This window comes from Bradyrhizobium sp. Arg816, from assembly GCF_029989365.1.
GTDB lineage: Bacteria > Pseudomonadota > Alphaproteobacteria > Rhizobiales > Xanthobacteraceae > Bradyrhizobium.
Window position 1 is genome coordinate 112,252 of record NZ_JAPRAQ010000005.1, and the last position, 357,487, is coordinate 469,738.

The following is a 357,487-nucleotide window of genomic DNA, read 5'->3' on the forward strand; positions in this document are numbered from 1 at the left end:
TTTGGCCTCGCTTACCTGCGCTGGGCGATGCGCAACCCCGCTCATTTCGAGATCATCTCGACTGGACGCTATTTTGCTCATGGCAGCTCCGCGGAGCTGACGCGCGACAATGCCGAGCTGATCGCTCTGACCGAACGGATGCTGGCTGACGCGGCGGAGCAGGGCCTGTTGCGGTCGGCCGACCTCAAGCGCATCCAGATCGCCGGCCGCGCCCTGGTCTACGGCTTTGCCCGGATGAATCTCGACGGCCACTTTCCGCGCTGGGGGGTGGAGGAGGGCGAAACCGAGCGGATGGCGGAAGGGGTGATCGACCTGTTCATCGCGGGGATTGCCAAGCCGACGCGCGGCGCCTGATCTGCCGGACCCTCGTGGTGAGGAGGCGCGTAGCGCCGTCTGCGGACGATGCTTCGCTTCGCCGCGAGAACCATGCAGGCGCACTCGGGCCTCGCCCTTCGAGACGCCTGCTTCGCAGGCTCCTCAGGGTGAGGGGATCGAGTTGGCCGTGCGGCTGTTCGCCGCCTGCTAACATTAAGCGAAGGTCGGACCGCGACATGCGTTGCTTGTCCGTGACCATTCAATTACAGTTTTATGACACGGTGCAGGCTTCCGGCTGCGCCGAACGCCGCAGGCTGGCCGACAGCTGGGTATTCATTGCGCCGGACCAGCTGTTGCGTGCCGTAATGGCGTCCGTGCCCAATCCAGGTCCTTCTGCCACCACCGCCGTGCTGGCGAGCGTTGCTGCGCTCGGCATCTGGCGCCTGCTTGCGGTTGCCGCGCCGCATCTTGCCGCCCTCGCGCTGATGTACGAGACCGAGACGGATTTCGGGTCGCGGCTGTCCTTCGCTCTCGCCTGGGGCATCCTCAATTTCTTCTGGATCACGCTCTTGCGGCGGCCGGCACTGTCGGGCGCGCTGTCGCTGACCATGGTCGTCGTGCTGGTGCTGCTGTCGCGGCTCAAGCACGACGTCGTGCAGATGACGGTCAACTTCATCGACCTGATGATGATCGACCGCGACACCGTGGCGTTCCTGTTCACGATCTTCCCGAATTTGCGCTGGTCGGTGATCGGGACTGGCCTCGTCACGCTGCCGCTGATGTATGCGCTGTGGTGGCTCGATCCGTTTCGCATCCGCCGCCTGCCGGCGCTCGCCTTTATGCTTGCCTGCCTCTCTGTGCTGGTCGGCTATTCGCTCTATCATCCTGATGAAGCCTGGCGCGGCTATTACGACGACGGCTATCTCTCGAAATTCTTCCGCTCCGGCGTCAGCGCGGTTTCCGACTTCGCGCAATACGGTTTCATGGAGTCGGCGGCATCGACCAACGAGCGGCTCAACATGCCGCTGGTGGATGCCTGCCACCCCGCCGGCCGGCGGCCGAACATCATCATGGTCCATGATGAATCGAGCTTCGACATTCGCGCCGCCCAGGGCATCAAGGTGCCACCGCGCTATGGCGATCATTTCAAATCCTGGGACGGCAAGCAGCGCACGTTCCTGGCCGAGAGCAATGGCGGGCCGAGCTGGTTCACCGAATACAACGTGCTCGCTGGCCTCTCCTCGCGCTCGTTCGGCCGCTTCGCCTATTTCGTGACGCGCATCGCCTCAAACCGCGTCGAGCGCGGCCTGCCGCTGGCGCTGCGCCGCTGCGGCTATGACACGCTATCGCTCTATCCCGCCTATGGCGGCTTCATGGGCGCGCGCAGCTTTCAGGTGACGACCGGCGTCGAACGCTTCCTCGACTCGAAGGATCTCGGCGCCAAGGACGTCGAGCCGGACTCTTTTTTCTACGACAAGGCGCTCCAGCTGATAGGCCAGCAGCCGCCGAACAAGCCGCTGTTCACCTTCATCTATCTCGGCGCCAATCATTTCCCCTGGGAGACGCGCTTCCGCCCCGATCTGCTGCCGAACTGGCGCGCGCCGGGCAATGATGTGGCATCCATCGACGAATATCTGCGCCGGCAGGCGATGAGCGCCGAGCAGTACAGAGCGTTTGTCGCGGGCCTGAAGAAGAATTTTCCCGGTGAGCCCTTCCTGATCGTGCGCTACGGCGATCACCAGCCCGAGTTTGCGCCGAACCTCCTCGAGCCCGGGCTTGACGAGGGCGCGCTCGGCAAGAAGCTCGACGCTTACGATCCGCGTCTCTATGCGACCTATTACGCGATCGACGTCATCAATTTCGAGCCGGTGAAGAGCGAGGCCGTGATGGACACGGTCGACGGCCCCTATCTCCCGCTGGTGATTCAGGAGGCCGCCGGCATTCCGCTCGATCCCTCCTTTGCAGCGCAGAAGGAGATCATGCTCCGCTGCAAAGGCATCTTCTACGGTTGCAAGGACGGCGCCGAGGCGCGGCGGCTCAACCGGCTGCTGATCAATGCCGGGATCATCCGGGGGCTGTAGCGCTGATCGCAACGCAGACCCAGATCGTAGGGTGGGCAAAGCGAAGCGTGCCCACCATCCCGTTGCGCGTGTTGAGAGACGGTGGGCACGGCGCTTACGCGCCTTTGCCCACCCTACGAAATCCGGGCCTACCGCTTGCCCACCTTCTCCCACAGCCACTTCGCAACCGCATCCGGCGACGAATTCGCATCATTGCCGGCAGCACGTAAATTCGCTTCCCGCATCGTGGCGATATCGACCTTGCCGAGCAGCGGTAGCAGCGCCGTCTTGAGCCGCTCATCGCCGGCCCGCTTCGGCGCCAGCAGCAGGATCGCGTCGTAGGGCGGGATCGCGTGCCTGGGATCGTCGAGCACGAGGAGATCGTATTTTGCAATCAGCCCGTCGCTGGTGTAGCCGGCGATCACGTCGACCTCGCCGCTGGCGACGGCCGCGTACATGAAATCCGGCTGCATCTGGCGCTGGGCGCGGAACGAGAGGCCATAGGATTTTTGCAGCGCCGCCCATTCGGGGCGCGAGAAGAACTCGTAGTCGCCGGCGATGGACAGCGTCGGTGCATGCGCGGCGAGATCGGCGATGGAGCGGATGCCGAGCGCTTCGGCGCGCTTCTTCGGCATCACCAGCGCATAGGCGTTCTCGAAGCCGAGCTCGCCAAGCAGGGTGATATGGTCCTTCGCGAGCGCTGTCTTGAGCTCCGCCAACAACTCCGCGCGCGGCTTGATGTCGGTGCGATGCAGCTGGTTGGCCCACAGCGTACCGGAATAATCGACATAGAGATCGATGTCGCCGGCCTTGAGCGCCTCGAAGATCACGCTGGAGCCGAGACCCGACCGCGCGGTCGCGGAGAGGCCGGCGGCCTGGAGGCGGTCCCTCAGCAGGGCGGACAGCACATATTGCTCGGCGAATGTCTTGGCCCCGACGACATAGCTCTGCGACGAGCGCCCCATCGTCGGCACCAGCGTTGCGAGGACCAGCGCCGCGATCCCGATGCCGCCGAGCGCGGCAGGCAGGCGGCTCCGCTGGCGCAAGCCGCTCTCGATCAGGCCGAGCAGCTGATCGACGGCGAGCGCGAGCAGGGCCGAGGCAAAGCAGCCGAACAGCACGAACACCCAGTTCTGGGTCTGAAGCCCGGCAAAAATGTAATTGCCGAGGCTGGTCTGCCCGATCGGCGTTGACAGGGTCGCGGTGCCGATCACCCACACCGCCGCGGTCCGGATGCCGGCCATCATCACCGGAAGCGCCAGCGGCAGCTCGACCATGATGAGCGACTGCCGCGCGGTCATGCCGACGCCTTTGGCGGCTTCGATCAGCGCGGGATCGATGCCGTTGAGGCCCGTGATGCCGTTGCGCAGTACCGGCAGCATCGAGTAGAGCGCGAGCGCCAGCATCGCCGGCAGGAAGCCGAAAGCGGAGAAGGAGATTCCGAACCAGGCCAGCGTGACCGAGGCAGCTAGCAGCAGCAGTGGATAGAACAGCGCGAGCAGCGCCAAGCCGGGCACCGTCTGCACGATGCTTGCGAGCGCGAGCAGGACAGCGCGCGGCGCCGGGCGGTTGCGCGTCAGGATCGCCAGCGGCAGGCTGATGGCGAGGCCAAGCGCGAGCGCGGCGAGGCTGACCCGCACATGGTTGCCGAGATAGTCGGGCAGATGCGACAGCGCCTCGCCCCAGCGTGGATCGGCGAACAGGCTCATGCCGCACCGCTCTGTGGCAGCAGCGCGTTCAGCCGCTCGACCTGGCGCCGCGGCGTGCGCAGCAGCTCCAGCACATAGGCGTCGCCGCTCGTGGAGAGTTCCGCGGGCGTGCCTTGCGCCAGCAGCTGTCCGCCGCGCATCACCGCGATGCGGTCGGCGAGCAGGATCGCCTCCGTCATGTCATGGGTGATCATGACCGTGGTCAGGCCGAGCTTGCGATGCAGCTCGCGAAAATCCTCGCCGAGCGCATCGCGGGTGAGGGGATCGAGCGCGCCGAACGGCTCGTCCATCAGCACGATGCGGGGCCGTGCCGCGAGCGCCCGCGCCACCCCGACGCGCTGGCGCTGGCCGCCGGAGAGCGCCTCGGGCAGGCGGTCGCGATGCGCGCGACGGTCGAGTTGCACGAGCTCGAGCAGCTCGTCGACCCGCGCGGTGATGTCCGCTGCCGGTGCGCCCAGCAGCCTTGGCGTGATTCCGATATTGTCGGCGACGCTCAGATGCGGAAACAGTCCGCCGCTCTGGAAGACGTAGCCGATCCGACGCCGCAGCGCGACCGGATCGACGGTTTGCACGTCCTCGCCCTCGACCGTGATCGTGCCGCCATCGGCCTCGATCAGCCGGTTGGCGAGCCGCAGCAGCGTGGTCTTGCCCGAGCCGGAGCCGCCGACGATGGCCAGAAATTCGCCCTCGGCGATGTCGAGCGACACGTCGTCGACGGCCTTGAGGGCGCCGAAGTTCTTGCTGACGTGGGAATAGCCAATCATCGGCCTGGAAGGCATCGGGCGGGCTCACTCTTCCTTACCCTCCCCTGGAGGGGGAGGGTCGCTCGCGCGAAGCGCGGGCGGGGTGGGGTGATCTCTCAACACGGGCGGTGTTGGACGTGGAGGGACCGTCACCCCACCCCGGTCCGCATTCCGCTTCGCTTCATGCGCACCGACCCTCCCCCTCCAGGGGAGGGTGAAGGAGGCGACGGAGCCCATGCGTAGCACGCTTGGCGGCTCGATTGAACTTGGTCGCGTGAGCGGCTAAGGCATCGGGCCAAGTTCGGAGGGAACACATGACGACGCCCACGGCAGTGGCGCTGGAAGACGCCAAGGTCGCGTTCCGGCTGGGGGACGACCGGGTCTATACGGCGGTGGAGAAGGCGCACCTTTCGGTCGCGCAGGGCGAGTTCGTCGCCATCGTCGGGCCGACCGGCTGCGGGAAATCGACGCTGCTCAATGTCGCGGCCGGCCTGCTCAAGCCCGCCGCCGGCAGCATCAAGATATTCGGCCGGCCGCTCGCGGGGCTGAACCGGGACGCCGGCTACCTGTTCCAGGCCGATGCGCTGTTCCCCTGGAAGACCGCGCTCGACAATGTCGCGATCGGGCTCGAGATCGCGGGCACGCCCCGCGCCGAAGCGCTGCAACGCGCGCAAAAATGGCTGACCTCCGTCGGCCTCGGGGCTTTCGCCAACCGCTATCCGCATATGCTCTCCGGCGGCCAGCGCAAGCGCGTGGCGTTGGCGCAGGTGCTGATCCGCGACCCAAAGATACTCCTGATGGACGAGCCGTTCGGGCCGCTCGATGCGCAGACCCGCCAGGTCATGGGCAATCTGCTGCTCGACCTCTGGAATGCCGACCGCAAGGCCGTGCTGTTCGTGACCCATGATCTCGAAGAGGCGATCGCGCTCGCCGATCGCGTCGTGATCATGTCGGCGGGGCCGTCCTCGCGCATCATCGGCGACTGGCGCGTGAGCTTGCCGCGCCCGCGCGATATTTTCGAGGTGCGGCTGGACAAGGAGTTCCATGCGCTCCACCGCGAGATCTGGAGCGTGCTCAAGGACGAGGTGATGAAGGGCTACGCGCAATCGACCCAAGCGGCGGAGGCGATCTGATGTCGCGCGTGACGCTGCTGGCGCTGCAGGTCCTGGTCGCCGTCGTCTGCCTCGCACTGTGGCAGCTCTTTGCGACCGTGCCGGTGTTCGGAAAAATCCTGTTGCCGCCGTTCTTCTTCTCCAACCCGGTCGATGTGTTCAGCCAGATCGTCAAATGGTTCTCGTCCGGCGTGATCTGGAAGCATCTCGGAATCACGTTGACGGAATCTATCCTGGCGTTCGTGATCGGATCGCTCGGCGGCGTGCTGGTCGGCTTCTGGTTCGCGCGCCAGCCATTGGTTGCCGCGGTGTTCGATCCTTACGTCAAGATGGTCAACGCGCTGCCCCGCGTCGTGCTCGCGCCGATCTTCGCGCTGTGGCTGGGCCTCGGCATCTGGTCCAAGGTCGCGCTCGGCGTGACGCTGGTGTTCTTCATCGTGTTCTTCAACGTCTATCAGGGCGTCAAGGAAGTCAGCCGCACCGTGCTCGACAATGGCCGCATGCTCGGCATGAGCGAGGGGCAATTGATGCGGCACGTCTATTGGCCGTCGGCGCTGTCGTGGATGTTCTCGTCGCTGCACACCTCGGTCGGCTTCGCCGTGGTCGGCGCGGTCGTCGGCGAATATCTGGGCTCGGCGGCGGGGCTCGGCTATCTGATCCAGCAGGCCGAAGGCATCTTCGACGTCGCCGGCGTGTTCGCCGGCATGTTCGTGTTGTCGGCCTTCGTCATCCTGATCGACTTCGGGGTGACGCTGGTTGAGCGCAGGCTGCTGGTCTGGCGGCCGACCGTGGACGGGCGCGGGTAGGCCGCCTCGTTTGCCTGCTGACGTTTATGTGATTGACCGCGCGGAATAGAACGTGCGGCCACGCGTCATACCCCCATGCAACCACCTGCATGGGAGTTCAGGATGCCCCCCTCACGGTTTCGCCGCGCCGTAGCGGCGCTTGCAAGCAGATGCCGATGGCCCAGACCCGGCCTCGGCACGGCGTTCCTTGCCGCGCGCATTCTGGTCGCGTTCGCACTCCCGCCGCTCGTGTTCGCGCATGAAGCCCATCCGGCCGCCCCGCCGGCCACGGTGAGCACGGAGGAGCGTGCGTTTCTGGAAGAAAACGAAGCGGCGATGACCAAGATGATGAACGACATGGCGGCCAAGCCGACCGGCGACATCGATCGCGACTTCGTCGCGATGATGAGCCCGCATCATCAGGGCGCGATCGACATGGCGGTGATCGAGTTGCGTTACGGCAAGAACGAGCAGCTGCGGCGCATCGCCCAGGAAATCATCGTCGACCAGATGCAGGAGATCGCGGCCATGAAGCTCGCGATCGGCGAACCGGCGACAGACACCACGCCCGCCCCGACCCAACCGCCCACTGCTCCCAACACAACCGTTCATCATCACCCGGGCATGCAGATGGATATGTCCACGGGAATGAAGAAGTAGGAGTCGCAGATGACCACGTCACAAAGCACCATGATGAAGAGCATTTTCCTGGCGGCCACCATGCTTGCGACGGGTTCGGTCGCGTGGGCAGGGCAGGCGCCGGGCGCGCTGTCCGCCCGCGATATTCCGGTGAGCCATCACGACCGCGTCTACGCCGCAGAGCAGTTCTCGAATACGGTCTCGGTCACCGATCCCGTCGACAACAAGCTGCTTGGCGTGATCCGGCTGGGCGACCCGCAGCCCGGCAATTTCAGCCCGCTCTACAAGGGGCAGGTGCTCGTGCACGGCATGGGCTTCTCGCCCGATCACAAGACGCTCGCCGTGGTATCGATCGGCTCGAATTCGGTGAGCTTCATCGACACCGCGACCAACGCGGTCAAGCATATCACTTACGTCGGACGATCGCCGCACGAGGCGTTCTTTACGCCGGACGGCAAGGAAGTGTGGGTCACCGTTCGCGGCGAGAACTACATCTCCGTCATCGATCCGATCAGCTTCAAGGAGAAGACCCGCATCACGACCCCGAACGGGCCGGGCATGCAGATTTTCTCACCCGACGGCAAATACGGCTACATCTGCTCGTCGTTCAATCCCGAGACCGACGTCGTCGCGGTGGCCGAGCACAAGATCATCGCCACGGTGAAGCAGGAGAGCCCATTCTGCCCAAACATCGCGGCATCGCCGGATGGGGACCAGGTATGGTTCACCCTGAAGGACACTGGCCGGACACAGGTGTTCAACGCCAGGCCTCCGTTCAACGCGATCAAGACGATCGATACCGGGCCGATCACCAACCACGTCAACTTCGCGCACACCGCCAGGGGCACGTTCGCCTACGTCACCATCGGTGGCCTGAACGAGGTAAAAGTGTTCCGCACCGACGATTTCTCGCAGGTCGCGACGATCCCGGTCGGCAATCTGCCGCACGGCGTCTGGCCGTCCGGCGACGGCACGCGCATCTATGTGGGGCTGGAGAACGGCGACGCGCTCGCGGCCATCGACACGGCGACCAATAAAGTGGTCGGGAACGTTCCGATCGGCCAGGCACCGCAGGCGATCGCGTATGTTCCAAATGCCGCGCCTGACCCCGATGACCGCCGGAATTTGCAGGCACTCGGCGTCGCCGGGCAGGTCGCTCATCTCACGCTTGCGTCGAAGGACCGCGCAAAGGACGGCACGGCGCCGACCAGCGTGTCGCTGTTCGATCAGGGTCTGATTCAGATCTTGCAGGCTTCGGTGACGGGACTTCAGCCCACACAGAAATATGTGCTGGCTCTGGCGGAGCATGGCGACGGAAGTGGCCCGTTGCAACCGCTGGCGGCGTTCATGACCAACCCGGCTGGATCTGCCATAGTCAATGTGGTCGGTCCGATCCGGCAGATCGTCGACAAGTCTGCAGCCGAAGCAAGGCGGTACCTGGTGATTGCGGCCGGTGACGCGGCGATGCCCGGTGAGGCGGTCCAGATCGAGGCGCAATGACGCGCCGTCCGACGTCGGCAAAGGGCAGGTGGAGCGCCTCGTGAAGGACATGCTGGTTCAGGTCGAGCCGCTTATCCCCGCGCTCCGCCGCTACGCGCGCGCGCTTTTGCGCGATCGCGCGGCTGCCGATGATCTGGTTCAGGATTGCCTGGAACGTGCGGTCAGCCATTGGCATCAGCGGCGCGACGGCAGTGTACGCGCCTGGCTGTTCAGCATCCTCCACAATCTGGCGGTCACGCAATTCCGCCAGGCAACGGCGCGAGGCAGGCACATGCCGATCGACGATGCGGGCGAGCGTGAGCTTGTCAGTGCCGCCGCGCAGGAGCACAGGCTGATCTATCAGGACGTCCTGAAAAAGATTACGAGATTGCCGGAAGAGCAGCGTGCCGTGTTGTTGCTTGTTGCAGTTGAGGATCTATCCTACGCGGACGCCGCGGGAGTGCTGAAGATCCCGGTCGGGACCGTGATGTCGCGGCTGTCGCGCGCGCGGGAGAGGCTATTGCAGGAGATGGAGGGCGTGGCTCCAGGGAACGTCGTGGCATTGCGGGGCGTGAAATGAACCGGCGGCCGATCACCGAGGATGATCTCCACGCCTATGTCGACCAGGCGCTCGAGCCTGAGCGGCGCGCGGAGGTCGCATCCTATCTGGACGATCATCAGGATGTCGCCGCGCGCGTTGCGGCCTTCGCCACCCAGCGCGAGCAGCTGCGCGGGACGTTTGCGTCGATCGCCGACGAGCCGTTGCCGGCCGAGTTGAATCTGTCGCACATCATCGAGAGCCGGAGGCGGTCTCCCATGCGGGCGTGGTGGGCGATCGCTGCGATGTTGCTTCTCGGCATCGGCGGTCTCGGCGGATGGACCATGCGTAGCGTCTTGCAGGAGGGCTCGAGCGGACTGTCTGCACTGGCACAGGAGGCGGCCTATTCGTATGGCGTTTACGCACCGGACCGCGTGCGGCCGGTCGAGATACGCGCGTCCGAAAGTGCAGAGCTTACGCGATGGGTCTCTAATCGGCTGAAACAGCCGGTCAAGGTGCCGGACCTCTCTGTCTCAGGCTATCGGCTGATGGGCGGTCGCCTGGTTGCGACGTCGCACGGCCCGGCCGCGATGTTCATGTACGATGACGATCACGGCGACCGGCTTGTCGTGCTGACGCGTCCGATGAGCAACCGCAATCTGGATACGCCGATGATGCCGCAATCGACCGGCGATGTCGCGGGCTTCGTGTGGGCGGATGGCGGCATGGGTTACACGCTCGTCGGCCAGCTTCCGGGAGACACCCTCAAGCCGATCGCGAACGAGATCCGGAAGCAGACGCGCCCGATCTAACGCCGGGATTAACGAAAACGGGCCCGCGCATCGGCGCGAGCCCGAATAGTCAATCGCAGCCCGGTCGAGCGATCTCAGTCCAGCAGCTTGGTGTCGTCGGGTGCCTGCGGCGGCGTCTTGATCGCGATCGCCTTGACCTGTCCGCTGATCGGCTTGGTGCCGCCATGCGGGGTGCCCTTCGGGATGATGACGAGGTCGCCGGCTTTCACCGTCACCTCCTTGTCGCCGAGCCAGATCGTCCCGGTCCCGTCCAGGATGTACTGGATCTCGTTGGTGTTGGGATGCAAGTGCTTGGGCACATTGCCGACCTGGATCGAGATGGTGGCGCCGTCGGCGCTGGCGAACATCTTGGAACGGTAGCCGACATTGTTGGCGGGGCCGAGTGCGTCGCCTTCCATCTCGCCGGTGTGGATGATCTGTGCGGTGACGTTCTCGGCTGCCAGCGCCGGCCGGAGCAGCTGGTTCGCGCCGCATCCGGCGGCAAAGGCGGCGGCGATCGACAGGCCGATTGCAAGGCGATTCATGGATGATCCTCCCCATCAAGAATTGTTCTTGTCTGAGCATGTTATTGCGCCGAAAGGCCAATGGCCAGTGCCACTTAAGCGGTGCTTCTCAAGCCAGTCCCGCTGCTCTATGGTGCCGCCAGCCGAACGGAGGAAACCAATGAAGAACACGATTGCCAGGCTCGCCGGCGCGCTGCTCGCGCTGACGCTCACCACCGGTCTTGCCGCTGCGCAAAGCAAGGTGACCATCGCGGTCGGCGGCGGCGCCTGCCTGTGCTATCTGCCGACGGTGCTGGCCAAGCAGCTCGGCGAATACGAGAAGGCGGGCCTCAATGTCGAGCTGGTGGACCTCAAGGGCGGCTCGGACGCGCTCAAGGCCGTGCTCGGAGGCAGCGCCGACGTGGTCTCCGGCTATTTCGACCATTGCGTCAACCTCGCCGCCAAGAAGCAGGAGCTTCAGGCCTTCGTGGTCTATGACCGCTATCCCGGCCTCGTGCTGGTGGTCGCGCCCTCGCGCACCAATGACATCAAGTCGGTCAAGGATCTCGCCGGCAAGAAGGTCGGCGTCAGCGCGCCCGGCTCCTCCACCGACTTCTTCCTCAAATATCTCCTGAAAAAGAACGGGCTCGATCCCGCCGGCACCGCCGTGATCGGCGTCGGCCTCGGCGCCACCGCCGTGGCCGCGATGGAGCAGGGGCAGATTGACGCCGCCGTGATGCTCGATCCCTCGGTCACCGTGCTCCAGGGCAGCCACAAGGATCTGCGCATCCTCAGCGACACCCGCACCCAGAAGGACACGCTCGAGACGTTCGGCGGCGAATATCCGGGCGGCGCGCTGTACTCGACCGTGGCCTGGATCAACGGCCACGAGAAGGAAACGCAGGCGCTCACCAACGCAATGCTGGCCACGATCGGCTGGATCCATTCGCATTCGCCCGAGGAGATCATGGCGAAGATGCCGGACGAGATGGTCGGCAAGAACAAGGAGCTCTATCTCGCCGCGCTGAAGAACACGATCCCGATGTTCTCCGAAACCGGCAAGATGGACCCGAAGGGCGCGGACGCAGTGCTCGCGGTGTTCAGCGTCGGCTCGCCGGAGGTGGCCGCCGCCAAGATAGACGTCAGCAAGACCTTTACCAACAAATACGTCGATCAGGCCAAGAAGACCACGGGGAACGCCAAATAACTGACGCGAAGGCATTGTAATCAGGTGTCATGACGTCACTGGTCATTCATCGCGTCACGACGCTTGATCTTGCCGTGCGGCCGATCGCCTGGCCGTTTGCGGAGGAACGCCGCGCCGAAATTGCGGCGCATTTCGCCGAGAAGCAGCGCGAGCGGCCGAAGATGTGGAACGGCCGCGTCCTGCTCGGGCGCGATGCCGTGTTCACGGACGGCCATCTCGCCGCGACCTATTTCGAGACGGATTTCGCGAGCTTCCTCGCCTGGCGCGACTGGGGCTTTCCCGACAAGGCCGTGTTCAACGGTTTTGGCATGGGCGCGCTGCGCGCCTCGGATGGTGCCTTCATCATGGGCGAGATGGCGCAGCACACCGCCAATGCGGGGCGCATCTATTTCCCCTCGGGCACGCCCGATCTGGACGACGTCAGTGACGGCGCGCTCGACATTCCTGGCAGTGTCATCCGCGAACTCGGGGAAGAGACCGGCTTGACAGCGGCCGACTACCGGACCCAGCCGGACTGGCACTGCGTCGTCACCGGTCCGTCGATTGCAATGATTCAGATCATCAACCTGGACATGCCGGGCGACGTGGCCCAGGCCCGGATCGAGGCCAATCTCGCCCGCGAAGCCGATCCGGAGTTGTCGGCCATTCATCTCGTGCGCGGGATGAGCGATCTCACGCCGTCCATGCCGCGATTTGTCACGGCCTTCGTCGAGCAGCAGTTCGCGTCGCGCTGAAGCGCGAGGCTTGACATCGCTGCGCCCAGCCCATGTGATGGGCCAAAAAGCAAAAGCAACAAGAATGCGATGCACAATCGTCCAGGGAGGTTTTGATGCGCCTGCGCATGGCTGCCCGCTTGGTACGTGGGCTGTTGGTCGCGATATCAGCGACGGGCTTGATGGCTTCGGCTCAGGCTCAAGAGAAGAAGATCAAGATCGGCGTTGTTTTCGACCTGACCGGGCCTCTCGCGGGCGGTGGATCTGAGCTCGGCTATATCGGCGCAAAAATTATTCTCGACCATTTCGCCAAGACCGGCGTCGAGGGCTACAAGATCGAGGCGGTCTATGCCGACGCGCAGAGCAAACCCGACATCGCCATCAACGAATCCGTCCGCCTGCTCGAGCAGGAGAAGGTGGACATGGTGCTCGGCTTCTTCTCCTCGGCGCAATGCGTGCCGGTCGCCGCCCGTGTCGAGCAGCTCAAGAAGTTCATGTGGATGACGACCTGCATCTCGTCGGCCGTGTTCAACGACAAGGGCTACAAATACGTTTTCCGCCCGCAGGCGAGCGGCGACCAGTTCGGCATGATGACGATGGATTTCATCGCGCAGAATGCCAAGGCGAAGTTCGACAAGGAGCCGAAGGACCTGCGCGTCGCCATCATCCACGAGGATGGCGCCTATGGCGTCGACGTCTCCAGGGGCAACGAGGCCGGCGCGAAGAAGGCGGGCTTCAACGTCGTGATGAAGGAGGGCTATTCGGCGACGGCGCCCGATCTCTCCGCGCTGGTGACCAAGCTGAAGCGTGCCAAGCCCGATGTCATTTTCCACACCGGCTACAACCCTGATATCACGCTGCTGCTGCGCCAGGCCCGCGAGCAGGGGTTGAAGTTCGGAGCGCTCATGGGCCATGGCGCCGGCTACGGCGTCTACGAGAAGCTGAAAGAGGGGATGGGGGCTGACGCCACCTACATCTTCAACACCGACCCGATCTCGATCTGGCTCGCCAACCAGAAGACCATGGATCCGAAGCTCCCGCCCGTCATCAAGATGGTCGGCGAGGAGTTCGACAAGATCAGGCCCGGCGTTGCCATCCGCTCGGCGCATGTCGGCATCGGCGCGTCCAACACTTACGTGTTCATGAGTGATGTGCTGCCGCGCGCGATCAAGAAGTATGGCGGCGTCGATCCCGACGCGCTGCGCAAGGCCGCGCTCGACACCGACATCCCCGAAGGCGGCACGATGCTCGGCTTCGGCGTCAAGTTCTACGGCGAGGGCACGCCGATGGCCGGGCAGAACGAGCGCTCGTTCCCAGTCGTGATCCAGTACATCGACGACAAATCCTCTGTGGTGTGGCCCAAGAGTCAGGCGCAGCGCGAGGCTGTGCTGCCGCTGCCGAAGGGCACCACCTACAGCAACCAGTAGCGGCGGAGCAGGGCGGTGCTGGAAGTCAGCGGGCTGGTGAAGCGGTTTGGTGGCTTCACCGCCGTCAACAACGTGTCGTTTCGGGTCGATCAGGGCGAGATCCTCGGTCTGATCGGCCCCAACGGCTCGGGCAAGAGCACGATCTTCAACATGCTCTCCGGCACGCTGGCGCCGACATCCGGCTCGATCCTGTTCGGCGGCGCCGAGATCGCAGGGCTTGCGCCGCACCGGATCATCAACAGCGGCATCGGCCGCACCTTCCAGATTCCGCGGCCGTTCCGACGCCTGACAATCTTCGAGAATGTCGCCCTGGCCGGCTTCTACGGCCAGGGCCGCCACAGTCGTGCCAGGGCGGAGGAGGCGGCCGAGCGGTCACTTGCGATGGTGGGCTTGCCGACCGATCGCCATGCCAGCGTCGATGGCCTGGGCGCAGCCGGCCTGAAGAAGCTCGAATTGGCGAAGGCGCTCGCCACCGCGCCAAAACTGCTGCTTGCCGACGAGAGCCTCGGTGGTCTCGACGAGACCGAGATGGACCAGGCGGCCGACATGCTGCGCAACATCCGCGACGAGCTCGGCATCACCATCATCTGGGTCGAGCACATCATGGGTGTGCTGATGCGCGTCGTCGACCGCGTGATGGTGCTCGATCACGGCGAGAAGATCTCGGAAGGGTTGCCCAGCGCGGTTGCCGGCGACCCGCGCGTCATCGAGGTCTATCTCGGCACTGATGCCGAGACCACGCAGGCCGCGGCGGCGGAAGCGCGCCGCCGCTCGGGAGGCTAGACGATGCTGGAGCTTCGTTCGGTCAGCGCGGGTTACGGCACGTTCCAGGCGCTGTTCGACGTCGATCTCGACGTGAGGGCGGGCGAGGCCGTCGGCGTCATCGGTCCGAACGGCGCCGGCAAGACCACCCTGATGCGCGTCATCTCCGGCCTGATCCGTCCCACGCGCGGGTCGATCAGGATGGAGGGCGTCGACGTCGTGGCGACGCCGCCGCACAAGATCGTCAGCCTCGGCATCGCGCATGTGCCGGAGAACCGGCGGCTGTTTCCGCAGCTCACGGTCGACGACAATCTCAAGATGGGCGCCTTCATGAAGGAGGCGCGCGGCCACTATGCCGAGCGGCTGGATGTCGTGTTCGACCTGTTTCCGCGCCTGAAGGAGCGCCGCCACCAGATGGCCGGCACCATGTCCGGCGGCGAGCAGCAGATGTGCGCGATCGGCCGCGCGCTGATGTCGAATCCAAAACTTCTGCTGCTCGACGAGCCGTCGGCGGGGCTGGCGCCGGTCGTGGTGCAGCAAGTGTTCGAGCTGGTGAAGCGGATCCGCGCCCGCGGCCTGACGGTGCTGATCGTCGAGCAGAACGTGCAGCAGGTGCTGAAAGTGGTTGATCGCGCCTATCTGATCGAGGCGGGCACGATCCGGGCATCCGGCACCTCGGCCGAGATGCTGGCGAGTGACACGGTCAAGGAAGCTTATCTCGGGGTGTGATGGGCATGCAGGCGTTCCTGGACATATTCGACATCTACCTGCTGGAGGCCGTGATCAACGGCATCCTGCTCGGCGGCGTGCTGGCACTGCTCGCGCTCGGGCTCAATTTGATCTTTGGCGTCATCGACGTGACCTGGATCTGCTACGCGGAGCTGGTGATGATCGGCATGTACGCCATGTATTTCATCGTGCAGTATTACGGCCTCAGCTACTTCATCGCAGCGCCGTTCACCATTTTGCTCGTCGCGATCCTCGGCGCCGCGCTGCACTACCTCGTGATCGCGCCGCTGCTCACCGCGCCGCCGATCAACCAGCTGCTTGCGACAGGCGGGGTGCTGTTCGTGCTCCAGAGCTTTGCCACCGTCGCCTTCGGCATCGACTTCCGCAATCTCGGCATCCGCCTGCCGGTGCTCGCCTTCGGCGACATGAATTTCAGCTACGCGCGGCTGCTGTCTTTTCTGGCCGCGCTGGTCGGCATGGTCGCAGTGTACCTGTTCATGACCCGCACCTTCACCGGCACCGCGATCCGCGCCATCTCCCAGGATCGGCAGATCATGGCGCTGATGGGCGTCGACACGAAGAGAATGTATCTCATCACCTCCGCGCTCGGCGGCGCGCTGGCTGGGCTCGCCGCTTGCCTGCTGGTGCTGCAATACGACGTGCATCCCTTCGTCGGCCTCTCCTTCGGACCGATCACCTTCCTGATCTGCGTGCTCGGGGGGCTCGGCAATTTCATCGGCGGCTTCATCGCCGCCTTCGTGTTCGCCGAGATCATCTCGCTCGGCGGCCTGTTCTCCGATCTCGAATGGGGTTACGTGCTCGCCTTCGCCTTCTTCATCGTCATGATGTTCATCCGGCCCGCGGGCCTGCTTGCGAGGCGCCGATGATCGGGCAGGGCCGGCTTGCGGCGTGGGCGGTGGGGCTGGCGGCGCTGGTCGCGCTGCCCTTCCTCTATCGCGACCCCTATCATCTGCACATTCTGGTGCTGATCCTGATCTGGTCGTTCGCCTACACGTCCTGGTCGATGATGGGACGGTTCGGCCTCGTCTCGCTCGGCCATGGCGGCTTCATGGGGATCGGCGCCTACGTCACCGCGCTGCTGTGGAATCATCTGGGCTGGTCGCCCTGGATCGGTATTCCCATCAGCATGGTTGCGGCGGGTGCGCTGGCGCTGATCGTCGGCTATCCCTGCTTCCGCTTCCGCATCACCGGACATTATTTCGTGCTGGTGACGCTGGCGCTATCAGGCATCGTGCTCCAGGTCATCACGGCGACGCGCGACTACACCGGCGGCTCGCTCGGCTATACGCCAAATCGGGCCTCGGGCAACAAGCTGCTGGCGCTGCAATTCGACGACAAGACGACCTGGTATCTGATCGCGCTCGGGGTCTGGCTTTTCGGCATCGTGGTCTGGCACTGGGTCGACCGCAGCATGGCTCGCTATGCGCTGGAGGCGATCTCGGAGGACGAGGATGCCGCGGCCGCCGCCGGTGTCGATGTCACCGCGGAGAAGCTGAAAATCACGCTGCTCAGTGCGGTGATGACGGCGCTGGCCGGCGCAATCTACTGCCAGTACCAGATGTTCATCACCCCAGACACCGTCAGCGGCATCGCGGTGTCGCTCCAGATGGTGTTCGCGGCCATCGTCGGCGGCCTGTTCGTCTCGCTCGGCCCGACCTTTGGCGCTGTCATCACCATTCTGCTGGCGGAAACCCTGCGTATCGGCTTCGGCACCAAGGCGGTCGGCTGGGACAACCTCGTCTATGGCGTGCTGCTGGTCCTTTTCATCATATTCCTTCCCAAGGGCATCCTTGGTAGCCTGCTCGACCGATTGAAGCCGCAACGCAAGGTGCCCCGCGCTCATGAGCAAGAAGCCGTCCAAATCGCTCGCCCAGGAACTTGACCGCTACATCACGCCGTTCCGTTACGACGGATCGGGCAAGTTTCACCTCAAGGATTACAAGACCAACGAGAAGGGCGATCTCGACAAGGAGAAGGCGCAGGAGATTCTCGACGCCAACAAGAAGCGGATGATCGAGTTTCAAGAGAAGCTCTACGCTCAGGACCGCTGGTCGGTGCTGATCGTGCTCCAGGCCATGGACGCCGCCGGCAAGGATTCTGCGATCAAGGCGATCTTCGAGGGCATCAACCCGCAGGGTTGCGAGGTCCATGCTTTCAAGGCGCCGAGCACCAAGGAGCTCGATCACGATTTCCTCTGGCGCCACGCGATCGCGCTGCCCGAGCGCGGCCATATCGGCATCTTCAACCGCTCCCATTACGAGGAGTGCCTGGTCACGCGGGTGCACCCGGAGATTCTCGCCAGGCAGAAGCTGCCGCAAAGACTCGTCACCAAGAACATCTGGAAGGAGCGGTTCGAGGACATCTCCGCCTTCGAGCGCCATCTCAGCCGCAACGGCACGGTGGTTCTGAAATTCTTCCTCAATCTATCCAAGGAGGAGCAGCGCGAGCGCTTCCTTGAGCGGCTCGAGGAACCGGCCAAGCAGTGGAAATTCTCGATGGACGACATCAAGGAGCGCGCGCTGTGGCCGCGCTACCAGGCGGTCTATCAGGACATCGTCCGGCATACGGCGACGTCGCATGCGCCCTGGTATGTCGTGCCGGCCGACCACAAATGGTTTGCCCGCGTCGTGATCGGCTCGGCGATCGTCGCGGCGCTCGAAAAGCTCGACCTGCGCTTTCCCCGCGCCGACAAGGCCTCGCTTGGCGAATTCGACGAGGTGCGCAAGGCGCTGGAGCGGGAGGGGAAGGGGAGCGGGAAGCGGTGAATTTTCTTCGCCTCTCCCCGCTTGCGGAGAGAAGCCGGAATGCGCGCGCAGCGCGGATTCCGGGTGAGGGGGAGTCTCCGCGAGTTCGACCGTCACTATTTTTGCGGAAGCAGCCCCTCACCCTGACCCTCTCCCCGTAAGAACGGGGAGAGGGGAAGAATCGGTCTCAATACCCGCGGCCCCACCAGTAGCAGAAGCGCTCGACATTGGCGGGAAGGGCGGTCTCGTAATTCGCCCATTTCTCGTATTTCGGCAGCTTCACTTCCTTCATCGCGGTGTCGAAGCATTTGCCGGCATCGGCGGCCTTCTTTACCTCTGCGGACAGATCTTCCATGTAGGCGATGTCGTCCTCGACGTCCTTCTTGGTGCCGAGGCGCCCGCCGGCATAGGGATGGCCGGGGATCATCCGGTCCCAGTCGAGCGACGCCAGCTTCTTCAGCGAGGCGATATATTCCAACGGCGACGCATTGTCGGGGATGTTGCGGAACTGCACCGACTCGATCGGCGCGAAGTCGACGACGAAGACGATCTTCTCCTTCGGCAGCCGCATCACCAGCGAATTGTCGGAATGGTTGCGGCCGACATAGTTCAGCTCCAGCGTGGTGCCGCCGAGGGTGATGCTCTTTTTGTCGTCGATCACCTGGTCCGGCATCACGACATCGGCGAGCAGCGCATTCTGCTTCTTCAGCTCGAGCAGGCGCTCCTTGGTCCGCCGATGCGCGATGAAGGTCGCGCCGAGATCCTTGAAAGGCTGGCCGCCGGCGATGTGGTCGTAATGGTGGTGGCTGTAAATGACGTATTTGATCGGCTTGTCGGTGACGGCCTTGATGGCGTCGATATAGGGCTTTGCCGGACGCAAATACGAGATCGGGTCGGTCGCGATCACGCCCTGCGGCGTCACGATGAACATCGACTGATGACCGCCATAGCGGAAGACGTAGACGTTCTCGGTGCCGTCGACCTTCTTGGTCGAGGTCTGCGGCGGGGTCTGCGCGAAGGCTGATCCAGTCAGGAGGGCCGCGACAGCGGCGATGCAAAGTAATGCTTTCATGTCTGGCTTTCTGGAAAAGGATGGAATGCGAAAGGCGAATGGACTCTCTGACACAAACGCGGCAGGAGGGAATTTATTCCCTGATCCATTGCGACCAATCTGTCTCGGTGGGAGGGAACACGTCCGCAAATGTGATACCGGCACCATTGATCCTGCTTGACAGTCTTATGTCACGGGAGGAGCATGGTGTTGGTCGCAAACAAGCGACGCGTCCACCTCAGAGCAAGGGGAGGTCTATGAGTCCACCTCCGCAGATCCAGCCGCGTTAAGTGCGATGGAGCTCGTTCGGATTATCGCATAGCGGCAGAAACCGCGAACGGCACGCCGGGTCAAGGTTTAGCGGGCTGCATCAGTGAGGCAAAGCCCCTACCTTCCCGGCGCCTGTATTTTGCATCACACCGATCGTGTCGGATGGCCGTGATGCGGCCGCCATGACAGGCGCTTTGACATCCTGCTTTCTCCTCCTCCTCGCCGTCATTCCGGGCCGACTCCCGGAATGACGGGAGGGTTTTGTTGTGCGCATCGCACATCGGCTGATGTTCGGACGCGCGGAGCCGACGGTTCCCGTTCCTGCACTGCGGCAAATGCCAAGAGAATGTCGCCTCGTTGGCCAACTTCCGACACAGCGCCGGGGCGAATAGCGTCGATCCGACATGATGCAGTGCTTCGGCGGCGACAGTCCCGACTCCGCCGGCGCATGCACTTTTCCAGGGAATCCTCGTGTCGCACAAGCTTGCCCCGGCGCTCCTCGCCGCTCTCTTCATCGCGATCTCGTCTCTTTCCACCGTCCGCGCCGAGCCGCCGGCCGCCAACAGTGCTGCCGCCCTGTCGCCGGAGCAAGCCAAGCGTGCGCTGGAGACGCTCCAGGACGACAAAAAACGCGCGCAGATGATCGATACGCTGCGCGTGATCGCGAATGCGCCCGGTCAGCAGCAGCCCGTGCCCGCCGCGCCCGAGCAGAAATCGCCGATCCCGCTCTCGGCCGACGGCCTTGGCGCACAGCTCCTGCTCACGGTGTCGGAAGAGATCGGCGAGATCTCGCGCCAGATCGCCGACGTGGCGCGGACGCTGACGCATTTCCCCGCCTTCTATTACTGGATCGTACGGACCGCCAACGATCCCGCCGCCTACAACCTCCTGATCGAGATCGCGTGGAAGCTCGCGCTGGTGCTCGGCTGCGCCATTGCGGCAGAGTGGGTGATCTTCCGCGCGATCCGGCGTCCGGTCGCCTTCCTGGAAGGACGCGTACCCCAAACCGCGCGCCTGCCGGCGCAGGTGCTGCCCATCGCCGATCCGCCGTCATCGGTCGCCGATGTCACGCCCGCGCCCGAACTGCACAAGCGCCGCCACAGTCTCGCACGTGTCTGGCAATTGCTGTTGCGGCTGCCCTTCGTGCTCGGGCGTCTCCTGCTCGAGCTGCTCCCCGTGTTCGTTTTCATCGGTGTCGCAACCGCACTGCTCGGCACGGAGATCGGCGATCCCGCAACCGTCCGCCTCGTGATCCTCGCCGTCGTCAATGCCTACGCCTTCTCGCGCGGGCTCATCTGCGTCGTCCGGGCGCTGGCGGGGCCGTTTGGCCTCGTTCCGGTTCGGGCAGAAACCGCGGCCTATATCGAGATCTGGGCGCGGCGCATCGTGGGCGTCGGCGTCTCCGGCATCGCCTTCGCCAATGTTGCGCTGCTGCTCGGCCTGCATCGTGCCGGCTATGCGGCGCTGCTGCGCATGGTGTTGCTGGTCGTGCATCTCTTCGTCGTCGTCATCATCCTGCAATGCCGCCGCCAGGTCGCCGAGGCCATCCGCGCGCCGGCGGAGCGGCAGGGGATCGCGGCGCGCCTGCGCAACCGCATTGCCGGCGGCTGGCACTATCTCGCCATCGCGCTCGACCTCGCGCTGTGGGCGGTGTGGGCGCTCAACATTCGCAATGGCTATTCGCTGCTGCTGCAATATTTCGTCGGCACCGTCGTGGTGGCGCTGATCACGCGCGTCGCCATCATGGTGACGCTGAGCCTGATCGACCGCGGCTTCCGCATCAAGCCGGAGATCCTCCAGCGCTTTCCGGGCCTCGAGATCCGCGCCAACCGCTATCTACCGCTGCTGCGCAAGATCGTATCCAGCGTGATCGCGTTCATCGGCTTCGTGGCCGTGCTCGAAGTCTGGGGCGTCGACGCCATCGTCTGGTTCTATGGCGGTCAGATCGGCAGCCGGCTGATTTCGGCGGTGGCGACCATCGGCATCGCTGTGTTCATTGCTGCCGCCATCTGGGAAGCCAGCAACGCGCTGCTGGACCGCCAGATCAATACGCTGTCACGCGACGGGCACTACGCCCGCGCGGCGCGCCTGCGCACCTTCCAGCCGATGCTGCGAACGGCGCTGCTCTGCCTGATCGCCACCGTCGTCGGCCTCACCGCGTTGAGCGAGATCGGCGTCAACGTCGCGCCGCTGCTGGCCGGCGCCGGCATCGTCGGCATTGCCATCGGTTTCGGCTCACAGAAACTGGTGCAGGATCTCATCACCGGCCTGTTCCTGCTGCTGGAAAATACGGTCCAGGTCGGCGATAACGTCAGCGTCTCGGGGCTCTCCGGCGTGGTCGAGAACGTCTCGATCCGCACCATCCGTCTGCGCGCAGGCGACGGCGCGGTGCACATCGTGCCCTTCAGCGCGGTGACGACCATCACCAATGCCAGCCGCGGCGCCGGCAATGCGTCCGTCAGCGTCAATGTCTCCTATAAGGAAGACACCGACCGCGCCGGTCAGATCCTCAAGGACATCGTCGAGGAGATGCGCCGCGAGCCGGAGTTTCGCGCTGCCATTCGCGGCGACCTCGAACTGTGGGGCATCGACAAGGTCGATGGTGCCATGGTGTCGATCGTCGGCCAGATCCGCTGCACGGAGGCGGGCCGCTGGCCGGTGCAGCGCGAATTCAACCGCCGCATGAAGCTGCGCTTCCAGCAGAACGGCATCGAGGTCGCATCCCCGGTCCAGACCATCCTGATGCAGATCGCGCCGCCGGCTGATGGCGCCGCCAATCTGGCCCCGCGGCGGGCGGCTGGTTAGCGCTCGGCATCATTTCCAGCTTGCCTCTGCCCGCACGGCAGCGTTCACTCCGGCCCCAGCCCGCTGACAACATGCGGGCGATGAAAAAGGTGGATGGAATGCAGGGGCTGTGGGCCGGACTACGCGGTCATGTGATCATCATTTGCGCGTTGATCGGATGCGCGGCGTGGACCGCGCCGGGCGGCGCCCAGCCGTTCCCGTCGCGCCCCATCACCCTCGTGGTGCCGTTCGCGGCCGGCGGCCCGACCGACACGCTGGCGCGGATCCTGTCCGAGCGGATCGCCGGTCAGCTACACGCGACCGTCGTGGTCGAGAACGTGGCCGGTGCCTCCGGCAGCATTGCGGGCGCCCGCGTCGCGCGCGCGACGCCTGACGGCACGACGATCACGATCGGCCATTGGGGCACGCATGTGCTGAACGGCGCGATCTTGAAGCTGCCCTATGATGTGATCGCCGATTTCGAGCCGGTCGCGACGATCGCGATGGGAACGCAGCTCATCGTCGGCCGGAAGTCGCTCGAGGCCAACAATCTGAAAGAGATGATTGCGTGGCTGAAGGCCAGCCCCGGCAAGGCGACTGCCGGCACGGCTGGTGCCGGCACGGGCGCGCATGTTGCAGGAGTCTTCTTTAAGGAGAAGACGGGCACCGATTTCCAGTTCGTGCCATATCGCGGCGCCGGACCCGCCATGATCGATCTCGTCGCAGGCCAGATCGACATCATGTTCGACCAGGCCTCGAACTCGCTGCCGCAATACAAGAACGGCGCGATCAAGGCGTTTGCGGTGACTTCGCCGACGCGGCTCGCCTCCGCGCCCGACATCCCGACCGTCGACGAGGCGGGCCTGCCCGGCCTCTACATCTCCTACTGGCACGGCATCTGGGCACCGAAGAACACGCCGCAGGAGATCGTCACACGGCTTAACGCGGCCATCGTCGCCGTGCTTGCCGATCCCTTTGTCAAGCAGCGTTTCGCCGAATTGGGGCAGGAGATTCCACCTGCCGACCAGCAATCGCCTACGGCGCTCGGCGCATTCCAGAAGGCGGAGACCGAGAAATGGTGGCCGATCGTGAAGGCCGCCGACATCAAGCCCGAATAGTCCTGCTGCGTTACCCTCGTCTCGCGCGCAAATGCGGGCTTTTCGCGAAATCTCGCTGCGGTGCGAGATCACAATCGTGCCTTGAGTCTCTACGTCCTTGATCTCGGGTGAGCGCTGGCCGACAATGCTTGCCCTTCAATAAGAAACTCCCTGGGGGAATTCGTGAATAGACCTGCTCGGGTCAGCGCCCATTCGACATCATCCGACCCCGCGCACGGCATGACGCTGCTGCGCGATCCCTTGCTCAACAAGGGCACCGCCTTCACGGAAGCGGAGCGCGATTCGCTCGGCCTGCGCGGCCTGCTGCCGCCCTGCGTGCTGACGATGGAGACCCAGGTCGAGCGCGTGCTGACCAATCTGCGCACGCTGCCGACGGATCTTGAAAAATACGTCGCGCTGAATGCGCTGCATGACCGCAACGAGGCGCTGTTCTTCCGTGTCGTCGTCGACAATATCGACGAGATCCAGCCGATCATCTACACGCCGACGGTCGGGCTCGCCTGCCAGAAATACGGCCTGATCTTCCAGCGGCCGCGCGGCATGTTCATCTCATCGCGCGATCGCGGCCAGATCGCCGAGATCCTGGAGAACTGGCCCTATCCGGCCAAGCTGATCGTCGTGACCGATGGCGAACGCATCCTCGGGCTGGGCGATCTCGGCGCCAACGGCATGGGCATCCCGGTCGGAAAGCTCTCACTCTATTCCGCCTGCGCCGGCGTGCATCCCGAGCATTGCCTGCCGATCGTGCTCGACGTCGGCACCAACAACGAAGAGCTCTTGAACGATCCCTATTATATCGGCTTGCGCGAGCGGCGGCTCACCGGCGAGGTCTATGACAGCTTCGTCGACGAGTTCATGCAGGCTGCGCGAACGACGTTTCCGGGCGTGCTGATCCAGTTCGAGGATTTCGCCAATCACTCGGCGTTCAAGCTGCTGCACAAATATCGGGACGAGGCCTGCGTCTTCAACGACGACATCCAGGGCACCGCGGCCGTGGCGCTCGCTGGCCTGTTCTCGGCGTTGCGCGTCAATGGCGGCAAGCTCAGGGATCAGCGCATCCTGTTCCTCGGTGCGGGCGAGGCGGCAACCGGCATCGCCGATCTCGTCGTCTCCGCCATGATGGCGGAGGGGATTTCCGAGGCGGAAGCTCTGCGGCGCAACTGGCTGGTGGATTCGCGCGGCCTCGTCGTCGGCGGCCGTGACGGCCTTTCTGGCCATAAGCTGCGCTATGCCCATGCCGGCCAGGCGCCGATCGCCGATTTCCTCACCGCGATCAAGACGCTGAAGCCGACGGCGATCATCGGTGTCGCCGCGGTCGGCGGCGCCTTCACGCCCGAGGTGCTCAAGGCGATGGCCGCGCTCAACGAGCAGCCGATCGTGTTCGCGCTCTCCAACCCGACTTCGAAGGCCGAATGCTCGGCCGAGGATGCCTACCGCTATACCGAGGGCCGCGCACTGTTCGCCTGCGGCAGTCCCTATGATCCGGTGACGCTCAACGGCCGCAGCTTCGTGCCGCGCCAGGGTAACAACTCCTACATCTTCCCCGGCGTCGGCCTCGGCGTCATCGCCAGCGGCTCGCGCCTGGTGACGGACGAGATGTTCATGGCGGCCGCCCATACGCTCGCCGATTGCGTTGGCAAGGAGGACCTCGCGCAGGGCAGCCTTTATCCGGCACTCCCTCGCATTCGCGAGGTTTCGGCCCGCATCGCCGTTGCGGTGGCAGACGTCGCCTACCAGCGCGGTCTCGCCGAGGGACCCGCTCCCAACGACGTGAAGGGCCTGGTCCAGTCCCAGATGTACGAGCCGCAGTACTGAGCCACGGGCTCCGCCTCGGCTGCACCTAGGTCAGCACGGCGGCGCCATTTCAAGTGGAATCGCCGTTGCGCGGCGCGGTCGCTTATGCGACGATCTGTAGCGTTACAAGAAAACTCAATCCGCAAGGTCAGATGCCATGGACGATCGTTTGCCCGAACTGGGCGACCTCGAGCACGAGGTCATGCAATTGGTTTGGGCCCATGGTCCCGTTACGGCCGAGGTCGTGCGCGAGCGGCTGTCGCGGCGTCTGAAGGAATCCACCGTCCGCACGGTGCTGCGCCGGCTGGAAGAAAAGGGTTATGCTCGGCACACCGTGGACGGACGCACCTATGTCTACCACGCTGCGGAAGAGCGCGCGCGGGTCGCGGCCAAGGCGGTGCAGCGTATCGTCGACTGGTTCTGCAACGGCTCGATGGAGGAAGTCCTCGTCGGCATGGTGGACAATGCGATGCTCGACCAGCAGCAGCTGCGTACACTGGCCGACCAGGTGGCCAAGGCGAAGAAGGCGAGGGGAGTGAAGAAAGAATGATCGCAACTCTGGCTGAGGCGGCGCTACGCTCCTTCGTGCTGGGAGGCGTCGTCTGGTTCGGTCTCAACCTGTTTCGCGTGCGCAATCCGCACGTCCACATGACGGCGTGGGTCGTCGTGCTGCTGGCATCGCTGGCGATGCCCTTCGTTATGCATTGGCCGACGCTGACGATCACCCGGATGCCTTTGCCGGTATCCGTGCCGGATGATGTCCTGCCGGCCGACGTCTCGATGCTGGAGGCCGCGCAACCCGCGCTGCCGATTCCGCCGGGCGCTGCTGTCGTGGCGCCGGCAGAAGCTGCTGTATCGATCAATTGGTGGCTGGTCGCCTCCATCGTCTATGCCGGCGTCGCCGGCGCGTTGCTGCTGCGGCTGGCCATCGGTCTCTGCCTGACCTGGCGTCTGGCACGCGCGGCAAGGCCGATGAGCGGCCCGCAGCTGATCGACGCCGACGTGCGCGTCAGCCGCGAGGTCGGCGGTCCCGTCACGTTCGGCTCGACCATTCTGGTGCCGCCGCAGTTCTCCGGCTGGGATGCGAAGAAGCGCCTCGCGGTGCTCGCGCATGAGGGCGCGCACGTCGCCAATCGCGATTTCTACGTCCTGCTGCTCGCCTCGCTCAACCGTGCAGTGTTCTGGTTCAGTCCGTTCTCGTGGTGGCAGCTCGCGCGTCTCGCCGAGCTCGCCGAGATCATCAGCGACGCCGAGGCGATCGAAGTCATCGACGACCGGTGGTCCTATGCCGAAATCCTGCTCGATGTCGCAACCAGCGTAAATCCGCGGCCGGTGGAGCTCGCGATGGCGCGGGTATCGACCGTGCGCGCACGCGTCGAGCGCATCATCGCGGCCGCCGCCATGCCCGTCGCGGTCGGCTGGCGGAAGCGGCTGTGGATCGCGGCCGCGATCATTCCGGCTGTGATCGTGTCCGCCGGCATGATTGCCTATCGCACCCCGGATCCCGCACCCGTCGCTGCGGATACCGGCGAGGTGCCGGCCCAGCATTACCGCCCCTTCGTCAATTTCTACGCCATGGGTCCCGCCTCGGTGTTCGCCATCTTCCGCGAGGGCGACGACCTCTACGGCCAGCTCACCGGACAGCGCAGGCTGCGCCTGACGGTCGGCAGCGACGGCACCGCGGCCTACGCAGCCTCGTCCGGCGAGATCACGTTCCCGCTCGATGCCGAGCGCCGGTCCTCCGAGCTGATGCTGCGCATGAACGGCCGCGATATCCGCGCGGTCCGCATCGCCGAGATGCCGACGGCGGCCGCCGATCCGGCATCGCTCGACCAGTATGTCGGCTGGTACAGGATTGCGCCGAACCGCGTGCTGATGGTGCGGCGTGAGGGCGATCGTCTCCACGTACAGGAAACCGTGCAGGGCCGGGCCACGCTCCTCGCCGAAGGTGCTGACGTCTTCTCGATCCGTGGCGAGAATCTCCTGATCTTCCTGCGTGACGAGCAATCAAAGGTCTCGCGGGTTCTGGTGCAGAATTCGGTCTTTGGCGCTCGCCTGGCGCCGCGGATCGATGCATCGGTGGCTCAGGCGATCGAGGCGGATTTCGCGCGCCGCCTTGCGGAGGTTCCTGACAGGTTCAGGGAGCAGGTCCCGGTTGCCGGCGGCAAGGAGATGATTCTGCGCGGGATCGAAGATCTGCGTCGCGGCACGCCGAACTACGATCGGATGAGTGCGCCGCTGGCCGCCAAGGTTCACCGGCAGCTCGGTGAATCGCAGGCGACGTTCGTGGCGCTCGGCGCGGTTGAGTCGATCTTCTTCCGCGGCGTCGGCCCCGGCGGCTATGACATCTATGGCGCGAAATTCGAGAACGGCACGGCCGAATTCCGCCTGATGATCGAGCCCGACGGCAAGGCCGGCGACGTCATCTTCCGACCCGACGGCAATGACGAGCTCGGCGGCATCGTCTCCTGCGCCGAGGAGGCGAATGTGCGCGGCCGCGCCGGCACTTCGCCGATCAGGATCATGATCTATAACGAGATGGGCGACGACATCCAGGTCTTCAATCTCGACGCCGATGGCAATCGCAGGATGCAGAGCACCGTCAGGCCCAACGTGTCCTGGGCGTCCACGACCACCGTGAACAATCCCTGGGTGATTGCCGACAAGTCCGGGCGGTGCCTCGAGGTCCTGGTGCCGGGGCGGCAGACCCGATTCCACAATGTCGAAGCGTCGAACATCGGCGCGCGGCCGGGGCGCGCGGCGCGCCGCGCCGTTCCGATCGCCAATGGCGAGGAGATGCTGCGCCGCTATATCGAAGGCGTCGGCAAGGGGCAGCCGGACTACGAGCGCATGACGTCGGAGGTGGCCGACATCACGCGTCAGCAGCTTCCGTTCGACCAGGCCATCCTGGCGCGGCTCGGCGCATTGCGCGCGGTTTCGTTCCGTGGCGTCACCGCGCTCGACAGCGATATCTATGTCGCCCAGTTCGCCAACGGCTCGGCGGAATGGCGCATCGGCGTCAGGAACGGCACGATCACGAAGATCGCGCTCGGACCCAATTTCTAGCGGTTCACATCTGCCGCAGGAGTGCCTGCTCGGATTTGTGGTGCTCCTGCGGAGACTGCGGAATGAGACTCGTCGCATCGATGTGGGCGATTCCAGTTGGGCTTTGCCTATTGGGGACCGCGTTCGCCGATGACCTCGCGACGCCGGGCGATGCAAGAAGCCTGGGATTCTCGGCCGCGCGTCTGGCGCGTATCGCGCCGTGGTATCAGGCGCGCTTCGATTCCTTCTCGCCGTCGGACGGCCTTCTCCCCGGCGCCGTCGTCGCCATCGCGAAAGGCGGCAAGCTCGCCTATTTGCAGGCCATCGGATTTCAGGACCGCGCCAAGACCGTCCCGATGAAGACGAATTCCATCTTCTGGATCGCCTCGATGTCCAAGCCGGTGGCCAGCGTCGCCGCCATGATTCTGGTGGGCGAGGGCAAGCTCGACCTCGACGCATCAGTCTCGCAATATCTGCCGGAGCTTGCGAACATGCGGGTCGCTTTCCAGAAGATGGATCCGGCGACAGGAGAAATGGATTACGGGCTCGGTCTGCCAAAACCGCCAAAACGTCCGATGATCGTTCTCGATCTGTTGCGCCATACGTCCGGCCTGATCTATCCGGAGCTCGATTTTGCCTATCCGGAACGGGGCCTTGCCGACGCAAGCGCCGACTTCGGGATCCGGATGATCCATGGGCTCTATGGCTTGAGGGCCGTGCGGAGACGCGACACGACGTTGGCGGATTTCGTGTCGAGCCTCGCCCGCCTGCCGCTCGCGCACGAGCCCGGCGAGGTCCATGAATATGGCTGGAGCGTCGAGGTGCTGAGCCGGGTCGTTGAAGTGGCGTCCGGTCAGCCCTTCGATCAGTTCCTGGAGAGCCGCATCTTTGGGCCGCTGCATATGGTCGACACCGGTTTCTTTGTGCCGAAGGAGAAGCTCGATCGGCTCGTCGATTCTCCCATGCCGGAACGGCCGCCGATCTGGGATGTCACGATGCCGTCAAAGCTGTTTTCCGGCGACGGCGGACTCGTATCGACCGCGCCCGACTATCTCCGCTTTTGCCAGATGCTGCTCAATGGTGGTGAGCTCGATGGCGTGCGCGTGCTCAGCCCGCGTGCGGTGAAGCAGATGACGACGAACGCACTGCCATCGGGTGTCAGCATCTTCGGAGGTGACGAGGTTGGCGCCCGCGCCGGAACAACCTTCGGGCTTGGCTTCGCCATCCGCGCCGATCCGGTCCAAAGCTGGATACCGGGAGCGGTTGGAAGTTTTTCCTGGGCTGGACATTGGAGCACGTATTTCTGGATCGATCCGGCGGAGCAATTGATCGGCCTGCAGATGGTCCAGGCGACTCCCGGCAGCAACGGGCGCCAAGCGGTGCTGTACTCGGGGATCAATCATCTCGTCTATGGCGCATTGACGATTCCCGAGTCGTCCGCCGTCCCGCCGGCTGTGCGGGTGCCCCTGAGCACGGAAGCGCTTGCCGATTATGCCGGGAGCTATGACTTCGGCGCCACGGTGAGCTCGCGTGACCGGCAGGGCCTCGCCGATGGCAAGACCGGATGGCTTGGAATCGGGAATTTCGTCGCCATGGAGCAGGAGGGGCTGAGGATCAACAAGCCGAACCTCGGCAGCAGCCCCGCAGCCAAGGCCGGTGTGACGGCGGGCGACCTCATTACCGAAATTGACGGCGTGCCGCTCAGAGGCCTCGCGCTCGCCGATGTCCTGGCCAAGCTCCGAGGGCCAGCCAACTCGACGATCAAGATGAAAATCGTCCGCAAGGGGCAAGACAGCGTGAGCGACCTCAGCGTCGAGAGAGCCGACCGCCGTCTCAATTCCGTCCGGCTTCAGGTTCGCGTCGCGGAAGGCAAGCTCGTCGCCGAAGCGACGGGGGTCTGGCCGATCCTTGAATTCGAGAAGGGCAAGGCGACGCCGCTTGTGGCGACATCAAGCAACGAATTCACCGCAGCCGACGAAGATCGTACCCGGATCGCTTTCGTCAGGGACGCGGCAGGCAAAGTCTCGGGGCTCATCCTGAATCCTGGGCCTTGGGAGCAGCATGCGGCGAAGAGCGCGCTTGGGCCCAATTTCTAGGACTGCCGCGGCTGCCCGTCTGTCGCGGCTCCCGATTTCTTGACCCTGGCGTTTCAATCTCCGCTTGCGGGCGCATTTCCGTAATGCTACGGTTTGTAGCATTACGGTTAGTAGCCTAGCGCGACACCGGTCGGCAGGCTCGAAAGAGTTGGGCGTTCGCCATGAGCAATTCCGCAAAGGCCGAGGCCGTGCTGGCGCTTCATCGCTTCGGGATGGGGCCGCGACCGGGATCAATTGCGGCCGTCGGGACCGACCCGCGCGGCGCGTTGATCGCAGAGCTCGATCGGCCGCTCTCATTGAGCGCCGCCGCCAGCCTTCCCAGCAGTGCGAAGGCCTATCGCACAGTGGCCGATGCCAATGCACGGCGAGCCGCGCGCGCCAAGCAGGCGCAGCAACAGGCCAAGAAGCAGCAGATGGCTGCGGTGCCAACTGCTCCGGGGGACCAGGGTCAGGCTCAGGCTCAGGCTCAGGCTCAGGCTCAGGCGCAGACCGAGGGGCAAGCGCCAGCACAGGGCCAGGAGAAGGATGCTGCCGAGATGGCGGCCAAGCAGGCGGCTGACGCCGTTCCCGATCCCGGCCGTCCGATCTACTTGCAGGAAGCCAAGCTGCGCATGGAGGCCGCGCTCGACGCCGACATCGGCTTCGCCGAGCGGCTGGTGTGGTTCTGGTCCAATCATTTCTGCATCTCGGCCTACAAGATCCAGAGCATGTCGGGTGCTTACGAGCGCGAGGCCATTCGCGCAAATGCGCTCGGCCACTTCGTCGATCTTCTGCTGGCGGTCGAAGGCCACCCGGCGATGCTGTTCTATCTCGACAATCTGGGGTCGATGGGCGCGAACTCGATCGCCGGCATCAACCGCAGCCGCGGCCTCAACGAGAACATCGCCCGCGAGATCATGGAACTGCACACGCTAGGTGTGCGCACCGGCTACACCCAGGACGACGTGATCAGCTTTGCCAATGTCATGACGGGATGGACGCTTGTTCCTCCTGGAGACAATCCGGAGCATGGCGGCGAATTCACCTTCAATCCGCGGCTGCACGAGCCCGGCGGGCAGACCGTGCTTGGCAAACGTTACGAGCAGGAGGATGCCGAGCAGGGCCGCGCCGTGCTGCGCGACCTCGCTGCACATCCGGCGACCGCGACCCATGTCGCAACCAAGCTCGCACGGCATTTCGTGGCCGACGAGCCGCCTCCGCCACTCGTCGAACAAATGGCGAAGACGTTCCGCGACACCGAGGGCGATCTCAAGCAGGTCGCGATTACGATGGTTTCGTCGGACGAGGCGTGGCGCGGGCCGCCGTCAAAACTGAAGCGTCCGAGCGAATGGGGCGTTGGCATGGTGCGCGCGACCGGGATTAAGGTCGTCGACCCCACGCGTTTCACGGCGGGCCAGGAGCTGCTCGGCGAAGGGCTGTGGCGGCCGTCGGCGCCCAAGGGCTATCCGGATGACGAGGCAAGCTGGATCGACGGCATTGGCCGACGGCTCGACATCGCCAACAATTTTGCCGAGCGCGTGGCGGCCACTGCTGATCCGCAGGGGATCATCGAGGACGTCTTCGCATCGCAGATCGCGCCCGAGGTGAAGCAGGCGGTCGGACGCGCCGAGAGCCGGCAGCAGGCGCTGGCATTGTTGTTCATGTCGGCGGATTTTCAGAGGAGGTGAGCATGGGCTTCGTCAATCATTTGCCCACGCGGCGCGAGCTTCTGGTCGGCTCCGGTGCGCTGTTCGCGTGGAGCCAGATGCCGCGGATCGCACGCGCCGAAGGACGCGATCCGCGCCTGCTCGTGATCGTCCTGCGTGGCGCGCTCGATGGTCTCGGCGCGGTCGCACCGGTCGGCGATCCCGATTGGGTCGGCTTGCGCGGCGATCGCGCGCTGGTGCTGGACGGCAAGCCGCCAGCGCTGCCGCTCGGTTCCTTCTTCGCGCTCAACCCGGCGATGCCGAACCTGCACCGGCTCTACAAGACCGGCAAGGCCGCAATCGTCCATGCCGCCGCGACGCCCTACCGCGAGCGCTCGCATTTCGACGGCCAGGACGTGCTGGAGAGCGGGTTCACCAAGCCCGGTGCCACCGCATCGGGATGGCTCAACCGCGCGCTGCTCGCGATGGAGTCGGGTGGGCGCGTCGATCCGCGCGGCAGCCGTGCGCTCGGTATCGGCTCGGTGACGCCGCTGGTGGTGCGCGGCTCGGCGCCCGTCATGACATGGGTGCCGCAAAAACTGTTGCCGGCGAGCGAGGACACGCAGAACCGCCTGCTCGATCTCTACCAGCACACCGATCCGAAGCTTGCGACCGTGCTCCAGGCGCGCATGAAGCTCGCCTCGCTCGGCGGCGCGCCCGGCACGGGCGATCCGATGTCGGACGATCCGACATTGATGCCGCCCGGCATCGCGCGCGTGCGCGCCTACTTCGCCGAAGCAGCCGGCACCGCCGCGCGCTATCTCGCCAAGGCCGATGGCCCGCGCGTCGGCGCGATGGGCTTCGTCGGCTGGGACACGCATATCGCCGAAGGCGCGGCCTCGGGCCAGCTCTACAATCTGCTCGGTGCGCTCGATGGCGCCTTTGCGGCGATCGAGAGCAACATGGGCGAAGCCTGGCGGGAGACGGTCGTCGCCGTCGTCACCGAGTTCGGGCGCACCGCGCGCATCAATGGCACGCAGGGCACGGATCACGGCACGGGCACGGTCGCCTTCCTCATTGGCGGCGCGCTCGCCGGCGGCCGCGTGATCGCGGACTGGCCGGGACTGAAGTCCGCGCAACTGTTCGAGGATCGCGACCTCAAGCCGACCACCGATCTCCGCGCCGTGCTGAAGGGCCTGCTCAGGGATCATCTGCGCGTCGAGGAGAAGGTGCTGGCGGATGCGGTCTTCCCCGCCAGCGCGGACGTCAAGCCGATGGGAGGCCTCGTCGGCTGACGGCGCGGCCTTCGCAACCGGATCGGGTCCATGATGTGCACACTGACGCAACGGGAACTCGACTTTCTCGCCAGCCTGAAAACCGGCTGGCGGCGGCTCTATCGGCGCGAGCTGATGCGGCTGCTGAAGGGTGACACCGAGGCGAACGAAGCGCAGCTGGAGACGCACCCGATCGTCTGGCGCGTTGCGTCGGGCTAGTTTTCCGCGAGTCTGTGTCGATTCACGACACGCCACTGTGGTGGAATCGCCACAGCCGGCGCGAAACGGTCGTGGCCCTAAGCCTGCTTTCCTTCAGCCAAGGTTCTGCCCTCATTGCCCACCGAAACTCCGGGCAGTTCGGAGGGGCGTATCATGTCTCGATTTGCACGTGCCGAAACTGCCCGAATTTCCCTCGCAACCTCTTGCCGGTTGCTACTCGCCATCGTCGGCGCCGCATCGCTCGCCGCCTGCGCGCAATCGCCGGTCGGCCGCCAGAAGGCCGATCTTGGCACCAATCGGCAGGCTGCGGTCCAGCGGCCCCATAGGGTAGCGGCCCTGCATCCGCGGCCGATCAGCCGGGTACGCGTCCCCGACCGTGACGCAAAGCAAACCGCTTCGCACGGCGTTGCCAGCTTCTATTCGGACACGGAGACCGCGAGCGGCGAGAGGTTCGACAAGAACGAATTGACCGCGGCGCATCCCAGCCTGCCGTTCGGCACGAAGCTGCGAGTCACCGACGTCTCCTCAGGACGCTTCGTGACCGTCAGGGTCAATGATCGCGGGCCCTATGTTCGCGGACGCGTGGTCGACATCTCGCCGTCCGCAGCCGAGGCGCTGGGCATGGTCGACAAGGGCATCACCAATGTCCGGCTCGACGTGGTCCGATAATTCGTCTTTCATGGACATTGAGACGCTACGCTTAACCGGCTGTTAGTCGCCCTGGCGCATCATCAGTGCCCAAGCAAGTCGGGGCTCCAATTTGGGGTCCTCGGGGGAGGCGGCGTTTGAACACGATCCAGTATCTCGAAGATCAGGCCGCGCGCGCCGAGCGGCTCGCCAAACGGATCACGGATACGCTGACGATCGAAAGGCTCCTGACCTTCGCCGGCGAACGCCGCCGCGAAATCGAGGTCATCGCCGGCAAATATCGGCGCGCGTAACTCCGTCAACCATGCACCGGACGCGCCGCGGAAGCGGCGCTTTTTTCTTGTCCGCGATTTGAAGCGTATCAATGAGAACGACGCGCGGTCAGCTATGGCCCTCGACGAAGTCGCTGAGATAGTCGGGAAGCCGGACGCCATCGATGTCGCAGCGCGCCTTGATCTCGCCGGCGATTTCGGTCGAGATGTCCTTCATCCAGTGCTCGAGCGTGTTGAACGAGATCACCTTGATCGGATCGTTGAAGCAGCCGGCGACGAGCTCGCCGATCGTGGCTTCAAGATCGCTTCGTTCGATGCGAATTTCAGTCGCCTTGTCGCGGCGATCAATCACCACGAACAGGGTCTGGTCTGCGCCATAGGGCACGACCGCGGATGGTACGCCGGCTTCAAGCATCTTGGGGCTCTCGTCTCGACTTCCGATCCCGGTTAACGGGAAAATCCGGTAGAAGGTTCCTGCCTCATGAAAAGCTTGTCGCGCGCGTGCAGCTTCCGCGTCTGCACGCAATCAGAGAAATTCTCTCAACCGCGATAGCTCGATGACGTGCTCGGGCGAGAGGATATCGGTGACCAGCGGCGGCTGCGCAATCGTGTGAATCTCATAGAGATGCCTGGTCGTGGCCGGCTTCTCCATGAAGGCCGAGATGCACTGGTCGAGCGTACCTTCGCTTATCGGATAGGAATCCCTGTCCGGTCGGCGCTGGTTCGCAAGCGACGGCCATTTATGCAGCGTTGCAGGCGCTCCGAAATCGACCTTTGAATCCGCAACCACGTCTCCCATCGTCCGCCTCACGCAACAAAAATTGCCCCGACACGCGGATCTGCGTGCCGGGGCCCACACCTATCGCTGCATCTCAATGCCGAGCGCTTAACGCAGCAACCGGGAAAAGGTTCCCGGCCGCCTTGCAAATCAGCTCGCGGCCGCCGCGATTCTGTGGCCGGGGCTGGCATGATCGTGGCTATCCTCATCGCGGCGGCTGACTTCCGGGGGAAGCCCTGCGAAGCGCCGCAGCGCTTCGGCCATCTGCACCCGACCTGCTACACCGGTGATCACCACGTCGACCATCGCAAAGGACGAGTGGAAATGGCCGCGCGCCCTGAGCTGCTCGACCGGAACGCCGGCGGCCGCCATTGCCTCGGCATAGGCGATGCCCTCGTCGCGCAACGGGTCGAATTCACAGGTGACGACCAAGGCCGGCGGCAGGCCGGCGACGTTGCCGCGCAGCGGCGAGACGCGCGGATCGGTGCGGTCGGCCGGTGAGCAGTAGAGGTCCCAGAACCAGTACATCAGCGAGCGCGTCAGGAAATAGCCGGTCGCATTGTCGTTGTAGGAGGGCCGGTCGAAGGTGCAGTCGGTGACCGGGCAGACCAGAACCTGGCCGGCGATCTCAGGCCCACCGCGATCGCGCGCAAGCTGGCAGGTGACGGCGGCGATGTTGCCGCCGGCGCTCCAGCCCGCGACCAGCACCGGGCCCGGCCTGCCGCCAAGCTCGGCCGCGTGCTCGGCGATCCAGCGCGTTGCCGCATAGCCGTCCTCGGCCGCGGTCGGGAAACGATGCTCGGGCGCGTGGCGATAGCCGACGCTGACGAACATCATGCCGGTTCGCCGCACCAGATCGCGGCAGAGCGGCTCGTCCGATTGCTCGTCGCCGAGCACCCAGCCGCCACCATGGAAATACACCACGACCGGATGCGGCCCTGGCGTTGCAGGCTTGTAGATCCGGTAAGGCAGCGGGCCGTCCGTGCCGGGCAGCGTGCCGTCGACGATCTCCCCGATCGGCCGTCCCGCGGGCCGGCCCTTGTTGAACTCGTTGACGAAGGCGCGTGCGCCGAGCGCACCCATCGACTCGATCGGCGGCAGGTTCAGCGATGCGAGCAGGTTCAGCACCAGCCGCACATCCGGCTGCAGGCATACCACCTCGCCGTCGTTGCATTGCGCGGCGCCGTTGGGGCCGGTCAGCTTGAAGCCGAGCATGCCGCGGGCCGTGACCTCGTCGCAAATGCTGCGATAGGGGCCGACGCCGCCGGTGTAAGGCATCAGGCCCTGCACCTTGCCGGGCACGTTGGCGCCCGTGTACCAGGTGTTGGCGAGCCGGTGCAGGGTCACCATCGAACAGTCCGTCATATGCCGGCCCCAGCCGGCCTGCGCCGTCTCGGTCGGCTCGATCGTGGTGAAGCCGGCGTCGCGCAAAGCAGCGATGCGGTCGACGACCCAGTCGACATGCTGCTCGATCGACACCGCCATGTTCGACAGCACCGACGGGCTGCCGGGCCCGGTGATCATGAAGAAGTTGGGGAAGCCCTCGACCGTCAGCCCGAGATAGGTCTGCGGCCCCTGCGCCCAGACGTCGGTCAGCGACTTGCCGCCGCGTCCGGTGATCGGATGCACGGCGCGGATCGCGCCGGTCATGGCGTCGAAGCCGGTCGCGAACACGATGACGTCGACGTCGAAGTTACGTTTGCCGGTGGTGATGCCGCTCGCGGTGATCGCCTTGATCGGTTCCTGGCGCAGATTGACCAGCGTGACGTTCGGCCGGTTGTAGGTCGCGTAGTAGTTGGTATCGAGGCAAGGGCGCTTTGCGCCGAAAGGATGATCGTGCGGCATCAGCGCCGCCGCCGTCTCCGGATCCTTCACGGCAGCGCCGATCTTCTCGCGGATCAGCTCGCCGATCAGCGCATTGCCCTCGACGTCGACGCCCTGGTCGGCCCAGAGCTGGGTCAGGATGTGGACGAGGTCGCCGGCCGCCCAGGCACGTTCGAAGCGCTCGCGGCGCTCGGCATCGCTCAATTGCCAGCTTACCACCGTCTGCTGCGGATACGGTACGCCCGTCATGGACCAGCGCGCTTGATCGCGGTATGCGGCGCGGTCACCCTCGAAGAAGGTCTTGCGATCCTCCGGCGCCGGACCGTTGCCCGCCGGCAGCGCGAAGTTTGGCGTGCGCTGGAATACGGTCAGATGCGCGGCCTGCTCAGCGATCAGCGGGATCGACTGGATGGCTGACGAGCCCGTGCCGATCACGGCGACGCGCTTGCCGGCGAGATCGACGCCGTCATGCGGCCAGCGCCCGGTGAAATAGACTTTGCCCTCGAAATCCTTGACGCCGTCGATCTCCGGCGGCTTCGGCGCGGAGAGGCAGCCTGTGGCCATGATATAGTGGCGGCAGGAGACCGGCGTGCCGCTGCTCGTGGTGAGCTGCCAGCGCTCAGTCGCTTCATCCCATTTTGCTTCGGTGACCTTGGTCTTGAAGCGGATGTCGCGGCGCAGATCGTAGCGGTCGGCGACGAAGCCGAGATAGCGCAGGATCTCGGGCTGGGTCGCGTATTTCTCCGACCAGGTCCACGCGTTATCGAGCTCGGGATCGAAAGTGTAGCTGTAGTCGATGGTCTGGATATCGCAACGGGCGCCGGGATAGCGGTTCCAGTACCAGGTGCCGCCGACATCGCCGGCTTCGTCGAGGGCGACCGCCGTGAGACCGGACTTGCGCAGGCGATGGAGAAGATAAAGGCCGGCAAATCCGGCGCCGACCACGGCAACGTCGACCTGTTGGGCTGTTCCATTCGCCGCCTTGGACTCACGTGCGGCGACCATTGCGTCTGGCATGGTATTCCTCCCGTGTTTTTTGGTTTGCCGGCAGGCTATCGCCGCAGGCTTGGCTTGTCATCAGGACAGGTACAATCTTCGGTAGTCGTTTGCGGCACCATCATGGCCGCGCGAAGGTTGCGGCGATACACGCATCGCGATGCACAACCGCCGGGATTGTCCGGGCTAATCAGACCACATCCTTCTGTGTATGCTTGCGGTTACAAGCCACGCGTACCCAGGACGTCATGACAGAGTTGAGCGAGCGGACGAAAGCCAACATGGACGTCGTCCTGGAGCAGACGTGCCGCCAATTGCCGCACGGCGGCGATCACGACAGCCGCAGGTTCATCGCCGAGCGCCTGATCGAGGCGGCGCAATCAGGCCATTCCACGCTTGGTGAGCTCGGCATCGTCGCGCGCCGCGCGCTGGCGGAGATCGTCGCCAAGGGCGGCTAGCCGGCGCCGCCGAGCTTGCCTCGTCGCGGGCCGCAGACGTAACCTGTCGGGGAACCTATTGGCGCGTCGAGATCCCCCAGGATGCGACTCCAGTTTGCGCTCGTTGTGGCGTCTTCACTCCTTTGCTGGGACGGTGCGGCCGTCGCTCAGGCGGTCGGGCAGTTTCCGTTCGCGCTGACGCGTGAAGGACAGATGCTCGGCGCCGTCGAGGGCGAGGTGGCGTCGTTCAAGGGGCTGGCTTATGCGGCGGCTCCGGTCGGCGCGCTGCGCTGGCGCCCACCGCAGACAACGGCCGAGAACCCCGAGATGCGCACCGCCTATGAGTACGGCGCGCCGTGTCTTCAGCCCTCGCTGCCTGATACGAGCGAGGACTGCCTCACGCTCAACGTATTCCGTCCCTTCGGCGTCGACGGCCCGCTGCCGGTGATGGTCTTCATCCATGACGGCGGCTTCGTCAGCGGCACCGCGAACGATCCGCTGTTCGACGGTGCAAAGCTCGCGCAAGCCGGCCTCATCGTGGTCACCGTGAATTATCGTCTCGGCGCGCTCGGCTGGCTCACTCATCCCGCGCTGTCGGAAGGTGACTCCGGCAATTACGGCCTGATGGACCAGATCGCGGCGCTGCATTGGGTGCACGACAACATCGCGGCCTTCGGCGGCGATCCGAACAACGTCACCTTGTTCGGCGGCGGTGCAGGCGCGACGTCGATCGCGCTGCTGATGCTATGTGCGCAATCGCGCGATCTCTTCCAGAAAGCGATTCTGCAATCGCCGCCCGGCCGCGCGCGCCTGCGCCCGGTGCAGGAGGCGGAGGCCATGGGCCGGCAATTCGTGGCGGCGCTTGGGCAGCAGGCGGATTTGCGCGTCGCCGCGCCGGCGCGGCTGCTTGCTGCCGAACAAAAACTGCTCGCCAAATCCGAACGCAGCTTCGCGCCCGCGATGGATGGAATCCTGGTGCGCGAGGACGTGGCCACTGGATTTGCGGCGGGACATGAAAGCCGCATCCCACTCATCATCGGCTCGAATGACGACGAGACGCGTTTCGATGGCGAGCGGGAGATCAAGGAGACGCTGGCGGCCTCGGGCGAGAGCAGCGATGAGCTGCGCCAGCTCTACCCTGACATCGCCAGGCCATCGGAGCGCGCAGCCAAATTCTACACCGACAAGGTCTTCTCCGAGCCGGCCAGGCTGCTTGCCCGCCTCCATGCGGCAACCGGTGCGCCTACGTTTCGCTATCGCTTCGCTTACGTGACCGAGGCCCGGCGCACAAATCCCGACGAAGGGCACGGGCGCGAGTTGCAGTTCATCTTCGGCGCGGAAGGCGTGCCCGGTGCGGGACCGCTCACATGGGGAGATCGCGAGGTCGCGAACCGCATGCGCGCTTACTGGATCAACTTTGCAAGGAGTGGCGATCCCAACGGCCCGGATCTGCCGCATTGGGACGCGGCCGCAGACCGCGATCGCCTGCTGCTGATCACGAACGATCGCATCGCGAGCGGCGACGACCCCTCGACGGAGCGTCTCGACCGGCTTGCAAGTGAGAGCAGAAAATGAGTTGGGCTTAGGCCGCGAGCTCGACGCGCGGCGCCGGGCTCAGCCGGTGTTCTTCCAGATGGTCCATCGCGCCGTCCTTCTCGACGGCGTAGAACTGCTGGCCGTCCTTGGACCTGTAGGCGGCGCGCACGACGCCGCGGCGGCCCTTGTCACTGTTGACGACGTCCCCCAGCGCAAACTTCTTCATCTCACGTCTCGCTTGTCTTCAGGCCGACTCCTTCGGCCACGGCCGGATTGTGGGCGGCAAATCGTTAACGACTTGCTAACCATACCGGTTTGCCTATGCTCGCCGCCGTTCGCGCGGGCAGCTCGCACGCGCATGTTGTCAACGAGACGAGCCGGCATCCATGACGCGATTTCCAACCCTCTTCCTGTCGCATGGCGGCGGCCCCTGGCCCTTCATGGAGGACCGGCGGGTGCAATATGCCAAGACGGCCGCGGAGTTCGGCCGGCTGCCGCAGCTTCTCCCCGAGAAGCCCAAGGCCGTGCTCGTCATCACCGGTCATTGGGAAGCCGAAGCCTTCACCGTGTCGACCTCGGCGCATCCGCCGATGGTGTACGACTATTACGGTTTCCCCGAGCATACCTATCACCTCAAATATCCGGCGCCGGGCAAGCCCGAGCTCGCCGCGGACGTGAGGGCGCTGCTCGAGCACGCGGGCCTCGATTGCCGGGAGGATCCCAACCAGGGTTTCGATCACGGCACCTTCGTGCCGCTCGGCCTGATGTATCCGAACGCGGACATGCCGATCGTGCTGCTGTCGCTGAAGTCGAGCTACGATGCGGCCGAGCACATCAAGGTCGGGCAGGCGATCGCATCGCTCCGCGACGAGGGCATTCTGATCGTCGGCAGCGGGCTGACCTATCACAACATGCGCGGCTTCAACCGGCCGGAGTCGAAGCCGGTCTCATATGATTTCGAGGCCTATCTGAACGAGGCGATCAGCAACCCGGATGCGGCGCGCCGCAACGCGATGCTGGTCGACTGGGAGAACGCGCCGAGCGCGCGTCTCGCGCATCCCCGCGAGGACCATCTGCTGCCGCTGATGGTGGCGGCAGGTGCCGCCGGCCGCGACGTCGGCAAACGCGTCTTCGTCGACGAGGTCGCGAGCGTCGCGATGGCGTCGTATGTGTTTGGCGGCTGATTTTTTTGCCTCATGCGCCCGGCCAATCGCAAAATCTCGAAAAACAACCCCATGCACAGTAGAACGGCCCAGCAAATAGAATGGCTTAGCCGAGTGCCTTTGCGGGGCAGGATCATCGAGCGGTGTGTCTGCGACGTTTGACACGTCGGGCAAAACAGGAGCAGAATTCGATCATGGCGGTGGTGACCGCGCTGCGGGTGGTGGGTTACGCCTTCTCCGCCCTACACAGCTTCAGACTCACCCATACCTCAGCTTCATGAACAGGATGCCGCCGGCGAGCACCATGGTGATGGCGTTGGCGGCGACCAGCGGGGCGTCGCCAGAGAGCAGGCCGTAGATGAGCCAGAGCGCCAGGCCCAGCACCATGACCAGGAACATACCGAGCGAGATGTCGCGCGCCGAGCGGGTCTTCCAGACCTTGATGAACTGCGGCGCGTAGGCGACGGTGGTGCAGGTGGCGGCAGCAAAGCCGATCAGCTTGATCGCGAAGGGGTCCATGCCGGCTCTATAGCATGGATTCGGTGGTGATTATGAGGTGCGGCGCGCCGCCATGAGATCGCGATAGAGCTCGGCATAGTCGCCGGCGCGGTTGCGCCAGGAGACGTCGGTCGCAAGGCCGCTCAATTGCAGCCGGCGCCAGGTCGCCTTGTTGCGGAAGGCGGTGCTGGCCTTGCGCAGCGTTCCGGCGAGGGCCTCTGCCGTGACGGGCGCGAACTTGAAGCCGGTCGCGTCGCGGTCCGATGTGTTGGCCTCGCCGATATCGACGATGGTGTCTTCGAGGCCGCCGACGCGCGACACGATCGGGACTGCGCCATAGCGTAGCGCGTAGAGCTGGGTCAGGCCGCACGGCTCGAACCGCGACGGCACGATGAGCGCGTCCGATCCGGCCTGGATCAGGTGCGCCAGAATCTCGTCATAGCCGATCACGACGCCGATCCGCCCGGGGTTCGCGCGGGCGACCGCCTGATAGCGCTCCTGGAGATCGCGATCGCCGCTGCCGAGCAGCGCGAGCTGCATGCCGTCGCCCAAAATGGTCGGAATGGCCTCGAGCAGGAGATCGAGCCCCTTCTGCCAGGACAGGCGGCTGATGACGCCGAGCAACGGCGCCTCGTCCGAGGAATCGAGATTGAACTGTTGCTGAAGCACCGCCTTGTTCGCGGCGCGGAACGTAAGATCCTCCGCGCCGAAGCGGTAGGCGATGTGCGGATCGGTTTGCGGATTCCACACGTCGATGTCGATGCCGTTGAGGATGCCGCTCAGCACATCAGCGCGTTCGCGCAGCAGGCCGCCGAGCCCCATGCCGCCTTCGTCGCTCTGGATCTCCTGCGCATAGGTCGGGGACACCGTGGTGATGCGATCGGCGAGTTGAAGCCCGGCCTTGAGGAAGCTGATGCCGCCGAAATATTCGAGGCCGCGAACGTCGAAGGAGTCCCAGGGCAGGCCGATCGAACCGATCAGCTCAGGAGCGAACTTGCCCTGATAGGCCATGTTGTGGATGGTCATCACGGTGCCGGGCCGCGGACGGTTGTCATAGTGCAGATAAGCGGGCGCAAGCCCCGCCTGCCAGTCATGGGCGTGCACGACATCGGGCACGAACGCAGGGACGAGGCCGTGGCCGATGTCGGCGGCGATGCGTGACAGCGCGGCGAAGCGCAGGCCATTGTCGGGCCAGTCGACGCCCTCGGGTGTGACGTAGGGATTGCCCGGCCGCGCATAGAGATGCGGCACGTCGAGCACGAACAGATCGAGCCCGTCATGCGAGCCGGCGAGCAGGCGTCCGGGGCCGCCGAAATAATCCGGCCAGCGCCGGATTTCGCCGGTTCCCGCCAGCATCCGCATCACGTCGGGATAGCCCGGCATCAGCGTGCGCATCTCGACGCCGTGCGCCTTCAGCGCAAGCGGCAGTGCGCCGGCGACATCCGCGAGGCCGCCGGTCTTGACGATCGGGTAGACTTCAGAGGCGACCGCGAGGACGCGAACAGGCGTCATGTATTGAGCCTGTCGAGCATTGTCTGGGTGATGAGCGAAATGCCCTGCTCGGTGGTGCGGAAGCGCTTGGCGTCGAGTTCGGGGTCCTCGCCGACGACGAGCCCTTCGGGGATTTCGACGCCGCGGTCGATCACGACGTTCTTCAAGCGAGCGCCGCGGCCGACGTTCACGTAGGGCATGATCACGGCGTTCTCGACAGTGGCGTAGGAGTTGACGCGCACGCCGGTGAACAGCAGCGAGCGGCGCAGCGAGGCGCCGGAGATGATGCAGCCGCCCGAGACCAGCGAGCTCACGGCCTGGCCGCGCCGGCTCTCCTCGTCATGGACGAACTTGGCGGGTGGCGTGATCTCCGCATAGGACCAGATCGGCCAGGCGCGGTCGAACAGGTCGAGCTCCGGCACGACGTCGGTGAGGTCGATGTTCGCGGCCCAATAGGCGTCGACCGTGCCGGCATCGCGCCAGTAGGCGCGGGGATCGCTGCCCGAGCGTACGCAGGAGGTCGAGAATTGATGCGCGATGGCGCGGCCGTTCTTGACGATATAGGGGATGATGTCCTTGCCGAAATCGTGACTGGAGTTCGTATCCTCGGCGTCGCGCTTGAGCTGGTCGAACAGGAATTTCGTATCGAACACGTAGATGCCCATGCTGGCGAGCGAGACGTCCGGCTTGCCCGGCATCGGCGGCGGATCCTTGGGCTTCTCGAGGAACTGCTGGATCCAGCCGTTCTCGTCGACATGCATGATGCCGAAGCCGGAGGATTCCGCGCGCGGCATTTCGAGGCAGCCGACCGTGACGTCGGCGCCGCTGTCGACGTGCTGGCGCAGCATCACCTCGTAGTCCATCTTGTAGATGTGGTCGCCGGCGAGTACGACGATGAAGCGGGCGTTGTGCGACTCGATGATGTCGATGTTCTGATAGATCGCATCCGCCGTGCCGACATACCACATGTTCTCCGAGACGCGCTGACTGGCCGGGAGGATGTCAAAACTCTCGTTGCGTTCGGGGCGGAAGAAGTTCCAGCCCATCTGAAGGTGCCGGATCAGGCTGTGCGCCTTGTACTGGGTCGCGACCGCGATCCGGCGGATGCCGGAATTCACCGCGTTCGACAGCGCGAAATCGATGATGCGGGACTTGCCGCCGAAATAGACCGCGGGCTTGGCGCGCCGGTCGGTCAGTTCCAGGAGCCGGCTGCCGCGTCCGCCGGCCAGGACGAACGCCAGCGCCTGACGGGCAAGCGGCTCGGGTCTCGCGGCACTCATGTCATCCTCCCACAACCTTGGCGCTTCGCGAGACGCCTCCCGGCCGCGCACATTGGAACCGATAGTAACGGCACGAATAGTAAATCGGGAAGGTGCTTGTTGGTTGCGAACGCCCGGGAAGCTTAATGCTTTGCTGTGGCCTCCGGCTCTGTCGCACCAGTGTCATTTCCGTGCGGGCACTGGCGTTGGCCGGACCACAATCGAGGCATGCGCGGGTATTCTTGTGCGGTGCACGCAATGCAGGCTGTGACTTTCGGAGGCTTTGACTTGGCGCAAGGATGCCCGATCATGGCCTTGCGATCCTTTTCCAAACGAAACGTCAGACAGGGAGCAAGACGATGAGTATCTGGAAAACCGCAATTGCCTGTTCGCTGGCGGGCGCGGTGATGGCCGGCCAAATCGAGCAAGCGGCAGCGGCTCCGCTGCCGACCAACGTCGCGACCATGAAGGCCGCCGTCGGTGACGATGTCACCCCGGTGTATTGGCGCGGCCGAGGCTGGGGTGGAGGAGGATGGGGATGGGGCGCAGGAGGCCTCCTCGCCGGAGCCATCATCGGCGGCGCCATCGCGAGCAGCGCGCCCTATGGTTACTATGGCGGCGGCCCGTATTACGGCGGTTATGGTTATGGAGCGGGCTACGGCTATGGCTACGCACCGTCCTATGGCTATGCGCCGGCCTATTACGGCGGCTACGGGCCGAGCTATGGGTATGGCGGCTACTACGCGCGTCCCCGCTACTACGGCTATCGTCCATATTACGGCCCTCGCTACGGCTACGACCGGCCGTACCGGGCCTATGGATATTGGTAAGGACCCTGCGCGGCTAGAGCGAGAGCCACACGATCAGGCTCATGCAGGCGAGATGCGCCAGCACGATCGCGGCGAGATGCAGCGGGCCGGCCTTGAGGCTGGACTTGCGCATCCCGCCGCGCCCCGCGCTAGTTTGACCCCGCGGCCGCGGCTGTAAAGCTGCGGTCCACGGCTTTGCTCACGTCGAGCGTCTTCGGCAGGATGCCGTAGCGCGTCGAGCGGTCGGAGGCTTCCTGCACCTCCTTCACCACGTTCTGGTCGATCACGATCGGGCTGGTGCGCTGCGCGGTGTAGGCCGACAGCAGCACGTCCTCCGGCAGTTTGGTCAGTTCGGCCGTGCTCTTGGCGTATTCGCCAAGATGATCCAGCGACCATAGCCGCGCCTTGTTCAGCCGCTGCACGAGGTCCTGCACCGCCGCGCGCTTGGTGGCGATGGCGTTGTCGGAGGCCACGATGAAGGTGATGGTCGGCGTCAGGCCTTCGCCGTCGGCGATCACGCGGGCCTTGTCCTTCAGCGTCGCGAACGAGACGTAGGGCTCCCACACCGCCCATGCATCGATCGAGCCGGCGACGAGTGCGATTTTGGCGTCGACCGGGCCGAGCGGCGCGAAGGTCGCGTCCTCCAGCTTGATCTGCGCCTTCTCCAGCGTCGCGTCGATCAGGAACTGGCCCCAGCCGCCGCGCGTGCCGGCGAGGCGTTTGCCCTTGAGATCGGCGGCCGACTTGATCGGCGAATCCTGGCGCACGAGGATCGCTTGCGTCTTCGCATCCGACCTGGTGCCGCCGATCGCCTTGATCGGCGCGCCGGCCGCATAGACCGAGAGGAAGGAGAGATCGCCGGTGTAGCCGACGTCGAGCGCGCCGGCGTTCAGTGCTTCCAGGATCGGAGCGGCGGCAGGGAATTCCGACCATTCGATTCTGTAGGGCAGGTCCTTCGCATAGCCGGAGATTTCGAGCAGCGAGCGGTTGCCGCCCTTCTGGTCGCCGACGCGCAGCACGACGGTGTCGGCCGCGAACGAGGCGGCCGCGGTCGACAAGGTGATGGCTGCGGCGAACAGCGATGCTGCGAGCCGGCGTGTGATGGAATGGTCGTCGAAGTTGATGCTCATGTGGCCTGTCTTGTTGCTTTGCCCACGACGCGTGAGCGAGCGATGCAGCGAGACGACCAAGTCTATGACGGCGCGATGCGCAGTCAATGAAAAGGCTATCCGTATTGCGGATGCGTCGGGCAATGACGTTTCAGCGTAGCGCCGCTTTCGAGAACGCACCGCGTGCGCGGCAGGCGATGCGCAAGAATGATGCAGGCTGCGGAGTCGCGACGCATCGTTGCAAGATGATGCAGCAACGAAAATCGTTGCATCGCTGTCCCGTGCGCTGATGGAGAGAATGACCTCGCTTCGCGCCACATTCGAAATTCCATTTCATTGACGATGCGGCGGGCGCGCCGCATGATTTGCGCATCGCATCAAAGCGGCGCGGGAAGCGCCGGCGAAAATTATTCTCTCAACGCAGCTCCGTACGGAACATGCGCAACGCGAGACGTTGCGAATGGCGGAGCTGTGCCAGCGCAGGAGTGGGGACTGATGGGCAACGACAACAAGCGCAGCGGATCGGGCCTCGACCGGCGTCATTTGCTGCAGGCGGGGCTTGCGGCGGCATTTGCCGCGCCGCTTGGTGCCTTTGGTGCAGCACAGGCCTTTGCGCCCCAGGCGATCGCGCCCGGTGTCGACTTGTCGGAGTTTCCGCTGTGCCGGACGGCCGCGGATGGCCCCGTCCTCACCGGCGCGCCGCGCAAGCTGAAATTGTCGTGGAACGCGGGCGCGGTCTGTCTCGCCCCGGTGCCCGTCGCCATCGAGCACGGCTTCTTCCAGAAGCACAATCTCGACATCGAGCTCATCAACTATTCCGGCTCGACCGATCAGCTGCTCGAGGCGATCGCGACGGGAAAGAGCGATGCCGGGCTCGGCATGGCGCTGCGTTGGCTCAAGCCGCTGGAGCAGGGCTTTGACGTCAAGATCGCCGCCGGCACCCATGGCGGCTGCATGCGCGTCCTGACCCGCGCCGACTCCAGCGTGAGCAAGCTCGCCGACCTCAAGGGCAAGATCGTCGCGGTCGGCGACCTCGGTGGCCCCGACAAGAACTTCTTCTCCGTCCAGCTCGCCAAGCTCGGTATCGATCCCAACAAGGATGTCGACTGGCGCGCCTATCCCGGCAATCTTCTCAACGTCGCCGTGGAGAAGGGCGAGGTGCAGGCCTTCCTGTCGTCCGATCCGCTGGGCTATCTCTGGCTCAAGGACAGCCAGTACAAGGAAGTCGCTTCCAACCTCGACGGCGAATATCGCGACAAGAGCTGCTGCATCCTCGGCCTGCGCGGCAGCCTGGTGCGCGAGGAGCCGCAAGTCGCGCGCGCCCTCACACAGGCGCTGCTCGATGCCGCGATGTTCACCGCGCGGAACCCGACCGTGACGGCGAAGTCGTTCCAGCCTTATGCGCCGAAGACAGCGTCGCTCGCCGACATCGAGGGCATGGTGCGCTACCACACCCACCATCATCATCCCGTCGGTGAAGCGCTCAAGCGCGAGCTGAAGTCCTATGCCGACGATTTGAAGAGCGTCCAGGTCTTCAAGCAGAGCACCGATACGGCCAAATTCGCGGAGCGCATCTATGTCGACGTATTCGCTGTCTGACGGCCTCGCCTCCGGCGCGCCGCGCCTCTCGCGCACGCCGGTCCTTGCGAGCTGGGTCCGGGAATCCGGCGTCGGCATTCTCGCCAGCGTCGCGTGGATCGCGTTCGGCCTGTCCTGCCTGTGGTGGGAGGATGTCGGCGACTGGTCGCGGACGCACTCGCTCGGCATCGCCGCCTTCATCGTTGCCGCAATCGCCTTGTTCGGCACCGTCGGCGCCGACTATCTGGGGACCGCGGGTAAGGCCTTGCGCCAGCGCGCGCCCTGGCTCGTGGCGCTCGGGGCATTCCTGACATTATGGGAGGTTGCCACCGCAAAGTTTGCGTGGCTGCCGCTGCCGTTCTTCCCGCCGCCGCAGTCGATCATCGAGGTCTATACCGACGATTTGCCAAAGCTGCTCGACAGCGTGTTCGCCTCGGTCAAGCTGCAGCTTGGCGGCTATCTGATCGGCGCCACGGTCGGCTTCCTGACCGGCGTCTCGATCGGCTGGTCGCGCGCGGTCGGCTATTGGGTGCATCCGGTGCTGCGCTTCATCGGCCCGCTGCCGGCAACCGCCTGGCTGCCGATTGCCTTCTTCACGTTTCCGTCGAGCTGGAGCGCCTCGACCTTCCTGATCGCGCTCGCGACCGGCTTCCCGGTCACCGTCTTGACCTGGTCCGGCGTCGCGAGCGTCAGCAACGCCTATTACGACGTCGCGCGCACGCTCGGTGCAAAGCCGTCCTTCCTGGTGCTGAAGGTCGCGATCCCCGCGGCACTCCCGCACGTCTTCGTCGGCCTGTTCATGGGCCTCGGCTCGTCCTTCGCCGTGCTGGTCGTGGCCGAAATGATCGGCGTGAAGGCTGGGCTCGGCTGGTACCTGCAATGGGCGCAGGGCTGGGCCGCCTACGCCAACATGTATGCGGCGCTGATCGTGATGTCGCTGCTCTGCTCCGGCGCCATCACGCTGCTGCTCGCGATCCGCGATCGCCTGCTGGTCTGGCAGAAGGGGACCGTGAAATGGTAGCGGCAACCGCACTGGCCGAAATCGCGCCCCCGCCGGCCGCCGGCGCCGCGCTCGACATCGAGCAGGTCAGCCACGCCTTCAACATCGATGGCACTGAGCTGCCTGTTCTCAGCGACGTCAGCATCTCCGTGGAGCCGGGCGAATTCGTTGCGTTGCTCGGCCCCTCCGGCTGCGGCAAGTCCACGTTTTTGAGGCTCGTCGCCGGCCTCGACAAGCCCAAGGCTGGAACGTTGCGCGAGGACGAGGCGCGCATCACCCGGCCGCATCCGTCGCGCGTCGTCGTGTTCCAGGATCCGACCCTTTTTCCCTGGCGGTCGGTCTGGGACAATGTCGCCCTGGGCCTCGAGGCCCAGGGCATTTTAAAAAGCCAGCGTCACCGCGTCGATGCTGCGCTCGATCTCGTCGGCCTTGCGTCCTTCCGCAATGCTTATCCGCATCAGCTCTCCGGCGGCATGGCGCAGCGCGTCGCGCTTGCGCGGGCGCTCGTGAATGATCCAAAAATCCTGATCCTCGACGAGCCGCTCGGCAAGCTCGACTCGCTGACCCGCATCACCATGCAGGCCGAGCTCGTCTCGCTCTGGCAGCGCAAGGGCTTTACCACGCTGCTGGTGACGCACGACGCCGAGGAGGCGCTGGTGCTCGCCAACCGCGTCATCGTGTTCAGCGACCGTCCGGCGCGGGTGAAGGCCGACATCCGTGTCGACCGACCCTATCCGCGCCATCGCGGCGATCCATATCTGGCCGATCTTCGCCGCCAGATCCTTGGTCTCCTGGGGTTAGACGCCACATGGTGACGTCCGTAGCCAAGGGCCGGGCGGCCCATAGCGAACCCGATTACATCGCGCGCGCCGAAGCGCTGGCCGAAGGTTTTGCTGCGCGCGCCGCCGAGCATGATCGCGCCGGCAGCTTTCCCTTCGCGAATTTTCGCGAGCTGTCCGAGGCGGGTCTGCTGTCGCTGACGGTGCCGGCCGTTCATGGCGGGGCCGGTACGGGCGCACGATACGCCGCGCGGGTCATCGGCATCATCGGCAAGGCCGATTCCTCGACCGCGTTGGTGCTGTCGATGCACTACATCAACCATCTGGTGATGGGGCGCAGCCCGACCTGGCCGGCGAAGCTCTCGCGCAAGCTTGCGCGTGAGAGCGTCGAGGGCCTCGCGCTCGTCAACGCGCTCCGCGTCGAGCCCGAGCTCGGCTCGCCCGCGCGCGGCGGCCTGCCGGCGACGATCGCGCGCCGCACCGAGACCGGCTGGCGCCTCACCGGCCACAAGATCTATTCGACGGGATCGCCGATTCTGAAATGGTATCTGGTCTGGGCCCGGACCGACGAAGCCGAGCCGCGCGTCGGCCAGTTCCTGGTACCGGCGGGACTGCCGGGCACCCGCATCGTCGAGACCTGGGATCATCACGGCTTGCGCGCCAGCGGCAGCCACGACGTCATCTTCGACGACGTCGTGATCCCGCTGGATGCCGAGGTCGATGTCCGCAATCCCCAGGAGTGGCGTGCGCCCGACATCGCGCAGGCGACCGTCCACACGGTGTTTGTCGCGGCGATCTATGACGGCATTGCCCGTGCCGCGCGCGACTGGTTGGTCTCGTTCCTGAAGCAGCGCGTTCCCGCCAGCCTCGGCGCGCCGCTTGCGACCTTGCCGCGGGCGCAGGAGATCCTCGGTGCCATCGAGGCCAGGCTCGCGGTCAATGCGCGGCTGATCGAGACGTTCGCCCGCGACTTCGACGACGGCGTCGATCTCTCCACCGGCGAATCCAACGTGATCAAGCTGACGGTGACCAACAACGCCGTCGCCGTGGTCGAGGATGCCTTGTCGCTGACCGGCAATCACGGCCTGTCCCGCACGAATCCGCTGGAGCGGCACTATCGCGATGTCCTGTGCGGCCGCGTGCACACGCCGCAGGACGACGCCACCCGCACCGGCCTCGGCCGCGCCGCATTGGGCCTTTAGATTTCCGCCAAACAATCAGGGAGACGATCATGTCGGTCGAGTTCATCGGCTTTATCGCTAACAGCAATGCTTCCGAGACCATCGTGCGCCAGGGTCCGGTGCTCGATCCACCCTATATCGAGACCGTCGCGAAGGCGCACGAGCTTGCCGGTTTCGACCGTGCGCTGCTGGCGTTCCATTCGACCACGCCGGACGCGCTCCAGGTCGCGCAGCACGTGCTGACCATCACCAAGAAGCTCAAGGTGATGATTGCGCAGCGGCCGGGCTTTACCGCGCCGACGCTCTTGGCGCGCCAACTCGCGACGCTTGACCAATTCTATGGCGGCCGCGTCTCACTGCACGTCATCACCGGTGGCAATGCGACCGAGCTCAGGCAGGACGGCAACACGCTCGACGACAAGGACGAGCGTTACGCCCGCACCAGCGAATTCCTCGATGTGGTACGGCTGGAATGGACCAGCGAGAAGCCGTTCAACTACAGCGGCAAGTACTACAAGGTCGAGAACGGCTTTTCGCAGGTCAAGCCGCTGCAGAAGGGTGGCATCTACACCTTCGTCGGCGGCGGCTCCGACGCAGCGATCGAGGTCGCCGGCAAGCATGCCGACACCTTTGCGCTGTGGGGGGAATCCTATGTGCAGGTGCGCGACGTCACCTCCCGCGTCCACAACGCGGCGGTTCGTCAGGGACGGCCGACGCCGCGTTTCAGCCTCTCGGTGCGGCCGATCATCGCGCCGACCGAGAAGCAGGCCTGGGAGAAGGCGGAAGAGATTTTGGCGCGCGCCACCGCGCTCCAGGACAAGACCGGCTATCGCAAGCCTGCCGATGGCCATGCCACGGCCGGCGCGCGGCGCCTGCTCGCGCTCGCCGACCAGGGCAGCCGCATCGACAAGCGGCTCTGGACCGAGATCGCAAAGCTCACCGGCGCCAACAGCAACACCACCGCGCTGGTCGGCACGCCCGAGCAAGTCGCCGAAGTGTTCGGCGACTATTACGATCTCGGTATCAGCCACTTCCTGATCCGCGGCTTCGATCCGCTGATCGACGCCATCGAATATGGCCGTGAGCTGATCCCGTTGACGCGCGAGCTGGTCGCCAAGCGACAGGCCGTTCGCGGTGAGGCCGCGGAATGATCCGCCTCATGCTGGCCGGCGCGCTGCTGTTCGGCTCGTTCGAGCTCGCGGCAGCGCAAACCACCTTGCGTGTCGGCGATCAGAAGGGCAATTCGCAGGCCGTGATGGAAGCGGCAGGCGTGCTCAAGGACGTCCCGTACAAGATCGAGTGGAAGGAGTTTCCGGCAGCGGCACCGCTGCTGGAAGCGCTCAGCGCCGGCGCGATCGAGACCGGGCTCGTGGGCGATGCGCCCTTCACCTTTGCCGCCGCCTCGGGTGCGCCGGTGAAGGCGATCGCCGCGATCCGGCAGACGCGCGAAGGGCTCGCGATCCTCGTGCCGGAGAATTCGCCGATCAAGACGTTCGCCGATCTGCGCGGCAAGAAGATCGCAACCGGCCGCGGCTCGATTGGTCATCAGTTGATCCTGGCTGCGCTGGAGAAGAACGGTTGGAGTGCGTCCGACGTGCAGATCGCGTTCCTGGCGCCGTCCGATGCCAAGATCGCCTACACGCAAGGCTCGGTCGATGCCTGGTCGACCTGGGAGCCGTATGTGAGCCAGGAGGAGGTGCTGTTCAAATCGCGCCGCGTCATCACCTCGGAGGGCCTGACCCCGGGGCTGAGCTTTCAGGTCGCACGGCCCGACGCGATCCGCAACAAGCGTGCGGAGCTGACCGACTTCATCCGGCGCCTTACGGCGGCGCGGGCGTGGTCGCTGAGCAACGTCGACAGCTATGCCGCGACCTGGGGCAGGCTGATGAACATCCCGACCGCCGTGCCGCAGAACTGGCTGTCGCGCGCAAAGATCCGCATTGCGCCGATCGACGACGGCGTTGTCGCGGACGAGCAGAGCACGATCGACCTCTATTTCCGCTGGGGCCTGATCAAGCAGAAGCTCGATGCGGCCGAGATCGTGGATCGGTCTTTTGCGGACGCGATCGCCAAGGCGGGGCTATAGCGAACACTCTCATGTCCCGGACGCGGCGCTTTCCCTCTCCCCTTGTGGGAGAGGGTGGCTCGCCGCGTAGCGGAGAGACGGGTGAGGGGTCTCTCTCCGCGTACTCCATCTCTCCCTGTTGAGTTCGCGGATAGAGGCCCCTCATCCGGCGCCATAGCCGAAGCTATGCTTCGGCGTTCTTAAGAACGGCGGCCGAAGGCCGCCTATGCCACCTTCTCCCACAAGGGGAGAAGGAAGAAACGCTCTCACGGGCGCCTCAAGGGCTCGTGAGGAAAGGAGGAGGTTTCCAGCTCGATCGGCTTCCTCGAAACGTTCTTTCTGCATTCGTGGCTCCCGACAACACCCTCATTGCTATTTGCATCACCTCCCTTGCAGTCCTGCGCATCTCCTCAAAAATCATTCAGACGACCACATCGGGAGACCGGCCATGGGCCTGCAAGAAACAAAAATCGAATCGCTTCCCTTCGTCACTGCTGAACTCAACTACCTCGCGCCGGTTTCCGGCAAGCCGCGCACATATGCTTTCGATCCGCCGCCGGGCGAGCCCAAGAGCACGTCGTTGCCGGAGCCGCATCAGGTCCCGATCTTCGATGCGCGGCTGATCGCGAACAACATCTCGCTCGATCGCGAGGGTTTTACGCTGGTGCGTCGCCCGACGCAGGTGAAGGACTTTTACAACGACGAGGAAATCCGCACCGTCTATTATCCCGCCGTCGAGGCCTTTTTGCGCGCGACGTTGAAGGCCGACCGGGTCGTCATCTTCGATCATACCGTGCGCAGGCGTGTCGAGGGGGCGGCGGATATTCGCGACGGCGGCCCGCGCCAGCCTGCGACGCGCGTCCATGTAGACCAGACCGCGATCTCCGGCGCCAACCGCGTGCGCGAGCATCTGCCCGACGAAGCCGACGCGCTGTTGAAGGGGCGTGTGCAGGTGATCAATCTCTGGCGGCCGATCCGTGGTCCCTTGCGCGATTCACCGCTGGCGATGGCCGACGGCACGACGGTGGCGCCCGACGATCTCGTCGCCTCCGATCTGATCTATCCCAATCGCCGCGGCGAGACCTATTCGGTGAAGTACAATCCGAACCACCGCTGGTTCTATTTTCCGGAGATGACGCCGGACGAGGCGCTGCTGCTCAAATGCTATGATTCCGCAACCGACGGCCGGACGCGGTTCGGGCCGCATACGGCCTTCGTCGATCCGACCACGCCGGCCGATGCGGCTCCGCGTGAAAGCATCGAGGTCCGCACGCTGGTGTTCCATAAATAGTAACAATGTGTGATGGCACTGCCGGGCGCGCCCGGCAGTGTTCCAGGAACTTACCGGAACAAATCGACGTTTGCAGCGCCAGGCAGGTTAACCGGGAGCGGTGCCGTGCGAACGCAGACGACGTTATTCTTCAGTCTGGCCATTTTTTCGCTTTCTGCATTTTCCGCCGCACAAGCCGAAAACGGGCTTGCCTCATACTACGGTTACGGAAAAGCCGGTAAGGGCGGCGAGCTGACCTGCGCCCATCGCACGCGTCCGTTCGGCACCGTGCTGAGGGTGTCCTACGGCAGCCGGTCGATCCAGTGCCGCGTCAATGACCGCGGCCCCTTCATCCGCGGCCGGATCGTCGATCTCTCGGTGCCGGCGGCCAAAGCGCTCGGCATGATGAGCGCCGGCGTGGTGCGGGTCTCGGTGGAATAGGCTGGCCGTCACGCTATAGTGCCGCCCAACGCAAGGGTAAGGGGGGCGTAATGGCCAGGATTCGGGTGGGACTTGTCGGCTGCGGCTTCGTGTCGGAGCTGCATATGTATGCGTTCCGCCGCGTCTACGGCATAGATGTCGAGGTCGCGGCGGTCGCGGCGCGCGGCGATCATGTCGTCGAATTCGCCGGCCGCCACGGGATTCCACGGGTCTATCGCAGCTTTGCCGAACTGATCGCGGACCGCGAGCTCGATGTCATCGACATCTGCACCCCGCCCAATCTCCATGCCGACATGATCGTCGCCAGCATGCAGGCCGGCAAGCACGTGATCTGCGAAAAGCCGTTCGCCGGCTATTTCGGCCGTGCAGGCGACGCGCAGCCGATCGGCAAGCATGTGCCGAAGGCGCTGATGTATGAGCGGGTACTGGAGGAGATGGACGCGACCCGCGCCGCGATCGAGCGCACCGGAAAACTCTTCATGTATGCGGAGGATTGGGTCTACGCGCCCGCGGTGACCAAGACCGCGGAGATCATCAGGGCGACCAAAGACAAGATCCTGTTCATGAAGGGCGAGGAGAGTCATTCCGGCTCGCATGCGGCGCATGCCGCACAATGGGCGATGACCGGCGGCGGCTCGCTGATCCGCATGGGCTGCCATCCGCTCTCGGCCGTGCTTTATCTCAAGCAGGTGGAGGCCAAAGCGCGCGGCGAAACCATCCGCGTCGCCAGTGTCACCGGCGACGTCGGCAACGTCACGGCCGTCCTGAAGCCCGAGGAGCGCACCTACATCAAGGCCAATCCGGTCGATGTCGAAGATTGGGGCACGCTGACGGCGACCTTCTCCGACGGCACCAAGGCGACCGTGTTTTCCGGCGACATGATCATGGGCGGCGTGCGCAATCTGATCGAAACCTACACCTCCGGCGGTTCGCTGTTCGCCAACATCACCCCGAACACTCATCTGATGAGCTACCAGACCAGCGAGGAGAAGCTCGCCAGCGTCTACATCACCGAGAAGGTCGACCGCAAAACCGGCTGGCAATATGTCTGCCTCGAGGAGGAGTGGACACGCGGCTATCTCCAGGAGATCCAGGACTTCATGGAATGCGCGGCGAGCGGACGGCAGCCGCTGTCGGACCTCGCGCTGGCGTATGAGACGATCAAGGTGAACTACGCGGGCTACTGGGCCGCGGAGGAGGGACGGCGGGTGGTGTTGTAGGGTACGGCTCCGTTACCCTCCCCTGGAGGGGGAGGGTCGATCGCGCGAAGCGCGAGCGGGGTGGGGTGATCTCTCAAATCGGGCAGTGTCCGTGAGGAGAGATCACCCCACCCCGCAACGCATTCCGCTCCGCTGCATGCGTTGCGACCCTCCCCCTCCAGGGGAGGGTGGCACCGTCCGCATCACCTCACGCCCCGTAGGTCGAACCCTTCGGCAGCGGAAACACCGGGTCCTGCGTGCGGATATTCGTCGGCCACACCACCGAGATGTGCTCGCCGGCGTTCTGCATCACCACCGGGGTCGAGCGCTCGTTCTGGCCCGACATCGGCGTGCCCGGCGGGAAGAATTTTACGCCGTAGCCCTGGATGGTGCCGCCGGCGGGAATGTCGACGTCGAGCGCGGCCTTGCGGATGGCCTCGGGATCGAAGCTGCCGTATTTCTCCTTGGCGACCGGCAGCACGTTGTTGAGCAGCAACCAGGTCTGGTTGAAGCCCATCGAGCAGTGCGGCGGCACTTCGGTCGCGCCGGTCTTGGCCTTGTAGCGCGTGACCATGGCGTTGGTCAGATCGCCGATACCCGGCGCGAGCTTCGCCGGATCGAGCAATTGCGCCGGTACCGGATCGATGTTGCAGAAATTGTCGATGTCGGCGCCGAAGGTCGCACGCAGCTTGTCGAGCTGGCTGTAGCCGGCGCCGGCGCCGAACAGCATCTTGAAGCGCAATCCGCTCTCGCGCGCCTGGCGCAGGAACAGGGTGATGTCGGGGTTGTAACCGGCATGCGAGATCACGTCGGCCTTGGCGCGCTTGATTTTCGTGACGAGCACCGAGAGGTCGGGCGCCGAAGCGGAGTAGCCTTCGCGCAGGACCACCTGGATGCCGGCCTGCTTGGCGTAGGCCTCGTCGGCCGCCGCGACGCCGACGCCATAGGGGCCGTCCTCGTGGATCAGCGCGACCTTGACGTCCTTCGGATCCATGCCGAGCTTGCCTTGCGCGTGCTCGGCGAGGAAGCTCGCGAAGGCCTGGCCATACTGGTCGGAATGGATCTGCGCGCGAAACACGTATTGCAGGTTCTTGTCCTTGAACACGGCGGTCGAGACCGCTGTCGTGATCCAGAGGATCTTCTTCTGCTGCTCGACCTTGGCGGCGAGCGGCACCGCATGCGAGCTCGCATAGACGCCGTTGAGGATGTCGATCTTCTCCTGGCTGATCAGGCGTTCGGCCTCGTTGATCGCAACGTCGGGTTTGCTCTGGGAATCCGCGGCGACCGGAACAATCTTGGTCTTGCCGCCGACACCGCCTTTCTCGTTGACGAGATCGATCGCGATCTGCGCGCCGATTGACGAGGCGACCGAGCCGCCCGCCGCGAACGGGCCGGTGAGGTCGTAGATCAGGCCGATGCGCAAATTCTCGGCTTGCGCCTGGGCCCGGGTCCAATCGAGGCTGAGTGCAGCGGCGGCAGCCGCAGTGCTCTTCAGCAGCTGCCTGCGTGAAGTCGGCATCCTATCCTCCCTCAAAACCCGTCTGTTGATTGGTCTTGTTATTCTTTTGCGAATTATGGGGAGCGGGACGATGGAAAGTCAACATGGCGAAAGTCGGGGTCTGTTCTCCCGACGCCGAACGCAAATGCGAAATGGGCGGCGAGACCGCGCTACTGCTTCAAGCGGCGTGCAAGATAGCCTGCGGTCTTGCCGCCGGCCTTGGCGACCTGATGCGGTGTCCCCGCTGCGACGATATTGCCGCCCTCGTCACCGGCGCCGGGGCCGAGATCGATGATCCAGTCGCTGCAAGAGACGACATCCATGTCATGTTCGACCACGACCACGCTGTTGCCGGCATCCACGATCCGCTCAAGCTGCGCGATCAGCCGCTCGACATCGCGCGGGTGAAGGCCGGTGGTCGGCTCGTCCAGGACATAGAGCGTGTGCCCACGTTGCGGGCGCATCAGCTCGGTCGCCAGCTTGATGCGCTGGGCTTCACCACCGGACAGTTCGGTGGCAGACTGACCGAGCCGGATATAGCCGAGGCCGACCTCGCGGACGACCGATAGCGACCGGTTCAGTGTGGAATCGTCGCGGAAGAAGTCGAAGGCCTCGTCGACGCGCATCGCCAGAACATCCGCGATCGATTTGCCGCGAATCTTCACCTCGAGCGTCTTGTCGTTGTAGCGCGCGCCGTTACAGGTCGGGCAGGGCGCATAGACGCTCGGCAGGAACAGAAGCTCGACGCAGACGAAACCTTCGCCCTCGCAGGTCGCGCAGCGGCCCTTCGCGACATTGAACGAGAAGCGTCCGGCATCGTAGCGGCGAGACTTTGCCTGCGGCGTCGCCGCGAACAGCTTTCGCACATGGTCGAACAGGCCGGTATAGGTCGCAAGGTTGGATCGCGGCGTGCGGCCGATCGGCTTCTGATCCACCACGACGAGGCGATCGACCTGGTCGAGGCCGGCGACGATCTTGCCGCCCGATGTCTCGACCGTGGGCGCCAGGCTGTCGTCGTCCCCTTCGGCGGCAAGCGTGTGGCCGAGATGGCCGGCCACGGCATCGACGAGGAATTGGCTGATCAGGCTCGACTTGCCGGAGCCCGACACGCCCGTGATGCTTGCGAAGACGCCCAGCGGGACGTCGACGTCGAGGCCGCGGAGATTGTTGCGGACCACCCCCCTGATCTTCAGATGCCCCTTCGGCTCGCGACGAACCGTCGGCAGCTTCTTTCGTGGATGGGCGAGATAATGAGCGGTCCGCGATTGCTCGATTTGGCCAAGCCCAGCGGGCGGTCCGCTATAGAGGATGTTCCCGCCACCCTCGCCGGCGTCGGGCCCGACGTCCACCAGCCAGTCGGCATGCCTGATCACCTCGATCTCGTGTTCGACGACGAAGATCGAATTGCCCGCGTGCTTGAGCCGGTCCAGCGCCCGCAGCAACGCTTCGGTGTCGGCGGGATGCAGGCCGGCGGAGGGCTCGTCGAGCACGTAGACGACGCCGAACAGGTTCGAGCGAACCTGCGTCGCGAGCCGCAGCCGTTGCAATTCACCCGGTGACAGCGTCGGCGTGCTACGCTCGCAGGCGAGATAGCCCAGGCCGAGGTCGAGCAGGACGGCGAGGCGCGCCGACAGATCCTCGCAGATGCGTTTGGCGACGATGGTCTTCTCAGACCTGTCCGCTGAGGCTTTTGCGAACGGCTTGATCAGTTCCTGCAGCTGCTTGAGCGGCAGGTGCGACATCTCGGCGATAGTGAGACCGGCGAACTTCACCTTGAGCGCCTCGGGCTTCAGCCGCGTGCCATGGCAGGTCGGGCAGTCCCGGGTGATCATGAATTGCGCGACGCGGCGCTTCATCATCGCGCTCTCGGACTTGGTGTAGGTCTGCATAACATAGCGCTTCGCGCCCGTGAACGTGCCCTGATAGCTCGGCTCCTCCTTGCGGCGCAGGGCCCGTTTGACCTCAGTGGCGTCGTAACCGGCATAGACCGGAACGGTCGGCTGCTCCTCGGTGAACAGGATCCAGTCGCGGTCCTTTTTGGGGAGCTCGCGCCATGGCTTGTCCACGTCATAGCCCAGCGTCGTCAGGATGTCCCGGAGGTTCTGGCCCTGCCAGGCGCTCGGCCATGCCGCGATCGCGCGCTCGCGGATCGTTTTGGTGTCATCAGGCACCATGGACTTCTCGTTGACGTCGAGCATCCTGCCGATACCATGACAGGTCGGGCAGGCGCCCTCCGGCGTGTTGGGGGAGAACGCCTCCGCGTAGAGCATCGGCTGTCCCCGCGGGTAATCGCCGGCGCGGGAATAGAGCATTCTGAGCAAATTCGAGATGGTCGTCACGCTGCCGACGGACGACCGCGTCGTCGGCGCGCCGCGCTGCTGCTGGAGCGCAACGGCGGGCGGCAGCCCTTCGATGTCGTCGACGTCAGGAATCTGCATCTGATGAAACAGCCGCCGCGCGTAGGGCGACACCGATTCCAGATAACGCCGTTGCGCCTCGGCGTAGATCGTTCCAAAGGCGAGTGAGGATTTCCCGGAGCCCGACACGCCTGTGAACACGACGAGGGCGTTGCGGGGAATTCTGACGTCGACGTTCCTGAGGTTGTGCTCGCGCGCGCCCCGAACCCGGACGAAGCCATCGTCCTGCATCAGGCTATCGGGTTGTCTCGGTCGGTCGTCCATCTCGCTCCTCCGGCCCTGCGGACAAGGACCCGCATGGCACATGCTAACCGCAAGATCGCAGGATGGGTCCTCCAATGCCAGTGCGCCAGTTCCGTTCTGCACAAAGCGAAGGCCCGTCGCGGTGATCGCGACGGGCCTTGCACGAGGTGAAGCACTTGGGTGCCGGCTGGTCCAGCGCTAGGCGCCGGATGTTACTGCGACAGCTTCACGAAGGCGGGAAACTTCAGCATGCCTTCCGCGATCTTCTCGGGCCAGACCACGACCTGCTTGCTGTCCTGCCACTGGAAGACGAGGCCGGACACGGTCGTGGGACCGGACTTGATGCCGTGGGTGAACTCGTCGTCCTTGCCGTAGAACTGGATGCGGCCGATCGTGCCCTCGTAGTCGGTCTTCTCCAGTTCTGCGACCATCTTGTCGGGATCGGTCGAGCCTGCGCGCTTGATCGCTTCGGTGATGAAGTAGACCTCGTCATAGGCGGTATAGCCGGTATAGGCCGGCGGCGTGCCGAACTTGGCCTTGAAGGCGGCCGCGAACGGTTTTGTCTTGGCGGTCACGGCAACATCGGGTGTTGCCACGGCCAGCGACGGCACGCCGTCGGCGGCGCCATTGGTGTCCTTCCAGAAGGTCGGGCTCAGCGCCTGCGCGCTGATGCCGAACATCGGAATCGGCACCTGCTGGTTCTTCCACTGCACCGTCGGCTGCACGCCGACATGCGAGATGCCGGTGACGATCACGTCAGGCTTCTTGCCCTCGATGTTGTTGAAGATCGGCGTGAAGTCGGTGGTATCGGGCGAGAAGCGTACATGCTCCACGACCTTCAGGCCCGCCTTGGGCAGGCAGGCCTCGTAGCCGACGTCGAGCGGCTTGGTCCAGGCCGCGTCCTCGCTCATGATCGCGACCGTCTTGAACTTGAGCTTGTCGACCAGCAGATCCTTGGCGGCGTCGCAGACGAGCTGGGCCTGGGCGGCCGAGGTCAGATAGCCGTGGAAAGTGTACTTGTTCTTCTCGTAGTCGTTGTGGATCGCCTTGGTGATCTCGTTCGAGGCGGCGCCCGGCGTGATCAGCGGAATTTTCAGCCGTGCCGCCCAGGGTTCGAGCGCCAGCACGACCTCGCTGATATAGCTCGCGATCACGGCCGACACCTTGTCCTCGCTCACCGCGCGCTGGAACGCGCGCACCGAGTCGGCCGACGAGCTCTTGTTGTCATAGGTGACGATCTCGACCTTGCGGCCGAGAATGCCGCCCTTGGCATTGATCTCGTCGGCCGCGATCTGCGCGCCGCCGGGCGTCGCGGCACCCGCGATCGACTGCACTTCGGCGATGACGCCGATCTTGATCGGGTCGTTCGACTGCGCGTAGGCGGGCGCGGCGAGGCACAGGGCCAGCGCGGAGGCGAGAAGGAAGTGGCTGCTTAGATTCGTCGATGGTCGCATGGTCGTTTCCCTTTGCTTGTTTTGTTATTGATACGCGCGAATTAGAGAAAATCGGCGCCGGCTTCGCTCGCGAAGCGGCCGGGATCGCCCTCCCAAACGATCCGCGCATGCTCCAGCACATAGACGCGGTCGGCATGCGGCAGCGCGAAGGTGACGTTCTGCTCGCCGAGCAGCACCGTGATCGCGGTGGTCTGCCGCAGCTTCGTCAGCGCCTTGGACAATTGCTCGAGGATGACGGGAGCGAGGCCCAGCGTCGGCTCGTCCAGGATCAGAATCTGCGGCTGCATCATCAACGCGCGGCCGATCGCGAGCATCTGCTGCTCGCCGCCGGAGAGCGTTTGTGCCATCTGGCCCTGGCGCTCCTTCAGGATCGGGAACAGCTCGAACAGCCAGGCAAGCTGCGCCGCGCGCTTGTCGTCGGAGAGATGCTGGCCGCCGAGGTCGAGATTTTCGCGCACGCTCATCTCGCCGAACAGCTCGCGCGATTCCGGGCATTGCACGATGCCACTGCGCGCGATTTTCGCCGGGCTCGTGCCACGCAGTCTGTCGCCGCCGCGCACGATCTCGCCGCTATAGGGCAGGAAGCCGGAGATGGTGTTGAACAGCGTGGTCTTGCCGGCGCCGTTGAGGCCGACGATTGAGACGAACTCGCCCTCGTGGACGTGGATCGAGACGTTCTCCAGCGCCTGCGCCTTGCCGTAGAACACGCTGACATTCTCGACCTGGAGCAGCGGCACCTTGTCCTTGAAGCTGGTCTCGGGCCGCGCATGGGTCTCGATGGCGCCGCCGAGATAGACCCGGCGCACCGTCTCGTTCTTCATGACATCGTCGGCCTTGCCGGTGACGATTTCCTCGCCGAGATACATCGCGAGCACGCGGTCGACCAGCGCGGCGACGCTCTTGACGTTGTGGTCGACCAGCATCACGGCGCGGCCCTCATCGCGAAAGCTGCGGATCAGGTCGGAGAAGACGTCGACCTCCGCCCGCGTCAGACCCGCGAAGGGCTCGTCCACCAGCACCACTTTCGGGTCACGCGCGATCGCTTTGGCAAGCTCGAGTCGACGCAAATCGGCAAACGGCAGCGTCGGCGGACGGCGGTTCATGACGTTGCCGAGCCCAACGCGGTCGGCGATCCATTTGGCGCGCTCGACCAGCGCCTTGTCCGGGAACAGCATGAACAGGCTGTCCGGCAGCAGCGCGACCATGATGTTCTCCAGCACCGTCTGCCGGTTCAGCGGCCGCGAGTGCTGGAACACCATGCCAAAGCCTTTGCGCGCGATCTTGTGCGCGGGCAGGCCGGCAACGTTCTCGCCCTCGAAGATGACTTCGCCCGATGTCGGGCGTTCGATGCCCATCACGCTCTTCATCGCGGTCGATTTGCCGGAGCCGTTCGGCCCGATCAGGCCGAAGATCTCGCCGGCGTTCACCTCGAAGCCGAGGTTCTTCACCGCCGTCAATCCACCAAAGCGTTTCGTCAGGCCGCGGACGTCGAGCACGGGCCGGTTTGCGATCATATCCATCACGAGCGCGCCTCACGCGAGAGGGCTGCTCCGAGGAAGCCGCCGGGGAAGAACAGCACGACGAGGAGCGCGACCGCCGAGACGATGAAGGTCGCGAGCTCGCCGGTGGGGCGCAGGAATTCGCCGGCGACGATCAGGAAGATCGCGCCGAGCGCGGCGCCAAGCACGGTGCGCCGGCCGCCGAGCACGGCCGAGACGATCACGTTCACACCGACCGCGACGTCGACGACGGTGCCGACCGAGGCGGTGCCGAAATAGAACACCAGCAGCGCGCCGGATAAACCAGAGAAGAATGCGCTGACGATGAAGGCGGCGAGCTTGTGCTTGACGATGTTGAAGCCGAGCGCGCCGGCCTGCACCGGATCCTGGCCGCTGGCCTGGAGCACGAGGCCTATCGGCGATTGCGACAGGCCGTAGAGGATCGCCGCCGAGATCGTCATGAAGCCGAGCGCGATCCAGTAATTGGCGCCGGCGCTGATGGTGATGACGTCGGGGATGGTCAGGCCGATCTCGCCGCCGGTGAGATCGGCGAACACCACGATGAAATTCTGCAACATCAACACCGCGACCAGCGTGGTCAGGCCGAAATACGGCCCGCGCACGCGCAAAGCCGGCAGCGCCAGAACGAGGCCCGCGATGACGGAGGCCAGCGCCCCCAGCACGATGCAGAGATAGACCGACCAGCCGAACTGGGAATTCAAAATGCCGGCGGTGTAGGCACCGACGCCGATCAGGAAGGTGGGCCCGAAATTGACCTCGCCCGCGAAGCCGAACAGCAGGTCCCAGGCCATCGCGAACACGCCGAAATAGAACGCGACGGTGAGCAGGCCGAGCACATAGCCGGAGACGTAGAGCGGCAGCGTCGCTGCGATGATGACGAGCGCGACCGAGATGAAGAACAGGCGGGAGGTGAAGAAGGTGGACATCTCAGCGCCTCCCCAGAAGGCCCTGGGGCCGGATATACATCACGAACACGAGCAGCAGCAGCGCCGGAATGGTGCGGTAGGCCGGCGAGACCAAATAGGCCGTCAGCGTCTCGAGATAGCCGACCACGAAGGCCGCGATCAGCGAGCCGGAGACGCTGCCGAGACCGCCGAGCACGACGATCGAGAACGCGCTCGCCGTCAGCGGTCCGACGCTGTAGGAGCTGACCCCTAGGAACATGCCGAGCAGCACGCCGGCGATGCCGGCGAGGATGCCGTAGATCGCCCACACCACGACGTAGATGTTGGTGAGCTCGAGCCCGAGCAGGGTGACGCCGCGCGGGTTCATCGACGCCGCCAGCACCGCCTTGCCGGTGCGGGTGCGGTTCACGAGCAGCCACAACAGCGCGATGACGAAGCAGCACACGATCGCTGTGAAGATCTCGTTCCGCGGCGTGCGGACGCCGAGGATCTCGACCACGCCCTCGACGATCGGCAGCACGGTCTTGGCGTTGTTGGTGAAGAAATAGGCGATCAGCTCCTGGATCATGATGCCCCAGAGCAGCGTTCCCGTCAGGACGAAGATCTCCTTCTCCTCATTGGGGATGCGCCGGGAGTCCTGAATGGGCTTCACCACCGCGAAATAGGTCGCAAAGGCGGTGAGGAGAGCGACGGCGACCCCGATCAGCGCACCGGCATAGGTGCCGACGTTGAGGATGCTCGCAGCGGCCCAGGCCGCCACCGCTGCGGCCACCATGATGGCACCGTGGGAGAGGTTGAGCACGCCGGAGACGCCGAAGATCAGGGTGAAGCCGGTGGCACCGAGAGCGTAGAGAGCGCTGATGGCAAAGCCATCGATCAGAATTTGGAAAGCTCGCATCTATGATTGGCCAGGTGGCAGTGCGACTGCCGCTTTGAGGGAAGGTGCTGCGGAGAGCCGCATGTGGAAGCTCCCGGGAGGTGGTCCCGGGAGCATGTCCTGCTAGTTGCTGAGCTTGATGAAGCTCGGGAACTTGACGTCGACCTTGGCGACGTCCTTGGGCCAGACCGCGCTCTGCTTGCCGTCCTGCCATTGCAGCATCAGCCCGGTGATCAGGCCCTTGCCATATTTGATCGAGTGGGTGAACGGATCGTCCTTGCCGTAGAACTGGACGCGGCCGATCGTGCCTTCCCAGTCGGTCTTCTCGAGCGCGGCGACGAGCTTGTCGGCGTCGGTCGAGCCGGCGCGCTTGACCGCGTCGGCGATGTAGTAGACCTCGTCATAGGCGGTGTAGCCGGCATAGGACGGATAATTGCCGAACTTCTTCTTGAAGTTCTCCGCGAACGGCACCGATTTCGGCGTCACCGCGACGCCCGGCCCGGAGACGCCCTGATAGAGCACGCCTTCGGCCGCCTGGTTGGTGTCCTTGCCGAAGGTCTCGTTGGTTGCCTGCGAGGAGATGCCGAACATCGGGATCGGCACCTGCTGGTTCTTCCACTGCACCGTCGGCTGCACGCCCACATGGGAGATGCCGGTGATGATCACATCGGGCTTGGAGCCCTCGATCTTGTTGAAGATCGGCGTGAAGTCGGTCGTATCGGGCGAGAAGCGGATGTGGTCGAGCACCTTCAGCCCGATCTTGGGCAGGCACTCCTCGTAGCCGATGTCGAGCGGCTTGGTCCAGGCGGCGTCCTCGCTCATGATGACCGCGGTCTTCATGTGCATCCTGTCGACCAGCAGGTCCTTGGCGCCGTCGCAGACCGAGAGCGCCAGCGCGGCCGAGGTCAGATAGCCGTGGAAGGTGTACTTGTTCTTCTCGTAATCGGCGTGGACGCTCTTGCTGATCTCGTTGGAGGCGGCGCCCGGCGTGACGAACGGCGTCTTCAGCCGCGAGGCCCAGGGCTCCAGCGCCAGCACGACCTCGCTGATATAGCTGGCAATGACCGCGTTGACCTTGTCCTCGTTCACCGCGCGCTGGAACGCACGCACTGAATCCGCCGACGAGGAGTGATTGTCGTAGGAGATGATCTCGATCTTGCGTCCGTCGACGCCGCCATTGGCGTTGATCTCGTCGGCGGCAAGCTGCGCCGCCTGTGGAATGGAGGCGCCGGCGATCGCCTGCGCTTCCGCGATCACGCCGATCTTGAGGGGATCGGCTGCAAGTGCCGCGCCTGACGCTGCCATCACCGCGCCCGTCGCGGCCGCACCGAGCGCTATTCGCAATGCAACAGAGAGTCGTTTTTTCATGTTGTTCTCTCCCTTTGAACAGGCCTCTTGTGAGCCATTATGTCGCAACTATAACGGCGGGGGAGGTCTCGGCAAGTGAAACCACGTTCAGGATTGGGGAGACGGACTAAAGTCTAGCGCGGCGCAAATTGCGGGCAGGATAGCTGCGAGACACTCATGACGCGCGCAGGCATGCAGATTCTGTCGGCGGGCATGCGTGAGCGTCGAAGCGGGCGGTAGCCTACAAGACGAGCAGCGATGCCGGTTCAGCGCGCTTGCAGCAACGACGGATCGAGCGGCCTCAATCGGGCCGCATCGAATGGCGACAAGTCTACAGGCGTCGCATCTTTGGCAATGAGCTGCGCCAGCGCTTCGCCGGTGGCGGGCGCGTTGAGGATGCCCCAGACATTGTGCCCGGTCGCAACATAGAGGCCTTCGCTCTGCGGCACCTTGCCGATCAACGGCAGGCCATCCTCGGTCACCGGTCGGAAGCAGGCCTGCTGCGCGATGATCTTTTCGGGACGAAACAGTGGCGACAGCCGTTCGCACATGATTTGCAGGCGCGCGATCGCATCGACGTCCGGCGTCACGGCCGCCGGATCGAGCGGCAGCGGCGCGATGTCCGAGAGTGCGGTGATATGCGTGCTGCCGTCGGCGCGTGGAAACACCTCGATCGACACGGCGCTGCCGTCCTCGTCATACTCCAGGAACAACGCATCGGCCGGCACGTTGGGGCCGAGATCGTACACGATGCTCGGGCTGCGCTGGCCGTAGACAGCGGGCAGGGGCATCCATTGCGCGGCGAGCAGCGACCATGGTCCCATCGCGATCACGACAGCGTCCGCCTCAACGACGCTGCCTTCGACCTCGACACCCTTTGCGGTCGTGCCATTCGCATCGCGCACGATGCCCGTGATGCGGCCAACGCGAAGCTCGGCGCCTTGCGCGACTGCCGCGTTCATCACGGCCGACGTGAATTTGCGGGGATGAACGATCGCAGTCGTCTGCGTCGTACCGATGCGCTGCGCGATGACGACGCCGTTGGCGAGCCAGCCGAGCGCAGATGGTGCATTCCGGCGCGGATCACCGTCGGAAGCAACAAAGCCGCTATGCGCGGTCATCGGGCGATAGCCCCAATCACCGGCGATCTCCTGCGCCAGCTGCGCATGAAGCACAAAGCTCCGCCGGGCGAGTGCGTCGAGCGGCGAGCCGGCGCACCAGTCACGCGCCAGAAAGCCGCCGGCCTTGCCGGAGGCGGCGGCCGCGACCTCGGTCCGTTCGACCACGATGACCTCGATGCCGTGGCGCCGGAGAAACAAGGCGGTGCAGGCCCCGATCACGCCGCCGCCGCAGATCACAACGCGCATGGCTTGTTTCCTGACGATCCTCTTTGCATCGAAAGAACTATCCAAACAATTCGGCGCCGGCGAGGCACGCCGGCGCCGCGTCGTGATCCTGCTCGCCCCGCGTCAGCCTGGTCCTGCGCCCTGCGTCGCGGTATACACCGCATAGAGCGACTGGCTCGCGGCCATGAACAGGCGGTTGCGCTTGGGGCCACCGAAGCAGACGTTGCCGCACACTTCCGGCAGGCGGATGCGGCCGAGCAGCTTGCCTTCCGGCGACCACACCGTCACGCCGTTATAGCCGACGGCGCGCCCCGCGTTGCTGGAGGCCCAGACATTGCCGTTGACGTCGCAGCGCACGCCGTCGGGCCCGCACTTCACGCCGTCGATCACGCAGTCGCTGAACTTCTTCACGTTGGAGAGCTTGTTGTCTGCGCCGACGTCGAACACGAAGATCTCGCCCTTGCCGCCGGGCCCGGTGTCGCCCGGTCCCTTGCCGGTCGAGGCGACGTATAGCTTCTTGTAGTCGGGTGAGAAGCACAGGCCGTTGGGATCGGGCACCTGGTCCTCGGTGACGACGAGGTCGATGCGGCCCGAGGGATCGATGCGATAACAGTTGGTCGGCAGCTCGCGCTTGCCCGGCACGAAGCCGGCCGGCTGTCCGATCCGCGGATTGAGCTTGCCGCCCGCATTGCTCGGGCCGCCCGCCACGTCGGGCTCGCCTTCATAGAGCTGGCCGCCATAGGGCGGGTCGGTGAACCAGTAGCTGCCGTCGGGATGCGCGGCGACGTCGTTCGGCGAGTTCAGGCGTTTGCCCTGATAGGAGTCCGCGAGCACCGTGGCCGTGCCGTCGTGCTCGTAGCGCGTCACCCGCCGGGTCAGGTGTTCGCAGGAGAGCTGGCGGCCCTGGAAGTCGAACGAATTGCCGTTGGAATTGTTGGAGGGCGCGCGGAACACGCTGACGCGGCCGTCGTCCTCGGTCCAGCGCATCTGCCGGTTGTTGGGAATGTCGCTCCACAACAGATACCGGCCCTGCGCGCTCCAGGCCGGGCCTTCGGCCCACAACAGGCCGGTGTAGAGGCGCTTGATCGCGGTGTTGGGCTGCGCCAGGTCGTTGAAGGAGGGATCGACGGCGATGATGTCGGGGTCCCAGAAATAAGTCGTCGGCGCGCCGTTGGGGCCGAAATCGCGCGGCGGGGTGGTGATCGTCGTTGGCGGTGCGGCAGGTCCGGTCTGGGCCAGCGCGGGGCCGGCCACGGTCGCCGCAGCGCCGATCGCAAGTCCCCGCACAAGTGTTCGTCGTGAAAGCGCAGCATCCTGGTCACGCTGCTCTGGGCGTTTCATCGCGTCCTCCCGGTTATGTTCGGCTGGCCGGTTGATCCGGCCGAGCGGGCGAAGGTTAGTCCTGTCCGCGGCCGGTTGCGAGGGGCTGGTTCGCATCCTCCGCGCGATGCCGCGAGAACGCCGCAACATCGCCGCATTGCGGCTGTGCAAGGCGACAATTCGTCCCGCGCAGTTAACCGGGCGCGGTTTTAGGACCTGTCAAGCCTTGACCTCGCCCGCGATGCTGGCAGAACGTCGTGCAGGGGAAAAAGGTCGGAGCTTTATGGTGCTAGGTGTCGTCGTCCTGATCATACTGCTCGCGATCGCGTTTGCGGCCGGCTATTTCACGCGCGGCCACGTCTCCCGCAAACGACGCGCGGAGGCGCGCCGCTGGCGCGAATATAGCGAGCCGGACTGGCTCCGCGCCGCCGCGCCGGCCAATACCAACGAGGCCGCAAACACCAACGCGGCTGCCACCGGCGAGCTCGGCCAGATGCTGGACCGTTGGGAAAGCCGGGCGCGCGCGCGCCGCGCGGGATAGCCTGACCGCGACGCGGGTGAGGGGAGCCACATCCGGGCGACCTTTCCCCCTATCGCTCCGATCTCGTGGGTCCCTCGCGCTGTCCGACGACCCCGTCATATTCCCATCCCGTGAATTCGGATTTGCCATATGGTTCGTGCGATGACCACCGGTCGCCGCGTCGCACATTGCAGATCTGGCGGCAGGTCAGTCCTTCTGACCATCTTTTGGCGTTGCGGTTGCAGCCATTTCTCGTCTAGAAACGGCGCATCGGGCTTCCCGGCAACCAACCGTCAACGGTTTTGACCGAGGATTTGAGGGCTCAAAAGGGTCTGGCAATGCTGATTCGCGGCCAAATCGATGGGATTTCGGGGGAGGTGGCTGTGGCCGCCGCCACGATCCCGGCCGCGCTGCTGCCCACCCTCCTGATTGGCGGCCTTCTTCTTACTTGCCCCTGAGGGCCGGCTGGGCGCCACGCGCCTGGGCGCTCAGGGGTTGGTCGAGATCACCGGACACCTCTAGCGCCCAGACCACTGACGGCGCACAAGCTCAAAAGGAATTCTGCAATGGCCCCCGTGAACAAGTCCGACAAGGACCGCGTCATCATTTTCGACACCACGCTGCGCGACGGCGAGCAGTGCCCCGGCGCCACCATGACCTTCGAGGAGAAGCTCGAGGTCGCCGAGATGCTGGATGATATGGGCGTCGACGTCATCGAGGCCGGCTTCCCGATCACCTCCGAAGGCGACTTCCAGGCGGTCAGCGAGATCGCCCGCCGTTCCAAGAACGCCGTCATCGCCGGCCTGTCGCGCGCACACCCGGCCGATATCGACCGCTGCGCCGAGGCGGTGAAATTTGCAAAGCGCGGCCGTGTCCACACCGTGATCGCGACCTCGCCGCTGCATATGCGGGTGAAGCTGAACAAGACCCCGGAGCAGGTGCTTGAGACCTCGGTCGCCATGGTCGCGCGCGCCCGCAACCAGATCGACGACGTCGAATGGTCGGCCGAAGACGGCACCCGCAGCGAGATGGATTATCTGTGCCGCATCGTGGAAGCCGTCATCAAGGCCGGCGCCACCACGGTGAACATCCCCGACACCGTCGGCTACACCACGCCCGACGAGTACACCCACTTCATGAAGACGCTGATCGAGCGCGTGCCGAATTCGGACAAGGCCGTGTTCTCCGTGCACTGCCATAACGACCTCGGCATGGCCGTGGCGAACTCGCTGGCCGGCGTCATCGGCGGCGCGCGCCAGATCGAGTGCACCATCAACGGCATCGGCGAGCGCGCCGGCAACGCCGCGCTGGAAGAGATCGTGATGGCGATCAACGTGCGCAATGACAAATTCCCGTACTGGAACAAGATCGACACCACGCAGCTCACCCGAGCCTCGAAGGTGGTGTCGGCGGCGACTTCGTTCCCGGTGCAGTACAACAAGGCCATCGTCGGCCGGAACGCCTTCGCGCATGAGAGCGGCATTCATCAGGACGGCGTGCTGAAGGACGCCTCCACCTACGAGATCATGCGGCCCGAGATGGTCGGCCTGAAGCAGTCCTCGCTGGTGCTGGGCAAGCATTCCGGCCGCCACGCCTTCGTGCACAAGCTGGAGGAGATGGGCTACAAGCTCGGCCCGAACCAGCTGGAAGATGCGTTCACGCGGATGAAGGCGCTCGCCGACCGCAAGAAGGACATCTACGACGAGGACATCGAGGCGCTGGTCGACGAGGAGATGGCGGCGTCGCACGACCGCATCAAGCTGACCTCGCTGACCGTGATCGCCGGCACCCACGGCCCACAGCGCGCGACCATGAAGCTGGACGTCGACGGCCAGATCAAGATCGAGGAAGCCGAGGGCAACGGTCCGGTGGACGCGGTGTTCAACTGCATCAAGCGCCTGGTGCCGCACGAGGCCAAGCTCGAGCTGTACCAGGTCCACGCGGTCACCGAGGGCACCGACGCGCAGGCGGAAGTCTCGGTGCGGCTCTCGCATGACGGCCGTTCCATGACGGCGCGCGCGGCGGATCCTGATACGCTGGTGGCCTCGGCCAAGGCCTATCTCGGCGCACTCAACAAGATCGTCATGAAGCGCCAGCGCGACACGGTGACCACGGCCGCGGCGAGCTGACGCTCCAACCTCTCCAGTTCATCGGCAAACGCGGCGTCTTTGGCGCCGCGTTTTTTGTTTGGGGTCTTTAAGATGTGGAACGAGGGCGCATCACCGCAAGATTGTTATTATCATGTCATGTTAACATATCATTAACCGACAGTGTCCCGGGCCTTGGCCGATCGTGCCGGTCTGTCCCCCGTCGTATCCTGACGCAGCAGAGCATGCCCGTCTGCCGGGCCCGCTGCTGGAGAATTGAAATGCCGCTGTCCGCGCATGTTGCGACGTTGCACTTGCTCGGCCAATACACCGCCGCCGATTTTGCCATCGCGTCGGACGAACATGGCGGCACCCTGCTCACCGATCCGGCGCTTGCACCGCAGGTTGAGCTTGCACCGGCGCTGCATGGCTAAGGCCGGGAAGGCCAAGGTGCTGTAGTTGCGGGAATGCGGCGCCCTCGGCGTCGCGTTTTTCGTTTGACACACGATCACGTTATGCGGGGGTGCATCGCAATAAATATGTTATTAACATGTCATGTTAACGTCCCATTAACCGGTAGCGTCGCGCGCCCTCGCTGCTGGAGAATTTGGAATGCCCCTTTCCGCTGGTTCGATCGCCTTCACCGGATTCAACGGCGACGGCAACGAAAATTTGTCCTTTGTCGCCCTGACCGACATCCCGCAGGGCACTGTCATCAATTTCACCGACAGCAACTGGAACGGCTCCGCCTTCGCAACCGGCAGCAACGCCGAGAGCACGATCGCCTGGACCGCGACCGGCGCGATTCCCGCCGGCACCGTCATCGACATCAACAATATCGGCAAGGGCACGTTCGGCACCAGTGCCGGCTCGGCGACCTTCACCAACGCCAACAACACCGGCCTGTCCAACGACAGCGAGGTCGTCTACGCCTATGTCGGCACCTCGACGGCGCCGACCTTCCTCGCCGCGATCTCCAATGTCGGCTATGCGACCAGCGACGGCACGCTGACCGGCACGGGCCTCGTTGCCGGCCAGACCGCGGTCGGCTTCACCGGCGGCCTCGATATCGTCGGCTATAACGGTCCGCGCTCGGGCTTCGCCAGCTTCGCCGACTACCTCGCCGCGATCGGCAACACCGCCAATTGGGCCACCCAGAACGGCAGCGGCGACCAGAGCACCGACGGCACCACGCCCGACGCGCCGTTCCCGACCACCGCCTTCACCGTGGCCGCGCCCGCCACGCAGACGATCTCGTTCTCGTCGCCGAGCGTGTCGGTTGCCGAGGGGCAGAGCGGCACCAAGACCATGACTTTCACGGTTCTGCGGACCGGCGGCACCACCGGCGTGCTCAGCTTCTCCGGCAGCTTCGCCGCCGGCACCACCGATGCGGCCGATTTCGGCGGCACGCTGCCGGCCTCGACCTTCAGCGGCAGCTTCGCCGACGGTGCGTCCTCGGCGACCATCACCATCACGATCTCCGGCGACACCACCGCAGAGCCCGACGAGAGTTTTACGCTCACGCTCACCAGCGCCAGCAATCCGGGCGCGGCGGTCACGATCGGCACCGCGACGGCGACCGGCACCATTGCCAATGACGACGGCACTCTCGTCTCCGGCAACTCGTCGAACCCGATCACGCTGGCGAACAACGATCATCTGACCGTCCTCGCCGGCGCGACCCTGTCGGGCTCGACCCCGGTCACCTGGATCGGCGGCAGCACCTCGCCCGGCGCGCTGGTCGACAATTCCGGCACCATCACCGGCACCAGCCGCGCGATCGCCACCAGCGGCTCGGCGAGCGGCAGCCTCACCATCAACAACAAGGCCGGCGCCACCATCACCGCGACCAAGGATGCGGTGAAGATCTCGAACCTGGTCTCGGGCAAGAGCGGCACCTTCACCGTCAACAACGAGGGCACGATCTCATCGACGGGGACCGGCAGCAATGCCGGCCAGGCGCTCGATCTCGACGACATCAATTCGAGCGGCGCCAATACCGTCATCAACAACGCGGCCACCGGCGTGATCTCGGCGGCCGATGCCGACGCGATCCGGCCCGGCGCCCACGCCACCATCAACAATTACGGCCAGATCGTCAGCCACAATGCCTCGGCGGCCTCGTCCGGCAACGACGCGATCGACTTCCAGTCGGTCAACACCGGCGGCGTGGTCAACAACTACGCCGGCGGAATCATCGACGGCGCCCGCCACGGCATCACCGGCGACCAGCCGATCACCGTCAACAACGACGGCACGATCACCGGCCGCAGCGGCTCCGGCATCAACATGGACAGCGCGCCGAACTCGACGACGACAGTGACCAATCGCGGCACCATCACCGGCACGGCCGTCGGCGGTGCCGACGCCGACGGCGTCGATGTCGACGGTCTGGTCTCGATCGACAATTTCGGGACGATCGCGGCGGTCGGCCTGACCAGCGGCGCCAACGGCCTCAACGAGGCGCTCGCGATCGGCGGCGGCTTCGTCCACAACGAGGTGGGTGGCCTCATCATCAGCGATCAGCGCGCGATCACCGTGGACGACAGCAATGACGGTAGCGCCTTCGGCGTCATGACCATCATCAACGACGGCACGATCCGCGGCAACAACGGCGAGGCGATCTCGATCGTCGGCACCTTCGGCGACACCGTCACCAACACGGGCAGCATTTTCGGCAGCGTCGCCACCGACGGCGGCAACGATACGCTCACCAACAGCGGCTCCATCGTCGGTGACGTCTCGATGGGCGCAGGCGACGACAGCATCAATCTCGCCACCGCTTCGATCGTCACCGGCACGATCGACGGCGGCGACGGCGTGGACACGCTGGTGCTGTCGGGCAGTGGCTCCGGTTCGCTCCTTGGCACGGTCGTCAATGTCGAGAAGCTCGACGTCCAGAGCGGCGTCTGGCGGATCAAGGACGCGGCCGGCTATTCTGACATCCGGGTCGAAAGCGGCGCGGCGGTCGTGCTGGAGGGCTCGGCCAATGGAATGGTGGTTGCTGCGGGCGCCGCGCAGCTGGTGTTCGGTCTGGCCTCGAACTCCGTGATCTCGGGCAATCAGTACATCCAGATCGGCGGCTCGGCCAACGGCACGACGGTCGAGGCCGGCGGCGAGCAGGATATCCTCGGCGGTGGTATCGCGACCAACACCACCGTGGACGGCGGCACCCAGAACGTCTTCGGCGTTGCGATCCAGACCACGGTCGCGAATGGCGGCATCCAGCACGTTCACAACAATGCTTTCAACACCATCGTCAATGCCGGGGGTGAGCAGAACGTCTACATCGACGGGAGTGCGACCGGGTCCACCATCAATGCCGGCGGCATCCAGATCGATTGGGGCTTCACGATCATCACGACGATCAGCGGCGGCGGTCAGTACGTGTTCGGCTCGGCGAGCCTCACGACGATCAATTCGGGCCTGCAGGCCGTCGAGAGCGGCGGCACGGCCTCGGACACGACGATCCATGGCGGCAGGCAGGATGTCTATTTGGGTGGAACCGCGATCAACACCACGATGGATGGTGGTGTCCAGTCGGTCTATGGCGGCACGGTGGTCCAGACCACGATCAGCAATGGTGCCCTCCAGTGTCTCCACGGCAACGCGTCGATGACGACGGTCAACGCCGGCAGCCTGCAGAACGTCTACGCCGACGGTGCTGCGACCGGCACCACGATCAATGCCGGCGGAGTCCAGGTCGATTGGGGCGCCGCCAACGCCACCATCATCAACGGCGGCGTGCAATATGTGTATGGCAGCGCGACCGGCACGACGGTCCTGGCCGGCACGCAGCACGTGCAGGCCGGCGGCAGCGCGGATGACACCACGATCGGCTCGGGCGCGCTCGCCTTTGTCCATGCGGGTGGCACGATCGACGATGTGATCTTCGCCGGTCCCAATGCTTCGCTGGTGTTGGCCCAGGCGTCGGCCTTCACGGGAACGATCTCCGGCTGGCAGGACCATGACAGCCTCGATCTCGGCGACATCCTGTTCAACGACAGCCTGACCTCGCTGGCCTATGCGCAGAATGGCGACAACACCGGCGGCACGCTGACGGTTTCCGACGGTACCCACGTCGCGACGCTGCACTTGCTCGGTCAGTACAGCGCGGCCGATTTCGCGCTGTCCTCGGACGGGCACGGCGGTACCCTGATCACCGATCCGGCGATCGCGCAGCAGGCCCAACTCGCGCCGGCGCTGCACGGCTGATGTTGCGAGCGGCGGCAACGGCGATGGCGGGGTTTCCCTGCCATCGCCCTGCGTGAGCCAGTCCGGCAGGTTTCGCCTCCGGATACCGCATTTTTGCAAGCCGCCCCCTGCTAAGGGGCAATGGCGCCTGTGTCCGCTTCCCTATAATCCTGCCTTCAAGTCTTGAATCTAAGGCTTGGGGGCGACGGTTTGTGCCCCACCAAAAAACGTGTGGGAGGAAGCATGCGGAAACTCATTTGGGCTGCGACATCGGTTGCGGTCTTGACCGGGGCGTTGGCCCTGACCGGGCCGGCATCGGCCCAATCGCCGATCATCATCAAGTTCAGTCACGTCGTCGCCACCGACACGCCGAAGGGCAAGGCGTCGGAGAAATTCAAGGAGCTCGCCGAGAAGTACACCGGCGGGAAGGTCAAGATCGAAGTCTACCCGAACTCGACGCTCTACAAGGACAAGGAAGAGCTCGAGGCGCTCCAGCTCGGCAGCGTGCAGATGCTGGCGCCGTCCAATTCCAAATTCGGTCCGCTCGGCATCCGCGAGTTCGAGGTGTTCGATCTGCCTTACATCCTTCCGGACCTAAAGACGCTGCGGAAGGTGACGGAAGGCCCGCTCGGCCTCCGGCTGCTCAAGCTGCTGGACGCCAAGGGCATCACCGGCCTTGCCTATTGGGACAACGGCTTCAAGCAGATGAGCGCCAACAAGAAGCTGGTCGCGCCCGCCGATTATCAGGGCGTCAAGTTCCGCATCCAGTCCTCGCGCGTGCTCCAGGCCCAGTTCAAGACGCTCGGTTCGCTGCCGCAAGTAATGGCCTTCGGCGAGGTCTACCAGGCGCTGCAGACCGGCGTGGTCGACGGCCAGGAGAACACCTGGTCGAACATCTATACCCAGAAGTTGCACGAGGTGCAGAAGTACATCACCGAGACCAACCACGGCTACATCGGCTACGTCGTGATCGTGAACAAGAAGTTCTGGGACGATCTGCCGGCCGACATCCGCGACCAGCTGTCGAAGGCGATGAAGGAAGCGACCGACTTCAACAACGCGCAGTCGCAGAAGGAGAACGACGACGCGCTGGCCGAGATCAAGAAGAGCGGCAAGAGCGAGATCATCAAGCTCACGCCGGCCCAGGACGAGGCGATGCGCAAGGCGATGGAGCCGGTCTACAAGGACGCCGCAGGCCGCGTCGGCCAGCCGCTGATCGACGAGTTCCAGAAGGAAGCCAAGAGCGCGACGAACTGATCCGGATCGACCATCAATGAAGGGGCTTCCGTGCAGCCTGCGCGGAGGCCCTTTTTGTTGCAAATCGTTTCAGTCTGCATCTGAATGGACATTCAGGGGAGTTACATCTTCGTAAGAACGCTCTCTCTGTCCAAGTTGTAAGTTGCGCGTCAGCCGTCCGGCGCTCATCCTCACCAGCATCCTTCCAGAGGAGGTCCGTATGAGGAAGTTCACCATCGCCGCCATCGCCGTGCTCAGCATCGCCGGCTCGGGCGCGGTCTATGCCCAATTTCATCGCCCGTGGATGGAGCACTTCCGCCACGTCCGCATGAACCCGGAGGACCGCGCCGCCTTCGTCGACGCGCGCATCGCCGCCGTCCATGCCGGGCTGAAGCTCAACGCCGACCAGGAGAAGCTGTGGCCGCCGGTCGAGGCTGCCGTGCGCGACTTCGCCAAGCTGCGCATTGACCGCGCCAACGCGCGGATGAATGCCGGCCCGGGTGACGCCGGCAAGGACGCCGACAAGCCCGAGGATCCGGTCGCCCGCCTGCGCCAGCGCGCCGAGGACATGGGCGCGACCTCCGCCGCCCTGAAGAAGATCGCCGATGCCGCCGATCCGCTCTACAAGACGCTCGACGAGGGCCAGAAGCGGCGCCTTGCCGTGCTGACCCGCCACCGTGGCCCGTTCGGCGGCGGTGGGGACGGCCCGTCCCGACACTTCATGGAACGCGGCATGGACCGCATGATGGAGCGCGGCATGGACCGCTTCCACGGCGACCGTGACGGCGGCCCGGACCGGGATCGCGAGGGCCGGCTCTGAGCCACCCCGTATTTCCCGAGGAATTAACCCTGGGATCAGCCTTGGCGAAGCCGCTGGAATCCAGCGGCTTTTCGCATTTTCGGGCCTGTGGAAGAACCTTGGAAAACATGCGCCACATCGCTTGCCATATCCGGATCGCTTTGCTAAACGACCGGCCTCGCAAGGCATTGACCGCCTTTCGGGCGCATAGCTCAGTTGGTAGAGCAGCTGACTCTTAATCAGCGGGTCCCAGGTTCGAGCCCTGGTGCGCCCACCATATAAATCAAACACTTAGCGCTGATCGCAATACGGTAAGTGGCTTCATTTTACAGGTCATTTTACAGCTTTGTTCGCGCTTCGAGCTTCAGCACCGCGGCTTCGGCGAGCTGAATATCTCGGCCAAGATAGTGTGCATCGAGAATGGCCTCGACGTCCTTTAGCGAGTGACCAGTCACGGCCGCGATCTGCGGCACGCTCGCGCCGGCAATTGCCAACCGAACCACGGCGGTACCTCTCAGGTCGTGAAACGTGAGGCCGCTGATGCCAGCTCGTTCGCATGCCTTTGCCCACGATGTCCGAAAGCCATCTGACGTCCAGGGCCGCCCGAGCGTGTTCGTCAGGATGAGCGGTCCTCGGCGCTCGGTGGTGTCGAGTAGAGCTCGCAGAGGGCCTCCGGCGGGCATTGCGACACGCCGGCCGCCTTTCGACTGCCGAAGGCGAATATAAGGGCTCTCGTAGGCTGACCAAGGCAGTCGCAGCATGTCTCCCTGCCGTTGCCCGCTCCATAACGCCAAGATCAGCGCGAGCTGGATCTCGCTGGATGCGACCGCGAGGACAGCGGCAATGTCTTGCTCGGTCCAGACCTTTTCCTTGCGGTCCGCTACGTAGAGGCGGCCGCCGCGCTCGCATGGATTGGTGCTGACAATGCCGCGGTCCTTCGCGAAAGACAGGATGCGGGCCAACACCGTCCATGCCAGATCAGCCTTACGCGGCGTGTTTGCGTACTTGTCTCGCCAGCTCTTGAAGTCGCCGCGAATCCTACGGTCGGCGAGGGCAGCAATTGGCAAGTCGCCGAATTCTTCTTCAATCAGCTTTATGTATCTCAGGTAGTCACGGCGGGTAGACGCCGCGATCCTATTGAACTCTGGCGCCGCCTTGTATTGAGTGATGATCGACATGAACGACCTTGCGTTGGGCTTGCGCAAGTTCGCGTGTGCGTCTTGGTACTGCCGGACAAAGTCAGGGGTGCCCGGTATGGCCATGATCTGCGGACCGCCGCGATAGGCATAATAGTAGGTTTTCATCTCGCCGTTCGCGAGCGGCACCTTGACCTTATGAACTCCTTTCAGAACGACGCGCACGATTTTCTCTCCATTCGTCTAAAGCAGATGATTCTTGTTTCGGTTGGAGGCCGCTCATTGCGTCTAACGCGATGTCGATAGCTTTGAGATCCCAGCGCGTTGTACCGGCGAGCGGTGGAGGTAGCCTGCCGGCTCGCACCCAAGCGGAAAAAGCGCTCGGCGATAGGTTGCAGTAGGCAGATGCTTGCTGCCTGCTCAGCAACCGAGGCGTGAGCGGTCGGCAGAGCGTCGAGCCGACGTCCTGGGTTGTGGTTGAGTTTGAGAAGTGGATAGCCGCACCGGTGCTTCCACGAGATGTGCGACGATCAGAAGCGGGCGAATGTTCGTCCGTTAGGCGCGCTTTGCGCGCGCTGTCAGCAAAGTCCGACTCCATTTTGACGTGCCAGTCGCCGGTACCAACGGCGATTGTTTCACGTGACTCGTCTTAAGACTGAGTGGGAGAGAAGGATCGAAACACCGGATGACCGTGTGTTAGCATAAGGTTACATCAGATCGGCGGTGAAGTCAAAGGCGGGATCGGCAAACATGCTGCTTGCCGATCTGCCGATGTTGCATCCTACGCACTGCTCGTCCGACGCCCCCAGTTGATTTCTAGGGACCGCCTGCGGATGCCGTCTGGCCAGATGAATTGACCCTGATTGTCATGCGACCTCGAGAGAGTGATCCAGCCGCGCCGCTCCAACTCGTCCATGACCATCCTGCGCTGCAAAGGATTGCTGAAAGTCCGATTGAATTTGTCGTTCTTGATAACGCAGCGGTACCGACCTGGCCTCGGCTCAACGTATCCATCGATCGAAGAGTACTCGCTACGCTTAATTTTGCGACTTCGTGGCAAGCTCTCTAATCGAGCCTTGAGCAATTGCCATCCGGCTCGACGAGTTCGCTCCTCTGAAGCAAGGCTTTCAAGAGCCGCGTTGCAGGTTTTTGACAATGCATCCAGCAGCGCGTGCTGCGTCCACGGCAGACCAGCGCCTTCAATTGCTAGTGCGCCGCCGGCGTAGATGAGACCAAACTTCCGAATTATGTCCGCCTCCAAAAGGCTCGTTTGCGTCGCATGCTTGGCCGTAAACCGCTTTACGTGATGGTCAATCTTGTTACGTAGGTCGTTTCTCCCTCGGATAAGAAACCTGACGTATTTCGTGAATATGTGGCCATGATTCCGAGAGCACGCGACGTGTATGGAGGAAAACATGGCGTCAAGCTCTGTTTGCGTCAGTTTTTCGGCATTCTTTGCTCGATCGAAAATGTGACCAAGGCCGTCGAAGTAGACAGGTACATCGATCAACCGGCGGCTTTCACCGCCTGTTCGTTTCTCGCCGCAGCTTGCGGCAAGGTCTGCAATGGTGGTTTCAGCGGAAGTAAGTGAAATGAGCCGGTACTGGCCACCATTTTGTGGGCCGTCGTCAAATACTCGACTGCGCCGCTTCGTCGAACCGGTGCTCAGGTTATATGCAAAGTCTCTAGCACTACGGTACTTCTCCTTCTCTGTTGCAGATGGCATCTTGTTGAGATCGTCCACGACCAGCAGGCAGTCATTGTGGGCCCGAAGAGCAGGTTCAAGGCCGGCCAAGGTTGCATTCCAGCTAAGCAGGTGGTCCAGCTCGCCAACCGAAAAGACAGACGCGCCCGCGAGCGTAGCTGTCGTCTTGCCGCCACCCGTTTTGCCAGACAGGCAGATCCCAAATGACTGCTGATTTGCCATCCGCAGGAGAGGGGCTGCGAACGCGCAGGAGATGGTCAGCATCATGCCAGAGGACTTGGCCGCAACGGTGCCAATTAACTTGATCCAGTCGACCGATTTACCGGTTGGTCGCAGGTACGCAGGAAGCAGGACTGTGTGGGAAAGGCCGCGAATATGAGACGCGGCCTTCCCAATCGACCGCGACGGCAAGACAAAGCCATTCCGTCGGGGCAGCCAACCGGCTGCAGCGGCGTATGAACACCTAGTTTGCGGCTGACCGGCGGCGGCAGATTCAATGTCAGACCTATTCAAGATTGATGGGTGAGCGTTCTTGTTCTTGAGTCGACCTCGGAAGTCTTCCCACCTATCTGCTTCGGCGGGCTTCAGCTCAATAATGCCTTCGGCCCCGTCCTCGCGTGTGAAAGCATATTGTTGAATGAATTCTTTGTCGGTGAGATCCTCGATCAGCGCGACCTTCTTCAGAAACGGCATATTCACCTCCTTATTCGCGCGCACGGAATGCACGGCGCCGGAAGCGTCTTAGTTATAGAGTTCTGAGGAGCGAAGTAATACGGCGGGAGTTTGCTGGACTAGGCCAACAACCTTCTAGCCTACTTCACCAATTAATTTCGGAGCCTGATAAGTTTTCAAAATGGCAATTTGGCCCTCGTCAAATTCTGGGAGCTCCATTTCAACAGAGGCTACCTTGGGTGGGAATTTGACGAACTTGAAGCGCGAGCGACTTCGTGGGTCCAGCCGCGAAATGAGACGGTCTTGGCAAAATTTCGCCACGCCAAAAAAGTCGGCGACTCGATCTGGCGTGTCCAGAAACCTACCGACTTCATTGATAGTCTTAGTTTCGTCAGGGGAGCGTCGGATCAGCTTTTCGAATCCCAATGATTCCGCAGACCAAATAAATGGGCCAGCCACAACATGGCTTACCCAGCTCTTCTTGAGTGTAGCAGCGGATCTCTTGTATTCCTTTTTTTCTCTTTCTTGCACCTCTTTGGCGACGAAGCCTCCCTCTTCGATGAAGTGCAGAGCTTTCAGCAATGAAGGCCGCCGCTCAAAAGGGCACATCATGAAGAAATCAATGATCTCGAATATGTTAACCATCTCGTTGTAGAGGCTTTCGAATTCCAAGCGGAAAGTGTCACCTAGCGGGAAGCCGACCAGGGCTCTAGCAAAAACCTCCTGCGAGAACAGAGGGTTCTCTCTGACTAAATGTGCTCGCTTTGCTTGGCTCAGGCTTAAAAAGAAATTGGCTGCCCCAACGACTTGTCCCATGGAGACAAGGTCTGGCCTTGTCGGAAAATGCATCCAAGTGATTAAGCCAATGAGAGCCAATTCGCGTTCCAGGGAAAATCGCTGCTTGCGTTCGCCAGATATGATCGCGACAGCGTCAGTAGTGTCGAACTTTGGTGGCCGACGAGTATTTGCCATAGGTGCTAAAGACCGTGCATTTTGTGCAGTGATTCGGATCACTCGCACTGTTGCACAGATTGCACATGGATTCTGGACGGATAATTTCCCTTATTAGAGAGCTCGGATTGCACGATGCTAACCGAGGCATCTGTGGAAGGTCGAACCTTCTAGGTCCAGAATTTGGCACGGACCGCACGGTCTCTACCGTCGGCACATTGGTGCTGTTGCTGCTGCTTGAACACACCAACCTACCAACAGACGCTCTACAGCCCCCAATTGGACGCTTTGAGCCACCTTTGGTCAGAATCGCGTGACGCGACGACTTGTAAAGCATCTCCAGCACATCATTGGAGATGGTCATGAGCTTTTTTTCCAACACCAGGATCGAATATTGGCAGGCGCGACAGCATTCGGCCCAGCGCCGTGCCTTTGAGAAATCTAATCACCGCCACACGTTGTCCCGCGGTGACCGAGAGTTACCTAAACCAAAGTTCAGATATGACCTGTTGGCCGTAAATTCGTTCTCACGGCGAAGATGGGGGGAAGTCGTGAGTGGCGAGCTGTCGCGTTTTTTCTGCGACGGCGGAGATGGCACCACGCACGCCGGGGATGTCTATTTCGTGTCCCTCATGGACATAACTTGCGCGCGGTCGCCGGAAGAGAAATTGACGGATAATGAGTTGCAGATGATGAAAAACCGGCTCAGGTTCGGTCTACGAGATTTCGCTTATTTGGGTATGGTCGAGCCTGCCTACTACGTCAATCTGCAGCAGGGCGTGCGGTACAACGGGAGGCGGTGCATGTACTGGCACCTGCATGCCCTCGTATGGGGTGTTTCACGTAAGGAGCTGAAGAAGCGGCTGCGGAAGCTTGTGCGCTCGGGCCACTACAGCGCAATCGCCGATGGTCTACGCGCTACTCACATCCGCAAAATCAAACAAGGTCGCCTGCCAAGGTATGTAGCTTACCTGCTGAAATCGCCATGCAGAGGTTATCGACTCTCCGTGCGAGATCGGGAAGATGAGTCGGGGCGGCCGATCATCGATGCCGACGGCGTAGTCTTGCGGCAATTCAAACAAGGGAAGGCCAATCTCCGGTATTGCGAAAGGATTGCGATTTTCCACGCGATGAAGCACCTTCACCTTGACAAGCTCGCTGTGGCTGGAGGAGACGGTGCAAGTCTTCTCAAGACCGCCAAACGCATCGCTTTGAGGGACGACACTACGACGCTCAGAAGCTGCATCCCCGGTCCAATTCGCCGAAAGAGGAAGCGGACAATTATGGTTCGGCGCTGAATCCGCTTCTAGCTCTCAGCATGAAAGCCGCCGTCATGCCCTCGCCGGGTTTCGGGTGCCCAAATTCCAAATTTTGACTGAGTGGCGGGGCGGTTAGAGCGCGAGGACAGGGGCATTAATGTGAACTTGTAAACGATCCTTGTCCAGCTGCGACGTCGCGGCCGACAAGGAGAAATTCAATGGACGTTAAGCTCGACGCTATTATTGCTGAGATCGCCCGAACTCTCGATCTCAGTCTACGAATGCAGGATCCTGAGTTCGCGACGATACCGAAACCCCAAAGGATGCACTTCATCACGAGGAGCCTTGCAGGTCACGACATCGCAAGGGGCGAAAAGTACGGTGGGAGGAAAGTGCGGCGCTGGCGACCCTCGCGCCATCTCGAAAAATTCGCTGGTGTGAAGAACCATGGCATACCGGACGAGATCGAGAGGATCGAGGCGCCAGTAGCAATCTCGACGCTTGTCGATGAATTTTACGAACTTCTGGATATCAACGATGAACCGATCAACGAGGTGGCCGACTACGTTCTTCGTCTTTTCGGGATGCGCTCGCTGGGCCTGCTTGAGTACCGCGGGAAAGAAAGATGGCTTCTGTCAGTTCGATAGTTCAGAAAAGCGCATCGACGTGGTCGATGATGCTGGGAACAAGACCGACTTTGTGGACAAGTATTTGGTGTAGTGTTCCATCCGAAGCGACAGCGCCGCTATAATCTCGGCGTTGATGACCGGTGCGGAGCGTTTGGACTCCGCACCGGTTCTTGCTTCTTCGGGGATGCATCACAGTCGTCCCAATCGCCATGGGACAATCGCGAAGTGGCCGCCTCCGCTTCCACTTGATCTTGACCGCTAACCCCGCGCATCCCGCCAACCCGTCGTACCGCCGCGCGAATTGCTGGAGCTTTGTGGTCGGGGCCATCGTAAGAGTTGATTTATTTTTGGGGCCCGTAACCCAGCGGCTCGTTTGCTTGTGGCACGCGTGAGGTAGAACGCCGAAAATCACCGCGTGGACCCCGCTACTAATATCTGTCTCAACATTAGCAGCTGGTTGTAACCATTGGGGCGCTCCCAAGTCGTGTTTTCTTGCGTGTTGGCGGTCAAAAAAACTCAATGCGCGGTCGTCGAAATTGCACCGGCCATTCTGGTTTCTTCATCAATTCTGGCCGCGCGCGACGCTTCTAAGATCTGTCTGTAAAGACTCGATCCAATTCTCGGGATCAACAGGCTGACCGTTTTCCCGGCGCCGAGTACGTAGCCCAGCGGCAGTTTTCTAGCCAGCGCGCACACCCCGGCGGGCTGTCGGATCAGGATACGGCAGTTCAGGTCCATAGCCGCGGAGACGATGCCGTCCCTCAGGACTGTGAACCGAGCGCCGCGGGGATTCCCGTCGTCATCTAGTCTGAGGACATAGACTTGGTCTGCCCCCGACGGTTCTTCTCTCTGGCCCATGCAAAGCTCGTCCTATCGAAACTCAATGCCTTTGGCGAAGTGCTTTGTTCTGATCGCGGAGATGATCGTCTGCATCATGTCTTTTTCCGCAGCCGGATTGTAGCTCAGGTGCCAGCCCATAAAGTCGTGCGCTGGCGCATTCACCGGAAAACCGTGATTGGCACCTTGATACCCGATCATCTGCACTGGAACAGACCGTTTCGTCCTCGTCAGTTCTTCGCACCATTTGGGATTATTGGCGTCGTCATGGTCCCCCATAAAGACGACAATCGGACCCGTATATATTGCGGAATGCTGCAAAGACGGGCTGCAACCTGGAGCGACCGCGAATGCTGCCACAAAATGGTGTGGGTGATCTGATTCCTGCGTCGTCATTGACACCAACGTCGTTGTGCCACCGTTGCTGTAACCCATGAGGTAGACTTCATTGGCCTTTGCCAGCTTCTTCTCGATGAGGTAGTCGAGCGCGGAATAGGCATCGTCGGCTCGGCGACGACCCCAGTGGAGGTCAGCAGGCCCGCAGGTCCGATCCACATAACGGGTCGTGAGGCTGTCGAGCACCAGTATGCCGACGCCTTGTGGGTTGAGTACGTTGGCAACGTGTGCCGCCCATTCCTTGGAAAGTGTCCCGAGGCCGTCGCAGCCATGCAACAAAATGACAAATGGTGTCGGACCCCTCACGTCTTTTGGAGAGTAGATGAAGGCGTTCAGTTCGCCGTCCTTCTGCACTTCGTCGAACTCTTCCGGCGTGCCGTTCTTGAAGTTTTTCGAGAAGCCAGAATCATAGGGGTTGTCCTTGGACCAGTGCTTGTTCGAATTGTGCGGGTAGTCACCCTTCCACGGTATCTTGACTTCTTCAGCGGATGTAGCGGCGGAGAGAAAAAGCAACATCAACAGGAATATGGATTTCATATGCTTTGATCCATAGGTTGTCGGCCCGCCGACGAGATGTCGGCGACGCGTACGCAGATTGTTTGGGGCTAGATCGAATAGTTGGTGCGAAAATGCCGGGCTCTGTTTTGGGTCCGGCATTTTCTATGGCCTTAACTTTCGACCGACGCGTAGATTAAGAAGCCGATGATCAGGCAGACGACCCACGCGACCGCATAATAAGGGCGCTGCTTCAGGCGCTTCGCCCTCATGAACAGGTAAACTGGCGTAAGCAGAACGGATGTGACGCGGGTTGCCCGGGAGCCATAGCCTGCTTGCTGCAACCTGCGATCATCGAGCCAACCGAGCAGGCCGTTAATGACGACGGGTACCTGGAACGGCAGCCCCCGGCTGGCATGGTACGGAATACCGAAAGCTACGGCGCGGGCCGCAGCGTCCTGGTTGCTGGCGCTCACCATAGCCTCGATCACCCCCAGGACGATTGGTAAGAAGGCCAGCGTCCAGACGTAGCCGTTGCCGATGTGCTTCGACGAAATGGCGGGTGGCTCGGAGGCTACAAGTTCCCCGAGGTCGCTCTCTCGGAGGGGTTTCCATTCAGGCATATCCTTTCGCCAAACCTGAGTGTCGGTCTCGATCTCCTTCTTGTTCAGGAGATTCTTGATGGTCGTCGCGGTCACCGGGCCTCGCCGAGCGCCGTTTACGACGTAGTGCCACTCGTTTGGCCCTGGCTGGCTGGCGGCTCCAAGATCCGGCAGCGGCGGTGGTGCAGAGAGTTCTTCAGTCACTTTGGTGTTCCTCTTTCCAGTGAAGGTGTTGGAAGTTGCCCTCGCTTCGATGCCAGATTCTCGCTCAATAGGGAATATAATCCCTAGAGACTATATGCCCGATGATGCTCCATCCAGCAATGCAGGATTGGCGCGTCATTGTTGGCAAGAATGTCCGGTGTATTCGCCAGCAGCGTCGGCTAACCCAAGAAAAGTTAGCGTTCGAAGCTGACCTTGACTTGACCTACATCGGCGGGATCGAGCGAGGGCGGCGTAACCCCAGCCTCTTAGCGATGGCTCGAATTGCTGAGGCCTTGTCGGTGCCGCTCGTCAAACTCTTGAGCGAACAGTGAGGGTAGGCTTGGTCGATCGAGAAGGCGGCTAGTATTCGTCCGCCCTCATGATCGTGATAATTCGCTCGGTGACAGCAGGGTCCGCCGGATTGGGTGAGCGGAAGTTGAGCGACTTGTCAAAGTAATCGATCTTGAACATCACGGCGGTGCCGTCGAAGTCAAAGACGCCAAAATCATGCTCCTCGTAGGGATCGTTGGCGTGGCAAAAGTCGTCGAAGACGGCGATGGTCTTGACCAAGCGTTCTACGGCCTCGGGACCGAGCTCGGCGATGCCTGCTGTGATGACGGCGCCGCCGCCGAGAAGGTGCTTCCGAAGCTCGTCGTTGAGCATGCGTATCCGGTCCGTGTCCGTGTGCAGGGACATGGTTGTTCTCCATAAAGTCTGTTGGTTGGTGGGCCTGGCTCGCGTCTGCTGAGCGTCAGGCAGGGGCAGGTGGTCGAGGCCCGGGCCGTGGTCCGGGCTTGGCGCTAAGAGAGCTGGTTATTTTGGACCGGGGTTTACAAGCCCCACCTGGGCGATATGCCGGACGTAGGTGCCCTTGTCCGGGTAGTCGCGAAGCTGGAGGGTCAGCACCTGGTCCTCCCGCTTGGTTACGAGGCAAGGCCACCAACCAAACCCGGGGTCATCGTCCTCGACGAGCACCAGTTGGCCGACTGCGATGCTCTCCCACGTTCGCGGTAGGCCAGCCGCAACAACTCCGCCTGCCTTTGCCTTTTCAGGGGATGGCGCTGGGGCGGGCTGTTGAACCTTGCTTCCGTCGCCAGGCATATCGAGTGCGGCTTTGAGCTTGCCCAAGAGGTCCCGCCGGATCGGTGGCACGAATGCCTTGCCGCTTGCATATAGCCTCCCCACGGGCAGCTTCATGCCGATCTCAGTGACTGCTGGCGAGGCCGGGTGCACGGTCGCTAGCTTCATCTGCGCCGCCGCACTAGCGACTTTCTCGTTGAACTCCGGAAACCGCGCGCCCCGTGGCTTTCCCTCTTCATCAAGACCGAAGACAAAGAGCTTGTCTGATGTGCTGGCCGTTTTCTTTTCTGGCTGCTTTCCCATGTTTCTCCTCCTCAAAAGCAGACGGGGCCCAATAGGGCCCCGTGGTCTGCGGTTCTAGCGATGTCATGGCTTGGCCATGGTGGCGGGCCAAGCGCCCGCCGAGGCAAATCAATCACGGAAGTTTCTCCACTATAAATTGCAAAGTCGTTGTTAGACCTTGCAGAACGAGTATAGGTGAATCGCCTTGATGCCTCAAGCGAAATCTGCGCCAAAATAAACTATAAGTAACTGTTTTTACGTATATTTTTGCGATTTTAACGGTATTCGGCCGCATCTTTGGTGCAGGTGGCAGTAGCCGATTTGGCAGGCTCGACGGTCGTCAATTCGGTTGCCATTACAGAGGTTGAGTCCGCTCTCAGAACACAATCTCCAGATGCTATTTTGGACGAACCGCGCGAACCTCTGCGGGAACGCCGGGTTCAGAGTGCGCGTATCGATACGGCCAGCCACGGTCCTGATGATCTCCGCGCAGCCACCCGGGCCATAACAAGCGGCGCCATAAGCGTGAGAGCCACCGCAGTCCTGTAAAATGCCCGTGCGGTGCAGAAAGTTATGAACGAGCGTGTCTACCGCGATCATTGCGGTACCGGTTTCAAGCCAGAGCGGCCGATGTTCACGCGCGCCGATCAGCAGCGTCGAGAGCGTCATCATCAATATCTTGTCGGAGACGCCGTAAACGTTGCGCAGGGGGCCGATCAAGGCTTCCTGACGCGCCGCCTCCAGCTTCGCCATTGTCGCGCCTTTCGCGCCATTCAGCTGGCTGTCGATCCAACCCACCAAGTCGCCGTCGGCGAGGTCGCGGACGAACAAGAAGAGCGAGTACGCGGTTTGATTCAGTCGGCCGTTGCGAAGGTGCGGCCGGGGCAGGGCGCATTCATCGATGTGGTCGGGCTCAGCGCAGGTGAAGCTAGTCTTGTCGTATCGGCAGCCTTCAAAATGCCAGTAACTGCGCAGTTTGGGGCAAGATGGCGCATTCTTCTCGCTCGCCGTAATCGCCGCCCAAGACGCCGTGCCATGCTTGTTGATGTAGCCGCGCGCGACGCGGTCGGAGATGCCTTGGAAACTAAACGTTGTGACCAGCCAGTCGAAAATCGGCGGCGTGTCGGAGAGGGCGACAGCACAAACCAAGCCTGCGTGCCGAGCCTCGTGGTCGATCTCCTCAAGGAACGACATCGACCCCGCGACCGCGCAGACAGTCCGTATCAAGTTTTCAGCCCGGCCGAGCGGATCGGAGGATTTCGTGGCGGCCGACTTCTTGCCGACAGCTAGTTTTGCCGAGCGCCTGCTCGGAACGCTGGTGGCTAGATGAGGGATACCAGCCTCCGTTGAGCGTCGCTATCGCCGTCGATATAGCGCTGTGTCGTCTGGATGGATCGGTGGCCGGCGAGCAGTTGGACGTCTCGCAACGAACCGCCGGCCTTGTGAACCGAGCGGGCCGCTCGCGTGATAAAGGTTCGACGCCCGGAGTGCGATGAGCATCCTTCGAACCCGAGCTCCTCATAAGCGCGGCTGAACCAGACGACGATGCTCATCGGTGTCATCGCGCCGCCGCGCTCAGATCGAATGAGGGGACCATGCGCCCGAGACAGCCGCCGCACCTCGACGAGTGCCTGTCGAAGCTCAGGATGAATTGGTATCGAGCGGCCGCTGCGCTTCTTGGCGATCTCGTCGCGAACTTCAAGCGTGCTGCCGACTTCGCCGCTTGGGTCGAGCAGCATGGCCCATGTCAATTTGGCAATCTCGGCGGCGCGAAGACCTGCCTTGACCGAGAGCAAGACGATGAGGCGGTTGCGTAGTGGGTGGCGAGAGCGCGCGGCGAAAAATAAGAGATCGTCGATATGATCAGTCGAAAGTGTCTTGGCTTGCTTGCCGGCCATCGTACTTAAACCAGTTACAGCGAGATTCTAAACAATCAGGCTCTGCGTGCAAGGGAAAATCTAGCATGTCTCTGACTGATAGAGTTTCAAGTTTTCCTTATCAGTCCGCAGCTGCAGTGCGCTCCGCCTGCCTAAGATCATGTGCAAAGTGTGCGGCACGGCGTGCACAGACTGCTCGCCGCAACGTAGTTGCCTATGGCGAATGCAAATTGCAGTTCAGTCACTTCTCATCAGAGGTCGTCTACCGCAAAGGCGGAAAGTGAACTTGTAAAGGATCGGACCGGGATCGTCGTCTCGGGCAGAGCGATGCTCTGAACCAGTGGAGATTAGTGATGGGTGAAAACTCAAAAATAGAATGGTGCGATCATACGTTCAATCCATGGATTGGCTGCCAAAAAGTTTCGTGGGGATGCGACCATTGTTATGCCGAAACAATGATGGATCGCCGGTACGGAAAAGTGCAGTGGGGTCCACATGGCGAGCGCCACCGAACGTCAGAGCAAAATTGGAGGAAGCCCGTCCGGTGGAACGCGCAAGCTGATGCTTTTAGAAAGGAAAACGGTCATCGACCGCGCGTATTCTGCGCATCGCTCGCGGACGTTTTCGACAATCAGGTTGATTCATCGTGGCGCGACGATTTGTTCGCTCTGATGCGCAGGTGCAAAAAGTTGGATTGGCTGGTGCTAACGAAGAGACCCGAAAATATAGAAAGAATGTTGCCGTCTGATTGGCGCGATGGGGATTCCAACGTTTGGCTCGGAACGACGGCCGAAGATCAGAAACGATATGATCTCCGGTGGAAACGTCTAAAGAAGGTGCCAGCGGTTGTCCGGTTCATCTCTTACGAGCCTGCTCTTGGGCCGCTGCGATTGCCTTCCAATGGGTCGCTGCCGGATTGGCTCATATGCGGTGGGGAAAGTGGGGCGGATGCCCGTTCTATGGACCCGCAATGGGTTCGTGATGTCATCGCCGATTGCCGCCGTTCTGGTGTTGCGCCGTTTCATAAGCAGTGGGGTTCGTATCAAAACAACCCGCTTGTCGTGGAGAAGGGCATGTTGGCTCGTGAAGCACGAGAAGTCGATGCAGAAGGGAAGGGTGGCGGATTGGTAGACGGGAAGCTCGTTCGCAATTTTCCAAGCCCGGACTAAACTCGAACGGTCCAGATGCGATCTGCGGCGGGTATCTCCGATCTCGTCTGCACAACAATGCCGTCGGCATCACCCGCCGTGCCGACGGTCGATTTGATCATGGCGCTGCGCTCACCTCAGCGGCGCTGACGAAGATCACGAGACGCGAAACCTAGTCATCCCTGGCTGGGGAGGACCTGCCGTGTACCCGTATTCGCAGCAACGAGGGCGACGCTTTAGGCCAAGATCGGGACTGATAAGGAAATCAGAATTTTCTTATCAGTGTCGACTGACTCCTTTTTGGTAGAAAGCTTGTCAGTCATTTTGGGACCCGGACGCATTTGGCGGCTCAAAAAATCAAACTTGTAAATGATGCCGTGATGGCAATTTGCGCATCACCGCAATGTATCAGGAGAGAGATCAATGTCGAGAAAAGCGAGACTGACGGATCGAAGGATTATAGCGAGAGTCCCGACCAAAGGAGACGAGATGACAACAGACGACGACGTCGACAATTGGCTGAAAAACGCCGTCGCCGCCGACAGTGTCGGAAAGAGCGAAGTCGAATTGCGCGCCCAGCGCGCCTACGCCTTAGAGGGGCTCGTGACGGCCCTCGCCGTCGATGTTGCCAAAGAACTGACGGTGCTGAGCGCGATGGATATCGAAACTATCGACCCCGACCAGCATGTCGAGACGATGACCGCGCTGCTCGAGGCGGATGAATTCGTCACTCTCTTGTTGCTCTCGATTGACGAGATCAGCCGGCAAGTCGCTAAAATTCGGAACACTCGGCGGCAGTCCGGGATAGGACGTCGCAAGCGAACGAAAAAAGACAAGAAAACGTCGCTCCATTAGAGACTGACAAAGAAAAAATTGTCTCGGCGCAGAACTCGGCGTCGAGACTTTTTTAGCTCAATAAGGATCTAACATGCTCTTCAGGGCAGTCCAATGATCAGTCTAAAACCTGATCTCATCCGATGCTTCGCTGGAATTCGGGGGCGATTGCCTGAAGGTAGCAGTATTAAAATGAGAGAAAGCTTATCAGTTTCCGGATGGACACTACGCGGCTAACGTCTTCCGATCCTGAAGATGGTAAGTGCTGGCCGAGAGTTTCTCAGCGGAGATCTTCCTCGAGCTTATTCCAAGGCAACAGAGCTCCTGAACATAATAGCGATAAGTTATCGAGTCGTCTGTCGAGGCTAATGGATCGACGGAAGCCACGGCTGGCTATTCGCGGAAGCGAACATCTCATTTGGCAGCGCCGGGTCTTTTGGGGATGTTGGTCCGGATCAACGTGTTAATTGCAAGACTTATGTTTGTTGCGGTCTCTGCATCGCACGCTGTGATCGGAAGGAAACCCCATTCATCGCCGTCGGCATCCTTCCAAAAGCAAGTAAGTTGATCATCCTGATACCTATCCCTGCAGTGGACGGCGACGATTGCTGGCCGACTTCCATCCTCCAATTTGAACGCGGCGTCTACGCTTGCCGGCTCAGATTTGACCAACTTCGAAAACGGAGTGGAAAAGGTCCTCTCTAGCACCTCGCCACTTCCGAATCGCCTCACTCGTTTGATTCGCAGCGTCTTCTTATCTCCAAGGAAAGAATTTACGTCATGATAGAACCAGCTCCCGTAAGTGCCGTTTTCTCCACCAATCTTGACTTCGATTGGCTTGTTTGGACATCGCAGCGACAGCGCAAGCACTTCGACCGCGTCCTCGCTCTCACCCGCGCAAAGACTCACGGAAGGCAGGTAGGCAACTAAGGCAAAAAGCAATGCTAGATGATACTTGTGCGAGCATTTCATACCTACACCCAGAAACTTCTTTTGGCACTCACCAAGGCAATCGAACTAGCCTAGTATCCTGTAATCCGCACTCCGGACCGTTCACATCTGGATTATCCCATCTGAATTCGGGGCTGAGAATAACTACAATCACGCCGTCAATATTGCGGCACCTGTAATTGTAGGTCTCAAGCCGATTATCTCGGCAGATGCGACCACCAGCCACATTCGTGCATTTTGGATCTGCCAGAATTCGCTCCTCCCTCAGGCGCTTTCGTTCTTCCGCAGCCTCCCATTGGGCACGGGCTTCATTATTTTTCCTCTCGCGTTCTTCGAGATAGGGCCGCTCCAATTCTTTCGTGCGCTCAAAAGCTGCGGCATTTTTCTCGTCGACCCCGACGATCTTCGCGCGTGCGGTCTCCTTCGCATAGACCAGCTCTGACGCTTGTATCTTGTGGTTCCCGGAGGATTGTCGATTTGTCGATGGCGCTGCAGTTGCGCTTGGTATTGTTGACTGAGCTAGTTGGACCCAAACGCGATGGCTCCCCGGTGGTACACCGAAGGGTCTGGCGCCGCATCTAGGCTTGCCTGTCACGCAGTCTCCGCTCGATGGTTGCTCTCGCGCATCCACATTGTTCGGCAGCGCGATAAGCGCAATAAGTATGGAGAGAGCCATCTGAGCTCCGTAAAGCGCGAGTCGGTGTGCCACGATAGACCTCGTCACGGTTCGGGCCTGCACTTTGTCATTATACCATACCATAGACAGCAAGAGCTTTACCCGGCGAGAGACGCTCAGATGTGTCAGGATTGCTTCCCGATTGCGGTCTGCTTGGATCCTACTGTTGCCCGTCCGAAGTCTGAGGCCGCTTTAGCGGTACCTAGAGACGACCCCGCTCTAAGCAACGGCGCATTGATTGCGCATTGCTTGTAGGTTGTTTTTTGAGTCTCTAATGCTGGCTTTCCTGTGAAGAGATTTTCTTTGCTCCACAACTACTGGGTGATAGGCTCGCCCATCTGCTTTGCGAGAATATAAGGCAGGTCATGCAGATCCGTTTTGTTATTTCGCTTGTTGCAGCTATTTTGAACTCCGCGCCTGCACTCGCGGTCGTAGGAACCTTGGACTCTAAGGACGAATTTCCTTTCGTGGTCCCGTTGAGTGTTCAATTTGCAGACAATGCCATAGCCTCATGCTCTGGCGCGGTTAGCCGGGCCGGTTTGGTCAGCACAGCAGCACACTGCATTTGGAAGAAGGGAGTTGGTCTCGCGAAGCTAGTTCAGATCAATTACAGGGATGCGGATGGAAAGTATCACTCAACAAAGCAGCGAAGGATCTTTATGCCTCGCGCGTTTGTCGATGCTTACACAAAGTGGGATGACGAAAGAGAGAAGGTCTCCGTCGAAAAGAACAGATTGAATTTCATGGAGATGACCCTCCAAGACCTTGCGTTTATCGTGCCCGACGAGGGTATTGAGATTGAGGGATTTCCGCATTGGGCGAGCGAGCTTCTACAAACAAAGACCTGCTTTGTTTCAGCCGATGACGTAGGGAGAGATAGCCCTCCGCCGTCCTGCGCGGCGCGCTACGACGCGGGTTATCTGAAGCAACAGTTGGGCGATCTGAACAATGTCCGAGCTCTAGTGATCGGTTACGGGGACTTTTGCACCGATCTAACTAAACGCGAAAAATGCTCTGGGGACGGTAGACGCAGATTTGCAGAATTGAAACTTATTCCGACGGTGATGATCGGCTCAAAGACGTTCGACTTGCCTAAAGTGTGGTGTACCGGGCTTAACGCCCAGCAGATCAATCCGGTCCAACCTGGTGATAGTGGCGGCCCCAGGTTTGTTCGGACCCAGGATGGCCGATGGATCTTCGTAGGATATACATCCGGAGGCGACGACGTTGGCGAATGCGCGTCCTCATTAATCTATCATCTTGAACTGTGGCGTTCGGCGGCCGAGTATTTTCAAAAAGTCTCTAGGCAAATAAAGCACTACCCCGCCGAGCGGTGGTACAGTAATCAAGCAACGCGCCTCGTTCGCGAAGCGCTTGGAAGTTGGTCTGGGCCGCCAGAAGATGCATTGGCCCAACTTAAAACGTACTACAGAGCCTCGACCGACTTCGATGAGAGAGATGAGAACTTCGAGCGATTTTACAGAGCTAAGAAGCAGCTTGTGCAAGAGTGGCCAATCCGGCACTTCCGAGTTGTCTCGTCCAAGTTGGCCGAAGGGGACGGGGACAGTGATCTGGTGAACATTCTCTACACCGAAGTCGAATGGGCCCTTGCCGATCCTCGGACTGGGACGAAGAAGAAGGGGACCTCGAAAGTCGATTTCACGATCTACTTTTATCGAGAAAATGAATTGCACATTGCGTACGGGACCAGCCAAGCTTGGCCGCGAATTACCGCCGAACGATGGCAGAACATTTCAGGTGACAAGTCAGTCACGTTCCCCGTGCCCAAATAGCTCCGGGGACCGAGGTCTACCTGGTTAGTCCCTGCTGCTCGCCGCACGTACAACTCGTTCCCGGAGGCACGGGGCTAGTAAATTTCACAGAGCATGTGCCTGCCTGGGTGACGCATGTTGCGTACCAGGGTGGTGGGGATGCTTTGGGGGGATTTGATTGATGCGTGGTAGGATTGGCCGCGAGGACCATAGCGACAACGCTCAGTTCGATGCTGGAATACATATTTTCCTCCGGCTCTCTATTTTGGCTGTGTGCCATTGATGCCAGAGCGCGGGGGCTCCGACGATATTTGATGGGGAGGTTCAGAGACCTGAGGAGTGCTCCGACTGCTGGACGGTTCGTCCAGAGTGTAAACCCATAAGACGAAGATGGAGAAGAATGCCAACGAGATACCCAGAACGACCACGCCCACTACGGACGATTGGATTGCTATCTTATCCTTCGAAAGATCAATTGTGCTTCCGTCGGAAAGGCCGCCTCCCCTTTTAAGTGCGAGAATGAACGATGCCCAAAGCTGAGCTGCAGCAAGTAACACACCAGCTAAAGTGATCGCCACTACCATATACATAAGAACTGTATTCTCGGTTCTTTGGAAGAGGTAATTATCTGCACGGATTCGTTCGAGTCGATTAGTGTGCTCGGCGGCGACCAACGTTTGGCAAAGGCTAGCAGCATCCCACGTCGCTTCCCGCGGAGTTTGATTAGCGGGCTTCTGCGAAACCATCCGGTTTACACAGCTCATTATCGAGTTCGGCTCCTCAACTGCGTCGCTCGCTTCGAGAGGAGCAGCATCTACGGCGAGCAGTGCCAGGGCGACAGAAAGAAGAAGAATGCGAAGAGGTATTGTCATAGTATCACGATCCTCGGGTACCTGAGACTGACAGCGTAGCTTGTTTCTGTCTGGATCTCTGCGGCTAAGACTTCATCGGCCAGACCATCTTAATGGCCAATGCCATGACCAAGAAGCAAATCACCCAGAACATCAGTGGACCGGCCGCACCCTCAAGCTTGAGACCCCATAGCTCCACTTTTATATCGCCAGACACTTGCCGGAAGAGCGTAATCAGAACGAACGCTCCGGCGGCTGCGGCGGGAAGACCGATGATTGCCGCATAGTGGTTCCTTAATATCTCGATTTGCCAGGTCGCTCGAAAGTTCGAGATCCAGACTGCGGCAGCGGCCAGGAAACCTAGTGAGCAAACGGCGACAGCAGCCCAAAATGCAGCAAGTTGGTACCAGTCCATAGTGCGCCCCAATAAGCGTGTTCCGAGCACATTCTACACGTTCTATCTAGAAGCGTAGCCCGCGCCGAGGCATGGTCCTTCGAAATGCACCATTCAGCGGCAATAATTGTGCGGCCCCTCGATCCGAGGAGCGGGAGAAAGGCGCAGCGTTGCCCGGTCCTCCCGAAATAGGGCCAGCCAGCTCGACCTTGCGGCTTCACCGAACGTAAGTCTTTGAGGGTGGATAAGAAAAGTATGAAAAGCTTATCGGTTGCAGCCGATTCATCTACCTGAAAGTTGGCAGAAGCGCGCCGTTGATCACGTGGTGAAAAGGTATCGAGCTAGCCTGCTATTAGTCAGCGCCTGGATGACCGCATTGCCGAAAGTCAAACATGATCAGGGCCGGTTGGCTGCCGTATTTCAAGAGCAAAGCAACTCTTCGCTATCACGACCCTATTTGGCCGCCATCTCACCTAAGAAGTTGGCGTCGATGAAATGAATGATTTCCGACGTCGCGCCTCCGCGAATAATGATTCCTGCAAATCCGACAAAGAACGTTCCTGAAGATCGACCAAGATAGAAAACAGGACCGCCACTCATTCCATCTGCATGGAAGGTAACTTTACGGTCCATTTTTACCCTATGCACGTGCGGCGAGTTGCTCGGGCCGTCATAGGTTGCTCCAACCTCCACAACATGTGCCCCAATACGAGGCTCTTCGTAATCGACTTCTTGACGTTCAGTCGGATATCCAAACAGCAAAAATCGTCCGGTACTGTTTAATGGCCACAGGCCATCACGTTCCACCGCAAAGAATTCCCTGCTCAGATCCGGCGTCTTGTAATTCTCGATGACATATTCGAGAGCACGAACGTCTATCCAATCTGTGTCGCTATTTTCGGTGGTGACCTTCGGGCGCAAGAGCGACGACGCAGTAACAGTAGAATTTTGCGTTTTGACGTAAATGGCCACCCTATCAGGTTCTGTTGAATCGATTTGGTGTCCACAGCAAAGGACCAGATGGCGATCACCAAATTTTACCGCGGTACTGCTCCCAAAGAACTGATAAGGAAACTGCTCGCTCCCTGTAAGTATAAAAAGCTGTTTGCAATACCGATGGAGCACGTGCTCAACGTTCGCTGGGTCATGCCAAAGGCGTCCTATGCGGACTTGCCTGGCTTGTTGCGATCCCAATATCCCTAACAGGCTTTGCAGCATTTTGATGGATAGCTCTTTCACGTTGCTGTCGCGAACCAGATCGCAGGGTGCAGTGAGGTATTCCGGACCCGGTCGGTGGACGTGTGGGCTCATACCGGCTACGCACAATATTAGTCTGAGCTCCATTCCTTTGGCATGTACGCATCCAAGTCCATCGCATGCACCACGAAGTTCTGTTGGGCTTTGAGTATGTGGCTGTATAGGTTCAGCAACCCGTTCCCCTCTCGCCCGAAGAGCTCGGCGGGTACCTTGAAGGCGCGCCGCCCGGCAAACCAGTTCTCCTTCAGAATGCAGACGCCGTGCACATGGGAGTTACCATCGTCCAAACATTTCCGAAGCTTGTCACAGAAGTGCGGATAGGTCGGGCCAAGACCCTGTTGCGAGAACGCGACGATGTAATTACGTGGTGGCGTCGTCTCCGTCTGTTTCGTCATCACAGTTCGTGCAGGCTTACCGGGCTCAAAAACGGTTGCAGGCACAATGTATTTCTTCTGAGAGCCAACCTTACGCATTTGCATAATGGCGTCCATCGAACTTTGCAGCTCATCCTTCGTCAGCACTGACTTCACTTCGATGGTGGCGAAAACAATCTCTGCTGGAAAAAGTCCAGAACCGAACTCGGATAGCAAAGGGGAGTTGTAGAAATTATCGTAGATGACAATGTCTGTTTGCCGACTTGCTTCACCATGTGCGGAAATAACCACACCCGTGCCTATGGAGAACCTTTTGGGAAGAGTCCGTCCGAGGACGTTCTTGATGATTTCCTCGGCGATGCGCCCGCGTTCGCCGAGGTGCGGCATCAACTGCGCCATGGCGAGTTGCGATTGGTCAGCTATGACCTGAAGGGCCGACATATAGGTTAGGTGTGGCGTCGTGGCTGGCTGAAAGTGCCCTGTTTTTCGTGCCATTGCAGTCCATCACAATTCGAGGAATGGAGCAGACTGTTAAACAACTTAACGACTGCGACAAGTAGCGAGCTAATTATCTTGAGGGACTTCTTCACCAGCCACCAAAAGCCCGCCCGGAGGCGGCTAGCCCATCCTCGCTGCACGCTGTACGTGAGAGGCCATGGGAAAGAAAAGGTCACGCGACGAAGAATATCACTTATGCGCTCAGATAAAGCCACGCGTCTCTTCGAGCTATTACATTTCGACACGGGATAACGAGGCGAGCGGCGATGAAGCTATAATTGATTTCCAAGCTGATATCGTCACCACTACACCCGAAATGTCCCTTCATGTCGGACAGAAAATATCTTGCTCCTTGATGTGCTCGCGCACCTATCGAGCCAGCGACAAGAGCTGCACTCTGGGGCAGCCATTACTGCTCTACGTGAGGCTCAGCCGAGACACACGACTTTTCTCCGCCTATCTCCCATCTTATGTGTTTTGGGCCTCCAGACTGATCTGAAGAGTGGTCGCTTGAAGAACGTAGAGGTCTGGTTTGATAAACCTCGCTACGGTTCTGGCAAGCTCAAGGGTCTGTATTTTTCGGGGTCTCCTTTTTGAAATGAGTAGCTGGTATCTATGCAGAAGACCCGTAGGGCGTGTCGATGCCCGGGGCTGGCTCGTGACTTTTCGCCTGAAATGATCGAACATGGCGAACTTTCCCACGGTCCAAGATGGTCTGTTCGTGGGTGCTTGGGGGGATCGACCATTGGACCCGCTTCAATTGGACATCGCGCGCTTTCTTGTTGAGAAAGCGAAGAGGCACACAAGAACAACCTATCAAGAGGTAGGCGAGGCAATTGGATGGTCTCATCCAACAGGACGAGGGCTAGGCAAAAATCTTGATGTGATTGTCCGTTACACGCTGGACAACGGATTTCCCCCTCTAACGGCAATCTTGGTCGAGAGGGGAGAGAAGTACCCGCCGTCAAACGTTATTGAACAAGTCGCAAAAGATTACGCGTACCGCGATATCGATGAAGCCCAAGAAAGCGTGTTCGCGTTCGACTGGTCGAGCGTGCCTGAACTGTTCGCGGTCGTTGAGCGGGTCCCCGCCGGTCGGGAGGTCTGGCTGACATCTTTTTGGGGATTTGATCCCGGCGACTGGGGTTGCATTGGCTTCGCTGACGAACCAAGGCGCTCTCGCTATCTGAGGCTTTCAAGGCCGGGAGCGCTGGTTGCAATCTATGTGACCAAGGGACGGGGGCCTGAAGAAATGCGAGGGAAGGTCGTCGGCGTCCTCGAGGTGTCACATCAGGCGGGCCACGCACGCGAATTCATATCAGGCGACAGATGGGCGGAGAAAGAGAGTGACCCGGAATATAGGGGCAAATGGTTGTTTGCCGTTCGGGCGACGCGGGCGTGGAGAATCATTCCGGAAGACTGGAAGCCAGTCGAAGAGTTGTTCCCGACTACATACCGCGACTCAAATCCGGAGTTTATAGGTTCATATGGCGTGAAAGTGTTAGAGGCCGAAGCGCACAGACTTTCTCAGCTTCAGGTTTACGAAACGCCTGTCTACGGACAAGCAGGCCAAATCGACGGTACGCTTCACGAACTTGCAACGGCTCTGTCGCCCAGTCGCGCAGTGCCGCCAGCGACGGGACCGTATTGGGTTGGCGAAACCGATGGGCCAAAGTATCTTTATATTTTGGAATTGAAGGGGGACACCGCCGCGTATCTAGGACGGCCAGCCGGCCAAGTTGAAGGATTGACAATCATCAAAGTAGGTTTTTCAAGAAGCCCGCTGTCACGCCGTGATCAGATTCAAAGTGCTTACCCGCTCGGTCAATTTGAATGGGCGGTTCGGTATCCGGAAAGCACCATCGATCCTCCGCCTTATCGCAACGCCGCAGTCGCCATAGCGGGAGAGGATGCGATGAAAAAGCGATTAGTGGAGGAAGGCGCTGAGGTCCTTGGAGGTGAATTTTTTCTTGCGGATGACGGCTTGGTCATTCGAACGTGGTATGCAGGAAAATTCGCGGCGGACAGCGCGAACGCGGCGGCGGGGTCAACGTAGTTCACCTGCGCCTATCTAATTCGCATTCTTAAGTTGAGAGCTCCATTGACAAAAGCTAGAATGGTGTCAAATAATTCCATTATCAGCTATGCCATTTTCAGACTATCCATTTAGCCCCGAGCAGATGTGCCTGCTTAACCTGGCGCGGACCAGTTGGGTTCGACGCGCCTCGGCGAAGCGCAATAACCTTTCATTTGGAGAGGAATCGATCACCGAAACGATCCTCATGGACTTGGCTGACCGTTTTCCGGGAAATGTTTTCATTTTGCCATTTAACAAGCGAAGAGAAGCTCAGCACGGGGCTGATTGGGCCTGGGCTTTTGAGAGTGCGGACGGCTCCAACGTGCTCCCAATGCTTGTTCAGGCGAAAGCCCTCGATCTCTTCGACTCCGAATATCCTGAAATCCGGCGCAGAATCGGCCGTACAAAAACTCGTCAGATAGATCAATTAATCGATACAGCCACCGGGTGGGGATGGCCTGCGATCTACGCCTTCTACAATCACCTCAACGATGAGACACGCATTCCACAAAATTGCGGAACGCTACAATTGGCTGACCTTGGCACAATGCCCGCCGCCTGGGGCATCTCCATAGCAGATGCTCATTCTGTTCGCGAAAGGCTCGATGATCAAACGTTTGATACGCACAAGCAGATCTCCATCCCGCTGCATTGTCTGCTGTGCTCAAACGGTAAGGGAGTTCGACTCGCAGGCGGGTCACCCGCGATGGCGTTGGCTGCGCTCAGACGTTTGCGGCCTGCTGATCGAAGCGCGGCCGCTCCCCTCCCACCTTTTTTTGATCAACCATTACATGAGCTCCCGCCGATTTTTCATTTGGCCAAAGCCGCCGCTGAACAACGTCCAACCAAGCGAGGCAGCGATCCGCTCAGAAATCTACAAAGGCAGTTTCCAAGTATAGCGGGCGTGGTGATCGTTCGCGATGCTAAGTCAAAAGAAGGCTAGGGCTGTACCTCATCACCGTCAGCCGCAAGTTGCACTTGCCGCTCGGAAGGTGCCTCTTTGAGCCGCTGCCCCTGCCGCCCTAGACTGCGCGCCGTGGCAGGCAATTTCGGGCTGCCGGTAGCTGGAGTGCCGATATGAGCGTAAGAACTATCGCATTAGCTCGTCAATAATGCCGGTGACAAATCATGGATGATATTGATCCCAAGGAAGGAGACTTCTTCGAGGGCGTGCTCCTTGAGACTTTCAGAGACGGCTATGTAAGCCGACCCCGGGTACGACCAGTAGATGTGTTGCCAGGTTGGCTGAAAGTAGAATTTCCGCGGCATCTCCGCGAAGAAAACCCGATTGGGACACGCTTTAGAGCGGACGTACACGTTCGGCAAAAGCACCATGGCGACGGCACCCCAAATGGACCGCTATATCTCCGGGCCGAGAACCACACCATTTTTCGGGTGAAGCAACCTGATTTTGAGAAGCTTGTCTTCGCCCGACAGCAGCCCGGCACGATTAGTGGCCGTGCATACGAATATTTCTCAATCAAGACTGCACCGAAATCGGCTGCTGAGAGATTGGATGAAGGGGCGGCAAGTCGATCGATTTATAGAATTTTGGTCGCAACCGGAGTCAGTTCTTCAACTGATAAGGTTTCTAACAAAACCTTATCAGTACTGCGCCGGTCCAAGCGGAAAGTGAACGAATACGCGTCCCGACTGACTTGGCGGATCACCGCTCCGCGGAACCTCATTGCAACGGCTCACATTTTCGTGCGCCTCGACGAAAGCTACGGTTGGAAACCACGGTCGTCACGCTTCTTTCGCGCGCAAGCATCTAAGACTTGGCCTGAGGGCAGCGACCCGCGAGGCATACAGTCATGAAGTCTATTCGGCAGGTTTTTGGCCGGGCGGCGGCGGCACGGATTTGCGGCCTTTTCCTCCTACGCCTATCCCGCTCCTGCAGATTTTGCGGACGCTAAGGTGATGCCGGATGGGGCGCACTTCGACCCGAAGCTCGGGGAATTTCTTCTGCCATACGATGTCGTGAGACAATCGGTTGACCCGGAAGTAGCGCTGACGGCCTTCCCGGAGAGCACGTATCTCGTTGCAGCGGACGTCGGTCATTGGGATCCTATGGCAATCGATTGTCCCACCGGCGTACCCCGCCGACCGCGACCATTTTTGAGCCAAGTGGGGGCAACGGCGCGCCGACGAGGTGCTTGAACAAATTGGTCGCCATGTCGTTCCGCCCCAGCGGCAAGTGTCCGCAAGGCTCGTCGAGGTCTGTTTGAGGGGATATAGCGGACTAGATTTGCTCGCGTCGAGTTCTTCGCATTTTGCCCCGTAGCAGCTGAGGATTTTAGAACGTCCTCCGTGGCGTGCGGTTTTGCTTGTGCGCTGCTCAATTGCGAGGACACGAAGCAGGCCAGCCGCGTCGGCCTATCGTGCGCCGGGACGTACTCCGATCTCGCTAATGAGCAGAATTATGGCCAAAAACTGTCCCCACAGGTGGCATCGTATGAGATAGGATTGCTCACCCACGGAGCCAGGTTCGTCCGCTTCAGTAGCTAGTTGGCAAACTCTAAGACGCCCTGGGTGCACTGAGGACAGGACAATGAGCCATGACGTAAGAGCTTGGCTTGAGCATCTCGGACTCGGGCGATATGCCGAAACGTTCGCCGAGAGCGGCGTCGATTTTGATCTGCTGCCCGATCTCAGTAACAGCGATCTGAAAGATCTCGGGATTGCAAGACTAGGAGACCGCAAGCGTCTGCTCAGGGCGATCGCCGCGCTCATGCGGACCAAGCACTTAGCGGCAATTTCTGCTCCGAGCACATCCGAGGCGGAACGTCGTCAGCTGACGGTGATGTTCTGCGATCTCGTCGATTCTACCGCTCTCTCCAGCACTGTCGATCCCGAACGGCTGAGACAATTACTGCTTGCCTATCAAGCAGCTTGCGTTGCCGCCATTGACCGCTACGACGGCCATCTCGCGAAATACCTTGGAGACGGTCTGCTGGTCTATTTCGGTCTTCCGCGTGCGCATGAGGATGACGCCCAACGTGCGGTGAGTGCTGGGCTGGATATTGTCGAGGCGATCGTGTTGCTGAATCGAGACTTGTCCAAGAAATTCGGTATCGAGCTCAGTGTCCGCCTTGCCGTGCACACCGGGCTTGTGGTGGCAGGCGAGATGGGTGCGGGTGGCACACGCGAGGAAATGGCGATTGTCGGTGAAACACCGAATGTTGCTGCGCGGCTACAGTCGCTGGCCGCCCCCAATGCCTTAGTGATCAGCTCCAGCACACAGCGGCTGGTCGCTGGCTTTTTCACCTTCGAAGACATTGGTGTCCACCAGCTGAAAGGCGTCGCCCGTCCTGTGCAGGCGTGGCGAGTGACCGGCGAGCGTCTGACGGAGAGTCGTTTTGAGGCGCTGCATCCTGGCGGGCCATTCCCGCTGATCGGTCGCGAGGAAGAGGTCAATTTATTGCTGCGCCGCTGGGAGCAGGCGAAGCAAGGCGACGGCCAGGTCGTATTGCTCTGTGGGGAGCCTGGCATCGGCAAGTCGCGGATTGCCGAGGCACTCATCGAGCGAATAGCGGACCTGCCGCATGCACGGTTGCGGTGCCAATGCTCGGCATATTTCGCGACCAGCGCGCTATATCCCTTCGCGCGCCAGTTGATACAGGCGGCCGGGTTCCTGCCAACTGATCCGCCCGCGATCAAATTGAACAAGCTCGAGCAGATGTTGACCGAATCTGGACAGGCAGTGCCCGAGAACGCTTCGCTGTTTGCCGGTTTGCTGTCGATCCCTGTCGCTTCGCACTATCCGAGGCTGGAGCTGACGGCAGAGAGCCTTAAGCAGCGAACCGCGACAGCACTGGTCGATCGAATGCTTGGGTTGGCGACCCGGAAGCCGGTGCTGATCGTGGTGGAAGACGCGCATTGGATCGACGCTTCGAGCGCAGACTTAATAGTGGCCGCGATGGATCGTGTGCAGGATTCTCGGGTCCTGATCCTGATTACGTACCGACCCGACTACATACCGCCATGGAGCGGCCGCCCCCATCTAACCATGCTTACGCTCAATCGGCTAAGCCGAGCGCAGGCAGCTGACATGGTTGGTGCGTTTGCTGCAACCGAAGCACTGCCGGCGGAAATAATTCAACAGATCGTTGCAAAAGCGGATGGCGTGCCGCTTTTCATCGAGGAGCTGACCAAAGCGGTACTCGAGGCCGGCTTGGCCGACGACGAAACTACTTGCGGGCGTGCCGGGCGACTCCAGCTCTCGGTTCCGGTGACGCTGCAGGACGCCCTCGTTGCGCGTCTGGACCGGACAGCCGGGACGAAGGAAGTCGCGCAAGTGGCGGCGGTGCTGGGCCGCGAATTCAGCGAGGCCCTCCTGACGGCTGTCTTGCCACCGAACCGAGACGCACTGACCGCGGCCTTGGATGCGTTGGTTCACGCGGGACTACTGTTCCGCCGCGGCTTGCCTCCTCAACACAGATACGTCTTCAAGCACGCGCTGGTGCAGGACGCCGCCTATGGGACCCTGCTCTTGACCTCCAGACAGCAACTGCATGCGCGGACCGCCCACGTAATTGAGCAGCAATTCCCGGAGGTTGCAGAAGCGGAGCCCGAACTGCTGGCACACCACTACGCGGCCGCCGGCATATACGATCGCGCGATCGCCTATTGGCAGCGGTCCGGCACGCGTGCGCGCGAGCGCTCCAATTACGTCGAGGCTGAGCACGCCTTGATGGCGGCGGTCGCACTTGTGCCGCAACTGCCCGACCAGGCGCGGAAGCGCACTGAGCTTGACCTGCAGATGTCGCTCGGCGCGGTGTATCGCGCCCTCCGTGGCTCGGGCTCACTGCAGACTGAGATCAGCTATAGGCGTGCCCGCGCACTATGTGAGGAGGTTGGCGACGCCGATCGGCTGTTGGAAGTCATGTATGGTCAGTTTGTCGGTGCGTTCAATCGGCCGAAGCTTCATGATGCCGAGCTCTATGCGAGCGAGTTCATGGAGGTTGCGCAGATTGACCAGAATGCATCAGCGCTGAAGGTGGCAGAGTATTTGATTGGCAGCACAGCATTTTTGTTGGGTGATCTTGTTCGCGGTCGCCAACATTTGGAAGAGTCGCTGCGCGTCGATAACGTAGACCATGGGCGCGTCAATCGTTACTCGCACGGCCAGTATCCCACATGGCCACTGACATACTTGGCATGGACCATGTTCGTGCTTGGATTTCCGAATCAGGGGCACGCTTTAGCCGCAGAAGCCATTGCGGCTTCAAGGAAGGGCTCAGACTTCTACTATGCAATGGCACTTAGCAACGGTTGCTATCTGCATCATATGTGCGGAGATTGTGCGGCTGTGGAGGCGAACGTTGCTAGGCTGCTCGATCTTGCGGCGAAGAAAGGGGTCGTGTACCGCGCGCAGATGCGCCTGTTCGAAGGCTGGACGCGGGCATGTCGCGGCGCACCCGAAGGTGGGATAGAGCTGATGCGTGACGCGCTGGCTAAGCTCGTCGCGACGGAGCAGAAGGTCGAGCATCCCTATAAGAGATCAATCCTGGCCGAGATTTGTCTGCAAGCCGGTCGGTGGTCGGAAGCGGAGGAGCAGCTCGGCGAGGGACTACGCCTAGTGCGGGCCACGGACGAACGCTGGTATGAGGCGGAGTTACACCGGCTTGCCGCCGAACTTGCGCTTGCAGAAGGGGACAAGGTGAATGCCGAGGTAAAATTCCGGCGAGCGCTCACGCTTGCGACGGCGCAGTCGGCGCGGATGTGGGAGCTACGCGCGGCGAAGGGACTTGCCCGGCTATGGCGCGAAGCTGGCAAGATCGACGAGGCGCGTGCCCTACTGGCGCCGGTGCTCGGCGGCTTCACCGAAGGTTTCGACACGCGCGATCTCATCGAGGGCAGAGCACTCCTCGATGAGCTGGCCTGATGCAGGGGAGCCAGTTTGGGCGACCGGCGCCAGCTTCTCATGGTCTAGGTCCGTAGTTGGCCCAAATGCGAAGTGCACGATCTCCGCTAGTTAGGTCGCTATCGGGGTAAAAGCGAACGTCGCACACATTCCGCGGGCGATCTTACTGTGCTAGAAATCCGAATGCGACAACCAGTGCCACCATGCTCGCGAAAATCAGCAGTGCCGGGAGGGATTTTCGGGTCATTGGCCTCGTCGAATGGCGCGCAGCCGATTGACCGGGTTGAGGTCCAGGCGGTCTCTGGGACCGCACGAGTTTGCCCTCTGTTGTAGGCGTCCGAGCCTTTGGTCCCGGCGCGGCGCCTACGCCTCCCATCTCGCTGTAATAAACGCTGTAGACCTCGCGAACGGCTAGAGCCGTGGACTCGGCCTCGCTCATTGTCCCGAGCCGAGTTTGATAATTTGTCAGAAACCTTTGGGCGCTGGACGGCAGGTCATCGAAACCACCCAGCTTGGCCATCATGAGCCAGGTGGCAAAATCCGCCTCAGCCTTCGTGCGCGCTCTCTTGGCGATACTGGCGTTGGAGCTAGAGGACATGGTGGTCCGATTGGTTTGAACCCCGCCGCGAAGCTGTCCATCGACACCATCCGCCCGGCGGGGGCAGGCAATTGGCAATCCAGCCACAGTACCGGGAGAGTTCAAACGCGAACCTTACCAACTAGTCGGCTCCTGGCCAGGTTGAATGGGCGGTAGCTATCATAACTCGTGGTCCGCGGATATCCACTCCTCCAAAACGGGAACGGCGAAGGCATTGCTTACTCTGCAATGTTTCGGCAGGCGGCCTAAGATTCGCGTGAGTAGCCACGGTGAGAAGCTACAGATTTTGCGGCCGCGACCACCGCGTTCAAAGAGCAGGGCACTTCGCAATGCGTCAAATGGCAACGATTGGCTGAACGCCTTCGATGTCCGGCCATCGTAAGCTCTCCGCTAGGACCGGTCTGCCATCCGCTTCGTCGACCTTGAACGGATAGATCGCGTCGTCAGTCTGATCAGCACCAAGGCCGACGAGCGCTACAATGGCGTGCTTCGGATGGAAGTTTCCATATCGTTCATGGCGCTCCCCTCTAGGAACACCATATCGTCCGTTTTAGGACATTCGCAAAACGCACGCCTCCCGGGACCGCGCTCATAAGGACCTTCGACGGCGTTCACCGTTTGGCAGGTTCTCAAGCAAAAGTCGCGGAGCGTTGCCCATTTGCAACCCGCGCAGCCGTTCGGAGCTGTAAGCTGATCGATCAGAATGACTGAAACATATTTCGTATTTACTTTGACAATCTCAGCGGGGGCAAAAAGTGTTTGATGTCTATCGCAATGGGAAGCGCGATTTGCTCGTTCTAAGCACAGGGTCCGCGATACCCGGGGCTTACTCTGCAAGCAAGTGGCGCAAGAGCAGAAAAAGAATTTTCAAAGTAAGCGACGAGATTAGGTCAACCGTTCAGCGACAGGGGTATTACGTTCGTCGCTTGCACGTCACGAAGAACGGTTCGATTTAGTCCGAACGCTTCGGGCCGAATCTGCTGATTTATTGAGCTGTACTGGGTCCGCTACGAACGCGAACGGTCAGCCCTGGGCCGCTTTGGGTCAATTGCGTCCTCCCGCGGCTTTGACTTCCGGTCGGCCGCGCCCAGCGGACACTCTTAGCGTGCAGGGGAGGGTCTCAGATGGGCCATTCGGCGACTTCGAGCCGCTCGATGGTTTCTGCTCTTAAAGCCGGTGCTTTAGCCTGATGTGCTTAGTTGTTGTTGGAGCGGATCTTCCACTGATAAGCGTTGGTCGCAAAGCTTATCAGTTACTGTTGCGTCCTTCTAAGGATCAAGATCTCCGCACTGGTGGAGATCAACACTCCGTTGCGTCTTGGTCTAACTGGCTCGCGATCATTCGCAAGCGTCGCGCAATTGTGGCAGCTATTGCACTTCCTTCGGTTTCGACAGATCGATGATAGGACATCGTTACCAGCGCTGTGATGCCTCCTTGAATGCGAACGAAATAGTCCGTGTAATAATTGTGAAGTTCCGATTGGTAGTGATGCGCCCACTGCCAAAGCTTGCCGTCATAGCACTTCGTTCCTGACCGAACTTCGCTCGACACTGTAATTCCACCGCTCAAGTCCTTCCATTCTTTCGGCTGGGCAAGTTGGGACGCATAGACCTCGAGAGTATCCCGTTGTGGATCCACCACTTTGGCCGCGAGGAGCGCCATCATATCTACGGATTTGCGGTTTGCTTCCTGACACGCAAACGCAACGCCATCCTGCTCACAATCCCACGCAGCGGGCATCTCAAACTCGATATAGCTGTTGCGAAATATTTTGACGCCCGACTGCCCGGAAACTGATGAAGTCTGCAGCGTAGCCACCAGTATCATCGCTGTTGCGAAGAAAGGCCGAACGTTCATTTTCGCCTCCAGGTGTTGGCTAGTGGGCCGTCGTCTGGGAAGCCTTGGCGCACCCGGGTCAGCAGATCGAGCGCAGTAAAGATAACGACGTTTGGTCGGGTAATCTCGGAGCGGGCAAGTTCTATCGCTTGCGAGGACCGATCGGACGGAGGTAGGTCCGCCTCGGCATTGATCAGCAGCAAAGTCGGCTCGCTATCGATCGGCAAGGCGTCCAGGTTCGCCTTTGTCGCATGGATCAAGCTCAAGGTAAGCGAAGTAGGGGTAGCAATAGTCAACAAGCCGAAGCTGCTCCAATCCGAATGGTATATCAAGGTTCGTTGCCCAGCGATCAGCTCGCCGCGCGAAAAACCAGCTTCCTGCAGTAGCGCGACAGCCGCTTCCAGTAGTGCGTCGGAAAGAGCTGAAGACAATACACGCGTGCCGGATCGTCCCGCGTCAAGACGCGCGACAGCCCGCGCCGTCTCATCCAAGAGTCCAGCCCGCAATGTCTCGTTGCGGGAGATGGTGACGTTCTCGGCCGCAACGTCCGGTCGGTCATATTGTGGCAACCAATCTGGATCCTTGCTTTCCAAGAAGCGCCTTGCGCGCATTCCCTCTAGATATCGATCGGAGAGGCGGTGATCGCTCCGATCGAGGGCGCTCTCCAGGAGAAATTCACGCAATGCGATCGCCTCGTTCGCAGGCAACTCGACAGTCAGCAGATCATAGACCCCGGAAAACTTGTCATCATCGGCGTGCGTCACACGCAACGTCGGGTCCACGACGAAGGCCTTGTAAGTGTAAAAGTCGCGGATCTTGTCGTGGCGAAAGATGTATCCGTCAGACTTGAACGACGAATCGTTAGAGACGTATCGTTGAATCTGCTTCTCTTCCAACAGTATCTCGGCGATTCGTGGAAAGCGGACTTCATCAACCTCGGTTCTTGCGTCTCGGCGTGCCTCGTAGACGCTACGTGAGAACGCATTTAACGGAAACCGTTCGCCGTTCGTACGATCCTGATACCTTTTTTCGACCAGCCGGTGGCGCTGCTTCTGCAGCCCCCATATGTCCGGCCGTTGGCCGAGAGCCAGCAGCTCAGCGACGGTTTGGAGGTCCATCGGATTTGAGAGCCGGTCGATAAGTGCTCGGGCACGCTCGACGCCTGTACTGTCTTCCGGTGTCGCCGCCTGAGCATCCGCTTCGGCAAGCCGTTCGGCAACGAACGCCTTGGCTTGCGCTACGAACGAATCCCCGCGTATCTTTGCGCCTTCAGGCAAGTTCGACCCGCGGGTAAGCAGAAACTCAACAACCTGTGTCCGCGTTAAGGGCAACAGAAAGAAGAGTGCGGCGTCTCCAGGATAACGCTCAAGTGGCTGCGTCGTGAGGAAAATATTGGCACCGGGGCGTGCGGTGACATAGTCCGTAATTGCCGAGCGAGCTTCAGCGTCGACCTCGTTCAGCCCGTCGATGTAGACGTCGAGCTTGCCAGATGCGACGAGCGAGTCCAAAAAACCCTCATCGGTTATAGCGCCGCTTAACCGGCCTAGCATGGCCTTTCGCAGATCACCTCGCAGCGATGACGCCGTTGCAAAAATGGCCGGTTCGCGAATGCCCCCGGCCCAAAGGATGTGATGTCGCAAGAACATCGTCTTGCCACGCCCGGAAGGGCCAACAAGCACTACCCTTCCTTTCCAGGCTCTCAGAGCCACAACAACGGAGGCAGAGGGCGATGAGTCCTGCGATACCGTCTGGCGATCTAGTTCGCGGATCTGCGCTGCGATCCCGCCTCTTTGGATGGGGGTGGCGCCAGACCCCACGAAATAGGCCTTTTCGTCATAGTCGCTGACGTCTTGTTGGCCGAGCACACCAAGCATCGTGCTGCGGTACGGCCGAAAGAACAGCCGTCGCAAATATGGCGCTGCGAAGATGAACGTGTTGACTTGTCCGAAAAGACCGAGCTGTCGTCCAAACGGGTGGAACAACAGGAACGCGCGTATATTGGCGGAACGTGACATTAAGACGAGAGCCACGAGGGCGGCCAGCCAGACGACGAGTGCTGAAGCTATGCCGGGGATGCGGGTTATTGCCCAGCGCGTCCAATAATGTCTAGAGAACTGGGCCGACAAACCGAGGGGCTCCGCCCGGGCTGCCCAGGCGGAAATTGCGTCTACGCCCGCGAAACTGAACAGCGGTACGGCGTCCAAGAGGTTGGCCGCGGATGAAACGAGCGATTTCCGCAAGTTGGCCACGGTGTTTGGAAATGCACTCGCGTCGAGGTCCGAACTTCGTGACCAGAGCGCATCGAGATATACGAAATGTGCGTAACGGTCGTCCCGGCTCTCCGATTGTCTGCCGACCAGCAAGTCGCGCAGATGCTTGCTAGCTGGCGTATTCGGGTCGAGCAGAAGGACGCAGGCGGCGGTATTCGCAGGATCGGGACGAGTTTTTTCCGTACCTCCGAACAGCGCAAGTCCCACCGGAATTCCGGGCGATCGCGGAAGCGAAACAGCGTATGCACACGCGGAGCCGACAAGGCCAAGGCCCAACTCGATTCGTTTTGTCAGAGCGTGCGAGGTTTGCTTTGCAATCTCATCTCCAGAGAGACGGCTTAAGACCGCGCTCGCATTGGTGAAGTGCTCAAAGTCAGTGAGAAATGGCAGCAACAGCTGCGCGCGGTCAGATATGGCCTTTCGGGCCGCGATAGGATCGACAAAGGCAAGCTCTGTCAGGGTTTCGAGTGCATATGTGCCGGCCTCACTTGTCACGTTCGGCCGCAACAGTTGCTCATCAACAAACGACAGTGCCGCCGACGCGCGGTTATTGCGGATCAAAGCAAGGACAAGCAAACGGCGTAGGTCGATGTCTGCAGAGGTGTCTCTTGCAAGGGGTTCAAGTGCGTCGGCTTGAGCGGCGGTGAGTTGAACGGTCGCGACCGTGTTTGCTGAGTCAAGACGCGAATCTCGGTCATTCGGCGATCGCGATGCTAAAGTTGCAATCAAAGCTTCCGTCTCTTTGGCGGATGCTGACCTGAGCAGGGGCGGACGGGACGCCTGCCGGACGCGAGCGGAAGCTTGCTTGATTTGATCCAAGTCGCTCGCCGGAACGGACTGGTCCAGCCGAGCTGAAGTCACGAGTAAAGCCGCAATCTCGGGGACCCCCAGCGCGGCATTGCGAAGTGCCTCGAATTCAGAGCTCGCGGCCCGGGCTTCGTCTGGCGAAAGATTCTTGTCGCGAAGCCTCGAAAGCAAGCCGTCCGCGCGATGTGCAAGAGGTTTGCCATCTTCTCGGACGACGCGCTTGAAGGTCTCCGTGTGCAATGGGTTGGGATTTGACAAGGTTCCCAGCCACCCCAGAAAACTCCATCCTTGTGCGCGAACTAGGGGGTTTTCGTCGTCGAGGACCGCCATAAGAGATCGGCCGAAAGGTGTGGTCCCGGGCTCGGCACAAAATGCTGGGGCAGTCCCGCCTATGAACCAAACGAAAAGCGGGGCTGCAATCAAGGCACTGAGCCAAGCCTCGTAACGGATAGAGCTCATCTTGGTTTGACCCCCGCCGAGCATATCCTCTGATGCCACCCTGCAGGCCAAGGTACCACGGATCGTCAACCCAAACGAGAGTGGTTAGGCCGCCAGAGGAAGCCGTGCTGGCGCATACCGGTGCTGGTAGCCCTTTCATGGCGGTGTCCCAGGCGGCTCCGTCGTTTGCCGAAGAAAACCGGTTTTATGCTGACCCGGGAGCGACACTATGTGTCTCCGGACGGGGCGAAATTGTTGATGGTCTTCCCTCCATTCTCGTAGAATTGCCGAGGTCGCCCTTAAATGCTGCCCGGTCATTGTCCGGTGCTGCTCCGAAGCCGAATCTTGCTTGAGGCTGCTCGCACAACTGACCAACCGAGCCTCTATTATCGTACAAACGGAGTCAGCTTGCTGAACGACAAGCAACCATACGAAACGGAGTCAGTTAGCCGACTGATAAGGAAATTACACAAACCTTATCAGTTTGCCGAAAAGTCTATGGGGCGATCCTGGCACCCGAGTGGTGGCTGGCACCTGAACCAGCCACGAAAATTATTGAGCAGCACCAGCTTCTAGCCCTTTGGCGAATCTCGGCGATGCGGCCCGAATTTCTGCCTCAAGCCTGGCTTCGCGGGATAAAACTAAGGAAGCGCGCGTAAGGGAAGCGAGCTCGAAGCTAAAACCTGAAAAGTAACGACGCACATCGCACTTCAACCATTGCCAGCGCCTTTGGTGAAGATGCCGAGCAGGGCTTTCACCGGCGCATCAAAGCGCGAATATTCCGCTTCCGTCGTTTCTTGGAACGAGCCATCCTTGTTCCATTTGGTTGTCGTCTTCTCCTTGATGGGCTTGTCGGGTCCCATCATGTAAATCGCGTACAGGGCGATCAGCGTGATCGCGCCGATCTCCAGCATAGGCATCTCGCGGTCCGCGCCGTCGATCGCGCCCTCAACCGCATCCTTATATTCTGGGTCGCTGGCCGCAAAGGAGATCCACATCATCGCGATGTCCCGCACGAGCTCTGGCTTCGCCTCGAGCTCCTTGAGGGCCTGGTCCACCTTCTCAGGATCGCTTGCTGCTCGCTTCAAAACCGCCTTCATTTCATCCGGCGAGCGATCGTCGGACGCCTCGAACACCGACGTCTTGAGGATCTGTAGGATCGTTTCCGGCGTCGCACCCTTGGCGTTCAACTGGTCTGCAATAGTCATATCCATGCTCCTTCAATCGTAAATGCGTGGGCTTGCCATTCCGGAACGCCACGCTTTATTGCGGCTTCCGCCGCAGCCAAGACCGCCTTTGCGAGCGGTTCGCCATCGACGAAACGGGCGATGACATCGTCCAGGACCGGCAGCGCGAGTTCGGCGTCGATCTTCCAGCGCGGAGCCAGCACCGATTTCGTCCCGGCTCGTGCCAACATCGATGCAAAACTGGTACGCTCGTCCAGCCCGGCGACCGACACAAACCCGCCTGAGCACGCGCCGAGAAACAGCGTACGCGGGGCGACCGTCTGTTCACCCAACTGCTTGCGCCCGAAGCGATGTCCTTGAGCTGTCTCGAGCATGACACCGAAGCTGTAGCCCGGGGGCGGGCGGCCGTCGTGATCTATGAGCAGGACGACTTCATGGTCCTCCTTTGTAACTTGCCCATGACAGAGGACTTTTAGGGCATCGCTGGTATCGAGCAGGCGACGGAAAGCAGCTGCGTCTGCCGAACCGGGTTCCGCGTGGTCGCAGTCAAGTCCCTTGCGCTTTGCGATATCGCGCATCGCCATGTCGGAAGCCAGCAGAGCCGCGCGAACCGCAACAGTCTCGTTTGAACGTGGCGCATGCAAAACGCCAAGCCGCGGCCGCGACGGTGCGTCGCCATTCGCCTTCACCGCAGCCTCAATGGCCAGCCAGTCTGATGAATAGGAAACAGTCCATTCCGGCGCGAGCGCGATATGGAATGGAAAGCCAGACAGGGTCGCTTCGTCGATAACGACGACGTGGCCCCCTTCAGGCAGATAGGTCGCGGCGATGATGCGAAGGCCCTGTTTGATCAACTCCCAATCAAGCGCGTCATAGGGCTGACCCTTGCGCCCGCTTCGCCAATTCTCGAGCCGCGTGCCAATTTTCTCCGCCGTGCCGATAAGATCGAGTTCCTCCGACTTGCTGATATATTGAGCCTGTCCGTCACCACCGGCGACGAAAGTGACGAGGCCGAGCAAGCCGTCCGGAACCTCGCACCATTCCAGCACGATGAAGGGCGTGTCGTCACTCCGCATTGTTGCTGCAATCTGCAGACCGCAACTGAAACCGGGACCGTCTCCGCTCGCGCTCTCAATCGCTCTGGAATGGGCATTTCGTCGAAGCTCGGCGACGAGCTGGATGGCTCCCGGGCCAAGCTCCTTTTCGTAGACTGCCATGGCCAAACGTTCGAACGGACCGTCCAGTGGCGAGAGCACGTCCATCGACTCGGCGTTGAGCGATATGCCGGTCGCTCGCTGCGCGATCGCACCCGGGATCATCAAGATCCTCTCGCGAAACGTCTCCGGATTCTCACGAAGCCTATAGATTGCGAGCTCGATGGCGGTGCGCGGATCGGGCAGCCGGCCGGCCTTGAGACTGATCGCGGCGTCACGATACCAGAGCTCTTCGGCCTCCGGCAGCGCGAAAGCTTCCGCGACCTCGGCCGCGCCGTGACTGGCGCCCTGCGCCTGAACATGGTTTCCAACGGCCTCGAACTTGTCGATGATACCCATCAGGCGCGGTAGCAGTGCAAGCGCCACAGGCCGATATTTCTCAAAACCGTCAGGACGATCGACCAGCGTCTTGAGAATGTTGGTGTAGCTGACAAGCGCTTGGTCCGGCATCGTTTCCGGGGAAGGGGCCTTGGCCAGCAGCGTCTCGGCGCGCTCGCGCTGGCCGAGCTGCATCCGTATGGCGACCTCCGTCAGCAGAAGCGACAGGCGGACATCCGCCAGATCAGGGCCGCCCGCGGTCTTTCGCGCCTCGGCAAGTACGTCAGCGGCTTCAGCCGGCCGGCCCGTCTGAACAAAGATCGATGACAGAGAATGAAGCGGCGACCACCGCTGGCTCTCGGAGGTGAGGCTGATGGCCTGCAGCAGACATTGCTCCGCTTTGGCAAATTGGCCATTCTCTCGCAGCAGGATGCCATAGTTCATCCAGGCCGTGGCCTTGTGTCCCTGCGGCGCGTCCGAATCCGCCTCCGTAATTCTCAAAGTAGCCTCAGCCACCTTGAGTGCGGCAGCGGTATTGCCTGCAAGACGTAGCGCGTTACTACGCTCCGTCCAGAGCCGGCGTTGCGCAACATTGCTAAGTCTAGCCTCCCATGGCGCTGGCTCTGCGCCCATTCGCGCAAGCACGGGTTTTGGCGCGCCCAGCAACTTCATTCGCTCGCCAAACCAGGTCAGAAGCGCCGCCTGTTCTTCTGGATTGGCTTTCGTTGCAGGTTCCAGCAGGTCGAAAAACCGCGCGACGGTCTCTGGATCCGAGTACCAAGGAGGCCGCAACAGCCTCAATGTCTCGCCTAGATTGCTCAGGCTTCCATCCTTGTAGCCCGTCACAATGCGTGCCGCGAACCATTCTGGCGTTCGCTTGTCGACGGGATCAGGATCAGGATCGGGGGCAGGTTCGGGTTCGGGCACGGCTGTCTCGGTCGGCTTTCTCCGCTGTCCCGCACTATGGATCACGGCTTCCAGGAGCCCCGGGTATCCGAGATCGTCGGCGGCCTCCTCGAGATATTGCAATTCCTTTTTCTTCTGCGCTGGATCTGGCAGCTTGAGGATCGAATTGGCCGACGCGGCGACGGCGTTCCACGCATGCTCGTATGGAATCGTGGTGGCGAGCCGCCGCGCGCCCAAAAGGAAACGATCTTCCTCGCCAAGCTCGCCTTCGCGACAGGTGCGACGGACCATAAGGTAGGCAGCAGCCCATTCGTCAGCATGCGGATTATCCTTCCCCAGCATGCCATAGACAGTGGCTTCAATGGCGCAATAATGAAACCTTATCCAGAAGTCTAAATCCTTCTCGTCGATGACACGCCGACTGGCGGCGAGCCTATCAATTGCTCGATCGCGAAGCAGCGCGATGACGCCGCAGCTGTCGATCAAGCGAATGAGCACTTCTTCGAGGCTGACTTGCCGCGTTATTGTCGGCAAGCCTAGCGACCAACTCGTCAGAAGACGCAGGGTCAGGTTTTCAATTTGCTTGACGGTCGCTTCAACGCTTGCTTTCTCGCCGTCTGGCGTCGCGGCATGGACGCCAAAATGCGGGACAATGTCCAATGCGCCGACAACAAAGGCCGTCAAAATCTCGCCTTGGAGACTTCGCCAATTGGCCAGATCCTGCGGGACCTTGTTGCCGGTGAAGTCGCCATAGGGGAACGTTCGCGCCGTCGCCTTCACCTTTGCGGCGAACACATCTTTGAACTGGTCAAGAGTTCTGACTTGCTCGGCGACCAGGGGAGACTTGGTCGCAGCCACGAGCGGCGCCAACGTGGTGCGGACGACCGGCTCTGCGTCGAAGCCTCGATCGACCAACAACAGCTTGGCCTCGACTGTGAAGACCCCGGCGAGGCTGGGATGGATTGATGACTGCGCCCCGCAATGGGGACAGTCGAATGCATCGAACTTGTCGGTAAAAAGATCGACAATGTCGGAGATACTGAATGCGAGAACCGGGCGCCATTGCAGGTCGGCTGGCGCAGCTCGTCCGCAATCTCTTGATTGACAGCAAACAGCCATGGAACCACTCAAATGACACGAAGGAATAGGTCGTATTGAATGAATAAATCTCAGGTAGTATACCCTTCGCGCGCTCCCGGGGAAGCCCGGCAAAATCGGCCTCGATCCGGCGAGAAAAAAATCGATGAGCTGGGCGCGACCAGTCGCGTTTTTGAGATCGGCGGCCGCCGCAGAGCGATGCTCTTGATAGGTAATTTGTCTAAAAATAAGCGCGGGCTCGGGACTTCCTCCAGCCGGTCCGAAGGTTACGGCAGAAGCTACCGATAAGCTTCAGCTGAAAAAGTGACTGGGAACGATTGTGCGATTTTCCGCTATTGGCGACTAATTTGGGGCGGCGCGGGCTCCATGATCCCGAGCACCGCAGACTAGGGCCTCTCCTTCATTCTCTGCGGATTAGCCCGGTGACGCCGACAACAAACAAGGTCGTGAAAAACCATCCGACCAATATGTGAATTGGAAGGTAGTACCGGGCGAATTTTCCCGGGTTCGTCTTGCTGTTTGGCGTCCAATAATCTTTCTGTTGCAAATTGACAATCGGCAGGAGGACGTCGGCGGAATAGAGTATCTTGTCAAACGGCGGATAGGTTTTCTGACTGTCTTGAAATGCTGTAGAATCCTTCGACCTTATGAGGTCGTCGGCCGTCAAATCGAACATCCACGCACCAAACCCGACGAAAACAGCAATCCATAACGCCGCGAGCCAGGGCCGGTAGCCGTGTCCGCATGCGACTTCCATCAGAATATTGCCAAGCCAAGAGGGAGAGCCCAATCCCAAAAATTTGCGCGCCTCGCGATGTCGATGGATCGCAATCATTCTTGCGTCTCTGTCGTAGCCGGCGCGCCGCAACACCGCTACCAAGGTCATGAAGGGCTGCGGATTGAACTCGTCTTCGGCCTTTGTCTCAGCATTGCGGAATCGGAATAGCCATCTTAGGCGTCGTTGCCACGTTGGTGCTTTCGGCTCTGAGCACCTCAGCCACGCAAGGCGCTTGCGCCACTTGGTCGGGGCGTTGCCGCTCAGCAGGCTGTATTCAAAGCCGTTCAGCGACAAGGCTCCGGGTCGGCCAGGCCAGTCAGTACCCCCGTCGTTAAAGGCGAGCACTTTAGCGTTGGAGAGTGAAAACTTGCCTTCACCACACTGGAAGTTTTCAAGAACAAAGGCGCCAGACACAGCCAGCCGGTTGAATGAAAGGGCTTGGTTTCCACTTTGTAGTGCTTCATTGATGTGGACGCTGCCAGCAACGGCTGTTGCCGTCATGATAACTCCGCCGTTGACCTGTGCGCAGCGCACGTCTGACGATGCTCCGGTGGAGCGATCTGGCCGGATGAATAGGTCGCCGCCGATCTTCGAGCGCTCCAAGTCAAGGGCAATCGCGGTGGGGTTGTCGATTGTGCTGCCGGAAAGGTTCACGCTGCGGCGAATTTGCGCATCTTTCAGCAGAACCGGTCCTGTCACCTGCGAGCGTACCAAGAGCAAGAAGTCGCCGACCTGCACACCGTCCGCGGCAATGGCCGCTGGCGCGGCCGATGGAAAATTGGCGCCCTTGACCGACGCATCACGGATCTGGAGCGCGCCACCGACCGACGCATTCCACAAGACAATTGTGCCCGTGATCGCGTTACGCGTTCCTTCAGATGGAATCATGAAAAAGTCACCACCAACTTTTGCGCGTTCCAGGTTGAGCGCTGGCAGATTAACTGTCGTGAGCACTGCACCACTTAGGTTAAGATTTGCGCCGATAGTGGCGTTTCGCAGCATCAGCGTGCCTTCCACCCTCGCTCGTTCGAAAGACAACGCGCCTGCTACCCTCAGGCCGTCGGCAGCGATAGCAACTGGCCCGGGCATAGGGAAGTTGGCGCCCTTGACCGACGCATCACGGATCTGGAGCGCGCCACCAATCGACGCATTCCACAGAACGATTGTGCCCGTGATCGCGTTACGCGTCCCCTCTGAGGGGGTCATAAAAAAGTCGCCCCCAATTTTTGCTCGCGCTAAGTTAATCGCCGGCCCGTTAGAGTTCGATAGCGATGCACCACCCAAATTGAAATTAGCGCCTATAATCACATTTCGCAGAAGCGATGCGCCTTCAATGGTCGTGCGTTCGAAAGATACAAAGCCCCCAACCTGCATGCCGTCAGCGACAATCGCTGCGGGCTCGGCTGCGGGAAAATTGGCGGCGTTGATCGATGCTTCACGTATTTGGAATGCGCCGCCGATCGATGCGTTCCATAAGACGATCGAGCCCTGCACCGTGTTACGTGTTTGGTCGGTTGGGAGCATTAAAAGATCGCCACCAATCTTTACTCGTTCCAAATTGATAACAGGTCCATTCGAGTTCGAAAGGCTCGAGCCGCTCAGGTTGAGGTTGGCGCCGATCATCGCACTTCGCAGTAGCAGCGTGCCATCGACCGTCGCGCGGTCGAAGGATAGGAAGCCCTCGATTTGTGCGCCTTCAGCCGTGCAGGCCAACCCCATCTTTGCCTCGAACTTGGCGCGCGCGAATGTGCAAAAACCCCCAATCTTCGCAGCGTTCAGACGAAGCGCCGGGCCATCATCGTTGCGGAATATACCCTCGATGCCGTCGATGGCCGACGCGATTTGCGCCCCTTCGAGTGAAATTTGTGCGTTGCTTGTAAAACCATCACGTAGATAAATCGAACCACCGACGTTTACGCGGTCGGCGAGGATGCGGCTGTTGGCGCTCAATTTTGATCGGCGTAGGTCAATATCGCGACTGACGGATGCGCTGCTAAGGTCCAACGGCCCGTCGAGCTGACACTCGCGCATAAGAAGACTTCCGTCGAACTCTGCATAACGAGCATTTATCCCGACAACGTTGCATTCCCGGAATGAAGTCGACGACATCCTTGCATCGGTGCAATCAAGGGCATGAGAGAAGACGCATTTCACGAAGGAAATGGGTCTGGTGACGCTCGCAGCGCGTAGGTCGACCCTGCCAGAAATGCGCGCGCCAAGTATCTCTAGAGGTTGATTGGCGAGATCGGCACCCTCAAGGAGGATATCGCGGAGCAGGCGAGCATCGACGGTACGCTGCGAATCCCATTCCGAGCTCTTTTCGATGGTGTCGGCATTGATGTCAGGAGAGAAATTGCAAGCCGTTCGGTGCTTAAGTGCCTCCAGAAGCTTCTGTTTGACCCTTTCTTGCGAGTCTTGCTCGTCGGAGGATGACATCTTGAGCTCCTCAGCAAACCAGGGGGGCGTACCATCAAGAGTTGTGTCAAAAGTACATCTGAGTCTTGAGTTGTCAACGCCAACTAAGCGGTAAAACGCCAAGTGAGCGAATTGATAGCGATCCGGCCAATGTTGGAAGAGCACGCAACGCGCGCCGTCCGCTGATTGAACCTGGAGAGGCCGCGTTGTCTCAGGTACCGCTTCTGCGAGCTTACGACGCGCACCAACTCCGTCCCGTGGTGCGAGAGCGAGTCTTAGACTGACAGGGTTTCATTCGAGACGGAGATAGTTGGCGAAATAATAAGGGAATTGCCGAAATGGAGTCAGTCCGGGACTGATAAGGAAAACAGCGAGACGGAGTCAGTTGGCAAACTGATAAGGAAATAGCTGAAAGCTTATCAGTCTGTGCGAAAAGACTCGCTGCCAGACAGGATTGAACTGAGTCAACAACCCCGATGGACGCTGATTTTATTGAGCTTTTCGGTCCGGCGAATAGTTTTTGTGTGGCACTCTTGAGGGGCGCGGCGCGACCATGATTACCACATTCGGCGTGAGTTAGCCACGTCGGCGATGCCTTTGTTAATCCTCCTTTGGCCGACCGACGAGCCGTTCCTCGGCGCGTGGGAAAACCAGTCTTGTCCTATCAGAAGAGACGCTCGGGCGCTCTAGAGTGCGTTCCGGAGCAACCAGACGAGACAGTATGGCAAATCGTTTTCATCACCGGCAGCGGGGACGGTCTCGGCCTGGCAGCGGCCCAGCCGCTCCTTCGACAGGGACACGCGGTGCACGCTCGTTCGGACGACGCGCCACAGCGTCGGGTGCGGACAAGCGGCGGTCAAACGTCACGAAGGTGAAGTCCGGACTGCCCTCATAACCGGACCACCCGCAGACGCCTAAGTTGGTCGGCTTGGGGCCGACAGCCGACTTGAATATGAAACGCGGGGGTCGCCCCCGACGCATCGCAGATCTAATTTCTTCAGCCTTGCCTCACGTTTTTCGCGCTCGCGGGCTGCGCTTCCCCTTCTAATTGACGGAGTCGTTCGATTTGCGCTCTGAAGTTCTCAGGTAGCTCTCGATCTTCTTCAAATGACTTTCGCAGTCTTTCGCCAATCTTTTTAGCGATTGCGCGGCTGTGCGACGAGTCAATGGCAATGGAGTTTCGCATAACGGCGTTCTCCGGTCCTTGGCAAAGCCAATGAACCCCGGCCAACATCGATGGGGCGCTTAGTTCTATCCGGCTCGCCAGATCAAACGGAGACCCCAAAACCAGCGAGCGACTGTCGGTGAAAACCGAAAGTCGCGGCGGGCCACTTCCGCTTTGGGTCATTCGCGTCGATTTGACCGGCCGCCAATCACTTCCGGTCTTCCCCGATCAACGGACATTGTCAGAGTCCTACGTCATGTCTCAAAAGGGCCGATTGTGTTGCAAAAGTCGTTTTACAGGAGATGTCAAAAATTCTAAGGGCCGCTGGCGCGTTCTTCGTATAATGATCCGAGGGACCTCATCGCCTTGCGTAAAATTCATGGGCGACTTCGGTAGCGCGACTGAGGCTATGCGAATCATCGACCTCTTTGCGCTTCGGCCATAAGCCGACGTGACGTGCGCCAATGCACGGCCTGCCGTGCAAGTCGCGTCCATTGCCATCATTCATACTGCCGCCTTGAGCGCATTTGGTACGGTGAAGCGATTGGCGGTGAATGCCTTTAGCAGATCACGAGGTCGGCTTTTGTACCAAGGCTCTTGACCCGCAAATCGATGATCCTCCTCATACGCGACTGGAGCCCCTTCAAAGCGCGGCTGAGCCCAACCTGAGCGCCAGAAGTTGTTTGACCTTGACGTAGATCAACGGTGGCAGAACTGGAGCGTTCTCTTGATGCACTTCGATCTTAGCTTATCAGCCAAGGCGCTGCCGTCCATGTCCGCTAGGATCACAAGCCGACCTAGGAAGTGCCCACTATCACCGAAAACGAAAGAAGAAACCCCTTCACCCCGGAGAAGTCAGGACAACCGAGAGCAGCTATGAAGGCGACCGCGCAAATGCTGTTTGTACTTGGGATGTTTCTTGCTCCTGTCGAGGTGAACGCTTCCTCGTGCTCGTCCTATTACATTTCGGAAATCACTCTTGTATCGCCGGGTGACAACGAGGCGGGGCGCGTACAGACTTTTGTTGGATTTGGAGCGTCGAAGGAAGAAGCCGAAAAGAACGCCCTGGGGTCTTGCTCGCACATCCAGCTTGACCTCGAAACATGCCTAGCCTCAGACCGTGTGCTGGATCGTAACGCCCCTTCGGATGACGCTAAAACCTCGCTTCATAAGAAGTACTCGAAGGCGGTCAAGCGCATCACTGGCTGCGATTAGCGCGACCCTCAGCTTCGGGTTGGGTCAGAAGCGGAAGTCGCGCAATTGGGGTTAGTGGTCGGCAAGTCGCCAAGGGCCGTAATTTTCACGGCTTCCCTTGTTCTCCTGCAATGGCCGCGATCATCTGCATGACATCATCGACATTCTCTCGCACGCCTTGAACTTTCCCACTCGCAAAGCCGAGTTCAGCGTTTGCACCCGGAATTTGTGTGTCGAACCTAACGGAGGTTACTTGTGATACGTTAATGTGGATCAGCTCGCCGTTAAGTTCAGTCAATTTGATCCAAGACATTTCGCCACGGTGCGATGCTTTGACCAACTGCATGACCTCATCGACATTCTCCTTCACCCCCTGAGCTTTGCCACTCGCCAAACCGAGTTCAGTGTTGGCACCGGAAATGTGTGTGTCAGATCTGATGAAGGTTACTTGCGCCACGTTGATATGAACCGACTTCCCGTTGGGTTCGGTCAATTTGAGAGAGCCGAGCCGAAAAGTTCTTGGCTCCTGCGCGCGGGCCGAGCGCGACCACGCCGCAGCGCCGCCGATTAACCCGAGAAAATCCCGTCGTCGCATCTCACGCCTCGCGATTAGGATGCGATAGTGTAGCTGTCCAGACCCGCCGCTTGGAATAAAATATATTTGGAGATACCGACTTCATGTCCGCTTTGGGTCTTGGCTGTGTAAAAACGCCAAAACGCTTGATGGCGTAGAAGCCGCGTTTCGATCTCTCGCGTTTTTACACAGCCAGGGTCACAAGTGGCTGTCCGGCCGTACCCGACCTTGGTCCGCTGACGGCCAAGAAGCCGACAACACGGCGATTGAGACAGAGGTCAGCGATGGGCCATAACCGGACTCGTGCAGCGCAGTGTAAGAGCACGTCCTACTCGATAACCTTCGTCGGCGATGGCGAGGTAGCGAAGGCGGCACGTCGAGCCCAAACGCGCACGCAGAGATCAACTCACATCAACCTACGGCGCCTCAGCCATAGTGCTGTGCCCACCACGGTCAGGGTCGGGATCACAAGCCCCAACCCAATAAATGCTGTCTTACTTCCTTCCAATGCGGTTAGCCATCCAAAGTTCATTCCAAAAAACCCAGTTATAAAGGTAATAGGCAAGAAAATTATAGAGACAGCGGTGAGGCGGTTGATCTGCTCGGCCTGTCGCTGGGCGATCGCGGTCGCATAACCATTTACAATATCAGCGCCCCAGTGCGTACGTTCCTGAAGCCGCTGTTCAAGATGTTCGACCTGCTCAGCATAATCGTTCAGCTCGGTCGCCGCGCGCTGGTCAATACCTTGCAGTGCCTCGATGCCGATAATACCCGTACGGACCGCGCTGCTGTAGCGATCAACGTCCAACCAGACGGCCTGAAGGCGCTGCAATTTTTCTGCAAGACTTGAAAACTCGATCGACTGGGGTTCGCGCTGAATTTGCGTCCGCAGCTCCCAGATTCGGCCGTCGATCTCGCTGATCGCACTATGAAGCGTGCTTAATAAGAATTGGAGCAGAATTGCCGCCGCAGCTAGAGGACTTTCTTCCAGTTTCGCTGCGCGCTCGGCGAAATGCTTGTGAATTTCGTCGAGCACTGAAGGATCGCCGTTCCATAGGGTCAAAATGCACTTTTTCGAACCCAAGATGTGGACCTCTATGAAGCTTCTCCCGGAGCGCTCGGCCAGCCATGACACTGCGAGCAGCCGTTGCGGACTGATCACCAAGCTTCCAACTTGTCCGAAGCGCTGCCCCCAAACGATATCTGCAGGATCGAATCCAAGTTCGCCAAGAAACTTCGCGCGGCCGACTTCGCTGCCTCCGACCATGTCTAACCAGAAGAAATTTGCCGCCAGCGATTAACGCACGCAGATCAAACTCGGTCGCCACGCTTCGGACGCCATCCGAGGCGATAGCGGTAATGGTCGGGTTCGTCGCCGCCGGAACCGTCGTTTCAAGGTTCATCTTCGGCACCACACACTAAGAGTTTAGGCCCTGAGAAGGGCTGGTCATGGAGAGCATTTTGCATCCGGCGATCAGGTGGAATCTTTCGCAGCGCGGATTCGGGAGAGGGCCGGGGTTGAGCGAGACGCGTGCACAGGCGCACCACTCCCGCGCCGCATGAGCCCTCTATCCGGAGCACAGACTACCATATCGTCAAAAAGGGGTGTGTCGTGCATCGCAGCAAAAATAGGTCGCCCATGTCTCAGATGGGTCAAAGGCTGCCCTCGTTAGGCAGCGTTACCTTGGTCGGCTCACCTCTCGGAAGCGGACATCGCCGGGCTCTGGGTCGAGGTCAGCCACGGGCCGATATTGTTGCAAAAGTCTTTTTGAGGTGGCGAACGAAAATTCTTGGAGCCGCTGAAGCGTTTTACGCTTGGCGACGTGAGGGACCATATCGCTTTATCCAAATCGACCACGGGCCTTCGTAGTGGCGTTGAAAAGCGACGCAGGGGCAGAGAAGTCCAAAGATCAACTTTCGCGAGATTTTCCACGACCCTCGATTTTCGACTTTTGCAACACAATCGGCCAAAAGCAGGCGTCGGCGAACGAATGTCTGCAGCGGCAGGAGGTCGCGACGGGAGCCTCCAGACGCAAGGCAGTTATGGTTTCCCTTCGTATGTACCCCGACAAGTGGCCCATTGCACGAAGCGGCCTGGACGGGCTTCAGGGAATGATCACCCCAACGAAATGGGTTTCGCAGACCCACTTTTTCTCCGGCTCCATGTACAACTCTGCTGGGCTGGAGCACCTGGGCTCGGCGCGCATGATCATCGTCATATTCGCCCCATCGCGCCGTGCATAGGTCAAGCAGCTTTTGCAGGCATAGACGTTCGGATGTCGATGCCGTTCAAGCTCTTCCCACACATGCTCCAACTCCGAGCACCTCTCGCTGAAATCATCTTTGGTCATAGCATCCTCCCCAATGCTCAAATGGCCTGAAACCGCTCCACGGCTACACAATTCGCTTGCCAGCTCGCCCCAAACGCACGCCGATCGACAGACTCGCCATGCGATTCGAGCAATTCGTGGCTCTGGCGGGATGGCTGCGCGTTACCGCAGCGGCTATCTCGTTTCCCGGCGGCGTGGAGCGCTTTCTCACGCAGAATACCTTGGCGACGGGGCAACGCCTTCATCTGGAATTGGCCCCAATAGTCCTACGCGCGACTGCGCGGTGAGCCGTATCAAACGACAGATCGTCTCTCTCTTGACAACCCTTGGCGCCAGACGTTCGCTAGGTCTTATTAAAGGTCGATTGACGCGTGCGCGATGAGTAACATGAGAAGTTCGCAGACAGAAGTTGTTGCGGCTGACAATACATGCGGAGCGCCCGTGGCGAAGCGCCTAGTTTTCCATATTGGCGGCTATGATCCAACCACGCCACCTGCCGGCGCGGAACGACGCTTTCTGCGCGAAATTGAAAGGTTCCAGCGCACCTGGACTGTGGAAGCGATCATTAACGATTTGTGCGACAGCGCCGATCAGACCAAGTGGAAAGTTACGACCACCGGCCCCAATTGGCAGGTCGAAACCAACTACCATTTGGTTCGATGGGACGATGTCATTGAAGGCTTTAGCCGTCGGAGCATCGGTTCACGAATTCCGCTCGGCCTCCTTGCCTTTCTGGATTTCGTTTTGGCCGGCACTCTTTGGCGTTACTTGCTGACCAACTGGCGTTACGCACTTTTCTTTCTCTATCCATTCGTCATGTTCGGACTACTCATGGCGACCGCCGTCTTGATTGGCGTGCTTGCATTCAAAGTCACCGGATCAACTCCCGTTGCTGCTGGTGGCGGCCTCTTCGGGGTCGCAGCCGTCTTGGCGGGTCCGTGGCGCTGGCTGCACCTGGGCGACTTGTTCGACGACTGGATTTTTTCTCGCAAGTATATTCGATTCGGCCATTCGGAAATCGAGCAAAGGCTGGACAGGCTGGCCACCGAGCTCGTGGCTGCGGCGAGCAGTTCCGCCGCAGACGAAATTTTGGTCATTGGACACAGTCTTGGCGCCGTACTTGCGGTCGATCTCCTCGATCGCGCCTTGAAGCTGGACCCTGCGCTCGGTCGGACCAAAACTCCCGTCACATTCTTGAGCGTTGGATCATCCATCCTCAAGGTTGGCCTGCACCCGGAGGCAGTACGCTTTCGCGCGACGGTGGAACGTGTGGCAAATTCTCGCGCGATCTTCTGGGGCGACTATCAGGCCCTCGTCGACCCGTTGAATTTTTACAAAAGCCGGCCAATGGCCGAAATGGGCTTGTCGACGGATAACGAAGCGACCGTCAGGGTCGTGAGATTTAGCCGAATGCTCGACGACGACATCTATCGACGCATCCGTCTCAATTTCTTCCGCTTGCACAGCCAGTTCGTCAGTGGAAATGATAAGCGAACATCGTACGACTACTTCATGCTCATATGCGGACCTATTTCAGCCAAATCCCAGACGCTCGCCCCGGATGGCGCCATATCGATGATCGCTGACGACGGAGGACTGATTGCGAGCGCGCCGGTGTCGGAAAGCGAACTGCTGGGAAATCCGGGCGCGGCAACCTGATTCAAATGACGCCCACCACTTCAAAAGTCATCTTCGTTGCGTTGGCGATCGGCTGGTACCTCATACGCTATAAGTACGCGCGGCGTTCCCGCCGTGCGAGGGTTGTGCGGAGCGCTCGCGGCCCCCTGGAAACTACGCTCCTGCTCATATCTCTTTCGGGACTTGGACTTGTTCCGCTCGTCTACGTAGCGATAGGAATACCTCATTTCGCAGATCGGAGCTTTTATCCCTCGCTGGCTTGGCTGGGGTCTCTCATTGCGATTGCGGCTTTGGGCATGTTTCACCTGACTCACCGTGCACTCGGGCGGAACTGGTCGATAAGTCTCGACGTGCGAGAGAACCATGAACTCGTGACGGAAGGGGTTTACCGGAGAGTTCGACACCCGATGTATTCGGCATTTTGGCTGTGGGCTATCGCCCAGGCATTGCTGCTGCCCAACTGGGTTGCCGGTTTCGCGGGATTGATCGGGTTTGGCATCTTGTATTTTGGTCGCGTCGCCAAGGAAGAGCGAATGATGTTGGAAACTTTTCGCGACAGCTACCGCGTCTACATGGAGCGAACCGGTAGGATTTTCCCATCAATACGCTGAAAGAAAACGTGCCCCTTCTGCAACATTCGCCAAAAAAGAGATCGGGCGACTGCCCGCACGGGCGTCTATTTGTTGCGTGGGTTGAGCGTCCGGCTAGGTTCAGAATCGGTAAGGGGTAGTGGGCAACTCAGGGGAGACTTGATGCTGAAATTCGTAATTGCGGGTGCTGCGTCTTTGGCTTTGGTGGGAGCGGCAGTTGCCGCGGATCTGCCTCGTCCGCAGCCCGTCGTCCAGACCGCGCCGGTTGGTAAATATCCCATCGGCAAAACTCCAGTCGGCAAATACCCGATCGGCAAGGCTCCGGCGCCGGCTCCGTTAGTCACCAAGGGATAATCCCGCCGATTCGAGCGCCTTCGGCCGTCGGGGCCGGAGGCGTTCACCTCCGATAATGCGGACTAGTTATAGCTTGGGCTGTGTTGGGTCCAAGAGGGGTCGAACGTGGCAAAAGCGATCTGGGAATACCGCAATCTGCAATTTATTGTCGGAGTCGCAATTTTTCTGGCTTCCGTGGGAAGCGCTAGTGCACAGCAACTCGCGGCGCGCGCTAATCTTCAGCAGAAACCGGACACTGCCCCCAAGACTTCAATCAACTCCGCTACGAAAACGGCCGCGGCTGCGCCAAGCAGCCCGCCAGCCACGTCGGATGCAAAGCCGGCCCGGGTATCTTCAGTTAAAGGACCCTACTATGTTGATTTTCGTGCCCGCACTGCTGCATCCTACGGACACGCATTTGTCTGGTACGGCAAGACGAGCCAAAGGGCGGTCGAAGTTGCGGGCCTGCATCCAGCAGGTGACACGCTGCCGTACATGTTGGGACATCTCATGTTTGTGCCTTCTGAAACGGGCGCAAGCTACGGTGACCTTGATGAGCAATATTTAACGGCCAGCTATCGAGTCTACTTGAATGAGGCTGACGCCAAAAAGGTATTTGCTTACATCAAGCATCTTCAGGCGACCTCGCCGGTGTGGAACGCGGGAACAACCAACTGCACCAATTTCATCGGTCGCATAGCGAGTTTTATGGGCCTGAAGGCTCCATTCCATTTGTTGAAGCCTGAAGAATACATAAACCAACTCAGAGCGCTAAACGGTGGACGTCAAACGGTGCAACTGGTTGCCGACCGGTAGACCCCGGGGGTATTCATGCAGGCTCTGATAATCGACGTCGGACTGCGAGGTGCGCATTTCCCAACACCTGGATTCGCGGATCCAGCCCTCGATCAAGTGGTAACCGCCTGCATCGTTTCCTGAATGTCGATTTGGGCGGCAGCGTCGTGGACCGGCTTCACTTGTTGACAGTTCGGCACAAAAGCGGTGTTCGGGCAGGCGGATGATGCGTACGCCGTGAATCGGGTGCTCGATCTGCCGCAGCAGGCGTGGCTAAAGTGGTTAATCGACACTCCGCGATGTCGCTTATGGGTCAATGGCGACGGTTTGCCCGACCCCTGATGAGGTCCGGTCTTCTACTCACAGCCGGCATATTGATGAAGGGCCAGGTTGGTCGCGAAGGGCCAGAAACGGAAGTCGCCTTCGGCTCGGTTCCTCAACGGAAGGCACGGTCTGCATGCTCTGGCACGAGGGAACGTTGACGCAGATCAAGTATTCGCGGGGTTAGTCAGGGACAGTCGTTTCCCTAACAGGGAAAGGAGATTGTTATGAGACAAACCGGCCTGAAACGAGCTTTGTTAGTTGCCGCCGTTGTCGCATGTGGGGTTTCCGGTTCAGTTGGGTGGTCAAAAAATGACGGCCTCTCACTGTCCGTTGATAGCGCCCAAGCACGCGTGGGGCGACCATTGACCCCCGTGAGTGTCGCTGGCGTTGCACGTCGAACCACACGGCGAGCGGTAGTGGGCGGAGCGGTAGTAGGGGGAGCGGTGGTTGCTAGGCCGCGCTGCGGGTATTACCCCTACGGACCATGCTACTAGCCTTAGCTGGCCAAGGCTCGCGCCTTCCATGCCCGTGAATAACAAAAGTCCCGTGACGGGAAGTCCCCACGGGGCTTTGCTGCGACCTGCAACCGCGACAGAGGAACAGCCTCCAAACGGTCACGCGAGACCCGAACGACTGCTGTCGGTCAAAAGGCGAAGAACTCAACGTCAGCAAGTCTAGTCCGCTAAGGATGCAGCGTGCCACGTCTCGATCAATTCTTCCCTTCATGCACGCGAGCTACTGCAGGCGCTGCACCAGGACGATGAGCGGAGATGATGACCTATCGACCCACTACGCTCTAGCCAGCTACTTAGCTGTCCCCGTCGTAACTCCTGTCCCCGGCGTAACTCCGCGCCGCACTTGGCGCGCTTCACGGCGACCCTCGCGGCGCACTTGGCGCGCGTCACGGCGATCCTCGCGGCGCTCGCGTCGCCCCTCACGTCGATCTTGACGCCTTTCCATGCCAGCGGTCTGCGCCTCCGCGTCAGGGACCATCAGCACGGTCGGGAACGCGGCTATTGCGGTCGCCAAGCCCAAAGAAGAAAGAAGCTTCCGTCGAGAGATCATGACTGCCTCCCTTGCTGGATTGCCCCAAGGTCAAAAGTTTATTCGCTCTGCCCGTCCTCGGCTTGATCTATGTCATTGGACGGTTGCACAAATGTGCAGCGATAGGTCAAAAGTGCTGCTCTAGTGGCGACGTCGTTGTGTTGCAAAGGAAGAGCGAGCCGCCGACGACATCCCAAGGAACTGCTTTGGGATTGCCGAATTGATGGGTCGGCCAAAAACGCAGGAGGTCGCCATGCGCCTTCACCTGCCCCACCACAACTACTCTGTCGACTGGGTCACGCTAACCGCCGGCAGCCTGCTGTTGGTGGGTTTCGCCGCCGCCATCGCGGTCATGCTGGTCCGTTAGGAACGGAGGCAGCCTCCGGAAAAAATCCGGAGGGGCGTGGCCAGGTCGGCGTCACTTTGATCCATGTCAAAGTGAGACGATAGGTCTTCTGTGCAGGTATCCTGCTCTGAGTACATGGGGAGGCGATAGGTGTCCCCTTTCGCAGCACTTTTTTGCGGGTGTCTGGCTGGGATGGTCAGCGACCGTAGCCTTAGGGGCGCAGCGCACCACCTCACAAATGATGGTGGGCAGAGATCAACTCTTCTCCTCGTCGTGCTGATGATGCTTGCCGGAGTTGGCGCTGCCTCGCCAGCAAAAGCTGATCCTGCCGCCGACAATTCTCAGTGGCACGCGTTCAATGGAACGTGGACTGCGGTTGGCAAACGACAGGACATTGGTCTAGGTGGCGATCGCCGGGCCTCGGTTGCGGACTACAGCGGATCACTGATGCTGTATGGGACCTCACGTCCTGCGCTGGGCTTCCGCGCCGAGGCTGTCGTGCTCAACGACAGCGCTACGGGTCTGATAGGAAGGGCTGTCTGGACCGACGACACAGACAACCACGTCTATAGCGAGCTTCGCGGCGAAACAACCCCGGCAGGTAACAGCATCGTTGGGACGTTTGTCGGTGGCAGCGGTCGGTACAAAGGCGCGACGGGCACCTACGAGTTCTCCTGGCGCTTCCTCCTGGAGACCGAAGATGGGATCGTGCAGGGCCAGTCGATGGGGCTCAGCGGCAAAGTCCGATTTCCGCAAACACGGAGCGAGCCCGCCCCAGGCACGTCTAAGCCATGACACGCCCCCTCACGACGCTGAAACAGGCGTTGCCGTTCGTGCTGGCGGTCGGCATATGGCTGACACCCGTTCCCGCCGGATTGACCCCGCCTGCCTGGCACCTGTTTGCCGTGTTTGCATCGGCGATCGCGTCGGTGCTCATCGGCTCTTTTCCGCTGCTCCCATCCGCACTGCTCGCTGTTGCGGCGGTGGTCCTGACCGGCACCATCACTCCGGCGAAGGCTTTCGCAGGCTTTGCCAATGCCAGTGTGCTGCTAGTCGTGATTGCCTTCCTGGTCGCGATCGCTGTGGTGAAATCGGGCTTGGGGCGGCGCATCAGTCTGTTCATGGTCAGTCTGTTCGGTCGATCGTCTTTAGGGCTTGCCTACAGTATCGTCATAACGGACGCGCTCATTGCTCCGGGGTTCCCCAGCAACACGGCGCGAGGTGGAGTTCTGTTTCCGATTGTACTGTCGGTCGCCAGCGGGTCTGGTTCGCGGCCGGAGGACCCCGAGGGTCGTAAACTGGGCGGCTACCTCATGTTCTGCGGGATGGCGAGCCTATCGATTTCGTCGGCGCTTTGGATGACCGCCACTTCCGCCAACCCACTCGGGGTCCAGGTGGTCAGGGACTTCGGGGTGGCAATTGGCTTCGGCAAGTGGTTGGTCGTGGCCGCAGTGCCTACACTGACTGCGCTCTTGCTGCTTCCCTTGCTCGTAGCGCGCATTTTCCCGCCGGGGATCGGCCGAACACCGGAGGCACCTGTTGCGGCGCGTAAGGAACTGGCGGCGCTCGGTCCGCTCAAGCGCGATGAATGGATCACGGCTGCAATTTTTGCGTTCATGGTCCTCGGTTGGGTGTTTGCCGATGTGTTGCAGTTGAACGCGACCAGCGTCGCTTTCGCTGGCCTCGGAATGTTGATCATGTCAAATGTCCTAGGATTGAAAGACATCGCAGAACACGGAGAGGCCCTCGAAACGTTTCTGTGGCTTGCAGTACTGTTTGCCTTGAGCGGCCAGCTCAATGAACTCGGGTTCATGGGTTACGTCGGCCAGCGCCTGGCGTCCTACATAGTCGGCCTTTCATGGCACATGACCTACGTCGTACTGATCGTACTGTACGTGCTAATTCACTACATGTTTGTCAGCCAAACTTCACAGGTGCTGGCTTTGCTCGGCGTTTTCCTTGACGTCGGCGTCCGAGGAGGCGTGCCCGCACCGCTAATGGCGTTTGCTCTGCTATTTGCGAGCAGTTACTTCTCAGTCATTACGCCCCAGGGTGGCAGCCAGAACGTCATCTTTGTAAGTAGCGGCTACCTCACACAGCCGGAACTCTATCGGCTCGGCCTGCTCGTGACACTCTGCTTCCTTGCGGTGTTCCTGATAATCGGCACTCCATGGATCCTATTGGTCACCTGAACAGCTTACGCGGTAGCTGCTTGCAAAAAAATTTGTCGTTGTTGGGGGCCACATCTCGCAGGCATGGCCTCCCGGGCGCTAAAAAAGTGATCGTGTCCCCCGGCGTGGTGTAATTGGCGGCGGGTCACCGCGTTCGCCGGCAAGAGCCGGGCAGGTCAGCTGGCGATTTGCCGGGGCGCTGACGGTTGGATCATCGCTCAACGGCGCGATGGTTTCCAGTGTCATGTAGCGGGCACGCTGGACGGCCCATTCATCGTTCTGCTCGAGCAGGATCGCACCGATGAGGCGGATGATGGCATCTTCATTGGGGAAGATGCCGACCACCTCGGTGCGCCGCTTGATCTCGCCGTTGAGGCGCTCAATCGGGTTGGTCGAGTGCAGCTTGGTTCGATGCTGGGGCGGGAAGGCCATATAGGCGAGCACATCGGTCTCCGCTTCGTCGAGGAAGCCAGAGAGCTTGGGCAGCTTGGGACGGAGCTGGTCGGCGACCTTCCGCCACTGTGCTCGTGCGGCCTCGGCATCGTCCTGGGCAAACGCGGTGGCGATGAAGGCGGAGACCACGCGCCGCCCGCTCTTGGCGGCATGCGCCAGCGCATTGCGCATGAAGTGCACGCGGCAGCGCTGCCAGCTGGCGTTGAGCACCTTGGAGACGGTGGCCTTGATGCCCTCATGGGCGTCGGAGACGACCAGCTTGATGCCGCGCAGGCCACGGCGAGCGAGCTTGCGCAGGAAGGCCGTCCAGAACGTCTCAGCCTCCGAGGGGCCGATATTCATGCCGAGAACTTCGCGCCGGCCATCGCTGTTGAGCAGGCCGCCTCCAGCGAATTCATCGGTCCTCGTCCGGGTGGACCCATCTGTAAGGCGTGATGGTGTGTCCCACTGGTGACTGGTAGCGCGTCGTCACACAGCGGTGGCATAGCGCTTGCTAGGTTGACGGCCGAGGTCTCCAAGATGTCGGCGTTGAGGCCTTCCGGGGGGACCGCGACAATCCTCCGACCGCGCCGCCGAGGCCTCGCACCGAAAAAAATCTCAGCCCGTGCATGCCCGCGAAAATCCGGAGGGGCGTGTGTGTGTGTGTTCGGAGCGTTTCCGCGCTATCGTGTAGTGCTAATTTTCGAAATGAGATTCCACGGCAACAACGTGATTTGACGGCTGCTCAAATCGAAATAGAGAACACCGCGCTCCCCACTCCGAAGCACGTGAGCCTCAATTCTCTGCCCGTCCGTTGTGTTGAGAGTGGTTGCTGTTCGCAAATGCACCAAGGAGCAGGAGACCGTCGATTACGCCGATCGCAGTGCGAACTTCCAGTGGAGCTTCGTCGGGCTTGGCGAATGTCCGCTACGGGACTTGGCTGTGTGAAAACGCCAAGACGCTTGAGCGCGATAGAAGAAGTTATTCGTCCAAGGTCGTTTTGGGGCTCAAGCTCGCAAGCGCCTTCAACTTTGACGACGAACTGAAGAATGTAATTCTAGTTGTGTTTCGATCCTTCGCGTTTTTACACAGCCAGGGTCAAAAGCGCCGGTCGAGGATACCGCGAACGAGGTCCGGTCTACCCCCATCAGCAGACTTGAGGGTGGCGGACCTTCCCTTCGGCTGATTTGGTTCGGTACTTGATTTCGGCAAGCAGCTTCGGCGATGTCTGTTGGCGGTCGCCCTTAGGCCGCTTGCGCAGGGTCTTCCTTCTCGCCGGTCGCGACGATCTTGAGCGCCCCGTCCGGCAGCGGACGCTGCAGCACCTTGGCCTCATCCCAAGGAGCGCGCATCCAGATGTCGCACTCCTCGGCCGTGGTGAGGATCACCGGCATCGCTTTCGGGTGCACGCGCTTCACCTCGACGTTCGGCTCGCAAGTCAGGAAGCCGAAGATGTCCGTGGTGACCTCGCCTTCCTTCGCCTTTCGCACGCTGGTCCAGTTTGTCCAGATGCCGGCGAAAGCGGCGAGGGGCCGAGACTCATCGAGTGCGAACCACACCGGCACCTTCTTGCCGTCGATCGTGTCGTACTCCGAGAACGACGTAAGTGGCACAAGGCAGCGATTGTCCGGCCCGAGCCACCGCTTCCAATGGCTGCTGCTGGTATTCCGGATGTTGGTCGTCCCGCTGTCCGGCTCCATCCGAAGTAATTCATTGAAGTCTACCGGTTTGCCCTTCGCTTCCAGTTTCTCGGCCCGCTTCTTCGTTGCATCCATCAGCGCCCTGGATGAGGACGGCATGCCCCACCGCGCCATGACGATCTCACGGTCGTCGGCCGCGTTCCGGACGATCGGTGCCGGATAGTCCGGGAAGATGCCGGGCATCGACGCCAGATTGCCGACGTGGCTGTTCAGCGCGCCGAACAGCTTGCGGATCGCGTCGACGTTCTTGGTCATGCTGTAGAGGTTACACATCTCAGGTTTCCGGAGCCTGGTGGGGGCGAGCCGTGAGTTGCAGGAGGGTAGCGGCCGGGCGGCGCCCTGCCTTAGCACACTTGCTGCAGCGAAGCCGCCCAGCTAGGTCGTGTACGGCAGTGGTTGGCGGATGGCGCAGCGCCGCCAAGTCGACGTCCCGCCGAGTCTTGCAGCGCGAGCATTCGATCTCGATCCATGAGTAGCCACCGTTCACGGCTTGGTCGATGGACGGCGACGGGTCGATCGGGCCGCCGTCGGCCCACATGCGCTCGTTCCAGGACTCGCAGAGTAGCTTGTCGGCCTCGCGGATCAGTGCCTCGCCTTCTGCCCTGGCGCTCTTCGGAGCGTCGCGCCAAGACCGTCGTCATCGCTCGCGACTTCGACAGCTCTTTCGCAAGAGCCTTGCGGTCTCCTCCGGAGAGAGGCGTTGGATGATAGCGAGGAGCCATCTGTATAACCTGGCGTCAGACGGCACCGGCACAGCTACTCGAACGAAGGCCAGCAACCGTCTTCCTCATGGAGGCCGGTGCGCTCCGTGCAGGTGTTGTTCAGCAGACGCTGGCCTACCTCTCGCCAGATTGCGCCAGCCCCGTAGAAGCGAGTGGCGTCTGCCTTCTGAATTTCCACGATCCGCTCGCAGCGGCTGCAGGTGACGCGCAGCACGTGACGGCTGATCTCAGACAGTTTGTGTGCCTGGATCGGCTTTTCGGCGCGAACGGCATCGGCGCGGGCTTCCCCGAGAAGCGACGCCCAGTACGCAGCTGGCAAGTCGTCGGCTGGACCGACGGCCGGCGTGGAAGGGGTGTTCTTGCCGACGGCAAGGGTATTGGCCAGCTTCTGGATCTGTTTCATGGTCGGAAAGCGCCAACTAGCGGGTCGGTCGGTCATGGTCAGAGTAGAACATAACAAGAACAAATGGTCGAATCTGGTTCTCAGAAAAATGCTTCGGACCGCCTGGCCGTTTGTCGGAACTGGTCGCGGTCGTTCGTCTTGAATCCGAGACGCCCTAGACCGGAGTTCTGCGTACCATGGCCCCGCGCGCCAACTGGAAAGGCTTTTTGAGGCTCTCCCTGGTCACCTGTCCGGTGGCTCTGTATCCGGCGACCTCGGAGAGTGAGAAGGTCTCGTTCAACCAGCTCAACCGGGCGACGGGCCATCGGATCAAATACCTGAAGGTCGATGCGGATACCGGCGACGAGGTACCCAACGAGGACATCGTCAAGGGCTACCAGCTTGAAAAGGACCAATTCATCGAGGTGACGAAGGAGGAGCTCGAAGAGATCGCATTGGAGTCGACGCGAACCATTGAGATCGACGAGTTCGTCAATAGATCCGAAATCGACCCGAGGTATCTGATCCGTCCCTACTACCTGCGTCCCGACGGCAAGGTTGGTCACGACGCCTTTGCCGTGATCCGCGAGACCATACGCGAGATGGACAAGGTTGCGATCGGGCGGGTCGTGCTGACCAATCGCGAACACATCATCGCTCTCGAACCGCGCGAAAAGGGCTTGATCGGTACCCTGCTGCGCTATCCCTACGAGGTCCGCGATCCGGCGGAGTATTTCGACGAAATCCAGGACGTCAAAGTCACAAAGGACATGCTGGATCTCGCGAAGCACATCGTGAACCAGAAGGCGGGGACGTTCGACCCTGGGAAGTTCGAAGACCACTATGAAACCGCACTGATAGACCTGATCAACCAGAAGCGCTCGGGCAAGACCATCCGCCCGAAGGAGCGGCCCAAAGGCGAAAACGTCGTCGATCTGATGGAGGCGCTGCGGCAGAGCGTCGGTCGGGAGGGCGCGCCGGCGAAGGCGAGCAAGCCCGCCAAGAAGCCGCGCAAGGCGGCGGCGGGTCAGAAAGAGATGTTGATGTCGATCAAGGCAAGAAGCCGGCGAAGGAAGCAGCGGCGAAGAAGCCCGCGACGGGCCAGCGGCGGAAGTCGGCTTAGGCGACTGATGTCAGGCACTGGTGGCGCTTCAGGAAAGCGCGAATTTCCTCGATCGTCCGCTGCGGCCCAACGCGCGATAGGGTGCTTCGACTGGACGCTGCGATGACCTTCACGATCGGCATCATCTCGGATACGCACGGCCTGCTTAGGCCGGAGGCTCTTCGCTTGCTGGCCCACGTCGACCACATCATTCACGGCGGCGACATCGGCGATCCCGAGATCATCACCGCGCTACGGAGAGTTGCCCCCGTCACGGCGATCAGGGGGAACGTAGACACGGGCGAGTGGGCCACCGAATTTGCCGAAACCGAGCTCGTGCGGCTCGCCGGACGGTTGTTCTACGTTCTGCACGACCGCAATGTCCTGCAGGTCGATCCCGTAGCTGAGGGCATCGATGTCATTGTTTCCGGCCACTCCCATATGCCGAATATCGCTACCGTCGATGGCGTACTCTACGTGAATCCCGGCAGCGCGGGGCGCAGACGTTTCAAGCTACCGATCACGCTTGCGAGCCTCGAAGTCGCGCCCGACGGACTGAACCCGATCATCCACGATCTTGAAGTCGGATAGGCCGCGCCGCGCACGTCCAGCCAGGCGAAACCTTCGGCGCCGTTTCGGTCGCCGCGCTGTAAGCCGCGTCTATGGGCGGCGTCAGATAGGCAGATCGAGCTGAGGTCCAATATCGTCGTTCGCCGGCGTTTGCAGCGACGACAGCGGCACGCCCAGAAGGCGAACCGACTTCGGGAAGGGCATCTCGGCCTGCAGCAGGGCGACCGCCAAGCTCTCCAAGTTGTCCCGGCTCGATACGAAATTCGGGATCGACCGGCTCCGCGTGATGATCTCGAAATCGAAGAACTTGACCTTGAGCGTCACAGTCCTTCCCCGGTTGCCGGTGATCTCACAGTGGCGCCAGACCTTGTCGATCAGTGGCTGGAGTTCGGCCGCCATCGCGTCGAATGTCGTGAGGTCCACCAAGAACGTGTTCTCGGCGCCGATGGACTTGCGGATGCGGTTGGCGCGGACGGGACGATCGTCGACGCCGCGCGAGATCCAGTAGTAATAGGCGCCGGACTTGCCGAAGTTGGCGTTCATGAATTCGAGCGTCTGGTTGCGGATGTCCATTCCGGTGAAGATGCCGAGGCCGTTCATCTTCGCGCTCGTCGCCGGACCGATGCCGTGGAATTTGCCGACCGGCAGCGACTCCACGAACGCGGCGCCCATCTCGGGAGAGATGACGTACTGGCCGTTCGGCTTCCTGTGATCCGAAGCGAGCTTCGCGAGAAACTTGTTGTAGCTGATGCCGGCTGAAGCGTTGAGGCCCGTCTCGGCCTTGATCTTCTCGCGGATCCGCAGCGCGACGTCGCGGGCAAGGGGTATGCCCTGCAGGTTGTCGGTGACGTCGAGATAAGCCTCGTCCAGCGACAACGGTTCGATGAACGGCGTGTGCTCCGCGAAGATGTCGCGGATTTGCCGGCTGATTGCTTTGTAGACCTCGAAGCGCGGTCTAACGAAGATCAGGTCCGGACACTGCCTCTTGGCGGTGACGCACGCCATCGCAGAGCGGACCCCGAACTTGCGCGCCTCGTAGCTTGCCGCAGCTACGACGCCACGTTCCGCCGAGCCGCCGACCGCGGCCGGCTTGCCTTGAAGATCCGGATTGTTCCTCTGCTCGACCGACGCATAGAAGGCATCCATGTCGATGTGGATGATCTTGCGGTGGGAAAGGCCGGTGTCGAGTCGGCTTTCGGCCGGTGCTTTCTACGGTCCGTCCTTCGCTCCCGCCTTGACAAATAGAGCTTTCGGAACAAAAAAGGAACGATAAAACTGTGTTTGGCGGATCGTTGAGAGCAGATTCGTCGACCAGAAACGATGGGAACCCGGCGCGCGTCAAATGAAGCCTACCACGTTGCCGGTCTACTACTATCTCGACCACTTCGTCGAAATGCTCGACTTTGTCGAGAGGACGTATGGCGAGATCCTAACCGACGAGCAACGTTCGTTCACCGCGCGCTTTCGCATCCTCTCGAAGGACGCGCAGTGTCTGCTCATCCGGATGGTCAACCGGCGAGGGGCGATCTTCAATCGCGCACTCTTTAAGTACCGCGAGATAACCGACCTCGAAATCGCGGCTCGTGACTTGATCGAGTGTGGCCATGCGCGCGGCCTGCGTGCCGAGGACTATTCCGCCTTCGTACTTTGCCTGCCGAAGACCGCACTTCTCGACGGCGCCCGTGCAGCGGGGTTCGGCCGCGACGTCCTCACCTCATGGTCGAAACCGGTGCTGGCCGACTTCTTCGTTGCCGCAATTCCGTTCGATCTTGCGGCAAAACATTGCGGGGCCGGCGGCTTCATAGCGCTCGACAACACGCGGCCGATCGAATTCCTGCTGTACCTCTATTTCGGAAAGACGGTCGACGACCTCAAGAACTTCGCTCTGCGCGATCTCGGCGTCCTGCGCACGAACAGGGAGACGTCGTTCAGCGCTCGCTTTGCCGACGCCGACGAAGCTCATGCATGCTTTCACTACAGCCAAGTGCTGGACCGCATCGAGGTCCGTTCTGCCGGCATCTATGCACGGGAGGCTGCAGCGATCCTGGACGGACCCCCGCGGACGACCGAATATGCCGCCGACCTTGCGGCCCGCGCCGCGTGCCGGGTCGGGCAGTTCTTCGAGAAGCAAGGCGACAAGGATCTGGCCGAACGGCTTTATCGTTTCGGCGGCTCGGCCGATTGCCGCGAGCGCCTCGTCCGGTTGCTGTACGCGGAGGGCGACAAGGAAGCGTCTGAGAATTTGCTGCGGGACATGATCGATGATCCCGAAAGCGACGACGAGCATCTCTTCGCGACGGATTTCTACGCGCGCAAGTTCGGCGGACGGCGGACAGGTCTGTGCACTGAGTTGCTACGATCGGGGCGGACGATCGTCGTCGACGACACGCATCGCGGTAATCCCGAGGCTGGGGTGGCTGGCGTGCTGCGGCGCCTGGGCGGGCAGGTCTACTTCGCGGAGAATACGCTTTGGCACATGCTGTTCGGGCTGCTGTTCTGGGATGAGCTTTTCGAGTCCGGCCAGCTTCACAGCGGTTTCGACTGGGTTCCGCATTGCCTTCGCGACCGGACGTTCCATCGGCGGTTCGCCTCGCAGATCGACGTCAAGCTCGCGGAGATCAGATCCGGTAATGCGCTTCCGATCGTCTTGCGCACCGTCACCGCTAGATGGGGCCGACCCAATGGAGTCTTCGCTTGGGACCACGTGCAGATGGGCGCACTGCGTGCCTTGCTCGAAGGCGCCCGCGCGGACGGTTTGGCCGAGATTGTTCAGGCGATGTGCGAAGACTTTCCCCGCACGCGGGACGGTTTCCCTGATCTGATGCAAGTGCGCGACGGCAAGGTGTCTTTCGTCGAGGTCAAGGCGGAAGGCGACGCCATACGCCGCAACCAACTGACTCGCCTGCGCCAGCTGGAGAACGCCGGCATCCCGGCCAAGATCGGCCGCGTGGACTACCGGTTCGACCCGGAGCAGGACTACGTGGTCGTCGACATTGAGACCACGGGAACCTGGTCGTCTGGTGATCGCATCACCGAAATCGGTGCGGTCAAGGTCCGTAACCATCAAGTCGTCGACGAGTGGCACTCGCTTGTTAATCCGCAGCGGCCGATCCCCGCGAAGATCGTCGAACTGACCGGCATCACCAACCAGATCGTTCGGGATGCGCCCGTGTTCCACGAAGTCGCCGACAGTTTTATGGCGTTCATGGGGGACGGCATCTTCGTCGCCCACAACGTGAACTTCGACTACGGCTTCCTGTCGTACGAGTACGAACGGCTCGAACGACGCTTCCGCTTTCCGAAGCTGTGTACTTGCGTGGGAATGCGACGTCGATATCCCGGGCACAAATCGTACGGACTCGGAAAGTTGTGCGCGATCTACGACATCGAGCTCGAAGAACACCATCGCGCGCTATGCGACGCTCGGGCGGCGGCCCGGCTGTTGAACCTCATAAACAAGAAGCGCGACGACGGCATTTCGGCAGAAGCGGTGCAGGCTGCTTAGTCGCATTCCGGACAAGATCGCCTCTGCCGTCCCATACTACGGCGACGAAAGACCGAGGCCGCTAGATCAAAATGCTAGTCTGTTGGACACTCTGGGCACGTGTCGCCGATTGAGTCCAACACCTCGGCAATTGCGGCTGCGGCGGCCGCCGGCGAGACGCCGGGCGGCGTGCCTCACAGGCGAGCTGGAACGCGCGGTCGCGGGCATGAGGATCGGCCCGATCGAGCATCCAACCGTGCTCCTCGCATTCGCGGATGGTGCCGGCATCGCTCAGCGCCAAAATGGCCCAGCCACGCAGGGTCCGTATTGCCGGCCGTCTCTCCTTCGTCATCAGCATAGAGATCACTCCTGCCGGGACGAATCCTTCCGCCCCCTCGCTCGTTCCGGGCGGTTAGCACGCAGGGATTCGCAATCGGCAGGGCTCCGGCTTGTCCACCTGTTCCGTTGTCCTGTGCAGAACGCTAGGCGACCGGGGCGGTCGTTCTTCTCCCAGTCGCCACGATCCGCAGAGTGCTGCCCTTAGCGGCAGCGCTTGCAGCTCAGTGCGCTCCTCGTCGCGTCCATCAAAGCCTCTGCGATAACGGCATGCACTCTGCGAAGGCCCTGCAAACAAAGTGGAAAGCTAACGCTGCCGAACAGGCTTGAACTGTCTCCCCGATCTGCCGCGGTATTGATTTTATGAAAGTTCTAGATCCGTAACACCGTTCTTGTGTGGCACATTCAATGAAGCAGACGGAGTTAGTTTGCTCACTCATGAGGTTTCTAACAAAACGGAGTCAGTTGGCTCACTGATAAGGTTTCTGCCAAAAGCTTATCAGTGGCTGAGGCCAAGGTTCCGCAAAATCCCTCCGTGAACAGACAGTCCCCGCGTCGGCCAAAGTGCCGAATGAACGCCCACGCCACCAGCATTCCCGGAGCGCCGAGAGGTCTCGGCGAGGGACTGTGGGCTCCTGGGGATATGACGTGACTATCTGAAGAATTCCGTAGCGCAGCTCACAGTTGATAAGGGAATATTCGCAATCAATACCCTCTACCAATACCTGCGGAGCACAACTTGGACCGACAACATAGCGCGCCAATTCTTCTCACCTCAGAAGGGCGCTCCATTGCTCTTGAGCTTATCCCGCAGCGTGGCCCGGCGGCTGCAATGCTTGAGGCCCATGAGTTGGTCCACGCTCACGCTGCAGCTCCGCCAATTGCCGAAAGATGGGTTGAGCCCTTGCGAAACCCATCACCAATCCGACTCTCTCTCGCCATATCGAAGACCGATTTCGGACTGGTGGGCCGCCCAGCGGATCGGGTCGTGACCGAGTTCGACGTGAGAGTGAAACGAAGACGACGCCCAATCGCGCACGCGTTTCATCCGAGCATGCATCGGATCGGCTCGCACCCGCGAGCAGACGTCAAGGCGAAGCAACAGAGAGGCAGCTGAGGTCCAACAGCAGACTGATGCGCGGAAGGAAAGAGCGTATCATTCATCCTTGTCGACACGCTATGACCAAAGCGCCGGCTTATTCACGGCGCGATGACAGCGCCTCGCGGGTCGATAGCGCGATTTATAGCGACGTAGTCGATCTCACCACGCGTGATGCCGATGTCCATCAACTCGCCGTCCGTCAGCCGGCATAGCTGGGCTCGCAGTATCTCGCGTTTTCGCCACTCGCAAAACGCATCCCAATATGCTTCGAGGGGGCTGTAACTGCCGCCTTGCGGTTGCCGGTTCGAACTCAGTGGTCTCGTGGATCGTGCTCATCGCGGTGTGTCCAAGGTGAGCTGTTTCACCATACTAAAGCTGCCAGCACATCCGCTGGCGCGCTTAACAGGTGGCTTACATTCTCCTTACCGGCAGCTTATTCTTTGCGCTCTTGGGGCTTCAGAGGTGACATCGAAGAGGAATGGCAGCTTGCGTTATCTCTTTGAGGACTACGCATTGGATACCGACCGGCGCGAACTGTATCGCGCAACGGACGTGATTATTGTCACACCTCAGGTGTTCGATCTGCTTGACTATCTGGTCCGAAACCGGGAGCGCGTTGTCAGTAAAGACTACCTCATCAACGCCGTTTGGAGCGAACGTATCGTTTCCGATGCCGCGCTGACGGCTCGCGTGAACGCCGCTCGGAGCGCAATCGGCGACACGGGCGAGAAGCAGCGCCTCATAAAATATTGCGGCGCAAAGGTTTCCGCTTCGTAGGCAAAGTGCAGGAAGCACAGACGCTCGCGGTTGAGCCGGTTAACGCTGCGGCGCAGAGCGGCGACATGAAGCCGACCCCAAATTCAGCGCAGCGTCTGTCCATTGTCGTGCTGCCGTTCACCAACCTGAGCGGTAACCCCGAGCAGGACTATTTCGTTGACGGCGTGACCGAGAGCCTGACCACGGATCTATCGCGCATCGGTGGCTCGTTCGTCATAGGTCGACACACCGCATTTACCTACAAGGGCAAAGCGGTTGATCTCAAGCAAATCGGCCGCGAGCTGGATGTTCGTTCCGCGCTAGAAGGTTCTTTGCAGCGTGGCGGTGATCGGCTTCGCGTAAACGTCCAGCTCGTGGACCCCGAAACCGGCGCGCACCTGTGGGCTGATCGCTTTGACAAACGGATGGCTGATTTGTTTGACGGCAGGACGAGATTGTATCAAGGCTCGCTACACACTGAATGCTCAACTGATCGAGGCAGAGGCGCGGCGCGCCGAGCGATCGCCTCTTCCTGATGCGATAGATTTGTGTTTCCAGGGCCGTCATTCGTTGAACAAGGGACGCTCGCCCGAAAACCTGACACAAGCTGGTGGCTTTTTTGAGCGAGCCTTGGCGCTTGATCCCGAGAACGTCGAAGCGCTGGTCGGGAAGGCCAGCGTCGATCTAATAACTGCCGCCGCTTTCATGGTTGATGACCGCGATGCGCGCTTGTGGCGGCGGAGGTGATGTTGAACAAGGTATGTCCATGGCTCCGCGTCATGCGCAGGCTCATATGTTGTTTGGCATGACGCAGCTGTTCACAAGGCGCGCAGTGCTGGCAATCGGAGAATTTGAGCAGGCGCTTGCACTTGATCGCAATCTGGCCACCGCCCACGTGATGATCGTATTTACGAAGTCTTTATTGGTCGAGGAACGGAAAGCGAAGCCCACATCCGGCGGGCGTTCCGACTCTCTCCGCGCGATAGCAACGCCTATAGGTGGATGCACTGGCTTGGCGTCGCCAAATTGATCCTCGGCGCCGACGCGGAGGCGGTCGATTGGCTGCGCCGCAGCCTTGAAGCCAACCGGACTATGCCGTGGTACATTTTCAGCTTGCTGCCGCTCTTGCACTCGTGGGCTCGCTGGAAGAGGCGCGGGCCGCCGTGCGCGCGGGGCTTGCGCTAGATCCTGCCTTCACCATACGCCGGACGCGAGGGCTCATACTCAGCACCGATCGAGCATTCCGCGCCGGCAGCAACCGTCTGCGCGATGGTATGCTGATGGCTGGAGTGCCGGAGGCGTGATGTCGGCTTTGGGTCTTGGCTGTGTGAAAACGCCCTGGTCGAGCGCGATAGAAGAAGTTGTTCGTCCAAGGTCGATCTAGCGCTCATGCGCGCAAGCGATTTCAAGCCAGACGGCAAACTGAAGAACGTAATTCTAGCTGTCTTTCGTCTCCTCGCGTTTTTACACAGCCAGGTCAAAATGCGAAGAACTCAACGTGAGCAAATCTAGACCGCTCTACCCCACTGACCGGACCTCGACGAGGCGCGCCGACACTTCGGGAAGGGCAGAGCCGCACACCGCCTTTGTGTGCGAAATGGCACGAAAAGAAAGCGCGAAATCAAAAACTGCAAATATCCTCGATGGGCGGCGTCGCGCGTACCCCGCGTTTTGGGCGGGCCCCAAAGGACCCGAGAAACCGATGGGGCAAAAAGAAAGGCCGCCTGCGTTGCCACAAGCGGCCCAAGTCTAGGGAGGAAACGCCCAGGGAGGGCTGCGATAGCGGGAGCACTATCGCACGCCCTATACAATACGATTGCGATCGGCGGCTCAATTGAACGTAGGTAAACGTCGGGCACCTAAAGGGGGCACGGACCTATACGAAGGTGTATGGCAAAGCCGACAACTTCCGCACTAGGCGTAGGCCGTCACTGCCTGCGCATTACGTCGAGCATCGAGCACGGCATCGCCCTCAACCTCGACGCGTCAGCACGAGCGCCATCGTTGTGCCCGGTGCGTTATCCACGCAAGCTGTAGCGGCTTGCCTTGGCCCTCTTGGCCGGGCGATGCTCCTCGCCATGGGTAGCAAATCACGCGAGACCTCTACGGGTCGTCGGTCCGGGCGGTTGCTGAGCAGGCAGCAGAAGCGCGCAGGCAGGCCGACAAGCTGGCCTGCGAGGCATGGAATAAGCGCATGCTTGCCTTCAAGGGTCCGGCGCAGCCATCGCCCACCCTGGGCGATGCGCTCAATGCGGGGCTTGGCTATCTCGAAGTGAAGTGCCTGGGCTGCGACACGCACCAGACCTTCGCGCTGGACATCGTGCGGCGGCCGAAGACGACGCCGGTTCATGAGCTGGAGCGACACATGCGCTGCAAGGATTGCTCGGCGGTGCGGGTCTATCCGTACAAGCGAAGCCGCCTTGTCGCGCTCCGGCGCATCAAGATTTCGGCGAGCGATCCACCATCAACGCGGTGGCCTGGAGAGCGGTAGGCCCCTAGGAGTTTTCGGAGGTGCAACTCATTGAGCGGTCATTCAAGTAGAGGACCGCTCTTTGAACCACATCGCCGTTATTTTGATCTTACTCGTTGGCGGCTCTTCGCTCGCCTTGGGCCAGAGTGCGGGTGGATCGAGCAGTGGCGGCTCGGCGGCGAGCGGAACTGCGGCCACCGGCTCCGCAGGTTATGCGGGCGGCACCCTATCGACCGGGCATACCGTAAGCGGCACTGCGGGCTACTCCGGTCCCAACGTGGGCAACGCGCTCAGCCACGCCGCGACCGGCGGCGACGTGGATGCTTCCTCGGTTACTCAGCCTCTGCCCCCGCATGACAACGCGGTGGATACGCCCGCCGCTGAGCGCGCCATGAAGAACTTGGGCAACACCGATATTGGCATTCTCAAGAAGTAAGACATGCTGCAAGTCGGCCTCGGCCTTGGCGTTTGCGGCCATTCTCGGTAGTCGCCGCGCGTAATGTGCAACCTCTTCAGCATCACCACGAGCCAAGAGGCCATCATCCGTCTCTTCCGCGTGGTCAACCGCTACGTCGGCAACCTCGCGCCTATGCCGGGCGTGCTTCTCGACTATCCCGCGCCGGTGATCCGCAACACCGAGGCGGGCACTGAGATGCTGACGATGCGCTGGGGCATGCCGCCGCCACCGCGCACAGGCGGCCCGCCCGTGACCAACATTCGCAACATGTCATCACCGCACTGGCGCGGCTGGCTGAAGCCCGAGAACCGCTGCTTGGTTCCCGCCAACAGCTTCGCCGAGTATGCACCGGAGCCGAACCCGGAGACCAAGAAGAAAGACGTGGTCTGGTTGGCGCTGAATGAGGACCGCCCGCTGTTCGCCTTCGCAGGCATCTGGACCGAGTTCAAGGGCGACCGAGGCACCAAGTCCAAGCCGGTGCCGGGACCGCATCAGGTCTACGGCTTCCTGACGACCGCGCCGAACGCTGTCGTCGCGCCAATCCATCCGAAGGCGATGCCGGTGATCCTGGCCACGGACGAGGAGCGCGATGTTTGGATGCGCGCACCGTGGGACGAGGCGAAGGCTTTGCAGCGGCCGTTGCCGGATGACGCGCTCAAGATCGTCATGCGGGGAGCCGACAAGGAGGACAAGGCTGTCGCATAGGATGCTACCAGCCAATGTTGATCTAAACGTTAGATCCCCAAAAGCGGCGCGTATTTTTGCCCACTCAGCATCCGCGCGTTCTGAGCCGGATTCGAAAATGCGCGACGAAAGTGAGAGCGTTGCGGTTGCCTTCGCGATCTCGTATCGGCCCAATGCCTCGATAGAGAAGGGATCATCTGACCTTTTGATTGGAACTGGCGGTAAACATCATCATAAGTACGCTCGCACTCACGACGGAGCCATTCAAGCCCAAGCCAGCGCGACACGATTTGTTCGCTAAAAACAATCTGCGCAGCGACGGCGATCGTTGCCAAGTCTGTGCTCCTATTCAAGATAACGAGTGCGTAGAGTATTGCATACACTGCGATCTTAATGCGCTCGACCCTCGCCATTTGCGATAGAGTATCGTGACAATAGAAACTATTCTCGAGCACTTGAGCTGCGATCCTCGCTGACGCGCTGGATCACCGATTTGACGAATCCGTTGAACCGGCCAAACAGATGCTGCGGCGAGAGACATGCCCCGCAACAAGCGTACCGAAGAAGACCTGACAGGACATGCGGCGCCCGTCGCTGCATGTGGCTGGCCAATTCCCCTTCTTCAGAGCGCGCGTGCGCGCAAGAATCAGGTTACACTAGGAAAAGCGGACATCCATTGGCAGGCAGGACGGCCTGGCTATCGAGAATGACCCGACGTGCGCATAATCGAGGAATGCTAAAGTCCCCAAATAGATGCATGTCTTCCTCAAATCGGAAGCATGTTGATCACTGTACCAACAACAAAGCACAGCGATCCAACAAGGTAAAGCCAGTTTGCTAGATTGCCCATGCGACATCCCGAGGAGTGACCGGCTGGGGCTCTGCAAGCTTGTTCATTTCAGCATGCATCCTTGATTGCAACATGACCACTTCCATCACGCAAGAAGCGGCTCGAGGAAGCCGCTCGCTCCCGAGCTTTTGGCGTTACCATCAGTTGTGGTCACCATCAGCCGTAAGAGAAGCCAGGATAGGAATATGTCGGATTGCTCCAATTTGACCGTCAATCCATTCGATGTCGTCGAGGGTGGTGATCTGATCACGGATCGCCCGGAGGTCGGCGCGGACTCATTACACGCACGCGCCAGCCTTCGGGAGCGCAGAGGGTTTTATCAATACGGCGGACACGTCGGCGTGTCGGTCCAGGGCGCTGTCGCAAAGGCGCCGACACGCGGTCCGGGCACGCAAGCTGAGCTGTATTGTCCGTAGCCGTAGGCTCCATAATAAGAACTATAGGTCGGATCGCCCCAATACGATCTATGGGCGGGATAGCCCCAGTACGAATTGTAGCCCCAGTACGAAGGGTAGGGATCACTCCGCCGGACCCGATAGCGCACGTCCGGGGTCACAGCTGGCGCTGCCGCCTTGATCGACGTGCCATTGATCGGTGCGGCAGATGAATTTGCCGTGGCGGCCACTGCGATAGGAACAACAATTGCGAGCGCAATCGCGAGGCCGCGGACTTGAAACTTCATGGTAGCTCCTGTTTGTCTTAAACCGCGCGACAAGCATGACCTTGCAACGCAGGCGAGGGAAATCACCTCTCGCCATGGAGTCGATAGACGATCATTATTATTGCGCGCGCCGCGCGAAGCCACAGCCAGGATACCCTACAGCCGCATCCGTAGAGACTTCTAAACCTGTTATCGCCCTTGGACTAATCGAGGTTGCGCGTGCCAACGTGCCGCGGTCCTTGACCCTGATGCGGCTCCTACGGTGGTTTTGTCGCGCGCCACATCACCGACCAGATGCCGGACCGAGGTTAGAGAAGGGCAGGACATCGCCAATTTTGCGGATGGACAGGATGCCTACAGAAAAAGTTTTGGAAAGTTGGAATTGGGTTACGTGGGTAAGGACCAATCTGTTCCAGCACACTCCGGTCTGGTGGTGGCACAAAGAGAGTCCCCCGGCCCGCCACTCGATCCGCGCTGCCCCGGACGCGTTACGTCGCCTCTTGGCCCTTCGAGACATATTGTGCGGCCGCGCGATCTTGGTCGCTAACAAGCATAGCGAAGTTGTCGGGCGGCCGTCTATTGCCGAGGACGACGCTCCTGACCCGTTGGGGAGGTGGTCGCCTTTAGAGGTCGAGCGCCATAAACCTTCGTATCGTATCGGTGCCCCTTTAGATGCCAACGGGTACCGATCGTTCAATTGAGCCGCTGATCGCGATCATCTTAGGCTCGATGCGTTGCAAAAGTGCATAGGCTCATGAAGTGCTATAGTGAAAATGGATGATGGACGAACAGCGAATATCTGCTTCATGCCGGGAGCATGGGCTGATCGCGAGCGCAGAGCGATCACGTCTTGCACATAAGCGTGAGTGAAGACATGTCCAATCCCGTCGCAAAGATCGTCGATCGTCACCTGAAAATCTGGAACACTCGACATGCCACTGAGCGCATCACGGGCATCCCTTCAACGTATGCAGCAGACGTAGTCATCGGCGAGCCGGCAGTGTGGTTTTCAGGTTTTGCGGGCGTTGAATGTGCGATTAAAGCGGTACACGCGCAGATGCCGGGAATGCACCTCGCGGTCACTGGCCCGATCCAGACAACGGGGGACACGTCTACGTACACTTGGGCGCTCGCGGGGAAAGACGGCAACGTCGTCAAGGGCCGGGATGTGATCACAGTGAAGCACGAACGGATCATCAGTCGATACGTTTTTTTCGACACCTGACCTTAGGGCGCGGGGCCTTTGCGCCCCCCTCGTTTTCCGGGTCTTTTGGGGCACAGTGCAAAGTGCCGGGATCGCGCGACTCGCTCTCTTACCTCGGTCCGGCATCCGGTCGGCGACGTGGCGCACGACAAATCCACCGAAGGGGGCGGCTTCATAGTCGATGGCGGCGGCGCGCCTTGGCGCGCGCAACCTTGATTGGTCCAATGGCGGCGACGGGAGTCGCAGGTGCTGCTGGTGACATTCCTCGCTACGGTGAGGCAGCGCGGGCGGCAATAACGATCGTCTATCGACTCTATGGCGGGAGGTGATTTACCTCACCGGCGTCGGAAGGTCATTCTCGTGTGGTGGTGGATAGTTCTTTGACACGATCAGGAGGCGACAAATGTCAGTCCAGCAGCCGGTTCTCACGCCGCCCCACGGCGGCGAGATGGTGCCCTCGAGCGGGGCTCGAGCGTCGAGATGAAAGTGGAGAGCGGTCAGTCCCGGAGGCGACTATCGCGCTGTCCTGGGACGGTGCGCGCCGGGGAGGAGCCGCCGCTGCACACTCACTCGCGCGAGGACGAGTCTACGTGGTGCAGGGGCAGCTAATCGCGCGGGTCGGCGATGCCCGCGTCGAGGTGGGGCCGGGCGCCTACGCGGCTCTTCCTCGCAGTGCGCCACATACGATCGAGGTGGTCGGTAACCAGGCGACTCTGCTGCTCAGCTTCGTGCCGGGTGGGCTGGAACGCTTTTTGGTCCTTCGGGAAGGCGAGCAGCCCGACCCGGCCGCTTTCGGTCTGACGTTCCCCTAGGGCCGGGGGCCGGCGGCGCGGCGTTCGTGCCGTCCGCCGCGAGAGGGAGAAAAACCCCCGATTCGCATGCGGCCGAGCTGGGACGGACGGTCGGTGAATGCTCTGCGCCTGCCGCTCACCGTTTCACAAAAATGCGCGCGCGCCTTGTATTAGCAGGCCGGCTCGGTCTCACGCCGCTTGAACCGCGAGCCACGCGCGCGTTCAATTCCAAAGCTGGGAAGCCAACGTGTTTTTCAATTGGTTGCTCGTCGTGCTCATCGGCGTCAGTGTAGCCGTCCTAATCGCCCACGCGATTGATGCAATTCGTTTCTAGCTTGTGCGATTGGATCTTTGATCGCATTTTCGAGGTCATACGGGCGCGCGCTTTCTGAATTCATACGCGCCTTGCGCAGCCCGCCCGCGCCGAAGTCTTCTAACGGGAGGTAAATCTCACGTCCAAACGGTCATGCTTCCAGCGAACCTACCGGGCGAAGAGACGGCTCCGGCTTCAGGGAGCTTTTGAAGGTAGGCCGGGGGCCGCTCCGCCAGCTTGGCGGCGAGCCGGCAAGATTCAAGACGCCCTGGGATGGCTTTTCCTTCGCCGTGTCGGGAATGATGATGCCGCTATTGGGCTTCTTCTGAGCTTCGATGCCCTTGACACCACGACGCGGTCGCGAAGTGGACGGAATCTCAGCAGTCCTCCCGCCTTTTGTGAATATTCTCTAGGTTGGCAGTCGCAACATATGCCAGTGACACTGGTGCGCAAGAGGTTCGGCCCGACGATGTTTGCTCGGATGACGCAAGTGCTCCGTCACAGCCGAACTAGCCCCTCGACGAACCGCGGCCGAAAATGCTCGACGTTGGGAAGACCTCGTCGAAGGCTTTTGCCTTTTCAAAGTCGCGCTTAGTCCATTGGGGTTATCGTTTCAGCACGTATATCGCTGGCGTACAGCGATCCACAGCGACCGTTCACTTTTCACCTTCCGATCGGACTATTCGCGGGAAAAAGCCCGGAGCTCGCTTTGAGCCCCGGGTAGTCGGGGGAGGAAACGCCCGTGGCGTTGGTGCCATTCACTTGCCATCAGTCAGTCCGCCGGCACCAAGCGGGAGCTCAAAGTGGTTCAGTTCATCGTCGGGACCGAGAACTCCATTCGCGGCACACTCCTCGCCCATCAATTCAACCTCAAGCAGCCCTCTCGACGCTGGCGCCGCTTTTAGCCGGCTACGCGACTGTTCAACCGCACACGCGCGATTGGCTGCTCAGGCGCGTTAAAGACTGACGTCGTTAGCAGAACAGCGGCAGCGAGGATCCAGTAATACCAGGCGTCGAGCTTGAAAAAGTTGAAGGCGAACGGGGCGATGATGAACACCACGCCGACGGCGCGATCGACCCAAAGGTGCAGCCAGTAAGGAATGATGCGGACGAGCCCGGTGGCATGGTCGGTCAGGGCGGCCAAGAGTAGCGCGGCGACACCGACAACAACCGAAAGCCACGTTGCGACGGGCCCGCTCTGACCGAGCTTCAGCCAGAACGGAGCTGCAATCAAGACGATAGCGATTGGATAATCGATTAGGTAGGCGTGGATAGACTTACTGATGAAACGGAACGACATCGGCGACTCCTACGCGCTTGGTTGCTCGAGCGGGTCCTTGCGACGCGGAGACTGCAGCCGACTAAGACGACGATCACGCCGCCCTGTGCTGGCTAGCACTCAGTAGAACCGCGACGGGTCAGCCCCGGTTAGAGGCACAGAAAGGCTATACCGATACCCTAAGCATTAGAAATTCCCGGTCGTCATTGTTTCCATTCCACACGCCCGGCGCCATAGATGCAGGCTGGTGTGGCGTCGAGCAATTGACCACCGGTCAAAGAGCAAAGTGAACTTCAACCGCACGCGGCGACGATGCGTTAGTGTCCGGATGTCGAGGTCGGAACGACTCGGGAACATCGTCCGGACCGTGCTATACGTCATCCGCTTCATTTCTGGGCACCCTAAGCAGGTTCGCGACGGTCGCTCTGCGTTAAAAAATTCGCGCAGCGAACCCCGAGGGAGGCTCGTGGTGGGCGTACGAGAACGGCAAAAGCGCACGGGTACTGTGGGCATTCATGATGCGCGTGAATAACTCGAACTCATTCTTACGATCTAGCGCATCTTGGACGGATGGGGCATTTGGCGCGCCAACGCATTCGAAGGTGGCTCAGGAGATGACCAGACTCTGCGGAAGCTCGGCGAGTGCTCGTTTAAAGCAGCTGGCCTAACATCAGCTGCTTTGGGAAATGGTCGCGTTCCTCGGAGCCATCGCGCGGCGAACCCAGCATATTTGTGAACTTCAGTCGCGCGACAGTGGCGGGCGCTTCATAACGAGAAGCTCCGTCACATCGTGCAGATCATCCGCCGATGAGATGGCAACTGTCAGCCACTTTCCGTCGATGTATGTTTTGGCTTCGTCATAGAGCTTGACCAAGTGCGGACGCCAGACATAACGCCTCTCCTCAAACGTTTCTCGCTCAGCTCCACCCATGACCACCACGGCCCAAAACAGTCGGTATTCCTGCACCAAGGTGCAGAACGCCCTGGTCTTCTTGTAGCGCAAGGACCAACCGCGGTTTCTGCCACCGTAAAGCCAGTCCGGCTCGAAAACTCCAGGGTAGAATTCGACGATCCAGTTCCGCAGCTCGGTCCAATACCCGAACGCCTCTGGTCCGATCCACTCGCGAACGCGCCGTCACTGGGCGGTGCTGATTTGTCGGTGATCCTGTCGCCGATTCTGGGAAACGTCACGCCATCGACGGCTGCTACTCTCGTTCCTATAGGTAAAATCATCGAAAGACCTCGAGTTTATAGTCCGGCGGAGGCCGGAGGTGATGCGGGTGTGCCAAGCGCTTGCGGCGCGCCCTTAGGGAGCTCCTGGTCCGACGCTCTCCGCAGCAGGGTGTGTATGCCTCGCGATACGGTCTACCGGTGCCTGAGAGCATTGCAGGGCAACCATGCGCGCCTCGAAGCTCTCCCATGACAGTCAGATCGAGAGCGGCGAGCGCTTTCTCCCTCGCCAATGGAGCTTGCTCTCGGTCGAGGAACGCGGTGGCCTCTAGGGGGATAAATTGCTGGGTCCTCAGCCCAATGGATCTAAGTGTTAGCGACAGATAAGGCGTGAGGAAGTCCGGCTGGTTGGCTCGGTCTCCAGTAAAGACGCCGCCAGAGGCGACGCCGATGAACACCGGACGATCCTGGAGCATTCCCACCTTTCCGGTGGGCGTCGACATCATCGTGCGACCGACGCGCTAGATTTGATCGATCCACGCTTTGAGAACCGAGGGAATAGTGAAGTTGTGCATAGGCGTTCCGATGACAACAACATCGGCCGCTTCAACTTCCCGGATAAGCGCTTCGGAAACATCCAGAGAACCCTTCGGCGGGGCGGCTAACGTGGCGGGCGACGCCAACGCGGCGGCATAGTCAGCCACGGTATGGGGCAAGGATTCGAACCCTAAATCACGCCGGGTAATGCTCGCCCCGGGCTCCACCTCAAGAAGCTTTTCGACGATCGCGGCCGAAAGCTCACGGCTATGCGATTCTCGACGCGGACTGCTATCAATATGGAGAATGTGCATGTGATCGATCCCAATGGCTTCGAGAAGTTGCGACAGGACAAAGCTCAGATCGAACCGGCCGGCGTCACGGCGGGAAAGTCCTTCACGGGATCGAATACGTTGTTGAAAAAGTTCGTCAGCGAGTACATGGCGACTAGCGCGACGATCTCAATAACATTCGCATCCGTGTAGCCGGCATCGCGGACGGCTTTCACATCGGCATCGCCGACCTTGCCGCGGGTGTCGATGACTTTACGCGCGAACTGCACGGCGGCGTCCCGCTTCGTGAGATGTCAGTTTTTGCGATAAACCGATAACCTGCCAGTCGATTTAACCGCTCGATTTCCAGCTGGTTGTGCGATCGAGCGCCCGCCCGCCCTTTGGCGTCTGGCGAGACACGGAAATGCTCGACGGACTACTCTAGAACAGTTTGTCGAGTTCCGGAGCATGTGCGTCTAGAAAGTTCGCTAGGTCAAAGGCTGTAACGGGATGGATAGCCGAAAATGTTCGACGGGCTGAACCTCGTTTTGACGCGTTGTAGATCGCCGACCGCGAGGGTTGCTTCTGGTCGGACAAATAGTCAAAGGAGTTTTCTGCGAAAAACCGAGCTATCTGCTCCATATGAAAGGGAGGCGGCAGATTTTCTGGTAGAAACCAATCCGCAGCAAATCTTCCTTTAGCGACATCGATGTGGTCTCACCAGTTTGCTAGAATTCAAGGAGGTCATCACCCGCTTCCGCTTTAGCGTGCCATCACTTTCAGGTGTTCGTCGACAATCGCTGCCGTCACGTCAGTCGGATAGTACAACGGTGCCGCGCCTCCCGGTCGTGAATAAGCGCTTCTACTGCCGCAGGCCCGACCGTTGAGCATCAGATCGTCCGGGCAAGCGCATGGGTGACCCGTGGCGTGGTACCGATCTCGACTTGCCTTGATAATGATAGCCGCTATGGCCGCCGCAGTAAGCGCAACTTCGACCTTACGCGTTGTCATGCAAACCTTATCAGTGGCTAACGCGACTGGCATTGGTGGCAAACACCTTGCCGCAGTAGTTCGGACTAATCATTCATGCGCCCGGAGCCATCGACTGAAAGACTTCGTCGCGCAGATAGAAGTGGTGGAAGAGAGCCGCGGCTGCATGCACACCGGCAACCCAGAGGATGGCGCTTCCGAGGGTAGTGTGTATTTCCATGATCAGTTGCCCCAGTCCATGCGCCTTCGTTATCTGGGGGGCAATGTCGAATCCGGGAAGGGTGACGGGAATCCCCTCGAACCAGGTACCGAGCACCGCCGTTGCTGGAATCGCGATGAGGAGTGCATAAAGCGCGAAGTGGACGACCTTCGCCGCCGCAGCCATCCATCGCGGCATCGGTTGCTTCGCGGGCGCGCTGTCGATCAGCCGCCATAGCAGCCGCAGTACGACGACAATGAAGACGAGCACCCCGAGCGTCTCGTGAATCCTACGGAGCCCATCCGCGGCGCCGGAATAGAGCGAATAGCCGTCACCCTTGCTCAGCACAAAGGCGGCGAGAACCAGCACGACGGTCAGCCAATGGAGGGCCTGGGCGCCCGCGCCGTAGCGAGAGGAAGTGCTGCGCAAACCGATTACCTAACTCCGATCTTAAGCCCGCCGCAGCGGTCGATGAACTGTGGCGGCGGGTCGCCAGAAATCAAATAGCGGCGCCAAGTGCCGGATGTTGAGCAGCGAATGATTGACCTCGAATGCAAGGATCGACGGCAGCACAGCGCCGCTCTTGCTTTCTTGAGCGCCTGCGGGTGCAGCCCGCCCGACAGCACTCTCCGTCACGCCGCCAATTTCGGCAGCTCCGAGACCCATAAGTAGCTTGAGTCGCAGCATCGAGAATCGAACATCGTCGGTCAAGGGGTTTTCTCCTTTCCACGCTCTAAGATGGAACCGATCCTCACATGGCAGTCCGCGTGTCGAGGTTCGCTCGCTGGGCGGCGCTCACCTCGGGCGTGTTGAGAACTGAGGTCGTCTGCAAAACCGCAACGACGAGAACCCAGTGATACCCGGCGTCAAGCCCAGTGAAATGGAAAGCGGAGGTGGCAGTGATGGAGACCACACCCAATGCGCGGTCCATCCAGAGATGCAGCCAGTAACTGATGACCCAGACGAGCCCCGTCAGGTGATCCGTGAGTGCCGGCAGCAGCAGTGCCGTAACACGGGTCACCATCGAAAGCCACAGCGCGACAGAACTGCTCTTGCCTAGCTTCAGCAGAAATGGCGCGACCATCAAAACGAAGGCGACGGGATAGTCGATTAGGTAAGTGCGGATAGAGTTGGTGATGAAGCGAAAGGGCATGGGGTAACTCCTGCATGCTGGGCTGCTCGATCGAGTTCTTTGGACATCGAGAGTAGGGCCTGCGCACACGAGCGGTGGATCGACCGCGTTGTGATCGAGTGGCTACCCGTGCTGCCACCAAGTGTCGATGTGATGTATAGTGAGGGTATTCGCGTCTGAGCGCCGTTAGAAATGGCGGATCGTTATCGTTTTCATTCTCTCCGGCGCGCGCGTCTGAAGCTTTCAGACGCCAACGACCCCCGCGCAGGAGGTCAGAGCAAGCGCGCGAGTAGAAATCTCTTCCATTCGAACGCTCCCGGTTTGTCCATCCAAACTGATGCCAACCTAGATGCCGTAATGGGCCCAGCTCCGAGCAAAGGGTGATGATGGTGGCTGGAGGAGGCGAAGGTCGCGAGCGAACCCGACGCCTTAGTTGAATTTTTTAAGACACTTGGCTTTGCGGTGAAGCGGATCGGGCTGGAGGCTAGGCCATTGTCGCAATGGCTGCATGCGGGGCTAAAAGGAGCAGGATACGAAACGGTTCTGCTGGAAACGCGGCATGTAAAGGCCGCATTATCTGCGATGACAGTCAAGACGGATCGCAAGGATGCGCGCGGGCTCGCCCAGTTGATCCGGATGGGTTGGTTCCGGCCGGTACACGCAAAGTCGGTCGATGCGCAGGAGATCCGGGCACTCCTGATCGCACGCAAACAGCTTCTTGGGCGGCTGATCGATGTGGAATTGAGTATCCGCGGGATATTGCGTGGCTTTGGGCTGAAGGTTGACCCGGTCACGCGGAAGAATTGCATTCCGTCTGAAGGCTTACTTGATGGACGTGGTCAGAGGGTTGTGATTGGTGTCGAGGACGAAGATAGCGAGCAGCTTTGCCGGCTCGGTCTTGCTCGCGTTGCGGCTGATCGAATGGATAGCGCCGGGCGGTTCGGACCAGCTCTCGCCTGCCAGATAGATTCGCGTCTCACCGTCATTCACCTTCGACTCAATCGCGCCCGAAATCACATAGGCGTAGATGAAAGCCGACTTCGCGTGGGTGTGGGGCACGGAGGCCGCGCCGGGCGCGTAATCGACTTCCACGGCGATTAGCGACTTGCCAGGGATATTGGGAATGGCCGCCTCGAAGTTCTTCGTGGCGGTTTCCGCTTCGCTATCATGGACGTTGATTGGGCCGGCCATCGAGAAGGCGGGGGCGACGCGGGTGGCGGCGATAACGGTTCGGAACTTCATGGGTTTTCTCCTGTTGCCTAGGTTGGTCTTCGTTCTTCATTCGCGAGTCACGAAGCCAAAACACCGATCCTGACGACGCACATTCCCGCGATGATCGCGGCCGCGACGATGGCGCTCATCGCGACGCAGACATCCCAAAGGCGATCGGCATTACGTTGATCGACGCCATGCGCGATCAGCACCACTCTCAGCCCTGAAGCAAGGTGGCTCAGGACGAAGAAGACGCCGAGCGCGTAGTGAGGCAGTAGACGGATATTCCATGCGTCATGAATGAGCCCAGTCGGGGCTCCGATCGCGAAATTCCAATCTGTCGGTTTGCCGAGGAAGCTTCGCGCGTAGACGAAGACCGAGTTCATGTGGCCGAGAATGAACAGTGATAGATAGGCTCCCGAAGCGACCTGGTAGGTCCGCTGGAAGTCATGCGCTGCAGCGCTCCAGTGCCATGCCAGAAAGAGGCCAGTGCCGATCTGGAAAAGCATGGCCGCCACCAATAACGGTTCACCTACGGCAGAGCGATAAACCAGGCGTCCGATCTTCATAACGGCTGCATGCGCATCCGGCCCTATCAAGCCGAACAGATGATTGGTAAGATGAAATACCACGTATAGGCACAGGACGGCGGCCGTTACCCCGTGGACAACCCGCCAATCTCCGACTGCAGGCATAGCTGCAGCGACCGGATCTCGGGCAGACTGCGACCAGATCGCGATTGCGAGCCAAATCGCACACCAGACGACCTCGTCGGGAATGGGGCTTTTGATCAAGACCTGGACAACCCCGAGAAAGACATAGAGTGTTGGTGACATTACGCTGGCATAGGCGAGGCGTCTTGAACCGGGATTCGACGTGAGACGGCATGCCAGAGCGATCCCAAGAAACGGCACGACGAACGCAACGACCAGGATGAAGGTCGCGCTGGCGATTGCGAGCGGTGGCGGGCTTACGGCCTGCGTGCTGACGACGGCATGAAAAGCCTTGAGCAGAAATGGATAACAAATCGCCGCCGCTGCGGGAACCACAGCCAAATAGTCAAGGCGATTGTCAAGAGGCGTCCTGCGATTCTGCGGGCGAACAAATGCTTCCATCACAAATCTATAGAGCCACAATAAAGAAACCGGCGTACGAGACGATTTCCAAGACAGGTGTGAAGACTTGCCTTCGCGTATTGCGTTACGATCGTGCATCGATTCTTTATTGTTCGATGACCACATAAACTCACACTTTCTCAAAGACACAGCGCCTGGCCGCAACCGAACCTGGCTTCGGTCATGCCGAACACGTCGCGCAATACCCAAAGCGGGGGTGTCGCCGTCGACATCGACATCATGAGGTTTGCCGTTGATCTTCAACGTGAATGCTATGGGTGCCTCTTTTTGGCAGGGAGCTGACAGGATGCGGCTGGCCGACCTGGACAGCGCCGGCCGGCTGCGTGCATCAATGGGCGTGCGTCGCTCAGGAACGAACGCGGATGATCGTCTTCCCCTTGCGTCGCTCGGTCGGGTTTAGGGCGGCAACGGCGTCGTCGAGGGTCGAGACGTTGCCTATGTTCGTCCGCAGTCGTCCATCCCGCACCCGCTGGACGATCTCACTCAGTTGGGCACGATCGGACTCGACGACGAAGTCGACCGCGGAGCCGTCGTCGGGCCGTGCTTCGACCGGCCCGACGATGGACACCAGCGTTCCTCCGGCTCGAACCAGGCCTGCGGACCGCTTCCCGATGTCGCCGCCGATGCCATCGATCACCAGATCGACACCGCCGACGTCTTCCAGGACGTCGTTGTCGAGGTCGACGAACTCCTTCGCGCCGGATTCGAGCACCTTCTGACGGTCGGCGGCGCGTCCGGTGCCGATGACGTAGGCGCCGAACTCTCGTGCGAGCTGCGTCACCATAGAACCGACTGCGCCCGCCGCGCCGTGCATGAGTATGCTCTGCCCCGCCTGAAGGCGGCCATGCGGGAACAGCCCCTGCCACGCGGTGAGGCCCGAGATTGGCAGACTCGCGCCCACCGTGAAGTCGACGTCGCCCGGGAGTGGCGCGAGGTTGCGTGCCTCGATGGCTACATACTCCGCCAGGGTGCCGTCGCGATACCAGTCGGCGAGGCCGAACACGCGCTGTCCCACCGACAGCCCCGTCGTGCCGTAGCCGAGAGCGGCGACCACTCCGGCCAGCTCGTGGCCGGGGATCGACGGTGTTCGATCACGGTCGAGGCGATCGGTCCAGGTCGAGGGCCACTCCAGCTCAGTCGGCACGAATCCCGACGCATGAACCTGAACGACGACGTCGTTTATTGCCGCCTGCGGCTCAGGCCGCTCCACCAGCTTCATCCCTGTCGTTCCCGCAGCCGGGTCCGTTACCACGATTGCTTTCATGTGAATTGTCTCCATGGGTGATTGTTCTTCTTGGTGGAAATGTTGCTTGGATGAGCGCATGTCGCTCACGGACGAACGCGGATGATCGTCTTCCCCTTGCGTCGCCCGGCCCGGTTGAAGGCGGCGACGGCATCGTCGAGGGGCGAGACGGTGCCGATGTTCGTCCGCAATCGCCCGTCCCGCACGCGCCGGATGATCTCACTCAATTGGGCGCGATCGGACACGACAACAAAGTCGATCGTCAGGCCGTCGGCGGGCCGTGCCTCGGTCGGCCCGGCGATCGTCACCAGCGTTCCTCCGGCTCGGATCACGGCTGCGGACCGCTTCGCGATGTCGCCGCCGAAGACATCGAACACCAGATGGACTCCGCCGACGTCTTCCAGGGCGTCGTTCTCGAGGTCGACGAACTCCTGCGCGCCGAAGTCGAGCACCGTCTGACGGTGGGCAGCGCGTCCGGTACCGATGACGTAGGCGCCGGCCTCACGTGCGAGCTGGGTTACCACCGAACCGACTGCGCCGGCCGCGCCGTGCACGAGGACGCTCTGCCCCGCCTGAAGGCGGCCGTGCCCGAACAGTCCCTGCCACGCGGTCAGGCCCGGCATCGCCACGCTCGCACCCACCGTGAAGTCGACGTCGCCCGGCAGCGGCGCGAGGTTGCGTGCCTCGACGGCCACATGCTCCGCCAGGGTGCCGCCGCGATACGAATCTGTAAGGCCGAACACCCGCTGTCCCACCGACAGCCCCGTCGTGCCATAGCCGAGGGCGGTGACCACACCAGCCAGCTCTTGCCCGGGAATCACCGGCGTCCGGTCACGGCCGAGGCGATCGATCCAGGTCGAGGGCCATGACAGCTCATCCCAGGTGAATCCCGACGCATGAACCTGAACGCGGACGTCGTTTATAGCTGGCTGCGGCTCGGGTCGCTCCGCCAGCTTCATCCCGACCGTTCCCGCAGTTTGGTCCGTTACCACGATCGCCTTCATCATCTACCGCCCGATGTGTGGGATGTCGTCATTTCCCTTTTGCGCATGAGCGAAAATAGAACGGTGAAGATCGATGATCCAATGACCTTCGGCTATGGAATCGATGCCGCCAACTCGGTGTGCAAAAATCAGCGGTGCGGAATAAACGTCTGCTTCTCACGCCAAAGGGCCGCCGTCATATTGATGATCTACCGCTCGGCCCCCTTGGCTTGGAAAAAATCTCATTGAGGGGCTTCGATTTTGCCATTCGATCCTCCGGAGATGCATATGGTTTTACATGCTCGACCGCGGAGACAATCGTGGAACCCTGATGTGGTGCTAAATTACCCTAGCCTTGCCGGTACATCCGAAAAGCCCAGACGCGTTCCCGAGAATCGTGCCTGGGTGCATCTAGGCTTTGACGTCAAGCCCGCGTCACACGACCCCTCTGAGCACTCTCGGAGAAAGTCGATGCGACCGGATAGAGTCAGATCGGGCCAACCCGTGTAACGGCGGGAAAGTCATTTTCAGGATCGAACACGTTATTGAAAAAATTCGTTAGGGAGTACATAGCCACCAGCGCGACGATCTCCATGACATTCGCATCCGTGTAGCCTGCATCACGAACGGCTTTCAGATCGGCGTCACTGACCTTGCCGCGGGTCTCGATCACTTTGCGCGCAAACTGGATGGCGGCGTCCCGCTTCGGGTCGATGGCATGGCCCTTCCGAGCGAGAATGATTTCATCTGCCGGCAGCTTGGCCATATGCTCGGCGGTAAAGCTGTGAACCGACAGGCAGTAGTCGCAGCCATTCATTTCGGAGACAGCGAGGCCGATGCTGTCACGGGTCTTCACGTCGAGCGCCTTGCTCAAGGAGCCGAGCAGGGCGGCCCACGCGTTGAACGCGATCGAGCTCTGCGCGAATGTCGCTATCATATTTGGGGTGAACCCGATGTTCTTGGTGAACGCATCGAGAGTCGGTTTACTATCGGCCGGCACTTGTTCCGGCTTTAGAGCTGCATTTCTTGGCATCATAGTCTTTCGTAAGCTACGGGCTTTACTAATGCTTATACGAGATCCAGCACGTCGGCGACCGGACGGCGCGGCTTCTGCGCCCAGTTTCCCGGACGCTCCGGCCCCACGGACAACAACATGACCGGCACTTCGTCCTCGGCCAGTCTGAACTCGCGGTGCACCGCTTCGGCATCGAAACCGATCATCGGCGTCGAACCCAGGCCCAGCGAGCGGGCCGCATAAATCATTGCCGCCGCGCCAAACGTGCCGGTGCGTACTGCCTCGTCGCGCTGGCGCTGCGGGTACTCCATGTACAGATCGCGTGCAGGGATTTCCCATTCCGACACCATGTTCGCCTGCATGATGCCCGCTTCCACTAGCGGTGCCAGACGCTCCGGTACTACGGTGGAATCGGCCAACTGGCCGCAGACGATGAAGGTAACGGCTGCTTCGGTGATCGCGGGCTGATCCCAAGCGATCGGACGCAACCGAGCCTTGGCTTCAGGCGAGCGTGCGGCGATGAAGCGCCAGTTCTGCAGGTGGAAGGATGTCGGCGCGGCGGTGCCGATTCGCACGAGCTCGCGGATTTGGTCGTCGCTCAAGCTGGCGGCAGGGTCGTAGTACTTGGCGGCGCTGCGGCTCAGGATACACTCTATAACGGCGTTGGTGATGGTGGTTCCGTTGGTCATGATGATTCCTATGGGTGAAGGGATAGGTTAAGATACGAAAGTGCTTTCGCGTCTTTTTGCTGAAAATGCCGCGGCGATGGGGCCCGTTCGGCGTCTAATGGCAACGCCATGGGTAATTTCCGAAAGCGAAGGCAGAACAGTGTGACCTCGTTTCGAGAACTGCTCGGTGCAGGGCGGCGGCTTGACCAAGTGACGCATCAGCGAACACACGTTCGCGGTCGGACCGACTGGAGCCGCTTCGCTGCTCTACGCGAGCGCCACCACGGTGGCCGCGACTAGCGAGACCGCAACAGCTGGGCCGACGGTCTCTGGTGATTTCATTGGGGGCTCCTTTGTTGCCCGCGCACGGCACCGTGGCTCCGCGCAATGGCTTCATTCAAAGTCGAGGCGGCCGCGTGTTCGGCCGACCCAGTGAACCTCACGATCGGACGCAGCCGGCGAAATTTGAAATTCCGTTTTGGCATGCATTCGATAAGCGTGGGGCATCGTCGCTCAAAAGCGCTGTGCGCGTGCCTCCCGGCGGTCCGCGGTCAACCATCGAGGCCGTGCCGAATTCGGACCGGGCGGCGTAGCTGAAGGAAAAGCAGGAGATCCTGGAGTCGGTCGACCTCGTCGCGTGCATGGACAAGGTCGCGCGGCTTCTCGCCGTGCGCATAGAGGTCCTGCGCCTCAGCAACGAGATCGGCCGCCAGAACCAAGGCGACGCTCGACGAGCGGCAGCGCAAGGCAGTTTTCCGAGCAGGCGACGATCCAGCGCGAGCTGGGCGAGGGGGGACGGCAAGCCCAGGAGGTCGCGGAGCTGGCTTCGGCGATCGCGACAGCGAACATGCCGGAGGAGGCAAAATGCCACGCGCTGAAGGAGCTCCAGTGTTACGAGCGCATGCCCGAGGGCGCCGCCGAACAACACCCTTTACCCCTTCCTCCGTCGAGGCGGCAACTCGATATCACGGAGTAGTTTTATTGACGCTGCCTAAGCCGGTGAGATTCCGTTCCGTTGGGTTTCCCCCAATTTCTCCCGGGCTCTCGCTATCCGAATCGGGCTAGCGGCAATCGCTGCATTGTATTTGAGCTTCTGGCTCTCGCGCGAAGCGCCGTCGACGGCGATTGTGACAATTGCAATTGTCGTCGAACCAAATCGTGGCTAGGCCCTCGAGAAGGTGGTCTTTCGCGTGATCGCGACTGCCATCGGGGTCGCAGTTTCGATTGCAAGAACGGCGTTCTTCTCCCAAACGCGCGATCTTCCTGCTGATAGCGTATGCCGGCTGAATAGGCCTATGCGTGTCGGCAAGCCGGAACGGCTCGGTCAGCACGCGGTGCTGCGATCCCTCGCTGTCAAACGCGAGGCCCTCTGCGCAGTGACCGACCTCAACTATCCCGCCCTCGAATCCGGTGAACGAGTGCCCAGGTAGGTCTCGACCGACACTGGGGCAGGGTCGCGGTGGGCTGGCCGGATCGGATTTTGCGCGAGCTGGCGGAGGATGTCCGTGAGCAGGAGCTCTTGGTGCTGCTGCTCGTGGTGGCTTCCGAGCTCGATCAGCTCAGCGACCTCCCAGGGTTGGCCGTGGGCCAAGCTGGCGACTGCCTGGTCGACTCCGCCCGGTATGCCTAGACTTCGTCCAAGGACGCGGCTGCCGCGCTCGTAGGAATTAAACAGGAACGTGAACCGCTCATCGAACGGTCCGTAGCCCTTCGGGTGGGCGAGAACCATCGTCACAAAAAAACAGGTCGTGTGTGCGAGGTGTCACTTCGCAGGGCTCGCGTCGGTCATCTGCTGCATCGTTGCGTCCGCGTCGGAAAGAGGTTCCCCGAGCTACGCGCTCGTGTGCCGTAGTAGAACCGCTCAAGGTCGCTGAGCGCGAGCGCCGACTGAAAAGATGCGCAGGGGCCATTGCAAGTCCTCACGATGAATTCGGAATAGACTGTCGCAACGCGCATGGCACCGCGCGCGCCAAACGTTATGGAATACTGCAACTGCGTCATGGCCGGGCTTGTCCCAGCCATGACGACTTCGCTTCACGTCAGCAACGACGGTTGGATGGACGCGACAAGTTCGGGCATGAGGAGGCGGGACCGGGGCCCAGGAGTTAGATTAAGGAGCCTGCACCTTGAGCGTCAGTCTTGCGAACATTGTCGTTGTTCGAGGCAGGGCCAGACGAGTGGCGGAGTTTATCCAGCGCACTCGTCCAGTCGCGAACACGAGCAACTTTGATAAAGGCATCGAGCGCCGGCGAATACTGCCTCCCCGCGACGGCCAAAAGCTGCACCTCTCGCCGGACGGGGTCGCCCTCAATTGGAATAGCGGTGAGCGACGGCAGTCTGGGTGCGTGCTCTGGCGCCAAGATGGCTCCAAAACCAGCGGATGCCATCTGCTGAAGATGCCCTTCCTGATCGCTCCTGTGCACAACGTTAGGCCCTGGATTGTCGGCAAAACAAGCCTGCTTGAATCGGCCTGCGACGTCGCATCCGAGTCTTTCGAGAAATACCACCTCATGCAAGTCTGGGAGCGGGATAACGGTTCGCCCCGCCATCGGATGTTTCCGAGATAGAACGAGCACGCACCGCTCCTCGAAGAGCGACCAGCGGTCGATACGTTCAGGTAGCTCCACGGCGTCACCGACGAGTGCGGCATTGATCTCGCCATCTAAAAGCATCGCAACGAGCCCGTTGGCATCGGTCTCGCGCAGATCAACTCGAAGGTCAGGGATGATCGTGGCGAGCTCCACGAGCAATTCCGTAATGAGCGCGGCGGAGACGGACGGCACCAGCCCGATCTTGAGCGGGGCGATTGTCTTCTTTTTATAGCCTCGCGCCTGAAGCCATACCGCCTCCGCGGCGGCAAATATCTCCTCCAGCGTGGGCAAAATCATCTTGCCCAGCTCGGTGAGCTGGGTGAGGTGACGTTCACGGTGAATCAACGCGCCACCGAGTTCTTGCTCTAGCTTGTGTACCGCCTTTGTCAGCGCCGGCTGGGTCACATTGCATTGCTCCGCAGCCCGCGTAAAATTGAGCGTCCTTGCTAGGGCCAAGAAATATCGTACCTGATGAAACTGCAGCTGCATACTCATACTCGAAAGATTTGCCGTGGTGCGGACCGTTCCAGTTCGTTGCCATGGTGGGCAGGGGCGATGGTCAAGCGGTTTGTCGCCGAGGTTCCGAGAAAACAGGTATTGTGCGCCGGCTCGGAATTGGTCGACCCGCGCCTTGCGGAAAGTTTTCTCACTGACGCTGTTTCCTATTAACGTCGCGGACCAAGACATCAGCTCAATCCGAGAGCCGGAAACACCGCGTCCGATCAAGCGATGCAGTTAACGCTGGGAATATGGCGCACATCCTTGTTCTCCGTGACGCTCTTCCGGACTACAGATAGAGCGGATTGATCGCGGCGTTAAGCGCAGTTCTTGTTGCAGCGTTCTCATTCTTGCGGGTTTGTTGGGTGAGTATTTCATGGCGCTTGCATCTGTAGCGTGTCCAACACCTCAGTGGTCTGGACCGCCGGGTCCACCAAGTGGACCCGCAGAATCTGCCGTGGTCTAGAGGATCGGTTCCGCTAATTCGGACTGCGCGAGTGATCCTTTACGACGGGTTTCGCTGGGGTGCCGACACGCTAGTCATATCTGTAATCAAGAAGCGTAGTATGTACTCTTCGCTCGCCAAGTTGACGTGCGGCCCCACGCGTTGACCTGCTCGTAACGAGCGCAAATCACAATGCGACGAGATTGGGAAGGGTCACGGAAGTCAGTCTCAGCCTACACGCGCGTCACTCATGAATTTCGTTCGAATGCTTTTCGATCACCGCTCCCGCGTGACGGCAACTATCCGCAATTCTCTTGAGCGCCGCCTTTGCTTTGTCGATGTCGGGCATCGAACGATCAAGCCAGGGCACGGCGGGATCGGCATTCCTTGTCATCACGGGCAACGGTCGCTTGATCTTGTGCACCGTCGCGGCGCTACTGCATCTGAACTCACTTGGATGCACGGTGAGGGGGAATGCGCCATTTGGTTCCTTCGATCACGCCGCAGCAAATACTGAGACGTCCTCGGCGGTCGATGAGCTAGTTAGCTACAACGCCCCGACCAACCCGAAGTCGCCGCGATCTGGGCGCTCGGACTCTTCGTTCCCGTCAGCTGCGCCGAACATGGAAGGAGATGGCTATGAGTGGTTCAAAGGAACAAGCCACGAGCATGGCGCTGTCCCCGACGATGAATAGCACGAAGGTGGCGCCGACCTTGAAATCAGTGGGACCAGCCCCAGGTGTTCTTCCTGAAGGAATATAAGTCGCTGTCCTTTATGGCGATCCGATCCGGCCTGGCGTATAGGCCATCTTAGCGCATCACAATATGCCACACCTGAATCCGCTGGCGGAGCCATCTGCAGGATGTTCAATTCACGCCGCCTGATTTGACTGTGCGGGCAGCGTGAATTGAAAAGTTGTGCCCTGAGGTTGGTCGGCGGTGGCCCATATTCGTCCCCCGTGAGCTTCGACAATCGAACGGCAGATCGATAGCCCCATGCCCATGCCGCCGGGCTTTGATGTAATGAAGGCGTCAAAGATGCGGTCGAGGTCCAGTGAGCTCAGACCTGGACCCGAATCCCGCACTTCGACAAGCACGCCGTCCGGCTCACCTTTAGCGGTGGTGATGACTAGTTCTCGTGACCTCTCGCAGACCGAGCTCAGCGCTTCGATCGCGTTGACGATCAGGTTCATGATCACCTGTTGCACCTGGACCCGATCTCCTTGAATGAGCGGCAAGCCCTCCACGAGGTGTGGCCGCACCGAAATGCCATTCTTCACGACTTCGCCACGGGTCAGAGCTATAACCTCAAGGATTGCTCCGTTGATGTCCACGTCTTCTTTCCGGAGAGGTGCTTTTTTGAAGAGCGCGCGCATGCGGTCGATGATCTCGCTGACGCGATTGCCGTTTGCAAAGATCCGGTTGAGAGCCGTTCGAGCTTTCTCCAGATCTGCCGGTTCTTTGCTCAGCCAGTGCAACGCCGCAGAGGCGTTGTTGAGCGTCGCCCCGATCGGCTGGTTGACTTCATGGGCAATCGAAGCCGAGAGCTGCCCCAGTGTTGCGACTCGATTCGCGTGCACGAGCTCCATCTGCACCTCGCTGTAACGCCGCTCGCTTTCGCGAATTTCCTCTTCCGCCCGCTTGCGCTCGGTTAAGTCGACCACGAAGGCCACGCCCTGGTCGTGACGCCCGCCGAACGTCGCTGCCCCGACCAGCACCGGCACGCGGCCGCCGCTTTTCAGGAAGTACTCCTTCTCATAGGGTTGCGTGATTCCGGTCGCCTCCAGATCCGCCACACGTCGGTCGTCAGCATCGCGCCATTCGGTGGGCGTCAGATCCCGCCAGCGCAGTTGACCGGAGACGAGATCGTCGCGGCCGTATCCGACGATGCGGAGAAAAGCTTCATTGGCATCGATGATCCGACCGTCAAGATCCCAGACGAAGATGCCGATGATGTTGGCATCCACTAGCCGTCGGATCCTGGCCTCCCGCTCAGCTAGATCGCGGTACAGGCTGGCGTTCTCTATTGAGATAGCCGCCTGGGAAGCGAGCAGTGTGAGGACCACCATTCGAGCTGGAGTAAACGCGCCAGTCGTAAGGTTGTTCTCCAAGTACAGTATCCCGATCAACCTGGTCTGCTTAAGTATCGGCAGGCAGAGCACTGACCGTGAGCGGTGGTCGCGAATATAGCCATCCGCTGAAAACGAGTTCTGACTGGACGCATCGTGCAGGAGAACGCTTTCTTTTGTCCGAAGGACGTAGTGAAACACAGACTTCGGTAGATCTGCGGCCGTGACGGGTGCCTGTTTCAGGACCACGTTCGCGTTGTCACTGCTGGTTGTGGCCTCTGCTTCTATTAGATATTCGTCGCCTCGGGGAAGAATCAAGAGACCTCGATCGGCGCCCGCATGTTCAATTGCCAAACTCATGAGCGTGTTGATTAGCTTCTCGAAAACGATCTCGCCTGACACTGCTTCCGAGACTCTGATGACGGTAGCTAAATCGAGCCGCTCGATGGGTGTCACTATCGTCGTCGTGGAATCCGGGATCGACTTGTCCACTTTGAGATGCGGATAAAGCCGCTCGAGTTGGCGAACCTTTCCGTCGGCTCCCCAGCGCAGGTAGCAGGCCCGCGCGGCCCGCAAATAGGTCCCCGCGATCTTCTCGTGACCGCGCTCTGCGTAGAAACGCCCGGCAATCTCGTTGGCAATCGCCTGGTTGTGCACGAACCCGTGTTTGTGAGCTTCGTGGATAGCCTTGTCGTACAGCTCCTGAGCGTTCAGTACGCGGCCCTCAATGCGGGCGATCTCGGCACCGACCAAGGCGGCGCGGTTCTCGAAGGTTTCAGGGTCGACCTCCGCCCATACTTGGAGCTGCCGGTGGTGGTCCAGCACAGAATCGAAATGCGTCGGTCTCTGCTCGGGTGTAGCGTGATCCCAGACCGCCGCATGCGCCAGCGCGCCGTAGAGTTGATACTCGGCTGACTCGAACATTGCCGCCGACGTCCAAAGGAGCGGTTCTGCGTGCAGCGAGGCGTCGACCGCCGAGGCAAGGTCTCCGGCGAAAAAGTGCGCCTGCAGCTTTCGCGTCCAGTAATAGAACTCGGCGAGCACCAGGTCGGGGCTATTGGCCAAGCGGTGTTCGGTATCAAGTTCGCTGTATCCCTGGTGATCCAGGCACCCGAACGTCGCAGTCAGCCCGCGCAAGGTTAGGATCAGACCGAGTTGTGCTTCGCAGCGCTCGATGACCAGGCCGAAACCCACCCGTCTAGCGAATGCCAGGCCGTTCTCGCATTCCTTTTGCACTTCGGCGAGTGGATCCCCGGCAGCAAGGCAAACTGTGACGGTCAGCAGCTCGCACTCCGCTGTCAGATACTCGATCGAGAAGATGAGCTGGGGATTACGTTCCTTAGTTTCTTCTGCAAGAAGGGTCCTGCCGGCCCTGAGATACGTGAGCGCCGAGTCGTATGCTGTCGAGAGTTTCGCGCGCCGGCCCGCGATCAGATTCAGTTCTGCGACGCGCTCGCGATCCTCGACAGAGGTGATGAGATGGGAGCCCCGGTTGAGTTGATTGACGATCTCAAATATCGCCTCCTCACGTTTTTCGGCGGGCGTGCGCTCGACGAGGAGCAATCCGATGCGCAGGTGAGCCTCGGCACGCAGCTCCGTCGGGATCAGCGAGTAGGCGGCTTCCTGAACGCGATCGTGCAGGAACCTGTAGGAATTGTCCGCACGGAAGATGAGGCCCGATCGCACGGCCTCCCAGAGATGGTCGTGCATGTCCTCGACCGAGCCCTGATACCCCATCCGCAGCATGTCGAACTCTGCACCGTTGCCCATGCAGGCGAACTGCTGGAGTACCTTCCGGGTTTCTGGCGGAAGGCGCTTCAACTTCTCGACCATCAGCTCTACAATATTGTCCGTGAAGCCTTTGGCACGAATGCGGAGTAGGTCCCATACCCAACGCCGCGCGCCGTAATCGAATGTCAGCAGGCGATCGTCCGCCAGAGTAGAAATGAACTGGTTTGCGAAGAACGGGTTGCCCGTGGTCTTTTCGTGAATCAAGTCTGCCAGTGGGGCGGCGCGCTCCACTTGGCAGTGAAGGGAGTCGACAAGCAGTTTACCTAAATCGTCGCGACTAAGTGGTGTGAGAACGATGTCCTGCACTGCCGCGCCGGCCCGACGGATCGCTTCCAGCTTACGTACCAGCGGATGGGTGGCATTGACCTCATTGTCCCGATACGCACCAATGAGCAGTAAGTGCTGCAATTCGTTGTGGGTCAGCAGATCTTCGAGGAGGTCGAGTGTGGCGACATCCAGCCATTGCATGTCATCGAGGAAGAGCGCCAGCGGATGTTCAGGTCGCGCAAATACGCTGATGAACCGTCGAAATACGATCTGAAAACGTCTCTGCGCTTCCCGCGGCGGCAATTCTGGCACGGGCGGCTGCTCGCCAATGACATGCCTCAATTCCGGGACGAGATCGACGAGGAGCAGCCCGTACGGACCCAGCGCCTCACGAAGTGCGTCCTGCCATTCGCGCAGGTCTTCCTCGTTCTGGCTGAGGAGCCGCCGGATGAGGCTCTGAAACGCCTGGGCCAGCGAGGCATGCGGAATGTCGCGCTTGTACTGGTCGGATTTGCCTGACGCAAACAAGCCGCGTGGCGGCACGAGTGGTTTGTGGAGCTCATTGACGACTGCGGATTTGCCGATCCCGGAGTATCCGGAAACCAGCACCAGTTCCGCCCGGCCACCGCCAACGATGCGGTCGAAGGCGGTGAGCAGAGTGTCAACCTCGCGGTCCCTCCCGTACAGCTTCTCGGGGATCATGAGGCGATCCGGGGTGTCGCGAACGCCAGGAGTGAAGTCATCGATCCACCCTTGGGACTCCCATTCGGACAGGCAGCGCCGAAGGTCGCTCTCAACTCCCACTGCTGTCTGATACCTCTCCTCCGCCGTCTTGGAGAGCAACTTCATCGTAATCGCGGAGACCGAGGCCGGCACGTTTCCCACCCGCTCACTGGGTGCGGCTGGTTGTTTCGCGATGTGACAGTGTACCCATTCCATCGGTTCGGAGGCCGCGAATGGCAGACTCCCGGTCAGCATCTCGTAAAACGTCACTCCAAGTGAGTAAAGGTCGCTCCGAGAATCGATCGAACGGTTCATTCGTCCCGTCTGCTCGGGTGCCATATAGGCGAGCGTCCCCGCGGTGAACTCGGGAGGTTCGTGGGAGTGGCGCTCGCGTGGAAGTTGGGACGCAATCCCGAATCCGGTGAGCCACGCGTTGCCTGCGTCGTCGACGAGTACATTCGCAGGCTTGATATCCTTATGTATGAGGCCCTGCTGATGGACTTGACCGAGTGTTCTTGCCAACCCAATGGCCGTGCTAAGGAAGCGAGTCAGGTTGAGCGGTTGCCCCTGGTCACGCTCAAGAATCCGATCCAGCGGCTGACCGCCAGGGTCCGTGAGTAAAAGGATCGTCCGGCCTTCGTGACGAGTAATGGCCAGAGGCTTGGCAGCCCACGCCGGATCGAGTTCGGCAGCGAACGAGTATTCGTGCATGAGCCGCCTGATACTCTGAGGCGACGGCTGTTCAAAGAGTGCGATCGCTAGGATGGGCGAGGGGTCGTCGTGCTTTCGGCCGCGGTAAAGGGTAAAGTCCGCGCTTTCCCGCAGGGGCACCAGCACGTACCCCGAGAGCCCCGGGATAGGTGACATTCTTGTCGCCACGGCATCACCACTTCGGAGTATTCATTTGGACAGGACGCCAGAAGGATGCTCACAGGAACGAAGTATCAATGGCCAGCCGTAGAGTTGGTTCAATCTTTCTAACGAACTGAAACTTTCTGACGAGAACAAGCCAAGCAGGGTGGCAACGGCCTAATGCTCTGGGAGCCGTCATTCTTAGGATCATTGTTGTATCGACGGCGTTGGGGAGAGCAACGACAAAGATCTTGACACAGACATCATCTCTGACCTGCAGGACTCAGCCGCGCCAATCCCTTGGGAAATTCGCCAAAACGAGCGATCGCGCGGCGCGCGCGGCATGGTCACATGCATTCTCCAAGTCGGCGATGGCGGCGCCGCAACAAATAACCCTCGACGTAATGGAAGTAGAGCTGAGCCATCTTACCGCACCATGATTTGCCCACTATCAGCAGCCTCTATCAAAGCACGTAGTCCCAACGGGCAGGGTCGTCCGTAAAATGGAGCCCGTCATCTAAACTAGCTTGTTCAGTTATGTCGCAGGTGTAGCGATAGTGCTATATTTTGCAGAAAGGCGCACCGTACGGCCGATGCGCGGTGGGAGCCGCGATGGCTTCTCTTCGCATGAACGCTCAATTGTGAAACGGAACTCGCGTATGAAAGAGGGCGTGCTTAGCAGGGTTCCAGCTTTAGAAGACCCGATCGTATTTGTGATCGATGATGATCCGCTCACTCGTGGATCGCTCAGCAGCTTGTTCCGTTCAGTCGGATTGAGTGTCAAAGCGTTGGCTTCCGCAACCGAGCTGCTTGAAAATCCATTACCCGCCGTTCCGAGCTGCCTCGTCTTGGATGTGAGACTTCCCCAGGTTAGCGGTTTCGAGCTGCAAGCGGAACTCGGCCGCTTAGGCATTGAAATACCCATCATTTTCATTACTGGTCATGCTGATGTTCCGATGTCCGTCAAGGCCATGAAGGACGGCGCGGTTGACTTCCTGACCAAACCGCTTCGCGACCAGGAGATCCTTGATGCGGTCACAGGGGCGCTCGAGCGAGATCGAAGACGGCGCAGCGACGAGAAATCCAAGTTGGACAAGCGAGCCCGATTTGAATCGTTGACGCCCCGCGAGCGCCAGGTCATGTCGCTGGTGACGGCCGGTCTTATGAATAAGCAAGTGGCTGCGCGGATCGGAATAAGTGAAATGACGGTAAGGATTCACCGTGGCCACGTCACGCGAAAAATGGGCGCCAAATCACTGGCCGACTTGGTCCTGATGGCCGAAAGCCTCGGCGTTCGTGGACGACGTGACGACTGACTAGCACACACGTAGTATTTGCGACAAACCCGTTGGGTGGCATTGTGCGGTTAGATCACTGGTTATTTGCTGTATCCAGAGTGGGAATAGACGATTGAAAGAAACTCCGCTCATAGCGATCGTCGACGACGACGATTTGTCTCGGACTGCCGTTGAGTCGCTCGTAAGATCGCGCGGATTTACAGCCTGTACATTCGCGTCGGCTGAATCATTTTTGCGGTCACCCTTGGTGAAGAAAACCGAGTGCTTAATTGCAGATGTGCAAATGCCGAACGTGGACGGTCTTCAGTTGCAGCAGCATTTGTTGCTATTGGGCTTAGATACGCCGATCATTTTCTTAACGGCGTATCCGGACGATGCCATTGAGGCGCGGGCGTTGAAGGCAGGTGCTGTCGGTTTCCTGCAAAAGGGGCGCGATATCTGGGGAGGACGCTTTTTCGCCTGTTTACAGAAGGCGTTAGCAAATCGAGGAGTTCCTGCGTCAAACTCGTAATCACTAGGCGAGTACTCAGTTCGATTTAGACCTCTTGTGTGGAGGTGAAATCTTGACCAACCATGCTCAATCGAAAAGCGATGTGGATGCGCCGACACTAGTTGGTGCTGCTCCCCTGGATTCGATACTGTGTACGGAGGAGTTGCTTAGGCGCCCATCGCGTCCCATTGATCACGAGAAGGAAAATTCGGCACTCTCGGCGCTGGTTCGTGCACTCGCCGACTCCCCGCACACTATACTGCAGACGTTGGCTGACAAGGTTCTCGAGGTCTTGCAAGCTGATTCCGCCGGCCTAAGTCTGCTGACGAAAGATGAAAAGAGGTTTTACTGGGCGGCTATTTCCGGCGAATGGCGGCCTCACATCGGCGGTGGCACCCCGCGCAATTTCGGCCCATGCGGCGATGTGCTCGACCGCAACATTCCTATGTTATTCACTCATTGGGAGCGGCGTTATCCCTATTTGAGCTCAGCGACGCCGCTTGCTACCGAAGGATTGCTTGTTCCATTTCATGTAAAAGGTAGAGCGGTCGGTACGGTTTGGGTGATCTCTCACGGGAGCAGCCGAAAGTTTGATGCCGAGGATCTGAGGCTGCTCGAAAGCATGGGTCGTTTCGCGTCTGGCGCGTATCACACTGTCCAGTCCATTGAGGATCTCAAAGTCGAAATCGCCGCGCGCGAGAAGGCGGAGGCGGCGGTTCGCGAAATGGCAAGTGGATTGCAAGCCAAGATTCGACGTTTGGTCGACGCCAATATTATTGGTATCTTTATCTGGGCCAGTGACGGTGGGATCATTGATGCCAATGATACCTTTCTCAGTATCGTCGGATACTCCCGCCGGGATCTCGCATCCGGCAGCCTCAACTGGAAGAAATTGACGGCTGCCGAATGGCGTGCTGCCGACGAGAAGCGTGTCCACGAGCTGGAGGTCACAGGAATCGCCCAGCCGTATGAGAAAGAATATCTACACAGGAGCGGCGACCGCGTGCCGGTGTTGGTCGGTGCGGCAAAGTTCGAGGGCGCGACGGACGAAGGCGTTGGGTTCGTGGTTGACCTGACTGATCGCAAAAGGGCGGAAGTGGCCGCTCGTGAGATTGAGCGACGGTATCAAGAGGTGCGTCAGGAGTTGGCGCATGCCAATCGTCTTGCGACAATGGGACAACTGTCGGCCTCGATTGCCCATGAAATCAACCAGCCGATCGGTGCGTCAATCACTTACGCCAATGCCGCTTTGGTCTGGCTGCGCGCTCAACCGCCAGATGTGAAGGAGGTCGGGCAGGCGCTCGACCTCATCGTGGAGAGTGGCCTTCGAGCCGCAAAAGTGATTGACCGCATCCGTGCGCTTGTCAAGAAGGCCCCGCCCCGAATGGAGAACGTCCAAATCAACGAAGCGATTTTAGAGGTAATAGCACTAGCTCACGGCGAAATTGCCAATAGGGGGGTTTCGGTGGAGACGCAACTTGCGGAGAGGCTGCCGGCTCTCAAGGGAGATCGCGTCCAACTTCAACAAGTGCTTCTTAATCTACTCGTCAACGCCACGGAGGCAATGAGCGGAATGCGCGAGGGCGCTCGAGAATTGCTGATTAGCACAGCAATGAATAACTCGGATCACGTGCTCGTCACCGTGCAGGATACGGGTCCCGGCTTGGCTCCCGAGGGCCCAGATCGACTTTTCGAAGCCTTTTACACAACCAAACCTAACGGTTTGGGAATGGGACTTTCGATCTGCCGCTCAATTGTTGAGGGTCATCAAGGACGGTTGTGGGTAACCGCAAACAAGCCGCAAGGAGCCGTTTTTCAATTCATGTTACCCACACTCGCACGGCGAGAATGGCAACACCCGAGCTGAGTTTGGACGTGCGCCTTCCAAGTGACGACCGCATATATTGTGGAGCAAACATCTGTGATCAGACCATTGCGCATCTAAATCAAATCTTTGCTCGGAACGAAAAACGCAAGAATCCCTCCTGCAACCGTGCTCAGAGTGTTGAGTCTAATCGCTGCCTCGTCATCTCGGTTTGCCCGAGATGTGGGCGGCGCGCAAATCACACTTCCGGGCCCCTTCTTAGGCGATAGGTTGCGCGGCTCAGGTCTTGTCTTTGACGGACCGAAATATCGCTGCCTGTTCGACGATCTAAGAAGGTTCTCTCCCTTAGTGCTCGGTTCGCCAAGCTCAGCAAACTACTGGTGCTGTCTGTCCTGCCCCGCACCCTGCCGACGTCAGGTGATGTGCCGCGGTAAGGACGACCCCTACTTAAACGAAGCGAAAACGAACTATCGTTTTAGTTTAGAAAGATAGAAGAAAACGAGATAGAATTCCGCAAGCCCAGGTCTTATGAACAATGTGGCAATGCAAAGGAGGTTGAAAATGGCAGCGAGCGCAACAAGCACGATGATTTTGGATGGCGACTTCGACAAAATCGACTTCCGAGGAGAACTCGTCGACGGGCACCTCGTCGCAAAAGGAATTCTTGCAGACCAAGCGGCAATGGATTCTATCCCAGTAGGGATATACGTTCTCGAAAAAGATGCCACCGTCGTTAAGTGCAATAAGGCTGCAATCGCGGGTTGGGGACGCACGCCTTCTCTCGGAACCTCGGAAAAGTTTTGCGGGTCACACCTTCTTCGTTACCCCTCAGGAGAAGTGATGCCGCACGAACTTGCACCACCTTCCGTGGTGATCAACAACGGCGGCACCGTTCGGAACGCTGATGTGATTTGCGAGCAGCCCAACGGTAATCGTCTTCTGGCGCTAGTTAATGTCTTTCCAATTCGTGACCACGAGGACGAGGTGATCGGAGCCGTCAACATTTTCCGTCACAATACGAGCAAGACTGTTCCTGGCTTACTCTCCGAGTCTGCAAGTAGTTCTAACTCCAAGATCGGTGAGGGGGAGCAGTGAGGCTCCCCGGCGTCGCTTCGGGCTGGACTAGCGTCTTGATAGGTCTGTTCTCGGGGTGGGGTACCAGAACCCAATGTTTGGTAATGTCCTCCGCAACCCGGCTGACCGCGTTTCAGGCCCGAAAATTACTACGTGCGCCAACTTGGCCGCGCTATACCTTTGCGCGCGCTATACTTTGCGGTGGAGCTATTTGTGCAATCGAACGAGCGACGCGAACGGGAGCGTGAGATGCGTGCAGCTGGGCGGCTGCCCCCGGGACAGTCGCTGACGCTCAAGTGGCCGGTGCTGCATGTGGGCTCGGTGCCGCTCTTTCGTCCCAGGACGTGGGATTTTCGCGTGTTCGGCCTGGTGGAGGAGCAGCTGCGGCTTTCGTGGGAAGAGCTCTCCAATCTGCCGCAGAGCGAAGTGTTTGCTGACATGCACTGCGTCAACGCCTGGAGCCGGTTCGACAACCATTGGGGAGGATTGCTCGCCATAGAACTGATGAAGCGAGTGAAGTTGCGGCCAGAGGCGCGGCATGTGATCGTCCATGGCGAGAACAACTACACGGCAAATCTGCCAATTTCGGATTTTATGCGCCCGACGACGATTTTCGCCCTTCGACATGACGGCGAACCTCTTACGGCTGAGCATGGCTACCCGCTGCGTCTCGTGGTGCCAAACCTCTATGCGTATAAGAGCGTGAAGTGGGTGCGCGGGATCGAGTTGTTGGATCGCGAAGCGCCAGGCTTATGGGAATTTAACGGATATCACATTTACGGCGACCCGTTCAAAGAGCAACGATCTTCGAGCTGAAGGGGCACGACCCGCGCTCCGCTATTTCGGCGGCTGTCGCGACAGAATGATACCCTCGTCGATGACAATCGCTCGATTGCCTGATCATTATTGCTGCAATTCGAATGTCCTTGCGAAGCTCGTGCCGCCTAGTGAAGGCAGATACGATTCCAGCTGTCCAAAAGCGGCATATTTCACGATCGTGGGGCCCGAACGCGAACCACAAGTCTCCTGGCCGGGCGCCGGCAGCTGATTGAGCGGTCATGACGGATTTTCATCCGATTTGGCGCGCCGCAGAGCCGATTCGACGCATCCGAGCAGAACCTTCTCGTCGATGGGTTTGGTCAGGTAGCCAACGACGCCCTGACCCAGAGCCCGAGCTCGCGCGCTGTCATCGGGGTAAGCGGTAATCAGAATTGTTGGTATCTCATAGCCAGATCCCACCAAGCGGCTATGCAACTCGGTCCCAGTCATGCGCGGCATGTGGACATCAACGATCAAACAGGAGGTATGGCCGAAGTTGGGAGACGCCAAAAAATCCACCGCGGACGGGAAGGCCTCAATCGTGAAACCCATTGCCTCCATGAGACCCGCTAACGCCGCGCGAGATTGCTCATCATCATCGACGATCGAAATTTGAATCTCACTAGACATATCCCCACCTTGATTACTGGGGATGCGGTCCGCCGCATCTCGCGTTCCGTGTCCATCTCAAGAAGGGCACTGCGCGGCTATCATCGCACCGTAACGACAAGGGTCTGAACTGGCGATTATACGGTGGACGGCCGATGCCATACTTCGGAAGCATCGATGCTATACTTTGGAATAGCTGATGCAGAACTTCTGAATAGTTCAACCCGGTTCGGGTCACGTCCGAACGCCTGCGCTGCTGCCAGGTGGTTGCGCTCGACGCGGCAGCAGGGCCTTCCGGCAACGATTAAAAGCATGAGTTGGTTTGCGCAAGCAACAACCGTCTTCGCTGATGGATCCACGTGCCATCACGAAGCGATCAGGACCGCGGCGACTTTATGCCGAGCGTCTCCGCTATTTTGACAAGCTCGGCTAGAGATTGCGCACCCATCTTTTGCATTACGTGGCCGCGGTGCGCCTTCACAGTGATCTCAGCGACCTTCAGCTGGAAAGCGATCTGCTTGTTCTTTAAGCCAGTGGTTACGAGAGCCAGCACTTCTCGCTCGCGCGGGCTCAAACGGTCGAGACGCGAGTTCAGGTCCGTGAGCCGCTGCTCGGCCTTCCGCCGCGTCCGATCGCGCTCCAGCGCGATCGCCACCGCGTCAAGCATATCTTGATCGCGGAACGGCTTGGTCAGAAAATCCACAGCGCCCGCTTTCATCGCCCTGACCGACATCGGAATGTCGCCGTGGCCGGTCATAAAAATGATGGGAATGGAAGCGTTCCCTTTCGAAAGCTCGGTCTGGAAATCGAGACCGCCCACCCCCGGTAATCTGACGTCAAGTACGAGGCAACCAACCACGTCGGGTAACACTTCGCTTTCGAGCAGCTCCGTGGCCGACCCAAACAACTTGACCTTGAAGCCGACCGAGTTGAACAGATCTCCGAGTGAGTCGCGGAAGGCCTTGTCATCGTCAACGACGACGATAGTTGGCTCCTCGGCTACCGTACGCTTTTGAATAGAATGCTGCGCCACGAGATACACTTCTGTTCCGCGACAATTTAGTGCAAAAATATCACCTTCACGAAGGCCCTTCAACACATGACACCGCGCAAGTTCCAACGTGGAACGCCTTGGTTCGTGACGGCGAGGAGTTCGCCACTTCGGTGGTCCTCAGCACCCTTGCTGTAGGCCGGCCGATGAAATGTCAGCTCATCCCGTTCACGCTCCATTTGCAGCGACAGATTTGCGCAACGCCCTAGGATCGCTCTATGGCCTTGCGCCGCTTCAGCTTTCGGTCGCGGTTGCCGAAACTCGCGGCGGGCTTTCTGCCTTCTATTCGCTAAGAGCCTTGCCGCCCGCGGAGCCAAGATGCAAAATCAGTCTTAGCCGGTCGCCGGCGAGCGATGGGAGCACCGAGTTGGCCAGATCTCCGATTTGCCGTGTGTTAATAGGTTCGGCGGTTTAAAGACCGAAATGATCCGTTTACGTGCGATACCGTGCTCACCGCTACGGTTGCGAGAACGGATTCCGCTAGAGCCATCACTTGTAGATGATGTCTTCTTCAGGCTCGCGAGCTGCTTTCTTCGCGGGCATCGAAAGCCTGATCGTCCTCATCGCAATGCGAGGCCGAGATGCCTCCACCTTCCGAATAGCAAAAGTTGGTCGCGACGTCGCAGGTCATTCATATGTCATGAGAGGAGCCACGCTTCGGCGGTAATCCGTGGGGGTAATTCCCGTCGCCTTCCGGAACGCCGTGGCGAACGCGTTGGGACTGCCGAAGCCTACCGCCCGACCGATTTCCGTCATCGAGCCTGCTCGGTTTGCCAGCAGTAACTTGGCGTACTCAACACGACGGTTGGTCTGGTATCGATGTGGCGGCATTCCGAGCGATCGCTTGAATACCCGGCAGAAATGATACGGGCTCAGACGCGCGAGCTTCGCCAGCGTGCAAATCGGTATCCGCTCATTGAGATGTTCCTGGATATAGGCGGTGACGATTCGTTGCTGCCACGGTGCAAGGCCACCTTGGAGTTGAGGTTGAACGCTGGGCATCCCGCAAGTGAAACGCGCAACTTCATGTATGAGCAGAGTACCGAGACTCCCGAAGTAGATCGGGTCTCCCGCGGGGCTCTCGACGAACGTCTTCAGCTTGAGTGCGGTGTGCCACAACGTTTCGTCTTCGAATAGAAGGCGTGGAGCGTCCGGTAGGTCGGTGATCCCACGCTTAGAAAGAGCATTCAGCTTCTCAGGTTCGAAGTAGAAGTACATGAGCCGCATGTGCGACCCCTGCGGCTCGTGCCAATCGTGAAATTCGCGGCCAGCCGGCACGAATGTCAGCTTCCGCTCAAGGTTCCGGAGCGATGATCGCGGCAAACCTTCCACAAATGTCTCTCCGTCGCGGCGCTCCCCCTTCTCGTACATCACGAGCATATGCATTCGAGCCCGATAATGATGTTGGATTTTGCCTCGGCTGGTGGATCGCACAGATTCGGCGGCCATGCCGTGCCCTGTTACGGTGAGGCGTGCCACAGCCTCGGAAGGAGAGATTTCCACGACGGGATGGATCGCGTTCGCTGCGACGTCACCATTCAATTGGCGAGCTGGATCGAAAGCGGAGGAGTCATGGTCGCCTCCAATGATCGGGGATCGAGTTATCGGAGGCGACACTTGCGATCCCGAAAGTTGCTGCAGATCTTCAGGGCCATGCCGCGAATCGCGTGGCTTCGAAAAATTCTTGCGTAAACGGACTTGCCGGAGCTCGGCTCGCAGCTTGAAGGGCAAAAGTAGTGGGCGGCCTTCTGCCATCGCTTCTCCCGTTCGCTTGAATTGGAGTCGTGCTGTCAACTGATCGTCATCGGCTAGACGCATGGGGTCGAACTCCGGGTTCCTATACAGGATTGCGTTCATCCATTCCGTTGTCGCGATCGTGGTGCCCGTGCTGGGGCTAGTAGGGCCCGCGTCGGGCCAAGCGGCAGCTTCCTTCGCCCGAAAGCTGCTACAAGCGATGCGTGGTGAGCCTGCCCTGCGATACGCAAGTCCTCAATTGCACTCGCATTTGCGCGTCTGACAGGAAGGGCGAAACGGGGTTAGACTTTGGCAGAGCAGGGCTGCGACTTTTGGATATCCCGGTTTCGACTTAGTTGGCGCGGGACGTCACTTCGCCGATTCTGATTTCTGAAACGTCACGCGCGCGGACCCAATTTGATGAGGTCTCCCTCAACGTCGCGTGCATGCTACAACGCGCCTGACAGGCCGGAAGGCTGGTCCTGCCAGTCCTGCCCGCAACGACTGTTCTTCCACCGCCCGTTATTCGGCCTGCAATATTGGTTCTGACGCATTTTTGGTGCAGCTCCGCTTATCCCGTGCCGATTAGTCTGACCTGAAGCAAATCGAGTTTTCCGCGCCTGTACATGGAGCCAATACGTCGTCGGCGAAGGGGCGTCGCAGCGGAAGCGCCGGGCAGTGACCACGAGCTGAACATTTCGTCCCCACAGCGGCGGATCAGTCACATGGCGGCGGTAATGGTTGTGCACCCACCAGGGAACCGTGCCGCACGACCGAAATCTCCAAGGGCGGACCGTGATAAATGGCCCGATCGGCATCTTGTTGAGTACTTTCGACAACAAAACCACTCAGCACCAGACTAGAGCGCTTAAACGATTGTTGTATGGCGTTGAGTCTCTCCGAAAATGCACTACGCGAATTCAAACTGCATCAAAGCTGAGTTAAAGCCCAATATTGCCCCCAAAGCTGGGGTCGGCGCCCAAATTTTGAATGCCGATTGACGCGCGCGTTGGGTATCGTCGAAGCGACGGCTGGAGTGGCCCAACAGGGCGGTGTGCGTGTTTTGCTCTGGTGAAGAGCCGGAATCTTCGCGCGGTCCGCAATGCGAATTGTCCGTGATCGATTAGATCGCGCGCATGCGCTATCAGCAACAACAGATGTTCGCCATGATCATGCTGCGGCGACATGCCGCGCATTCTGATCGCTACCACGCCGCTCGTATCAGTTCGTTCCGCTCCATGGTTGGCGTATGCCTCATGCTGTCGCTCGGTACGCGGGTGCACGGGCGTGGTGACTATGAGAGGCATCGCTCGCGGCGTCTTCTGCGGAAGCGGCGCCTGGTGCTTCGTTTGCCCGCGGCACATCCCGATATTTGGGGCCGCCGACTATTCCCAACGATTATTCGTCAACGACTAACATTCCAAAGTTGAATTATCGTTTTTTAGAACGCACGGCCACCATGCAAGAAACATAAGCGGACAGGTGGCGCGAGGGGCGCCTTGGGGGAGAACCAGAATGGACGACGAAGTTTCGAAGGGGCGCCCAGTTAATACGCCGATCAAACCCATCGCGGAGACCTGGAGTGGCTTTCGCATACTAGACATCCGAACCGACCGGCTGCTTTCATCGTGGCTACGAGAGGCGGGCGTTCCTGACGGCGCCCTGAAGGCGAACGAACTTGCCCCCGATTTCCTTCTCCCCGAGGTAAATGGAAAGCTCGTTTCATCTATGCAATTGCGGCAAACTGCACCACTGATCGTCACCTTCGTTTACGGGACTTGGTCCCCATTGTGCGCAGCTGGTCTACGCGCTCTTCATGAGGCCACCCCTAGTATCCGCGCTGCCGGCGCCAGAGCAATTGCCATAACGCCCGAGTCTGGAGACTTGCTACGCAATATCAAACGCGATCGCCGACTGGATCTGGAAATCCTTTCAGACCTAGATCTTGGGGTGAGTCTTTCGTTCGGCCTGGTGTCCGTGGTGCCGGCGGAGATAGAGAGCCGTCTCTTGCGGCGCGGCGTTGATCTCTGCGCTTCCCATGGCTTCCCCTTTTCCATGTTGCCAACGCCGGCCACCTATGTCCTCGACCAACGAGGGATCATCCGTCGAGCGTGTGTCGGGCCGGACTCCATCACGGGAGCGAAGACCGAAACCATGCTTGCTGCCCTGTCCGAATTGGATGGGCCTAAGCCTCGCCCTTAGAGTCGCACTGGAAATGAGACGAGTGACGGGGGCCCGTGATTTGGATCAAGGAGCCTGCACCTTGTGCGTCATCGTTGCGAACATTGTCGTTGTTCGAGGCAGGGGCAGACGAGTGGCGGAGTTCGTCCAGCGCACTCGTCCAGTCGCGAACACGAGCAACTTTGATAAAGGCGTCGAGCGCCGGCGAATACTGCCTCCCCGCCACGGCCAAAAGCCGCACCTCTCGCCGGACGGGGTCGCCCTCAATTGGAATAGCGGTGAGCGACGGCAGTCTGGGAGCGTGCTCTGGCGCCAAGATGGCTCCAAAACCAGCGGATGCCATCTGCTGAAGATGCCCTTCCTGATCGCTCCTGTGCACAACTTTAGGGCCCGGATGGTCAGCAAAACAAGCGTGCTTGAATCGGCCTGCGACGTCGCATCCGAGTCTTTCGAGAAATACCACCTCATGCAAGTCTTGGAGCGGGATAACGGTTCGCCCCGCCATCGGATGTTTCCGAGATAGAACGAGCACGCACCGCTCCTCGAAGAGCGGCCAGCGGTCGATACGTTCAGGTAGCTCCACGGCGTCACCGACGAGTGCAGCATTGATCTCGCCATCCAAAAGCATCGCAACGAGCCCGTTGGCATCCGCCTCGCGCAGATCGACCCGAAGGTCCGGCATGATCCTGGCGAGCTCCAGGAGCAATTCCGTAATGAGCGCGGCGGAGACGGACGGCACCAGCCCGATCTTGAGCGGGGCGATTGTTTTCTTTTGATAGCCTCGCGCCTGAAGCCGTACGGCCTCCGCGGCAGCAAATATTTTCTCCAGCGTGGGCAAAATCATCTTGCCCAGCTCGGTGAGCTGGGTGAGGTGACGTTCACGATGAATCAACGCGCCACCGAGTTCTTGCTCGAACTTTTGTATCGCCTTTGTCAGCGCCGGCTGGGTCACATTGCACTGCTCCGCGGCCCGCGTAAAATTGAGCGTCCTTGCTAGGGCTAGAAAATATCGCACCTGATAAAGCTGGAGTTGCATATTCATACTCGAAAGATTTGCCGCGGTTCGGCGCGTTCCAGTTCGTTGCCATAGTACGCATCGATGGCCAAGCGGTCTGTCGCGGAGCTTCCGCGGAAGCAGATATTGTGCGTCCGCTCGGAATTGTCGACTCGCGTCTTGCAGCGAGTGTTCTCACCGATGGTGTTTGCTATTAACGTCGCGGTTGTAGGCGAGACAGTTAAATGTCAGGGTTCGCATCGGGATCGGCTCTGCCATCTTTTCATCAAGTGTTTTCTGCTCATTTAGGGATCTCCTAACGTCTCGGTTCTGGACGGTTGGAATGGAGGCCGTGGGAAGCGCGGCGCGCTCACGCTTGTAAAAGAGGTTCCCAGCCTCCGCCCAGGCCGCCAGTCATGGCGAGCAAATGCCCACGGTCCTAGCCATGAAGGAGCACCAAGATTTGCAATTGTCCTGTCTCAAGACTAGGACACCAGCTCAACCCGAGGGTCCGAAACACATGTCCGATAGTCCAGATCTTGCATTGCCTCGATCCGATCTCGATGTGCTGATGGCAACCTTGGATGTCGACGTCATTGGGCTCATCGAGTGTTTGATCAGTCCAGGTTGGCGCCTGTCATTCGGGAGTGCGGTCGCGCCGGCTATCCACTACAATCTTTCCGGGACCGGACGAATGGTAGTGGGTGGCTTCTCCGCATTTCCTCTGTTACCTCACACACTTGTCATCACACCGGCCAAGAAGCCGTTTCACATCGAAGTCGATGACCGCACAGCGGCCACGACAGTGAATGTGGTTGAAGCGCAATGGGATCCGCGCTTCGGCGAGCGTATTCAACGATTTGTCGCCGGGGACGTCGACCCAATGGTCATGCTGATCTGCGGGTACTTTCGCGCCACTTTCGGTTCGTCGATCGACCTCTTTGCGGGCCTTTCCACGCCGATTGTCGAGCGCTTCGAACCCGAAGATGAACTGGGGTCAAAGTTGCAGGCTGCGTTGGCAGAAATCAGCGGCCGGCAGGTTGGAATGCAGGCGATGACGACCGCCATCCTGAAGCAGGTGCTCGTCACGCTGGTCCGTCGGAGCCTAAAGTCGACGAGCGTTTGGCTCGAACGCTTTTCTATTCTGAGTGACCGTCAAATCGCTGTTGCGTTTGCCGATATGTTGGCGCGACCATCGGCCGATCACTCCGTCGTGGCCTTGGCGCAGAAGGCCGGCTTGAGCCGATCCGCATTCATGGCGCGCTTTGTGCGCGCGATAGGATGTTCGCCAATGGTCGCGCTCCGGCAAATTCGGATGAAGCGTGCAGCCGATATGCTCGCCGCGAAGACATCTTCTGTCGAGCAAATCGCGCGGGCGGTCGGTTATGGGAGCCGCAGCAGCTTTCTCCGAGCCTTTCGCCAAGTGCATGGATACTGCCCAGCAAAATCCGAGGGTGATGGACAGAACTCAGATTGAAGATACGGCGCATGGTGACGGCAGCCGCAGTAGGCAAGGCCGCCGCGATGCGAATCGCGTCTGAATTCAGGACTATGATAGATAGTTGTCGGATAGATAGTTACGGGACATTTCCTCTATCCGGCGGCGACGGGATCCTCTGACTAATTCGCAGTATGCGTTTGAGGCTGCTGTGCTTCCTGTGCTGCCCGCGCGCGGCACGGTGGCTCGGCGCAATAGCTTCCATCCTTGTCGAGCGGCCGCGCGTGCTCGGGCGGCCAAATGAACCTCACGATCGGACGCCGCCGACGAAATTAGAAACTCCCTTTGGACATGCATTCTTTCGGTGGACTACGGGATTGTACGCATCGCGCGTGAAGGAGGTTGCTCACGCTCATTGAGGCTAACGCAGAAGGAACCTGCAGATCAGGGTGGAGGACGCTAAACTGCTCGAGCCAACGAGAGAAAGCCTTGCCGACGACCTTCCGTGAGCCGCCGGCGAGCTGTCGTCGAGAGCACCGGCCGCGATGATTGTGTTGTCATCTGCCTCACCACGCGATGGAGATGTCGAAACTCTGGGCGCCCACTGAACATCGAAACGATAACCGACAGTAATTTGTGAGATCGTCTCTGGTGTGATGCAATACTCATCGGCTTGCAGACGCTCCAATGGCAAAGTCCTTCGTCTCGAGCCGCAGTCGGAAGCGAGCGGATTCCCGGCTTTCGGGCTGGCTTCGAGGAGATCGGAAAGTTGAAGTTGAGCGTCACCGCCTACAGCAATCCTGGTAATTTCTTGCGTATCGCCGCAAAGCTGTTGCCTTGGCTTTGGGGGGCGACAGCCTTCGCCTTCGCGCTTGGTCTCTTTGGAACATTCGACGCGCCACCCGACTACCAGCAAGGCGAGACCGCGCGCATCATGTACATCCACGTCCCCGCCGCCTGGACAGCAATGCTTGCCTACACGCTCATGGCGACGTCTGCGCTCGGATCCTTGGTTTGGCGTCACCCACTTGCCGATGCAGCACAAAAGGCGGCTGCGCCGCTTGGCGCAGCTTTCACCTTCATCTGCCTCGTCACGGGCGCCCTGTGGGGCAAACCAATGTGGGGCACATACTGGGTCTGGGACGCTCGTCTCACCTCTGTGTTGGTTCTGTTTCTCATCTATCTCGGTCTGATTGCGCTCTGGCAAACGATCGAGGACCCGAGTAGGGCGGGACGAGCAGTCTCGATCATGACCTTGGTGGGCTTCATCAACATCCCGATCGTGAAGTTCTCGGTTGATTGGTGGAATACTCTCCACCAGCCCGCTTCGGTGTTCCGAATGGAAGGCTCGGCGATCGCTGGCTCGATGTTATGGCCGCTAATCGCTATGGCGCTCGCATACACGCTTTTGTTCGCGACCCTCCACATAATGGCGATCCGTAATGAGATCATGCGACGCCGCGCCCGGCGCCTTGCAATCACGTTGGCGGCCGTGGGCGAATCCGCGATGGCTAGCATGCCGCCCGCCGAAGCGTCCTGAGCAGATCATGGTGCAGCATGGCGGAGTCATCATGGCGGCGTTTCTGGTGACGGGCATCGTTCTGACCGGAATGATCGCGGCGGTCTTCATCGACCATCGCGCTCAGCTCCGCACCTTGCGTCGTCTACTACCTGAACTCTCGGATCGGCGCAGATGCGTATGAGCAAAATCCCAGCCTCGGTTCACTTCCCAGCGAGCGTTGCGGTCCCTCGACGCGCACTGGCGCGCCTGCGAGTGATAATCCCGCTTCTGGTATTCTTTGGAATTGCGGCATTACTCTTGGTGCGGCTTGGCTCCGGAGACCCATCGCTCGTGCCCTCGGCTCTGATCGGCAAGCCAGCACCGCAGTTTGCGCTGGAGCCCCTCGATGGGCTTTCGACGTCCGGTCCACCAGGCTTGTCGAGCGCCGATCTGCGGAGAGGACACGTGACCATCGTGAACGTGTTCGCGTCATGGTGTGCTGAGTGCCGGGAAGAACACGGGGCCCTGATGGCATTGGCGAGCGACCGGACGCTGCAGCGACGGGGGGTGGAGCTTACTGGCATCGTTTACAAGGACGATCCCAGAAACGCGCTAGCCTATCTCACAGCCAACCGGAATCCCTTCGCACAGGTTGGCACTGACCGGTCCGGCCGAACGGGGATCGATTTCGGCGTCTATGGCGTCCCCGAGACTTACGTGATCAAGGGCGATGGCACAATCGCCTACAAGCTGGTAGGTGGCATCTCGGAAGCAAATCGACCTGCTTTGATGACCGCAATTGCCGAAGCAGAGCGTCCATGACGACTGCCTTGCAGGCTCCCCATCCCCGCCCGATGGATGCAAGAAGGTGTTTTATTGCCTCGGCGGCATGGAATTCCATCGACTCAAATAATTCAAGAGTGAGCGATCAGACCATGGAATTGGCACACTCAGGCGCAGTCCGATTGTCAAGGGCGGCGAATGTCCGACGACGTGGTGCGTTACGCAGTGGCAAAAACGGGCGGAGGCCTTGAAACGTGCTTTGGGCGGTCTTTGCAATGATGACGTCCGCGGTCGTGCTGGCGCTGACTCGGTCGCTCTCTGAGCGGTGCGAGGGCCTTGGTGCTCACGATGTCGATGTCGCCTTCTACCGAGGCCTTCTGGCTGAGGCCGATGATGACGTCCGTTGTGGACTGGTAGCACCCGAGGATGCCGTGGCAACGCGTTCCGAGATCGGGCGCCGGCTGCTCGTGTCACTTAACTCGGCGTCGGAGGTGCGGCCGCGTTTGTCGTGGCGCTGGCAGTCAAGACGCATCGTTGCAGCCTTGGCGATCGTCCTAGTGCTGCCACTCGTCGGGCTCGCGTCGTACCTTAAAGTCGGCGCTCCCAGCCAGCCTGACATGCCGATCGCCTCGAGGCGCAGGGGCGGTGACGTCACCCTCGCTGCCGCCGTTCCTGACATCCACGCCGGCCAAACTTGGTCTGACATCGCAGCGCTTGCTCCTGAGCAGCGGAGCGACGCGATCCGCGGGATGGTAGGAGGGCTAGCCGAGAATCTCTCGAAGAATGGCCATGACCTTCAGGGATGGCTGCAACTGATTAGGTCTTACGACGTATTGGGTGAACGCCAAAAGGCCGAGGCGGCCGTCGCAAGCGCACGTTCCCAGTTAGCAGACGATGCGGAAGCGCCGGCACGCATCGACGAACTCGTCAGGCAGCTCGGTTTGAAGGGATAGACCTTGACCAGAAAAGGCGCGCGGCTCGCTATCATCAACGCAGCAGGCTTCACTTTGGCCATCGCGGTCGGGCTCATCCTGTTTGCGTTACGCGAAAGTATCGTTTTCTTCTACGGGCCGACCGAGATGGCCGAAAGGGCGCCGCCGCGAGGAACACATCTGCGTATCGGCGGCCTGGTGAAACGTGGCTCACTTACCCGCGATGGATCGTCGACTGTCGTCTTCGCGGTGACCGACCTGAAGCACGACATCAAGGTCAGCTACACTGGATTGCTGCCGGATCTCTTCCGCGAAGGACAGGGCGTCGTGGCCGAGGGCACGGTGGAGGGACCGGATCTTTTTCATGCTGATACCGTGCTCGCCAAACACGACGAGCGATACATGCCCAAGGACGTAGCCGACAAACTCAAGCAACAAGGCGCTTGGAGCAACGAAAGATCCGCGCGAGCGGAATAGCGCCGCGCTCCACGAAACATTGCTGCCGATGGGACCGAAGGATGATCGTCGAAACCGGACATTACGCGCTTGCTTTGGCTCTCGCAGTCGCGCTGCTTCAGTCAGTTCTGCCGTTCTGGGGGACCCGCAGTGATGATTCTAGAATCGCATCCACTGCAGTCCCTGCCGCAATCACCCAGTTCCTTTTGCTGGGCTATGCCTTCGCGGCACTGACTTACGCCCATGTGGTGTCCGACTTCAGTCTCGTGACAGTCGCCGAGAACTCGCTCACGACCAAACCACTTGTATACAAAATCGCGGGCGTTTGGGGCAATCATGAGGGATCAATGCTGCTTTGGGTTCTGATCCTCGCGGCCTTCGGAGCGACCGTGGCGATTCTCGGGCGCGGCATGGCGAACGAATTGCGAGCTAATACGCTAGCAGTCCAGGGCTGGATCTCCCTTGCGTTCCTCTGCTTCATCCTGTTCACCTCCGATCCCTTCGGGCGACACTTTCCGGCGCCTTTTGAAGGCCAGGACCTCAATCCGCTGCTACAAGACCTGGGCCTCGCGATACACCCGCCGCTCCTTTACCTCGGTTATGTCGGTTTCTCGATCGTGTTCTCGTTCGCGGTGGCGGCGCTGATAAGCGGCCGACTAGACGCCACTTGGGCTCGCTACGTTCGGCCTTGGGTACTGATTGCCTGGATCTTTCTGACGCTTGGCATCGCCATGGGCTCGTACTGGGCCTACTATACTTTAGGCTGGGGCGGGTTCTGGTTCTGGGATCCAGTCGAGAACGCGTCGCTTATGCCCTGGCTTGCGGGTACAGCGCTTCTGCATTCGGCCGCCGTCATGGAGAAGCGCGAAGCCCTCAAGATCTGGACGCTGTTCCTGGCGATAGTTACATTCTCGCTATCGCTGCTCGGCACATTCCTCGTGCGCTCAGGGGTGCTGACCTCCGTTCATTCCTTCGCCAGCGACCCGGCGCGCGGCGTATTCATCTTGGTCATCCTGACTGTGTTCATCGGCGGCTCCCTCGCGCTTTATGCCTGGCGAGCGCCTTCCCTGAGCCAGCGTAGTCTGTTCGCTCCTGTGTCACGCGAGAGCGCGCTCGCCGTTAACAACCTGCTGCTCACCACCTGCTGTGCTACGGTCTTGACCGGCACGCTCTACCCGCTCGCGCTTGAGGCTCTGACCGGGGAGAAGATCTCGGTCGGCGCACCGTTCTTTAATTTAACGCTCGGTCCGCTAGTGGCGCTGATCGTGCTCCTGATACCGCTCGGTCAGTCGCTCGCCTGGAAGCGTGGCGACCTGCTCGGTGCGGCGCAACGGGTGACGGTCGCGGCCTTGGGTGGCCTTGTTGTCGCCCTTGTGCTCGTTGCTATCATCCAAGGCGGCCCTGTCCTCGCCGCGGTCGGTCTCGGTCTCTCCGTCTACCTCATCGTTGGTTCGTTCGCCGATGTAGCGTCGCGTATCTGGGCACGTGGGCAGCCCGCTCGAGTGATGTTCGCCCGCGCGGTCGGGCTACCGCGCTCCGCCTGGGGGGCGGCGATCGTTCACGCTGGCTTTGGCGTGACACTCATGGGCTTGGCGGCGACCGGTTGGGGTGTGGAGCGGATCGCGACCGTCAAGCTAGGCCAGGGGATTGATCTCGGCCCCTATCAAGCCACCATCGAGAATCTTCGATCGCGGCAGGGTCCGAACTATTCCGAAGTCCTAGCCTATACGGTCATCAGCCGGGGCGGCGGCGCCGTGGCTACCGTCGAGCCCGCCAAACGCAGCTTTCCCGCGCGACAGACCACCGTCACGGAGGCAGGCATCGTGACGCTGGGTTTTGGCCAGATCTACATTTCGCTCGGGGACCAGCACGCGGATGGTTCGATCGACGCGCGCATGTTCTGGAAGCCGCTTGTGACAGCCATCTGGATCGGCGCAGTCATTATGGCGTTCGGGGGGATCGTGTCGCTGTCCGATAGACGCTTCAGAATCGGCTTCACGCGCCGCGCGGCTCGCGTCCGCGCCATCGCCAACCCCGCAGCGCCGGAGCCCGCCGAATGACTTCGCTTCGTCGCATTCTCCTGCTTTCGATCGTACTCGCAGGCCTCGCGCCCAGCTTGGCAAGGGCGGTGCAGCCGGACGAGGTCCTGCCCGACCCAAAACTTGAGGCGCGCGCGCGGGCTATTTCAGCCGGGCTGCGCTGCCTGGTGTGCCAAAATCAGTCGATCGACGATTCGAACGCAGAGCTCGCGCGGGATCTCCGACTGCTAGTGCGCGAACGCCTTAATCTCGGCGAGAGCGACGAACAGGTCGGCGCCTTTCTGGTGAAGCGTTACGGGAACTTTATCCTGCTGAAACCACCGCTCGATTTGGATACCGCCTTCCTCTGGGGAATGCCGCCTTTGGTGCTCGTAGCGGGCGGGATCGCTCTCCTGTTCGGTTTGCGCCGCCTGCAGTCCACGCCGGCGACGCCCTTAAGCCAAGCCGAGCGGGATCGGCTCGCGGCTGTATTAGACGCTGATACTCCGCTGTAGGCATTTCCTGATGGTCAAGCGGTCTTAGCTGCGGAGGTGTTCGGAGTCGTTCCAAGGCTGCGCCCCCTGAGCAAACTCTTTCCTCTGCATCTCTCGTCATTCTCCCGCGCCGCGGAGTGCTGCGGCTGCGGCGATTGGTGCGAGGGCGACGGATGCGAGTCCGAGCGCGCAAAGGATCAGGAAGGGCGTCAGAAAGGGCACTGTGCCACTCTGCGCCGCGGAGACACCGAAGATCAGCACCGGTACGGCTAGTGGCACGACGAGGATCGACAACAAGAGACCGCCGCGCCGAAGCGTGACGGTAAGGGCTGCACCGATTGCTCCCAGAAAGGTGAAAGTCGGCGTACCCACCAACAACGTCGCTGGCACCGCCCAGAGCGCCGGGCCGTCCAAGTCCAACATCAGGCCAAACAAAGGCGAGAGCAAAGCGAGGGGCAGCCCCGTGACGGACCAGTGGGCCACGCACTTCAACAGAACAATGAGTTCTAGGGGCGCCGGCGACAGCAACATCTGGTCCAGCGAACCGTCCTCGTGATCCGCCTGGAACAGACGGTCAAGGCCCAATAGAGTCGCGAGGAGCGCCGCTATCCACAGAATGGCTGGACCGATGCGCGACAGCAAGCGCAAGTCAGGTCCGATCGCGAAAGGTACGACCGTCACGAGACTGAGGAAGAAGACCAGACCGAGAACCCCGCCTCCACCGATGCGGCGCGCCAGCATGAGGTCACGAAGAAAAACGAGGAGGAGAATACGGGTCATGGCCCCCATCCAGCGTCGCAATCGCGTCGAGACAGCTCCTTGGAAATCGAAAGAGCGGCATGACCTCTTCTCTCCCGACTTTGAGACAGGCGGCTACGGAGGTGCGCGCCGGACCCCAACGGGACGACCTTCACCTCGCTTCGAGCCTGACTTGGATTGTCCCCGGTAGACCGAGTTGTTCGTGGGTTGCGGCGAGCATCAATCCTCCGCTTCCGATATGGTCGGCGACAACAGCCTTCAGCAAGGCGCGTGCATGTCGGTCGAGTGCGGTTAGCGGTTCGTCGAGCAGCCATAGAGGGCGATCGGTAGTCAGGAGCCGGGCCAATGCGACGCGGCGGCGCTGTCCCGCGGAGAGATAGCCGACAGGCAGATCGAGAACGTGGGCTAACTCCATGCGGTCCAGCGCCTCTAACGGGGTTAGCCGACCTCGCCCTAAAAGTCCCCGGCCGATGTCGAGGTTTTCGCGGGCTGTCAACGCCGATTTCAGCCCGTCGAGATGGCCTACGTAGTGGATGCGCTCCGCCAGAAGCGCCGAATCCGTGGCTTCGGACTCCACCCATGATATACGGCCGGATCCCAGCGGCAAGAAACCGGCGATCGCACGCAAGAGTGTGGATTTGCCTACGCCATTGGGACCCGTCACTTCGGCGATTTCGCCCGAGCCCAGTCGCAAAGACACCCCACCGAAAACCACGCGCTCGCCGCGCGCGACGGACAGATTCTCGAGCAGGAGATAGCACCGCTGCGCAATATCCATTTTCATTTTCGCTCGCCCGTTGTCTCGTTCGGATCGTTTTCGAACGCGCGGTTGGAGTGCTCATCGAAATGAACGATTGTGGATCAGCATGTTCGAGAGAAAGGCGGCGCCGTTGGGGAGAACCGCCCAAGAAGATGAGGCAGTTCAGTTCTTCGGGGCTGCCCACTCGAAGGATGCGAGCCCGATTGTGATCGTCGTCAGCAAGATGCGCCATGCGATGACCCATGCAAACTAGCCGCGTGATAGAACCACTGGATTGAGGCGCATCACATCCTTATGTTGAAAAAGGGGCGGGTATGCCCCCAACGGTTTCGTCGGATGGTCCATAGTCCCAACTTGGCTGCCTCGGCCGTAACCTGGGACACGCGACGGCTTGCCAGCTTGGTCTGCGCCCGCCGGGGTAGCCGACGCGCCTTTTGATGCAGAATCCGGGGGCGGCGGCTGCGATGGGGGCCCAAGCACGCCTCTCAGGCAAGAGAGAGGGTGTCCCAGGTCTCCGCGAGCGCAGCAGCGAGCTCAGCTATGTGGGCATCCCCGTGATATGGCGACGGCGTGATGCGAAGCCGCTCCGTCCCGCGGGGAACGGTCGGATAGTTGATCGGCTGGATATAGATGGCATGGCGCTCTAGAAGGCGATCGGTAGCCGCCCTGCACAATTCCGCGTCGCCAACAATCACAGGCACGATGTGGGTTTCGGTCGAGAGGACCGGAAGCCCGGCGGCTTGGAGCGCCTGCTTCGTTGCAGCGGCTTGCCGTTGGTGTGCTTCGCGCTCGGCAGACGAGTGCTTCAGGTAACGAACTGACGCACGGGCTGCGGCGGCAATTGACGGAGGGAGTGCTGTCGTGAAGATGAATCCAGGCGCGAAGCTGCGCACAGCGTCGCAGATCGATCGCGACGCTGAGATATAGCCGCCAACACAGCCGAATCCTTTGGCGAGGGTACCCTCGATCACGGTCACGCGGTGCATCACGCCATCACGCTCGCTGATCCCGCCCCCGTGAGCGCCGTAGAGGCCCACAGCGTGAACTTCGTCGAGGTAGGTCATCGCGCCATACCGGTCCGCAAGGTCGCAGATGGCGCCGATCGGTGCCACATCGCCATCCATCGAATACACGGACTCGAACACGATTAGCTTGGGGCGGTTTCCCGCCTCGCGCAGCAGCGCCTCAAGGTGACCGAGATCGTTGTGGCGGAAAATCCGCTTTGCGCAATTTGATTGACGGACGCCTTCGATAATCGAATTGTGGTTGGATGCATCAGATAAGACCACGCAGTCCGGGATCAGCTTACCGATCGTCGAGATGCTGGCCTGGTTCGATACGTAGCCGGAGGTGAAGACGAGGCTCGCTTCCTTCCCATGCAGATCAGCGAGCTCGCGCTCTAAATCGACCAAGGGTGAATTATTTCCGGCGATGTTGCGCGTTCCGCCCGCTCCCGCGCCGCAGCGGTGAGCCGTTGCGGCCAGCGCGCTCACGACCTCTGGATGCTGTCCCATGCCGAGATAGTCATTCGAGCACCAAACCGTGATCTCCGTAACGGTGCCGTCAGACCGGCGCCATTTGGCGGCTGGGAAGCGGCCGGAGATGCGCTCGATGTCAGTGAAGACGCGATAACGCTGCTCCCCGTGCAGGCGCTCAAGAGAGTCGTGAAAATGACGTTCGTATACTTCGGCCGCGCAATTGCTCTCGTCCGTAGCGAACATCCGGTTGGACGATGTCAAAGCACCTTGTCCCGGCACTACATCCACACACAAATGTCCATTACCTACGCTTCCGTGTCCCGGATGCCTTGCTTGCCACCTTGCCGAGTCCAGACCATCCATCTCAATCTCTCCTGACCATCGCTCGACCGTAGCTCATCACGCAGAGGACTTCGCGCGCGTCTCAGCTATCATTTGCATGACCCCCGGTTATGGCCGGGCGCCGTCTGAGACAGCTCAAATTGGCCTGCGTCTGAGGCCCATTCCGCAAACCTACGCCCGATTCCGATGGAACTATCATCGAGGCGGCTTTGCCGTCCCCTCCATGAGAGTGGCTTAATTGCAGGACTGATAATCGGGCTGCCTTGTGAGGTTCGAATGCAATCCTCTCGACGCTGCGGCTATTTTCATCACAACGATACGGTCCGCCTCTTGCGCGGTGGCGAACCGATGAGCAGTCACGATGGTGGTGCGTTGATCCGCCATGCGATCGAGCGACGGCAGCCCCAGGCGTCCGCTCTCAGCCTCGAGCGCGGAAGTCACGTTACCAAACATCGGCGCCCGTGTACCGAAAGAGCTCCTTCGACGCTGCAGAAATCTGAGAGGCGAGAACATGTCGGTCCGGGCACGACATCAGGCCTTCTCGAAACGAAGTGCCTTTGGACGATGGATCACGCTATCCCGTACTTCGCGATGAGGTGACAATCGCGCGGATTGGATTGGTCAGCTTCATAGTCTTTCAATCCCATCGGGTGGCGGCCTTGCGCCGATTCCGTACAGAAGCGAGACCCCGACGAGTGGACGAATGACCGATCGAGCGCCGTTACAGAAACGAAGCATCGAAACCAGCATGTGACGCAGCCAGCAAAGCGACGCACGAAGCAGCGTCGATCGGAGGGCGGTTCTCGAGATTGGTATTGCCTGTCCGTGGCGATCGCGGCCGTAAAACTGACGCCGCCTCAATGGGCATAGCCGCGAGGAGCCAGAACCTCCTATGACCAAACATCGACAGTTCGAGAGGACGTCATTCCCGACGGGTATCAATTGCATGCCCCTTCGTTGCTTCCGCATACAGGCACCCACGTTTAATCTGACCTGTGCGTAGTTAACGAGACCACCTGCGCACAAATGTCGTCACTGCCTCATTCGGTGACATACAGCTGGTCAGAGGAGAGAGATCATGAGACGAACAGTATTGGCACTTGCCGCCGTCCTCGGCGCTGGCGCTATGGCAACCGCAGTCTTCGCACAGCAACCACAGCTTCCACCGCCTGACGATTGGCACGCCACCGGCCGCTATCTTCCCGAATACACGAAAGATGGCGACCTAGTTCTGCCAAAGAATTTTCACGAGTGGGTTTATGTCGGTTCGCCACTGACGCCCAATTTTTTGAATCCGCCTCAAGCAAACTTCCCTGAATTTCATAACGTATATATCGAGCCTGGTTCTTACGAGATCTACAAGAAAACCGGCGTCTTCCCTGAAGGAACAATCTTCGTAAAAGAACTGCAGCTCATGCAGCCCGCCACTCATCCGGACGGTTCGAAAACCGCACCATCGGGGAAGGGATTCTTCCCGGGCGCCTTCAACGGGGCGGATGTGACTGTCAAGGACACCGTGAGATATAAGGCGACCGATGGCTGGGGCTATTACAACTTCAACCACCATGAACCCAAGGCGGCCACCGCCAAAGTCCGGCCGATCGAGGAATGCGCCTACTGTCACATTGCAAGTGCGAAACGGGATGACGTATGGACACAGTTCTACGCGTTGCTCGACCAGGTGCCGGTGCCGCCCGGCCAAACTGTAAAACAGTAGGAGGAACTGTGATGAAATTCCTCAGAGGTACGGCCGTGGCGTCCTTCATCGTCGCGGCCGTCGGGTGCCTTGCTTCGCAGCCAGTGGATAGCCAGCCCGCACCAGCGCAGGAACAACTTGTTGATGCGGCAGGCAACATGCATATCCCAAAGGACTACCGAACCACCTACGAATTCCTTGGGAGTTGGTCTGTCGCAGGTGACAACGGTGCTAAGGAGATTCACGCCGTCTACGCTTCGCCAGGATCTGCGGTCGCCTATCGCGCGATGGGCAAATTCCCCGAAGGTTCGATCCTGGTGAAGGAGGTTTACGGAGCGGCCACTTCGGAGATGACGACTGGGACGGTCAGCCATCAAGACAGTCTCAAAGGCTGGTTCATGATGGTGAAGGACAGCAAGGACAGTCACCCCAATAATAAGCTGTGGGGCAATGGTTGGGGTTGGTCTTGGTTCGACGCGCGTGACCCGGTGAAAACGACCTCAACGAATTTTCGCTCGGATTGCCTAGGCTGCCACATCCCAGCCAAGGCGACCGACTGGATCTATGTGCAAGGCTATCCCGGTTTGAAGAAATGACGACCAGAGGCAACCCAGGCTTGAATGTTGCGTGGGTGAAACCGGGCGAGATGCGGATAAGAGGTAGGGTCATGAAGCCTAGCAAAAAGTTCAGCAGATGTATTTGTGGATCGATGATGATCTTTGTAGTGTCGTTATGGGCACCTCAAGGGAGTCTAGCGGCCACTGCCGAAAAAAAAATCACGAAGCAGTTCCTTATGTCGGGCCAAGTGGACCTCGTACGAGAGGTGGTGACGCTGCCGCTCCATCGCGGGCGTCTTTCTTCGGGAGAAACTGTTTGGTTCGTTCTCACCGACGTGAGCGATTTTGCTACTTCGAATAAGATGGGGCTCACTTGGGCGCCGAGTCTCAGTAAGGCCAAAGACCTGACGAGCACTCGGGTTGCGGAGATGGACGACTCGGGTAACTTCACGTTCAAATCGGGCCGGATCGATTTCTCACCGCCCCAGACGTTAGTGGCGGGCGAAGCGCCCAATTTGTTCCCTCCTAAAACGGCCCGAGCCGGGTCTGTCGGGGATGCGCACTACAGCCCATTGGTTCGGGTTACGAACAATAAGGACCTTGTCTTTAATGCTCCGGTCATCGCGTTCAATGTCGGACCCGAGAAAATCGCGTTTTGCAACGGTAGTCCTGATTACTCGGTCGTGACGGACTCCGTGGCGAGCATCTGTCCTGATAAGGGCACCGTTGACTTGAAACTCCGGTTTGGCTTCGCGAGCGGCAAACACCTGCGTTATCTTAGTTTTGACGCAAATTCCGAGGAGTCGGCGACCCTCGAGTCCTCCACCTTTGCGCCGGCAGAAAGTGACATTCTTCAGAGTGGCGCGACTGAGGTGATTTATACGATTGTGAACGGCAAGATGGGAGCGAAAGATCCGAACCGGCAGGGGCTCAACAGCGCTCTCAACGGAGAGGGGCCCTCGCTCGACATCCTCGCGAACTTCAAGGAGATCAGCGCGGGATACTCTCCGATGTGGGACGTACGTCTGGCCGAGTGGACTAAGGACGCTATCTCGAAGGATCAACGGAAACTGATCACTGACGGCGACGATCTCGAAGCGAAAAGTGCGTCGGGCTTACTGGTGAGCCCTGCGGGGGGACCGGTGAAGACGACGGGGAATCTCGTGAATTGTCCGGTCGTAGGCTTCACCAATGAATGATCTCCTGGCCGAATAACTGCGCTTCCCCGGTCCATGCGGGGGAGCGCAATCGGTCTCTGAGCCACCGACGCTCCCCCACGTCGATGCGAGTTCGATGAGCGCGCTCGAGCCCAACGCCCTCTCTGTTTGTAGGCGTCTGGTGGCCCTCGCAACCGATGCTGCCACGTTGAAGGACAAGGTCGCCGTCCAACCTGGACTCTGCTCCGACGGAAGCTGCGAGCCGATTGGCGATCGCGGTAGCGACGCCGGTAGCGCCGCTGCACTGCCCTGGTCGCCATGCCGATGCCTTCGTCGACAACATCTCTGTACCCGAGAGTATCGTCGGCTTTCGAGGCGATCGTGGGATTCGTCGTGCCGTCGACCGGCTTGAGACGGGTCACCACGCCAAGATCGCCCGCGTCGGCGACCACCGCATAATAACGCGTAGTTGATCCAGCTTCGACGCTCGGGCTGTTTCCACTCGATGCCGTATCAAGCTCTAGCGTGCGGCAGGCGATGCAAATCCGCTTTCTTGTCGCCGCCTCGCGCTCTTCTATGCATTGCGCACGGTTATGGTCATCGGGCCTGCTTTCGAACGAAGCGGATCACCGTGCCGGTATGCCTCGGCAACAGTAACAGAGGCAAGGGCCGACGCGGACGTGCTTCCGAACGCGTATCCGAGCGCAGCGACAGAGACGAGGCCGCCAAGTCGCTAGTCCGCATTGTTCATCCACCCGAACGCGATAGCTTCTACCCGGCCATTGTCTCGAAGAGTGCCTGGTCTTACGTGCACCACAGGGGTGGGCCGCCCGGATTCGACTTCAACTTGCTCAACGACAAGAAGCTCGGCTTCGCGAACGTCCAAGCAATGGGCAGTGCACCGGAATCGGCAACGCCGGCGCCAACGACCGTGCCGCGCTTGCTGATGAACTACCCGAACCGTTGGCGGCTCAAGCTTTTCGCGCTTGTGGAATTGAGAGAGTTGAAGGACGACGCCGATCTGACGCGGCGGCTGGCTACAAAGCGAAGGTCGAGCGCGTGGTCTTGCTCCGGATTGAATTGCCCGCAGCACATGCCTCGCTTCACCGAGCCCGAATTGGAGTAAACGTTCGAGCCTGACAGGGAGCGCTTCTTAGACCTGGAAAGCGAGATGAGTGAGCTGCCGGTACACGTCGGTCCGCGGGGCGAGTCGGCGCAGTTGGGAACGAAGTCCGGGACACGTGACATCAGTGCGCCGGTCGGTGCTCAAACTATGACCTGCTGTTATCGATTGCATGATCAAGAAACATGATCGCCGCGGCGCGACGTGCCCTAATCTTCGAGGCAGTCCAGTGACCACCACTGGCTGAGATGATTGGCGTCGGTGACGGCCTGCATCGTCACGGACCCGATAAACGTTTGCGAACTGCAGCAGGAGGTCAAGTGCCCCGTATTGCCATTCCGAAGCGCGAGGACGCCCTCGCGGGGTCCAAGCCTATCCTCGACAACATCGACAAGATACTGGGCTTCGTTCCCAACCTGCATCGTCTCATGTCGATCAGCCCGAACGCGATCTCAGGCTGGGCTGCCCTAATGGGATCGCTTGCGAAGACGCTGGACGTCAAAACGAGAGACGGCATCGCACTGGCAGTGTCGGAGGCGGACGGTTGCGACTACTGCCTGGCTGCACACAGCTTCACCGCGGCCAACCTGGCCAAAGTCCCCGTGGACGAAATCGAGCTGAACAGAGAGGGCCGCTCGAGCGATCCCAAGCGCCAGGCTGCGGTTGCCTTCGCGAAAGCACTCATCGAGACGCGCGGTAAAGTTTCGGACGCCCAGTTTGCGGCGGTCAGGGATGCGGGGTGGACGGATGCAAACATCGTCGAGATGATCGCGTTGACTGCCCAGTTCCTGTTGACCAACTTCATGAACAATGCGGTGCAGACCCCGATCGATTTTCCCGAGGTCAGTCCCGCGAAGGCACGCTGAAGCGAGGTCCCCCTCGTTTCTTTGGGGAGGGGCGCCTGGAGAACCCAATGTCTCGACGGCCCCTGCGGCCTAGTGTCAAGCGCGTCTACGAGCCGCCCCAGGCCTCGGACGGCACGAGGGTGCTTGTCGACCGCATCTGGCCACGCGGGCTCACGAAGGAGCAAGCCAGCGTCGACGTGTGGCTGAAGGACATCGCACCGAGCGCCGGCCTCAGGACCTGGTTTGGCCATATCCCGAACCGCTGGCGTGAGTTTCAGAAGCGATACTTCGAGGAGCTCCGCTCCAATCACGCCGCCGTCGATCACCTCACGGAACTTGTATCGGCGGGCAAAGTCACGCTGCTCTTCGGCGCGCACGACGCCGAGCGTAACAACGCCGTGGCACTCGCGGACTATCTCGCGGCAGGCGAGTCGAAGTCGATGCTTGGGATCGGAAGCTCGCTCAGGTCGTCGTCATAGTTTGCCGCGGGCCCGACGCCGACGTTCGTTCGTGCGGATGTCGGCGCTGAGGCCGAGCGTCGACCCGACGGGAAACGTGTTCGCGGCCTGTATTTGGGCGCGCTCCTCGCCCCCAAGGGTTTCTTCGAGCCTTATGGGGCGCCCGAAGGAGTCGCGGCCGCCATCCCGGGCATGACGCTACGACGCGGCTACCGCGACATGGAAAGCGGGATTCTCCGCCTTCGCACCAGCAGCCGTATCGTCATCGCCGTGCACGATCGCACGATCGTCGGACAGTGCGGCGAGGCCGCTTGCCGCGAGCGCGGCAAAGCCGCCTTTGACGGAGGGACGCCGCGCCTCGCCAAGCTTGAGCCGCCACACACGTTCGGCCATCGACCAGAAGTTTCGCGTAAAGGCGAGAATTGCGGATGCGACCTCTCGCGACGAAGACGGTGCCAGCTCGGGCGCAAATTCGCTCGCGACCCTAGGCCATCTCGGCCGGCCATGGGCCGACAGGATGGTGTCCTCCAGATCGGTCAGCATCGCGTGCGGCAGTCTGGTCGTCGGGTTCAAGGCCATTTCACCTCGGGCGGCATCGACGACAGGATCGAATCGATATTGCCGCCGGTTTTTAACCCAAACAGCGTACCGCGGTCATGCAGCAGGTTGAACTCGACATAGCGCCCGCGCCGAATCAGTTGCTCCTCGCGGTCCGCCGCCGTCCAGGGGGTAGCAAGGTTGCGCCGGACCAGTTCCGGAAAGATCTTCAGGAATGCGCGGCCGACGTCCTGCGTGAAGGCGAAGTCGGCGTCCCAATCGCTGGAATCGTAGTAGTCGTAGAAGATGCCGCCGATGCCGCGCGCTTCCTTCTGGTGCGGCAGGTAGAAATAGTCGTCGCACCATTTCTTATATTTGTCGTAGGACCCAACCGCCGCATGCGCGTCGCAGGCCGATTTCATTGCCGCGTGAAAGGCGATCGCATCCGGATCGACCTGGGTGCGGCGGCGATCCAGCACCGGCGTCAGATCCGAGCCGCCGCCGAACCAGGATTTTGTCGTGACGACGAAGCGGGTGTTCATATGCACCGCCGGCATATGTGGGTTGCGCATATGTGCGATCAGGGAAATGCCGGAGGTCCAGAAGCGCGGGTCTTCGGCCGTGCCCTCTATCTGCGCGCGGAGTTCGGGCGAGAGCGCGCCATGCACCGTCGAGCAATGCACGCCGACCTTCTCGAACAGCCTTCCGCGCAGCATCGACATCACCCCACCGCCACCGGCGGCCCCGCTATGGTCGGTGCGCAGCCAGGGCGTGCGCACAAAGCGGCCAGCGCGACCGGGGTAAAGCGAGGCGGGCGCCTCGTCCTCCAGCCGCTCGAACGCCGCGCAAATGTCGTCGCGCAGCGACTCGAACCAGGCCCTGGTCCTCCTTTTGCGCATTTCAGTGACGGACGTGTCCATGCGGGTACTAGTCCGGGTCGATGTTCAGGATCGGAAGCTCGCTCAGGTCGTCGTAATAGCTTGCCGCCGGCACGACGCCGACGTTATCGGTCGTGCGGATGTCGGCGCTGAGGCCGAGCGTTCGCCCGACGGGACACATGCTCGCGACCTGCATCAGTTGGGCGCGCTCCTCGTCACCAAGGTTTCCTTCGAGTCTAATGGAGCGCTCGAAGGAGTCGCGGCCGCCATCCCCGCCATGGTGATACGACACGGCCACCTCGAGGTGGGAAAGTGGGATCTTCCGCCTTCGCGCCTGCAGCCGTATCGTCATCGCCGTGCACGCGGCGAGCGACGCGCTTAGCAATTCGTAGGGGGTCGCCCCCGCGATGCCGGCCCGGCCGTCGGGGCTGCCGATCGAGAACACCGATGCGCCGGCACGGCCGTTAAGCGTGCCAGCGTCGTCAAGGTCGCCGGCCACCACAGCCTGTGGGCGGAAAGCTCCATCATTTTTCGAATTCGTCATCGTGCTTTCCTTTCAAAGTTTGACAGGGCTCTTGGCTGGCCCGTCAGAGGAAGTCATGGCAGTCGATCAGTTGACACGGCATCTTTGGGGGGTCTCCGCGCGCATCGGCGCAGTCTCACGCTCGCTGATAGGATGAGAACGCAATAGCTGATCACCCACTGGACGACAGCGAAGGACGCTTCGAGCGACCGTCCAATCCGAGGCAGCGAGACCGCTATGATGTTTGAGCCGAGCACGAAGAGGGACGAGACGAGCGACTCCGTTAGCAGAACCCAGAAATTCCGCGATGCATCGGCCACTGTGCTCGTCATTTCGGCGGGTCTCCTTGATCGTGTTCGACGCTATCACCTCGCGAGAGCGACCCTCGCTCCTCCAAGGCTCGCGACTTGGCGAACGCCGGTCGAACTCGCAGCAGGCCGGCGCTTCCCGACGGAGCGGTGTCAGGCGTGGAGGGTCTGGCCGCCCTTTGCGTCTGCGTAGTACTGAGGCGCCTCGCGACGGTCGTATTTCCCGTAGTCGCGTACGATCCGTACTGTCCGGACCCTTACCTTGTCATTCGGCGCGGAAGCGTCCTCGTAGGCCTGCGCAGCCGCGGCGTCCTTCCAGGATATGAGCAGCATCAGGTCGCCGGGCGTAAGTACGGCGTCGAAGATGTCCCAGGACGTGCTGTCGGCGGCCCACGGGTTCAGGCCAAGCCACTCGGCGCAATCGTACGGGTTGTTGGTTTGTTTCCACTCCGCGGGGCGCGTCGCATTGATCAATGTGACCGTCGTTCCATCCCCGAATTCGGTCTCGTCGAGCCTCTGCTCCGTGAGGGCGTACCCCATCGGCACCTGATTGTCGGCGGTGATCTGGCCGATGCGCAGGTGGTAGTCTACAAGGATTTCATCGCGGCCCTTCTGCTGAACCTCGTGATGGCGCCTGCGGGAACGCCAGCGGACGAGCGACTTCTCGTCCCGCCAGTTCGAAAGTGAAAGGATCCAGCCCGAGCGAATCAGGCTCTTGTATCGGATGTTGTCGACGAAGCCCTCGACCTGCTCCAGCTCGGGGCGCAGCATCTCGGCGTTGTCGAAGTCGTCATCCCAGCTTTCTTTGTTGGGGAAGATCTCGAAAATCACTGAAAACATGCTCGTTTTCCCTCCTAGAGTGCTGTGACGCAGTCGTCTCGATGTCGAAGGGCCCCGGCGATCGAGTAGCTCGAATGGCAGTGTAGCCGCTGGGGCGCACAATCAGCAGCATGTCAACGTGCTCTGCTGCCGTGTAGTCGAACGTTTTGGAAAGGCAAGAAACAGCTCTTAATAGCCGGCGTCCTCGTCGCCACCTCGACAGTCGCGTAGCTCTGCCAGCGTGCCGCCGCGGCAATCGCTTCAGTCAGTAGAGATGCTGCACGACGAGCAGGGCGCCGGCCCCGGTGGTCGCGCGGCGGACCGGGACCATTGCCCTCCCAGTCGTGAGGTCCGCGAGTGGCACGTTGGTGGAGCATCCGTCGTCGGCAAGTGTGAGCGCTAGCGGCGCGGTTAATGCCAGCGTCGGCGAGGACGTCGTTGACGGCTACGCCCTCCCAAGCGATGTTGGGTTTAGACAACGAGGTCACGCCGTGGATGTCTCGTGTGATCCCGGTTCGTGGGAGTGCGATGAAGTCAGACCAGCTCCAAGCTTTGACCGGGCAAGGCCCGACCTTCAACATGAAAGTCCAGTCCCGGGGATCGATCCGAGGCGTGGGTCCGGCCGAGTGCACCGGCAAATTGTAGACGAGGTGCTGTCCCCGAGGAATCCGGTCCGATAGTTCTGATCCGGTTTGGCGGCCTATGAAACCGCGAGCGATCATGGCGGCTTTCCTTCCGCGGGTGAAAGGAGCGTCGTCCCGCGCAACACGCTGAACGGTTCTGCGCCGGATGAGCAAGGCACCGCTAAAGCATGCAACTTCGCGCGGCGAATAGAAAATAACGTCATGCCATGAAGTCGATAATCGCGCGTTATGACGGCCGTCCGCTCTCCGTATGGGACTCGCGTGCATCCGACGCCAACTGCCCCAGCAACTCGGTCAGCATCCTGACGGCCTCCGTTAGCTTGAGGATTTCGCGCTCGCGCGGTTGGTCGATCTGCTGATGCAGCAACTCTATCTCAAGCTCCGCCTTTACGTTGATCCGGTAGTTATTCTCCGCAGCCCTACGATCGATGTCCTGTCGCCGGTTCTGGCTGATCATGATGGCTGGCGCGGCGTAGGCCGACCGAATGAAAGAGCGAGATTGAGAAGAATGAACGGGTGAGGGAACCCAGCCTTTAATCACGCCCGCCAGGTTTGCCGTTATCCAGACAAACAGGATTGCGCTCTAAACGATAATGAAGCTCCACGATCCCATGACGGTGGCGCCCGCGTCCGCTATCCTATGCCTCGGCGTCAAGCGCGCAACCGCCGCGGGCTCATCACGTGTCCTGAAGCCGAAGGAAGCGGTGCGCTCGTCTGAGTTCGACGAGCAGATCGTGTTCGGTCGCCTCCCTGCTTCTAGGGTCTCCCGCCTACTTTTCCACGATGGCAGCACGCGTTCCGCTCGATAGCGGCGCCGACGCGGCCAGCCTGTCGCGTTCCGATCGCGTGGGTTAGCCGTGAAGAATCGCGGCGGTCTCCGCGATGGCGCATCTTGGTACAGAGCGCCAGCGAGCTCGTTCTCGCTCGGCTGCCGCGGCGCGTCGCCGTCGACCGTCGTCGCGCCAGCCAATCCAGGGAAGTTAACGCGCTGTGGGCGCGAATTTGGGTTCACCCTGCGCGTCATCGATGATCCGGCGATGCTGGCATCCGGCCCGACAAGCTAGCGCACATTCCCTCTTGGCCTCGTCGATGATCGTCTTGATGGTGCGCGCGCAGCGGCCGCATTCGGTGCTGCAGCCAAGGCAGTCATAGATCTGCTTGGCATTGCGCAGCGCGTCGTCCACCGTGTTAACGGCGTGACGAACATCGTGGTCGCTGAGGACATTGCAGGAACAGACGATCATGAAACGCGAAAAAGACCCTCAGTGATGCGTCATCGATATGGACGGCGCCAGGACTGTTTGATCACTCGCGGCGACGGTTGGCTGCGGAGCCGGCAGAGGAAACGGGAGCGCCGCTCCGTTCCGGCCAAAGATTAACGCTCTCTGTTAGCGTAGATGATACAGCTGGAATCTGTTGGCCCTGGGTAGCAGTCATCACTGCGTTTCGGGTGTTGTTGAAGATGTCCTCGATCCCCTTAGAGAAATCCATCTGCGCAAGAAGGGTGGCAATCAGCTGACTATGTGGTTCACTCGCGTCTTCGACGACCTGCCCAGGCGCTGCTGAGCTCAGGATGAGCGCGTTCTCACTCGTTTGAATAGGTGCAAGTCCGTGTGAGTAAGTCCTGAAGCGCCGCTCGTAAGGATTGCGGCGTGAGGCCTCAATGACTACGAGCCTGACGCGTGCTCCGGAAGTCTCGAGTTGCGAAAGGAGGAGGTCGATGCTTACGCCTTGTCGACGGACATCTTCTTCACTCCAGATCTTCGCATCGACTGGGATTAAATAATTGCGCCCGTCAGATTGGACGCCGTAACCTCCGAAATAGACCAACACAATTGAGTCCAAATGTGCTCTTGCCCTGAAATGGTCGATTGCGCGGATCATGTCGGAGCGCGTCGCGTTGTCAACGGTGTCGACCAGAAAACCGCCTTTGCGAAAAGCATTTGTCAAAGCTTCCGCATCTCGTGTCATTTGGGAAAGAGGAGAGCCGGCATCGGGGTAGGTTGAATTGCCAATCACCAGAGCCAGCCGATGAGGATCGAGGGGTGCGGATACATCCGACCAGATAGGCGCGCTCATGGGCCGAGGCTTCTCCAACCGCGCAGTCCCGTCGGAGCCGGTTGAGAGCAAGCCGAGCAGGACTGCAACGCCGACCAGTATTCTGGGAACTGTCATTTCATTGCGGTCTCCAGGCGCCGAGGAAACGCTCCTCTCCGTAAGATGGCTTGCGCCGCCAGAGTTCGAGCTAAAGTCGCACCCGGTCGCGTGCTGCCGTTGCGTCCTTCAATTGCGTTGCGCTGTCCAGTAGCCTGCGCATCGCGCCGTTCCTGAGTGACCGCTCCAGGTCCCCCGACCGGACGCTGCGAACAATTTGCCCGCACCCGTGGCATATTTGTCTTGGACCGTCACCGAGGCGCGATCCGCGCCGGAGTTTGTGACGTTACCTCGAAATCTCACGAGATTGGGATGCGTGACAATTCCGTTGGTCACATCGACAGTAAAGGTGAAACTCGAATCGCAGGCCCCTCTTTGCGTCACGAAGACGAGGTCTCAGGAGCCGTCGAAGGTCGAGCGGCCGTATGCTGCCGTTGCAAAGACAATGAAGCAGCTCACTGTCGCGATCAGAAGGGAACGCTTCGTCATGATAGCTCTCCTTGTTATTGGCGGACATCAACTGGGTGACGGCTCAATGTTCCAAAAGTGACGCGCGCGTGATCGAGGAACGTCAAAATCTCTCGAATACATGTTGGATAGCGGCGGCTTGAGGGAGCCGCACGCTGCCAAGCTGTGGCGTCACCACCGGCCAAATCATCGTCAAATCCATTGGATGTCGTCGAAGGTGGTGATCTGCTCGCGGGTCACCCCGGAGGCCGGCGCCGACTTCCTGAGATGCATGCGGCAGCCTTCGGGAGCGCAGAGGATTTTACCAATACGGCGGACACGTCGGCGTGTCGGTCCAGGGCGCTGTCGCAAAGGCGCCGACACGCGGTCCGGGCACGCAAGCTGAGCTGTATTGTCCGTAGCCGTAGGCTCCATAATAAGAACTATAGGTCGGATCGCCCCAATACGATCTATGGGCGGGATAGCCCCAGAACGAATCATAGGTGGGATAGTACGAAGGGTAGGGATGACCCCGCCGGACGATAGCGCACGTCCGTCGTCACGGCTGGTACCGCTGCCTTGATCGACGTGCCATTGATCGGCGCAGCAGACGATTTGGCCGTGGCGGTCACTGCGATAGGAACAGCAATTGCGAGCGCAACCGCGAGGCTGCGGACTTGAATCTTCATGGTAGCTCCTGTTCGGTTAAAACCACCACGCGAGAATGACCTTGCAACGTCGACGAGGGAAATCACCTTCCGCCATAGAGTCGATAGACAATCATTATTGTCGCCGCGCCGCCTGATGCCATAGCGAGGAATTCCACCAGCTGCATCTGCAGAGACTCCTAAACCCGTTGTCGCCTTTGGACCAATCGAGGTCGCGCGTGCGACATTCGTGGTGCGGGGATTTTGAAGCAATGTCCGGAGAGTTGGAAATCTATGCGAGCGGTAGCGACCGCACCAATGCTTGTAGAAAGAGTGAAGGCTTGTGCGTACGCCAAGCTCCTTCAGAGTGAGAGGCGTTCCTTCCGACCCGGTAGGGGACCGCGAGTACAGGGGCAGGCTATCCCGCAGTCTTCTGGGGCATGGCTATACTCGCAATTGTGATTGCGACCGCGTGTACGCCGGCGCTTCGGCCTCACGACCGCGCTCGCGGCGTTACTGCCATGGAATCAACTGATCCGCGTCTGCTTGGAGGACAGGCACGTGAACATCTCTTCGCGGTCGCCGAGAGTTTGCGCCGGCGAGGCGGCGCAGAGGGAACCGCGCACTCCCGCCGCAGCCCGCTAAGCGTCTCACAGCCACTCCGATAACGGTCGGCTATCGACTCCATGGCGAGAGGTGATTTTATTTTTGACCGTCATGCACTCAATCTTCGAGCCATCGTCGAGCGCCCTCGTATACGGGCAGAAGCCAGTGTCCCGTTGAACGATCACAGGCCAGGAGGTCCGACATGCAGATCGAAGAGACAATGGATGTTTCATTCCAAAGCTTTGTCGAACGCCCGCTGCTCGAGGATGTCGTCGTTCTCGTGGACAGTGCCGGCGTCGCGCTTGGCGTGCAGCGTGCGTTCAGGGCAAGGGTGAGTGGCTTACGGGCTGGCGTTAGCGGCCTCGTCGCGTCCACGAGCCTGGAGATCCCGCTCGCCGGGTCCGACGGCGAGGTCTCGGGGATTTTGTGCCTCACCAGCCCGCGGTCCGACACGCGGGGCGTGTCGCTTCGGCGTCAGCTCCTCGACGCCACGCGACCGCGCGCCACGCCGATCGAAAGGTTTGTCGCAAGCATTTGCCTCGCAACGATAGCGGGCACGCTTGACTGGGCGTTGCGTCCGAACATCACGCTCCGCACCGAGATCGTCCCTGACTTATGGGCCTTCAATGTCGACCCGGTTGAACTGTACTTCGCTTTACTGAACCTCTGCCGAAATTCGGCCGATGCTATGCCGGACGGCGCCGTGATCATCGTCACCGCGCGGAACGTCGAACCTTCCTCTGCCGCGGTCCGGGAATTCGTCGAGATCATCATCGACGACGACGGGGAGTGCATGGCCAAGGAGGTCCTCTCGCAGGCCCCCACACCGTACTTTTCGACAAAGGCCACGGGCAGCGGCTCGGGCCTCGGGCTCGCCCCGGTCCAGCACCTCGAAGAGCGAGGCGGCGCGGCTAGTATAGAGAGCAAGCGGGGTGCGGGCGCGCTGGTGCGCCTCTTCCTCCCGCGCGTGCACGCAGCTTTGATGCCTTGCAGTATCGTCGAGATCGCGTACACGCCGCCATCCAACGACCGCGTATTCCACGTCGTCCGCCCAACGGCGGCTGCGTCGACGACGTAGCTGGCGCGAACACCTGGAGACGGGTCCAGCGATGGAACTCATAATCCCATCCGGTCGCCTCGACCGTCCGGTCGACCGCGGGACGGACCACGTGCTCGGCCCTGCCGATGCCGAGATCACGCTCGTCGAGTACGGCAGCTACGCGTGTCCGCATTGCAGGGCTGCCAACGAGCGCATCGCGCAAGCGCGCGACCAACTCGGCGACCGCGTCTGCTACGCCTTTCGGCACAATCCGCTCATGGACAACCCTCTTGCGTTTCGGGCCGCCGAACTCGCTGAGCTTGCCCAGACGCCTGAAGCGTTCTGGTCCGCGCACGTCAAACTGATGACGAGGTCGATGGAGCTCACGGAGAACGACCTCGTGGCGGTGGCCAAGGACCTCGGCGTGAACGCCGACTTCGCGCTCGGCGACAGCGACGTCGTGCGACTCGCAAGGGCGAGAGTGGAGGCGGATATCGCAAGCTCCCGCGCGAGTGGCGTGAGGTTCACGCCGACCTTCTACATCAACCGCCGGCGCTACGACGGACCTTGGGACGAGAGCTCTCTCGTCGACGCGATGCTTGGCACACTCGGCCACCGCGTCCGCACGGTAGCCCTCGACTTCGCGAGCTGGGGCCCATCCGCCGGCATTCTGCTGGTCCTGGCGACCGTGGTGGCGATCGTCGTGACGAACTCTCCGATCGGACCGGCGTTCGACGCGTTCTGGCGCCAGGAACTCGGCGTGACCTTCGGCGAGGCGACCTTCCGGATGTCCATCCTCCATTGGGTCAACGACGGCCTGCTGACGGTGTTCTTCCTTGTCGTGGGATTGGAAGTGAAGCGCGAGATGACAGTCGGACATCTCGCAAGCCGCCGCTCCGCCGCGCTTCCGATTGCGTCCGCGATCGGCGGCATGGTCGTGCCGGCAATTCTGTATGTGCTGGTCATCCCAGCGGGGCCGTGGTCGCATGGTTGGGGCGTCCCGATGGCGACCGACACGGCGTTCGCGATCGCCTTGATCGCTGTGATGGGGTCGCGCGTCCCCGTGGAGCTGCGCATCTATCTCACCGCGACGGCTATCGTCGACGACATCGGTGCGATCGCGGTCGTCGCTGTGTTCTACTCACGCGAGATTGATCCGGCCTACCTTGCCGCGGCCGCGACGGTTGTGGTTGCGCTGGCGCTACTGAGCCGGTGGAGGGTTTACCTGCTGTCGCCGTACATCCTGTTGGGCGTCACGTTGTGGGCATTCGTCCACGCGAGCGGCCTCCACGCTACGCTGGCCGGCGTAATCCTTGCGCTGTTCATTCCGACGCGGCCGCCCGCCAATTTGGCAGCCTTGATGGCGCAGGTCAGCACTTTAATAGCCTCCGAGGCCCGGCGCGAGGGCGAGGTGCTCAGGCACAGCCCCTCCACGCCGGCACTGCACGCTCTCGACGCGATCTACGACAGAATCGAATCGCCGGCCGACCGGCTGCTACGGCACGCCGGCGCGAGGTCGAGCTACGCTGTCCTTCCGATCTTCGCACTGGCTAATGCGGGCGTGACGATCAACGCCGGCGCCTTCGTTGGGCATGGCTGGCTCATGGCCGCAATCGTCGCTGGCCTCGCCATAGGAAAGCCGGTTGGCGTCTTCCTCGCGGCCGCAGCAGCCGTGCGCACAGGCATGGCCGTCAAGCCGGCAGCGTACACCTGGCGGCAGTTGGTCGGGTCGGGAGCTCTCGCTGGCATCGGCTTCACGATGTCGCTCTTCATCGCCGGGCAGGCCTTTCTGACCTCCGCCGACTTCGCGGCCGCCAAGATTGCCGTGTTCGCCGCGTCGATTCTCTCGGGCGTGGTCGGGACCGCTGTACTCTGGACTGCTTCGCGTCAGAAGCTCTTCGATGAGGCGCCGCAGGGCGCGCATGCAAGCATCATAGCCGGCCGGTGTTTATGCCGGACCGTGAGGAGGAGGTCTAGTGATGATCCTACCTGCCAGTACGACGGTAGCAGTCGCTGACGGCGAGGACGCCGGCAACGCTGAGATATCGTGGCGAACCGTCGCATTTGAGGAGGTTGAACGTGACCCAGGTATATTTCCATTGCTCGAACACGAAGAAGGTTTTCGTGGATCGCCGCGGCGCCGTGGTGGACGACCTTGCTGAGGCCCGCGATCATGCGACACGTGTCGTGCAATCCCTCATCCACGAGGGCAGTCCCGAGGATTGGCGTGACTGGGTCTTGCATGTCAGCGACGACCAAGGTGATGAGCTCTTCGTTGTCCCCTTCACTTTCGTGCTTGGCAAATCGCATTGAAGATCGCAATGCTCCTGGCGATCCTTTTGGGCTAGGGCGCACATGTTCCAGCTAGAAAACAGACGCGGCTGGAGCCTCGAGACTGTCTTCAGCGTCCGCTCCGCAAGGTCGCTGAAAAGCCCGTACGCTGATCGGCAGAAACCGGGTTGGCCGTGTACAGGAGATGGCTGGCAGCGGTGCAAGTGAGAATTCTTCAAGAGATCTCGGCCGACCGAGGTGAGAAGCCTGCCCCTCCAACATGCGCACCGTCACGCGCTTTTTATTCCGTCGTGACCACCTGCGGGAGCTCAAGGTCGGCGTCAACAATCCTACGTCAGCGTAAATTCAATAGGAGAGACTATGGGCGAAATTATCCGATTTGTCTCAAGATCCGAGCGCGAGCGCATCCTGCTCATTCGGGAAGCGCGCGCGATATATGACAGCGTGTTCCCGCCGGTCGATCCCGTCATCGCGCGGCGGGACGAGGGGCCACAACTTATGGGGCCCAGTGGCGCGAATGCCCAATGCCGCGAGGCGTTCTCGTGATCAAGATCATTGCCGTGCTCTGTAGTCTGTCTTCTCCGGCGAATTGCCACGAGCAGACCGTCACCACCTCCTTCTTCGCTGACATCTCGATGCAGTCCTGCTTGGTCGGCGCACCACAACTTGCCGAATGGATGAAGCTGCATCCAGCGGAGCGTCTCGCGGCATGGCGCTGCGTCATCGGCAATCAGGATCGCGAGGGAGCGTAGGTGGAAAAGCGGATCGCTTCTCGCGGCGGATGTGGTCCACGCACTGGCATAAGCATTCGCGGCGATTTGCCGAAATTTGGATGTTTCGCTCGCACTCTGCTCCTTGTCGCATATCAATTTGCCCTTATCGGAGGCAGACGACACTCCTAGGTGCCTGGCGCCTGGCACTCCGCTCTCTTCGCAGTGATTCTCGCGGTCGGTGCTTTTCGGTCCGAGGCCGGCCGCCTCCTCGCAGGCCTTGTAGGCAACGGCGGGCGTTGAGTCGGATGGGATAGGTTTCGGGCTTTACGACTGGCTTTGCTGAAGTCGCATGAAGCGTTCTGGCGGTTTGCCGGCTGTGCTGGCGTCCCGAGAACATAAAGTCGTCATGCCGGGTAGCGAATTCAGGTTGGCCGTTGCTCTTCCACTGTACGGAGCGCAGCCTTCAACAACTCATCTGCACCTTGCTGGAGAAGTTTGTGCCCGAGACTTCTGCCTATTGCGTCGGCTTGATTAGCCAGACCCACGCTTTCATCGGCAATCTTCGTTTGGCCATCCGGATGAGTCACCTGTCCGCGAAGTGTTAAGGTCCCAGCGAGCCATGTGGCAGAGACCCCGACCGGTAGGCTGCAGCCAGCATCGAGACTTCTCATCAATGCGCGCTCTGCATCGACTTCGATGCGCGATTTCCGGTCTTCAATCTTTTGAAGCAGCGCAACGAGTGCGGTATCCTCTTCGCGAGCTTCGGCCGCGAGAGCCCCTTGGCCGACTGCATACGGGAAAACATGGGGGTCCAAAAGTTGTGAGGCCTCATGTAGCAATCCTAGCCGGGACAACCCCGCTGCCGCCAACAGAGTCGCGTCTATTCCCTCTCGGGTTTTTGCCTTGCGCAACCTTGGAGAAACGTTCCCTCGGATAGATCGAATATCCAAACCACTGCATAGAGAGAGAAGTTGAGCTTTGCGACGAATTGATCCAGTGGCAACGCGCAGCCCCGGGCGTAGCTGATCTAGTGTAGCGCCACAAATCGCGTCGCGAGGATCCTCTCTTTTGGGAACGGCCGCCAATACCAAGCCGGGCTGCAATTTTGTCGGAAGATCTTTGAGGGAATGAACGACCAGGTCAACTTCGTTGCGCAGAAGAGTGTCTTCGCTCTCCTTCGTGAATGCTCCGATTGCGCCAATCTGCTGAAACACCGACCGTCGATCTTTATCGCCAACGGAACTAACGAAGACTATTCGTACCTCGGCAGCCGGCTCGACGCTACGAATCAGGCCGGCGACGTGATTGGCTTGCCAGCGGGCCAAATCACTTCGCCTGGTACCGAGCCGAATTTCCACGATAAAACTCCTTGCTTCTTGAGTAGTTGAACGACTTCTAGTGCTGCGCAAGTAGCGATAAAGCTGCGCCTGCTAGTTTGACCCGACAAAACAGCACCGCCACGATGCAGCTGAGGGTCACGAGCCCAGACCACTCACCACCAGCACGTTGCCAAGTATTGGTCCGGAAAGGCGATGATCGCCGGGGCCATCAGCCGTCGCGGCGCAGTGCAGAGATAGCCAGGCGCCGAGAGAATCCAGGCGGTCATCGTATGGGTTATCGTCGCCCCCGGTTTCTTGGCGCGGATCTTCGCAATGTCGGCAGGCGTCACTCAACGGTCCGTGGTTGCGCCATGAGGTGCGCTCGCGATTGATGATATTGGCGATCTGCCGATCAGAGAGTTTGTCAGCGAACGGCGGCCTCTCGACCTTGTATTTCGGGCCGTTGATCGCCTTGCCACTTAGCCAGCGCAGCATGGCAATGATGTGTTCGGCAGGGTGAGTGGCATTAGCGACCTGATCGCCGGCAAGCAGCGGAAATGTGCCAGGCACACCTCTGTCCTGAACACCGTGACGGCGGCGTACTTATCGGCAAATAGCGTGATCCTTCCGCGGCATCAAATGTCTGCGCCTGAGCCACTACCGGCGGGGCCTGTGCCGGCGGCGCTGCCTGCTGCTGCAGTGGCTCGTCGGCGCGCGGTGACGACATCAACCGCACTGATCCGGGCACCACGATTGCCTCACGAGGAGCGCTTGTGCTCGATGATGATATCGGCGATCTGCTGATCGGGCAATTGATCGGCGAACGCTGGCATTTGCGCTTCATATCGGGCCTGGCCTCCTGGCCTCTCGATCCAGCGCTACGAAGCATTCCGCTCGCCGCAGAGCTCTGGGCATCTCACCAATTACACCGTAGGGGAACTCGCACCTGATGATGTATGGCTTCGTCACCTTCGTCATCTGGATGGGGTCTATGCACTGGTACCGCGCGCCGCGATGCAGGATGACCTTGCTACGCCGGAGAGGGAAATCACCTCTCGCCATAGAGTCGATAGACGGTCGTTATCGCCGCCCCCTGCTTGGCGCCGTCTCGGGGATTGCCACCAGCCGCAGCTGCAGAGATCCCCGTTGCTGTCCTTGGACCAATCGAGGTTGCGCGTGCCGGCGGCGCCGCCGTCCTTGACCATGACGCCGCTCCTAGGAGGATTTGGCGGGCGCACGGTGGCGACCGGGTGCCGGACCGAGTAAGAGAGGGCGAGACATCGAGCTGCGTCGCCTTTGGCCCCAAAGCTGCTGATCGACTTGCTCGGCATTCAGGTCGGCTGTTGAAGGAACACCGGACCCTACTTGCCCAGCCAGGACCGAGAGTGCCCTCGAAGGACGCCGCGGATCTAGAAGAAAACTGGACCAGTGCGGTCGCCACTAACTACCGCCGTACTGATCTTGATCGTAGGCCTGCAGGATCCGGACAAAATCGGCCATGCTGGATCGATCCCGGTTTTCGGCCATAGCCGCAACCTGAGTGTTGGACGCGGGCTGGCTCCCTTGCCAAAACCGCACGAGGAGATAGGCGATGTTTTTCATAGCATACTCTCCGCGGCTAACTATTGCGATAGACACCGGAGCGGCAACGGATGGCCCGATCAGGGGGAAAGCCAGCGGGCGCTACGCCGCCGATCTTGTCCTGCAACTGCCTGCTCGTGGGCCAGTTCCGTTGCTTTTCGCTGCATTCAGCAGGTAGCACTGAGCACCTGATTGACGCCATTGCGCGCGGGTATGATGTGATCGTACTGAGGTAGGCTCGGGCTAGTGAAACGGTATAAGTCAACGAGACATCGGCTTAATCCCAAGGCATTTCCAGCTGGCATCGATATCCCTGCGAGGTTGCTCGGCCGCGCAGACGAGGTGATTGAAATAGGGTTGCCGACTCCGGCGATAGCCCATCAGCGTAGTGGTGACTCCTCTGATTGAGGTCCGCTGAGCGGGGGACTAGTGGACAAAAATGCTCACCCTGAGTTCGTCCCATTTTGACAAGTCGAGCAGATATAGTTGCTGTAGCGCGCAACATATCATCGGGGTCAGAGCGCACCGAGCGTCTGAAGGCGCTCGTGCGAAGAGCGCGTTGCCGAGACCCTCAGGTCACGGCGACTTCGAACGATTTTGCACCGACACGGCCCAAAATTGTCGGCGATCTGGATCCCATCTCTATGGCGATCCCGGGGAAGCTCGGCATCGCCGACACCAGACGCAGTCGGCGTTGCTTGTGCAAGTATTCGCCTGGTGATGTCTCTGTCTAGATAGGCCTGTATCTGACACGAAGGCTATTCACGACGATTGCAGCATTCCCGGCGAGTTGAAAAGTAACATGGAGTCTGACTAGATGCCGTAATGGGCCCTGCTCGGAGCAAGGGTCATGGATGGTGGCTGTCCCCCGATAGATGATGAAACGGGGTCACGACTTGAGTCGGCCCCAAGCATCTAGAGACGGAGGACAGCCGTGGAGTATTATGCCGGAATCGACGTGTCATTGGAACTGTCGAGCGTGTGCGTTGTGGATGCCCAGGGTAAGATCCTGAAGGAAGCGAAGGTCGCGAGCGAACCCGACGCCTTGGTTGAGTTTTTTGAGACGCTCGGCTTTGCAATGAAGCGGATCGGGCTTGAGGCTGGGCCGCTGTCACAATGGCTGTATGCGGGCCTGAAAGGCGCAGGATTCGAGACAGTCCTGCTTGAGACGCGACATGTGAAGGCCGCATTGTCTGCAATGACGGTGAAGACGGATCGCAAGGATGCCCGCGGGATCGCCCAATTGATCCGGATGGGATGGTTCCGGCCGGTACATGCCAAGTCGGTCGGCGCGCAAGAGATCCGAGCACTCCTGGCCGCACGTAAACAGCTTCTCGGACGACTTATCGATGTGGAATTAAGTATCCGAGGGATTTTGCGCGGCTTCGGGCTTAAGGTCGGCCCGGTGACGCGAAGAAATTTCGAAGCGCGAATCCGAGAGTTGGTTTCGGGGCAAGCGACATTGGAGCGCATTACCGGTGCGATGCTTTCGGCACGGTCGGCCTTGAAGGCAGAGTACGGACGGCTGCACAAGGCTGTGCTGGCAATTGTGCGTGACGATGCAGTCTGTCACCGGCTTATGACAGTGCCGGGCGTCGGTCCTCTGGTGGCTGTTACCTACAAATCGGCGATTGATGATCCTCATCGCATTACAAAGTCAAAGGCAGCAGGCGCGCTGTTCGGGCTCACGCCAAAAAAATATCAATCGGGAGAAAAGGACGTCACGGGCGGAATCACGCTGGCTGGCGACGAAACGGTGCGTACGGTGTTGTATGAAGCCGCCAACGTGCTGCTGTCGCGCATCACGCGGTTCTCAAAAATCAAACGCTGGGGGATGGACGTCGCCAAACGGCGAGGCTCGAAGCGCGCAAAAGTCGCCCTGGCACGTAAGCTCGCAGTGATGCTGCATCGGATTTGGGTCGACGGCACAACTTACCGATGGGCTGAAGCCGGGCCGATCGCGGCCTAGAACAGCAGGAGGAGATCAAGAACGCAACCGGGCTGAACTGAAGTCCGGTGCCCGAAGTCCCGTCGCCGGGACGGTGGATCCGGTGAAGCCGTTACACGGCCAGTGGCCGTCATCCGACGAACCACGCGTATCTAGATAGGCTCACCGCTCCCTCTGACAGCATGATGTGGCGACCAGGCGTTGACCACGGACAGAAGCATGAGCTCGGCGGCGTGGCGTTCACTCGGGAGGCTTGACACCATCGGGCCCATTACAGAAGGTCGCGTACTCATTAAGCGGCGCCCGATGTCCGCTCAAACCCCAACAGCGGCGGAAAAGCGGACGTCGTCCGAGGTCGCTGAAGGCCAGAAGGTGACTAATCAAGCGGTGCGCCAAGGCCGCCCGGCAGTATGACCGTGATAACGTTCTGTCCTTCCTCGGGGTGCCGCGAGATGTGTCCTTTCCCGTGCGTGTCCTCGACGAGAACAGCTTTTCCGGCCGGAAGGCGTCTCACCTCTCCATCGCTTGTTTCAAATTCACGTGGCCATCGAGCCATATTGCGAGGAGTCGATCCGGCGGCGTGTGAAAGCCCGCTTCGCGCACACCGGCGGGGACATGAGCAAAACGGATGCGTGACGCTGGGTAGTAAGCCGAAAGTTCAAACGGCGCTTCGTTAGGAAACGCCGGCGTCATCGTCATCGCGATGTCGACCTCTCCAAAATGGGACTCCCCGTCAGGCGTTGCATATATGCGCAGGCACCTCATTCCCTGCCTCCTATCATTCCATCCAGCTTTAAGTATGATGGCCTCTGCGTGTCCAATGCAATGTCGGTCGGTCAAAGGCTGACCTCGACAGCTGGCATGATCTTCGTCGCTTCATCCTCCGGAAACAGTCCTCCACGGCGCTCCGCGCTCAGATCGGTGGCGGGCCACAAGCGGCTGTGAGCAGATGCGAGAGCTAGCGTCGCGGCGTTCGTCCGCGTATGCGGTCGAAGCCCTGCTTGATCGCTGCGAAGCGCTCATCGATGAACGGTTCGTGCTCAGTATCGGTGAAAATATAGGGCCAGTCGTTTTCGATGGCCTCGCGAACCAGTTCGCCCACATAGAGCGGATCAATGCCGTTGTTGATCCGTTCCAGCAATGCCTTGATGAACTCGGCGCGGGGTCCCTCTGTCGGCGGAGGGTTGCCGACAGCCCCAGCAAATCGCTGCGGCACGTTGCGCCGAGAGTTCATTATCTGCGTGCGGATGACGCCCGGACACAGAACGGATACCCCAATCTTCCTCGGCGCGAGCACGTTACGCATCCCCTCGGACAGCGCCACCACTCCATATTTGCTAACATCGTACGCCAGACTTGGGCCCGCTATCAGTCCGGCGACGGACGCCGTCGAAACAATCTGCCCTCCTTCGCCGTGCGCTTCGATCAGCGGACGGAAAATCTCGAAGCCCCAGATCACCGACATCAGGTTGACGCCGAGGACCCAATTCCAGCCTGCATCAGTCCACTCACCATAGGTGCCGCCGCCACCCACGCCCGCATTGCTGACCAATATGTGGATTCTGCCATACCGCGCGACGGTCGCGTCCGCCGCCGCCTGAAGTTCGCCTTTGAGCGAGACGTCAGCTTTCACGCCATCGACATCGACGTTGGTCCGTGTCTTCAGGTCCGCGACCGCCGTTTTCAGCGCCTCATCCTCGATATCGCAGAGCATGACCTTCACCCCCGCCTGTGACAGCGCGGTCGCGATCCCCAGTCCAATCCCCGAGGCAGCGCCTGTCACGAATGCGGTCTGTCCGGCCAGGTCTCTCATGCGCTTTCCACCTTGCTTTCACTCAAAATTCGCCCGCCAGGCTGCGCAGCAGAGTGCCGCGATGAACGCGCGTCGTCCGATGTACCGCGCCCCCGCGCAAAGCCTAGAAATGACCGATCGCTAGTTCAAACTAGCACATTGGAAATCGGCTGGATAACGAGGAATAACGAGGGACAGGGTCGGTTTTCGAATGACGGGTCAGCAATCAAACCTGCGCTTTTGACCCGATGTGGAAGTGTGGCTTTAGGTGCGAGCGCCATAAACCTTTCGTATCGTTCCGTGGCCCCTTTAGATGTCCGACGGTTACCTACGTTCAATTGAGCCGTCGATCCCGGTCGTCTTGTATGCGTTTGGAAAGCGCAAAGCCCGTGAAGTGCTACAGTACAAAAGACGACGATCGAGGAAAGTGAGCATCTTACCAAGAGGAGACTCCAATGCCGGGCTGCTCCGAAAGTCTTAAATCTGGCAGAGCCGCGCGATGCGCAGTTTGTGATGTCAAGTTTGGTCTCATCCGGCACTACTCGTGGCGAACGCCTCTTTGTTCCAAGAAGTGCGTCGATCGCTTCAGGTCTCGTAGGAAAGGCGACCGCGATTGGGTGGGCTGGCTCCAGATCGCCTTCAATCAGCCGTCCGAAAACCGCGCGAGGGATTCATGACATTGCAGATTTCACGACGAAGAAAGCAATATCTTGAAACGGCACAGACTTTGCTCCGCGCTGCGCGAACCATGGCGGACTCGGCGATTGCGTATCAGCTCAAGGCCCTTGCCGACGACCACCTGCGGCGAGCTGAGAAAGCTTCGCATGTTGATGCGGATTTCCTGACTGCAGAGAGAGAATCCGAGATTTGGTGTAAGATGAGTAATCACATGTGGCATGCAACGCTTGTTGTACTCGCTGTCATGGCACTCGGCCGCGCCCACGCCCACGATTATCAGCACCCTGAGTTGAACGGTTGGTATGAGAGCTTGCGCAGCGGCAAAGGGCCCTGCTGCGATGGCAGCGATGCGAAGCGCGTTGATGACGCCGATTGGAAAACTAAGGATGGTCACTATCGCGTACGCGTTGATGGTGAGTGGGTTGATGTTCCGAACGACGCTGTCGTGGATGGACCGAACCGCGCTGGCCGCACGATGGTCTGGCCTTACAACCTAAATGGTCACCCGAAGGCGCGCTGCTTTATGCCGGGCAGCATGGGCTGATCGCGAGCGCAGGTCGATCAGTAGTTGTTGCGGCCTACTAGCTCCCAACTTGTCGCGCCTCATCAAGCCCGTCTCTGGAAATGCCATGCAAGAGAAGTACGGCCGGTCCGGCGCCACCTTCGCGCACGAAAATCCCTCCACGTTTGCTCTCTAGTAAGCGGGTGCTGAAGCCCGTGATGTTAACAGTGTCGTCCATAGGGGGCAAAAACGGCGATGACGGGTCATCGGTTCCGTGGTGCAAAGCTCGCGCTGCAGCTAAAATATCAATGAGTTATAGCATGTTCGTTGCGTTGGGCGGCGCGGCTTCCCTTGGTCAGATCGCAACTTGAATCGAATATCGTATCGATGGTTGCGCCTCCATGATTTGAACCTGCGGCGGTACCATCGGTCGAGGGCAGGGAGGAAGGGGCGGTCTTCTGTTTTGTCATTGGTTGGGTGACACTGTCTCCAGCTTGACATTGGCTGCTGGAACTAGCTCAAACTTGCTCATGGTGGATTGGGCCGATTCATACGCACGCCCAGAAGCCGAGTTGCCCAACGCGCCGGACTGCAGAAGGATCCTTGCCCAATCGAGTAACCGGTCGAACCACGGCCTTCCTTGCCACCGGAGATGACTTCAGATCGTACATCAGTTCGCGCGTCTCCCGAGCCAATCGTAAGCGTCGGGGGAGAGCATGCGGCGCATGCGTTCACTGCGGCAGGTTCAAAAACCACCCAAATGCGCTACGCATGAAGCGAACAATGCTGTCCTCCTAAGCCTTCCCTGACCTCGACAGCCGGACACTGAAGCACCGCCCTTGGACCGGCGGTCGACCCGCCAAACTAACCCGCTTCCATGGCGCGGCGGGTGGAATGGAAACGATAACGACCCGGCATTTCTAATGGTTGGCGTGCCGGCGTACCCTTACTGCTCGTCTAACCGGGTTGGCCCGTGACGGAGTGCTTGCCGGCACAGGATGGCGTATCGCCCTCTTGGGTGGATGCACTTTCCACAGTCGCAAGGACCCGCTCGAGTGAACCAAGCAGAGGGGTCTCCGATGCCGTTTCGCTTCGTCACCAAGTCTATGCACGCCTACTTGATCGACTATCCTGTCGCGATCGCCTTGATCGCAGCGCCGTTCGTGCTGAAGCTCGGTCAGAGCGGACCGGCAGCCATGTGGCTTTCGGTTGTCGCCGGTGTGGCCGCGCTGCTCTTGGCCGCGCTGACCGACCATCCCACCGGGCTCGTCCGTATCATTCCCTACTGGCTGCACCTTTGGGTCGATCGCGCCGTCGGCGTAGTCTTTATCATCGCACCTTTTGCCTTTAAATTCGCCGGGCTCGACGCCTGGTACTACTGGGTTCTCGCTGCGGCTGTCCTGCTCACGACGTCAGTCCTGAACGCGCCTGAGGAGCCAGTCGCGATGCGTCCGGAATTGGGCAGGCGCGCAGCTGGTTGAAAGCGGCGATGGCGTCGTCGAGGGGCGAGACGTCGCCGATGCTCGTCTGCAGCCGTCCGTCACGAACCCGCGCGCTTGGGGCTGGGGCCGGGAGCATTCTTGATAGCGCCGATGGTGGAGGGCTAAATACGGCGCAAGCCTTCGCCGGATCGGGCAGCTGATATTTAAGGGGCTTAAGATGAATTACGGGCTGAGAAGCACCTGAGTCTGAGCGCTGCTCTGCATGACGCAAAGCGGAAGGCGCCGTGGTGGGCGGCCCCCTTCTTGCTTTGGGATCGCACCTTGTTCTCAATTAACCTTCTGGGCTTTGCCATCCTTGGCTATCCGCCGATAGTCACTCGGATCTCGATTGTACGCCTTTCGAAAAGCTCGCACAAAACTTGAACGGCTTTCGTACCCCGCATTAAGAGCAACGACGTCGATCGACATCGTCGTTGTCGTCAGATCGATCGCAGCCTGGCGCATTCTCAAGTCTCGCAGGATGGCCATCGGGGGTTGTCCAAAGATGTCCGAGAAACGCGCCATGATCGCCGAACGGCTCAACCCTGCACTGTGCGCCAAACTCTGAACGGAATGGGCGGCTCCCGGCCGCGCCACCATATCTGCAAAAGCACGCGTGACCTGCCTATCGGCAAGTATCGAAAATCGTTCAGTCCACCGCTGGGATGACTTGAGGGACCGTCGTACCAACGAGACAATGATCTGCTTGAGCAGAGACGCGGTCATGGCTCCAACGCCGACCTCTTGCTGCAGCAACTCGTCCATAGCCTCGCGAAGCTTCAGATCGATCCTGTCGGCCGGCTCGAATTGCTCGATCACCGGCTCGCGGAGTTCTCCGAACAGCCTCACAGACTGACCAAAGGATGCGTTGAAAAAGCCGCATATCTGGACGATTTCGGGCGGCTCGTTCGGCACTGCGACGCGGAGGATGCCGTCTTCACGAGTCCAGCAGTCTCTCGAAATGAGCTTCGGTGGGCCACTTCCGCCGTCGACCTCGATCATGAACGGAGTGTTTGGCGGCACGATGATGAGCAAATGAGGGCTCAACGGTATCGTCGGTCCGCCGTTGATCGATATGCGCCCCACGCCGCTTAAGTTGTAGTGGATCCCGGGTACGTCAATCGTCCCAAATTCGACTCGATGGCCGTGCGGCACCAAAATCTCAGTCAACGCGATGACATCGATGTCGAGCGCATGCATCAAGTTGTTGAGGTCTGTTGTAGACAATTTGACAGTGCCGCCCGCGGGCGGCGAAACGTTCTGCCCGACGAGAACCTGCTTTGGAACCGGCTTCGAAGTGGGCATGACTGTGGTGGCCTTTACTGCCGGCTACCGGCACCGATAGTGCTCCGAACCTGTTCTCCAAGGATCAGCGGGGGCGTCGCCATGCTCGTTCGTACCACTAAACCTCGTCTCTCGCCATTAGACGAAATTGGGACCCGCGAAGAACGCGAACGTTCCCATAGTCATTATGCTCCGGGGCCTTTAGTTCCCGACCGTCATCCTATCCGCGCTACGACGCGCGGGATGACGGGCAACGACTAAGACGACGACTTCAGCGAATTTATTTGTATCGATCGGCAGGCTGCGCACACGGCTGCCGGTTGCGGCGAAGATAGCATTGGTTACTGCAGCACTGACAATGGCTGTCGGAGCTTCACCAACGCCACAGCCTCGAGCCCCTTCTTCGCCGCACACTGCACCACCTCCAGCTCTAGCCACGCCTTCTGCAAGGCCGCGCCCTGCGGCGCCTGTCCGATCGCCTCGATCGTGGTGACCGCGCTGTCGCCGACTCTATCGATCGTTGTCTGGCACGAGCGCACCGCCTGGCCGTCGACATGCACGGTGCAGGCGCCGCACAGCGCCTGGCCGCAACCGAACTTGGTCCCGGTCATGCCGAGCACGTCACGCAGCACCCACAGCAACGGAATGTCGCCGTCGACATTGACCTCATGGAGTGATCCGTTGATCTTCAATGTGAAAGCCATAAATGCCTCTTGATCGCGTTGGGAGTGAGCGGTCAGCCAATCAACGTCACTCATGAAATCCGCGAAAGTGGTACGGATTGATCGCAGCACGAGGCGAAGCTTTCCAATAGCCGGCATGTATAGTTTCTATAGCAACGAGGAATGCAGCCAACGACGCTCCGCTGGGGCGCAAGGTGCTGCATTCTCCGTTGCCCTGCGAACTATATATTCTGGCTACTGGATAGCTTCGTCTTGCGCTTCCGAAAGTCTAGCGTTGTCGACTCGGTCGCGAAACTTAGGACTTCCGCGACATTCAACCGCGCGACGGTGGAGGGCGCTTCATAGTCAAAAGCTCCGTCACATCATGCCGATCATCTGCGGATGAGATCGCAACTGTTAGGAATTTCCCGTCCGGGTGTGATTTGGCTTCATCGTAAAGCTTGACCAACTGCGAGCGCCATACATAACGCCGCTCCTCAAATTTTTCTCGTTCCGCTCCCCCCAAGACCACGACGGCCGAAAACCGCTTGTATTCGGGCAGGAAGGTGCAGAACGCCTTTGTCTTCTTGTAGCGCAGGGACCAGCCGCGCTTCTTGCCGCCATAGAGCCATTCCGGCGCGAAAACACCGGGGTAGAATTCCTCAATCCAGTTCTGCAGGCGGGCCCAATTCTTGAACGCACCCGGTCCGATCCAGTCGCGGACAGTGCTGTCATCGGGCAAAGCTGACTTGTCGGTGATCCTGTCGCCGACCTGGGGGGACTGTTCCATGCCGATTTCCTTCCACGACGACTTAGCGGCCCGACCTTGAGCTTGCGCGAAAGGTGTGTCGCCATGTTCCTGAGGGTTGAATCTGTGTTGTGCCTGATATTTCTTCCGTCGCAGAATCGGACGCTCTGTCACGGACCTCTCTCCGCCATTGGGGCATCGGCGAGTTGCCGTCAAAGCGGAAATCTGGCGCGCGGATTTGCGGGCACGTATTCTGGACTTCTGGTCCATCCTTGGAGGACAGGACTGTGCTCCTTGACAAGCATTTGAGCCTCGTCTGTTCAGCGAGACGCGTGCGACATACATCGCTCGGCTTGCGGAGGCGCCGGCGCTCGCACCGCAGTTCGCTCCCGGCTACGTCTTAGTTGAGAAAGCCCTGCATTAGCTTGCTTCTGCCGGGTCTGAAGCATCCTGGTAGGCCCCGCGCGCCGAAACGACCTCGCGCAAATTCACGAACGCCGATACCTACTTCACGGAAATTGCGAGCGGAGGGGGTCTGTGGGAGCACCTGCGTCCAGGATTAAAACCTACGTAGGGACCTTTTCGAGCCGGCGACAAATAGCGTATGAACGACGGCTTTTGACGAGCTACAAAGGGTCCGAATTGCGAGTTAGGTGGCGAGTCCACTCTCGGCATTGTGATGTGCGCGCCTCGTCTCCGCGGAGGCCGAAGGCCGTCTCGAAGGCTGCCCGACAGAACCGTTTCGTCAATGTTCAGAGCCGCCCGACATAGCCGGCATTCTCCCACTTCTGTTCAATGTCATCGGCCACGCATTGGGGCAGCTGACCCGCGCTTCCATCGAAATAGTGCTGGAAGTCGACGTGGACGCTCATGTTGTCCGGGCGGTAGGCCGCCATGCGATCGTAGAGAAGAACGGACGCCGCCTCGGAACGCCGATAGACCGATTTGTGCATCGGTGATCTCGATTCTTCCGCCTCGGGATCGATCGGCAGGTCACGAACCCCGGCCTTGAGGAAGCCTCCCGCCTGTTCATTGTGCTGGGGACCCGCGGGATTGGGCGACAGCCGTAGCACGCTGCCGTCGTGTTTTAGCCCGTCCGGAATGAGCGAAGCTCCGGCGAGCAGCCAGTTCAGCGCAACGTCCGAGAGCCGAGCCTCATTCTCGAGATAGCCGCCGCCGACATCGGCGTGCACGCCCGGAAACCAGACCTGTTCGAAGTAAAGATTGCCGTGCGCGTCTCGTTGGTCCTGCTTCTCGGCCGTGGGCGACCAGGTGACGCGCTTGAAATCGGCGCGGTTCTCGTCGATCGAGATCGCATGTTTGGCGTAGCCCACGTTGGGATTGAGGGTCGTGTCGTAGAATTTGTGCTTCGGCGGAGCGAAATGCACGGTCTGGAGGCGCTTCCAGAATCCATAGTCGGGCAAGGATGGCGCGATCTTCAGATAGTTCATGAGAAAAGCAATTAGCGCTATGGCGATGCCGAGGTAGCTCAGAATCCATGCCACCCATCCGGCCCATGGAAACACCGGCTGAAGGAAGCTACCGAGCCAGTGCAACCCCATCAGTAACGCAATGCCGGAGGTCACGAGCGCCGCGCCCAGATATTTGTGGCCAAGGGCGGCGACCGTATCGAACACGCCGATGAAGTAGGGGAAGACGTTCGCGTGCTCGGCGCCGTTGACGGTGGTTGTACTACCGTACTGCTGTCTAAATTGCGCGGCAATTGCATCTCGAGTCTCCAGCAGGAACCGCCGGTATCCAAGAATCTTGCGCGAGTAGGATGGACAGAATTGATAGACATCCTTGACCGCATGCTCGGCCAGCTTGTGGATGCTCTTTGGGTCGCGGCGCAAGGGCGAGCCATCGGGCATATGGCGAGGGACGCCGCAATAGGTCATGACCCCTGCAACCGATCGGACCGTGTAGGCGCCCCGGCTGAAACCGATCAGGAAGATCCGATCGCCTTCCTCATACAGGGCGATGATCGCGGCGTAGCAATCGACGATGTTCCGAGTGATCCCGAGGCCCGTCGCCATGCTGGCGAGATTGTACAGCCATCGCATCCAGCCAATCTTGAAATGACCGCCATCAGACGCAGAACCGAGACCGGCATCGTAGAAGGCGACCTGTTCGGATGGTTCGACCTCGTGTCGGGGCCGACGCGGCAGGCGCGGTAGACCTTGTAAACGTTCGTCCGCGCTTCGTCGAAATTGATGCCGCCGGCCTGGCCTGTGCCGTCGGAAAAGATCACAATATTCTTCGGCATTCACTCCATCCCCAAAAGTGCGATAAAAGCCAATATATATCATAGATTGTGTGAGCCCAACTGTGAGCTGGCCCACTTGCGTACAGCGCGCCGGACCAGGATATAGAGTCAACTGATCGAGAGTTGCGCCTCAATGCGGCTGTGCTAGTACGCCACTCTCGAACCGAGGAGTTAAAAGTGGCGAAGAACGCAAAGAAGACGGCTACAAAGAAGAAAACTGTGCGTCGTGAATACACAAAGGCCGACGTGAAAGAGCTGCGCGCTCATTCGAAAGCAAAGACGCCGGTTGCAAATATCTCGAAGCTCACAAAGCGCTCCGAGGGATCACTCCGCCAAAAGGCGCTCAAGCTTGGAATCCGGCTCGGTCACCAGCGCTAGAGGCGGTATCATGACGCTATTCAGTAGAGTGTTCTCGACCAGAACGCTGTTGCAAATCATCTGCGTTCTCGTCGCCGTTGTCGCAATAAAGTTGTTGAGCGCTCACTACGACTTCAGCTGGGCAACCGCAATTAGCGGTTGAACAGATATCCTGGATGGCTGAGCAGAAAAAGAAGCCCATCTCAAGGGCGAACGCTTCCCGATGGGTGCCTTCAATCAGCACAGACCGTCATGAACGGCAGACTATCGACCGCTGTGGTTGATTCTGCTGCGTTTTCGTTCGGGGTCGATCGCGTTCGTGACGTTTCGTTCCCGTTGTTTCTGGAAACCGGTGCGGTCGAATCTCGACCTTCGTTCTGTGGAACAGGAGGTCGGTGGTTCGAGCCCACCCAACTGTACCACCACTGCGGAAAACTCCGTATTCTCAGCATCTTATTGATAGACCTGACGTATTCGCGCCGCCTAAAATACAAAAGGCGCTACAAATGGCATTGCGGATGGTCGCACTAAACAGGATTGCGGATGGTCGCTGGTTTGCTCGCAAGGTCATTCCCGAAGATGTACGTATGGCGTACCAGCGCCTCTATGGTCTCAGGCGTGAAGCACACCTCAAGCTGCCAGCGGACACTCCTCGGCACGAGGCAAAGGTGCGCCTCGGAGAGTGGGAAGCCGAAGTTGAAACGCGCCTTGCGACGCTACGAGCCCAGAGGAATGGCGAAGGTCAGCCCCTTACCCGCATAAACGCAATCGCGCTCGCTGGCCGATGGTACAGCTGGTTTGTCGCGCAGTACGAGAATGATCCCGGACCTGCGAAGGTCTGGCGCGAATTGAGCGACCTTTTCGTGTGGGAAGTGATCCGCCCCGAGGCTCCTGACAGTTACGAGGAGGACCCAAGGTCCGATCCTCACTGGGATTGGGCCAAGGAGCCTGAAGTTCGCGAAGCGGTGCGGCCACGGGTCGCCGAGCAAGCGCGGGTCGCTACATTTCTGGCCAGCGAAGGCATCGCCCTGAACGCTACCGCGTATGCGCTCTTTGTGGACTCTGTCAGCGACAACCTCTTGCCCGCGTTTTCGGTGCTGGAGAAGCGCGCCAATGGCGACTACTCTCGGGATGACAACCCCGGCACTTTCCCAGAGTTCAAAGATGGTCCCACGCGGCCCTCCGGCGTGAGCTGTTGGGAATTGTTCGAGGCGTTCGTGCTTGCAGTCAAACCGGCTCCGAAGACGGTGAGCCGATGGCGCTCGGTGTTTGACTTCTTCGCATTTTGACCCATACGAGACATCAGCCTCGTCGGCAGGCGACCGCGGTTGCTCACTCCGGCAGTCCGGCTGTTCGGAGGCCGTCATCAAATTTATTCTTCAAAATAAGAAGACGCGCAAGAACAAGCGGATTATAGGACGGCAACGGTTTTTCTGACTGCCGAGCGTGCCATTGAGACAAGGTCCGGATAGGGGATTTATCGTTCGCCAGATAGCGCTGCATTGCTGCGCGCGCCTCTTCCCTTTTGCCTGCCAGGGCAAGCAATGCAGACCGCATTAATCCGATTAACAGAATATCTGGAGCAGCAGCTTCGGCCCGCTCAATCCATACAAGCGCCTGCTCAGCGTCGTTCAACATGCTGAAGGCGATGGCCTTGGCGAGATATAAGGTCGGCAGCAAGGAGGCGTGAGAAGTGAGGCGTATCGCTTTGTCGGCATAGGCCATGGCCTGTTCCGGCTCGCCGATAAAATTGTAGGCCAGAGGCAATCCAATCAGAATGGTGCTTGGGACTAACATCAGGGCGCGCTCATAAGAATCAATCGCCTCCCGATAGCGCCCCGCTACCAATAGAGCATCGCCTTTGGCCACGTGAGCCATGTGGTAACCCGGATCGATCTTTACGGCTAAGGAAGCAAGTTCGTCCGCACGCCGAGCGGCGGCTTGAATATCGGGAGCCGCAAGAAGAAAATAGCGTTGAGTGAACTTGAATGTCAGATGGGAGAGCGCGCGAACATTCTGAGGGTCGATCTCCAACGCTTGCTCGCAGAGGCCGAAGGCAGAGTCACGTTCTGATGTCCAAACCGTTCGCATGAGCGCCGCGGAGCAGCGGAAAGCGAGGTCTTCCGCATTGGGATTGGCAGCGCGAGTTTGTGCCTCTCGCGCTCTTACGTCAGTTAGCTTGATACCGATCGCAAACGCGATGCGGTGAACAATGGCATCTTGCATCTGCAAGAGGTCGGAGCGGTTTTCATCAAACCGGTCAGCCCAGACATGCGCATTGCTCTCGGTATCGATAAGCTGGGCATTCACCCGTAGCCGGTCGCCACTCGGCTGAACGCTGCCTTCCAGGGCATAGTGCACGCCGAGATCCTTGCCGATCTGCCGCACATTGATTGGCTTGCCCTTATAAGTGAAAGCGGTTGACCGGGAGATGACAAAGCTGTTCCGAAAACGCGAGAACCCGGTGGTCAGTTCGTCGCTGATGACGTCTGCCAGATAGTCCTGGCTCGCATCGCCAGATAGGTTGGCGAAGGGCAGCACCACGATGGAGAAGCCCTCATGAGGCTTTGCCAGCTGGTCCGGCAGCTGCACGGGCGTGCGGCCAAGATGGAAGTACAATGCTATGCCCACGACGCCGACGATCAGCAGGACTGCAGCTCCCATCGGCCGGGCGAATGTGCTCCAACGACGACGCACAGCCGACGGCACATTGTGCTGCGAGATTGGCTTGGCGGGTCGCGCATCATCAAGAGCGACTTGGAAGACCCGCACTGGCCGCGCGATGTTCTTCAGTTGCCGTTCGCCTGTATCCTCGAAGGTGACATCGAATTTGCCCCGAACCTGCCGGTACACGTCATCCGAGACGCAGATGCCGCCGGGCTTTGCCAATCCCTCCAGCCGCGCTGCAACATTCACTCCATCGCCGAAAATGTCATTTCGGTCTATGATGATGTCGCCGACATTGATACCGATGCGGAACTCGATGCGCTTCTCGACTGGCACCTCAGCGTTGCGCTCGGCCATTTCGCGCTGGATATCAAGAGCGCAGCGCATTGCGTCCACTACGCTACTGAATTCAGCCAACATCCCGTCTCCGGTGTTCTTGACAACCCGGCCACGGTGTTCGGCAACCTTGGGATCCACAAGAGCGCGCAGGTGGGCCTGAAGCTGGACGTGCGTGCCCTCTTCGTCCACACCGGTCAGCCGGCTGTAGCCAGCCACATCGGCCGCCAGTATTGCAGCAAGTCGCCGTTCGATGCGGTCCTGCCCCGACGCAGCCATGGCGCTGACCTCCAGCCTCCTTATACACGTAATTGCGGTCTGCGGATGCCCCGCTCCAGTACTGGCAAAGGTCTGATCGCGGGCGATGTGCGGTCATGGCCCATAGCGGCATCTCGGCCAAGCCGCACCTATGTCCGCCCTTCGTTCTAAGCGGACGTACCACACGGAAAGGCCGCACCTGAGCCTCCGAATGGGAAACCTTGGTGCGGCCCAGATACCGTTACGCTGTCAATCGGCGTTGGACTGGGACCCCCGATCGGCGTCCAAAGGGGGCTCTGACGCAATTTTGATGCGGCTCCGATTATTCTGCGCCGATTAGTCTGGCTTGAAGCAGATCGATTTTCCCGCGACCGTACATTTGACGTTTGACGAGCTTGAGGCGCGTGATCTGACCTTCAGTCTGTCCATTGGACCAAAGCGAAATGATTGCGGCCCTAACCGCCGCTTCATCTTTCGCAACGCCACTGGCGAAAGAGGCGACGAGACTGGCGCGGGCCCGCTCGATCCACGGGATGAGTCCCTCCTCAGTTTTGCGCCGGATCATCAAGTGGAATTCAGCGATGATCTCGCGCGCCTCGACCAAGGTTGATACGCCAGTCTCGATCGCCGCGACCGTGACGGTCTCCGCTTTCGTAAGTAAGTCTCGGCCGATCGTCATGAGACGTGCGATCGTTCTGGCTGACGGTATCCGCTGCAGGTTTTCTACGTCGGCCTTTTCAGCCCGTCGTCTACGAGTCGCCCACTCGCTGATGACGCGGAGCGAGCCTCGGAAGCCACGGGCCGCCAAGCGGCGCCAAAGTTCAGCCCCGTTTCGGCAGCCGGCCGCCCACTGATCATCAAGCCATGGCAGATGCTGATCGAGTGAGCTCTGCCGGGTCCGGAAGACATCATGGCGTTCGCCGCGGATCACCTGTCGCACCAGCTTCCTGCTATGGCCAGTCCGGCGCACGATCTGCTTGATGGGTATGCCGTTCTTCGACAGGGCCAGTATGGCCGCATTGCTCTCCTCGCGGCGCAGGTAGCCCTCATATTGGAGGCGCTCGGCGGCGGTGAGCAGCTTGGGATCGATCGTGGTCGCGCCAATGACGGTGCGGATCTGTCGCATCGATTTGCGGACGGCGTCGAGGAAGGCTCGGCTGGCGTTCTCCATCAGATGCCAACGATCTGCCACCTGTACCGCGTGCGGCAAAGCCTTTGCTGCGGCTTCGCCATATCCTCCACCACGGTCACGGGCGACGATCGCGATCGTGGGATGAGCAGCGAGCCACGCTTGGGCGGTTGCGGGCTCCCGATCCGGCAGCAGCGTGACAATCCGGCGCTTTTCCAGGTTGCAGATGATGCTGGCGTACCGGTGATTGCGCCGCCAGGCCCAATCATCGATGCCGATAACCCTGAGCGGGTCGGTCGGCGGACGGCTACGGCGTCGGACCACGCGCAGGAGCGTGTCTTTGCTCACCGGCAGCATCAGCCGTTTTGCGAAGCCTGCCGCTGGTCGACCACCAAGCGCCAGACCAAGGTGATGAACGATAGAGTCCAGCCTCGCCGTGCGTCGCGCTGATGGAGCCAGCATCCCCTCGGCGAAGCGCTCAGTGAAGATTTGGCGCCCGCACAGGACGGCATCGCAGCGGAAGCGGCGGGCGATTACCAGGAGCTGTACGATCCGCCCCGCGAGTGGAAGATCGGTCACGCGGCGTCGATAGCGGCTATGGACACGTCGCGAAACCGTTCCGCACGATGGGCACAGACCAATGCTTCCGGACGCCCGGACCACAACAATGGCCTTATCACCCTCGTAGTACGCACTCTCTACAACAAACCCACGCGGCACCAGACTGGAGCGGTGGAGTGCTTGCTGCATGGCGCTGATTCTCCTCCAATCAAAACGCCAGACATCCCTCGAACTGCATCAAAAGTGAGTCAGAGCCAAAGTTCGGCGCTTATTCACACGATTGAAGTCGGCTTGCTGCTAAACAGGGTAGAGCCCCCCGGCATCGTGAAATGCTTCTAGCAACGCGCTGGACCACAGCTCCATGGCTTTGGTCTTCTCAGGTAGCCGCGATATCCCGCTTCAGCTTAAACGTAAGGCTGCCCTTTCCGCCCACTTTGCCTCCTGTACCCAGCAGGCCGCCCTCTCCTTCCGTGCTCACCTCGACCTCAATTTCCATTTCCTCAAGGTGGTAGCCGGCCAACGCGTTCGGAATGCCGTCGAACGTGTCGTGCAGGGCTTCAAGAAAGTTCGTTAGATTGTTCTTCAGGGCGGTCGCGGATATCTCGCTCCGCATCCCAACCGATTTTAATGCCTTCAAGCATCACCAACCCTCGAAAGGTAGGGCTTACAAGGGCACGTCAACCGCCCGTTCGCACCCCCTGAGGGAGTAAGTCAGACTGCTGAAGGGAGTGGACTAGCGCCCGGAGGGAGTGAAAATTGCTGAAACTTGAGATGCGTCAAATCGACGTGGCCCCTCCCATCTAAATTTTCTTCATGTGGGCAAGAACAGTTGTGGGGTTTTCAATCCTTTGTATTGCTGCGCTGGACGATGTTTCGGCAAGATCCGACAACTTGGGCACGTCCTGCGGACCAATGGAGCAGGCGCTACGCGATGCAGGAGCTGGTCACACTCCTAGCGGTCTTCCGATCGGGACCGAGGGCCCGACCAGCCTTGGTGTGCCACAAGTTGCGCTCAACTTTCCCTATCATTTTGTCCCTCGCAACGTTCGCGCGGCCCCGGAATATCCCGCCACCGGCGCTAGCTCTCCGCTGCGGCTATTTACGAATTGACATAACGACCAGAACAACACGCTCAGTAGATGCGAGGCAGGCCTTTGAGTGACCCGGGGATGCTGAACATCGTGCTGGATGGGTGCAAGGCGGAGCTCCAAATTCTCCAGGCCGAGCTTGATGACTTGCTCGGCTCAAATCCGTTGGACGTGACTGCCGTTCAGGACGTCGCACGACGCACGAGCGCGGTTGCCTTAAATCTCGCAGCGGTCAGCTTTGCGATTCTGGCTGGCCGGCCGTCGGGTGATCCTGTGAACTGAGCAGTTCGCTATCCTTGGGGTAATGGACTGGAGCCATCGAAGGGATAAGATTTGCGCCGCAGTACCGACCCAGAGTGCCGGCATTATTGCCGATACCAACAATAAAACAGCAGGCTCCTTGCAGCAGGGAACGCCCATGCCGCTCCGGTCTCCACAATCGTCCCAACTTGAATCGAACCCGGCTCGGATCGAAATTGCCGCGGGATCGAGCTAACCCAATATCGGGAGGTCAAGGGCGGGTCTTGTCATACGTACCCATCCATTAGGCCCGGACGATGTCGAGCGAGACACTTACCTCACAATAGACGACTTTGGCGGTCAGCTCGGTGGCGCATGGCACGAGACCGACGTCGAAAAGCGCTGATCGCGCAACGCTGATCCGCGATATGCTGAGCCTACGATAAGAATCGCTCAATAAACGTCCTGACCCGAAAGTGCCACCACAGTCCGCATCATGATGCGGATGTCCAGCCAAATGCTCCAATTTGAGACGTACCATACGTCATACTCGACGCGCTTATTCATCAGATCGATGGTGGGTGTCTCGCCGCGCAAGCCGTTTACCTGAGCCCAGCCGGTCAGGCCTGGTTTGACGTGACGACGACAGGCGTAATTGCCGATCATCTGATCATAATAGTTGTCGTGCGCGAGAGCATGGGGCCGCGGACCTACTAGCGACATTTCTCCGCGCAGCACATTCCACAGCTGGGGCAACTCATCGATACTGGTCTTGCGCAAGATCCGGCCGGCCCTGGTAACGCGCGCGTCCTCCTTGCTTGCCTGCTTGATCTCGGGACCATTCTCCGAGACCGTCATGCTGCGGAACTTCCAGATATCGAACAACTCGCCGTTGAAACCACGGCGGGTCTGACGGAAAATGATGCTGCCTGGCGAATCCAGCTTGACGACGATCGCCGTGATGATGAGCAAGGGCGCAAGAAACAAAAAGCCGATCGAAGCAAGGCCAATATCGGTGGCGCGTTTCAAGGCTCGCTCGCCGACCGAAAGAGGCGCTCGCTGGATTTCGATCGTGACAGATCCGCCGATGGGTGCAAATGGCCGAGATACAAGGTCGGCGATCTCGGAATCCGGCAGCAGGCGGACTGGATTCGGCGCCTGACGCAAACATTGGCTCAGATGTTGAAATAGCGGCAGGTCTCGCCAGGTGAAGGCCAGCAGAAATTCGTCGGCGCCTGCGCGACCCGAGCTTTGAACGACACTCGCGAGCTCGCGCTTCATTGCGGCTGCGTCAGACTTCAGCGCAGGATCAAGGACGAAGTGACCTACGACCTGAAAGCCGTTTCTGCGCAGATCCTTGAAACGGGCTGAGGTGAAGTCAAGCGGCTCGCCGCTGATCAACACGACTCTTCGTTTGGGGGAGTGCTTGCGCGCGAAAGAAGAAGACAAGGCAAGTCGCCAAATCACGCGGTGTGCGACCAGACCAACGAAGCCGGTCGCGGTAAATAGCACGATGGTGATGCGGGATAACTCGGCGGTCGATCTCAGCAGGAAGGCGGAAAGGACGAGAATTGCGAGTGAGAGAAGCCATACGGTCGAGGTATTGCGCAACTGCAAGCTCGTGTTGGCCAGGTTGTGGTTGTCGTAATAGCCTCTGAAGAAGGCGATGGCGACGAATGCTGTCGCCACAAGGAACGCAACACCGACGGGAGGTTCCCGCTCGGCAAGTGTCGCCATGAATCTGCGGTAGATCAGGTCGGCCGCGGCGTAGCTGAGCAGAATGAGCAGAAAATCGCCAGCCACGATGAAGAATTGGAGCGGCCTCTGGAGTGAGACGCCCCGCCTTGCCGACATCGGGGATGAGGACTTCGAACCGTATGTGGTTAATGACATGAATGGCCTCATATCAAAGACTTCACGCGGAAATCATATTAGCGAGAGCAAAGGTGCTTTCAAAAATCTGCGTCGAGAGGCGACGGCCCCGATGCGATCGGCGTAGCTCCTCGCGACGTCTCGACTATCGCGAGGATGAATTGCGTATGGCTCCTATCGCGGCGCCAGGGTGCGCAGACACGGCGAGGGTCCGCTCGCAGTGCGCTGGGTGCTGGCGACAGTGGAGGGGAGCGAAGACTCGGCCAGGGGTGGGGGTGGGTCCGCGACGAACTGGGCCGTGCTACCCGAAAAGAAATAGAGTGTTGACCAATTGGTAGAGAGCTCGACCCAGTTGCTATTTCCGGCTCCTCGATTGTTGGCACCGTTGTGCAGCGCGTCCGGAGAGCGCCACCAATCGGCTCCGACATTAGCGACCACTTTCATCTCGGGATCCGTCGTCTTCATGTCGATCTGGACGTAAACGGCATCGACGGCGCCGGCGGCGTAGCTGCCGCGCCTCACGAGCCACATCAGGTCATTGCGGCCGGAAGGAGGGCCGTCGACAAGGGTGCCTCCATCCGTCTGAACTTCGACCTTCAACTGGACGGCCATGTTCTTCGCGACAATCGCGTCGAAATGGGCTCCGACGATCTCGTTCTCCGACTGGTCTTGCACCAGAACCCATTCCTTCGTGGTGCGGAGGCGAACCCATGTCTTTCCGTTGGCGACGACGATCTTGCCGTCCTTGCCCGGCGTTGTCGCCCCGAACTTTGGAAATACAGACGCTATTCCCGTGACGGCGGTGAAGTCGACGGGAGGTTCGCCGTTCTCGGGTTTGGAGGCGCCATTGCACCAGGAGGCCGTCTTTGGCGCTCCGGCAGGATATGCTTGGCTATACCCGGTGGTGTTTTGCTCGACGACGCTCGGGACGACGTTCGGCCTTTCGTTCGCGGCATCGGCACTCTTCGTAGGGAAGGTTAGAATGCCAATGATGACAAGTGCCAGGAGCCAACCTGAGATAGACCGCTCGCAGGCGCAAATCGTACGAGCCTTAGCGGTAGGTGGCGAACAGGACAGGATAGAATGGCAAGTGTCAGACATAGACCGACCCATAACCAGTTAAGCGTCTTTTGGATCGTAGGCACCGGCGGTGCTCCGGACTTGACGAACGTCAAGAATGGCTCTGCGATTGGCGATGCGGCTCGGAAGATCGGCGTTGCGAAGCATTCCGTATCGACAGAGCTGTTGGTTCCGCTCCGGAACAGCCGTGATGACTGTCGGCGTGCTGCCGCGTCAGCCCGTTTGACGCCGAAGCCCTTTGTTGTCGGGCGCCACGACGTCCGCGATCCGGCGCCTGCTGCCTCGCCCGAGACCGTCGATATAGTGCCGCGCCGGCGTTTCGATCACGACGTAGGAGAAATAGGAGATCGCGAATATGATCACCCATGAGATTGCGCAGAACACGACCATCAGTCCGGACGATGCCTGGAAGAGCTTGTCGGCGATCGCATTCATGACGATCAGGATGACGAGGGAGTGCCACATATAGATCGAGTAGGTCAGTTGACCGAGAGGAGCGAAGCGCTTCACCAGCGCCGGCGCAGTCGCTTGATCCGCCGCGATTGCCGCGATTGCAACGACATAGACGAGCCCAAGCGAGATGAGATGATGGGTGTGGGTGACCATCGAGATCGTCAACATCGTCAAAGATAATAGCAGGACGCGTCGCGGTGCTGGGATCCGAACCTTGTCGCGGAAGTAGAACAGGCAAACGCCGATCATGAAGGAGGGAAGCGCCCGGAGGGGTGGCCAAACGTCGACCCAGGAGCGATCGACCGGGTTCTGCACGAGATCGACGATGATCATTGCAACGAGCGCAAGGGAGGTTATCGCAAGGAACCGGAGCTTTGACCTGACCACCGCCCAGGCGAACAGCGGAAACATCAGATACATGACCATCTCTGCGCCGATGGACCATGATACGCTGCTGAATGAGATTCCGTTGCCGCAGGAGAACATCGAATTGAGCAGAACGGCGGTTTCAGTGATGCATCTCGCTTCGAAGGATGGCTGGTGATTTCCTGCCTTGCCCAGCGCGACGAATCCGGACCAGACGATAATCGACGCGACTAGCGTCAGCCAGTGCAGCGGCATCAGCCGGCCGACACGTCGTTGGAGGAACATCCCGTACTCGGAAAGGGTGCCCACTTTTCCCTGGTAGACATGTGCGATCACGAATCCTGAGATCGCGAAGAAGAGATCGACGAACAGGGCGAGGCCGCTCGGGAGCGTCGGCCGAATGGCAGCCGGATAAAAGAACTCGAACGAATGCCGGACGACAATGCCGACAGACGCGATGAACCGGAGCAGGTCCAGATGCAGCATCTCATCGGATGCGGCCTGCAGAGTGGGAAGTTTCCACGCGTTGACCGTCATGCTTTCACATCCAGTTTGCTCGTCTGCAGCTTGGCAGTTCTGGTCCGGCGGACTTTGACCAGTGCTCCCAGCGTCAGGGCGAAACCCAATATGCAGTCGTTCGCCATCACATGGACGGTTGTGATCGGATCGGCGAGAATGATGTGCGAGCCGGAGTTGATGGATTGCTGCGAGGCCTGTTGAGCTGGAGCCTGCTCGCCGGTCGCGTTCAGGCCGGTGTGTTTCTGCTCCCCGGAAAGCGGCGCAGGTTGAATCGGCCCCTCCTGGATGACATTCTCGCCGCTTCGGGCAGGTGCCGGAGGGCTTGCGGGCGGCGTCTCCCTCGCCAAGCCGCGCAGCGGCGGAGCCGGGCTTGCGAAAAAATCATCGGCGCTCATGGAATAGAAGCCGATCACCTTCCACTGCGTCGAGAGCTCGATCCAGTTGGTGCCGCCGACGCCCGGATTATTGCTGTGGTCGTCGAGATATGGGGCTCGTGCGTCGCGCCACCAGTCGGCGCCGACCATGGCCACAAGACGCAGGTTCGGATCGGTGACCCGCATCTCCATCTGGATATAAACGGCATCCACGGCGCCGGCTGGGTAAGTTCCGCGCGCCTTGTACCAAAAATGGTTGTTGTAGCCGGCTGGGGGCGCATCGAACGCGATCGTCGCCCCGGCCAGGGGAGTGGCCTTCATGGGAATGGCAACGTTGCCGACGAAGTCGGGGACGAAATGTCCTCCCGTCAATTGGGTATTGGCCTGGTCCTGCACCAGCGTCCATTCGCCCGCATGCTTGATGCGGACATAGGTCTTGGCGTTGGCGACCTCGACCGTCGCACCCGGATTGGAATACGGCGCCTCTCCCACCTTGGGATAGACCTGTCCCCAGCCCTCGACCGCGGTGAAATCCTTGGGCGGCGACCATAGCCCACCGTCATTCCAGCCCTGATACCAGTTGTAACTCGGGGGCACACCTGCCGGAAAGCCTTCGCTGTTCCCGGGGGTATTCTGCTTGATGAGCGCAGAGATCGAGAAATCCATCAACTGTGCTTCCTTGCTCATGCCTTGGGCAGGTCACGTGCCCGCCATTTCGGGGACGTGAACCGGCCTGCGTAGGAAAAGAACAGTGTCATCGACGTGAAATTGTCGATCAGGTTTTCGGACAGGAAGTAGATCAGAAGCACCGTGTACATTGTCTTTGCCGCCCGATCCTTCAGCGAGAAAACGATGCTGAAGACGAAGACGACGAAGACCAGGAAATTGAGCAGGCCATATTCCGCCAGGACACGAAGGTAGTCGTTGTGCGGCGGGAGTGGCAGCACGGTAAGGACGCCGGTCCGGCTCGCGCCGTATCCGAACAGTATTCCGCCGGGCCCCAGCGACGAATAGATCTGCCAGATATTGGTCCAATGGGTGATGCGAAAGAACGCGGACATGTCCGTCGTTCCAGTCAAATCGATCAGCTGCTTCGTCGTCATCCGAGCGACCGTGCTCGGGTCAAGGCTCCAGATCAGCGCGATTGCGTTCAGTCCGGTCAGAAGTCGATCGAGTGCCCCGAAAGCGTGGACCGCAATGCTGGCGCACGCCAGCAGGATGAGCACGACGAAGACCTGCGGCCGCAATGGGAAGAAGGACCAGAGGCCGATGGAGACGATGGTCGCCAGGGCCGGACCGACACGATTCATGATCGCGGCATTGATGAACTGCGCGACCAGGACCCGATTTCCGAACCAGGGGGACAGAGCGAAGAACAACGCCGAGAAGTAAAGCGCTGCGGTATTCGTGTTGGGAAAGTAGGAGAACACGTCAGGATATTCGATGCTGGTGTAGACGTGGGTCTGACCAACCACCCTGAAAATGAGCGGCAAAGCCGCAAGCATGTAGATGCCGCGCTTTTCCGGGAGTTGCATCCGCTCGGACATGCCGCGGCCGGCGACATAGAACGAATAGATCGAGACGAGCTTCAAACCATCGGATAGTTCGAATGAGCCGAAGTTCACTAGATAGCTCGTTCCCGTGAAGATGCAGGCCAGCGTCAACAGCGCATTATAGAAGTAGTTCTTTTCGTTCGTGATCAAGACGTGGTGCGCAGACCACAGGATCAGGAGCAGGCTCGTCGAGTTGCTCAGGACGTTAAATACCGTCGAGCCGGTGAGATGATAGAGGAAAGTTAGGCAATTCAGGAACACCAGGCCAAAGCAGGTGACCACGAAGAAGCGGCCCTGCATGGTCGTTAAACCGGAAGCGAGGTGCGGCGTTCCCTCCCTTCCCAGAGCTAGATCGTTCACGGCAGGCGTACTCCGCGCTTCTGACCTTTCGGTTCCGCGTCGTCCCTTCGAACGGGAGCGCCCTATCCGGCACCGATCTGTCGGATCAACATGTCGGCAATTGCCGGGTCTGAGTTGACGGTCGTCAATACCCGCCCGAGCGCTTGGGTGGACCGTGGGCTGTCACAAGAATTGGGGGCAACCGTGGAACGTGGCACGAGCAGTGTATTGGCCAGTGCATTCGGTCTGTTGTGGCGTCGGCAATGGGTCATCTATCTGTGCCTGTTGCTGACGTCCGGCGCGGCCTTTCTGTACTACGCGGCGGTTGGCGACCGCTATGAAGCCTATGTCCTGCTTCGTGCCGGGCAGGGCATCAAGGAGCGATCTGCCACGAATGCGGCGACCTCACCATTCGGAGAGGGCGTCGACCTCCAAAGCCGAATGGAATCCCTGTCGCGCATCGCCAAGATCGATCAGGTCATCCTCGAAGCGGCGAAGAACGTCGGCTACGAGAGGCTATCGGCCGACTCGAATCCGACGCTTCTGGCCAGATTCATGGCATGGGGAAGGGAGATCGATCTTCGGGACGTCTTCACCAGGGAGTCTGCAGACCAGAAGGCACAGGCGAAGCCGGTCGACGAAACGGAAGAGGACATCGAGCGCAACCAGGCGGGCATTCTCAGCTTGCGGGACCGGGTGAATGCGAAACAGGAAGGGCGCTCGGATCTGCTGAAGATAACGTTTCGCCACAAGGATCCGGTGATCGCCGCGAGCTATCTGAACGAGCTCGCCAACGCGTTGGTCACCGTGCAAAGCCTCGACGTGCAAATGCCGGGCGCTCAGGAGTTTTTCCAGGCACAAACGAAACGGCTGGAGGAGGAAGCCGAGGTCGCGGCTGCGGACCTGAAGCGCTTTTCCGTCGAGGCCTCGATTTATGCCGTCGACGACCAGCGGCAGTTGCTTCTCAAACGAGCCAGCGACCTTTCTGCGCAGATTGCCACGACGCGAGGAACGATCGAGGACAAGAAGGGACAGAAATTGTCGATCGCCGATCAGCTGTCGATCTTGCGGCCAGTTGCACAGAACAAGACCGTCAGCCGGATGGTGACCACGCTCGGAGGGCAAGATACACGCAAACCGCTCGATCCGGTCACAAAGCCGCCGGATCAGTTTGAGGAACAGCCGCCGTTGCTTCTGATCAAGGTCTACCAGGACAACATGGCATCACTGATGAAGCTGAATGCCGAACTCAATGGTCAGACCGAACTCCTCAATCAGCTCGGCACAGAGCTCGAGAAAGTGAACAAGGAGCTGGCGTCGCTCTCTGCGAAAGAGGCGGAATACGGAAGATTGAAGCGGGTTCTCACAACCGCATCGTCGGCTGCCGCTCAGTACGCGACTCGTATTCTCGAAGAGCAGATCAGCTCTGAGGTCGCCAAGAAGAGCCAGCTCTCCTCTCTTAGAGTGGTGCAGAAGGCGATAACGCCGACGGCCCCGGTGTTCCCGCAAGTCTCGCAACTCGTCGCACTGGCGATTGCTGGCGGAATTCTGCTCGGCCTGGGCGGCATTTTCGGTCCAGAGATTGCCAAGAGCACCATGTCTCCAGCGTCAAACCAGGCCACCGCGGTTGCGGATCAGGATCATGTCACGAATCTGTTGATGGCCGCCCAAAGAGGAGATCGGGTGAGGGGGCTCTATCCAGCCGGGTGGGCTGAGTATGAGGACAACGGCGCCGGCACTGCGCGATCGTTCAGAATGCCGCCGCTCAAGGGATGAACGCAGTGTGCCGTGCGGGTGAGTGCCACCTGATGCGTTGGTAGCCGTCGCCGGTACAAAGGGTGATCCGCGACATGAAGATATTCAGCATTTGCTGCGTTCGAGACGAGAATGACATTGTCGAGGAGACGTTGAAGGCGGCTCTTGGGTGGAGCGATCGGATCTTTATCTTTGACAACGGAAGTGTCGATGGGACCTGGGAGACGCTCCAGGATCTCGCCAATTGCCACCCCAGAATCGAGCTCGTTGGCCACGACGACAGGACGTTTACCGACGAACTCCGTGGAGACATATTTGAAACGCGACGCCACGTTGCTTCTCCGGGAGACTGGTGGTGCAGGCTCGATTCCGACGAGTTCTTCATCGATCATCCGGCCCGATTCCTCAAGGACGTGCCCCAGAACTACGGCTTCGTTCTCTCGGCGACGATGAATTTCTACTTCACAGATGCCGATTTGAGGAATTACGAGGAAAACCCGGCAGAATGGCTCGCCCGCCCCGTGCAGGAGCGCCTCAGATACTATCAGAACAATTGGAGCGAGCCGCGTTTCGTCCGTCATCGGCGCGATCTCCGCTGGGGCGGACTGATCTGGCCACATAATCGCGGACGCACATATCCGTCACGGATACGGTTGAAGCACTTTCCATACCGCTCGCCGGCCCAGATATCCAAGCGGCTTGCGATCCGCCAACAGCAGCCGGGGCTGTTCAAGCACGAGGCAAATCGGGTGCTTGCGAAGGGTCTTCAGCCTGACTGGGCGGACAGCGCTCCAACGCCGCAGCATGAGCTCGCCTTCTGGCGCGATCGCGTGAGAGAGGCTGCCGAATGTGATCTCGATCAGGGCGATGGAGTCTTCTTCACGCGCGACGATCTGATGCCCCCCCTTCCGTCGCCGGCCCTGGACCTGGTGAAGGTTGGGCTGCGGCGGACCCAACTGGGCAGGGCAATTGTGTCGCCGCTCCTGAGATGGCGACGAAGCCAATTCGGCTGGCGGTGAGCCGTCTGTCCCACCCACACGCGATATCGACCACCTGGTCGAACTTGACTGAACCCAACAGGAGCAGAGACATGATGGTGAAGGATCGACTGAAATCGTTCGTCAGATCAGCTGGATACGAGATTCGCCGTCATCATCCGAATTTGACGGAGTTTCTCCAATCCCGCTCTGTAAACCTTGTTCTCGACGTCGGTGCGAACGAAGGCCAGTTCGGGCAGGATCTCAGAGCGCAGGGTTATTCGGGCAAGATCGTCTCCTTTGAGCCTGTGGTTGACGTGTTCAAGAGTCTCGAGAAAGGGTGCGCCGCCGACCAGAAATGGGAGTGCCGGAATACTGCGCTTGGTGACGCCAATGGCATTATCCAGATCAACGTGAGCAAGAACACCGCGATGAGCTCGATCGTCAGCCAGACGGAGATCGGTCGCGCCAGCATCTACGAATCCCAAGTGGTTCGCGTCGACCAAGTCCCGATCGCCACGCTTGACTCGATGTTCGCGGAATTCGCCGGCGAGCGCGTGTTCCTGAAGGTCGACACGCAGGGGTTCGAGCAGAGCGTCCTGCGTGGAGGCGCAAACTCGCTTCATAACCTGCTTGGCGTTCAGCTCGAATTGCCCCTGATCCATCTCTATGAGGACACCTGGAAGTTCGATGAAGCACTCCGCTTCATGCGAGAGGCTGGCTTTACGCTGAGCCAGTTGCGCCCGGTGACGTATTACTCCCGGGATCCCGCATCGTTGCTCGAGGTCGACTGCGTATTCAGGCGGACCAAATATGCCGGCGGTGTCAGCCGTCCCTGACGGCTGGACATTCACGGGAACGCTCTGAACCTCTGAACTAGACGCCCGCCCGGCGGGAATAGACGTTTGAGACAGGGAAGCCGAACAGCAGCCAGTAGCGCCACAAGGTCATGATGAGCGAGGCCAGGAGGATCGCCGCTCCGGCGCCATGGAGCCCAGCGATGGGCAACAGCGCCAATTGCGCCAGCACAAGTACGCCGACCGAGGCGAGGTTCGTGACCGTCGTCAGGCGGTCAAGATGCGCCGTAAACAAGGCCAAGGCCCCGAAATCGGCCATGTAACGAACGGCCAGTCCCGCCACGATCAGCCAGAATGCCGACAGTTGGGCGATGAGGGCTGGCTGTGGGGCAACCCAAGGCAGAAGCACCTGGAATGTGAACCCAACCGCCGTGCTGAGCGCAACGGTCGCGAGCGTCGTCGTCTGCAGGAAACGCCAGGCCAGCTGACGATGCGCCGAGGGGCCGCTGGTCCGATATGCGCTGATCAGCGATGGGCGCTGCTTCTGTTGCAGAACCAGACCCAGAAAGGTGGTTGCGGAACTGCCGACCGTCCAGAAAAGGAAGTAGACGCCGGCGACTTTCAGGCCCAGGAACAGTGTGATCAGGTAACGGTCGATATATTGGCTCGTAATGAATCCGAGGTCGCTCAACAGCATCAGATAGGACCTGCGGATCGCGTCGGTGATCACGGCAACCCGGAACGGACGGGAAAAGGAAGCCAGCCATGGCCATGACCGGCTCAGGAAGGCGAACAGTCCCACTGAGGCGGCGCCTCCCACCAGCCAGAAGCCGAACAGATACGGAAGCGATCTGAAGCTTGTGTCCCAGATGGCGAGCGGGACAAAGACGAGAATCCAGGCCCCGCCACGAATGAAGCCGATGGCGTTTGCCCAGATGTGGCGCTGCAAGCTGGAAAGGAGGTAGAAAATGTCGTTGCCCACGTGCTCGAACGCGATCACGGCGACGATGAGGATCCAGAGAGACGTGGTGCCGAGGAGGACGGTTACCAGCGCCGCGATCGTCAGAAGAGCCGTGTACGAGAAGCCCACGAAGCCCCAATAGTGGCGCATGCTGTCGATCATATCGTCGGTAGAGGCCGTGACGGCGTCGCGCATGAGCAGGTGGTTCATACCAAGATTGACCACGATCGGGACGGCTGCGATCGCGCCGGCGGCGAGGCCATAGAGACCCAGCGACGACAGGTCGAGATAGCGGGCGATGAACAGCGCGAGGCCGAATTTGCAACCCATGACGCTCGCCCGCATGGCCATGACCATGAGATCGACGAGAAGGCGTCTGGATGAAGCAGGCAAGGCTGTTGTGCTCATGATGCGGGCAGTGAATCAGGCATAAAAACCACCATCGCGCTCTTTCGCGTCCTGTCCGCTCGATCGGGCAATCAACGACTCCCGGGCAGCCTAGGGCGCGAGAGCCGGACGAATTTGAGAGGCATCAATAACGGTTTAGGCCGGTCAATCGTGGCCGACTGTGCCGGTGCAGAATTCGCTGGCGGCCGGCCAGGTTCGTGCTGTCAAGCGAGTTGTTCGGTGGTGCCTCGCCTCAAGCGACGCAGGCGGGCGGCGAGAAGCGGAGGACAAAGGGCGACAGCAACGAAGCGAAGGATGGCCTGCAGGCTTACGCCGCGAAAATCCCGGCGGAACTGCCAAGCCACGCTCGCCATCTCCGCGATGCTCGCCCCGCCCTTGCGGAAATCGGTCAACGTGATCAGTCCCCGACGTGCAAAGCAGCGCCTGGCCTGGAGCTGGATGGTCTTGCGCAGCTGCATGTCCTGCACACAGGATCCCGCGGTGTGCGCGATCAGATCGGCGACCTTGCGACCGTCCTCCAGCAGCTGTTCCACTCCCAGTCGAGCCGTCTCGGAATCGTCGTGATAGGTGTAGGTCGCGCAAGCTTCGTTGACGAGACCGGCCTTGCCGAGAAGAAGCAGCGGTGCCCATGCGGCAACGTCGGCGGTGTGTGGCAGATCCAGCGGGATGCCGCCACGCTCGCGCAGGAGGTCGGTGTTCATCATCACGCCGCATACATTGACGGTGATCTGGTCGGTCAGGAATGCATTCAGAATCGTGGCTCCGTCCCGGACGCCGGTATCGAGAGTCCGGCTGGCGCGCGGAGGGCGCGTCTGGCCGAGCGAGGCCGCATGCAGATTGCTCAGCGTGATGACGACTGGAAGTTGCGGCTGTTGTTCGATGAGGGCGACGCATCGCTCGAGCAGAGAAGGCATGATTCTGTCGTCATCGGAGACGAGAATGATGTAATCGCCGCGGGCATTCGCGACACATGCATTCCAGTTCGGAAGCAGGCCGATGTTCGTTTCCTGGGTGATGACGCGCAGCCGCGGATCGCTGAATTCGCCCGGGATCCGTGCGGTATCGTCCGGCGACGCATTGTTCGAAACGAGAACCTCGAAATGAGGGTAGGTCTGCGCCAGCGCCGATGCGATGCATCCCTTCAGGAGTGCGGCCCGGTTATACGTGGGAATTGCGATCGTCACGTAAGGATGGCCTGTCGCGGTTGGAAGCGCGCGATCGGCGGCCGCACCGGCATGATTGTGCGGGGGAAACTCCACGATGTTTGCCGAATTTGCCGTGGGATGTGGGATCATCCGACGTGTCGCCGCGTCAATCGCCATGAGGCGCTTGATCTCGCCCGACCTAGTTTCCGATCGGAAGTAGAATTGCTCGGATGCACGGCCGGCTCCTTCCACGTGTGAGATCGCGCAACGGCGTCATGGACGGCGAACAGCATCATTCTGGGCGCGCCCGGGGTCATCTAAACTGCGGCAGGCCGGGCCGAGTTGACGGCTATCAATTCCGTCTCTCGAAGCAAAAACGGGGCGCCGTGAAAAACGGCGCCCGCGAACTTGGTTCTATCCCGTCGCCGGAAAGCTAGTGTTGGGCGGGCAAGGAGAGCGTCTGCGCGAGTGAAGCGTTCGGGTCGGTTACAAGCGGCCCGTTCGTCACTGCGCTGGTTTTGGTCGCATCGGTCGCACTATATTGGCTCATCAACGCGACCGCCTGGTTTGCAGTGTTCAGCAGCGACGCCGAGGCAGAGCCTGCCGGCTTCGCAACCAAAGACACGTTGTCGTAGAGCGCACCGAGCCCGTCACTGCTCTGGCCCGCAACTTCGCGGAACGTCACGCGGTCCTGTCCGCCCGTGCCGGTCACCGTGAAATCATAATTCTTCCACGTGCCGTCCGGCGGTACCACTCCGACGACCGATCCGTTCCAGAGCACTTCGATCGAGCAGGTCGAGCTTGTGAACCCCGGCCGCGAACGCGCGTCGAGGGAAAGAACGTACTGCTGCCCGGCCACGGTTTTCACATCCTGGTAAAGTCCGTCGCGGGCTCCAGCGTAGTCCAGTTCGCCGAAATTGACGCCGTCGGTTGCCTTCACGCCATTCAGATTGTTCCAGAGCTCGATGGTTCCGCCACTGATGGCGTGCCAGCCCGGAATGGCATCGAAGGCACCCCAGCGGCCGTCGAGGAGGGGCGCCAGCGAAGAGGATTCGAACGATCCGTTCACCAGAAGGTTCTTGTCCGCTGACTGTGGCGGTGGATCGACCGGCTTCGCCGTGGCGGTGAGCTGGATGTTGTCGTACATGGCACCGAGGCCGTCGCTGCCCTGGCTGACGACTTCGCGGAAGGTCAGGCGATCATTGCCGCCGGTGCCTACGACGTTGAAGTCGTAGGTGTCCCAGGTGCTACCGGGCGGGACGGTCGCAATGACCGAGTTATTCCACAATATCTCGATCGAGCAGGTCGCGCCGGTGAAGCCGGGTCGCGAGCGAGCATCGAAAGACAGTTGGTAAGTTTGTCCGGCGACGGTCTTCACGTCCTGGTAGAAGCCATCTCGCGCACCGGCATAGTCGAGCTCACCAAAATTGCCGCCGTCGGTCGCCTGGACGCCACCGAGGTTGTTCCAGAGTTCGATCGTTCCGCCGGAGATCGCAGTCCAGCCCGCCACCGACTGGAACGCACCCCAACGGCCGTCGGCGAAGGGCGCGAGAGTCGTTGCCTCGAACGATCCGTTGACGAGCAGGTTCTTGCCATCTGCCGGTGGCGAAGTGACGGGGCCGCCCACGGTCACGTTCAGGGCAGCAGATTTCGTGCTGACGTTACCCGCGGCGTCAGTGGCCATCGCTGCAAAAGCGTGGCTGCCGGCCGCCAATTGGCCCGTTGTCAGGCTCCAGGCGCCGCTCGCGTCAGAAGTGGCCGTGCCAATCACGATCGTTCCCTCGACGACCCTGACCGTGCTGCCGGCTTCCGCCGCGCCGCTCAACGTCAACTGCCCGGTGTTCGTCGTCTTGGCCGCGGCGGTAACAGCACCCGGTGCCGTGATCGTGGGGGCCGCCGGCGCCAGCGTATCCACGCGCATGCTGAGCGAAGCGGATGTGCGACTGACGTTGCCCGCCGCGTCCGTGGCGGTTGCGGTGAAGGCGTGATTGCCGTCCGACAATTGGGCCGTGGTCAGGCTCCAGCTGCCACTTGTACCGGCTTTGGTCGTGCCGACCACGGTGGAGCCTTCAAGCACCTTGATGGTGCTGCCCGCCTCAGCCGTTCCGCTCAACGTCAATTGCTTGGCGTTGGTGATCTTGTCTCCGGTGGTACCTGTGTCCGGCGAAATCGTCGCTATCGTGGGCGCTGCCGGAGCCAACGTGTCGGGAGACGTGACCGGGGGCGTTTGAGGAGATCCAAGCAGCGGCGGCGGCAAGTCTGCCTGGAACGCCGTAGTGCTCAGGGAATAGTAGCCGATCGTCTTCCACTGGGTCGAAAGCTCAACCCAGTTGCTGCCTCCGACACCTGGATTGTTGCTGTGGTCGGCAAGAAATGGTGCCGTGCCGTTGCGCCACCAGTCCACGCCGACCATGCCCACCAGCTTCGCGTTGGCGTCGGTCGTTCTCATGTCCATCTGGACGTAGACGCCGTCGACCGTACCGGCCGCGTAGGTGCCGCGCGATCCATACCAGAAATGATCGTTGTATCCGGTCGTCGGCGCATCAAAGCTCGCCGCTCCGTTCGACAGGCGGGTCACCGTCATCGGGTATGCCGAATTACCCGCGAAGTCAGAGACGAAATGGCCGCCGCCGATGCCAAGCTTCGACTGGTCCTGGACCAGCACCCACTGACCGGTCTCCTTGATGTGCACGTAGGTGACTGCCTTGGCGACTTCGACGTCAGCGCTTGGAGACGCAGGAGCACCTTCTTCCGTATAGACCTGGCCCCAGCCTTCCACCGCGGTGAAGCCGGCCGGCGGTGTCATCTGACCGCCGGGATTCCAACCCTTGTACCAACTGTAGCTGTGCGGAACACCCGCAGGAAACGCCTCGCTCTGCCCGAGCGTGTTCTGTTTGATCAGCTCTGATAACGAAATCCCCATTTCACCTTCCCAGTCTTTCGATTTTTTGGATGTGAGACAGCACTCAAGGCTGACCGCGGATTGCGAGGCCAGAAGGAGCGCCGACGTCACGTCGTTCGCGCCTACCAAACGCTGTTTCTGCTGATACTCGACAGGTGCAAGAATCGGCCTGACGCCCTGCGGCCATTAACTCGCATTACGAAATCGGACTTGCCGAATCACTCTGAGCCTTTCCCGAAAGGATGAACTAAGCTGCGATAAAGTTCAATCACGAGGCGCAATGAAATCCACGTAGCTCCACGTGATTGCACTCATTTCGAGCAGCGACTGTCACAAGCAGCGACCTGCAACAGGGTTAACGCTTGCAACAGAATCTGTCGTCAATGTGATTGATTTGTTGCGGAATGGGGTAGCACTGAGGCACTCCTCCATCATTGCTGGATCATCGCGATATCTGCCTCAAGAGGCAGCAGGGCCTGTTTAATTGCCACCGCCGCTATCGCGAGGAAATACCGCTTGTTTTCGTCTTTCGTGCGTCGTGGGCTGGTCGCATGTTGGGCGCATCGCGTCGAATTGTCCTGCCTCGGTGTGCCGCATGGCTCCTCTGACATTTGAAACTTCGCGCATCGGCATTTCCTGACGAATGCGATCCTCGCCATCCCTGCGACGAGAGGTATTCGCGTCTGCCGCCGCTGCACCGCTCATTATTGAGCATCGTCAACTCGACTGGAAAGCTCGGGATTAAGCGGGAAGGCTGGCGTCTCTTCGGTGGTTCGAAGTGGTTCGAGACGGAAGGCATCACGTGATCGGCTTTCGCGCACAGACCGGAATTTCGAATGTCGTGTCGGATTGGCTCGATCTCGCACGCGGCCTTGCGGCAGTCGAAGTCCTGGCATTTCATTCCTATCAGCTGATGTTCATGGAGAAGCTGCCGGACGAGAGTTACGGTCCGGAAATCAGAGCGGTCTATTCCATGCTGTGGGCAATCAGCGCGAATGGCCCCGCGGCCGTCCTCGTGTTCTTCGTCCTGAGCGGGTATCTCGTCGGTGGGCCTGCCTTGGTCAGAAGCTCGCAAGGACGGCTGAACGCCGTCGATTATTTCTCCGCGCGCCTATCGCGTCTCTACCTCGTTCTCCTGCCGGCGCTGACGATATCCTTTTGCCTGTACATCTCGGCACGGCAGTCGACGGGGTGGCAGACCTACGTGTCCTCGCACCAGGATGTCTATAACAGTGCGCTCATTTTCCGCGCGCCTGTCAGTGCGGCGGCCGCGATCTGCAACGGCCTGTTTCTCCAGTCGATAGCCTGTTCGGAATTCGCGGGAAATGCCGCCCTCTGGAGCCTGTCGAACGAATTCTGGTACTATGTGCTGTTTTTTGCGCTGATCTCGGTGCGCAAGAAGCCAGCTTACGTCACAATGATCGTCGTCGTCTTCGGGCTGTTTGCGCTCGCAGAGCATCACGACGACAGCGGCACGCATGTGGGTCTGAAGTTCATCTTTTTCTTTTTCATCTGGTGCCTCGGCGTGATCGCCTACGCGTTGGTTGCGCCGGCCTGGGCGTGGTGCTGCGGCTTCCTGTTGAGTGCAACGGGACTGTATCTTCTCACAATGAAGGGCCTCTTCCCGCAATGGGCCGCGTTCAGCATGGCGGTCGGATTGGGCACAACCGCAGTCATTGTCGCCATAGACCATCTGAAGGTATCGCTGCCCTCATTTCTTCGCGCCGGCAGGGAGTTCGCAAAGTTCAGCTTTTCCCTTTATGCGATTCACTATCCGATCCTGCTGCTCCTGAACGCCACAGTCGCCAGTGATCGCCAGGAATTCACCTTCGCTTCGGTCGGACTCAACGCAAGTTTCATCCTGTCGTGCCTGCTCACCGCGACCATCTTCTATTTTATGTTCGAAAGCCGTACGCTGGCCGTCCGTGACTGGCTGAAGGCCGTGATGGTTCGCAGTTGGGCAGGTGGGCGCGCTTTCCAATCGGCAGTGATTGCCTCCATGCCATACGCCTTGGCGTCCGATCGTGGCGTGGCTGGGCCGGCTACTACTGCTTTTGGAATGGCGCCGAGGCAAGCAGAGCCGCCGCAGGAGCACCTCGCTGCAGCTGCAGCGCAAGTCCCGATGGTTCTGTTGAACGACGGCCAGGCACTGCCTCAACTCGGCCTCGGGGTCTGGCAGATCGACAACGCGATCGCGCCGGAGGTCGTCACATCCGCGATCAACGCTGGCTATCGTTTGATCGACACGGCTGCGGGTTATGGGAACGAGAGCGGCGTTGGCACGGCCCTCAGACGGGCAAGAAACCAGTTCTACATCACGACAAAGCTTCGCAACGAGAATCAGGGATACGACCGGACGATGCGGGCGTTCGAGGCGAGCGCAGCGAGATTGCAGGTCGACATCGTCGATCTCTATCTGATCCATTGGCCATGCCCACAACAGGGCGCTTATCTCGAGACCTGGCGCGCGCTCGTCGAGCTCCAGAAACAGGGATGCGTCCGGTCGATCGGCGTATCGAACTTCATGGCCGATCATCTGGAGCGTATCATCCACGAGAGTGGCGTCGTACCGGCGGTGAACCAGATTGAGCTGCATCCAGCGTTCCAGCAGCGCGAGCTGCGGAACATCCACGAGCGCTATGGCATCGTGACGCAGGCGTGGAGTCCGCTCGGGCAGGGCGCGGCTCTCGCCGACCCGAGGATATCGGCCATTGCGGAACGGTGCGGCCGTTCGCCTGCGCAGATCGTGCTTCGCTGGCACCTCGAAAATGGCACAATTGCGATACCGAAGTCAGCGAATGTGGCCCGTATGGCCGAGAACATCGACTTGTTCGGGTTCGAGTTGACCAGCGATGATCACGCCGTCATTTCGAGGCTCGACCGGCATGATGGAAGGATCGGCCCCGATCCGGCAGCTTACGGTCGCATTGGCCTGCTTCGCCGACTAAGCCGCCGTATCTCGAGGTCCTGAGGCAGCGGGGCTCCTGGTCCTCATGGTTTCCGGTTGCCCGACGCCGGCTGGATGGGCAGACGGAGCCGGCGGCTTGGAAGGTGCTATGCGGACTCACGCGGGCCGGCGAAACAGCGAGCTCCACGCGGTGAGGAGGATGTACCGCGAGCGATCCGCGAGTACGGAAACGAACGCCAGGATCGGTTTTTTCTCCGCCATAACCCTGGATTCGAGCAGGTGCCAGGATGCAATCGCGAATATCGAAGTCACGGCAAGGCTGAGGCCAAAATTGACGTACCAGATGCGGTGGTTCGGCAGCAGCTCGGCCACCGTTTGTTGGACGGGAAATCCGTAGAGATAGATGCCGTACGAGTAGTCGGCCACTCGGGTGACAGGTCCAATCTTGAAATTGAGCAGTCCGAGATACACCGTGAAATAACTGACGAAGAGTGCGGCGAGATCCTCCCCGGCGCGGCTGGAGGCGAGCACGGAAGCAGCGAAGCCAACCAGGCTGATCAATAGCCGCCAGCGCGAATACACAATCCGAGTTCGATTCAGGAACAGCGCCACTCCGCACAGGAAGGCGAGAACCAGCATCCGGCCCGGCGGCGCGGCGGGCGAGGCGGGCTTCGCCCCCACAATGTCTCGCAACGCCATCGCGATGACGACGAACAGGACTGCGAACAGGAAGAGCCGGTGCCGTTTCGTCAGGCCGATCAGCGCGGCCACGCTGATGACAACATAGCATTCGAGTTCGTGCGGGACGGTCCAAAGCTGGCTGTTCACCATGTTTGGTACGGGCAGGTCGGAAAAGACACCCGGCAGATAGAAGTGAATGTCACCGATCGTATTGAGAAAGTAACGGAAGAAGTCCGTGTCGGTGAAATATTGCGACAAAGTGAGATCCGTGAAGAGCGGGCCGATCAGAACGGCAGAGATCAGGACTTCCGCCGTCAAGGCGGGGAATATCCTGATGACCCGCAAAGTGACGAATGCCGGAAGGCTGTTTCGCTCGAGGCTTCCGGCAACGAGGAATCCGCTGAGAGCAAAAAAGGCGGGAACGATAACCCAGACCACTGGCTTCAATGGGCCGCCGTAGAACCATTGTTCGGCGGGCAAGCCGTAGCAGACCGCGACCGAGTGCCAGAGGATGACGGCGACCGATAGCGAGATACGCAAGAGATCGAAGCCCGCGGGCCTGCCCTTCGCCGCTTCCCACTTGTCGCCGACCGATGTCATCGCGCTTTCCGCTTGGGTGGCGGGCGTCCGCCTCGATCCTCGAATATCGGTGGCGCCGATCGGCAAGTTGATGAACGTCAAATCGTCGCACTGGTGAACGCGTCGCGACAGGGCAGCGCACGGCGTCGATCGATGTCGCCCTCCCGAGTTGACGATCATCAACTTGATCGTGCCCCAGCGACCTACGGTCCAGGCTGCGCCATCCGAAACTGCAGCGATGCATGTTTCGGTGGGGAACCCAGCACAGGAGATCCCTATGAAGGTTGTTATCCTCGCCGGTGGCTACGGCACGCGATTGAGCGAGCATACTTCGGTGGTACCGAAGCCTCTGGTCGAGATCGGCGGTCGTCCGATCCTGTGGCACATCATGAAGCTGTATTCCCATCACGGCCTGAACGACTTCGTGCTCTGCTGCGGCTACAAGGGCACCGTGATCAAGGACTACTTCACGAGCTATTTGTCCCATCAGGGGGACTTCACGATCGATCTCCAGCGCGACCGCATTGAGATGCATCGGAGCGGAACGGAACCCTGGAAAGTGACGCTGGTTGATACCGGAGAGAAGACGATGACCGGCGGGCGGGTCAAACGGGTGCGCGAGCATCTCGGGGACTCCACCTTCTGCATGACGTATGGCGATGGCGTCAGCGACGTCGACATCGGCGGCCTCATCAAATTCCACCATCAGCAGGGCGCACTGGCGACGGTCACCGCGGTTCAGCTGCCAGGCCGATTTGGCGCCATCAATCTCTCGTCTGATCGTCCCCGCGCGGCCGGCTTCCGCGAGAAGGACGCGACCGACGGTCAGGTCATCAACGGCGGCTTTTTCGTTATCGAGCCGCAGGCCCTCGATCTCATCGACGACGACAGCACGAGCTGGGAGAACGAGCCGCTTGCCCGTCTGACCGAGCAGGATCAACTGGCCGTCTACAGGCACCGCGGTTACTGGCAGAACATGGACACCTTGCGCGACAAGGCCATTTTGCAGGGCCTCTGGGATGCCGGGGATCCACCCTGGTGCGTCTGGAATAAGGGCTCCGCCGCGAATGGAAGCGCCAAGGTATCGCAACCCGCAACCGCCGATCAGGCGACTCATTGAGGAGATGAATCAGATGCGAGTTCTCTTCACTGGGGCTGACGGATATATCGGTGCTGTGCTTGGTCCGCGACTGCTTGAGCGCGGTTACGATGCGACAGGCATCGACACTGGCCTCTATCGCCGCGGCTGGCTGTTTGATGACGGCAGGACGCGTCCGATGGTCATGTCGCGCGATACGCGGCAGCTGTCACCGTCCGATCTGGAAGGCTTTGACGCCGTGGTCCACCTCGCGGAGCTTTCCAATGATCCGCTGGGAGAGAACGATCCTGCCATCACGATGGAGATCAATCATCGCGGCTCCGTGGAATTTGCCCGCAAGTGCAAGGCGGCGGGTGTCGAACGGTTCATCTATGCGTCCTCCTGCAGCATCTATGGTGCCGCCGGCGTCGAGACGAAATCCGAGACGTCCTCTTGCGAGCCTCAGACTGCGTATGCGCGATGCAAGGTTCTCGTCGAGCGCGATCTTGTCGAGCTGACCGATTCCCGTTTCACGCCCGTGTTTCTGCGTAACGCTACCGCGTTTGGCGCGTCTCCCCGACAGCGCTTCGATCTCGTCCTGAACAATCTTTCGGGGTGGGCGTTCACAACGGGAAAAATCCGCGTCATGAGCGACGGCACTCCCTGTCGTCCGCTGGTCCACATCGAGGACATCTGCCAGGCCATCCTGTGCGCGTTGGAGGCGCCGCGCGAAGCGGTTTGTGCCGAGGCGTTCAATGTCGGCGATGAAAGTCAGAACTACACGGTGCGGGAGATCGCGGAGATCGTGAACGACACGTTCACAGGTTGCGATCTTTCGTTTGGTCCTAGCGGCCCGGACAATCGCAGCTATCGCGTCTCTTTTGCGAAGATCAAGGCGCATATGCCGAATTTTCGCTGCCAATGGAATGCGCAGCGCGGCGCGCAACAATTGAGGGGGGTGTTCCAGCGCATCCAGCTCGACGAAGCGACCTTCAATGCCGCGCCGTTTACGCGCCTTTCCGAGCTCCGGCACCTGCAGCACACCGAGCAGGTGGATCCTCATCTGCGGTGGACGCCAATTCCCGAAACCGTTCCGACGATTGTGTGTGAATGATCACACAATTTTGACGTGTTCTCCAGGCGACGCCAGCCCTTTGGCGCGTCGACTTCGGAACGCATTGCTATAATGCGTTGACTTTTCCCTAACTCCTCATAATATTTTTGCAATGCGGCAATCGATCATGTCGTCGTTAGAGTGGAGGTAGGGGACACCAAGAGCTAAGCGCCTATTTTCGTGCCTGTTTTGCCATCGTAATTATTCTTCGTTCGAACTGCCATCTATGTGAGAGTCCCGGGTAAGAGTACGGGATTGCTCGGAGTTTGAGCAGTGCCTGTCATTCTGATTGTTGATGAGCACGGTGTTTATCGGAGCGGCCTCCAAGGTGTTATTGAGGCCCGGTTCAAGAAGTCGCGCGTCATAGACGCTTCGCAGCTCGAGAATTTTGAGCTGGAGACAAATGTCGACCTAATCCTGATTGATCTGGATTGTCTTAACCATCACGCGCTTGCGGTCCTATCCGAAGTTGTCGATTTGAGGCCGGCGACCCGTATTGCGGTCATGTCGGCGTCGAGCAGTCGGGCGGATGTACTGAAGTGTCTTTCGGCTGGCTTTCATGGGTTTTTGCCCAAGCTCCAGTCGGACGAGGAATTGCTGTCCGCGATCGGCGACTTGCTCTCCGGACGCATCTACGTTCCGCGATGGTTGGTGGATGATGATGTCAGCCGACCCGAGCCCCAACAGACGGTCAACTTCAATCTGGAATCTCTGCGATTGACTCGCCGGCAGAACGAAATTCTTCCACTGCTAGCCCAGGGAATGTCGAACAAGGAGATTGCACGCGAGCTGAGCATCGCGGAAGGCACCAGCAAGATCCATACGGCGGCGCTCCTGCGTGCGCTTTGTGCCCGCAATCGGACGGAGGCGGCGTTTATCGCCGCGAAATTGGTCGGCCCCAGGGACAAGCTGGCGAGAAAGACGAGAACCAGGCGCTTCTCATTGGATCGGAGCAATGGCTCGGGCCCAGGCTCGGATTTGATTGTTGGCGATCGATGGGCGCGGCCTGCGGAGAGGTTCGTCTTTAGGCGAACAAACGGGTGATCGCTTCATTGGCTCAAGCTGTTTGAGATGGCCTCTCGGCGACCGTGTTCGCCGGCGGTCGTGCCGGTTCGGCTGAATAAGCCCCCATGCGCGAGATCTTGTCCTTCTGAACCGGCTGCCGTGCGGCGGCAGCCGGAGGGATGCCGGTGGGGTCGCGATACGCGACCGCAACCGCAGAGCCGCCGATAATCCACGATATCATGAAGCTCCGCCACGCTGCGGACCAGCAAGGCCGAACCGTTGCAGTCCGGTCAAATACGACGGGCGGCGGCTGTGGGGCCGCGGCGATTGGGTGAAAGCCGTCGAGGGTCGCGTCGTCCCGTCGCGGTGATCATCGTCAACGGCGACGGCCGGTCGGCAGGAGTTCGACATGGCTCACGCGATGCCACCACCGGTACCGGAGGTCAAGGTTCTGACGCCCTTTGGCAGCGCTGTATCAACCTTAAGCTGAGCTTTCCGGCTCAAGCGACTGTCAGGGCCTCTTCGAGGAGCTCGCGGCTTCTCGGACAGGCGAGCAGCTTCGGATGACGTCATGCCAAGGGGCAATAGCCTGTTCGAGAGCGCAACTTTCCTCGAAAATGGCACGGAAGATGAAGCTCTCAGATTGGGCAAATGTGCCAACTGCGTGAGCATCGCTGCTGCCAATCTGCAAGAGTCTTTTGCGCCACTGAGCGCCGGACGGGCAGCGAATAGTTTTATCGCCTGACCGGACTAGTCCAACCGGCTTAGCCGGAACCGGAAAAATCCTAACGCATTAGCCTGAATATCCTTCGGATTTAGTCAGCCTAAACTTCAGCGTATTGGAATACGTGCTGAGGTGTTTTCAAATGCTTACCGAATCCGCGTTTCTTCCGAATGGTGAATCCCTTTCACAAGGTCTCAGATCGAACGTTGCTAATTTTCGGCGCCCGTCCACGTCCTTTGTCCCTCGCTGCCGGGCCCTCTTTTGGGAAGGAGAGGAAGACGCGCAGAAGATCGAGATCGTTGAGGGGGTCGTGCGGGCAGTCCGCCTTCTCGAGAACGGAAATCGCCAGATCCTCGCTTTCTACTGGCCTGGCGATGTAGTCATGCCGACCCACTCAACCCATCAGCAATTTACTGCGGAGGCCGTGACGGATTGTCGCGTTATCCGATCGAGGACCTCCGGAGTGTGCCGAAGCGATGAGCCCTGTGGGGCGCACCAGGTTCTGGCAGATACCCTTACCCTCGTGATGACCATGAGCCAGAAAAACTGTGTGGCACGCATCGCCTGGTTGTTGTTGCGCATTCGGCCGCGCCTGCCTCCAGACCCCAAACGCGCTGGCGCGTTTCGACTTCAGCTCCCCCGGGCCGATATCGCCGATCACGTTGGCACGTCGCTCGAAACGGTCTGCCGTACGCTGGCGGAGTTCAAGGCGAAGGGGGTCATCGACCTTCCCAATCGTAAGACGATCAAATTCACTGATATCGAGGGGCTCGCGAGGATCTCCAACGGGCGCGCCGCCGACTAAACCGATCCATGTGTTTCAAGCTTCTCGCCGCGAATTGCTCCTTGAGCTCGCGGCGAGTTGTTTTTGGATGTCGAACGTGATCGGATCGGCGGGCCTTGCAATACGAGACGCCGCGCCGGCCCCGATGAATCAACCAGGCTTGGCGCGCCTTGAACGGCGAGCTTTCGTTGCAGGCGCCGCGGTCGAAGTCGAAGTGGCTCGTCGACGAAACACCGGCGCGACCGGTCGGCCAATCAGATGGGTTTGCGGCCCGTCTTCCAGCGCCCTCTGATATACCGCGAATGCGCCGTCGATCGCCTCGATGGTCCGGTCGATGTCATCGTCGCTGTGCGAATAGCTTGTGACCAGCGAGGGCGCCAGCACGCCGCGACGAATTGTCTCCTGGAGAAACAACGTGCGGAAGATCTGTGATGGCACTCCGTCGCGATCACAACAGGCATAGACCAAATTCGCAGTTCGGCCGGCGAGCCTGAAATTGCGGGTAAGGCCGCGGCGCTGCGTCGCGGCTTCGATGCCTGCCTTCAAGCGATCTCCCTGGCGGTGAAGCGTTTCGACGACTGGCTCGTCACGATAGGTATTCATGACGGCCAGGGCCGCAGCCAAAGCGTGGGTCTCGGCTCCATGGGTCGTCGAGAGCAGGAAGACGCGATCGCGATCATGATCACGGCCGCCCAGCTCCATGATTTCGCGCCTGCCGACCAGCGCCGAAATCGCGATGCCGTTGCCCATCGCCTTGCCGAAGGTCGATAGGTCGCCCTCAATTCCATGGTGGCGTTGGGCGGAGCACCCTGGCCATCGAAAGCCAGTGATCATTTCGTCCAGGATCAAGAGGGCACCGTTCCGATGACACACCTCTCGCAAGCCGGCTAGATATCCTGGCGTCGGCGGCACGTCCTTTTCGGCCTCCAGGATCAATGCCGCCAGCCGACCCGGGTACCGGGCGAAAAGCGCCTCCGCCGAGGACAAGTCGTTGTATCGGAATCCCTGTGTCAGGTTCGCCACGGCGCTGGGAATGCCGCTGCTCATAGGTGTCGTGCAGATTGCCCAGTCGTCGTAAGAGAAGAAGGGGTGGTCGAAGCAAAGCGCGATCATGTCGCGTCCCGTGTAAGCCCGGGCAAGCCGGATTGCGGCCGTCGTGGCCGTCGATCCGTCCTTCGTGAACTTCGCCATTTCGGCGCCTGGAACGAGTTCGATCAGACGTTCCGCACATTCGACCTCGAGCGACGAAGGCCGCGTGAAGTTTGTGCCTCGCAGCAACTGCTCGACTGCGGCCTGCGCGGCAGCCGGAAAGCCGTGTCCCAGCGACACTGCGCGCAGGCCCATTCCATACTCGATGAACTCGTTGCCATCGACGTCCCAGACATGGCAGCCCGCGCCTCTCGAGATGAAACCGGGCGACACGAGCGGATACTGATCGTCACCCTTCGCGTAAGTATGTGCTCCGCCCGGAATCGCGGCGCGCGCTTGCAACCGCAGCGCTCCAGACTTGGCATACTTCTGCGCGTCTACTTCCGAGAAAAACCGTGACCTGATGTTCATTGTCAAAGCCCCTCACAATGCGTGACTCATGAAAAACCGCAATTGCATGCCGCCCTGGGGAGCATTTGACGAAGCCCGAACTAGGCGAATTTGACGGTTCTCAACTTGGAACCGACTCCGGCCACGATTCCGGAAGGCATTGTCCAGGCCGCAACCCAGTTCAGGCGAGACCAGGAGGTCATCGACCTCCAGACGATGTCCGGCGCGGATGCGGTCGGACTGGCGGGATCCATTATCCTGCTACCCACAGCGTCGTTCGGGCGCTGCTGTCCCATGGCCCGCGTTATTGAGCTTTGTCAGATTGGCGAGCCTTTCCCTGGCTAGCCTGTCGCGAGGTCTCGTCACAGATTGAGCGGCCCAATGTCTGAATTCGATCAACTCAGGACCACAACCTACGCACCGCAGCTCAGGATCGCGAAAGCCTTAAACTGGCCGGCTCTGGGTATCGGGGTTGCGCTGGTCAGCCTCGTTGCGTGGGATCTAGCCTTGGCGTGGCTTGCCTTCAAACTCTGCCGGATCGTCTTTCTCCAGTAGCCAGAATCGAGCCAACGCGTCTGTCGTATGATATTTTCCGAAACAATCCTCGCGGGCGCCTACACCGTGGAAATAGACCGGCATCAAGACAGCCGGGGATACTTCGCTCGGGTATTTTGTGCTGACACGTTTCTTGCGCACAATCTGAAGCCTGCAGTTGCGCAGGCGAGCATCAGCTACAATGCAAAACGCGGCACTCTGCGCGGCCTGCATTTCCAGTACCCCCCCGCAGCGGAGGTCAAGTACGTCCGTTGCACAAAGGGGGCGGTGGCGGACGTGATCGTCGACCTGAGGCCGGAATCGGCAACATATCTACGGCACGTCATCGTTAACCTCTCGGCGGACAATGGCCGCGGGCTCTACATACCGGAGCGCTTCGCGCACGGGTTCATCACGCTAACCGACGATACGGAGCTGATCTATCTCATCGGCAACTATTACACGCCAGGCGCGGAAGGCGGGTTGCCGCACGACGATCCTGCGCTGGCAATTTCCTGGCCGACAGAAGTGCGCGTGCTCTCGGATCGCGACCGGGTCTGGAAGCCCTATGGCAATATCGGGGACGAATTGAAGGCCCGCATGAACTTCGCTGCGGCCAGGGGATCGTAGATCGAGCGCGGACGCGATCCGCAGGCGTCAAAAGCAAACGTGACTTGACGACCGTCAATAGCTCTGTCCCTCCCCGACGCTAGCCTGTCGGCGACAATCACAGATTGCCCTGCAGGAGACCTAGAATGCTGAAAGAAGCGGCGTCACCCATCAATCTCAAAGCACCAATCGGGCACGCGACAGAGTTGAGCTGTTGCCGTTTCTGTAACGCGCCTCTCGAACGCGTGTTCATCGATCTGGGGCTGTCTCCGCTGGCCAATTCCTATCTTCGTGACGAGAAGGCCAAGCAAGACGAACGGTTCTTTCCGTTGCGTGCTTACGTCTGCGGAGAGTGTTTCCTTGTCCAGCTTGAGGAATGGGAGGCGCCGGAGAACATCTTTGGCGACTACGCGTATTTCTCATCCTACAGCGATTCATGGCTGCAGCATGTGAAGTCCTACGTCAGCCGGGTCATCGAACGGTTCGGAATCGGGGCGGGCAGCAAGGTCGTCGAGATCGCAAGCAACGATGGTTATCTGCTGCAGTACTTCGTCGAAGCCGATGTGCCGGTCCTGGGCATCGAGCCGGCCCAGAACGTCGCCGCGGTGGCGCGGACGAAAGGCATTCCCACTCGCGTGGAGTTCTTCGGTGAACGTGCGGCCCGTACCCTGCGACGCGAGGGGTTGCGCGCCGATCTGCTGATCGGAAACAACGTCCTGGCGCACGTGCCGAACCTGAACGATTTCGTCAAGGGAATGAGCCTGCTTCTCGCCGACTCGGGTGTCATCACGATGGAGTTCCCCCATCTGATGCGTCTGTTCGACGAGTGCCAGATCGACACGATCTATCATGAACATTTCTCGTACTTCTCGTTCATCGCCGTCGAGAAGATCCTTGCGGCCCACGGCTTGAGGTTGTTTGACGTCGAAGAGTTGCCGACCCATGGCGGTTCGCTTCGAATCTACGCTCAGCACGCCAACGAGGGGTGGCATCCGATCTCCCATCGGGTGCTGGATCTCAGGCGACGCGAAATCGACGCCGGATATGCCAATCTCGATCACTATGATGCGTTCGAGGAGCGCGCCATGGAGACGAGGAAGAAGCTTCTTTCCTTTCTCGAGGAAGCAAAACGCCAGGGCAAGCGCGTGGTCGGATACGGTGCGCCGGCCAAGGGCAACACTCTCCTTAATTACTGCGGCATCACGGCGGACCTCATCGAGTATACGGTCGATCGAAACCCTCACAAGCAGGGATCGCTGTTGCCGGGATCTCACATCCCGATCTACGAGCCCGAACGCATCAATGTGACGAAGCCGGACTACATCCTCATCCTGCCTTGGAACCTGAAGCGGGAGATCGTCAGCCAACTGTCCTTCGCCCGCAGCTGGGGAGCTCAGTTTGTGGTGCCGATTCCCGAGCCCAGGATCGTCGATTGAGTCAGCAGGATCCCGGAGGACGTTGAGCATGGACGATATAGCAAGACATGCGGACCTCGCGGGCCTCCGGGAGAGTGACGCGGCCGTCGACCTGTCGGCGGACAAGACCGGACGCGCACTCCACGAATTTGTTGCGGAGATGTACCCCATCTCTCGCAGCATCACGGGAGATGGGGTCCGAAGAACGATCGATCTCATCCGAAACCATATCCCGCTGACGACGTGCGAAGTGCCGTCCGGCCTCCAGGTATTCGACTGGACCGTGCCACCCGAGTGGAACGTGCGCGACGCCTACATCAAGAACAGCGCAGGCGAACGGGTAATCGATTTCAGGAAGTCGAACCTGCATCTTCTTGGTTACAGCATACCGGTCAGAGCGCTTATGACGCTCGAACAGCTCAAGCCTCATCTCTACTCGGACCCCGATAAACCGGACTGGATTCCCTATCGGACGAGCTACTACAAGGAGGCCTGGGGCTTCTGTCTGTCGGACAATCAATTGTTGGCGATGCAGGAGGACGAATATGAGGTTTGCATCGATACCAGCCTCGCTCCGGGCCATCTGACCTATGGGGACCTGAGGCTGCTCGGTCGCACCTCGGACGAGGTGCTGATCTCGTGCCATATCTGTCATCCCTCGCTCTGTAATGACAATTTGTCCGGAATCGCGGTCGCGACCGCGCTCGCGCAACACCTGCGGAAGATGGAGCACAAGTACACCTATCGCTTCGTCTTCATCCCCGGTACGATCGGAGCGATTACCTGGCTGGCGCTCAACGAGGGGCATGTCGGTCGCGTGAAGCATGGGTTTGTGCTGACCTGCGCAGGCGATCCGGGGTCGATGACCTACAAGAAGAGCCGCCGCGGCAATGCGGAGATCGATCGGGCCTGGTGCTATGTGCTCAAGCAGAGCGGCGAGGCTCACGAAATTCAGGAGTTCTCGCCCTACGGCTACGACGAGCGGCAATATTGCTCGCCTGGCTTCAACCTGCCAATCGGGACCGTGATGCGAACGCCCTTCGGCAAGTTCGCGGAGTATCACAGCTCGGCCGACAATCTGGATTTTGTTCGCCCCGACGCGCTGTACGATACTCTGACGAAAGCGATTGCAGCTATCGACGTCATCGAAAACGACGCCTGCTTTCGGAACGAAAAGCCGTTCTGCGAACCGAAATTGGGCAATTATGGCCTTTATCGCGGATTGGGCGGGCTCGCAGCTGGAAATTTCCAAATGGGGCTGCTCTGGGTCTTGAACATGTCGGACGGCGACCATTCACTCCTCGACATAGCAGAACGATCTATGCTGCCTTGGGCCGTGGTCAAGGAAGCCGCCGCCGCATTGAGCGGAGCTGGTCTCATCAGGCAAGCCGCGCCGATTTCAGCAGAATAGTATGAGGCGATGATCCAAAGGCTGGCTCTCATTGCCGGGTGGGCGGCGCTTGCGTTCATCACGTTCGGGACACTATCACCGATTCAAGATCGCCCGACGCTGGCTGGCCTCAAGACGGAACACTTTGCAGCCTTCGCTGTCACGGGCTTTGCGTTTGCACTCGGCCTACCGCGTCGCACATCGGGCGTTCTTGCGCTGACGATCCTCAGCGCGCTTGTCCTCGAGAGTGCTCAGTTGCTGACGCCGGATCGGCATGGTCGGCTTCTCGACGCTGCCGTGAAGGTCCTTGGCGGCGTCTGCGGGGTCGGCGCCGGCCGTCTCGCTCTGAGCTGGCGGCAGGTTTCGAACTCAGCACATCGTCATCCGCGAAACGTCAACAGCAGTAGCACGGCCAATGTTCGGGCGAAGTGCTGTCGCTCTAGCGCTCCCGCAAGCTTTCCTGCTTGTACCGCATGATCGGCGACAAGAGATAACTGATGATGCTGCGCGAGCCGGACTTGATCTCGACCGTGGTGGCCATGCCGGGGGAAAGGCTGACGCGCTTGTTCTCGATGTTCATGTAGTTGCGATCGAGTGACACCCGTGCCGCATAGACCAGCTCTTGCCCAGTTGGTTCGCTGCTGGTCGTCCCGGCACCGAACGATTTGGCGTTGCCGTTTTCCGGCGGCTTGTTGCGGGGAATTGCATCCTGGGAGATGCTGATGACCTTGCCTGTGATCAGTCCATACCGGGTAAAATTGAAGGTATCGATCTTGATTGCGGCGTCCTGACCTGCCTCGACGAAGCCGATATCCTGATTGGAGATCATGGCTTCAACTTCGAGATTGCTATCGCGCGGGACGATCATCATGGTGGGTTGCGCGGGTGTCACGACACCCCCAACCGTGTGAACGGCGAGTTGCTGTACGACACCATCGATTGGTGCCGTCAGGGTCTGCAGGCCCGTGTGCCGCTCGGCCTTGATGACATCCTGGCTCAGGCCGGCAGCCTTCTGTTCGGCCTTCGCGAACTCCTCGAACAGATTGCGTTCGTACTCGGCGATGGTCTTGTTGCGGGTCTCCACCAGGACCGCGATGGCTGCGTCCGCTTCGCCAAAGCGGCTTTGCTGAACGAGTATTTCCTGGCGTTGGCCAAGTAGCTCCTGGTATTCGGTCAAATACTGTAGCTTAGATCCGAGTTCCTTCTGGTACAGCTGCTCGCGTATCTCGACGCGCTGCTGGAGTGGGCCGATCGTGGCCTTCAGCTTGTCGATCGACGCTTTCGAGGTGGCTCGTTCGGCTTCCTTTTGCGAGATCTGGCGGTCAATTGCAGCCAGTTTCGAGGCCTGCTCTGCGGTTTGGCTGGCGAGAAAGCGACGATGCATCTCGATCAGGGCAGGCGGGGCGGCTGGCGGTGGGACGAAAGCTGAGGCGGGGTCAGTCTTCGACAGTAATGCCTTCAGGCGAGCAGCGTCGAGCTGCGCACTCATCAGATCGCTCTTGAGGTGGTTCAGCTCTGCAGTCGAAATGGTCGCATCCAGATCGATCAGGCGTTCGCCGGTTCTGACGGATTGGCCGTCTTCAACGTAAATTGCGCGGACGACGGCTGTCTCGAACGGCTGGATGGTCTTGGTTCGATCGCTCGGGATGACCTTGCCGGGAGCGGTTGCAACAATGTCGATGGTTCCAAGGCAGGCCCAGATCAGCGCGACAAGGAAGCCCGCCGTGATGCTGATGACGATCGTACGTCCCACCGGCGAAGGAGGGGTCTCTACGATTTCCAGCGCCGCCGGGAGGAAGGCGAGTGCTTCGTTCGGGTGAGCGCCGCGAGATGGTGTCAGCCCCGCAACCGCCCGACCGAGCTTGCGGGCATGGTCAGCGAAAACGATGACGGCATTCCCGCCGTTCGTCCTCTGGGGCGGCTCCGCCGGCGCAGCCGGCTGCGGCTTGGAAACCGCGGACGCGCGACCAACGAGGGATGAAAACAGTCCAGCCAGTCGTGTCCGCACGACCCCGTAGCGCTCCTTTGACTGCCGAACAAATCCGAGACAGCTTCGCAGCATGCGCGAGAGCAACGCGGTGGCGGCGCGTCGTGGTACGATCACGACCAATCGCCCGTCCCAATTGGTCTCGAGGTCGTATCTCGAGATGATGGACGGCCTCTCGGCGCCCGATGTCATCACGACGGCCTCATGGCCATGGACCTTCCCGAGCAGAAGAAAGCCTCCGCCGCGAAATGGCAGGATGCCGGGCAGGGCCGATCCGGACAATCCATCCCAATCGGTCGTCACACAGCTCGCAGAGAGATTGAGCTCCTTCGCATAGGCGAGCATCTCCGGAACGCCGATCGGCCGGTAACCGAACCGCTGAAGAATGTGATCGAGGCTGCTATCGACGCCGCGCAAGCGGAGGAGCAGGTCGAGCACGAACAGCCCTGGATCGTCGCGCATCTCCGCTCTTGTCTGTTTCATGCGATCTCGTCGACGCTGGCGTGAGCTCGACCGTTTCGTCGGTTGGTGCCGCGGTGAGCGATGGGGAAACTATGGAAGGTCATGGAAACCCGATTGTAGGCGGAAGAGCTTTGAATAGCGCCCCCCGCGCTTGATCAACTCCTGATGCGTGCCGTCCTCGACCAGGCGGCCATCTTCGATCGTGATGATCCGGTCGGCCATTCGTAGCGCCGATAGCCGATGCGCAATGATCAGCACAGTACGGTCCTGCACGATTTTCGCCATGTTCTGTTGGACGACGTGCTCACTCTCGTAGTCGAGTGCGCTGGTCGCCTCGTCGAAGATCAGGATTCGGGGGTCGGTGACCAGCGCGCGTGCTATCGCAATGCGCTGACGCTGTCCACCGGATAGACTGCTCCCGCGCTCCCCAACGATGGTGTCGTACCCGTTCGGTAGCTGCAGGATGAAATGATGCGCGCCGGCCATCGTGGCTGCCTGGACCACGCGGTCCGTCGATGTCGCAGGATCGGCGAAGGCGATATTGTCCCTGATCGAACAATTGAAGAGCACGCTATCCTGGAGAACCACGCCGATCTGTCGTCGCAGCCAGGCAGGGTCAACCTGCGTCACGTCAATCCCGTCGACCAGAACGCGGCCGCGCTCCGGGATATACAAGCGCTGAACCAATTTTGCCAAAGTGCTCTTTCCTGATCCCGAGGAGCCCACGATTCCAATGACCTGCTTTGCCGGAACGCGTAGTTGGACGTCTCGAAGGATCTCGGGTCCATCGATGCGGTAGCGAAAAGTCACCTGCTCGAATGCGATGTCGCCTCGGATCGTGGCCATCGACATCTTGCCGGGACTGTAAACGGGCTCGGGTTCCGTATTCAGGATGTCGCCGAGACGCGCGATCGATAGCCTGGCCTGATGAAAATCCTGCCAGGTTTGGGCCAACCGGAGCACTGGGGCGCTGACGCGACCGGAGATCAGATTGAAGGCAACCAGCTCGCCAACGGTAAGGTACCCTGTCATGACGAACCGTGCGCCGAAATAGAGGATGGCCACGCTGACCAGCTTGTTGATGAACTGGACTGATTGGCTCGATACGTTCGCGAGGCTGATGACGCGGAAGCTTGCCGCGACATACCCGGCAAGCTGCTGCTCCCAGCGACGTTGCATCTGAGGTTCCACAGCCATCGCTTTGAGCGTTTCCATGGCCGTCACCGTTTCCACGAGAAACGCCTGGTTCTCTGCGCCCCGCTGAAATTTGTCGTCGAGACGTTGTTGAAAGAGAGGCGTTGCTCCGGCGGAAATCGCGACGTAGATCGGAAGCGAGGCGAGAACGATCCAGGAGAGGGTTGGCGAGTAGAAGAACAGCACGGCAATAAAGACGACCGAAAAAAACAGGTCGATGACCAGGGTCAGGGCCGAGCTCGTCAGGAAGTTGCGAATATTTTCGAGCTCTCGGACCCTTGCGACAGAATCACCCACCCGTCGCGCCTGGAAGTAGCCGATCGGCAGCGCCAAGAGGTGACGGAACAGCCGGGCGCCGAGCTCGACATCGATCCGGTTGGTGGTGTGAGAAAACAGATACGTCCGTAGAACTCCGAGGATCACTTCGAACAACGCCGTTGCCAGGAGGCCGAACGCAAGCACGTCCAAGGTGCTCATGCTGCGGTGCACGAGCACCTTGTCGATGACGACCTGGAAGAAGAGGGGCGATATCAGGCCGAACAGCTGAAGGCAGAACGATGCTGCAAGGACCTCGAGAAGCAATCGCTGGTATTTTCGAATGGCACCAAGAAACCACGTGATGTCGAAGCGCCGTGCAAGATCGGAAAGTGAGGCGCGGCGCGTCATCAGGATGACCGCACCGTCCCAGACGGCCTCAAGTTCCATCCGCGACAACATCACCGGTTGCGGTTGACCAGGCTCGAGCGCGATGACTCGCTCCTCGGTAGCCTTTCCGAATATGAGAAATCTGTCTTCCCGAAGGATCGCAAGAACCGGCATCGGTAGACCGGAAAGCCTAGACCAATTGGTCCTGACGATTCGGGCCTTCAACCCAAGCTGCTTGGCGCAGCGGAGGATCTCGGCGGCCCTGATGATGGTCCCGAACTGGTGACGGATGCGCTCAGGATCTATCGCGAGCCCGTTGAAGCGGAGCATCATGACCAATGCAATCAACCCTTGATCGGGGGCTGCGCCGATTGGCTCAAGTTGCTCGGGCATGCTCTCTCCGCGCGGCATCAAGCAGTTATGACCCGGCAACCCCGTGCAGTTTCTCGCCGATTATGAGGCTATTTCGCGTTGGCGCCCGAGCGGGCCGTAGGAGCCCCCGTACCCGTCGAATGGGGCAGCCTTGCGACTTGAAGAGCGCCAGCATGCCATTTTAGCTCGGGCGACGACGCCGAGTTGACGGCCGTCAATTTCGGCGCGGAGCGGTCGCCTATCATCCCGGAGATGGTTGTAATTGCGACGAGATCGGCAGTGCACCGCCCGACCGAATACCAGGCCCCAGGCTTTGGTGTTTGCCCAGCGGTGCGGCCTGTCCCGGTCACCAGGGAAGGGCCGCCGCGATGACGGAGCCTTCGATCGATTTCAGCGAGGAGGTCGCCGTTTCGGCCGCTCGTTCAAGGCTCATCATCGAGCAAGATGCCCAGGCACGCAAATTGAAGCGGCTCGGTGATCCGGCAAAGCACGTCGAGAAAGTCCTGTTTGCGAACAAGTTCTTCTTTCGCAATGGCGGATCCGAAGTCGTCATGTTCGACGAGATGGATCTGATGCGGAAATGGAAAGTCGACATCGTCGAATTCTCCATGAACGACGATCGAAACATGCCGTCGCGCTTCCAGTCGTACTTCGTTTCGCAGAAGTCGTACCGCGCCTCATCCAGGCGCGAAAAGCTGAAGTCGGCCATATCCTTCATTCATTCGCCCGAAGCAGTCTCGAACATTACGCGTCTGATCCGGGATGAGAAGCCCAGCATCCTGCACTGTCACAACATCTACCACCAGCTCACTCCCTCGATCGTCACCGCAGCAGCGGAGATGGGCGTTCCCGTCGTTCTCACGCTTCACGACTACAAGCCGGTCTGTCCGGTCTATACGCAACTCAGCAACGGAGAGGTGTGTTCAAGATGCGGCGACGGCGCCTTTGAGACGATTCTCGCACGCCGTTGCGCAGACGGCTCTTTGGGACGTAGCGCCCTGCTTTGGGCTGAGGCTCGCTATCACGCGCTGCTCGGAAGCTACCATCGTGTCGGAAAGTTCATTGCGCCGAGCAAGTTCATGTACGATGCCGCGGTTCGACGGTTCGGTGCCGACAAGGTCGTTCATATTCCGAACGGTATCGACGCGTCGCGCATCGACGCTTCGGCGGGCGATGACGGATACGCGCTGTATCTTGGCCGCCTGTCGCCCGAAAAAGGCGTTGAGGATCTTCTCAAGGCCCACGCGAAAGCCGAGGGAGCCTGGCGGTTGGTGATCGCCGGCACCGGTCCGCTCTTCGTTGAGCTTCAGCGCAAATACCCCGCTGCGGAGTTCAGGGGGCATCTCACAGGCACCGACCTCGCGCGAACCATCAAGGGGGCCGCGCTGATTGTGGTGCCCTCCGTATGGCACGAGAACAGTCCGCTCTCGATCCTCGAAGCGATGGCGTACGGCAAGCCGATCGTTGCTTCGCGCATCGGCGGAATTCCCGAGTTGGTCAGGGACGGGACGACAGGTCTGCTGTTCGAGCCCGGCAATACGGCTCAAATCTCCGAAAAAGTCGGAAATCTTCTCGCCGACCGTAGTCGTCGCGAAGCGCTCGGTCGCAATGCGCGGGCAATCGTCGAGACCGAGTACACGCTCGAGAAGCACGGCGCGGCGCTGTTCTCGTTATACGAGGAACTGATTGCATCAGCTGGCTCTTACAGGAAAGTTGGATCATAAAATGGACCTCACCGTCATTTCCACGTTCCGCTGCAACTCCAAGTGTCAGATGTGCTACATCTGGCAGAATCCGACCGAGCCGAAGGAGGAAGTGTCGCTGGCAACATTGTCGAAGCTGCCGTCCGGCTTCGACAATCTGAACGTGTCGGGCGGCGAACCGACGCTTCGCAAAGACCTCGGCGAGATGATCGACCTTCTCTATCCTAAGGCGAGGGTGGTGGAGATCTCGTCGAACGGGCTGCATCCGGAGCGCCTCGTTCCGATCATTAAGAAGCACCCCAACATCAAGGTGCGGTTCTCGCTCGAGGGCGATCAGGAAACGAGCGACAGAATTCGCGGCGAGAAGGATGGCTATTACACCAAGGTCGCGGGGCTGCGTATGCTGCGCGAAGCTGGCGGCACCGACCTTGGCTTCGCCATGGTCATCCAGGACGAAAACGTCGACCAGCTCGTCAATGTCTACGAGTTCGCTCGCAAGGAGGGCTTTGAGCTCGCAACTTCCACGCTTCACAATGCCTGGCAGTTCTACAAGAACGACAATTACTTCTACGATCGGAAGGCAGTCGCGCGGAAGGTCGAGGGGCTCATCTCGGCGATGCTGCGCAGCAAGAAGCCCAAGAACTGGTTTCGTGCCTATCTGAACCTCGGCCTGATCGAAAAGATTCTTGGTCATGACCGGCTGATCCCTTGCAGCGCAGGCAAGGATTTCGCCTTCATCGATCCCTGGTCGGACGTGTGGGCCTGCAACGTCCGTTCTGATCTTCCCATGGGAAATCTCGCGCGGGAATCATGGGTCGAGATCATGGACAGCGAGCTCGCCCAGCAGACGCGGAAGAAGGTCGCGAATTGCGGACAGAACTGCTGGATGGTGACCACCGCGCGAACGGCGATGCGGTCCAATCTGGTGCCTCAGCTCCCGAAAACCGATCCGCTGCTCTGGGTTCTCAAGAACAAGCTCAAGGTCTCGATGGGCAAGAGCATCTGTTTTGACAGTTACATCAATTATTCCGACGTGCGCCCGTCGCCGCACGTCGAGCGAACGTCGTTCCTGAACAAGACTGTCAAGGCCAGGCTGGTCAAGGGACGCATGACGGCAGACGAACATTACCCGTTGCGAACATTCATGAACAATTAGATTTGGAGGAAGTCCAGATGAGCAGGCGAGAGATTTACATGTTCGGCTTCCGTGGCTTCCCTCAGATCCAGGGTGGCATCGAGACGCATGCCGAGAATCTCGCACCAAGGGTGGTCGAGCTCGGCAGGCGGGTGACCGTCTGCATGCGATCTCCCTATGTGACGCCGGATGTCCCAAAAGTTTGGCGGGGCGTTCGGGTGCTGCGGCTGTGGACTCTCAGCAACAAATATCTCGAAACGCTACTCCATTCCGTGGTCTGCGCAATTGTCGCGATGGTGCGGCGGCCGGGGTTGGTCCATATTCATGGCATCGGCCCTGCAATCGTGACGCCATTGCTTCGTGCTGTCGGCCTTCGGGTCGTCGTCACGCATCATGGTGAGGATTATAATCGCGAGAAGTGGGGCTGGGCCGCGCGCATGGTGCTTAGGACCGGCGAGGCTCTCGGAATGCGTTATGCGAGCAAGCGCATCGCGGTCAGCCGCAGCATCGGGGAACTGATCACGTCCAAGTACGGTAAACCCTGCGAGGTCGTGCCGAATGGCGTGGTATTCTCGGATTTGCCGCAGCAGAGCGAAAAGGTGGTCGAGTTGGGCCTCGAGCCGGGAAGATACGTGTTGACCGTCGGCCGGCTTGTGCCGGAGAAGCGGCAGCTCGATCTGCTACGCGCGTTTCTGGCCGCGGAACTGCCGGGGTGGAAGCTTGCCATCGTCGGAAAGATCGACCACCAGAATGAATACGCCGATCAACTGGTTCAAGAGGCGGTCGGCCACCAGAACGTCGTCATGGCCGGTTTTCAGACCGGCGACGGCTTGCGGCAACTCTACGCACATGCTGCGCTGTTCGTTCTGCCGTCATCTCATGAAGGGTTGCCGATCGTTCTGCTAGAGGCGCTCAGTTACGGATTGCCCGTGCTGGTCAGCGATATCGTCCCGAACCTGGAGGTGGTGACCGATCCCGAGCACATTTTCCATGTCGGTGACTGTGAGGAGTTGGGTGCAAAGCTGTCGGCGCTGACGAAGACACGTTTGAGCAAGGTCGAGCGCGAAGCGATGCGCCGCGAGTGCGCCATGCGGTACGATTGGTCCGACATCGCGCTGCGAACGCTGGACATTTATGATGACCTGCTCGGCCGCCAGCAGCAGGGCAATCTGTCGCACGCAGGCTGGGCCGCAGGGTCGCCATCTTCGCCTTACGGCACGCCCGCCAACAACTGAGGCATGGCCCGACGCACAGTCTGGCAACATGCGCGACGCGCCCTAGTCGTTGATCGCGCCAGTCTGACGTCGCGCGCCGGCCGGTGACGCAGCGGATTATGGGAACCCGGAGTCCGGTTCAGATCGGGCCCCGAATGTTCTTGGTGTTGAGATCTCAACTCGGCTAGTTGCCCCGGGACGTTGGTGTGGCGATAACGCCGGCCCGACATGGGCTTGGCCGCTAAAGTCTTCAGCCTTCAATCGAAATCCTGGTGAACCGCGGTTTTTTGCGGCCGGATCCTGTATCGCCCAACCGCCGGCACAAAGCCGGATTTGCCCCGTTGTCCGGGTACCAGGCATAAGATTGGGCTTTCGAAATCGGTTGAACCCTGAGAGGCTCCGGGCTGGGGATTCGTAGGCCCGATGGCCAGCCAGGTGTCGAGGCGCCGGGCGGCGTTGCCGGATGATCTGAGAATGAGCAGCGTGGTGGGTGTGCTGACGACCAGCGAGATCGACGAGCGGATCGTTTCGATCATCGAACTCGCCGGAGAAAGGTTGATGCGCTTGTCCGATCCGTCATTCGAGTTCGTGACGGAGCGGATGAGAGGAGGGATATTGATTATTCATCAGCGCCTGAAGGCTGAGCTTGCTTCGCTTGTCGAGCTGCGGACCGTGTATGGCGATCTGATGGTTTGTCGTGTTGTTGCCCGCGACTATTCGCGGGGCCATGATCAGGTGTCACCATATCAGCATTTGCGGCTCGCCTGGCTGCAGCTCAAGCAGTTGGGAAACATGTTCGATCACTCCATGAGCGAGCTTGATCGGCTTCACAACGAAACGCTTGAACTGCTCTCTATCGACGTCGAAACGGCAGCTGTGGGTGACGCTCCCCGAACGAGGTTGAGCGAACGAGAGGCGCCGGCCGATCGATGGTTCGCAATTATGCCACGACATGGAGTGCCGAGGTTCGAGAGGATGAGGGTTCCGGGCGAGTTGTCGATCGCTGATGCAGACGTCGCGGAGTACTGTGACAATGCCCGGCGCGAATTATTGGCGCAATTGGACGCCACCGTCGATATCGTCAGTTCCGGCATTGCCGGTTTCCTGTCGAACCATGGGGGCGAGCTGCTGGACCTTATCGGTCGCTACAACGACCTGATCGACAACCTTCAACATCAGCATCGACGGATGTAAGACGAATCCGAACCGTCGATGGCACCAGGTTGCGTTCATTCTGCAGACTTGGACTCGCGGGTTGCGACGCGCAGCTGACCGGCCGTGACCTTGCCTTCAACGGAGACGAGTTCATAGCTCACACTCTGGCCTTGGATGAGCGTTGGCAAACCAGCTTCTTCGACGGCAGACATATGGACGAATATGTCTTTACCTCCGCCGTCGGGCCTTATGAAGCCGTAACCCTTGAACTTGTTGAACCAGACTACAAATCCGTTAGTGGGCATTCGCGTAATCCAGTCCGACGCAATCATCGCAATGTGCTGAAATTTACATCGAATCCAGATGCAATCACCGTGCCAAAGAGCCCTGATTACCGCGTTGCGCGAGTTTCCATCCTTCGAGCACGCAAACGGCGCCGCGGTCGACGTACTCCTCGATCGCCGCGTAATCGATCGCGAACCAATCGAGGAGGACGCCGACCTTGCTCTCCATGCCTTGGGCTTCGCGCTACAAGATATCGGTTGGGCGTCTTGAAGGCTCAAGCCAGCGAATTCCGGTTCAGAGAGGGAGCCCGGCCCGCCAGCACGACGAAGGATCCTTCTTCCGGTTCTAGAAGTCCGGCCATGAAGTCGATAATGCCCAGTGAGACGCACATTGTGCCGTTGATGGTGGGTAATCCGGAGAAATGCAAGGAAGCGAGCGATCTCCTGCTCGCCGAGCACGGCATCTATGTCCAGCCGATCAACTATCGCGCGGGACCGAGCGGCTGCGCATCACGCCGACGCCCTATCACGGTGACAAGCTGATTGATGCGCTCGCCGAAGCGCTGGTGGATGTGTGGGGACGGATCGGATTGCCGCTGCGACATCACGCGCGCTCGCGGCAGAGTGATCGGCAGTGCGCGTCGACATGGGTCACATGGAGCGGCTATTCGGGAGGCGCGCGTTGCTCGGGGTACTGGACCGCCCAGCGGAACTGACGAATTTCCTCTCGATTGCGAGTCATGTCGGGATCGCCAATTTTTCCGAAGTAGGAAGTCAACTACGCGTTTGGCGCTTGGCTGCTGCGGGAGACGGCGATTATCGAGCGGCTCCGCCGGCGCGCGAGGATTTTCGCGCGCCAGGGCCCGGATGAACATGGACCGTCCTTCGTCGGCGAGCAAGCCACACTTCTGAAGTTCGAGGTCCGACCAACATCTAGGCCGGATGCGCGCCGACAACCTTCTGGCTCTTAAGATCCAGGTTCACATTTTCGCCGTTCGATCGCCCACGAGGCAACTTTCGCAACCAGAGACCAAGCGCTGGAACGTCGCTCGTGCGCAACGATGAGACCATCGCCGGTCCAGCCATTACGTCCAATCAAGGGGTTGGGACCCTCCGCGACGCAAATATGGTAGTCGCTTAAGTCGGCCAAATCGCTCACGCTGGAAATATCTGCCGTAGCAAGAGTGCGCGCGAGAGCCCTAACTGTTAATCGGCGTGGGGTTAGGGCGCCGATCGACATCGCAAGTCCTTGATTGGTCTCGCATGTGTGGGGCCACTGTTCGGCGCCGATTCACAGGCAAGCGCCCTCGCACCGCTTTGCGACAGCATTATACCTCACCGCGTGCGACGACCGTCGAGAACTGATACTATGCAACCCGTCGTCCTCAAGTTGTGATGAGGATCGAATGAAGCGGCGGGAGTTCATAGCGGCCACTGCGGCGTTACTCGTTTCGTCGCGGCGTTTGTGGGCGCAGGGTAGACGCCATCGACTTGGCTTTCTTGCTGTGGGTGATGGCGGCGGGCGGGCGCTCAACCAAGCCGAGCTCGCGTTGTTTGATGGGTTGCGAAACCACGGCTGGATAGACGGAAGAAACCTCATTGTTGACTATCGTTTTTCCCAACCCCCGGACCGACTGCCAGTTTCAATTTCCGATCTGATTGCTCTCCGTCCGGATGTTCTCGTCGTCGCTGCACCACAGGCAGCCGAAGCCCTGAAATCGGCGACCGCGACCATTCCCATTGTATTCGTAGCTGTGGCCGATCCCGTGGGACTCGGCCTCGTACAAAGCCTAGCGCGTCCGGGCGGCAACATAACGGGGCTTGCGACCTACGTGCCAGGAAGTTTCGTCGCAAAACGAATAGAAATCCTGCGGGAACTGGTGCCCGGCGCCTCGCAAATTGCGATCTTGGTCAATCCCGGCAACCCAATGCACAGGCTGTTGTTAGCCGATGAGGTACCAAGTACGGCGCGAAACCTCGGCGTGGCTCTGCCGATAGTTCAGGCGACCACGGCCGAGGAACTTGATGTTGCCTTTGCCTCGGCCGCAGCCCAGCGCGCCGATGCAATCATTGTTTTTGGCGATACTCTCACCGTTGTCGAGGCCCCCCGAGTTGTCGCGCTCGCGGCGAAACATCATCTGCCTGCGATTCATTTCTCCCGACAATTCGCTAGTGATGGATTGATCGTCTACGGCCCCGATATAGCCGATCTGTTCCGCCGTGCAGCAAGCTACGTCGATAAGATCCTCAAAGGCGCCAAGCCGTCTGATCTGCCGGTAGAGCAGCCGGTCAAATTCGACTTCGTGATCAACATGAAAACTGCCAAGGCACTCGGTCTCAGCGTGCCGACCTTATTGCTCCTTCGCGCCGATGAGGTGATCGAATAGAGATGCTGTTTGCTGCAATGCACGAGTCTCTTGTTGGCCCTTTGCGGACCACCAAGATCCGAGACTGCATTTCCGAAATGGGATCCTTAGCAGACATGGCACTTACTGAGAGGGAGATCACAGCCGAGGAAGTGGAGCGCGAACGCCCTCACGAACCAAAAGCGGACGTATCTGGTGCTGTTTCTGGTGCGGCGGCCGCGGTGCAGGCAACAAGAACGACGTAAGCGACTGATCACGTTAGTGGGCCCGGCAGGACTCGAACCGGCAACAGACCGTTATGAGCGGCCGCCTCTAACCATTGAGCTACAGGCCACGCGAAAGCGGCCGGAGCTATTGAGTGCACTCCCCCTTGTCTGCGCAATCATCTCGCCTGCGGCCAAAATGAATCCACGGCGTTGCCGGATTCAAGTCGCATTGCGACCCAGATCACGGCCAACGCTCGTGGTCGGGCAGGGGCGCAACACCGGGGGTTTCCATGTCCGGTCATTTGCGAATTTGTTTTGCCGCTTTTGTATGTCTTGCCGGTCTGTCGACGACGTCTGCGTCGTCGAACACATTTTCCGCATTCCTCAATGCCGATCCCGCGCCAGCCCCCGCGCCCAGTTCCGCGGAAGTGGAGTGCTTGTCGCGGCCCGGCAAGTCGACCGCCGACGGCCAGCACTGGGTCTATAGGGTGGAAGGCCGGCGCAGATGCTGGTTCCAGGTCGCCGAAGCGACCGGGACGGTGAAGCAGTCGGTTCGCGATCGTGCCGCCAAAGATCGTGCCGCCAAGGCCGAAGAGAACAAGACCACCGCGCGCAAGCGGAAGGCGGTGGATGCGCGCGCGGAGCTGCAGCGCTCCGCACCCGAGGATACGTCTCGGCCGAGCCCGTCCGCGCCCGTGCAGGTGGTCGATGCCGGTCCCGTCCTTGCGACCGGGAGCGCGACCCGCGTGTCGCCGGTTCCCCTTTCCAAGCACGACCGCCTCACGGCCGACGGGATCACGCCGCGCCAGGTCGGCGTCCAAGCTGACGTCCAAGTCGACGTGGAGGCAATGCTGGCCGCCACGCCGGCCGTCAGCGACGCGGTCGCCGCTTCGGCAACGCCGCTCGCCTTTTCCATCGCCGACGCCGGCGATGACGGGCAGGGCTGGACCTGGCTTGGCGCGCTGCTGATGGTTTTCGGGTTTCTTTTCGTCTTGAGCGCGAGTCGAACCATTCGGTGGGCCGTGCTGCTGCACCAGTTGAGGTCATCGTTCGTTCGCCAAGGGCTGCTGCTGGTCAAAGCGCGACCTCGCGGGGAGGTGGTTCGAAGAGGGCATTCGGCCTGAACCGCATGTTTCGGATCGGCTCGAGGCGTCCGCTTTCGGAGATGATGTGAGGGGCATGATGGAGGACGCCGATGCTCCCTTGATCAGGGCTCCAAGCCGCCCCCCGCGAGATCATGGCTCGCTGACGGCGCAGCTAGGATCCGTATCCGCCCAACTGCTGAACGGCTGACCGTTTGCTTGCCGCTGTTGTCTCAGCGGTTGCGTCGACCAACCCGGGAGCGTCGCCCATGAGTAAGACTTGTTTGCTTTGCTTGCCGTCCTTTGCGCCCTGGATCTGGCTGTGGCGACGCCCGCCTTTGCCAAGACGTCGCGTACAAAAGTCGTGACGGTCGCCGGGTGCTCACCAAGCTGCGTCTCCGGCGGCGACGCGATGTCCGCCGATGGCCCAAATGCGAAGTGCGCGATGTACGCTATTTAGTCGCTTCGGGAGGAAAGCAGACGTCGCACCCAATCCGCAAGCGGTCTTATTGTGCTAAAAATCTGAATGCGACAATCAGTGCCACCATGCTCGCGAAAATCAGCAGTGCGGGGAGGGGTTTTCGGGTCATTGGCCTTGTCGAATGGCGCGCAGCTGATTGACTGGGTTGAGGTCTAGGCGCTCCCTGAGACCGCACGACCTTGTCCTCTCTCGTTGGCCTCCGAGCCTGTGGTTCCGGCGCTGCGCCTACGCCTCCCATCTCATTGTAATAAGCGCTGTAGACCTCGCGAACGGCTTGGGCCGTGGACTCGGCCTCACTCATTGTCCCGAGCCGAGTTCGATAGTTAGTCAGAAAGCTTTGGGCGCCTGTGTGGCCCAACCGTCGAATCGCGCCGGAGGCTGACCACCGATTGACCAAACATCGTGGACAAACAGTAAAGGTGGTCAATCACAAGCGAACTCCACTGTTTTTGTTGATCTTTTCGCTTGCTACTTACGTTCGGGACGCAGGCCTCGCAGGTCAAAGAAGGCGTCGGCTCATGATTTACAACTCAGCTGTAACGCATTGATCTATATAGGTCTGCCATAACCGCCTTTTACGTCTAAGTGCCTGTAGTTATTTAGAAAACATCAGACTCTTAATCAGCGGGTCCCAGGTTCGAGCCCTGGTGCGCCCACCAAATAAAATCAGTCACTTAAGAGGTTTGTGGCTCAGAACGGACCTTTCGGTTGGAAAACTAGGTTGATCCATCCTGATCTTTGGTCGAGAACTAACTCACATACCTTATCCCGCTCTTTGTCTCTGCACTTCGCAGCATGAGATAGAGCACGAACATCGCCTGGTACAGGCCGATTACATGACCCATCGTAGAATGGGACACTCCAGCGGAAAAAACGGACGTTCGAGAGATTGATTTCGCAATTTGGAGCGTATCGATCGCTTGTTCGATCCATCGCTCGCAGGCGTAAGGGGACGGTTCGCACGTTGTGACTGGATATTCCGTGCTGAGCCAGAATGCGAAGTTTGGGGGTTCGAGTCACTTCCCCGCTATGTCTTCCCGCTACGGACGATCTGGTTCGCCTATTCTCGGGACCGGACGAGGTCGGTCGACTCGAGCGACAAGATTCGCGAGAGCTCAGGAGTGAACCTCGACCTTCAAGCAAGCGCTGAACGGGTCCGGCCTCACCAACTCCGAACCGCCTCCACGCGACGGGACCGCTGTCCGTCGACTCATCTTCGATGGCTAAGGCACGACGTTGGCTTATTGACTTCGGAATCGTCGCCATGCGCCGGGACTGCTCCCGGTCGACTCCGAGAACACGCGCGTGAAGTGGCTTTGATCGCCAAAGCCGGTTGCTTTGGCAATTTCAAGAAGGGAAAGTCGCGAGGTCGATAGCAGCGACTTGGCTTTCTCGACCCTCTGCTCACGCAGCCAGCGGTGCGGCGGCATGCCCATCGATTGCGCGAAGGCTCTGGAGAAATGTCCCGGCGACAACCCGCACTCGGCGGCGATGTCGGCCAGCGAAAGATCGCCGTCGAGATGCTCGCTCAACAATTCGGTCGCTCGTTTCTGCTGCCAGGGAGCAAGCCCGCCGCGAAGCCTCACGGCCGGCTGATCGATGCCGGCATATTCCTTCAGAAGATGCGCAGCGGCGGCATGCAAAACGTGGTCGACAAAAATGCGGCTCGCTTCCTGCGGCTGCGCAAGCGACGGCAGCAGCGCACTGGCCAATTGTGCCAGCGTGCGATCGGGGGACAAGACCCCGGTAGGGGCATGCAGCTCGTCCACGCGTCTTGCGCCCTGGTGCTCGAGCATTCCGTTGAGGGCGCTACGCGTGAAATAGAAGTGCACCAGCTGGAAGCCGCTCTTGAACCGGACCCGGTTGTCGTGCCTGAGATCGAGTAGCGTTGCTCCGCCCGCCGCCTGCGGCCCCTGCGGTGGCAATGGACGCTCGTTCAACCAGATTTCGCGATCCAGGCTCTCCGAAAGGGATACCGAGGCGATGATCGATTCTTCGGTCGGCAATGAGTCGGATTTTTCCCGAGATGGCTGCTCGGACCTGACCAATGTCGCCGCATACTCCTTGCGATAACCCTTTTGCCGGACGACGGAGGGAGCTTCATCGATCCGAAGAAGCTGTGCCACCGTCTGACCATATCCCTTGAGGCTCGCCATCTCTATGGTTCTCGCTCGTGGTTGTCGGCAGGTCCTTCAAATCGGCCTTTCAGGAGACGAGGGCGCGTCGCCATGCTTGCGGGTTGGCTCCGATCACCCGGTTGAAGACGCGCACCAGATGACGCTCTCCGGTAAATCCGCACTGCCTGGCGATGTGATCGATCGATATTGTCGTTTGCTTCATGATGGCCATCGCCTTCTCCAACCGTCGCTCGAGCAACCATTTGTGAGGGGGCATTCCGACCGAGTTCGTGAATGCGGCGGCAAAGGTCCTGGGCGGCAGGCCGCACTCCTGCGCGAGTTGGGCGACCGTCAAATTGCCATCGAGATGGGCGCAAATGATTTCCTTCACCCGCACTTCTTGCCATTTCGCCAGCTCAACGGCCCCGGCATCGGACTTGCCGGTCGTGGCGCCATAAGCGTGCAGAACATGCGCGGCGATCGCCGTGGTGATGTGGTCGACAAAGAGCATGTTGGCTTCGTCGGGGCGCCGGAAGGCCGGATAAAGGGAACAGCCGAGATCGCGGATCACCGCGTCGTCTATGCCGCTGCAGGGATCGTGCGCAAATTCGTCGATGTCGCGCGCCTCGTCGAGTTCGGCAATGGTGCGGAGAACGCCTCGTGGCAAGTAAAATGACATCATATGGAAGGACGAAACGCCGTAGCCTATGTACTTCCGCCGCAAGTCGAAGATGTTGGACGAACCGGCTTGGAGCGGAAGCGCATCGACGGGCTTGTCATCGATCCAGAGAACGCGTTGGGGCCAGTCACGCATATTCAGGGTGATGAGGAATGCGTTCTCCTGGGGGACCGCCGAGGTGTAGTCGTTCTCGGGAATGTCGCGCCGGACTTCCGTCACGGCGATTTCCGACTTCTGCAGAAGCGGCCGCGTGACCAGCGTTTGGGCTTCGCTGACGTGCAGCGCCTTCACCAGGTGTTGGCCGTAAGCGACTTTTTCCATCCGAGAGCTTCCCAATTCTCGTGTCTGTTCATGCCGTTGCACCCGATCATAGGGATGCCGGAGCTACCCGGGATTGTCTGAATTTGTCATCGTTTTGCAAAACCGATCAGAAAACGGCCGGTGGCGGCCGCTCCCGGGCCATTCCAGGGTGGCGTCCTCGAGCGCCTTCACCCTACAATCCGAGCAGAACCAGGCAGACCAAAGAGGCCTCTGCCGATCGGTCCACAGGGGTGAGACTATTTCGACTTTGGGTTCGAGGGCTACCGAATTCCGACGCGGTTGGCCGGCCATGATGGCGTGCCTGATTGGCCATGCGATCGGACTGCACACGCTTCCACCCTTCACGATCGGATTGTTCATCACGCCCTTGCAGCAGGAGCTTGGCTGGACCAGGACTTCGATCTCGCTCGGCATCACGATCATCACGATCGGCACGGCGCTCACCGCGCCTCTGATCGGCATTGTGGTCGACCGGGTCGGCGAACGAATTCTGATCGGGACCGGAATGCTCATGCTGGCTGCCGGCTATTTTGCCCTGAGCCTCATGAGCGGCTCGATCCTCCAATATTGGGCGATCATGGCCTTGATCGCTCTGCTCGGGGCGGGCTGCTCGCCGGTGCCGTTGTCCCGGATCATCGTTGGGCTGTTCGACCGCAACCGCGGTGCCGCTCTCGGCATCGTCCTGATCGGTACGGGTCTGGCGAGCGTCGTCGCTCCGATTTTCCTGTCGCCGATCATCGTTTCGTCGGGCTGGCGCGGGGGTTACCGCACGCTCGCATGGGTGATGCTGGCTGGGCTTCCGATCGTTGTCGGTCTCCTGGCGCTCAACGGGGTCGGCGGACCGCGACCGCGATCATCGCATGCGCGGGCAGAGGAATCCGTAACCGTCGCGGAGGTGCTCGGGCATCCTGTGTTCTTTCGCCTTCTCGTGCCGTTCGTACTGGTTGCGATCGGAACCGGCGGGGTGGTCGTGCACTTTGTGCCGATGCTGATCGATGCCGGGTTCAGTCCCGCAACCGCCGGGCCAATGGCCGGTCTTGTCGGCCTGTCGCTGGTTTCTGCCCGGTTGCTCGTCGGCGTTGCGATCGACTTCGTCTTCGCGCCTCTGGCGGCCACGCTTCTGATGGCAATAAGCTCGGCGGGCTTCATGGTGCTCGCCTTCGGCGGCCCCGGCTCCACGCCCTATGCCGCGATATTCCTGGGCATGTCGCTGGGAGCTGAGGTGGATCTCATCGTCTATCTTGCTTCCCGGTATTTTCCGGCGCGCTGTTTCGGCCGCGCCTATGGGTTCCTGTACTCGGCATTTTTGGTGACGGTGGCATTTTCACCGCTGGTCTATGCGGGGTTTCGAGAGACGATCGGAAGTTACTGGCCGGGCTTCGTCTGGGCGTCCGTGTTTCTAGCGCTGAGCAGCATCTGCTTCGCGAAGTTGCCGCGCTTCGAGACGCCGCAGCCCGACAGCTAGAGCTCGGGCCTTTCATTGCCTTCGAACAGGATGCGCTGGGCTGCGCCTTCGAGGTCGTCATACTGATCGTTTTTCAGTGTCCACATGAAGGAAGCGAGGCCTGCGAGACCCAGGCCGATCGCGATCGGCACAAGAAAGAAGAAGTCGATCATTTGCCTGCCTCACACGCCACAAGGGCTTTGGTTTCGGCGGTGTCCTCCTGCCCATTCTGCTGCATCGTCCGGACATCGAGGCGCAGCGCATTGGCCACGACCGTGACGGATGAGAGCGACATCGCAATCGCCGCAAGAAGAGGCGTGACGTGGCCGAGTGCGGCGAAGGGGATCGCCACGACGTTGTAGATGACTGCCAGCGCGAAATTCTGGCGGACCAGCACACGAGCCGCGCGAGAGATTTCGATCGCCCGAGGCACCGCCTCGAGGCTGTCACGGAGGAACACGAGGTCGGCGGCGTTGCGGCCGATATCCGAGGCCGAGGCCGGGGCCATCGAGACGTCGGCCGCCGTCAGCGCCGGCGCGTCGTTCAATCCGTCGCCCACCATCAGCACCTTGTGGCCGGCCTGTCTCAAGGCGGAGACATGCCGGATTTTTTTGGCGGGTTGGGCCTCCGAGACCCAGGGCAGGCCTAGATGTCCGGCAATTTCTCGCACCCGGCGGTCGCCGTCGCCGGATAGGATTTCCGCAGTGATGCCTGCCTTTGTCAGCTCGGCAGTGGCTTTTTGCGCGCCGTCGCGGAGGGCATCGTCGAAGGTGAAACAGGTTACCATTTCGCCGTTGGTCGAGAGCGCAACGGCTATATCGTGATCGCTGTCGGCGGCTCGTCCGTCAGCTATTGCCCAACCGGGGCGTCCCAATCGATAGACGTTGCTGCCGAGACTCGCTTCGAGGCCTTTGCCCGGATGTTCTGCCATCACATCGAACGCCATGCGGCGGGCCTTGTTGTCGAGACTAGCCAGCGCTTCCGAATAGGGATGGCGCGAATGCATCGCCATGCCGGCTGCCAAAGCAAGCATGTCGGCGCTGGTATCGCCCCTTGCGCTAACCCGCGGTTGTCCAGAAGTGAGCGTCCCCGTCTTGTCGAAGATCACGGTGTCGATCTCGGCAAGCCTTTCCAATGCGGCGCCATCCCTGAGCATGATGCCCTGTTCGAACAGCCGCCGGGCGGCGGCGACATGAACCATTGGAACGGCGAGCCCGAGTGCGCAGGGGCAGGTGATGATCAGAACGGCGATCGCAATGGTGATGGCACGATGGGCATCGCCGGAGACGATCATCCAGCCGAGGAAGGCCAGGAACGCCAAGGAGTGAACGGCTGGCGCGTAGAGCCGTGCGGCGCGGTCCGCGATCCGGCGATAGGATGCCCGCCCGGCTTCGGCGGCTTCCATCATGCGGGTCATCTCAGCGAGGAAGGAATCGGTCGCAGCTGCGGTCGCCACAATCGTCAGGGGCCCCGTCAGGTTGAGGATGCCGGCCTCGAGTTCGGTCCCTTCCTCGGCCTGAACGGGCGCGCTCTCGCCTGAGACCAGGGAATAGTCGAGCTCGGAAGTTCCCTTGACCACCCGTCCATTGACCGGGACGCGTTCGCCGGCAGCGAGCAGGATCGCCATCCCCGGCGCGATCTCATCGACCGCCACATAGGTCTGCGTGCCATCCGCGTGAAGAACGAGGGCGCCCCGAGCGCTCAGCCGTGCCAGTCCGCTCACGGCCTGTCGCGCCCTTTCGCGCATCACATGATCCAGCGTGCGGCCGACGAGAAGAAAGAACAGCAGCGACACGGCCGCGTCGAAATAGGCGTAGGGCCCGTGATGGATGGTCTCGTAAAGGCTCATTGCGAAAGTGAGCAGGACGCCGATTGAGATCGGCACGTCCATGTTGGTCTGCCCGTGTCTCACGCTGCGCCACGCGGAGCGGAAGAAGATCTGACCGGAATAGGCGAGCGTCGCGAGCGCGATCAGCGCAGAAATCCAGTGGAACAGGTCGCGTGTTGCAGCTTCAGCGCCTGCCCACACTGAAGCAGACAAAAGCATGATGTTGGTGGACGCAAATCCTGCGACCGCAAGCGCACGCAACAGTTCCGTCAGCACCGTGTCTTTGCCATTTGCGCCGATATCGTGCAGGTGAGCCCGATAGCCGATGCTCTCGAGTTTCGGCATGAACTGCGGTGGAATTTCGCCGCGCCAGACAATTGTCACGCGGCGGGTCGAGAGATTGGCGCGGGCACGAACAACGCCATCAAGCTTGGTGAGCGCCGCCTCGATCCGTTGCAGGCAGCCGCCGCAATGGATGTCGGGCACCGACAGATCAGTCTGCCGCAGGCCTGCGTCCACGATCCTGCTCGCAAGCAGGATCTCGTCATTCAGGTTTCCGGCCTGATGAAGACAGAGTTCGGCGCCGGGTGCGCAACAACTCATGGCTCAGCTCCATCCGCTCCAGCGCAGTCACTCCGTGTCCGGCTCGACGGCGCGATAGGCGTGCCAGGTGGCGTGGCCCAGCAGCGGATAGGTCACGATCAGTCCGAGCATGCCGGTCGCGAGACTTATCAGGAACAAGACGAGCACGATTGTCGCCCAAATCAGCATCACGCGCAGATTGTTGCAGACGAGGGCCATGCTGGATGCCATCGCGGTCAGCGCGTCCGTGCGCCGGTCGAGCAGCATCGGAATGGAGAAGACACTGATCGCAAAGGAGAACGCCGCAAATAGCCCGCCCACGACCGTGCCAACGATAAGCATGGCCCAGCCGGTCGCGGTGGTGAACAGCATCGGTGCGACGCGATCGAGCCCCGGAAACGCGACCATACCGAAGAACAGAGCGTAGATTAGTACAGCCGCCCGGATCCAGACGATCATGAGCAGGGAGAGCAGGACGCCGGTGAACAGAATCTGGCCGCCAGAGCTCGGTCTAACGAGATAAAGATTTTCCCAGCGTATCGGTTTTCCGCTTTCGATCCGCCGGCTCTTCTCATAGAGCCCAACAGCCAGGATCGGGCCGATCACCATGAAGCCCGCGAAGAGCGGAAACAGGATGTAGTCGCGTTTCAGCGCAATCAGGCCGGCGACCAAGCCGATCGAGATGGCGAAGATCAGCGCGCCGTAGGAGAGGCTCATCTGTATCTGCGTCGCGAAATCGCGCCAGCCCTGTTCCAACCATTTGAACGGGTCGCGCGCGGTCAATGGGCGAGCCCATCTGTTGACTGTCGCGAGCGGCGGCGCCACGGAAGGAAGCATTGTCATTGCTCGTGTCCTTCTGCAGAAACTGAGGTCGCGGGAGGCGAGCAGGATGATTGGGCTGCCCGGTAAGGGCCGGTCGTGTGGCCGGTTTCGTCCCGGCGGAGATGGCTGACGCATTCCGGTTGCGACGTCACGGCGACGTACACGAGATGCGCGTTGGCAACCACGACGAAGGCCAGCCCGCACGCGACCAGGAGCCAGAGCCAGATCGCTGCCCTGCCTTTCCTCTGTTGACTGACAGCAAATGCGTTCATGGGCCGACCATCCTCTTGTCGACGACGTAGAGCGTCAGGATCTTGCGGTCGAGCTTGGACAGCCGATCTTCCCAGGTCGGCATGTGACCCTGACGCCCGCCCCAGACGGTGGTGTCGATGGTGTCGAAGTCGCCGCCATAGATCCAGTAGCGATCGGTCAGGTTGGGGGCGCCGACTTCCGGATTGCCTTTCGCATCTGAGCCGTGGCATGCGACGCAATTGGCGGCGAACAGTGCCTTGCCGGGTTCGACTCGCGCGGGATCGATGTCCTTGGCGTCCGGATGCGACAGGGAATAGACAAAGCTCGCCACCTTGAGGACGTCCTGCCGCGCCAGCATCTGGTCGTGGCCGAATGCCGGCATTTGCGAGACGTGCGTGTCAGGGTGCGCGGAGTTGACGCCGACGCGGATGGTGTTGAAGATCTCCTCTGGCTTGCCGCCCCACAGCCATGACGTCGTCGTCAGGTTGGGGAATCCAGGGCCGCCTTTGGCATCGACGCCGTGACATGCCGCGCAATTGTTGCCGAACAGGGTGCGGCCGGTCTCGCGCACAACGTTCATCAGCCCCGGATCGGATTGGATCTCCGCAAAATCTTCGGTCTCGATGCGCCTGGACCAGACGCTACGTTCCAACGCGGCCTCGTGGAGCGAGGCCGCGACGAGTTTCCGCTGGTCGATGCCAAGTAGCCCCTTGGTGTAGGTGACGCCCAGCGGCCACGCCGGCATCAGAACCCAGTACCCGACCGAGAACAGGAATGCCAAGGTCAGGAAGAAATAGAGCACGCGCGGAACCGGCGTGTTCAATTCCTTCAGGCCGCCGCCCCATTCATGGCCGGTCGTGAGATAACCGGTATAGCTGTCGCGATCCTGTTGCTCTACTCCCATGGTCCTGCCTCATCGCGAAAGATGGATTGGGCGGCGTCATCAAACTGTTTCCTGTTCGACGGCCGCATGGCGTAGATCACCACGGCGACCGACAGTGCGATCAGGTAAAACAGGCCGAACGACTTCGAGAGCCCGACGAGGAACGCATGCTCGATCATTGTTCTGCCCCGCCTTGTGCAATTGTCTTGTGCGCGGCGTCGGTGAGGCGGCCCAGGATCTGGAGGTAGGCGACCAGTGCATCCATCTCGGTGAGATGGCTGGGGTTGCCGTCGAACGCTCGCATCGTAGTGGCTTTGCCGTAGCGCTTGGTCACGCCATCAGCCAGCGGCGAGTCCGGATTGGACTGCGCATAGGCGTCCGCGGCGGCATTGGCGATCATGTCGTCGGTGTAGGGCACGCCGACTGCACGCTGGGCCTTCAGATGCAGGCCGAGATCGTCGGTGCGCAATTCCGTGGTCAGCAGCCAGCCATAGGCCGGCATGACCGAGACCGGCACGACGTCGCGGGGATTGTTCAGGTGCTCGACGTGCCACGGATCGGAATATTTCTCGCCGATCCGGGCGAGGTCCGGTCCGGTGCGCTTCGAGCCCCACAGCATTGGATGGTCGTATTTGGATTCGACCGCGAGCGAGTAGGGGCCGTAACGGTCGACCTCGTCGCGCAGGGTGCGGATCATCTGGGAGTGACAGGCATAGCAACCCTCGCGGATATAGATGTTGCGGCCGGCGAGCTCGAGCGGGGTGTAGACCCGCATATCCGGTGCATCTTCCACGGTCTGGTGGATCGTGAAGAGCGGCGCGATCTCGACCAGGCCGCCGATGCTTGCGGCGCAAATGATCCCAAGCGTCAGGCCGATCGCCTTGCGCTCCAGCCGATAGTGAAATCCGAAGAATGACATGGCACATTACTCCGCTGCCTGGAGCGCGCCGGCACCGACCACAGCTGGCTCGGGGACATCGCTCGTCCGGCTTGCCGATGCTCCCGGCACTCTGATCGTCATCCAGATGTTGTAGGCACCGAGACACCCGCCGATCAGGAACAGCAGTCCACCGACGGCACGCGCGATGTAATAGGGATGCATCGCGATCAGCGTGTCGACAAAGGAATACGCGAGGGTGCCGCTCTCATTGTAGGTCCGCCACATCAGCCCCTGGACGATGCCGGAATTCCACATCGCGAAGACGTAGATGACGCTGCCGGACAGGGCGAGCCAGAAATGCGCCTCGACAAGCCTTGGCGAGTACATGCGCTCGCGCTTCCACAGCCACGGCACACAGGCATAGATCGACCCGAACGTGATCATCGCGACCCAGCCGAGCGCGCCGGCATGGACATGGCCGATCGTCCAGTCAGTATAGTGCGAGAGCGAATTCACCGAACGGATCGCCATGAACGATCCTTCGAAGGTGGTCAAACCGTAGAACACGCCCGCGACCATCATGAAGCGTAGCGTGGCGTCGTCGCGCACCTTGTCCCAGGCGCCATTCAGCGTCAGCAGCACATTGCCGGCGGACGCCCATGACGGGATCAGCAGCATTAGCGAGAAGGTCATGCCGAGCGTCTGCACCCATTGCGGCAGCGCCGTAAAGTGTAGGTGATGCGAGCCGGCCCACATGTAGAAAAAGGTGATGCCCCAGAAGCTGATGATGGACATCCGGTAGGAGTAGATCGGCCGTCCCGCGCGCATCGGCAGGAAGTAGTACATCATGCCGAGGAAGCCGGCGGTGAGGAAGAACGCGACGGCGTTGTGCCCGTACCACCACTGCGTCATCGCGTCCTGCACGCCCGAGAAGGCCGAATAACTCTTGGCATGGCCGAGCGACACCGGGACGGCGAGGTTGTTGACGATGTGAAGGATCGCCACGACCAGGATGAACGCCATGTAGTACCAGTTCGAGACGTAGATGTGCGGCTCCTTGCGCCGCGCCAGGGTGCGCAGGTAGAGGACGAAATAGGTCACCCACACCACGACCAGCCACAGATCGGTGTACCATTCCGGCTCGGCGTACTCCTTGGACTGGGTCACGCCCATCAGGTAGCCGGTGACCGCAAGCAGGCAGAACAAGTTGTAGCCGAACACCACGAACCACGGGGTCACCTGGTCGGGCAGGCGGGCGCGGGATGTCCGCTGCATCACGTAGAACGAGGTGGCGATCAGCGCGTTGCCGCCAAAGCCGAAGATCACCGACGTGGTGTGCACCGGCCGCAACCGGCCGAAGCTCGACCAGGCCTGGCCGAAGGTCAGGTCCGGATAGGCGAGCTGCCAGGCAACCCAGTCGCCGACGGCAAGACCGATCACGGCCCACGCCATGGAGAGGACGATGCCGACCTTGCTGGGATCGTCGTAGTAGGAGGCAAGACGGTCTTCGGACGGCGCCGGCGTATAGTAGTTTGCGCCGATCCGGAAGATCATCAGGAAGGCGACGAGGAAGATCAGCGCGCCATGAATGCCCATCGGATCGCCGCGGCCGACGATGACGATGAGCCCGCCACAAATGGCGACAGCCACGCTGATCAGAATCGCGCGCTGCCTCTCGATAACTGTAAGTTGGGCGATCATTTTGGCTGCCTCTGCGCAGTTCGAAATATGACCGCGTCAGTGTGGCCCGTGAGTAGGCGGCTTTCGCGAAGGCGCTTGCCAATTCGAGGACGTCCTTGCGGCGTTCTTAGCCGGACCACACCGCGTCCTTTCAGCGCCGATATCGTGGTGCTAGGCTCGATGCCGGCGGGGAGTACCTGCTCCTCGTTTCATACCGAACGGGAGGACGACATGTCTGAGAGCGTCTACAAGATCATCGAACTGGTCGGGACCAGCAGCGACTCCTGGGAGAAGGCTGCGGCCAATGCGGTCGAGCAGGCCGCAAAAACTCTCCGGGATCTCCGCGTTGCCGAAGTCATCAAACTCGACATGCAACTGGACGCCAAGGGCAAGGTCGAGTCCTATCGCGCCAAGCTGAACGTCTCCTTCAAGTTCGAAGGCACTTGAGCTTGATCAGCCTCGCTCCGCTTGTGGGGCGAGGCGTTGCTTTGGACACCTTGAATAGTCGGCGCGCGCATCTTGATCAAACAGCAGGAACGGCTTCGCTAGCCTGCGCGCCCTCGATCATGAGGTTCGAGATCGTGTCAAATACGGAAATCCAGGCCGCGCGGATCTCCGGGGTGAATTCGTCGCCGAGGAATTCGGCGAGGGTGAGCACCAGGGCGGCGGCGACCTTGTCGTAGTGGTTGGTAAGTGCCCCATACCGGCAATGACGCTGTCCCAGCGCCTGCACACCGCCCCTGAGGTCCATGATCCGGTTCAGTCCCTTGACCAGTGAGCTCAGCATGGACACCAGCATGTTGTACTGGACCGCCAGATCGTTCTTGAACAGCGGCCGAAGCTCCGGATTGGATTCGAAGAGGATAGCGTAGAAACGTTCGCCGAACGCGATCAGGCGTGGCGCGATCCGATGGAAGGATGATTGGACCAAAAGAATCGAATCCGGCTTGTTGAATCCGTCGCAGCGGTAGAGGCCGGCAGTTTCCGACATGCCCTTGAGTTGGAGCTTGTTGCAGGGGCCGGTACGAAGGTCGCCAGGCAGATGAGCCAAAACGCTCTCGCTGAGCAGGATTGGGGCGTCGAGTTGTCTTGTCATGCGCTCGATGCGGCTGGCGACGTTCACCGTATTGCCGATGACCGTCACCTGCCGTTTCCCGGGGTGACCGATGCGACCCAGGATCACGGGGCCGCAATGGACGCCGATGGCAAGTCGAAGCGAAATGTTGAGATCGCGCTCGAAGATCGGCGAGAGCCGTTGTGCAGCGTCCTGCATCCCGAGCGCCGCACGTACCGCATTTCGGCATGCAACGGCCGGAGACTCGCCTCTGATACCAAAGACCGCCAGGAGGCCATCGCCGATATATTTGTCGACGAACCCGTTGTTGTTCAGCACGACTTCGGCCGCAGCCGCGAAGTGGCCGTTCAGGAAGTAGACGACGTCGTAGGGCAGGCTCTTCTCGGTCTGACCCGTGAAGTTGCGGATGTCACAGAAGAGGACGGCGACGTCGAGTTCTCGTTCTTCGACGGCGGAGGGTGCGCCTAGCTCGTCAAGATCGAGAACGACAACGTCCTGTGGACTTTGCAGCAGCCGGCGGGCCACGACATTCCCGTGGACCCTAGTCTGGCAGGCGAGGCGGGTGAAATCGTCCCACCCGCGCTCCGATGCGACGTTCTCTTCGAGCGGCGTCCGGGGAGAGACATGCGAGAGGCCGTCGAGGATCTGGACGCGACAGGTCGTGCAACGTGCGTGGCCGCCACATTGGTGGTGGTGCGGAAGCCGGTTCTGGATGGACGCCTCAAGCAAGGTCTGGCCATCGGCCGCCTCGATCGTCGTTCCATGGGAGTAGGTTATTCGATGCACGGCGTTCAGCTCCAGGGGCGCGTCGATCAATCTTCTCCCCGGGTCATCGCGACGACGTCACTGGCCGGAAAAATTTCCTTCAAGGCGGCGTCGAGTGAGTTGATCTCGCGCGGCCGGCCGGCCTCCGGCCTGACCGCGAAGAGGAGCTCCAGCGGTTGGCTCGACCTTCCATATGGCGTATTTGCGGAATTCTTTGGCTGTGAGCCGTCCAACGATCTAGTTGTACCCGGCATCGGAGCGCACCTTTCCGCGAAATACCCAATAGGACCAACCTGAATAGGTAAGGATCACCGGAAGCAGGAATAGCGTGCCGACCAGCAGGAAAGCCTGCGTGCGCGGCGACGAGGCTGCGTCCCAAAGCGTCAGCTGGTACGGCACGATCATCGGATAGAGGCTGATCGCAATGCCGAGATAGGAAAGCAGGAACAGGCCGATGGCGGCAAGGAAGGGCGTCGCTTCGGCTCTGCTGCCGAGCGCGCGCCAGGCGGCATGCGCAACCAGCGCCGTGAGTGCCGGCACCGGGGCGAAGAACAACATGTTGGGCCAGGTGAACCAGCGCGCGGCGACGCTCGGGCTTATCATTGGCGTCCAGATGGAGACGATGCCGATCGCGACGCCGACGCCGACGAGGCAGACTCGTCCGTGTCGGCGGGCCGCGGCCTGCACCTCGCCCTCAGTCTTCAGAATCAGCCAGCCGGCGCCAAGAAGGCCGTAGCCGAACATCAGGGCGATGCCGGTCAGGACGGAAAAGGGGGTGAGAAACGCGAACGACGTACCGCCGAACTGACCATCAACGACCGGAAAGCCCTGGATGAAGGCGCCGAGCACGGTGCCTTGCGCGAAGGTCGCAATGCCGGATCCGTAGCAGAACGCGTGATCCCAGAACGTCCGGTTTTCTGCATCTCGAAAGCGGAATTCAAACGCCAGGCCGCGGAATACGAGGGCGAGCAGCATCACCAAGATCGGAAAATAGACCGCGGGAATGATGACGGCGAAGGCGACAGGAAACGCAGCCATGAGGCCAATGCCGCCGAGCAGAAGCCACGTTTCGTTGCCGTCCCAGATCGGGGCGATCGAATTCATGATGGTGTTTCGCGCGTGCGCTTCAGGCGCGAGGCCATAGAGCATGCCGACGCCGAGGTCGAAGCCGTCGAGCAGCACATAGAAGAACACCGCGAGCCCCAGAATGAGCGTCCAGATCGGTACGAGGTCGAGAACCGGGGTCATCGCGCGTCTCCCTTCACGGTTGCAATCGCGGGTGCAAGAACCGGTGCAGCCGGCCGGCCCGCTGCGATCGCGGCGTCGGAGTCCGCTACCTCCATGGGTCCCTTTCGCACCAGCCGGAGCATCAGGACGAGGCCCCAGGGGTAGATCAGCAGATACACGGCCATGTAGCCCAGCAACGACAACGTCACGTCGGAGGTCGTCAATGAGGGGGACACCGAGGCGGTAGTGCGCAAGAGCCCGTAGATCGTCCAAGGCTGGCGGCCGACTTCGGTGACGAACCAGCCGGCGATAACGGCGATGAACCCCAGTGGAAGGCCGTATTGGCAGAGCCGCAGGAAAAGCGGCGTGTCGTAAAGGCGTTCGCGCCAGCGCAACCACCCGCCGACTGCAACCAGCATCAACATCAGCCCGGCGCAGCCGACCATGACGCGGAATGCGAAGAACGGAATCGCAACGGGTGGTCGCCGGTCGGCGGGGAAGTCCTTCAACCCCTTCACCTGACCGTCGAGGTCGTGCGTCAGGATCAGGCTGCCCAGATAGGGGATTTCGATCGCATATCTGTTCTGTTCGGCCTTGTCATCCGGAATGGCGAAGAGCGTCAGCGGCACGCGGCTCGCCGTCTCCCAGCGCGCCTCGATTGCCGCCAGTTTCGCCGGCTGATGTTCGCGCGTATTGAGGCCGTGAAGATCACCCACAACAATCTGCACCGGTACCAGCACGGTCAACATCCAGAGTGCCATCGACAACATGGTGCGCGATTCCGCCGGCGCACGGTCGCGGCGGATGAGATAGGCTCCGACGCCGAGGACGACGAAGCCGGTGGTGGTGAAGAAGGCGATGACCGTATGTGCCAGCCGGTATGGGAAGGACGGATTGAAGATCACTTCGATCCAGTTTGCCGGGAAGAACTGTCCGTTGACGATCTCATATCCCGCCGGCGTCTGCATCCAGCTGTTGGCCGAGAGAATCCAGAAGGACGAGAACAGCGTCCCCAATGCCACCATGAGTGCCGCAACGAAGTGGGCCCAGGGCGGCACCAACTTGCGGCCGAATAACAAGACGCCGAGAAAAGCCGCTTCCAGGAAGAAGGCCGTCAATCCTTCATAGGCGAACAAGGGAGAGAGCACGTTTGCGCCGGCGGACGTGAAGCGGCTCCAATTGGTGCCGAACTGGAACGGCATGATGATGCCGGTGACGACGCCCATGCCGAATGCGATGGCAAAGATCTTTGTCCAGAAAGTGGAGACGCGGGCGTAGACCTCACGCCCGGTCTTGAGGCTCAGGCCTTCGACGACCGCGATAAACGACGCCGCCCCGACCGTAAATGCTGGCAACAGGATGTGCCAGCCGATGACCCAAGCAAACTGTATTCGCGACAACAGCACAGGATCGAACGACATCGCGGACCTCACATGGTCGGGTGAACGTGGGGTGAAGCTGCCCTCTCCGAGCGGCTTTCGACCGTTGCATGCTGATATGTCGAACTGCCCGGTCGAGGCTGGCATGGGTTTGACGGTCGCAGGACGATCTTGCCGCATTCCGCTCCGATGCCGCCGGTCGCCGCAGTGCTCCGCGCGGATCGCACAAACTGCTCAAGGGCAAGGGGCGGGCAGCGAACACCGCAAGGACGTTCTAGGCCTGGCAACCGCGTTCAAGAACGATTTGGGGGGTCGAAGTAGGTCTCGTCCCGCAATGGGCAGGCGGCTTCAGCAAGAAATCGTCAGGTAGGTCGATGAGCACCGTTTTTTCCGAAAATCTTCCGCAAGGGGCGGGGGCGCCGACCACATCCTCTCAACAGAGGCGGCAGCGTGTCTTGATCATCGGCGGAGGATTCGCCGGTATCGCAGCAGCGCAGGCACTGAAGAAGTCCGACGTCGAGGTCGTTCTGATGGACCGACGCAACCACCACATCTTTCAGCCACTCCTCTATCAGGTGGCGACCGCGGTCCTCGCGCCTGCGGAGATCGCAACGCCGATCCGCCAACTCGAGGCGAAGCAGAAGAATCTCAGCGTGGTGCTCGCCGAGGTCACCGGCATCAATCTGCGCTTGCGCTTGGTCGAGGCGATTTATCCCGGACTTGGCGTCCGTAAGCTCGAATTCGACTACCTCATCGTCGCCACCGGGATGCGGCCGAGCTATTTCGGCCATGACGAGTTCGCCGTGCATGCCCCTGGCCTCAAGAGCCTTAATGATGCAGAGACCATTCGAACCAAGATCCTGGGTGCCTTCGAGTTGGCCGAGTCCACTGAGGACGAGGCCGAGCGTGCCCGCCAGATGACTTTTGTGCTGGTAGGCGCCGGTCCGACCGGCGTCGAGCTGGCGGCCTCGATCGCGCAGATGGTGTCGATCACATTGCGCAAGAACTTTCGCAGCATCGACCCAGCCAGGAGCCGGATTGTCCTCGTCGACGGTGGAAGCCGCATTCTGCCGAGTTTCGCCGAGTCCCTGTCCAAGAAGGCTGCGCGGCGGCTGGAACGGCTCGGGGTCGAGGTCAAGACCGGCTTGAAGGTCGAAAAGGTCGACGAGCAAGGAGTTGTCGCGAGCGGTGAGCGCATTGACAGCGCGACGGTGCTGTGGACGGCGGGCGTTACAGCGTCGCCGGTCGTAAAAATGCTCGGCACCCAGATGGACCGCGCGGGTCGCGCGCTGGTTGGCCCCTTCATGGATATCGCCGAAGCGCCCAATGTGTTCGTGGCCGGCGACGCCACATCGTTCAGCCAGGATGGACATCCCGTTCCTGGCGTGGCCCAGGCTGCAGTCCAGCAGGGGAGGTACGTCGGGCGGCTGGTCGCCAAGCGTATCAACGGGCGCAGCGATGGTCGTCCGTTCCGCTACCGCAGCAAAGGCAACATGGCGGTGGTCGGGAAGAATTTCGCGATTCTGGAGGCCGGCCGCCTGCGCACCTGCGGCTTCGTGACCTGGATCGTCTGGGCTGTCCTCCACGTGCTGGCGCTGCCCCAGCTCCAGAACCGGTACCGGGTGCAGACGCAATGGTTCTGGTCCTATCTGACCGGCCAGCGCAGCTCGCGGTTGATTGCGGAAGCGCCTCGTCCCATCGACCCCGGCAAACAGAAACCTGCACCATGACCGCATCATCCGCAGCCTTGAAAACCGTCCGCTGGATCGCTCTTGCCGGAGCATTGCTTGGCCTCGGCACATTCCTTTGGTTTGCAACTCGACCGCCTCCTTTGACGATACAGGGGGAGATATCGGCGAACCGCGTGGATATCAGCCCGCGCGTCAACGGACGGGTGGCTAAGCTCGGCGCCAATGTCGGCGATACCGTCACGCGTGGCGCACAGCTCGCAGAGCTGCAAAGTCCGCAGCTTTCAGCTTCGCTGCTGGCGACGCGTGCGGCCCTCGCCGTCGCGAAGGCGGACTATGACCGCGTTCACAGCACGCGGCCGGAAGTGATCGCGTCACGAAAGGCCGACTTGGCGGCGGCCGAAGCCGACGTGGTTCTTAACAAGGAGACCTACGACCGGCAGGCACATCTTATCACTACGGGTTTTACGCCGCAGCAGAAGGTCGACGAGGCAACCCGGAATCTGGAGATGGCGACCCGCAAACGCGATGCGGCCCAAGCTGCCCTGGACCTGGCGGTAAAGGGAGCCAGCGATGAGGAGAAGGCGCTTGCAGGGGCGCAGGTGAAACAGGCTGAAGCGAGTCTGAATCAGCGCGAAGTCGACGTTTCAGAACTGACCGTACTGGCACCCATCTCCGGCCAGATCACCAGCCGCGTCGCCGAACTCGGTGAGAACTTCAGCGCAGGCGCGCCCCTGTTCTCGCTGATCGACATGGACGATCTCTGGTTTACCTTCAACCTGCGGGAGGATCTGCTCGCCGGCTTGAAGATCGACGATCAGTTCGACGTGATGGTCCCGGCACTCAAGTCGAAGACCGTTCCTGTCCGCGTCACCATGATCAATGTTCAGGGGCAGTACGCGACCTGGCGTGCGACGCGTGCGACCGGCGACTTCGACCTGCGGACGTTCGAGGTGCGCGCAAAGCCGCTGCAGCCGGTCGACGGGCTGCGGCCTGGCATGAGTGCCATCGCCGCCTGGTCGGCGCGGGTGCGCTGACATGCAACGCCGTGACCGCGAGCGCCCGGGCTTTTCGCTAGTGTTCTGGCGCGAGCTCGCCTGGTTGCGGCGGCGTCCATTGCTGCTGATGCTGACCGTCGCACTGCCGCTGGTCCTAATGCTGCTCCTGACAGCGATTTTGAGCGCGGGCCTTGCCACCCGGCTACCGATTGCTGTCCTTGATCTCGACGGTTCCGAGTTGTCCCGCTCCGTCATCCGCGCGGTCGACGCTACCCCGGATACTGCCGCGGTGCTGCACGTCGCCGAACTGTCCGAAGGGCGGCATCTGATCGTGGCGCGAAAAATCCGCGGTTTGTTGCTGCTGCCACGCAATCTCGAGCGCGATGTCTTTGCCGGCCGGCGCCCGGAAGTCGTCTTCTTCTACAACACGCAGACTTTCACCGTCGGCAATCTGGTGCTGCGCGGGGCCAACGCGGCCATACCAACGGTCGCTGCCGGAATCCGGATATCGCTACGGACCGCCGAAGGGCAGCCGGTGGAAGAGGCGCAGGCTGCGATCACTCCGATCCCGTTGCAGACGCATGCGCTGTTCAATTCGACGCTCAATTATGTGCACTTCCTGCTGGCTGCCCTGCTCCCGGCGGTGCTGCAGACCGTCGTGGTGACGACGATGGCCTATGCCGTCGGCCTCGATGTCGAGACCCGTCATCGCTTCGCGGTGTTGCGGCGCCTCGGCGGAGGTCTGTTGCCCGCGATGTTCGGAAAGATGCTTCCCTATACCATCCTGTTCCTGTCGATGCTCGGTGTCGCCGATGCCGTGCTGTTCAAGGTCCTTGAGCTGCCGTTGCGGGGCGAACCGGTCGTGCTCGTGCTTGCCGGCTTCATGTTCGTCCTAGCGTGCCAATTCATCGGCGCGCTGCTGGCACTGTTGCTCCGGCCGGTCGCCGCGGCGGTGAGCATTGCGACGCTGCTTACGGCGCCAGCGTTCGGCTTCATGGGCATCGGCTTTCCCAGGCTCGGCATGAACCATTTCGCCTACGGCTATGGCGAGCTATTGCCGGGCACCTGGTACCTGATGGCCCGGATCGACCAGACCATCCGGGGAACACCGATAGATTTGTCCTGGAAGCCGGTGCTCGTGCTGACCGGATTCGTCATCGTGCTTGTCATCCTGACGGCGCTGCGGGTTCTGGCGATGCGCCGCCACATCCAGGGAGATGGGCCATGAAGATGTTGCTGGCTGTCTTCCGCAACGAAATCAGCCGGCTGTTCTCTCTGCGTCCGGTGTTATCGGTGATCGTGGTTGCCGCCGGCGTCTATGCGGTGTTCTACCCACAACCGTATCTCAACGAAGCGCTGCGCAAGGTTCCGATTGCGATCGTCGACCAGGACCGCACCCAGACCAGCCGCCTGTTGGCCCGGCTGATCGATGCGACGCCGGATGTCTCTGTCGCCGAGGTGCTGCCGGACATGCCGACCGCGCAGCGCGAGGTCTACACGCGCAGGATCTTCGGGATCCTGCTGATCCCGCAGCATTTCGAGCGGGATCTGCTGCACGGCCGCGCTTCTCCGATCGCGCTCTATGCGGATGCCAGCTACTTTCTCATGTATCAGCGCATGAATGGCGCGGTGACAGCCGTCTCCCGCACGCTCGGGACGAATTTCGAGATCGCGCGCCTGGTCAATCTTGGCGTCGACCCGCCCGTGGCGGCCGCGGCGACCGATCCGATGCCGTTCGTTCCGGTGCCCTTGTTCAACCCGCAGGGCGGCTACGCGACCTATATCCTTCCGGCCGCCTTCGTCCTTATCCTCCAGCAGACCCTGTTGATCGGAGTGGGACTGCTCGGCACGATGCCGGGCGGCATGGTGGCGATGGCTGGAGGCGCGCGCCTGCGGTTGAGCGATCGGATCTTCGACTCGATTGGAACGGTCGCCGGCAAGCTGCTTGCTTACCTCGTTGTCCATGTCGTGATCGTCTCGGTTTATTTGATTGGTCTGCCATATCTCTACGGCCTTCCGCGGCTCGGCTCGGTCGCGACCGTTTTGGCCATTGCCGTGCCGTTTTCACTGGCTGTAGGTGCTCTTGGGCTCGTCGTCGCTGCCATCTTCCGCAAGCCGCTAGCCGTTCAGCTCGTGTTTGCGGCGATCGGTTTGCCGTTCTTCTTTCTCGCGGGTTTCGCCTGGCCCGCCGAGGCAATGCCCATCGCTGTGAGGTGGCTGGCGCACCTGTTGCCGAGCACGCTCGCGATCGACGGCCTGGTCGATGTCGCCCAGCTCGGCGCCAGCCTGTCCGATGTCCGCAGCGAGTTTCTTGGCCTCTGGCTACTCGCGGCCGGCTATGCCGCCATTGCCGTGATGATCGAGTTCAGCAAAAGGCACCGCGCGCCGGATACCGCACTCGCTTAGGGATCACCGCAATGGATGCCTCGATCATTTCGGCCTTGGCCGCTCTCACAGGAACCGCTGTTGGCGGATTGACCAGCGTGCTTGCGAACTGGCTCAGCCACCGGCTCCAGACCCGCGCCCAATGGTTGTCACACGAGAAGAACCGCCGGCAGAACCTGTATCGCGAGTTCATAGAGCAGGCCTCGAAGTGCTATATCGACGCCCTCCAGCATGACGAGGCCGATATCCCCGATCTCGTTGGGGTCTACGCCAAGCTCAACCGGATGCGGGTGCTGTCGAGTCAGCCCGTCATCGATAGCGCCGACCACATCACAAGGAAAATCCTTGACGTCTACCTCGAGCCCGACAAGACATTCGTCGAGCTTCGCGATATGGCGAACAACGGTACGATCGACCTGCTGCGCGAGTTCAGCCTGGCCTGCCGGATCGAGTTCGAGCAACTGGACCACGGGCGACTCTGAAACCTAGCCTGTCCGCGAAACGGTTCATTCGGCGGCGGCCGCTGCCGGAACGAAGGGCAGACGCAGCTTCCCCCAGACGTCGACCAATGCATCCCTGAGCCGGTCAATCAGCATTCCATCGTGGTACGGCGTCGGCGTGATGCGGAGCCGCTCGGATCCCCTGGCGACAGTGGGATAGTTGATGGGCTGGAGGTAGATCCCATGCTCGTTGAGCAGCAGGTCGCTCGCCTCCTTGCACAGGCGGGCGTCGCCGACCATCAGCGGCACGATATGCGTGCTGGTCGGCATGATCGGAAGGCCGGCCTCGGCCAGGACCTGCTTCACTCGCGCGGCATTGCTCTGCTGCCGCTGACGTTCACTGTCCGAGCTCTTGAGATGACGAATGGCGGCAGTCGCCGCCGCGCAGAGGGGAGGGGGCAGGGCGGTGGTGAAGATGAAGCCTGCGGCGTGGGAGCGCACTGCATCAACTAGATTGTGGCTGCCGGCAATATACCCGCCGAGGCATCCGAACGCCTTGGCGAGCGTGCCTTCGATCACGTCGACGCGGTGCATCGCACCGTCCCGCGCCGCGATGCCTGCGCCCCTTGGCCCGTACATGCCGACCGCATGGACCTCGTCGCAATAGGTCATGGCTCCGTAGCGCTGGGCGAGGTCGCAGATCCGGTTGACTGGCGCGGTGTCGCCATCCATGGAGTAAAGGCTCTCGAACAGAATGAGCTTTGGACGTGACGGCTCGGCCGCCAGCAGCCGCTCGAGTACAGCCATGTCATTGTGGCGCCAGATCTTCCGCTCGACACCGGACTGCCTGATCCCCTCGATCATGGAGTTGTGGTTGAGCTCGTCCGACAGGATCAGGCAGTCGGGAACGAGTTTCGCGATCGTGGAAATACCGGTCTGGTTCGAAACATAGCCAGAGGTGAACAGCAATGCCGCCTGCTTGCCGTGCAGATCGGCGAGCTCGTGCTCGAGCTCGACCAGGGGAGAGTTGGTGCCCGCGATATTGCGGGTGCCGCCGGCGCCGATACCGGTCCTCGTTGCAGTCTCGGTCAGCGCCTGGACCACCCTCGGATGCTGGCTCATGCCGAGATAGTCGTTCGAGCACCACATCACGATCCTGCGTGGTCCGGAGGGTGTTTTCCAGACTGCGAACGGACATTGGCCCGCGATCCGCTCGATCTCGATGAAGATGCGATAGCGTTGCTCATCGTGCAGGCGCCTGAGGGCGTCGCTGAAGAAATCATCATAGATCATGAAGGATCTCCGCATGATGCGCTGCGCCGGCCGTCATTGGCCGGCGCGGGAGATTTCTGAACAACAGCCTGGACGGCGGTCAAGCCGCGGAGGACTTATGCTCCTTGGCGCGCGGCACGGCGCCGCTGACGAGCAATCCCTCGATCCGGCCGTCGTCAAAGCCCAGCTGCTTCAGGATCTCCGTGTTGTGCTCGCCGAGTTCCGGCGCGCGTTTGGCGGCGACCTTGGTCACGCCATGGACCTGGAGCGGACTGCTGATCGTGAACGTCAGGTTGCCGCCGGCGCCTTCGAGCGGGACCACGATGTCGTTCTCGTGCAACTGCGGGTCCTTGACGACCTCGTAGGGCGCCCGGACCACACCGAAGGTGACGTGGCTATGGTCGAAAACATCGTGCCAATGCGACATTGGCTGTGCGCGGAAGACGTGGTCGAGGATCGCCGTGAGCTGTGGGGCGTTCGCCACCAGCTTTGCTGCATCCGAGAAACGGGCATCGGACAGCAGGTCCGGTCGACCGATGCCGGTCGCGAAGGCGGGCCAGTGATCCGGCGTCAGCACAATGAGGAACCAGGTTTCGTCGGCGGCCTGGTAGACGTTGAAGATGGCGTTCGGGGGGCTCTTTCGATCATGCAACGGATAGAATTGCGCGTCGCAGAGCGCAGCCTGCACCGAGACGCCGCACGCCCAGACACCCGAGGCGAGCAGCGAGGTCGTCACGTAGGAGCCTTGTCCCGTCCGCTCGCGCCGATACAGCGCGGTCACGATGGCCGAGTAGAGGCTAACCGCCGTGGCATGATCGCCGCTGCCGGAGACCGGCAGCGTCGGCGGTGCGCCAGCGTCCCGGGTGAGGGAGAGCAGGCCGCTCCGCGCCCAATAGGACGTGATATCGAAACCGGGAAGATCGGCGTCGGGTCCCTTGTCGCCATAGCCGGTAACGTCGGCGTAGATCAGGCGGGGGTTCCAGACAGCGACATCCTCATAGTTGAGCTTGAGCCGTTTGCGAGCGGGGTGAGGGGTGTTGACGATCAGCACGTCGGCCCATTTGACCAGCCGCTCGAGGATCTCGGGCGCATGCGGCGACTTCAGGTCGAGCGTCAGGCTGCGCTTGTTGCGGTTGTTCAGGTGCCAGGGATAATTGTCCTTGGCGCGCGGCTGCGGCGGAATCTTGTAGCCGATCCGCCAGGTGTCGCCGCTCGGCGGTTCGACCTTGATAACGTCGGCACCGAAGTCGGAGAGGATGACCGCGGCTCCGGGACCGGCGATGAAGCTCGCGAGATCGACGACCTTCAGGCCTGAAAAGATATTCTCGTCGGACATTTGCTGTCTCCTCAGCGTTGCAGTTCGTGTGCAAGGGAAGGCTGGCTCTTATTGACATCCAGGCGGTCCAGCACGCCGGTTATCCATCCGAGCAGGCGGGTCTGCACGTCGCGGCGGTTGGTTTCGTTGAGCATTTCGTGCCGCCCGCCGGGATAGAAATCGAACGCAATGTCGCGCAGCCCGGCGGCGCGATAGCGCTCCTTCAAAAGCCGGACGCCGGCCAGATGCTGACCGACAGGGTCTTCGCTGCCGGAAAACAGATACACAGGCAGATCGCTGCGGATCCTGGCGAGCGCGATCGGATCCTTGAGGCTCCGGGCCGCGCCGAGAAAAGACGCAAGCGATTGCGGCTGAAGGGTCGCGAAGCACAGTGGGTCGTTGATGAATGCATCGACCACTTGCTCGTTACGGCTCAGCCAGTCGAACGGCGTGCGCGCGGGCTCGAAGGCCGCATTGAGAAGATTCGTCCCAGCCGGCGCCGCGTTCGCCAGGCGCGCTAACCCGTCGAGAGATCCGGAGCCGGACAGGATCAGGCCGTCGATCTCATGGCTGTGATCTATCACAAAGGACTGGGCCGCGAACGAACCCATGCTGTGGCCGAGCAGAAACAGAGGCACATCCGGGAAGTCGTCCCGGGCGACCCCGGTGAGGCGCACCATGTCTGATACGAGGAGGTCAAAGCCGCCTGCACCGAAATCTCCGAACTGCGCGGCCGAGCGGGCGGTGATGCCATGGCCGCGATGGTCGTTGCCATAGACCGTTAGTCCCATCGATGTCAGGACATTGATGGTATCAACATAGCGCCTCAGGTGCTCGCCCATGCCATGCGCAATCTGGATCACGCCGCGGGTCGGTCCGCGGCTGTCCCAGCGCGCGCAGGCGACGCACAGGCCGTCATCGCTCGTGATCCGGAATTGGGCACTGGGAATCGTGGAGTTGGTCTCGGCTGCCATCGGCGCTCTCCCATTCGCTCGCGCATCACCGCCCGTGAAACTGCGGCGCGCGTTTCTCGAGGAAGGCGGACGTGCCTTCTTTCTTGTCCTCGGTCGCGGCGCAGATCCCGAAATAGGAGGCTTCGAGCGCAAATCCTTCGCTCTGGCTGGTGTCGAGGCCCTTGTTGGCCGCCTCCAGCGAGAATTTCACGGCGATCGGAGCATTGGCGGAAATCTGTTTCAGGATCGCCTCCGCACGCGCGATCAGATCGACAGCGGGAACAATCTCATTGACGAGGCCGATACGATGAGCCTCCTGGGCGGAGATCGTTTCGCCGGTGAGGATGAGCTGAAGCGCGCGCCCCTTGCCGACCAGGCGCGGCAGACGTTGCGTGCCTCCGCCGCCTGGCAGCAGGCCCAGCTTGACCTCGGGCTGACCGAATTTGGCGTGCTCGGCGGCGATCCGGATCGTGCAAGCCATCGCGGTTTCGCAGCCGCCACCGAGGGCAAAACCGTTGATCGCTGCAATCACCGGCTTGCCGAGATTTTCGATCAGGTTGAGCACGTCCTGCCCGAAGCGGCTGGACTCCTCGGCCTCGTAGGCGTCCACATGGGCGAGCTCGCTGATGTCGGCACCGGCGATGAAGGCTTTGTCGCCGGCTCCAGTGAGGATCACGCCGCGCACAGACGCATCGGCCTTGGCATCCTCAAACGCCTTTTGCAGGTCGATCCAGGTCGGCGTGTTGAGCGCGTTCAAGACCTTTGGTCGATTGAGGGTCACGTAGGCTATGCCGTCCTTCTTCTCGTAACGGACGTTATCCAGCGTCAGCTGATCAGCCATTGCAGTCTCCTAGCTCGGAAGCGAGGTGGCGGAAGTCCGTTTCCGCCAGTCCTCGGGGGCTGGTTACACGAAGGCGCCGATGCCGGTGATCGCCTTGCCGACGATCAGGTTCTGCATCTGGTAGGTGCCCTCATAGGAATAGAGCGCCTCGACGTCACAGAAGAAGCGGGCGACGTCGTAGTCGGCGACGATGCCGTTGCCGCCGAGCAGTTCGCGGCCCCAGGCGACGGTTTCGCGCGCCTTCGCCGTGCAGAACGCCTTGGCCAGTGCTGCATGGTGATCGCCGAGCTTGCCTTCATCGTCGAGCTGCGCCAGCCGCAGCATCATGCACTGGCAGGCCGTGAGGTTGCCAAGCATCTTGGCGAGCAGATCCTGCACGAGCTGGAACGAGGCGATCGGCTTGCCGAACTGCATGCGGGTCTGGGTATAGGCAAGCGTGTTCTCGAACGCGCCCATCTGCGCGCCGGTCGAGGCCCAGCCAACCATGTAGCGCGTCATCCGCAGGACACGCGCCGTGTCACGGAATGAATTGCCGGCCTGGAGGCGGTTGGCTTCGGACACGCGCACGTCCTTCAGCGTGATCTGGCCGTTCTGCACGACCTTCAGCGCAACCTTGTGCTCGATCTTCTCAACGCTGAAGCCGGGCGTCGTCTTGTTCTCGACGATGAAGCCCTTGACCTGGTTGTCGGCGAGGTCGCGCGCCCAGATGATGGAGAGGTCGCACCAGGGCGCGTTGCCGATCCAGCGCTTCTGGCCATTCAGGATCCAGGAATCGCCGTCGCGTTTGGCGGTCGTGGTCAGCCCGCCGCTCGCGCCGGAGCCGATCAGCGGCTCCGTCAAGCCGAAGCAGCCGATCTTCTCGAATCGCGCCATTTGCGGCAGCCATTTCTGCTTTTGCTCCTCCGAGCCATCGAGGTAGATCGATCCCATCGCAAGACCGCAGTGGACACCAAAGAATGTGCAGATCGACGGATCGACGCGTGCGAGTTCCATTGCGACGTAACCGAACTGCTTCTGGCTGCCGCCGGCGCATCCATAGCCCTCGTAGCCGAGGCCACCGATGCCGAGCTCCTTGAATGAGGGCAGTAGTTCGAAGGGGAAGGCGTCATCCGACCAGTACTTGTTGATGATGGGCTTGACCTTCGCATCCATATAGCCCCGCACCTTTTTCACGAGCGCCAATTCGTCGGGACTCAAGAGCTCGACAAGCTGGTAGAAGTCACCGTTCGGCACCGGCAGTGCCTTGGCGTCCGGCTTGCGGGCTGCAGTGGCTGTGGCCATATCGGGTCTCCTTGGATCGTTGGAAGCTAAAGGGGTGAGCGACGCGTTGCAGGCGTTGTTGGTCTCGAGGCCGAACTTGCCGTGAGGGCGATCCGCATTCTTGAAGCTGCTTGCCGTTCCAGGGACGTTTTTGCCTTGATGTAGGCGGCAGCCAACACCGCTGATCGCGGGGTTACGCTCCACATGAATTCGCCTCCGGGGGTATGCCCCCCGGAGGCGTGCGTCGGTGGTGGTCGATGGATGACGCTCAGGCGACTTTGGCCTGGCCGGTTTTGCCGACCTTGTTGCGCATTTCGATCAACCCAATCAGGATCTCGTCGCGCTCGGCGGCCAACTCCTCGATCGAACGCGTGCCGGCCTCGGCGTGAGCGCCGTCGATCAGCTTTTGCTGGAGTTCCGGTGTGAGCTGTGGCGAGCCCAAGACCTTCCACCAAGCTGTCATCGGTCCGGTGAACTGCTTGAAAAAGTGCTCGATGCCGCCCTGGCCGCCGCCCAGGTGATTGAGCATGACCTGGCCCATAATGCCCCAGCGCAGGCCAGGTCCCCAGCTCAGCGCGGTGTCGACGTCGGCGACGCTCACGACGCCCTCTGCGACGAGGTGATAGACCTCGCGCGCCAACGCCGCCTGCAACCGGTTTGCGACGTGGCCGGGAACTTCCTTGTTGAGGCGGATCGTCCGCTTGCCCATGGCGGTATAGAACTCTGCGGCGCGCCGGATCGTGTCCTCCGAGGTCTTGGCGCCGCCGACGATCTCGACGAGCGGGACCAGATGCGGAGGGTTGAAGGGATGCCCGATGACGCAGCGTTCCGGGTGCCGTTCGCAGGCTCCCTGGATTTCGCTCATGGTCAGGCCGGACGAACTGGATGCGACGATCACGTCGGGCGGCAGGAGGTCGTCGAGTTGCCGATACAGAGTCCGCTTGAAATCGATCTTCTCAGGTCCGTTCTCCTGGACCAGATCTGCACCCTTCACCGCATCAACGAGAGCCGCAGTGAAGGTCAACTTGCTCTGTGTTGCACCGGGCGCGAGGCCTAGTCGTTGCAGCGCGGGCCACGCTGCTGCAACAAAGCGCCTGAGGGCCGCTTCCGCGTCCGGCGCAACGTCGGTCGCCACAACCTCGAGACCTTTCGCCAGGAAGAGGGCGGCCCAGCTTGCGCCGATGACGCCCGTTCCGATGATGGCGACCCGACGAATGGGTTTCGGCTGCGACATATCAATTCTCCTTCGCGATTTCGGCATAGGCGATGCCGGTGAGGTTGCCCTGGGCGTAGAGGAAGTTCCGCTCGGCTGAGCCGTCGAGCCGTGCGGAGTAGATCGATCCTGCGAAATCGGTCACGAACATTCGGTCGCCGGCGACGTCGAGTGCGATGCCGATTGCTTCCATCAAATGGTTAAGCACGATCTCCGGATCCGCCGGCTTGTTGTCGATCGAGGCCCGGCTGACGGTGTTGCCGCGTGGTGCATCGCCGCGATCGGTCCAGTAGAGAACGCGGTTTTTGAGATCGAGCTCGAGGTCGATCGGCTCCGGAAGTTTGTCGAAGAACACCTCGATGTCGGAGCGATTGGCCGAAGTCTCGCCCTTTGGAATTTCGAGATTGGCGCGGAAGATGCGGCCGAGGCCGGCGTTGTCAGGTCCCTTCTGCGTCCAATAGATTTTGTTGTGTTTGGGATCGATCGTGAGGCCGACGCACCATCTGGTCTGGTCGCGGCGGTCCGTGTCACCGTGGCCGGATTCGATCAGCGTTTCCAGCAGCGAGCCGTCGAGATTGGCGCGCATCACACGCATGCCTTCACGGTCGCACCAATAGAGCTTGCCGGCCTTCTTATCGAGGATGATCTGCTTGGGTGTGAAGGTCTTGCCCTCCGCGACGATGGTCTCTCGATTCCCCCCATCGAGACCGGCGCGCTCGATCGAGCCGTCGTTCAGGTTCGGAACTCCCATGTTGGTCCAGTAGATATGGCCAGCTTCGGCATCGACGACGATCCCGTCGGGGTGCCGGCAGCCGGTCACGATGGTCTTCTTGCCCGACCCGTCGACATTCATCGAATGGATGCAACCGGCGTTCAATTCGAGGACGAACAGGCGAGGGGTAACGGTCGACGCTTTGGCGGGCGTCGCTGACGTCAAGGTGGCTTCGGGCATCTCTCACCTGTCTGGCTCATGCGCCGGCAGGGGAGCGGCGCGATCGCCAGCGATAGTGATCTAAACCGTGCGGGCCCTATTGGATGAGATTGCCGCCACCGGAATGGTTTTGTCTTTTCTCAAATCGAAGCCCGGTGTTCCGAAGACCTGCTTCGCCGGAACCTCACTGCAAGGTGACGTTCGCTGCCGGCAGGCTGAAGGAGAACCGGGCGCCACCGTGGGTGCTGCCGTTGTCTGCCTCGATTCGACCGCCATGGGATTCGATGATCGAGCGGCAGATCGATAATCCCATTCCCATCCCGCCCTCCTTCGTCGTGAAGAAGCTTTCGAACAGCCGCGGCAGATGCTCGGGTTCAATTCCCTTGCCGCTGTCCTCGACGCTGCAACGCAACACAGTGCCGTCGATCGAGGTGGTCCGCACGGTGATCTTGCGTTCTGCCACGCCAGTCTGCGCCATCGCCTGCATCGCGTTCACGGCGAGATTGACGATAACCTGATGCAGCAAGGTGCGATCCCCTAAAACGGGCGGCGCCGCGGGCGAGAAGATGTGCGAGACCTTGACGCCTCGCCATTCGACCTCATGACGGAGGAACTGCAGAGCCTCAAGGATGACATCGTGAGGCGACACGAGAACGCGCTCTGGAGCCCGTCGCGCCGCCATTTCGCGCACGCGGGCGATGATATCGGCAGCCCGCCGTGCATCGGCAAGGCTTCTCTGCGTCAGAGCACGAACTTCATCCAGGTCCGGCTCCGCGCGGTTGAGCCATCTGAGGTTGGCCTGACAATTGGTCGCGATCGCGCCGAGAGGCTGATTGAGCTCGTGAGCAATCGAGGCGGTTAATTCGCCAAGCGTCGAAACGCGCGCAGCATGTGCAAACTCGATCTGCAGCTTTTCCAGCGTCTCCTGCGTGCGAACCAGGTCCGTCAATTCGACGACGCCCGCGAGCGTAATGCCTGCATCGGTGCGAGCCGCCGTGACCAGCACGTCGATCAGGCGGCCGTCGGCGGTGTTGAGTTGAGATTTCTCCTCGAAGATGGCCTCATTCCGGAATCGGCTTTCCAGGATCCGTGCCATGGTGTCCGGTCTCGTTCGAAAACGTGGCGCGATCGGTCCTAGCAACTCGGCATGCCCCTTCGCGCCGAACATACGCACGCTCGCCTCGTTCACCTCCTCTGTGATGATGACTTGCATTGCCTGCGCGACAAATTCCGGGTGCGCCCGCAGATAAGCGGGAAAGTCCGTCACGCCGGCCGCCTTGACGTCCTTGAACATGTCTACGAGCCCACGGACATCGAGCTTCCAGAGCGAGATGGGCATGAATTTGAAGAGATGGCGGTAGCGCATCTCGCTGTCTTGCAGCGCGGTGTAAGCCACCTTGTGCTGGGTCACGTCGTTGACCGCCCCGAAAAGCTTGAGGCCACCCGAGTCTTCGGCCAACGGACGGCCGACGATGTGAAGGTTCTTGATGGTGCCGTCTGGCATTTTCAGCCGATGTTCGATGTCGAGCGGCTCGCGGTGGGTGATTGCAGCGTCCAAAGCGCGCCGCACCGATTCGCGGTCCTCCGGATGAACGCGTTGAAGTGCCATGTCCAGGGTGGGCGTTACGGCTCTGTCATAGCCATAAATCCGGAATGTCTCCTCGGACCAGTTCAGTTCGCCGGTCATGACATTCCAGCCGAAGCTTCCTGTGCGGCTCAATCGCTGCGCCTCGGACAGATAGGCGGCCTGGCTCGTCAAGAGAGCCTCTTCGGCCCGCTTGCGAGCCGTGATGTCGGTGTTGCTCTGAAGCGTGCCGATCGGTTTGCCCCGCGCGTCCCGCCGCAGGATCCATTTGCTTGCGACAAAGACCTGAGCGCCATTCCGGGTGGTCTGAATGAGTTCGCCTTCCCAGTGCCCATGGCGCCTCGATGTTTCGAGAATTTCTTCGAGAGGCGCGGGATAGACCGTCTTCAGCAACAGATGGACGACCTTTCCGACCGCTTCATCCCGCGTCCATCCGAACAGGTTCTCGGCACCGCGGTTCCAATAGATGATGACGCGGCTGGCATCTAGAACCAGCACCGCGTCGGGCGTCAGGTCGAGAAGATTGGCTTGCTCATGCTGGGCCTCGCCGAACCGGCGGGCTCTGCGCACGAACGTCGTGATCACAAACGATGTCACCAGGAATGTGGAGAGTGCCACCATGTCCTGCGCGCTGCCAACCTCAAACGAGTGGAGGGGCAGGGTGAAGAAATAGTCGAGGCAGCCAACCCCGATGACCGAGAACAGAGCGGACGTGATAAGGCCGTCCATCAATGAGAGCAGGACGATGACCAGCAGATAGACAAGGACTGCTGTGCCTGGACGATCGAAGATCTGGAGCCTGACCATTCCCCAGGTCACGGAGGCCATGAGCACGATGCCGAAGCTCCAGAGTCTGGCCAAATAACGTATGTGCTCATTGAGCGATGGCTTTACTGCTGGAACAACGAAGTCGGGTATCGCCTTCGTGCTGAGAAGGGCGGCGACAAAATCCGAGACAAAGGTCGTCGGCATGGGCTTCACGCCGGCAGGTGTCGATGATTCGACGGTCGTATCAGTCCGGCTGAGATGTTTCATGGCTGTTGCTCGTCGGTGCGAGGCGGGGATCTGGCCGGCAGGTCCGGCAATAGGACGAACCCGCTCGTGCTTTATCCCCGCCTCCACGTCTCAGGGTGTCCGCCCGTCACGCGTTTGAAGACGCGGATGAGGTGATCCTCACTGGCAAATCCGCACATCCGCGCAATTTCGGTCAGGCTGCTTTGCATGTGCCGTCGCAAGAGAAAACAGACGTGGTCGATCCGATGGCGCAACAGCCAGCCATGGGGCGTAAGACCCGTCGTCTGACGGAAGGCCCTCAAAAACGCGCTGGTGGGAAGCCCGCATTCGGAAGCGAGGTCGGACACGAAGATCTGCCCGTTCAGGCGAGAACTCAGGATCTCCTTGGCCCGCCGCTCCTGCCACGGCGCGAGGCCTGAAACGGCGAAGGAGATCGCACGGCTCCCGACACCATAGGTCTTCAGCGCATGCCCAACGGTGGCAATGGCGAGATGATCGACGAAAACCTGATCAGCTTCGTCGGGGCGACGAAATGCCGGCAGGAGCGCGGCGCCCAATCCGCCGAGGGCCATATCCTCGTCCCCGAGGCCCGGCTTGTTCGTGAATTCGTCGACCCGGCCGCAACCTTCCATGTCGGCGACAACGTCCAGCGCGGCCCGCGGCACATAGAAGTGCAACGAATGAAAGGGACTGACGCTGTTTGCGACCGGACTGGAACGCAAATCATAGATGCATACGGTGCCGGGTCGCAGATGTCCGCTCGGCACTTGCCGGTCGTCTATGAACAGGTCGTGCCTCGGGCAGTCGCGAAGCTGCAGTGTAATCAGGAAAGCGTCTTCACGCGGGATCGGTGCGGTCAGGCCGTGATTGGCAATATCGCATTTGATCTCGGTAACCGCGATCTTCGATTTCTGCAGGTTGCGCGTGACGAACGCCGGCGCGCGCTCCAACTGGAATACATCTGCAAGCTGCTGGCCATAAGCGCCCTGATCAGTCACCTGAGACTCTCCGTAAGGGTGCGATGCGTTTATTTGCACTCTCTTCCCAAAAGATGATTGGCAAATTTGTGCGCGTTTTGCCGGTTTCGGCCACGAAACGGATCGTCACCATCAATCCGAATTCGGTGTCATGTACCCGGGCTGAGCCTCGATGGTGCCCGACACGCGCCCATTGTTGTCGACCATTGAACCGCAGGATTGAAAAATGTTGCGTGGATTGTCGATTCCGACCATCGAGCCACGGTGCGAGGGATAGACGTTAGTCGCGATTTCTGCGCCAAGCCCCGGGGCTTAGGCCAACGAGATTGGCAAATACGCGTGTGAAATGGCTCTGGTCGGCGAAGCCACAGGCCAAGGCTATTGCCGAAAGCGACAGGTTCTGATCGCGCAGCAGGCTCTTGGCGAGCTCGATGCGCCGGCGCTGGAGCCACTGATGCGGTGACAGGCCCGTCGATTGTCGAAACGCACGAGAAAAGTGGCTTGCAGACAGGCCGCAGTCGTTCGCGAGATCTGCGAGGGAGACGTCGCCTTCCAGGTTCGCCGCAAGCGTCTCCTCGGCGCGCCGGACCTGCCAGGCCGCCAGTCCACCGCGCGGGTGCGTCGTCGTGGGCACCATGCCGCCATACGTCTTGGCGACATGAATGGCGACCGCCAACGTCACATGCTCGACAAACAGACGGCTCGCCTGTTCGGGGGACTCGAAAGCCGGCGCCAGCGTGCTGACGAGCGCGTGCGTCACAGCATCGTCGACGCCCACGCCCGGCTGGTATCTCAGCTCTTCGATCCTTCGTGCCTCGTTGCCTTCAGCGACCTGATTCAAGGCCGCGCGCGGAAGATAGAAGTGAACGCTGTGAAACGGATTGTTGATGTGAAATTGTGGGTTGCGCTTCAAGTCGTATAAAACGGTTTGCCCGGTCTTGAGCGCTGTGACACCCGCAATTCGGCTATCCTCGAAGTACTCATGCACGGGAAAGTCCCGTCGCATGACGGCCACCAGGAAGGCATCTTCGCACTCCAGCGAGCCGGACAGGTCGCCGAGTGGGGGGGCGTCGGCGCGAACTTCGGTTACCGCAATACTGCTGTTGCGCAACGTGCGAACAAAGGAGACAGCATGGGCCTTCAGGCGATCGCCGAATTCCTGACCGTAGGCGCTGCTCTCGTGCATAGTAGCTTGCCCCGTCGACGTCCTTGTCGCCCGGCGCGGATGCGCGACGGCAGGTCTATCTTACCCACCTCCGTACCCCCACTTCTTTACCGATCTTGCTCTGGTTTTTCAAAAAGCACGATTGAGAGGTAGCACTACTTCCGCGAGTGAGGACCGCGATTCTTGCGAAATTGTCCTGGTGCCATTCCAAAGGCCCGCGTGAAGGCGCGGGTGAAGCTCGACTGCGAAGAGAAGTTGCAAGTCAGGGCGATGTCGGCGAGGGTGGCGTTTCCCTCGGCGAGCAAGTCCTTTGCCTTTTCCAGGCGACATTCGCGGACGAAGCGATGGGGTGACTCTCCCGTCGCCTTCCGAAAGGCCCGTGCGAAGTGAAACAGGCTGAGATTCGCCACCTCTGCCAAATCCTTGAGTCGAATATCGTTTTGGAGATTGGCCGCGATGAATTGCATGACGCGCCGGAGCCGCCGATCATCGAGGGTCCGCGACGGGGGCGTCTTGTCGTCACGGATTGGCATTGTCGTCTCCTCGCTCCAGGGCAGATCACGAGCGGGGAGGTAGGCGCCGGTGTGCGGCGACGGCATCACGGAGAACCGTGAATTGCGCGATCACGGACGCAAGGCTCTGTATTGACAGAGAAAAAATGCCATCGCAGCATTCGGTCCACCCCCATCGGGAGCGCCGGATGCCGTTACTCCAGGTACGTCAGACGACAGGCCTGCGAGGCGCCCGCTTTGCGGCCCCGAGAGCGCCCGCCAATATGGTCGAACGGGTGCGCCTGGTGGCCCGGTTCGACGAAGGCTCACCGCAGGTGACGCTGATTTGCGCGCCTGCCGGATTCGGCAAGACGACGCTGATGCAGCAATTGCGCAGACGCCTTCAGGCCCAAGGCGTTGTGACCATCTGGCTCCAGGTCGAGCAGGCGGACAATCGCTTCGACCATTTTGTGCAGTCGCTCGCTGGAGCCGTGCAGGCCGCGCTCGGCCAGCCCGGAGCGAATTCCTCTCGTGAAGTCCACGCAACAGAAGCGAGCCGGACACAGGGCCAGGCAGCCGATGTCCTCGCAAGTCTATCGGTCTCCGAGACCCCTATCGTGCTGTTGCTCGATGATCTCGAACTGATCGTGGATGCCGCCGTCTGGGCGTTCCTTGAGCGGTTGCTGGTTGAGCTGGACCTGCACCATCGCGTTGTCTTCGGGAGCCGAACTAGACCGCAACTGGCCCTCGGCCGGATACGTGCCTACGGCCAGTTGCTGGAGCTTGGTCAGACCGACCTTCGCTTCACGCCCGAGGAGACCACGAAGTATCTTGAGCGGCAGAATGTCGGAGCATCGTCGATCCGTGCACTGCAACAACATACGGAAGGATGGCCCGCAGCGCTGCAGCTTGCAGTGGCGGCCTCGAGCGTCAAGCATATGGACGTACTGCAGTCTGTCTCCGGCGGTAGCGCGGCCGTTGCCGATTATCTCGCCCAGGAGGTGCTCGACAGCCGGCCGGCTTCGCAGCGCGATTTCCTGCTGCGTTCGGCCGAACTTGGGCAGTTTTGCGCCGAGCTATGCGATGCCGCATTGGAGCGAAACGACAGCAGCGCGATGATCAGCGAGATCGTTCGCGACAATCTCCTGATCACGCCGATTGACGCAGAAGAGAGTTGGTATCGCTATCACCCGCTTTTCGCCGATTTCCTGCGCGTTCGGATGGCGCGCGAGCGCAGGGACGCCCTGCAGCCGCTTCACCGGCGGGCCGCCGACTGGGCGGCGGCCCACGGATTGATGAATGAGGCGATCACGCATGCGCTCGCGGCCAGGGATCAGGCGCTCGCGGCCGATTTGCTCACGGCGTCGGCGATGGATAGCCTGCATTCGGGCCGCGTGGCCGATACTGCGCACGCGATCGCCCTGTTACCCGACGATGAGGTCTACGCCCGCCCCGCCTTGCTGCGCGCAGCCGCTTTCTCCGCAATCTTTGCGCACCGCTATGACGCTGCCCGGAGATATATCGAGCAGATCAGGCGTGCGGACGCAGCCGGCGAGGGGGCCGACGAAGAGATCGTTGCGATGCACCTGATGCTGCTCGGCTGGACCGACAGCATTCCCGACCTGCTGCGGGCAGTTGAAGAACTGCGGGCCGGTGGCGCGCCATTCGGCGGTTTTACCGCAGGGCTGGCGAGCAACGCGCGGGCGTTCTGCAATATTGCGCTTGGCAACTACGTCGAGGCGGAACGCGACCTAGCACAGGCGCGCGAGGCGTGCGAACCGCTCGATGCGTTTTATGTTTTGAGCTACAGCGCGTGCTTTACCGCTGCGATCGAGCTCAACCTTGGACAAGTCGCGGCTGCTCGCGCCACCCTCGAGGGCGCCTTCAATCGCGCCATCGCCGCCGGCCAGAGATACGGCAGCAGCGGCGCGGTCATCGCGACCTACCTCGCCGAATGCCTGTACGAGGCCAATGAGCTCGATGCCTGCCAGGCGCTCGTCGACGACTACCTGCCGATTGTAACGGAGACCGGCCTGCCGGATCACCTGGTTGTCCTGCACCGCATCGCATCTCGATTGCAATTTCTACGTGGCCGAAGCGGTTCTGGCCATGCGTTGCTCGTTCAACTCGGTGAGATAGGTGCTCGGCGCGGGCTTCGCCGGTTATCGGCAGCTGCGTGGCTCGAACGTTCACATGCGTCCCTGCGCGGCAAGAATGTCGAAGAGGCGCGGCGGGCCTTTGCCACCGGCAATGTTGCGTTCGTCTGGGACAGCTTTGGCGCGTTCAAGCCGCATGCCTCCGAGATTGATGATATCTCAATCGCCGCATTGCGATTGCAACTCGTCACCGGAGAGGCACGCCACGCGCTGCCGGAGATCTGTTCCGAACGGCAGCTTGCAGAAAATGCAGGTCGGCGACGACGGGCGCTGCGATTGCTGTTCCTGGAGGCGCAGGCGCTGGAAGCCTCAGGCCACAGGCGCGAAGCCGGGGTTGCATTCGACCAGGCCGTGATGCGGGCTGCAGAAGGCGGAATGGTGCGCGTCCTCGCTGATGAAAGCTGGGCAACGGAGCCGCTTGTGAGCCGTTCTGCGATCGCGAAAGAGCCGCGCGCAGTCAGCTTGCTGCGTGACTTGAAGGACTTCCCTGCCACTGCGGAGCCAAATGCACATTCGGATGGATCCAGCGATGTCGCGGCGAGCGCGCTTCGCCTGACCACCAGGGAGGTGCAAATCCTGCGGCTGGTCTGGAAAGGGAGCCCGAACAAGGAAATTGCTCGCCTCTTGTTTCTGACCGAAAACACCATCGAGACGCATTTGCGACGCATCTACAGGAAGCTCGGCACGCGAAAGCGGACCCAAGCCGCAGCGATGGCGCGGGAAGCGGGGGCGATCTAAACCGGTTCGGACCGGTTGCTGTGTTGCTCCGCAACTGTCGCACGGTCGGCAGGGAGCGTGAAATGAAAGGCAGCGCCTCGCGGGAGGTTCGCCGTTGCCCATATTTGCCCGCCGTATCCTTCCACGATTGAACGGCAGATGGCCAATCCCATTCCCATGCCTGCTGACTTGGTCGTATAAAACGGATCGAAGAGACGCTTGACGTTTTCCAGGGGGATGCCCGGCCCGGAATCCCTTACCGAGACAAGCACGCCGTCCGACCCGTTTGCCGAAGTGCTGATGCTTACGTCACACGAGGTGAGGCCGCACCCACCTGATGCCTGCACCGCATTCATAATCAAATTAAGTATCACTTGCTGTATTTGAGTCCGGTCCGCGTGCACGATAGGCAAGCGCTCGGCGAACTGCGTCTGGACCGAGACGCCGTTCTTCACGGCTTCTCCTCGCGTCAGCTCAATCACCTCGCGGATCGCTTCGCCGATCTCCAGCTTCTCAATCCGGGGCGGCGCGTTCCTGACAAGCCCGCGGATCCGGTCAATGATTGTGCTCGCGCGATGGCCATCTCTGGCGATCATGGCGAGCAGCTCGCGCACTTCATCCAGATTCGGCGGACGACGATCCAGCCAGCGGCGCGCCGCCTCCGCATGGAGCACCGCCGCGCCGATCGGCTGCTTGACCTCATGGGCGATCGAAGCGGTGAGCTGTCCCATGGTCGCAACGCGATTTGCGTGCGCCAGCTCTATTTGTACCTCGCGGTACCGCCGCTCGTTCTCTCTCGCCTCGGCTTCCACGAGTTTGCGTTCGGTCAAATCGAGCACGAACGCGACGCCCTGGTTTCCGGCTTGTTCGAAGGTCGCCGAACCGATCAGCACGGGCACACGGCTGCCGTCCTTGCGAAGATATTCCTTCTCATGGGGACGCGCGGTGCCGGTTGATTTCACCTCTGCAACGAACTTTGGGTCGTGTTCGCGCCATTCGGACGGAGTGAGCTCCGTCCAACGCATCCGATGGCCGAGGAGATCCTCGCGATCGTATCCGACCATGCCGAGAAACGTATCGTTTGCCTCGATAATTCGGCCTTCAAAATCCCAGATGAAGATGCCAATGATGTTTGCGTCGACGAGGCGCCGGATCTTTGCCTCCCGCTCCTGGAGATCGCTGTAAAGTCGCGAATTCTCGAGGGAGATGGCCGCCTGTGACGCCAGCAACTTCAGCACGGCGATTCGGGCCGGCGCAAAAACGTGGGGCGCGAGATTGTTCTCGAGATAGAGCACGCCGATGAGCTTGGTCTGGGTGACCAGGGGCAGGCAGAGAACTGACCGCGCCTGCCGCTGGCGGACGTAGGGATCATTGGCAGACGAGGGGTCGGCTGCGGCATCGCCGAGAATGACGCTCGCGTGGCTGCGCAGGACATAATGGAGGACGGACTCCGGCAGCGCGATCGCAGTCACGGGCTGGTCGCGCAGATGCACAATGACCGTGCCGCTGTCGCTTGCGGCTTCCGCCTCGATCCGCGGCTCGGCCCCGTGCGGAACAATCAAGAGGCCCCGCTCGGCGCCGGCCTGCTCGATGGCCGTGCGCATGAGGGTATCGATCAGTTTCTGCAAAACGATCTCGCTCGAGATGGCTTGCGAAACTTTGACCACTGTCGCGAGGTCGAGGTACTCGACGGACGCGCCGATCGTGCTCGTCGGAGCAAGCGCTGGTTGCCGTTCGCCGAGGTGCGGATGTAGCTCGTCAAGTTGCCGTACCTTGCCGTCCGCTCCCCAGCGTAGATAGCCCTGCCGCGCGTTGCGCAAATGGGCAAGCGCGCTGGTCTCGAGTCCCCGCGCAGCGCAGAAGCGCGCGGCCAGTTCGTTGGCGATCGCCTCGTTCTGGACGAACCCGTTGTCGCGCGCTGCGCGGATGGCCTGTTCGTAATAGCGCATCGCGTCAAATTCGCGACCTTCGATGCGCGCGATCTCCGCAGCCACGAGTGCCGCACGGCTTTCGAAGGTCTCAGGACAGTCTTGCGCCCACACGTCGAGCTGCCTGTGTTGGGCTATCAGTGCCTCGAAATATTGCTGTTTCCTGTCGGAAGGTGCAAAGTCCCAGAACGCCGCACATGAAAGCGCGCCATAGAAGCAGGATTCTGCCGTATCCCAATATGAACGCGGTCTCCAAAGCTGCGCGTGCGAAAAGGCATCTGCGGCTGCCGCATGGTCTCCCGCAAGATACCGCGCCTGCATCTTTCGTATCCAGTACCACCACGCGGCCAAATCCAGAGCCGGGTTCAATAAATGCTGCTCCATCTGAAGCTCGTCCAGGCGCCCATCGTCGAGGCAGCCGAAGCTTGGCGTCACACCGCGGAGCGTCCGCATGAATGCGACCTGGGCCGTTAGCATGTCTGACATGAGACCGAACTTCGCACGGCGGGTGGATTCAAGATTACGTTCAGCTTCCGCCTCCAGGTCGTCCAACCGGGCTCCTGATGCCAGGCCCAACGAGATCAAGTGAACCTGACAAAAACCAGCGAACAGCAGGTCGCTGGCCTCCTCAGCCAGATCAAGCCCGCGCTGCATCATCGAGGACGCGGCTTGGATGGGATGGGTCCAGGGCAACACGTGGTAGCCGGCGACGCAGTAGACCTTACCGCGAAAACGCGCGAATTCGTCTCGCTCGGCGAGCGCAGCGCCGAGGTGGCCAAATCGGAGGCCGTCGCGGTGGCGGCCGAAACGAGGACCAATCACACGGCTCAATTCGACGAACGCCTGGGGCGATCCATCGGAATAACCGTGGTCCAGGCTGAGGTTGGCCATGCGTAGCGCAATAAGGTCGCAAAGGTGCTTATCGGTGAGCGCCGTGGGCGGGAGGATGGCGTGCAAGATCTCCATGAGCGCCAGCAAGTCAGGGTCTTTCATTGCCGGCAGATCGGCGAGCGCCTCAATTGGACGCTCTCCGACGCGCTGACACAGGCCATCGTATTCCGCGCGAACGTCGACCTCGCCGGGACGTGTCGACCATTCGATTCCAAACCTTCGAAGCTGCTCCACCCCGACTTCGACAGCGCGATCGGTCAGGGCCAGCGTGGTATAGAGCGCGATACGCAAGCGCGTGACGACCGCGATATCGTGCGCGCGCTTGGTGTGTTGCGCGAGCATCAAAAGCCGGTTTTCGGCCGACGTCATGTTAGCGGTCAGTAGTTCGCACTCGGCCGTATCGCATTCAACGGAAAAAATGAGCTCGTAATCCTCGTCCCAACTCCGTTCGGTCAGCAATGCTCGGGCTGCGGCGAGATACGAAAGCGCCGAGGCATACGCTGTCGAGCTCTTGGCCCGTTTGCCCGCCATGAGGTTCAATGCGGCGAGGCGCTTGCGCTGCTCGTCTGACGTGATCAAGTTGGACCCGCGGTTCAGCTGATTGACGATTTCGAATGCTGCCTCCTCTCGCTTTTCCGGTGTGATGCGTTCTGCAAGCAGGTTTCCGATTCTCAGATGCGTCTCGGCGCGCAGGTTTTCCGGGATCAGGGAGTACGCCGCCTCCTGTACACGGTCGTGAAGGAAGGCGTAGGTTTGGTCGGTGCGTAAGATGAGACCCGCCCGAAGCGCGTCCCAGAGCCTGCGATGCATTTCCTCGCTCGAATGCTCGGAAACCAACTCGAGGAGGTCGAGCCCGGCGCTGTTGCCCATGCACGCGAGCAGCTGCAATGCCTGCTGGGTCTCGACCGGCAGGCGGTGCAACTTGCCGACCATGAGGTCCACCACATTATCGGTGTGACCCTTGGCGCGGATCCTGTCGAGGTCCCAGGACCATCGACCGGCACCATAATCGAATGTGAGCAGATCCTCCTCTACGAGCGAACCGATGAATTGAATGGCGAAGAATGGATTGCCCTCCGTCTTCTCGTAGACAAGATCTGCAAGTGCGGCGCCCCGTTCCGCTTCGCAGCGAAGAGCGTCCTCGATCAACCCTGCGAGATCCTCGTGGCGAAGCGGCGCAAGGTTGATCTCCTGCACGGGCGCTCCGGATTTCCGGATCGCATCGAGCTTGCGCGCTAGCGGATGCGAAGAACCGACTTCGTTGTCCCGGTACGCCCCGATCAACATCAAGTGGCGCATATCCGCCTGGGTCAGAAGATCCTCGATCAGACCGAGCGTTGCCGAATCGAGCCATTGCAGGTCGTCGAGGAACAATGCAAGCGGATGCTCAGGTCTCGCGAACACTCCGATAAATCGCCGAAAGACGAGCTTGAATCGACGTTGGGCATCCTGCGGTGGAAGGTCAGGAACGGGCGCCGTTTCTCCGATGATGAGTTGCAAATCAGGAACAAGGTTGACGATGAGCCTGCCGTTCGGGCCCAGCGCCTCATGAAGTGCCTCGCGCCATTTGCCCAGCTCCTTCTCGCTCTTGCTCAGGAGGGGACGCGTAAGGTTCTGAAAGGCCTGCGCCAGCGTCGCATAGGGGATGTCGCGCTTGTGCTGATCGAACTTGCCCGCGCCGAGAAGCCCGCGCGGCGGCACGAGCACTTTGTGCAGCTCGTTGACCACCGAGGACTTGCCGATTCCGGAATAGCCGGAGACCAGAACCAGTTCCGGAACGCCGCCGCCCACGATGCGATCGAAGGAGGCGAGCAAGGCCGCCACCTCGCGTTGACGTCCGTAAAGCTTCTCGGGAATCAGGAGCCGGTCTGGTATGTCGTGTTCGCCGAGCGAAAATTGATCGATGCGATCCTGTGAATCCCACTCGGAAAGGCAACGCCGAAGATCGCGCTCCAGCCCCGCTGCTGTCTGGTAGCGCTCCTCGGCTGTCTTGGCGAGCAGCTTCATGATGATCTGGGAGATGGGTGCCGGAAGAGCCGTCAACCGGGCGCTTGGCGGCGCGGGCTTTCTTGCGATATGGCAATGAACCCACTCCAGGGGGGCGCTCGCCGTGAACGGCAGCGCGCCCGTGAGCATCTGGTAGAGCGTTACGCCAAGGGCGTAGAGGTCGCTGCGGGCGTCGATCGAACGGTTCATCCGTCCGGTCTGTTCGGGCGCCATGTAGGCGAGCGTCCCGGCAATCACTTCCGGCGGCGAGGGTGCTTGACGTTCGCGTGGCAGGCGCGAGGCGATCCCGAAACCGGTCAGCCAGATCTGCTTGGTCGCAGGATTGACGAGCACGTTGGCTGGCTTGATATCCTTATGAATGATGCCTCGATCGTGTATCTCGCCAAGGGCGGCCGATAAGCCGATTGCGAGCTGTAGGAACGACCCCAGCTCCATGGGCTGGCCTAGTTGCCGGTCGAGCGGTTGGCCGCCGGGGTCATCGAGCAAAAGCACGGTGCGGCCGTTCTCTCGCACCAGCGCACGGGGGCGTACGACCGACCGACAGCCCAGCTCATCTTGGAGTTCAAATTCACGAATCAATCGATCAACGAGCGCAGGCGCCGGATGATCTGAGGTCAGGGCGATCGCCAGCACTGCATCTTGAGGATGGTCAGCATCGTCGCGCCGTCCCCTGCAGAGGATACGCCCTCCGTCCTCCAACAGCACCTCGACGTCAACCAGCCCGGGCAATGGGTAAGCCGTCACTGAATTCACACCCCATGCAGTCCCGTTGGGAGCGGCTAAGCCTCGCGACGGCACTGTTCAGCTCAATGGCTGTAAGTCGACGCTATCGCTGCCAACCCGGGCATCTAGACCCTCCGGAGGACCGTGGCATGCGAACCTTTGCGGCGGATTGTCAAATTCAACCATGATTTTCAAGAACCCAGCAAAATGTTACCGCCGGCCACCCTCGCTTGACCGGAGGCTGCGTGAAGCAAGGTCGACGGCGGACACATCGTCACAGCCGACGTGACCTCAGCACCCGGACTAGGCTCCAAGAGCTTTCTCCAGGCAACCGACGAGCGTTTCCGCTTCAAAAGGCTTGCGAAGGAAGCACGTCACCCCGCTCGAGATGGCCCGCTCTTCGAGATCGGGCTCCGTGCGCGCAGTGATCATGATCACCAGCATGTCGCCTGCGCGCTGGCTGAGCTGCTGCTGGAGTTCGAAGCCGTTCATCCCGGGCATCTGGATGTCGGTAATTGCGCAAGTAAACTGCTCGAGCTCACAGGATGCGAGAAATTCCTCAGCCGAGGGAAATGCGCGAACATTGTAGCCGAGCGAGCGGACGAGCCCAACCAGCGCATCGCGCATCGAGGGGTCATCGTCGACGATCGAAATCAGATGTTCGTTCGTCATACTGCAGTTCCTATCGGCTCGGCTCAGCCAGCCCTTGCTGACTGCTGCGCCCGTCGCAATGCAAGCGTCCGTTCAACGCGATTTGTCCTTCAGTGCATCCGCCATCCGAACCAGGTCGGCCAGCGAGTGGGCGCCCATTTTCCTCATGGCCGCTCCCCGGTGAATTTTGACCGTCACTTCGCTCAAATGGAGCTCTGCGGCGATCTGCTTGTTCATCTTGCCCGCGGTCACCAACGCCATCACCTCGCGCTCCCGCGGCGAAAGCGCCGCATACCGATCGGAAACCGCACCGGCATGGTTTTCGTTGGCCCGCCGCAGATGGTCGCGCTTGATGGCCGCAGTGACCGCGTCGATCATGTCCTGGTCGCGGAACGGTTTTGCCAGGAAGTCGACCGCGCCGGCCTTCATCGCACGAACGGACATCGGTATGTCGCCATGGCCGGTCATCAAGACCACCGGCAAGTGTATTCCGAGTGCCACTAGCTCTTCCTGAAAATCCAGTCCGTTTGCGCCCGGGAGGCGAATATCGAGCACAATGCAGCCGGGACTGAGCGATTGCTCGGCGTTAAGAAACTCCTGGGTTGAGCCATAGGTCCGTGCGGCCAGCCCGACCGTCCGGAGCAGGCTGGCAAGCCCCAAGCGCAGCGAGTCATCGTCATCGACGATGTGAACGACAGGGAGCGCGTCGGAGGCCTGGGGCATTCCTCAAATTCCACCAGCAGGATCAGTGTCCATACCACGACGCGGGCAGCGTCATTATCACACGAAAGTATTATCGAGGGTCGGGAAAGCCCGCCGCCTCTGTGAAATGGTCGACCGCCCCATGCGGGCGTGGGTGGTAAGGCGTTATGCCCCCGATCCGAAGCGCGGTCGTTTTTGTACGAAACATGCGGGATTTGTACATGGCGATCATCGATTGGTGTCGTCGGCGGAGCACCGCGACCACACACTCACCACAAGGTGTGAGTTGACCCAGACCCATGCACGATTGTCGCACGGCAACGAGTCCCCCATCCTTGCCGGCGTGATGGCAATGAGCGTTGCAAGAACAGACACCGCCGGAAGACTCTCGGCTCAAGGCTCTTCAGTTCAGAGACTCTCCGGCTAGCGACTGCAATCTGGATCACTCAACAGGGAATCAATTCCGTCATGTTCAGGACATCGAACGACGAGCCGTGCGAGCAATCGGTGCAAGCATTTCAATCATTCTGTCTCGAAGGCAATTCTGACCTATCGGTCAAAGGCCAATTGATCGGCCAAGATGCGATCGACAAGTCGAGCGAGGGTGGACCCGTGATCGTGCTCCGGGGTGGGCTGCCACCGAGGGTCGTGCGACGGGTGCGAGAGCACATCGACAGCAATATCGACCAGCGCATCAGTGTCGAAGCGTTGGCAAAGCTGGCCAGCCTGTCGGTCTGCTACTTCGTGCGTGCGTTCAAACAGTCGGTGGGTGTTACGCCGCACGACTATCTGATACGGCGTCGGGTCGAACGGACGATGGAGCTCTTGTCGCGCACGGAGATGCCGCTTTCGGAGATCGCGCTGGCGGCGGGCTTTGCCGACCAGAGCCACTGCGCGCGCCGCTTTCGCCAGCACGTGGGGATGTCGCCGCGGGATTATCGATGGTCGATGCCGTGAGCCGCCCTATGGACGGAGATTCGATTTCCAACCGGGCGGTCTGCACCCGCGGTGTCCATGCTCCCGGGTGCAGACGCAAGATAAGACCCGCAATCGAGCGCCTTTTCCTCCCGAGACGCTCCTGCGCCGCCGATCGAGCAAATGCGGCGCCGGGTCATTGGGCCGGTGACAACCACGTCACCGGCCTTTTTTGTCACCCGCCGCACTTCGTTGCCAGCAGGTTGTTCAAGGCATCGATCTCCAAATCGAGCGCCGCCAGAGCCCGATCTTGCTCGGTATCCCGCACACACGTCGCCGCCGCCTGACGCATCGTCACCGATTCATAGAACGAAGCGGCGTAGGCGCGACAGGCCGTATCCTTGTCGGTACCGCCGGCTGGATGGCTGCGTACCGTGGTCCATCGCGCGTGAGAGGCAGCAAAGTCACGGGTGGACGTGCACTCGCTTGCAACTGCGGAAATCGTAGAAGCGTTGATCGCGGCAGAGGCGAGTAGAACGGCAATTCTCGTCATGAGTGCAACTCCGCACATGAACCGGTGTGACGATCTCTATCTTCCCGCGGAGCTGCCTTCGCGAATGGCGTTGCCGGATTTTGAACGAGGTTGCGCGAACCTTGCCGACCTATGGATTGCACGAATCATCGGGCGCGGAGAGAGCGACGCGAAACCGCATTCTGGCAGAGCCGGAATGTGCAAGAGGGTTCTCGGGGCGACAACCCAGTACAAGAGAAAGTCTGGTGCTTGCACGATGCTGAGGCTCGCCGCGCCTGCATAATGCGATGCGCGACCAGTCGAACGACGCAATCCGAGTCCCGGTCTCGCAGGATATCCGTCGGCGAATTGCCAGACTTGTCGAAGCCGCCGTCTGATCATTGAGGGAGAGTAGGATGACCGACGTGCTTGTTGTTGGAGCTGGGCCTGCCGGTGTCATGGCGACACTTCGTGCAGCCGACCTCGGCGCGAAGACTGCGCTTGTTGCCGGCAGCGAATTCGGTGGCATGGCGGCCAATGACGGGCCTGTCCCGGTTCGCACCCTGGCCCATGCCGGCCGGCTGCTGCGCGATGCGCGGCAACTGGGGCAATATGGCGTAACTGTCGGTGAGCCGGTGCTGGATTATTCTCGGCTCCTCGCGCGCGTTCGCGAGGTCGTCAGGGACGTCCGAGCACATTCCTCGCTCCGCCTGCAGATCGGCGCGCTGGGAGTAGCCGTCCACGAGCAGACAGGGATGGCACGCTTCGTCGACCCGCATACGATCGAGACACAGGGTGGTCTTCGCCTGTGCGCCGACAAGGTGATTATCTGTACCGGTGGTACCAGCCGGCGTCTCCCGATCCCCGGCTTCGAGTTGACCAGTACCCACAGCGATGCCTGGGCGCTGACGTCGGTGCCGCCCTCGATGCTTGTCGTTGGCGCCGGAGCCACGGGGGTGCAGGTCGCCTCCATCTTCAACGCGTTCGGCTCCCGCATCGAGCTGTTCGAGGCGGGGCCGCGGATTCTGGCGACCGAGGATGCCGACATATCCGCGGCGGCCGCAGTCGCGCTGCGCCAGTCAGGGATTGCTGTTCATGAGAGCTTTGGCACTATCACGGCCTTCGAGAAGACGGCGACCGGTGTGCGCATGCTGTTCACGAAGGACGGCCGTCAGTTCGACGTAGAGGGCGCGCTTGCGGTGGTGGCGGCAGGATGGGCGGCCGATACCAGCAGCCTGAACCTTGCCGAGGCGGGCGTCGAGCTCAATCAGCGAAAGTTCGTGAAGGTCGATGAATACTTGCGAACCTCAGCGCCGCATATTTTCGCTGCCGGCGACGTGACGGGCCATGCCATGCTGGTACCCCAGGCGATACAGGCAGGCTTCGTGGCGGCCACCAACGCAGTAAAGGGGCCAGGCATGCCGCTCGTCGACCAGGTCAGCCCAATGGGCAGTTTCACGGAGCCGGAATATGCGCAGGCGGGCCTCACCGAAGCCAAGGCGCGCGAAACCAATGACATCGTGACGTCGATCGTGCATTTTGACGTGACCACGCGGACGATCATCGACGGACGCAAGTTCGGCTTCTGCAAACTCGTTGCCGATCGCAAAAGCTGCAAGATCCTTGGTTGCCATGTCATCGGAGAGCGTGCAGTCGATATCGTTGAGGTGGCAGCAATCGCGATTGCTGCGGGCATGCGTGTCGATGATCTGGCGCAGATCCCACTGGCCTATCCGACTTACGCAGCGATCCTGGTTCGTGCCGCCGTCATGGCGGCTGGCGAACTCGGCTTGAATGTCGGCTGGCAAGCGCATCGGGTAGGGGGTGTGCTCGTTTCGGCGGACCATTGACCGGCGGGCCATTGAATCGTCTGGCCGGGGAGCTGGCACTGACAGAGCAAGCTCAACACGCACGTGATCGCTTTCTCCAGGCGGCGCAAAAGCAGCTGTTTGATTTCGAGAGGCGGGAGAAATTGTTTGGGAAAAGGATCGCGAAGAGCGGGCCGCAGAGCAGCACCAAGGTTGACCGCGACGCCGCTCACTTACGGTCGTGAGATCAGTTTCGTTGCGCGGTCCAGTAGCCCGAGCACCGTGCATTGCCTGAATGCCCGCTCCATCTGCCTCGGCCCGTCGTCATGGATAGCCGACCCGAGCCTGCCGCGTATTTGTCATGGACCGTGACAGACGCACGGACGGCACCGGATTTCGCGACGTACCCGGTGAACCTCACGAGATTGGGATGGCTTACGACGCCGTCCGAGACATTGACGGTGAAATTGTAGCTGGGGTCGCATGCGCCGTTCTGCGTCACAAAGACGAGATCCCAGGAGCCGTCATACGCGGATCGCGCCTGCGCGGCAGGCGCTGCGGCAATCAAGCAGATTGTTGCAGTCAGGCAAAGCCCGAGCTTGTTCATGGTCGGTCCTCCAAGAGGTTTCGGCGTGGCGGTCTGATCTTATGGAGCGCAAAGCGTACGGCTTGTTCAAATTTGCTCGGAACGTCCCGCATTGGCGGAAATCATGTTCGCGCGGCCAGCGAACGACTCCGGTTTGAGATGACCGCAATCATTCGATGTCGATTTGGTGCCTCGGCTCCAATTTTGAAGCCGTGCAAGCTCTAACAAGGGAATAAAAAGCGCGTGACCGCATGAATAGCGCACCGACGTCACCCGGCATTCGCAGGATGGACCGTGAAGCGGCCCATCGGGGTCATGCAAGCCATTCGTGTTCAGCGCCGGCAGTCGATCGCGCGAGTGCCTTGGCCGCATCGGCATGCGAAACTTTCTCAGCTCGCCGTTGATAGTCTTCGGCGAGGGCCTGAAGGCGACTCGCGACCACCGAGTCCGTCATGGTTTGGGCGGCGCGGAGCAAAGTCCGCGCTGTCTCGATATAGGCCTTGCCCCGTTGAGATATCTGGAGCGTCATGAAGCCCTCCCACGGTTCTCGGGCAGCGGGTTGAAGGCACTCGGGAGCCAGCCCATCCAACTGCGGTCGCTTTCCCTGCGAGCTCTGAAGCGATCGACGCACGTCCTGGAACAAAGCTGGGTTCGCCACGAGTAGTGTCGGACGAGACCAAACTTGCCATCGCAAACTGCGCATCGGGCGGCTTCGCCTGACTTGAGATTTTCGCGGCAATTGGGCATTGCAGTCTCCTCTGTCGATCGCCCCTTTTTACCGTCGCACTTCATGAACTTGTGCGCTTTTTCAACGCACGCAGCCTAAGACGATCGCGATCAGCAGCTCAATCGGACATAGGTCGTCAGCAGGCATCCATAGGGCTCAGGGAACGATACGAAGGGTTTATGGTGCTCGCCTTGAAGACTACGTCCGCAAGGGGGGCGACTGCACTGACAAGACGTGCGAGGGCCGGAAGGAGGTTTGCTCGACCCTGACGCTTGCCAAGACGCATCAGGTTCGGAGGTGCGTCCCTGGAGATGTTAATGGCCGCCGGCTCCACCTGTGTGGGCTTCGGCTTCCCCGTGAGCAAAATGGCGAGACTTGCCAGCGTCGAAGCCGCATCCGTACATTGATGAAATGATGGATTGCGTCGATTGCCGAGAGCTTGGCTGCCTCGGAGCGGCGGGCAGGAGGGCCGACTTCCAATACATCTTCGAGGCAATGGTCTTCTTGCGGCGGACTTGGACGCGCCAATTCCCCGAGACAACCGAGTGAAGCAGGAGTGGGCATTGTTGCGAGTCCCCGATTTGATCCCATTCGCGACCATTTTTGGCGGCGACGGATGGTGCACGAACGGCGGTTTGTGGCGCGGTATCGAGATCCGACGTTCCGAGTTAGGCTGCTCTCCGGTAAGAAAACAGGGCTGCCAACCTCGACGCACTTTTACAGTTGGATTTCTCATTGTAAGCCATTGATCTCTAATGATCGGATTTTGGCTCAGTTGGAAAAATTCTCTTGTAAAATCAATGATCGTATCGTGTCTCTTAATCAGCGGGTCCCAGGTTCGAGCCCTGGTGCGCCCACCACCCTTAAGAGATTGGCCCGAAAGGGCTTTTTTTCATTTACCCGACAGAACAAATCGAGTCTCGTGCGACGCCTTTGGTAGTCGCACGTCGCACGCCGTGCGACGTGTCAGATATTTGGGGCGTTATTCATCGCACCGGGCGCAGACGGTCATTGTTTGCGGACGGCGCGGGCAGAGATGGAGCGTACGCCTCACCGTAGGAAGGCGGAAAGCGTGGCGGGATTGATTGCGCGACACACCGCCTCCTGGCGACCTGCGAGCGTAAGGCGCAACCGGGCAAACGAAATTGTGCCGCTGTCCGTTCAGCCCTTCATCCCTTCCTTTCGAACCTGCAGTTCGAGCCTGTCGATGCCGGAGTCAGCGCGAGCCGCATTTCGGGCCCGGTAGTGCTTCACGATGGTCTGCGCACTTCGATATGAATGCCCAGTGATGTCGCAGATCGTCAGTAAGTCGCAGCCAGCCCGATCGAGCAGCATGACACAGGTATCCCGCAGGTCTTGGTCGTGCTTCTGGTCGAGGTCGCCGGCGCCGTTGACGAACATCAGAGCGGGGCAGGGCTTTAGACGCCATGCGGTCTCATCGCCATTGCTGTCCCGTGCGGCCTGCGCATCCAGCCATTCTGACAAGACGCGCTTACGCTGATCAACCGCCCGAGCGCGCTGTGCCTTGTTCTCTTCATCGAGAGGAAATGGAGCGAATAGCTTGTCGGAGATCTTGATCAGTTCGGCATTCAGTCGCTCCGCGCGGACAATCGTTTGGCGCGCGCTGTCGCGCGCGAGAAAGCCGAAGACGGCGACGGCTCGGGCGGTCGACACCCAATGCCGATAAGTGCTCTCGTCATAAGGCTCACCATTGTCCTCGTTGACCACGAGCTCAAGAGGCACCTTATCCAATTGAAGCCGGAGCTTGAGCTCCTTTACGCGTGCACGCGAGGCATTCAGCCGTGCGCTGAGTTGGGGCGCCTCTTTGATGTCGACGAGCTCGCCTGTCTTGCTCTGGCAGAACATGTGGCGGTCTTCGATGTCGCTCTCATTCCGCATGATCAGACGGTCAGTCTGGCGCTGCCCAGTGAACAACGCCAGATGAAAGCTGTCGCCGATCGAAGGCCGATCAATTGCATCAGCTGCAGCGACCCAAGCGGCAAATTCGGGCATCGCAACCTGGACGATCCGCCCGTCCGGATGATCGAACTCCATGCCTTCCCGCGGGTTGGGCCCTAGACGCCACAGGATGCTTTCCTGCCCCCAAGTGAACGCCGCCGAGAGCGTCGCTATCATCGAAAGCGCCATATGATGACCGCGAGCCGATTTCGCATAATTATAGAAGGCTCGGAACTCGGGTTTGCCGATCGATGTCGGCGTAGCAGTCGCAATCGCCTCAAGTTCTCGTGCCGGCTCGGCTACGCCGAGCAGCTTGGCGGCGCGGATTTCGGCACGTAACTTCGCTGCGGATTCGCGCGAATGCGGTCGGTACAGAATGGCAGAAATGCATTTACGATACGAAGCCTGTGAGGCGGAGGCTAACGCCTTGAACTCAACCGACTTGCTCCAATCGTCGAGAAGATCCTCGATTGTAGAACGCTTCCGGATCGTCATTTTCTTTGGCAGCTTGCCGGCACGGCGCGCCGCCTCGATTTCCGACTTCCGTTTGTCTGAAAAGTCCGAGGCTTCCTGAAGATTGAACCACGCCCCGACCGGGCGGCCCTTTTCATCGTACGGCGGATGACGCAGGTCGGCATCAAGGTATCGACCGATACTTTTGCGAACGCAATGCTCACTTCAAGGGCGACACTCGTCGCCGAGTACCCCCTCCGGAAGCTGGCAGCGCATGAATGCGAGCAGATGGTCGCAGCCGTCGCGGGCAGCGATTTCGTGCCGCGCCAGATTACCAGCCAGATCGTGGAAAGGACCGACGGCGTGCCACTCTTTGTCGAGGAGTTCACGCGGGCCGTCGTCGATGCCGGTGCGGTCCCGCCGGCCGCCGAAAGCCCTGTGCCGAAGTTGCCGGAACCCCTGGTGCCGTCAAGTATTCACGATTCCCTGATGGAGCGCCTTGATCGTCTCGGTCCTGCCAAGCGCGTCGCCCAGATCGCCTCCGTTTTCGGAAGGCGTTTCGACTATGAAGGCATTTTCAACGTGTTTCCGGATAAGAGCCAAACGCTGCCACAGGCGTTGCGAGCTCTCGAGAGAGCGGGGATCGTGTATCGCAGCAAGGAACCTCAAGGCGAGGTCTTCACGTTCAAACATGCGATGATACAGGAAGTCGCCTACTCCTCGTTGCTCATGGAGGAAAGGCGTGAACTCCATGCGCGCGTGGCATCGTGGCTGCTCCAGGAGGCCTCCATTGAAGAAAGCGGCCAGCCGGCGGTATTAGGCTATCATTATGCGCGCGCAGGCAACATTCCGGAGGCGATCGAGGCCTGGCTCCAGGCTGGAAAATCCGCGCTGCGCAGATCTGCCACCAAGGAAGCCGTGGCTCACCTTCGCGAAGGCCTCTCGCTGATATCCAAGATGCCGGCGACGCCACGGCGCTTCGAGGCTGAAATCGGACTGCAATCCAATCTGGCGATGGCGTACACGGCCAACGCCGGATGGTCCGACCCGAACGTCTATGACCCCTACAGTCGTGCACTCGAGCTTTGCGCGAGCCATGGCACCATTCGCGAGAAGGCGACGGTGCTGTGGGGAGGTACCATAGCCAAGCTGGTCAACTGCGAGCTCACCAAGGGCCTCGAACACGCGGAAAATTTCGTCCGGCGGGCAGAAGAGTGGCGCAACGACGAGGCCGCCCTCATGGCCTACACCGCCGCCGTGATCGCCAATTTCTTCCTAGGTCGTTTGCAGCAGGCGAGTGAGCTCGCGGCTCTGGTCAGCGCTCGCTACAATCCGCGCGAGCACGGCAAGCTGGTCCAGATCTATCAGCATGATCCATTAATTGTATCGCTCGTCTATTCCGGACACATTGAATGGCTGTTGGGCCGGCCCGCCCGGGCCAGAGAGTGCTGCGTGACGGCGCGGCAGCTTGCGAACGAGATCGGACATCCGTTCATGGTGGCTTTTGCCTCCATTCTCGGCGTCGCCGATCACTGGTATGAGGGTGACCTTGCGGAGAACCTTGCCAGCGTGAAGCGTGGTCTGAAGGTCGCTGACGAGTATGGCTATCCGATGTACCGGGTCATCGGTCCATTGTGGGCAACCGCAGCGTTGGCGGCACGAGGCCCCGCGCCGGACGTGCTCGAGAAGCTATGCGGCCTGCTCGATAAACTGCCCGCCGAGAACCGGTGCATCCAGATGCCGCTCTATCGAATTCTGCTTGCCACGGAATTCGGACGGATCGGGCAGATGGGCAGGGCTCGAAACTTCGCTGCCTCGGCTGAGGCCCTGGTGAAGCAAACCGGCGAGCGCTGGGCAGCTCCCGAGATCTACCGGATCCACGGCTCGCTGCTGTGTCGCGATCCATCGCGGGACGACCGGGCCGCCATGCGCTTGTTCAAGCGCTCGCTTGCCTCTGCCAGGAAATTCGGGGCGGTCGGTTGGGAATTGCGCACGGCGATCAGCATCGCGCGCCTGGTCAGCGCAGGCGAGAGCGCATCCGGACGCACTGAGGCACGAGACCTGCTAATATCGACCCGGGCGAAATTCGCATCCGCGGAAACTTCCCGCGATCTGCGCGAGGCTGATGATCTGGTGAGAGTGTTGAACTAGTATTGGCGCCTGAGATCGGACCGTTGGAGCCGGTGATGCGCAGAGCCTGGAGGCCAAGACTCAGCCCAATCGCAGGACATAGCCTCGAACTTGGCGCCGACGCACAAAGTTAGCCGAATGAAGCGCCGCGCAATTCGAATCGAATTGCAAGGTTCGACTCCCGATCGTACTCGCGCGCACTGATAAAGTGATGGGCTGAGTGCGTATCTTGTTGCTCTGGATGAGTCCGGATGTGACCCTTCGCGGACCTGAACCGCGGATCCGGTGATGTCCGCTCACAGTGGCAGAGCAGACCATCTACCATGGACCCGCCGACTTCCGAGCTTGATCCGAAGGCGACGTTCGGCCGGCGACCGCAATGGTAGCCCCTTCGTGAGGATCAGGGCCATGGCTTCCCACAGCCGGGACAATCGTCAGAGCGCGACTGTTTCCTCGACCACATGGTTCAGCGGCGTCCCCTCCGCGGACAAGGTCATTCGCAGTTTGAGCTTGCCACCCTTCACCTCTCCGCTACGCACTAGGTTCTCAATTTCACGCTGCGATGTAACTCCGACATGCTTCGGAAATTTACGGATAGCCATATTGAAGCGGTCTTCATCGAACTCGGCGGTCATGGCTGTTCTCCCTGATCGGGCAGGCAAAGTCTAGCACGAGGCGAGCAATGACGAAACATCGAGGCCTCGCTCGCGTCGCCACCGACTTCCTCCTCAACCTGATTGCCTGCAACCTCGGCCCGAAGCTGAAGATTACACCTGGAAGCGAAAATCTCACTCAGTGGAGTGCTTCCGCTTCTGGCCCTTCGCGGACCTGAACCGCGGATCCGGTGATGTCCGCTCACAGTGGCAGAGCGGACCATCTACCATGGACCCGCCGACTTCCGAGCTTGACCCACAGCCGACGTCGAAGGGCTGACCTAGTGCATCTTACAGGTCGGATTTGCGGGGACTTTGCGCGAAATCGAGGAACAAACTGTCGTGCGTCCTCTTCGCACCTTTATTCGCCTCTTCAGGCCCAAACAGGAGTGCTTCTAGCGACCCAGTTCGGTACCGAGGTGGCGCGCCGGAGGACCGACGGGTTGGTTGGCGCGTAATGGCCTCATGCGACGGGAAGCACGGCACGTCATGGATGAGTTGCGGCAGGCGATTCAGCTCTGCCTGAGAGCGAGGCCGGATCATCGAAATCATAGACGTTCAGGCCCTTCGCAGGATTGTCCGTCACACTGTCGTCGAAAGCACAGGCCCGGACTTAGGTCAACTCGACGACAAACCAGCCTCGACCTCGGCGTTCAGAAGAGTGGACATAATTTTCTGTCCCACTGGCGAAGCGAGGGCGCCAGCGGACAGAACCACTACGCCATTGCACGACGGAGCGTTTGCGCCGTTCTGAACCCAGCTCTCAAACCCCATCCACGAGCTGAAGCCTGGTACGCCCCCATCTTTCGACAGGACACGTCCCGCGGCACCGGCGATATTCGGAAAGAACCATCCAATTCCGACCGTGGGGCCCTGCGCCTGCACGCTGCAGGTGCCCGTCGTACCGCATTGGCCACGGGCCGAGCCGGTCTGCTGCTGCGTCTGCAGGATGGCGAATTCCGTTGGCGAAGGCTGCAGTTGGCCCATATTGTAGAGCAACCATTGAAGCATGTCCGAGGCGCTACTGACGATCGATCCGCTCCCGAACACCATGGGTGGGCACGGCAGGTAGCTCTGGTTTACGGTGAAAGCCGTCGTCCCGTCATATCCACACGCCATGCTGGGAACTTGGTTCGTATTGAACAACGCGGTGTTGCCCATGCCCAGATCCGCGCACAGCTCCGCGAGTTGCCCGTTGTACGCATTATAGACGTCGACGTAGGGGTTCTGCGGGTTGAGGCCGACGATAGCCAGGAGGGACCAGGCAAGGTTTGAATACGTGTAGCACTGGCCCGCGGGGCAGATCCAAGCCGAGTTCTGTCCGCTGTTGAACCAATCGACGAGCTTGGCGAAGGTCTGCAAGTTACTGGCCGGGCAGAATTGTCCACGCGGATCGGGAGGCAGGCCATTGTCCTGCGGAAACCCCGAAGCATAAGTGACGATGTCGGCAACCGGAATCCCGCTGATTGCTGCAGGCAGGGAAATCGAGGGCATGCAGGACCCAACCGTATTTCCATCATATGTGCCTTGAAGACCGTGAAAAATTCTGGATGTGAAAACTTTTGAAATGGATCCGATTTCGAACAGAGTATTTGGCAGGTTCGCAGCGCTCACGAAACTATGGCTTGAGTCCCAAGCCTCAATCTTAGAGGGAGAGAAGAACTTTGCAGAGGGGACGCCGGAGCCGTCAAAATCCGTAAAGACGTATACTGCCATCGCCATGTAATCGCTGACAGCAGCGTCTATGATGCTTTGGATCGCCGAGCTTGGGTCCGATAAAGCCATGAGCGCCTCTCCCCATTACACGCTGGATCGCAAGCAAACTTTAGCGCCTTTCGTTTCGGTTGTCTTTATTATAATAGAACCGTAGAGGTTGATTATAAATGCGTGGTGAAGAGCGTCCTAAGTCCCGTGTAGGCGCTATGTCTGGGTTTGGCCCGTCCGAGACATGCCAACTGCACTGAGCGATGTCCGCATTCAGGGATATCCCGGAAGGCATGTGCTCATGTGGGCCGCCGAAGCGGAACCGGCAATTGCGCGGGGCGAGCGCGCGCTGCGGCTGTCTCCGTTCGATTCCTGGTCGTTCGCGGTGTTTGGCTCGCAGGCGCTCGGACACTTTCTTTTGGAGCGACCGGGTGAGGCGGCAAAGGCGGCTTACCGGGCGGTGCAGTCCAATCCAGGGCACAGCATCAACTATGTCATCCTGATCGGGCCCCTGGTCACGCTCCGCCGGTTCGACGAGGCGAAGGCAGCCGCTGCGCGCGTAATTGAATTGCAGCCCAATTTTAGGATCAGTCAGCAGTTTGGCGGTATTGACTGCGCGCCGGCGCTCGCCACGAAGCTCGGCGCGGCATTGCAGACGGCCGGATTGCCCGAGTCGTTAGCCAACCTTGCATACTCGAGCATGTCTGCAGTTGGCCCATTGCTTCAGTTGGCGTAGTGCCACGCAATGGGCGGTTAAGTGAAGAACCCGTACGCGCCGGCGCTGATGGATGATCGCGGCATCCCGGTCGTGCCGCCGGGCGGATCGAGCGCGGGCTCGGCTGTCGCGGTGGCGGCCGGCCTGTGCGCAGCCTCGATCGGCATCGAGACGTCGGGCTCGCTGCTGTATCCCGCGAGCCAAAACGGCCTCGTCACCGTGAAGCCTACCGTTGGGCTGGTCAGCCGGGCCGGGATCGCGCCGATCGCGCACAGCCAGGACACTGCAGGGCCGATGACGCGGACGGTGCGCGACGCGGCGATGCTATTGAACGTGCTGGCGGCCAAAGACCCGCTCGACCCGGCGACGGAGCGGCAGCGGCGGTCGGTGACTACACCTATGGCGGCGGGCTGATCTACGACGCGCTCGGTTCCTACAACATGGCCTGGCGCATCGGCGTGGCGGTGGGGCTCGCCGCCGGCATCGTCGAGATCGCGTTTGCGCTGATCAAGCCGACCGCGCCGCCCTTGATGCGAACCGCATAGGCATCGTCAGCCACTGCTCATTCGTTGGGCGATGGGCTGCTGCGTGAAGCAGCGCGTGGCGCGGTTGCCGCAAAGCAGCAAACTGGAATCGAAGCGCATTCAGTAGCTTGAATGAATCGTGTCGATGGTGCGAATCTTGCACGTCCTTTGACCAAGAATTGGAACCGTCTCTGACGCTTTCCGATCTGGCGACAAGGGAAAGGCCGATAAGCCATGAGGCTGGTCGGTGCCAGTCTCCAGCCATCGACGCTCGACGACCTCATCGCGCCGAGCTGCGCTCATTGTGTCCCGAAAATCCGAGCTGATCTCGCTGGCGTCGTCGCGCCGGCGCGCATGATCATCTCTGCGGTTCCACTCAAACAGGGCCCAGAAGACATCTCTTGCGACTTGGGAGGACGATGATGGAATCAAAAACATCCACCCGCCAAAGGCTCGTGACATTGGTGGTCGCGTTGCTGGGAATTGCACTGCTCTACCTCGCCCTCGGCGACGTTGCGCTCGCGGAGGATGCGGGCCCGCCAGCCTGCGGCGGCAAGATCCTCGAGAAGTGCACGCCCAATCCAGGCGACACCGCCTGGATGCTCACCTCCGTTGCGCTGGTGCTGATGATGACGGTCCCGGGGCTCGGGCTGTTCTATGGCGGTATGGTGCGCAAGAAGAACGTGGGCGACACCGTGATGACGAGTTTTGCGGTGACTTGCCTAGTTACGATTCTGTTCGCGATCCTGACCTATAGTCTGGCCTTCCGCGCCGGCACGCCGTTCATCGGCGGGCTGGACCGCATGTTCCTGAAGGACATCCTCAGCGACATCGGCAAGGGCGGGATCGGCAACCCCAATCCGCTCGCGGCGACGATCCCCGAAAGCGTCTACATCTGCTTCCAGATGACGTTCGCGATCATCACGCCCGCGCTGATTGCAGGGGCCTTCGCCGAGCGGATGAAGTTCTCCGCGATGCTCTGGTTCATCGGCCTGTGGGCGATCTTCGTCTACGCGCCGGTCGCGCATTGGGTGTGGGGCCCTGACGGCATCTTCGCCTCCGGCAACGACGCCGCCTGGGTCAAGGTGCTCGACTTCGCCGGCGGGACTGTCGTGCATATCAATGCCGGCGTGGCAGGCCTGATGTGCGCCATCATGCTCGGCAAGCGCAAGGAGGCGGGACCGGCCCACAACATGGTGCTGACCTTCATCGGCGCCTCGCTGCTGTGGGTCGGCTGGTTCGGCTTCAACGCGGGCTCCGCGGTGACGGCAGGCATGCAGGCCGGCATGGCGATGCTGGTGACGCAGATCGCGACCGCGGTCGCCGGCTTCACCTGGATGCTGGTCGAGTGGTCGCTCAAGGGCAAGCCGACGGTCGTCGGCATCTGCTCGGGCGCGGTGGCAGGCCTCGTCGCCATCACGCCCGCGTCGGGTTTCGTCGGCCCGATCGGCGCCTTCGTGATCGGCATCGCGGCCGGCGTCCTCTGCTACTGGGGATGCACCGGGCTCAAGAACATGTTCAGCTATGACGACGCGCTCGATTGCTTCGGCGTCCACGCCGTCGGCGGCATCGTCGGCGCATTGCTCACCGGCGTCTTCGCCGTCGAGCAATATGGCGGCACCGCGGGGGCTCTGGAGGGAAACCCGGGCCAGTTCATCAACCAGTGCATCGGCGTCGCCACGGTCTTTGTCTACGATGCCGTCGTCAGCCTGATCATCCTGTACGTGATCAAGCTGTTTATCGGTTTGCGGGTGTCGGAGGATATGGAGCGCGACGGTCTCGACCTCGCACTGCATGGCGAGGTCGTGCACTAGATCGCCGACGGCAATGTTGAACGAATCCGGCCATCCGCGTTCCCTGCGGATGCGCCGGCACGGGAGAAGGCACGATGACCGAGATTTTTGCGCAAGGTGACCTGCTGATCGAGCGGGTACCCGATGTAGCGCCATCGGGAACGCTCGCCGAAATCGCCGAAGGTGCGCCTCTGGTCCTGCTGGAGGGCGAGGCCACGGGACATTGTCATGCGATCCGCGAGCGCGTGACGCTGTTTCACGACGACGATCTGGCGCGCGACATTCCGGCCGGGCTCTATCTCGGGCATCTCCAGATCGCCTCGGCCTATGCGCGGGTGACGCATCAGGAGCATGCGCCGCTGACGCTGCCGCGAGGGACCTATCGGGTGCGCCGCCAGCGTGAACTGGGGCCTCGGGATGCGCGCGTCCTCGCCGACTGAGCAGGCGCTGTCTGCGGGGCAGATGGCGGCGTTGGGCGATTACCGCGCGCGGTGGATAGCCATCCGACGCTCGACGGCGCCTGCCGATCGCGACACCGCGGAGCAGGGCGTGCGTCTTGCCTATGAGGCCGCAGGACTGGAGCCGCCGGCCCGCATCGTATGGTGCGACAGCCCGCTGGCGCTGTCCGGGCTTGCCGGCCGGATGTCGCAGGGCGACGGCGGCAATGTGCGCTTTCGTCTCCTCGATCGCCTGCGCCGGCGCATAGCTTCGCAGGTTGAAGCGCGGGTTCACCGGAAGGTGCTTGCCGCGGTCGACAGCGCAGTCAATCACGCCGACCTGCTGGTCGCCGCTGCAGCCGACGCGGTGATACGCAGCGTGCCGGAGCAAAATCTGTCCATGCTGGGCCAGCTGCGCCGAACCGGCCTGTCGTTCTCCGGCGTGTTACAGGCGCTCGCTGCTCCGCGGGGCTTTTCGACCTGCGCAGCGGGGCCGCACGATCTTTCGTGGCTTGGCGCTTATGACTATCTCCGCGAGGTCCTTGGTCTGCACGCAGAGACGGAGCCGCTGCGCGGCCTGATGCAGCTCGCGACGAGCGTGGGCTGGCTACAGCCGCACGAGCACACCTGCTGGCTCGCGGAGCGACCGAACCTCATGTGCGGTGACGCGCGCGACCGGCTGCATCACGCCAGCGGTCCGGCACTGCGTTATCCCGACGGCTGGTCGATCTGGGCCTGGCGCGGGGTGGAGGTGCCCCGCTGGATCATCGAACATCGGGACCGGATCACGCTCGCTGCGATCGACGAGCAAGTCGACGTCCAGGTCCGCCGCTGCATGATCGAGATCATGACGCCGGAACGTTACGTCGCGCTCGGCGGCGCCACCTGTGTGGCCGAGGACGAAACCGGAATCCTGTGGCGCCGCAACTGGCTCGCCGCGGACGCCTGGGCGGCCGTGGAGGTCGTCAACGCCACGCCCGAGCCGGACGGCACGCGCAGGCATTTCTTCCTCCAGGTGCCGGCCAATCTGCGCACGGCGCGCGAAGCGGTCGCATGGACCTACGGCATGAGGGCAGAGGCCTACGCACACCTCGTGCTGAGGACGTGATGCATGCGTGGTCGCTAGCTGCGGTAGTAGCGCCACATCCGCAGGAAGGTGCGATGGATCATGTCCGGCGGCTGATCGAACGGCTCGACATTGATCCGCACCATGTTGGTGTGGCTCATCCGCCAGGGCAGGCGCATCAACCAGCGCCAGAACGGCTGCTTGCGCCAGTCGGCCACCAGCGCGCTGGTGAGCGGTGCGTTCAGCACGATCTGGAGTTCATGCACCGTCATGGCGCGCTCGGCGATCTCGACAAGATCGATGCGCTCGATGGCGCGCCACCGAATCAGGCCGAAGGCCTGGATGAAGATGCCGTATTGGTTCGCGCCGATCGTGGGCCGGCCGGTCTCGAGCAGCGGAATGTTGTAGTAGGTAAACCCGGCCGCGAGCGCCGCGAGCGCAAGCCAGTAGAGCGCGCCGGTGAGAAGCGCGGCCGTGCAGAAGATCGCGGCCAGCGCCGCCGTGACGTAGACCGGGAAATAAGTATCGTCGCGGCCATAAGCGACCGAATAGCCACCGACATGTCCCTCGTCCAAGGCTGCGATCATGGACGTGGAGGCTACGACCATCGGCCGCAAATAAAAACGGGGTCGCGAGGGCCCCGTCAGTGCTGCAGGTGGCCTAGGGGGTTGTCCTTATGTGCGGCCGCTTGGGAGTCTAGAGCGGACGTCGCGCTGCCTGGTCGTGATGGGCCGCTTCTGACCCATTGCGGACCTACGGGTCTCGGTCGCAACCGTCCGCTTCCGGAGAGCGGACTCGCCAACCTGTCGAGGGGCAGGCATGAGCGGGGAGTTACCGCGCGTCCGCCGTGAACGTCACGAAAGTCGCTCATGCGTCAATTTATGCTGCTATGCTGCGATGCTCATGACAGGAGGAGCCGCTGATGATGAACCGCAAGCTCGTTGCTGTGCTGGTCGCATTTGGCCTGACCTTGCCCGCCGTCACCCGCGCGCAGGACGCGCCGGTCGAGGAGCAGATCGTCAACCAAATGAACAAGGTGTTCGGTGTCCACGCCGGATTCCGCGCCAATCACGCAAAGGGCGTCGTGGCCGAGGGGAAGTTCAAGGCCTCTCCAGAAGCCGCCGGCTTGAGCAAGGCGGTGCTGTTCGGTGGCACTGAGGTTCCGGCGACGGTGCGGTTCTCGGACTCCACGGGAGTGCCGAATCTGCCCGACGGCTCCGACGACGCTAATCCGCATGGGATGGCGGTGAAGTTTCACCTGCCCGACGGCAGCGACATGGACATCGTTATAAATTCGCTGAAATTCTTTCCCGTCTCGACCAGCGAGGAGTTTCGCGACCTGCTCGTCGCGATCGCGCAGAGCCCGCCGGACGCGGCCAAGCCGACGAAGTTCGAGCAGTTCGTGGCAAGCCACTCCACCATCCCGGCTGCCTTCGCCACGGTCGCTACGCCGGACAGTTTTGCCAACGAGGCCTATTTCGGCATCAATGCGTTCGTGTTCGTCAACAAGGCGGGTGAGCGACAGGCCGTCCGTTACCAGATGATCCCCGAGAAGGTCGTGCACCTGGACAAGGCGGAGGCCGCGAAGAAGACGCCGGACTTCCTGATGGAGGAGCTGCCCGCACGATTGAAGCAGGGGCCGGTGACCTTCCGCTTCAAGGCGCAACTCGCTGCCGCCGGTGACTCCACCAAGGATCCATCAAAGCCCTGGCCTGATGATCGCAAGCTGGTCGAGCTTGGCGTGCTGACGATCGACAAGGTTGTGACGAATAGTGACGAGGCGCAGAAGAAGCTCCTGTTCCTGCCGGGCCAACTCACCGACGGGATCGAGCAGTCCGACGATCCGATGATCGATGTCCGCAACGGCGCCTATGCCATCTCGTTCTCGCGGCGCAATCCCTGACGGTCACGGTTAGTCACCAGGTTATCTCAGAATCCTAAGTTGGTTTGGCCGCGAACACTGAAAACGGCAGGGATTTGGGGGAGGGAATTTGACGGAGTCGGACCTTCGCTACCAAAAATTCTCACGCACCGGCGTGACAGCAGATGCCGACCTGATCTGGCCGACAGCAGGTTGCCATTGCTGATTTGCTGCAGCGTGCTGCTTACTGTGGAGGCGGGCACCAAGCGGGAGCCCAGAGGTCCGCTTGCGATCTGAAACCAGACCTGGCGCCGCGGGTTAGCACCGGACCGCTTTTGAGCCGTAGCAGCCGGCGACATCGGCGCGGTGCTGACGCGGCAAGATATTTAGACTATCCTTCAATGCTCACCATCGAGGGGGCGGGACAGGGCCCACGAGAGGAAATCGATGAGCACAGTAAAAAATGCTCTGGCTCAGAAGAGTGGCGTCCTGATCCATGTTCGTTCCGGCGACATGGTCATCGAAGCCTTGCGCCAGATGCGCGACAACCGGGTTCGGTCGGTGCTGGTCATCGACGATGACGTGCTGGTCGGTATCGTGACCCAGGGTGACTGCGCCATCAAAGTGCTGCTGCCCGGGCTCGATGCGAAGCAGACGCCGGTGGGCCAAGTGATGACGGGCAACCCCGTGACGGTCAAGCCGGACGATCAGCTAGAGGGCTGCATGGCAATGATGGCTCAGCGCACTTTTCGCCATCTGCCAGTGCTGCACGCGGGCAAGGTCGTGGGCGTGATCTCGATCGGAGACGTAGTCAAGAACATCATCCGGGATTTGGAGCACAACGTGGATGACCTGATGGGCTACATCATGAAGGACGGCCCCGGGGGCTAACAAACGAACCGCGCGGTGCCGTCGCCCCCGCGCATGTCTGCTTGTGGCCCATCAGCGAAGTGGCGACACCCCTCACTGAGGTCAGCTTAGTGGGGCGTAGCGGACGAGATTTGCTCACGCTGAGTTCTTCGCCCTTTAACCCATACCGGAAGTCGGGCTCCACTGCATCAGATGAGATACCACGGCTCAAAACCCGCCCAACCATTGGCTTACATTTTTTATACCAGCGGCTTATTCTTTGGGTGTGCGAAGATGCCTTTCTGCGATGGGAGGCTACGTGAGGGGCTGGCAACTTGCGCTATCGCTTCGAGGAGTTCGCATTTGACACCGACCGGCGCGAACTGCATCGCGGGGCAGAGGTCGTTTCCATTACACCACAGGTGTTCGATCTGCTCGAATACCTAATCCGAAACAGGGAGCGCGTCGTCAGCAAGGACGATCTCATCTATGCCGTTTGGAATGGGCGCAGCGTTTCGGATGCAGCACTGTCTACCCGGCTGAATGCCGCTCGTAGCGCAGTCGGCGACACGGGCGAGAAGCAGTGCTTAATCAAAACATTGCCGAGGAAAGGCTTCCGCTTCGTCGGTGCGGTGCGTGAAGAGGATGGACCTTCTAGCGCCGCCGTCGCCTCGGAAAGTCATGTGGAGTTGTCAAAGCCCGCACTGGCGCTGCCCGACAAGCCCTCGATTGCGGTATTGCCGTTCCAGAACATGAGCGGCGACCCCGAGCAGGAGTATTTCGCGGACGGGATGGTTGAGGAAATCATCACGGCGCTCTCGCGGTTCAAGTGGTTGTTCGTGATCGCTCGCAATTCGAGCTTTACGTTCGAAGGTAAGGCCGTCGATGTAAAGCGGGTCGGACGCGAGCTTGGGGTGCGCTACGTTCTTGAAGGGTCAGTGCGCAAGGCAGCGGGGAAGGTTCGCATCGCAGGCCAGTTGATTGATGCGGTGACGGGTGCGCACATTTGGGCGGACAGGTTCGAGCGTGACCTGACGGATGTTTTTGCATTTCAGGACGAAGTGACGGTCGCCGTTGTCTCAGCTATTCAGCCAAAGTTGCTTCAAACGGAAATTGAGATAGCGACGCGGCGGCGACCGGAGAACCTCACCGCATATGATTGTTATCTCCGAGCCCTGCAACAGTATTACCTACCGACCCGCGAAGGGGTGGCTGAGGCGATAAGGCTGGCTCATCGCGCCCTGGAGTTGGACCCTGGGTTTGGCCTTGCCGCGGCTCTGGAAGGTGCCGGCCACGGGCACAACGTCCTTCTCGGCTACGCCATCGATCCTCAACGCGACCGCAACGAAGCAGTTCGGCTTCTTCGCTTGGCATTGAGCCTCGACGATAACGATCCAGAAACGTTAGCATGGGCTTGCCTAATCTCGGCGTACCACGTCGGCGACTGTGAAAGCGCGATCGAAATGGCTGACCGGGCGGTCGCGCTCAACTCCAATTCATATTGGGCATGGAACTGCAGAGGCAATGTCTATAGAATTGCGGGGCTGTCGGAGGAAGCGATCCGGAGCTTTGAACACGCCCTTCGCGTGAGCCCGGTAGACCCGCGCCTACACCGAGCGCTTTCTGGGATGGGCGTCGCCTTTATCGAGCTTTGTCGCTTTGACGAGGCAATCGCCGCAGGGAAGAAAGCCCAACGTCAGAGCCCCTCCTATTCGCCAGCTTACCGCTGTCTCGCATCCGCCTTCGCCCATCTCGGACGCGACGTTGAGGCCCGTGAGGCGGCGGCGCGTCTGCTTGAGATCGATCCTGCATTTACAATATCTTCGTGGATCGCTCGGGGCGGACAATCAAACGCGAAGCTGATGACTGAGGGCCTTCGGAAAGCGGGGTTGCCCGAATGAACCCGGTGTGCCGCCTCGTTCCCTGTGGCGGACACGCGGCCCTGTGAACCTCGGCGGCAGCTTGTGGCCCTTAGCGGACTTGATTGACGCTATGGCGGACTTCCGCTTTGCCGGAGATGGCCGACATTATCGCCAAAGTAGAGACTGCTTCCGTCAGTCCCTCTCCGTCGGCCGGGGAGGCGAGGATCGTGGGTGCACTGTCGCATCCACTGTTCAGCAGGCGAGCTGCCGGACACCCTTACGACTGTGCACGAACGAAAAGTGGACGTTTCTGGTGCGGCCGTCGCGGTGCGGGCAACGAAGATCAAGCAAGATACTGATATTCTTGGTGGGCCCGGCAGGACTCGAACCTGCAACCAGACCGTTATGAGTGGTCGGGCTACTGGCTCGCCAATGCGTCAACCGCGGCCGCGTCGCCATCATGGCGGCGTAGGCAAAATGCTTGGCGCGAAAATCCTTCACCTGGTCGAAGGCGTGTTGCTCATCGGCCGAGAGACCGGAGGGGGCCTCACCACTCTGCAGCGCCTTGGTGATCTCCGGCGGAATCGTGCCGCGGAAGTTGGTGTGGATGCCCAGCAGTTCCGGCGGCGCCTGTTCAGCCATCGCATTGGAAATGAGGGCACCGATGTCGCCGCCTTGCGCGGCAAGGCGCGCGTAGCCAAGGCGTTTCATCAGCTCGATCCATGCGCGCGCGACGCGGGCAGGGCCCCGGCCGCTGGTGGCCGGTTTGCCCGAAAACCCGTAGCCGGGAACCGACGGGATCACGACATGGAAAGCGTCCGATGCGCTCGCGCCGTACGCTGTGGGATTGGTGAGGGGATCGATGATCTTCAACTGCTCGATGATCGAACCGGGCCATCCATGCGTGACGATGAGCGGCAGCGCATTTTCGTATTTCGAACGAACGTGAATGAAATAAATGTCCAGCCCATCGATCTCGGTGATGAACTGCGGCAGAGCGTTCAGCTTTGCCTCGATCTTCCGCCAGTCGTAGTCCGTCGCCCAATAGCGAGCGAGGTCCTGAAGGGTCGCAAGCTGCACGCCCTGCGATTCATCGGTCACGGTTTCTCGCTCCGGCCACCTCGCCTGCGCAGATCGAGAAGCGCCTCTTCTGGAACGTTGATCCGGAAGGGGCGGATTTCGTTACCTGTATCCGCCGGCGCCGGGTGCGCGGGAAAAAGACCCGCGGCAGCCGCCGCGGCAATTCCCATCGTGGCGGAGCGCAAGAGCCGGCGCCGGTCCGAGTTGATGGCTTCCGAAACTGCTTGCACACGCATTGGGAAACTCCCTCACTCGTTGAATGGGTGACGTCGTGGCCTCGGCTCAGGCCGGCTACCTTTCGCTGGCGCCACGCGACCTCGAGAAGAGGCGGCTCTTGGGCGCAAAGCGGACCGGGCCGTCCGCGTGGACGTCATGCTGAGTTCGCGCGGAATCACCTCGTATTGGATGTTTTCAGAGGCTAGGTATTTCTGGAGCGTGGGAGCAATGGGCCATGACATCACCTCCGGTGCAAAAATGCAAACCATCCACCGTGAAGGCCTTCCCTGCGGACTCTCGCCAATGGGCGGCAGCCTGATTATAGACCCGAGATCGTCGGGATACGAGCTGTCGGCGGTAGAGTAGGCGAGCGCCGCAAAGGCGCTTCTAGCGCCGGCTGCATCAACCGACCTCGCCACTTTGCGCTGTTCCGCGATCCTGGCGACCCAGGTTCGAGCACCCGTGCCCCCGCCTTGAGGCGCTATTCCGACCGCGAAATCGAGCGGCGGGCGTCCCTCATTTCCGCTATGATCAAGCCATGACGATCGGGATCACCGGACCCGAACGGAAGGTACCAAGGCAGAGTGCCGTGGTCGGGCTCACTGTTGCGGCCGCTGTCATTGGGGTTTGCCTGATCCTGCTCTGGCTCGCGAGCGACCTCCTCGTCGACTGGCTGTGGTTTTCCTCGATCAGTTATCCGCAGGTTTTTTGGACGACAATCGGTGCGAAAACCGTCATCTTTCTTGCGGTTTGGACCGGAACCGCCATCATCCTTTGGGTGAACGGATGGTTCGCACTGCGCTTTGCCCGACGGCGGTCGACACAGCTTGTCACCGCTTCGGTGTGGAACTTCGCGGGCAACGCGCCGCCAGATTTACTTGCGCTTTTACGCGATCGACTGCCGTGGTCCCGGTTGATCGTAGGTGGGGCAGCTTTGCTCGCTCTGCTCGTCGCCGCCGCAGAAGTCGGCAACTGGGGTGTCTTCCTGCGGTTTGTCTATCAGGTGCCATATGGTGCAGACGATCCGCTCTACAACAAGGACATCGGCTTCTATCTCTTCTCGCTGCCCGCCTATATCCTCATCAAAAACGGGATGATGCTCGCGCTCGTTCTGAGCGCGCTTTTCGCCGCGGCGATCTACTGGGTGCACGGCGATATCGAATACGACCTTCATCGCCGATCAATGTCGTCGATGGCGATTGCCCACGGCTCGGTGCTGCTCGGTCTTTTCTTTGCGGTGAAGGCCTGGTCCTATGGTCTTGATCGCTATCTGCTGCTCTACGGCGACAACGGTGTAGTCGTCGGCGCAAGCTACACCGATGTCCACGTGAGGCTACCGGCCTTGTGGTTGATGATCGGACTTTCGGTCATCGCGGCGTTCGCCACGTGGGCAAATTTGCGGGTGCGCACCTACCGGCTTCCTGCCGCCGCGTTCCTGCTTGTCGTGATCGGGTCTTTCGTGCTGTCCAGCGTGATTCCCGTGCTGTTCCGGGAGTTCTTCGTCAAACCAAGCGAATTGGAGCTGGAAAGGCCCTACATCGAACGCAACATTGCGCTCACCCGGCAGGCATACAATCTCGATCAGATCGCAGCCAAGCCGTTTGCGGCGGAACAGAAGCTTAGCTTCAAGACGCTCGACGCCAACAAGGCGACAATCGACAATATCAGGCTGTGGGACTGGCTGCCCTTGTCGGACACCTACGCGCAGCTGCAAGAGATCCGCACTTACTACAAATTCCATGATCTTGATGTTGATCGCTACTGGCTCGATGGCTCCTACCAAAGCGTAATGCTCTCGGCTCGCGAATTGCAGCCCTCCCTGCTGCCGCCGAATGCCCAGACATGGGTCAACCGCCACGTGCTGTTTACTCACGGCAATGGCGCGGTGATGAGCCCGGTCACGCGCAAAAGCACCGAGGGGCTACCGCTGCTCTATTTGCGGGATATCCCTCCGGTTGCGGATGGAGGCCCCAAAATCCACGAGCCGCGCCTCTACTACGGCGAACGGAGCGACAACTACGTCATCGTCAAGGGGAGCACGCCGGAGTTCGACTATCCGAAGGGAAAGGACAATGTCTACGCGGCTTATGACGGTACGGGCGGCGTTCCGATAGGAGCGATGGTGTGGAGAGGCCTGTTCGCTTACTACTTCAACGACCCGAACCTACTGCTCTCAAGCTACATCACGACCGACAGCCGTATCATGATCCGGCGCAATATCGGGGAAAGAGTACGAACGATCGCCCCGTTCCTCAGGCTCGATCACGATCCTTATCTGGTCATCAGCAATGGGCGGATGTTCTGGATGCAGGACGCCTACACGGTGAGTTCCTACTTCCCCTCCGCGCAGCCGGCGCAAGACGAGGATATCAACTACATTCGCAATTCAGTGAAGGTCATCGTGGATGCCTATAACGGGACCGTCGACTTTTACCTGATGGACACCGGCGATCCGATTGCAGCGACCTATAGGCGCATCTTTCCGAGCCTGTTCAAGCCATTCTCGGCCATGCCTGCGGATATGCAGAGGCACATTCGCTATCCGGAGGACCTGTTCCTGATTCAGGCGCAGCTCTATCAGAGCTATCACATGGAGGCGGCTGACGTTTTCTATAACCGCGAGGATCTCTGGCAGTTCCCGCGCCAGCCGGGCGGCGGCGGCATTGCGACGATGGCCCCATATTACATCATCATGCGACTGCCCGGCGAGCCCCAGGCCGAGTTTTTCCTCATGCTTCCCATGGTGCCAAGCCGCCGCGACAATATGATCGCGTGGCTCGCCGCGCGTTGCGACGCGCCCGACTACGGCAAGCTGATTGTCTACGAGTTTCCAAAGGAGAAGCTCGTCTACGGGCCGTTCCAGATCGAAGCGCGGATCAATCAGAGCACCGATATATCGCAGCAGATCACGCTGTGGAATCAGATGGGCTCGCGGGTGATACGCGGTGCGAACCTGCTTGTGATCCCGATCGAAAACTCGATCCTCTATGTAACGCCGCTCTATTTGCGAGCGGAGCACGGACACCTGCCGGAGCTGAAACGCGTGATCGCAGCCTATGGTGAACATGTGGTGATGAAGGAGACGCTCGACGAGGCCTTGTCAGCACTGTTTATCGAGCCTGGCGCGGTGCGGCCGGTCTCGAGCGCGAAGGAGGAAATGCCTGTCGCACGCCCGTCGGCAAGTCAAGCACGGGAGGCGCTCGACCGCTACAATCATGCCGTTGAACGATTGAAGTCCGGCGACTGGAAAGGCTTTGGCACGCAGTTCGACGCAATGCGCGAGCTTCTGGAGGAAATGAACCGGCACGCCACGGGCCACTAGCGTCGCGGCTCCTTTGGCGCTCATTGGGAACACAGGGGCTGCATAGTTCGGGCTGAGCACGCAACGAAGAGAGGCGTTGAGCTTGATCCGATACAGGCGGTGTTTGCACTCGCGGTACGAATGCCACTGAGACGCGAGGAGGACCGCAAGCAGGTCGAGCTGGATCTCCCCTGTGGACCAACCGACAGGCCCACTGTCGCGCCTACTGCCGTGGCCACTGACTGAGTTCATCCTCAGTTACAACACGCTCGAAATTCTCGGTTTTGCTTTTGATGCGGTATCGAATGCGGCCGCCCGCCTCAATCGGGAGGCATGCAACAATAGTGTAGACGGTCCGTCCGCCATTGTCGGCGCGGCCCTGCGGTCGCTGGGCTTGATGATGAACGTCGTCGTTGATCGAGAAGATGTAGGGCATTGTGTTCCTTACAGCATTTGTGGCGCGTGCGCAGCACAGAGAAGCCCGCCGACCTGCTGATTGCAATCAAGGTTTTGCGGGCCGTGAACAGTCCCTTCGAGAAGGCCGCGGAACCCAAGGCCAGCCGCGGCGCCTCTCATCTCATTCCCGTGGCAACCCATGCCACCGGTGGTATGGTGAAGGGGTTCGACCTATTGAATGACTTGATGGCCGCGCCCCGAGGGGGCCTTTCCAAGACATCGCTGGATCGAATTTGCTCGCACGGATTGTGGGTAACGAACTCTTTCGTGGGTATTGTTGGAGACGGATAATGGCAACGGGTGTCGTGAAGTGGTTCAACGGCCAGAAGGGCTTTGGCTTTATTCAGCCGGACAATGGTGGGCCGGATGTATTTGTTCACATTAGCGCCGTAGAGCGTGCGGGCCTTCATGGACTAGCCGAAGGGCAGAAGGTCTCCTTCGAGGAGAAGACCGATCCGAGGCGCGGAAAGACGAGCGCTGAAAATCTGAAGACCCTGTAACATCGGTCGACGCTTCGGTTCCACGAATATACTGAGAAGCAGGCTACAGGGGGGATATCATCGCCGACCTGCGGCGATGCCCGCACGATTGTTCGCTAAGTTTTATCGTTCATCCGCTGGGTCGTGAACTTAGCACCAGCGGCACCGTCCCCAGCGTGCGCAGCAGCCGCCGCAACCCCCGCAGCCACCGCAACCACGCACAGCTCGGCACCCACGGCAGCCACGGCAACCACCGCAACCTCGGCGAACAACAACGGCGGCTAGCTGCACGTCGCTTCCAGCATTTTCCTTATCGAAGAGATAGAACGTGGCGAGACTGACGTCGGCCATTTCCTCTTCGCCAAGAACGAAGCGCTGATTGGGCGAGATGTTGTCAGAATGCGGGATATGAGCAGTGGGTATCGTGTGCGCGGATGCGCTCCCCGCCAGCGAGAGACCCAGTCCGGCCGTACCGAGTGCCGTGACGGCGGCGGCTTTGGTTGCGCGTACGTGCTTCGCAGCATGCTTCACCCGTGGCATGGTCGCCATCCTTTCGGAAGTTGTCGTGAAAGGGTCAGCTTGACGTAGCAAGTGTGCCTGTACGTCTAGAAATGCGACCTAGCGCATTCGGTTCCCCTTCGCGCGCGGGTCTTTTTGAGTTGCAACTGGTGGCGGACCCGACTGACTGTCTGACGATGTCCGTTAACAGGGGCAGAGCGGAAGTTGGACTTCGCGGCGGTCAATGCGGATTTTGCACCGAAGCCGACAGGTTCGAACAGCTGGCGCTTTCCGCAAGGCTCCAGCCAGCGAGGCGACTGCGCAAGTGCTGCTGCTGGAGGCGGCTGAGATCCTCGGCATCGGCGAGTTGCTACAGCGCAGGCCACGCCAGCTCTCGGGCGGCCAGCGCCAGCGCGTGGCGTTGGGCCGTGCTATCGTGCGCCACCCCCGCGAAGCGTGGAGAGGGCGCGGGAGGCGGTTTCCAAAGTCAGGACAAGACGCACGATGCGTACCGGAATTCATAAAGTCCGCTGACGTATCGCGCGTTTTGTAGTTAGCGCCTGTGCCCCAGCGGCATACTGAGCGCCATCGCTTTTTGACGAAGAGACGCTTCAGTTCTCTTCATCGCTTTTGCGATCTTCGCCACAGGCGTCCTAGCTTCGAATGAGCGCGCAATTCCTTGACGTCGGCCGCAGTGTATTCGCGACGAACGATCTTCTTTAATTTTTTAGCCATTGCCGCTCCATTTGTTGAGCGGCGCCTCTACCCCCTACGTTGGCTGAAGAACAGCCCCTTAGACCGATGTCCGCTTTTATTGCAGCCCGGCGATGTCGACCCCTCCGAAGGAGGCAGGTTGCGACAGCTGATACTTAACGACGTACGACATGGATCAAGCCGCTGTCGTCCAGCGGCGTGCATGTGATCGTGCGAAATCCATGGCAAAGCGAAACTTGTAACTTTCGTGAAGCCCAAACCAAACAGAACCGCGCCCGGAGGACCGGTCATTCATCTTCGATCACGAAAACAGAAAGGTCCCAATCAGCAGGCCCGCAGCGAAAGCGAGAAGCCCCAAAGTGCAGGCTGAAACGATACGGACGAGGATGCGAACTTGCTCCTCGTACTCCTCTTCCGCGGTCTTGTGGGACTGAGCCGTCATTGCAACTGCCCTGCCAGCGCCCAGATTGGGCAAATGTAAACTCGAAATCATGGTCAACGCGAGGCATCTTAGCCCCGCCGTGATGCCCTGTTCGATTTGGCGCGCATCTCTTCAACGGGAGGATCATCGAAGTCTCCCTTGAGGTCCGTTCAATGGGGCTTAGCGGAGTGAATTTGCTCTCGTTGAGTTTTTCGCGTTTTGACCCTTAACCGGAACATACGGTTGAAGTTGCGCTGTTCTGGTCGAAGGCAGTTGCTACCCGTTCAACAAGCGCTCTGTTCGCTGCTATTCCCGCAGCATCACTGTATCGCTGCAAAATGGATTCACGATGAAGCGTGTCAGCCCTCCGTAGGTTTCGGGATAGCGCTCGACATACGGCAGCAAGATTCGCAGGGCATCCGCTGCCACCTGCGCCGTTTCGTGATACCGCCTGAGCGCATCCAACACATTGGAATGCGCGCCAAGGCTTTGGACTAGGTTCTATACTCAACTGACTCTGGCACAAATCAGTGGAGAGTGGTTCAAGTCCTCCGCTGGGGGCTTGATGTGCTACGAGCTGACGCATTTCGAGTGGAGCGTCATCGAGTGCTGCGACATAGACAGCCTTGCTGTGATGTCGTTCATCGTCTTTCCGCTTCCCCCGCGACGAGCGGCGGCAGCGGGCAGTCGAGCGTATCGCAAATGGCGCGGAGCAGCTCCGTTTCGCGGAGGGTGACCTGCTGGTTCGCCAGGATGCAGGTCGCGCAGGCGACGACGATCCGGCGCTTGATGGCCGGGACGGATTGATTGAGCGTTTGCAGTGCCGCGTCGAACTCGGCGAGGGAGCATTCCGCGCGGGGCGGCAAGCGTTGGGTGTAGTCGCCGCCGATGTAGCCGCGCATGCCCGTATCGAAAGCCCGGGCGGCCTGGTTGGGTTTCGGCTGGCCTTCCCAAGCCAATAGCGCCAACACCGTCGCGACCGGGTGCGCCAGTTTTTGCGGCGAGCTGTGCACTGGACGCGTCTGACGCTGCGGCAGGAACTGGGCGTCGAGATGGCGATGCAGCACACAGCGGAGGGTGTACTCGAACAGGCTCAGCCGCGGGTCGGCGATCATGAGGACCTCGACCTGCGCGCGGAAAGTCCGGTGCTGGCGGGGCGACATCTGCCGCAGGGCTGGCATGGCCAGGTCCAGAAGAGGCAGCCGGTGCGTGTCCGGCAGGGCCTGGACAGGGGCGACCAGCCGCAAGGTTTCGGCGAAGTCCTGCGGCTCAGCGCCGGCCTTCAGCTGGGTCAGCTGGAGGTCCCGCAGGTCCGGCCGCGGGTCCAGGAGAAGGGCGTAGACAAGGGCGCGAGCACTGAACGGCTCTTGGGCGGCGACCCGGAGCACGTCGGGCATGCCGTCGTGCAGCGCCTGGGCGTGGCTAATTTCTCGCGGATCGACGTGGCCGACCCGGGACGCCGCTTCGTCGGCGAACCCCAAGGCCGGTAACGGCACCTGCGGCAGCCCCGGTAACCTCGGCATTTTGGCGAACGGCGGGACGCGGCGGGGGCCTTCGGGTTCTTCCCGATCGAAGCTGACCGCCCGCACCTCCGGGAACTGGCCGTTGAACTGGGGATCGAGCCGGCGGATGCGCTTGACGAGGGGCGGGTGGGTGGCCAGCAGTCCGGCGAACCCCTCGCCGGCGAAGGCGTTGGCGAAAAACATGTGACCGGCCTCGGCGGCCTGGGGGTTGTCGATGCGCGACCCCTCGGCCAGCCCACCGATCTTCTTGAGCGCCCCGCCAATGCCGTCGGGGTTACGCGTGAACTGGACGGCGCTAGCGTCGGCCAGGTACTCGCGCTGCCGAGACACCGCCGCCATGATCAGCCGACCGAACAACGCTCCCACCAGGCCCAGCACAAACACGCCCAGGCCCAGCAGCACGAGGCCGCCACGGGAATCATTCCTTCCCGAAGAGCGGCCGCCGGACGCGAACATGAGCATGCGGCCCATGATGGACAGCGCCATGATCCCGAAGATCAGGCCGATCAGCCGGATGTTGAGCCGCATGTCGCCATTGAGAATGTGGCTGAACTCGTGGGCCACCACGCCCTGCAGCTCGTCGCGGGTCAAGTAGTCGAGGCAGCCCTGGGAGACGGCCACTACGGCATCGCCCGGCGCGTAGCCGGCCGCGAAGGCATTGATGCCGGGCTCCGCCAGAACATAGACGGGGGGCACCGGCACGCCCGCGGCCAGCGCCATCTCCTCGACGACGTTGAGCAGCCGCTTCTCGCGCGGGTCGGTGGTCGTGCCGGGCACCTCCTCACCACCCAGCATCAGGGCGACGGCTTGGCCGCCGGACGAGAGCTGGGCCACCTTGAACGCGCTGGCACCCCCGACCACAAGGCCCACCCCCGGCGCCGCGAGCAGGAGCAGCTCCGGCTGCCACCAGGACACCGGCTCGGGGCCGCTAGACATGCTGAGCGTCAGCAATAGCCCGTACACCAGGGCAATCAGAATCAGGATCGCCAAGACGAAATAGACCACCAGCTGGAGGGTCTTGCGTCGAGCCGAATCCTGCTGCTGAAAGAAATTTGTGGCCATGGTCAGAGGCGGATTTGAGAGCGTGAAACCGGAAGCATGGGACGCGCGGAGCGGTAATTGTTCCGTGTTAGAACGACACCTTGGGCGCTGCGCGCTCGGTCTCTGGGGCTTCGAGCAGCGCCGCCTCCTTGAAGCCGAACATGCCGGCCACTGTGTTGGCCGGGAAGACCTCGCGCCGGATGTTGTAGGTGGCGGCGGCGTCGTTGAACGCTTGCCGGGCGAAGGCGATCCTGTTCTCGGTCGAGCTCAGCTCCTCTTGCAGGGCGAGCATGTTCTGGTTGGCCTTGAGGTCCGGGTACGCCTCGGACAGGGCAAAGAGCCGGCCCAGGATGCTGCCCAGCTGGGCCTCGGCTTGGTTAAGCTCCCTCATGGCCGCCGGGTCGCTGGGGTTGGCGGCGACTTTTTGCTCGGCCGCCGTCGCGCTGTTGCGCGCCTTGATGACAGCATCGAGCGTCTCTCTCTCATGGGCCATGTAGCCCTTGACGGCTTCGACGAGGTTCGGAATCAGCTCGTAGCGGCGTTTGAGCTGCACGTCGATCTGGGCGAAGGCGTTCTTGAAGCGGTTCGCGGCGACCACCAGTCCGTTGTAGATGCCCATGAGCCAGAGTGCGAGCAGCAGCACGACGCCCAGGAGCACGAGCAGCGCAATTGTGACGGGACTCATGAGCCGTGACCTCCGACGAGAGGACTGTTGGTCTGGTCCATCGCACGACCGGCGCCAGACCGGCGGAACATTTGTCCGACGGAATCCGGCCGAAAACTTGGCAAAATCCCACGGGCGACTGGTTGAGGACGGTACTATCTTTGTCGTGTGCCGCCCACGAACCTGTGGTCCTTCCCGCTCCGCACGCAGCTCTTATGGAGGGCTACTTTCCAGGACGGGACGTCAGCCTCGGAAGACGCACCGAGGCGCTGCCCGAGGGCGGGCCGTTCTGATGCGCGAGTTCTCAGAGCGCGGGCGGCGCTACTTGCTACGCTTTCGGGCAGCCGGAGTGCTCATTTTTGAGTCCGGCGATGGCCGGACCTTAGCCGAACATCGCTTGAACCCTTGTCATGTCGGTTGTCAGTGGCAAACCTGACGTCAGTCCAACGTTGGCATTTGCCGCTGCTTTTGGCCAACCGAGACATCAATCCCGCTCGTGGGGGCGGTCAAAACTCTAGCGAATGATTTCTGCGGACCGGTCTCCCTGGTTCACGCGCAACATCCGGGAATTAAATACTAAAAGCCACTGGTCGAGTCGCTGATATTGGCAGGGGTGGGGGTAGTCAATTCCTCAGAGCCTCTCGCCTTGCGGACCGGCCCCACTCTCACTCAGGGCTTTTTTTCGGGGCGGCAGAACTTTTAGCGTTACCCAGCCTATCTTGTCGTGACCGCCAATCTTCCGCCAAGAAAAACGATTGTTGTATCGAATATTGGAGAGCTGTGAACGGCGATGAGCGGAGAGGTACGTGGGCAACCACGTGCACTGGCCCAACTATTTTCAGAACCTCAGAGACGCGCCGGCGCGGAAAAAACGTCGCGAAATTCGATAGGGGCGGTCCAATTTTTGCGCGGACCGCAAGCAGTTCTGGAGCTCGATGCATGAAACCGTCCGGCGGAGCGAAGCGAACATCCAGCCACCGCTCATACAGTCACCGTCGCAAGTAAATGCGCAACAATCCGACCATCGTGCAGAAATACGGCGGCGTCTGTTTAGAAACGCCGGAGAAAATCCGCGCGGTTGCGAGGAGTCTCGCCGATTTGCACAACCGTGGTCATCGCGTCGTGGCGATCGTTTCAGCGATGGGTAAGACGACCGACGAACTAATTAAGGCGGCTTATCAAGTAAGCCCGCATCCCAACCGCCGCGAACTGGATATGTTGTTAACAACCGGTGAGCGCATCAGCATGTCGTTGATGAGCATGGCTCTGTCTGATCTCGGTGCGCCAGCCATTAGTTTTACCGGAAGTCAGGCCGGTGTAATGACAGACGAATCTCATTCTTCCGCGCGCATTTTAGATGTGCGGCCTGCGCGCGTGCTCGAAGAACTCAGTCGCGGACGCATCGTGGTTTTAGCGGGCTTTCAAGGCGTGAATCCGCGAACCAAAGAAATCACCACCCTAGGCAGGGGCGGCAGCGACACCACTGCAGTCGCCATGGCTGCGGCGCTAAGGGCCGAGCGCTGTGAAATTATCAAAGAGGTCGACGGAATTTGCTCGGCCGATCCGCACATCGTGGCGAACGCAAAACCATTGCGCCGGCTGGATTTTGCATCGTTGTCCGAAATGTGTTTTTGGGGCGCCAAGGTTTTGCATTTTCGCAGCGTGGAGCTGGCACAAAGCCAAAATATCCCTTTGTTTTTACGAAAATGGGGCAATTCCGAACACAGCACGCGAGTGATGAAAGAGGTTATCGGAATGGAAAACGGAAAAGTTTTGGCCGTCAACTCGATGGCTCGTATTGAGCATGTGGAGATCGCTTCGACGAATCTCAGTCGCGGTTTTGAGATATTTGCGCAGCATCTCAAGCAAAACGGCCTGTCTTGGCCGCAAGTCCTCGCCTCGGCTTTCACCGCAGGAAAGACGCGCATCATGATGACTTGCGAGTCGGAATCGCTCGACACTCTGCTGCGCACGCTGGAAAGGAGCAAAGACTTGCGCAAAGAGCGTGAGACTTTAAGTTCGGTGAGCCTCACTTGCTTCGGCGGCGTTTCTTCAGACTTGCCATTTCAGGCGATACAAATTCTGCAATCCCACGGGATTGTCGTTGACAAATACGTTCTATCATCACATTCGATAAATCTGTTCGTTCCTGTGGAGACCCGCGAGGCTGCGGTCACGGCGTTGCATTCGCTGATCTAACAACCCCTTTGAGAGGATGCCACGAAATGCCTGGCCCCATGGGGTGGCTACTTCGCGATGGCGAACGAATCATTGCCTGCAACACAGGCTTATTAGGTCACAAGCACCGTCTAATCGGCATCGCCCGCCTTCGTAACGAAGCGCTTATTCTCAGAGACACACTGGACTACGTGGCCAAGCAGGTCGATGCGATTGTCGCTTATGATGACGCGAGCACGGATCGTACGCTGGAGATACTATGCGAACACCCGAAAGTCGCTCTGATTGTGACAAATCGATCGTGGGAAGCTGACATCGAGGCGCGCCGGATTGCTGAGGGTCGGCATCGCGGCCTCTTGTTGCAGACGGCGCGCGAGCATTTCCAGTTCGACTGGATGTTTTGCTTCGATGCGGATGAGCGCGTTACCGGGGATTTACGCGGATTCATAGAAGGAACGCATTCTAGCGAATGCGACGGCGTGCGGGTCCAACTGTTCGATGCCTACATGACTCCTGGAGATCACGCACCCTATCAGGCCGATCGCGAACTGCTGGACTTTCGTCGTTTCTTCGGTCCGGAAAGGCGAGACATTCTGATGTTGTGGCGAAACCGGTTGGAGGTCACCTTCGCAGAGCACCATGCGCGCGAGCCGGGTGGCGTTGAACGCGTGGCGACTGGCCTCTATTGCCAGCACTACGGCAAATCGTTGTCGGTCGATCATTGGGAAGAGACCTGCGACTACTACATGCGACACTTTCCGTTCGATACCTACGGACGAAAATGGCGTGAGCGCAAAGGTCGAGCAATTCACACCCAGTCTGACTTCATGCGGCCGTTGTACGAGTGGGGTGACAGGCTCTTCGCGGCTGCGGTCAAGATGTGATTGTTCGACAACCGAGCCGCCCGGTACCTATGCGGCCGCTTCGAAGTCGGCCACGGGCCCACTTCTCCCATAACATCTCATTTGCGAATCCAAACTTGGATCGCGATATTTGCGTCTTGATCCATGCGCTCTCGCCGGTGTGTCCGTTTCAGGAGAATAAGCGACCGGGCACAACGACCCCGGGCTCAAATTACTTCCTGCCTTCCAATCTCTTTACGCGAACTTCGTGTGGGCTGTCTCGGTGTCTGGTCTACGGAGTCGATCGCAAAGGATCGGTCTGTTGCGGCGCGCTGCGTGGTGGCGCGCCCGACTTTACCGCAAAGCCGCCAACGATATGACTGGTCGAGCCGTCGCAAAGTCGAAAAGCCCGAGTCACGGCTGACGTAAGATAGTTGTACTGCCAAATGTGCACGTTTCACGCGATGGGCGCGAAGCTGCTTCGCGAGGTACCGACGTTGCGATCACTCCCGTTGTGTTTTGAAGCATCGCAGGAGTGAACCACTGACGCGAGAACGTGGCGAGGTTCATGGTCGAGCTCCTCGCAACTTTGTACTTCATTTGACCAGTTCACCGCGATATATCGTCCGCTGGAGAGCATGGTGATGTTTCGAACACGGAAGAGCAAATCTCGCGCACGTGACGCGCAACTTGCAGAGCAAGGACGCGAGCGCAATAAGAGTTCCCGCATGGACATCCAGGCGTCTATCGCTGAGTTGAGAAGCGTGCCGCGGGACAAGCTCGCGGATGCGGTGTTCCTGCTCTCGATGGCGGCAAAGCAGCAAAGCAATCAGATACGACGATCGATCAATGAACGCGCGGGGGCCGAGTTCGAGTTTGAGCCGCCACTGAACGGAGACCTGGCTGACTATCTCGCGGCGGAGGCAGTCTCGGTTTTGCGCCATCATAAGGCTGATGTGCCGACGCTCATGGATATCTTGGCTCAGCGATCGCCTGACGTCGACTTCACCGTCCATCTAAGAGATGCCGCTGCAATGCTTGCCTCGACGATCCAGGAACAACGGCTCGAAGGCATTCTGGAAGGTCTCAGACTTGTCGGCCTCCTGAACGAGTCCTCAAAGGATCGTCATGCCGCTTTTGGCTCATAGACGCGAAGCGATTTAACAGAACCTTTGGCCGTAGCAGATTGCGCGAGCGTGGCCCGGGGGGGCAAATTTCGGCAATTGGGGGCCGGTCCGGCTGGACTTGCGCTCGTGCGGCCAGATGTCGAAGCGTGGGGGAAGTCTGCGGCTTTCAGGAAGAAGCTCAGCGCTCGGTGCAGACAAACGGCGCCAGCGCCTCTTCGATGAGAGAGAAGGGGGCGACTACAGTTCTGACTATCTGAGTGCCCGGGTGGAAAGCCGATGAACGTCTGGGCTTAACTAGGACGAGCAGGCTTGCTGCTCTGCTACGCGGACACGAGAAGATTGGCGAAGTGGAAACTTTTCATTTTCTGCTTGAAGTCAGGTGAGTGAGCGTCTATGCGTTTTCGAGCGTTGCCCGTCTGTCGGGCGCTCTCTTTGGCCTAGATGCCAAGGGAAGCATGCACGCTCTTGATGCTCCTCACCTTGTTGAGTGACACAACAGTCGACGTAAGTCGATTGGAGTTCATTCATCGTCGGTAAGGGTGTCGGAACCCTTCCTCTCGGGAAGGTTGAGACCTCTTCGGTCTCGGGCTGTTTGACAAGTGAAGATGAAGAAAGAGAAACGTGGACGGCGGAGTCCTTGCGCCTCTCGGACACTGAAGAGCTTCGGCTTTTGAGTTCTGAGAGGGGACGAAAGACTTCGGCGGT

At 60.6% G+C, this 357,487-nt stretch carries 288 protein-coding genes, 1 tRNA gene and 18 pseudogenes (1 of these 307 cut by a window edge); 156 read left to right on the top strand and 151 right to left on the bottom strand.

Annotation, left to right across the window (positions count from 1 at the left end; all coding sequences use genetic code 11):
- Both OWC48_RS14580 and OWC48_RS14585 read left to right on the top strand, forming a co-directional pair.
- On the top strand, window positions 1-354 hold the 3' portion of the coding sequence (locus OWC48_RS14580) for a TetR/AcrR family transcriptional regulator (RefSeq protein WP_282520614.1). Its footprint begins 312 nt before the window's first position; the window shows 354 of its 666 coding nt (coding positions 313-666); its start codon lies off the left edge, out of view; the stop codon is at window positions 352-354.
- Window positions 355-680: 326 nt separating this feature from the next.
- Window positions 681-2,396, top strand: coding sequence for a sulfatase-like hydrolase/transferase (locus OWC48_RS14585; protein ID WP_282520877.1), 1,716 nt, complete (start codon window positions 681-683; stop codon window positions 2,394-2,396).
- Window positions 2,397-2,524: 128 nt separating this feature from the next.
- Here OWC48_RS14585 and OWC48_RS14590 read toward each other — a convergent pair whose 3' ends face one another.
- Both OWC48_RS14590 and OWC48_RS14595 read right to left on the bottom strand, forming a co-directional pair.
- Window positions 2,525-4,084, bottom strand: coding sequence for a glycine betaine ABC transporter substrate-binding protein (locus OWC48_RS14590; protein WP_282520615.1), 1,560 nt, complete (start codon window positions 4,082-4,084; stop codon window positions 2,525-2,527).
- Entirely contained in the window at window positions 4,081-4,863 is a 783-nt protein-coding gene (locus OWC48_RS14595) for an ABC transporter ATP-binding protein (protein WP_282520616.1), read from the bottom strand. The genes OWC48_RS14590 and OWC48_RS14595 overlap by 4 nt, the downstream gene beginning before the upstream one ends.
- Window positions 4,864-5,141: 278 nt before the next feature.
- Here OWC48_RS14595 and OWC48_RS14600 point away from each other — a divergent pair, with 278 nt between their 5' ends.
- The 6 genes from OWC48_RS14600 (at window position 5,142) to OWC48_RS14625 (ending at window position 10,192) form a co-directional block, all read left to right on the top strand.
- Entirely contained in the window at window positions 5,142-5,960 is an 819-nt protein-coding gene (locus OWC48_RS14600) for an ABC transporter ATP-binding protein (protein ID WP_282520617.1), read from the top strand.
- A complete protein-coding gene (locus OWC48_RS14605) occupies window positions 5,960-6,745 on the top strand; it encodes an ABC transporter permease (protein WP_282520618.1) in 786 nt (261 codons plus the stop codon). The genes OWC48_RS14600 and OWC48_RS14605 overlap by 1 nt, the downstream gene beginning before the upstream one ends.
- Before the next feature lie 102 nt (window positions 6,746-6,847).
- The gene (locus OWC48_RS14610; RefSeq protein ID WP_282520619.1) at window positions 6,848-7,384 is read left to right on the top strand and encodes a DUF305 domain-containing protein; all 537 of its coding nucleotides are present in this window, start codon (window positions 6,848-6,850) and stop codon (window positions 7,382-7,384) included.
- A gap of 9 nt (window positions 7,385-7,393) precedes the next feature.
- Complete coding sequence (locus tag OWC48_RS14615; RefSeq protein ID WP_282520620.1) at window positions 7,394-8,863, top strand: YncE family protein; 1,470 nt, start codon at window positions 7,394-7,396, stop codon at window positions 8,861-8,863.
- A 40-nt stretch (window positions 8,864-8,903) separates the two neighbouring features.
- The gene (locus OWC48_RS14620; protein ID WP_282520621.1) at window positions 8,904-9,422 is read left to right on the top strand and encodes a sigma-70 family RNA polymerase sigma factor; all 519 of its coding nucleotides are present in this window, start codon (window positions 8,904-8,906) and stop codon (window positions 9,420-9,422) included.
- Window positions 9,419-10,192 carry an anti-sigma factor gene (locus OWC48_RS14625; protein ID WP_282520622.1) on the top strand — a complete coding sequence of 258 codons (774 nt, stop codon included), beginning with the start codon at window positions 9,419-9,421 and terminating at the stop codon, window positions 10,190-10,192. Before OWC48_RS14620 ends, OWC48_RS14625 begins: the two co-directional genes overlap by 4 nt.
- 74 nt (window positions 10,193-10,266) lie before the next feature.
- Here the strand turns inward: OWC48_RS14625 and OWC48_RS14630 are convergent, their stop codons facing one another.
- The gene (locus tag OWC48_RS14630) at window positions 10,267-10,716 is read right to left on the bottom strand and encodes a cupin domain-containing protein (protein WP_282520623.1); all 450 of its coding nucleotides are present in this window, start codon (window positions 10,714-10,716) and stop codon (window positions 10,267-10,269) included.
- A 139-nt stretch (window positions 10,717-10,855) separates the two neighbouring features.
- On the opposite strand from OWC48_RS14630, the gene OWC48_RS14635 reads away from it, so the two are divergent.
- The 8 genes from OWC48_RS14635 (at window position 10,856) to OWC48_RS14670 (ending at window position 18,298) form a co-directional block, all read left to right on the top strand.
- Window positions 10,856-11,881, top strand: coding sequence for an ABC transporter substrate-binding protein (locus OWC48_RS14635; RefSeq protein WP_282520624.1), 1,026 nt, complete (start codon window positions 10,856-10,858; stop codon window positions 11,879-11,881).
- A gap of 29 nt (window positions 11,882-11,910) precedes the next feature.
- Window positions 11,911-12,615 (top strand): NUDIX hydrolase, encoded by a 705-nt coding sequence (locus OWC48_RS14640; protein WP_282520625.1) that lies wholly within the window; start codon window positions 11,911-11,913, stop codon window positions 12,613-12,615.
- A gap of 95 nt (window positions 12,616-12,710) precedes the next feature.
- Window positions 12,711-14,021, top strand: a complete 1,311-nt coding sequence (locus OWC48_RS14645; RefSeq protein ID WP_282520626.1) for an ABC transporter substrate-binding protein — start codon at window positions 12,711-12,713, stop codon at window positions 14,019-14,021.
- 15 nt (window positions 14,022-14,036) lie between these two features.
- Complete coding sequence (locus OWC48_RS14650; protein ID WP_028150401.1) at window positions 14,037-14,804, top strand: ABC transporter ATP-binding protein; 768 nt, start codon at window positions 14,037-14,039, stop codon at window positions 14,802-14,804.
- Between the two features lie 3 nt (window positions 14,805-14,807).
- Entirely contained in the window at window positions 14,808-15,512 is a 705-nt protein-coding gene (locus OWC48_RS14655; RefSeq protein WP_282520627.1) for an ABC transporter ATP-binding protein, read from the top strand.
- A 5-nt stretch (window positions 15,513-15,517) separates the two neighbouring features.
- Window positions 15,518-16,399, top strand: a complete 882-nt coding sequence (locus OWC48_RS14660) for a branched-chain amino acid ABC transporter permease (protein ID WP_027547894.1) — start codon at window positions 15,518-15,520, stop codon at window positions 16,397-16,399.
- Window positions 16,396-17,415 (top strand): branched-chain amino acid ABC transporter permease, encoded by a 1,020-nt coding sequence (locus OWC48_RS14665; protein ID WP_282520628.1) that lies wholly within the window; start codon window positions 16,396-16,398, stop codon window positions 17,413-17,415. Before OWC48_RS14660 ends, OWC48_RS14665 begins: the two co-directional genes overlap by 4 nt.
- On the top strand, window positions 17,375-18,298 hold the full coding sequence (locus OWC48_RS14670; RefSeq protein WP_282520629.1) for a polyphosphate kinase 2 family protein: 924 nt from the start codon (window positions 17,375-17,377) through the stop codon (window positions 18,296-18,298). The genes OWC48_RS14665 and OWC48_RS14670 overlap by 41 nt, the downstream gene beginning before the upstream one ends.
- A 166-nt stretch (window positions 18,299-18,464) precedes the next feature.
- On the opposite strand, the gene OWC48_RS14675 is transcribed toward OWC48_RS14670, so the two are convergent.
- Window positions 18,465-19,349, bottom strand: a complete 885-nt coding sequence (locus tag OWC48_RS14675) for an MBL fold metallo-hydrolase (protein ID WP_282520630.1) — start codon at window positions 19,347-19,349, stop codon at window positions 18,465-18,467.
- Between the two features lie 720 nt (window positions 19,350-20,069).
- Between OWC48_RS14675 and OWC48_RS14680 the strand changes: the two genes are divergently transcribed.
- The 11 genes from OWC48_RS14680 (at window position 20,070) to OWC48_RS14730 (ending at window position 34,494) form a co-directional block, all read left to right on the top strand.
- Complete coding sequence (locus OWC48_RS14680) at window positions 20,070-22,403, top strand: mechanosensitive ion channel domain-containing protein (protein ID WP_282520631.1); 2,334 nt, start codon at window positions 20,070-20,072, stop codon at window positions 22,401-22,403.
- 98 nt (window positions 22,404-22,501) lie between these two features.
- The gene (locus OWC48_RS14685; RefSeq protein WP_282520632.1) at window positions 22,502-23,500 is read left to right on the top strand and encodes a tripartite tricarboxylate transporter substrate-binding protein; all 999 of its coding nucleotides are present in this window, start codon (window positions 22,502-22,504) and stop codon (window positions 23,498-23,500) included.
- Window positions 23,501-23,662: 162 nt separating this feature from the next.
- Window positions 23,663-25,315 carry an NAD-dependent malic enzyme gene (locus OWC48_RS14690; protein WP_282520633.1) on the top strand — a complete coding sequence of 551 codons (1,653 nt, stop codon included), beginning with the start codon at window positions 23,663-23,665 and terminating at the stop codon, window positions 25,313-25,315.
- A gap of 136 nt (window positions 25,316-25,451) precedes the next feature.
- Window positions 25,452-25,844: a BlaI/MecI/CopY family transcriptional regulator gene (locus OWC48_RS14695; protein ID WP_014493096.1), complete on the top strand. Its 393-nt coding sequence runs from the start codon at window positions 25,452-25,454 to the stop codon at window positions 25,842-25,844.
- Window positions 25,841-28,360 carry a M56 family metallopeptidase gene (locus tag OWC48_RS14700; protein WP_282520634.1) on the top strand — a complete coding sequence of 840 codons (2,520 nt, stop codon included), beginning with the start codon at window positions 25,841-25,843 and terminating at the stop codon, window positions 28,358-28,360. The genes OWC48_RS14695 and OWC48_RS14700 overlap by 4 nt, the downstream gene beginning before the upstream one ends.
- Before the next feature lie 62 nt (window positions 28,361-28,422).
- Entirely contained in the window at window positions 28,423-30,435 is a 2,013-nt protein-coding gene (locus OWC48_RS14705) for a serine hydrolase (protein ID WP_282520635.1), read from the top strand.
- 161 nt (window positions 30,436-30,596) lie between these two features.
- Window positions 30,597-32,102, top strand: coding sequence for a DUF1800 family protein (locus OWC48_RS14710; RefSeq protein ID WP_282520636.1), 1,506 nt, complete (start codon window positions 30,597-30,599; stop codon window positions 32,100-32,102).
- A 2-nt stretch (window positions 32,103-32,104) separates the two neighbouring features.
- Window positions 32,105-33,355 carry a DUF1501 domain-containing protein gene (locus OWC48_RS14715; protein WP_282520637.1) on the top strand — a complete coding sequence of 417 codons (1,251 nt, stop codon included), beginning with the start codon at window positions 32,105-32,107 and terminating at the stop codon, window positions 33,353-33,355.
- 30 nt (window positions 33,356-33,385) lie between these two features.
- Window positions 33,386-33,553, top strand: a complete 168-nt coding sequence (locus tag OWC48_RS14720) for a hypothetical protein (RefSeq protein ID WP_282520638.1) — start codon at window positions 33,386-33,388, stop codon at window positions 33,551-33,553.
- A 153-nt stretch (window positions 33,554-33,706) separates the two neighbouring features.
- Window positions 33,707-34,222 carry a septal ring lytic transglycosylase RlpA family protein gene (locus OWC48_RS14725; RefSeq protein WP_282520639.1) on the top strand — a complete coding sequence of 172 codons (516 nt, stop codon included), beginning with the start codon at window positions 33,707-33,709 and terminating at the stop codon, window positions 34,220-34,222.
- 116 nt (window positions 34,223-34,338) lie between these two features.
- Window positions 34,339-34,494, top strand: coding sequence for a hypothetical protein (locus OWC48_RS14730; RefSeq protein WP_282520640.1), 156 nt, complete (start codon window positions 34,339-34,341; stop codon window positions 34,492-34,494).
- 88 nt (window positions 34,495-34,582) lie between these two features.
- Here the strand turns inward: OWC48_RS14730 and OWC48_RS14735 are convergent, their stop codons facing one another.
- The 3 genes from OWC48_RS14735 to OWC48_RS14745 all read right to left on the bottom strand — a co-directional run bounded on the left by OWC48_RS14735 (window position 34,583) and on the right by OWC48_RS14745 (window position 38,092).
- Complete coding sequence (locus OWC48_RS14735; protein ID WP_282520641.1) at window positions 34,583-34,888, bottom strand: hypothetical protein; 306 nt, start codon at window positions 34,886-34,888, stop codon at window positions 34,583-34,585.
- 111 nt (window positions 34,889-34,999) lie between these two features.
- A complete protein-coding gene (locus OWC48_RS14740) occupies window positions 35,000-35,272 on the bottom strand; it encodes a hypothetical protein (RefSeq protein WP_208088099.1) in 273 nt (90 codons plus the stop codon).
- Window positions 35,273-35,401: 129 nt separating this feature from the next.
- Entirely contained in the window at window positions 35,402-38,092 is a 2,691-nt protein-coding gene (locus OWC48_RS14745) for an alpha/beta hydrolase fold domain-containing protein (RefSeq protein ID WP_282520642.1), read from the bottom strand.
- Window positions 38,093-38,319: 227 nt separating this feature from the next.
- Here OWC48_RS14745 and OWC48_RS14750 point away from each other — a divergent pair, with 227 nt between their 5' ends.
- Together OWC48_RS14750 and OWC48_RS14755 are read left to right on the top strand one after the other, a co-directional pair.
- Complete coding sequence (locus OWC48_RS14750; RefSeq protein ID WP_085401559.1) at window positions 38,320-38,529, top strand: hypothetical protein; 210 nt, start codon at window positions 38,320-38,322, stop codon at window positions 38,527-38,529.
- 81 nt (window positions 38,530-38,610) lie between these two features.
- Window positions 38,611-40,083: a carboxylesterase/lipase family protein gene (locus OWC48_RS14755; RefSeq protein WP_282520643.1), complete on the top strand. Its 1,473-nt coding sequence runs from the start codon at window positions 38,611-38,613 to the stop codon at window positions 40,081-40,083.
- Window positions 40,084-40,090: 7 nt separating this feature from the next.
- Here OWC48_RS14755 and OWC48_RS14760 read toward each other — a convergent pair whose 3' ends face one another.
- Complete coding sequence (locus OWC48_RS14760; RefSeq protein ID WP_014493109.1) at window positions 40,091-40,270, bottom strand: hypothetical protein; 180 nt, start codon at window positions 40,268-40,270, stop codon at window positions 40,091-40,093.
- Between the two features lie 160 nt (window positions 40,271-40,430).
- Between OWC48_RS14760 and OWC48_RS14765 the strand changes: the two genes are divergently transcribed.
- Window positions 40,431-41,228, top strand: coding sequence for a class III extradiol ring-cleavage dioxygenase (locus tag OWC48_RS14765; protein WP_282520644.1), 798 nt, complete (start codon window positions 40,431-40,433; stop codon window positions 41,226-41,228).
- A 237-nt stretch (window positions 41,229-41,465) separates the two neighbouring features.
- On the opposite strand, the gene OWC48_RS14770 is transcribed toward OWC48_RS14765, so the two are convergent.
- Genes OWC48_RS14770 through glgC form a run of 3 tightly spaced genes read right to left on the bottom strand, consistent with a single transcriptional unit; the run spans window position 41,466 to window position 44,476 of the window.
- The gene (locus OWC48_RS14770; protein ID WP_028150382.1) at window positions 41,466-41,726 is read right to left on the bottom strand and encodes a SemiSWEET transporter; all 261 of its coding nucleotides are present in this window, start codon (window positions 41,724-41,726) and stop codon (window positions 41,466-41,468) included.
- A gap of 30 nt (window positions 41,727-41,756) precedes the next feature.
- On the bottom strand, window positions 41,757-43,217 hold the full coding sequence (glgA, locus tag OWC48_RS14775; protein WP_282520645.1) for a glycogen synthase GlgA: 1,461 nt from the start codon (window positions 43,215-43,217) through the stop codon (window positions 41,757-41,759).
- Entirely contained in the window at window positions 43,214-44,476 is a 1,263-nt protein-coding gene (gene glgC / locus OWC48_RS14780) for a glucose-1-phosphate adenylyltransferase (RefSeq protein ID WP_282520646.1), read from the bottom strand. Before glgC ends, glgA begins: the two co-directional genes overlap by 4 nt.
- 338 nt (window positions 44,477-44,814) lie before the next feature.
- Here glgC and OWC48_RS14785 point away from each other — a divergent pair, with 338 nt between their 5' ends.
- Window positions 44,815-45,285, top strand: coding sequence for a hypothetical protein (locus OWC48_RS14785; protein WP_282520647.1), 471 nt, complete (start codon window positions 44,815-44,817; stop codon window positions 45,283-45,285).
- A gap of 128 nt (window positions 45,286-45,413) precedes the next feature.
- Here the strand turns inward: OWC48_RS14785 and OWC48_RS14790 are convergent, their stop codons facing one another.
- On the bottom strand, window positions 45,414-46,394 hold the full coding sequence (locus tag OWC48_RS14790; RefSeq protein ID WP_282520648.1) for an ABC transporter substrate-binding protein: 981 nt from the start codon (window positions 46,392-46,394) through the stop codon (window positions 45,414-45,416).
- 474 nt (window positions 46,395-46,868) lie between these two features.
- Here OWC48_RS14790 and OWC48_RS14795 point away from each other — a divergent pair, with 474 nt between their 5' ends.
- The 9 genes from OWC48_RS14795 (at window position 46,869) to OWC48_RS14835 (ending at window position 55,907) form a co-directional block, all read left to right on the top strand.
- Window positions 46,869-47,972 carry an ABC transporter substrate-binding protein gene (locus tag OWC48_RS14795; RefSeq protein WP_282520649.1) on the top strand — a complete coding sequence of 368 codons (1,104 nt, stop codon included), beginning with the start codon at window positions 46,869-46,871 and terminating at the stop codon, window positions 47,970-47,972.
- Window positions 47,950-48,972: an ABC transporter permease gene (locus tag OWC48_RS14800; protein WP_282520650.1), complete on the top strand. Its 1,023-nt coding sequence runs from the start codon at window positions 47,950-47,952 to the stop codon at window positions 48,970-48,972. Before OWC48_RS14795 ends, OWC48_RS14800 begins: the two co-directional genes overlap by 23 nt.
- The gene (locus tag OWC48_RS14805; protein WP_282520651.1) at window positions 48,966-49,766 is read left to right on the top strand and encodes an ABC transporter ATP-binding protein; all 801 of its coding nucleotides are present in this window, start codon (window positions 48,966-48,968) and stop codon (window positions 49,764-49,766) included. The genes OWC48_RS14800 and OWC48_RS14805 overlap by 7 nt, the downstream gene beginning before the upstream one ends.
- A complete protein-coding gene (locus tag OWC48_RS14810; protein WP_282520652.1) occupies window positions 49,760-50,932 on the top strand; it encodes an acyl-CoA dehydrogenase family protein in 1,173 nt (390 codons plus the stop codon). Before OWC48_RS14805 ends, OWC48_RS14810 begins: the two co-directional genes overlap by 7 nt.
- Before the next feature lie 29 nt (window positions 50,933-50,961).
- Entirely contained in the window at window positions 50,962-52,062 is a 1,101-nt protein-coding gene (locus OWC48_RS14815) for an LLM class flavin-dependent oxidoreductase (protein ID WP_282520653.1), read from the top strand.
- On the top strand, window positions 52,059-52,997 hold the full coding sequence (locus tag OWC48_RS14820) for an ABC transporter substrate-binding protein (protein ID WP_282520654.1): 939 nt from the start codon (window positions 52,059-52,061) through the stop codon (window positions 52,995-52,997). The genes OWC48_RS14815 and OWC48_RS14820 overlap by 4 nt, the downstream gene beginning before the upstream one ends.
- Before the next feature lie 427 nt (window positions 52,998-53,424).
- A complete protein-coding gene (locus OWC48_RS14825) occupies window positions 53,425-54,267 on the top strand; it encodes a CmcJ/NvfI family oxidoreductase (protein ID WP_282520655.1) in 843 nt (280 codons plus the stop codon).
- Window positions 54,268-54,372: 105 nt separating this feature from the next.
- On the top strand, window positions 54,373-54,687 hold the full coding sequence (locus tag OWC48_RS14830; protein ID WP_282520656.1) for a septal ring lytic transglycosylase RlpA family protein: 315 nt from the start codon (window positions 54,373-54,375) through the stop codon (window positions 54,685-54,687).
- A gap of 50 nt (window positions 54,688-54,737) precedes the next feature.
- Window positions 54,738-55,907, top strand: coding sequence for a Gfo/Idh/MocA family protein (locus tag OWC48_RS14835; RefSeq protein ID WP_282520657.1), 1,170 nt, complete (start codon window positions 54,738-54,740; stop codon window positions 55,905-55,907).
- 187 nt (window positions 55,908-56,094) lie between these two features.
- Here the strand turns inward: OWC48_RS14835 and OWC48_RS14840 are convergent, their stop codons facing one another.
- The 9 genes from OWC48_RS14840 to OWC48_RS14880 all read right to left on the bottom strand — a co-directional run bounded on the left by OWC48_RS14840 (window position 56,095) and on the right by OWC48_RS14880 (window position 68,834).
- Window positions 56,095-57,405 (bottom strand): ABC transporter substrate-binding protein, encoded by a 1,311-nt coding sequence (locus OWC48_RS14840; protein ID WP_282520658.1) that lies wholly within the window; start codon window positions 57,403-57,405, stop codon window positions 56,095-56,097.
- 149 nt (window positions 57,406-57,554) lie between these two features.
- A complete protein-coding gene (gene uvrA / locus OWC48_RS14845; RefSeq protein WP_282520659.1) occupies window positions 57,555-60,065 on the bottom strand; it encodes an excinuclease ABC subunit UvrA in 2,511 nt (836 codons plus the stop codon).
- 191 nt (window positions 60,066-60,256) lie between these two features.
- The gene (locus OWC48_RS14850; RefSeq protein ID WP_282520660.1) at window positions 60,257-61,498 is read right to left on the bottom strand and encodes an ABC transporter substrate-binding protein; all 1,242 of its coding nucleotides are present in this window, start codon (window positions 61,496-61,498) and stop codon (window positions 60,257-60,259) included.
- Window positions 61,499-61,539: 41 nt separating this feature from the next.
- Window positions 61,540-63,018 (bottom strand): ATP-binding cassette domain-containing protein, encoded by a 1,479-nt coding sequence (locus tag OWC48_RS14855; RefSeq protein WP_282520661.1) that lies wholly within the window; start codon window positions 63,016-63,018, stop codon window positions 61,540-61,542.
- On the bottom strand, window positions 63,018-63,944 hold the full coding sequence (locus OWC48_RS14860; protein ID WP_282520662.1) for a branched-chain amino acid ABC transporter permease: 927 nt from the start codon (window positions 63,942-63,944) through the stop codon (window positions 63,018-63,020). The genes OWC48_RS14855 and OWC48_RS14860 overlap by 1 nt, the downstream gene beginning before the upstream one ends.
- A gap of 1 nt (window position 63,945) precedes the next feature.
- Window positions 63,946-64,821 carry a branched-chain amino acid ABC transporter permease gene (locus OWC48_RS14865; protein ID WP_282520663.1) on the bottom strand — a complete coding sequence of 292 codons (876 nt, stop codon included), beginning with the start codon at window positions 64,819-64,821 and terminating at the stop codon, window positions 63,946-63,948.
- Window positions 64,822-64,923: 102 nt separating this feature from the next.
- On the bottom strand, window positions 64,924-66,168 hold the full coding sequence (locus OWC48_RS14870; protein WP_282520664.1) for an ABC transporter substrate-binding protein: 1,245 nt from the start codon (window positions 66,166-66,168) through the stop codon (window positions 64,924-64,926).
- 245 nt (window positions 66,169-66,413) lie between these two features.
- Window positions 66,414-67,514: an FAD-binding oxidoreductase gene (locus tag OWC48_RS14875; protein ID WP_282520665.1), complete on the bottom strand. Its 1,101-nt coding sequence runs from the start codon at window positions 67,512-67,514 to the stop codon at window positions 66,414-66,416.
- 102 nt (window positions 67,515-67,616) lie between these two features.
- Window positions 67,617-68,834 carry an SMP-30/gluconolactonase/LRE family protein gene (locus OWC48_RS14880; RefSeq protein ID WP_282520666.1) on the bottom strand — a complete coding sequence of 406 codons (1,218 nt, stop codon included), beginning with the start codon at window positions 68,832-68,834 and terminating at the stop codon, window positions 67,617-67,619.
- 265 nt (window positions 68,835-69,099) lie between these two features.
- Between OWC48_RS14880 and OWC48_RS14885 the strand changes: the two genes are divergently transcribed.
- The 7 genes from OWC48_RS14885 to OWC48_RS14915 all read left to right on the top strand — a co-directional run bounded on the left by OWC48_RS14885 (window position 69,100) and on the right by OWC48_RS14915 (window position 77,926).
- The gene (locus OWC48_RS14885) at window positions 69,100-69,354 is read left to right on the top strand and encodes a hypothetical protein (protein ID WP_282520878.1); all 255 of its coding nucleotides are present in this window, start codon (window positions 69,100-69,102) and stop codon (window positions 69,352-69,354) included.
- Between the two features lie 545 nt (window positions 69,355-69,899).
- The gene (locus tag OWC48_RS14890) at window positions 69,900-71,462 is read left to right on the top strand and encodes a 2-isopropylmalate synthase (RefSeq protein WP_282520667.1); all 1,563 of its coding nucleotides are present in this window, start codon (window positions 69,900-69,902) and stop codon (window positions 71,460-71,462) included.
- Between the two features lie 239 nt (window positions 71,463-71,701).
- Window positions 71,702-71,854, top strand: coding sequence for a hypothetical protein (locus OWC48_RS14895; RefSeq protein WP_282520668.1), 153 nt, complete (start codon window positions 71,702-71,704; stop codon window positions 71,852-71,854).
- A gap of 178 nt (window positions 71,855-72,032) precedes the next feature.
- Complete coding sequence (locus OWC48_RS14900) at window positions 72,033-75,635, top strand: Calx-beta domain-containing protein (RefSeq protein WP_282520669.1); 3,603 nt, start codon at window positions 72,033-72,035, stop codon at window positions 75,633-75,635.
- 222 nt (window positions 75,636-75,857) lie between these two features.
- On the top strand, window positions 75,858-76,871 hold the full coding sequence (locus tag OWC48_RS14905; protein WP_282520670.1) for a TRAP transporter substrate-binding protein: 1,014 nt from the start codon (window positions 75,858-75,860) through the stop codon (window positions 76,869-76,871).
- A gap of 199 nt (window positions 76,872-77,070) precedes the next feature.
- A complete protein-coding gene (locus tag OWC48_RS14910; protein WP_282520671.1) occupies window positions 77,071-77,670 on the top strand; it encodes a Spy/CpxP family protein refolding chaperone in 600 nt (199 codons plus the stop codon).
- 180 nt (window positions 77,671-77,850) lie between these two features.
- Window positions 77,851-77,926, top strand: a tRNA-Lys gene (locus tag OWC48_RS14915).
- Between the two features lie 61 nt (window positions 77,927-77,987).
- On the opposite strand, the gene OWC48_RS14920 is transcribed toward OWC48_RS14915, so the two are convergent.
- From OWC48_RS14920 to OWC48_RS14930, 3 genes are all read right to left on the bottom strand, one after another.
- Window positions 77,988-79,010, bottom strand: a complete 1,023-nt coding sequence (locus tag OWC48_RS14920; protein ID WP_282520672.1) for a tyrosine-type recombinase/integrase — start codon at window positions 79,008-79,010, stop codon at window positions 77,988-77,990.
- Window positions 79,011-79,566: 556 nt separating this feature from the next.
- Complete coding sequence (locus OWC48_RS14925; protein WP_282520673.1) at window positions 79,567-81,183, bottom strand: DUF927 domain-containing protein; 1,617 nt, start codon at window positions 81,181-81,183, stop codon at window positions 79,567-79,569.
- Between the two features lie 114 nt (window positions 81,184-81,297).
- Window positions 81,298-82,176 (bottom strand): hypothetical protein, encoded by an 879-nt coding sequence (locus OWC48_RS14930; RefSeq protein WP_282520674.1) that lies wholly within the window; start codon window positions 82,174-82,176, stop codon window positions 81,298-81,300.
- Window positions 82,177-82,475: 299 nt separating this feature from the next.
- Between OWC48_RS14930 and OWC48_RS14935 the strand changes: the two genes are divergently transcribed.
- Window positions 82,476-83,411, top strand: a complete 936-nt coding sequence (locus OWC48_RS14935) for a hypothetical protein (RefSeq protein ID WP_282520675.1) — start codon at window positions 82,476-82,478, stop codon at window positions 83,409-83,411.
- Window positions 83,412-83,590: 179 nt separating this feature from the next.
- Window positions 83,591-84,019 carry a hypothetical protein gene (locus OWC48_RS14940; RefSeq protein ID WP_282520676.1) on the top strand — a complete coding sequence of 143 codons (429 nt, stop codon included), beginning with the start codon at window positions 83,591-83,593 and terminating at the stop codon, window positions 84,017-84,019.
- Window positions 84,020-84,871: 852 nt separating this feature from the next.
- Here the strand turns inward: OWC48_RS14940 and OWC48_RS14945 are convergent.
- Together OWC48_RS14945 and OWC48_RS14950 are read right to left on the bottom strand one after the other, a co-directional pair.
- Window positions 84,872-85,771 (bottom strand): dienelactone hydrolase family protein, encoded by a 900-nt coding sequence (locus tag OWC48_RS14945; RefSeq protein WP_282520677.1) that lies wholly within the window; start codon window positions 85,769-85,771, stop codon window positions 84,872-84,874.
- 131 nt (window positions 85,772-85,902) lie between these two features.
- The gene (locus OWC48_RS14950; RefSeq protein WP_282520678.1) at window positions 85,903-86,535 is read right to left on the bottom strand and encodes a DUF4339 domain-containing protein; all 633 of its coding nucleotides are present in this window, start codon (window positions 86,533-86,535) and stop codon (window positions 85,903-85,905) included.
- Between the two features lie 119 nt (window positions 86,536-86,654).
- Between OWC48_RS14950 and OWC48_RS14955 the strand changes: the two genes are divergently transcribed.
- Window positions 86,655-86,867 (top strand): helix-turn-helix domain-containing protein, encoded by a 213-nt coding sequence (locus OWC48_RS14955; RefSeq protein ID WP_282520879.1) that lies wholly within the window; start codon window positions 86,655-86,657, stop codon window positions 86,865-86,867.
- 28 nt (window positions 86,868-86,895) lie between these two features.
- Here OWC48_RS14955 and OWC48_RS14960 read toward each other — a convergent pair whose 3' ends face one another.
- The 4 genes from OWC48_RS14960 to OWC48_RS14975 all read right to left on the bottom strand — a co-directional run bounded on the left by OWC48_RS14960 (window position 86,896) and on the right by OWC48_RS14975 (window position 89,795).
- Window positions 86,896-87,231, bottom strand: coding sequence for a DUF3768 domain-containing protein (locus tag OWC48_RS14960; protein ID WP_282520679.1), 336 nt, complete (start codon window positions 87,229-87,231; stop codon window positions 86,896-86,898).
- A gap of 117 nt (window positions 87,232-87,348) precedes the next feature.
- The gene (locus OWC48_RS14965; protein WP_282520680.1) at window positions 87,349-87,918 is read right to left on the bottom strand and encodes a hypothetical protein; all 570 of its coding nucleotides are present in this window, start codon (window positions 87,916-87,918) and stop codon (window positions 87,349-87,351) included.
- A 234-nt stretch (window positions 87,919-88,152) separates the two neighbouring features.
- Window positions 88,153-89,091 carry a hypothetical protein gene (locus tag OWC48_RS14970; RefSeq protein WP_282520681.1) on the bottom strand — a complete coding sequence of 313 codons (939 nt, stop codon included), beginning with the start codon at window positions 89,089-89,091 and terminating at the stop codon, window positions 88,153-88,155.
- 128 nt (window positions 89,092-89,219) lie between these two features.
- Entirely contained in the window at window positions 89,220-89,795 is a 576-nt protein-coding gene (locus tag OWC48_RS14975) for a site-specific integrase (RefSeq protein WP_282520682.1), read from the bottom strand.
- Window positions 89,796-90,127: 332 nt separating this feature from the next.
- Between OWC48_RS14975 and OWC48_RS14980 the strand changes: the two genes are divergently transcribed.
- A complete protein-coding gene (locus tag OWC48_RS14980) occupies window positions 90,128-90,943 on the top strand; it encodes a DUF5131 family protein (protein WP_282520683.1) in 816 nt (271 codons plus the stop codon).
- 468 nt (window positions 90,944-91,411) lie between these two features.
- Window positions 91,412-91,777 (top strand): hypothetical protein, encoded by a 366-nt coding sequence (locus tag OWC48_RS14985; protein ID WP_282520684.1) that lies wholly within the window; start codon window positions 91,412-91,414, stop codon window positions 91,775-91,777.
- A 979-nt stretch (window positions 91,778-92,756) separates the two neighbouring features.
- On the opposite strand, the gene OWC48_RS14990 is transcribed toward OWC48_RS14985, so the two are convergent.
- On the bottom strand, window positions 92,757-93,383 hold the full coding sequence (locus OWC48_RS14990) for a hypothetical protein (RefSeq protein WP_282520685.1): 627 nt from the start codon (window positions 93,381-93,383) through the stop codon (window positions 92,757-92,759).
- Between the two features lie 365 nt (window positions 93,384-93,748).
- On the opposite strand from OWC48_RS14990, the gene OWC48_RS14995 reads away from it, so the two are divergent.
- Window positions 93,749-95,176, top strand: coding sequence for a hypothetical protein (locus tag OWC48_RS14995; protein ID WP_282520686.1), 1,428 nt, complete (start codon window positions 93,749-93,751; stop codon window positions 95,174-95,176).
- Window positions 95,177-95,415: 239 nt separating this feature from the next.
- Here OWC48_RS14995 and OWC48_RS15000 read toward each other — a convergent pair whose 3' ends face one another.
- The 4 genes from OWC48_RS15000 to OWC48_RS15015 form a co-directional block, all read right to left on the bottom strand.
- On the bottom strand, window positions 95,416-96,027 hold the full coding sequence (locus OWC48_RS15000) for a hypothetical protein (protein WP_282520687.1): 612 nt from the start codon (window positions 96,025-96,027) through the stop codon (window positions 95,416-95,418).
- 64 nt (window positions 96,028-96,091) lie between these two features.
- Window positions 96,092-96,421: a hypothetical protein gene (locus OWC48_RS15005; protein WP_282520688.1), complete on the bottom strand. Its 330-nt coding sequence runs from the start codon at window positions 96,419-96,421 to the stop codon at window positions 96,092-96,094.
- A gap of 432 nt (window positions 96,422-96,853) precedes the next feature.
- Window positions 96,854-97,639 carry a hypothetical protein gene (locus tag OWC48_RS15010; protein ID WP_282520689.1) on the bottom strand — a complete coding sequence of 262 codons (786 nt, stop codon included), beginning with the start codon at window positions 97,637-97,639 and terminating at the stop codon, window positions 96,854-96,856.
- An 89-nt stretch (window positions 97,640-97,728) separates the two neighbouring features.
- Window positions 97,729-98,430: a DUF6602 domain-containing protein gene (locus OWC48_RS15015; protein ID WP_282520690.1), complete on the bottom strand. Its 702-nt coding sequence runs from the start codon at window positions 98,428-98,430 to the stop codon at window positions 97,729-97,731.
- A 784-nt stretch (window positions 98,431-99,214) separates the two neighbouring features.
- Between OWC48_RS15015 and OWC48_RS15020 the strand changes: the two genes are divergently transcribed.
- The 5 genes from OWC48_RS15020 to OWC48_RS15040 all read left to right on the top strand — a co-directional run bounded on the left by OWC48_RS15020 (window position 99,215) and on the right by OWC48_RS15040 (window position 106,493).
- Entirely contained in the window at window positions 99,215-100,585 is a 1,371-nt protein-coding gene (locus tag OWC48_RS15020; RefSeq protein WP_282520691.1) for a hypothetical protein, read from the top strand.
- An 88-nt stretch (window positions 100,586-100,673) separates the two neighbouring features.
- Window positions 100,674-101,549, top strand: a complete 876-nt coding sequence (locus OWC48_RS15025) for a DUF6615 family protein (protein WP_282520692.1) — start codon at window positions 100,674-100,676, stop codon at window positions 101,547-101,549.
- 185 nt (window positions 101,550-101,734) lie between these two features.
- On the top strand, window positions 101,735-102,424 hold the full coding sequence (locus tag OWC48_RS15030; protein WP_282520892.1) for a hypothetical protein: 690 nt from the start codon (window positions 101,735-101,737) through the stop codon (window positions 102,422-102,424).
- Window positions 102,425-102,442: 18 nt separating this feature from the next.
- A complete protein-coding gene (locus tag OWC48_RS47130) occupies window positions 102,443-102,766 on the top strand; it encodes a DUF5996 family protein (protein WP_368860660.1) in 324 nt (107 codons plus the stop codon).
- A gap of 391 nt (window positions 102,767-103,157) precedes the next feature.
- Window positions 103,158-106,493 (top strand): AAA family ATPase, encoded by a 3,336-nt coding sequence (locus OWC48_RS15040; protein ID WP_282520693.1) that lies wholly within the window; start codon window positions 103,158-103,160, stop codon window positions 106,491-106,493.
- 142 nt (window positions 106,494-106,635) lie between these two features.
- Here the strand turns inward: OWC48_RS15040 and OWC48_RS15045 are convergent, their stop codons facing one another.
- Window positions 106,636-107,070, bottom strand: coding sequence for a hypothetical protein (locus tag OWC48_RS15045; RefSeq protein ID WP_282520694.1), 435 nt, complete (start codon window positions 107,068-107,070; stop codon window positions 106,636-106,638).
- Window positions 107,071-107,825: 755 nt separating this feature from the next.
- On the opposite strand from OWC48_RS15045, the gene OWC48_RS47050 reads away from it, so the two are divergent.
- Window positions 107,826-108,026 (top strand): hypothetical protein, encoded by a 201-nt coding sequence (locus OWC48_RS47050; RefSeq protein WP_282520695.1) that lies wholly within the window; start codon window positions 107,826-107,828, stop codon window positions 108,024-108,026.
- 343 nt (window positions 108,027-108,369) lie between these two features.
- Here OWC48_RS47050 and OWC48_RS15055 read toward each other — a convergent pair whose 3' ends face one another.
- The 5 genes from OWC48_RS15055 to OWC48_RS15075 all read right to left on the bottom strand — a co-directional run bounded on the left by OWC48_RS15055 (window position 108,370) and on the right by OWC48_RS15075 (window position 120,358).
- Window positions 108,370-108,927 carry a hypothetical protein gene (locus tag OWC48_RS15055; RefSeq protein WP_282520696.1) on the bottom strand — a complete coding sequence of 186 codons (558 nt, stop codon included), beginning with the start codon at window positions 108,925-108,927 and terminating at the stop codon, window positions 108,370-108,372.
- Window positions 108,924-112,313 (bottom strand): hypothetical protein, encoded by a 3,390-nt coding sequence (locus OWC48_RS15060; protein WP_282520697.1) that lies wholly within the window; start codon window positions 112,311-112,313, stop codon window positions 108,924-108,926. The genes OWC48_RS15055 and OWC48_RS15060 overlap by 4 nt, the downstream gene beginning before the upstream one ends.
- A gap of 818 nt (window positions 112,314-113,131) precedes the next feature.
- A complete protein-coding gene (locus tag OWC48_RS15065; protein ID WP_282520698.1) occupies window positions 113,132-113,629 on the bottom strand; it encodes a hypothetical protein in 498 nt (165 codons plus the stop codon).
- Window positions 113,626-117,165 (bottom strand): CHAT domain-containing protein, encoded by a 3,540-nt coding sequence (locus OWC48_RS15070; protein WP_282520699.1) that lies wholly within the window; start codon window positions 117,163-117,165, stop codon window positions 113,626-113,628. The genes OWC48_RS15065 and OWC48_RS15070 overlap by 4 nt, the downstream gene beginning before the upstream one ends.
- A gap of 379 nt (window positions 117,166-117,544) precedes the next feature.
- Window positions 117,545-120,358, bottom strand: coding sequence for a hypothetical protein (locus tag OWC48_RS15075; RefSeq protein ID WP_282520700.1), 2,814 nt, complete (start codon window positions 120,356-120,358; stop codon window positions 117,545-117,547).
- Window positions 120,359-122,378: 2,020 nt separating this feature from the next.
- Between OWC48_RS15075 and OWC48_RS15085 the strand changes: the two genes are divergently transcribed.
- A complete protein-coding gene (locus OWC48_RS15085) occupies window positions 122,379-122,717 on the top strand; it encodes a hypothetical protein (protein ID WP_282520701.1) in 339 nt (112 codons plus the stop codon).
- Window positions 122,718-122,802: 85 nt separating this feature from the next.
- Here OWC48_RS15085 and OWC48_RS15090 read toward each other — a convergent pair whose 3' ends face one another.
- From OWC48_RS15090 to OWC48_RS15100, 3 genes are all read right to left on the bottom strand, one after another.
- Window positions 122,803-123,291, bottom strand: coding sequence for a hypothetical protein (locus OWC48_RS15090; protein WP_282520702.1), 489 nt, complete (start codon window positions 123,289-123,291; stop codon window positions 122,803-122,805).
- Window positions 123,292-123,676: 385 nt separating this feature from the next.
- A complete protein-coding gene (locus OWC48_RS15095) occupies window positions 123,677-124,537 on the bottom strand; it encodes a CorA family divalent cation transporter (RefSeq protein WP_282520703.1) in 861 nt (286 codons plus the stop codon).
- An 838-nt stretch (window positions 124,538-125,375) separates the two neighbouring features.
- Entirely contained in the window at window positions 125,376-125,621 is a 246-nt protein-coding gene (locus OWC48_RS15100) for a hypothetical protein (RefSeq protein ID WP_282520704.1), read from the bottom strand.
- Window positions 125,622-126,041: 420 nt separating this feature from the next.
- On the opposite strand from OWC48_RS15100, the gene OWC48_RS15105 reads away from it, so the two are divergent.
- The 4 genes from OWC48_RS15105 (at window position 126,042) to OWC48_RS15120 (ending at window position 128,977) form a co-directional block, all read left to right on the top strand.
- The gene (locus tag OWC48_RS15105; protein ID WP_282520705.1) at window positions 126,042-127,259 is read left to right on the top strand and encodes a hypothetical protein; all 1,218 of its coding nucleotides are present in this window, start codon (window positions 126,042-126,044) and stop codon (window positions 127,257-127,259) included.
- 5 nt (window positions 127,260-127,264) lie between these two features.
- Window positions 127,265-127,849: a protein-S-isoprenylcysteine O-methyltransferase gene (locus OWC48_RS15110; RefSeq protein WP_282520706.1), complete on the top strand. Its 585-nt coding sequence runs from the start codon at window positions 127,265-127,267 to the stop codon at window positions 127,847-127,849.
- 141 nt (window positions 127,850-127,990) lie between these two features.
- Window positions 127,991-128,182 carry a hypothetical protein gene (locus OWC48_RS15115; protein WP_282520707.1) on the top strand — a complete coding sequence of 64 codons (192 nt, stop codon included), beginning with the start codon at window positions 127,991-127,993 and terminating at the stop codon, window positions 128,180-128,182.
- Window positions 128,183-128,356: 174 nt separating this feature from the next.
- On the top strand, window positions 128,357-128,977 hold the full coding sequence (locus tag OWC48_RS15120) for a hypothetical protein (protein ID WP_404979768.1): 621 nt from the start codon (window positions 128,357-128,359) through the stop codon (window positions 128,975-128,977).
- A 72-nt stretch (window positions 128,978-129,049) separates the two neighbouring features.
- Here the strand turns inward: OWC48_RS15120 and OWC48_RS15125 are convergent.
- Window positions 129,050-129,226 (bottom strand): annotated as a pseudogene (locus OWC48_RS15125) (lipid A biosynthesis lauroyl acyltransferase); the annotation flags it as partial.
- Window positions 129,227-130,862: 1,636 nt separating this feature from the next.
- Between OWC48_RS15125 and OWC48_RS15135 the strand changes: the two are divergent.
- Window positions 130,863-131,465 carry a hypothetical protein gene (locus OWC48_RS15135; protein WP_282520710.1) on the top strand — a complete coding sequence of 201 codons (603 nt, stop codon included), beginning with the start codon at window positions 130,863-130,865 and terminating at the stop codon, window positions 131,463-131,465.
- Window positions 131,462-132,862, top strand: a complete 1,401-nt coding sequence (locus OWC48_RS15140; RefSeq protein WP_282520711.1) for a DASS family sodium-coupled anion symporter — start codon at window positions 131,462-131,464, stop codon at window positions 132,860-132,862. Before OWC48_RS15135 ends, OWC48_RS15140 begins: the two co-directional genes overlap by 4 nt.
- 171 nt (window positions 132,863-133,033) lie before the next feature.
- Here OWC48_RS15140 and OWC48_RS15145 read toward each other — a convergent pair.
- The 4 genes and pseudogenes from OWC48_RS15145 to OWC48_RS15160 form a co-directional block, all read right to left on the bottom strand.
- Window positions 133,034-133,669, bottom strand: a pseudogene (locus OWC48_RS15145) (IS256 family transposase); the annotation flags it as partial.
- Window positions 133,670-134,517: 848 nt separating this feature from the next.
- Window positions 134,518-135,246 carry an SOS response-associated peptidase gene (locus OWC48_RS15150; protein ID WP_282520712.1) on the bottom strand — a complete coding sequence of 243 codons (729 nt, stop codon included), beginning with the start codon at window positions 135,244-135,246 and terminating at the stop codon, window positions 134,518-134,520.
- Between the two features lies 1 nt (window position 135,247).
- A pseudogene (locus tag OWC48_RS15155) lies at window positions 135,248-135,695 on the bottom strand (hypothetical protein).
- 34 nt (window positions 135,696-135,729) lie between these two features.
- Window positions 135,730-136,134 carry a hypothetical protein gene (locus OWC48_RS15160; RefSeq protein ID WP_282520713.1) on the bottom strand — a complete coding sequence of 135 codons (405 nt, stop codon included), beginning with the start codon at window positions 136,132-136,134 and terminating at the stop codon, window positions 135,730-135,732.
- A 140-nt stretch (window positions 136,135-136,274) separates the two neighbouring features.
- Between OWC48_RS15160 and OWC48_RS15165 the strand changes: the two are divergent.
- Window positions 136,275-137,200 (top strand): annotated as a pseudogene (locus OWC48_RS15165) (Ku protein).
- Between the two features lie 102 nt (window positions 137,201-137,302).
- Entirely contained in the window at window positions 137,303-137,770 is a 468-nt protein-coding gene (locus OWC48_RS15170; protein WP_282520714.1) for a metallophosphoesterase family protein, read from the top strand.
- An 81-nt stretch (window positions 137,771-137,851) separates the two neighbouring features.
- Here OWC48_RS15170 and dinB read toward each other — a convergent pair whose 3' ends face one another.
- Entirely contained in the window at window positions 137,852-138,910 is a 1,059-nt protein-coding gene (gene dinB / locus OWC48_RS15175) for a DNA polymerase IV (protein WP_282520880.1), read from the bottom strand.
- A gap of 181 nt (window positions 138,911-139,091) precedes the next feature.
- Here dinB and OWC48_RS15180 point away from each other — a divergent pair, with 181 nt between their 5' ends.
- Window positions 139,092-141,254 (top strand): exonuclease domain-containing protein, encoded by a 2,163-nt coding sequence (locus OWC48_RS15180; protein ID WP_282520715.1) that lies wholly within the window; start codon window positions 139,092-139,094, stop codon window positions 141,252-141,254.
- A gap of 74 nt (window positions 141,255-141,328) precedes the next feature.
- On the opposite strand, the pseudogene OWC48_RS15185 reads toward OWC48_RS15180, so the two are convergent.
- Window positions 141,329-141,591, bottom strand: a pseudogene (locus OWC48_RS15185) (hypothetical protein).
- Window positions 141,592-142,769: 1,178 nt separating this feature from the next.
- Window positions 142,770-142,985 carry a DUF1127 domain-containing protein gene (locus OWC48_RS47135; protein WP_368860661.1) on the bottom strand — a complete coding sequence of 72 codons (216 nt, stop codon included), beginning with the start codon at window positions 142,983-142,985 and terminating at the stop codon, window positions 142,770-142,772.
- 172 nt (window positions 142,986-143,157) lie between these two features.
- Between OWC48_RS47135 and OWC48_RS47535 the strand changes: the two genes are divergently transcribed.
- The 6 genes and pseudogenes from OWC48_RS47535 to OWC48_RS15205 all read left to right on the top strand — a co-directional run bounded on the left by OWC48_RS47535 (window position 143,158) and on the right by OWC48_RS15205 (window position 147,059).
- Window positions 143,158-143,448 carry a transcriptional regulator gene (locus tag OWC48_RS47535; protein ID WP_404979757.1) on the top strand — a complete coding sequence of 97 codons (291 nt, stop codon included), beginning with the start codon at window positions 143,158-143,160 and terminating at the stop codon, window positions 143,446-143,448.
- 5 nt (window positions 143,449-143,453) lie between these two features.
- The gene (locus OWC48_RS47540; RefSeq protein ID WP_404979758.1) at window positions 143,454-143,963 is read left to right on the top strand and encodes a hypothetical protein; all 510 of its coding nucleotides are present in this window, start codon (window positions 143,454-143,456) and stop codon (window positions 143,961-143,963) included.
- 34 nt (window positions 143,964-143,997) lie between these two features.
- Complete coding sequence (locus OWC48_RS47545; RefSeq protein ID WP_404979759.1) at window positions 143,998-144,174, top strand: hypothetical protein; 177 nt, start codon at window positions 143,998-144,000, stop codon at window positions 144,172-144,174.
- A 1,331-nt stretch (window positions 144,175-145,505) separates the two neighbouring features.
- Window positions 145,506-145,918: pseudogene (locus OWC48_RS15195) on the top strand (hypothetical protein).
- Window positions 145,919-145,979: 61 nt separating this feature from the next.
- Complete coding sequence (locus tag OWC48_RS15200; RefSeq protein WP_282520716.1) at window positions 145,980-146,333, top strand: hypothetical protein; 354 nt, start codon at window positions 145,980-145,982, stop codon at window positions 146,331-146,333.
- Between the two features lie 63 nt (window positions 146,334-146,396).
- Window positions 146,397-147,059 (top strand): SOS response-associated peptidase, encoded by a 663-nt coding sequence (locus OWC48_RS15205; protein ID WP_282520717.1) that lies wholly within the window; start codon window positions 146,397-146,399, stop codon window positions 147,057-147,059.
- Between the two features lie 29 nt (window positions 147,060-147,088).
- Here OWC48_RS15205 and OWC48_RS15210 read toward each other — a convergent pair whose 3' ends face one another.
- Window positions 147,089-147,373, bottom strand: a complete 285-nt coding sequence (locus OWC48_RS15210; protein ID WP_282520718.1) for a hypothetical protein — start codon at window positions 147,371-147,373, stop codon at window positions 147,089-147,091.
- Window positions 147,374-148,207: 834 nt separating this feature from the next.
- Window positions 148,208-148,570 (bottom strand): hypothetical protein, encoded by a 363-nt coding sequence (locus OWC48_RS15215; protein WP_282520719.1) that lies wholly within the window; start codon window positions 148,568-148,570, stop codon window positions 148,208-148,210.
- An 853-nt stretch (window positions 148,571-149,423) separates the two neighbouring features.
- Here OWC48_RS15215 and OWC48_RS15220 point away from each other — a divergent pair.
- The gene (locus OWC48_RS15220) at window positions 149,424-149,774 is read left to right on the top strand and encodes a hypothetical protein (protein WP_282520720.1); all 351 of its coding nucleotides are present in this window, start codon (window positions 149,424-149,426) and stop codon (window positions 149,772-149,774) included.
- A gap of 569 nt (window positions 149,775-150,343) precedes the next feature.
- A complete protein-coding gene (locus tag OWC48_RS47055; protein WP_282520721.1) occupies window positions 150,344-150,565 on the top strand; it encodes a hypothetical protein in 222 nt (73 codons plus the stop codon).
- A 539-nt stretch (window positions 150,566-151,104) separates the two neighbouring features.
- On the opposite strand, the pseudogene OWC48_RS15230 reads toward OWC48_RS47055, so the two are convergent.
- The 8 genes and pseudogenes from OWC48_RS15230 to OWC48_RS15265 form a co-directional block, all read right to left on the bottom strand.
- Window positions 151,105-151,238, bottom strand: a pseudogene (locus tag OWC48_RS15230) (co-chaperone GroES); the annotation flags it as partial.
- Between the two features lie 520 nt (window positions 151,239-151,758).
- Complete coding sequence (locus OWC48_RS15235; RefSeq protein WP_282520722.1) at window positions 151,759-152,157, bottom strand: hypothetical protein; 399 nt, start codon at window positions 152,155-152,157, stop codon at window positions 151,759-151,761.
- Window positions 152,158-152,875: 718 nt separating this feature from the next.
- Window positions 152,876-153,369 (bottom strand): annotated as a pseudogene (locus tag OWC48_RS15240) (DUF3788 domain-containing protein).
- Window positions 153,370-153,827: 458 nt separating this feature from the next.
- On the bottom strand, window positions 153,828-154,157 hold the full coding sequence (locus OWC48_RS47550) for an FMN-dependent NADH-azoreductase (RefSeq protein ID WP_306664319.1): 330 nt from the start codon (window positions 154,155-154,157) through the stop codon (window positions 153,828-153,830).
- A 44-nt stretch (window positions 154,158-154,201) separates the two neighbouring features.
- Window positions 154,202-154,420: pseudogene (locus OWC48_RS15250) on the bottom strand (carboxymuconolactone decarboxylase family protein); the annotation flags it as partial.
- Window positions 154,421-155,199: 779 nt separating this feature from the next.
- Window positions 155,200-155,733, bottom strand: coding sequence for a cytochrome b (locus OWC48_RS15255; RefSeq protein ID WP_282520723.1), 534 nt, complete (start codon window positions 155,731-155,733; stop codon window positions 155,200-155,202).
- Between the two features lie 21 nt (window positions 155,734-155,754).
- A complete protein-coding gene (locus OWC48_RS15260; RefSeq protein ID WP_282520724.1) occupies window positions 155,755-156,015 on the bottom strand; it encodes a hypothetical protein in 261 nt (86 codons plus the stop codon).
- Between the two features lie 40 nt (window positions 156,016-156,055).
- Window positions 156,056-156,457: a hypothetical protein gene (locus OWC48_RS15265; protein WP_282520725.1), complete on the bottom strand. Its 402-nt coding sequence runs from the start codon at window positions 156,455-156,457 to the stop codon at window positions 156,056-156,058.
- 372 nt (window positions 156,458-156,829) lie between these two features.
- Here OWC48_RS15265 and OWC48_RS15270 point away from each other — a divergent pair.
- Window positions 156,830-157,234 (top strand): annotated as a pseudogene (locus OWC48_RS15270) (transposase); the annotation flags it as partial.
- A gap of 24 nt (window positions 157,235-157,258) precedes the next feature.
- Here OWC48_RS15270 and OWC48_RS15275 read toward each other — a convergent pair.
- The 6 genes from OWC48_RS15275 to OWC48_RS15305 all read right to left on the bottom strand — a co-directional run bounded on the left by OWC48_RS15275 (window position 157,259) and on the right by OWC48_RS15305 (window position 162,714).
- Window positions 157,259-157,678 carry a cupin domain-containing protein gene (locus OWC48_RS15275; protein WP_282520726.1) on the bottom strand — a complete coding sequence of 140 codons (420 nt, stop codon included), beginning with the start codon at window positions 157,676-157,678 and terminating at the stop codon, window positions 157,259-157,261.
- 47 nt (window positions 157,679-157,725) lie between these two features.
- Window positions 157,726-159,027, bottom strand: a complete 1,302-nt coding sequence (locus OWC48_RS15280) for a hypothetical protein (RefSeq protein ID WP_306664350.1) — start codon at window positions 159,025-159,027, stop codon at window positions 157,726-157,728.
- A gap of 103 nt (window positions 159,028-159,130) precedes the next feature.
- Window positions 159,131-160,048 carry an NADP-dependent oxidoreductase gene (locus OWC48_RS15290; protein WP_282520728.1) on the bottom strand — a complete coding sequence of 306 codons (918 nt, stop codon included), beginning with the start codon at window positions 160,046-160,048 and terminating at the stop codon, window positions 159,131-159,133.
- 65 nt (window positions 160,049-160,113) lie between these two features.
- Complete coding sequence (locus OWC48_RS15295) at window positions 160,114-161,031, bottom strand: NADP-dependent oxidoreductase (protein ID WP_282520881.1); 918 nt, start codon at window positions 161,029-161,031, stop codon at window positions 160,114-160,116.
- A 466-nt stretch (window positions 161,032-161,497) separates the two neighbouring features.
- Window positions 161,498-162,043, bottom strand: a complete 546-nt coding sequence (locus OWC48_RS15300; protein WP_282520729.1) for a carboxymuconolactone decarboxylase family protein — start codon at window positions 162,041-162,043, stop codon at window positions 161,498-161,500.
- A gap of 35 nt (window positions 162,044-162,078) precedes the next feature.
- The gene (locus OWC48_RS15305) at window positions 162,079-162,714 is read right to left on the bottom strand and encodes a nitroreductase family protein (RefSeq protein ID WP_282520730.1); all 636 of its coding nucleotides are present in this window, start codon (window positions 162,712-162,714) and stop codon (window positions 162,079-162,081) included.
- Between the two features lie 575 nt (window positions 162,715-163,289).
- Here OWC48_RS15305 and OWC48_RS15310 point away from each other — a divergent pair.
- Window positions 163,290-163,615, top strand: a pseudogene (locus OWC48_RS15310) (endopeptidase La); the annotation flags it as partial.
- Between the two features lie 1,183 nt (window positions 163,616-164,798).
- Here the strand turns inward: OWC48_RS15310 and OWC48_RS15315 are convergent.
- The 3 genes from OWC48_RS15315 to OWC48_RS15325 form a co-directional block, all read right to left on the bottom strand.
- Window positions 164,799-165,773, bottom strand: coding sequence for a LysR family transcriptional regulator (locus OWC48_RS15315; protein ID WP_282520731.1), 975 nt, complete (start codon window positions 165,771-165,773; stop codon window positions 164,799-164,801).
- A gap of 698 nt (window positions 165,774-166,471) precedes the next feature.
- Entirely contained in the window at window positions 166,472-166,651 is a 180-nt protein-coding gene (locus OWC48_RS15320; protein ID WP_282520732.1) for a hypothetical protein, read from the bottom strand.
- Window positions 166,652-167,099: 448 nt separating this feature from the next.
- Window positions 167,100-171,788, bottom strand: coding sequence for an ATP-binding sensor histidine kinase (locus OWC48_RS15325; RefSeq protein WP_282520733.1), 4,689 nt, complete (start codon window positions 171,786-171,788; stop codon window positions 167,100-167,102).
- A gap of 800 nt (window positions 171,789-172,588) precedes the next feature.
- Here OWC48_RS15325 and OWC48_RS15330 point away from each other — a divergent pair.
- From OWC48_RS15330 to OWC48_RS15350, 5 genes are all read left to right on the top strand, one after another.
- Window positions 172,589-173,245 (top strand): response regulator transcription factor, encoded by a 657-nt coding sequence (locus OWC48_RS15330; protein WP_282520734.1) that lies wholly within the window; start codon window positions 172,589-172,591, stop codon window positions 173,243-173,245.
- Window positions 173,246-173,339: 94 nt separating this feature from the next.
- Complete coding sequence (locus OWC48_RS15335) at window positions 173,340-173,738, top strand: response regulator transcription factor (protein ID WP_282520735.1); 399 nt, start codon at window positions 173,340-173,342, stop codon at window positions 173,736-173,738.
- A 52-nt stretch (window positions 173,739-173,790) separates the two neighbouring features.
- Window positions 173,791-175,584 carry an ATP-binding protein gene (locus tag OWC48_RS15340; RefSeq protein WP_282520736.1) on the top strand — a complete coding sequence of 598 codons (1,794 nt, stop codon included), beginning with the start codon at window positions 173,791-173,793 and terminating at the stop codon, window positions 175,582-175,584.
- A gap of 519 nt (window positions 175,585-176,103) precedes the next feature.
- The gene (locus OWC48_RS15345) at window positions 176,104-176,637 is read left to right on the top strand and encodes a PAS domain-containing protein (RefSeq protein WP_282520737.1); all 534 of its coding nucleotides are present in this window, start codon (window positions 176,104-176,106) and stop codon (window positions 176,635-176,637) included.
- A 228-nt stretch (window positions 176,638-176,865) separates the two neighbouring features.
- On the top strand, window positions 176,866-177,432 hold the full coding sequence (locus OWC48_RS15350) for a sulfite oxidase-like oxidoreductase (protein ID WP_282520738.1): 567 nt from the start codon (window positions 176,866-176,868) through the stop codon (window positions 177,430-177,432).
- 240 nt (window positions 177,433-177,672) lie between these two features.
- On the opposite strand, the gene OWC48_RS15355 is transcribed toward OWC48_RS15350, so the two are convergent.
- The 4 genes from OWC48_RS15355 to OWC48_RS47145 form a co-directional block, all read right to left on the bottom strand.
- A complete protein-coding gene (locus tag OWC48_RS15355) occupies window positions 177,673-178,065 on the bottom strand; it encodes a response regulator transcription factor (RefSeq protein ID WP_282520739.1) in 393 nt (130 codons plus the stop codon).
- 355 nt (window positions 178,066-178,420) lie between these two features.
- Window positions 178,421-179,077 carry a response regulator transcription factor gene (locus OWC48_RS15360; RefSeq protein WP_282520882.1) on the bottom strand — a complete coding sequence of 219 codons (657 nt, stop codon included), beginning with the start codon at window positions 179,075-179,077 and terminating at the stop codon, window positions 178,421-178,423.
- A gap of 645 nt (window positions 179,078-179,722) precedes the next feature.
- Window positions 179,723-180,952 (bottom strand): AraC family transcriptional regulator, encoded by a 1,230-nt coding sequence (locus OWC48_RS15365; protein ID WP_282520740.1) that lies wholly within the window; start codon window positions 180,950-180,952, stop codon window positions 179,723-179,725.
- 326 nt (window positions 180,953-181,278) lie between these two features.
- Window positions 181,279-181,647 carry a transposase family protein gene (locus tag OWC48_RS47145; protein WP_368860662.1) on the bottom strand — a complete coding sequence of 123 codons (369 nt, stop codon included), beginning with the start codon at window positions 181,645-181,647 and terminating at the stop codon, window positions 181,279-181,281.
- 697 nt (window positions 181,648-182,344) lie between these two features.
- Here OWC48_RS47145 and OWC48_RS15370 point away from each other — a divergent pair.
- On the top strand, window positions 182,345-183,031 hold the full coding sequence (locus OWC48_RS15370) for a redoxin domain-containing protein (RefSeq protein ID WP_282520741.1): 687 nt from the start codon (window positions 182,345-182,347) through the stop codon (window positions 183,029-183,031).
- On the opposite strand, the gene OWC48_RS15375 is transcribed toward OWC48_RS15370, so the two are convergent.
- Window positions 183,015-184,046, bottom strand: a complete 1,032-nt coding sequence (locus tag OWC48_RS15375) for a LysR family transcriptional regulator (RefSeq protein WP_282520742.1) — start codon at window positions 184,044-184,046, stop codon at window positions 183,015-183,017. The two genes, OWC48_RS15370 and OWC48_RS15375, sit on opposite strands and share 17 nt — an antisense overlap.
- Before the next feature lie 478 nt (window positions 184,047-184,524).
- Here OWC48_RS15375 and OWC48_RS15380 point away from each other — a divergent pair, with 478 nt between their 5' ends.
- The 8 genes from OWC48_RS15380 (at window position 184,525) to OWC48_RS15415 (ending at window position 191,647) form a co-directional block, all read left to right on the top strand.
- Entirely contained in the window at window positions 184,525-185,481 is a 957-nt protein-coding gene (locus OWC48_RS15380; RefSeq protein ID WP_282520743.1) for an AraC family transcriptional regulator, read from the top strand.
- A gap of 730 nt (window positions 185,482-186,211) precedes the next feature.
- Window positions 186,212-186,982 carry a heme ABC transporter permease gene (locus OWC48_RS15385; RefSeq protein WP_282520744.1) on the top strand — a complete coding sequence of 257 codons (771 nt, stop codon included), beginning with the start codon at window positions 186,212-186,214 and terminating at the stop codon, window positions 186,980-186,982.
- A gap of 7 nt (window positions 186,983-186,989) precedes the next feature.
- The gene (ccmD, locus tag OWC48_RS15390; protein ID WP_282520745.1) at window positions 186,990-187,145 is read left to right on the top strand and encodes a heme exporter protein CcmD; all 156 of its coding nucleotides are present in this window, start codon (window positions 186,990-186,992) and stop codon (window positions 187,143-187,145) included.
- Window positions 187,142-187,765 (top strand): DsbE family thiol:disulfide interchange protein, encoded by a 624-nt coding sequence (locus OWC48_RS15395; protein WP_282520746.1) that lies wholly within the window; start codon window positions 187,142-187,144, stop codon window positions 187,763-187,765. The genes ccmD and OWC48_RS15395 overlap by 4 nt, the downstream gene beginning before the upstream one ends.
- A gap of 215 nt (window positions 187,766-187,980) precedes the next feature.
- Window positions 187,981-188,679 carry a c-type cytochrome biogenesis protein CcmI gene (gene ccmI, locus OWC48_RS15400; protein ID WP_282520747.1) on the top strand — a complete coding sequence of 233 codons (699 nt, stop codon included), beginning with the start codon at window positions 187,981-187,983 and terminating at the stop codon, window positions 188,677-188,679.
- A gap of 3 nt (window positions 188,680-188,682) precedes the next feature.
- Entirely contained in the window at window positions 188,683-189,135 is a 453-nt protein-coding gene (gene ccmE, locus OWC48_RS15405) for a cytochrome c maturation protein CcmE (RefSeq protein WP_282520748.1), read from the top strand.
- Between the two features lie 41 nt (window positions 189,136-189,176).
- Window positions 189,177-191,174, top strand: coding sequence for a heme lyase CcmF/NrfE family subunit (locus OWC48_RS15410; protein WP_282520749.1), 1,998 nt, complete (start codon window positions 189,177-189,179; stop codon window positions 191,172-191,174).
- On the top strand, window positions 191,171-191,647 hold the full coding sequence (locus OWC48_RS15415) for a cytochrome c-type biogenesis protein (RefSeq protein ID WP_282520750.1): 477 nt from the start codon (window positions 191,171-191,173) through the stop codon (window positions 191,645-191,647). Before OWC48_RS15410 ends, OWC48_RS15415 begins: the two co-directional genes overlap by 4 nt.
- 96 nt (window positions 191,648-191,743) lie before the next feature.
- Here OWC48_RS15415 and ccmB read toward each other — a convergent pair whose 3' ends face one another.
- The 4 genes from ccmB to OWC48_RS15435 form a co-directional block, all read right to left on the bottom strand.
- On the bottom strand, window positions 191,744-192,406 hold the full coding sequence (gene ccmB, locus OWC48_RS15420; protein WP_282520751.1) for a heme exporter protein CcmB: 663 nt from the start codon (window positions 192,404-192,406) through the stop codon (window positions 191,744-191,746).
- A gap of 130 nt (window positions 192,407-192,536) precedes the next feature.
- Complete coding sequence (gene ccmA, locus OWC48_RS15425; RefSeq protein ID WP_282520883.1) at window positions 192,537-193,163, bottom strand: heme ABC exporter ATP-binding protein CcmA; 627 nt, start codon at window positions 193,161-193,163, stop codon at window positions 192,537-192,539.
- A 467-nt stretch (window positions 193,164-193,630) separates the two neighbouring features.
- Window positions 193,631-194,866, bottom strand: a complete 1,236-nt coding sequence (gene hemA, locus OWC48_RS15430; protein ID WP_282520884.1) for a 5-aminolevulinate synthase — start codon at window positions 194,864-194,866, stop codon at window positions 193,631-193,633.
- A 333-nt stretch (window positions 194,867-195,199) separates the two neighbouring features.
- Window positions 195,200-195,418: a hypothetical protein gene (locus OWC48_RS15435; protein WP_282520752.1), complete on the bottom strand. Its 219-nt coding sequence runs from the start codon at window positions 195,416-195,418 to the stop codon at window positions 195,200-195,202.
- A gap of 625 nt (window positions 195,419-196,043) precedes the next feature.
- Here OWC48_RS15435 and OWC48_RS15440 point away from each other — a divergent pair.
- The 6 genes from OWC48_RS15440 (at window position 196,044) to OWC48_RS15465 (ending at window position 200,822) form a co-directional block, all read left to right on the top strand.
- Window positions 196,044-196,682, top strand: a complete 639-nt coding sequence (locus OWC48_RS15440; protein WP_282520753.1) for a cytochrome P460 family protein — start codon at window positions 196,044-196,046, stop codon at window positions 196,680-196,682.
- 11 nt (window positions 196,683-196,693) lie between these two features.
- Entirely contained in the window at window positions 196,694-197,257 is a 564-nt protein-coding gene (locus tag OWC48_RS15445; protein ID WP_282520754.1) for a cytochrome P460 family protein, read from the top strand.
- Between the two features lie 71 nt (window positions 197,258-197,328).
- Window positions 197,329-198,417, top strand: coding sequence for a hypothetical protein (locus OWC48_RS15450; RefSeq protein ID WP_282520755.1), 1,089 nt, complete (start codon window positions 197,329-197,331; stop codon window positions 198,415-198,417).
- Window positions 198,418-199,222: 805 nt separating this feature from the next.
- Window positions 199,223-199,501, top strand: a complete 279-nt coding sequence (locus OWC48_RS15455; protein WP_282520756.1) for a hypothetical protein — start codon at window positions 199,223-199,225, stop codon at window positions 199,499-199,501.
- Window positions 199,502-199,818: 317 nt separating this feature from the next.
- Window positions 199,819-200,364, top strand: a complete 546-nt coding sequence (locus tag OWC48_RS15460) for a carboxymuconolactone decarboxylase family protein (RefSeq protein WP_282520757.1) — start codon at window positions 199,819-199,821, stop codon at window positions 200,362-200,364.
- 47 nt (window positions 200,365-200,411) lie between these two features.
- Window positions 200,412-200,822 (top strand): DUF488 domain-containing protein, encoded by a 411-nt coding sequence (locus OWC48_RS15465; RefSeq protein WP_282520758.1) that lies wholly within the window; start codon window positions 200,412-200,414, stop codon window positions 200,820-200,822.
- Between the two features lie 177 nt (window positions 200,823-200,999).
- On the opposite strand, the gene OWC48_RS15470 is transcribed toward OWC48_RS15465, so the two are convergent.
- The 8 genes from OWC48_RS15470 to OWC48_RS15505 all read right to left on the bottom strand — a co-directional run bounded on the left by OWC48_RS15470 (window position 201,000) and on the right by OWC48_RS15505 (window position 207,800).
- Window positions 201,000-201,374, bottom strand: a complete 375-nt coding sequence (locus tag OWC48_RS15470) for a hypothetical protein (protein ID WP_306664321.1) — start codon at window positions 201,372-201,374, stop codon at window positions 201,000-201,002.
- On the bottom strand, window positions 201,371-202,258 hold the full coding sequence (hemF, locus tag OWC48_RS15475; protein ID WP_282520759.1) for an oxygen-dependent coproporphyrinogen oxidase: 888 nt from the start codon (window positions 202,256-202,258) through the stop codon (window positions 201,371-201,373). Before hemF ends, OWC48_RS15470 begins: the two co-directional genes overlap by 4 nt.
- A 7-nt stretch (window positions 202,259-202,265) precedes the next feature.
- Window positions 202,266-202,760: an OsmC family protein gene (locus OWC48_RS15480; RefSeq protein WP_282520760.1), complete on the bottom strand. Its 495-nt coding sequence runs from the start codon at window positions 202,758-202,760 to the stop codon at window positions 202,266-202,268.
- Between the two features lie 440 nt (window positions 202,761-203,200).
- Window positions 203,201-203,887, bottom strand: coding sequence for an antibiotic biosynthesis monooxygenase (locus OWC48_RS15485; RefSeq protein WP_282520761.1), 687 nt, complete (start codon window positions 203,885-203,887; stop codon window positions 203,201-203,203).
- An 849-nt stretch (window positions 203,888-204,736) separates the two neighbouring features.
- Complete coding sequence (locus OWC48_RS15490; RefSeq protein WP_282520762.1) at window positions 204,737-205,051, bottom strand: DUF1003 domain-containing protein; 315 nt, start codon at window positions 205,049-205,051, stop codon at window positions 204,737-204,739.
- A gap of 439 nt (window positions 205,052-205,490) precedes the next feature.
- Entirely contained in the window at window positions 205,491-205,754 is a 264-nt protein-coding gene (locus tag OWC48_RS15495; protein ID WP_282520763.1) for a bacterioferritin-associated ferredoxin, read from the bottom strand.
- Window positions 205,755-205,815: 61 nt separating this feature from the next.
- A complete protein-coding gene (locus OWC48_RS15500; RefSeq protein WP_282520764.1) occupies window positions 205,816-206,589 on the bottom strand; it encodes a caspase family protein in 774 nt (257 codons plus the stop codon).
- 1,019 nt (window positions 206,590-207,608) lie between these two features.
- A complete protein-coding gene (locus tag OWC48_RS15505) occupies window positions 207,609-207,800 on the bottom strand; it encodes a hypothetical protein (RefSeq protein ID WP_282520765.1) in 192 nt (63 codons plus the stop codon).
- A 766-nt stretch (window positions 207,801-208,566) separates the two neighbouring features.
- On the opposite strand from OWC48_RS15505, the gene OWC48_RS15510 reads away from it, so the two are divergent.
- The 5 genes from OWC48_RS15510 (at window position 208,567) to OWC48_RS15530 (ending at window position 212,447) form a co-directional block, all read left to right on the top strand.
- Window positions 208,567-209,442 (top strand): ATP-binding protein, encoded by an 876-nt coding sequence (locus OWC48_RS15510; RefSeq protein WP_282520766.1) that lies wholly within the window; start codon window positions 208,567-208,569, stop codon window positions 209,440-209,442.
- A gap of 31 nt (window positions 209,443-209,473) precedes the next feature.
- On the top strand, window positions 209,474-211,420 hold the full coding sequence (gene nhaA / locus OWC48_RS15515; RefSeq protein WP_282520767.1) for a Na+/H+ antiporter NhaA: 1,947 nt from the start codon (window positions 209,474-209,476) through the stop codon (window positions 211,418-211,420).
- 62 nt (window positions 211,421-211,482) lie between these two features.
- Window positions 211,483-211,716 carry a DUF6894 family protein gene (locus tag OWC48_RS15520; protein ID WP_282520768.1) on the top strand — a complete coding sequence of 78 codons (234 nt, stop codon included), beginning with the start codon at window positions 211,483-211,485 and terminating at the stop codon, window positions 211,714-211,716.
- A gap of 339 nt (window positions 211,717-212,055) precedes the next feature.
- Entirely contained in the window at window positions 212,056-212,241 is a 186-nt protein-coding gene (locus OWC48_RS15525; protein WP_282520769.1) for a hypothetical protein, read from the top strand.
- On the top strand, window positions 212,238-212,447 hold the full coding sequence (locus tag OWC48_RS15530; RefSeq protein ID WP_282520770.1) for a hypothetical protein: 210 nt from the start codon (window positions 212,238-212,240) through the stop codon (window positions 212,445-212,447). The genes OWC48_RS15525 and OWC48_RS15530 overlap by 4 nt, the downstream gene beginning before the upstream one ends.
- A 383-nt stretch (window positions 212,448-212,830) precedes the next feature.
- On the opposite strand, the gene hemC is transcribed toward OWC48_RS15530, so the two are convergent.
- The 3 genes from hemC to OWC48_RS15545 all read right to left on the bottom strand — a co-directional run bounded on the left by hemC (window position 212,831) and on the right by OWC48_RS15545 (window position 215,329).
- Window positions 212,831-213,766, bottom strand: coding sequence for a hydroxymethylbilane synthase (gene hemC / locus OWC48_RS15535; RefSeq protein WP_282520771.1), 936 nt, complete (start codon window positions 213,764-213,766; stop codon window positions 212,831-212,833).
- 117 nt (window positions 213,767-213,883) lie between these two features.
- Window positions 213,884-214,297 (bottom strand): hypothetical protein, encoded by a 414-nt coding sequence (locus tag OWC48_RS15540; RefSeq protein ID WP_282520772.1) that lies wholly within the window; start codon window positions 214,295-214,297, stop codon window positions 213,884-213,886.
- An 870-nt stretch (window positions 214,298-215,167) separates the two neighbouring features.
- A complete protein-coding gene (locus tag OWC48_RS15545) occupies window positions 215,168-215,329 on the bottom strand; it encodes a hypothetical protein (protein ID WP_282520773.1) in 162 nt (53 codons plus the stop codon).
- Window positions 215,330-216,242: 913 nt separating this feature from the next.
- Here OWC48_RS15545 and OWC48_RS15550 point away from each other — a divergent pair.
- Window positions 216,243-217,277: an IS110 family transposase gene (locus OWC48_RS15550; protein ID WP_282520774.1), complete on the top strand. Its 1,035-nt coding sequence runs from the start codon at window positions 216,243-216,245 to the stop codon at window positions 217,275-217,277.
- A 489-nt stretch (window positions 217,278-217,766) separates the two neighbouring features.
- Here the strand turns inward: OWC48_RS15550 and OWC48_RS15555 are convergent, their stop codons facing one another.
- Both OWC48_RS15555 and OWC48_RS15560 read right to left on the bottom strand, forming a co-directional pair.
- Entirely contained in the window at window positions 217,767-217,955 is a 189-nt protein-coding gene (locus tag OWC48_RS15555) for a hypothetical protein (protein ID WP_282520775.1), read from the bottom strand.
- Between the two features lie 259 nt (window positions 217,956-218,214).
- Window positions 218,215-219,069: an SDR family NAD(P)-dependent oxidoreductase gene (locus tag OWC48_RS15560; RefSeq protein WP_282520776.1), complete on the bottom strand. Its 855-nt coding sequence runs from the start codon at window positions 219,067-219,069 to the stop codon at window positions 218,215-218,217.
- Between the two features lie 856 nt (window positions 219,070-219,925).
- Here OWC48_RS15560 and OWC48_RS15565 point away from each other — a divergent pair.
- Both OWC48_RS15565 and OWC48_RS15570 read left to right on the top strand, forming a co-directional pair.
- A complete protein-coding gene (locus tag OWC48_RS15565; RefSeq protein ID WP_404979770.1) occupies window positions 219,926-220,270 on the top strand; it encodes a hypothetical protein in 345 nt (114 codons plus the stop codon).
- Window positions 220,271-221,307: 1,037 nt separating this feature from the next.
- Window positions 221,308-221,709 carry a hypothetical protein gene (locus OWC48_RS15570; protein WP_282520777.1) on the top strand — a complete coding sequence of 134 codons (402 nt, stop codon included), beginning with the start codon at window positions 221,308-221,310 and terminating at the stop codon, window positions 221,707-221,709.
- Between the two features lie 288 nt (window positions 221,710-221,997).
- Here the strand turns inward: OWC48_RS15570 and OWC48_RS15575 are convergent, their stop codons facing one another.
- From OWC48_RS15575 to OWC48_RS15590, 4 genes and pseudogenes are all read right to left on the bottom strand, one after another.
- Window positions 221,998-223,014: an AraC family transcriptional regulator gene (locus tag OWC48_RS15575; protein WP_282520778.1), complete on the bottom strand. Its 1,017-nt coding sequence runs from the start codon at window positions 223,012-223,014 to the stop codon at window positions 221,998-222,000.
- Window positions 223,015-223,403: 389 nt separating this feature from the next.
- Window positions 223,404-223,697 (bottom strand): annotated as a pseudogene (locus OWC48_RS15580) ((2Fe-2S)-binding protein); the annotation flags it as partial.
- A gap of 292 nt (window positions 223,698-223,989) precedes the next feature.
- Window positions 223,990-224,445 carry a DUF3788 domain-containing protein gene (locus OWC48_RS15585; protein WP_282520886.1) on the bottom strand — a complete coding sequence of 152 codons (456 nt, stop codon included), beginning with the start codon at window positions 224,443-224,445 and terminating at the stop codon, window positions 223,990-223,992.
- Between the two features lie 710 nt (window positions 224,446-225,155).
- Window positions 225,156-226,673: a DUF2235 domain-containing protein gene (locus OWC48_RS15590; protein WP_282520779.1), complete on the bottom strand. Its 1,518-nt coding sequence runs from the start codon at window positions 226,671-226,673 to the stop codon at window positions 225,156-225,158.
- Between the two features lie 173 nt (window positions 226,674-226,846).
- On the opposite strand from OWC48_RS15590, the gene OWC48_RS15595 reads away from it, so the two are divergent.
- Window positions 226,847-227,047: a hypothetical protein gene (locus tag OWC48_RS15595; protein WP_282520780.1), complete on the top strand. Its 201-nt coding sequence runs from the start codon at window positions 226,847-226,849 to the stop codon at window positions 227,045-227,047.
- A 485-nt stretch (window positions 227,048-227,532) separates the two neighbouring features.
- Window positions 227,533-228,315 carry a hypothetical protein gene (locus OWC48_RS15600; protein ID WP_282520781.1) on the top strand — a complete coding sequence of 261 codons (783 nt, stop codon included), beginning with the start codon at window positions 227,533-227,535 and terminating at the stop codon, window positions 228,313-228,315.
- Between the two features lie 43 nt (window positions 228,316-228,358).
- Here OWC48_RS15600 and OWC48_RS15605 read toward each other — a convergent pair whose 3' ends face one another.
- From OWC48_RS15605 to OWC48_RS15615, 3 genes are all read right to left on the bottom strand, one after another.
- Window positions 228,359-230,308: an adenylate/guanylate cyclase domain-containing protein gene (locus OWC48_RS15605; protein WP_282520782.1), complete on the bottom strand. Its 1,950-nt coding sequence runs from the start codon at window positions 230,306-230,308 to the stop codon at window positions 228,359-228,361.
- 301 nt (window positions 230,309-230,609) lie between these two features.
- A complete protein-coding gene (locus tag OWC48_RS15610) occupies window positions 230,610-232,166 on the bottom strand; it encodes an ISL3 family transposase (protein ID WP_282520783.1) in 1,557 nt (518 codons plus the stop codon).
- Window positions 232,167-232,353: 187 nt separating this feature from the next.
- Window positions 232,354-232,614 (bottom strand): hypothetical protein, encoded by a 261-nt coding sequence (locus OWC48_RS15615; RefSeq protein WP_282520784.1) that lies wholly within the window; start codon window positions 232,612-232,614, stop codon window positions 232,354-232,356.
- A gap of 532 nt (window positions 232,615-233,146) precedes the next feature.
- Between OWC48_RS15615 and OWC48_RS15620 the strand changes: the two genes are divergently transcribed.
- Complete coding sequence (locus OWC48_RS15620) at window positions 233,147-233,347, top strand: hypothetical protein (RefSeq protein WP_282520785.1); 201 nt, start codon at window positions 233,147-233,149, stop codon at window positions 233,345-233,347.
- Between the two features lie 411 nt (window positions 233,348-233,758).
- Here the strand turns inward: OWC48_RS15620 and OWC48_RS15625 are convergent, their stop codons facing one another.
- The 5 genes from OWC48_RS15625 to OWC48_RS15645 all read right to left on the bottom strand — a co-directional run bounded on the left by OWC48_RS15625 (window position 233,759) and on the right by OWC48_RS15645 (window position 239,882).
- A complete protein-coding gene (locus OWC48_RS15625) occupies window positions 233,759-235,198 on the bottom strand; it encodes an undecaprenyl-phosphate glucose phosphotransferase (protein ID WP_282520786.1) in 1,440 nt (479 codons plus the stop codon).
- 153 nt (window positions 235,199-235,351) lie between these two features.
- Window positions 235,352-236,278, bottom strand: a complete 927-nt coding sequence (locus OWC48_RS15630) for a hypothetical protein (protein ID WP_282520787.1) — start codon at window positions 236,276-236,278, stop codon at window positions 235,352-235,354.
- A gap of 192 nt (window positions 236,279-236,470) precedes the next feature.
- Complete coding sequence (locus OWC48_RS15635) at window positions 236,471-237,613, bottom strand: acyltransferase (RefSeq protein ID WP_282520788.1); 1,143 nt, start codon at window positions 237,611-237,613, stop codon at window positions 236,471-236,473.
- Window positions 237,610-238,635, bottom strand: coding sequence for a hypothetical protein (locus OWC48_RS15640; RefSeq protein WP_282520789.1), 1,026 nt, complete (start codon window positions 238,633-238,635; stop codon window positions 237,610-237,612). The genes OWC48_RS15635 and OWC48_RS15640 overlap by 4 nt, the downstream gene beginning before the upstream one ends.
- 17 nt (window positions 238,636-238,652) lie before the next feature.
- Entirely contained in the window at window positions 238,653-239,882 is a 1,230-nt protein-coding gene (locus tag OWC48_RS15645) for an O-antigen ligase family protein (protein WP_282520790.1), read from the bottom strand.
- A gap of 90 nt (window positions 239,883-239,972) precedes the next feature.
- On the opposite strand from OWC48_RS15645, the gene OWC48_RS15650 reads away from it, so the two are divergent.
- The 3 genes from OWC48_RS15650 to OWC48_RS15660 all read left to right on the top strand — a co-directional run bounded on the left by OWC48_RS15650 (window position 239,973) and on the right by OWC48_RS15660 (window position 243,432).
- Window positions 239,973-241,637, top strand: coding sequence for a hypothetical protein (locus OWC48_RS15650; RefSeq protein ID WP_282520791.1), 1,665 nt, complete (start codon window positions 239,973-239,975; stop codon window positions 241,635-241,637).
- Window positions 241,638-241,699: 62 nt separating this feature from the next.
- The gene (locus OWC48_RS15655; RefSeq protein ID WP_282520792.1) at window positions 241,700-242,635 is read left to right on the top strand and encodes a glycosyltransferase family 2 protein; all 936 of its coding nucleotides are present in this window, start codon (window positions 241,700-241,702) and stop codon (window positions 242,633-242,635) included.
- A 71-nt stretch (window positions 242,636-242,706) separates the two neighbouring features.
- The gene (locus OWC48_RS15660) at window positions 242,707-243,432 is read left to right on the top strand and encodes an FkbM family methyltransferase (RefSeq protein ID WP_282520793.1); all 726 of its coding nucleotides are present in this window, start codon (window positions 242,707-242,709) and stop codon (window positions 243,430-243,432) included.
- 37 nt (window positions 243,433-243,469) lie between these two features.
- On the opposite strand, the gene OWC48_RS15665 is transcribed toward OWC48_RS15660, so the two are convergent.
- From OWC48_RS15665 to OWC48_RS15675, 3 genes are all read right to left on the bottom strand, one after another.
- Window positions 243,470-244,759, bottom strand: a complete 1,290-nt coding sequence (locus tag OWC48_RS15665) for a lipopolysaccharide biosynthesis protein (protein ID WP_282520794.1) — start codon at window positions 244,757-244,759, stop codon at window positions 243,470-243,472.
- Between the two features lie 203 nt (window positions 244,760-244,962).
- Complete coding sequence (locus OWC48_RS15670; protein WP_282520795.1) at window positions 244,963-245,943, bottom strand: glycosyltransferase family 2 protein; 981 nt, start codon at window positions 245,941-245,943, stop codon at window positions 244,963-244,965.
- Window positions 245,944-246,337: 394 nt separating this feature from the next.
- Complete coding sequence (locus OWC48_RS15675; protein WP_282520796.1) at window positions 246,338-248,917, bottom strand: Ig-like domain-containing protein; 2,580 nt, start codon at window positions 248,915-248,917, stop codon at window positions 246,338-246,340.
- 730 nt (window positions 248,918-249,647) lie between these two features.
- Here OWC48_RS15675 and OWC48_RS15680 point away from each other — a divergent pair.
- A pseudogene (locus OWC48_RS15680) lies at window positions 249,648-250,673 on the top strand (acyltransferase family protein); the annotation flags it as partial.
- A gap of 192 nt (window positions 250,674-250,865) precedes the next feature.
- Window positions 250,866-251,777, top strand: coding sequence for an aldo/keto reductase (locus OWC48_RS15685; protein ID WP_282520887.1), 912 nt, complete (start codon window positions 250,866-250,868; stop codon window positions 251,775-251,777).
- 93 nt (window positions 251,778-251,870) lie between these two features.
- Here OWC48_RS15685 and OWC48_RS15690 read toward each other — a convergent pair whose 3' ends face one another.
- Window positions 251,871-253,154, bottom strand: coding sequence for an acyltransferase (locus tag OWC48_RS15690; protein ID WP_282520797.1), 1,284 nt, complete (start codon window positions 253,152-253,154; stop codon window positions 251,871-251,873).
- Window positions 253,155-253,251: 97 nt separating this feature from the next.
- Here OWC48_RS15690 and rfbF point away from each other — a divergent pair, with 97 nt between their 5' ends.
- The 5 genes and pseudogenes from rfbF (at window position 253,252) to OWC48_RS15710 (ending at window position 257,700) form a co-directional block, all read left to right on the top strand.
- A complete protein-coding gene (gene rfbF, locus OWC48_RS15695) occupies window positions 253,252-254,094 on the top strand; it encodes a glucose-1-phosphate cytidylyltransferase (protein ID WP_282520798.1) in 843 nt (280 codons plus the stop codon).
- A 13-nt stretch (window positions 254,095-254,107) separates the two neighbouring features.
- Window positions 254,108-255,166: an NAD(P)-dependent oxidoreductase gene (locus OWC48_RS15700; protein ID WP_282520799.1), complete on the top strand. Its 1,059-nt coding sequence runs from the start codon at window positions 254,108-254,110 to the stop codon at window positions 255,164-255,166.
- 273 nt (window positions 255,167-255,439) lie between these two features.
- A complete protein-coding gene (locus OWC48_RS15705) occupies window positions 255,440-256,210 on the top strand; it encodes a response regulator transcription factor (RefSeq protein WP_282520800.1) in 771 nt (256 codons plus the stop codon).
- A gap of 827 nt (window positions 256,211-257,037) precedes the next feature.
- A pseudogene (locus tag OWC48_RS47150) lies at window positions 257,038-257,331 on the top strand (hypothetical protein); the annotation flags it as partial.
- Window positions 257,332-257,427: 96 nt separating this feature from the next.
- Window positions 257,428-257,700 (top strand): Crp/Fnr family transcriptional regulator, encoded by a 273-nt coding sequence (locus OWC48_RS15710; protein WP_282520801.1) that lies wholly within the window; start codon window positions 257,428-257,430, stop codon window positions 257,698-257,700.
- 129 nt (window positions 257,701-257,829) lie between these two features.
- Here OWC48_RS15710 and OWC48_RS15715 read toward each other — a convergent pair whose 3' ends face one another.
- Entirely contained in the window at window positions 257,830-259,239 is a 1,410-nt protein-coding gene (locus OWC48_RS15715) for a glutamate-1-semialdehyde 2,1-aminomutase (protein ID WP_282520802.1), read from the bottom strand.
- Window positions 259,240-259,599: 360 nt separating this feature from the next.
- Between OWC48_RS15715 and OWC48_RS15720 the strand changes: the two genes are divergently transcribed.
- The 4 genes from OWC48_RS15720 to OWC48_RS15735 all read left to right on the top strand — a co-directional run bounded on the left by OWC48_RS15720 (window position 259,600) and on the right by OWC48_RS15735 (window position 263,187).
- Window positions 259,600-259,773, top strand: a complete 174-nt coding sequence (locus OWC48_RS15720; RefSeq protein WP_282520803.1) for a hypothetical protein — start codon at window positions 259,600-259,602, stop codon at window positions 259,771-259,773.
- Window positions 259,774-259,800: 27 nt separating this feature from the next.
- Window positions 259,801-260,382 (top strand): dTDP-4-dehydrorhamnose 3,5-epimerase family protein, encoded by a 582-nt coding sequence (locus OWC48_RS15725; protein ID WP_282520804.1) that lies wholly within the window; start codon window positions 259,801-259,803, stop codon window positions 260,380-260,382.
- A gap of 125 nt (window positions 260,383-260,507) precedes the next feature.
- Window positions 260,508-261,797 carry a class I SAM-dependent methyltransferase gene (locus OWC48_RS15730; RefSeq protein WP_282520805.1) on the top strand — a complete coding sequence of 430 codons (1,290 nt, stop codon included), beginning with the start codon at window positions 260,508-260,510 and terminating at the stop codon, window positions 261,795-261,797.
- A 28-nt stretch (window positions 261,798-261,825) separates the two neighbouring features.
- Window positions 261,826-263,187, top strand: coding sequence for a DUF4910 domain-containing protein (locus OWC48_RS15735; RefSeq protein ID WP_282520888.1), 1,362 nt, complete (start codon window positions 261,826-261,828; stop codon window positions 263,185-263,187).
- 418 nt (window positions 263,188-263,605) lie between these two features.
- Here the strand turns inward: OWC48_RS15735 and OWC48_RS15740 are convergent, their stop codons facing one another.
- A complete protein-coding gene (locus tag OWC48_RS15740; RefSeq protein ID WP_308776765.1) occupies window positions 263,606-265,591 on the bottom strand; it encodes an HlyD family type I secretion periplasmic adaptor subunit in 1,986 nt (661 codons plus the stop codon).
- Window positions 265,592-265,705: 114 nt separating this feature from the next.
- A complete protein-coding gene (locus OWC48_RS15745) occupies window positions 265,706-267,847 on the bottom strand; it encodes a type I secretion system permease/ATPase (RefSeq protein WP_282520806.1) in 2,142 nt (713 codons plus the stop codon).
- 347 nt (window positions 267,848-268,194) lie between these two features.
- On the opposite strand from OWC48_RS15745, the gene OWC48_RS15750 reads away from it, so the two are divergent.
- The 4 genes from OWC48_RS15750 to OWC48_RS15765 all read left to right on the top strand — a co-directional run bounded on the left by OWC48_RS15750 (window position 268,195) and on the right by OWC48_RS15765 (window position 273,072).
- The gene (locus OWC48_RS15750; protein WP_282520807.1) at window positions 268,195-269,550 is read left to right on the top strand and encodes a glycosyltransferase family 4 protein; all 1,356 of its coding nucleotides are present in this window, start codon (window positions 268,195-268,197) and stop codon (window positions 269,548-269,550) included.
- Window position 269,551: 1 nt separating this feature from the next.
- Window positions 269,552-270,685, top strand: a complete 1,134-nt coding sequence (locus OWC48_RS15755) for a radical SAM protein (protein ID WP_282520808.1) — start codon at window positions 269,552-269,554, stop codon at window positions 270,683-270,685.
- Window positions 270,686-270,723: 38 nt separating this feature from the next.
- Complete coding sequence (locus OWC48_RS15760; RefSeq protein WP_282520890.1) at window positions 270,724-271,899, top strand: glycosyltransferase family 4 protein; 1,176 nt, start codon at window positions 270,724-270,726, stop codon at window positions 271,897-271,899.
- 402 nt (window positions 271,900-272,301) lie between these two features.
- On the top strand, window positions 272,302-273,072 hold the full coding sequence (locus tag OWC48_RS15765; protein ID WP_282520809.1) for a hypothetical protein: 771 nt from the start codon (window positions 272,302-272,304) through the stop codon (window positions 273,070-273,072).
- Between the two features lie 35 nt (window positions 273,073-273,107).
- Here the strand turns inward: OWC48_RS15765 and OWC48_RS15770 are convergent, their stop codons facing one another.
- Window positions 273,108-273,338, bottom strand: a complete 231-nt coding sequence (locus tag OWC48_RS15770; protein WP_282520810.1) for a cold shock domain-containing protein — start codon at window positions 273,336-273,338, stop codon at window positions 273,108-273,110.
- Window positions 273,339-273,402: 64 nt separating this feature from the next.
- Window positions 273,403-273,546, bottom strand: coding sequence for a hypothetical protein (locus tag OWC48_RS15775; RefSeq protein WP_282520811.1), 144 nt, complete (start codon window positions 273,544-273,546; stop codon window positions 273,403-273,405).
- A gap of 80 nt (window positions 273,547-273,626) precedes the next feature.
- Here OWC48_RS15775 and OWC48_RS15780 point away from each other — a divergent pair.
- The 3 genes and pseudogenes from OWC48_RS15780 to OWC48_RS15790 form a co-directional block, all read left to right on the top strand.
- Window positions 273,627-274,033, top strand: a pseudogene (locus OWC48_RS15780) (aminotransferase class I/II-fold pyridoxal phosphate-dependent enzyme); the annotation flags it as partial.
- 690 nt (window positions 274,034-274,723) lie between these two features.
- Window positions 274,724-275,704, top strand: coding sequence for an ABC transporter substrate-binding protein (locus tag OWC48_RS15785; protein ID WP_282520812.1), 981 nt, complete (start codon window positions 274,724-274,726; stop codon window positions 275,702-275,704).
- 622 nt (window positions 275,705-276,326) lie between these two features.
- Window positions 276,327-277,013, top strand: a complete 687-nt coding sequence (locus OWC48_RS15790) for a hypothetical protein (protein ID WP_282520813.1) — start codon at window positions 276,327-276,329, stop codon at window positions 277,011-277,013.
- A gap of 1,680 nt (window positions 277,014-278,693) precedes the next feature.
- Here OWC48_RS15790 and OWC48_RS15795 read toward each other — a convergent pair.
- Both OWC48_RS15795 and OWC48_RS15800 read right to left on the bottom strand, forming a co-directional pair.
- Window positions 278,694-279,608 carry an AraC family transcriptional regulator gene (locus tag OWC48_RS15795; RefSeq protein WP_282520814.1) on the bottom strand — a complete coding sequence of 305 codons (915 nt, stop codon included), beginning with the start codon at window positions 279,606-279,608 and terminating at the stop codon, window positions 278,694-278,696.
- A gap of 49 nt (window positions 279,609-279,657) precedes the next feature.
- Entirely contained in the window at window positions 279,658-280,569 is a 912-nt protein-coding gene (locus tag OWC48_RS15800) for an AraC family transcriptional regulator (protein WP_282520815.1), read from the bottom strand.
- Between the two features lie 289 nt (window positions 280,570-280,858).
- Here OWC48_RS15800 and OWC48_RS15805 point away from each other — a divergent pair, with 289 nt between their 5' ends.
- Window positions 280,859-282,034 carry an MFS transporter gene (locus OWC48_RS15805; RefSeq protein ID WP_282520816.1) on the top strand — a complete coding sequence of 392 codons (1,176 nt, stop codon included), beginning with the start codon at window positions 280,859-280,861 and terminating at the stop codon, window positions 282,032-282,034.
- On the opposite strand, the gene ccoS is transcribed toward OWC48_RS15805, so the two are convergent.
- The 7 genes from ccoS to ccoN all read right to left on the bottom strand — a co-directional run bounded on the left by ccoS (window position 282,031) and on the right by ccoN (window position 288,961).
- Window positions 282,031-282,186, bottom strand: a complete 156-nt coding sequence (ccoS, locus tag OWC48_RS15810) for a cbb3-type cytochrome oxidase assembly protein CcoS (RefSeq protein ID WP_282520817.1) — start codon at window positions 282,184-282,186, stop codon at window positions 282,031-282,033. The genes OWC48_RS15805 and ccoS overlap by 4 nt on opposite strands.
- Window positions 282,183-284,444 (bottom strand): cation-translocating P-type ATPase, encoded by a 2,262-nt coding sequence (locus OWC48_RS15815; protein WP_282520818.1) that lies wholly within the window; start codon window positions 284,442-284,444, stop codon window positions 282,183-282,185. The genes ccoS and OWC48_RS15815 overlap by 4 nt, the downstream gene beginning before the upstream one ends.
- A 27-nt stretch (window positions 284,445-284,471) precedes the next feature.
- Complete coding sequence (locus OWC48_RS15820; protein WP_282520819.1) at window positions 284,472-285,266, bottom strand: DUF2189 domain-containing protein; 795 nt, start codon at window positions 285,264-285,266, stop codon at window positions 284,472-284,474.
- Window positions 285,267-285,513: 247 nt separating this feature from the next.
- Window positions 285,514-286,401: a cytochrome-c oxidase, cbb3-type subunit III gene (ccoP, locus tag OWC48_RS15830; protein ID WP_282520821.1), complete on the bottom strand. Its 888-nt coding sequence runs from the start codon at window positions 286,399-286,401 to the stop codon at window positions 285,514-285,516.
- On the bottom strand, window positions 286,392-286,559 hold the full coding sequence (locus tag OWC48_RS15835; RefSeq protein WP_282520822.1) for a cbb3-type cytochrome c oxidase subunit 3: 168 nt from the start codon (window positions 286,557-286,559) through the stop codon (window positions 286,392-286,394). Before OWC48_RS15835 ends, ccoP begins: the two co-directional genes overlap by 10 nt.
- Complete coding sequence (ccoO, locus tag OWC48_RS15840) at window positions 286,556-287,299, bottom strand: cytochrome-c oxidase, cbb3-type subunit II (protein WP_282520823.1); 744 nt, start codon at window positions 287,297-287,299, stop codon at window positions 286,556-286,558. Before ccoO ends, OWC48_RS15835 begins: the two co-directional genes overlap by 4 nt.
- A gap of 6 nt (window positions 287,300-287,305) precedes the next feature.
- Complete coding sequence (ccoN, locus tag OWC48_RS15845) at window positions 287,306-288,961, bottom strand: cytochrome-c oxidase, cbb3-type subunit I (protein WP_282520824.1); 1,656 nt, start codon at window positions 288,959-288,961, stop codon at window positions 287,306-287,308.
- Window positions 288,962-289,171: 210 nt separating this feature from the next.
- On the opposite strand from ccoN, the gene OWC48_RS15850 reads away from it, so the two are divergent.
- The gene (locus OWC48_RS15850) at window positions 289,172-289,387 is read left to right on the top strand and encodes a dodecin family protein (RefSeq protein ID WP_282520825.1); all 216 of its coding nucleotides are present in this window, start codon (window positions 289,172-289,174) and stop codon (window positions 289,385-289,387) included.
- Between the two features lie 76 nt (window positions 289,388-289,463).
- On the opposite strand, the gene OWC48_RS15855 is transcribed toward OWC48_RS15850, so the two are convergent.
- The 3 genes from OWC48_RS15855 to OWC48_RS15865 all read right to left on the bottom strand — a co-directional run bounded on the left by OWC48_RS15855 (window position 289,464) and on the right by OWC48_RS15865 (window position 293,428).
- Window positions 289,464-290,831, bottom strand: coding sequence for an adenylate/guanylate cyclase domain-containing protein (locus OWC48_RS15855; protein WP_282520826.1), 1,368 nt, complete (start codon window positions 290,829-290,831; stop codon window positions 289,464-289,466).
- Window positions 290,832-291,017: 186 nt separating this feature from the next.
- Window positions 291,018-292,028, bottom strand: a complete 1,011-nt coding sequence (gene cydB / locus OWC48_RS15860) for a cytochrome d ubiquinol oxidase subunit II (protein ID WP_282520827.1) — start codon at window positions 292,026-292,028, stop codon at window positions 291,018-291,020.
- Window positions 292,025-293,428, bottom strand: coding sequence for a cytochrome ubiquinol oxidase subunit I (locus tag OWC48_RS15865; RefSeq protein ID WP_282520828.1), 1,404 nt, complete (start codon window positions 293,426-293,428; stop codon window positions 292,025-292,027). Before OWC48_RS15865 ends, cydB begins: the two co-directional genes overlap by 4 nt.
- A gap of 413 nt (window positions 293,429-293,841) precedes the next feature.
- Between OWC48_RS15865 and OWC48_RS15870 the strand changes: the two genes are divergently transcribed.
- Genes OWC48_RS15870 through OWC48_RS15890 form a run of 5 tightly spaced genes read left to right on the top strand, consistent with a single transcriptional unit; the run spans window position 293,842 to window position 298,939 of the window.
- Window positions 293,842-295,116 (top strand): NAD(P)/FAD-dependent oxidoreductase, encoded by a 1,275-nt coding sequence (locus OWC48_RS15870; protein ID WP_282520829.1) that lies wholly within the window; start codon window positions 293,842-293,844, stop codon window positions 295,114-295,116.
- A complete protein-coding gene (locus OWC48_RS15875) occupies window positions 295,113-296,111 on the top strand; it encodes an HlyD family secretion protein (protein WP_282520830.1) in 999 nt (332 codons plus the stop codon). The genes OWC48_RS15870 and OWC48_RS15875 overlap by 4 nt, the downstream gene beginning before the upstream one ends.
- A 1-nt stretch (window position 296,112) precedes the next feature.
- A complete protein-coding gene (locus tag OWC48_RS15880) occupies window positions 296,113-297,300 on the top strand; it encodes an ABC transporter permease (RefSeq protein WP_282520831.1) in 1,188 nt (395 codons plus the stop codon).
- Window positions 297,297-298,478, top strand: a complete 1,182-nt coding sequence (locus OWC48_RS15885; RefSeq protein ID WP_282520832.1) for an ABC transporter permease — start codon at window positions 297,297-297,299, stop codon at window positions 298,476-298,478. The genes OWC48_RS15880 and OWC48_RS15885 overlap by 4 nt, the downstream gene beginning before the upstream one ends.
- Window positions 298,479-298,489: 11 nt before the next feature.
- Window positions 298,490-298,939: a hypothetical protein gene (locus tag OWC48_RS15890; protein WP_282520833.1), complete on the top strand. Its 450-nt coding sequence runs from the start codon at window positions 298,490-298,492 to the stop codon at window positions 298,937-298,939.
- Between the two features lie 24 nt (window positions 298,940-298,963).
- Here OWC48_RS15890 and hemA (OWC48_RS15895) read toward each other — a convergent pair whose 3' ends face one another.
- From hemA (OWC48_RS15895) to OWC48_RS15945, 11 genes are all read right to left on the bottom strand, one after another.
- The gene (hemA, locus tag OWC48_RS15895; protein ID WP_282520834.1) at window positions 298,964-300,190 is read right to left on the bottom strand and encodes a 5-aminolevulinate synthase; all 1,227 of its coding nucleotides are present in this window, start codon (window positions 300,188-300,190) and stop codon (window positions 298,964-298,966) included.
- A 79-nt stretch (window positions 300,191-300,269) separates the two neighbouring features.
- Entirely contained in the window at window positions 300,270-301,505 is a 1,236-nt protein-coding gene (locus OWC48_RS15900; RefSeq protein ID WP_282520835.1) for a CaiB/BaiF CoA-transferase family protein, read from the bottom strand.
- An 11-nt stretch (window positions 301,506-301,516) separates the two neighbouring features.
- Window positions 301,517-302,458 carry an alpha/beta fold hydrolase gene (locus tag OWC48_RS15905; RefSeq protein WP_282520836.1) on the bottom strand — a complete coding sequence of 314 codons (942 nt, stop codon included), beginning with the start codon at window positions 302,456-302,458 and terminating at the stop codon, window positions 301,517-301,519.
- Between the two features lie 25 nt (window positions 302,459-302,483).
- Window positions 302,484-303,278, bottom strand: a complete 795-nt coding sequence (locus OWC48_RS15910; protein WP_282520837.1) for an enoyl-CoA hydratase-related protein — start codon at window positions 303,276-303,278, stop codon at window positions 302,484-302,486.
- Between the two features lie 63 nt (window positions 303,279-303,341).
- A complete protein-coding gene (locus OWC48_RS15915; protein WP_282520838.1) occupies window positions 303,342-304,559 on the bottom strand; it encodes an acyl-CoA dehydrogenase family protein in 1,218 nt (405 codons plus the stop codon).
- A gap of 247 nt (window positions 304,560-304,806) precedes the next feature.
- The gene (locus tag OWC48_RS15920) at window positions 304,807-305,772 is read right to left on the bottom strand and encodes a 3-hydroxyacyl-CoA dehydrogenase NAD-binding domain-containing protein (protein WP_282520839.1); all 966 of its coding nucleotides are present in this window, start codon (window positions 305,770-305,772) and stop codon (window positions 304,807-304,809) included.
- A 1-nt stretch (window position 305,773) separates the two neighbouring features.
- Window positions 305,774-306,703 (bottom strand): 3-hydroxyacyl-CoA dehydrogenase, encoded by a 930-nt coding sequence (locus OWC48_RS15925; protein ID WP_282520840.1) that lies wholly within the window; start codon window positions 306,701-306,703, stop codon window positions 305,774-305,776.
- A 163-nt stretch (window positions 306,704-306,866) separates the two neighbouring features.
- Window positions 306,867-309,302, bottom strand: a complete 2,436-nt coding sequence (locus OWC48_RS15930) for a PAS domain S-box protein (protein ID WP_282520841.1) — start codon at window positions 309,300-309,302, stop codon at window positions 306,867-306,869.
- A 71-nt stretch (window positions 309,303-309,373) separates the two neighbouring features.
- Window positions 309,374-310,279 (bottom strand): AraC family transcriptional regulator, encoded by a 906-nt coding sequence (locus tag OWC48_RS47065; RefSeq protein WP_282520842.1) that lies wholly within the window; start codon window positions 310,277-310,279, stop codon window positions 309,374-309,376.
- A gap of 259 nt (window positions 310,280-310,538) precedes the next feature.
- Window positions 310,539-311,444 carry an AraC family transcriptional regulator gene (locus tag OWC48_RS15940; RefSeq protein ID WP_282520843.1) on the bottom strand — a complete coding sequence of 302 codons (906 nt, stop codon included), beginning with the start codon at window positions 311,442-311,444 and terminating at the stop codon, window positions 310,539-310,541.
- A 134-nt stretch (window positions 311,445-311,578) separates the two neighbouring features.
- A complete protein-coding gene (locus OWC48_RS15945; RefSeq protein ID WP_282520844.1) occupies window positions 311,579-311,956 on the bottom strand; it encodes a helix-turn-helix transcriptional regulator in 378 nt (125 codons plus the stop codon).
- A 167-nt stretch (window positions 311,957-312,123) separates the two neighbouring features.
- Here OWC48_RS15945 and OWC48_RS15950 point away from each other — a divergent pair, with 167 nt between their 5' ends.
- Window positions 312,124-314,808, top strand: a complete 2,685-nt coding sequence (locus OWC48_RS15950) for a LuxR C-terminal-related transcriptional regulator (RefSeq protein WP_282520845.1) — start codon at window positions 312,124-312,126, stop codon at window positions 314,806-314,808.
- On the opposite strand, the gene OWC48_RS15955 is transcribed toward OWC48_RS15950, so the two are convergent.
- From OWC48_RS15955 to OWC48_RS15965, 3 genes are all read right to left on the bottom strand, one after another.
- On the bottom strand, window positions 314,805-320,357 hold the full coding sequence (locus tag OWC48_RS15955; protein WP_282520846.1) for an ATP-binding sensor histidine kinase: 5,553 nt from the start codon (window positions 320,355-320,357) through the stop codon (window positions 314,805-314,807). The two genes, OWC48_RS15950 and OWC48_RS15955, sit on opposite strands and share 4 nt — an antisense overlap.
- 282 nt (window positions 320,358-320,639) lie before the next feature.
- On the bottom strand, window positions 320,640-321,008 hold the full coding sequence (locus OWC48_RS15960) for a response regulator transcription factor (RefSeq protein ID WP_282520847.1): 369 nt from the start codon (window positions 321,006-321,008) through the stop codon (window positions 320,640-320,642).
- Window positions 321,009-321,080: 72 nt separating this feature from the next.
- Window positions 321,081-321,710, bottom strand: a complete 630-nt coding sequence (locus OWC48_RS15965) for a response regulator transcription factor (RefSeq protein WP_282520848.1) — start codon at window positions 321,708-321,710, stop codon at window positions 321,081-321,083.
- Between the two features lie 447 nt (window positions 321,711-322,157).
- Between OWC48_RS15965 and OWC48_RS15970 the strand changes: the two genes are divergently transcribed.
- On the top strand, window positions 322,158-322,646 hold the full coding sequence (locus OWC48_RS15970; RefSeq protein ID WP_282520849.1) for a helix-turn-helix domain-containing protein: 489 nt from the start codon (window positions 322,158-322,160) through the stop codon (window positions 322,644-322,646).
- 193 nt (window positions 322,647-322,839) lie between these two features.
- Here OWC48_RS15970 and OWC48_RS15975 read toward each other — a convergent pair whose 3' ends face one another.
- A complete protein-coding gene (locus tag OWC48_RS15975) occupies window positions 322,840-323,157 on the bottom strand; it encodes a hypothetical protein (RefSeq protein ID WP_282520850.1) in 318 nt (105 codons plus the stop codon).
- A gap of 374 nt (window positions 323,158-323,531) precedes the next feature.
- Here OWC48_RS15975 and OWC48_RS15980 point away from each other — a divergent pair, with 374 nt between their 5' ends.
- On the top strand, window positions 323,532-324,965 hold the full coding sequence (locus tag OWC48_RS15980; protein ID WP_282520851.1) for an NAD(P)/FAD-dependent oxidoreductase: 1,434 nt from the start codon (window positions 323,532-323,534) through the stop codon (window positions 324,963-324,965).
- 205 nt (window positions 324,966-325,170) lie between these two features.
- Here OWC48_RS15980 and OWC48_RS15985 read toward each other — a convergent pair whose 3' ends face one another.
- Together OWC48_RS15985 and OWC48_RS15990 are read right to left on the bottom strand one after the other, a co-directional pair.
- Complete coding sequence (locus OWC48_RS15985) at window positions 325,171-325,530, bottom strand: hypothetical protein (RefSeq protein WP_282520852.1); 360 nt, start codon at window positions 325,528-325,530, stop codon at window positions 325,171-325,173.
- A 1,867-nt stretch (window positions 325,531-327,397) separates the two neighbouring features.
- Window positions 327,398-328,690 (bottom strand): hypothetical protein, encoded by a 1,293-nt coding sequence (locus tag OWC48_RS15990; RefSeq protein ID WP_282520853.1) that lies wholly within the window; start codon window positions 328,688-328,690, stop codon window positions 327,398-327,400.
- Between the two features lie 126 nt (window positions 328,691-328,816).
- Between OWC48_RS15990 and OWC48_RS15995 the strand changes: the two genes are divergently transcribed.
- Window positions 328,817-330,799, top strand: a complete 1,983-nt coding sequence (locus tag OWC48_RS15995) for a hypothetical protein (protein WP_282520854.1) — start codon at window positions 328,817-328,819, stop codon at window positions 330,797-330,799.
- Window positions 330,800-331,212: 413 nt separating this feature from the next.
- Here OWC48_RS15995 and OWC48_RS16000 read toward each other — a convergent pair whose 3' ends face one another.
- Together OWC48_RS16000 and OWC48_RS16005 are read right to left on the bottom strand one after the other, a co-directional pair.
- On the bottom strand, window positions 331,213-331,413 hold the full coding sequence (locus tag OWC48_RS16000) for a DUF6494 family protein (RefSeq protein ID WP_282520855.1): 201 nt from the start codon (window positions 331,411-331,413) through the stop codon (window positions 331,213-331,215).
- A 636-nt stretch (window positions 331,414-332,049) separates the two neighbouring features.
- Window positions 332,050-333,216: a serine hydrolase domain-containing protein gene (locus OWC48_RS16005; RefSeq protein WP_282520856.1), complete on the bottom strand. Its 1,167-nt coding sequence runs from the start codon at window positions 333,214-333,216 to the stop codon at window positions 332,050-332,052.
- Window positions 333,217-333,379: 163 nt separating this feature from the next.
- Here OWC48_RS16005 and OWC48_RS16010 point away from each other — a divergent pair, with 163 nt between their 5' ends.
- From OWC48_RS16010 to OWC48_RS16030, 5 genes are all read left to right on the top strand, one after another.
- Window positions 333,380-333,871, top strand: coding sequence for a hypothetical protein (locus OWC48_RS16010; RefSeq protein ID WP_282520857.1), 492 nt, complete (start codon window positions 333,380-333,382; stop codon window positions 333,869-333,871).
- 21 nt (window positions 333,872-333,892) lie between these two features.
- Window positions 333,893-334,264, top strand: a complete 372-nt coding sequence (locus tag OWC48_RS16015) for an amidase family protein (RefSeq protein WP_282520858.1) — start codon at window positions 333,893-333,895, stop codon at window positions 334,262-334,264.
- Window positions 334,265-334,793: 529 nt separating this feature from the next.
- A complete protein-coding gene (locus OWC48_RS16020) occupies window positions 334,794-336,188 on the top strand; it encodes an ammonium transporter (protein WP_282520859.1) in 1,395 nt (464 codons plus the stop codon).
- A 74-nt stretch (window positions 336,189-336,262) separates the two neighbouring features.
- Window positions 336,263-336,607, top strand: a complete 345-nt coding sequence (locus OWC48_RS16025) for a hypothetical protein (protein ID WP_282520860.1) — start codon at window positions 336,263-336,265, stop codon at window positions 336,605-336,607.
- Window positions 336,585-337,712: a DUF6745 domain-containing protein gene (locus OWC48_RS16030; protein WP_282520861.1), complete on the top strand. Its 1,128-nt coding sequence runs from the start codon at window positions 336,585-336,587 to the stop codon at window positions 337,710-337,712. The genes OWC48_RS16025 and OWC48_RS16030 overlap by 23 nt, the downstream gene beginning before the upstream one ends.
- A 14-nt stretch (window positions 337,713-337,726) precedes the next feature.
- Here the strand turns inward: OWC48_RS16030 and OWC48_RS16035 are convergent, their stop codons facing one another.
- The gene (locus tag OWC48_RS16035) at window positions 337,727-338,257 is read right to left on the bottom strand and encodes a hypothetical protein (protein WP_135178336.1); all 531 of its coding nucleotides are present in this window, start codon (window positions 338,255-338,257) and stop codon (window positions 337,727-337,729) included.
- A 335-nt stretch (window positions 338,258-338,592) separates the two neighbouring features.
- On the opposite strand from OWC48_RS16035, the gene OWC48_RS16040 reads away from it, so the two are divergent.
- From OWC48_RS16040 to OWC48_RS16050, 3 genes are all read left to right on the top strand, one after another.
- The gene (locus OWC48_RS16040; protein WP_282520862.1) at window positions 338,593-339,573 is read left to right on the top strand and encodes a catalase family peroxidase; all 981 of its coding nucleotides are present in this window, start codon (window positions 338,593-338,595) and stop codon (window positions 339,571-339,573) included.
- 405 nt (window positions 339,574-339,978) lie between these two features.
- Window positions 339,979-340,422 (top strand): CBS domain-containing protein, encoded by a 444-nt coding sequence (locus OWC48_RS16045; protein ID WP_282520863.1) that lies wholly within the window; start codon window positions 339,979-339,981, stop codon window positions 340,420-340,422.
- Window positions 340,423-340,715: 293 nt separating this feature from the next.
- Window positions 340,716-342,281, top strand: coding sequence for a winged helix-turn-helix domain-containing tetratricopeptide repeat protein (locus OWC48_RS16050; protein ID WP_282520864.1), 1,566 nt, complete (start codon window positions 340,716-340,718; stop codon window positions 342,279-342,281).
- 375 nt (window positions 342,282-342,656) lie between these two features.
- On the opposite strand, the pseudogene OWC48_RS16055 reads toward OWC48_RS16050, so the two are convergent.
- Window positions 342,657-343,558, bottom strand: a pseudogene (locus OWC48_RS16055) (epoxide hydrolase family protein); the annotation flags it as partial.
- Window positions 343,559-344,076: 518 nt separating this feature from the next.
- Between OWC48_RS16055 and OWC48_RS16060 the strand changes: the two are divergent.
- Window positions 344,077-346,860 carry a UPF0182 family protein gene (locus OWC48_RS16060; protein ID WP_282520865.1) on the top strand — a complete coding sequence of 928 codons (2,784 nt, stop codon included), beginning with the start codon at window positions 344,077-344,079 and terminating at the stop codon, window positions 346,858-346,860.
- A gap of 202 nt (window positions 346,861-347,062) precedes the next feature.
- Here the strand turns inward: OWC48_RS16060 and OWC48_RS16065 are convergent, their stop codons facing one another.
- Window positions 347,063-347,275 carry a hypothetical protein gene (locus OWC48_RS16065; protein ID WP_282520866.1) on the bottom strand — a complete coding sequence of 71 codons (213 nt, stop codon included), beginning with the start codon at window positions 347,273-347,275 and terminating at the stop codon, window positions 347,063-347,065.
- Between the two features lie 310 nt (window positions 347,276-347,585).
- Here OWC48_RS16065 and OWC48_RS16070 point away from each other — a divergent pair, with 310 nt between their 5' ends.
- Window positions 347,586-347,795, top strand: a complete 210-nt coding sequence (locus OWC48_RS16070; RefSeq protein WP_038945713.1) for a cold-shock protein — start codon at window positions 347,586-347,588, stop codon at window positions 347,793-347,795.
- Window positions 347,796-348,564: 769 nt separating this feature from the next.
- A pseudogene (locus tag OWC48_RS16075) lies at window positions 348,565-348,723 on the top strand (ATP-binding cassette domain-containing protein); the annotation flags it as partial.
- Between the two features lie 102 nt (window positions 348,724-348,825).
- On the opposite strand, the pseudogene OWC48_RS16080 reads toward OWC48_RS16075, so the two are convergent.
- The 3 genes and pseudogenes from OWC48_RS16080 to OWC48_RS16090 all read right to left on the bottom strand — a co-directional run bounded on the left by OWC48_RS16080 (window position 348,826) and on the right by OWC48_RS16090 (window position 352,656).
- Window positions 348,826-349,007: pseudogene (locus tag OWC48_RS16080) on the bottom strand (hypothetical protein).
- A gap of 1,041 nt (window positions 349,008-350,048) precedes the next feature.
- Window positions 350,049-351,992 carry a M48 family metallopeptidase gene (locus OWC48_RS16085; protein ID WP_282520867.1) on the bottom strand — a complete coding sequence of 648 codons (1,944 nt, stop codon included), beginning with the start codon at window positions 351,990-351,992 and terminating at the stop codon, window positions 350,049-350,051.
- 67 nt (window positions 351,993-352,059) lie between these two features.
- Window positions 352,060-352,656 carry a LemA family protein gene (locus OWC48_RS16090; RefSeq protein ID WP_404979766.1) on the bottom strand — a complete coding sequence of 199 codons (597 nt, stop codon included), beginning with the start codon at window positions 352,654-352,656 and terminating at the stop codon, window positions 352,060-352,062.
- Window positions 352,657-353,640: 984 nt separating this feature from the next.
- Between OWC48_RS16090 and OWC48_RS16095 the strand changes: the two genes are divergently transcribed.
- The 3 genes from OWC48_RS16095 to OWC48_RS16105 all read left to right on the top strand — a co-directional run bounded on the left by OWC48_RS16095 (window position 353,641) and on the right by OWC48_RS16105 (window position 356,803).
- Entirely contained in the window at window positions 353,641-354,834 is a 1,194-nt protein-coding gene (locus OWC48_RS16095) for an aspartate kinase (RefSeq protein ID WP_282520868.1), read from the top strand.
- Between the two features lie 26 nt (window positions 354,835-354,860).
- Window positions 354,861-355,697, top strand: coding sequence for a glycosyltransferase family 2 protein (locus tag OWC48_RS16100; protein WP_282520869.1), 837 nt, complete (start codon window positions 354,861-354,863; stop codon window positions 355,695-355,697).
- A 686-nt stretch (window positions 355,698-356,383) separates the two neighbouring features.
- Window positions 356,384-356,803, top strand: coding sequence for a hypothetical protein (locus OWC48_RS16105; RefSeq protein ID WP_282520870.1), 420 nt, complete (start codon window positions 356,384-356,386; stop codon window positions 356,801-356,803).
- Window positions 356,804-357,487: the final 684 nt, after the last annotated feature.

Excerpts from the sequence above, each read along its gene's own strand:
- OWC48_RS15180 (WP_282520715.1), top strand. The coding sequence starts at position 139,092 with ATGAAGCCTACCACGTTGCCGGTCTACTACTATCTCGACCACTTCGTC.
- OWC48_RS15940 (WP_282520843.1), bottom strand. The coding sequence starts at position 311,444 with ATGCACGAGAGCAGCGCCTACGGTCAGGAATTCGGCGATCGCCTGAAG.
- OWC48_RS14695 (WP_014493096.1), top strand. The coding sequence starts at position 25,452 with ATGGACGATCGTTTGCCCGAACTGGGCGACCTCGAGCACGAGGTCATG.
- OWC48_RS14875 (WP_282520665.1), bottom strand. The coding sequence starts at position 67,514 with ATGCGCGTTGTGATCTGCGGCGGCGGCGTGATCGGGGCCTGCACCGCC.
- OWC48_RS15265 (WP_282520725.1), bottom strand. The coding sequence starts at position 156,457 with ATGCCCTTTCGCTTCATCACCAACTCTATCCGCACTTACCTAATCGAC.
- OWC48_RS15665 (WP_282520794.1), bottom strand. The coding sequence starts at position 244,759 with ATGAGCACAACAGCCTTGCCTGCTTCATCCAGACGCCTTCTCGTCGAT.
- OWC48_RS14795 (WP_282520649.1), top strand. The coding sequence starts at position 46,869 with ATGGGCAACGACAACAAGCGCAGCGGATCGGGCCTCGACCGGCGTCAT.
- OWC48_RS15330 (WP_282520734.1), top strand. The coding sequence starts at position 172,589 with ATGAAAGAGGGCGTGCTTAGCAGGGTTCCAGCTTTAGAAGACCCGATC.
- OWC48_RS14760 (WP_014493109.1), bottom strand. The coding sequence starts at position 40,270 with ATGAAGAAGTTTGCGCTGGGGGACGTCGTCAACAGTGACAAGGGCCGC.
- OWC48_RS14670 (WP_282520629.1), top strand. The coding sequence starts at position 17,375 with ATGAGCAAGAAGCCGTCCAAATCGCTCGCCCAGGAACTTGACCGCTAC.
- OWC48_RS15505 (WP_282520765.1), bottom strand. The coding sequence starts at position 207,800 with ATGAAGATTCAAGTCCGCAGCCTCGCGGTTGCGCTCGCAATTGCTGTT.
- uvrA (WP_282520659.1), bottom strand. The coding sequence starts at position 60,065 with ATGGACGACCGACCGAGACAACCCGATAGCCTGATGCAGGACGATGGC.
- OWC48_RS15440 (WP_282520753.1), top strand. The coding sequence starts at position 196,044 with ATGAGACGAACAGTATTGGCACTTGCCGCCGTCCTCGGCGCTGGCGCT.
- OWC48_RS15620 (WP_282520785.1), top strand. The coding sequence starts at position 233,147 with ATGCTGAACATCGTGCTGGATGGGTGCAAGGCGGAGCTCCAAATTCTC.
- OWC48_RS15350 (WP_282520738.1), top strand. The coding sequence starts at position 176,866 with ATGCGTGCAGCTGGGCGGCTGCCCCCGGGACAGTCGCTGACGCTCAAG.
- OWC48_RS15030 (WP_282520892.1), top strand. The coding sequence starts at position 101,735 with ATGGATGATATTGATCCCAAGGAAGGAGACTTCTTCGAGGGCGTGCTC.
- OWC48_RS15765 (WP_282520809.1), top strand. The coding sequence starts at position 272,302 with ATGGCCAGCCAGGTGTCGAGGCGCCGGGCGGCGTTGCCGGATGATCTG.
- OWC48_RS14665 (WP_282520628.1), top strand. The coding sequence starts at position 16,396 with ATGATCGGGCAGGGCCGGCTTGCGGCGTGGGCGGTGGGGCTGGCGGCG.
- OWC48_RS15410 (WP_282520749.1), top strand. The coding sequence starts at position 189,177 with ATGATCGTCGAAACCGGACATTACGCGCTTGCTTTGGCTCTCGCAGTC.
- OWC48_RS15730 (WP_282520805.1), top strand. The coding sequence starts at position 260,508 with ATGCTGAAAGAAGCGGCGTCACCCATCAATCTCAAAGCACCAATCGGG.
- OWC48_RS15560 (WP_282520776.1), bottom strand. The coding sequence starts at position 219,069 with ATGAGAGACCTGGCCGGACAGACCGCATTCGTGACAGGCGCTGCCTCG.
- OWC48_RS15305 (WP_282520730.1), bottom strand. The coding sequence starts at position 162,714 with ATGACCAACGGAACCACCATCACCAACGCCGTTATAGAGTGTATCCTG.
- OWC48_RS15070 (WP_282520699.1), bottom strand. The coding sequence starts at position 117,165 with ATGGCTGTTTGCTGTCAATCAAGAGATTGCGGACGAGCTGCGCCAGCC.
- OWC48_RS15395 (WP_282520746.1), top strand. The coding sequence starts at position 187,142 with ATGAGCAAAATCCCAGCCTCGGTTCACTTCCCAGCGAGCGTTGCGGTC.
- OWC48_RS15755 (WP_282520808.1), top strand. The coding sequence starts at position 269,552 with ATGGACCTCACCGTCATTTCCACGTTCCGCTGCAACTCCAAGTGTCAG.
- OWC48_RS15275 (WP_282520726.1), bottom strand. The coding sequence starts at position 157,678 with ATGAAGTTCCGAACCGTTATCGCCGCCACCCGCGTCGCCCCCGCCTTC.
- OWC48_RS14805 (WP_282520651.1), top strand. The coding sequence starts at position 48,966 with ATGGTAGCGGCAACCGCACTGGCCGAAATCGCGCCCCCGCCGGCCGCC.
- OWC48_RS15015 (WP_282520690.1), bottom strand. The coding sequence starts at position 98,430 with ATGGCGCAGTTGATGCCGCACCTCGGCGAACGCGGGCGCATCGCCGAG.
- OWC48_RS15140 (WP_282520711.1), top strand. The coding sequence starts at position 131,462 with ATGACACGCCCCCTCACGACGCTGAAACAGGCGTTGCCGTTCGTGCTG.
- OWC48_RS14625 (WP_282520622.1), top strand. The coding sequence starts at position 9,419 with ATGAACCGGCGGCCGATCACCGAGGATGATCTCCACGCCTATGTCGAC.
- OWC48_RS15150 (WP_282520712.1), bottom strand. The coding sequence starts at position 135,246 with ATGTGTAACCTCTACAGCATGACCAAGAACGTCGACGCGATCCGCAAG.
- OWC48_RS15465 (WP_282520758.1), top strand. The coding sequence starts at position 200,412 with ATGTCTCGACGGCCCCTGCGGCCTAGTGTCAAGCGCGTCTACGAGCCG.
- OWC48_RS14685 (WP_282520632.1), top strand. The coding sequence starts at position 22,502 with ATGCAGGGGCTGTGGGCCGGACTACGCGGTCATGTGATCATCATTTGC.
- OWC48_RS14900 (WP_282520669.1), top strand. The coding sequence starts at position 72,033 with ATGCCCCTTTCCGCTGGTTCGATCGCCTTCACCGGATTCAACGGCGAC.
- OWC48_RS15785 (WP_282520812.1), top strand. The coding sequence starts at position 274,724 with ATGAAGCGGCGGGAGTTCATAGCGGCCACTGCGGCGTTACTCGTTTCG.
- OWC48_RS14595 (WP_282520616.1), bottom strand. The coding sequence starts at position 4,863 with ATGCCTTCCAGGCCGATGATTGGCTATTCCCACGTCAGCAAGAACTTC.
- OWC48_RS14720 (WP_282520638.1), top strand. The coding sequence starts at position 33,386 with ATGATGTGCACACTGACGCAACGGGAACTCGACTTTCTCGCCAGCCTG.
- OWC48_RS15290 (WP_282520728.1), bottom strand. The coding sequence starts at position 160,048 with ATGAAAGCAATCGTGGTAACGGACCCGGCTGCGGGAACGACAGGGATG.
- OWC48_RS15500 (WP_282520764.1), bottom strand. The coding sequence starts at position 206,589 with ATGAGCGCGCCTATCTGGTCGGATGTATCCGCACCCCTCGATCCTCAT.
- OWC48_RS15980 (WP_282520851.1), top strand. The coding sequence starts at position 323,532 with ATGACCGACGTGCTTGTTGTTGGAGCTGGGCCTGCCGGTGTCATGGCG.
- OWC48_RS15720 (WP_282520803.1), top strand. The coding sequence starts at position 259,600 with ATGTCTGAATTCGATCAACTCAGGACCACAACCTACGCACCGCAGCTC.
- OWC48_RS15635 (WP_282520788.1), bottom strand. The coding sequence starts at position 237,613 with ATGACGGTCAACGCGTGGAAACTTCCCACTCTGCAGGCCGCATCCGAT.
- OWC48_RS15235 (WP_282520722.1), bottom strand. The coding sequence starts at position 152,157 with ATGTCGTTCCGTTTCATCAGTAAGTCTATCCACGCCTACCTAATCGAT.
- OWC48_RS15960 (WP_282520847.1), bottom strand. The coding sequence starts at position 321,008 with ATGACGAACGAACATCTGATTTCGATCGTCGACGATGACCCCTCGATG.
- OWC48_RS15000 (WP_282520687.1), bottom strand. The coding sequence starts at position 96,027 with ATGACAATACCTCTTCGCATTCTTCTTCTTTCTGTCGCCCTGGCACTG.
- OWC48_RS15435 (WP_282520752.1), bottom strand. The coding sequence starts at position 195,418 with ATGTTTGGTAACGTGACTTCCGCGCTCGAGGCTGAGAGCGGACGCCTG.
- OWC48_RS15065 (WP_282520698.1), bottom strand. The coding sequence starts at position 113,629 with ATGACTATTGCAGACCAGTTGAACGCCAAGGGTGCGACGCCGGAAACG.
- OWC48_RS15985 (WP_282520852.1), bottom strand. The coding sequence starts at position 325,530 with ATGAACAAGCTCGGGCTTTGCCTGACTGCAACAATCTGCTTGATTGCC.
- OWC48_RS14895 (WP_282520668.1), top strand. The coding sequence starts at position 71,702 with ATGCCGCTGTCCGCGCATGTTGCGACGTTGCACTTGCTCGGCCAATAC.
- OWC48_RS15605 (WP_282520782.1), bottom strand. The coding sequence starts at position 230,308 with ATGGCTGCGTCGGGGCAGGACCGCATCGAACGGCGACTTGCTGCAATA.
- OWC48_RS14655 (WP_282520627.1), top strand. The coding sequence starts at position 14,808 with ATGCTGGAGCTTCGTTCGGTCAGCGCGGGTTACGGCACGTTCCAGGCG.
- OWC48_RS15850 (WP_282520825.1), top strand. The coding sequence starts at position 289,172 with ATGTCTGAGAGCGTCTACAAGATCATCGAACTGGTCGGGACCAGCAGC.
- OWC48_RS15890 (WP_282520833.1), top strand. The coding sequence starts at position 298,490 with ATGGATGCCTCGATCATTTCGGCCTTGGCCGCTCTCACAGGAACCGCT.
- OWC48_RS14890 (WP_282520667.1), top strand. The coding sequence starts at position 69,900 with ATGGCCCCCGTGAACAAGTCCGACAAGGACCGCGTCATCATTTTCGAC.
- OWC48_RS15495 (WP_282520763.1), bottom strand. The coding sequence starts at position 205,754 with ATGATCGTCTGTTCCTGCAATGTCCTCAGCGACCACGATGTTCGTCAC.
- OWC48_RS16005 (WP_282520856.1), bottom strand. The coding sequence starts at position 333,216 with ATGGCTTTATCGGACCCAAGCTCGGCGATCCAAAGCATCATAGACGCT.
- OWC48_RS15085 (WP_282520701.1), top strand. The coding sequence starts at position 122,379 with ATGAAGGCGACCGCGCAAATGCTGTTTGTACTTGGGATGTTTCTTGCT.
- OWC48_RS15135 (WP_282520710.1), top strand. The coding sequence starts at position 130,863 with ATGGTCAGCGACCGTAGCCTTAGGGGCGCAGCGCACCACCTCACAAAT.
- OWC48_RS15040 (WP_282520693.1), top strand. The coding sequence starts at position 103,158 with ATGAGCCATGACGTAAGAGCTTGGCTTGAGCATCTCGGACTCGGGCGA.
- OWC48_RS15770 (WP_282520810.1), bottom strand. The coding sequence starts at position 273,338 with ATGCCCACTAACGGATTTGTAGTCTGGTTCAACAAGTTCAAGGGTTAC.
- OWC48_RS15700 (WP_282520799.1), top strand. The coding sequence starts at position 254,108 with ATGCGAGTTCTCTTCACTGGGGCTGACGGATATATCGGTGCTGTGCTT.
- OWC48_RS16105 (WP_282520870.1), top strand. The coding sequence starts at position 356,384 with ATGGACATCCAGGCGTCTATCGCTGAGTTGAGAAGCGTGCCGCGGGAC.
- OWC48_RS15800 (WP_282520815.1), bottom strand. The coding sequence starts at position 280,569 with ATGGAAAAAGTCGCTTACGGCCAACACCTGGTGAAGGCGCTGCACGTC.
- OWC48_RS15480 (WP_282520760.1), bottom strand. The coding sequence starts at position 202,760 with ATGACGAATTCGAAAAATGATGGAGCTTTCCGCCCACAGGCTGTGGTG.
- OWC48_RS14725 (WP_282520639.1), top strand. The coding sequence starts at position 33,707 with ATGTCTCGATTTGCACGTGCCGAAACTGCCCGAATTTCCCTCGCAACC.
- OWC48_RS14800 (WP_282520650.1), top strand. The coding sequence starts at position 47,950 with ATGTCGACGTATTCGCTGTCTGACGGCCTCGCCTCCGGCGCGCCGCGC.
- OWC48_RS15950 (WP_282520845.1), top strand. The coding sequence starts at position 312,124 with ATGCCGTTACTCCAGGTACGTCAGACGACAGGCCTGCGAGGCGCCCGC.
- OWC48_RS15115 (WP_282520707.1), top strand. The coding sequence starts at position 127,991 with ATGCTGAAATTCGTAATTGCGGGTGCTGCGTCTTTGGCTTTGGTGGGA.
- OWC48_RS14975 (WP_282520682.1), bottom strand. The coding sequence starts at position 89,795 with ATGGCCGGCAAGCAAGCCAAGACACTTTCGACTGATCATATCGACGAT.
- OWC48_RS15715 (WP_282520802.1), bottom strand. The coding sequence starts at position 259,239 with ATGAACATCAGGTCACGGTTTTTCTCGGAAGTAGACGCGCAGAAGTAT.
- OWC48_RS15160 (WP_282520713.1), bottom strand. The coding sequence starts at position 136,134 with ATGACCGACCGACCCGCTAGTTGGCGCTTTCCGACCATGAAACAGATC.
- OWC48_RS14825 (WP_282520655.1), top strand. The coding sequence starts at position 53,425 with ATGGGCCTGCAAGAAACAAAAATCGAATCGCTTCCCTTCGTCACTGCT.
- OWC48_RS14610 (WP_282520619.1), top strand. The coding sequence starts at position 6,848 with ATGCCCCCCTCACGGTTTCGCCGCGCCGTAGCGGCGCTTGCAAGCAGA.
- OWC48_RS15090 (WP_282520702.1), bottom strand. The coding sequence starts at position 123,291 with ATGCGACGACGGGATTTTCTCGGGTTAATCGGCGGCGCTGCGGCGTGG.
- ccoN (WP_282520824.1), bottom strand. The coding sequence starts at position 288,961 with ATGATCGCCCAACTTACAGTTATCGAGAGGCAGCGCGCGATTCTGATC.
- OWC48_RS14940 (WP_282520676.1), top strand. The coding sequence starts at position 83,591 with ATGGACGTTAAGCTCGACGCTATTATTGCTGAGATCGCCCGAACTCTC.
- OWC48_RS15585 (WP_282520886.1), bottom strand. The coding sequence starts at position 224,445 with ATGGAACAGTCCCCCCAGGTCGGCGACAGGATCACCGACAAGTCAGCT.
- nhaA (WP_282520767.1), top strand. The coding sequence starts at position 209,474 with ATGGAACTCATAATCCCATCCGGTCGCCTCGACCGTCCGGTCGACCGC.
- OWC48_RS16010 (WP_282520857.1), top strand. The coding sequence starts at position 333,380 with ATGCCAACTGCACTGAGCGATGTCCGCATTCAGGGATATCCCGGAAGG.
- OWC48_RS14705 (WP_282520635.1), top strand. The coding sequence starts at position 28,423 with ATGAGACTCGTCGCATCGATGTGGGCGATTCCAGTTGGGCTTTGCCTA.
- OWC48_RS14630 (WP_282520623.1), bottom strand. The coding sequence starts at position 10,716 with ATGAATCGCCTTGCAATCGGCCTGTCGATCGCCGCCGCCTTTGCCGCC.
- OWC48_RS15685 (WP_282520887.1), top strand. The coding sequence starts at position 250,866 with ATGGCGCCGAGGCAAGCAGAGCCGCCGCAGGAGCACCTCGCTGCAGCT.
- OWC48_RS14925 (WP_282520673.1), bottom strand. The coding sequence starts at position 81,183 with ATGCCGTTTCTGAAGAAGGTCGCGCTGATCGAGGATCTCACCGACAAA.
- OWC48_RS15885 (WP_282520832.1), top strand. The coding sequence starts at position 297,297 with ATGAAGATGTTGCTGGCTGTCTTCCGCAACGAAATCAGCCGGCTGTTC.
- OWC48_RS14675 (WP_282520630.1), bottom strand. The coding sequence starts at position 19,349 with ATGAAAGCATTACTTTGCATCGCCGCTGTCGCGGCCCTCCTGACTGGA.
- OWC48_RS15760 (WP_282520890.1), top strand. The coding sequence starts at position 270,724 with ATGTTCGGCTTCCGTGGCTTCCCTCAGATCCAGGGTGGCATCGAGACG.
- OWC48_RS15370 (WP_282520741.1), top strand. The coding sequence starts at position 182,345 with ATGGACGACGAAGTTTCGAAGGGGCGCCCAGTTAATACGCCGATCAAA.
- OWC48_RS14755 (WP_282520643.1), top strand. The coding sequence starts at position 38,611 with ATGCGACTCCAGTTTGCGCTCGTTGTGGCGTCTTCACTCCTTTGCTGG.
- ccmA (WP_282520883.1), bottom strand. The coding sequence starts at position 193,163 with ATGGATATTGCGCAGCGGTGCTATCTCCTGCTCGAGAATCTGTCCGTC.
- OWC48_RS14865 (WP_282520663.1), bottom strand. The coding sequence starts at position 64,821 with ATGCGAGCTTTCCAAATTCTGATCGATGGCTTTGCCATCAGCGCTCTC.
- OWC48_RS15915 (WP_282520838.1), bottom strand. The coding sequence starts at position 304,559 with ATGGCCACAGCCACTGCAGCCCGCAAGCCGGACGCCAAGGCACTGCCG.
- OWC48_RS14770 (WP_028150382.1), bottom strand. The coding sequence starts at position 41,726 with ATGGACCCCTTCGCGATCAAGCTGATCGGCTTTGCTGCCGCCACCTGC.
- OWC48_RS15060 (WP_282520697.1), bottom strand. The coding sequence starts at position 112,313 with ATGGCGGTCCTCGACGACGAAAACCCCCTAGTTCGCGCACAAGGATGG.
- OWC48_RS15995 (WP_282520854.1), top strand. The coding sequence starts at position 328,817 with ATGACGCAGGTCGGCATCAAGGTATCGACCGATACTTTTGCGAACGCA.
- OWC48_RS15025 (WP_282520692.1), top strand. The coding sequence starts at position 100,674 with ATGCCATTTTCAGACTATCCATTTAGCCCCGAGCAGATGTGCCTGCTT.
- OWC48_RS15735 (WP_282520888.1), top strand. The coding sequence starts at position 261,826 with ATGGACGATATAGCAAGACATGCGGACCTCGCGGGCCTCCGGGAGAGT.
- OWC48_RS14635 (WP_282520624.1), top strand. The coding sequence starts at position 10,856 with ATGAAGAACACGATTGCCAGGCTCGCCGGCGCGCTGCTCGCGCTGACG.
- hemA (WP_282520884.1), bottom strand. The coding sequence starts at position 194,866 with ATGTTCGCTACGGACGAGAGCAATTGCGCGGCCGAAGTATACGAACGT.
- OWC48_RS14955 (WP_282520879.1), top strand. The coding sequence starts at position 86,655 with ATGCAGGATTGGCGCGTCATTGTTGGCAAGAATGTCCGGTGTATTCGC.
- OWC48_RS14820 (WP_282520654.1), top strand. The coding sequence starts at position 52,059 with ATGATCCGCCTCATGCTGGCCGGCGCGCTGCTGTTCGGCTCGTTCGAG.
- OWC48_RS14810 (WP_282520652.1), top strand. The coding sequence starts at position 49,760 with ATGGTGACGTCCGTAGCCAAGGGCCGGGCGGCCCATAGCGAACCCGAT.
- OWC48_RS15355 (WP_282520739.1), bottom strand. The coding sequence starts at position 178,065 with ATGTCTAGTGAGATTCAAATTTCGATCGTCGATGATGATGAGCAATCT.
- OWC48_RS15625 (WP_282520786.1), bottom strand. The coding sequence starts at position 235,198 with ATGTCATTAACCACATACGGTTCGAAGTCCTCATCCCCGATGTCGGCA.
- OWC48_RS14645 (WP_282520626.1), top strand. The coding sequence starts at position 12,711 with ATGCGCCTGCGCATGGCTGCCCGCTTGGTACGTGGGCTGTTGGTCGCG.
- OWC48_RS15565 (WP_404979770.1), top strand. The coding sequence starts at position 219,926 with ATGAGTAATCACATGTGGCATGCAACGCTTGTTGTACTCGCTGTCATG.
- hemA (WP_282520834.1), bottom strand. The coding sequence starts at position 300,190 with ATGATCTATGATGATTTCTTCAGCGACGCCCTCAGGCGCCTGCACGAT.
- OWC48_RS16060 (WP_282520865.1), top strand. The coding sequence starts at position 344,077 with ATGACGATCGGGATCACCGGACCCGAACGGAAGGTACCAAGGCAGAGT.
- ccmD (WP_282520745.1), top strand. The coding sequence starts at position 186,990 with ATGGTGCAGCATGGCGGAGTCATCATGGCGGCGTTTCTGGTGACGGGC.
- OWC48_RS15575 (WP_282520778.1), bottom strand. The coding sequence starts at position 223,014 with ATGCCCACTTCGAAGCCGGTTCCAAAGCAGGTTCTCGTCGGGCAGAAC.
- OWC48_RS14880 (WP_282520666.1), bottom strand. The coding sequence starts at position 68,834 with ATGAAACGCCCAGAGCAGCGTGACCAGGATGCTGCGCTTTCACGACGA.
- OWC48_RS15445 (WP_282520754.1), top strand. The coding sequence starts at position 196,694 with ATGAAATTCCTCAGAGGTACGGCCGTGGCGTCCTTCATCGTCGCGGCC.
- OWC48_RS15640 (WP_282520789.1), bottom strand. The coding sequence starts at position 238,635 with ATGGATTTCTCGATCTCTGCGCTCATCAAGCAGAATACCCCCGGGAAC.
- OWC48_RS15920 (WP_282520839.1), bottom strand. The coding sequence starts at position 305,772 with ATGTCGCAGCCGAAACCCATTCGTCGGGTCGCCATCATCGGAACGGGC.
- OWC48_RS15300 (WP_282520729.1), bottom strand. The coding sequence starts at position 162,043 with ATGCCAAGAAATGCAGCTCTAAAGCCGGAACAAGTGCCGGCCGATAGT.
- OWC48_RS15415 (WP_282520750.1), top strand. The coding sequence starts at position 191,171 with ATGACTTCGCTTCGTCGCATTCTCCTGCTTTCGATCGTACTCGCAGGC.
- OWC48_RS14960 (WP_282520679.1), bottom strand. The coding sequence starts at position 87,231 with ATGTCCCTGCACACGGACACGGACCGGATACGCATGCTCAACGACGAG.
- OWC48_RS15945 (WP_282520844.1), bottom strand. The coding sequence starts at position 311,956 with ATGCCAATCCGTGACGACAAGACGCCCCCGTCGCGGACCCTCGATGAT.
- OWC48_RS15525 (WP_282520769.1), top strand. The coding sequence starts at position 212,056 with ATGGGCGAAATTATCCGATTTGTCTCAAGATCCGAGCGCGAGCGCATC.
- OWC48_RS15075 (WP_282520700.1), bottom strand. The coding sequence starts at position 120,358 with ATGTCATCCTCCGACGAGCAAGACTCGCAAGAAAGGGTCAAACAGAAG.
- ccoO (WP_282520823.1), bottom strand. The coding sequence starts at position 287,299 with ATGTCATTCTTCGGATTTCACTATCGGCTGGAGCGCAAGGCGATCGGC.
- OWC48_RS15380 (WP_282520743.1), top strand. The coding sequence starts at position 184,525 with ATGTCCGATAGTCCAGATCTTGCATTGCCTCGATCCGATCTCGATGTG.
- OWC48_RS15365 (WP_282520740.1), bottom strand. The coding sequence starts at position 180,952 with ATGAACGCAATCCTGTATAGGAACCCGGAGTTCGACCCCATGCGTCTA.
- OWC48_RS14715 (WP_282520637.1), top strand. The coding sequence starts at position 32,105 with ATGGGCTTCGTCAATCATTTGCCCACGCGGCGCGAGCTTCTGGTCGGC.
- OWC48_RS15205 (WP_282520717.1), top strand. The coding sequence starts at position 146,397 with ATGTGCAACCTCTTCAGCATCACCACGAGCCAAGAGGCCATCATCCGT.
- OWC48_RS16070 (WP_038945713.1), top strand. The coding sequence starts at position 347,586 with ATGGCAACGGGTGTCGTGAAGTGGTTCAACGGCCAGAAGGGCTTTGGC.
- OWC48_RS16000 (WP_282520855.1), bottom strand. The coding sequence starts at position 331,413 with ATGACCGCCGAGTTCGATGAAGACCGCTTCAATATGGCTATCCGTAAA.
- OWC48_RS15220 (WP_282520720.1), top strand. The coding sequence starts at position 149,424 with ATGTCCAATCCCGTCGCAAAGATCGTCGATCGTCACCTGAAAATCTGG.
- OWC48_RS15975 (WP_282520850.1), bottom strand. The coding sequence starts at position 323,157 with ATGACGAGAATTGCCGTTCTACTCGCCTCTGCCGCGATCAACGCTTCT.
- OWC48_RS15095 (WP_282520703.1), bottom strand. The coding sequence starts at position 124,537 with ATGGTCGGAGGCAGCGAAGTCGGCCGCGCGAAGTTTCTTGGCGAACTT.
- OWC48_RS16090 (WP_404979766.1), bottom strand. The coding sequence starts at position 352,656 with ATGAGTCCCGTCACAATTGCGCTGCTCGTGCTCCTGGGCGTCGTGCTG.
- OWC48_RS15100 (WP_282520704.1), bottom strand. The coding sequence starts at position 125,621 with ATGACCAAAGATGATTTCAGCGAGAGGTGCTCGGAGTTGGAGCATGTG.
- OWC48_RS15650 (WP_282520791.1), top strand. The coding sequence starts at position 239,973 with ATGTCGGCAATTGCCGGGTCTGAGTTGACGGTCGTCAATACCCGCCCG.
- OWC48_RS16085 (WP_282520867.1), bottom strand. The coding sequence starts at position 351,992 with ATGGCCACAAATTTCTTTCAGCAGCAGGATTCGGCTCGACGCAAGACC.
- OWC48_RS14660 (WP_027547894.1), top strand. The coding sequence starts at position 15,518 with ATGCAGGCGTTCCTGGACATATTCGACATCTACCTGCTGGAGGCCGTG.
- OWC48_RS14740 (WP_208088099.1), bottom strand. The coding sequence starts at position 35,272 with ATGGGAGACGTGGTTGCGGATTCAAAGGTCGATTTCGGAGCGCCTGCA.
- OWC48_RS14945 (WP_282520677.1), bottom strand. The coding sequence starts at position 85,771 with ATGAAATCCATATTCCTGTTGATGTTGCTTTTTCTCTCCGCCGCTACA.
- OWC48_RS14995 (WP_282520686.1), top strand. The coding sequence starts at position 93,749 with ATGCAGATCCGTTTTGTTATTTCGCTTGTTGCAGCTATTTTGAACTCC.
- OWC48_RS16100 (WP_282520869.1), top strand. The coding sequence starts at position 354,861 with ATGCCTGGCCCCATGGGGTGGCTACTTCGCGATGGCGAACGAATCATT.
- OWC48_RS15925 (WP_282520840.1), bottom strand. The coding sequence starts at position 306,703 with ATGCCCGAAGCCACCTTGACGTCAGCGACGCCCGCCAAAGCGTCGACC.
- cydB (WP_282520827.1), bottom strand. The coding sequence starts at position 292,028 with ATGACCCCGGTTCTCGACCTCGTACCGATCTGGACGCTCATTCTGGGG.
- OWC48_RS16035 (WP_135178336.1), bottom strand. The coding sequence starts at position 338,257 with ATGATCGCAGCCTTGGACGAGGGACATGTCGGTGGCTATTCGGTCGCT.
- OWC48_RS14790 (WP_282520648.1), bottom strand. The coding sequence starts at position 46,394 with ATGAGCATCAACTTCGACGACCATTCCATCACACGCCGGCTCGCAGCA.
- OWC48_RS14870 (WP_282520664.1), bottom strand. The coding sequence starts at position 66,168 with ATGAAAAAACGACTCTCTGTTGCATTGCGAATAGCGCTCGGTGCGGCC.
- OWC48_RS15805 (WP_282520816.1), top strand. The coding sequence starts at position 280,859 with ATGATGGCGTGCCTGATTGGCCATGCGATCGGACTGCACACGCTTCCA.
- OWC48_RS15600 (WP_282520781.1), top strand. The coding sequence starts at position 227,533 with ATGGCATTGCGGATGGTCGCACTAAACAGGATTGCGGATGGTCGCTGG.
- OWC48_RS15295 (WP_282520881.1), bottom strand. The coding sequence starts at position 161,031 with ATGAAGGCGATCGTGGTAACGGACCAAACTGCGGGAACGGTCGGGATG.
- OWC48_RS15660 (WP_282520793.1), top strand. The coding sequence starts at position 242,707 with ATGATGGTGAAGGATCGACTGAAATCGTTCGTCAGATCAGCTGGATAC.
- OWC48_RS15485 (WP_282520761.1), bottom strand. The coding sequence starts at position 203,887 with ATGTTTTCAGTGATTTTCGAGATCTTCCCCAACAAAGAAAGCTGGGAT.
- OWC48_RS15055 (WP_282520696.1), bottom strand. The coding sequence starts at position 108,927 with ATGAACGTTCGGCCTTTCTTCGCAACAGCGATGATACTGGTGGCTACG.
- OWC48_RS15835 (WP_282520822.1), bottom strand. The coding sequence starts at position 286,559 with ATGATCGAGCATGCGTTCCTCGTCGGGCTCTCGAAGTCGTTCGGCCTG.
- OWC48_RS15110 (WP_282520706.1), top strand. The coding sequence starts at position 127,265 with ATGACGCCCACCACTTCAAAAGTCATCTTCGTTGCGTTGGCGATCGGC.
- OWC48_RS15900 (WP_282520835.1), bottom strand. The coding sequence starts at position 301,505 with ATGTCCGACGAGAATATCTTTTCAGGCCTGAAGGTCGTCGATCTCGCG.
- OWC48_RS14745 (WP_282520642.1), bottom strand. The coding sequence starts at position 38,092 with ATGCCAGACGCAATGGTCGCCGCACGTGAGTCCAAGGCGGCGAATGGA.
- ccoP (WP_282520821.1), bottom strand. The coding sequence starts at position 286,401 with ATGGGAGTAGAGCAACAGGATCGCGACAGCTATACCGGTTATCTCACG.
- OWC48_RS47145 (WP_368860662.1), bottom strand. The coding sequence starts at position 181,647 with ATGCCGATCGGGCCATTTATCACGGTCCGCCCTTGGAGATTTCGGTCG.
- OWC48_RS14590 (WP_282520615.1), bottom strand. The coding sequence starts at position 4,084 with ATGAGCCTGTTCGCCGATCCACGCTGGGGCGAGGCGCTGTCGCATCTG.
- OWC48_RS15745 (WP_282520806.1), bottom strand. The coding sequence starts at position 267,847 with ATGCCCGAGCAACTTGAGCCAATCGGCGCAGCCCCCGATCAAGGGTTG.
- OWC48_RS14640 (WP_282520625.1), top strand. The coding sequence starts at position 11,911 with ATGACGTCACTGGTCATTCATCGCGTCACGACGCTTGATCTTGCCGTG.
- OWC48_RS15450 (WP_282520755.1), top strand. The coding sequence starts at position 197,329 with ATGAAGCCTAGCAAAAAGTTCAGCAGATGTATTTGTGGATCGATGATG.
- OWC48_RS14600 (WP_282520617.1), top strand. The coding sequence starts at position 5,142 with ATGACGACGCCCACGGCAGTGGCGCTGGAAGACGCCAAGGTCGCGTTC.
- OWC48_RS15970 (WP_282520849.1), top strand. The coding sequence starts at position 322,158 with ATGTTCAGGACATCGAACGACGAGCCGTGCGAGCAATCGGTGCAAGCA.
- OWC48_RS16065 (WP_282520866.1), bottom strand. The coding sequence starts at position 347,275 with ATGCCCTACATCTTCTCGATCAACGACGACGTTCATCATCAAGCCCAG.
- OWC48_RS14835 (WP_282520657.1), top strand. The coding sequence starts at position 54,738 with ATGGCCAGGATTCGGGTGGGACTTGTCGGCTGCGGCTTCGTGTCGGAG.
- OWC48_RS15905 (WP_282520836.1), bottom strand. The coding sequence starts at position 302,458 with ATGGCAGCCGAGACCAACTCCACGATTCCCAGTGCCCAATTCCGGATC.
- OWC48_RS14985 (WP_282520684.1), top strand. The coding sequence starts at position 91,412 with ATGACAACAGACGACGACGTCGACAATTGGCTGAAAAACGCCGTCGCC.
- rfbF (WP_282520798.1), top strand. The coding sequence starts at position 253,252 with ATGAAGGTTGTTATCCTCGCCGGTGGCTACGGCACGCGATTGAGCGAG.
- ccoS (WP_282520817.1), bottom strand. The coding sequence starts at position 282,186 with ATGATCGACTTCTTCTTTCTTGTGCCGATCGCGATCGGCCTGGGTCTC.
- OWC48_RS14935 (WP_282520675.1), top strand. The coding sequence starts at position 82,476 with ATGAGCTTTTTTTCCAACACCAGGATCGAATATTGGCAGGCGCGACAG.
- OWC48_RS14970 (WP_282520681.1), bottom strand. The coding sequence starts at position 89,091 with ATGTCGTTCCTTGAGGAGATCGACCACGAGGCTCGGCACGCAGGCTTG.
- OWC48_RS14850 (WP_282520660.1), bottom strand. The coding sequence starts at position 61,498 with ATGCGACCATCGACGAATCTAAGCAGCCACTTCCTTCTCGCCTCCGCG.
- ccmB (WP_282520751.1), bottom strand. The coding sequence starts at position 192,406 with ATGACCCGTATTCTCCTCCTCGTTTTTCTTCGTGACCTCATGCTGGCG.
- OWC48_RS15345 (WP_282520737.1), top strand. The coding sequence starts at position 176,104 with ATGGCAGCGAGCGCAACAAGCACGATGATTTTGGATGGCGACTTCGAC.
- OWC48_RS14700 (WP_282520634.1), top strand. The coding sequence starts at position 25,841 with ATGATCGCAACTCTGGCTGAGGCGGCGCTACGCTCCTTCGTGCTGGGA.
- OWC48_RS15875 (WP_282520830.1), top strand. The coding sequence starts at position 295,113 with ATGACCGCATCATCCGCAGCCTTGAAAACCGTCCGCTGGATCGCTCTT.
- OWC48_RS15545 (WP_282520773.1), bottom strand. The coding sequence starts at position 215,329 with ATGAAAAACATCGCCTATCTCCTCGTGCGGTTTTGGCAAGGGAGCCAG.
- OWC48_RS14980 (WP_282520683.1), top strand. The coding sequence starts at position 90,128 with ATGGGTGAAAACTCAAAAATAGAATGGTGCGATCATACGTTCAATCCA.
- OWC48_RS15820 (WP_282520819.1), bottom strand. The coding sequence starts at position 285,266 with ATGACAATGCTTCCTTCCGTGGCGCCGCCGCTCGCGACAGTCAACAGA.
- OWC48_RS14965 (WP_282520680.1), bottom strand. The coding sequence starts at position 87,918 with ATGGGAAAGCAGCCAGAAAAGAAAACGGCCAGCACATCAGACAAGCTC.
- OWC48_RS14855 (WP_282520661.1), bottom strand. The coding sequence starts at position 63,018 with ATGGATATGATCGCAAACCGGCCCGTGCTCGACGTCCGCGGCCTGACG.
- OWC48_RS15570 (WP_282520777.1), top strand. The coding sequence starts at position 221,308 with ATGCCGTTTCGCTTCGTCACCAAGTCTATGCACGCCTACTTGATCGAC.
- OWC48_RS15725 (WP_282520804.1), top strand. The coding sequence starts at position 259,801 with ATGATATTTTCCGAAACAATCCTCGCGGGCGCCTACACCGTGGAAATA.
- OWC48_RS15170 (WP_282520714.1), top strand. The coding sequence starts at position 137,303 with ATGACCTTCACGATCGGCATCATCTCGGATACGCACGGCCTGCTTAGG.
- OWC48_RS14585 (WP_282520877.1), top strand. The coding sequence starts at position 681 with ATGGCGTCCGTGCCCAATCCAGGTCCTTCTGCCACCACCGCCGTGCTG.
- OWC48_RS15020 (WP_282520691.1), top strand. The coding sequence starts at position 99,215 with ATGGCGAACTTTCCCACGGTCCAAGATGGTCTGTTCGTGGGTGCTTGG.
- OWC48_RS15865 (WP_282520828.1), bottom strand. The coding sequence starts at position 293,428 with ATGTCGTTCGATCCTGTGCTGTTGTCGCGAATACAGTTTGCTTGGGTC.
- OWC48_RS14615 (WP_282520620.1), top strand. The coding sequence starts at position 7,394 with ATGACCACGTCACAAAGCACCATGATGAAGAGCATTTTCCTGGCGGCC.
- OWC48_RS15375 (WP_282520742.1), bottom strand. The coding sequence starts at position 184,046 with ATGCAACTCCAGCTTTATCAGGTGCGATATTTTCTAGCCCTAGCAAGG.
- OWC48_RS15510 (WP_282520766.1), top strand. The coding sequence starts at position 208,567 with ATGCAGATCGAAGAGACAATGGATGTTTCATTCCAAAGCTTTGTCGAA.
- OWC48_RS15990 (WP_282520853.1), bottom strand. The coding sequence starts at position 328,690 with ATGACGATCCGGAAGCGTTCTACAATCGAGGATCTTCTCGACGATTGG.
- OWC48_RS15005 (WP_282520688.1), bottom strand. The coding sequence starts at position 96,421 with ATGGACTGGTACCAACTTGCTGCATTTTGGGCTGCTGTCGCCGTTTGC.
- OWC48_RS15555 (WP_282520775.1), bottom strand. The coding sequence starts at position 217,955 with ATGACGATGACGCCGGCGTTTCCTAACGAAGCGCCGTTTGAACTTTCG.
- OWC48_RS15630 (WP_282520787.1), bottom strand. The coding sequence starts at position 236,278 with ATGTCTGACACTTGCCATTCTATCCTGTCCTGTTCGCCACCTACCGCT.
- OWC48_RS15815 (WP_282520818.1), bottom strand. The coding sequence starts at position 284,444 with ATGAGTTGTTGCGCACCCGGCGCCGAACTCTGTCTTCATCAGGCCGGA.
- glgC (WP_282520646.1), bottom strand. The coding sequence starts at position 44,476 with ATGAGTGCCGCGAGACCCGAGCCGCTTGCCCGTCAGGCGCTGGCGTTC.
- OWC48_RS14785 (WP_282520647.1), top strand. The coding sequence starts at position 44,815 with ATGAGTATCTGGAAAACCGCAATTGCCTGTTCGCTGGCGGGCGCGGTG.
- OWC48_RS15610 (WP_282520783.1), bottom strand. The coding sequence starts at position 232,166 with ATGCAGCAAGCACTCCACCGCTCCAGTCTGGTGCCGCGTGGGTTTGTT.
- OWC48_RS15880 (WP_282520831.1), top strand. The coding sequence starts at position 296,113 with ATGCAACGCCGTGACCGCGAGCGCCCGGGCTTTTCGCTAGTGTTCTGG.
- OWC48_RS15795 (WP_282520814.1), bottom strand. The coding sequence starts at position 279,608 with ATGGCGAGCCTCAAGGGATATGGTCAGACGGTGGCACAGCTTCTTCGG.
- OWC48_RS15930 (WP_282520841.1), bottom strand. The coding sequence starts at position 309,302 with ATGAAACATCTCAGCCGGACTGATACGACCGTCGAATCATCGACACCT.
- OWC48_RS15775 (WP_282520811.1), bottom strand. The coding sequence starts at position 273,546 with ATGGAGAGCAAGGTCGGCGTCCTCCTCGATTGGTTCGCGATCGATTAC.
- OWC48_RS15965 (WP_282520848.1), bottom strand. The coding sequence starts at position 321,710 with ATGCCCCAGGCCTCCGACGCGCTCCCTGTCGTTCACATCGTCGATGAC.
- OWC48_RS14910 (WP_282520671.1), top strand. The coding sequence starts at position 77,071 with ATGAGGAAGTTCACCATCGCCGCCATCGCCGTGCTCAGCATCGCCGGC.
- OWC48_RS14815 (WP_282520653.1), top strand. The coding sequence starts at position 50,962 with ATGTCGGTCGAGTTCATCGGCTTTATCGCTAACAGCAATGCTTCCGAG.
- OWC48_RS47550 (WP_306664319.1), bottom strand. The coding sequence starts at position 154,157 with ATGCACATTCTCCATATTGATAGCAGTCCGCGTCGAGAATCGCATAGC.
- OWC48_RS16095 (WP_282520868.1), top strand. The coding sequence starts at position 353,641 with ATGCGCAACAATCCGACCATCGTGCAGAAATACGGCGGCGTCTGTTTA.
- OWC48_RS14840 (WP_282520658.1), bottom strand. The coding sequence starts at position 57,405 with ATGCCGACTTCACGCAGGCAGCTGCTGAAGAGCACTGCGGCTGCCGCC.
- OWC48_RS14860 (WP_282520662.1), bottom strand. The coding sequence starts at position 63,944 with ATGTCCACCTTCTTCACCTCCCGCCTGTTCTTCATCTCGGTCGCGCTC.
- OWC48_RS15325 (WP_282520733.1), bottom strand. The coding sequence starts at position 171,788 with ATGCACGAATACTCGTTCGCTGCCGAACTCGATCCGGCGTGGGCTGCC.
- OWC48_RS15690 (WP_282520797.1), bottom strand. The coding sequence starts at position 253,154 with ATGATCGTCAACTCGGGAGGGCGACATCGATCGACGCCGTGCGCTGCC.
- glgA (WP_282520645.1), bottom strand. The coding sequence starts at position 43,217 with ATGACGCCTGTTCGCGTCCTCGCGGTCGCCTCTGAAGTCTACCCGATC.
- OWC48_RS15045 (WP_282520694.1), bottom strand. The coding sequence starts at position 107,070 with ATGTCCTCTAGCTCCAACGCCAGTATCGCCAAGAGAGCGCGCACGAAG.
- OWC48_RS16020 (WP_282520859.1), top strand. The coding sequence starts at position 334,794 with ATGATGGAATCAAAAACATCCACCCGCCAAAGGCTCGTGACATTGGTG.
- OWC48_RS15215 (WP_282520719.1), bottom strand. The coding sequence starts at position 148,570 with ATGAAGTTTCAAGTCCGCGGCCTCGCGATTGCGCTCGCAATTGTTGTT.
- OWC48_RS14710 (WP_282520636.1), top strand. The coding sequence starts at position 30,597 with ATGAGCAATTCCGCAAAGGCCGAGGCCGTGCTGGCGCTTCATCGCTTC.
- OWC48_RS14990 (WP_282520685.1), bottom strand. The coding sequence starts at position 93,383 with ATGGCTCTCTCCATACTTATTGCGCTTATCGCGCTGCCGAACAATGTG.
- OWC48_RS14750 (WP_085401559.1), top strand. The coding sequence starts at position 38,320 with ATGACAGAGTTGAGCGAGCGGACGAAAGCCAACATGGACGTCGTCCTG.
- OWC48_RS16045 (WP_282520863.1), top strand. The coding sequence starts at position 339,979 with ATGAGCACAGTAAAAAATGCTCTGGCTCAGAAGAGTGGCGTCCTGATC.
- OWC48_RS14735 (WP_282520641.1), bottom strand. The coding sequence starts at position 34,888 with ATGCTTGAAGCCGGCGTACCATCCGCGGTCGTGCCCTATGGCGCAGAC.
- hemF (WP_282520759.1), bottom strand. The coding sequence starts at position 202,258 with ATGGACACGTCCGTCACTGAAATGCGCAAAAGGAGGACCAGGGCCTGG.
- OWC48_RS14765 (WP_282520644.1), top strand. The coding sequence starts at position 40,431 with ATGACGCGATTTCCAACCCTCTTCCTGTCGCATGGCGGCGGCCCCTGG.
- OWC48_RS14905 (WP_282520670.1), top strand. The coding sequence starts at position 75,858 with ATGCGGAAACTCATTTGGGCTGCGACATCGGTTGCGGTCTTGACCGGG.
- OWC48_RS14605 (WP_282520618.1), top strand. The coding sequence starts at position 5,960 with ATGTCGCGCGTGACGCTGCTGGCGCTGCAGGTCCTGGTCGCCGTCGTC.
- OWC48_RS16030 (WP_282520861.1), top strand. The coding sequence starts at position 336,585 with ATGCGCGCGTCCTCGCCGACTGAGCAGGCGCTGTCTGCGGGGCAGATG.
- OWC48_RS15910 (WP_282520837.1), bottom strand. The coding sequence starts at position 303,278 with ATGGCTGATCAGCTGACGCTGGATAACGTCCGTTACGAGAAGAAGGAC.
- OWC48_RS16040 (WP_282520862.1), top strand. The coding sequence starts at position 338,593 with ATGATGAACCGCAAGCTCGTTGCTGTGCTGGTCGCATTTGGCCTGACC.
- OWC48_RS16025 (WP_282520860.1), top strand. The coding sequence starts at position 336,263 with ATGACCGAGATTTTTGCGCAAGGTGACCTGCTGATCGAGCGGGTACCC.
- OWC48_RS15750 (WP_282520807.1), top strand. The coding sequence starts at position 268,195 with ATGACGGAGCCTTCGATCGATTTCAGCGAGGAGGTCGCCGTTTCGGCC.
- OWC48_RS15710 (WP_282520801.1), top strand. The coding sequence starts at position 257,428 with ATGAGCCAGAAAAACTGTGTGGCACGCATCGCCTGGTTGTTGTTGCGC.
- OWC48_RS15315 (WP_282520731.1), bottom strand. The coding sequence starts at position 165,773 with ATGCAGCTGCAGTTTCATCAGGTACGATATTTCTTGGCCCTAGCAAGG.